At 51.0% G+C, this 461,373-nt stretch carries 340 protein-coding genes, 1 tRNA gene and 1 pseudogene (2 of these 342 running past the window's edge); 172 read left to right on the top strand and 170 right to left on the bottom strand.

Going from position 1 to position 461,373, the window contains the following annotated elements; translation table 11 throughout:
* The 9 genes from GmarT_RS02785 to GmarT_RS02745 all read right to left on the bottom strand — a co-directional run.
* Window positions 1–129 carry the 5' end (the start) of a hypothetical protein gene (locus GmarT_RS02785; protein ID WP_002648252.1) on the bottom strand. It extends 228 nt beyond the left edge of the window, so the window shows 129 of its 357 coding nt (coding positions 1–129); it begins with the start codon at window positions 127–129; its stop codon lies beyond the left edge, outside the window.
* A 226-nt stretch (window positions 130–355) separates the two neighbouring features.
* On the bottom strand, window positions 356–1,276 hold the full coding sequence (locus GmarT_RS02780) for a TIGR01777 family oxidoreductase (RefSeq protein ID WP_002648253.1): 921 nt from the start codon (window positions 1,274–1,276) through the stop codon (window positions 356–358).
* Window positions 1,277–1,311: 35 nt separating this feature from the next.
* Window positions 1,312–2,112: a DUF1559 family PulG-like putative transporter gene (locus GmarT_RS02775; protein ID WP_149302422.1), complete on the bottom strand. Its 801-nt coding sequence runs from the start codon at window positions 2,110–2,112 to the stop codon at window positions 1,312–1,314.
* Window positions 2,113–2,360: 248 nt separating this feature from the next.
* Entirely contained in the window at window positions 2,361–3,386 is a 1,026-nt protein-coding gene (locus GmarT_RS02770; protein ID WP_002648256.1) for a DUF2332 domain-containing protein, read from the bottom strand.
* Between the two features lie 21 nt (window positions 3,387–3,407).
* Window positions 3,408–4,232: a hypothetical protein gene (locus tag GmarT_RS02765; RefSeq protein ID WP_002648257.1), complete on the bottom strand. Its 825-nt coding sequence runs from the start codon at window positions 4,230–4,232 to the stop codon at window positions 3,408–3,410.
* Window positions 4,233–4,316: 84 nt separating this feature from the next.
* Complete coding sequence (locus GmarT_RS02760; RefSeq protein ID WP_002648258.1) at window positions 4,317–5,054, bottom strand: DUF4190 domain-containing protein; 738 nt, start codon at window positions 5,052–5,054, stop codon at window positions 4,317–4,319.
* A gap of 106 nt (window positions 5,055–5,160) precedes the next feature.
* Complete coding sequence (locus tag GmarT_RS02755; protein ID WP_002648259.1) at window positions 5,161–5,826, bottom strand: GAP family protein; 666 nt, start codon at window positions 5,824–5,826, stop codon at window positions 5,161–5,163.
* Between the two features lie 163 nt (window positions 5,827–5,989).
* Window positions 5,990–6,970, bottom strand: a complete 981-nt coding sequence (locus tag GmarT_RS02750) for an alpha/beta hydrolase (RefSeq protein WP_002648260.1) — start codon at window positions 6,968–6,970, stop codon at window positions 5,990–5,992.
* 80 nt (window positions 6,971–7,050) lie between these two features.
* Window positions 7,051–7,620 (bottom strand): hypothetical protein, encoded by a 570-nt coding sequence (locus GmarT_RS02745; RefSeq protein WP_002648261.1) that lies wholly within the window; start codon window positions 7,618–7,620, stop codon window positions 7,051–7,053.
* A gap of 126 nt (window positions 7,621–7,746) precedes the next feature.
* Here GmarT_RS02745 and GmarT_RS02740 point away from each other — a divergent pair, with 126 nt between their 5' ends.
* Window positions 7,747–9,468, top strand: a complete 1,722-nt coding sequence (locus tag GmarT_RS02740; RefSeq protein WP_002648262.1) for a hypothetical protein — start codon at window positions 7,747–7,749, stop codon at window positions 9,466–9,468.
* A gap of 202 nt (window positions 9,469–9,670) precedes the next feature.
* Window positions 9,671–13,534, top strand: coding sequence for a PVC-type heme-binding CxxCH protein (locus tag GmarT_RS02735; protein WP_002648263.1), 3,864 nt, complete (start codon window positions 9,671–9,673; stop codon window positions 13,532–13,534).
* Between the two features lie 60 nt (window positions 13,535–13,594).
* On the opposite strand, the gene GmarT_RS02730 is transcribed toward GmarT_RS02735, so the two are convergent.
* From GmarT_RS02730 to GmarT_RS02705, 6 genes are all read right to left on the bottom strand, one after another.
* A complete protein-coding gene (locus GmarT_RS02730) occupies window positions 13,595–14,395 on the bottom strand; it encodes a hypothetical protein (protein WP_002648264.1) in 801 nt (266 codons plus the stop codon).
* A gap of 67 nt (window positions 14,396–14,462) precedes the next feature.
* On the bottom strand, window positions 14,463–15,374 hold the full coding sequence (locus GmarT_RS02725; RefSeq protein WP_002648265.1) for a hypothetical protein: 912 nt from the start codon (window positions 15,372–15,374) through the stop codon (window positions 14,463–14,465).
* 82 nt (window positions 15,375–15,456) lie between these two features.
* Window positions 15,457–16,344, bottom strand: a complete 888-nt coding sequence (locus GmarT_RS02720; protein ID WP_149302421.1) for an STN domain-containing protein — start codon at window positions 16,342–16,344, stop codon at window positions 15,457–15,459.
* 37 nt (window positions 16,345–16,381) lie between these two features.
* Window positions 16,382–17,266, bottom strand: coding sequence for a hypothetical protein (locus GmarT_RS02715; RefSeq protein WP_002648267.1), 885 nt, complete (start codon window positions 17,264–17,266; stop codon window positions 16,382–16,384).
* Between the two features lie 307 nt (window positions 17,267–17,573).
* The gene (locus tag GmarT_RS02710) at window positions 17,574–18,998 is read right to left on the bottom strand and encodes a polysaccharide biosynthesis protein (RefSeq protein WP_002648268.1); all 1,425 of its coding nucleotides are present in this window, start codon (window positions 18,996–18,998) and stop codon (window positions 17,574–17,576) included.
* Window positions 18,999–19,034: 36 nt separating this feature from the next.
* Window positions 19,035–20,252 (bottom strand): hypothetical protein, encoded by a 1,218-nt coding sequence (locus tag GmarT_RS02705; RefSeq protein ID WP_002648269.1) that lies wholly within the window; start codon window positions 20,250–20,252, stop codon window positions 19,035–19,037.
* Between the two features lie 153 nt (window positions 20,253–20,405).
* Here GmarT_RS02705 and GmarT_RS02700 point away from each other — a divergent pair, with 153 nt between their 5' ends.
* On the top strand, window positions 20,406–21,812 hold the full coding sequence (locus tag GmarT_RS02700) for a hypothetical protein (RefSeq protein WP_002648270.1): 1,407 nt from the start codon (window positions 20,406–20,408) through the stop codon (window positions 21,810–21,812).
* Window positions 21,813–21,914: 102 nt separating this feature from the next.
* Here GmarT_RS02700 and GmarT_RS02695 read toward each other — a convergent pair whose 3' ends face one another.
* Window positions 21,915–23,132 carry a sialidase family protein gene (locus GmarT_RS02695; RefSeq protein ID WP_002648271.1) on the bottom strand — a complete coding sequence of 406 codons (1,218 nt, stop codon included), beginning with the start codon at window positions 23,130–23,132 and terminating at the stop codon, window positions 21,915–21,917.
* A gap of 217 nt (window positions 23,133–23,349) precedes the next feature.
* Between GmarT_RS02695 and GmarT_RS02690 the strand changes: the two genes are divergently transcribed.
* Window positions 23,350–24,450, top strand: a complete 1,101-nt coding sequence (locus GmarT_RS02690; RefSeq protein ID WP_002648272.1) for a cellulase family glycosylhydrolase — start codon at window positions 23,350–23,352, stop codon at window positions 24,448–24,450.
* Between the two features lie 20 nt (window positions 24,451–24,470).
* Here the strand turns inward: GmarT_RS02690 and GmarT_RS02685 are convergent, their stop codons facing one another.
* Both GmarT_RS02685 and GmarT_RS02680 read right to left on the bottom strand, forming a co-directional pair.
* Entirely contained in the window at window positions 24,471–26,531 is a 2,061-nt protein-coding gene (locus tag GmarT_RS02685) for an isochorismatase family protein (protein WP_002648273.1), read from the bottom strand.
* A 195-nt stretch (window positions 26,532–26,726) separates the two neighbouring features.
* A complete protein-coding gene (locus GmarT_RS02680; protein ID WP_002648274.1) occupies window positions 26,727–28,502 on the bottom strand; it encodes a thioredoxin domain-containing protein in 1,776 nt (591 codons plus the stop codon).
* A gap of 1,045 nt (window positions 28,503–29,547) precedes the next feature.
* On the opposite strand from GmarT_RS02680, the gene GmarT_RS02675 reads away from it, so the two are divergent.
* The 4 genes from GmarT_RS02675 to GmarT_RS02660 all read left to right on the top strand — a co-directional run bounded on the left by GmarT_RS02675 (window position 29,548) and on the right by GmarT_RS02660 (window position 40,188).
* Complete coding sequence (locus GmarT_RS02675) at window positions 29,548–30,657, top strand: hypothetical protein (RefSeq protein WP_002648276.1); 1,110 nt, start codon at window positions 29,548–29,550, stop codon at window positions 30,655–30,657.
* A 61-nt stretch (window positions 30,658–30,718) separates the two neighbouring features.
* Window positions 30,719–34,306, top strand: a complete 3,588-nt coding sequence (locus GmarT_RS02670) for a cytochrome c biogenesis protein (protein WP_002648277.1) — start codon at window positions 30,719–30,721, stop codon at window positions 34,304–34,306.
* 424 nt (window positions 34,307–34,730) lie between these two features.
* Entirely contained in the window at window positions 34,731–37,634 is a 2,904-nt protein-coding gene (locus GmarT_RS02665; protein WP_002648279.1) for a beta strand repeat-containing protein, read from the top strand.
* Between the two features lie 193 nt (window positions 37,635–37,827).
* Window positions 37,828–40,188, top strand: coding sequence for a right-handed parallel beta-helix repeat-containing protein (locus tag GmarT_RS02660; RefSeq protein WP_002648280.1), 2,361 nt, complete (start codon window positions 37,828–37,830; stop codon window positions 40,186–40,188).
* Between the two features lie 46 nt (window positions 40,189–40,234).
* Here the strand turns inward: GmarT_RS02660 and GmarT_RS02655 are convergent, their stop codons facing one another.
* Window positions 40,235–41,587, bottom strand: coding sequence for a carbon-nitrogen hydrolase family protein (locus tag GmarT_RS02655; protein ID WP_002648281.1), 1,353 nt, complete (start codon window positions 41,585–41,587; stop codon window positions 40,235–40,237).
* Window positions 41,588–41,768: 181 nt separating this feature from the next.
* On the bottom strand, window positions 41,769–43,181 hold the full coding sequence (glnA, locus tag GmarT_RS02650; protein WP_002648282.1) for a type I glutamate--ammonia ligase: 1,413 nt from the start codon (window positions 43,179–43,181) through the stop codon (window positions 41,769–41,771).
* 402 nt (window positions 43,182–43,583) lie between these two features.
* On the opposite strand from glnA, the gene GmarT_RS02645 reads away from it, so the two are divergent.
* On the top strand, window positions 43,584–45,260 hold the full coding sequence (locus tag GmarT_RS02645; protein ID WP_149302420.1) for an alkaline phosphatase: 1,677 nt from the start codon (window positions 43,584–43,586) through the stop codon (window positions 45,258–45,260).
* 12 nt (window positions 45,261–45,272) lie between these two features.
* On the opposite strand, the gene GmarT_RS02640 is transcribed toward GmarT_RS02645, so the two are convergent.
* From GmarT_RS02640 to GmarT_RS02625, 4 genes are read right to left on the bottom strand one after another with little or no spacing between them, the layout of a single operon-like run.
* Window positions 45,273–47,525, bottom strand: coding sequence for a penicillin-binding transpeptidase domain-containing protein (locus GmarT_RS02640; RefSeq protein WP_002648284.1), 2,253 nt, complete (start codon window positions 47,523–47,525; stop codon window positions 45,273–45,275).
* Between the two features lie 48 nt (window positions 47,526–47,573).
* Window positions 47,574–48,107, bottom strand: a complete 534-nt coding sequence (gene mreD / locus GmarT_RS02635; RefSeq protein ID WP_149302419.1) for a rod shape-determining protein MreD — start codon at window positions 48,105–48,107, stop codon at window positions 47,574–47,576.
* 15 nt (window positions 48,108–48,122) lie between these two features.
* A complete protein-coding gene (locus GmarT_RS02630) occupies window positions 48,123–49,088 on the bottom strand; it encodes a rod shape-determining protein MreC (protein WP_149302418.1) in 966 nt (321 codons plus the stop codon).
* An 18-nt stretch (window positions 49,089–49,106) separates the two neighbouring features.
* The gene (locus GmarT_RS02625; protein WP_002649119.1) at window positions 49,107–50,156 is read right to left on the bottom strand and encodes a rod shape-determining protein; all 1,050 of its coding nucleotides are present in this window, start codon (window positions 50,154–50,156) and stop codon (window positions 49,107–49,109) included.
* Window positions 50,157–50,442: 286 nt separating this feature from the next.
* Between GmarT_RS02625 and GmarT_RS02620 the strand changes: the two genes are divergently transcribed.
* Window positions 50,443–51,084, top strand: coding sequence for a CPBP family intramembrane glutamic endopeptidase (locus GmarT_RS02620; RefSeq protein ID WP_002649120.1), 642 nt, complete (start codon window positions 50,443–50,445; stop codon window positions 51,082–51,084).
* Window positions 51,085–51,479: 395 nt separating this feature from the next.
* On the opposite strand, the gene GmarT_RS30280 is transcribed toward GmarT_RS02620, so the two are convergent.
* The 3 genes from GmarT_RS30280 to tyrS form a co-directional block, all read right to left on the bottom strand.
* Entirely contained in the window at window positions 51,480–52,649 is a 1,170-nt protein-coding gene (locus GmarT_RS30280) for a TlpA disulfide reductase family protein (RefSeq protein ID WP_052301289.1), read from the bottom strand.
* Between the two features lie 440 nt (window positions 52,650–53,089).
* Window positions 53,090–54,166, bottom strand: a complete 1,077-nt coding sequence (locus GmarT_RS02610) for a Gfo/Idh/MocA family protein (protein ID WP_002649123.1) — start codon at window positions 54,164–54,166, stop codon at window positions 53,090–53,092.
* Between the two features lie 193 nt (window positions 54,167–54,359).
* Window positions 54,360–55,583 carry a tyrosine--tRNA ligase gene (gene tyrS, locus GmarT_RS02605; RefSeq protein WP_002649124.1) on the bottom strand — a complete coding sequence of 408 codons (1,224 nt, stop codon included), beginning with the start codon at window positions 55,581–55,583 and terminating at the stop codon, window positions 54,360–54,362.
* 344 nt (window positions 55,584–55,927) lie between these two features.
* Between tyrS and GmarT_RS02600 the strand changes: the two genes are divergently transcribed.
* The gene (locus GmarT_RS02600; protein ID WP_002649125.1) at window positions 55,928–56,773 is read left to right on the top strand and encodes a SirB1 family protein; all 846 of its coding nucleotides are present in this window, start codon (window positions 55,928–55,930) and stop codon (window positions 56,771–56,773) included.
* Between the two features lie 21 nt (window positions 56,774–56,794).
* Here the strand turns inward: GmarT_RS02600 and GmarT_RS02595 are convergent, their stop codons facing one another.
* The 3 genes and pseudogenes from GmarT_RS02595 to GmarT_RS30515 all read right to left on the bottom strand — a co-directional run.
* Complete coding sequence (locus tag GmarT_RS02595) at window positions 56,795–57,298, bottom strand: hypothetical protein (protein ID WP_002649126.1); 504 nt, start codon at window positions 57,296–57,298, stop codon at window positions 56,795–56,797.
* A gap of 357 nt (window positions 57,299–57,655) precedes the next feature.
* Window positions 57,656–58,729 (bottom strand): glycosyltransferase family 9 protein, encoded by a 1,074-nt coding sequence (locus GmarT_RS30520; RefSeq protein WP_498072117.1) that lies wholly within the window; start codon window positions 58,727–58,729, stop codon window positions 57,656–57,658.
* Window positions 58,715–59,437, bottom strand: a pseudogene (locus tag GmarT_RS30515) (tetratricopeptide repeat protein); the annotation flags it as partial. The pseudogene GmarT_RS30515 and the gene GmarT_RS30520, both read right to left, overlap by 15 nt.
* Window positions 59,438–59,582: 145 nt before the next feature.
* Between GmarT_RS30515 and GmarT_RS02585 the strand changes: the two are divergent.
* Window positions 59,583–60,419 (top strand): sugar phosphate isomerase/epimerase family protein, encoded by an 837-nt coding sequence (locus tag GmarT_RS02585; protein WP_002649128.1) that lies wholly within the window; start codon window positions 59,583–59,585, stop codon window positions 60,417–60,419.
* Window positions 60,420–60,486: 67 nt separating this feature from the next.
* A complete protein-coding gene (locus GmarT_RS02580) occupies window positions 60,487–61,122 on the top strand; it encodes a YdeI/OmpD-associated family protein (RefSeq protein WP_002649129.1) in 636 nt (211 codons plus the stop codon).
* Window positions 61,123–61,205: 83 nt separating this feature from the next.
* Here the strand turns inward: GmarT_RS02580 and GmarT_RS02575 are convergent, their stop codons facing one another.
* Both GmarT_RS02575 and GmarT_RS02570 read right to left on the bottom strand, forming a co-directional pair.
* Complete coding sequence (locus GmarT_RS02575) at window positions 61,206–61,796, bottom strand: disulfide bond formation protein B (protein ID WP_002649130.1); 591 nt, start codon at window positions 61,794–61,796, stop codon at window positions 61,206–61,208.
* Between the two features lie 89 nt (window positions 61,797–61,885).
* Window positions 61,886–62,089 (bottom strand): DUF5993 family protein, encoded by a 204-nt coding sequence (locus GmarT_RS02570; protein WP_044240162.1) that lies wholly within the window; start codon window positions 62,087–62,089, stop codon window positions 61,886–61,888.
* Window positions 62,090–62,427: 338 nt separating this feature from the next.
* On the opposite strand from GmarT_RS02570, the gene GmarT_RS02565 reads away from it, so the two are divergent.
* The 4 genes from GmarT_RS02565 (at window position 62,428) to GmarT_RS02550 (ending at window position 65,229) form a co-directional block, all read left to right on the top strand.
* Window positions 62,428–63,333 (top strand): DoxX-like family protein, encoded by a 906-nt coding sequence (locus tag GmarT_RS02565; RefSeq protein ID WP_002649131.1) that lies wholly within the window; start codon window positions 62,428–62,430, stop codon window positions 63,331–63,333.
* A complete protein-coding gene (locus GmarT_RS02560) occupies window positions 63,333–64,010 on the top strand; it encodes a DUF4166 domain-containing protein (protein ID WP_002649132.1) in 678 nt (225 codons plus the stop codon). Before GmarT_RS02565 ends, GmarT_RS02560 begins: the two co-directional genes overlap by 1 nt.
* Before the next feature lie 182 nt (window positions 64,011–64,192).
* The gene (locus GmarT_RS02555; RefSeq protein WP_002649133.1) at window positions 64,193–64,534 is read left to right on the top strand and encodes a zinc ribbon domain-containing protein YjdM; all 342 of its coding nucleotides are present in this window, start codon (window positions 64,193–64,195) and stop codon (window positions 64,532–64,534) included.
* Between the two features lie 20 nt (window positions 64,535–64,554).
* Entirely contained in the window at window positions 64,555–65,229 is a 675-nt protein-coding gene (locus GmarT_RS02550; protein ID WP_002649134.1) for a trimeric intracellular cation channel family protein, read from the top strand.
* Between the two features lie 120 nt (window positions 65,230–65,349).
* Here GmarT_RS02550 and GmarT_RS02545 read toward each other — a convergent pair whose 3' ends face one another.
* The 3 genes from GmarT_RS02545 to GmarT_RS02535 all read right to left on the bottom strand — a co-directional run bounded on the left by GmarT_RS02545 (window position 65,350) and on the right by GmarT_RS02535 (window position 70,862).
* Window positions 65,350–66,420 (bottom strand): isochorismatase family protein, encoded by a 1,071-nt coding sequence (locus GmarT_RS02545; RefSeq protein WP_044240174.1) that lies wholly within the window; start codon window positions 66,418–66,420, stop codon window positions 65,350–65,352.
* Window positions 66,421–66,498: 78 nt separating this feature from the next.
* The gene (locus tag GmarT_RS02540; RefSeq protein WP_149302417.1) at window positions 66,499–69,573 is read right to left on the bottom strand and encodes a PVC-type heme-binding CxxCH protein; all 3,075 of its coding nucleotides are present in this window, start codon (window positions 69,571–69,573) and stop codon (window positions 66,499–66,501) included.
* Window positions 69,574–69,701: 128 nt separating this feature from the next.
* Complete coding sequence (locus GmarT_RS02535; protein WP_002649137.1) at window positions 69,702–70,862, bottom strand: XylR family transcriptional regulator; 1,161 nt, start codon at window positions 70,860–70,862, stop codon at window positions 69,702–69,704.
* Between the two features lie 326 nt (window positions 70,863–71,188).
* Here GmarT_RS02535 and GmarT_RS02530 point away from each other — a divergent pair, with 326 nt between their 5' ends.
* From GmarT_RS02530 to GmarT_RS02520, 3 genes are all read left to right on the top strand, one after another.
* Complete coding sequence (locus GmarT_RS02530) at window positions 71,189–71,755, top strand: sigma-70 family RNA polymerase sigma factor (protein ID WP_002649138.1); 567 nt, start codon at window positions 71,189–71,191, stop codon at window positions 71,753–71,755.
* A 118-nt stretch (window positions 71,756–71,873) separates the two neighbouring features.
* Entirely contained in the window at window positions 71,874–72,737 is an 864-nt protein-coding gene (locus GmarT_RS02525) for a hypothetical protein (protein WP_149302416.1), read from the top strand.
* A 234-nt stretch (window positions 72,738–72,971) separates the two neighbouring features.
* Window positions 72,972–76,541, top strand: a complete 3,570-nt coding sequence (locus GmarT_RS02520; protein WP_002649140.1) for a serine/threonine-protein kinase — start codon at window positions 72,972–72,974, stop codon at window positions 76,539–76,541.
* Window positions 76,542–77,275: 734 nt separating this feature from the next.
* Here GmarT_RS02520 and GmarT_RS02515 read toward each other — a convergent pair.
* Window positions 77,276–82,504, bottom strand: a complete 5,229-nt coding sequence (locus GmarT_RS02515) for a PVC-type heme-binding CxxCH protein (RefSeq protein WP_002649142.1) — start codon at window positions 82,502–82,504, stop codon at window positions 77,276–77,278.
* A gap of 81 nt (window positions 82,505–82,585) precedes the next feature.
* Window positions 82,586–83,701, bottom strand: coding sequence for a Gfo/Idh/MocA family protein (locus tag GmarT_RS02510; protein ID WP_002649143.1), 1,116 nt, complete (start codon window positions 83,699–83,701; stop codon window positions 82,586–82,588).
* Window positions 83,702–83,974: 273 nt separating this feature from the next.
* Between GmarT_RS02510 and GmarT_RS02505 the strand changes: the two genes are divergently transcribed.
* Together GmarT_RS02505 and GmarT_RS02500 are read left to right on the top strand one after the other, a co-directional pair.
* The gene (locus tag GmarT_RS02505) at window positions 83,975–85,135 is read left to right on the top strand and encodes a XylR family transcriptional regulator (RefSeq protein WP_002649145.1); all 1,161 of its coding nucleotides are present in this window, start codon (window positions 83,975–83,977) and stop codon (window positions 85,133–85,135) included.
* A gap of 265 nt (window positions 85,136–85,400) precedes the next feature.
* Window positions 85,401–86,618, top strand: coding sequence for an acyltransferase family protein (locus tag GmarT_RS02500; RefSeq protein WP_002649146.1), 1,218 nt, complete (start codon window positions 85,401–85,403; stop codon window positions 86,616–86,618).
* Window positions 86,619–86,628: 10 nt separating this feature from the next.
* Here the strand turns inward: GmarT_RS02500 and purM are convergent, their stop codons facing one another.
* Entirely contained in the window at window positions 86,629–87,705 is a 1,077-nt protein-coding gene (gene purM, locus GmarT_RS02495) for a phosphoribosylformylglycinamidine cyclo-ligase (protein ID WP_044240182.1), read from the bottom strand.
* A 305-nt stretch (window positions 87,706–88,010) separates the two neighbouring features.
* Here purM and GmarT_RS02490 point away from each other — a divergent pair, with 305 nt between their 5' ends.
* Entirely contained in the window at window positions 88,011–88,883 is an 873-nt protein-coding gene (locus GmarT_RS02490; protein WP_002649149.1) for a fumarylacetoacetate hydrolase family protein, read from the top strand.
* Window positions 88,884–88,901: 18 nt separating this feature from the next.
* On the opposite strand, the gene GmarT_RS02485 is transcribed toward GmarT_RS02490, so the two are convergent.
* Window positions 88,902–89,099 carry a cold-shock protein gene (locus GmarT_RS02485; protein ID WP_002649150.1) on the bottom strand — a complete coding sequence of 66 codons (198 nt, stop codon included), beginning with the start codon at window positions 89,097–89,099 and terminating at the stop codon, window positions 88,902–88,904.
* Between the two features lie 640 nt (window positions 89,100–89,739).
* Between GmarT_RS02485 and GmarT_RS02480 the strand changes: the two genes are divergently transcribed.
* The 3 genes from GmarT_RS02480 to bfr all read left to right on the top strand — a co-directional run bounded on the left by GmarT_RS02480 (window position 89,740) and on the right by bfr (window position 91,736).
* Window positions 89,740–89,973: a hypothetical protein gene (locus tag GmarT_RS02480; protein ID WP_002649151.1), complete on the top strand. Its 234-nt coding sequence runs from the start codon at window positions 89,740–89,742 to the stop codon at window positions 89,971–89,973.
* A gap of 290 nt (window positions 89,974–90,263) precedes the next feature.
* Window positions 90,264–91,064: a 3-keto-disaccharide hydrolase gene (locus GmarT_RS02475; RefSeq protein WP_149302415.1), complete on the top strand. Its 801-nt coding sequence runs from the start codon at window positions 90,264–90,266 to the stop codon at window positions 91,062–91,064.
* A 201-nt stretch (window positions 91,065–91,265) separates the two neighbouring features.
* Window positions 91,266–91,736 carry a bacterioferritin gene (gene bfr, locus GmarT_RS02470; RefSeq protein ID WP_002649215.1) on the top strand — a complete coding sequence of 157 codons (471 nt, stop codon included), beginning with the start codon at window positions 91,266–91,268 and terminating at the stop codon, window positions 91,734–91,736.
* A gap of 77 nt (window positions 91,737–91,813) precedes the next feature.
* On the opposite strand, the gene GmarT_RS02465 is transcribed toward bfr, so the two are convergent.
* The 11 genes from GmarT_RS02465 to GmarT_RS02415 all read right to left on the bottom strand — a co-directional run bounded on the left by GmarT_RS02465 (window position 91,814) and on the right by GmarT_RS02415 (window position 104,004).
* Entirely contained in the window at window positions 91,814–92,101 is a 288-nt protein-coding gene (locus GmarT_RS02465; RefSeq protein WP_081459628.1) for a (2Fe-2S)-binding protein, read from the bottom strand.
* A gap of 372 nt (window positions 92,102–92,473) precedes the next feature.
* Complete coding sequence (locus GmarT_RS02460; protein WP_044240245.1) at window positions 92,474–93,187, bottom strand: response regulator; 714 nt, start codon at window positions 93,185–93,187, stop codon at window positions 92,474–92,476.
* A gap of 32 nt (window positions 93,188–93,219) precedes the next feature.
* Complete coding sequence (phoU, locus tag GmarT_RS02455) at window positions 93,220–93,891, bottom strand: phosphate signaling complex protein PhoU (protein ID WP_002649218.1); 672 nt, start codon at window positions 93,889–93,891, stop codon at window positions 93,220–93,222.
* Between the two features lie 4 nt (window positions 93,892–93,895).
* A complete protein-coding gene (gene pstB / locus GmarT_RS02450; protein WP_002649219.1) occupies window positions 93,896–94,786 on the bottom strand; it encodes a phosphate ABC transporter ATP-binding protein PstB in 891 nt (296 codons plus the stop codon).
* Between the two features lie 98 nt (window positions 94,787–94,884).
* Window positions 94,885–95,763, bottom strand: coding sequence for a phosphate ABC transporter permease PstA (gene pstA, locus GmarT_RS02445; protein ID WP_002649220.1), 879 nt, complete (start codon window positions 95,761–95,763; stop codon window positions 94,885–94,887).
* A complete protein-coding gene (pstC, locus tag GmarT_RS02440) occupies window positions 95,760–96,752 on the bottom strand; it encodes a phosphate ABC transporter permease subunit PstC (RefSeq protein WP_002649221.1) in 993 nt (330 codons plus the stop codon). Before pstC ends, pstA begins: the two co-directional genes overlap by 4 nt.
* Entirely contained in the window at window positions 96,752–97,753 is a 1,002-nt protein-coding gene (locus tag GmarT_RS02435) for a PstS family phosphate ABC transporter substrate-binding protein (protein WP_002649222.1), read from the bottom strand. The genes pstC and GmarT_RS02435 overlap by 1 nt, the downstream gene beginning before the upstream one ends.
* 256 nt (window positions 97,754–98,009) lie before the next feature.
* Window positions 98,010–99,788: a two-component system histidine kinase PnpS gene (gene pnpS, locus GmarT_RS02430; protein WP_002649223.1), complete on the bottom strand. Its 1,779-nt coding sequence runs from the start codon at window positions 99,786–99,788 to the stop codon at window positions 98,010–98,012.
* A gap of 367 nt (window positions 99,789–100,155) precedes the next feature.
* Complete coding sequence (locus GmarT_RS02425; protein ID WP_081459629.1) at window positions 100,156–100,605, bottom strand: carboxypeptidase-like regulatory domain-containing protein; 450 nt, start codon at window positions 100,603–100,605, stop codon at window positions 100,156–100,158.
* 106 nt (window positions 100,606–100,711) lie between these two features.
* On the bottom strand, window positions 100,712–101,674 hold the full coding sequence (locus GmarT_RS02420; protein ID WP_002649226.1) for a DUF1559 domain-containing protein: 963 nt from the start codon (window positions 101,672–101,674) through the stop codon (window positions 100,712–100,714).
* A gap of 2,021 nt (window positions 101,675–103,695) precedes the next feature.
* The gene (locus tag GmarT_RS02415) at window positions 103,696–104,004 is read right to left on the bottom strand and encodes a winged helix-turn-helix transcriptional regulator (RefSeq protein WP_002649229.1); all 309 of its coding nucleotides are present in this window, start codon (window positions 104,002–104,004) and stop codon (window positions 103,696–103,698) included.
* Window positions 104,005–104,139: 135 nt separating this feature from the next.
* Here GmarT_RS02415 and GmarT_RS02410 point away from each other — a divergent pair, with 135 nt between their 5' ends.
* The 4 genes from GmarT_RS02410 (at window position 104,140) to GmarT_RS02395 (ending at window position 107,418) form a co-directional block, all read left to right on the top strand.
* The gene (locus GmarT_RS02410; protein WP_002649230.1) at window positions 104,140–104,859 is read left to right on the top strand and encodes an FMN-dependent NADH-azoreductase; all 720 of its coding nucleotides are present in this window, start codon (window positions 104,140–104,142) and stop codon (window positions 104,857–104,859) included.
* A 287-nt stretch (window positions 104,860–105,146) separates the two neighbouring features.
* Window positions 105,147–105,689, top strand: coding sequence for a hypothetical protein (locus GmarT_RS02405; protein WP_002649232.1), 543 nt, complete (start codon window positions 105,147–105,149; stop codon window positions 105,687–105,689).
* A gap of 130 nt (window positions 105,690–105,819) precedes the next feature.
* Window positions 105,820–106,977, top strand: a complete 1,158-nt coding sequence (locus GmarT_RS02400) for a sialidase family protein (RefSeq protein WP_002649233.1) — start codon at window positions 105,820–105,822, stop codon at window positions 106,975–106,977.
* A 210-nt stretch (window positions 106,978–107,187) separates the two neighbouring features.
* Window positions 107,188–107,418 carry a hypothetical protein gene (locus tag GmarT_RS02395; RefSeq protein WP_002649234.1) on the top strand — a complete coding sequence of 77 codons (231 nt, stop codon included), beginning with the start codon at window positions 107,188–107,190 and terminating at the stop codon, window positions 107,416–107,418.
* Window positions 107,419–107,428: 10 nt separating this feature from the next.
* Here GmarT_RS02395 and GmarT_RS02390 read toward each other — a convergent pair whose 3' ends face one another.
* From GmarT_RS02390 to GmarT_RS02350, 9 genes are all read right to left on the bottom strand, one after another.
* Complete coding sequence (locus tag GmarT_RS02390; RefSeq protein WP_002649235.1) at window positions 107,429–108,112, bottom strand: transposase; 684 nt, start codon at window positions 108,110–108,112, stop codon at window positions 107,429–107,431.
* 61 nt (window positions 108,113–108,173) lie between these two features.
* Window positions 108,174–109,001 (bottom strand): ExeA family protein, encoded by an 828-nt coding sequence (locus GmarT_RS02385; RefSeq protein ID WP_002649236.1) that lies wholly within the window; start codon window positions 108,999–109,001, stop codon window positions 108,174–108,176.
* A 95-nt stretch (window positions 109,002–109,096) separates the two neighbouring features.
* Entirely contained in the window at window positions 109,097–109,651 is a 555-nt protein-coding gene (locus tag GmarT_RS02380) for a hypothetical protein (protein ID WP_002649237.1), read from the bottom strand.
* Window positions 109,652–109,949: 298 nt separating this feature from the next.
* A complete protein-coding gene (dapB, locus tag GmarT_RS02375; protein WP_002649238.1) occupies window positions 109,950–110,753 on the bottom strand; it encodes a 4-hydroxy-tetrahydrodipicolinate reductase in 804 nt (267 codons plus the stop codon).
* Between the two features lie 135 nt (window positions 110,754–110,888).
* A complete protein-coding gene (gene queG / locus GmarT_RS02370) occupies window positions 110,889–112,118 on the bottom strand; it encodes a tRNA epoxyqueuosine(34) reductase QueG (protein ID WP_002649239.1) in 1,230 nt (409 codons plus the stop codon).
* On the bottom strand, window positions 112,085–112,882 hold the full coding sequence (locus tag GmarT_RS02365; protein ID WP_002649240.1) for a phytanoyl-CoA dioxygenase family protein: 798 nt from the start codon (window positions 112,880–112,882) through the stop codon (window positions 112,085–112,087). The genes queG and GmarT_RS02365 overlap by 34 nt, the downstream gene beginning before the upstream one ends.
* A 319-nt stretch (window positions 112,883–113,201) precedes the next feature.
* The gene (locus GmarT_RS02360) at window positions 113,202–114,389 is read right to left on the bottom strand and encodes a phosphoglycerate kinase (protein ID WP_002649241.1); all 1,188 of its coding nucleotides are present in this window, start codon (window positions 114,387–114,389) and stop codon (window positions 113,202–113,204) included.
* Between the two features lie 147 nt (window positions 114,390–114,536).
* Entirely contained in the window at window positions 114,537–115,097 is a 561-nt protein-coding gene (frr, locus tag GmarT_RS02355) for a ribosome recycling factor (RefSeq protein ID WP_002649242.1), read from the bottom strand.
* Between the two features lie 253 nt (window positions 115,098–115,350).
* Window positions 115,351–115,830, bottom strand: a complete 480-nt coding sequence (locus GmarT_RS02350; protein ID WP_002649243.1) for a CBS domain-containing protein — start codon at window positions 115,828–115,830, stop codon at window positions 115,351–115,353.
* Window positions 115,831–116,279: 449 nt separating this feature from the next.
* Between GmarT_RS02350 and GmarT_RS02345 the strand changes: the two genes are divergently transcribed.
* Window positions 116,280–117,275, top strand: coding sequence for an AAA family ATPase (locus GmarT_RS02345; protein WP_002649244.1), 996 nt, complete (start codon window positions 116,280–116,282; stop codon window positions 117,273–117,275).
* Between the two features lie 122 nt (window positions 117,276–117,397).
* Here the strand turns inward: GmarT_RS02345 and GmarT_RS02340 are convergent, their stop codons facing one another.
* The 7 genes from GmarT_RS02340 to GmarT_RS02310 form a co-directional block, all read right to left on the bottom strand.
* Window positions 117,398–122,008 (bottom strand): outer membrane protein assembly factor BamB family protein, encoded by a 4,611-nt coding sequence (locus GmarT_RS02340; RefSeq protein WP_187782334.1) that lies wholly within the window; start codon window positions 122,006–122,008, stop codon window positions 117,398–117,400.
* A gap of 102 nt (window positions 122,009–122,110) precedes the next feature.
* Window positions 122,111–122,803, bottom strand: a complete 693-nt coding sequence (locus GmarT_RS02335) for a hypothetical protein (protein WP_149302414.1) — start codon at window positions 122,801–122,803, stop codon at window positions 122,111–122,113.
* Between the two features lie 159 nt (window positions 122,804–122,962).
* A complete protein-coding gene (locus GmarT_RS02330) occupies window positions 122,963–123,568 on the bottom strand; it encodes a peroxiredoxin (protein ID WP_230682381.1) in 606 nt (201 codons plus the stop codon).
* Window positions 123,569–123,626: 58 nt separating this feature from the next.
* Entirely contained in the window at window positions 123,627–125,786 is a 2,160-nt protein-coding gene (locus tag GmarT_RS02325) for an outer membrane protein assembly factor BamB family protein (protein ID WP_149302413.1), read from the bottom strand.
* A gap of 104 nt (window positions 125,787–125,890) precedes the next feature.
* Window positions 125,891–126,670: a hypothetical protein gene (locus GmarT_RS02320; RefSeq protein WP_002649250.1), complete on the bottom strand. Its 780-nt coding sequence runs from the start codon at window positions 126,668–126,670 to the stop codon at window positions 125,891–125,893.
* A gap of 342 nt (window positions 126,671–127,012) precedes the next feature.
* A complete protein-coding gene (lpxK, locus tag GmarT_RS02315; protein WP_002649251.1) occupies window positions 127,013–128,059 on the bottom strand; it encodes a tetraacyldisaccharide 4'-kinase in 1,047 nt (348 codons plus the stop codon).
* Window positions 128,060–128,285: 226 nt separating this feature from the next.
* Window positions 128,286–129,071 (bottom strand): hypothetical protein, encoded by a 786-nt coding sequence (locus GmarT_RS02310; RefSeq protein WP_149302412.1) that lies wholly within the window; start codon window positions 129,069–129,071, stop codon window positions 128,286–128,288.
* A gap of 998 nt (window positions 129,072–130,069) precedes the next feature.
* Between GmarT_RS02310 and GmarT_RS02305 the strand changes: the two genes are divergently transcribed.
* Window positions 130,070–131,083: a DUF1573 domain-containing protein gene (locus GmarT_RS02305; protein WP_002647250.1), complete on the top strand. Its 1,014-nt coding sequence runs from the start codon at window positions 130,070–130,072 to the stop codon at window positions 131,081–131,083.
* Window positions 131,084–131,138: 55 nt separating this feature from the next.
* On the opposite strand, the gene GmarT_RS02300 is transcribed toward GmarT_RS02305, so the two are convergent.
* Window positions 131,139–131,543, bottom strand: coding sequence for a sirohydrochlorin chelatase (locus tag GmarT_RS02300; RefSeq protein ID WP_002647251.1), 405 nt, complete (start codon window positions 131,541–131,543; stop codon window positions 131,139–131,141).
* Window positions 131,544–131,785: 242 nt separating this feature from the next.
* On the opposite strand from GmarT_RS02300, the gene GmarT_RS02295 reads away from it, so the two are divergent.
* Window positions 131,786–133,537 carry a serine/threonine protein kinase gene (locus GmarT_RS02295; RefSeq protein ID WP_002647252.1) on the top strand — a complete coding sequence of 584 codons (1,752 nt, stop codon included), beginning with the start codon at window positions 131,786–131,788 and terminating at the stop codon, window positions 133,535–133,537.
* On the top strand, window positions 133,530–134,063 hold the full coding sequence (locus GmarT_RS02290) for an adenine phosphoribosyltransferase (protein WP_002647253.1): 534 nt from the start codon (window positions 133,530–133,532) through the stop codon (window positions 134,061–134,063). The genes GmarT_RS02295 and GmarT_RS02290 overlap by 8 nt, the downstream gene beginning before the upstream one ends.
* Before the next feature lies 1 nt (window position 134,064).
* On the opposite strand, the gene GmarT_RS02285 is transcribed toward GmarT_RS02290, so the two are convergent.
* The 8 genes from GmarT_RS02285 to GmarT_RS02250 all read right to left on the bottom strand — a co-directional run bounded on the left by GmarT_RS02285 (window position 134,065) and on the right by GmarT_RS02250 (window position 145,108).
* The gene (locus tag GmarT_RS02285) at window positions 134,065–134,862 is read right to left on the bottom strand and encodes a class I SAM-dependent methyltransferase (protein ID WP_002647254.1); all 798 of its coding nucleotides are present in this window, start codon (window positions 134,860–134,862) and stop codon (window positions 134,065–134,067) included.
* Between the two features lie 29 nt (window positions 134,863–134,891).
* Window positions 134,892–136,070: a hypothetical protein gene (locus tag GmarT_RS02280; protein WP_002647255.1), complete on the bottom strand. Its 1,179-nt coding sequence runs from the start codon at window positions 136,068–136,070 to the stop codon at window positions 134,892–134,894.
* Window positions 136,071–136,467: 397 nt separating this feature from the next.
* Window positions 136,468–138,360 carry a hypothetical protein gene (locus GmarT_RS02275; protein WP_149302411.1) on the bottom strand — a complete coding sequence of 631 codons (1,893 nt, stop codon included), beginning with the start codon at window positions 138,358–138,360 and terminating at the stop codon, window positions 136,468–136,470.
* Between the two features lie 176 nt (window positions 138,361–138,536).
* The gene (locus tag GmarT_RS02270; RefSeq protein WP_002647257.1) at window positions 138,537–139,763 is read right to left on the bottom strand and encodes a metallo-dependent hydrolase family protein; all 1,227 of its coding nucleotides are present in this window, start codon (window positions 139,761–139,763) and stop codon (window positions 138,537–138,539) included.
* Between the two features lie 72 nt (window positions 139,764–139,835).
* Window positions 139,836–142,265, bottom strand: coding sequence for an ABC transporter permease subunit/CPBP intramembrane protease (locus GmarT_RS02265; RefSeq protein ID WP_002647258.1), 2,430 nt, complete (start codon window positions 142,263–142,265; stop codon window positions 139,836–139,838).
* A 5-nt stretch (window positions 142,266–142,270) separates the two neighbouring features.
* The gene (locus GmarT_RS02260; protein ID WP_002647259.1) at window positions 142,271–143,032 is read right to left on the bottom strand and encodes an ATP-binding cassette domain-containing protein; all 762 of its coding nucleotides are present in this window, start codon (window positions 143,030–143,032) and stop codon (window positions 142,271–142,273) included.
* Window positions 143,033–143,187: 155 nt separating this feature from the next.
* Window positions 143,188–144,318, bottom strand: coding sequence for a cyclic dehypoxanthinyl futalosine synthase (gene mqnC / locus GmarT_RS02255; RefSeq protein WP_002647260.1), 1,131 nt, complete (start codon window positions 144,316–144,318; stop codon window positions 143,188–143,190).
* Window positions 144,287–145,108 (bottom strand): menaquinone biosynthetic enzyme MqnA/MqnD family protein, encoded by an 822-nt coding sequence (locus GmarT_RS02250; RefSeq protein WP_044238651.1) that lies wholly within the window; start codon window positions 145,106–145,108, stop codon window positions 144,287–144,289. Before GmarT_RS02250 ends, mqnC begins: the two co-directional genes overlap by 32 nt.
* Before the next feature lie 288 nt (window positions 145,109–145,396).
* Between GmarT_RS02250 and proC the strand changes: the two genes are divergently transcribed.
* The 6 genes from proC to GmarT_RS02220 all read left to right on the top strand — a co-directional run bounded on the left by proC (window position 145,397) and on the right by GmarT_RS02220 (window position 154,060).
* A complete protein-coding gene (gene proC, locus GmarT_RS02245; protein WP_002647263.1) occupies window positions 145,397–146,221 on the top strand; it encodes a pyrroline-5-carboxylate reductase in 825 nt (274 codons plus the stop codon).
* Between the two features lie 230 nt (window positions 146,222–146,451).
* On the top strand, window positions 146,452–149,223 hold the full coding sequence (locus tag GmarT_RS02240; protein ID WP_002647264.1) for an alpha/beta fold hydrolase: 2,772 nt from the start codon (window positions 146,452–146,454) through the stop codon (window positions 149,221–149,223).
* A 117-nt stretch (window positions 149,224–149,340) separates the two neighbouring features.
* Window positions 149,341–150,324, top strand: a complete 984-nt coding sequence (locus GmarT_RS02235; RefSeq protein WP_002647265.1) for a metal ABC transporter solute-binding protein, Zn/Mn family — start codon at window positions 149,341–149,343, stop codon at window positions 150,322–150,324.
* Between the two features lie 81 nt (window positions 150,325–150,405).
* The gene (locus tag GmarT_RS02230; RefSeq protein WP_002647266.1) at window positions 150,406–151,221 is read left to right on the top strand and encodes a metal ABC transporter ATP-binding protein; all 816 of its coding nucleotides are present in this window, start codon (window positions 150,406–150,408) and stop codon (window positions 151,219–151,221) included.
* Window positions 151,218–152,723, top strand: a complete 1,506-nt coding sequence (locus tag GmarT_RS02225; protein ID WP_002647267.1) for a metal ABC transporter permease — start codon at window positions 151,218–151,220, stop codon at window positions 152,721–152,723. The genes GmarT_RS02230 and GmarT_RS02225 overlap by 4 nt, the downstream gene beginning before the upstream one ends.
* Window positions 152,720–154,060: a metal ABC transporter permease gene (locus tag GmarT_RS02220; protein ID WP_002647268.1), complete on the top strand. Its 1,341-nt coding sequence runs from the start codon at window positions 152,720–152,722 to the stop codon at window positions 154,058–154,060. The genes GmarT_RS02225 and GmarT_RS02220 overlap by 4 nt, the downstream gene beginning before the upstream one ends.
* Before the next feature lie 23 nt (window positions 154,061–154,083).
* On the opposite strand, the gene GmarT_RS02215 is transcribed toward GmarT_RS02220, so the two are convergent.
* From GmarT_RS02215 to GmarT_RS02205, 3 genes are all read right to left on the bottom strand, one after another.
* Window positions 154,084–155,430, bottom strand: a complete 1,347-nt coding sequence (locus GmarT_RS02215; protein ID WP_002647269.1) for an NAD(P)/FAD-dependent oxidoreductase — start codon at window positions 155,428–155,430, stop codon at window positions 154,084–154,086.
* Between the two features lie 171 nt (window positions 155,431–155,601).
* Window positions 155,602–157,023: a DUF1501 domain-containing protein gene (locus GmarT_RS02210; RefSeq protein WP_044238660.1), complete on the bottom strand. Its 1,422-nt coding sequence runs from the start codon at window positions 157,021–157,023 to the stop codon at window positions 155,602–155,604.
* Window positions 157,024–157,081: 58 nt separating this feature from the next.
* Window positions 157,082–160,246 carry a DUF1553 domain-containing protein gene (locus GmarT_RS02205; RefSeq protein WP_223123518.1) on the bottom strand — a complete coding sequence of 1,055 codons (3,165 nt, stop codon included), beginning with the start codon at window positions 160,244–160,246 and terminating at the stop codon, window positions 157,082–157,084.
* Window positions 160,247–160,293: 47 nt separating this feature from the next.
* Here GmarT_RS02205 and GmarT_RS02200 point away from each other — a divergent pair, with 47 nt between their 5' ends.
* The 4 genes from GmarT_RS02200 (at window position 160,294) to GmarT_RS02185 (ending at window position 166,634) form a co-directional block, all read left to right on the top strand.
* Entirely contained in the window at window positions 160,294–161,079 is a 786-nt protein-coding gene (locus GmarT_RS02200) for an IclR family transcriptional regulator (RefSeq protein ID WP_002647272.1), read from the top strand.
* Window positions 161,080–161,572: 493 nt separating this feature from the next.
* Entirely contained in the window at window positions 161,573–163,648 is a 2,076-nt protein-coding gene (locus tag GmarT_RS02195; protein WP_002647273.1) for a diguanylate cyclase, read from the top strand.
* A gap of 261 nt (window positions 163,649–163,909) precedes the next feature.
* Entirely contained in the window at window positions 163,910–165,040 is a 1,131-nt protein-coding gene (locus GmarT_RS02190; protein WP_149302410.1) for a hypothetical protein, read from the top strand.
* A gap of 118 nt (window positions 165,041–165,158) precedes the next feature.
* Window positions 165,159–166,634 (top strand): polysaccharide biosynthesis/export family protein, encoded by a 1,476-nt coding sequence (locus GmarT_RS02185; RefSeq protein WP_157158961.1) that lies wholly within the window; start codon window positions 165,159–165,161, stop codon window positions 166,632–166,634.
* Between the two features lie 47 nt (window positions 166,635–166,681).
* Here the strand turns inward: GmarT_RS02185 and GmarT_RS02180 are convergent, their stop codons facing one another.
* A complete protein-coding gene (locus GmarT_RS02180) occupies window positions 166,682–167,482 on the bottom strand; it encodes a hypothetical protein (RefSeq protein ID WP_002647276.1) in 801 nt (266 codons plus the stop codon).
* A gap of 77 nt (window positions 167,483–167,559) precedes the next feature.
* Entirely contained in the window at window positions 167,560–167,856 is a 297-nt protein-coding gene (locus GmarT_RS02175; RefSeq protein WP_002647277.1) for an FmdB family zinc ribbon protein, read from the bottom strand.
* Window positions 167,857–168,287: 431 nt separating this feature from the next.
* Here GmarT_RS02175 and hpf point away from each other — a divergent pair, with 431 nt between their 5' ends.
* From hpf to scpB, 13 genes are all read left to right on the top strand, one after another.
* Window positions 168,288–168,731: a ribosome hibernation-promoting factor, HPF/YfiA family gene (hpf, locus tag GmarT_RS02170; RefSeq protein ID WP_230682382.1), complete on the top strand. Its 444-nt coding sequence runs from the start codon at window positions 168,288–168,290 to the stop codon at window positions 168,729–168,731.
* A 188-nt stretch (window positions 168,732–168,919) separates the two neighbouring features.
* The gene (locus GmarT_RS02165) at window positions 168,920–169,393 is read left to right on the top strand and encodes a PTS sugar transporter subunit IIA (RefSeq protein WP_002647279.1); all 474 of its coding nucleotides are present in this window, start codon (window positions 168,920–168,922) and stop codon (window positions 169,391–169,393) included.
* A 210-nt stretch (window positions 169,394–169,603) separates the two neighbouring features.
* Complete coding sequence (locus GmarT_RS02160; RefSeq protein WP_002647280.1) at window positions 169,604–169,906, top strand: HPr family phosphocarrier protein; 303 nt, start codon at window positions 169,604–169,606, stop codon at window positions 169,904–169,906.
* A 75-nt stretch (window positions 169,907–169,981) separates the two neighbouring features.
* A complete protein-coding gene (ptsP, locus tag GmarT_RS02155; protein WP_002647281.1) occupies window positions 169,982–171,745 on the top strand; it encodes a phosphoenolpyruvate--protein phosphotransferase in 1,764 nt (587 codons plus the stop codon).
* A gap of 875 nt (window positions 171,746–172,620) precedes the next feature.
* Window positions 172,621–174,180 (top strand): Rne/Rng family ribonuclease, encoded by a 1,560-nt coding sequence (locus GmarT_RS02150; protein WP_002647284.1) that lies wholly within the window; start codon window positions 172,621–172,623, stop codon window positions 174,178–174,180.
* Window positions 174,181–174,429: 249 nt separating this feature from the next.
* Window positions 174,430–174,810 (top strand): 50S ribosomal protein L21, encoded by a 381-nt coding sequence (gene rplU / locus GmarT_RS02145; RefSeq protein WP_002647285.1) that lies wholly within the window; start codon window positions 174,430–174,432, stop codon window positions 174,808–174,810.
* 357 nt (window positions 174,811–175,167) lie between these two features.
* Entirely contained in the window at window positions 175,168–176,382 is a 1,215-nt protein-coding gene (gene lpxB, locus GmarT_RS02140; RefSeq protein WP_002647287.1) for a lipid-A-disaccharide synthase, read from the top strand.
* A gap of 244 nt (window positions 176,383–176,626) precedes the next feature.
* The gene (locus GmarT_RS02135) at window positions 176,627–177,673 is read left to right on the top strand and encodes a Gfo/Idh/MocA family protein (RefSeq protein ID WP_002647288.1); all 1,047 of its coding nucleotides are present in this window, start codon (window positions 176,627–176,629) and stop codon (window positions 177,671–177,673) included.
* A 67-nt stretch (window positions 177,674–177,740) separates the two neighbouring features.
* Window positions 177,741–178,739: a 3'(2'),5'-bisphosphate nucleotidase gene (locus GmarT_RS02130; protein ID WP_002647289.1), complete on the top strand. Its 999-nt coding sequence runs from the start codon at window positions 177,741–177,743 to the stop codon at window positions 178,737–178,739.
* 46 nt (window positions 178,740–178,785) lie between these two features.
* Window positions 178,786–180,561 carry an SLC13 family permease gene (locus GmarT_RS02125; protein ID WP_002647290.1) on the top strand — a complete coding sequence of 592 codons (1,776 nt, stop codon included), beginning with the start codon at window positions 178,786–178,788 and terminating at the stop codon, window positions 180,559–180,561.
* A 161-nt stretch (window positions 180,562–180,722) separates the two neighbouring features.
* Window positions 180,723–182,693 (top strand): prolyl oligopeptidase family serine peptidase, encoded by a 1,971-nt coding sequence (locus tag GmarT_RS02120; RefSeq protein ID WP_002647291.1) that lies wholly within the window; start codon window positions 180,723–180,725, stop codon window positions 182,691–182,693.
* 541 nt (window positions 182,694–183,234) lie between these two features.
* Entirely contained in the window at window positions 183,235–184,812 is a 1,578-nt protein-coding gene (locus tag GmarT_RS02115; RefSeq protein ID WP_149302409.1) for a hypothetical protein, read from the top strand.
* Between the two features lie 7 nt (window positions 184,813–184,819).
* Entirely contained in the window at window positions 184,820–185,653 is an 834-nt protein-coding gene (gene scpB / locus GmarT_RS02110) for an SMC-Scp complex subunit ScpB (RefSeq protein WP_002647293.1), read from the top strand.
* 15 nt (window positions 185,654–185,668) lie between these two features.
* Here scpB and GmarT_RS02105 read toward each other — a convergent pair whose 3' ends face one another.
* Window positions 185,669–188,353, bottom strand: coding sequence for a hypothetical protein (locus GmarT_RS02105; RefSeq protein ID WP_002647294.1), 2,685 nt, complete (start codon window positions 188,351–188,353; stop codon window positions 185,669–185,671).
* 230 nt (window positions 188,354–188,583) lie between these two features.
* Here GmarT_RS02105 and GmarT_RS02100 point away from each other — a divergent pair, with 230 nt between their 5' ends.
* From GmarT_RS02100 to GmarT_RS02080, 5 genes are all read left to right on the top strand, one after another.
* Window positions 188,584–189,366 (top strand): sugar phosphate isomerase/epimerase family protein, encoded by a 783-nt coding sequence (locus GmarT_RS02100; protein ID WP_002647295.1) that lies wholly within the window; start codon window positions 188,584–188,586, stop codon window positions 189,364–189,366.
* A 31-nt stretch (window positions 189,367–189,397) separates the two neighbouring features.
* Complete coding sequence (xseA, locus tag GmarT_RS02095; protein WP_002647296.1) at window positions 189,398–190,627, top strand: exodeoxyribonuclease VII large subunit; 1,230 nt, start codon at window positions 189,398–189,400, stop codon at window positions 190,625–190,627.
* A gap of 59 nt (window positions 190,628–190,686) precedes the next feature.
* On the top strand, window positions 190,687–191,037 hold the full coding sequence (locus tag GmarT_RS02090; RefSeq protein WP_002647297.1) for an exodeoxyribonuclease VII small subunit: 351 nt from the start codon (window positions 190,687–190,689) through the stop codon (window positions 191,035–191,037).
* Between the two features lie 128 nt (window positions 191,038–191,165).
* The gene (locus GmarT_RS02085) at window positions 191,166–191,996 is read left to right on the top strand and encodes a type III pantothenate kinase (protein ID WP_157158962.1); all 831 of its coding nucleotides are present in this window, start codon (window positions 191,166–191,168) and stop codon (window positions 191,994–191,996) included.
* A gap of 5 nt (window positions 191,997–192,001) precedes the next feature.
* Window positions 192,002–193,165, top strand: coding sequence for a GTPase (locus tag GmarT_RS02080; protein WP_002647299.1), 1,164 nt, complete (start codon window positions 192,002–192,004; stop codon window positions 193,163–193,165).
* Between the two features lie 103 nt (window positions 193,166–193,268).
* Here the strand turns inward: GmarT_RS02080 and GmarT_RS02075 are convergent, their stop codons facing one another.
* Window positions 193,269–194,570, bottom strand: a complete 1,302-nt coding sequence (locus GmarT_RS02075) for a glycoside hydrolase family 15 protein (protein WP_002647300.1) — start codon at window positions 194,568–194,570, stop codon at window positions 193,269–193,271.
* A 414-nt stretch (window positions 194,571–194,984) separates the two neighbouring features.
* Here GmarT_RS02075 and GmarT_RS02070 point away from each other — a divergent pair, with 414 nt between their 5' ends.
* Both GmarT_RS02070 and GmarT_RS29340 read left to right on the top strand, forming a co-directional pair.
* On the top strand, window positions 194,985–197,579 hold the full coding sequence (locus GmarT_RS02070) for a tetratricopeptide repeat protein (protein WP_002647301.1): 2,595 nt from the start codon (window positions 194,985–194,987) through the stop codon (window positions 197,577–197,579).
* Window positions 197,580–197,699: 120 nt separating this feature from the next.
* Window positions 197,700–197,840: a hypothetical protein gene (locus GmarT_RS29340; RefSeq protein ID WP_002647302.1), complete on the top strand. Its 141-nt coding sequence runs from the start codon at window positions 197,700–197,702 to the stop codon at window positions 197,838–197,840.
* Here GmarT_RS29340 and GmarT_RS02065 read toward each other — a convergent pair whose 3' ends face one another.
* Complete coding sequence (locus tag GmarT_RS02065; protein WP_002647303.1) at window positions 197,841–199,490, bottom strand: sulfatase-like hydrolase/transferase; 1,650 nt, start codon at window positions 199,488–199,490, stop codon at window positions 197,841–197,843. It abuts the gene before it with no gap.
* 96 nt (window positions 199,491–199,586) lie between these two features.
* On the opposite strand from GmarT_RS02065, the gene GmarT_RS02060 reads away from it, so the two are divergent.
* Window positions 199,587–200,555: a dihydrodipicolinate synthase family protein gene (locus GmarT_RS02060; RefSeq protein ID WP_002647304.1), complete on the top strand. Its 969-nt coding sequence runs from the start codon at window positions 199,587–199,589 to the stop codon at window positions 200,553–200,555.
* 64 nt (window positions 200,556–200,619) lie between these two features.
* On the opposite strand, the gene GmarT_RS02055 is transcribed toward GmarT_RS02060, so the two are convergent.
* Entirely contained in the window at window positions 200,620–200,898 is a 279-nt protein-coding gene (locus GmarT_RS02055) for a ferredoxin family protein (protein WP_044238631.1), read from the bottom strand.
* Between the two features lie 577 nt (window positions 200,899–201,475).
* On the opposite strand from GmarT_RS02055, the gene GmarT_RS02050 reads away from it, so the two are divergent.
* The 3 genes from GmarT_RS02050 to rlmN all read left to right on the top strand — a co-directional run bounded on the left by GmarT_RS02050 (window position 201,476) and on the right by rlmN (window position 206,244).
* Window positions 201,476–202,675 (top strand): DegT/DnrJ/EryC1/StrS family aminotransferase, encoded by a 1,200-nt coding sequence (locus GmarT_RS02050; protein WP_002647306.1) that lies wholly within the window; start codon window positions 201,476–201,478, stop codon window positions 202,673–202,675.
* A 323-nt stretch (window positions 202,676–202,998) separates the two neighbouring features.
* Complete coding sequence (locus GmarT_RS02045; RefSeq protein ID WP_002647307.1) at window positions 202,999–204,930, top strand: tetratricopeptide repeat protein; 1,932 nt, start codon at window positions 202,999–203,001, stop codon at window positions 204,928–204,930.
* A 207-nt stretch (window positions 204,931–205,137) separates the two neighbouring features.
* Entirely contained in the window at window positions 205,138–206,244 is a 1,107-nt protein-coding gene (rlmN, locus tag GmarT_RS02040) for a dual-specificity RNA methyltransferase RlmN (protein WP_002647308.1), read from the top strand.
* Window positions 206,245–206,451: 207 nt separating this feature from the next.
* On the opposite strand, the gene GmarT_RS02035 is transcribed toward rlmN, so the two are convergent.
* The gene (locus GmarT_RS02035; protein WP_002647309.1) at window positions 206,452–206,781 is read right to left on the bottom strand and encodes a hypothetical protein; all 330 of its coding nucleotides are present in this window, start codon (window positions 206,779–206,781) and stop codon (window positions 206,452–206,454) included.
* A 439-nt stretch (window positions 206,782–207,220) separates the two neighbouring features.
* Here GmarT_RS02035 and GmarT_RS02030 point away from each other — a divergent pair, with 439 nt between their 5' ends.
* Entirely contained in the window at window positions 207,221–208,639 is a 1,419-nt protein-coding gene (locus GmarT_RS02030) for an aldehyde dehydrogenase family protein (RefSeq protein WP_044238680.1), read from the top strand.
* Between the two features lie 53 nt (window positions 208,640–208,692).
* Here the strand turns inward: GmarT_RS02030 and GmarT_RS02025 are convergent, their stop codons facing one another.
* The 4 genes from GmarT_RS02025 to groES form a co-directional block, all read right to left on the bottom strand.
* Complete coding sequence (locus tag GmarT_RS02025) at window positions 208,693–209,391, bottom strand: metallophosphoesterase family protein (RefSeq protein WP_157158963.1); 699 nt, start codon at window positions 209,389–209,391, stop codon at window positions 208,693–208,695.
* Between the two features lie 105 nt (window positions 209,392–209,496).
* Window positions 209,497–210,753, bottom strand: coding sequence for an argininosuccinate synthase (locus GmarT_RS02020; protein WP_044238632.1), 1,257 nt, complete (start codon window positions 210,751–210,753; stop codon window positions 209,497–209,499).
* Between the two features lie 287 nt (window positions 210,754–211,040).
* Complete coding sequence (gene groL, locus GmarT_RS02015) at window positions 211,041–212,642, bottom strand: chaperonin GroEL (RefSeq protein ID WP_002647313.1); 1,602 nt, start codon at window positions 212,640–212,642, stop codon at window positions 211,041–211,043.
* Window positions 212,643–212,742: 100 nt separating this feature from the next.
* On the bottom strand, window positions 212,743–213,060 hold the full coding sequence (gene groES / locus GmarT_RS02010) for a co-chaperone GroES (RefSeq protein ID WP_002647314.1): 318 nt from the start codon (window positions 213,058–213,060) through the stop codon (window positions 212,743–212,745).
* Between the two features lie 543 nt (window positions 213,061–213,603).
* Between groES and GmarT_RS02005 the strand changes: the two genes are divergently transcribed.
* From GmarT_RS02005 to GmarT_RS01990, 4 genes are all read left to right on the top strand, one after another.
* Window positions 213,604–214,461: a tetratricopeptide repeat protein gene (locus GmarT_RS02005; RefSeq protein ID WP_149302408.1), complete on the top strand. Its 858-nt coding sequence runs from the start codon at window positions 213,604–213,606 to the stop codon at window positions 214,459–214,461.
* A 212-nt stretch (window positions 214,462–214,673) separates the two neighbouring features.
* Window positions 214,674–216,422 (top strand): MJ0042-type zinc finger domain-containing protein, encoded by a 1,749-nt coding sequence (locus GmarT_RS02000; protein WP_002647317.1) that lies wholly within the window; start codon window positions 214,674–214,676, stop codon window positions 216,420–216,422.
* 282 nt (window positions 216,423–216,704) lie between these two features.
* Entirely contained in the window at window positions 216,705–217,661 is a 957-nt protein-coding gene (gene tatC, locus GmarT_RS01995; RefSeq protein WP_002647318.1) for a twin-arginine translocase subunit TatC, read from the top strand.
* 127 nt (window positions 217,662–217,788) lie between these two features.
* Window positions 217,789–218,466: a dual specificity protein phosphatase family protein gene (locus GmarT_RS01990; RefSeq protein WP_002647319.1), complete on the top strand. Its 678-nt coding sequence runs from the start codon at window positions 217,789–217,791 to the stop codon at window positions 218,464–218,466.
* A gap of 24 nt (window positions 218,467–218,490) precedes the next feature.
* On the opposite strand, the gene GmarT_RS01985 is transcribed toward GmarT_RS01990, so the two are convergent.
* Window positions 218,491–219,312: a hypothetical protein gene (locus GmarT_RS01985; RefSeq protein ID WP_044238633.1), complete on the bottom strand. Its 822-nt coding sequence runs from the start codon at window positions 219,310–219,312 to the stop codon at window positions 218,491–218,493.
* A gap of 416 nt (window positions 219,313–219,728) precedes the next feature.
* Here GmarT_RS01985 and ppk2 point away from each other — a divergent pair, with 416 nt between their 5' ends.
* A complete protein-coding gene (gene ppk2 / locus GmarT_RS01980; protein WP_002647321.1) occupies window positions 219,729–220,643 on the top strand; it encodes a polyphosphate kinase 2 in 915 nt (304 codons plus the stop codon).
* Window positions 220,644–220,676: 33 nt separating this feature from the next.
* Here the strand turns inward: ppk2 and GmarT_RS01975 are convergent, their stop codons facing one another.
* Window positions 220,677–223,022 (bottom strand): exo-beta-N-acetylmuramidase NamZ domain-containing protein, encoded by a 2,346-nt coding sequence (locus GmarT_RS01975; RefSeq protein WP_002647322.1) that lies wholly within the window; start codon window positions 223,020–223,022, stop codon window positions 220,677–220,679.
* Between the two features lie 41 nt (window positions 223,023–223,063).
* The gene (locus GmarT_RS01970; protein WP_002647323.1) at window positions 223,064–224,740 is read right to left on the bottom strand and encodes an NAD+ synthase; all 1,677 of its coding nucleotides are present in this window, start codon (window positions 224,738–224,740) and stop codon (window positions 223,064–223,066) included.
* A gap of 269 nt (window positions 224,741–225,009) precedes the next feature.
* Here GmarT_RS01970 and GmarT_RS01965 point away from each other — a divergent pair, with 269 nt between their 5' ends.
* On the top strand, window positions 225,010–225,399 hold the full coding sequence (locus tag GmarT_RS01965; RefSeq protein WP_002647324.1) for a hypothetical protein: 390 nt from the start codon (window positions 225,010–225,012) through the stop codon (window positions 225,397–225,399).
* A gap of 88 nt (window positions 225,400–225,487) precedes the next feature.
* Here GmarT_RS01965 and GmarT_RS01960 read toward each other — a convergent pair whose 3' ends face one another.
* On the bottom strand, window positions 225,488–227,788 hold the full coding sequence (locus tag GmarT_RS01960; protein ID WP_187782333.1) for a tetratricopeptide repeat protein: 2,301 nt from the start codon (window positions 227,786–227,788) through the stop codon (window positions 225,488–225,490).
* A gap of 471 nt (window positions 227,789–228,259) precedes the next feature.
* Window positions 228,260–228,820: a CinA family protein gene (locus GmarT_RS01955; protein WP_157158964.1), complete on the bottom strand. Its 561-nt coding sequence runs from the start codon at window positions 228,818–228,820 to the stop codon at window positions 228,260–228,262.
* A gap of 123 nt (window positions 228,821–228,943) precedes the next feature.
* Between GmarT_RS01955 and trmB the strand changes: the two genes are divergently transcribed.
* Window positions 228,944–229,585 (top strand): tRNA (guanosine(46)-N7)-methyltransferase TrmB, encoded by a 642-nt coding sequence (gene trmB, locus GmarT_RS01950; RefSeq protein ID WP_002647327.1) that lies wholly within the window; start codon window positions 228,944–228,946, stop codon window positions 229,583–229,585.
* A gap of 15 nt (window positions 229,586–229,600) precedes the next feature.
* On the opposite strand, the gene GmarT_RS01945 is transcribed toward trmB, so the two are convergent.
* Complete coding sequence (locus GmarT_RS01945) at window positions 229,601–230,275, bottom strand: hypothetical protein (RefSeq protein WP_002647328.1); 675 nt, start codon at window positions 230,273–230,275, stop codon at window positions 229,601–229,603.
* A gap of 33 nt (window positions 230,276–230,308) precedes the next feature.
* Window positions 230,309–231,712 (bottom strand): TAXI family TRAP transporter solute-binding subunit, encoded by a 1,404-nt coding sequence (locus GmarT_RS01940; RefSeq protein ID WP_002647329.1) that lies wholly within the window; start codon window positions 231,710–231,712, stop codon window positions 230,309–230,311.
* 307 nt (window positions 231,713–232,019) lie between these two features.
* Between GmarT_RS01940 and serA the strand changes: the two genes are divergently transcribed.
* From serA to GmarT_RS01925, 3 genes are all read left to right on the top strand, one after another.
* Window positions 232,020–233,645, top strand: coding sequence for a phosphoglycerate dehydrogenase (gene serA, locus GmarT_RS01935; RefSeq protein WP_002647330.1), 1,626 nt, complete (start codon window positions 232,020–232,022; stop codon window positions 233,643–233,645).
* 308 nt (window positions 233,646–233,953) lie between these two features.
* Window positions 233,954–234,604 (top strand): HNH endonuclease, encoded by a 651-nt coding sequence (locus tag GmarT_RS01930; RefSeq protein WP_002647331.1) that lies wholly within the window; start codon window positions 233,954–233,956, stop codon window positions 234,602–234,604.
* Between the two features lie 225 nt (window positions 234,605–234,829).
* Entirely contained in the window at window positions 234,830–236,143 is a 1,314-nt protein-coding gene (locus tag GmarT_RS01925) for a homoserine dehydrogenase (protein ID WP_002647332.1), read from the top strand.
* Between the two features lie 9 nt (window positions 236,144–236,152).
* On the opposite strand, the gene GmarT_RS01920 is transcribed toward GmarT_RS01925, so the two are convergent.
* Together GmarT_RS01920 and GmarT_RS01915 are read right to left on the bottom strand one after the other, a co-directional pair.
* Complete coding sequence (locus GmarT_RS01920) at window positions 236,153–236,956, bottom strand: peptidylprolyl isomerase (protein ID WP_081459534.1); 804 nt, start codon at window positions 236,954–236,956, stop codon at window positions 236,153–236,155.
* Between the two features lie 54 nt (window positions 236,957–237,010).
* The gene (locus GmarT_RS01915; RefSeq protein ID WP_002647334.1) at window positions 237,011–237,928 is read right to left on the bottom strand and encodes a carbohydrate kinase family protein; all 918 of its coding nucleotides are present in this window, start codon (window positions 237,926–237,928) and stop codon (window positions 237,011–237,013) included.
* A 131-nt stretch (window positions 237,929–238,059) separates the two neighbouring features.
* On the opposite strand from GmarT_RS01915, the gene GmarT_RS01910 reads away from it, so the two are divergent.
* Together GmarT_RS01910 and GmarT_RS01905 are read left to right on the top strand one after the other, a co-directional pair.
* Complete coding sequence (locus tag GmarT_RS01910) at window positions 238,060–238,491, top strand: acyl-CoA thioesterase (RefSeq protein ID WP_002647335.1); 432 nt, start codon at window positions 238,060–238,062, stop codon at window positions 238,489–238,491.
* Window positions 238,492–238,714: 223 nt separating this feature from the next.
* On the top strand, window positions 238,715–241,168 hold the full coding sequence (locus GmarT_RS01905; protein WP_002647336.1) for an ATP-binding protein: 2,454 nt from the start codon (window positions 238,715–238,717) through the stop codon (window positions 241,166–241,168).
* A gap of 60 nt (window positions 241,169–241,228) precedes the next feature.
* On the opposite strand, the gene leuS is transcribed toward GmarT_RS01905, so the two are convergent.
* The gene (gene leuS / locus GmarT_RS01900) at window positions 241,229–244,153 is read right to left on the bottom strand and encodes a leucine--tRNA ligase (RefSeq protein ID WP_002647337.1); all 2,925 of its coding nucleotides are present in this window, start codon (window positions 244,151–244,153) and stop codon (window positions 241,229–241,231) included.
* 300 nt (window positions 244,154–244,453) lie between these two features.
* Between leuS and GmarT_RS01895 the strand changes: the two genes are divergently transcribed.
* Together GmarT_RS01895 and GmarT_RS01890 are read left to right on the top strand one after the other, a co-directional pair.
* On the top strand, window positions 244,454–245,419 hold the full coding sequence (locus GmarT_RS01895; protein ID WP_002647338.1) for a sugar phosphate isomerase/epimerase family protein: 966 nt from the start codon (window positions 244,454–244,456) through the stop codon (window positions 245,417–245,419).
* Between the two features lie 46 nt (window positions 245,420–245,465).
* Window positions 245,466–245,846 carry a DUF5658 family protein gene (locus GmarT_RS01890; RefSeq protein WP_002647339.1) on the top strand — a complete coding sequence of 127 codons (381 nt, stop codon included), beginning with the start codon at window positions 245,466–245,468 and terminating at the stop codon, window positions 245,844–245,846.
* 27 nt (window positions 245,847–245,873) lie between these two features.
* Here GmarT_RS01890 and GmarT_RS01885 read toward each other — a convergent pair whose 3' ends face one another.
* Window positions 245,874–246,602, bottom strand: a complete 729-nt coding sequence (locus tag GmarT_RS01885) for an RsmE family RNA methyltransferase (protein WP_002647340.1) — start codon at window positions 246,600–246,602, stop codon at window positions 245,874–245,876.
* A gap of 282 nt (window positions 246,603–246,884) precedes the next feature.
* On the opposite strand from GmarT_RS01885, the gene GmarT_RS01880 reads away from it, so the two are divergent.
* Both GmarT_RS01880 and GmarT_RS01875 read left to right on the top strand, forming a co-directional pair.
* Window positions 246,885–247,721 carry an ExeA family protein gene (locus GmarT_RS01880; protein ID WP_002647341.1) on the top strand — a complete coding sequence of 279 codons (837 nt, stop codon included), beginning with the start codon at window positions 246,885–246,887 and terminating at the stop codon, window positions 247,719–247,721.
* Between the two features lie 38 nt (window positions 247,722–247,759).
* The gene (locus GmarT_RS01875) at window positions 247,760–248,467 is read left to right on the top strand and encodes an HAD family hydrolase (RefSeq protein WP_002647342.1); all 708 of its coding nucleotides are present in this window, start codon (window positions 247,760–247,762) and stop codon (window positions 248,465–248,467) included.
* A gap of 27 nt (window positions 248,468–248,494) precedes the next feature.
* On the opposite strand, the gene GmarT_RS01870 is transcribed toward GmarT_RS01875, so the two are convergent.
* On the bottom strand, window positions 248,495–249,181 hold the full coding sequence (locus GmarT_RS01870; RefSeq protein WP_044238690.1) for an SOS response-associated peptidase: 687 nt from the start codon (window positions 249,179–249,181) through the stop codon (window positions 248,495–248,497).
* 154 nt (window positions 249,182–249,335) lie between these two features.
* Between GmarT_RS01870 and GmarT_RS01865 the strand changes: the two genes are divergently transcribed.
* Entirely contained in the window at window positions 249,336–250,289 is a 954-nt protein-coding gene (locus GmarT_RS01865) for an aldo/keto reductase (protein WP_002647344.1), read from the top strand.
* Window positions 250,290–250,315: 26 nt separating this feature from the next.
* On the opposite strand, the gene GmarT_RS01860 is transcribed toward GmarT_RS01865, so the two are convergent.
* Window positions 250,316–250,981, bottom strand: a complete 666-nt coding sequence (locus GmarT_RS01860; protein ID WP_002647345.1) for a response regulator transcription factor — start codon at window positions 250,979–250,981, stop codon at window positions 250,316–250,318.
* Window positions 250,982–252,083: 1,102 nt separating this feature from the next.
* Between GmarT_RS01860 and GmarT_RS01855 the strand changes: the two genes are divergently transcribed.
* From GmarT_RS01855 to GmarT_RS01840, 4 genes are all read left to right on the top strand, one after another.
* Complete coding sequence (locus tag GmarT_RS01855) at window positions 252,084–252,575, top strand: chemotaxis protein CheX (protein ID WP_002647347.1); 492 nt, start codon at window positions 252,084–252,086, stop codon at window positions 252,573–252,575.
* Between the two features lie 67 nt (window positions 252,576–252,642).
* Window positions 252,643–253,008: a response regulator gene (locus GmarT_RS01850; protein ID WP_044238638.1), complete on the top strand. Its 366-nt coding sequence runs from the start codon at window positions 252,643–252,645 to the stop codon at window positions 253,006–253,008.
* A gap of 231 nt (window positions 253,009–253,239) precedes the next feature.
* Complete coding sequence (locus tag GmarT_RS01845) at window positions 253,240–255,213, top strand: sensor domain-containing diguanylate cyclase (protein ID WP_002647349.1); 1,974 nt, start codon at window positions 253,240–253,242, stop codon at window positions 255,211–255,213.
* Window positions 255,214–255,394: 181 nt separating this feature from the next.
* Entirely contained in the window at window positions 255,395–256,831 is a 1,437-nt protein-coding gene (locus tag GmarT_RS01840) for a sodium:proton antiporter (RefSeq protein WP_149302405.1), read from the top strand.
* A 95-nt stretch (window positions 256,832–256,926) separates the two neighbouring features.
* Here the strand turns inward: GmarT_RS01840 and GmarT_RS01835 are convergent, their stop codons facing one another.
* From GmarT_RS01835 to GmarT_RS01815, 5 genes are all read right to left on the bottom strand, one after another.
* On the bottom strand, window positions 256,927–258,330 hold the full coding sequence (locus GmarT_RS01835) for an SGNH/GDSL hydrolase family protein (protein ID WP_002648928.1): 1,404 nt from the start codon (window positions 258,328–258,330) through the stop codon (window positions 256,927–256,929).
* A gap of 193 nt (window positions 258,331–258,523) precedes the next feature.
* Window positions 258,524–260,311: a hypothetical protein gene (locus tag GmarT_RS01830; RefSeq protein WP_002648929.1), complete on the bottom strand. Its 1,788-nt coding sequence runs from the start codon at window positions 260,309–260,311 to the stop codon at window positions 258,524–258,526.
* Between the two features lie 186 nt (window positions 260,312–260,497).
* Window positions 260,498–261,022 (bottom strand): DUF1572 family protein, encoded by a 525-nt coding sequence (locus tag GmarT_RS01825; RefSeq protein ID WP_044240008.1) that lies wholly within the window; start codon window positions 261,020–261,022, stop codon window positions 260,498–260,500.
* Window positions 261,023–261,072: 50 nt separating this feature from the next.
* Complete coding sequence (locus tag GmarT_RS01820) at window positions 261,073–262,200, bottom strand: ROK family transcriptional regulator (protein ID WP_002648931.1); 1,128 nt, start codon at window positions 262,198–262,200, stop codon at window positions 261,073–261,075.
* An 878-nt stretch (window positions 262,201–263,078) separates the two neighbouring features.
* The gene (locus GmarT_RS01815) at window positions 263,079–263,975 is read right to left on the bottom strand and encodes a mechanosensitive ion channel family protein (RefSeq protein ID WP_002648933.1); all 897 of its coding nucleotides are present in this window, start codon (window positions 263,973–263,975) and stop codon (window positions 263,079–263,081) included.
* Window positions 263,976–264,238: 263 nt separating this feature from the next.
* Between GmarT_RS01815 and GmarT_RS01810 the strand changes: the two genes are divergently transcribed.
* The 3 genes from GmarT_RS01810 to GmarT_RS01800 are packed head-to-tail and all read left to right on the top strand — an operon-like array spanning window position 264,239 to window position 267,014.
* The gene (locus GmarT_RS01810) at window positions 264,239–265,192 is read left to right on the top strand and encodes a peptidylprolyl isomerase (protein ID WP_002648934.1); all 954 of its coding nucleotides are present in this window, start codon (window positions 264,239–264,241) and stop codon (window positions 265,190–265,192) included.
* Between the two features lie 36 nt (window positions 265,193–265,228).
* A complete protein-coding gene (locus GmarT_RS01805; RefSeq protein ID WP_002648935.1) occupies window positions 265,229–266,137 on the top strand; it encodes a succinylglutamate desuccinylase/aspartoacylase family protein in 909 nt (302 codons plus the stop codon).
* A 58-nt stretch (window positions 266,138–266,195) separates the two neighbouring features.
* A complete protein-coding gene (locus GmarT_RS01800) occupies window positions 266,196–267,014 on the top strand; it encodes an SDR family NAD(P)-dependent oxidoreductase (RefSeq protein WP_044240019.1) in 819 nt (272 codons plus the stop codon).
* 11 nt (window positions 267,015–267,025) lie between these two features.
* On the opposite strand, the gene GmarT_RS01795 is transcribed toward GmarT_RS01800, so the two are convergent.
* Together GmarT_RS01795 and murQ are read right to left on the bottom strand one after the other, a co-directional pair.
* Entirely contained in the window at window positions 267,026–267,979 is a 954-nt protein-coding gene (locus GmarT_RS01795; protein ID WP_002648937.1) for a BadF/BadG/BcrA/BcrD ATPase family protein, read from the bottom strand.
* A 1-nt stretch (window position 267,980) separates the two neighbouring features.
* On the bottom strand, window positions 267,981–268,877 hold the full coding sequence (gene murQ / locus GmarT_RS01790; protein WP_002648938.1) for an N-acetylmuramic acid 6-phosphate etherase: 897 nt from the start codon (window positions 268,875–268,877) through the stop codon (window positions 267,981–267,983).
* A gap of 227 nt (window positions 268,878–269,104) precedes the next feature.
* Here murQ and GmarT_RS01785 point away from each other — a divergent pair, with 227 nt between their 5' ends.
* Complete coding sequence (locus GmarT_RS01785) at window positions 269,105–270,598, top strand: sodium:solute symporter (RefSeq protein WP_002648939.1); 1,494 nt, start codon at window positions 269,105–269,107, stop codon at window positions 270,596–270,598.
* 9 nt (window positions 270,599–270,607) lie between these two features.
* Here the strand turns inward: GmarT_RS01785 and GmarT_RS01780 are convergent, their stop codons facing one another.
* Together GmarT_RS01780 and GmarT_RS01775 are read right to left on the bottom strand one after the other, a co-directional pair.
* A complete protein-coding gene (locus GmarT_RS01780; protein WP_002648940.1) occupies window positions 270,608–271,570 on the bottom strand; it encodes a ribonuclease H family protein in 963 nt (320 codons plus the stop codon).
* Between the two features lie 152 nt (window positions 271,571–271,722).
* Entirely contained in the window at window positions 271,723–274,908 is a 3,186-nt protein-coding gene (locus tag GmarT_RS01775) for a YCF48-related protein (protein ID WP_002648941.1), read from the bottom strand.
* A gap of 310 nt (window positions 274,909–275,218) precedes the next feature.
* On the opposite strand from GmarT_RS01775, the gene GmarT_RS01770 reads away from it, so the two are divergent.
* Window positions 275,219–275,303: transfer RNA gene (locus tag GmarT_RS01770), tRNA-Leu, on the top strand.
* Between the two features lie 92 nt (window positions 275,304–275,395).
* On the opposite strand, the gene GmarT_RS01765 is transcribed toward GmarT_RS01770, so the two are convergent.
* Window positions 275,396–276,193: a tetratricopeptide repeat protein gene (locus GmarT_RS01765; protein ID WP_002648942.1), complete on the bottom strand. Its 798-nt coding sequence runs from the start codon at window positions 276,191–276,193 to the stop codon at window positions 275,396–275,398.
* Window positions 276,194–276,298: 105 nt separating this feature from the next.
* Between GmarT_RS01765 and GmarT_RS01760 the strand changes: the two genes are divergently transcribed.
* Complete coding sequence (locus GmarT_RS01760) at window positions 276,299–276,496, top strand: hypothetical protein (RefSeq protein WP_149302404.1); 198 nt, start codon at window positions 276,299–276,301, stop codon at window positions 276,494–276,496.
* Between the two features lie 265 nt (window positions 276,497–276,761).
* On the opposite strand, the gene GmarT_RS01755 is transcribed toward GmarT_RS01760, so the two are convergent.
* Window positions 276,762–277,301: a hypothetical protein gene (locus GmarT_RS01755; RefSeq protein WP_002648944.1), complete on the bottom strand. Its 540-nt coding sequence runs from the start codon at window positions 277,299–277,301 to the stop codon at window positions 276,762–276,764.
* A gap of 307 nt (window positions 277,302–277,608) precedes the next feature.
* On the opposite strand from GmarT_RS01755, the gene GmarT_RS01750 reads away from it, so the two are divergent.
* From GmarT_RS01750 to GmarT_RS01730, 5 genes are all read left to right on the top strand, one after another.
* Window positions 277,609–278,991: a sulfatase family protein gene (locus tag GmarT_RS01750; protein WP_002648946.1), complete on the top strand. Its 1,383-nt coding sequence runs from the start codon at window positions 277,609–277,611 to the stop codon at window positions 278,989–278,991.
* Window positions 278,988–280,418, top strand: a complete 1,431-nt coding sequence (locus tag GmarT_RS01745; protein ID WP_002648947.1) for a sulfatase family protein — start codon at window positions 278,988–278,990, stop codon at window positions 280,416–280,418. The genes GmarT_RS01750 and GmarT_RS01745 overlap by 4 nt, the downstream gene beginning before the upstream one ends.
* A 57-nt stretch (window positions 280,419–280,475) precedes the next feature.
* On the top strand, window positions 280,476–281,951 hold the full coding sequence (locus GmarT_RS01740) for a sulfatase family protein (RefSeq protein WP_002648948.1): 1,476 nt from the start codon (window positions 280,476–280,478) through the stop codon (window positions 281,949–281,951).
* Window positions 281,952–281,985: 34 nt separating this feature from the next.
* On the top strand, window positions 281,986–283,038 hold the full coding sequence (locus GmarT_RS01735; protein WP_002648949.1) for an NHL repeat-containing protein: 1,053 nt from the start codon (window positions 281,986–281,988) through the stop codon (window positions 283,036–283,038).
* 66 nt (window positions 283,039–283,104) lie between these two features.
* Complete coding sequence (locus GmarT_RS01730; protein WP_002648950.1) at window positions 283,105–284,073, top strand: beta-propeller domain-containing protein; 969 nt, start codon at window positions 283,105–283,107, stop codon at window positions 284,071–284,073.
* A 52-nt stretch (window positions 284,074–284,125) separates the two neighbouring features.
* Here the strand turns inward: GmarT_RS01730 and GmarT_RS01725 are convergent, their stop codons facing one another.
* From GmarT_RS01725 to sbnA, 3 genes are read right to left on the bottom strand one after another with little or no spacing between them, the layout of a single operon-like run.
* Complete coding sequence (locus tag GmarT_RS01725; RefSeq protein ID WP_002648951.1) at window positions 284,126–285,631, bottom strand: Y4yA family PLP-dependent enzyme; 1,506 nt, start codon at window positions 285,629–285,631, stop codon at window positions 284,126–284,128.
* Window positions 285,628–287,355 (bottom strand): FAD/NAD(P)-binding protein, encoded by a 1,728-nt coding sequence (locus tag GmarT_RS01720; RefSeq protein WP_002648952.1) that lies wholly within the window; start codon window positions 287,353–287,355, stop codon window positions 285,628–285,630. Before GmarT_RS01720 ends, GmarT_RS01725 begins: the two co-directional genes overlap by 4 nt.
* The gene (gene sbnA / locus GmarT_RS01715) at window positions 287,352–288,452 is read right to left on the bottom strand and encodes a 2,3-diaminopropionate biosynthesis protein SbnA (RefSeq protein WP_002648953.1); all 1,101 of its coding nucleotides are present in this window, start codon (window positions 288,450–288,452) and stop codon (window positions 287,352–287,354) included. Before sbnA ends, GmarT_RS01720 begins: the two co-directional genes overlap by 4 nt.
* A gap of 463 nt (window positions 288,453–288,915) precedes the next feature.
* On the opposite strand from sbnA, the gene GmarT_RS01710 reads away from it, so the two are divergent.
* The 4 genes from GmarT_RS01710 (at window position 288,916) to GmarT_RS01695 (ending at window position 294,290) form a co-directional block, all read left to right on the top strand.
* Window positions 288,916–290,238, top strand: a complete 1,323-nt coding sequence (locus GmarT_RS01710) for a DUF1501 domain-containing protein (RefSeq protein ID WP_002648955.1) — start codon at window positions 288,916–288,918, stop codon at window positions 290,236–290,238.
* Between the two features lie 197 nt (window positions 290,239–290,435).
* Window positions 290,436–291,233, top strand: coding sequence for a transglutaminase domain-containing protein (locus GmarT_RS01705; RefSeq protein ID WP_002648956.1), 798 nt, complete (start codon window positions 290,436–290,438; stop codon window positions 291,231–291,233).
* Between the two features lie 370 nt (window positions 291,234–291,603).
* Window positions 291,604–292,287, top strand: a complete 684-nt coding sequence (locus tag GmarT_RS01700) for a thioredoxin domain-containing protein (RefSeq protein WP_002648957.1) — start codon at window positions 291,604–291,606, stop codon at window positions 292,285–292,287.
* Window positions 292,287–294,290 (top strand): hybrid sensor histidine kinase/response regulator, encoded by a 2,004-nt coding sequence (locus GmarT_RS01695; protein WP_002648958.1) that lies wholly within the window; start codon window positions 292,287–292,289, stop codon window positions 294,288–294,290. The genes GmarT_RS01700 and GmarT_RS01695 overlap by 1 nt, the downstream gene beginning before the upstream one ends.
* A 6-nt stretch (window positions 294,291–294,296) precedes the next feature.
* Here the strand turns inward: GmarT_RS01695 and GmarT_RS01690 are convergent, their stop codons facing one another.
* From GmarT_RS01690 to GmarT_RS01655, 8 genes are all read right to left on the bottom strand, one after another.
* Window positions 294,297–294,821 (bottom strand): tetratricopeptide repeat protein, encoded by a 525-nt coding sequence (locus tag GmarT_RS01690; RefSeq protein ID WP_002648959.1) that lies wholly within the window; start codon window positions 294,819–294,821, stop codon window positions 294,297–294,299.
* 22 nt (window positions 294,822–294,843) lie between these two features.
* Window positions 294,844–295,899 carry a C45 family autoproteolytic acyltransferase/hydrolase gene (locus GmarT_RS01685; RefSeq protein WP_002648960.1) on the bottom strand — a complete coding sequence of 352 codons (1,056 nt, stop codon included), beginning with the start codon at window positions 295,897–295,899 and terminating at the stop codon, window positions 294,844–294,846.
* Window positions 295,900–295,963: 64 nt separating this feature from the next.
* Window positions 295,964–299,032: a PVC-type heme-binding CxxCH protein gene (locus GmarT_RS01680; protein WP_002648961.1), complete on the bottom strand. Its 3,069-nt coding sequence runs from the start codon at window positions 299,030–299,032 to the stop codon at window positions 295,964–295,966.
* A gap of 75 nt (window positions 299,033–299,107) precedes the next feature.
* Window positions 299,108–300,724, bottom strand: coding sequence for a 3-keto-alpha-glucoside-1,2-lyase-like domain-containing protein (locus GmarT_RS01675; protein ID WP_002648962.1), 1,617 nt, complete (start codon window positions 300,722–300,724; stop codon window positions 299,108–299,110).
* A gap of 481 nt (window positions 300,725–301,205) precedes the next feature.
* Window positions 301,206–302,240, bottom strand: coding sequence for a 6-phosphofructokinase (locus tag GmarT_RS01670; protein ID WP_002648963.1), 1,035 nt, complete (start codon window positions 302,238–302,240; stop codon window positions 301,206–301,208).
* Window positions 302,241–302,460: 220 nt separating this feature from the next.
* Window positions 302,461–303,798 (bottom strand): acetyl-CoA carboxylase biotin carboxylase subunit, encoded by a 1,338-nt coding sequence (gene accC / locus GmarT_RS01665; protein ID WP_002648964.1) that lies wholly within the window; start codon window positions 303,796–303,798, stop codon window positions 302,461–302,463.
* Between the two features lie 92 nt (window positions 303,799–303,890).
* Window positions 303,891–304,385, bottom strand: coding sequence for an acetyl-CoA carboxylase biotin carboxyl carrier protein (gene accB / locus GmarT_RS01660; protein ID WP_002648965.1), 495 nt, complete (start codon window positions 304,383–304,385; stop codon window positions 303,891–303,893).
* 395 nt (window positions 304,386–304,780) lie between these two features.
* Window positions 304,781–305,878 (bottom strand): M24 family metallopeptidase, encoded by a 1,098-nt coding sequence (locus tag GmarT_RS01655; protein ID WP_002648966.1) that lies wholly within the window; start codon window positions 305,876–305,878, stop codon window positions 304,781–304,783.
* A 242-nt stretch (window positions 305,879–306,120) separates the two neighbouring features.
* Here GmarT_RS01655 and GmarT_RS01650 point away from each other — a divergent pair, with 242 nt between their 5' ends.
* Window positions 306,121–308,322 (top strand): heavy metal translocating P-type ATPase, encoded by a 2,202-nt coding sequence (locus tag GmarT_RS01650; RefSeq protein WP_155367949.1) that lies wholly within the window; start codon window positions 306,121–306,123, stop codon window positions 308,320–308,322.
* A 3-nt stretch (window positions 308,323–308,325) separates the two neighbouring features.
* On the opposite strand, the gene GmarT_RS01645 is transcribed toward GmarT_RS01650, so the two are convergent.
* The 3 genes from GmarT_RS01645 to GmarT_RS01635 all read right to left on the bottom strand — a co-directional run bounded on the left by GmarT_RS01645 (window position 308,326) and on the right by GmarT_RS01635 (window position 312,149).
* Complete coding sequence (locus GmarT_RS01645; protein ID WP_002646804.1) at window positions 308,326–309,792, bottom strand: type I 3-dehydroquinate dehydratase; 1,467 nt, start codon at window positions 309,790–309,792, stop codon at window positions 308,326–308,328.
* A 256-nt stretch (window positions 309,793–310,048) separates the two neighbouring features.
* Entirely contained in the window at window positions 310,049–310,498 is a 450-nt protein-coding gene (locus tag GmarT_RS01640; protein ID WP_002646805.1) for a hypothetical protein, read from the bottom strand.
* A gap of 64 nt (window positions 310,499–310,562) precedes the next feature.
* Complete coding sequence (locus tag GmarT_RS01635; protein WP_187782332.1) at window positions 310,563–312,149, bottom strand: OprO/OprP family phosphate-selective porin; 1,587 nt, start codon at window positions 312,147–312,149, stop codon at window positions 310,563–310,565.
* A 604-nt stretch (window positions 312,150–312,753) separates the two neighbouring features.
* Between GmarT_RS01635 and GmarT_RS01630 the strand changes: the two genes are divergently transcribed.
* Window positions 312,754–313,890, top strand: coding sequence for a ZIP family metal transporter (locus GmarT_RS01630; protein WP_002646807.1), 1,137 nt, complete (start codon window positions 312,754–312,756; stop codon window positions 313,888–313,890).
* Between the two features lie 10 nt (window positions 313,891–313,900).
* Here GmarT_RS01630 and GmarT_RS01625 read toward each other — a convergent pair whose 3' ends face one another.
* Window positions 313,901–314,344: a Fur family transcriptional regulator gene (locus tag GmarT_RS01625; RefSeq protein WP_002646808.1), complete on the bottom strand. Its 444-nt coding sequence runs from the start codon at window positions 314,342–314,344 to the stop codon at window positions 313,901–313,903.
* 181 nt (window positions 314,345–314,525) lie between these two features.
* On the bottom strand, window positions 314,526–314,885 hold the full coding sequence (locus tag GmarT_RS01620; protein ID WP_002646809.1) for a hypothetical protein: 360 nt from the start codon (window positions 314,883–314,885) through the stop codon (window positions 314,526–314,528).
* A gap of 297 nt (window positions 314,886–315,182) precedes the next feature.
* On the opposite strand from GmarT_RS01620, the gene GmarT_RS01615 reads away from it, so the two are divergent.
* Entirely contained in the window at window positions 315,183–316,304 is a 1,122-nt protein-coding gene (locus GmarT_RS01615) for an alpha/beta hydrolase family protein (RefSeq protein WP_002646810.1), read from the top strand.
* Window positions 316,305–317,354: 1,050 nt separating this feature from the next.
* Here GmarT_RS01615 and GmarT_RS01610 read toward each other — a convergent pair.
* Window positions 317,355–318,281 (bottom strand): formylglycine-generating enzyme family protein, encoded by a 927-nt coding sequence (locus tag GmarT_RS01610; protein ID WP_002646812.1) that lies wholly within the window; start codon window positions 318,279–318,281, stop codon window positions 317,355–317,357.
* A 247-nt stretch (window positions 318,282–318,528) separates the two neighbouring features.
* On the opposite strand from GmarT_RS01610, the gene GmarT_RS01605 reads away from it, so the two are divergent.
* The 6 genes from GmarT_RS01605 to GmarT_RS01580 all read left to right on the top strand — a co-directional run bounded on the left by GmarT_RS01605 (window position 318,529) and on the right by GmarT_RS01580 (window position 327,158).
* The gene (locus GmarT_RS01605; protein WP_002646813.1) at window positions 318,529–319,806 is read left to right on the top strand and encodes a glucuronyl esterase domain-containing protein; all 1,278 of its coding nucleotides are present in this window, start codon (window positions 318,529–318,531) and stop codon (window positions 319,804–319,806) included.
* A 228-nt stretch (window positions 319,807–320,034) separates the two neighbouring features.
* Window positions 320,035–323,118, top strand: coding sequence for a tetratricopeptide repeat protein (locus GmarT_RS01600; RefSeq protein WP_002646814.1), 3,084 nt, complete (start codon window positions 320,035–320,037; stop codon window positions 323,116–323,118).
* Window positions 323,119–323,355: 237 nt separating this feature from the next.
* Window positions 323,356–324,330, top strand: a complete 975-nt coding sequence (locus GmarT_RS01595) for a MotA/TolQ/ExbB proton channel family protein (RefSeq protein WP_002646815.1) — start codon at window positions 323,356–323,358, stop codon at window positions 324,328–324,330.
* Between the two features lie 187 nt (window positions 324,331–324,517).
* Window positions 324,518–325,354 (top strand): phytanoyl-CoA dioxygenase family protein, encoded by an 837-nt coding sequence (locus GmarT_RS01590; RefSeq protein ID WP_002646816.1) that lies wholly within the window; start codon window positions 324,518–324,520, stop codon window positions 325,352–325,354.
* Between the two features lie 33 nt (window positions 325,355–325,387).
* Window positions 325,388–326,074 (top strand): MIP/aquaporin family protein, encoded by a 687-nt coding sequence (locus GmarT_RS01585; protein WP_002646817.1) that lies wholly within the window; start codon window positions 325,388–325,390, stop codon window positions 326,072–326,074.
* Between the two features lie 52 nt (window positions 326,075–326,126).
* A complete protein-coding gene (locus GmarT_RS01580) occupies window positions 326,127–327,158 on the top strand; it encodes an SMP-30/gluconolactonase/LRE family protein (protein WP_002646818.1) in 1,032 nt (343 codons plus the stop codon).
* Between the two features lie 3 nt (window positions 327,159–327,161).
* On the opposite strand, the gene GmarT_RS01575 is transcribed toward GmarT_RS01580, so the two are convergent.
* Together GmarT_RS01575 and GmarT_RS01570 are read right to left on the bottom strand one after the other, a co-directional pair.
* Entirely contained in the window at window positions 327,162–328,826 is a 1,665-nt protein-coding gene (locus tag GmarT_RS01575; protein WP_002646819.1) for an ArnT family glycosyltransferase, read from the bottom strand.
* A gap of 204 nt (window positions 328,827–329,030) precedes the next feature.
* Window positions 329,031–329,603, bottom strand: a complete 573-nt coding sequence (locus GmarT_RS01570) for a helix-turn-helix domain-containing protein (RefSeq protein WP_044238118.1) — start codon at window positions 329,601–329,603, stop codon at window positions 329,031–329,033.
* A 999-nt stretch (window positions 329,604–330,602) separates the two neighbouring features.
* On the opposite strand from GmarT_RS01570, the gene GmarT_RS01565 reads away from it, so the two are divergent.
* Window positions 330,603–331,559 (top strand): HAD family hydrolase, encoded by a 957-nt coding sequence (locus tag GmarT_RS01565; protein ID WP_002646821.1) that lies wholly within the window; start codon window positions 330,603–330,605, stop codon window positions 331,557–331,559.
* A gap of 181 nt (window positions 331,560–331,740) precedes the next feature.
* A complete protein-coding gene (locus tag GmarT_RS01560) occupies window positions 331,741–332,250 on the top strand; it encodes a 3-hydroxyacyl-ACP dehydratase FabZ family protein (RefSeq protein WP_002646822.1) in 510 nt (169 codons plus the stop codon).
* A gap of 166 nt (window positions 332,251–332,416) precedes the next feature.
* On the opposite strand, the gene pyrE is transcribed toward GmarT_RS01560, so the two are convergent.
* Window positions 332,417–332,977, bottom strand: coding sequence for an orotate phosphoribosyltransferase (gene pyrE / locus GmarT_RS01555; RefSeq protein ID WP_002646823.1), 561 nt, complete (start codon window positions 332,975–332,977; stop codon window positions 332,417–332,419).
* A 228-nt stretch (window positions 332,978–333,205) separates the two neighbouring features.
* Window positions 333,206–334,486 (bottom strand): L,D-transpeptidase family protein, encoded by a 1,281-nt coding sequence (locus GmarT_RS01550; RefSeq protein ID WP_002646824.1) that lies wholly within the window; start codon window positions 334,484–334,486, stop codon window positions 333,206–333,208.
* A 313-nt stretch (window positions 334,487–334,799) separates the two neighbouring features.
* On the opposite strand from GmarT_RS01550, the gene GmarT_RS01545 reads away from it, so the two are divergent.
* The 13 genes from GmarT_RS01545 to GmarT_RS01485 all read left to right on the top strand — a co-directional run bounded on the left by GmarT_RS01545 (window position 334,800) and on the right by GmarT_RS01485 (window position 350,484).
* Entirely contained in the window at window positions 334,800–335,474 is a 675-nt protein-coding gene (locus GmarT_RS01545) for an ABC transporter ATP-binding protein (protein ID WP_002646825.1), read from the top strand.
* Between the two features lie 63 nt (window positions 335,475–335,537).
* On the top strand, window positions 335,538–336,896 hold the full coding sequence (locus tag GmarT_RS01540; protein WP_002646826.1) for an ABC transporter permease: 1,359 nt from the start codon (window positions 335,538–335,540) through the stop codon (window positions 336,894–336,896).
* Between the two features lie 176 nt (window positions 336,897–337,072).
* On the top strand, window positions 337,073–338,431 hold the full coding sequence (locus GmarT_RS01535) for a DUF5690 family protein (protein ID WP_002646827.1): 1,359 nt from the start codon (window positions 337,073–337,075) through the stop codon (window positions 338,429–338,431).
* Window positions 338,428–339,210, top strand: coding sequence for a methylphosphonate hydroxylase (gene phnY, locus GmarT_RS01530; protein ID WP_002646828.1), 783 nt, complete (start codon window positions 338,428–338,430; stop codon window positions 339,208–339,210). The genes GmarT_RS01535 and phnY overlap by 4 nt, the downstream gene beginning before the upstream one ends.
* Complete coding sequence (gene phnZ1, locus GmarT_RS01525) at window positions 339,207–339,812, top strand: hydroxymethylphosphonate dioxygenase (protein ID WP_002646829.1); 606 nt, start codon at window positions 339,207–339,209, stop codon at window positions 339,810–339,812. Before phnY ends, phnZ1 begins: the two co-directional genes overlap by 4 nt.
* Window positions 339,813–340,263: 451 nt before the next feature.
* Window positions 340,264–340,977 carry a hypothetical protein gene (locus GmarT_RS01520; protein ID WP_002646830.1) on the top strand — a complete coding sequence of 238 codons (714 nt, stop codon included), beginning with the start codon at window positions 340,264–340,266 and terminating at the stop codon, window positions 340,975–340,977.
* A 161-nt stretch (window positions 340,978–341,138) separates the two neighbouring features.
* Entirely contained in the window at window positions 341,139–342,026 is an 888-nt protein-coding gene (locus tag GmarT_RS01515; RefSeq protein WP_149302402.1) for a hypothetical protein, read from the top strand.
* Between the two features lie 76 nt (window positions 342,027–342,102).
* Window positions 342,103–343,293 carry a hypothetical protein gene (locus tag GmarT_RS01510; RefSeq protein WP_002646832.1) on the top strand — a complete coding sequence of 397 codons (1,191 nt, stop codon included), beginning with the start codon at window positions 342,103–342,105 and terminating at the stop codon, window positions 343,291–343,293.
* Window positions 343,294–343,433: 140 nt separating this feature from the next.
* A complete protein-coding gene (locus GmarT_RS01505; RefSeq protein ID WP_230682386.1) occupies window positions 343,434–344,561 on the top strand; it encodes a hypothetical protein in 1,128 nt (375 codons plus the stop codon).
* 118 nt (window positions 344,562–344,679) lie between these two features.
* The gene (locus GmarT_RS01500) at window positions 344,680–345,666 is read left to right on the top strand and encodes a phosphoglycerate dehydrogenase (RefSeq protein ID WP_002646834.1); all 987 of its coding nucleotides are present in this window, start codon (window positions 344,680–344,682) and stop codon (window positions 345,664–345,666) included.
* Between the two features lie 110 nt (window positions 345,667–345,776).
* Window positions 345,777–347,660 carry a hypothetical protein gene (locus GmarT_RS01495; protein WP_002646835.1) on the top strand — a complete coding sequence of 628 codons (1,884 nt, stop codon included), beginning with the start codon at window positions 345,777–345,779 and terminating at the stop codon, window positions 347,658–347,660.
* A gap of 177 nt (window positions 347,661–347,837) precedes the next feature.
* Window positions 347,838–349,124, top strand: coding sequence for a Gfo/Idh/MocA family protein (locus GmarT_RS01490; RefSeq protein WP_002646836.1), 1,287 nt, complete (start codon window positions 347,838–347,840; stop codon window positions 349,122–349,124).
* A gap of 220 nt (window positions 349,125–349,344) precedes the next feature.
* Entirely contained in the window at window positions 349,345–350,484 is a 1,140-nt protein-coding gene (locus GmarT_RS01485) for a metallophosphoesterase family protein (RefSeq protein ID WP_044238121.1), read from the top strand.
* A 67-nt stretch (window positions 350,485–350,551) separates the two neighbouring features.
* On the opposite strand, the gene GmarT_RS01480 is transcribed toward GmarT_RS01485, so the two are convergent.
* The 8 genes from GmarT_RS01480 to GmarT_RS01445 all read right to left on the bottom strand — a co-directional run bounded on the left by GmarT_RS01480 (window position 350,552) and on the right by GmarT_RS01445 (window position 360,229).
* The gene (locus tag GmarT_RS01480) at window positions 350,552–350,761 is read right to left on the bottom strand and encodes a hypothetical protein (protein ID WP_002646837.1); all 210 of its coding nucleotides are present in this window, start codon (window positions 350,759–350,761) and stop codon (window positions 350,552–350,554) included.
* A 48-nt stretch (window positions 350,762–350,809) separates the two neighbouring features.
* Window positions 350,810–351,019 carry a hypothetical protein gene (locus GmarT_RS01475; protein ID WP_002646838.1) on the bottom strand — a complete coding sequence of 70 codons (210 nt, stop codon included), beginning with the start codon at window positions 351,017–351,019 and terminating at the stop codon, window positions 350,810–350,812.
* A gap of 285 nt (window positions 351,020–351,304) precedes the next feature.
* On the bottom strand, window positions 351,305–353,320 hold the full coding sequence (locus GmarT_RS01470) for a transglutaminase-like domain-containing protein (protein WP_002646839.1): 2,016 nt from the start codon (window positions 353,318–353,320) through the stop codon (window positions 351,305–351,307).
* Window positions 353,317–354,654 carry a DUF58 domain-containing protein gene (locus GmarT_RS01465; RefSeq protein WP_002646840.1) on the bottom strand — a complete coding sequence of 446 codons (1,338 nt, stop codon included), beginning with the start codon at window positions 354,652–354,654 and terminating at the stop codon, window positions 353,317–353,319. Before GmarT_RS01465 ends, GmarT_RS01470 begins: the two co-directional genes overlap by 4 nt.
* Window positions 354,655–354,733: 79 nt before the next feature.
* Window positions 354,734–355,696, bottom strand: coding sequence for an AAA family ATPase (locus tag GmarT_RS01460; RefSeq protein ID WP_002646841.1), 963 nt, complete (start codon window positions 355,694–355,696; stop codon window positions 354,734–354,736).
* Window positions 355,697–355,889: 193 nt separating this feature from the next.
* Window positions 355,890–357,386, bottom strand: coding sequence for a sulfatase (locus GmarT_RS01455; RefSeq protein WP_002646842.1), 1,497 nt, complete (start codon window positions 357,384–357,386; stop codon window positions 355,890–355,892).
* Window positions 357,387–357,411: 25 nt separating this feature from the next.
* The gene (locus tag GmarT_RS01450; RefSeq protein WP_002646843.1) at window positions 357,412–358,824 is read right to left on the bottom strand and encodes a sigma-54-dependent transcriptional regulator; all 1,413 of its coding nucleotides are present in this window, start codon (window positions 358,822–358,824) and stop codon (window positions 357,412–357,414) included.
* On the bottom strand, window positions 358,802–360,229 hold the full coding sequence (locus tag GmarT_RS01445) for a sensor histidine kinase (protein ID WP_002646844.1): 1,428 nt from the start codon (window positions 360,227–360,229) through the stop codon (window positions 358,802–358,804). The genes GmarT_RS01450 and GmarT_RS01445 overlap by 23 nt, the downstream gene beginning before the upstream one ends.
* A 395-nt stretch (window positions 360,230–360,624) precedes the next feature.
* On the opposite strand from GmarT_RS01445, the gene GmarT_RS01440 reads away from it, so the two are divergent.
* The 3 genes from GmarT_RS01440 (at window position 360,625) to GmarT_RS01430 (ending at window position 364,486) form a co-directional block, all read left to right on the top strand.
* Window positions 360,625–361,629, top strand: coding sequence for a DUF1559 domain-containing protein (locus GmarT_RS01440; RefSeq protein ID WP_002646845.1), 1,005 nt, complete (start codon window positions 360,625–360,627; stop codon window positions 361,627–361,629).
* Window positions 361,630–361,811: 182 nt separating this feature from the next.
* Window positions 361,812–362,963, top strand: coding sequence for an SGNH/GDSL hydrolase family protein (locus GmarT_RS01435; protein ID WP_002646846.1), 1,152 nt, complete (start codon window positions 361,812–361,814; stop codon window positions 362,961–362,963).
* Window positions 362,960–364,486, top strand: coding sequence for an FG-GAP-like repeat-containing protein (locus tag GmarT_RS01430; RefSeq protein ID WP_002646847.1), 1,527 nt, complete (start codon window positions 362,960–362,962; stop codon window positions 364,484–364,486). The genes GmarT_RS01435 and GmarT_RS01430 overlap by 4 nt, the downstream gene beginning before the upstream one ends.
* 15 nt (window positions 364,487–364,501) lie before the next feature.
* Here the strand turns inward: GmarT_RS01430 and GmarT_RS01425 are convergent, their stop codons facing one another.
* The 5 genes from GmarT_RS01425 to GmarT_RS01405 all read right to left on the bottom strand — a co-directional run bounded on the left by GmarT_RS01425 (window position 364,502) and on the right by GmarT_RS01405 (window position 377,984).
* Window positions 364,502–365,329, bottom strand: a complete 828-nt coding sequence (locus GmarT_RS01425) for an NHL repeat-containing protein (RefSeq protein WP_002646848.1) — start codon at window positions 365,327–365,329, stop codon at window positions 364,502–364,504.
* Window positions 365,330–365,416: 87 nt separating this feature from the next.
* The gene (locus GmarT_RS01420; protein WP_002646849.1) at window positions 365,417–369,127 is read right to left on the bottom strand and encodes a CRTAC1 family protein; all 3,711 of its coding nucleotides are present in this window, start codon (window positions 369,125–369,127) and stop codon (window positions 365,417–365,419) included.
* A 276-nt stretch (window positions 369,128–369,403) separates the two neighbouring features.
* The gene (locus tag GmarT_RS01415) at window positions 369,404–370,744 is read right to left on the bottom strand and encodes a DUF1501 domain-containing protein (protein ID WP_002646850.1); all 1,341 of its coding nucleotides are present in this window, start codon (window positions 370,742–370,744) and stop codon (window positions 369,404–369,406) included.
* Between the two features lie 56 nt (window positions 370,745–370,800).
* The gene (locus GmarT_RS01410; protein ID WP_002646851.1) at window positions 370,801–374,262 is read right to left on the bottom strand and encodes a DUF1553 domain-containing protein; all 3,462 of its coding nucleotides are present in this window, start codon (window positions 374,260–374,262) and stop codon (window positions 370,801–370,803) included.
* A 311-nt stretch (window positions 374,263–374,573) separates the two neighbouring features.
* A complete protein-coding gene (locus GmarT_RS01405; protein ID WP_230682387.1) occupies window positions 374,574–377,984 on the bottom strand; it encodes a DUF1553 domain-containing protein in 3,411 nt (1,136 codons plus the stop codon).
* 480 nt (window positions 377,985–378,464) lie between these two features.
* Between GmarT_RS01405 and GmarT_RS01400 the strand changes: the two genes are divergently transcribed.
* Together GmarT_RS01400 and GmarT_RS01395 are read left to right on the top strand one after the other, a co-directional pair.
* A complete protein-coding gene (locus GmarT_RS01400) occupies window positions 378,465–379,064 on the top strand; it encodes a sigma-70 family RNA polymerase sigma factor (protein WP_002646853.1) in 600 nt (199 codons plus the stop codon).
* 3 nt (window positions 379,065–379,067) lie between these two features.
* Window positions 379,068–380,498 carry an anti-sigma factor family protein gene (locus GmarT_RS01395; protein WP_002646854.1) on the top strand — a complete coding sequence of 477 codons (1,431 nt, stop codon included), beginning with the start codon at window positions 379,068–379,070 and terminating at the stop codon, window positions 380,496–380,498.
* Window positions 380,499–380,507: 9 nt separating this feature from the next.
* Here the strand turns inward: GmarT_RS01395 and GmarT_RS01390 are convergent, their stop codons facing one another.
* Together GmarT_RS01390 and GmarT_RS01385 are read right to left on the bottom strand one after the other, a co-directional pair.
* A complete protein-coding gene (locus tag GmarT_RS01390; RefSeq protein WP_149302400.1) occupies window positions 380,508–382,172 on the bottom strand; it encodes an NCS2 family permease in 1,665 nt (554 codons plus the stop codon).
* A gap of 1 nt (window position 382,173) precedes the next feature.
* The gene (locus tag GmarT_RS01385) at window positions 382,174–383,160 is read right to left on the bottom strand and encodes an adenosine kinase (protein ID WP_002646856.1); all 987 of its coding nucleotides are present in this window, start codon (window positions 383,158–383,160) and stop codon (window positions 382,174–382,176) included.
* Window positions 383,161–383,467: 307 nt separating this feature from the next.
* Between GmarT_RS01385 and thiC the strand changes: the two genes are divergently transcribed.
* Window positions 383,468–385,285, top strand: a complete 1,818-nt coding sequence (gene thiC, locus GmarT_RS01380; protein WP_081459511.1) for a phosphomethylpyrimidine synthase ThiC — start codon at window positions 383,468–383,470, stop codon at window positions 385,283–385,285.
* Window positions 385,286–385,355: 70 nt separating this feature from the next.
* Here thiC and GmarT_RS01375 read toward each other — a convergent pair whose 3' ends face one another.
* Window positions 385,356–387,473, bottom strand: a complete 2,118-nt coding sequence (locus tag GmarT_RS01375) for a hypothetical protein (RefSeq protein WP_149302399.1) — start codon at window positions 387,471–387,473, stop codon at window positions 385,356–385,358.
* 332 nt (window positions 387,474–387,805) lie between these two features.
* Here GmarT_RS01375 and GmarT_RS01370 point away from each other — a divergent pair, with 332 nt between their 5' ends.
* The 4 genes from GmarT_RS01370 to GmarT_RS01355 all read left to right on the top strand — a co-directional run bounded on the left by GmarT_RS01370 (window position 387,806) and on the right by GmarT_RS01355 (window position 394,284).
* Window positions 387,806–388,372, top strand: coding sequence for a YqgE/AlgH family protein (locus tag GmarT_RS01370; RefSeq protein ID WP_002646861.1), 567 nt, complete (start codon window positions 387,806–387,808; stop codon window positions 388,370–388,372).
* A gap of 68 nt (window positions 388,373–388,440) precedes the next feature.
* Window positions 388,441–389,406: an aldose 1-epimerase gene (locus tag GmarT_RS01365; RefSeq protein WP_002646862.1), complete on the top strand. Its 966-nt coding sequence runs from the start codon at window positions 388,441–388,443 to the stop codon at window positions 389,404–389,406.
* A 21-nt stretch (window positions 389,407–389,427) separates the two neighbouring features.
* A complete protein-coding gene (locus GmarT_RS01360; RefSeq protein ID WP_002646863.1) occupies window positions 389,428–392,898 on the top strand; it encodes a HEAT repeat domain-containing protein in 3,471 nt (1,156 codons plus the stop codon).
* Window positions 392,899–393,123: 225 nt separating this feature from the next.
* Window positions 393,124–394,284: a hypothetical protein gene (locus GmarT_RS01355; protein WP_002646864.1), complete on the top strand. Its 1,161-nt coding sequence runs from the start codon at window positions 393,124–393,126 to the stop codon at window positions 394,282–394,284.
* 10 nt (window positions 394,285–394,294) lie between these two features.
* Here GmarT_RS01355 and GmarT_RS01350 read toward each other — a convergent pair whose 3' ends face one another.
* Window positions 394,295–395,110, bottom strand: coding sequence for a 3'-5' exonuclease (locus tag GmarT_RS01350; RefSeq protein WP_044238126.1), 816 nt, complete (start codon window positions 395,108–395,110; stop codon window positions 394,295–394,297).
* A gap of 200 nt (window positions 395,111–395,310) precedes the next feature.
* On the opposite strand from GmarT_RS01350, the gene GmarT_RS01345 reads away from it, so the two are divergent.
* Both GmarT_RS01345 and GmarT_RS01340 read left to right on the top strand, forming a co-directional pair.
* Window positions 395,311–396,384, top strand: coding sequence for an AAA family ATPase (locus GmarT_RS01345; protein WP_002646866.1), 1,074 nt, complete (start codon window positions 395,311–395,313; stop codon window positions 396,382–396,384).
* Between the two features lie 45 nt (window positions 396,385–396,429).
* A complete protein-coding gene (locus tag GmarT_RS01340) occupies window positions 396,430–397,575 on the top strand; it encodes a cysteine desulfurase family protein (protein ID WP_002646867.1) in 1,146 nt (381 codons plus the stop codon).
* 105 nt (window positions 397,576–397,680) lie between these two features.
* On the opposite strand, the gene GmarT_RS29335 is transcribed toward GmarT_RS01340, so the two are convergent.
* The gene (locus GmarT_RS29335) at window positions 397,681–397,827 is read right to left on the bottom strand and encodes a hypothetical protein (RefSeq protein ID WP_002646868.1); all 147 of its coding nucleotides are present in this window, start codon (window positions 397,825–397,827) and stop codon (window positions 397,681–397,683) included.
* Window positions 397,828–399,537: 1,710 nt separating this feature from the next.
* Here GmarT_RS29335 and GmarT_RS01330 point away from each other — a divergent pair.
* From GmarT_RS01330 to fliS, 7 genes are all read left to right on the top strand, one after another.
* On the top strand, window positions 399,538–401,346 hold the full coding sequence (locus GmarT_RS01330) for a flagellin N-terminal helical domain-containing protein (RefSeq protein ID WP_002646869.1): 1,809 nt from the start codon (window positions 399,538–399,540) through the stop codon (window positions 401,344–401,346).
* Between the two features lie 304 nt (window positions 401,347–401,650).
* A complete protein-coding gene (locus GmarT_RS01325; protein WP_002646870.1) occupies window positions 401,651–405,847 on the top strand; it encodes a tetratricopeptide repeat protein in 4,197 nt (1,398 codons plus the stop codon).
* 69 nt (window positions 405,848–405,916) lie between these two features.
* A complete protein-coding gene (locus GmarT_RS01320; RefSeq protein ID WP_002646871.1) occupies window positions 405,917–406,606 on the top strand; it encodes a hypothetical protein in 690 nt (229 codons plus the stop codon).
* A 38-nt stretch (window positions 406,607–406,644) separates the two neighbouring features.
* A complete protein-coding gene (locus GmarT_RS01315; protein WP_002646872.1) occupies window positions 406,645–407,496 on the top strand; it encodes a phytanoyl-CoA dioxygenase family protein in 852 nt (283 codons plus the stop codon).
* Between the two features lie 65 nt (window positions 407,497–407,561).
* A complete protein-coding gene (locus GmarT_RS01310; RefSeq protein WP_002646873.1) occupies window positions 407,562–408,344 on the top strand; it encodes a class I SAM-dependent methyltransferase in 783 nt (260 codons plus the stop codon).
* A 187-nt stretch (window positions 408,345–408,531) separates the two neighbouring features.
* Entirely contained in the window at window positions 408,532–411,252 is a 2,721-nt protein-coding gene (fliD, locus tag GmarT_RS01305; protein ID WP_149302397.1) for a flagellar filament capping protein FliD, read from the top strand.
* Between the two features lie 55 nt (window positions 411,253–411,307).
* Complete coding sequence (gene fliS / locus GmarT_RS01300; protein WP_002646876.1) at window positions 411,308–411,781, top strand: flagellar export chaperone FliS; 474 nt, start codon at window positions 411,308–411,310, stop codon at window positions 411,779–411,781.
* A gap of 154 nt (window positions 411,782–411,935) precedes the next feature.
* Here fliS and GmarT_RS01295 read toward each other — a convergent pair whose 3' ends face one another.
* Entirely contained in the window at window positions 411,936–412,256 is a 321-nt protein-coding gene (locus GmarT_RS01295; protein WP_044238133.1) for a branched chain amino acid aminotransferase, read from the bottom strand.
* 137 nt (window positions 412,257–412,393) lie between these two features.
* The gene (locus GmarT_RS01290; protein WP_002645565.1) at window positions 412,394–412,672 is read right to left on the bottom strand and encodes a Flp family type IVb pilin; all 279 of its coding nucleotides are present in this window, start codon (window positions 412,670–412,672) and stop codon (window positions 412,394–412,396) included.
* Window positions 412,673–413,162: 490 nt separating this feature from the next.
* On the opposite strand from GmarT_RS01290, the gene GmarT_RS01285 reads away from it, so the two are divergent.
* On the top strand, window positions 413,163–413,357 hold the full coding sequence (locus GmarT_RS01285) for a hypothetical protein (protein ID WP_044238136.1): 195 nt from the start codon (window positions 413,163–413,165) through the stop codon (window positions 413,355–413,357).
* Window positions 413,358–413,666: 309 nt separating this feature from the next.
* Complete coding sequence (locus GmarT_RS01280; RefSeq protein ID WP_002646879.1) at window positions 413,667–413,981, top strand: hypothetical protein; 315 nt, start codon at window positions 413,667–413,669, stop codon at window positions 413,979–413,981.
* A gap of 27 nt (window positions 413,982–414,008) precedes the next feature.
* Here the strand turns inward: GmarT_RS01280 and GmarT_RS29685 are convergent, their stop codons facing one another.
* From GmarT_RS29685 to GmarT_RS01250, 6 genes are all read right to left on the bottom strand, one after another.
* Entirely contained in the window at window positions 414,009–414,770 is a 762-nt protein-coding gene (locus GmarT_RS29685) for a YHS domain-containing protein (RefSeq protein WP_002646880.1), read from the bottom strand.
* Between the two features lie 177 nt (window positions 414,771–414,947).
* On the bottom strand, window positions 414,948–415,805 hold the full coding sequence (ilvE, locus tag GmarT_RS01270; RefSeq protein ID WP_002646881.1) for a branched-chain-amino-acid transaminase: 858 nt from the start codon (window positions 415,803–415,805) through the stop codon (window positions 414,948–414,950).
* 185 nt (window positions 415,806–415,990) lie between these two features.
* Complete coding sequence (locus GmarT_RS01265; RefSeq protein ID WP_230682388.1) at window positions 415,991–416,737, bottom strand: ABC transporter ATP-binding protein; 747 nt, start codon at window positions 416,735–416,737, stop codon at window positions 415,991–415,993.
* Between the two features lie 80 nt (window positions 416,738–416,817).
* Window positions 416,818–418,419, bottom strand: a complete 1,602-nt coding sequence (locus GmarT_RS01260) for an ABC transporter permease (RefSeq protein ID WP_002646883.1) — start codon at window positions 418,417–418,419, stop codon at window positions 416,818–416,820.
* 65 nt (window positions 418,420–418,484) lie between these two features.
* Window positions 418,485–419,966 carry a lysine--tRNA ligase gene (lysS, locus tag GmarT_RS01255; RefSeq protein ID WP_002646884.1) on the bottom strand — a complete coding sequence of 494 codons (1,482 nt, stop codon included), beginning with the start codon at window positions 419,964–419,966 and terminating at the stop codon, window positions 418,485–418,487.
* Window positions 419,967–420,177: 211 nt separating this feature from the next.
* Window positions 420,178–420,993 carry a Nif3-like dinuclear metal center hexameric protein gene (locus tag GmarT_RS01250; protein WP_002646885.1) on the bottom strand — a complete coding sequence of 272 codons (816 nt, stop codon included), beginning with the start codon at window positions 420,991–420,993 and terminating at the stop codon, window positions 420,178–420,180.
* 168 nt (window positions 420,994–421,161) lie between these two features.
* On the opposite strand from GmarT_RS01250, the gene GmarT_RS01245 reads away from it, so the two are divergent.
* From GmarT_RS01245 to GmarT_RS01225, 5 genes are all read left to right on the top strand, one after another.
* Window positions 421,162–421,353: a hypothetical protein gene (locus tag GmarT_RS01245; RefSeq protein ID WP_002646886.1), complete on the top strand. Its 192-nt coding sequence runs from the start codon at window positions 421,162–421,164 to the stop codon at window positions 421,351–421,353.
* Between the two features lie 163 nt (window positions 421,354–421,516).
* The gene (locus tag GmarT_RS01240) at window positions 421,517–422,431 is read left to right on the top strand and encodes a DUF1559 family PulG-like putative transporter (RefSeq protein WP_002646887.1); all 915 of its coding nucleotides are present in this window, start codon (window positions 421,517–421,519) and stop codon (window positions 422,429–422,431) included.
* Complete coding sequence (locus GmarT_RS01235; RefSeq protein ID WP_002646888.1) at window positions 422,432–422,773, top strand: hypothetical protein; 342 nt, start codon at window positions 422,432–422,434, stop codon at window positions 422,771–422,773.
* Between the two features lie 29 nt (window positions 422,774–422,802).
* Window positions 422,803–423,909 carry an NHL domain-containing protein gene (locus tag GmarT_RS01230; RefSeq protein WP_002646889.1) on the top strand — a complete coding sequence of 369 codons (1,107 nt, stop codon included), beginning with the start codon at window positions 422,803–422,805 and terminating at the stop codon, window positions 423,907–423,909.
* Window positions 423,906–425,126: an FG-GAP repeat domain-containing protein gene (locus GmarT_RS01225; RefSeq protein WP_002646890.1), complete on the top strand. Its 1,221-nt coding sequence runs from the start codon at window positions 423,906–423,908 to the stop codon at window positions 425,124–425,126. Before GmarT_RS01230 ends, GmarT_RS01225 begins: the two co-directional genes overlap by 4 nt.
* Before the next feature lie 19 nt (window positions 425,127–425,145).
* Here GmarT_RS01225 and GmarT_RS01220 read toward each other — a convergent pair whose 3' ends face one another.
* Window positions 425,146–426,309 (bottom strand): glycosyltransferase family 4 protein, encoded by a 1,164-nt coding sequence (locus GmarT_RS01220; RefSeq protein WP_044238141.1) that lies wholly within the window; start codon window positions 426,307–426,309, stop codon window positions 425,146–425,148.
* Between the two features lie 95 nt (window positions 426,310–426,404).
* A complete protein-coding gene (locus GmarT_RS01215) occupies window positions 426,405–427,514 on the bottom strand; it encodes an SPFH domain-containing protein (RefSeq protein WP_002646892.1) in 1,110 nt (369 codons plus the stop codon).
* Between the two features lie 660 nt (window positions 427,515–428,174).
* Between GmarT_RS01215 and GmarT_RS01210 the strand changes: the two genes are divergently transcribed.
* Complete coding sequence (locus GmarT_RS01210; RefSeq protein WP_002646895.1) at window positions 428,175–429,284, top strand: peptidylprolyl isomerase; 1,110 nt, start codon at window positions 428,175–428,177, stop codon at window positions 429,282–429,284.
* 244 nt (window positions 429,285–429,528) lie between these two features.
* The gene (locus GmarT_RS01205) at window positions 429,529–430,767 is read left to right on the top strand and encodes an aminotransferase class I/II-fold pyridoxal phosphate-dependent enzyme (RefSeq protein ID WP_002646896.1); all 1,239 of its coding nucleotides are present in this window, start codon (window positions 429,529–429,531) and stop codon (window positions 430,765–430,767) included.
* A 41-nt stretch (window positions 430,768–430,808) separates the two neighbouring features.
* On the opposite strand, the gene GmarT_RS01200 is transcribed toward GmarT_RS01205, so the two are convergent.
* Together GmarT_RS01200 and GmarT_RS01195 are read right to left on the bottom strand one after the other, a co-directional pair.
* Window positions 430,809–432,155: a right-handed parallel beta-helix repeat-containing protein gene (locus GmarT_RS01200; protein ID WP_002646897.1), complete on the bottom strand. Its 1,347-nt coding sequence runs from the start codon at window positions 432,153–432,155 to the stop codon at window positions 430,809–430,811.
* Window positions 432,156–432,340: 185 nt separating this feature from the next.
* The gene (locus GmarT_RS01195) at window positions 432,341–433,516 is read right to left on the bottom strand and encodes a sialidase family protein (RefSeq protein ID WP_187782331.1); all 1,176 of its coding nucleotides are present in this window, start codon (window positions 433,514–433,516) and stop codon (window positions 432,341–432,343) included.
* A gap of 771 nt (window positions 433,517–434,287) precedes the next feature.
* On the opposite strand from GmarT_RS01195, the gene GmarT_RS01190 reads away from it, so the two are divergent.
* From GmarT_RS01190 to GmarT_RS01165, 6 genes are all read left to right on the top strand, one after another.
* Complete coding sequence (locus GmarT_RS01190) at window positions 434,288–435,244, top strand: DUF1559 domain-containing protein (protein ID WP_002646900.1); 957 nt, start codon at window positions 434,288–434,290, stop codon at window positions 435,242–435,244.
* 116 nt (window positions 435,245–435,360) lie between these two features.
* Complete coding sequence (locus GmarT_RS01185) at window positions 435,361–435,864, top strand: transthyretin-like family protein (RefSeq protein ID WP_002646901.1); 504 nt, start codon at window positions 435,361–435,363, stop codon at window positions 435,862–435,864.
* A 267-nt stretch (window positions 435,865–436,131) separates the two neighbouring features.
* Window positions 436,132–437,175 carry a DUF1559 domain-containing protein gene (locus GmarT_RS01180; RefSeq protein WP_002646903.1) on the top strand — a complete coding sequence of 348 codons (1,044 nt, stop codon included), beginning with the start codon at window positions 436,132–436,134 and terminating at the stop codon, window positions 437,173–437,175.
* A gap of 1,139 nt (window positions 437,176–438,314) precedes the next feature.
* Window positions 438,315–439,268 carry a DUF1559 domain-containing protein gene (locus GmarT_RS01175; RefSeq protein WP_002646905.1) on the top strand — a complete coding sequence of 318 codons (954 nt, stop codon included), beginning with the start codon at window positions 438,315–438,317 and terminating at the stop codon, window positions 439,266–439,268.
* Between the two features lie 114 nt (window positions 439,269–439,382).
* The gene (locus tag GmarT_RS01170) at window positions 439,383–439,871 is read left to right on the top strand and encodes a transthyretin-like family protein (protein WP_002646906.1); all 489 of its coding nucleotides are present in this window, start codon (window positions 439,383–439,385) and stop codon (window positions 439,869–439,871) included.
* Window positions 439,872–440,132: 261 nt separating this feature from the next.
* Window positions 440,133–441,179 carry a DUF1559 domain-containing protein gene (locus GmarT_RS01165; protein WP_044238207.1) on the top strand — a complete coding sequence of 349 codons (1,047 nt, stop codon included), beginning with the start codon at window positions 440,133–440,135 and terminating at the stop codon, window positions 441,177–441,179.
* 238 nt (window positions 441,180–441,417) lie between these two features.
* On the opposite strand, the gene GmarT_RS29330 is transcribed toward GmarT_RS01165, so the two are convergent.
* Window positions 441,418–441,588, bottom strand: coding sequence for a hypothetical protein (locus GmarT_RS29330; RefSeq protein ID WP_155367953.1), 171 nt, complete (start codon window positions 441,586–441,588; stop codon window positions 441,418–441,420).
* A gap of 244 nt (window positions 441,589–441,832) precedes the next feature.
* Here GmarT_RS29330 and hisF point away from each other — a divergent pair, with 244 nt between their 5' ends.
* A complete protein-coding gene (gene hisF, locus GmarT_RS01160; protein ID WP_002646909.1) occupies window positions 441,833–442,627 on the top strand; it encodes an imidazole glycerol phosphate synthase subunit HisF in 795 nt (264 codons plus the stop codon).
* Between the two features lie 238 nt (window positions 442,628–442,865).
* Complete coding sequence (locus GmarT_RS01155) at window positions 442,866–444,020, top strand: type IV pilus twitching motility protein PilT (RefSeq protein ID WP_002646910.1); 1,155 nt, start codon at window positions 442,866–442,868, stop codon at window positions 444,018–444,020.
* An 83-nt stretch (window positions 444,021–444,103) separates the two neighbouring features.
* On the opposite strand, the gene GmarT_RS01150 is transcribed toward GmarT_RS01155, so the two are convergent.
* A complete protein-coding gene (locus GmarT_RS01150; protein WP_002646911.1) occupies window positions 444,104–445,033 on the bottom strand; it encodes an SMP-30/gluconolactonase/LRE family protein in 930 nt (309 codons plus the stop codon).
* Window positions 445,034–445,371: 338 nt separating this feature from the next.
* Here GmarT_RS01150 and GmarT_RS01145 point away from each other — a divergent pair, with 338 nt between their 5' ends.
* Window positions 445,372–448,377 (top strand): PVC-type heme-binding CxxCH protein, encoded by a 3,006-nt coding sequence (locus GmarT_RS01145; protein WP_002646913.1) that lies wholly within the window; start codon window positions 445,372–445,374, stop codon window positions 448,375–448,377.
* A gap of 138 nt (window positions 448,378–448,515) precedes the next feature.
* Window positions 448,516–449,940 carry a class II fumarate hydratase gene (locus GmarT_RS01140; protein ID WP_002646914.1) on the top strand — a complete coding sequence of 475 codons (1,425 nt, stop codon included), beginning with the start codon at window positions 448,516–448,518 and terminating at the stop codon, window positions 449,938–449,940.
* Between the two features lie 16 nt (window positions 449,941–449,956).
* Here the strand turns inward: GmarT_RS01140 and GmarT_RS01135 are convergent, their stop codons facing one another.
* Window positions 449,957–450,652 (bottom strand): metallophosphoesterase family protein, encoded by a 696-nt coding sequence (locus tag GmarT_RS01135; protein WP_002646915.1) that lies wholly within the window; start codon window positions 450,650–450,652, stop codon window positions 449,957–449,959.
* Between the two features lie 341 nt (window positions 450,653–450,993).
* On the opposite strand from GmarT_RS01135, the gene GmarT_RS01130 reads away from it, so the two are divergent.
* Together GmarT_RS01130 and rdgB are read left to right on the top strand one after the other, a co-directional pair.
* Window positions 450,994–452,064: a hypothetical protein gene (locus GmarT_RS01130; protein ID WP_002646916.1), complete on the top strand. Its 1,071-nt coding sequence runs from the start codon at window positions 450,994–450,996 to the stop codon at window positions 452,062–452,064.
* 146 nt (window positions 452,065–452,210) lie between these two features.
* On the top strand, window positions 452,211–452,831 hold the full coding sequence (gene rdgB, locus GmarT_RS01125; RefSeq protein WP_044238149.1) for an RdgB/HAM1 family non-canonical purine NTP pyrophosphatase: 621 nt from the start codon (window positions 452,211–452,213) through the stop codon (window positions 452,829–452,831).
* Window positions 452,832–452,855: 24 nt separating this feature from the next.
* On the opposite strand, the gene GmarT_RS01120 is transcribed toward rdgB, so the two are convergent.
* Together GmarT_RS01120 and GmarT_RS01115 are read right to left on the bottom strand one after the other, a co-directional pair.
* Complete coding sequence (locus GmarT_RS01120; RefSeq protein WP_002646918.1) at window positions 452,856–453,518, bottom strand: CvpA family protein; 663 nt, start codon at window positions 453,516–453,518, stop codon at window positions 452,856–452,858.
* Window positions 453,519–453,603: 85 nt separating this feature from the next.
* On the bottom strand, window positions 453,604–455,424 hold the full coding sequence (locus tag GmarT_RS01115; protein ID WP_230682390.1) for a GspE/PulE family protein: 1,821 nt from the start codon (window positions 455,422–455,424) through the stop codon (window positions 453,604–453,606).
* Window positions 455,425–457,110: 1,686 nt separating this feature from the next.
* On the opposite strand from GmarT_RS01115, the gene GmarT_RS01110 reads away from it, so the two are divergent.
* Together GmarT_RS01110 and GmarT_RS01105 are read left to right on the top strand one after the other, a co-directional pair.
* Window positions 457,111–457,632, top strand: a complete 522-nt coding sequence (locus tag GmarT_RS01110; protein ID WP_002649575.1) for a hypothetical protein — start codon at window positions 457,111–457,113, stop codon at window positions 457,630–457,632.
* A gap of 575 nt (window positions 457,633–458,207) precedes the next feature.
* Window positions 458,208–458,870 (top strand): hypothetical protein, encoded by a 663-nt coding sequence (locus GmarT_RS01105; RefSeq protein ID WP_002649577.1) that lies wholly within the window; start codon window positions 458,208–458,210, stop codon window positions 458,868–458,870.
* Between the two features lie 467 nt (window positions 458,871–459,337).
* Here the strand turns inward: GmarT_RS01105 and GmarT_RS01100 are convergent, their stop codons facing one another.
* Window positions 459,338–459,703 (bottom strand): hypothetical protein, encoded by a 366-nt coding sequence (locus GmarT_RS01100; RefSeq protein ID WP_149302395.1) that lies wholly within the window; start codon window positions 459,701–459,703, stop codon window positions 459,338–459,340.
* A 455-nt stretch (window positions 459,704–460,158) separates the two neighbouring features.
* Between GmarT_RS01100 and GmarT_RS01095 the strand changes: the two genes are divergently transcribed.
* Window positions 460,159–461,373, top strand: the 5' end (the start) of a protein-coding gene (locus tag GmarT_RS01095) for a LamG-like jellyroll fold domain-containing protein (RefSeq protein WP_002649579.1). The gene runs 2,067 nt beyond the window's last position; the window shows 1,215 of its 3,282 coding nt (coding positions 1–1,215); the start codon lies at window positions 460,159–460,161; its stop codon lies beyond the right edge, outside the window.

The raw sequence follows: 461,373 nt of genomic DNA, 5'->3' as shown, positions 1-461,373 counted from the left end.
CCAATGGCGATCTTCGGGAGAACTGGAAACTTCACCCTCCTGATCTTCGAGAATGCGTGCCACAGTAGAAGTCTCTGAATCACCAAGCGCCCGTTTCAGAAATACCCGACTCGCAGTAATGATCGACATACTTGTCCTCTCCCTAAAATTTTCAATCAATCAAACAAAAAGAGAACAGATACACTGAAACTTTCTGTTCAGAGTGATTCTCATCAGAGACTCCTGCATCTGTTCCAGAATAAAGTATACAAAAGTAAGAGCCGCTTGTCGCTTAAAAAACAGGCGTTCAAAAAAATGAGGTCAGAATGTCGCGGAATGCACTTGCGATGAAATGTAGATCTGCTACCCGCTTATCTTACGCATAAATATCACGCAGGGCAGATTCCAGATCCGAATAGGAAAACTCAAAGCCCTCTTCCCGCAGACGACGCGAGACACAATAGCGGCCATACAAAGCCAGCTCGGGATCGGTCCGCATCAACAGCGGCGCGCCGATCCGTACCATCCAGTTCGCCGCGGGCAGACCGATCGGCCTCTTGAGCGATTTTCGTAATGCGCGCATGAACTCGGCATTCGAAACCGGTTTCGGAGCCGTCGCAATATAAGCCCCCTGCATACTCTCTGCGGTGATCGCGCGAAAGAAGAGGCGATTCATATCCAGTTCGTGAATCCAGCTCATCCCCTGCTGACCACTGCCCACCGTGCCTCCCAGTCCCCAGCGAACCAGTTTACTCAGCCGCGACAAAGCGCCGCCATTACGGCCGACGACAAAACTGGTTCGCAGAATGACCTGACGCATCTCAGGCAGCACCGCTCGCGCATAAGCGGCTTCCCATTCGCGTGCCACGAAAGGAGCCAGTCCGTATCCGAAAGCGGAGTCTTCATCACAGACACACTCCGGCGGATCTCCATAACGATGGGCCGTCGACATCTGCACCCAGACCGGGGGCGGTGTCTGAATGTTCCGCACCGCTTTACCGAGCACCTCCGTTGCTTCCACCCGCGAACGCAGAATTTCATCACAGTGATCGGGAGTCTTGATGCAGTCGACCGTCCGCCCTGCCAGGTTCACGATCGCGGCTGCTCCCTCCAGTTCCCTGCACCACTCACCCACACTGCGGGCATCCCAACGCACAAACCGCCACGTACCTTGACGTCGGGGTTCGTTTCGCGAAAGCAGCACGACTTCATAATCCAGTTCCGTCAGATATTCCGCCAGGTTTAATCCCAGAAACCCACTGCCGCCGGCGATCACAATGCGATTTGTCGTTTGCATACTGAGGAACTTTGTCTTGAAGAAATTTACTGCGGTTAATACCGATAAGGCACACCGGGAATCTCAAAAGTATCCGACTGATCCCTGCTGATGAAGGACCGCAGGTTCTCGGGGGAGACGGAGTCAGAAATAAAATGCACGCCGCCATCGCAACTCAGAACCAAATACCCATGCGCAGTGAAGCCACCAAACCGCGGAACCGTGGCATCTTCTGAGTAAGCAATGTCAACTGGTTTTGTCCAAGGCGATTTACTACGAGATTCCGCCAACATCAATGTTGAAGCGGGCCACTCTTTGATGTCCGTATAGCTGATGACTTCGCCGGGAGCAAAAGCCGTCCCCTTTCCCACCACAGCATAGTAAGCACTTTCGGTGGAATCGGGTTTGTCGCTGGGATGATGATAGACGGGTGGCATTGTTTTCAAAACCGTCAGATTCACAGGACTGTCCCAGGGCTGATTGATATCGTACCCACACTCCTTGATCGCCGCATTATACAATTCGCGATCCATATACTTGAGCCTGAAAGGCGCTGCACCATCGACAAGCTCTCTCAGTAAAGGCAGCAGTTCCACCCGCCAGCTGTGCTGTGTTTTCCCATCCGAAGCATACACGACCGCCGACGGAAACTGCCCAAACAGGTCGTGGTAGTTATGCATGGCCAGACCGATTTTCTGCAGATTTTTGTATCCAGCTGTCTTCTGAGCCAGACGACGAACCGCCTCGTACGTTTCTGGTTCCTGAAATGTTGTCTTTTCAGTTTGGTCAGCGGCGAGCAACGATATTGCAAACACCGTGATACCTAACAGCATCAATCCTCGAATGGCTTTCTGCATAACTTTACCTCTGAATCATTTCATGGAAATTCAGTCTGAAGAGACCTGGCGTACTACAAATTAGTATACTAGAGCGAGTGACATTTAACCATAGCGTCACTCAATCAATGATACTCGGTTCAAACGGCTCTGGAGACGCTATAGTAAAACTGGATACAGTCTATGCCCTGCGTTGCTTATGAATCACCAGCTTGTCGTTTATTCAATTTGTTGCATATGCATTTGAGAATTATCGTTTTTCAGACCACTTACGCCAGCCATTCCAGCCAGCGGCCGTGGCCGTCGGTGTTGGCCAGTGTCTCTCGGGTGAGTATGCCTCCGCGGTAAACCTGTAATCGTAAATGAGCATCGTACAGATTATTAAACAGATGCAGCAGATCCCGGTGCCGGCCCAGTTCGCGAACCGCTTCCAGAAAGGCTTGCCCCTTCTCTCGGGAGATCTGATTGGCGACATGCGTGTGATAGATGCAAAGCAGAGTATCCGCCGGGATCTCAGCTGCGATGGAACTGACTTCTGCAAAACCGTCGCCGGTACGTAGATCAAGTTCGACTTCCTGCTGTTGCTGGATCGCGGCTTCCAGCAGTTTTCGGCGTTCATGCTGTTCGGGCCAGATCAGTGCCCGCAGCCAGTTGACTTCAGTGGGAAGTGAGACATCGACGGGATGCAGGTCAACACCGATACGCTGTGTGACCAGAGGCAGGGAATCCTCCAGTCCTGCAGATCGCTTTCCGAGAAATTCAGAAGTAATCAATGTCGGAGAATCACGATCTCCATATTCTTTTCCGCTTTCATCATACTCATAACGGTAACGGTCCCAGAGCAGATTCAGGCCGGCACTGCAGCCAATCTCCAACAGGGCCAGCGGTTGAGGATCAAAGTACCGCAGCGCATACATGAATGCGGGAAACAGACAGGCACAACGGCGGACTTCATTCGTCTGCACGAGTCGTGTCTGCAGCAGTTCGATGATCTCACACTGATGACTCAGTACGAAATCTTTAAATGCCGGGAAAGCCTGCGTGGAATCTTTCGGTTCTGCAGTGCAGGTCGCATAGTATTCTGCCAGTGGATGAGTGGGATCAGCGACCAGCAGATAATGCACTGCCGCAAACAGCAGATTCGGAACCGGCTGACCGACGGGAGCCTGGCCGGCGATCAGCAGCAGATCTTCATCAGCGGCAATGGCTTCCGTCAGACTACAGTACAGGGTCGACGTTTCCCGGCACTCCGGCACGGCAAAAGCAAGAAAGGCATCCGACAGATGTGAGCTCATCAGTAATCTCTCCTGCTTCATTCAATAAGGCGCCGGCTTCGCTTCAAACTGGTACGGATGAAAATCGTGCAGGCAGACCGGTTCACTCAACTGGCTGTCATTGATGATCTTTATTTGGAACAGTCGTCCCTCTGTAACATAGTAGAGCGATTCATCAGCCCATTCTGCCCACTCCCAGTCAGAAAACGTGTTGATCGTTCCGTCTTTTCTGATCAGTAGATGCTCGTCCCAGTAAACGCCCTGCCCTTCGGATGAATTGCCGGCATGAATGATTTTTATCAGCTTCCAGTCGGCAGGCAATTCCTTTTCAAACAGCACGCCAGAATACTTTGTATCGTTGATGGTGGTGCCTCGCATCTTCCAGCCGTCCCGTTCCAGACGGGGATAATACACGGACGGACATCCAGTGCCATAATAGCGGGTGATGAAATCGGGATCGCCCTGTTGGAACAGACCCGATCTCTGCAGATATTTGTCACCGCCCATTTCCCAGATAGTCCTGTTGTCGATAAACAGGCCTCCTCCGTAATAGGTACTGCTCTGCCCCGCCAGATCCAATGCCTTGAGATAAGGAGTTCTGGCGATCGCCGTCCAGCAGCCTCCGGTTTCGGAATCCCATTTCCCGTTCATGGCAAAATAGATCCAGTGACTGCCATCTGGTGAGATATCACAGCGGCGTTCATAAATCCGCCCTTTGAGCCACTGTCCCACGGTGAATGTATGCCGACGTCGATCCCATCCCAGGATGCAGGTTTTCTTTGCCGGTCCCCGTCTGATCACAACAGCATGCGGGCTGTCGCGGGCGAGTAAAATGTGCACGCGCGGTGGAAACGATTTTGTATCCATGAATGTCTGCACTTCAGGATCGGAACAAGGATCAGATTAAAATGGGATTCAGTTCTCAAGACACCAGATTCGTTAACCGGGTTCTCAACAGCCTCTCCTCGCTGAGAAAGGACCCTGAAAATGATCGGCAGTCAGCGCGGGGAAAACGGTGCTCTGCTTCAACAGGAATTGTGGTGCTTCCGGATCGCTTTTCGCATCCGGATTACGCACCAGTTTACCGGAGACAGCGATCGATTGATGATTCCATTCCCAGCTTTTTCCACGGGGCAGTTGGACTGACACGACCTCTCTGTGACCCGGCTGAGAACCGAAGCCCCCTCTGGGCTGAGAGTAATACAATTCAAACTGATGCTTGTGGGATCCCTGCCCCGCATAGATGGCAAATCCTTTGAAACAGATGTTTTGTCCCAGCAGAGATTCCATTCGGCTTTCGAAATTTTTTCTGTCATTCACAATCTCTCCAAAACTGACTCGCTGGTAGCCGGGGAGCGCTTCGGAGTGGAAGCGGATTTCGTACCAGGTCAGATGCCAGAGAGGCGCGAGCATTCCGCAGACCAGGGAAAACTGAATACCACGTCGCGCAAGTTTCCGCCCACTGAGTTCATAATGGCGAATGGACCTGAGCGCAACGACTCCCAGCACAACGCCGGGAATCGCCAGCCATGCCAGAGTAGGGAAAATAAATCCCAGAATGCAGAACACACCCAGCCCGGCTGATGTCACAGCCGTCATGGAGATCGGCGAATAGCGGATCTGCTCAGCGAAAGGTATCTGATCGCTTCGCGATTGTTGTATGAGTTCTGGTGAATCCTTTTGATCCATCTTATCAATCCCCGGAATCGGCAAAACCACTGCTCAATTCAAAACGATTTGAGTACTGGCGGAATCAGAGGATTCTATCATACACAATGAGACAACCGGGAATCTATTAAAACATCTCGTATCCGGTCACAAAATAAATCATCGAGTCGGCGATCAGCGCCAGCCCGACCAGCGTCAGCAGAATGGGCATCAGAATATTACTGATCCCCACCAGCCACGAATTGATCTTTCGTAAAATGTCCTGACTTTTCTGACCAGAAGTGGCGATCAGCACGGGAACCAAAGCAAACGGCAGTGCATACAGCACGTTGTAAACCGCCAACACGACCAGCGCCGTCAGCGGTGTCATGTCGGCCTTGAGCATTTGATCTAATGCCGCAAAATAGGGAAGCGCGAAAGGCATGCCCATGAAACTGACCACCGCCCCCAGACCGATTGCCTTGAGGGGTGTCAACCTGCGGTTTTCTTCAGCCTGTTCTTTACTTTTCGTTTTCCAGGAGAGATAGCCTACCCAGAGCAGAATCACACCAAGCACAAAGCCGATGATGTAATCGATGAGTTGCGGATGCGACAGGTGATCGGAAATCTGTTCGATGCCGATCGCGATCACAATCCCGGCGAGATAATAGGCCAGCGTATGCCCCAGCAGGACCGCGCAACAGTTGATCACGGGACGATCAGTGCCGGCGGCATAGACCAGAAAAGCAAATAAGACAGGGTTGACGACATCCGCAATCAGAATCGGAATCAGGGTCATCCAGAGCTCAAACACAAACTCACATCCTTTTGAAGTCTAAAATAAATACGTGATCGTAGCCTGGCCAGCGAGCAATGGGACCGGGGCTACGATGAATCTCTCGACCTATTCGGCTCAAAACTTGAGTCTGTTGACTATCGTTCGTATGATTTTACATTTCAGGGATCCCATATCACATTCACTGCATGCGATCGTGCATAAAGACGAACGCCCGCTGGTAGGCATCGTCGATCAGTTTCGGATCGCCGCCCGCCAGGCCGTGTTCGCCATTGGGAATGGTGACCAGTTCATGTTCCACGCCATGCTGCTGGAACTGCTCCGCCATCAACGTCGATTGTTCGTAAGGCACATCGGTGTCTTTCGTGCCATGCACCATCAGCGTGGGAGGATACTCTTTCGTGACATTTTTCAGGGTCATATACGGATCAAACTTTTCCGGTTCCCTGTGATGGTCCCAGCCGGCCACTGCTTCTGGCCAGATTCCGTGCTGGCGACAGTATTGATAAAATGCGCCGCGTTCTTTTTTACTCTCCCGGGAATCGGCAATCGGCGTGGTGCCGACCTGCTGATATGCCTCGGCTTTCGTCAATTTGATCTGATGCCGTGCATGCGGGCTGGGCTTACCGATCCAGTCGCCAATCAGATCGCCGTACCCCCAGAACGGGACCAGAACCGTTGGTCTGGGTTTGGCGCGATAGCCGGCGACCATCGTCAGGCAGCCTCCCGCCGATCCCCCCGAGACGGCAACCTTGCTGGTATCGACATTGAACAGCTCCGGCCCCTTTGCATGCAGCCAGGTAAAACCGTCTTCCAGGTCAGCAATAATTTCCGGCAGCTTGGTTTCCGGTGCAAGCCGATAATCAAATGAAACGACCGTGTAGCCGGCATTCAACATATCCTGCAGTACGCGACCACTCACTCCGCCACGATGCCCGACGATCAATGCACCGCCGTGAAACCAGACCATGACGGGACGCGTTTGATTATCGTCGGCCCGGTAGACGTCGGCTTTGATCTCCAGATCTCCTACCGTTTTAAAGGTGAAAGTTTTGACTTTGGGTTTCGCTGATTTTGCATACGTGAGTTCCGGTAACCACAGTGCCGAAGCAGAAGCAGCACAGATTCCCAGCATTTGACGGCGATTGAAAACTTCTGACATGAGCTGTTCCCCTGAAAAATTAAGGCTCGCACTGCAATCAAGGTATCAAATCCAACCGGTTCGAAGCAAACCGGAAATCATTATCGGGCAGAAAAACAGACCAGCAGCACAACCAGCGTAGCCACTGACAAAAGCATAAACCAGGCGCTCTGTTCTGAAACGCGTTCCGGATGCCGCCACCATTCCTGAAGCGAACCGAGCCGATGCCAGAACCAGAAACCGGCGGGAACAGTAAGTATTCCAAATCCCCACATCACCCACAGAGGGGTTCCGGTTTGCAACATCACGCCGCAATCACCAATGCCTTCCAGTGAGCCGCCGGTAATATACGCACCGTTGGTGATCAGACAGAAGCCGGCAAAGAACTGCAATGACGCAACAACCGGTGTTCGCAGCAGTCGCCCGATCAGCCAGAGCAATAGAGGCAGCAGCACGCCCAGAACAGGCCCCGCCCAGACAACCAGCGCCGGCAGAGGATTGACGGAGAGATCCGTTCGCGAAATGGAGAACGGACGCAGGACCACCCGCGAAATGGAACCTCCCGTCACTATGCCTCCCAGTACATGCCCCAGTTCGTGCACACCCATCATTGCCAGCCAGCAGAATGCCAGCCAGGAAATGCAGAATAACAACTGGTAAATTCGTGACATTCTGAGCCTGGTCTCTCAAAAATATCTGGTGAATGGTCTGTGGGTCTGTTTAGGATGTCTATTGACGAGTATCCACTTTGATGCCTGACTTGCAATGACCATAGTCTCTTATCGAATCCACATCTGATGTCTATTTCCACTACTGAAACACTGTCTGTTGAGACTCCCGATCGCCCCTCGTTATGGAATACTTCCAATCTGGCGCTGGGATCGCTGCTTCTACTGGTGGTGACCGCGACTCCTCAACTGGTCTGCATGCCCGTGACCAATGATGTCTCCTATTACGATCTGCAGACTCGAACGGTCATGAGAGGAGGAGTTCTCTACAGAGATATTGTCGAGCCTAATTTTCCCGGGGTGGTCTGGGTACATTTGACGATTCGCGGAATGTTTGGCTGGAGCACCGAGGTCTTGCGGATCTGTGATCTGATCCTCTTTGGACTCACCGTCACTTTTCTGGCCCGCTTTGTTTCCCCGGTGCGTTTTCAGCTCAGCTTTCTTTTATTCCTGGCTTATTATTCTGTTTCAGAATGGTGTCACGTCCAACGCGATCTCTGGCTCCTGTTACCGACCGCCGTGGCGCTCAATTTGCGTTGGGCTCAAATCCGGCGCTGCTCCGAGGCGCACCCCCCTGCTAAAATAATTTTTCTGTTCGCGCTGCTGGAAGGTCTGATCTGGGGCACGGGTGTCTGGCTGAAACCACATATCGTGTTTCCGGCACTGGCAGTCTGGCTCTGTTCGCTCACACAGTCCGCATTGCGCCGACACGTGTTTAAAGACCTGACAGGTCTGATCACCGGGGGAATACTGGTGGGTGTCCTGGGAACAGGGTGGCTCTACTTCAATGGTGCCTGGCCCTGGTTCCTGGAAATGCAGTTGGACTGGAACCGGGAATACCTGACAGACAAAACAAATAATCTGCAGAATTATGGCTATGTTGTCTTCAGTATGGTCGTCCGACTCTTTCCTTACAGTTTCATCCATCTGGCTGCAGTCCCGACCGCTCTGGCATTGTTGATCAGGCAGGATCCGAAGCGAAACGATTCCGACAAACTGCGTCTGCAACTGCTTTCCACTCTGTATCTCGCCTGGTGTCTGCAGGTGCTGCTCCTGCAACATCCGTTTGACTATGTGCACTTCCCACCTCTCCTGTTGGGCATCGTTCTGCTGACATTCTGGATCCACTGCCACCAGCGCTTTCCCCGAATGCTGAAAACTGCTGCTGGCAGTTTTGTTGTTCTGGCACTGATCTGCTCTCCCATCACAAAACCGGCGTATTTGAAGTTATGGGATGATTGCCTGCAACAGGGGAGTACCGGTTCGATTCGAAACCAGTTGGCAAGAATCCCTTTTCCGGACTGGGAAGACATGGAACGGGTTGCTGACTATTTAAGAGGGCAGCAGGCGCAAGATAACGAGATCACCTGTTACAGCAATGATCTGGTTCATCTCTTTCTTTATCTGGATCTGGAGCCCTCGACACGCTATGTCTACAGTCATCATCATGCAACCTATTTTCCTTCGAAACAACCTGCGATATACAAAGCACTCCGAAACAGTCCCCAGAAATATATTCTGACCAATCTGATGACGCCGGGCCTGCTCGTCAGTCAGGCAAAAGAAATAGGCCCCGAGGGGCCTTTCAGTTATCCACCCGCGTTTCCTGAGGATTTGAAATCGAATTACCCCTGGAATCTGCCGATCGCCTTTCGCTCCGGTACTCTGGTCGTACATCAATATCCCGAAAAACCGATCCACAAGCAGACCGATACCTCAACGGACAAATCAACGCAGCCTCGCTCAAATGAATTCTCTCCCCGTCTGGAAGATACACCTCCCCGGGAATGATTCTCAAATGCGACATTAAACCTTTAAATCAATAGCACTTATGATAAATATATTTCTCCGGTCATTATCATGAACCCGACTGGTTTCTTCTTCTCAAAAAAACACACATTTGACGGGTGACAGGGCCTTTATCGACCTGTTATGATGAAAAACCACCATTATTTAATTTCCTTTAGTTTTACCTCGCCAAGAAGTGGTCCCCATGCTCAATAGAATGATTTTGAAGCACGTGCTCTCACTGTCTGTCTTTCTCGGTTTCTGCAGTCTGGTCGTTTTCCCGCTCCCCGGCGAAGAGCAGACCGATTCCCCAAAAGCAGCGACTCCCGCTGACCAGCCTCTGATTCTGTTTGTGATCGGGGAGGAAGGTTATAAAACGGCAGAAAGCTTGCCTGCTTTTGCCAAAGAACATCTGCAGCCACTCGGATTTCGTACCGAATTTGTGTTCGCCGACAAAGATGATCCGAATTCGTTCCCTGGCCTGAAAGCTCTTAAAGAGGCAGACCTGCTGTTTCTGAGTGTACGTCGAAAAACATTACCGGCCGCCCAGATGAAACTGCTTCGCGATTATCTTGATTCCGGCAAGCCGCTGGTCGCCATTCGTACTTCGAGTCACGGCTTCTCGCTCAGTAAAGGGGAACCGAAGAAAGGTTATGTCGAGTGGAAAAACTTCGACACGGAAGTACTGGGGGGCGAATACGCGGGCGACTTTAATAACAAAACACCAACCGATGTGACCACCCAGCTGCGGGCCGAGCAGGACCCGATCATGGCGACGGTCCGCAATAAATATTTTCGCAGTGAAGGTTCGATGTATAAAAGCACGAACCTCAAAAGTTCCACGAAGACATTATTAATCGGCCTGTCCAACGTGGAAGGGCAGCCGGTCCACATGCCCGTTGCCTGGACCAACCGCTATCAAAAATCTCTGGTATTCTATACTTCACTCGGACACCCGAGCGATTTCAAAATCAACACGTTCACACACACGCTGGTGAATGCCATCTACTGGTGTCTCAAAAAACAACCACCCCAGGTGGATGTCGCCGGAAAGATCACCCGTGATCGCTTCAAGAAGAATGTCGCTGCCAACAAGCAGGTCGACAAAGTCATGAAAGCCTTCAAAGGCAAAGGTGAAGTCGGCGATGAATCCGATCCGACTCCCCCCGAACAGGCGGTCAAACTGTTTCAGGTTCACAAAGACTTCGAAATGGAAAGTATCGCTGCGGAACCCGAAGTCATGCAGCCCCTGTATCTCAGCTTTGACCATCGCGGGCGAATGTGGGTCGTGCAGTACCTGCAGTACCCGTTTCCCGCTGGCTTGAAAGTCGTCAAATACGACCAGTACCTGCGGGCGGTCTTCGATAAGGTGCCCCCCGCACCGCCTAATCACTTCAAAGGAGCCGACAAGATATCGGTACTCGAAGACACCGACGGCGATGGGACGTTCGATAAAATCAAAGACGTGATTACCGGTCTGAATATTGTCTCCGCGGTCACGGTCGGCAAAGGCGGAATCTGGGTCTTGAATCCGCCTTACCTGCTGTTCTATCCCGATGCCGACGGCGATGACATTCCCGACGGCGATCCTGAAGTCCATCTCTCCGGCTTCGGCCTGGAAGACACGCATTCTGTTGCCAACAGCATCAAGTGGGGCCCCGATGGCTGGCTGTACGGCGCGAACGGCAGTACGACCACCGGGACCGTCAGTTCCGCTGTCACGAAGAACCTGCACTTCAAAGGTCAGATGATCTGGCGTTATCACCCTGAAACCAAAATTTTCGAAATCTACGCAGAAGGGGGCGGAAATACCTTCAGTGTGGAAATCGATTCCAAAGGCCGCGTCTTCTCCGGTACGAATAACGGAAGTACCCGCGGCATGCATTATGCCCAGGGCGGATATGCTCATAAGAACTGGGGCAAACATGGTCCGCTGACGAATTCATACGCCTTCGGATATTACGAACATATGCGGCACAAAGGTTACCAGGAACGTTTCAGCCAGACCTTCTCCATTTATGAAGGGGGGGCTTTCCCGCCCAAATACAACGGTGCCGTCTTCGCAGCGAACTCACTGCATAACCGCGTGATGGCCAGCAATCTGATTCCAGATACATCCACTTTTCGAACAGAAGATATGCCCCCCATCGTGATGACGCAGGACCGCTGGTTCCGCCCTGTTGATATCAAGGTGGGCCCTGATGGCAGCGTGTACCTCGCCGACTGGTACGACAGTCGTCTGACACACGTCGACCCTCGCGACAACTGGCACAAAACCAGCGGACGTATCTATCGTCTCAAACCAACCGAGTATAAGCCCCTCAAACCGTTCGATCTTTCCAAACAGACCAATGCGGAACTGATCGAAACGATGGGCCACAAAAACAAATGGTTCCGTCAGAAAGCCGTGCAGGTGATTGGCGAACGTGGCGACACTTCGATGGTTCCCGCACTGCTGGCAATTGCCAAAGACGAGAACGATGATCGCTGCCTGGAAGCACTCTGGGCGTTGAATCAATTAGGTGCGTTCAACAAAGAACTGGCGCTGGAGCTGCTGGGACACCGGGATGAACACATACGTCGCTGGACGATCCGTCTGCTCGGCGATTCGCATACGACTTCGAAAAAGCTGACCGCGTCACTGGTTGGCCTGGCGAAAACGGAACCTTACGCCGAAGTACGTTCACAGCTGGCATCGACGGCCAAACGACTTCCCGCGGAATCCGGTCTCGCGATTACCGCCGAACTTCTGCAGCGGGAAGAAGATCTGCAGGACCTGCATATTCCCCTGCTGTTATGGTGGGCGATCGAGAGCAAAGCGACTTCCGACCGGGAACTGGTGCTCCAACTGTTTTCAAAACCGGACTTCTGGAAAGTCAAAATGGTTCAGGATTACATTCTTGAACGCATCATGCAGCGCTATGCAATGGCGGGCGGCGATGAAAACTACGCCATGTGCGCCAAACTGTTGAAGCTGGCCCCCTCGGATCAGCATAAAGAAAAACTGATGGTGGGCATGCTGGAAGCGTTCCGCGGCCAGAAGATCGACAACCTGCCTGAAGAACTCAGTAAAGAACTGGTCGAATACCAGAAGAACCTGGGAGAATCGGACCTCGCATTAGCCTTACGGCTGGGAGACAAGGAAGCGACCCAGCGCGCCTTGAAAATTGTTGCTGATAAAAATGCAGACCGTCCGACTCGTCTGACTTATATCGAAATCCTGGGTCAGTTGAAAGTGAAAGACGCTGTGGGCCCTTTGACGGCGATTCTCTCGTCATCGGGAGCCGACACACATTCGTTGAAACGGGTCGCACTGCAGGCTCTGATGAATTATGAAAACCCGAGTATCGGCAACAGTATTCTGGGGCGTTATCACAGCACACTGCTCGACGAACACGATGTCCGCGGCACGGCGCAGCGGGTATTAGCCAGTCGCAAAGCGTGGAGCAAGCAGTTCCTCGCGCAAGTCGACGCGTGGCGAATCAAGGCCAATACGATTCCCCTGGATGTGGTGCAGCAGATGTCACTGCATGATGACCCGGAGATCAAAGCCAGTATTAAAAAGCACTGGGGCAAAGTCCGCGGTTCGACCCCTGCAGAAAAACAGCAGGAAATGAAACGCGTAGCGGAACTGGTCAAAGCGGGTGGCGGGGAATTCTCAGCCGGAAAAGTCCTGTTCAATAAAACGTGTGCCGTCTGTCATACGCTGTACGGCGAAGGAGGTAAAGCCGGCCCTAAACTGACAGGTTACGAACGCGACAACCTGGACTTCATGCTGCTGGCAGTTGTGGATCCGAGTGCCGCGATTCGGGAAGAATTCACCAACTTCCTGGTCGTCACTGACGACGGTCGGACGGTGACAGGTCTCATTGATGAGCAGACCACCAAGACACTCACATTGCGGGATGTCAAAGGACAGACCGTGCTCATCAATAAAGACGAGATCGAAATCCTCAAGGCACTGGATCTGTCACTGATGCCCGACGGCCTGACGAAAAATATGAGTGATCAGGAAGTGAAGGACCTCTTCAACTATATTATGAGCCGTACACCAAATGGCGGTAAGTGACGAGCATAAAATGGGGCGGGCTGCTCCCCTCGGCCTGCTCCATTTTATATGCGTCGGCTTTCAGAAGCTGCGGTCCGCCGATTTCTGCTGCAATGCCCGGGCTTGTCTCAGATCCTGTAACAGTTTCACAATCGCTTCATGAGCATGATAAGTCTGGCTGATCACCAATGATTGACTCGGTTCATGTATCGAAATGGTCCCCCCTTTAAACTGGAAGTTATAGACCCGGGCATCCTGGCCTGAGGAACCATAAATGGGGGCCAGCTGGTCAATACCGCCTGGTTTCCACTCTCCGAGGCGCGCGTTGCGAATCACCATTTCCAGTGCGGCATAACCATCGGGACTGGATTGACATAAATCGCCCACGGGATAAACCCGCGTCTTTAATATTCGTGCCGCTCGTTCCTTTGTAGTTATCAGAACCATTTCCTTGTCGACCACATACGTCAGATCAAGAGGGTCCAGGATATAGTCCAGCTCATTTTGCAGGGATTGATTTGTGAATTTGACCTCGATCATTTCCTCCCGGGTGACGCCGGCCTCTTCCAGATATTTGTCCTGCAGGAGAATCGGAATATTAGTCAACTGGGAAAAATATTCCATTGTTTCATAGAGCGGGACTTTGGGGAAATTGGCATGAGTATCCCTCTTCAACATGCTGTCGATCAGTTTTTCCCGCTCTGTTAACGCGGGATAAAAGACGGGCTGAGCCTGCACGGTCCTAGCGGGTGGTTTGGTTTTCTTATCCGGCACCACTGCTTTTTCTTCTGCCTGAACCGGCAGTGTCAACACCCCGATTAACAGCGTCCCCAATCCCACTGCCAGGATACCAGATCGACCATATTTTGGGTTTCTGCTCATCGAGACTCCTTCATTTCCGCTTCAATCAACTGAAACCTTTTTCAGTTTGATTCTTTGAAGGTTCAGATTATTCACTGTCCTGTTGTGCCTGACGTAGTTGTGTCAATAATTCAACAATCGCATTGTGCGCGTGCCAGGTCTGACTGATCACCAGCGCATGTGACTGTTGCACTACCGAGATCGTCCCCCCCGGTTCATTCGTGTAATCAGCCAGTGATCCACCGCCACCGCCAAAACCTCCACCCAGGCCACCTCCTAATGCTCCCTGCACGTTAAAATATCCTCTACCACCACTTCCCTTCTGACCATGTTCAGATTTTGGATTACTTAATGTGGTACTGAGGCGAACGGGTTTCCAGTCTCCCAGGTTCGCATTCTGAATGGAGGCGCCCAGGACCAGGTAATCTTCATCAATGATGCACAGATCGGCGACGGGGTAGACCCTGGTTTTGAATGTGCGGGCAGCCGACTCTTTGGAAAGCACCTGAATCAGTCCTCGATCGACGATAAAGGTCAGATCCAGTGGATCCAAAATCTGCAGCAACGCATCGCTCAGGCTGATTTCAGAAAAATGGGCATCAATGGGTTCTTCAGGAGTGATTCCCAGATTATTTTCCAGGTCTTTTGTCTGAATCACAATGGGCACTTTATGTCTGTCGCTGTAATAGGTGATCACATCCTGCAGCGTTGATTCCACGAAGTCGGCGTCGGTATTCATCTTCAGCGCCACTTCCAATGTCTGTTCGCGGGCGGTGAGCGCCGGATAGAAGACCGGTTTTGACGCCTTCGCTTTTGTTTGTTCTGCAGGCGCAATCGTTTTCGAAATCGCGTTTACCGTCGGTTTTTTCGCTGATGTCTCTTTTGATTTCGGCTTCTCTTCCGCGTTTGCCGTGATGAGAAAACCTGCCCCCACCAGGCAGCTCAACAGGGTAAACGTAATTGTTTGTCTCCAGCTACCGCTATCGGTTTTCCGTTTCATCACTTTCTCCTGCTGTCGTCAACTTTTGATTTAATTGAATTCTGAGTCAAAGTATATTTGCAACCGGTTTGAGTCGAGTCGTCTATTCACTGGCACGGGCTTCTCTGATTTGTGTTAACAGATCAACGATGACTTTGTGCGCATGATACGTCTGCGAGATGACCAATGCACGACATTGCTGCACAATCGTAATCGTTCCGCCATGACCGTCTTCATAAAGCAGGGGGTCGACACTTTCCCCTCCCTTGAAATTGCCATCGGGAATATTGAAAAAACCTCCTCCCGCGGGTGCCTGTCCGCCGGACTGTTGTGGCTGATCGTTGGTCTTTTCCGACGCACAACCGGTTTTCCGCGCCCGCCAGTCACCCAGGTCTGCATTTCTGAGCGCCGATTCCAGCGTGAGATAATCTTCGACAGTCCGGCAAAGATCGCCGACAGGATACACACGTGAAGTCAGTTTATCACTGGCTTTCATGGATGTCGTGATCTTCAGGACTCCATGTTCAACAAGGTAAGTCAAACCCATGGGTTCCAGAATGAGATCCAACGCATCACTGAGCGTGATACTTTTCACATGGAGGTTTACAGGCTCATCGGGCGTTAAACCTTCCTCACCCAGATCATTACCTGAGATGAGAATGGGAATACCATGTCTCTCTGAAAATAACGCCATAATTTCAGAGAGAGGCAGATCGGGAAAATCACAATCGGTTTCTTCCGCTAGCGCTTCCTGAATTTTCAGCTCACGTTTTGTTAACGCCGGATAAAAGATCTGCTGCGTTTTTTTCTTCTGCTGCTGCTGCGATAGTGCCGCTTCTTTAAATGCGATCATATTCTGGGCGACAGGTTTCTCTGCTTCGGAAGCAACCGTTTTTTTCTTCACTTCCGCAGTCGCCACCAGCATGCTGCTTCCGACAGCCAGAACACATAATAGGGCAGCAACAATCTTCTTTTTCAAAAGCCAGCTCATAACCAGTCCCCCGTATTGAATATGTGACAACTGAGAATCACTTTGCATCAGATTTCAGGCTGGTCTGAGCTTTGCGGACCTGCCTGAGCTGATTCAATAACTCCGATATTTTGATGTGCACTCGATCTGTATCATTCACCACCAGTGCCTGGCACTGGGGAACGATGGAAATACTGCGACTTGAATCTGGCACGGATAATTTTCCGGTTGACAAACCGGAATCGCCAATGACCAGATCATCGACCGGATAAGTTTTTTGGCGCATCGATGAAGGTGGCAGACAGATATTGCGAATCACGTTTTCAAGTGCCGCGAATTCCTCTGGTGAACTGCCTAAATCGGCAATCGGATAAATCCGTACTGTCAGAGTACGATTCGCTTTTTCAATCGTCGTAATCTTCAACACTTCCTGATCGATGACATAATCCAGCCCCATTGGTCTCAGAATGATGTCGAGTGCGGACATGAGTTTAATTCCACTCAGCGAGACATTCACAGGCTCTTTTGCTGTGAGACCAACTTGCTCTAATGCCAGAGCGTCCAGAAAAATATTAATCCCATGCTGGTTCTGAAAGAAACCTGTTACTTCAGTTAAAGGGGTGTCGGAAAAGTCCGCTTTTGTTTCAGCATTGAGCTCCCTCTGGATTGTCTGTGCGTGTTTTGTCAACGGCGGATAGAAGAGCTGAATACTCTTGATACCCGAATCCGCTGTCTGCTTTTGAGTCTGCAGGGTTGATTGATGTTTCTGCGAACTGACAAAGACATCTTGCTCTACGATATCGAGATCCGCCTCAGACGAAGCATCGGGATTTCCGGCCCTGGTGTTCTGTGCTACTTCCGCACTGACCGTCATTAATACCCAGCCCGTTGAGATGCACAGTAACAGGACGAACAGGTGATTTCGCTTCAAAAACCATTGCATTATGAAAACTCCTTTTCAATACACGAAGGTGGCATCGATCCTGCAAAACAGAGATAGACTACATCAGTGCCGGAAACTCACTACTCGTTGAAGAGGCCCGTATCTGCTGGAAACCAGCAGCGCGAAAGAAACTTGTCCGGGCGTTGAACCTGATTGAGAAAAGAAATGAAATCAGACAATAAAAACGAGTATGCAATGAATGAATGAATATCTACTGATAGTAAAATCAGGATTTCAGACTGTCAACATTTTTCTTGACGAAATTGCGGCACACAGACTCTTCAGTCAGGCGCGAGCGCAAGATTCCTTATGTTCGCTGAGAAACAAATCGTCGTAAGATGAGTAGAAATCCGGGGATCGTCAGTAGATAACCCGCCACGAGAAACCCCCAGCCTGCGCCCACCGGCCCGTAGGTTTTTCCCAGGTACCAGACCAGCAGCCCCGTGATCAGCTGAGTCAGCGTATTCAAAAACAGAAATGGTTCCTGTTTAAACGGACGAATATACGCCATCACACACTGGGAGATATGAATGGGAACAATGGCCAACGTCAGCAGCACAGTCGGGTAGAGTGGCAGGATCCGTTGCTGCAGCTTCTGAATCAGGTACCAGACCGGTTCCAGCCTGTCCCAGCCTGCTGGTAGCTCCATGCCTTGCACCAGTTGCAGTCCCCAGACGATCAGGCAAAACAAAGTTCCTCCCGCCAGTAGAACCATGGTGGAAACCTGTGACAATCGGCGAAAGACGCGGTTCAGTTCGGGAATATTATTCTGTGATACCAGCGAACCAAACAACGGTGCCCGCGCCAGCAGCCAGGAATAGGCGGCCAGTTGCAATGTCATCAAGGCCGACCAGGTCAGTCCCAGGCGGCCGGCGACTTCGGGGCCCTGATATTCAAACATCAACGGGATGACAAACGCGCTGGTGAAGTACGTCGCCATCGCCTGCACTGCCAGCTTCCATTGCAAAGGCCAGACTTCTTCCGACCAGCTGACCAGCGCCCCTGAACGCGGTGGTAACAACGACGTAAAAAATCGTCGATAGCGAATAACAATCAGCCACAGTTCCCAGAACAGCCGCACAGCACAAATCGCAACACAGGTCCAGATCCCGCCTCCGCTGGAAATGACCAGCCAGGCGACCAGTGTCCCTGTAATACTCTGGAAAGCGCGATAACGATTGGTGACCGCAACCTGGTCGCAACCATCCAGCAGAGTGAGACAGGGCGTCACAATCAGACTCAGTGCCGTCAGCCCGGCCACACACAGCCAGGGGAGCTGCCAGTCCACACTACCTGCCGGCTGAGACGAAAAGAAATAATAGCCGGCCATTCCAATACCGCCGACAAACAGCAGTCCGGCTACGCTGTACCACTTCAATACCAGTGACGCCAGGCTGCGTATCCGTGAGAGCGCATCCGCATCACCGCTTAACGCCCCCTGTTCGTCAATTTTCAGTTTCGACCATTCATGACTGGCCAGATAGAGTGTGACGACCTGCATGCCCATCTCGACAAAGGTCTGCAAAGCAATCAGCGCACCGAAAGTATAATAGTATCCCTGCAACTCACTGGAGAAAAACGCGATGATCAGCAGCATCGTGACAGGGCCGGAGACAAACTGCCAGCCCCGGCTCAACAGCGCATAGAATACCGCACGATTGACTTCCATTCGGTTGAGCATACGACGCGGCCAACTGCGTCGTTGTGGTTGAAGTTCCCGCTGTTCGGTCATACGCCGTATTCAATTCTCTTCTAAGCTTCGTCTACCTCAACAACTGGTCTCTGCCAATACAGAAACCGCCCGCATCAGGGTCGCTTCCGCCCGATACAGGTCTTCCGTTGTTTCAGAAATCAGTAAACCATTCACAAGATGTAACGTTTGACCGTTAATCTGGTCAGGGGACGTCGCAATCCAGCGTGTGCCCGACTGCTGTGCGTCGGCAACACATCTTAACCACTTTGAAAACGGCTGACCATACGACTCTTTCCAGGGGAAATGCAGCCAGCTTGCCACCTGTCCCGCATTTAAGAGGCGTGTAAATCCCAGCGCCAGTCGTCCCATGGTATAGCGGGCGTTGACATCCTGAACCGGACGCCACTGCAACTCTCCCCGATCATCCCGATACTGCATCGCATCGATTCCCAGCGGCCCGAAGTAACCCGCCTGCTGCACACGTAATGCCACGCGGTGCCCCACTTCTATTGCAGGCTGCCAGGTTTCCCGCGTCTGCGCATCGATACAGATCCGACTGCCGCGATACTGGCCGCGGTCATCACATAACAATACTGCGATCCCCAGAAATTCGGGGTCCCCCTGCTGCGGTATCTCAAACTGCAGTCCGGCTTCCGCGCTGCGCTGCACCCACGGTTCCAGAAACAGTGGCTGCTGGTACGCAAATCGTTTTTTTGCCCAGTCCCTGACCGGATTTTCCACGCCGGTTCCCCGTGCCAGCATCCGCTCACGGGCTGACATGCTGAAATTTGCCTTGAGTACCCAGGCTGGCTCTCGAGCCTGCTGCAACGGCAGCTCTGCAACCGCTGCTTCCAGCTCCTCCATATTTTCCACCCGACGACTTCCAGGCAGCGAGAGTCCCCATTCTCTTTCACATGCAAATGAAAACGACCGGGAATTGACCGTTTTCACGGCAGCCAGATCAGGAGTATTCGCGGTGAATCCCTGCGCGTTTGCCAGTTTTGCAACCGCTTCCGACCAGCCCCAGGGAACGAACTCGCTTCGAGCCGCTTCTTCGTGACGAGGCCATGCTGAGATCCACTCCACCTCCGGCAGCCCCGCTGTCTTCAAATCTATCATAAATTCAGAAGTAATTGAACCGGGCAAATAGATCTGGTCGCCGTCTGCCGCCACGCTGATCCAGCAGCAGGCCAGTTGCAGATTCAATGCGGGCGTGCCTCCCCCCGACGCTGCATACACTTCGCTGGCCAGTTGATGTTCAAAGTCATAATTTCCCAGAAATACACGTCGCATTGAAAATCATTCAGCAAATAAAACGCGGTGGATCTGCAGGTTTCTGAATTGAATGATCCATTATTCATTAGAGCCTGACACCGAATTTCTGTTATACTGATTCCTGCCAGCCAGAACTATCCTCACACATGATTTCTCAAGAAAGACAGCCCGATGCACTTATTCCGCAATCATTCTGTTCTTCCTCAATTCGTATTATTGTTTTCCGTCCTGGTGCTGAATGTTTCATTGCAGGCAGAAGACGCATCACAGACTAAACCGCTACTGATCACGACTTTCCAGTGTGATATCACGCCCCCCCTCGGCAGCCCCCTCTGTTATGGACATGTCACGCCCGCGAAGAAAATCGTCGACCCTCTCAGTGCGCGGGGCATCATCTTCCTGAATTCCGATCAACCGATTGTCCTGCTGGCGCTCGACTGGGTGGGAGCCAATAATGGTGCCCAGGATGTCTGGAAGCAACGCCTGGCAGAGGCGCTGGGAACGACCGTGGATCGCTGTGCCATTCACTGCCTGCATCAACACGATACGCCGGGAGTCGATATTTCCACGAATGTCCTGCTCGAACAGAATGGTTTAAAAGGTGTCATGTATGATGTTGCGTACGTAGAAGACGTCATGCAGCGAACGATCGCGGCAGCAAAACAGAGTCTGTCGCATCCGCAACCTGTCACACATGTGGGGACAGGCAAAGCGAAAGTCGCGCAGTTTGCTTCGAACCGCCGCATTCTGGGGACGGATGGAAAAGTCAAAATTGTCCGTTTCAGTTCGTCCCGCAATCCCGCTGCCATCGCGGCTCCGGAAGGAATCATTGATCCTGATGTCCGCGTACTCAGTCTGTGGAACGAAGACAAGCCGCTGGTGGCGCTCAGTTATTACGCCACACATCCTCAGAGCTATTATGGTAAAGGGGGCGTCAGTTGTGACACCGTCGGCCTGGCGCGGGCGATGCATGAAAAGCAGACCCCGGAAACACTACACATTCACTTCAACGGCGCGGGGGGAAACATCGGCGCAGGAAAATACAATAACGGCGCCCCCAAAAACCGACCCCTGCTGGCACAACGCCTGGCAGACGGAATGAAACAAGCCTGGGACTCAACAAAAAAAAGTCCTCTTACTGCCAACGATGTGAACTGGAAAGTCAAACCGGTACTCCTGCCGTTGCGAGACACGCTGGATGAAGCCGCCCTCACCGGCATCTTGCAAAATCCGCGTGCCAAGCTCACCGATCGCATCCGGGCCGCCCGTGATCTGAACTATCTGCAGCGAACTAAAGCAGGTAAAACCATCGACATCACGCGGCTGCAGCTCGGTTCCGCTCAGATCATTCATATGCCGGGTGAACTGTTTGTGGAATATCAACTGGCTGCTCAAAAGTTGGCACCGGATGATTTCGTCTGCATGGCTGCTTACGGAGACCAGGGCCCCGGTTACATCGGTACGACGATCGCGTATTCCCAGGGAGGTTACGAAACCGGCCGCGTTTCCCGCACTGCTCCTGAAGTAGAAGCAACGCTGATGCAGACGCTCAAAGAATTACTGGGCACTAACGATTAGACTGTGTCCCGTTTTACAGTAGCGTCTCCAAAACCATTTGGACTGAGTATAATAGCTCGGGAGACGCTATGGTTAAATGCGATGCGCTCTGGCTTCATCCACTTAATCATCCTGGCGTGAAGGCTTTGACCATTTGATGCGGGCGGTGTAAATCCGGTTGTTACTGCCGTACTTTTCGATGCCGATCGGCTGCATCCACTCGGCGACGGTGACCCAGGTTTCGCTGGGGCTGAGATTCACGACGGCGAAGTTTCCCATCCGCGCCCCTTTTTCCGGCACAATGATTCGTTCGGTTTTGCGTTTCACCTGCAGCGTTTCAGGATCGACTTGAGCCATAAACAGCGGTGCCCGATGCCGAAATACATGGTCGTTGTTCGCGCCGCGTCGTGTATAGACCAGGTACAGACCATCGCTGTGGGTCACCCAATGCTGCTGCGTGTTATAATTCCCCAGTTCTTTACCGTCATCAAACTTCCAGACAATCGGCTCGGAATAATTCAGCCCGTCATCGCTGACCGAGACATACCCTTTGTCGTCATTTCGCATTGTCAGATAATACTTATCCTGGTACTTCGTAATGGAAGGTTCATATAACCCGCGTTTGACGGGAATCGTATGTTCGCTGCCATGCTTTTTGTAAGTCAGCTTCTCGCCATCAAAGTCGCATAACACCACCGTAGTGCTGTACTGCTTTGCTCCTTTTTTCTTGAAGTAGACGGGCAGAAGAATGCTGCCATCTTCCAGATCATATCGCTGTGCGGAACCGGCGCCGCAGCTTTCGAAACGGGGTTCGTCCGGCATGCTCATGGTGGTCCAGTCGGACCAGGTGTGATCCTTTTCATTATAGACCGAATACGCCACACTCCGCTTGCGAACGTGCATGACTTTATTATTTTCATAGCGTACGGTATGACCGGTTCCCAGCAGTTTTTTGGTTTTCGCGTGCCAGCCGGGCGTGAAATCACAGACCGCGATCTCATGCTTGTCTGATAAACGCCTTCGCGCTAATGTATCATGTTTGATCGGCCCTACCCAGTTTTCTCCGTCAGTCGTCCGCATCTCATTTAAAGCATAGAACACATCCGAGCCGGTCAACAGCAGCTTCTGCATTGTGAGTACGACGGTCGCGGGAAACGGACCTGCCTGAGGAATAGCACCGGTGCGGGCCTGAACCCAGCAGGTTTTCCCATCGAAGCCTTCCGTAACCACGCGCAAATCGACTTCATAGTCAAGTGGTTTCGCGGAATCTTCAGCAGAGAGACGGGACGTTCCCGCAATCAGCAGTACAAGCGTGAGACAAACAGGAACGAGCGATTTCATAGGGGCCTCTCTAAAAGTGGTAAAAGAAAGATCCCTTTACCATACGCAGATTGAAGGGAACTCTCAAGACTTCCATTCCAATTCAAACCATGAGCGGAAAGACAACCGGTATTGCATTCTGCAGAAATGCTATCCAAAATAAAACTGGCAAACGAAACAGGCAATCGGTTCCTGTGATCGCGATGCCCCTTGCAACTCTTATATCAGGAATAGTCCGATGCGAATGTGCTCACTGATCGCTGTCCTGACTTTCTGCTGCTGCCCGATTCTCCCGGCGGCCGACCTCGACTTTATTCGCATCAGTGCGGACGGAAAGTCTTTTGTCACCTCACAAAATCAGAAACCGTTTGTTCCCTGGGGATTTAATTACGACCACAACGGGGAGGGTCAACTGCTGGAAGATTACTGGCAGACAGACTGGAAGCAGATCGAACAGGACTTCGCCGAGATGAAAGAACTGGGCGCGAATGTGGTTCGCATCCATATTCAGTTCGGCAAGTTCATGTCTGCCGTCGACAAGCCGCGCGAAGAAGCGTTGCAGAAACTGGGTGAACTGCTGCAACTCGCCGAACGCACGGGGATCTATATCGATCTGACCGGGCTGGGCTGTTATCACAAACAGGATGTCCCCGCCTGGTACGATCAACTGACCGACGAGGAACGCTGGCAGGCGCAGGCGGTTTTCTGGGAAGCGGTTGCGAAACAGTGTGCGAAAAGCCCGGCTATCTTCTGCTACGATCTGATGAATGAACCGGTCGTGCACGCCGGTAAAAAACAGGGAACCGACTGGCTCGGACCTGCCTTAGGCAACAAACATTTTGTGCAGCGCATTACTTTAAGCCCTGATAAAAGGTCTCGACCTGACATCGCAGCCGCCTGGATCAAGACTCTGGTGCAGGCGATTCGCAAGCACGACCAGCGGCACTTAATCACCGTTGGCATGGTTCCCTGGAGCCTGGATCGCCCCGGTCTGCGGTCCGGTTTCGTACCTGACAAAGTCAGCCAGCATCTCGATTTTATCTGCGTGCACCTCTATCCGGAAGCAGGCAAGGTCGATGAGGCCATGGAGACGCTCAAAGGCTTCGAAATCGGTAAACCGCTGGTGATTGAAGAAACATTTCCGCTCAAAAGTTCGCCGCAGGAATTCGAGGAATTTCTGTTGAAGTCACGAAAGTACGCGGACGGCTGGATTGGTTTCTACTGGGGAAAGTCACTGTCTGAATACAAGTCGGAAAAAACCATCGCCGCTGCGTTGATGGGGAACTGGCTGGAGTTCTTCGTCAAGAACGGTCCGAAATTCAAAGACGAGACAGAATAAACCCGGCTTGCTGATTTCGTTCAGGGCTGAAATACGATGTCCGTCACCGTTCCGAATTTTGCCGGCAAAGGCATGTTGGCAAATGCGGAATCTTTGCCAGTCCGGTACTGCCAGCGACCTGCCAGAGGCAGTGCGCTTTGACCGGATATCAGCCGCGGTGCAGAAGCAAAATCGGTCTCACCGGCCGGGCCTGTTACCTGCAACACAATCAGGTTGGCATCATCCCCGTAAACCGCTTGACGATCCAGTTGAAAACCCTTCTCCGTCGACTTCAAAGGTGTGCCATTCAACCAGGCACGGACTTGCGTATTGTCAGCGTTGCCTGCTGTTAACAGTAATGTTTTGCCGGCTTTCCATGCTTCGGGAATACGCACCACACAGCGATACCAGCGGCCCTGGTCGGTTTTCGCTGTTGAGCCGTTACCCGGAACTTCAACTACGGACCAGTGAGGTGCGTCGTTCAACGAGACTTTTTGTGAGACTTTGACATTCGCCGGATCGAGGCCGGCGGCCCAGTAGATACTATTTGTCAGCAGTCTGACAAACTCAGGCTGTTTGAAATCACCTGGATGTCCCAGTGAAGTGTAAAACGATTTTCCGCCGTCTTTGCGCTGGAAGGTCCAGGCAACCGGCTCGACTGGTTTACCCGGAATTTCTGCGGTCATCAACACCGTGGTGCCTTTTGCCAGCGGAGAGACTTCATACAGTGAATAGGCCTGCGGGAATGGTTTGTCGGAAATGCCATCCAGAATGGGATTTTGTTTTTGTGCGGGATTGATGGTGACCATCGATTTGAGATCGTTGGCATGATGCCCTTTATAATTGCCGCCGAACACGTAAGCATCGAATTCCGTCCAGTCAGCGTAACCTGCAGGAGGTTCTTTTCCCCGGAGTGAGAACGCGTGACTGGCGGTCCGGATTCCCACAACGGGTTTACCGGCTTTCACATATTTCCGAATCGCCTGCATTTCTTTTGCAGGTAAGACACGGCGACGCACGCTGAACAGGACCACGTCGGCATCGTTGATTTTTTCGATTCCCGGAATCAGGTTCCGATCCTTTTCATCGGCATAGATCAGGCTGACCCGAAAGTGTTTGCCCAGATTTTCCGCGGCAAACTTCGGCAGACTGATATTCGTTTCATATTCGGCTTCCGCCATCACGATTAACAGATGCGGTCGTTTATCTTCTTTGAAAACGAATGCCTGATCGCCGAGCAGTTGATCGCTGGTGATGGTCGGACAGACATATTTTTCGATGTGTGAAATGATCAAGTCATTGCCGGTAAAATGACTGACGTAAGGCCAGCGCTGGGGGTTATACATGGTGTCTGTCAGATCGCGAACGAGAACGACATTCTTGCCGTTCTGCTTCAATTGTCGTAATCCAAACGGACGCCCCAGAACACACATATTCGTGTGCACGCCTACCAGCATCACGTTTTTGATTCCGCGGCTCTCCAGAATCCGCCAGACTTCATCGCCTTTGTCACTGATGAAATCACGCTCGCTGTCGACTGTGATCACAGGTGACTGGCTCTTCCAGGGTAGCGCGGGATTGCGGCCGAGGTCTTTCAGCTTTTTGGCCCAGACTGCGTGTTCCTCGGGATCATCGTCTTCTCCCCCGTCGGACTGATCCAGGGGGTAGACGGCACGCTCTTCAGCCGGAATCTTCGAGCACCAGTTTTCAATGCCATCTGGTACAGGGCCGTCAAAGGTCACCTGCATGGCTCGTTTTCGCGCGGGATGTTTCTGATAAGCGGGCATGCAGTCACTGGGGGCATGGATGATGGTGACCCCTTCCGCACGGGCTGTCTTTAACAGCTGATCCAGGCGCGGCGCGAACTGTTCGAGGCGTTTGACGGCATTGAGACAGTGGTGATAATCCCACACATCACAGACAATGATGGCGGTCTCAGATGGTTTCCAGCTCTCGGAACGTTGCAGCCGATGAAAGCCACCGGTGTCTTTGCCCGTTTCCTGCTGATAACGCAATTGCAGATCCAGATCTTTCGCGGACAGTGAAGTTGTAGAAATCAGAATCAGGCTCAGGCAGGCAGCCAGCTTGTAGAACGTCTTCACGTGATGTCTCCTGGTGGCAGGCAACGGGGTTGACCCGTGGAATGAATTCGACTGCAATCAATCACAGTCTGTTTATTTTAGAGGAGCCCGGCACCAGAACAAAAGTCTGAGAGCAGAAAACAAAAAAACCAGCTGAAAAAGAGGTCTGCTTTTCCGGCTGGTTTTTCGCTGGTAATCAATTGTGAAGACGTCGTTTTATCGACGGGAATCCGCAGAACGGCGATAACGTCGCAGTTGCTGTTCTACTTCCTGGATTTTGCCCTGACGTTCTTCACGGGAGACCGTGGTTTTATTGGTAGTCTGAGTAAAGGAAGAAGGAGCACGAAACCCCGTGACTTCGGGTTGAGTTGTACTCTGTACCCGATTGACGCGGGCGGTGCGTGGCAGGCTGCGACTGATCCGTTCCTGCTGCAGAGTTTGTGCTGGCTGCTCTGTCCGGCTTAGTGTTTCTGCCGGTTGAAAACGTGCCGAAGTTGGTGTGGGCTGATTACCCACTTCACCCGACAGATAAGATACAAATTTCGAGCTGGCTTTGTTGATAATCACAACCCGGCTGGCAGATTGAGGCTTATTGAGAGGACGAATGATGCAGACGACTTCTGCTTCGCCAGCCTGATCGAGGGCTGCCTGCAGTTGAGACAGATCGGGGTTTCCGGTTGTGCCTGAAGCAACGGGTTGACTGGAAGGCATGGCCCGTTCCAGAAATTCATCCAGGATTTCCTGATTGGGAGCAGGCGTCATTTCCTGTGGCGTTTCGCTCATCGCCAGTTTGACTTCGGGTACGGTTTCTGCGACAGCCGGTTCTTTATAGATGGCAGTCAGCTGCGCTTCATCCAGCAGCTTATGAATCATCGGCAGGCCGACATACAGACCACGTTTTTCGTCTTTTTCCACCGCAAAACAGACACCCACCAGTCGACCGGAACGGTCAAACAATCCGCCGCCGGAACGTCCCTGCACAGGCATGCCCGTGCATTCGATATTGTCGGGTCCCAGAAAGCGGTTCAGTTCCGTCACCTGGATCTTTTCCAGTGTGGGGAGTGCACCGCCGTTACAACCGATGCTGGCGACGACATCGCCTGTTTTGACTTCCTGTTCAATACCGGCCACTTTTGCGGCTGCCACCACGCCTGATGTGGGAATGGAGATCAGCCCCACGTCGGCCTGCATATTGTAGCGAACCAGGGTTCCCACGTAGGTATCAAACTTCTCTCCCTGGAAGACATCGACTTCAATGACCGAATCACTTTTCAGTTCACTGAAGATGTGACTGCAGGTCATAATCAATGTGCGACCGACGGCACTGTGGATTACAGTTCCTGATCCCAGGTCCATGCCTTTTTTATCTTTGACACGAATACGAACCGTGCTGGCCCGAAAGTTGATAATTTCTTTCTGCGGAGCTGCATCTGCCAGCGGATCACTGGCAGAGTCGCCGAACTGGGCACGGATCACTGGTTCTTCGACCGGGACCGACTCTTCTTCTTTTGATTTACCAAAGAAGGGAATATTAAAGCCGCGAGATTTCTTTTCCGGTTTTGTTTCGTTCTGCGTCAGGTGAATGGGAGTCTCTGCAGGCTGGCTGGCTCGACTTTCATTCGCAGCGAAAACAACAGGGTTCTCGCGGGCAGGCTGTTCGGGTTCTGAACTGGGGATGCGGGCCAGCATTCTTCGCAGGTTGCTCTCGGTCGTTGATCCCACCGAACGGGCGACCTCTCTGCCTTCCACCACCAGTACAAACGCCGGTATGCTGGTTACATTAAAACGTTTCGCCAGATCCGGTTCCTGATCAACGTCTACTTTTTTAATCGGATAACCTTCACGCTTTAAACGTGAGATTAAGGGACTCATTTTCTGACAGGGACCGCACCAGGTGGCAGTAAAATCCAACAGCACACCTTTGGGTGCCGCTGCCTGTACTGATCCGGAAAGGATTACAACTGTAAGAAAGGCTGTCGTAAAAAACCTCATCTACCAACTCCTCAAAAAGGTTGGTTTCAACGCGCAAGGCGTTTTAAATTCAGATAAAGGGGTATTCTCTCTTAGCTCAAGCCAGGCATCAGAACGTGATTGCGGCTGAGAGCAGGCAACCTGAATGGTCGCCGGTTGCAGAGAAGCAGTGTGAGCGGAAAACTGCAGGAACCCTCTTGAAATCTGAAGAGATTCGACAGTTTGAACTTTCAAAGCCTGGTTGAACGCATCAACAGGCGATGTCGGTGAAATTAGCTTCACTATGCGGCTTCCATGCCAAACGGTTGTCACCAGCAATCTGCTGGTAATATGGGTAGTTTAATGGGAATCGAGCCCGGTCTTCCTGACCAACTGCTCTGAATCGCTTGAATTGTCGGTTCCGTACCTGTGTACTGATATCATTTAGAAACGGGAGCAGAGTCCCATTTGTGACGGGTCAGTTTAAGTTCACGCATCTGGTGTACCAGAAAGTTAAATTATTTTGCGAAAAATTCGCAGGAATGCGTAAATACATTAAAGAGAATTCCTTGTAAATAGAATTTTCTCTGGAAGCTTTTACAATCGCCTCTCAGCGAAAACTTTTTTGTGACTTTTTTGCAAGGCATTGTAATTTTTACCGCAATTTTCGCGTTTTTTGGGATCCCGTTTCTGCAGACCGGCGGGGGTGACGAAAGCGAGTGAATGCAGAGGTTTTCAGGAGCAGACGGGAACTGGTTGTGTACTTTTCTGTTGCCGGGCAACTATAATAGAGTAGAGGTCCGCCGCTGAGGCACGATCCTTAACACGGGCGATCAAAATCACCCTTAAGATTATAATACCAAACGACTTAAACCCCTGCAGAAAGACATTCTTTCTTAAATCACCCACCTTGAACATTTTTACAGAATCTCTTTCTGTGACTCTAAAAGTATCCGTAACATCAACAGTCAGGCCCTGCTGAATTGATTTCGTGTAGCGAAATCAGCCCCCCGGTTCAGCCTGTAACGCTGCAGCAGTGAGCTGTAACAGAATACCATAGACAAAACCTTCTATTCGATTGAGACACATGAAACAGATATGCCTCGTAACTCTGATCGCAGTCCTGTCACTGTCAACCGGCTGCCGCAAACAGGAAGAAATTACCTCTTACACGGTTTCTAAAGGTGCTTCCTCTCAGAATTCTGCTCTACCTGACATGACGGCTGCTCCTGCGAAACCAACGCGTATGCTGGCGGCCATCGTGCCCGGCAGTCCGCAAAACTGGTTTTTCAAAATGACCGGAGAGCCGGATCAGGTCAAAGCCGAATTCGACAACTTCATTCAATTCATGAAATCAGTCACACTCAACGGCGACAAACCGGAATGGAAGCTGCCTGAAAACTGGACTCAGGAACCGGGCAGTTCCATGCGATTTGCGACTCTGAAAGTCAAGGAGACTGACCCTGCAGTGGAGCTGTCTGTGATTCCACTTCCCGCGGGCAGTGATCAGACAGCGGACTTACTCTCCAACATCAATCGCTGGCGCGGACAGGTGGGTCTCGACTCGATTTCAGCAGAGGACATCAAGGCGGCTGCCGACAAATCACCCGCGCTCGACACCGAACTGTTCACACTCAAATCAGGGGATGAGACCATTTCGGTCGTCAGCCTGAACGGAATGATGGCCGGCAACCCGATGAGCCGTGCCCCGTTTGCCTCGGGCATGATGGGGGGCCCGGGAGGTCCTGCAGCAGGCCCGGCGAATCCTCCAGCTGCTGCCTCAATCAAATATGAAACTCCCGAAGGCTGGCAACCGGGTCGCAGTGGCGGGATGAGAAAAGCTGCTTTCAACATCACCAGTGGCGACGAAACCGGTGAAGTCACCGTCATCGATCTGAATGGAGAGAGCAATCCGTTACTGCTGAATGTCAATCGCTGGCGGGATCAGGTCGGCTTGAAAGACATCACTGAAGCCGAACTTCCCCAACAGTCAGAACAGCTCAAGGTCGGCGATCTGGAAGCTACTTACGTCAAGCTCATCGGACCGGAAGATGCAAAACCGCGTATCGCAATTTTAGGAGCCATCATTTACCGGGATCACCTCGCCTGGTTTGTGAAATTCACAGGTCCGGTCAAGCTGGCCGAACAGGAACAAGACCGCTTCAAACAGTTTGTAAAATCGATCCGGTTTGAATAACAGCTGACGACTCCCTCACTCAACGAACTTTTTACTTGAGTTTTCAATTCAGGATACAAGCATGGCAACCAATACCCTTCCCGATCAGACAGACGAAACGGCGACACGCGGATCCGATTCCGGGGAAACCAACTTCAATGAAACATTCCTGAAGGTCCTGTCGCCTCTGTCTTCGTTGAGACTGACGGTGGTGCTGTTTGCAATGGCCATCTTTATTATCCTGGCGGGTACCCTGGCCCAGGTGAATAAAGACATCTGGGTCGTCATCGACGAATACTTCCGTACCGGTATTGCTAAAATTGAGTTCAAAATCTTTTTCCCCCCTTCCTTTTTCCCGAATCTCGACCAGCAGAATATTCCCGGCTTTATCTACTTCCCGGGAGGCTGGCTGATCGGCTTCCTGATGGGCTTGAACCTGTTCGCTGCCCACCTGATTCGTTTTAAAGTGCAGGCAAAAGGGAAACAGCGAACTATCGGCTGGACGATTATCGCCGCAGGATCCCTGGTGACGTGGCTGGTGATCATCAGTGGGGCCAACAAAGATGGGTTCCAGGGATACTCGCTGTTGAGCTGGCAGGCACTGTGGTGGCTGCTGGAAGCGGGAGTCGGGGTTGCGACAGTCGCGGGGTGTGTCCTCTTTTTTTACATCGACAAACATCGCAGAGCAGAACGTGGCTTGATCCTGGGAATCACGATCCTGCTGGGCTGTCTATTAGCCTGGTTTATTTCCCAGGGGCAGGCGGCACGGTTCAGTGATGCCTCCATGCGGATTCTATGGCAGTTGATCAAAGCCACTTTTGCAGGCTGTGTCCTGCTCTCCGGTTGTATTTTCCTGTTCAAGAAACGGGCGGGCGTTGTGTTACTGCATGCCGGCGTCGGCCTGATGATGCTCAGCGAACTGATTGTCGGCACAATGGCCGTCGAAACCCAGATGACCATCTCCGAAGGCCAGACCACCAACTTCGTACATGATATCCGTGAGATCGAACTGGCCATCATTGATGAAACAGACCCCCAGGAAGACAAGGTCACCGTCATCCCCAAGTCGATTCTGCTGGCAAAACAGCAGCAGGTTGTCTCTGACCCGAAACTCCCCTTCGACTACGAGCTGGTCAAATATTATCCGAATGCGTCCCTGCGTAAAGTGAGTTCTCTGACTCCTGAAGAACAGAAAGAGACCAAGAATCCCGCGACAGCCGGAATCGGCCTGGACTGGATCGCGTTACCGATGCGGAGTGCCAGTGGTACTGACATGGGGGGCGGCGTCGACACGCCGGCTGCCTATATTAAAGTGATCGACAAAAAATCGTCTGAGACTCTGGGGATCTACCTGGTCGACCTGGAAATGGCGTTACAGGAAATCGGGCAGCCGGTGGTCGTAGACGGCACACCCTATCAGCTCTACCTGCGTTTTAAACGATATTACAAACCTTATTCCGTCACGCTCAACGATGTCCGCAAGGATGATTACGCAGGCACCAACACGGTAATGAGCTATTCTTCTGACATCAAACTGGTTGATCCGACCAACAATGTCGATCGGGAAATCAAAGTCTGGATGAACAACCCGCTGCGTTACAGTGGCGAAACCTTTTACCAGAGCGGTTACCATGCTGATCCGACCACTGGAAAGGAAATGACAACCCTGTCCGTCGTCACGAATGTCGGCTGGATGATTCCTTACGTCTCCTGCATGATCGTGGTGGTGGGCATGCTGTATCACTTCATGATTACGCTGTTGCGATACTTAAACCGTCGTGAAAAACAGCGAAACGAGCCATCAGACGTCAATGAGTTTATACCAACTGGCAAAGAAAATGATCTGGCCTGGCAGAACCGGGCACGCCTGCAGGAAAAACTGACAAAGTACCTGATCCCGGCTCTGATTGTCGTAATTTTTGGCGGCTACCTCATGAGCAAAGCCCGGGTACCGAAACCGGATTCCAATAAGATGAACCTGTATGAATTCGGCCAACTGCCGATTTTATATGAAGGCCGGACCAAGCCCGTTGATACCCTGGCTCGCAACAGTCTGCGAATTATCTCGGGTAAACAGGAATTCACAGATCAGGACGGCGAAAAGCAACCGGCCATCAAATGGTTCCTGGATACCATTGCCAAACCACAGGATGCCTTTGAATACCAGGTCATTCGGATTGAAAATCCGGATTTACTCACCACGCTCAAGCTGTCCAAGCGCGCTGGCTTCCGTTATTCGTTTGACGACTTTATCGAACAAATGCCTGAACTGATGAAACAGTCTGATCTGGCACGAAAAGCGGGTAAAGGGAATGCGACCCTGTATCAGTCACGCGTACTCGATCTCGAAAAGAAAATCGGCACCGTTGACCTGCTGATTTCATCATTCAAACCGCCGGAAATCCGGGCTGAGTCGGCCCGCGATGACCTGATCGAAGCGATCCGCCGCCATGGGATGCTGGAGCGTCGCAACCCGCCCCGCGCCATTCCTCCGGGAGGCGAAGGTGAGAATGATGATCAATGGCAGACTTATTCGTATGCCTGGACCCGCGACCTGGTCAAAGCCAGTTTTGCCAAGGATAAGGAAAACGAAGCCACACAAGCCTGGACGAAAATGCTCGTGGCGTATGCCAGTGATGATGTGAGTGAATTCAATAAAGAGGTACGCAACTACCAGATCTGGTTGAACAAGCACAAAGCAGATCTGCCACACACCAGCCTGTCCAAAGTCGATTTCGAAGCATTCTTCAATCACTTTGAACCCTTTTTTTACTGCTCTGTGCTCTACATATTCGCATTTGTAATGGTCTGTTTCTCGTTCCTGTTCTGGCCCAGACCGTTGGGCAACGCGGCGTTCTGGCTGATCTGCCTCACATTCTTTGTGCATACTCTCGCGCTGATTGGCCGGATTTATATTTCGGGACGACCACCGGTTACCAACCTGTATTCATCGGCTGTCTTTATCGGCTGGGGAGCTGTACTGGCGGGAATTGTCATTGAAAAAATCAATCGACTGGGCATCGGCAGTTTACTGGCCTCGGTCGCTGGATTTTCGACACTGCTGATTGCGCACATGCTCGCCGGCGATGGTGATACGTTTGCCGTGCTGCAGGCAGTCCTGGATACACAGTTCTGGCTGGCCACCCATGTGGTCTGTATTACACTCGGTTATGCGGCGACTTTTGTCGCGGGTCTACTCGGCGTATTCTATATCCTGTGGGGTACCTGTACTCCCCGCATGACGGCAACGGCAGGCAAAGAAGTGATACGCATGTTGTACGGCGTCCTCTGCTTTGCGATCATCCTGAGTTTCTTTGGTACCGTGCTCGGTGGTCTGTGGGCCGACGATTCCTGGGGCCGCTTCTGGGGCTGGGATCCTAAAGAAAACGGCGCATTGATCATCGTGCTCTGGAATGCACTTGTGCTACACGCACGCTGGGGTGGCATGGTCAAAGACCGTGGTCTGGCCATCCTTGCGATCGGCGGAAACATCGTCACCAGCTGGTCCTGGTTTGGTGTGAACGAACTCGGTGTCGGACTGCATTCTTATGGTTTCACCGAAGGAGTCCTGAAAGCGCTGGGGCTGTTTATGCTCTCACAACTTGCCGTAATGGCTGTCGCACTGATCCCACAGAACCAGTGGTGGAGTTTCAAAAAGCGAGATGCCTGAGTGAAATCTACACGCAGTGGAGTGAAACATTGAACGATGATAGCCCGTATCGGATTGGTGGGCACGATCTGTTGACCCGTTCAAGTAATGGCACAAACAGTGGTAATACCGTTCGCAGTGGATACAGGCTGGGCAGTACTTTGAAAATTGCAGACCGGCCCTCTCTGTCTGCAAATAAGACATAATATGTTGCCTTTGATACTGGGTTTGAGTTTGGTTCAGAATACCAGTGACTGGCTGTTCCCCTCAATGTCACACTCAAATGCTGATCATCTTAATCCGCAACAGCATCCTATTTTGACTCACCGAACCTGAACAGGACCTGTTCGAGACTTGTGAACCACTGCAAATAATTGCAGTTCAGCGTGTGGAGCCTTTTAGACGACTGAGTTGATAACAGCTTATTCTTACTGGAATGGACTCCATGAAACGCATCTATCTTGCTTTATTGATCTCACTCTGTGCGCCGTACTCAATATCAGCTGAGACTCTCGATCCCATTGTGGAGCCATCGGGTGTTCCGCAGGAAGAGATCAACGGGGATGTCTCTGAACTTTTCGGCGATTCTGGCTGGTTTGGCCGTTACCGGCCGCATTTCGGGTACCGCTACGAAGCCGGCGACACCATCGGACGCATCGGCGGGCTTTCCTCCTTTGATGCCTTCTTCCCATTGCTGGAAGGGGAAGACAGCGACTGGCTGACCTTCATCGACGCGCGACTGCTGCTGGGTGATGACAATCATAATCTGGGTTCGAATGTTGGTGTCGGTGCCCGTCAATATATTCCCGAATACCAACGCACCATCGGGGCCTATATTTACTACGACACCCGTGATGCAGGTTATGCCAGCTTCGATCAGGTCTCCGGTGGTATCGAAACACTGGGGGACATCTGGGATGCGCGGCTCAACTGGTATGTCCCTACCGGCCAGACACGCAATCAGTATGCAACGACACACACCAGTGGTGGGAGCTATAAATTCGTCGGTCATTATCTGACGGGGGGTACTTTTACCCGTTACTATCAGGCCGCAATGAAAGGCCTGGATATGGAAGCAGGTGCCAAATTCTACTCCAACGAATCAATGGACCTTCGCGCCTATGCAGGCTGGTACCATTTCCAGGCCAAAGGCAGTGAACAGGCCTGGGGTTGGAAGTCCCGGATTGAGAGCCGCATCTCTGATATGGTTTCATTGAATCTGGGCGTGCAGAACGATCGGGTTTTCAATACCACCGTCAACTTTGCTGTCGGCATCCAGTGGCCCAGTATCACTGGCCTGCGAGGAGGCCCCCGTTCTGACCTGAAAGCCTGGGATCGACTGGGTGAAAGCCCCGAACGACTCCGCAGCATTGTCGTTGCCAATCAGGAAATTCAGGACTCGGATGGCGGCCTTGTCATCGATCCGACCACGGGACTGCCTTTTTACTTCATGCATGTCGCCACCGGCGGAAACAGCGATGGTTCTTATGAAGACCCATATGCAACACTGGCCGCCGCCTTTGCTGATCCGCGCACACAACAGGGTAATGTGGTTGTCTACGATCACCGCAACGGTATGGAAACAGGCGACTTTACTCTCGCAAACAACACGCAGGTCCTTTCAGCAGGACCGACGCAGTTCATCACTTCCACCATCGGCCAGATCCAGTTACCTGACTCCGGCACTGGCATCAACCCCGATATCACGGGTAGCTTCACTCTGAATAACCGCAGCGTGCTGTCCGGGTTTGATATCACCACCACTGGTGCTGGATCTTCGATTATTGCCAATGGCGTGGGGAACCTGATGGTCTCAAACAATACGATCAATCATAACGGAGCTGGTACGGCTATCAGCCTGACAAATTTAACAGGCCCCGCCACATTCGACCAAACCCCCCTCACAAAAACGGGTGGTCTGGGCGTGTCAATTACGGGCAGCCAAAACGCGGCTGATGTGACCTTTACCAACAGCTCCATTACGAATACCAATGGGAATGCAGTCGTGATTGCGAATTCAGGCGGAACCATTGAGTTCGGTCAAATCACAACCAGCAATGGATCGACGGCCGTTGATATCGACGACAGCTCAGCGAATATCACTATCGCCGAGTTGAACACCAGCAACACCACTCTGGCACCGCTGGATATCAATAATGTAAGCGGGAGCGTCACACTCAACGGCGGGACACTCAATAACAGTGGGTTCTCAGGCGTCCAAATTGCTGACTCGAAGAATGTCACCATCAAAAACACTACCATCAACTCACCAACGACATATGGTATCATCGGATTGAATGTTGAGAACTTCAATTTCTCTAACAATACGATCAACAATGCCGACTCTGATGGCATCTCGGTGAGTGGTAATGGAAACGGTACCATCAGTGGCAACACGATCAGAAGTATTGTAACTGCCTTTAGTACCGGTATAGACGTCACCCTCAATGGAAATTCGAACGTTGACATCGACAACAATACCATTACCAGTGTGATTGCGCTTGCCGGTTCGGGAATTGAAGTCACAGCCAGTTCCGGAGATGTGACGACTCGAATCAGAGACAACCAGATTACCAGTTTCGTGGACGCCTTCGGAAATGGGATTGATTTTACCAGTAACTCAACCGGCGTCGTAAACACCACGATTACCGGTAACACCATCACCAACACAATTGGCGCCTTCGGCGATGCCATCACATTCCACGGTACTGCGAATGGGGTGATGACGACCAACATTTCCAACAACACAATCAACAATACCGCGGGGGCCTTTGGAAATGCGATCAACGTGATTTACGATGATGGCTCCGCCACGACGACGATCTCGCAGAACACGATCGACTCCGACGATCTGGTGAACCTGTTTGGAACCAGTATCTATCTCAATTTGAATACAACAGGGACAACCACATCATATATCACCCAGAACACCATTTCCGATGACAACAATGCGGCCCTGTTTACAGACGGGATTGCCCTGGACATTGATCGAGGCGTGAATCACAGTGCCTTCATCAACAATAACCAGATTGCGCAAACGGGTGGACTTTTTGATGACGGAATTGAGATCCTGCTGAATAACGCATCAGGCGCCTCGGCAACGGTGCAGGTGCAAAACAACCTGTTGAATGGCAGTGCCGGCGTGGGCGGTCGCGGCCTGGATGTCGCTGTCTTCTCACCCGATACGATCTTTATGGATGTCACGGGGAATACAACGGACACTGCACTGGACTTCTTCGCCGGTGTGGGCGGTACAATCAACATCGACGATCTGCCGAACCTGCAGCCAAACAACAATGGTGCCACCATCAATCTGCTGGGACCGGGAACCATCCAGAACACTCCCTGATCTTTGTTGAATCAATGATCTGACAGCTTGTTGTAAGCCGAACACTTCACTACACATCCTGTTTTAACTAACCGGAACAGGCCGCTTGTTCACACATGTTTTTTCTGAACTTTTCTTCAGCCCTCTCAATTCTGCGTCGAAGATTTTTCATAGGCTTTAAAAGTAATGTGCTGCATCAAGTGGAATGGACTCCATGAAACTATTTTCTCTCGGGCTGCTGATTTTGAGCTGCGCCCCCTGCTCGCTCCTGGCTGATTCTTCTGAGACACTCCCCGTTCCCGAAACACAAAACGTGACCGGTGATGTGTCAGAACTCTTTGGCGACTCGGCCTGGTTCAGGCGTTACCAACCGCATTTCGGCTATCGCTATCAGGCCGGTGATACCATTGGTCGGATCGGGGGCCTCTCTTCGCTGGATGGTTTTCTGCCTTTACTTGAAGCGGAAGATGGCAACTGGCTCACATTTCTCGATGCGCGACTGTTACTGGATGATCAGAACCAGAACCTGGGGTCCAATGTGGGCTTTGGTGCCCGTCAGTACCTGCCCGAATGGGGACGCACGATCGGCGGATATGTGTACTACGACACGCGCGACACAGGCACGCGCAATTTCAGCCAGGTTTCAGGCGGTATTGAAACGCTGGGCGACCTGTGGGACGCGCGCCTGAACTGGTATGTGCCTACAGGCAGCAGACGCTCACTGGTCGGCACGTCACACACGGTTGGAGGCCCCAGTCAGTTTATCGGGCATTATCTCTACGGAGGAATTCTGACCCGTTACTACCAGGCCGCAATGACCGGCGTGGATATGGAAGCGGGACGAAAAATTTTGACCAGTGACTCGATGGATGTGCGGGCGTTTGCCGGCTGGTATCATTTTCAGGCACCCGGCAGTCAACAGGCGTGGGGGTGGAAAACCCGCGTAGAGAATCGCATTTCAGATATGGTCGCATTGAATCTGGGTGTGCAGAACGATCGCGTGTTCAATACGACGGTTAATTTTTCGGTGTCGATTTCCTGGCCGAGTATCACGGGACGACGCGCTGGACTGAAAGCCGATATTCCGGCTCGCGACCGACTGGGGGAATCGCCGGAACGTCTCCGCAGCATAGTAGTCGACAACCAGTCCATCCAGGATCCCAATGGGGGACTGCTGATCAATCCTGCCACGGGGAACCCGTATTACTTCATGCATGTCGCCAGCGGAGGGAACAGCGATGGCTCTTACGAAGACCCGTATGCCACGTTAGCCGCCGCCTTTGCCGATCCGCGGACGCAGGCCGGTAATGTCGTAGTCTACGATCATCGCAGCGATTCGGAAACCGGCACATTCACCCTCGCCGATCAGACCCAGGTGCTCTCGTCCGGCCCGACCCAGTTTTTGAACACCCAGATCGGACAGGTCAGTCTGCCCGATTCGAATACCGGTCTGACTCCCCAGGTCACAGGGAATTTCATTATGGGCAATAACAGTGTGCTGTCCGGGTTTAATATTACCAGCGGCGGTGCCAACCCGGCTGTCATGGCGGATGGCGTACAGAATATCACGATTGCCAATAACACGATTACAAACGGTTCGACTTCAGGAATTGCCATCGCCAATTCTCAAGGTATAACCATTCTCAATAACACTCTGCAGGACGTCAGTGACGACGCCATCGATATCGAAGACAGTTCCGGTACTATTACGGTCAGCAATAACACGATTAAAAGTGTTTCGACAGCTTTTGATGACGCCATCAATGTAGAGCTTAACGGTGATACGGACCTGACAGTTGACAACAATATCATTTCCAGTCTCGTACAGACTTCTGACAACGGGATTAACGTCTCCACGACCGTCGGTAATATTACGGCCCGGATTCGCAACAACCAGATCTCCGGCGTCGACTTCTCGCTGGCTGGAGGAATTAAATACACGGGCAATTCTACTGGTTTGGCACAGACGACGATCACTGACAACATCATCCTGAACGATGACGACAGTATTGCTGGATCAGCCATTTTCAATGGGATCCAGGTCAGTTATCTGAACGGGTCGGCAATTACAAATATCACGAATAACCAGATCGCCAGCAACGATCATGCCACGAACGGCAGAGGAATCTGGCTGAACTATCAGACCAGCGGAGCCACAACAACCACCGTCAATAATAATATCCTCTCCGACTACACCGACTCTAACGTCTTTTACTACGGCCTGATTGCCGAAATAAACCAGGGTACGAACCATGACTTTTTCATCACCAGTAACAGGATCGGCCCCAACCTGTTTAATGTACGTGTCGATGTGAAAAACGGGGCAGCGGCGAATATTCGGGTCACTCAGAATATCTTTACAGATAATGCAGGCACAAGTGGCGACCTGCTGATCTATTCGGAAAATGCCGGCTCTGATTTGACCATGTCAATCTTTGGTAATACGGCTCACAAACCATTCGACTTCACGACGAATTCCGGAGGCATTATCAGAATCCAGGACCTCTCGGATCTCTCAGCCAACAATAACGGCGTCACCGTCAATACTACGGGTAATGTCGTGAATGCTCCGTAAGAATATTCGCATTTTATTCATCGCAGCCACGTGACTCCAAATAAGGTCAGGGTTTCGTATCTACAATCGGCCGATGTCGTTCGATCTGGGATTTAAAATCGCCCAGGCTCTGCCAATACAGCGGGTGATTCAGATCGACTTCAGTAACCGCGACGGTACCCCAGTCTTTCGCCTGTGCCAGCGGCTTGCCATCATGTCCGTAAATCGCGGAAATCATCCAGTTGGAAGAGGTATCCGTATAAGTGCTGCTGATGACGTACACATGATTTTCGCAGGCACGTGCAGCACCGAGCAGGGGATTGCAGCCCCAGACCGGCCAGGCGATGACCTCGGCTCCGTTCTTGCTCAGTTCGCGGGCGACTTCCGGAAAGAAGCCGTCGTAGCAGACCATCATGCCGACTTTTCCGAAACGGGTTTCAAACACGGGATACTCGTTCCCCGGTGTGACGCCCCCTTCGATCTCGCCGCGGGGAAGGGTGACTTTGCGGTACTTGCCAACCACTTTTCCATCGGGGCCAATCAACACCGCGACGTTATAAACCAGATGCGCTGCCCGTTCGTAAAGCCCGACGACAATATACAGGTCATGCTTTTTAGCAAGCTCTCCAAAGTATTGTGTGGAAGGTCCGGGAATCGGCTCCGCGGTTTCGGCATAGGATAAACCAGTGCCGTAAACGGTAATCGATTCCGGCAAAACAACCAGATCAGCTTTCTGCTCCGCAGCCTGCTCAATCAACTTTGCGAACTGGGCGGGTTTGTCACTCGGCTTTTTCCCTGCCTGGGGACGATGATGGATTGTCGCCAGACGTACAATGCGGGGCTGCAAATCTTTGGTCTGCTTTAAATTGATATCGCTCCACAGAATCTGTGAATGAGGGGGCCCCCAGCGAAAATGTAATTCGACTTGAACCTGCGTCGCGTTTTCAGGAGCCCGATAGACACCGCCAACCTTCGTCCAGCCGGAAACCATTTCCTGATCTCCGGGAAATTCGGGTTCCGCCCGCGGATGCTCTCCCGGTCGATAGGATGCGAAAGAAGGTTTATCCCGCTTGACCCGCTTTCCGTTTTGATCGAGCCAGATCAGACGGGCGGTACCGGCACGGCGGACCAGTTCGATGCCTTCAGTTTTTCGCAGCGCCGAGAATTCATACGTTTTCCCCCCGGCGACAGGGAACGATTTCTGAATATGCCCCATCAAACCTTCGCGGCCATCTGCCTGGATCAGGAAGGCGCCGCGCTGATCGGGGCCGGCGTCCGCTTTCCAGGAAATGTCGGGACGCAGTTCTTCGCGAGGCGTCTTCGCCTGCCAGCCATCCTGCAAACCCGGTTCGCCTGCACGCCCAGTCTGGCAGACAATCAACAAGACAAGAAAGAACGAAATACCAGATGCACGTTTCATGAGGATTTCTCCGGGAACGAAAATCGTTTCTGAGGCAGGTTACATGAAAGAGGGTCAAAGCCTCTCTTCCAACATCGTAACACAACCGTCTTCCGAACACAGCAAATAACGCTGTTTTCTCCTGATGCGCAGCAGAACCGGATCGCGAGCCTGGTAATGTTTTATGTCGGAAATCGCCGTTTTAAATATCGTAGTACATGGCGAATTCGTAAGGATGTGGTCGCTCGCGCAGGGCAGCGACTTCCTGATTGGTCTTGTACCAGATCCAGGTATCGATCACGTCTTCCGTGAAGACATCGCCGGTCAGCAGGAACTTATGGTCGTCGCGTAATGCCTGCAGCGCGTGTTCGAGTGAGTCGGGTACGCTGGGAAGTTCAGCGAGCTCGTCCGGTTTCAGATCGTAGATATCTTTTTCCAGGGGGTGACCGGGATCAATCTTGTTCTGAATGCCGTCCAGCATCGCCATCAATACGGCCGACATCGCCAGGTAAGGGTTGGAAGAGGAGTCGGGGCAGCGGAATTCGAACCGCTTGTTTTCGGGATGCGGACTGTGCACGGGAATGCGGATCGCCGCGGATCGATTGCGGTAACTGTAAGTCAGATTGATGGGGGCTTCAAAACCGGCAATCAGACGTTTGTAACTGTTCGTGGTCGGGCAGCAGAAGGCAAACAGGGCCGGCGCATGTTTGAGAATCCCGCCCATGGCGTACATGCCCATCTCACTGAGTCCGCCATAACGCGAACCTGCAAATAACGGTTTACCTTCTTTCCAGAGGGACATGTGCAGATGCAGTCCGGAACCGTTGTCGTTCCATAAAGGCTTCGGCATGAAGGTCGCAGTTTTGCCGTGTCTGACGGCGACGTTTTTGACGATGTATTTATACCGCAGCAGATTGTCAGCCGTCTTTAACAACGGCGCGTATTTCATATCGATTTCGCACTGACCCGCGGTTGCCACTTCATGGTGCTGGGCTTCCACATCAACGCCGCAATCCATCATCGCCAGCATCATTTCCGTCCGAACTTCCTGTAACGTATCTGCAGGAGGAACCGGGAAATAACCTTCCTTATGGCGAATTTTATAACCGGCGTTCTGGGTGCTGCCTGCCTTACCGCGATTCCATTGCCCCTCGATACTGTCCACATGGTAATAGCATTCGTGCTCATTCTGATCGAATCGCACGTCGTCGAAGATAAAGAACTCTGCTTCGGGTCCAAAATTGGCGACATCGGCAATTTTGGTCGACCGCATATAGCTTTCTGCTTTTCGGGCAACATTGCGCGGATCTTTAGCATAGTCTTCGCGGGTAATCGGGTCCTGAATATTACAGGTCATCACCAGCGTATTGGACATGAAGGGATCCACGAAGGCGGTATCAGGCTGGGGAACGACCAGCATGTCGCTTTCATTAATCGCTTTCCAGCCACGCATTGAGGAGCCATCGAAACCAAAGCCATCTTCGAAACTCTTCTCTACCAATATCTTAGCAGGAATAGTGAAATGTTTTTGGGTTCCAGGGAAATCCATAAACCGTAAATCAACGGCTTGAATTTCACGTTCACGACAGAGGGCGAGCACTTCCCGAGGAGTCATCTTGTTTTCCTGATCTGAGTAAGTCATTCCTTGAAGATTCTATGGTATTACAAAATATCTTAATAATGCAAAACATATACCATTCCTGAAATTTGCACAATTATCAGGCATTATGTACCGTTCGTACATGTTCTTTCTGATCTGACGGAGCTCTGTTTCCCTCAAAATGACTGGTTCTCTACCGTTCCAGAGGCAGGTCAACAGAACTATACATAAGAACCATTCGAGGATGTTTTCGTTGCGCATCAAGCGTCGAATATTTTACGAAGCTGCTATCTCTGAAACTTAACCGAGGCTTCACACCACGCGCTTTACAAACAGTGACTGGCTGTGACTATAATGATGCCACTCCCGCCGGTTTTCACCAACAACGATTTTGCTTTCATCTATCCAGAGGCTTTCATGAATTTTGCTGTTTCTTCCCGCCTGTTGATTCTGATCCTGTTGTTCAATCTGACTCCTGCCCAGGCGGAAAAACCGACTGAAGATCACATTCGAAAGATCCAGACTGCAGCGATCAAGCATAAAAAGAGCCCGGTCGCCCACTGGGGCTTTGATCCGAATGACTATACCCAATGGTCCAGTCATTCCCTGCGGCTGATTCCGGTCTACACCTTCGGCACCAAAAACGGTGTACCCGGTTATAATCTGAAGTCTTACAAAGGGAAAAACAGCCCTTATCGCGACGAGAAAAAACTCGAAGCCATTTATGGATTTCTGCCTGAGAATACGCTGAACCCGAAAGCTAAATATCTGGACCAGACCAACCTCTACGATATCCAGGAAGCGGCGCTCAAAGCGGGCAAAAAGAATATTATCCTGTTTGTATTCGATGGCATGGACTGGCAGACCACCCGCGCCGCGGCTTTGTATTACAACGCGGCTGACAAGTACAACAGCGGTCGGGGAACCGGTTTCCATTTTCAGGATTATACTGCTGACGGAACAAGCCAGTTTGGCTACATGGTGACGGCACCCCACAACGATGGTTCTAACGTGGATGTGAATGGGCAACGTGTACTCAACGCCGGTGGAAAAATGCGCGGCGGATACAACGCCAAAAAGGGGGGCTCCAATCCCTGGACCGCAGGCAATGATAAAAAATATCTGATTGGCAGTCCCGGCAATAAATATGGTGAGCACGCTTACCCCGACTCGGCGAATACGGCCACCTCCATGACCGCCGGCATTAAGTCATACAATAACGCGATCAACGTGGACCCCAATGGTGCCCCTGTCGCTACGATCGCGCACGAAGCACAGGAGAAAGGTTATTCCGTTGGCGTTGTTACCAGTGTTCCCATTACTCATGCCACACCTGCTGCAACTTATGCACACAATGTCAGCCGCAATGATTACCAGGACCTGGCTCGTGACCTGCTGGGACAGACATCCATTTCCCATCCCGAGCAGGCATTGCCTGGAATGGATGTTGTGCTGGGAGGAGGCTTTGGCACGATGGAAAAACCGACCGGCGGCAAATCGCATGGCAAGAACTTCGTGCCCGGCTGGAAATACATTTCGGAAGAAACCATCAACAAGGCAGACGTCAAACAGGGTGGAAAATACACGGTCGCTTTAAGAACTCCCCAGGTCAAAGGGAAAGATGGCCTGAAACAGGCAACCGACGCCGCCATCAAAAATAAAACGCGACTGCTGGGCGTGTACGGCGTCGAGAAATACGCGGCCCATCTCCCCTATCAGACAGCCAACGGCGATTACCAGCCTGCTCCGGGATTAAAGAACAGTTCTGAAGTTTACTCTGAATCAGATATCGCTGAAAACCCGACACTGGCAGACATGACTGAGTCGGCACTCTCTGTACTCAGCCAGAACAAACAGGGTTTCTGGTTGCTGGTGGAAGCCGGAGATGTCGATTGGGCCAACCACGATAACAATCTGGACAACGCCATTGGCGCTGTCAAAAGCGGCGACGACGCATTCAAAGTGATCACGGACTGGGTGGAGAAAAACAGCAACTGGGATGAGACGCTTGTGATTCTGACCGCCGATCATGGGCACTATCTGAATATTGATCAGCCGGAAGCGTTAATCCCGCCGAAAAAAGAAGCGAAGTAAAATCGTTCGAATTCAGTTCGCCTGCAGTTTGGCTGCCGTGGGTTGAAGCAATCCGGTATCCAGCATCGCCCGCACCAGTTTCTGTGCGACCGGTCCCGCGACGCGGCTGCCGGAACCGCCGTGTTCAATCACAACGGCAAACGCATATTTCGGTCGGGTGGCTGGTACGAAACCGGCGAACCAGGCGTGATCATTTTTGCCTCCGCCGGTCTCTGCGGTCCCCGTTTTTCCGGCGATGGAAATTTCTTTCATCCGTACCGTTTTGTAACCGGTTCCGTGAGGATTCGCTACGACATCGATCAAGCCTTCGCGAACCCGTTCCAGTGTATCCGGATGAATGCCGCTCACGTAGCGCTGGGGATGCGAGATGATCTGGCGGGTGGTCGTCGTCGATTCCGCCGAGGGGACAATACTGTAAGCCAGATGTGGAACAACCAGCTCACCATTATTGGCAACGACCGCCATGAGTCGCGCGATCTGCAGTGGCGTTACCGTCAACCGGGATTGACCGATGGCGATGCCCAGCGTGTCGCCGGGATACCAGGGGGACTTTCCTTTTTTCCGGTCGGGTGAAGGATCGGGCAGATGACCGCCGCGCTCACCGGGAATATCTATTCCGGTCGGTTTGCCGAAGCCGAGTTGATCGGCCCAGTGGCAGAGCGTCTCTGGCCCCATCGTGCGGGCTGCCTGAAAAAAGTAGACGTTACAGGACTGGCATAACGCCTGTGTGAGATTGATGTCGTTGTGGCCGACGCCATAGTGGCGGTAAATAAAGTCGCGATGTCGATCAGGTCGATCCAGATATCCGCGGCAGGGATACATCTCATCCGGATCAATCTTGCCACTTTCCAGTATCGCAATGGAAGTCAGTGCTTTGAAGGTCGAGCCTGGAGGCAGCATCATCTGTGTCGCCCGGGGAAACAGGGGTCGACGCGGATCATCCAGCACTGCCTGCCATTCTTCCGGAGAGGGATTCAACAGCAGGTTCAGGTCATACCGCGGCGCAGAAGCCGTTGCCACAATCGCGCCGCTGCGGACATCAAGCACGACAATACAGCCGCCTGTAGAAGGCTCCATGGTGGGAGCATCATTCTCGTCCTTCTGCTGTGCCAGTTCGTCCAGTGACTGATCCAGCAGATTTTGAACCTCGCCTTGCAGCCGTGTATTCAAAGTCAACACGACATCATCGCCTGACTTGGGTTCGCGCACAACTTCGCTGCGAATGATTTCTCCCTGCCGGTTTTTCACCACGCGTTTTAAGCCACGCAAGCCACGCAGAAATCGATCGTACGAGCGTTCAATTCCCATTTTGCCGATGCGGTCCCCTTCCTGGTAATCCAGCGGATCTCCGTCGGGAAACCGTTCCTGTCTGGCTGCCAGGGTTTTCTCATCGATACGATGTCGTATTCCCAGTTCGTGCGGGGCGATCGTTCTCTGCGGATATTCGCGGAGGGTGGCGACCTGAATATTCACGCCGGGAAAGTGTTCTGGATGCGCGGAAATCGCCAGCGCAATCTCACGCGGAATCCCTGATTTGATCGTGTGATAATCCAGTTCTTCGCGTACCACAATGCGTTCCCGCCGCGGTCGTCGCGGAGGCCGCGTTAATGTTTCTTTCAACAGTTTCCAGAAGGCCTGCGGGTAGTCTGCCGGTTCTGTTTCAGCCGTTTCTTCGACGGATTCTGACGGCGCTGTCTCTGCTCGTTTTTTTTCTGCTCGCTCATTCACGCTGTCAATAATGTTTTCGACGCGTTTTTGAATCTCGTTACCAGAGATCAACAGGTCCTGTTGCGGGACCCGCATGACCAGCGCCAGCTCTTCCCACAACTGCAGACGTCGCGCGAGTACTTTTTCACGGGCGGCCTCGACCTTTTCTTTCTGCCGACGCTCCACGGGCTTTAACAGCGTCAGCGCCTGCTGTTTTAACCAGCGTTCATTGGGGGGTTCTTCCAGCCAGCGATAATGCACCTGCAGGTCGAAGCGTTCGACATCCATGGCCAGCACGCGCCCATCGATGGAGACAATGCGGCCGTCGCGACTGGGAATCGTCTCAAAAGATTCGGTTGTCTTCCCAAACTGCGAATAAAAATGCTCTGCATTCATCATCTGGATGAACATTAACCGTCCGCTCACCGCCAGCAGCGGCGCCAACAGTAACAGCCCCAGCAGACAGACCCGCAGACCGGGCATACGATCCACCTGAAACGGATTCCCATTCGCTTCGCTTTCTGAATTCAGATGGTTACTGCCGGGACGATTACGCATTGAATACGGTTCTGTGATTGGGACAACGAGGAATATCTACAAATGTGATCAGCGGGAATACTGCGAGGAATACCCGGCTGAAGCAGCGGGCGGTGTTCGAAGATCGACGGGAATCAGTTTTAAACCGATCAGTATCAACAGTCCCAACACGGCGGTTGCCAGACCGTTTCCTGCTGACTGCTGCACGATGATTGACAGTTCAGAGAACAGTTCTGCCCCTGCCTCCATGCGGTTCAAAACCTGGAACAGACTGTCGAATAAAAATGACAGGCAGGCCAGCAGCACAAACCGACTGAAGAGGGAACGAAGTTGAAAGTGGATCTGTACCCGATAAGCGAGCCAGACCAGCGTGGTCAGCAGAAAAACGCCGGTACCCGGAATCGCGGAATCGAATGCTTCGCAGACCAGTCCCGCCAGCAGTGCACAAAGCATGACACGCGCATCGCGGAGCCAGAATAATGCCAGACCTGTTACCAGAACGATCAGGTTCGGACGATAGCCGTCGGGGCTCAGTTCAGGAATCACACTGATCTGAGTAATCAGACAGACATATCCCAGTAACAGCAGGCTGAGTAGTTTCATTATTGGCGATCCCCTTCAATTTGCCAGCATCCGTCGCGGATTGATAATCTGTCGCAGCACACTGACCTGTTTGACTTCCGAAAGTTTCACAGCCGGCTCCACAATGATTTTCCAGTACGGCGCACCGCGAGGCAGTTCTGCTTCAACGACCCGACCGTAATACATGGGTTGCCCCAGTGTGGACTGCATGCTTAAAGGGAGCTCGCGATCAACTTCTCCCGTGTAGACATCCTGGCCGACCTGGATTGATTCGGTAGGCGGAATCTGCAGCAGTTCGCATTTGCCTTCCCCCAGCCCCACCAGGATTCCATCGGTGCCCAGTTGCAAGCCCTGCTCTGTGCGTCGGGCAATGCGTGCGGAGCCGCGATATTTGACCGATGTGATGGGAATCAGACTGCTGGTCCAGCTGCCGACTTCGTCAATTTTTCCGATCACGGCCTGCCCTGCATACAAGGCATACCCGGCTTTGATCCCCTGCGCGATCCCCTGATCGATCAGCGGGTAATCAGATTCCAGCACGAATGACGATTCGAACACTCCCTGCTCTTGTCCCTGGTTAAGAAACTGTCCTTCCCGCAACAGTGAGATTGCTGACTCGCCCAGAATCTGTGCTTCGAGCAGATCCGGAACCAGCAGGCGGTCGCTGGAGTGTGTCTGATAATTGGGAACGCCTGTCTGTTTGAGACGCTGTAACTCTTCGGAGACCTGCAGCGTCTGCAGTTCGAGTCGGCGGTTTGCCTGTTCACTTTCGTTCAACTGACGTTCGAGCTGCTCCGTGCGTGGATCGGGCGACTCCGGTTTTGCCACAGTGGATTCCCAGGCTTTGATCTGTTGAACCAGTATCAATCCGGGCCGGGCTGCATCGCGAATCAGATGATACAGTCGGCTCGAATAAACAACCGGCATGGCGTACAGGCAGCCTGAAACCAGCAGTGTCAGCAGAACCAGTTTGATTTCCGAAAACCGCGTTTCGCGTTTCATAGACTGCAGGCCCGTCCTTTAAAAATCGCCATCGCCGTTATCAAAGGCATGTCGCCACTGGCTGAGATGTTCCAGGCAGATCGCGGTGCCCCGCGCGACGGTGCGGAGCGGGTCCTCGTCCACGCGGACGGGAATCCCCAGTTGTTCGCTCATGTAATACGCCAGGCCACGGAGTAACGCGCCGCCGCCCGTGAGGACCAGCCCATTATCGGCCAGATCCGCCACCAGTTCCGGCTTACACTGTTCGATGGTCTGCTTGCAGCAGTTTAGGACGGATTCCAGCGGCCCATGTAAGGCATCGCGGAGTTCTTCACTGGTGACGATCGCTTTGCGGGGAATACTGCTGATGATATCCAGGCCTTTGACTTCGCCGGTCAGCTCCTGTTCGAGGGGATAGGCGCTGCCCAGTTCCAGCTTCAGGTCTTCTGCTGTCTGTACGCCAATCCGCAGCGAGTAATGTTGTTTCATATATTCGACAATGGCTTCGTCACAACGATCGCCGCCGATGCGAACCGAATTACTGACGACGGTATCGCCCATGCTCATGATGGCGACTTCCGTAGTGCCCCCGCCAATGTCGCAGACCATGCTCGCCATCGGTTCAGAAATCGGCAGTCCGGCACCGATGCCCGCCGCCTTGGATTCTTCAATCAGATAAACCCGACCGGCGCCGGCGCGCTCGGCACTGTTGAACACGGCCCGTTTCTCGACCGGTGTGATACTACCCGGAACGGCGATCACCACCCGGGGTCGCAGGCCGCGCGAATGATGGCGGGCCTTATGGATGAAATAGCGGAGCATCGCCTCACACAGTTCGAAATCGGTGATCACACCTTCTTTGAGTGGGCGGACGGCAATGATACTGTCGGGGGTGCGGCCCAGCATCTGCTTGGCCAGTTTGCCGACGGCGGTTCCTTTGCCCAGAATCTTGCGGCTGCCTTTATGCAACGCTACGACCGAAGGTTCGTCCAGCGCAATGCCCTCGCCCTGGATCGCGACTATGGTATTAGCCGTTCCCAGATCGATCGCCAGATCAGGACAGAGCCATTGACGTAAACGGTGCAGCATCCTTGCACTACCGCTTCTTTTTTAAAAGAATAAGTGGGCTGAACAGAATCAGGAACGAAACTCAACAAACCATTATTGAGTCGCCTGCTATTCATAAAACTTCCTGTTAAGATTGGGAAAATGTATTCGAGATGGTGAGTTTCTGCAAGATGCAGTTTCGAAACTGTGATATCACTGTAAAGACAGGCAAACCTGGCTGTTTTGCGAACTCATCAGAATTTGGATTTGGGACACCTGGTGCTATAATCCCAGTAAAATCCTGAAACAGAGAGTGAACATACTATCCATGGACGATTGGGATGAAGAAGAAGAATTTGAAGAGACGACTGCGCCGGAACAGCAATCATTCATTCTGGGTGGCTCTCTGATTTCCATCGGCATCATTGTGATTGCCTTCGGCGTCGGCTGGGGACTGGGTGTCAGCCCGCTTACCAACCTGAACTGGAACTGGACGGATCTCCTGATTGGCGTACTGGCTGCGCTGCCTTTGTATCTGTTTTTTTTCTTAACGTCCCGTCTGCCCATCAAGGGATTTCAACAGATCCAGCAGTTCCTGCTTGAGGAACTGGGTCCCCGCGTGGAACACGGTAAAGTGTGGGAACTGTTCATCCTCTGCATCTTTATCGGCCTGGGGGAAGAAATGCTGTTTCGCGGCGTGCTGCAATCCTGGGCAACGCAATACGGCGTGATTGTCGCCATCATCTTCACCAACATTCTGTTTGGCATATTACATTCGATCACGCGGCTGTACGTCATCGTGGCGACGCTGATGGGCGTTTACATGAGCCTGCTGTTGATTCTGTTCACGCCACAAAACCTGCTGATCCCGGTCACCACACATACCGTGTATGACTTCATGTGCTTTATGTACGTCATGCACGCGTATCGCCAGCAGAAAGAGGCTGAGCAGCCATACGAATCAGAGTAACAAATTTCTTTTTTCTACCACGAAAAACACGAACGGACACGAAAGAATCTGGTTGGCGAGAAGTAACAACCGTGGTTGAGAGAGAAGAATGTCGGGTGGCCTCGAATGCAATTCGGGGTTGTCGCAGACAACAGGAAACTGTCAGGGTAAACTTACGAATTGACTATTAACTCACCTCAGCACATGCTGCTTCTAAGAGCAAACCAGCGATTCACTTTCACGAACACCACACTGTCAATTTCCTGCTCGCTCCGCTCGTACCGAATTGCATTCGGTACCACCCATTGTTTATTAATTTGGTGTAATTTCGTGTTTTTCGTGGTAGAAATAATTAAATTGAACCACGACAGGTGGCCCCAAATCGAATAAGGGGGTGTCGATGCAATCACTCCGATTTACTTCGCATTGATTAACTGTTTCAATTTGTCTCGATCAGACTGCTTCCACAGTTTCAGATTGCCGAAGATGTTCCCCTGGCGGTCAATCACAATAGTACTCGGGAAACTGTTGATCCCATATTCGACATTCATTTTTGCGTTCGCAATCGGCTCGCCTTCAGGAGTGTAAGGCAATTTTTGAAAACGGATGAGGGCTACCGGGAAGTCAAGCTGCTTTCCTTTCCAGACCTCTTTTTGAACTTTCTCCAGCCTTGCATCCAGTTCTTTCACGGAATCCACTTCATCATCTTCCCCGTAAGGTGTGTGAATGCCGACGATCGCAAGTTCATCCTGCGAATATTCTTCCCGCAGTTTAAACAGTTCCGGAATTCCCGAGAGAACACAGGGGCCACACCACCAGCCCCAGAATTCGAGAATAACCACTTTCCCCCTGAGTTGTGACAGTTTAACAGGTCCGTTTTTCCATTCCTGAATATCGACAATTTCGGGGGCAGGCTTACCCTCCAGCAGAATCCATTTTTTAGCGGAGGCATCTGCTGTTCCTGCATCATATTCTGTTTGCCCCGCTTTGATGACGATTGTTTTTTCAACCGGATTAATCTGGCTTGAGTGTCCCACAAGAGAAAACTCTCCCGGCGGCAGGAAAAAATGAAGCGTTGAACCTGTATCCTGACACCACTGGCAATACATGTTTTCCGAACCGCTGATGCCGCGTATGGCACCCGTTTCTTTTCCGATCCGCTTGAGTTGGCTGCTTTTGATCTGCCAGGTGACATGACATTCGGGATACATCGTCAACACCAGCGGCGACTGCTTGTCTTCTATCAAATCCGTCCGTTTCACAGCGACCAGGCCGCGCCCCGCGTGACGCGCATAGACCATGCCGCGATATTGATCTGGATCGCGAAACCGAATGAGCCCTTCCGAGTCAGACTTGAGCTCAAAATGACCGAAAGTCCAGTTCGCCCCCTGATTAGGATCATACCCATTGACCGTGACCACCATGCCAGTCTGCGCCCCGACCACTGGCTTGCCTGCTTCATCTACGAGTTTCACTGTCAGAAACGGTTTGAACTCCTCCGTCGCTTTGTTCTGCTCCTCTGCAGCAATCACAGATGAAACAAAGACCAGAGACATCAGCACAATCAAATACCGCCAGAATCGCATTTTCTTCTCCGCAAACAGTCCTGTTGTTAAGTTCATCCATTTTGAAGACAGAACCGAATCGTATGTTTGTTTATCGGAATATGAGATTTTTACAGATTTGATTTGGAATGGATCACCCCGGGGTTGTCGCAGACAACAGGAAACTGTCAGGGTAGTCTCACGAACTGAGGAGATGGTCTCCTATCTCACAACATGACACCTCTCAATGTGCAAACCAGTGTTTCATTTCCAGGAACGTCACACTGTCAGCTTCCTGCTCGCTACGCTCGTACCGAATTGCATTCGGTACCACCCATTGTTTTTTAATTTCGTGTGATTTCGTGTTTTTCGTGGTAGAAAAATAAATCTGAACCACGGAGGGGGGGGAAATGTGATTCAATAAAAAAAGCAGGACGGGCTCTCCTTAACCCGTCCTGCTTTCAATTGGCATCCGTTCCGCATTATTTTGCTTTTGGAATCCGGGGATCACGTTTCAGAGGCAGTGATACCTGTTTTCCGGTCCAGGAAGACTGATAGATCGCCAGAATGATTTCTACACTCTTGCGACCGTCATTTCCATCGACAAACGGCTTCTTGCCGGTTTTGATCGACTTGATGAAGTCTTTCAACTGTTCCATGTGTCCTGCATAGGAGATGGCAGAAGGATCGCTGGCACCACCGGTGTTGCCGCTCTTCTTTGCCAGTTCGGTGCGAATTTTTTCATCGCGGGCGTTCTCTTTTTCGAACTCCCAGTGCAGTACATCGTCCTGCTCGATAATCACGGTCCCTTTGGTACCGGAGATTTCGGTTTTCTTGAGCAGGCCGGGGAAGACGCTGGTGGTCGCTTCGATCACACCCAGGGCACCGTTCTTGAACCGAATTGTGGCGACGCCGGTATCTTCGACTTCGATCCGCTTGTGAGCCAGGGTACCGGTCATGCCATTCACGTCAGCAACATCACCCATGAACCAGAACAGCAGGTCGACGTTATGAATCGCCTGGTTCATGTAGGCACCGCCGCCATCCATTTCCCAGGTACCACGCCATCCGCCGGAATCGTAGTACTCTTGTGTCCGCCACCATTTGACATAAGTGTCGCCTAAGGTCAGCTTGCCGAAGCGGCCTTTATCGATCGCTTTTTTCAGTTCCTGATTGGCGGCACCAAAACGGGAAGGCATGATGGTTGCCAGCTGGACTTTATTTTTTTTGCAGGCGTCGATAATTGCATCACAGCGTTTGAGTGTGATTTCCAGCGGTTTTTCCACCACGACATGTTTGCCTGCTTTGGCAGCGGCGACCGCGGGGTCCATGTGTGCCCCGCTGGGGGTGCAGATGGTGACCACATCCACTTCGGGATCTGCCAGCATTTCATCCAAATCATGATAGGCCGTGCAACCATTCGCTTCTGCAAATTTATCTGCTGATGCTGCAAATCGATCAAAGCAGGCGACCAGCTTGGCACCGCGAATTTCTTCCAGTGCCTTTGCATGAAAATTCGAAATCATGCCACAGCCGACAATTCCAAAACCTGTTGCCATTACTGTTGCTTTCTGTATTTCATTTTAAAACCAGGAGTCTCCGTTCACATCTTTGTTGTGAACGTGAGATCGTGAATCTTGAAATTCACCTTTAAAATATCGTTTTACGAAGTATTTCTTACGAATGCAATCCGCGCGGAATTATTTCCCCTGATTGCCTGTAAAAGGCGGCGGATTTCAATCAGATCACAAGTCAATCCAGCAGTTCCACCTGGCAGAACCGTTTCTTGCCAACCCAGAGTAACATGCCTGATTCCACCGCAATCGCCTGATCATGGGTTTCAATCTTCACTTTTTCTTCCCCCATTTTCGCGCCTCCCTGCTGAATCGAACGCCGGGCATCGCTGGTGGAAGCACACAGACCCAGTTGCTTCAGTAAATTTGCAGCCGGTAAGGTGCCGTCTTCATTCAATTCGGATCGGGAAATCTTTGCAACGGGAATATCCTCAGGCAGACCGCCAGAACCAATTTCCCGCTGCCAGCGATCGGCCGATTCCTCAGCGGCGGCAGTATCGTGGTATTCAGCAATAATCGTTTTTGCCAGTTTGACTTTGGCTTCTTTGGGGTGGCCGGCCAGAATCGTCTGCACTTCATCCAGCGGAAAGTCGGTCAGCAGTTCATAAAACATCTGCATGCTGTCATCAGAAAGCTGCATGAATTTTTTCATCATCTCGTATGGCGATTCACTGATGCCGATATAATTGCCCAGGCTTTTGCCCATGCGGCGCACGCCGTCTGTTCCCACCAGAATGGGTGACATGACACTCACCTGCTGTCGCAGTCCCTGGTCTTTCTGCAGATCGCGGGCCAGCATGAAGGAGTAGAGCTGTTCTGTGCCCCCCAGTTCGATGTCAGCTTTGATCTCGACGGAATCCCAGGCCTGCATAATCGGGTACAGGCACTCGTGGAGATATATGGCGGCTTCTTCACGGTATCGTTTTGAGAAATCATCGCGGGTCAGCAATTGTGCGACGGTAACTTTACTGCAGAGTTCAAGGATCGCCGCGAAGTTCATTTTACTGAACCAGTCGCCGTTGCGTACGACTTCCGCATTCTCCAGATCGATGACTTTCCCAACCTGATTCAGGTAATCGACGGCATTGGCTTCGACCTGTTCTGCAGTCAGGCGGGCGCGGGTCTCATCGCGACCACTGGGATCGCCGACCAGGGCAGTGTAATTGCCGATGATGATGACCGCCTGATGTCCCAGTTCCTGAAACTGACGCATTTTTCGCATGGGAACTGTATGTCCCAGATGGAGGTCAATCCCTGTGGGGTCGATTCCATATTTCACACGCAACGGCGTGCCCGTCTCGCGGCTCCATTTTAATTTTTCGGCCAGTTCCTGTTCGGGAACGATCTTTTCCACACCACGTCGGAGGATAGCCAACTGCTCTTCTACAGGCAAAAATTGCATTAAACTTACCAGACTCTCTCTCAAACAATGTTATTCTGACATATCAGCGATTCGCCCATTTTGTCGACTCAGTCTGCCAGCGTCAATCTAAGCAGCAGATCGGAAGTCGTTTATTTCAGACCGATTTGACCGGGCATCCCTGACTGTGATAAGATTCGGCCTGTCCCGATCCTGCCTTGTTGTTTTTTTTACAAAGAATCAAGCTTTTCCTCATTCCGTGAAAAAATGGCATTGATGCTCGAACCGGAATTCCGGTACAAATAAATAAGTGATGCTGCCTCCTCAAAATTGTTTACCCTCCTGCCAACTACTATCCAATCACTCCAGTACCAAGTTTGTCTTTGATGGACATTTCAAAACTATTCCAGTTTAAACAGGACCAGGAATTTTCCAAGCTCCTGCTGCATGACAAACAGGTTGACCTGACAATCGCTGCACTGGAACTGGCACGCGACGATCAGCCTGAACTGCAGTTTGAACAGGTCAAGATCTGGATCCGCCAGAGAGCCTGTGAACTCTCCGGGAAGGTGGCGCTGGCCAATGACGATGAGACCTTGATCAGATGCTTCGTTGACTGTCTGGCCAAACAGCATGGACTGGCGGGAAATACGGTCTGTTACCATCAGCCGGAAGGCAGCTATCTGAATCATGTGATCGAAACAAAACAGGGGCTGCCCATTGCGCTCTCCCTGATTTATATGGCCGTCGGCAATGAACTGGGGATCGAGATCCAGGGAGTCGCAGCCCCTATGCAGTTTCTGGTGCGTTACGAATCACAGTCGGGCCCGTTATTCATCGATCCCTACTCCAGTGGAAAAATCTATAACGAAAAAGAGTGTATCATTCACCTCGCGGAGTTAGGCGACTTTTCCCGCGATGTTCTGCTGCGACTGTTAAAGCCGGCCACACATCGGGAAATTATTGTCCGCATGCTGATGAACCTGAAACGGATTCACGAAGAGCGCGAAGATTTTCCCAAAGCCTGGAATGTGCAACGCCGGCTGTGTGCCTTGAATCCACTTTCCAATGCACACCGCAAGGATCTGGCGGCCCTCAGTTTTAAAACGAAAAAGCTGGGACTGGCAGCCGACCTGCTGACTGGTTGCCTGAAAAGCTGTCCCGAATCCGAGCAGTTGGATATCAAGCTGATGCTGCAGAAGGTGCACGCCGAACTGGCTCAGTGGAACTGAGATCCGCCTGCAGAAAGCGGTTCATTCCGCGGCGACTTCAATCTGAGACAGAAACTGACCACCACTCTGAAACGTCCGTTTTTCCGAGAAACGACTCCAGGCCAGGCGCACGATCAGAAATTCCTGTACCGGCTGATCCAGGTCAAAGGTCACTGCGACTTCCCGGGAATAAATATGAGCCTGATGCGTGAAAGAAATTCCTCGAACCGAAATATTGCGTCCTGTCACGATCTGCAGATCGGACTCCAGTTGCCTGGTCTGAGGATTAAAGACGGCCAGGCCCAGCGGACGCCTGCAGGGGATGCGATGCCATTCGCGGCTGCTGATGGATGAAGGCTCAAGATACCAGCTGGCCACCACGGAATCGATCAGTTTGTTCAATTCCGGAATTCGCCGCAGGCAGGGAGTATTGGTCGTCTCACGAAGAAACGCGTCTCGCTTCTGCTGGTAGAATTCTGAATTTTCGTCTTCGTTAATCGTTTTTGGAAACACATCACTCGGGTAGGCTCTCACGGCTTGTCGCATGGATCTGCTCTTTTATAGACGTAACGGAACTGACGTCAGACTCAGATTGTCTGCCAAAATTCAAATGATTATTTCGATGGAAGATAAGCATTCTTTGCAGAAATGCTGACGGGGTTAAGACAGGGAGAGAGATACTCTAATTTAGCCCGCAATGAAAAGCGGGTCAAATTCAACCTGCAGACTGCCTCGAGCACGGGACCGGAATAATCGCTTGAGCTGGATTAATCCCGTCAAGTGTCAGCGACTGGCCTGAAGACGCATCCTCTTTCTGAACTTGAGTTTAGCGGTGTTCATCGAATCTCCCGTTCAGCGAGTTGAGGAATACCCCTCTATTTTGAATTCTCAATAGATTCCGCGTTAGTTCGAACGCAGCGTCTGCTCCAGCTCGGTCTGAACCGCCTGGATGACAGGTTCCCAGTCCCCCAGCACTGACTGTCGAAACAACCGCGCCGTCGGATACCAGGGGCTGTCTTTGCGTTCCAGCAGCCAGCGCCATTCGGGAAGCCGCGAAAGCAGAATCCAGACCGGCACGCCCAGTGAGCCTGCCAGATGAGCCACCGCCGTATCTGCGGTAATCACCAGGTCCAGATTTTGGATCAAGGCGGCGGTCTCCGAAAAATCTCCTGTGTCCGCCTGGTATTCGGGTCCCGGTTGCCAGAGATTCCATTCGTTCTGCAGGGCTTCGATCTGTTCCAGTCCGCTCACCTGCTGCAGGCTGATCAACTGAATGTCCTCTCTTTTTCCCAGCGGCAGGAACGACTCTAAGGGAATCGAACGGAGTTCATTTTTCGGAAAGTCAGGATTTCCACACCAGTTCAGTCCGACTTTGGCTCCCGGTAAATCGGAAAGTAAGCTGGCCCAGTACTGCTGCCTGTCTGCGGGCGGCTGGAGAAACGGAACCGCTGCAGGAATTGTCTCCAGGCTGGTTTCCAGGTAGAAGGGCACGCTCAACAGGGCACACTGATAATCACACTCCGGTTGCGGGTCTCCTGCCTTCAGAATCTGATCGATTTCCGGAACCTGTTTGAGCAATGCAGCCAATTCTGGCTGGCACAGAACCAGCACACGTGCGGCGCCCCGTTTTTTCAGTTCGATCGCAAATCGAAGAAACAACAGTGTATCGCCAAAGCCCTGTTCACACCACAGGCAGATGGATTTCCCCGTTAACGGTTCCCCCTGCCACTGCGGACCGGGATACTGCTGCTGCGGACTCGCGGCAATGTCCGTGCGGCGTTCGTAACCGCGCCAGCCATCCTGCAGGTTTCCCTGCAGCATACGGGTTGTCGCCAGGTTGAATTCCGCCATTGCAAAATCAGGACGCAGGCTGATTGCTTTTCTGAAATTCTCGCTGGCGTTTTCCAGATCATGTTTCAGTTTGAATGCATTCCCCAGGTTGTTATACCCCTCTGGCTGTGTCGGAGCAACTTGAATCGAACGCTCTGCCGCCTCAATCGCGGCGTCAATGTTCCCGACTGCTTCATACACATAACTCAGGCTGACCAGAATCTGGTAGTGGTCGGGACTTATTTTCAACATCGACTCATACAGCATGATCGCTTCCTGATACTGACGTTGCAGTACCAGGACGTAAGCCAGTTTCATCGACAGATCAAAGTCACCCGGTTTTGCCACCAGCAGTTCCCGGTAGATGTCTTCCGCCCGCGCCCATTCGCCGGCTGACTTCAGTGCGTCTGCCAGTTTCTGGTGAGTGTCCAGATTGCCGGGACTTAAATCATGCGCCTTCTGATAACACTTCACTGCTTCACTGAAAACGCCACGGCTCTCAAACAATGATCCCAGATTAAAATAAGCACGCTCATAATGGGGATTCAGGCGGATGGCCTGTTCGAAGGACTGACCTGCCTCCTGCCACTTCCCCGCGGCATGGTAGGCAACGCCCAGATTGTTATGCACATCGGGGAGTTCCGGCTGCAGTTGCACCACCTGGAGAAAAGTGCGAATACTCTGATCCAGGTCCCCGCGCTGCAGTTGCAGAGTTCCCAGATAATAGCGGGCCTCCCATTGACGTGCATTCGTATCCAGTACATGCTGATAGATAGTGGCCGCCTGATCCAGTTCTCCCGCCTGGTGATGGGCTAATGCTGCTTTCAGTTGTACCTGAACCTCATCCATGTGGGAACCTGTGCTGTTTCTGCCGAGGAAAAACGCTTTGAACGAAAGACTTTTGCCAGATCACTTTGAATTTGGCGCTGGCTCAAAGTAACATTCTATCAGTAGTACTGCAATAACGGTTCGCCGATCCTTAAGATAGAAAGTGGAAAGCATGGCCGCTCTCGTTTCCTGCCTGACAAACTCCTATGGTCGCTTTGGTCCGATCGCCGCCATCGAGCACATCCACGACGCCGGTCTCTCGCATATTGAACTGAACATCAAGAATCACGGCATTGCTTCGTTCTTTAAAGAAACGCCGCTGCTGACCAATGCATCGACCGCGGACGACATTCAACGTGTGCAAGAACTCCTTGCGCAGAATGATGTGCAACTCTCCAGTTGTAATATCACCAGCGGCAATCCTTTGGATCCTGCCATTGTTTCGATGACCAGACAGAAACTCGATCTGGCGGCACAACTGGGCGTCAGCCTGGTGGTGGGCGGTGCGGGGGAAATCGAAGACGAATCACAGCGGGAAACCCTGTATCAGAATTTTCGTGCGATTGGCGACTATGCTGGCGAAAAAGGCATCACCTATTGTTTTGAAACACATCCCGGTATCTGCGTCAACGCTGCCGGCATGTTGCGCACGATGCAGGACCTGGATCACAGGCAGCTCAAGCTCAATTTTGATACGGGTAACATCAACTACTACAACAGACATGAGAATGTGCTGGAGTCGCTGCATGAAGTGGTCGAGTATGTCAGACACGTGCATCTGAAAGACTCGTTCTGCAAATTCAAAGACTGGCATTTCACAACACTGGGCGAAGCGGGAGGCATCGACTTTCTGCAGGTTCGCTATATTCTGGAAGACCACAACTTCGAAGGTCCCTACAGCCTGGAAATTGAAGGCATCGAAGGCGAACCGGACCCCAGCCTGGAAGAACATCACAACCGGGTGAAACAGAGCGTCGTGTACTTGCAGGAATGCGGGTTCTTTGACTGATTTTTTATGAAGTGGTATCACGGGAAGCGCAGCTGAATCCTGCTCAATTCTGGAGGACCTGACAAAAATGAATCCCGATGTAGAGATCTATTTAAACAAGGCCAGACTCTGGCAGGAAGAACTGGTGACGTTGCGCACCATCGTGGTTGATACGCCCCTCACCGAAGAATTCAAGTGGCGGACCCCCTGTTATACGTTTCAGAAAAAAAACGTCGTTTTGATCGGTGCCTTCAGTGACAATTGTGTTCTCAGTTTTTTCAAAGGCGCCCTGCTCAAAGACCCCCTCGACATACTCACAAAGCCGGGAGAGAATACACAGGCGGCGCGCGTGGTGCGGTTCACCAGTCTGCAGGAAATCATCGAACTGGAACCGGTCCTGAAAGCATACATTGAGGAAGCGATAGAGGTTGAAAAAGCCGGGTTGAAGGTCGACGTCAAAAAAGAAGCCGAACCAGTACCAGCAGAATTTCAGAAGAAACTGGACGAGAGCCCGGCGCTGCAGACGGCATTTGCAGCGCTAACACCAGGAAGGCAGCGTGCTTACCTGATGCATTTTTCAGCCGCCAAACAATCCAAAACACGGGAAACCCGGGTTGAGAAATACATCCCGCAGATTCTTGATGGCAAAGGCATCCATGACTGCACCTGCGGCCTTTCCCAAAAGCTGCCCGCCTGCGATGGTTCGCATAAGTCGATTCGCTGAGGGACAGACAGGTAACAGTCTCCTGCTCATCTATTAAGAGTGGGCGAAACCAGAGGTCTGGCATCTCGCAGTGATTAGCCTGATCAGGGCGATTTGAAGAGGCCGAGATCGTAAAACAATTCATAGCGTACCGGGTCATCCGGTAGAACCCAGTGAAAGCCTTCCTGGCAGAAGACACTGAGCAAATTGGCGATAATGACTGCTCCCAATATGCCAATGACAGCCTTCGAGACCCAGTTGAATTCAATCGGGTGATCCGTTACCAGTTCGGGGACAAACATCAGATTGAGTCCGCTATCGATCAGCACTACGAGGAAGACCACCAGAGCCCAAGTGTATAAATGCAGTCCCAACACAGGGTCACCATAGCCGGGATCGGGGGGAACAATGTGAATCAGAATCTGACGTGTCGAAATGCATGCGCCACAGACGGCAGCCAGGATACTCATGCCATAACCTGCTGCAAAGTCAGCTCGAGTAAGAGACCCTGATCTGGCCTGCAGGATGATATAGCATGACCCGAGAGCACAGAGCATCATGGCCATTCGCTGCAGCATACACAGCGGACAGGGAACTTCCTGCTCACCAAACTGAACACCAAAAGCGCCCAGCAGGACCATGCAGACTGCAAGAATATTAAAATGAGCAATCCAGAACCCAAGGTGCTTGTTCATCTGAGTGTCTCTCCTTATATCGTCTTTAGATATGCGTCTCAAATGGCTCTGGAGACGCTACAGCAACCGGCACACTAGCGAAGACTGATTCAGAAATTGAGTTTCAGCGAATCCGTCGCGTGACACAGAAACAGGAGGAAGGTCGCCATCAGGGAGACAAAGAAGGGGAGATAGACGAACCAGCGCTTGCGCCACCTCATCGCGAAGAATGTAAAAAGGATGAGCAACAGAATCAGAGTATCCAAGGCGATTCCTTTATCGTTCAGAGGAAGTCCGTGAGCATTTTTAATCATGAAAAAAGGCAACCCTGCTGAGGGGCGATGCCTGTTGGCCGGGATCTTAGCATACTCTGGAGTGACGTCAAAGTCGTATATTCGCATCGAAACAGGGCAACAGGCTCGACTTGAAATCAATCAGCGGATGTTACTTCTCACAATTTCTGGAGACTCTGTTATTTAAATGCGCAGTATCCGTATTCAGTCTGCGTGTGCCAGGATCGTCAAATTGCTTTATTCCCAGTTGCGTACATGCTATAAGGAATGTACTTCCCTGTCACAGTCACATTGTGATTTCATCATTCAACTCACATTTCGTCACGGGTATTGTCCTCTGACGCGTATGGGAACCCTGCATGGGCATCTATGTAGAAATACGAATTCATGGTTCAATGGAAGAGTTGTGGGAGAAAACCCAGAACCCGGAATTGCATGAACGCTGGGACGCCCGCTTCACTTCGATCACCTATCTCCCCCGCGCCGAGGAATCTGAACCGCAGCAATTTGAATATGCAACGCGACTGGGTTTTGGTCTTGGCATCCAAGGCGCAGGTGAGACCGTTGGCAGTCGCGATGAAACCACTGGCCGACGTACCTCGTCGCTGCGTTTCTGGTCGGACGATGCCAAGTCCCTGATTCGTGAAGGCGCCGGTTACTGGCAGTACACTCCTTTGGAGGACGGCGTACGGTTCGTCACAGGCTACGATTACCAGACGCGGTTCGGCTGGCTGGGTCGTACTTTCGATCGCTTCGTCTTTCGACCGCTGATGGGTTGGGCGACCGCCTGGAGCTTCGACCGCCTGCGATTATGGATCGAGCAAGGCATTGACCCGGGGGTATCAATGCAGCGAACCCTGATCCACGGCCTGGCGCGAATGACAGTGGCATTCGTCTGGATCTACCAGGGGCTGATCCCCAAGCTGATCGCGCGACACGCGGACGAACTGGCGATGCTGGCAGACGCGGGGGTCGCCGCATCCGTTGCCCCTGCGTTCCTGATTATCGCGGGGATGGCAGAAGTGGTACTGGGGGCAACCGTGCTGATCTGTTTTCATCGTCGCTGGCCGCTGGTGTTAACCGTACTGCTGATGCTGCTGGTCACGATCGGCGTGGCGATCAGTTCGCCTCAATACCTGTCGGCGGCATTTAATCCGGTCAGCCTGAATCTGCTGCTGGCGGTCGTGGCTTTGCTGGGACTCTCCGTGATGCATGATCTGCCTTCCGCGCGACGTTGTCTCAGAAAAAAACCGGAGACTGACTGATGGCCTCGATTTATCAGCGGGTTCTTGGATCCGATTTTGAGAAACTGCACCCGAAGATCCAGGAACGTTTCGGGTTCAGCAGTGAAGACAGAATCGCCTCGATCGGCACGGGAATCATGGATGAACTCTGGCGCGGCCGATTCTATACGGTCCCTTTTCTTTACTTGGGAACGTGGCGACGCATCATGTTTCCCGAGTATGGCAATCACATTCCTTTCACCATTGAGAACTATGCCTACCAGGACCGGTTCGGTCGGGAAACGGTGACCTGGGTACGGACCTTCGAAGGCCGCAAACAACGGCGCTTCGATGCGTATATGATTTATAGCGAACAGCGAAACCGGATTGTCGATTACCTGGGATCACATCAGCATCTCGCCGTCGACCTGGATCTGTCAGTGGATGAACGGGGAGGCATGCGAATCCGGTCCGGGGCGCAGCGATTTTATGAAGGACCGCTTGGCTTTTCCTTTCCGTTATTTTTTTCGGGAATTGCCGATGTGTGCGAGTGGTATGACGACGACGACGAAAAGTATCGCATCCAGGTGGAAGTCACGAACCGCACCTGGGGCCGCCTGTTTGGATATCGGGGCGCATTTGATGTTGTCTGGAGAAAGACCGATGAAACAGGCATTCCGTATCACATCAAACCGCTGCGGGAAGAACAGCGCGAATAGTCCCTGCCTTCTCAGACAGTAAGCTGAAATCGAGATCATACCTGGATCAGGTAACTATCACTGCGGAATAAGCGATTGTCCTGACTGTTCCTGCGCACGGCGAAACGTTATCTTATTGTAACGAGATGCCGATTATTGAAACCGGCGACTGATGATGAGACCTACCAACTGCAGGAATTGAGATGAGCGATTTGCCGAACTGTCCGGAATGTGATTCGGAATATACGTATGAAGACCGGGATTTGCTGGTTTGTCCGTCCTGTGGTCACGAGTGGAATCCAGGTGACACTGCTGCAGGCGCCGCGGCGGGCCCGGTCGTCAGAGATGCGAACGGTAATGAACTGACCAATGGTGATACGATCACGGTGATCAAAGACCTGAAAGTGAAAGGCTCCTCTACCGTCGTGAAGGTCGGCACAAAAGTCAAAAACATCCGCCTGGTAGAAGGCGATCACGACATCGACTGTAAAATCCCCGGCATCGGTGCCATGCAGTTGAAATCAGAATTTGTCAAAAAAGCATGATCCTCGTCAAAAAGTAAACGATGAGTGTAGACACCTTACAATATCTGCTGGGGATGGCGGGAACAGTCGCTTTTGCGGTGACGGGTGTGCTGGCGGTAACTCCACGGGGCATCGATTTTTTTGGTGCCTGCGTGCTGGGCCTGATTACCGCCATTGGTGGCGGCACGATCCGCGACTTAATTTTGGGAGTACCGGTCTTCTGGGCAGCGGACCTGAACTATATCTGGGTCGCTTTGGGTGCGAGTTTTGTTGCCTTTCTCACCGAGCGTTTACTGACCCGCAGGGAAATTCACCGGACCATGCTCTACCTCGACGCGCTCGGCGTCTCCATGTTTGCCATCCAGGCGGCACAAAAAGTGATGTGGCTCGACTTCGGTATGCCCATTGCGCCGATCCTGCTGGGAGTGTTGACCGCAATTGGCGGCGGACTGCTGCGGGATGTACTCGCGGGACAACCGACGCTGTTGAAACGCCGTGAACTCTATGCGATTCCCGTAACCTGTGGCTGCATCCTGTATGTCTTCCTGCTGACCTGGTTCCCGGCATACGCCGTTGTGACTGGTGTAGTCTGTTCGTTACTGATTCTCTGCCTGCGCGGCTCTGCCATCTACTGGGACCTGCACGTCCCTCTCTGGTTGACCACCCAGTCCAGGCACACTGAGACAAAGAAACCAAAAGATCCGGGCTCCCACTAGAGCGAATCACATTTCACCATCACGTCTCTTGAACTATTATTCTCGACCCAAATGTCCTGGGAGACGGTACAGCAAAACGGGACACAGTCTAATACAAAGTCTTGATACTGACGAAAGTATTTACTTATCCAGTTTTTTAATCCACGAGACCTGTGTGATCAGGTGATTGATCGAGGCAAACGAAATGTGTGCGTTGGTGGCATAACGCGGACTTGAGTTGGCGGGGAACGTTGCCAGAGTGGCGTCTCCCACCAGAAAGACGTTGAAGTCTTTTGAGAGATTCTCATAACCGGCGGTCGTTTTACAGAAACACATGTCGGTCGCATAACCGGTCAGCAGAATGTGCCGAATGCCGTGCTTGTTGAGAAACTTCTTTAAAGGCGCATACCCTTCCTGGTCAAAAATCAGCACGTCATCTTTATGCACGGTCACATCCGCGGTCACCGGGACCGGTACATTCCAGAAACCTGCGCCGTTATATTGATCGCCCGACATCAGGCCCGGAAACTGGCGGAAGTAATCGATCACAGGTCGATCGCTGGAAAGCGTGAGTTTCTCGATCAAAGGCTGTCCTTTATAGGGCAGGCTGTCGAGTCGGGCTTTCAACTGTTTTTTTGCTTCCGCCCGTTCTTCCTCCGTGGGTTGGTAGTCAAACGTGCGATACAGTTTTTTTCGAATCGGATCGACGGGCGCAATCAGGCTAAACATCGTCAGCGAGACCTGCGGCCGCATCCGCTTGAGAAACGGATCAATCACGGTACGCGTATGCTGTGCGGCGAGATGATTTTTGGTCGGCGTACAGAAGTCGCAGACCCCCGCCGGTTCGGGTGTGCGCCAGCCCTGGCCATCGTCAATTCCCCAGGGATGGACCATAATCACCGCTGTCTTATCGGCGCGCAGGCGGTTCGGCATTTCGATGATGCCCCGCGCATTGTAGGAGAATCTCCAGGCACGTACACTCAGGTCGGCACCTTCCTCATCAACCAGAATCGGTGCTGCATAGCGGCGGACTTCTTCAATCGGCTGCACGAATGTCGGATGGTCTGCCAGCAGTGGTTCCGGATTTTTGAGCAGCTGCAACCGGTTCTGATACACCCGCGGTGGTTCGTCGGCAGGAACAGCCTGAAGCGTGGAACATAAGATTACCACAAGGCAGAAGAATGAAACGTTCCATTTTCGAAGCTGTGTCATCACATTTTCTTCCTGTGTTTTCGGGGGAGCGGACGATGCGCTGTCTAACATCAACGTTCTGTTTCTGTTGATGTTACTCTATTTCTCTGTTTGTAAATACTGAAACAGATCACGGACCTGCTGGGGCGTCAGTTTTTTCAGCAGGTCTTCGGGCATCAGAGAAACGGGAGACGCTTTCAGTTCCTCAATGTCATTTCGGCTGACCGTGGTGCGCTCATTTTTCGCATTGAGCAGCGTCACACTGGCGGGAGTTTCTTCCACCAGCAGTCCGTTCAGTACGCGTCCATCGACAGTGACCAGTACGTAGTTCAAATACTCTTTGCGGATCTGCGTATTCGGGTCGACGATGCTGACCAGCAGAAAACTCTGGTCCTGACGATTAGCTTTGGTCAGGTCCGGCCCGATTGTTTTGCCGGTATCAAACAGCTTATGGCAGGTCGCACACTGTTTCTCGAACAGCAGTTTCCCCTGATCCAGATTTCCCGAACCGGCACGCAGGTCATTGGAGATGCGCCGGATCTCGGCCAGTTTTTCTTCCGGTGTCCCTGCGCGAATATTACCCCAGTGCTTGCGGACGATTTCATTCAGCCTGACATCATTGTGTAAGGCCACTCTTCGTAACTGATCGGCAGTGACTTCTGTTGGCGGATAGGTTCCCTGATCGATTTCCTGCAAAAATGCGAACGCAGAGTCAGCGCGCCCCAGCAGAACATCGCGGGTCTGAGATCGCAGAGTTGCATCCATCTTTTCATACTGAGCCAGAAGACGCTCTGTAATCCGCTCATCAGCGAAGCGGCTCAACAGATTGAGTGCCGCCAGTTGAATGGTGGGCGTTTCCGAACCGCCCACCAGCTTTAACACCCTATCCCGACATTCCCGGGAGTCCCCCAGTTCCTGCAGAATTGCCAGCATGTCTAAACGTGTTTTTTCTGTGCATGTTTTATCTGTCGCCAATGCCAGGGCACGATCATAAGCGGCCTTGCTACCGAGCCGCATGGCGACACGAATGATGAGCGGGTCGGTGGTTTTGTCGTCCCAGATCGTGGCAAGTTGGTCGGCGAGTTCCGGGGGAAGGGTTTTCAATCGCGTGACCTGATTCGATTTCTCCACGCGAGTGATGGCAGCGATATTACCGTATTTGGGACCGAGGGGAAGCCCGGGCAGACGTTCGCGACCCAGCATTTTCAACCCGGCATCCAGTTCGGAAATCATCCGTTTGCGCTCTGTTTTCTCCGGGGCTGCTGCCAGTAACCGGGCACAGGCGACCAGACTTGCGTTGCTCCCTTCGCCGGCATAGCGACGCATCAGACGTCCCAGGATCACCTCCCTCAGAAAAAGATTCTGCCAGTCGCCCGGACGGGAAAAAGCTTGCAGTACCTCTGGTAAACTTGAAATCGAATATCGTTCCAGCGCCCACCAGAGTAACAGCGGAATATGGGGATCATTTCTGAATTCACTGCGATTCAATAACGTGCGAACCAGAGCGATACATTGTTGTGCAGGGAGCCGCTTGGCAGAACTGGCCAGTTGACTGATGACGGTCGGGCTGGTATCAGTTTTGGCAATTGATAACAGTTTCTGTCCGTTTTCGTCAGAGACCTGTTTTGTGTCACCGATGAGCCGAATGGTCCAGGCCCTGATGTGGGGATCCTGGTGTGCGAGCAGACTGCTTTCCCGATTTTGATCAAAGGCGTCCAGCGTGTTTAACGTCCAGAGCGCCTGTAAAGCGAGTGATGGATTGTCTGGATTTTGCGAGAGCGTTCTGAGCTGGTCGATAACCTGCTTGTCACGTCGCTCTGCCAGAATCCTGCGTGCGCGTCTGACCTGCCATGCATTACTGCTGCCCAACACGTCGACCAGTTGTTCGCTGGAAAGGGAGTGGGGATCGACGTGCCGAACCGGTTTGGCAGATCGATGGCTGATACGAAACACGCGTCCGTTTCTGCGATCCCAGGTCGCATCCGGATCGGGGTGCGCGGTTCGCTGGTCGTGCCAGTCGGCGACGTAGACAGCTCCATCGGGCCCCTGGATTGCATCGCTGGGCGCAAACCAGGTATCGTTGGCCTGCAAGAGGACGCCCCCATTTTCACTGCGGAACGTGGACTGGTCCGGCAGCACATGATGCCAGCGGACGGCATGCCCGAGCGTATCGACGGCGATGTATTTGTTGCGGTATGGGGCGGGGAACTGATCGCTCTGATACAGGATGCCGCCCACCGTGACGTGTCCTCCCTGAAAGTTTTTGTGAGGCACGTGCTGAAAGTAGCCCAGCGCAAACGGATTATGCAGTTCACCGTGTTTGGCGAACGACTTTTCGTAGTAGGCACCCTGCACACAATGAATCATCAGATAGCCGCCGTAGTTGGTGCCCGCGAGGAGATTGCCAAACTCGTCGAAATCCAGGCCCCACATGTTGCCGCCCCCTTCCATGAACAGTTCGAATTTCCTGCTCACCGGATGATAGCGCCAGATGCCCTGCTCGAATTCAATCCCCCGGATGAGGGCGGTGATGTTGGTTCCCTGTGTTCCATACAGCCAGCCATCGGGTCCCCAGACCAGTGAATTGGCGACCGAACTGGTGTCTTCCATGCCAAAGCCTTTCAGCAGCACTTCCGGATCGCCGTCGGGAATATCATCCCGGTTGCGATCCGGATAAAAGAGCAGGTATGGTGTCTGCAGCACAAATACGCCACCATAACCGAAGGCAAAACCGGACGCGATATTCAGATCGCTGATAAAATCTTTCGCTTTGTCAAACGCGCCGTCGCCGTTGGTATCTTCCAGAATCGTCAGGCGGTCGGCGCCTTTCGGCCCGGTCGGGGGAGGTTCGGGAATCCGGTCATAAGTGGTCCGAGAAAAGCGATCGACCTTAACCCGTTTCAAACCGGCAGGATTGGGATATTGCAGATATTGCAGCACCCAGAGCCGCCCACGATCATCAAAGTCAATCGCGACCGGCTGGCGAACTAACGGTTCAGCAGCGACCAGCTCGACTTTGAAGTCGCTGTCGACCGTCATGCGCTGGGCCGCTTCGCCCGGCGAAAAGCCCTGTGCCAGGCAGCGTACTTCAAAGGCCTGCCAGATCAAAAAAGACAGAACAACCATTCTGATCAGAAAAAAAGTGGTTCTGTTGGATGCTGCATTGAATCGCATCGTCTCTCCCTTTACCGGAGCACCATGAATAAACAGGACGCCTGTTTTCCCCTGCTTTATTGTCCCAATCTAGCGAGTGCTGTCAGGAGAAACTATCACACATTTCGTAAACGTCTTCACATTTTCCGTCACTTGCGAACCGCGCGTCGGAAGCTGCCTGGTGTCTGCTGAAATTTGCGTTTGAATAAGGCAGCCAGGTAATGCGGGTGATCGAAACCCGTTTTGAACGCAATTTCTGTCAGCGATAACTGCGTCTCTGCCAGCAACTGCTGCACGCGTTCGAGCTGCACGCGCAGGATTTCTTCTTTGGGAGTGCGGCCGATAAACTTTTTCATCCGCCGTTCCAGGCTGCTGCGGGAGATGGGAACTTCCGCCAGGATGTCTTCCACTGTAATTCTCTGACTGGCATGATCGCGAATGAATCGCAGGGCTGCTGCCAGGTCCTGATCTTCCACGGCGACGATGTTGGTGGACTGTCGTTGTACCAGTCGGGCCGGAGGAAACAGCTGGACTGGTTCAGGCTGCTCCCCCTGTTTCATCATCTGTTCCAGCAGGGAAGCCGCTTCGTAGCCGATGCGTTCAAATCCGGCGTCGATGCTGGTGAGCGGGGGTGACGAGAGTTTGCAGATCAGATCATCATTATCGGAACCAATGACGGCGACTTCATCGGGGACTTTCAGGCCGACGATCTGACAGGCCTCAAGCACATGTTGCCCCCGGTCATCATAACAGGCCATAACTCCAGCGGGTTTGGGTAATGTGATCAGCCATTCGGCGATGCCCTGTTGATCATTCTCCCAGTGGCTGGCGTCCCAGCGGTCATTCTGTTCCGGAAAGAGACTGCAGGTACAGCCGGCATCAGCGAGAGTTTGTACGAACAGGTCACAGCGTTCATCCATGCGGGAATTCAAACCGCGGGGCCAGCCACAAAACCCGAAATGGCGAATCCCCCGGTCGAGTAAATGTTGTGCCGCCAGTTCCACAATTTTCTGATTGTCGGTGAACAGACTGGGGAAGCCAAAACCTTCCCGGGTGTAAGGCATGTCGATCACAGGCAGCCTGCGTTTGCGGAGGATGTCGGCCATCTGCTTGTGAGGAATGCGGGCGAGGACACCATCAATGTCTGCTTTTTGCAGCCAGGCGGGCGCCGGTTGATCGGGCTGATGCGAGCGGAAGATGACCGACCAGGATCCGATTTCGCGCTGGAACCTGATCATCCCGTTCAGCAGCCCCCGTCCATGACCCGACGAGGTGTCGATCAGAATGGCAACTCTCGACTGTTCCTGCATGCTGTTTCCCCCGGTAAAACACCAGGCGCTACATGGTGTGCGGTACTCTGCATCTGTTGTACTCGAAATGAATCACGCGTGCCAGCAAGGCTGTGGAAGTACGCGGCATGAGTAGTGGAGTCGGTATGGTAAATGAATTTTTGTCATAGAAATCAACGGCCTCGTTGATAAGATAAAGGATAACCTGTACAAAATTAAGGAAGGAGCGTGTCACTTTTTTGTTGCGTGCCTCCGCCAGGGATGGGTGCTGCTCGTGTTCCCCACGAGTCGTCCCGCTTTTAATTGAGAAACTTCGAGTAATCCCGTTACGAAAGTCTGTGCCTGCGATGTCTGGATTCACTGAAATGATGCACGCCGTTCAGGCGGGAGACCAGGATACCGCGGAAAAAATGCTGCCTCTGGTCTATGATGAACTGCGAAAACTCGCAGCAGATTATTTAGCGAAAGAACAGTCCGGCCATGCCCGACAGGCCACATCTTTAGTCCATGAAGCCTATCTGCGCCTGGTGGGAAACGACGCGGAATGGAACGGGGAAGGACACTTCTTTGGTGCGGCTGCGATTGCCATCCGCCGTGTTCTGGTGGAAAACGCGCGGACTCGCAGAAGTCTCAAACGGGGTGGTGATGCGGTGCGTCTGGAACTGGACGATGTGAGCCCCGCCATTTCTCCTGAACCGGTGGAAGATCTGATTGCGCTGGATGAGGCACTTGACCGGCTCTCCGCTGTGAACCCACGAGCCACAGAGTTGGTTCAACTTCTTTATTTTTCGGGACTTACGCTAAGCCAATCTGCGGAAGTAATGGGAATATCGCCCCGCTCTGCCGACCGCCTGTGGGCGTATGCGAAAGCCTGGCTTCGCCGGGAAATGCGCAGTAATTTCGAAAATTCCTGAGAATTTCTGGCGTCCCCAACCGCCGCTCTACGCACTGAATGGTAGCGAGGTTCAAAGAGATCTGACTGTCATCTCTTTGTTCTGTTTACCAGATTCCCCTGCTGCGTGAGGCCGATTCGTGTCATTTCAACCCAGAAACATGCTCTCTCTGTTGGTGATCCTTCTGATCCCCAGTGTCTTACCCGCCGACGACATAAATGGACGCGTGCCGTTTCGTAGCAGGTCGTTTGACGGAGAACTCAATTCCAGAATGATCGAACAGACAGTCATTGATGCCGGGCAGTTTGAAGAGCATTCTCAGCCACTGCAGCGGAGTAATTACCCGGAGCAGAACCTGAATCGAGTCATCATGATCCTGGCTTATGCAGGACCGGATCTGGGACGGAATGGAAAAAGTGATCTGGAAATCGCCCGGGAGGAATTCAAGGAGCGTGTCGAGGCAGCGATGAAGTCGATAGATGAACTGTTCGAGAAAGAGAAGGCGATTGCCATCAAACGAGGCAATACGCATGGTGCTTATTTAATTGAACGACAGCGGAAACGGTTTAAGGAGAAACGAATTCTGCCCTCGGTGATCCGGACGACCCACTTTGAAAAGGAGATCGTGGTGGCGGTCACGTCGATGCAGAAAGCCTACCACAGTGAAATCCTCGAATTTACTCGCAACGGAGACAAGTCGAAGGCGTCCTGGCTGGAAACAAAAGCCTACAACGAGATCTCTCCCTACCTGTTTGATGGCCGCCGCGTTTACGTCCGCGACGGCGGAGCCGTTTACTCCATTCAGCCGGACCACAGTTGGCTGGAAGTGAAGAATAAAGGCAAAAGCCACGTTCGCTTTCATGAGGCGGCCCGCAAATCCGATTATATCGAACTGAAAAGCAAGACCACAGACGTGCGCGTCCGGCTGTACAATGACCGGGTCTCCCTGAAGCATGGTTATTATCCCTGGGGGCACTTCAAAAAAGGGCGCTGGGCACAATAGGTCTCCGCAGAGTCGGACTGTCATGAATGAAACACGGAGTACAGAGGTGTCTGGCGATGGTCGGTCTGTTTTTCACAATGTCTTCTCTTTCTTCAAGTCAGACTCAACTACATAATAGTGTTCATTCATCAATCGCGATGATATGTGTCAACAGCTTCCAGGATACAACAGATGATTCAGGCCTGACGAGAGAACCGAAATAATCAGGGTGAGTCATTTAGAGAAATATTGAATATGAACGAACAGGAAATATTTAATGAAGCACTGGAGATCGACGATGTTCCGAGTCGATCCGCGTTTCTCGACCAGGTATGCGGCGATGATCGGCTGCTGCGAAAACAGGTGGATGCGTTACTTGAAGAATACGCGCGCTCGGGAGAATTCCTGAGAGTTCCCGCCGTGGACCAGATCAGAAAAGCAAGCGATGTGACGCGGGTTGCATCGGTCGAGGACAGTCCGCTCGAAAGCGACCTGGATCTGAGTTTTCTGGAACCGCCGACAGTTGAAGGTTCGCTGGGGAGCCTCTGCCATTACGATATCCAGGAACTGATCGGTCGGGGCGGCTGCGGGATCGTGTTTAAGGCGTTCGACCAGCGACTGCACCGGATTGTTGCCATCAAGGTCATGACGCCGGCCATGGCTGCCACTTCCCCTGCCCGCAAGCGTTTTTTGCGCGAAGCCCGGGCCACCGCGGCGATTCGTCATGAAAATGTCGTCAATATCTATGCGGTCGAGGAAGCTCCCCTCCCCTTTCTGGTGATGGAATACATTGACGGCAAAACACTGCAGCAGGTACTCGACGAAAATGGTCCACTCGAACTCCAGACCATCTGTCGACTGGGGCAGATGATTGCCAACGGACTCCAGGCAGCACATCTGCAGGGACTGATTCATCGGGATATCAAGCCGGCCAATATCCTGATCGAATCAGGTACAGGCCAGGTCAAGCTCACCGATTTCGGTCTGGCTCGCGCAGCGGATGACGCCAGCCGATCCCAGAGCGGCATCATCGCCGGGACCCCGCTGTACATGTCCCCCGAGCAGGTTCAGGGCGTCAGACTCGATCAGAGGAGTGACCTGTTCAGCCTGGGCAGCGTGCTGTATGTGATGTGTACCGGAAGGGCTCCCTTTCGTGCTCCCTCAACGCTGGCCGTACTCAAACGGGTCGTTGATGAGCAGCCACGCAATATTCAGGAAGTCATTACGGAAGTCCCTGACTGGCTGGTAACTATCATTCAAAAACTGCACGAGAAAGAACCTGAAAAACGTTTCACCTCGGCACAGGAAGTCGCTGACCTGTTAGCGGGTACTCATGAAGAAATCGCATTGAAGATCCCTCCCGTGGAAGAGTCTCCCGAGAGTTCGAAGCGAATGCGTCGGGCGCTGTTCCCCTGGATGAAGTTCGCAGCGGTTCTGATTGTGCTGCTTTCGAGTTTCGGCTTCACCGAAGCAACCGGCATCACCAATGTGCGGGGAACCGTGATTCGCCTGCTCTCGCCTGAAGGAACGCTGGTGATCGAAGTGGATGATCCCGGTGTCAGCATTTCCATCGATGGACAGGAGATGGTGATTACCGGTGCCGGCGTCAAAGAACTTCGACTGAAACCGGGACAATATCAGCTGCAGGCTACGAAGAATGGTGAAGTCCTGCAGCAGGAGCTGATCACAGTCACCCGGAACGGACGACAGGTTGTGCGCGTGAGCCGGGAACCGGCAGCTCAACCGACCGATTCAAAAGTCGTTGATCCCGACCGTCGTGCTGCGGAATATGTCCTCTCCATCGGGGGAAAAGTACGTTTGAACGATGACAGCCGTCAGGGAGAGAAAAAACTCATCGCATCGATCAAGGAACTCCCTGACAGTCCCTTTCGCCTGACTCACGTCGAGCTGATCAACATGAAAAAGGTTACCGATACCGGTCTGGCTGCATTGAGAGGTACAAAGAATCTTCGTTTTGTGAACTTAGCCTATTCTCCTGAATTCACCGATGCGGGTCTCGCACACCTGAGTGACAATCGCGGATTGCAGCGGCTTGATTTATGGGGGACCAATATCACAAAGCAGGGACTGGAATATTTTACCGACTTCCCCGATCTGCGCGATCTGAGGCTGGGGGACACGCAACTTTCAGCAGAAGATCTCTCGATTTTGAAACGATATGCAAGTCTGCAAAAACTCGAGCTATTGATGCTCTCACTGACCCAGGCAGATGACAGTACACTTGCGATTCTGTCTGGTGCCTCCCAATTGGGCCAACTGAATCTGGAACAGACCAATATCAATGATGTCGGACTGGAGTCCCTGGAGCAGAATCGTAATCTTCGCAACCTGTACCTGAATAAAACCCCGGTAACGACGGAGGGCATCAGACGTCTCGCCCAGGCATTGCCCGAATGTGATATCGACTGGAGCGAATTGAAAAAGACCAGCACGTCAAACGGGCGCTGGACACCCGATGCCGGACAACAGAAATTTTTTGACGAAGTAGCCCGCATGAAAGCGACAGACCAGGTTGTCGCGGTGTCTCAAAAGTTGATGGAGGTCAATCCTGGTTTTGATGGCAAACTGAAGGAAACAATCGAAAACGGTCATGTCGTCGGTTTGACCTTCCTGGCAGGAGATCATATCGCTGAGATCTGGCCTGTCCGAGCACTGTCAGACCTGACCTCACTCGTATGCGGTGGTAATCATCTGACACACGGCAAGCTCACGGACCTTTCACCACTGGTCGGATTGCCGTTGACCAAAATGGACATCAGTAATTCCAGTGTTTCCGATCTCACGCCTCTAAAGGGAATGAAGCTGGCTCACTTGTATGGTGCCCACACCAGGATTAAAGACCTGTCCCCGTTAGCGGACATGCCGCTCAAGGTTCTGTTTCTCTGGAGTAGCCCGCATGTGTCGGACCTGTCTCCGCTGAAGGGGATGCGGCTGACTAATCTGAATTTAGATTTCACTCAAGTGGCCGACCTGTCTCCCCTCCAGGGAATGGATCTGACGCACCTTGCAGTACACCAGACTCATGTCCGCAGTCTATTACCGTTGAGTGGGATGCCCCTGCAGGCGCTCTACTGCAGTAACACGGGCATTTCCGATTTGTCACCACTGAAAGAAGCGGAACTGACCACACTTCACATAGAGAACACTCAGGTTTCCGATCTGTCACCGCTCGCAGGCATGCCTTTGAAAGAATTGAGTTTCGAACGAACCCTGGTCTCCGACCTGTCACCGCTGGAGCATATGCCATTGGAACAATTGACATTGAGCCTGCCGCTCTTTGAGGAACAGGATGAGCAACTTTTATTCCAGTTGCCCCTGAAACGGCTGGGAAGGGATGCCCATGAAATACGCGAAGCGGGTGATTTCTGGAGTCAGTATGCCGCACAACAGAGCGCCGCCGAAGCATTCGCATCCGCTTATGCCCAGGAACCTGCCAGCGTACGGACCAATGCAATCCTTGGCAAACTTCGTGAAGACGCGAATGGAGTCGGCCTGGTGCCGGTCATTGAAGAGGGCGTCGTCATTGAGGCGACTCTGACTCTGGTCCCCGAGTCTCACGACATCTCATCCCTGCGCATGCTGAACTCGCTCCGCAAACTCACGCTGAAAGGGGGGCCTCCCACACTCGATCTGTCCCCCCTCAATTCTCTGCCGATCGAATCACTGAACTGCAGTCCGCAGCAGGCACTCCGCAATCGAACGACTCTGACAGAGATAACATCCCTGACTACGATCAACGGACAGCCGAAGCTGGATTTTCTGCAAAGCATTCTGCGCAACAGCAAAGCTTTGACAGGTAATTAAACTACAAATACAGGCTTTTACAGTACGCGCGATCTGCGACATCCTGCGCTGCGCTCGGCCCGGATTGCATCCGTGGCTATCCGATTCTTCCAGTCCGTGATCGGTGTTTACTGGTTCGGGATTTTCATCTGCGGTGCTTCGGAGCTGATCTTTATAATTATTTTTTTGGGGGGGGCGGGTCAACCAGATCGTGGTGCTGTTTACGTAAGCCCTGTCGGGCAGGCCGACAGTCTCACCCGCGCAGGTGAGAGGACATTGATATTTGTTATTGTTATCGGGGTCTGTCTCGTGTTCGATCTGTGGTATGTATGCCGTTGCATGGTGGATTATTTTGTGGAAGGGCGTGGGGAGGTCAAGAGGGATGAACGATAAAACATGGCGATATCTGTTGATATGGGACCGATGCTGGAGTGATCAGTGGCGGTGCCGGAACGAAGGGCTGCGATGTGTGGCGACCCGCAGGCATACATCAGGAACGGGTGCTGATCTGAGAACTGATTATCTGGAAAAAACAGGCTGTTTTATAGTGACGATCAAGAACAAGTGGCGTATGTTTCAGTGCACTGCAAACTGGTCACGCGCGCGACTCATTTTAGCGTTTATCGTCGTCGGCGCGCAGGCGTCAAGGGGAGTTTATTCAGTTTTTTCCGACAGGCGACTGACGTCGATGCGAAAGGAGCTGACAGACGGTCAAACTGGCTTTCACGGTGAAAACCAGTTTGACCGTGGTGCGATCAGTCCGCTTTGGGGCCCAGATTTAATTCCAGATCTTTGAAGCGAACCTCCATGGGTCCGCCAGAATGAATCTGGAAGGCGATGATGCCTGTTTTGGCTCCCTGGGGATCGTTGAGATTAGTACAGAGATTTCCGTTGATGAAGGTACGAATCTGTGAACCAACGGCGACGATGCGGTACTCGTTCCATTCCCCTTTACGAACATAGGCTTCACCCGATTCTTTAAACAGGAGACCACGGCCATGTTCTTCATAAAGCTTCCCCCACCAGCCTTTGCCCGCGTCGGCCTGGTACCCTTTGACATGGCTGCCTGGTTCCAGGCTGCTGCGAAACTGAATGCCGCTGTTGCCGATATCGGGAGTCAGTTTGACTTTGAGTTTCAGTTCAAAATCACTTACCTGCAGATCGCTGACCAGGAATTCATTCTGTTTGATTCCCGGCGAACGTCCGACGATCTCGCCGTTTTCGACCGACCAGAGTTGACTGTTTCCGGTCCAGCCAGCCAGGTCCTGACCGTTGAAAAACAGCTTCAGATTATCGGGAGTCGCTTTCATGGGAACCTGTTGTGAACCAGCCAGATACGCGACCAGCGAACGGACTTCCAGACGGCTCAACTGCTTCCAGAGATTGTCCGGCATCATTGATTTATCGCTCAGGCTCATCTCATCAATTTCATCGCGGGGGATGATGACTGTCTCATTCGCAGTTGCGACGGTGACCGCGTTCTTATCCTGCTGTTTGATGATGCCTGTCACAATTCGTCCCGACTCGGTGACGATGACAACGGGTTGATAGTCCTTCGCCATCACGGCACTCGGATCAATCACGTTGGAAAGCAGATAATCGAGGTTTGCCCGATTGGAACCAGTTAGCTCGGGTCCGATCGATTCCCCTGTACCAAACAGTTTGTGACACTGCTGACAGGTCTTCGCAAAGACGGCTCTTCCCAGATTCAGATCGGGGGTGGGATGAGGACGTTCAATCATATCCCTGAAGCTGGCGATCTGTTTTTTCTTATCCGCAGCCGACTCGCGCACGATGCCCCAGACTTTGCCGATTTTTTCATTCAGACTTTGATCCTTGAGATTCCCCAGCTGACGAATGATTTCCGCGGAGAGATCTTTAGCAGCGATCTCTTTCGCTTCGACAGCCGCCACCAGCTGATGTGCATACTCGCGTCGACTGGCGAGCGTATTGAGGGCATCCCGTTTTTCATTCAGATCGAACTGCGGATAGCGTTTGAGAATCTCAGACGCAGTCTCGGCAGCAGAGTATCCCGCCAGCCCGCGTAAGGCTTCCCGTCGCATGCCCGGCTCGTCGAGCAGTGGAATCAGAATTGGCTGCAGCTCCGGATCTTTTGCCCCCAATAACGATGCCAGTGCCGACTTGCGGCCCGAGAGATCGTTCTTCCGACTGGCTACGATTTCCCGCAACTGCTGCATCGCCGCTGGATCACCAAAGGTCACCGCCAGCGCCAGAGATTCTGATTTCACAACCGGGTCTTTGCTGGCGATCAGCTTTTTACCCACGGATTTCCAGGGTTCTGGCATCGGGAACTGACGACGACCGCGCAACGCACTGTTGATGGAATCGAGGAAGACCTTCTGCCGCGCTGCTGTTGTCGACTGTCCCAATTGTTCCACCAGGAAAGCGACGGCCTCGGCTGTTCCGATATCGGCGATCCGACGCAGGGTATAGGATTCGATCAAAGGAATTTTGGAAGCATCCGCCAGTTGAAACGCCCGCTGCATATTATGAGGTGCTAACGGCTCGATCGCATACCAGTACAACAAAGGCAGATTGTGATCGTTCTGATCTGCTTTATGACTGACCAGGCCAGACAGGATGTCCCAGCGCTGATCCAGAGGCAACCGATTGACGGCGGATCCCAGATACAACCGCACCACGGGAGAAGGATCACTCTGAGCGAGTTCAGCCATTTTCGCGAGCAACGCCTCAGTCGGGGTTTCTGTTTCCAGCGCCAGTTGGATTGCCCAGCCCCGCATGAATTCACTGGGGTCTTTTAATGCCTGCATAACTTTGGCTTCTGACAGACCGCCGGTCACATGCAGGGCCCACAATGCCCGCAAACGTCGAGTGACATCGTCATGCTTGAAAGCCATTTCAGCCAGCTGGGCATGGACTTCCGGATCGGGTGCCCGTTCCTGCAGAATGCGCCGAGACTGGCGGACGTACCAGTCGTTATCATGTAACTGCAGCTTGACGAGTTCGGCACTGGTCAGCTTCTGCAGATCCACTTGAACCGGTTTCGCATTATTATAAGCGACTCGAAAGATACGACCGTTCGAACGATCATGTTTCTGAAACTCGCGATTATGACACTGATTCGTATCGTACCAGTCGATAAAATAAACCTGCCCGTCCGGTCCGTATCGCAGATAGAGAATCTGTGAGGAACGATCGTTGGCGAACAGGAAATCGGGAGCGAAATCCCCTTCGTAGCCCGAACCTTTACGCGCCAGCTGATCCTGATTCAAACGGGCACCGTGAATGTTATTCATGAACAACTGATTGCGATACTTTTCAGGCCAGCTTCCCCCCAGGTAAATCATCGCGCCGGCATGGGCGTGGCCACCTCCCACCAGATCAGAAGCTACCCGGTCCGACTGATTCCATTGACCGCCGGTCCAGTGTCTGTGTTTCGCGATGGTCTTGATATCATCGTAGGTATAAGGATTGAAATGCTGTCCCGCCTGTCTGCGATAGCGGGCGTTCTGAACGATATGAAACAGATGAGGGATCACACAGCAGGTCAGGAAGCACTGCCCCTGATCGTTAAAGTCCACGCCCCAGGGATTACTGGTGCCATGGGCGAAGACTTCGAATTCGTGGCGGGTAGGATGATACCGCCAGATTCCGGCGTTGATGGGCTGGCGCTGATCATCGGGGGTGCCGGGCTTCCCGACTCGGGAATGAGTAAACACGCCATGACACCCATAGAGCCAGCCATCGGGGCCCCAGATGAATGAGTTCAGCGTCTCGTGCGTGTCTTCGTAATGCCAGCCATCCAGCAGGATCTGCGGTTCGGCATCGGGTTTATCATCGCCATTCTTATCAGGAATAAAGAGCAGATACGGAGCCTGTCCCACCCAGACGCCACCAAAGCCGACTTCCAGTCCACTGACCAGATTCAGTTTATCCTGAAAGATTTTTCGAGTCTCGAATTTGCCATCGGCATCTTTGTCTTCGAAAATCAGGATCCGGTCTTTGCCCTGCCCTGCCGGTTGTTTGCTGGGATAAGCATACGATTCAGCGACCCAGAGTCGTCCGCGATCGTCAATCGTCATGGCGATCGGCTGCTGGACATCGGGTTCGGCAGCAACAAGAGAAACCGAAAATCCTTCCGGAACGGTCATCACCTCAGCCGCCTTGGAGCCCGGCAGACCATCGTATTTCTGAGTATGATCTTTTGGGCGAGCATCGCTGTTGGACACTTTTAAGGACGCGGGTTTCTGATCGTGGAACCGAAAATGGTCGAAGTTTATGTGTCCCCAGCCACCCCGATGCTGATCGACCAGGCGAATGAAGATCTCCTTACCCTGGTACCTGGAAAGATCGACCAGCGTCTGATGCATGGCTTCGTTGTTACGACCACTGGCTTTGGCAATCACTTTGCCGCTGGCATGATCTACGATTTCGACTCGCGTGGAATCATGTTTCCCGCCACCGACATAGAAGCTGGCATAAGGATGATCGACTTGAATCGTCGCTGAAGTCAATGTTCCGACAGGCTTGTCTTGCAGGAACTCGAAGGTGCCGACCCAGAACTGTCCCTGATGGTTGCTGCGCATGTCGGTACGACGGGGGTGTACCATATCGTCTTTGGCTGGCTGTGACTGAAAAGCTTTGCCGTCTGCAATCCAGTCATTCAGATTTCCCAGTTCGAAGTCGACGTTCAGCCGTTTTCCTTCTGAATTCGTGGCGTAAAACTCTCCCGGCTTGAGCTCATTTTTTACGGAGACTTTCTCAGGAACAAACTTTTTTGGCTGTGCTTTCTTCCAGGTGGCTTCATTTACTTTTTGTACTTTGTGAAGCAGGACGTATGCGCCGGATTTATTGCCGATCACCAGATCAGGCAGCTTGTCGCCATTGAGATCGCCGGCAACAACCTGTGTTCCGACTCCTGATTTATCATTGATCTGGAATGGGAGGAAATCAACGCCCGATTGAGAGCGTACCGTTTTGAACCAGTAATTCACGGGAGGTTCTTTCGCTCCCGGGTCGTGCCCCTGGTGGGCCCAGAATCGTTTACCGGTGACAATGTCTTTAATTCCGTCGCCGTCCATATCGATTAGATCGACGGCGTGTAGCTGGGAAAACACCACCCCATATTTGTTCTCTTCCGGTTTGCTGCCCATGATGCGATGTTCGATGAATGTGATGTCGTCGCCGTCCTTCACATTCTCGAACCAAGCCAGGCCGTAGGTGTGGGCTGCTTTACTGGTGATGACATCCTGATCGCCATCGCCGTCGACATCGTAAGCATACATCTGGGCGCCGCCAGCGTTAGTAAACTTGAAAGGATGTCGCGTCCAGAAACCGGGCTTACTGATTTCCGCCGGTTGTTCCCACCAGCCATTTTTCTCAAGAATATCTGCGCGGCCGTCGCCGTTAACATCACCGACCCCCAGTCCGTGTGTGAATCGACCGTATTTGAGATTGGGAGAAATCGCATGAAACTGCCAGGGCGCAGTCGGATCTTTCCCCGGGCCGGCGTACCCGAGTTGGCCTCCGGTATGAAAGACCAGCTCTGGTTCCCCATCCCCGGTCAAGTCGGTATAGGTGGGCGATTCATTATCGACGTTGGGATGTGCCAGATGCTTTTTCCAGTGCCTCTCTTTGTTCTGCGGATTCGCGTACCAGAATGCTTCTTTCCCCGGAAAACCGATAATCACAATGTCGGGCCATTTGTCTTTGTTGATATCATGAGTGAAGGCGAAAAAGTTATCGGAATAACCGTTGATACTCCATTCCTTGACCGGATAGAATTCATGCCGTTTCTGAAATTCAGGCCCCTCGTACCAGTATGGCCCCGAGATGACATCCGTTTTTCCATCCTGATTGAGATCGGCGAATGTGGCTCCTTCTGCGTAGAATTTGTCTCCCAGTTGCTTGCGTTCAAACTGATGGACAATGAACTCTTCGGCGGCAGAGAGCGGCGCTGCAGACAAGAGTAGTGACAGCAGAAACAGGGAGTAACGAGCCATAACGATTCCCCTCGGAAAGATAAATCAGATAAAAATGGATTCGTGAAGCGTTTCAGTTAATTGCAGGATTCAGAACATCTTCTATTCCAGCGTGAAAGCAGGTAGTGGCTTGAGTTCGCCACCCGCGACTGCCGACTCATGCGCCAGAATTCCAACACAGGTCCAGTTGGCAGACAGCGGTGCGTTCGGCCAGGGATCAGAGCCTTCGACCAGCGAGTTCAAAAACGCATTCACCAGATGCGGATGCGAACCGCCATGCCCGGCCCCCTGCAGAAACGAAAGATGCCCGGCATCGTGAATCGCGCGGGTAAATTTCTGGATTTCAGGTGGCAGCAGGTGCGCGTAGTCGGGAACTTCCACACGTTTCGGGATTTCCGGTTCGGGCCTCTTCGCTGTATGCAGGACCGGATTTTCCCCTTCGATTAACGGCCACTCGAATGATTTCTTCGTCCCATAAACGTCAACCGATTCACGATACTGCCTGGCGGTATCAAACAGGAATCGCCAGATGTGGGCGGCAATGTCGGAATCTTTAATCTTGATGTGACAGGTCTCAACGGCGAATCGGTTCCCTGATTTCTCGGCGATTTCATCATTCACCGTGCCGGAACCGAAGCAGCTGATATATTCAGCGCGACCATTGACCATGCCTAATACCGGACTGACGACATGCGTCGCGTAATGCATGGGAATCATTCGCTCCCAGTATTCAGGCCAGCCTTCCATGTCCTGCGGGTGACTGGCCTGCATGTATTGAATTTTTCCCAGCTCCCCTTTGTCGTACATCTCCTTAATAAATAAAAACTCGCGGCTGTAAACCACGGTTTCCATCATCATATATTTCAGGCCGGTCTCTTTGACTGTCTTGACGATCTCTTCGCACTCGGCCACCGTCGTTGCCATCGGGACGGTGCAGGCGACATGCTTACCCGCTTTCAATGCTTTGATCGACTGTGGTGCGTGATCGGGAATCGGCGTATTAATATGGACGGCATCCACGTTCGGATCTGCCAGCAGTTCGTCATACGATGTATACCGTTTCTCGATCCCGAAGGTATCGCCAATATGATTCAGATGCTCTTCCGATCGCTGGCAGATCGCGTACATGCTGGCATGTGGATGTGCCTGATAGATGGGAATGAACTCGGCTCCAAAACCGAGACCGACAATGGCAACATTAATCTGTTTCTCACTCATGGTAATCCTTCAACACTGCAGGAGATGCTTCTGTCCGAACGGAACCTTCGTCACATCGGAGTCGTACCCATGTTCTTTATTGTAAATCAGGACCGACCAGTTACCATGTAAACTTGCGCAGAATAAATTGAGATATTTTACCGCATCGAATTCAGTCTTACTCAGCATTTTCAGGGACTGTTTTTCGTTCCCGTTTTTCAGCATATCGGCTTTCCTTAAGAATATTACGTTCTTCAGAAATATCCTTTACTCACAACGCAAGTTCCTGAATTCATGAAATCGCGCCCTTCGATTGCCCTGTTGATTGAATCATCTAACTCCTATGCCCGGGGGCTGTTGCGCGGCATCATGTCTTATATTCATGAGCACCATTCCTGGTCGATTTATCTGCCCGAACATGGTAGAGGCAATGTTCCGGTCAGTTGGTTGAATAACTGGCATGGCGACGGCATTATCGCCCGGATTGAGAACACAAAGATCGCGGAAGCGGTTGTGAATTCGGGAGTCCCAGCCGTAGATGTGAGCGCCGCCCGTCTGGCACCTTCACTCCCCTGGGTGGAGACTGATGATCACGCGATCGCTTCACTGGCGGCCCAGCATCTGATTGATCGCGGCTTTCAACATTTTGCATTTTGTGGCGATCATCGATTTAACTGGTCCCGCTGGCGGGAATCGCATTTCCAGGAATGCATTCAGACAGCGCGTTTACACTGTCACACGTATCCTCAGACGAGGGGCAGAAAACAGGCCCCTCCCTGGGAAGCCGAACAGAAACGACTGGCAGACTGGATTTGTGCACTTCCCAAACCTGTGGGAGTGATGGCCTGCTACGATATTAAAGCCCAGCAACTGCTCGACGTCTGCCGCACGATCAATGTTTCCGTCCCCGAAGAAGTCGCCATCATCGGCGTCGATAATGATGAAATCCTCTGCAATCTTTCCGAGCCACCGCTCTCCAGTGTAATCCCCAATACCCGGCTGACCGGCTACGAAGCCGCTGCCCTGCTGGATCGTATGATTGCGGGCGAAGCGGTTTCATCGGAAGCACAACTGATCAAGCCCCTGGGCATCGCGACGCGTCAATCTACGGATATCCAGGCGATTGACGACAAACTGATTTCTGATGCGGTGCGTTTCATTCGCCAGCAGGCCTGCGATGGCATCAATGTGCAGGACGTGTTGAAATCGATTCCCCTGTCACGGCGGGTCCTGGAAAGCCGCTTCCAGAAAATCATCGGACGCTCTCCTCATGAAGAGATCATGCGCATCCGCCTGGATCGCGTGAAACAGTTGCTGGAAGAAACCGAACTCTCATTAATAGAAATTGCAGAGCGGACTGGATTCCGTCATGCTGAATACCTGAACGTCGCCTTCAAAAAGCAGACCGGAACGACCCCGGGCCAGTTCCGCCGCGGACAGAAACGGACTCGCTGAAAGTCGGAGTTGGATCCGCTTACTATTTTTTCAGTCATAGTCTGAGAACATCCCCTGCTACTTCACTCAAAATTTAGGCACCCTATTTTAATTTGTCTGTCAGATCGTATAGACTGTGTCCAGTTTTACTATAGCGTCTCCGGAGCCATTTGGAACGAGTATAATAGATTGAGAGACGCTATGGTTAAATGCGATACGATCTAGTAGAGTCTAACATCAATTCCCGTTGCTTTTTCCTGAAGCTCTTTGAAATAGACGGAACAGCATGACAGACAACACGAGTTCTACGACGGCAGAGAAATTCAACAAACGCATTGTCTCTCTGGATCAGTTTCGGGGATACACTGTAGCGGGGATGTTTCTGGTCAACTACATGGGATTTTTTGTGGTCTGCCCGGTGGTACTCAAACATCACAATACGTACTGCAGTTACGCGGATACGATCATGCCCCACTTTCTGTTCGCGGTTGGATTTGCGTTTCGACTGACGTTTGGCAGGCGGGTTCAGACTGCAGGCGCTGTTTCTGCTTACGCGCGTGTCGTGAGACGGCTGCTGGGACTGGTGCTGGTTTCGCTGATTATCTACCGCGTTTCTCCCGTCACAAAAACCTGGGAGGAACTACAGTCACTGGGGATCTGGGGGGCCATCGCCGATCCGCTCAAACGCAACTGGTTCCAGACGCTGATGCACATCGCGTTGACGTCTCTATGGATTACCCCTGTCATTCGTGCGCGGTCTTCCGTGCGGATTGGCTTTATGATCTTCTCCGCAGCGGCCCATATAATTCTGTCCTATTACTTCTATTTCATCTGGGTGAATTCTCCCCCGAACGGCATTGATGGCGGTCCGCTGGGCTTTTTAACCTGGACAATTCCCGCGATTATCGGAACGCTGGCCTGTGACTGGGTGGTGGAAGCGGAGGGATTGCCCCGCGTGAAGCCGATTCTCTTCTGGTCTTTTGCTCTGATGCTGCTGGGCTGGGCTCTTTCCTGTGGGACACGATTTTATGATGTCCCGGTTTCAGAACGCCCCGCGACGGAGAAACTGGCCGCCCATCCGGTCATCCCGGACGAATCACAATGGAAATCCAAACAGGGAGAACCATTTTCGTCGTATCTGGCGGAGCCACCGTTTGTCAAACCGCCGGGACAGGATCAGCGGCAATGGAATTACTGGATGATGAGTCAGCGGGCGGGAACGCTTTCCTACCTGGTCTTCACGGCCGGACTTTCCCTGTTAGTCTACCTGCTGTTCCACCTGGCGTGTGACCGGGGCAATCTGCAGATACCGCTGTTCCACACACTCGGTACCAATGCGCTGGTAGCTTATATCCTGCATGATCTGGTCGGAGAAGCCGTCAAACCATTTACGACGAAAGATGCCGCCGCCTGGTATGCCTGGGGTAGTTTCGTGCTCTTTTTCTGGATCACCTGGTTGATCGTGCGGCATCTGGAAAAGAACAAAATCCACCTGCGACTTTAATATTGAAGCTTCAGATCAGCGTGACCTGCTTGTCGCCTTGAGTGACTTTACCCAGTATATGTGTGGGACACTGGCTGGCGTGCAGTTTTTCACGAACCGCTTTCGCCTGATCTGCCCTGACGATGGCGACCATCCCAATTCCCATATTGAAGACGCGGAACATTTCCTCTTCGTCAATATTTCCGAGTGACTGCAGCCAGTTGAATGCAGGTGGAACTTCCCAGGCTGACCTCTTGATTTCTATTCGGCGATTGGCGGGTAGAATCCGTTCTATGTTTTCTACCAAACCTCCCCCTGTGATGTGTGCCATTCCGCTGATCACAATCTGACCAGGATAGCTGCGTACAACGGAATTGATGGCAGAAGCATAAATTCGGGTTGGTTCCAGCAGGATACTGGCCACGGTTCGCTGATTCAGTTCTTCAATCGGATCGTTAATCCCCAGCCCTGCCATTTCAAAGACCACTTTGCGGATCAGGCTGTAACCGTTGGAGTGAAAGCCACTCGATTCGAGCCCCAATACAACATCTCCCGCCTGAATCGCGTGTCCGTCCAGAACCTGATTGCGTTCGACGACACCGACAGAGAACCCTGCCATATCAAAGTCACCATCGCCGTACAGGTCAGGCATAATTGCTGTTTCCCCGCCCAGCAACGCAGACTTCGAGAGGACACAACCTTTGCTGACCCCTTCCATGAGTTCGACCAGTCGTTCGGGGTCATCCTTGCCTAAGGCGATGTAATCGAGAAAGAACAAGGGCTCCGCCCCCAGGCAGAGACAGTCGTTGACACACATGGCGACCAGGTCAATACCGATCGTATTATAAGTTTCAGCCTCGATGGCCACTTTGATTTTTGTCCCGACTCCATCCGTCCCGGAAACCAGTACCGGGTCTTCATATTTTCGTCCCGCGGGTCCAGGTTCAGGATTATTCAAACGGAAGAGGCCGGCAAAACCGCCTGGCAGATCCATCACACGTGCTTTTTGCGCCAGGTGGGTTTTACCCAGCAGAGGATGAATGGAAGACATTGCTTTCTGATAGAGATCCAGGTCAACACCGGCATCTTTATAGGTCGCTTTTGTCATGATCACATCCGAATAAATAAGAGCTGAAACAGAGTTTTTGTATCTGAGTTCCTGCTGTCAACCAGCGAAAACTCACAGCTGACAGCATAACATTCCGCCGCCGAGAAGAAAATCTTACGTATCAGTTATTTGAAACCCACGGCAGGAAAAGCAGTAACAGACCTGTATCTCGATGAAACAGAAAGCTATGATCCTGGCGTTCACTACCCCCACCTGAAGCAGCGACATAAGATTTCAGCAAATCTGAAACGACCTGCAACCTGCTTCCTGAAGTCCCAGAAATACAATCCAAGGAGATAACTAGCATGAAGTTAGCGACGATCCAGACTGAAAATGGCATTCAAGTTGCCTCTGTGATTGACCAGGACAACAAACTGACATTTTTTGATCTGTCAGCCTTCGACGAGAACCTGCCACGATCGCTGAAAGGGATTCTGGCAGTGGAAGGAGGTCTGGAGCGCGCAAAGGCAGCCGCAGAGCAGGCTCAACAGGCAGACCGCCAGATAACAGGTACACTGCTGGCACCGATTCCCTCACCGGGAAAAGTGCTCTGTATCGGGTTGAATTACCGTGACCATGCAGAAGAAACAGGCATGCCCTTCCCTGATGAACCAGTCTGTTTCAGCAAGTTCAGCAGTTCCGTGACAGGCTCAGGACAGCCAATACGGATTCCCTCTGTGGCCCGCGAAGTTGACTATGAAGCCGAACTCGTGGCAGTGATCGGTAAAACATGTCGTAACGTGACCCAGGCAAACGCATCAGACTACGTTGCCGGCTATATGAACGGCCACGATGTCTCGGCGCGCGACTGGCAGATTGGACGTCCGGGCGGACAGTGGCTGCTGGGAAAAACAGCGGACACATTTGCTCCGACTGGCCCTTATCTGGTAACGGCAGATGAGATCAAAAATGCAAACAGCCTCTCCATCAAATTGACACTTAATGGAGAGGTTTTGCAGAATTCCAATACCGATAAGTTTATCTTTACCATAGAAGAGGTAATCGCGTTCGTGTCTCAGATACTGACACTCGAACCCGGCGATATCATCTTTACCGGTACACCTCCCGGAGTTGGTATGGCCCGTAAACCCCCCGTATATCTTCAGCCTGGAGACCAGGCCTGCATCGAGATACAGGGGCTCGGGATGTTACACAATACCGTAGAAGCGTGGGATTGAAATGTTTTTGTCTAGATTCTACTCGGAAGTAGTAACTCGAACTGCACGCAGGCCTCGATCACTCTTTTCGGTTTCAAACTCTACAGTTTGGCCTTCAACCAGTTGATCGAATGTGACACCATCCAGTGATGAGAGATGAAAAAAGATGTCCTGTTGGCCATCGTTAATGAAGCCAAACCCTTTTTCAGTAATTTTTTTGATTGTTCCAGTGGCCATAAAGCCCATCCTCTAACTTAAAAGTCTCTCGACAATAAAACGGAGTTTATTGTCACTCTGTAACTGATCACCACTTTTAGCAAATTCGCTCATAAATAGTGACACACTGAAAAAATACGCACAGCGTATTATAACGCAAAATAATGACAAAATCAGGTTGCCGGTGAATTGGACACTTATGCGAATAAGATAAAAAACCATTTCAGCGTTTATCAACCTGAGATAAGTGTGACAAACCCTGAACGAATTAGCAAACTGTTATATCAAAGTTTCTTATAAAAATTTTGAGAATTCTAAAAAACCGATTCTTTAAGTTTCTGACTGAAAATGAGGGTTTACCCGGATTTCATCTTGACCTTTTTCCCAGTTTTTGGCATCCCAACCAGCCTGATTCTCAAGGACTACCGTTATCTGTTAATCCGGTTCACCCCTTCAGTTCCGATTTTCTATTCGCCGGGAAGAGTCAACTGAACTGAAAAAACAGTTGCCTTTCAGTGATTTCAAACTGAAATATGAGTTTAAAAGATGAATGTCGCTTGAAATCTGCCGTATCTCATTTTTTAATGCTTTTAGACAATGTCTTTGATAGACAGAGACCAAGTGACTCATTTTCTACAACAACTATTCGGAAGGGACAATAATGTCTTTCACAAAACTGAGCCGACTGTTCGTCGTGCTGGCAACTATCAGTATTTCAGCATGGGCCGTTGGATGCGGTAAACCTGCAGCAGATGCTCCTGCCCCTGCAACAGAAGAAGCTCCCGCTGCAGAAGCTCCCGCTGAAGCTGGTTCCACAACAGGCGGTGCCGGCGCTGAAGTGCCAGAAGGTGGCGAAGAGCCCGCTGCACCTAAAACAGAAGAATCCGGCAGCTAAGCCCGCCGAAACCAGTTCTCTGGTACACTACTGAATTTAAACGCCCGTTATTTATAACGGGCGTTTTTTGTGTATGGAGTTCATTATCTGACATGCTTTACTGAGACTCGTTGAAATCTGCAAAGTTCGATCGCAAAAACGTGTCATTTGCTGTTGCGCAGTTTATAATCGATCAATGGTCGACCGGATGAACCCGTATATTCATCCTGCCTGACAACTCAAGACTCATGGTCAACGAACCGTCTGTTGTCCTGCCTGTATTACCCGCGCCGTGATCAAGGAACTGTTTCGTGAAATCTGCCTCATCCCTGACGTTCTGCCTGTGCCTGTTTTTATCCCTCTGTATTGGTCCGCTTGCATCTGCAGACGATACCCCTGCGGAAAAAAAATGGATCCCACTCTTCAATGGAAAAGACCTGGATGACTGGACGGTAAAAATCCGAGGCTACGATGTGAATGAGAACTTTGGCAATACATTCCGCGTTGAAGATGGATTACTGAAAGTGGGCTATGATCAGTACGGTGAATTTGCAGAAAAATTCGGACACCTGTTCTACAAAACTCCTTTTTCCCATTACGTCATCCGTGTCGAATATCGATTCACCGGGGAGCAGTCCACAGGGGGACCAGGCTGGGCCTTGCGCAACAGTGGAATCATGGTTCACGGCCAGACACCGGAAAGCATGTCGAAAGACCAGAAATTTCCTGTCTCCATTGAAGTGCAGTTACTCGGTGGCAAAGGGACAGGGACCCGCACAACCGCCAATCTGTGTACGCCGGGCACGCACGTTGTCATGGATGACAAGCTGTTTAAACCACACTGTGTCAACTCGAATTCCAAAACCTATCACGGAGATCAATGGGTCACCGTGGAAGTCGAAGTCCAAGGAAACAAAATCATCAAACACATGATTGATGGAAAAACAGTGCTGTCCTACACGAAGCCTCAGTTGGACCCTGAGGATGGCGATGCTAAAAAACTGATTCAGCAGGGTGCCCCCCTCATGCTTGAAAAAGGTACCATATCGCTGCAGTCGGAAAGCCATCCGATTGAATTCCGCAAAGTCGAACTTCTCAAGCTGGAACCATAAAACAGATCTAAATTGAGAATCTGTTTCAAATTTTTCTGCTGCAGAGCCGTGACGAGAGAGATCTCGTTTCAATACTGGAAAATAGCGGATTTTAGACAGTTTCAGTCTGGAACATATCCCCCAATTCACGAATACTACAAGCGGCGTGTCTCCAGGTTGAAGGCAGCATTTCCAGAAAACAAAAAGAGAAAGACAAGACCAATGAAGGGTAGTCAGAAAATAATCGACGCACTGAACGAGGGACTCACAATCGAGTTGACAGCCATCAACCTGTATTTTATCTCATCGAAGATGTGTAAAGACTGGGGTTTTGCTAAGTTGGCCAAGCACTTTTATGATGAATCCATTGAAGAAATGAAACACGCTGACCAGGTCATCGACCGGATCCTGTACTTGGAAGGAGTGCCTGAAATTGCCCGATACGATGTCATTCGTGTAGGCAAAACGGTAGAGGAACAGATCCAGAACAGCCTCGAACTGGAGATGAAAGGCGTGTCTACCTATAACTCGGCAATTGAACTGTGTCACGAAGAAAAAGATGCTGGCAGCCGCGAATTGATGGATCAGATGGTCGTTGAATCTGAAGAAAGCATCGACTGGTGCGAATCGCAGATGGAACTGATCAAACAGGTTGGAATCCAGAACTACCTGGCAGGACAGATCCACGAATAACAGAGCAAACCGGCGGTTTACGGACTGTTAACAAACAGAAAAAGCCCCGAAAAGGGGCTTTGGTGGTAAAGAGCAGACTAAGCTGGCTGCGCCGCACACAGGCAACGCCGCTTGGACTGGCCACACTCATCGCAGGAACCTGCCAGCAGGTCTTTAATCCGACAATGGCAGGCCGTGCAACCTTTCCCAGCACCACAGCCTCGGGTCACTTCATGCACTGTCTCAGCATTGCTGACAGTAATGCACTGCTGGACTTCTTCTGGCGTCACTTTCAGACAGTGGCAGAGAAATTTTCGACGGGGAGCAATCTCAGGAACGGGGATTGCCGTGGATCGTTCAAACTGGCTCTCGGTAACGGTAGACATTTCGCGTTATACCCTGGCATCAGTCGCATCCGTTGTGACTGATGCTTTTTAATTGAAAGCTGGTTGCATGGTGATTACGGGATTCGATCAGGTAGGAACGGTCTTTAAACCCCGTTTTCTGGTTGGCCTCACTGCAAGTAGAGTATGAGACTCAGTCTCAACTAAGAATAGTATATCGGACTTTTGAGAACTGTCAACTACTCTCAAATAAGTTTTTTGTGTTATGGGAGAGACACCTCCTGAAAAGTATTCTCATGTATACCCACAGAGCTACTCATCCGTGAAAATCATCCTGCTTCATACTTCAGGTACAAAAACAGACCTGCTATTTACTTACAGCAGGCCTGTTTATTCAAGATTCGCTTGAACGTTTTATGTAGTCTGTTTTTTGAAGGCTGTATCAGGGTCGCGGAAACGATAACCAACTCCACGGACTGTCTCAATCAGTTCGGAATGCTTTTCCAGCTTCTGACGTAAGGCCCGGATATGCACATCGATCGTTCGCTCCAGAACCAGGGCATCGTCTCCCAGGGCGGCATCAATCAGCTCTGCACGAGAGAAAACCCGACCCGGTTGACGAACAAGTGCTTCCAGCAGTTCAAATTCACTCCGAGTCAACGAGATCGGGACATCATCAATCATGACGCGATGACGCCTGCGGTCGATCATCACTCCTTGACTGACAATCGTATCTGATGCTTCGCCGTTACTTTCACGACGTCTGAGCAATGCTTTGATCCGCTCCAGTAGAATCTTGACGCTGAATGGTTTGGTGACGTAATCATCGGCCCCTAATGTGAAACCTACCACCTGGTCGGTTTCTTCCGACTTGGCTGTCAGCATCAGTATCAGAACATTACTGGTGACCGGATCCGAGCGGAGCCGGCGACAGACTTCCAGCCCATCCATCTGGGGAAGCATCAGGTCCAGAATGATCAGGTCCGGTGTTTTCAGTTGCGCCTGACGCAAGCCATCCATTCCATCCAGGGCAACCACGGCATCGTATTTCTCCTGTCGCAAATTATATGCGAGAACTTCAGAGAGAGAACGATCATCTTCAATCACAAGAATGCGTTTCTTTGACATATCTTTTTTTATACCATCTTAATGAGATAGAATCAGGTAGAAAATGTTTCTTTATGACGATGGCGGACAATTTCGCCCTCGGTCAGATAAATCACATCTTCAGCAATATTAGTTGTATGGTCGGCAATACGTTCGATATGGCGAGCTGAGGAAAAGAAATGTAATGCCGGCTTAATCAGATTGGGATCTGTCTGCATCAACTGATAAATTTCATTGATGATCTCCCGGTTGTAACCGTCAACAATGTCATCACGCTTACAGACACTGCGTGCTTTTTCTGAATCAAAATCAATAAAGGCATCTATGGCATCACGCAGCATGGATACGGTGACTTTCGTCATCGGTTCCAGAGAAGCCGGGATGCGAAAGTTGGGATAGTGCGACAGCCCAATGGTCCGTTCTGCGATATTCACTGCCAGATCGGCAATTCGCTCCAGATCATTATTGATTTTCAACACGGTTGCCGTCTCACGTAAATCCACGGCGACCGGTTGATGCAATGCCAGAATTTTCAGACATTCTTCTTCGATTTTCACTTCACTCTCGTTGATCGCGCGTTCTTTCTCTATGACTTCATTCGCCAGATCAACATGAACTTCATAGAGCGCACGACTGGCCTTGGAGATCATTTCTTCAACCAGCGAAGATTGTGTGATGATCTCCCTTTCAAGTGACTCCATATCGCGCTGTAAGTGCTTTGTCATCGGCTTATCCAAATCTGCCTGTAATATAGTCTTCGGTCTGTTGTTTCTTGGGATTCGTAAATAACTCTTCAGTCGCCCCCGATTCTATCAGCAACCCCTGATAGAAAAACGCAGCCTGGTCAGAAACACGCGCGGCCTGCTGCATATTATGTGTCACAATCACGATCGTATACTGCTCTTTCAACTCGAAGATTAAATCTTCAATCCGTGCAGTGGATGCGGGGTCCAGTGCAGAAGCCGGCTCATCCATCAGCAGAATATCCGGATCATTCGCCAGTGCCCGTGCAATACACAGCCGCTGCTGCTGCCCCCCTGAAAGATTGAGGGCTGAATCAGTCAAACGATCCTTGACTTCATCCCAGAGAGCAGAGCGCTGCAGTGAACGTTCTACAATCTCGAATAAATCTTTTTTCTTGCGAATGCCGGCGATCTTAGGACCAAAAGAGACATTATCAAAAATGGATTTAGGAAAGGGTGTGGACTTCTGGAATACCATTCCAATCCGTTTGCGCAATGTGACGATATCTGTTCGAGACGAATAAATATCCTGCCCCTCCAACAGAATCTCTCCTTCTACCCGCGTGCCTTCAATCATGTCGTTCATTCGATTAAGACATCGCAAAAATGTTGACTTGCCACAACCCGAAGGTCCAATAAAGGCAGTTACACAGCGTTCTGGTATGGAAAGCGAGATATCTGTTAATGCACGATTCTCCGAATAATAAAACGACAAATCACTCACACTGATTTTTTCAGTGGCCTGGGCTAATTCGTCGGCCGTCCGCATGCTCTTTCCCTCTGGAATCGAAGGACGAACGATCGGGCCTTTAGATTGATCGGAAGTCGTCTTGTCGGATGGTTGCATATTATTTTTAACCGAAGGTGTTGAAGCCATGGATTGAAAATCCTTGCTGAGACCAATTATAGATAATTTTGATCAAAACTGTGTCGATGTTTTTCTCTGTTTTTGAGGTAGTACAAAATCCATCCATATTACCAGCGAATCTTTTTCCCGTATTTATGACGTACAAATATGGCAATCGCATTCATGCTGACCAGAACCACCAGCAGAACCAGGATCCCTGCAGCAGCCAGATGATGAAAATCTTCCTGGGGTCGGGAAGTCCAGTTGAAAATCTGAATTGGCAATGCGGTAAATTCATCAGTTAACTTCTCGGGAACAAAAGGCACGTAAGCCATTGCTCCCACTGCAATTAAAGGTGCAGCCTCGCCCAAGGCACGTGACAGAGATAAAATCACACCTGTCATGATTCCAGGCAGGGATGCTGGCAAAACCTGATACCAGACGGTCTGCCAGCGGGTTGCCCCCAGAGCATAAGCCGACCGCCTTATCGAATCGGGAACAGCCCTGAGTGCTTCTTGTGAAGCGAGAATAATGATTGGTAATACCACCAGCGTCAGTGTCAGTGCACCGGAGAGCACACTCCGCTCCAGAGACAATGCCCTCACAAACAGGCCCAGTCCCAAAATGCCGTACACGATCGAAGGTACTCCAGCCAGGTTGGCAATATTTAACTGGATCAATTTACGCCAGCGACTTCGTGGTGCATATTCCTCCAGATAGACTGCGGCTCCGACTCCCAGTGGAACAGAGAACATCGCTGTCAGACTGATCAACCAGATACTGCCCCACAAGGCAGATTTAATTCCCGCTTTATGCGGAAAACGGGAAGGCAGATGATCAATAAATCCCCAGCTCAGCCAGTCTTTTCCCTGCAAAATAATATTCCAGATCAACACCATCAGCATCAACACACAGGTGATGGTCGCCAGGAAACAGGCTGAGGTAAACAGCATATTTTTAATACGTCCGCGTCGCTTTGTCGTATAAATATCCAGCTTTGTGCTCATTCGTAACGCTCCCCTACTCGAGAGAGAATATATTGAGCAATCACATTCATGATCATCGTGGTAATAAACAAGGCCAGGCCTACTGCAAAAATTGTTCGATATTCTACGGTGCCTGTGGGTGTATCCCCCTGACTCACCTGCACAATATAGGCGGTCATCGTCTGGATACTTTCGAGCGGATTCAAGGTCAGCTTGGGAGTGGCACCGGCTGCCAGAGTCACGGCCATCGTCTCTCCAATCGCACGTGAGATTGCCAACAGGAAACTGGCAATAATTCCCGATAAAGCAGCAGGCACAATCACGCGTACTGTCACCTCAAATTTATTAGCCCCCAAGGCAAAAGCGGCTGCCCTCAAAGAAAGCGGGACCGACTGTAGAATGTCTTCACTCAGGGAAATAATCATCGGCAGGATCATAATCCCGACTACGATACAGGCACTGGCAGCATTAAAGACGCCGGCACTGGGAAAGATTTCACGAATAATAGGCGACACAAACACAACCGCCAGATATCCGAAAACGACTGAAGGTATCCCCGCCAGAATTTCCAGCATCGGTTTCACGATATCGCGAAAACGGGGAGATGCGTATTCGCTCAGATAAATGGCAGTCCCCAGGCCGATGGGCACTGCGACTACTGCCGACCCTCCGGCAACCAGCATCGTGCCACACAAAAGGGGTAAAATACCAAAGTGCTGAGGCTTCAATAACGGTGACCACTGGGTACCAGTTAAGAACTCAAGAATGGGAACATCGTAAAAGAACTGCACTGACTCATAGAGCAGCACTACCACAATTCCCACTGTTACCAGAATAGAGATACTGGCACAGATAAATAGTACAAAGTGGATACAACCCTCATAAACAGGACGCAGACTACACCACAGCCCGCCTGCTTTTTCTAAAGACGAAGGGCGAGACAGCTGAAGTACAGCTGCCTCACCACTTTCGAGCTTAGTCGATTGTTCCGGATTTGAACGATCTTCCATTACTTGGATATAGCTCCATTAAAAGCTTTCATGTTCGCTTCCTGAACTTCATCGGAAACTGGTACATAACCCACGTCTTTAGACAGGGCAGCCGCGTTTTCCAGATAGAATTTCACAAAGGCAACAACTTCAGGTCGCTCCAGAGAAGATTTCCGCACGTAGATGAACAGGGGGCGGGATAACGGTGCATAAGAATTATCGCGAACCGTTTCCAGGGAAGGCTTCTTACAACCTTTTCCGCCATCTACTCCTAACAGTTTCAACTTTTCTTTGTTCTCTTCATAATAAGCAAAACCGAAGTATCCCAGAGAGTTCTTGTCTTCGGAAACCCCTGTAACCAGCACATTATCGTCTTCACTGGCTGTGTAATCTGCCCGACTCGCTTTTGATTCTCCCACAATCGCTTCTGTGAAATAATCAAACGTTCCCGAGTCTGTTCCCGGACCGTACAGCTTGATATCTTCTGCTGGCCATTTAGGATCAAGGTCCTTCCACTGCTTCACACCGCTTTCAGGTCGCCACAGTTCTTTCAGCTGCCCCACAGTCAAACAGTCACACCAGGTATTTTTAGGGTTCACAATCACTGCCAGACCATCAAACGAGACGGACAGCTCGATGAATTCAATTCCCTGTTCTTTGCACGCGTTTGCTTCTTTTTCCTTCATCGCACGAGAGGCATCGCAGATATCCACTTCACCGGCGATAAACTTCTTCATGCCTCCGCCGGTTCCGGAAAAGCCTACGGTCACGCGGACCTTGGGTTGAACCGCACGAAACTCCTCTGCCACAGCTTCACTCACCGGGTAAACGGTACTCGACCCGTCAATCTTGACGTCTCCAGCCAGGTTCCCTGCTTCTGAAGATTCTGGTTCAGAACCATTTGATTGAGCACCTGATTCAGCACTGTTGTTGCCGCCTCCTGAGCATCCAACACCAATCAGGGAAATTCCAATGGCCAGACTCAACACAGCCAATACTTTCCCGATGTTCGTTGTGATCATTTCGTCTGTCTCTCCCAATTGCGATATACTGGTAAACATGTTTGATATTTGTTTAAAACTCCACGCCAGTCACTTCGGACAAGAAGAGCAACGACGTGAACGGTCTCTCTCAGACGCGTGTTACCATAACCGCAATTTGTTAAGGTTGTATTAAGAAACCGTGAAGTACTTAATCTTTCCAGAACATCAGAATGCCTGGTGTATTCACCTTAACCCTTATGGGATAATACATTTACGGCGTTTCACATTGTGAAGACTATCCCCGAGGCAGCCGCACCGAAAACGTGCTGCCTTCCCCAACCTTGCTGGTGACGCCGATGGTTCCATTAAAAGACTGAACCAGATGTTTCACGATGGAGAGCCCCAGACCGGTCCCCCCCAGTTCACGCGAACGGGCTTTATCAACACGGAAAAATCGCTCAAAGAGGCGGGCCTGATACTTTTCCGCAATCCCGATTCCGGTGTCCTGCACCTGCAGCAACACCATATTTCCCTCTTCGCGTTGCCAGCGAATGGTGATGCGTCCCTGGTCGGGCGTGTATTTAATCGCATTGTTAATCAGGTTCCCCAGGATCTGATGCAAACCTTCTTCGTCGGCCTTCACTTTGATCCCGGGCTCACTTTCTTCGATTAACAGTTCGATCTGTTTTGACTCGGCCACTTTCTGCTGATCCACCAGGCAAGACTCCACAAACGGCCTCAGCTCTATATTGATAATATCAAATACCTGGTTTCCGGATTCAATACTGGCCAGACTGATCAGATCCAGAATGAGCTGATGCAGCCGGTCAGCCTGCTCTTCAATACGCAGCAAAAAAGTCTTATTGATTTCGGGATCATCCATCGCACCCCGAATGAGTGTTTCCGTGTACGCTTTGATAGAACTGAGTGGCGTTTTCAATTCATGCGATACATTGGCAACGAATTCCTGACGGAGCGACTCCAGGCGGCGTAATTCCGTCATATCAAACAGCACGATCACCAGCCCCGGACAGGGCGTTCCCGGCAACGGAGTCGTCGTGACTCCCAGAATGCGGTCGCTGGTACTTTCCAGCTCCACTTCCATTCGCTGAGGCTCGAGTGTCTTCAGCACTTCCGTTACAGATTTCTGCAGCTGATGATTTCGCACCGATTCAAACAGCGCCTTACCCTCCGCATCTTCTGGTGAGAAAAACAACAGCCTGCCCGCAGATTCATTCGCAAACAGGACATGCTGCCGTTCATTGATCGCAATCACGCCCTCGACCATCCCCTCCAGAACAGTACTCAAACGGTCGCCACTGGCCTGTAACTGACGTACACGCTCTGCCATCTCCTTACTCATATGATTGAAAGACTGCGCCAGGATTCCCAACTCGTCATGCTGCGGAAAATAGAGCTTCTGATCATAATCCCCATTCGCGATGGATTCTGCAGCATGAGTCAGAATCGTCAATGGACGGATCATCCGCGCCACAACCCAGTAAGTCAGCAGCATGACTGTTAAACTCACCAGCAATGCGATGGTCCAGATCAGCTTTTCGATCGACGAAATCTCTTTCTGAATTTTCGCCATCGTAATGGCAACCCGCACAACACCCCGTGGCTCACCATTTTTTTCATACAGGACGGCGTAATACAACATAGGCTCGCTTAAGGTGGGGCTGATGCGCTTTGAACTCCCGAAACCAGTCGAAATCGCCTGAATGACTTCCACCCGGTTCTTGTGATTTTCCATCTCACGTACCAGATCCAAAGTATCCTGGTCAGAATCTGCCAGCACGATCCCGTCCTTGTCAATCAACGTCAAACGTGTGCCGGTCTCGGCTCCCAGTTTTCTGACTTTTTCCTGTAATGATTCAGAAATGCCGTCCTGGAACACACCTTCGAGGCTGTTGCGCATGATCACCGCGGAATCATGCAGTCGCTGCTCAACCTGATCTTCCACCTGGGTCTGCTGCCGCCCAGACACGATCAGAACAAAGACAATCGCTGACGCTATATTTAAACCGGCATACACCAGGAACAGCTTCCAGAATAGACGCGAAGACCACATCGAAACATCCACCTTGATGACTGTCAGAGCATCGAACGAAAGCGTAAACGATCATGTTCAATCATGATCCGATACAGAAAGCTCTGAAAATGCGACAATATACCCGATTCCGGGCGGAATTGAATTCGCCTATTGTGAACGCGAAACCCTTCTGTTCGCAAGGGCTGCTTCACAGATTCATCAAGAGTTCAACAGAACAGGATGCAATCGTGACTGAATCACCACGTTATTTGAAGCATCTGCTTCATAGAGCAGCATAATAGAAACAGAACTTCAGTTGATTTGACTTTCGGCCTGCGACAAAATTGCCGCTCCGACCAGCCGCACGAATCGTGACGCTGCAGAAATCTTATATTCCTCCTGAAAATTATTTCTTACTCTGTAAATCAAAATTGAACTCACCACCAGCTTGAGGAATGACGGCTGTCAGTTGCGAAACACGGACGTCACTATACCGGGGCGGCAGTGACTCAACTGCAATTCCTCCCGCACCTGCCCCCTCCTCAGGCAACGGTGTTCCATCACCACGCAACAGACGGCTGATGACAACCTTGTAATTTCCGGGAGGCGCGCCTTCCGCGCCATGCTGTTGCTGGAGTTGATAACGCCCCCCTTCATCAGTTGTACCCTGACATTCGATACCCTTGGTCTGCCCCTGCGGGATAAACGTGACTGCCGCAGCAGAGATCGGCTTCCCATCTAATGTGATAATACCAGTGACTGGTACCGTCTCAGGAAGCGGTGTCGCTGCAGGAGCCCCACCGCAACCGACCAGGAAGCCTGAAATAATCAAAAGCACACAAGCTCGAAACCGCATTCCTGACTCTCCCTTTAAAACCTTCATTTCGCTGGGTTGTCTGAACCAGTAATTTGATCCTCGTTTCAAACAGCCCTCAAGACACTCCAGTAAAACGGGACTCCGTCTAAAACTCACCCAGAACCTGACCATCGGCAATGCGGGACAGATTAATCCGCGTGGTGGTATCAATATTTTCGCTGAGGAAACGAACGGCACCATCTCCCATGAGAATATGAACTCCACCGCGATGCAGACTTCCTGCATATCCCCAGCTGTCCAGCCTGCCGGTACCGGCACCATCCACGGCGAATACATTGATACCGGTATGCTCAAAGCTCACGCCTACCATCGTATGGCCGCGATAACCCCAGGCTGTCGAATTCCCATTCCGGACCGATCGTGTCGTTTCTGCCATCGCCACGGTATTACTGCTGCCATCAATGATGTCTCGCACACTGCATTTGCTGTCATCACCAAACATGGCACGCGTCGTCAAATTGATCGAATTCCAGGGGGCACACGAATTCCAGTTTCTTAAATTGGAAACGAAGTCATAATTGGTTCTCCCGGCTCCACCATGCGTCGTATCAGAAGAAGTGGGAGCATAACATGTTTGTCCAGGAGGAATACGAGTAGGGTTCGGATCACTGGGACAAAGGAAAGCCGGCAGTACTTCCTGCACAGGCGCGAGATTCCCATTGGTTGAAGGATCATCAGCGTGCGTTCCGATCAATCCACTGTTACAGCCTGATATTTCCCAGGTATACATCGTGCCGTTAAAGTTGAACTGATTATACAGTGGTGCCTGATCAAGGTTCGGCAACAACTGCACAAGCCCCGAACTGTTCAAGTCGGGCGTACTGCAGCGACCAATATTCCCCGGAGGAAAAACTCGGTGAGTATCATGATAGTTATAAAGTGCCAATCCAAGTTGCTTCAGATTATTTTTACAGGTGGAACGCCGCGCCGCTTCGCGCGCCTGTTGAACAGCCGGGAGCAGCAGAGCGATTAAAATCGCGATAATTGCAATCACGACCAGCAACTCAATCAGTGTAAATCCACGTTTCTGCCATTGCTCCTGTTTCATTTTTTTCACCTTTGTCAAAAATAATCTGAAACACTCTTTACACCCGAATGAAATTCAATGCCTGATCAGGGCAGGCTGATTCACTTTTTCATAAATTGCAGAAAATGATAATCAGTGAGTCAGCGATCTCTGATCACAGCAGTCAGATATATTGCAGAGTGGAATTTCACTCAGAACGATTGATAGATGAGCGGACGATCAATCCTGGAAAAGAAATGGACGTCTAAGCTATTTATGATACGAAATTAAAAAAGGGAACCGATTCCTTTTCAGACCAAAACATATCACTATCAGACACTCCTTTTCAAAATGGAAACCACTCTCGTTTCTCGTAAATCATTATGAAATAAGTATTTTCTCTGCTATCCCGCCCAGGCTTGAAATCTCCAGACCGGAGAGCGAAACACTCCACCCAGGCAATCACTTTAGAAATCGTCTCGGGATCGACAAGATCTGATCTGACCAGCAGTCAGCACCGTTCAGTCCTGAAGTTTCTATTCCCCTCATTTGATCACTCACGCTGCATAAACTCCCCTTGACGCTTGCGCGCCGGTGACGATAAACGACAAACTGAGTCGCGCGCGTGACCAGTTTACAGTGCACTGAAACACGCACCACTTGTTCCAGGTCTTCACTATAAAACAGCCTGTTTTTTCCAGATTTGCACTGCCTGAAACAACACCTGTTCGTGATGTATGCCTGCGGGTCGCCGCACATCGCAGCCCATCACCCCGGCACCGCTCCAGCACCGCCCCACATTGGCCCCCTGTCAACAAGTATCGCCACCCGATTCTGTTCATCCTGCTTGACCTCCCCATGCCTTTCCATAAGATTTCCCAGGTACGATGAAAACAAATCTCAAACCACCAGACCAGTAACAGGCAGACAGAACCATGCCAGTCATAGTAGAAACATCGGGTGCCATTGTCGGCTGGCCCGACAATGCATTTGTCATGGCTTGCTCTACTCTCAAACTGCAGCAGTTCACCCCATCCCATTTCGTGTCCTTTCATATTTTTCGTATGCTTTCTTTTTTTGTGATAGCAATATCAAACTGCCGGGTGCCATCTGTCGGCTTGCCCGACAGTGCCTGCCGAACCAGTTCCAAAGATTAGAGTAGGCCCAGATATACATCCGGGCCGAGCGCAGCGAGCAGGAGGTCGCAGCTGCCTCATACAATCCAGAACCAGGCTTCCCCTACTCTGTTTTCACGGCCGGACGAGCCGACCGGGTAGTACTGTTGACTCGCCCAACAGTGATGGTATGACACTCACATCTCACGTTTCACACAGCATTATAAAAGATGCGTCTCCGCCCCCCACAGATGAAAATCCCGAACCACTGGATGATGAAGAAGCGTGTCCCAGATTAGCCGCAGCGCGTTAGCTCCGGTTCTTTTACCGAACTATTCCAGATCCGCAGCTGATGTGAACGAAAAAAGCGGATAGCCTGGGATGTAATCCGGGGTTGTCGCAGACAACAGGAAACTGTCGGAGAAGACATTCAAACCAGATCAATAAGCCCGACCAGCCCCGCCGCAGCGTCGGCACCATCTGTCCGCCCGCCTGATGATGTTCGAACCTGCTTCACACAGCAATGGGAACCGATCAAACAAACGAACCCGTTGCTTCTACCTCGAAAAACACGAAACCACACGAAAGTGAGTAAGCCCGAATGCAATTCGGGCCGAGCGGAGCGAGCAGGAGGTCGTAGCTGCAGCGATTTTTCAAGAACCAAGCATTCACTACTTTCACGGCACGGCCGGACGAGCCGGACCGTGGCACACGGTAACCTTTCATGCATTTGTGTTTACCCTTATTGTTTCACCAGGGTCATATGCGAAGATTATGACGAAAGGGTCTTGATTTTGGAATTAGACCATCAACGAGAAGAGATCACCTGCATATCTCGGCGTGTGGTGTGCAGTTATCGTACGAAAAAAAGGGGGATATCGTAACAAACAGTATCGCTACGCCTTCCGGATCACTCGCACTGGAAGGCGGAAACCCACGGTCGGTTTGTCATTTCTTCAACCGAGCTTCCTTATGAAGAATGTCAACTTCGTCGATGATTTCCAGCAGACGTTGACCAAAAGTAGACAAAGTGTATTCGACTCGTGGAGGAATTTCGGGGTAACTCGTCTTTGTAACGACGCCATATTCGACGAGTCGCTTTAGTCGCTCCGAAAGGACTTTCGCAGTCATCCCGTCAACTGCCTTCTCCAATTGCCCCGGACGTTGAATTCCCTGTTCAATTCGTCGGAGCAGTGCCACCATGTAACGACAACCCAGGCATTTTTCGAAGACTTCGGTTACATCTATTTCACTCATCTTTCTCGCACCCTACTTAAAAGAAAGTACCCCACAAATTTGTGCCCGGTTGAATCTGCCTCGTGAACGGCAATTATACCAGCAAAGTTAAAGTAATTCAGATACCCATACTTTTTTTTGAAAAGGAGAACTGAAATGCCTCACCTGCTCCACATTGATTCAAGCCCCCGCAGCGACCGTTCTCACACACGTGGTCTCACAGCCGACTTTGTGCAAAGCTGGCAAGTCAACCACCCAAACAGCACCGTGACGTATCGTGACATTGGACGAAGCCCATTGCCACACGTAACGGAAGAGTGGATCGCAGCGGCATTTACGCCACCGAACGAACGCAGCCAGGCAATGCAGGATGCCTTGCGTTTGAGCAACGAACTGATAGACGAGCTATTAATGGCTGATGTGATTGTCGCCGGGATTCCTTTTTACAATTTCGGAATGCCAAGCGGCTTCAAAGCTTACATAGACCAGATTGTGCGTATAGGTCGAACGTTCTTATTTAATCCCGATAACGAAGAATCACCTTATACACCGCTCATTCATGGTAAACGGATGATTGCGGTTATCTCCCGTGGTGATAGTGGTTACGGTTCCGGTGGTCGAAACGAGAAAAATAACCATCTTGATCCCCACTTACGGACGGTGTTTCGCTTCATCGGCGTGACCGATTTAGAGATTATCGCCGCCGAAAATGACGAGCATGGTGGTGCGGCTTTAGTCAACTCCTTAGAGTCTGCTCGCAGAAATATTCTAAGGCTTGCCGCCGAAGACCAACCGCAAAAGGGCGACCTTGCCCCCTTAACCAGGACTCGACGATCTACAAAGTCGCAGCTCATCCCTGATGGCCGTCAGGGATGAGCTCTTATCAATATAACCAGCTACATCAAACCTGTCAGTCTGGTTCAATACTGCTCGTACCCGAGATACCAGGACTCTTTTATCATTGAACCCTGTCCCCTTTTCTCTGTCCCTGGAAGTGATTTGTTTGAGCAGCAGAAATCAAATAACTACTTTCGACAAAAGAAATCATCTGTTAAACTGGCCTTTGCAGGCACTCTCGAATTGAGTCTGACGAATAGTTCTTCAGCCATTCTGTCAGCGTATTTTTTCATTTGACCCTGATCACAGTCGAGAGGAGTTGAATCATGATTACTGAGACAAGTAGCCTGCTGGCGATCTTTGGGTTAGCCGTCACTTTATCTGCTTATCTTTCTGCCATTAGACTGATCGCAATTCAAAAAATTCAAGATTTGCCCGGGAATGATCAAAAGACAGAAGATAAAAAATGGGATCTAAGGAAGAAGTTGGGGTGGTTGACTCTGGCTGATGTTCCCATGGTGCTTTCTGCCTTTTTGCTTGGTCTGTTTCTTCTGTGGGATTACCTGTTATTAGATCTATATGAAGGTAAATGGTGTAAGTGGTGGGATCAAGTTACATCTAAAGACCTTCAAGAGTGGTTATCGTTTCTCGGATTGTGGTTCTTCCTGATCGCCGGAACGGTAATGGTGATTTTGCACATGGTGGCCTGGTGGAATACAGCAAAGAGCCTGCTCAAAGGTAAAAAAATAATCGAATCGGAACCAGCGAAAGAGTCACAACCCCAATCAGCTTCCGCAGCGATCATTGAAGCAAACACCACAACAGAAACACCGGCAACTGAGATTAAACCTCCGCCTGAAAAGCCTTAAAGTGAGCCGAGTGCCAGGAGAGATTAAAGGGGTCAGCGACTGTCTTGGATGTTGTCAAGAAGTGTAAACGAAGTGGTTCCATGTCTGATTGTTTTTCATCATAGAGTTCAGGTTCGTGAGAAACTTTACCATGCAGATTATCGATCAAGGAATTGTCTATCCGTCTCATATTGGAACTGACCGACAAAGTTGCGCATTCCCCGGCGTGTGCGTTTCCACGACAGGACGCTGGTTAGTGAGTTTTCGGGCAGCGCCTGAAAAAAGTGGCCTGTCGGGCCAACACCCGCTGCTTTGCTGGTCTGATGATAGAGGGGCCAACTGGTCAGAGCCGATAAGGCCTTTTGAACCACCTCAATTTGACAAACTGACTCCAGGCAGTTTTCGCGCAGCGTATCTTACGGCCTTGAAAGATGGCACACTCATCGCAGCACTCTGCTGGGTCGATGATCGTGATCCCTCACGACCATTTTTCAATGAAGAGACGGAGGGGTTACTCGATACTCGAATTTGTCTGAGTCGATCAAAAGATGATGGCCTGACCTGGTCGTCGCCGACCTTTGTCAGTAGTGAGTTCGACCATCTTCCTACGCCGTTGACAGGACCGATTCTTCAATTCCGTGATGCAGAGGACTGCAGCCTGCTGGCGATTCAACTTGAACTCAATAAGCCCTATTTCGACAAGACACCCTGGCATCATCGTTCGATCCTGCTGCTTTCTGACAATGATGGTCACACCTGGTCAAATCACATTGTCACCAGTGATGACCCGGCATTGAGAATATTTTATTGGGATCAACGCCCCGCACTGGTCGGGGACAATGAACTGTTAAATCTATTCTGGACGTTTGATCGAGAGACTGGCGAATATCTCAATATACATGCACGAAAGACTGAAACCAGTTATGACGATTGGTCGACGTTTTGGGATACTGACGTTCCTGGTCAACCGGCAGCACCAGTGCGTTTATCAGATGGTCAGCTTGTGATGGTTTATGTAGATCGCACAGAAACCCCCACTATCAAGCTTCGCACCAGCAAAGATGGCGGACATCATTGGCCAGTAGAGAGTGAAATAATACTCTATTCGCAGGGAGCATCCCAAAATTTGATGCGACCAGGCGACATGCTTGCTGCCTGGGAGGAGATGTCCAATTTCGCTGTTGGTTTGCCTGCGACAGCGTTGTTGCCTGACAATGAACTTCTGGTTATCTTTTATGCCGGTCAATCGACAAATGAAACCAGCATTCACTGGCAGTGCATTCGCGCTTCAACATCAAAAGTGATGTGATCGGAAACAGAACGCATAATCGCAATACGGGGGCAGGACTTTTTTGGGGTCCCGAACCTTTAAGTATTCACAGCTATTGTAACTCCATCGCGATTCGGTCTATCCATTAAAACAGCAACTACGATAGAATAGACGATAACAGTGATTGCTTTTTCTTGTCTGGTATCTACATTCTCACTTCTCTCAACTCGAAGCTGGAGACAGGAGCTGATGAATCAGGAATCACGTTATTACATGACATGCACCAGCAGACTGATAATCGCGCTGCTGACAATCACAGTTGCTGGTCTGACGTCTGTAATGGACAATCGTGCTCACGCCGACCAGCCCATTCGCGAAACGAACGCGAGTGCCAGCGACCTCTTTGAAAAAGACAGCCCCTCTGCTGCCCAGATCGCCCGGCTGAAACTGAGAGAGGCAACAAACGCAGCACCCGAGTAATAAAAAGGTGTCAGGAACCGTTTTCTGTTTTTCGTGGCCTGCCGCGGGGCTTTATCGTGCTTGCCAGGTCAAGTTGTTGGACTGTTTTCTCGGTCCACTCCTCGTCTCCAAAGGGAGCGCCGCGCTGGATACTGCGTTCCAACGCCTGTACTTCGCGCTCGGTCAGCGGTTGATTCACATACTCGGCCCAGCCCGGTTTGCGTCTCTGTGGCCAGGAAGATAACAACGGCTGCGGTTCGTTCGCTCCCTGTTTCCAGTGATACAGGCTGCCCCAACTCCAGTCTTCGGCCCTCTTCACCAATTTCGCCGTGAAGGCATTCCGTTCAACATAACGGCACACAGTATAGAAGTGCTCGTCGCCCTGGATCGGGAATGATTTGAACCGTCCCTGATAAACGTGGCCTGAACCGGTGCTCTGGCGATGGGCGTGCCAGCGCTGGGTGTGGGTCAGCGTGAGCCAACCGGTGAAGCGGGAGAGCTGGCCGTCTTCACTGGGATGCACGACCAGATGCCAATGATTGGGCATCACGCAATAACTGAGCAGCCGCATCTCGAACCGCTCGACCGCTTCCGACAGGATCCGCTCAAACGCGGCGTAGTCTTCGTCCGTCTCAAAGATCGTCATCCGGGCATTCGCCCGGTTCAACACATGATAAATATATCCCGCTTGTGCGGCGCGTTTTGGTCGTCCCATAATCAGGGGATTCTAACGTAATCCCCCTAAACTGTCAATATAAGGTTCCTGACACCTTTTTCTAATCCGGGATCGACGTCACCAGTTCTTCAGCGACGGCTTCCAACACGTCGGACGTAATCAGGGGTAATTCATCCGCATAACCGACCAGCAGGCCCAGATCGCAGAGTCGATTAATCTTCCGTGGATTTCCCTGTGTCAGCTCAAACAGTGTCTGGAATGCCTCTGGTTCAAAGACCGGTTCGCTGCGGCCTGCCACCTGCAGGCGATGTTCCACGTAGCTCTGTGTTTCTTCTTCCGAAAATGATTTCAGCAGGCAACGCACGGCGATGCGATTATCCAGTTGAGACGAACGCTGCAGGTGACTGAGCAGTAACTGGTCGCCCACCAGCAGCAGTGTGAAATCGATGTCGGAAGTCTGCTGGAAGTTGAGCAGCTGATGCAGTGTTTCGAAGATCCGCTGATCGACGATCAGATGTGCTTCGTCAATCACGATGACCGGCTTATATCCCTGTTCGCAGAGTAACTGCAGCTGTCGATGCAAGGCCCGGACGATGCGGTCTTTGCCGGGAACCAGCGGCTCAATACCGGCTTCTTCTGCTCCCAGTTCGACTGCCAGATATGAAATCAGTTCAATGGGCGACAACTGTGGAAAGACGAGATGTACGAACGGCTGATAAATTTCAGCCAGCTGACTTTTCAGCACGTGACAGAGATACGACTTGCCAAGACCAGACCCACCCACCAGCAGGCCGGCTCCTTTGCTGTTTTCAATCAGATACTCGAGCTTTAACAAGCCTGCCTGATGCGGATTGCTGTCGTAAAAAAAAGAAGCGTCCATCTTTTCTTCAAAGGGACCACTTTTCAGATTCCAGTAGCTCTGATACATAAACTCTGTTTCCCGCGTATGTTTCAGTGTCGGGTGTTTGTACTGACACTCAATAGATTGATATGAGGACGTTAATCCAGTTTGTTTACCGACGATTATTCAAGCGATTCGATTTCCCCTGTCAGCCAGGCCGCTTCATTATCCTGTAAAACAGATCGACTTCCCGCTGATCCTCTGGGGGTCACATAGATCGGGTGTTCTCCCCCAACCTGCTGAATATGTCCATGGGGGCTTCCTGATTGCTGCCCCACTGCATGCAAGACTGCGGCCTGATCAGCGTCTGCTGAAGGTGCCTGTTCGGCTGAGACCGTTTGAATGAGCACATCCTGATGAACAGGGGGCTTCGCGTCTGGATCTGTGATTGCCTGGTCCTGCAGCGGCAATTCCGCGTCCAGGCCAAACTCCATGGAGAGTTCATCACTGGCACCCAGCACGGGAGAGAGCGATTCAGACCCCTTGTCTTCGACTGGTTCTTCCAGCGATCCGAAAAATGACAATAACGCCATCATCGAAAACACACTCGCCAGCAGACCGGCAAAAACCTTCGTCGTCTGATTCCAGCGAAACAGAAAACGGGGCTCTGACGCAGTACTGCTTTTCGAGAATAATTGCAGAAAACGTTTATAATTGAGAGACTTAAGCCAACTCATCACTCGTTCCTTCGAGAGCTGAATAACCTGGTAACTGCAGATAAGAACTCAATCCCTGAGCCTCAGAGAGTCGGCGATTCAATCACCAGTTCCCTGTCTACCTGCTCTAAAGAGACGCAGTCAGCGCTCTTCTTCTATCGGTTGCGAAGTGTAGGACTCTTGACCATTTCACAGACTTGGTAAACCAGATAGACCTGGCAAAACAAGCGAACATTGCCCACCCATTTTACCATCGTGGTTCTGCGCGATGAGTCTCGGCCCGATAACCCTGAAGATGCTGAGGGAACCTGGATACGGGCTAATTCAGACCGAGCACATCCGCCATTGTGTACAGACCGGGCTTCTGAGCGACCAGGTATTTCGCTCCCGCGAGTGCACCATAAACATAGCTGTCACGGGTATGCCCGCGCACGGTCAGGTCAATCGTTTCCCCCATCATGCCGAACACGATCGTATGCTCGCCGACATTATCGCCGGTGCGCAAGGCATGATAACCAATCTCGCAAACAGGTCGTGGCCCCGGACGTCCTGCCCGACCGTGAACGTGTTCTGTCTGGCCCATTTCATCGGCGACGATTTCGCCGAAATGTAAAGCGGTTCCACTGGGCGCATCTTCCTTAAACCGGTGATGACGTTCGATGATTTCCACATCGACGCCCCCCGGCGAATTTTTCAGCGAATGAGAAGCTTCGCGGACCAGTTTCATCATCAGGTTCACTGCCAGGCTCATATTGGGTGCGAGAATCAGAGGGGTAGTCTGTGAAGCTGTCAGCACTTCATTCCGCTGTTCGGGAGTCAGACCTGTTGTTGCAGCGACCAGACCAATCTGCCGTTCGGCACAGATGCCGGCAATTTTGATCAGACCAGCGGGCAGGGAGAAGTCGATGATCACATCGACACGATCCGTCAACTCTGACTGGATCTCGACCCCGATGGGGCCGATGCCTGCCACTTCGCCAGCATCTTTCCCCAGAGCCGGCGAATTCTCTGACTCTAAAGCAGCTCCCAGTTTCAAATCCGGATCCTGATAGACCAGAACTGCCACACGCTGTCCCATCCGACCAGCGGCTCCATTGACTCCGATAAGAATTTGATCGCCCATCTCTGACTCCCGTTATCTATTATATTATATATGGCATCTATTTGTGTTTTGAATCACGGCTGCTTCAGATGATCGTAATCTACGACATCCATTTTTTCCATTAGAGCCTGATACTTTCCCGCTGCATTTTCCAGTTTATTTGCTTTGTATATTCATATCTGCAATTGCCTGTTGCAGTTCCTGCCTGACATGCGGCTCCGGTTCGACAGCCAACTGTTCTTTCAGAAAGGTTTGCACCTCTGCATCTCCCAGTTTTCCCAGTGCCCAGGCTGCTGCCCCGCGAATTAAAGGCTCTCGATCATTGAGTACGTTTTTCAACGCAGGCACGGCACTCACATCTCCCCGGTTCCCCAGCACAATCGCCGCATTCCGCAATAAACCGGCTCTCCCCGCGCGAGACATGGGCGTACTCTGAAAACGTTCCCGGAACTGAACCTCATCCAGCGACAATAATTCACAGGCATCCAGGGGAGCATATGTTTCCACGGGTTGAAATGCGATTTCACGACTCAGAGGCGTTTTTCGATTCCACGGGCAGACATCCTGACAGACATCACACCCAAATGCCCAGTCCTCTAAACCGGGGCGTAACTCCTGCGGGATTGGCTGATCCCGTAATTCAATGGTCAGATAGGAAATGCACTTCCGCGCATCCAGAACTCCCCCTGCGACAAAGGCATCGGTCGGACAGGCATCCAGACAGCGCGTGCAGGTGCCACAATGCGAAGAATGATGTGGCTCATCGTATTCCAGTTCATCACTCAGCAGCAGCCCTGCCAGAAAAAACCAACTCCCCTCCGACTTATTGAGCAGCAGCGTATTTTTCCCGATCCAGCCCAGTCCGGCCAACTGTGCGAAATCCCGTTCCAGCAGGGGAGCGGTATCCACCACGCCCCGCGTTTCACAATCCGGATACTTCTCCCGAATCAAACGAGAAAGCTGCTTCAGTTTTTTTCGAATCACTTTGTGGTAATCGGTGGTTCCCCAGGCATAGCGCGAGACCCGCGCTTCCGTTCCCGTGACCGGCGGGGGTTCCTCTGTGCGGTAATTCAGCGTCAACATCAGTACGCTGCGCACGGAACTCATTACATGCTGTGGATGCTGATAAGCGTCTTTGCGGCGTTCGAGATAACTCATCTCACCCGCATAACCCTGATTCAGCCATTCCAGAAAATGATGAAAGCCGGCAGGAGTGATCGCCGGAGCCAGGCCGGCCAGGTCGAAACCACAATCAAAGGCCATCTGTTTGATCACAGCCGATTTTCGACTCTGCTCATCGGCGGTGGAACCTGTTGCTTCTCCCATAATTTTCTCAACAGTCGATTCATTATTCAGAGCGAGGGATGAGCCTGCATCTGTTCCCATTGAGTACGACCCACGCTCAGCACATCAGCATCATCACGTTTTTGCAGAGGGGTATAACGGGGATGACGCGATTCTTTATAGGGGTTGTTATGGCGCGTATTGTAACAGCAGATGAAACCCCACCGCGGATGCTCGCTCTTATTCTGATCAGAACGATGCAGTAGATTGGAATGAAAAAAGATGGCAGACCCCGGTTCCAGGGTACAGTAGAACAATTCCATCCGCTCAAGTGCTGCCTGAACCCGCTCCGGATCGGCGCCGGTCTGATCGCCGACTTTCATATGATCAATGCGGCCCAGCAGATGACTCCCTTTGAGTACCTGCAGACAGCCGTTCTCGACCGTCGCACGATCAACGGCGATCATGCAACTGCCCATATCAGGAGACAGGCAGCCATTGTTGTACCAGTAGCCGTAATCCTGATGCCAGGCCCAGGCGCCGCCGACTTTCGCTTCCTTCTGAATCATCTTGTGATGATAGTGATAGACTTCGTCTCCCAGCAACGCTTCCATACGGTCTACGACACGGTGGCAGGAGGCAATCGCGCCATAAATATCTTCGCCGACTTCGTTCTCGACATTCAGCTTGACCGCGCCCCCTTCTCCATCGGCGCGACTGAAGGTCGCCTGTTGCATGGCCAGGTCGGCGCGACCAATCTGACCTAACAGCGTCACCTCTTCCTGAGTGAACAGCGAATCCACAATTAGAAAACCGTCCTGCTGAAACGCAGCGAACTGCTCCGCAGTAAACAAGGCCGTGCTCATCTCACTTCCCCCTATTTTCAATCAGGACTCGCATTCATGTATCAAGGAAGCTGATTAAAACTCGAAGGGTGAATCGGTGCCACTGTTGGCTTGCCCAACAGTGCCGACCTCATTGAGTTTCATAACTCATTTCACTGTCGGACAAGCCGACAGTGCCACCCTCGATTTTTTATCAGGACACAGTTTCCCTCTAAAGGAAACATGACTTCTACTTTAACCTGTCTGCTCACGAATTTCGAGGATTTACTCTCCCCGAAACAAAAACACAGCCCGCCAGAAGACGGACTGTGCCTTGTTATTTCTTGAAGCGGGAATCGAATCAGGCTTCGTCCAGCAGATTAACGGCAGCGAATTCCTGACCTTCCAGCATCGCCAGGCTGGCACCGCCGCCGGTACTGACGTGTGAAACCTGGTCAGCAAATCCCAGCTGTTGAATCGCGGCGGCACTGTCTCCCCCGCCGATGATACTGGTCGAATCGCTGTCCGCGATCGCCTGGGCAACCGCCTTGGTTCCTGCGTCAAACGGGGTCATTTCAAACACACCCATGGGGCCGTTCCAGACAACCGTTTTCGCTGATTTCACGGTTTCCGCATAGATTTTTGCGGTCTCAGGTCCGATATCCAGGCCTTCAAATCCATCGGAAATTTCTCCCGCTTTGACAACCTGTTTGTTACAATTGCTGTTGAAGTCATCGCCACAGTGCGTGTCGACGGGCAGCATCAGTTTATCGCCCCCCTTGGCAATTAACTCTTTCGCAAGATCGACTTTGTCTTTCTCAACCAGGCTGTCCCCGACTTTTCCGCCTTGAGCCAGCGAGAACGTGTAAGCCATCGCGCCGCCAATCAGCACTTTATCGCAGATTCCCAGCAGGTTATCGATGACTTTAATTTTATCAGAGACCTTTGCCCCTCCCAGAATTGCAACGAAGGGTCGTTCGGGGTTGGCAATCACATCTGTCAGATATTGAATTTCCTTGGCGACCAGGAAGCCGACGACCTTAGGTTTGCCGGACATTGCTTCGGGTACAGCCACCATCGAAGCGTCTGTGCGGTGGCAGGTTCCAAAGGCATCGTTACAGTAAATGTCCGCGAAGGAAGCCAGTTCGCCTGCAAACGCAGCGTCTCCTTTTTTCTCGCCGGCATTGAACCGCAGGTTTTCCAGAATCAAAACCTGGCCATCCTGCAGGCCAGCGACTTTCGCTTTGGCATCTTCACCGACGGTATCGGTCGCGAAGGCCACTTCCTGCCCCAGCAGTTCACCCAGACAGGTCGCTGTGGGTTTCAGACTGTATTTGGAGTCGCTGGCTTCTCCCGTTGGACGTCCGAGGTGGCTCATCAGAATCAATCGGCCGCCACGATCTATGACAGATTTAATGGAAGGCAATGCCATACGCACCCGGCGGTCATCGGTAATCTGAAGCTCGTCATTCAATGGAACATTGAAATCCACCCGCATTAAAACGGTTTTACCTGCAACGTCTACGTTTTCGATTGTCTTCTTTGCCATGGAAAGTTGAACCAGTCTCTTATCTTACAGAGTTTGAATTGTTGAATACTGAAAATGAATACCTCAAGTTGACTCGAGGTACTCCTGAATTAAAAAATGTGCAGAAAAGTGAAAGCGTAACTGCAGCGAAAAAGAATGCGACGAAGACTACTCGTCCATCACATCCTTTTCTTTCGCATCCGCCATGCTGTTGACTTTACCTTCGAACTTTTTGGTCAGTTCCTGCACCTGATCTTTGGTATCGTCACGCTCATCTTCACCCATTACTTTGTCTTTTTCTGACTGATCAGCGTGCTTGTTCGCATCTCGGCGAATGTTTCTGATGGAAATCCGGGCTTCTTCAGCCAGTTCTTTGACTCGTGATACCATCTGCCGACGTCGCTCTGTAGACAGAGGCGGAATATTCAACCGCACGACACGCCCATCGGTATTGGGTGCCAGGCCCATATCACTGGCAGTGATTGCCTTGGCAATTTCACCGACCATCCCGGCGTCGAAGGGACGGATCAGAATCTGTTGCGGCTCAGGCACACTGACATTGGCCATCTGCTTTAAAGGGGTCGGGGATCCGTAATAGTCAACACGAATGGAATCGACCAGACCCGGAGTCGCGCGCCCTGTTCGAATGCCCTGCAATTGCCCCTGGAACACGTGAACCGCTTTGTCCATTCTCTCTTCCGCGTCGAGTAAAATTTCTGCCTGGTCCATGCTGCAAGTCCTTCGAATAGATAGCTTTACTTGAGTAGATTCGTCAAATAATCGTTAGCACGCCGTTGAGAACCCTGGTTCAGACCACTGGCCTGTTCTACACCTGGAAACGGCGACGGCCCTGATTTTAGTTGACCGGCTGATAAAATCAAACCGTCAGGAACGAGAAAAACCAGCTGAATCAGGTCCAGCTGGTTTTTCTCGGCAATTCACTTTGTCTCAAGCCCCATCATATAACTAAGTGCTTATTCGGTCAGGAAATGGGGGATTCTTCCCGGTTCATGATTCCGCTCAGATACAGCAGATTTTTCTCTTGTGGAAGATTCGTACGAAACTGCAGACTCTTATTTCCTGCCTGCAGCAGATCACGCCGGCTGATCTGTCCGAGCAGCGTTCGATCTTCACTCACCACGGGCAACCTGCGGGTTGGAGTACTGAGAAAGATCTGCGCGATCGTCAGCAAATCGGTGTCTTCGGAGATACAGCGGGCCTCTGTATCCACGAAGGGAAAGATCTGTGACGAAGGCAGTTGCTCATAACTGGCTTTAATCAGCACATCCATGCAACACTTTTCAGAAAAGACACCCAGAATTCGATGATCGGCGTCTAACACAGGTGCTCCTGAAATCCGATGCTTCAACAACATACCGATTGCTTCCAGTACATCCATATCCGGAGTTAATGTAATTAACTTCGTGATCATGATGTCCTTAGCGAGAATTGGTTTATCCATCGCTCCTCCCCCCTTCTAAATTGGCGTTTAGAAACACAAGATAAATGAGCCACACTTCAAAAGAAATGCTTTCAAAACCGCTGAGGACGTGCGTACTCACTTCAGATATGTAATAACGCGACTGCGTCATAGTTTTCATGTGTGGGAAACCTGTATATTCTATCAACCGGCAAGCGGATTCACAAAAACATTTCCCTTGATCACCTGCTGGTTCACCTGTATCTAGCAGCGATATCCTCTTCTGATTCAAGCACTTAAAGAATTATTCAAAAAACATTTCTGAACAGGAGCCACCAAATTTGTCTCTCATCTTTGAAGAGAGGGAAGACCAGACTTATCAGAAACGACTCTAGACGCCTATAATCAGGACTGGATACATTGAGGTAGTTTCAGCTTCTGTATCCACTTCCTATATAACACTGACTGTCTAACTAATAGAAATTGATCGAATGTCGCGAAGCGTAGAAATTGACGGGGTAGGACTGCACCTGGGACGTGCTGATCAGACTACCAGTGACTGGATTGGTCAACACGAAGCATTAAAGCAACTCCTCGCCTGCTGGCTGGTGATCGACGAAAAAGACATGCCTCTGACGCCGCGACTGGTGGGGACGCCGGGTATTGGCAAAACGTCGCTGGCAATCGCAGGCGCGCGCACGCGAGACCAGGAGCTTTACATCTTTCAATGCACGGCTGATACCCGACCGGAAGACCTGCTCGTCACTCCCGTGCTGGCTGAGAGTGGCAAGATCGCTTACCACGCCTCTCCCCTGGTGACCGCCATGCTTCGCGGCGGCATCTGTGTGCTGGACGAAGGCAATCGTATGAACGAGAAGTCCTGGGCCAGCCTTGCACCGCTGCTGGATCATCGTCGCTACGTGGAATCGATTGTGGCCGGCGTGACCATTCCCGCGCACCCGGAATTCCGTTGTGCTGTCACCATGAATGAGGACGAATCCACTTTCGAAATTCCCGACTATATCTTGAGTCGCCTGCAGCCCAGTATCACCCTCGAACACCCCAATCGGGAAGATGAAAAGATGATCTTACATTATCATCTCCCTTTTGCGGACGAACATATGCTCGACCTGACTGTTGACTTTCTGCAGCAGTCACACAGTCTGAAGCTGGACTTCTCAAGCCGTGACGGTATCAACGTACTGCGTCTGGCTTTGAAACGTGCGGCCCAGGATAAAGATCATCCTCTCAGTAAAGATATCGTCTGGCTGGAAGCACTGAAAGCCTGCCTGGGAGAAGATGCCCTCGATCTGGAATCGCTCTCTGAAAAACGGAAACAGAACCTGGGGGGGAATATGATGCCGATGGGACTGGGAGACTTCTTCTTTGCCCCGGATAATCCGTTACACCCTGATCGTGAAGACGACGATGATGATTTCGATGATCTGGACTATGATGACGACGACGATGATCAGGATAAGTATTAGAGCGCATCTCTATTAACGAGAGCGTCTCTTGATCGATCATACTCGATCCAAATCAACCTGCAGAAGCCACTAGTAACCGGGTCCCAGTCCAGAACGTCAATATCAGACTGTAGTCATACCCGCTACGGTTTTTGTGCGGTAAGCGGCGGATCTTCAAAACTGAGGCGGATCTGAAATGGTTCAATCAGAATATTCTGATGTTTCAGATCAGGTACGACCCAGATCCGCAGACGATTACTGGTCGTGGTTTCCTGGAGAACCACATCCCCATTTCGCAGGTCAACCACCTGCAGATCAACCTGCGTTCCATCGGTTGAGGTAGTTCCTCTGATCCTGCGAATGCCAAAAGTCATCACCGGTAAATCCAGAAACTGGGAAAAATCAATTCCCTGAGCTTCCAGAGGCAGTGACCACATTAATTCTCCACTCTGCCGGTCGATGGAATAGACCATTCCGTTAAACAGGTAGGAAGTCAGGCTCAACGATCGAAACACCACCCTGTTCCTGTTAGCTTCCCCTCTTTCCCTGGCAACATAAGGCAGGCTGACAAATACCAGGTATTGACGCGAATTTCGCAGCACCAGCAGGTTAATGATCTTGGCTGCGGGCTGCCCTTTGACTTCAAATTTCTGTTCGCCTGTCATGAGATCCAGAAATGCAATCGTCCCATCCTGGTGCATCATGACCAGTTCATTATTCTGCCCCAGTGTATAAGTGGAATTCTCACTCAGCTTCTGACTCCAGACTGCCTCAGCATTTGTCAGGTCCTTCAGTTGCAGGAGTCGGCTTTGATCCGCTTCGACCGTTAATGTGAGCAGATAGCGCTCGAAAGCAAAAATGGGTGTCTCACCCTGATTCAGCTTGAACGTATTAACCAATTTCCCGTTCTGCCCACTTAACACATCATAGCGCAGCTCAGTTTGTTCCTGGCCAACCATCACAATCACATACTCGTCATCGCCATAATGCCTGCTGCTGATTCCAATGCCCTGTCGCTTCCATAAGACATTTCCCGTCTGCAGATCGGCGGCGACCAGATCAGAACCGATCTGGTAACAGATAAACTCCTCGTTGATTGTCCCGATCCGCCCTAATAATTCACGGTCCGCGTTTCGCGTAATATACTCGCGCAATACGGGTGCCACTCCCGTACGTTCAATTGAAATATAATCTCGCACACTGGGAGGACCGGACATCAGGCGCTGCTTCCATAACAGCAGCGGGTGGCCTTCCGGATCGCGATTCAAGGTATCCAGTACAAAAAATTCAGAACCAAAATTGACAACGAGATACTGCTGAAAGACACGCGCTGAAAAATAAGGCTGCTGGGGAACTTCAATTTCCGCGTTCAGCAGAGAGAATGACCATTGCTGTTGCCCCTGCCCGTCGTAGGCAAAGAGCCACTCTTTTGCCGGCCCGATTTCCAGTCGATAGTTATTGAACAATGTATTGGAAAGGCCAATGATCTCAACCGTCAGCGAAGTGTTCTGCCCTTTCTCCTGCTCCTCTCGATAAATCTGAACAGACTCTCCCTGCCATGGCGATGCCTGCTGTGACTGCGCGGATGCCAGTTGCGATTCCCACTGCTCTGCCAGCTGTGAAGCGGTTTTACCATCCAGGCATACTACGTCCGGCCAGCGCGTCCGCAGCGTTTCAATATATTCTTCAGCCTGAACATTGCGGTTTGCGGCGAGAGAAATCTCAGTCAGTTTGGCTGTCGCGAAGGCGGCCACAACTGACTGCTTCGAGGAACGAAGATGCTCCAGATTCCGCATCAGTGAGCTCTGCAAATAAGCCTGCTCTTCTTCCGGCGCAGTATCGATCTCCTGCTCCAGCCTGGCTACCAGCATGATCCGGGCCTGCTGAGTTTCAGGAAGATTCCCGCAGCAATCCAGAAATCGTTCCAGGACGGCACGATCTGCGCGTACCAGTTTTTCTGAATAATATCGCGAAAAGAATTCTGCAATCTTCTTTCGATCTTCGTCAGAGGACCGCAGTGTAAGCAGTTCCAGCTGGGCCCGGATCCAGCGGTCGGTTCGGACAAAGCCCCCCCCTTTCACCGGCTCCGACTCCAGCAGGCCTTGCAGTTCAGACAGTCTGAGATAATTCTCCAGCGCTGCCTGCAGATTTCCACGCTGCTGATAATTCACTGCCAGAATCTGGAAGAATCGCTTGCGCTGCCCCTCGTCGACCAGCAGGCGTTCCATTTTGGAAATCAGGTTCTCATTATTTGTAAAATCATGATCAAGACTTTCCAGGAAAATATCGGCATACAGCCGCCGGGCACGCAGTGTCGGTTGAACCTGAAGCGACCGATCAATGAATTTCACCGCCTGTGAGACATCCCCGGCAAACAGTTTCAATTCTCCCTTCAGCAACTGCGCCATAGCCTGGTCTTCCGGCTGTTTTGACTGGCTCGCCAGTCGAATCTGTTCTTCGATCGCGGTGACCGACCGGAAACCGACGACTTCAGACTCATTCTGCGAGACCAGCATGCCTCCTGCTGCTGCCAGGTTCCCAACCAGGGTTTCGGTATCTACTCGTGTTCTGGCGAGAACAAGTCCATCATCAAGACGAATACTCAATATTTCTCCCGTCTCAACAGGCTGGTAATAGGTATTCTTCACCACAATTCCCCGGCCGCTGGGAGCCCCGATAAGCTGTGGTTTCGGCCAGGCAAGCGAGCCATCACTCAGCTTCAACGCTTCAATCTGGTCATTTCCCACCAGCAGAATTTTCCCGTCATGAACCGCCGCAATAAACAGGTTATTTCGTCTGGGCCGTGACCAGATCAGACGCCCATCAAACAGATCCAGGCACTGCAGTGTCTGTGACTTTCTTGATTCAATGAGAACACGGTCCCCGACAATCACGGGAGAGAATTCAGCCCAGCCTTCCATATTTTCGTTGGCATCGCGGGCAAACAATGCAAACATGGAAATCTCTTTACCGCCGGTATCGACCTGCCTCCAGAGCAGCTTACGCTGATTGAGATCAATGCCGATCGTGCAACCCGAACCCGTCGGGCAGACCAGTACTCCATGTGCTGCAGAGGGACTTAATCCCATCCTGCGACGAATATGATCCAGCGGACGACGATCGGTGGTATAATCGCGGGCAATGGGATAGTCACTGCGGTACAAAGATTGTGTCCAGATGGTTTCCCCTGTTGCGGCATCCAGAACCAGGAGGCGAAATTCACGTCCTTCCTCTGCCAGACAATACAACTTCCCATCCAGGGGTAAAGGAGCCCCGAGAAAATAATGTCCCGAATAATGAATCGAATTCTGCAGTCGTGGCCCACCCAGTTCCCACACAAATTTCCCGGTATCCGCCTCAAATGCCATCAGTCGATTGAATGAGTTGGGAACCAGTACATTCTCACGGTCCAGCCTGCTGAAGTGATAAAAGCCCGCGATGAACCCCAGGTTTTCCACACAGAAGACCAGTTTTCCATCGGTACTTAAATGCCCTGCCGTGTAATCCTGCCAGCCGCGTTGGGTCAGATACTTTTCCAGAGGCGTCTGTGGCGTTCCAGAAAATTCTTCATCCATGTTCTGGGGATCTTTGAGCAATTCCTGATACAGCGCATCCGAAAGTGTGGTCTCCCAGCTTAATTTACCCGTCTTCAGGGAAACGGCTTTGAGATTGCGATGGGTTCTGAATATCACCTGATCGTGAATGACCAGGGGACTGGCCGCCGGTAAAACACCTGCAATATGCTTGCGGCGATGTTCCCCCAGTTTCTGCAGCATTTCCTCTACTGGTGGTGGGTCCTTAAGCAACTGCAGAAAAGGATCTTGAATGGTCGAGTACTGCCAGAGGGGTTTCGCAGAAGGAACCGCTAATTCCGCAGACGCGGTCCGGGCGGGACTGCCTCGGTACATGCTCCAGTTATCCTGTTCCCGCACTGCCCGCAGATCAAGCCTGCCTGTCAGTTGAGATAACCACTCTACCGGATTCTCATCTGCCGAGAACAGTGGAACTTTCGTGCCATTAGGAAACTGGTAAACACCCCCTTCTATCAAACGCGAAAGCTGCATTAATGCCTGCCGACATTTCCCCATATTACCAAGATGATACCAGGCAACAGCCAGTTTAAATGTCAGATGCGGTTCTTTTGAAATCGCCAGTTCATGCTGGGTCAGCAGCATCTCCCAGATTTGTGTCGCTGCCAGGAAATCTCCGCGTTCGAAATAGTAGCCCCCCAGAGCGTAAGCTGCTTCTGCGCCCGCCTTGGTAAAGAAATAGCGACGCACAATTTCGCGCAGAAGATAGTTATCACCCAGGTCTTCTGCCTGCTGGAGCATTTGATCGGCTGCAGGGCCATATTGCAGAGAATAAAAGCGTCGGCCGGCATCAGGAAGCGTTGCAATCAGCTGTTGTGCTGCCTCTTTCAGACTCTCATATCCATTTGCCGAATCCGTTTTCAGATAATCTTCAGGAGCATCCAGGATCGACTGTAACTCTGGTATTGCAACCGGATATTTCTGCTCATTGAGCAGTTGCTTTGCATCCTGAAAACTTTTGGAATAAAGACGACTGGTCGGAAAGAGCGCGTGGAGATCCCCCTCCATAATTCCACCAATTCCATCACCAGGCCCATCATTGCGCAAAGGCTGCGCATGGCAGCAGACATTGGAAATGAGGCTTTGAATCAGAACCAGCGCCACTACAGCAATATATTGATGGCATCTTCCAGGGAGTCGAAATGGTATTAATTGAGAAACCATAGGCAAATGCAGGAATTCCACTTTCCATAAATCTGATTTAAATAAACACAGGTCCCGGGAGTGCATCGAAACCAGCGGTCCCACTTGAATAATCCAGCAGCGTTAATGAATCATCAATCTTGTATCAGCAATGACTTCACTGATTTCATCCGGCTTCAACTGCCCTGCCTGCCAGGCCCGGTTTGCTTTAACAACACCTTCCCACATCATCACATTCAGACTGGCATCCTGCTTGATATTGTAACCCAGGGGCCCTGCTGTTCCTTCAAAAACAGTGAATGGGATATGAGCAATCTGGTTTTTACTGGCGATCTTCTCCAGTTCCGTTTTTACTTCAGCGGGGGTATCGGTCAGCATCACAACAAACGCTGCCAGTTTCTCATCCTGATGTGCGGCGACTTCCGAATCGATTTTTTGAATCAACGCTGTCGTCGGCTCATCAAGTTCTCTGACAAAAATTCCCACCACAGGCCGCTCCCCATACAGGCAGCGATAACACAACGTTTTTCCTTTATTCGGCCCGGTCACATCGGCCACTTCAAAGGGCATGGGAATCGCGCCGATCTCCATCCCCGACTGATAAGTCACCCGTTCGGTCTGATCCTGATCTGCATCACTCTCAGAACCTTCTACTCCGGAAATTTCTGCCGCAGAGGATTCTGACTCTTGATCAGCAACACCGGTCAGCGATTGAGGCGTTTGTCCCGATGTTCCACATCCTGTCACAAACACGACGCTCCCCAGGGAAACACACATGACAGCCAATAGAATTCTGGTGGCACGGACAGCATGCACTGCTCAACTCCCCCCTCAATAACGATAAGAACTACCTCACCCGCAGCATCAATTGTACGCCGCCAGTACATTGGCTGTCGAGTACGAAAGATGCTTTTTGCGGATGAGCCGTCAGCCTGATTCAGAGATTTTCCACGGAAGAATCAGGCAAATCCGTAATTACGATTTCAGCTGGTTCACCACTTCCAAAATCGCTTTACTGTCGTCAGCGGCTTTGACTTTGGTATTTTTCATCACAACCTTGCCATTTTTGTCGATCACAAAAGTCCAGCGTGCTGCTGTCACACCGCGGGTTAAGGTTTCTTCCTTGCCATCGATGGTGCGTTTGATAGAACCGCCTGCCTTCAGAGGCACACCAAATTTTTTGGCAACGCCGCCGTCTTCATCAGCCAGTAGAGTGAAATTCAAATCATGTTCTTTTTTGAAGAGTTGATGATTGCGAACGGAATCGCCACTGACGCCGATCACTTCCACATTTTCTCCCTGCAGCTTTTTCATATCATCGCGAAAGCCGCACGCCTGCTTGGTACAACCACCCGTTAAATCAGCAGGGTAGAAATACACGACCAGTACTTTTTTGCCGACATAGTCGGTTGATTTCCAGCCTTTACCCTGGTCATCCTTCGCAGTAAAAGCAGGTGCATTGTCACCCACTTCGAGTTTGCCCGGCGGTGCATTTAACTGACCCGACGCACTTGCACTCAGGCCGCACATACAGGCAATACTCAACATCGAAGCGAGGATTTCACGATACGAAAATGTCATGTCTTTCACCTTGTCTAAAAAGTATAAAATCATGTTTTGTTAACGGTACTCTTGATTCTTATTTAACATTTAACGCGGAAACGTTTTTCGAGTCATCAACCGGAATACGCGAATCGGTTCCAAATGCCGTCAGCCTGCGAGGCTGGGCGACGAGTAACTGATTCCCGGCGATCACTAAATTACCGCCTGACTCCCCATAATGTTTCCGTAGAGATATTTTTTGTTTCAGGTAACCCTGTTCCGTATGAACGACAAGAATCTCCTCTCTTAAAGGCCAGTAGATATACTGGCCGGCCAGGATTCCTCTGCCATAGCCGAAACCTTCAGGATCGTGATAACCGGTTTTCCAGTTAATCCTGCCGGTCGCTCGATCCAGCCCAAACAGTCTGTTGCCACTGACGACCAGGGTGGACGGCGTCACCCCCAGAAGATTTCGTATCTGTTCCGGCCATTCCCGCTGCCAGAGCAGCAATCCGGATTCCGCATCGAACGCCATCAGCTGCGACGAATCCTGGGGGGCAGCAAACAGTATCCCGCGATCATATAGACAGGGAACCAGTCCTGTTTTCATGTGATTGCTCATCTCATCCCGGTCTGTCTTATCCTCGGAGGAATAGGTTACCAGCCAGTTCAACTTTCCATCAACGGTATCCAGAGAGGCAATGGCCCCCATATCCGTCGACAGGTAGAGATGATCTTCTCCCAGGGTCAGCAGCAGGTGGCTGATATAATTGACGCCTTCCTCAATACTTCTTAAGGCCAGGCAGACTTTCTGATTCCAGATCATTTCGCCCGTGTCTGCAGAAAAGCAGGCCACATTCGTCTGTACTTCGGGAAACCCTCGATGCAATACGACATACAGTCTGTTGCCTGAGACCACCGGTGCCCCTTCAAAAGACCAGACAAAATTTTGCTCTCGCAGCTGGGCCGATGAGATCTTCCATAACAGCTTTCCCTGGCCCTGATTGAGATCCAGACAGACCAGATCAGAAAACAGCCCCAGCCGTTCGTCTTTGGCAACGGAGGTGACCGGCGATCCCATCCGGGCATACAGGCGACCTCCGGCTATCGTCGATGTATAGCGGGGCACGCCGACCACGGGTCGAAAAGGGAGCCGGGCCACGAGATGACTGTCAGAAGGATAGAGTATCGGACTGGACTCCTGCCCCTGGGACCAGGCAGGTAACCCCGTTTTCCAGTTTAAGCCATAGATGCGCTCGGCGTCATTGAAGAAAACATGTTCCTGATGAACCACGGGAAACAGTCCCGGGGGGACGCGTAATCCAAATGCCGGTTTCGCTGTAAATTCCTGACTCCAGACCATCGGCACGGGAAATCTCCAGGCAATCGCACCTATGTCAGGCTGTTGCGCTGCTTTGAAATTCCGCGACTGATGTCCGGCAAATGTTTTGATCTCTCCCTGATTGGCAGGTAGCGAAACCTGGCTGTGATCAGCCAGAATCTCAGCCAGCAAGGCTGACAGATTCCCCTCTTTTCCTGCAAGCTTTCCGTCTGTCTCCGGAAACTTTTTGCGGAACTGACGATATTCAAAGTCAGCCTGGCTGAAATTCCCTTCAAAAAAACTGACCAGAATCAGGCGGGCCAGAATTTCAGGAACCGGTAAATCCGTATCAGGATAATGAAATAATCCGGCGTCATAGACGGGGGAATCAGAAGCAGTTCGCGGAATCAGCTTACGCCAGCAGGACCGTGCTTCCGCCAGTTGACCCTGCTCCCACGCCAGCTCTCCCAGTAGATTCAGAGCATCATCCCCGTAACTGCTCATCAATGCCTGTTCGGCGATGTTGACCAGGGGTTGCTCACTCGAATTGGCCAGCGCTTCTTCATACCAGCGTTTGGCGCGGGGATCTACTTTCTCCCGGTAAATGGCGATCGCTTCAGGAGGAAATCCTGCCAGCAGATTCTGACAATATTCCGAGACCCGCAGATATCTGCCAGCAGATTCAGGATACAACGAGTCGCCATACTCATCCGAAATCTGAATCAGAATTTTGACTGCATCTTCCCATTGCTGTTCAGACAGATAATCCCGTACGGAACCCATTTTCTTGAGCACCGTATTATTCACGTCCAGTGAAACAGACTCTCGAAAGCGAGACGTTTTGACCTGCGGCTCCGGTTGCGCCCGTCCGATTTCAGTTGAGAAACTGAACACTCCCCATACGAAAAGAGCGATGCAACCGCGAAGTATCTGCATGGTCCTGAATTCCTCACCATTTTCAAAAACGGTTTACAGGCACTAAAAAGGACACGCCCTGGTGGACGTGTCCGTATCTAATATCTCTGTCATGCAGAGAGGGCTTATTTATCTTTAAATTGAGCGGGACTGAATTTGACTTCACCCATGTCAACGGTTTCACCCGGCTTGATATTCACTGTAAATTTGCGATCCAGGTAACCTGTTTTTTCCTGCCAGAGATAAAAAGTGTTTCTACCTGCAGGCAGGTTTTCAATCGTAAATTTTCCATCTTTATCAGAGACGACAGCATAAGGATGGTCCAGAACCAACCAGTAGGCCGTCATCCAGGGATGGATGTCACATTTCACCTGCATCGGCAGAATTTCGGAAATGACGTTTTCGACTTCTTTTCCTTCACGATCATTGGGAGCCAGAATAAAATTCACCGCCTGATTTTTGAGCGGAAAGGTATGAGTATTGTGGGCAACTGGATCACCTGACTTAACAATGACTTTCTGATCGGTCCGCACAAACAATGCATGTGGCTCGAAAGTACAGCCCTGCTGATCAAAGACAAGTGTCTTCTTTTTAGATTCTTTCAAATCAGGATGTACATTTTTAGCCCGTCTCATGTACATGAAGATATTCGCAATCCCCTTGTTGTCCGGATTGACGACCAGATCGTTATTGAGATGCTCCATGGCAGCACAGACTGTGGGATCTTTGACGTTAGGATCACCTTTTTCCCGCTGCACGACAGGCTTGGGAGCTTCACCATCATAGACAAACCGGCCTGTGACCGATCCCCATTCTGCTGCCGAGACTGACACAGGTGAGAGGAAACTGAATCCAGAAATCAGGAGAGCAGTGATTAATATCTGGTTGAGATTCAACTTTCGCATAATTAAAATACCTCGTCTATTTGAATATGATTGATCAGACCATCGTGGGGAAGGAGTACGGAAACCCTGATTGACGCTGTTGCTTCAAACCGGGAAAGCCGCACTGTAGGAAGGTAACAAGCCAGGCGAGATCCGTATTCTCTACAAAACACCCGCTTTGTGTGAATGTCATCTCTACTCAGGATGACACAACAAACTACCAAAATCAAGTATCTATGAAACAGGATTACGTCAATTTTTGGGATCAAAGCGGACCAAAATACGGAATCTATCGTGAATTGTTGCAGTAAATCCAGCACAGGCAACCATTCAAAACCTCGCATACCCGATTTTGAGGGACATTTAATCTACAAGCCCCTGTAATATCTGTTCGAGAAACGCGCTCCCCTCCCGCAATTCAACACCGATTTCGACCCCCCAGACCGGAACACCGCAAAACATAAGTTCACTTAACTTAACCAGATCCTTGCAGGTCGTTAGAATCAGATCGACATCGGCTTCTTTGGCCTGGACCCCGATCTCCTGCACATCATCACTGGAGTAATGATGATGGTCCGCGAACACCTGGAGCCCTGCCACTTCAAATCCAGACTGCTCCAGTGTGCGTCGAAAACCAGCAGGATTTCCAATCGCGCAAAATCCCCAGACCCGCTTCCCCTTGACCGATTCCAGCGACAGGGTTTCATCAGCCACATTGATCAAAGCGTGGGGCTGAAACGTGGCAGTCGCCATTCGATCTGCGGGAACCAGCTTGATTAATTCCTGCTGCAACTGCGCAAGTTCTGTCGCAGAACATTGATCGACTCGTGTCAGGATTACGAAGTCCGCTCGCTTGAGTGACGATTTCGGTTCGCGCATTAATCCCCGGGGGAGTAGACCGCCATGCCCCCAGGGGCAGACAGCGTCGATCAAAACCAGATCGACAGTTCGATCCAGCTTTCGATGCTGGAACCCGTCATCCAGTATCAGTACCTGGGCCCCATCCCGGATGGCCTTTTCAGCCGAAGCACAACGGTCCGGATTCTGATAATGAGGCACGCCGGGACACAGTCGGTCCAGCAACAGTTTCTCATCATTCACTTCACCAGGTAACGCCCGGTAGCCTCGACTCAGCAGTGCCACCTGCTTCTGATGGTTTTGAAACCACTGTGTGAGCCAGGCGACAAATGGAGTCTTTCCTGTCCCTCCCGTCGTCAGATTCCCCAGACTGACCACGGGAACCTCAACCGTTCTGACACTTCGAAGTCGGCGGTCAAACATCCAGTTGCGAACACCGACACCACCTCGATACAGCAGACTCAGAAATCGCAGGCCGGGTTGATACAGCAGACGGGCGCGCCAGTCCTGTCTCTGACCGGAGATGATTCTCAGATATTCCACTTCGTCCACGAATCAGCCTGCCTGCAAACACTACAGCATGAAATGAGTCGGCGGTGACATTACAAAGAACACGCCCTGTTCAGAACATGATAGCCGAGTCGTTTCCGTCTGGCTAATCAGCAGCCAGACTTAGTGACACAATCAACTACCTTGCTCTCAACAGGGCGCGGTTTCAGTCGAATTACCCAACCGTTTCTGAAGAGGAAAAAGTATACTCTTAGAAATGGTTACTTTCTCATTGGGGAACCGACTGACCTGATTCGTACTTCTTGTAGCTCAATTCAACAATGCGTCCCATAATCAGTCTGACACGCTGTGTTTGCGGAACTCGACCCGTTTCAGGAAAAATCGCATACACCTGGTAGACATGCGGAATGCCTGGTATCAAAGGCCGCTTGGTCACGAATTCCCAGATGTCATCGTTGGCAGGGTCCCGATAGCCGATCATCTCATCCCGTTGACGATTTAAAGCGACCACCCGAATATCGGTTGCGCCCGGTGCATAGACATCCAGTCCGGCATCCCGAGGATGACCTTCCGGACCATCTGCAGGCATCATCCTGGTCGGACGCATATAAGCAGTCCCCATCGTACCCGGATAGTGCAGAATCCGCGGGCGCATCGGCGCCGCCTGCATCGGCATGGGTTGCAAACCTAACTGCGGCGACACACCACCGGCTGGCATCCCATCAAAATCAGCAACACCACTTCCAGACTGGCACGACTGGCAACCGCCGCGCGAACTGTTTCCCATACCATAGACGGCTCCCTGATAATAATGATCGACTAAAGATCCACCGCCACAGGAACTTCCCCCGCAGCCGGAATTACATTTATGTTTATGGCCCAGCTTCCAGGGACTGCAGCACTTTCCGGAATGAAACAGTGACAGCCCGCCTCCTTTACAATGACCATGTCCGCATTTATGTCCAGCCTCCAGCTGGCCTGGTATCGCCAGACAGCTCATACCCAGAACAAACATTCCGGTCAGAACTGCCCTGGCAGTGAATTTATTTATCATATTAACCCGTTGCTCCCTGAAATAATGAGACCGAACTGATGTTCCTGATATCACTGTGCGTCCAGCGATGCTCTCATCAACAATATCCCGGTAATCTTAAGCACTCTATTTTTGTGTGAAACGAACCAGCAGATTTTCCATTGAAAACCCAACCAGTCTGATAATGAAAGAGATCCTGTCTTCCTTATCATTCACCAGGCAAACACAGTTGTCTGGTGATCAGCTTTGTGTATTTGTCAGAATGCTTTCCTGGGAAAGACACTCTCAGCCAAAGCGTATCACGCGCCCTTGAAGCGGTCGGACAGAAATCGCAGAAAGCAACAGAATGCCGAATGGAGTTGAACAGCTCGCAGAGTCCTGACGAACTGGAAAAATATCCACATCAGTGCGCCTGGACAAGCATGTCAAACTCTGGCGATTATCTCTGGCAAAACAATCCGATTGAATAAAGCTTCACCAGTTATAGTGAATAATTCAGGTACACTCAGTATTCCCTCAAACCCAGTTACAGAAACTGGTTGCGACATCATGATGAACACAGTCAGACCGATGAGAACGGGTTGGTTTACACCGTATAATCCGTTGAGGGATAGCTGGAGTGACCAGAATGAGACAACATTGACTTTTCAACTAATGAGAACTAAATTGCCATCACCAAAGTGTCGATGCCGACTGATGTATTTGTCACACAAGCCAGTATATCTGATGTTCTGAATATCAAATTTGATCTCGGGCACATAAAATCAGTATAATGCTGGCGATCTGATCCAGGCTTGATAAGCGATTGCATTTTCTGCGCTTCTGAAATTTGCAAACGTTTTTGATAGCCCGATTTTACAAGTAGTGTGAAACGTCTCTGTGAATGGATTCTGCACTAGACGATGTAAAGTGGTGTGCTGAAAGTCGGTAAACGTTCCTACCAAATTAACCAATCTCAGTGCCTCGACTTAATTAATACATCGAAGTTAATTCTTTTTTTGCAGAAGTGAGATTCAATAATGTTAAGTAAGAGCAGTTTCCGATTTGGTTTTTTGAGTGCCTGTCTGTTTATGTTGAGTACCTCGAGTTCATTCGGTCAGGAATGGGCTCAGAAGATGTTCGACAAAGACAAGATCGACTTCGGGGTCATTGCCCGGGGGTCAGATGCTCAATACCGTCTGAAAATCAAAAATATTTATCCCAGCCCCGTGCACATTTCCAATGTCCGCACAACCTGTGGCTGTTCCGCCGCCGAACCTTCCAAGAACATTCTGGAAAGTGGCGAAGAAGGTTATATTCAGGTCAAAATGGATACCGCACGTTTTCAACGACGTAAAGATTCCAACGTGATCATCACCATCGACGCACCACAGTATGCAGAAATTCGAATTCCGATCACGGCCTACATCAGAACTGATGTTGTCTTCACACCGGGCTCCGCCAACTTCGGTTCAGTCGAAGTCGGTAAAGGTGCAGAAACCACAGTGGCACTCGCTTATGCCGGCCGCGATGACTGGGCGATCACCGGGATTCAATCCAAAGATCCGTCACTCACCGTCAAAGCCGTTGAAACAGCCCGCGGTGGTGGACGTGTCAACTACAATCTGATTCTCACCCTGGCTCCCAATACACCGCTGGGACCAATCCGCGAACAGATCATGCTGAAAACCAACGATGTCAATTTCACGACAGTGCCTCTGCTGGTTGAAGCAAAAGTGGAATCAGACATCACAATCACACCTGAAGTGGTTTCACTGGGAATGATGGTTCCCGGTCAGGAAAAAACCGTGAACGTGGTACTGCGTGGTAAAAAACCTTTCGAGATCAATAAAATTGAATGCGAGTCAAACGACGAAGCTTTCAAAATCCGAATGCCTAAAACAACACAGCCCATTCACGTTTTACCGCTGACAATTGTTCCACCGAACAAACCGGGTGACTACTCAGAAGAATTCACCGTCACCATCGCGGGCCGGGGTGAACCAATCACCTTTAAAGCCTTTGGTAAGATTTCTGAAACGAAAACCAATTAAGATTTGAAATGATTTTTCATTGCGAGAAAAGGGCGTTCTTCGGAGCGTCCTTTTTTTATTCGACACTCTCATCAACGGGTTCATTCAATCGATCCAGTACAATCTCCAGCATCAAGGGATGCAAACCCAGATGCGCACAGAGACGAAACCTGACTTCGGGATACGCCTGGCTGAATTGATTCCGAAATTCTTCCAGGTCATTTTGAACATGCACCCCGGCAGAGAGAAAATAGGGTAACATAAACACTTCAGCAGCGCCTGCCTGCACGCAGCGGGCGGCGCCCTCAGGAATCGCAGGCTCGGCCAGTTCAAGATAGGCATATTCAACAACCCCAAATTCGCAGCGTTCGCGTAACATTGCCGCCAGTTTCACCAGATCCTGGTTTGCTTCGTCTCGCCGACTGCCGTGGGCTATCAACAGAATCGCCTTCGTTCTTGCATCAGACATGGATTCAACCATAATGGAAAGAAGTAAATTAAAACGCATCACATTTAATCATAGCGTCTCTCAATTTATAATACTCGGCCCTAATCGCCTTGGAGACACTACTGTAAAACCCGACACAATCTAAGCGCACAAAATTATTCCTGAGATTATAGACTTCTACCTCACATCAGACACTGTACAAGTAACTCTTGTTTCCATAAACAGAACTTCTCGAATCAGCGGCCACTGATTCATTCCAACATCGAGCAACGACCTTGAACACGCACGAACATGAATCCGCCCCGGACAGATTAGGCGAGTATCTGATCGGGAAAAAAATCGGCGCCGGCGGAATGGGTTCGGTCTACCTGGCAACAAACATCCACACCGATCAACAGGTAGCCATCAAAATTCTCCCCGGTGCTCTGGCACGCGAGCCTGGCTTTGTTGAACGGTTTCATCGTGAAATCGAAGCATTGAAAAAAATGCATAATCAGTATGTCATTGAGTTCTACGACAGCGGCGTGGAAAACGACATCTACTATTATGTCATGGAATACGTCGAAGGCGAAACGTTAACCAATCGCCTCCGACGCGAAAAACGCATCGACTGGAAAACCGTCGTTAACATCTCAATCCAGATCTGTTCCGCTCTGAAAGCCTCACATGACGCCGGCATTATTCACCGGGACCTGAAACCTTCCAACCTGATTCTGAAAGACGATGACACCGTCAAACTGGCTGACTTTGGTGTCGCTCAATTATTCGCGACCGAAAAACTCACCGTCACCGGGGGAATTATCGGTACTGCAGAGTACATGTCTCCAGAACAGGCAGAAGGCAAACGCGTTACCAGGCAAAGCGATTTGTATTCCCTGGGTGCGGTGATGTATGTCATGCTCACCGGCAGACCTCCCTTCAGTGGAAAAACCATGTTGGCCATCATTCAGAAACAGATGTACGGCCAGTTTGATAAGCCAGGTAGATACGTGGACGATCTCCCCATCTGGCTTGAAGAAATTGTCTGTAAACTGCTTGAAAAAGATCCCCAGAAACGATTTCCGGATGCCTATGTTCTTTCCCGCCGCCTGCAGGAAGTTCTCAACAAATATGAAATGTCGACCTCTGACGATACCTACGCACTTTCAGGAACCGGTGATCCCTCAGTGACGCCGACCCTCGTCCAATCCGCATCAGAACCCCAGGCCGGTGCGGGAACTTTAATGCAGGGCCTGATGCGGGCGCAGCTTGAATCAGAAAGTACCGGCTCAAAACTGAGTCAGATCTTCGACAATACTTACTTCCTGCTGGGTATGCTGGCCATCCTGATTGCCGGTGGATACTTCTGGTTTCAGGAGAGAGAACTGACACCTCAGGAAATGTTTTCACAGGGTCGGCAAATCTTGCAGCAACCCGAAAACCCGGAATGGTATACGGCACGTGATAAATTTTTGTTGCCTCTCCTGGATACAGACCCGGAGCGATGGGAGGAAGATGTCCAGCCACTTCTGGAAAGAATCAAGGTATATGAAATTCGCTCACGGGCAGGTATGACTGCCAAACGCAGATCACGTACCGGCCCGCAAAATGAAGCCCAGAGGTTTATGCTGCTCTCACAACATTACCTCGAAACAGGCAATCTGGCACAGGCAGAGGTCATACTCACTGCCCTGGTTGATATTCTTAACGAAAACCCAAATGACACTGATAATACCAAACAGGACGAAATGCGAGATCTCGCCCGGCAGATGCTGAATGAACTGCAAAATGATTCTTCACGCACCGCGGAACGATTTATCATGCTGACACAATCCATGGCAAATGCCGATGCACTCGTCAACGAAAAGAAATTTGACGAAGCGGCCCGTGTCTGGAAGGCACTGATCGTACTCTACGAACACGACCAGGCAGAGGTCGCCAGAGACATGGTCCGGAAAGCCAGACAAAAACTTGAGACGCTGCCCGAACTGAAACAGGCAGCACAAACTGAAACAGACTCTCAGAAAGAGAACACCAATAATGACTGAAGAACTCGACTTGAAAAAGTATATTCGTGAAATCCCTGATTTTCCCAAACCGGGAATTCTGTTTCGAGACATTACGCCTCTCCTCGCTGAACCAAAAGCCTTTCAGGAAGTCATTGACCGCCTGACTGCTTACTATCGTGATAAACAGATCACGGCGGTACTCGCCGCTGAAGCACGTGGTTTTATCTTCGCAGCCCCCCTGGCACTTGCGTTAGGCGCCCGGTTCATCCCCATTCGCAAGCCGGGAAAGCTTCCCTTTGAAACCAAAGCCTTTCATTACGAACTGGAATACGGGTCCGATTCGCTGGAGATGCATACCGATTCCATTCACTCCGATGACCGGGTATTAATCGTAGATGACCTGCTGGCGACCGGAGGAACCATCGCCGCCTGTATCGAGCTCACAAAACACTCACAGGCAGAAGTCGTCAGTTGTGCCTTTCTGATCGAACTCGCCTTCCTCAATGGAAGGGAAAAAATGAATGGCTGTGATGTTTACTCACTCATTCATTATGCCGCAGAATAGATCAGGGAACCCAGATTGCAGCCGGCGTTCCTGCCGGCACACGCTGTTCGATACGCCGTGCTTTGATACGAACATAGGGTGCAACAAACCGGCCTCGATGACGAAAATGCCCCACAGGTGCATTGGGATCTGCACGCACCGGCTCGCGCAGATCTTCAATCACGAATCCCTGACGACATAACCCGCCGACCAGTTGATCCCAGCGGTGCAGGTATTCGGTCGCGCCGTCCTCCCGGTAAGAGCGGTCATCTGTTTTCGGCAGCGCGCCCTGCTGATAATACTCCAGACCCACCACATAGTCATTCTGTTGATTGCGACTGGTAATCTGCAGACTCGTGGGGGTTTTATGCTGGCTGATATAAAGTCCTCCCGGACGAAGCACGCGCGCCACTTCCCGGTAAACGGCTTCCACATCGGGAACGTAACACGTGCTCACAGGCTGATGAACAATATCAAATTGCGCATCCCGCAAATCAGAAAGATCATCCATCGATGTTTCAACAATTTTCACCTGCAAACCGCGCCTGCGGGCTTCCTGTTCATCCAACTGCAGCATTTTGTTACTCAGATCGACGACAGTGACCTGCGCCCCGGCTGAGGCATAGAGTATCGACTGCCAGCCCCCTCCGGATGCCAGGCAGAGCACATGCTGGCCCGTGACGGATTCAGGCAGCCAGCCGCGTGAATCCAGTGTCTGCAAGGGAGAGTGGCACTCTTCATCGGTCGCAACCTTGGTAAACTGGCTGCGCACTTCCGCCAGTCGATTCCAGGCAGCACGATTATGGGACAGGTGGGACATGCGGGAGTCTCGATTTCAGATCGGATCAATCAGGATTCCTGCGACTTTGCTTGTGCTGCATCCAATAAAGCGCCGGTAAAGGTGACGAGATCCCCTTTACCCCGTGCAACGCGCTGCAACACATCCAGATGGTCAGTTTTGAGACACAGGTCGGTAAAGGAAAATGTATTGGGATCTTCAAACTGGCTGAGATAGGTTTCCGCAAGTTCGATAGCCCGCTCGTCCTGACCCACGCGAGTCAACAGATCGATCATCGCATAAGCGATCATCTGCTTGTCGTCTTCATCGGGCTCCTGCTCCAGTTTACTTTCGAAATAGGCAATCCCCATTTTCTGATCATTTTCATCTCCCACCAGGGCTTTGAAAAAATGCATATGGGCCGGATAAAAATCCTCAAACGGAGTTTCTCCCGGATACTGAAACTGGCTGTCTAACCGGGAACCGTATTCACATAATTCTATGACTTTTGAAATGTGAGGGTCTTTGTCAGGCAGCAGACGGGCAAAGCGAACCACCGAATTCAAATGTGAAACATCGATATGATAGCTGCCGGATTCAAACATCCAGTCTCTACCCGCCATCAGCTCCCGCAGATTGTCGGTGGGGGGAGCCATGGGAACCTTTTGCTGCACCTGGTATTGCAGCGACTGAACGAGATCACCATACAACTGATCGACCAGCAGACAGGCAACCTGCTGACGCCCTTCCGGCTTCAACTGGGCATTCATCTGGTCAAACACGGTAATCGTGTTACAGATTCCGTTGACCTGCAACATGATCTCAAATCCTTTTTCCGGGTTAGCGCCTTCATAAACGCAAACCTGGATCAGTTCTTCCACTTTATCTTCGGGTACGGTTCGCGGATTGATTTTCTTTAAGGCGTCCGCCACCGGTTCAGGCTCCTGAATCGTCTGAAAGTAGAGCCAGGCATCAGAATACTTTTTGTCATCCAGTAATAAACGTCCCACCTGACGGGCAGCTGCAATGTAAGCCTCTTCGAATTCTTTCTTTTGATCTTCCGGCACATTATCAAAACTGGTGGGCTGTAACAGGCCCGTACCAAGCGCCAGTTTTTTCTGCATCAACAAAGCATCAAACAGACGGTGATAATTTTTCTGCGATGTCAGGGTTTCAACCAGTCGATCCAAAACCGCTTTCGGAGACTGCTGCTGTAATTCTTCCAGAACTGCAAAAGTATCTTCTGACATGATTATTCTCTTGTCCTCGATCGTTTCAGATTAGTGAAGCACTATCATTCGAATTATTTTTGATGAGACATCTGACCGACATACCGTATTATGTTCAGACATTGAAAAGCTGCCGTTTACCCAGTCTGTTAAAGATGATCGCTTTGATATCCATTGAGAACACCCGATTTCCATCCACTTACAGTAGAAGCAGTACATGTAAGACTAACGAATGAGACATGAAATTTACAGTACTCAATCCGTCTGAGTTAATATCACTGCGTGCAGGTAAGGACGCTGTCAGAAAGTTGTTTCAGGGTTGAATTTTTACTTTCTGAAACGCTCATTGTAAGAATTCCGGGGCTCCCTGAGTACCCCGCCACTTCAGAAAGAGAGAAATCGCCCTGTTTCGATGCCTTTACTCTACAAACAGCAGAGGACTCAAATCACCATTCGTGTCAAAGCGACCGATGACAGATTCGTAACTGGTATGATGCCCCAAAACAGCTCTCGCATGCTCCGCTTTTTTCAGACTGCGGTACACCAGCAACTGATGTGACCCAATTCGCAACCGATGTCCGGCTGCTTCATCCCGGGATGATATTTTTCCCGATTCACTGACGGTCAGTCGAGACCAGTCTGCCGCCTTGCGTTTCAGATCGGGTTCCCAGTCGATAATCAATGGCACGTACAGGGCCGTTGCTTCCGAAGCCTGCTGCTGCAATATCAGTTGATGCTGTTCATTAAACGTCAGGCTGCCGGGCTGAAAGAAATCCCGTTCCTGGGGCAATCCAATCGGAAAGATCCGGGCCGACAACCCTTTGGTTTTGAGTGTCAACTCATGTGTTTCACTGTCGACCAGCCCCGCCAGTTCCGCAGAAACGGGCAGTACCGAACGATACTCAATGTTAGCCGCTTCTGTCACTGTCACAATATCCGCAAGAAAAGCAAAGTGCTGGTTGCGGGGAAGTAACAGCTGACGCTCAAGGCGAAAACCCGAATCCAGGTCCATGTGCAGTTCGAGGTAATCCGCATCTTCATCCGTGTTCCAGCAGACACAACTCCACTCACCATCCCCGGTCACCGTTTCTCCGTTAACCGTCAATGAAAAATCCCAGGCTCCCTGAAACAGTAATTTCCCCATCGCAGTCAGACTGATCACAGGCAGTTCAGCATTCCAGCTGACAACCAGTAGATTGGAACTGTCAGACCAGTAATTTCTCATCAATGCCTGAGCAGCCCAGTCAGACTGGCTGGAAGGACAATCCTCGGACTGGATAAAAAATCCGGATCGTTTTTTGACGGTCTGCAGTGATTTTAAATACAATCGCTCTGCACTCCTGGACTGAAGTCCGGCAATGCAGGCCGCTGCTGCAAGTAACTCAAGATGTGAAACTGTATGTGTCGGGCAAAGCGCGATCTGACCACTGGCGTCGCAGGCCGCAATGATTTTCTCAACCGACAACTGGAATCGTTCGTGTGCTTCCTGATCCCATAATGCTTTGCCCCAGATCTGGCCTGCATAAGTCGCTCGCGTCAGCGTAATCAACCAGTAATCAAGCCGGGGGAAAAAGTCTGCATGCGGAGTTCCATCAGTATCAGTACGATCGAAAAAACTGTCCCGTAAATTCTGTTGCCCCAGTTGACGGAAATTCTTTGCCCCGGAAATCTCCGAGAACAGTAAACCGGCACGCCAGGGGACTTCTCCGGAAATCAGCGCGACCTGGTCTTCGGGTAACTCTGAAAAATCGGTTTCTTCCAGTTTGAAGCAAAGCGTCACTGCAGAAAACAGACAGGTCCTCCAGACACTGATCAGAGCAGCGGGTGCCAGTCGAGTACCAAGGTTTTCCAGTAATTCAATTAACAATACCATTTCAAAAGGCAGTAATGGATCGGCGGACGAAATCTGATCGATCCAGCTGACCAGCAGGCGACTGATTTCATCGAAGCTCAAATCAGGAGCTTTTTTCCGTTTCGAGCCTTTGGAACTTTTCTTGAGTTGCGCCGGTAGCTTTCTGGCTGATCGAATCAGACTGATCAAATCGGAAGTGCGGCAGGTTTCGTCCACCGACTCATCGGACCAGAGTGTCGACCACTGCATTTGAGCAGCCAGTTTTCCTGATCGCTTCTGCTTCGCAATTGATTTCAGGTTGGCGGATAAACCTTTACAGAACCGATTCAGGTCACCTGACTGAGCACCTTTCATCAGATCGCCCGTCGGCTTTGATTTCCATTGAATGGACTGCAGAAACTCTTCATCAGAAACGGCAAACAGCTGTTGTGGCACAGATTGACCAAATTCGATTGACATTGTTTTTTCCATTAACATGGTTCCTCAACAACAACTGAGAAGTTCACCCGCAACACTCGCGCATCAGATCGGGTTCGCGCATTACCGAACTGAGATGAATCAATAAAAGGAGGCGGCCCCCCATTAATTAAAATGCGCCGACTGGTGATAATAGGGTAACGGTATTTCTGCTGAAATCAATTGATCCAGACGCCATTCAGCATGACTCGCGAAACATAGGACCGGGAATTCAACAAAAGATCACTTCCTGAAGCAGGAACAGAACCTTCAGGCAGACGGACAAGAGCCAGATCCGCCCGTTTCCCGACGGTCAGCGTCCCCAGTTCATCCGACAGCTCCAGTGCACGGGCGCCCGCTAAAGTGCCACACTCCAGAATAAGATCCGTTGGAACATCCGGGAACTTGTCACGCAGAAACTGCAGTTCTTTCCAGAGACTGAGATCGGGATTTGAGGCCCGACTGTCTGTCCCCAAAGCCACATTGATCCCCTGACTGATCATACTCTGCCAGGGATGCAGACGATGGCCAAAGTAATAATGTGTACGCGGACAGTAAACAACAGAGATCTGGGGCGCCTGCTTCAGAAATTCAATCTCGGCAACCCCAAAATAATTTCCATGCACGGCCAGCGCCGAGGTGAGTTCCGCCAGGGGAGCGAGGTAATCATACAGTCGCATCCCGTCTCGCAATATCTGCGGATCCCAGAGCCCCAGCTCAGCTAACAGATCAACAAAGGGCCCGGACTTTTGACTCAAAAATTCCAGCTCATCCTCTGTCTCGGCCAGATGAACAGCAGCCGGAACTCCCTGATCGCGCGCCTGCTGGATCAGATTCAGATATAAATCGGGATTCACACTGTAAGGCGCATGTGGACTCAATCCCAGACCAACGGCAGCACTCAACTCCAGATCCGTGCCCAGCTGCAGATAATCTGCTGCGATCTGCTGCTGCTCTTGAATTCGATCTGGGGTGAAGCCCAGACATTCCCGGAAAACCACAGCCGACGGTTTTCGATCATCCGCATTCAACAGCTGCAGACTCTCTGAACCGGTTGCGATTTCACCCAGGCAGGTCGTCCCGGCTTGCAGACTCTCTTCGATTCCCTGCTGAATTCGATCTCTGGCGGGAACGGAACAAGTGAACCGCGATTTCATAATCGACCGAATCCATTCGGCAAACGGTTGCGCGGGACCCAGCGGCGTTTCGAGCTGGCTGAATTCCAGGTGCGTGTGTGCATTCACCAGACCGGGGATGAGAGCAGTGTTGCCCAGATCAACTGCCCGGGGATGCTCCCCCTGATACACGGCGGCAATCCGGGCACCTTCCAGTTCAACGACGGCCCGTTCCAGTGGAGGTCCCTCAACAGGATACACCCAGCGCGCTGCTAAAATCTGACGTTCCAAAATATCACTTTGTCTAATAAACATTGATGGCAGGCATAATTACAACCGGCTCAAATTATATCAGATCAAAACTTAATTGGAATCAGTGAGCCTGCGATCATAGGAGGAGAGTGACAACGACTCCGCCGGCTGACCGGGGGCAGGTTGGGACTGAAGTATTACCCATCGCAGCAGTACCATCGCGACCGCAGCACAAATCAGCAGTAAAGGCCAGGAATACCGCAGGCCCTCAGGCCCCATACTGACGAAATGCTGCAGACCATTTTCGGGAACCCATTTTTCAGGCACCCGACCCCGGTAGATTGACAGGGAGTTATAGATAAAGTGAAACACAATCCCCGGAAACAGACTGCGACTGTGAACGGCAATCAAACCCAGCGCCAGGCCGACCAGGGTTGCATTAAAGACCTGCTGCGGAATCATATGCATGGCACCAAAGGTGACACTCGACAGGATAATCGCCAGCCAGGCACGGCCGCGTCGACCAAAGCCGCTTAAAATAAAACCGCGGAAAGCCAGTTCTTCACAGACCGCAGGTGCCAGCGCAAACGCCAGTAAAATCAGCCAGATCGCCTGATTCGGATCGGACATATCCTGCAGGACAGCAACAGTCCCCTTCGGCAATGCGGGGAAGAACCATCTTAAACTCGAAACCAGTTCCTGTGAAAGTGGATGCAGGGCAAACGCCAGGACAATCGCCACTATCCAGAAACCGAAGCGAGGCAGATACAGACGAAACGTCTTTCGCATGCTGGTCGTCAGCATAATACCCATCATCAAAGCCGGAGTCGCGATGATCGCCAGTTGCTGAATCATCAGCAGCTGCATCATGCGCGTCGGGCGTTCTGCGCTCGTCGCCATCTGGATGGCATCCCGCATGGTATTCATGACTGCAAACTGCAGCAGCATAATGATGACAAAACAGAAACCCGCTTCCGCGAAACTGGGCAAAGCGTCTTTGGTGCGCATCAGATGCTTCAACCAGAGGCCGACTTCAAACCGTTCGGCCTCACGGAATAACACATCTTCACGTTGAAACTGGTCAATGGCCCACCAGAGCGCCAGCAGACTGTATCCGATACTCGTCACCAGGACCGGAATTGCATACACATACAAAATCCCGGCATTGACGGTCGACAACAGCATCGCTTTCAACAGGAGAGCCACGCCTACCACGGGCATCAGACTGTAAAAAGGATTGATTTCTACTGCGGGGGATAAGCAAAAAACGGTCAGACCAATGGTGACCATCAATAACGGTGTCAGATAATATTGGCCTTCTTTGCTGCTGCGGGCAAAGGTGGCCAGCGACAGACACAAGGCACTGAAGAGCCCTGACAGGGGAATCAACAGTACTACGATCCAGAACAGTGCCGAAAATGAAGGAAACGACAGATCCCCGATTTTGGAAAGGGCCCCGGTTCCGGCCACATTGACCATATGCTTACCGGTAAAACCCATACTGGCCAGATTCAACAACGCCGTCGACACACTGAAAACCAACACTGTTAAAAACTTACCCAGTACGATTTCTGTTCGCTTCGCAGGTGAGATTAACAGCGTTTCCATCGTGCCCCGTTCTTTCTCACCGGCCCCCAGATCGATCGCCGGATAAAAGGCGCCGGTGGCAGCCATGATAATCAGCAGGGCGGGAAAGAGTTTACTCCAGAGATTCGCCGCCAGCTGGTCATCCTGCGCCAGGTCGATCACTTCCGGATTGATGGGCGTTGGTAAAGAAACGGGAAGGTTGGCTCGATTCAGCCGGGCTCGAAGAATCGCTTTTTCCCAGGCCTGCATCGCTTCCTGAACCCGGATAAACGCCAGCTTCGATTTTTCATCGGCTCTGTTTTCCAGCACCAGTGGTCGTGATGAAACTGCGGGATCGAAGTCAATCGGCTCATGTCGCGCGAGTTGCTCACTCACACGTTCCAGCTCTTGGGAAAGACCCTTGGGTATGATGATCAGTACCTGGATCTTACTTTCAGCAAACTGTTTACTGAGCCGTTCCTTGGTTTCAGTAATTTCATTGAGAAGCAGCTCAGCCTCGCTGCTGTCTTTCCTGTCTTTCAGTTTATCCCATTCGTCCAGCAGATTCTGATGCTGTTTCAGCTCAAGTTCCAGCTCACGGGCCTGCTTGAGAATCTCTTCACGGTCGGAATCTGATTCAGTATCTGTAGTCTCAGAATCGGGGTTCTCTGTATCCGCAGGCTGGCTGTCCGTAATCACACGCAGCTTGTCAGCATCTGAGGGAATTGTGAACCAGTTGGAAACAAACTGATCCCCGTCCAGTAATTGAGGATGTTTTGGTAATTCATCAGCGCCCAGCATGACAACGGTTCTGGGTTGTTCGGAAAACAACACCGTCATCTGCACCATGCCGATACCCATTGCCGGGTAAAGCAGCAACGGAAGAATTGCCACCATAAACAAAGTGCGGCGGTCGCGCATCTGGTCGCGCAATTCACGCATTAAAATCAGCTTGATGTTCTTCCACTGTATCATCTGAATTATTGAGCCTTCATCGCCAGCTGGTCTTCATGCTGTTGGATTAAACTGAAGAACAATTCTTCCATATCCGACTCGTGATATTGCTCTTCCAGTTCCGGGATACTACCGATCGCCAGAATTTTTCCTTTGTAAATCACCGCGACGCGATCGCATAATTTTTCGACTTCCCGCATGATATGAGTCGAAAAAATAATGCACTTACCTTCTTCACGCAGGGCTTCGATTGTTTTCAATACGGCGCGTGCCACCAGAACATCAAGTCCCGTTGTCGGTTCATCAAAGATCAGAACGGGGGGATCATGAATGATCGTGCGGGCAATGGATACCTTCTGCTTCATCCCGGTCGACATTTTGGAACCGAGCATATCTTTGATATCCTGCATCTGCAGCGTCGTGAAAATACGATCCAGTCTCTGCTGCAGTTCCTGCTCTTCGATGCCGTAGAGTCGACCAAAATATTCCACCATTTCCCAGGCAGTCATCCGGTCATAGATTCCGGTATTGCAGGACATGAACCCAATCTGGCTCCGCACATCCTGGGGATGGGTTGCGACATCAAAGCCGGCAACAGTGGCCGAACCGCCTGTCGGCTGCAGGACTGTACTCAACATGCGCAGGCAGGTTGTCTTACCGGCTCCATTGGGCCCCAGTAAGCCGAAGATTTCTCCTGCCTGAACATCAAAGCTCACTGAGTCGAGCGCGACTATACTGCCACGACGCAAATCATCGAAACTTTTGCTCAGACCTTCGACGTGAATCATATCCGTCCATTATCCCCAATGCCCGCGTTATTCAGACGATCAGCATCGCGCCAATCAACTGTGAGAGAGGCTCACTTATACGTTATTATTACAGCTAAGCATAGCCTATCACCGCGAATCGGCGTCCCTAAGCTGATTGTATAATCAATTTTCTGTCAGTTGAGCACGGGGAGCGGAACGTGACCTGCTCCTTTGGCAGGACCGCTCGAATCGGGATCATCGATATAGTCATAAAAGACATTCCGCTGCCTGGGGATATAGCCCGATTCAGAGATACAGCGTCGAATGGTCTCAACAGTCAGATGATGAGTGGTTCCTGCCTGAGAAACCACGTTCTCTTCAATCATCAGGCTACCCATGTCATTGGCACCAAAAAAGAGTGCCATCTGACCGGTTTTTTCCCCCTGGGTGACCCAGGAAGATTGAATATTCTGGAAGTTATCCAGGTACAGACGGCTCACGGCCTGCGTCTTCAAATACTCAAACGCACCTGCGGGTGGAACATAATCCATGTCCGTGTGGTCGGGCTGCAGTGTCCAGCAGATGAACGCGGAAAAGCCATGCGTTTCATCCTGCAGTTCCCGTAGACGATCCAGATGCTCGATCCGTTCTGCCAGTGTCTCGATGTGACCGAACATCATCGTGGCGCTCGAAATGCCCCCCAGTTCATGCCAGACGCGATTTACCTCCAGCCATTCATCGGTCAGGACTTTGCCGCGTGTGATCTCTTTGCGAACACGATCGACGAGAATCTCTCCCCCGCCTCCAGGTACACTCCCTAAGCCAGCAGCTTTGAGTCGTTCGAGCACCTGACGCAGAGAGAGTTTATTGACTTTCGTGAAGTGATGAATTTCAGGCGGGCTGAATCCATGAACATTCACAGTCGGATAGCGTTCGCGCAGATCACGCAGCAGATCCTCATACCATTCCAGCTTCAGCGTCGGATGCAGTCCCCCCTGCAGCAGAATCTGATCCCCGCCGAGTTCAATCGTCTCTTCAATCTTCTGATACAGCTGCTCAGGCTTGAGCACATAGACTTCGGGAGATTTGGGATTACGATAAAAGGCACAAAAATCACAGACCGCCGTACAGGAATTGGAATAGTTAATATTCCGATCGATATTATAAGTACGATATGGTTCCGGATGCAGTCGTTTTGTGACCTCATTGGCTGCACGACCGAGCGCAACCAGATCGTGAGACTCCATCAGCTTGAGTCCCTCTTCTCGATTCAGACGTTCGCCGGCGACAGCTTTATCCAGCAGAGATGCAATTTCGGAAGACAAGAGGAACCCCCTCGGGCGCAAGTCCCGTTTTAATGGCTAAGTCTTGAAACAAACGTAACCCGCAACATTCCGCGGGTCCCAGGTAAAAACTCAAATTATTCTTCAGGTAACTTTCGGCTACCGATTCGTCAATGCCCAGCTTCGGTGCTTCCCGACGGGCAATTTCACCCAATAGTGTCACACCTTTATCTCGTGCCCGGCATAAAGCAGATTCCAGCAAACCTGTGTCCTGATCTCGCCGCACGGCCCACATCGCGAAGACAAAGGGAAGACCAGTCCAGCGTAACCACTCTTCTCCCAGATCCCAGGTCGCCACAAAACTCGCCTCCGGTGCGTGGATGGCACGATCGCCAATTAACAAAATGGCATCTGCACTACTGGACTCAATGGCCTGCTCAATTGGCAGCGGTTCGACTTCCGGATAAACCCCATATTGTTCTGCCAGCATAATGCGAACCAGTGTGGCACTCGTCCGGGACCCCATATCCAGCGCCAGCCTTCTGATTTGCCCCAGCGGGACCCTGCTATACATCTTAACACTCAACACCGGTCCCTGCGTCGCGATACAGGCATTGGAAATGATTTCATATTCTGAGCTGCGGATTACTTCAATCGAAGGGATTAATCCAACGTCAATCCGCCCGGCAGCCAGATCATCCGCCAGCAGACTGGGATAATCCAACATCAGTTCCGCATTATCGGCGAGCTCTTCCAGATCTTCAATCAAAGGCTTCGAGTTGAGATAGGAGACCGCCCCCACGCGAATCGGGGGTGGAATCAAGTCAGACATTATCGTTTGGCTTTCATTTCCGTTTGGTTTGTCCAACTTATTATAGCCAGCAATCTTCATCTCGCAATCAGCTCACACTATGGTAAATCTTCCAGAGAACGCACTCTGGTGCACATTCTGACTGTAGGTGTTACAATTCCGTACGTAACTCGGCATACATTATCGTATTCTAGCAGTTTATGCCCCCGCAATCAGGCAATATCCACTTGAAAATTCAAGGACAGACCAAATTCGGCGTCCTTCCGCAGGTGATCACCACAACTACAGGCAGCAGAAAGCAGCATCAGCATGACAAAACAGAGCCTCTCCAAAGTCGGCTTCATCGGAGCTGGTCGTATGGCAACCGCTCTTGCAGGAGGATTAATTTCATCCGGATTCACAACAAAAGACCACGTCTGTGCCAGCGACACTTATGAAGCCGCCAGTGAAAAGTTCGCCCAGGAGACTGGTGCACGGTCAGTTTCATCAAATCAGCAGGTCATGGAACAGGCAGAGATCATCATCCTCTCAGTCAAACCCCAGCAGATTCCCGACGTGCTGCAGGAAATCAAATCCTCTGTCACCAGCCAGCATCTCCTGATCTCCATTGCTGCCGGCTGCCCGCTGTCACTCTTCCTGGACACCCTGGGAGAATTCACCCGCATGATCCGCGTGATGCCGAACACTCCCTGCCTGGTCAAACAGGGTGCCTCCGCCTTCGCGCGGGGCGGACAGGCATCCACTGAAGATGCGACTCTGGTGGAGTCCTTACTTTCCACGGTCGGTATCGCGTTTGAAGTCCCCGAGTCACAGCTTGACGCGGTCACCGGCTTGTCTGGCAGCGGCCCCGCCTACATCTACCAGGTAATTGAAGCCCTCAGCGATGGCGGCGTCCGCGTGGGTCTGCCACGGCAGATCGCCACGCAACTGGCAGCTCAGACCGTCAAAGGAGCAGCCGAGATGGTCCTGCAGACAGGCGAACATCCAGGCACACTCAAAGACGCGGTGACCAGTCCCGGCGGAACCACAATCGCAGGGATCCATGCACTCGAAGCAGGTGGCTTAAGAAACAGCCTGATGAACGCAGTCAGCGCAGCAACCAGTCGCTCCATTGAACTGGGTCAAGGTAAATAAAGCCACCAAATGGCATTCTGACACGCACCTTTTTGTGACCAGACATTCTTTAATTTTATTAACCAACTTGTGCTGACTGGGTCCATCTCGCAAAATAAAAAGATGTCAGCAGAGCGAAATCAGATCGGGATGGAGTGGAACTGTGCCTGTCTCTCCATTCGATTTGGAATCTCTGAAGACTTTGAACAGCCTCGAATCACCCCCGCCTGCATCCACCGGGAGATACAACTATGCTTACGCAGTCTGTCCGTGCCACTCTTTTGTTCTCCTGTTTGTTCCTGACGGGAGCCCCCCTCTCACAGGCAGCAGAACCTGATTTGAAGAGCCTGTTGTCTCAGCCCGTTCTGGAAAAAGATCTTCCCTGGAAAGAAGTGCAGGCCTTCATTGCACCGCGGGTTCCCGGAATGCCGGAAATCAGTACGGTTGAGGAGTGGGAAAAATATATATCGCAAGTTCGCAGCAACGTGTTGAATAAAGTCGTCTATCGTGGTGAAGCCGCAAAATGGCGGGACTCGAAACTGAAAGTCGACTGGCTCGAAACGATCGCAGGCGGTCCTGAATATAAAATCCAGAAATTACGCTTTGAAGCACTGCCCGGCTTATGGGTGCCCGCGCTGTTGTACATTCCCAACAACCTGACAGGTAAAGTCCCCGTTGTCATGAATGTGAATGGACACGACCGCAATGGGAAAGCCGCCGACTACAAGCAGGTACGCTGTATTAACCAGGCGAAGCGAGGCATGCTGGCACTCAACATCGAATGGCTGGGCATGGGCCAGTTGAACGTTTCCGGTTTCACCCATTACAAAATGAATCAACTGGATCTGTGTGGTACGAGTGGACTGGCGCCCTTTTATCTGTCGATGAAACGAGGCCTTGATGTACTCTTATCACACCCCCATGCAGACCCGAAGCGCGTCGCGGTCGCCGGTCTTTCAGGCGGTGGCTGGCAGACCATCTTCATCAGTTCGCTCGACGAACGGGTCACTCTTTCCAACCCGGTTGCCGGATACTCCAGCTACCTGACGCGCGTTTATCACACAAAAGATCTGGGGGACTCCGAACAGACTCCCAACGATCTGGCCGTCTATGCCGACTACACACATTTGACAGCGATGCGGGCACCCCGCCCCACCCTGCTCACAAACAACTCTAAAGACAACTGCTGCTTTGAATCCGGTTATGCCCAACCGCCGCTGTTAAAAGCCGCTTTCCCGATCTTTAAACTCTACGACAAAGAAACGAATCTGCAGAAGCACGTCAACGATGATCCCGGCGATCACAACTTTCTGAAAGACAATCGCGAGGCCCTCTACCGCATGCTGTCGGCTCACTTTTCGGAACCGGGCAAACCTTTACCGGTCAAGGAAATGGAATGTAAGGCCGAACTCAAAACAGCAGAGGAACTCAATGTAGAGTTGCCTGAAAACAATGCCGACTTTCATACACTGGCTCTCAAGCTCAGCCAGAATCTGCCGCGACGTAGGAAAAGCACTCCTGAAAAACAGCGCGCTGCACTCAAGCAGGTCGTGCACTTCAAATCCGCAGACACACCACTCAAGGCATTACAATCCAGCCAGACAACAACAGGCAAAACAACCGTCACATTCTGGAAACTGAAAATCGATCAAAACTGGACGGTCCCTGCTGTCGAATTCTCCAACGGCGATTCTGAATCCACGACGATCCTGGTAGCAGATGCAGGTCGTAAAAGCCTGGCAGAACAGGTTCAGAAGTTGCTCGCACAGGGAGAAACCGTCCTGGCAGTGGACCCCTTCTACTTCGGTGAATCGAAAATCAGTCAACGCGACTTTCTGTACGGTCTACTGGTCGCCGCTGTCGGAGAACGTCCACTGGGTATCCAGGCCAGCCAGTTAACATCGATTGCGCACTGGTTACGTGACCAGAAAAAGCAGACGTCTGTCAAGATTCAGTCAGTCGGTCCCCGCAGCAGTCTGTTCACACTCGTATCAGCGGCCATCAATCCGGAGGCCTTTTCCAGCGTGCAGTTGCAAGGCTCATTAGGTTCTCTGAAAGAAATCATTGAACAGGATCAATCTGTCAATCAGGCGCCGGAGCTCTTCTGCTTTGGATTGCTGAAGCAGTTCGATATCAAAAACCTGGTCGCTTTGGCTGGAAAAGAGAATGTAAAATTCATTGATCCCAGCGAACGCGTCAAACAGGAACTGTCGCAGGTGCAAGTGAAAAAAGACCTCGATTACCTGGGCGAAGGACGCAGCGAAAAGCTGGACCTGTATCTGCCCGATCCACAATTTCAGAGCGGCCCTTATCCCGCTGTTGTGATCATTCACGGCGGTGGCTGGCACGGTGGTGATAAAGCAGCCCGCCGCGAGTTGAATATCGGAAACAATCTGGCGAAAGCCGGTTATGTCTGCGCCAGTATTAATTATCAGCTTGCGAAACGGCACTCCCGGTTTACCGATAACCTCAGACAGGTCTGGCCCGGTCATCTGCAGGACTGCAAAACCGCTGTCCGCTATTTAAGAAAACATGCAAAACAGTATCAGATTGATCCCGACCATATCGGCGCCATTGGAGGCTCGGCGGGAGGTCACCTGGTTGCCATGCTCGCCGTAACCGGCGATGATCCCGCACTCGATCCGCAAGGACCCTATGCCGATTTTTCAACTCGCATTCAAGCCGTCGTTCCCATGTATGGTGCACATGACCTGATTACCCTGGCAAAATCTCGCGACCTGCTGGACTCGTTCACGCAAGAAGAGAAAGCACTCAGCCAACAGGCTTCTGCCGTTTCTCATCTCACAAAAGACGATCCTCCCTTCCTGATTTTGCATGGCACAAAGGATACAACCGTTCCACTGGAACAGTCACAACTGCTGCAGGCAGCCTTGGAGAAAGAGAAGATGCCCTCTGAACTGTTGATTATTGAGGGGGCGCCACACAGCTTCCACCTGCAACCCAGCCAGCAGGATCTCAGACCTGCCGTCATCGGTTTCTTTGACCGCCACCTGAAACCCTGAGCACGGCGCTTCTCACTGGAGTTGACACAATCACGGACTCTGTTAAAATAAAAACAAATGTAGCCAAGGCTACATTTAACAGGCGCTTTACACCCAACCCGTTCCTGGAGTTAATCAATGCGAAAGCTTCTCGCTTTCAATCTTATATTGTGCCTGCTGGCAGGCTGTCAGTCCGAACAGGCTTCGGTTCCCGAAAAATCTCCTGACCAGGAGCAGTTGAACTATCCAATTCCGGTAGCCGCGACGGTCGGCATGGTCGCCGATCTCGTCAAGAATGTAGGACGCGAATATGTAGACGTAACGCAAATCATGGGATCGGGTGTCGACCCCCACATGCACAAAGCCAGCCGTGACGATGTACAGACCATCATGAACTCCGACATGGTCTTCTATTCCGGCTTGATGCTGGAAGGCAAAATGGCTGATACCCTGATCAAGGTCGCGCGTACCAAGCCAGTCTTCGCTGTCACCGAACTGATCGATCCGAAATCACTACTGGAGCCCGACGATTTTAACGGACACTACGACCCCCACGTCTGGATGGATGTCGCGACCTGGTCGCTATGCGTTGATGCAGTGAAAGATGCATTGAGCCAGTATGACCCCCGTCATGCTGAAGTCTATCAGAAAAACGCCGACGAATATAAACAGCAACTCAAAACTCTGCATGAGTATGGGCTTAAAACGATAAAGTCGATCCCGGAAAACAGTCGCATATTAATCACGTCACACGATGCCTTTAATTATTTTGGGCGCGCGTATGGACTGGAAGTGCTGGGAGTCCAGGGAATTTCGACTGAATCAGAAGCCGGTTTGAAACGCATTAATGAACTCGTGGATCTACTGGTCGCCAAAAATGTGAAAGCCGTCTTTGTGGAGAGTAGTGTTTCCAAAAAGAACATCACCGCGTTAATCGATGGTGCCAAAGCACAAGGACATGAAATAGTGATTGGCGGCGAACTGTTTTCTGATGCCATGGGAGAAGCAGGCAGCTATGAAGGGAGTTACATGGGAATGCTCGACCATAATTTCACAATCGTTGCCCGGGCACTGGGCGGCACCGCCCCGGAAAAAGGCATGCAGGGCAAACTCACTCCGTGATTCAACTCAAGCTGCTCACTTCCCGATTGTCTTGAACCATTTTCACTTCAATCATTCAATCAATGAAATAAATTTAAGCTCATGAATATCAGCGAGAGTCCATTACCAGATCGGCAAAATGATGCGTCAGCTGCCGAGATACCGCTCTCTGTATATGACCTCACCGTTGCATACCACCGCAAACCGGTGATCTGGGACGTCAGCTTTGATATTCCTCCGGGAAAGCTGATTGGAATCATCGGGCCGAATGGCGCAGGGAAAAGCACTCTGCTCAAAGCCATGATGGATCTGATCCCAAAAGCGTCCGGACGGGTTCAGATCTTTGGCAAGTCTTATCAGAAAAATCGGCATCGCGTAGGCTATGTCCCCCAGCGGGAAAGTGTCGACTGGGATTTTCCCGTGGATGCCCTGGATGTGGTCACCATGGGACTCTATAAAGAAATCGGCTGGTGCCTGCCTGTTCGCAGGAAACACAAAGATCGTGCGCTGGAAGCTTTGGATCGTGTAGGAATTGCCGACTATGCCCGCCGCCAGATCAGCCAGCTGTCAGGCGGACAGCAACAGCGAACCTTTCTGGCCCGCGCCCTGGTGCAAAACGCCGATCTCTACCTGATGGATGAACCATTCGCTGCCGTCGATGCGGCCACGGAGAAAGCCATCGTCCAGATTCTGCAGGAAATGAAACAAGCCGGCAAAACGGCCCTGGTGATCCATCATGATCTGCAGACCGTTCCCGAGTATTTTGATTATGTCATCCTGCTGAATATGCGCGTAATTGATCATGGCTTGACCGCGGATGTTTTCACACCCGAAAATCTGCAGAAAACGTATGGCGGCCGTCTGACCCTGCTCGAAGAAGCGACCGAAACCATGCGCCGCCGGGAGCAGTCTTTATGAGACTGTTTGTAATTGTATTTCTGCTGATGAGTCTTTGCCCTTATGCTCCGCTGCTCGCAGCCAACGGTGCGAACTCACCTGGTTCACAGAGATCCATTACAGACCGCAGCATTTCCATTCCTGAATGGAAAGACTGGAAACGTGTTTTCTTTTTAGAAGACTATAACACGCGCATCGTCATCCTGGGGACGACGTTACTCGGCATGTCAGCCGGCATGATCGGCAGTTTTGCCCTGCTCAGAAAACGGGCGCTGATGGGTGATGCGTTAAGTCATGCCACTCTGCCCGGCATCGCACTTGCTTTCATTCTCGCGACCTCATTTGGCATGAATGGCAAAACATTGCCTGTGCTGCTGTCGGGAGCAGCGATCAGCGGACTGCTGGGAATTGCATCCATTCTGATGATTCGAAATCTCACCCGCTTAAAAGAAGACGCCGCCCTGGGGATTGTACTCAGCGTTTTTTTTGGAGCGGGAGTCGCCTTACTGGGAATCGTCCAGCAGATGCAGACGGGGCATGCGGCGGGCCTGGAATCATTTATTTACGGTAAGACCGCATCCATGGTCGCCAGCGACGCCTGGTTGATCGGCAGTGCTGGACTGACCTGTATGCTGATTTCCATCTTCCTGTATAAAGAACTCACACTGCTCTGTTTCGACGAAGGTTTTGCCCACTCGCGTGGCTTTCCCGTCGTGTTGCTCGACATGATCCTGATGGGACTGGTAGTCGTCGTCACGATCATCGGTCTGCAGGCAGTCGGATTGATTCTGATGATTTCGCTCCTGGTCATTCCGCCTGCTGCCGCCCGGTTCTGGACAGAAAAGATATTTTACCTGTCTTTCGTTGCCACAATCCTCGGAGCGCTCAGTGGGATGGTTGGCTCCGCCATGAGTGCCATTTTCCCGAATCTTCCTTCCGGTGCGATGATTGTGCTGGTCGCTACCAGTATGTTTCTGGTCAGTATGGTTTTTGGCGTTCCCCGGGGAATTCTGATCCGCAAGCTCAGACGCTATCAGCTTAATAGAAAAGTCGATCGACAACACCTGTTGCGCAGCATCTATGAATACCTGGAAGCACATAATTTACTGACGGATCAGACGAACCAACTCGTTCCCATCAAAGACCTTTACCAGATGCGCAGCTGGCTGCCGACAGACCTCCACTCGATCATTCATCGTGCCAGCCAGCAAGACTTGCTTCAAACAGTAGACGGTAACCAGATACGTCTGACGCCTTTGGGACTGACTGAAGCCGCACGGATCGTTCATGAGCATCGACTATGGGAACTGTACCTCATCACGTATGCCGACGTTGCTTCCAGCAAAGTCGATCGGGATGCTGATGCCATTGAACATGTACTGGAACCGGAAGTCATATCTGAACTGGAAACATTACTGAGTCAGCAATCATCCACAGACATCCTGCCCAGCCCTCATACCCTCCAGCTCAAACAGGGGAATTCCGATTCGTCTGCCCCCGATTCCCGGAGGCCTGGTTCATGAATGTTCTGAGAGAAGCATTGAGCCAGTGGAGCTGGTATCTGGACGGCTGGATCATTGTCGCGGGAATTCTATGCTCTGTCGCAACGGCCCTGCTGGGGAACTTTCTGGTCCTGCGAAAAATGAGCATGTTGGGAGATGCGATCACCCATGCAATTCTGCCCGGACTCGCTGCTGCTTTTTTTATCAGCGACAGCCGCAGCAGTCTGCCCATGTTTGTGGGTGCGGTCATCGCTGGTATTTTAACGGCACTGTTCACGGAGTGGATTCGCAGCTTTGGTAAAGTGGACGAAGGCGCTTCCATGGGAGTGGTCTTCACGTCCCTGTTCGCGTTGGGGCTGGTCATGATTGTTCAGGCTGCGGATCATGTTGACCTGGATCCCGGCTGTGTACTCTATGGAGCAATCGAACTGACGCCCCTCGATACGGTCCTGGTTGCAGGCTGGGAAATCCCCCGCGTTGTCGCCGTGCTCTCCATCGTCCTGTTGATCAACCTGCTGTTTGTGGTCTGCTTTCTCAAAGAACTCAAACTCAGTTCATTCGATCCGGCGCTCGCAACGACCACGGGATTTAATGCCACGCTGATTCATTATACCCTGATGACACTGGTTGCCATCACAGCGGTCGCCAGTTTCGAGACGGTCGGCAATATTCTTGTAGTGGCCATGTTTGTAGTGCCGCCCGCTGCTGCGTACATGCTCACGGATCGACTGGGGCGGATGATCGTCCTCAGTGTCATCCTGGCAATCATCGCAGCCATCACGGGGCACATCAGCGCCATTACCGTGCCCCACTGGTTTGGTTATGGAAGTACTTCAACTGCCGGCATGATGGCAGTCACGGCAGGTCTGCTGTTTGTGCTGGCGGCATTGCTTGGTCCCCGGCATGGCATCCTGGTCGTTTTTATTCGGCGGCAGTTCCTGTCGTGGAAGATTCTCGCAGAAGACATCATCGCGTTGATGTATCGGATTGAAGAACGTGACCCGGACCGTAAACCTGATGCCGGTTATCTGCGCGAGATTCTGTTCTCCCGCGCCTTATCAACCAGTCTCTCACTCCATTATCTGGCCAGTCGGGGACAGATTACAGGCACAAACGGTTATTATAAGTTGACAGAAACAGGTCGCGACCAGGCACGTCAACTGGTTCGCTCACATCGTCTCTGGGAACACTACCTGGTCGAACACGCGGGCATGTCCACAGAAACGATTCACAGGCAGGCCGAACGACTGGAACATTTCACCGATCGCCAGTTACGTGAAAAGCTGAATGAGGACACAATCGAGACCGACCAGGACCCGCATGGCAGTCCCATTCCTCCCGAAGAGTTCTCCGACTGACCTGACAGGCACGCCTCTCTCGATTAATGCTCGGGAGGAACAGTGACTTCCTCATTTTCGGTCTCTGTTACTGGCTCCTGTTCTTCAGCAGGACTCCAGCCGCGGTCAACAATCAATCGTGCGCCACGTCTGAAACTGAGATAGGACCAGGCCCACTGCATCACGACCAGTACGCGGTTCTTAAAACCAGTGAGATAAAAGACATGCACGACCAGCCAGACCACCCAGGCAAAAAAACCAGCCAGCTTGAGCCGTCCCATTTCTACAATCGCCCGACTGCGGCCAATTGTTGCCATCTGCCCTTTGTCCCGAAAATGAAACTTACTGCGTGGCTTGCCTTTGACTTCATTGCGAATCGTTTTCCCGATAAATCGCCCCTGCTGTAAAGCAACGGGAGCCGTTCCCGGTAGCGGACTGCCAGTCTGATGCGTATAACTGGCCTGGTCGCCAGCCACGAATACATTCGGATATCCTTCCAGGCTCAAATCCGGTTCGACCAGAACGCGACCACGATTATCAACGTGCATGCCTCCTGCCTGTCCGAGCTCAGAAGCCTCGACTCCCGCAGCCCACAACACGGTGGCAGCACGAATTCGCTCATCTCCTAATTCCACTCCTTCATCATTAATGTTCGTGACCACAGAGGAAGTCCAGATCTGAACACCCAGCTTCTCCAGATCCCGGGCGGCCCGGTTCGACTGCTGCTCGGAAAACATGGGCAAAATGCGTGGTCCTGCTTCCACAAGAATGACGCGGGTGTGGCTGGGGTTGATCCGGCGAAAATCTCGCGACAGGGTAAAACGACTCATCTCCCCGATGGCACCTGCCAGTTCAACACCGGTGGGACCGCCGCCTACGATCACGTATGTCAGATACTTTTTCTGTTCATCCGGGTCGGTAACGCGTTCTGCATGCTCGAACGCAGACAGCACACGCTTGCGAATTTCGGTTGCCTGGGAAATCGTCTTCAGGCCGGGTGCATATTTTTCCCATTCATTATGACCGAAGTAACTGTGTGTAGCACCACAGGCCAGTACCAGGTAATCAAATTCGAGCTCACCGAAATCAAATTTGACTTTTTGTCCGGGAAGATCGATTGATTCTGCCTCACCAAGCAAAACACTGGTATTGCGATAGGCGGAGAGCAGGCTGCGAATGGGGGTGGCGATATCCGCGGGACTGAGCCCGGCCATCGCCACCTGATAGAGCAGTGGTTGAAACAAATGGTAGTTGTGACGATCCACCAGAGTGACTTCCACTCCGGCAATTCCCCCCAGTTCCAGTGCCGCGTTCAATCCGGCAAAACCACCGCCGATGATCAGTACCCGTCTGGTATCGGACTTGCTTCGAGGGTTCTGTAAAGTATTCATTTCACTAATTTTTTAGACAGGACGATCCATTCAATCAGACAGAAGTAAGCGCCCTTTGATGCCGATTAAGAAAACACACTATAGCCATTCTAGTCGATTCGTCTACGCACACAAAATATCTTCTTGAAAAATCAAGATGATCTGTCCGAAAACAACCAGTCGATGTGAATTTCAGGCAAGTATTTCATGAATCACTTCGCCATGCACATTCGTCAGGCGGCGTTCGATTCCGTTGTGGTACCAGGTGAGACGGGTATGGTCGATCCCCAGTAAGTGGAGCACGGTGGCGTGATAATCATGCCAGGCAATCGGTTTTTCGACTGATTTCCAGCCAAATTCGTCGGTCGCACCGTAACTGAAGCCATGTTTGAGCCCGCCGCCGGCCATCCAGACCGAAAAACCATTCATATTATGGTCTCGGCCGGTACCGACCTGATCCGAAGCAGACTGTGTAAACGGGGTCCGCCCAAACTCCGTGGAAAACAGAACCAGAGTGTCATCCAACATGCCCCGCTGCCTCAAATCCTGAACTAAAGCCGCGACAGGCTGATCGATCCGGGCTGCTTCACGAAGATGATTGCCTTTGACATTTTCATGACCGTCCCAGTTGATGCGCGGTGATCCAAACGGGCCTCCGGAAAACAATTGCACAAATCGAACCCCCTGCTCCAGTAAACGTCGCGCCAGTAAACAGTTACGGGCAAAAGGAGCTGTAACTTCGGAATCAAAGCCATAAAGAGATTGAGTGGCCGGAGTTTCAGCAGATAAATCGGTGACCCGCGGGACTGCCAGCTGCATTTTCGCGGCCAGTTCATGACTGCGAATCCGGGCTTCCAGATCACTGTTCGCGCCCATCCGCTCCAGGTGGCCCTGGTTGAACTGGTTCAATAATCGCCGACTGGCTTGTTCCGTTGTTTTCGAGATCTTTCGTTCGGGGAATAAATCACGGATTGCCGGCCCTTGTGATTGAAAGGGCACCCCCTGATGCAAAGCGGGTAAAAAACCATTCGACCAGTTAATGGTTCCTGCAGCGGGATAGCCGCGCACGTCAGGCAGAACGACAAACGAAGGTAATTCATCCGTTTCACATCCCAGCCCGTACGAAAGCCAGGAACCAAGCACCGGAAAACCATTCAAACGAAAGCCCGTGTTTTCCTGAAAGGTGGCAGGCGTGTGATTGGCGGAATCTGCTTTCATCGACCGTAACAAAGTGAGCTCATCTGCCTGCGCCGCGATATGCGGAAACAGATCGGAGATCCAGAGTCCACTCTGCCCGCGCCGGCGGAATTCAAAATCGTTTTTGCGTAACAGGCCCACCTTACCAAAAAAAGTCTCGGGAGTTTTATCCGTAGGCATCGCCTTGCCATGCAGATCTTTGAGCGCAGGCTTATAGTCAAAGGAATCCAGGTGGCTCAGACCACCGATCAGACAGATATGAACCACCCGTTTGACCCGGGGTGGAAAATGAGGAGCCGGTGAAGTCTGCCTGACAGACTCGGACGCTCCTCCCGATTTCTGATGTAACAGCAAATCCATGAGCGCCGTTCCCGCCAGGCCGGTTCGAGCCCAGGAAAAGAATTCACGACGCGACATCGAATGGGAACCTGAGACTGATTCCGATTGATCTGTTTTTTGATACAACATTCCGCTCTCAATTCACATATAAAAATTCGTTGCTATTGAGTACAACCCGGCATAAAGCAGAGAGTCCGTGTTTTTCGCAGAATTCGCATGCAGCTGCTGACTCTGCAGATTGGGGATGACGTTGATAAGCCAGCAGAAACAATTCTGCAACCTGTTTCTCCTCTTCGGAACCGACTCGCGATTGGATGCGTTCTGCAAGTTGGTCAGACATGCGTAAGACAAAAGAGGTATTCATCAGTGAGAGTGCCTGAAGTGGCGTCGTCGTCGACGGGCGATCGGGTGTCGTCGTCGAGGGATCCGGACAGTCAAACGTTTCCAGCAAAGGGTGTCGTCCGCCTCTTGCAGAAAATCGATAGATTGACCTGCGATTAAATTCCTCGCCTGTCGGATCCAGGGGTTCATAGAACTGGGTCCCTTTGAAAAAATAGGATTTCACGTCCTGGTATCCCTGTCCCCCGACCTGGGAATTCAGCTGTCCTGATATTTTCAAGATGGAATCGCGAATCGACTCCGCTTCAATTCTCTGCGGGCTTTTGCGCCACAACCACTGATTGTCTGCATCGACTTTCAACGCATCCGGGTCGAGTTGAGCTGACTGCTGAAAAGCGGCAGAAAGCAGTATTAAACGGTGCAGTGATTTCAGGCTCCAGTTCTCCTGAATCAGTCTGCGAGCCAGCCAGTCCAGTAATTCCGGATGGCTGCAGTCACCTCCGTTAAAGCCGAAATCATTAGGAGTATTAACGAGCCCCCTCCCAAAATGATAATGCCAGACTCGATTCACGATCACCCGGGCAAAGAGCGGGTTCCTGGAACTGGTCACCCAGTCTGCAAAGCGGATCCTGCGATCGTGGTCGGAACTGTCAGAGGCCAGCTCCAGATCTCCGTTGACCCCCTGAATCGCTTTTATGCCTCCAGGACTGACAACCCCTGCGGGAGCTGCGACACTGCCTCGTTTCAATAAATGCATGACACCCGGCTCATGGGATACTGCCGCATATACTTTTTCAGGTTGGATTGACTGCAGCTGCTTGATTCGGGCCTGCAACTCTGTCCGAGCCCTGCGCAATGTTTTTCGTTTTGCCTGTTCTGAAGCAGAAAGCGTGGCAACCAGTTCCTCCTCAGAGAAAAAAGTACCTCCCCCCTTTGCAGATTGCTGAATTTCTGTAGCCGTCAGTGCCCGGTCATACAAACGCGCTTTCGAGATGACTCCCTGCAAAAGTCGATTTCCAGCAGGCGAACCGTGGCGCAAACCAATGAGCACTTCCGTTTTTTCGGCTGGAAACGACTGCAGACCGCGTGACTGATATGACTTGCCATAAAGTTGACCATTTCGATAGGCGGTAATCTTTCCCTCCGCGGAGTACACAATGGCAATCTGAACTTCCTTTTCAATGGCTTCCTGTTCCTGTGGCCCCTGAAAAGATTTCGTGCGATGAAAGTGATCGCTGCCGGCCAGCCAGTGCCCCGGTTGTTGTTCTCCATAAACAATGGCATCAAAAATATTGCCATCAACGGTCTGCACACTCAGTACGCCTCCCCCCCGCTGATCTAGATTTGTCAGCTTCACCCAGGCTTCCAGCGTTTTTTCGTTCAATGCCTGTTTGAGTGGCTCTGCTTTCAGATAGGATTTGTTTCCATCCAACAGCAGCCCTTCTTCGGTTTGCCTGGCAGAACCATGTAAAGTCCCCTGTAAACCACCAACCAGGTCCTGAGTACTCTTCCGAAAATCCCAGGCTGCCACGGGGGAAGTGATCGCCAGAGGCAATTCTGTTTGCTCCTGTGTTGCCCGTGAAGCGAGAACCCGTCGTCGCGCAGCGGACTCTAATCCAAACAGTACCCTTTGAGTTTCGCGAAGCTTGTTCTTCACCTGCGCCAGTTCCTGCTGCGCCTTTTCATAAGCGGGATCAGGCAGATGCCGTTCCCCATGTCCCACCCCGGAAAGTGCCGCTGCAAACTGATAATATTCCTTCTGACTGATGGGATCGAATTTGTGATCGTGGCAACGGGCACAATTGACCGTCAAGCCTAAAAATGTCTGCCCCACAACGCCGACAATGTCTTCCAGTTCATCCTGTTTCATTGTCGCCCGCATCGTTTTACTGATGGGAATCACCACGTCATGCGGCCCTGCCACCAGGAAACCAGTCGCTTTAACCGCATCTGGATTGTCCGGTTCCAGCAGATCACCGGCCAATTGTAATTTCACGAAGCGGTGATAAGACATATCCTGATTCAACGCCTCAATCACCCAGTTGCGATAAGGCCAGGCATTCAATCGCGGTTGGTCTCGTTCAAAGCCGTTACTCTCACCAAACCGCGCCACATCCAGCCAGTGCCTTGCCCAGTGCTCTCCATAGTGTGGAGACGCCAGCAGGCGATCAACGAGTTTTTCATAAGCATCCGGCGACTGATCTTTCAGGAAGGCTTCCACATCTTCCGGTTCGGGAGGTAAGCCGATTACCGAATAGGAAAGACGTCGTATTAAGGTGCGACGATCAGTAACTGGCTGAGGCTTGAGCCCTTTCTGGTGTAGCGTTCTCAGAATAAAAGCATCGATCGGATTATGCACCCAATCCTCATCAGCCCCATCGTCATTGGAAAACGCGGGAACAACAGGATTCCTTAGAGGCTGCAGAGACCACCAGTCATAACCGCCTCGCTTTTCAGTGGTTTTACTGAAGGCATCAATCGGATCGGTGCCCCAGGGAGCACCAGCTGAAATCCATTGTTTGAACAGCAGTTTTTGTTCTGCAGTGAGCGGGTGCTCGGGGGGCATGGCATCAGATTCGATATACTGCCACAACAGACTCTCTTCCGGATTGCCAGCCTGAAGGGCCGATCCCGTTTCCCCACCTCGGATCGCAGCGGCTCGATTTGAAAAATCAAACCCCGCCTTGGGATCCAGGCCGGCATGACAGTCCAGGCAATGCCCGGCAATTAACGGAGCCATCACCCGATCGAAATCAGCACCAGCAGTCCTGACATTTTCAAACAGTTCTGCTGCCTGAGTGGAAACAACCAGGCTCAGCCAGATCACAACTGTCAAAACGTTTCCTCTGGAACCACCTGCACGCATGGCATAATCCTTCTGCTGACATTCAATAGAGTTTTGTAATGCAATCGAATGCCGGTTGCCCGGCTGTAGAGGTTGACACGCGCCTGAAAGACCCATATCATATTTCACTATTGAAACCTATTTCATATATGAAGTCAACAACAATGAGCGTTCCTGACACAAAACGGAAATCGGAAGCAGCCGCCTCACCCAGTCTGCAGCGGGGAATCGCGTTGCTGGAGCACCTCGCCCGCCACTCGCATGGCTGCACGCTAAGCGCCCTCAGCGAAGAACTGACCATACCCCAGGCTTCGTTATTGCGGATTGGAAAAGCCCTGGAAGAACTCGGCTATGTCACGCGCGATGTGACCACTAAAAAATATTACCTGACAAATCGCTTCCTGCAGTTGATCCCTCCGAGCGTCCAGGATCGACCACTGATGGAATGTGCCATCGGTCCGATGCGGGAACTGCGCGACACGACCAGTGAAACAACCCAACTCTGCTGCCTGATCGACCGGGAGATCGTCATCCTGGAACAGATGCTGGCGCGACATGCATTTAAGTATTCTGCCGAGATCGGGGCCCGCGCTCCCTGTTACAGTTGCGCTCCCGGAAAGGCCATCGCGGCATTTCTGCCGGACAATGAACGCGATGACCTGGTCAACCGCATTCACTTTAAACGCTTCACCCCACATACCATCACATCCAGACGCGCCTTTCTCAATGAACTGGATCTGATTCGTCAACGTGGCTATGCCGTTGATCATGAAGAAGGCCTGGTGGGAATCCGCTGCATCGCGGCACCCATTCTGGATCGCAATGGCATTGGTATCGCCGCATTCACAATCACAGGCCCTGCCGAACGGATCCCACAGGACGAATATGAATCGCTGGGACAGGTCGTTCGGTCCCGGGCCGATGCCGCGACTGTCGCTTATAATCGGTAAGCATTGACCGAACCTGGAATTTCCCGCCCCTGCAATCAACACAGCCATCAGGTTCACCCCAACCCGCTGAATCCTGCAATTACCGATAATTGCCCCACCCGGAATTTCAGCGAACAGTCGGGGCAGTTGATCCCTCCACTCGCATGTTGCAATTTGACATCCTGCGTTTGCAACCTAGCTTTAGTTTAACTGATTCGATTTGGTGTATACCTGCAATGTCTTTTGATCTTAAAACAGACATCAACATCTGAAACCAGTACACTCTGTCATGTCTCTGTTTTAAAAACCGACTGTTGAAACAATCTCCATTCCGTTGTGAAACACAGATATTGCCAAAAGAGAATTGATTGTGATACGCGAGGCACAAGCGTTCGATCAGAACAAATTGTGTTAGAGCTCTGCTCAATATACCAAAGGTCGCAAGATGAACAGCCCCCTCATAGCATCGAATAACTCTCTGCCGAGATCATCCTCGGTCCATGGGAGCTATAATATGGGCTCTTCAAAAATTCTCAGGCAGCTGATCTCACTATCGGAAGACTTTGAAGAATATTCACTTGAGTCTGACACGGGTGACTTGATTGATCAGGTGATTTCCCGGAAACATCTCCGTAAACTGCTGTCAGCATTACAGGCACGAGATGCTTCTACACTCTGCCACTCAAGACGTGTTGCTTTTCTGGCAAAAGGGATCGCTACCAATTTAGGCTGGGAAGGAATCCATCTCAAACGACTGGAAGTCGCGGCCCTCTTACACGATATCGGAAAAATCGGCGTCCCCGATCATATCATCTTCAAGCCTGGTAAACTGACTTCAGATGAAATTGAGCTGATGTCGCATTACCACAACATTGGTCTTGATGTCCTGCAGGCCTGCCGTACCGATCATGAAGTATTAACAATCCTGTCGCAGACCCGTTACCATTTCAGTGGTGCCACGAATGGTTATCAATTCATCGGCAGTGAAGTCAACCAGGGAGCGCGCATCCTGGCGATAGCAGACGCCTACGACTCACTGGCAACAGACCAGGTGTATCGCACGGGGAAAAAACATGAAGAAATCATGTCGATTCTCATGGAAGCAGCCGGAACGCAGTTCGATGGAAATATTGTCTGTGCGCTATCTCGCTGGGAACAGAACGAAAAGCAGGCTTTCCACGATGCTTTGCAGGAAGTCAATCGTCTGTTCCAGCCTAAAGATTTCACAGAACGGGAAGCAATCGAAGCAAACCTGATCAGCAACATCTTCTCCTATCTGTTTCAGATTGAAAGTCTTTACGACGGTTTTTATATCGTCAATGCTGATTTTCAGTTTGTCGTCCTCAGTCCGGGACTGGAAAAGCTGGCTGACCTGCGGGCCATTGATGTGCTGGGAGAATCATGGACCAGCGGCAGCCTGCCTCTCACAAATAAAGAAGGTACCAATCTCACTTCAGCTGAATGCTCCATGAACCGTGTCATTGCCAACGGCAAGCCGATGACGACCGAATTTATGCTGGAGCGACCGGGTGGCCGACTGATCAATATCGAAGTGCAGTCTGTCCCGATGTTTGGCGATGACGGCCGTTTGATTGGTGTTACAGAAATTTTCCGAGACTTGTCACGCAGCCTGAAACGCCCGAAAGAATACAATGACCTGAAACTGGCTGCCAGCCTGGATGCGTTAACATCGGTGGCCAACCGGGGTGAACTGGAAACACAGCTGGCAATCATGCTGTCCCGCATCCAGAAGGAACAGAACCCGGAACCATTGAGTCTGATCTTTATCGATGCAGATCATTTCAAAAACATAAACGACAGTTATGGTCACTCGACCGGTGATGAAGTTCTGGTAGAACTGGCGCGATTGTTTCAGCATGAAACTTACTCTGGAGAACTGGTGGGCCGTTATGGTGGAGAAGAATTTGTCATTCTCTGCCCTGAAACAGCACTGGAACATGCAGTCAAAAAAGCAGAACGCTTACGACTGGCTGTTTCCAATCTGAAAATGGAGAACCAGTCGAACATCAGGGTCACAGCTTCCTTCGGCGTCTCTCAATACGAACCCGGTGATTCATTAGAAAGTCTGTTCCATCGGGCTGACAGCGCTTTATACCAGGCGAAAGAAACGGGACGAAATAAAGTCCGCGCCCTCACATGCGAACAGATGAAGTCCGGTGAGATCATTCCCGATGAAGTGCCTGAAGCGACCGCTGCAGAAGGCATGAAATTTGAAAGCACATTCAATGCACTGATCTCGTCAGATTTTATCGTCTACAAGCTTGGTGGTTTCGTAAATGATAATCACGCGCGTCTGACCGAAGTCAGTACCAACCGGGCCGTAATGAGACTCGGTAAAGCTGGATTACTTCCCTTCTGGGGCAAAACAGACGATCGAAAACCAGTTGAAATAGAAGTCGTCTTCGGCTCGTCTACCAAAAAATCAAACAGCAACAGACGCCAGACTTCCTCTCAGGTTGAAATTGCAACTCGCATTACCCCCATGGGATGGATCAAACAACCCGAAGTATTTCAACAACGGGCAGGTCGTGTGTTTCGACTGCTGAAAGATTACTTCGCAGCCGAATGATTCTGGCACTTTTGAACGGCAGAACCTGCCGATCGGCATCAGACCTTCACCCCAGTCTAACCCTTGGCGCAAAGACAGGAAAAATACGCAGACCCTCCGGAATACGGCAACTCTGCCGATCCTTGAACATCCAACGATTGTATCTGTCTTACGCCCCCGGATAATCCGCAAGATACGAAAAACCGTACACAACGGAATAGCACGAATCCGATAAACCATGCGTATCGATTAACACATAAACTGCGCACGGTGGTCTCCCTGGTGGCTTTAAAAACATTTATCACACATTATTTCCCTGCAGCCTTCCGAATCGAATTCCGGAACGTATGCTTCACGTTTCTGCTTTTGATTCTATCCGGTTTAACCGGCTGCGCGCATACGGACTGTGAAGAAGAATACGGAATCTGTTCCCCCGCATATAATCGGGTTAAAAAATGCTTTTTCTTCCACAAAGATAAATGTTCTCCCCACCCTTACCATTCACTGGATGGCTACCAGGCTGACCTCGACAAAATTGTCGTCAAACACGCGGCAAAAAAATGCGCTCGCGAATCCCTCAAAACAATTTCCTGTAACTGTAAAGAGAAACCTTCGAAGGCATTCCGTAAAGGTTATCAACAGGCATATATTGATATCGCACTGGGTGAATCTGGAGAAGTTCCTCCCGTGCCACCTGAGGAGTACTGGGCCGCTCACTACCGGACTCCCGAAGGATACCTGGAAATCCAGGAGTGGTTTACCGGTTATAAACTGGGTGCAGAGCATGCCCTGGCAGGGGGACGGTATGAGTATGATGAAATTGCCACTCCCTATTCTTTAAGCGGGTGGAATCAACCAGCGATTGAGCACTGGGATACCGGATCTGCCTATCCCTCTGAGCCACAGGGGGAAGTTCATTCAGAACCACAGACCGCGCCTCCGGCTGCAATCATAAACCCACCTCCACGGCCGGAACCCCAGGAACTCAAATTACCGAAGCCAACGGTGAATCAACCCGGACAATCACAACAGAGTCTGCCACAGCACCATCAGACTTTGCCACCTCCGCCGGCTCTTCCAGGATATACTCCACCACCCGTTAAACCAGTACTCCCGCAAACAGAACTGCATCAGCAACCCCCTGTCACAGCTCCCAAGCCTCCTGCTGTGATTGAGCAGCCGACTGTTCGACCGGAAACCGCTGCTCCCCCGCAGCCTGCATTACCACCATACATCAATGACGATCCGCCTCCGAGCCCTTATACATTACAGTCATATCCTTATACGCCATTACCCGATGCACCAACTTCCGCAACAGCTCGAGATACTCGTCAGATAGAACAAATTAATCACTCGAATACAAACCGTTTTTCGACCATTGAAACACTCCCAGACTATCGAGACAGAAGATGAAACACGATTCTCCAGGGAAATTCGAATCTGGTTTCACAGGAATCTGAGCAAGGACATGGCCGACAGAATGTCGTTTGAATTAAGACAAGCAGTAGTCGAATTAAAAGGTTCGAGCAGGATGCAAACATATCGAAATCCAATGTACGCATTCAAGTGGCACATTTATTGTGTGCTCTGTCTGACCGTGATGTGGAATGGTTGCGCTGCATTCCATCCTTTAAAAGGGGTTCCCGCTCAATATCTGCCTACTGAATACAAAGGGGAAGTTCGGTCAGGAAAAGAAACCATCGATCTGTCTCTGCTGCGTCAACCTGCCCCCAAGCATTATCTGTTAGATTCAGGCGACGTTCTGGGCGTCTATATCGAGGGTGTTCTGGGGCAGTTTAAAGATGTACCTCCCGTCCACTTTCCACAGACACAAGAGGTTGCCCCCTCACTGGGTTACCCGATTCCGATACGTGAAGACGGGACGATTTCTCTACCACTCATCGGAACCGTCTTCGCGCGTGGGCTGACACTGACACAACTGGAAGAAACCATTCGTCGCAAATACACCACGGAAAAAAGTATTCTGCGGGAAGGCCGTGACCGTATTCTGATCAGCCTGCAAAAGCCTCGATCCTATCGTGTTCTTGTCATCCGCCAGGAAAACTCCAACGACATCGTAGGTACAACCGTCGGTAACCTGAACGTAGGAAGGTCGAAACGAGGTACCGGGCGAGTCATCAATCTCCCTGCATATAATAATGACGTACTGCATGCCCTCGCGGAAACAGGTGGCCTGCCCGGGCTGGACGCAGAAAATTCCATTTATATCATCCGAGGCGGGGCGCATGGGATGAATCAGCCACTGTGTCCGCAACCCATCCAGACAGGCACTCATACATCAGACAACTCTGATTCAGAACAGAATATTCAGCAGGTATCTGATTCCTATACTCCGATTCCACACTATTCACCAACTCCTGCAGACCCGGAATTTGAAGTCGGACAGCCTCTCTATTCCAGTGACGGGAGTTTTTATTCGGGCGACTTCATGGCGCCAACTATCATCAATGACTCCACAATGCAACGCTCGGGAATCATTAAAATTCCCATTCGCCTGAGCCCTGGAGAACAGGTCCATCTCACGCGTGATGAAATTATTCTGCATGATGGCGACGTGGTGTTTATCGAATCGCGAGATACGGAAATATTCTACACAGGTGGCTTGCTGGGTGGCGGGCAATATACATTGCCCCGGGATTACGACCTGGATATCCTCGGCGCAGTATCGATTGCCCAGGCATCACAAAATGGCGGAAACAACAAGTCTGCCGGAGGCCCCTCCGCCTTAAACCAGGATGTCACCATCAGCGCGAGTAATGCCATCATCCTGAGACAATTGCCTAATGGCACACAACTGCCGATCAAAGTAGATCTCTATGAAGCAGTGAGAACTCCCAGTCAGCGGGTTTTAATTCAGCCCGGCGACTATGTCATCCTGCAATACACAAAATCAGAGGCCATCGGTGCATTCATTGAACGACATCTGCTCGAAGGCGCTCTGTTTGGGCTGGCAGCCTCCAACCTCCAGGGAGGTGGTGGAAACTGATAGTTTTCATGACCGCGACATTACTATTGAGTTTCTGTTATTCCCGGTTATTTACGGATAATGAAACCCTTGTCAGCATCAGGAACTGCCAGCAGTGCCTGACCCTGGTACTGCTTACCATTCTTCGTATTGCGACCGATCAACAGCAGCTTGTCATTGACCCGATCGATTCCCAGTGCACAGTCCAGGTCATACTTAGCTGAAAAATTAAAATTAACATCCGCTGTCAGTAATTTGGAACCGTAACATCCAAACCACCATTTGTTATCAGCAAAGCATGCCGTCTGGATCCCCATCAACGTATAACCGCTTTTCAAGATATGCTTCTTGATGAGTTTAAAACTGGCATCGTATTCATAGAGATAATTTTCGTTGACGTCTTTGGGCAAGCCTCCCACAACGAGAAACCTGTCGGCATGGCAGGCAATTCCCCCTGCTCCAAAAGTAACCTCGGGAGTCTGATGTTTGGCAATCAACAGCAGCTTTTCCGCATCATAGACATAAACCCAGGAATCGGCTTTCCCCTCGGGATTATTAAAATCACCGAAGTTCACGGCAACGAATACTTTTCCTGAGTGATAACAGAGATCGCCATGATGATTTCCTACGGGGATTTTTACCAGAACTTTTCCGGAAGCGTTGGTTTTGACCAGTTCCGTTGTAAAACTCCAGAAAATATTTCCCTGTCCATCAACACAGAGTCCCTGCAGATGATGGGGATAAGTTCCCTCGCATTGAGTATTGGTATACTCAGACTTTTCAACAGATGGCGGTTCCGCCTGAACCGCAGAGATCATGCCAGCGCTAATCAATAAGCCTAGAATGAAATACAGATTTTCCGATTTCATAACAACCTTCTCCTCCACATTCACTGTTTCGCTCGGCAAGGTGAAAATCGTTGCCCTGCTTTTTTGATTTCTGATGGTCAATCTGCAGAAATGAGATCCGGGCCATCACCGGCTCTTTTTTCATAAGTGCCTTTGGATGATTTCACATATTTGGTAAACCCGAGTTCCCCCAGTCGCTTGTCATCGTTGATTGTGCGTTTCGCTTCAGCGTCCGACCACTTACCTGAAAAATAGGCAGCCGTAATCACTTTACGGACAGGTTCTCCCGTCTCCGGATGAGTCGTCAAAATGGGATCACTCATTCGCTGTATCACTTCAAACCGTTCTCCTGCGGTACCATCCGGGAGAACTACTTCATAAACATAAGTAGGCATAGGCTACTAATTTACCTCTCAATTAAACAGACATTTTACCAGAACTGGTTTCAATATATGCTGTGAACCGAACACCAGATGATAACCGGAATACCTATACTATATTATAACGCAGCACTCTCAGGAAAACGAACCAGTAAACACATCTCAGCTGTCAGCCGGTTCAAATACTGTTTATTAGCAGGATGTGAGACAATCGGAGCCGATAATGCTGAAATCTGTCCCGACATCACAGCGTCGATCCGGTTTGAAAAGCCAGCTGTCCCGCTCCAGCAAGCTCATAACTAAACATACGACTCCTCATTCGTCACTTATAAAATCATATCTGATCCCTCATAAGTGGAAAAGGTCCTGATATTTGAAGTCCAAGCTTAAGAATTAGTGACTGGTATATCTGGACCCGGCCAGCTAGAATCTGTTAGCATCATCAATTGGCAGACCCAGATCAACTCACACATGTATATACAACGTGGGTAGTTTTTTTTACAGGAGAACAGTCAGTGCAAGTTGCGATTACTTGTCGGCATGGTAGCGTTTCAGATAGTCTCCGTGATTATATTACTGAAAAATCTGAGAAGTTACTGACGTACTTTGAGCGGGTAACAGCAATTCAGATCACGATCGACCAGGGACAAAACCAAAACCGGGTCGAGATCCTCGTTGACGCAGAACATAAACATAATTTTGTAGCCCACGCAGAGGGTGACGAAGTAAAATCAAACTTCCATTCAGCCCTGAGCAAGATGGAGCAACAGATTAAAAAGTATAAACAAAAGATTCAGGATCATCGCCGCGATCTCCCCTTGAATGAGATTGCGGAAAACAGCCTGGCGGAAGCGGAAGCAGAATCGGATACCGAAACTGAAACTGAATAATTTCTAAACCTCAGCCTGTTTTTTGCTGAGTGTTGAAGAAAACTCGCTTACAATACTTATAGTGTGACCCGCGGTGGATAGATTGAATTCAAATCAGTACCGGGCGTCATAGTTCACAACATTAGTTTTGCGTCTCGACCGCAAACACTGATTTTTTGCAGATGTAGTTAGTTAGAAGGAAAAAATACATGAAGTTAACAGACTTCGTGGTTTCGGACGCGATCATTCCGGAATTGAATGTCACAACGAAAGAAGAAGCGATCCGTACAATGGTTGCCGGCTTGAAGAATGCAGGCAGCATTTCAGCAGATGACGAGGAAGGCATCGTCTCAGCAATTCTCAAACGTGAAGAGTTGGGATCAACGGGAATTGGAAACGGAGTTGCGGTTCCTCATACCAAGCACTCCTCAGTAGAAAATCTGACTGCTGCCATCGCTTTGTCTTCTGATGGTGTTGATTTTGCCAGCCTGGATGGAGAAGACGTTTTCATTCTGTTTCTGCTGATTTCGCCTCTGGACCGTCCGGGGGATCACTTACGTGGATTAGAAAACATTTCCCGCCACCTGAGAAACCAGAATTTCTGTAAGTTTTTACGTCAATCCAAAAGCGTAGAAGACATTGTAGATTTGCTGAATGAGGCTGACAGTAATCAACTCGATTAAGGTGAGTGCGAGATCCTGTTCGAAAAAGACTGACTATTCCTGCCTAAGTTGACCATATTTCTGATTTTCAGAACACATGCTTCGCTGTGGCTCCTGGTTGATTGAACTATGTGGAAAGGGGTAATTACGAAATCTCACTGAAAGCAGCGGTCATTATCTCCATGCGAGTAATTTGTTTTCAGGTTGCTTGAGTAGTTATCAGTTAGTGCCATGCAAGAATCTGTTTGCCGTCAGATTGTCACTGTCAAAATGAAACAAGGGCTCCACCTTCGTCCTATTTCAGAAATAGTACGAATCGCCCGTGACTATACTTGCGATTTTAAGATTTCGAACGGGGATCAGTCTGGAAATGCCAAGGAGGTCATAGACCTCCTTGGATTGCAAGCGCTGCCTGAAACCCAACTTGTCCTGGAAGCAAATGGCGACGATGCCAGCAAACTGATGGAAGAAATTGTTCAGTTTTTTGAGTCTGGATACAAGAAATTCGAAGAATTGTCTGATCTGCCAGATTAACCCCCGTACTATTCGACTGCGTGGTACTCCACCAGTTGCCTGTCTGTTGAAAGCGCCAAATTAGGCTCTGATTGAATGCTTGTTAAACGTGGAATCGCTGTTTCTCCGGGAGTCAATTTCGGTCCCGCACTCATTCTGGGTGCGGAGGATTTTCGCATCCCACGTCAGTTCGTCAGCGTCAATGTCATCGATACCGAAATCGCCCGCCTGAAATCAGCCCTTGATGCGGTCTGTGAAGAAATCGCAGAAAACGAGAGGCTCGCTTCCGATAAATTAGGCGAACAATACGGGGCCATCTTTGCTGCCCATTTACAAATGGTCAGCTCTCCCCGGTTGCGGGAAGAGATCGAAACCCTGATTCGTGAAAAGTGCTATTCACCAGAGCATGCCTCCAGCCGGGTATTCCGACGATACACCAAGCTCGTTCAGCATCTGGGTGACAATTATCTGGCGGAGCGTGCCAGCGACATCATCGATCTCGAAAAACGACTCTTGAAACAACTGCTGGGAGAGAAACGGGAAGAGCTTTCAAATCTCACAACCCCCATCATTGTTCTGGCTAACAATCTGACTCCCAGCGAAACGGCAGGACTGGCGAAGGAGTTTGTTCTGGGCTTTGCCACAGAAGTCGGTGGACGCACGAGCCACACTTCCATCCTGGCGGGAGCACTGGAAATACCGGCAGTCGTTGGCCTGGGAGAGTTTCTTTCCGACATTTCCGGTGGTGACATGGTCATTGTTGACGGCAACAATGGCGAAGTCATCATTGATCCGGACGAGGAAACGCTTGCCAGGTACAAAGACACAGGCGAACGACAGCGATCAATGGCCGCCCGCCTGGCATCCCGACGAAAAATCCGCTCGGAAACAAAAGATGGCACTCGAATTCATGTCATGGGAAATATTGAGTTTCCCAATGAAGTCGAACACTGTGCCGAACGGGGCGCCGATGGAATTGGCCTGTATCGAACAGAGTTTCTCTACCTGCAATCCAATACCGAACCCACCGAGGAAGTCCACTACGATGCTTATTGCAAAGTCGTGCAGGCTGCCCAGAATCGGCCCATTGTCATCAGGACACTCGACCTCGGAGCCGATAAGATTCCCAGGGGATATCGGCATCTGGCGAAAGAAGGAATGAATCCTGCCCTGGGCCTGAGAAGTGTACGATTGAGCCTGCGCGATTTACCACTCTTCAAAACTCAGCTCCGGGCCATTTTTCGAGCTGCCGTCCATGGTGACGTCCGGATCATGTTTCCCCTGATTTCCACCCTGCTGGAATGGCGACAGGCCAAAATGATCGTCGGGGACGTACTGGAGGACCTCGAAGAGCGGGGAGTCGAATTTAACCCCAATATCCCCATTGGGATGATGGTGGAAGTGCCTGCTGCCGCCCTGCTGGCAGAAGAGTTTGCGGAAGAAGTTGACTTTTTTTCCATTGGGACAAACGACTTAATTCAGTATACTCTAGCAGTAGACCGCTCCGACCCCGCGGTCTCAGCACTCTACAACTCATCAGATCCTTCGATTTTAAGGCTGATCAAAATGGTTGTGGAGGCTGCAAACAATAAAAACATACCGGTGACCGTCTGCGGACAGATGAGTTCTGATCTGAAATCGATTCCCCTGCTCGCAGGCTTGGGAATCAGGCAGATCAGTGCCACGCCACTGGCGATTCCGGAAGTAAAAGAGGTAATCAGACACCTGACAATCTCCCGGGCAGAGGAAATAGCGGCACACGCTATGACCATCGACGTAGCCCGGGATGTAGAAAGTTATTTAAGAGGAGAACTGTACAAAATCTGCCCTGACCTGTTTGATGAAGAATTGCCACTGTGACCGCCATGTGTCGAAAACAGCTGGTTCTCTCATCACGTCAGCCTGTCAGTAAGCAATAGATTTCTGATAGAGACCTGCCTGATCGCTGGAATCTATCACCCCCATTTATACGTTTACAACTTGCCGCCGACTGAAACTGATATTCAACCAATCAGCCAGCGGCCATCCAGCTCACCTCGGTGGTGAGTGGATTGCGTACAAACAAATTTCATCCAGACGAAATGTATTTCAACATCATTTCCTGACCCTGAAACTTAATCGCGTGAACAGAACAAAGAACAATATTGGAATCTCCCATTATCAAACCTGATCTATTTGGTCAGTCTGAGGAAATTTCCTGCGTCCTGTTTCTGTTTTCAATGACAGCATGAGCAAACCACCAGACTACCCCCGGGAAATCATTCAAAAGACGGCACTTGCCGCCTTAAAGGGTTATGCTGCAGCTTTCGCAACACAGTTTCAGAACCAGCAAAAGTCCAACCAGATCACGGCTCTGTTCTCACCGCCGCACCAGTTATTGATATCCGACGGGCAATTCATGCAAAAATGCTGCCTGCCCGAATCGAATACAAGAACTGCCGTCAGTGAGCAGTCGGATAATGATCTGACCTTGACCTTTCGCAACTTCACCCAGGAAATGATTCGACTCAGCAGTCGCATCACGAAACCTCTCTTGGATTGTGTTCACAGGGATTTATTCCCCCGCTGCACAAATCATTTAACGAGACCTGCCTGCACTGGACTGTTCCAGTATCTACGCAGGCAACGGGCCGACTCCACCAGGACATTGATTCATTCAATGCGTAGCAGGTCCACCTTCTCCGTGGCTGATGAGGAATACAGTTTTCGTCGTATTACACGACAAAGGGTATTCCATGAAAAAGGAAATGCTGGTTAATGTCCTCCAACCGGAGGAAAGCCGAATTGCCATCGTTGAAGACGGCATTCTTGAAGAACTTTATGTTGAACGAAACAGTCTCGAAAACCTGGTAGGCAATATCTACAAGGGAAAAGTGGTCAACATCGAACCCAGCATCCAGGCTGCGTTTGTTGACTTCGGTGTAGGCCGGAACGGCTTCCTGCATGTCAGTGATATTGAGCATCAATATTACAAACACCTGACCGATGGGGACGGAAACGGTAAACCAGGACGCGGACGCAACCAGAAGGGACGCCGCGTAAACGAACGCAGCGTTGCCAATAAACCTCCCATTCAGGAAATCCTGAAACGCGGCAGTGAAGTCCTCGTACAGGTCATCAAGGAAGGGCTCGGCAATAAAGGCCCTACCCTCTCCACTTACATCAGTATTCCCGGACGCTACCTGGTCATCATGCCTGGACTGCAACGGGTTGGTATCAGCCGCAAAATTGCCGATGAAGATGTCCGTAAGGATCTGAGAACGATTCTGACTCAACTGGCTCCGCCACCGGGCCTCGGTTTTATCGTTCGTACAGCTGGAATCGATCGGACTGCAGATGACCTCAAGCGGGACTTGAACTATCTGCTGAGGCTCTGGGGAACCATCGTAGGACGGATCAAAAAACTGCCCACTCCGGTAGAAATTTACTCGGAGAGTGACATGATGATCCGGACGATTCGTGACATCTATAACAGTGAAATCGACACCCTCTACATTGATGAACCCACGGCTTACCAGCGTGCCAGAGACTTCATGAAGGTCGTGCTTCCCAAACACGTCAATCGGGTCAAACACTATACAGGCAATGACCCCATCTTCTATAACAGTAAACTGGATGATGAAATCTGCAGCATCCAGAATCGGCATGTTCCCATGAAGGGAGGCGGTTCCATTGTCATCGACCAGACGGAAGCGTTGGTCGCCATTGACGTCAACAGTGGAAACTATCGGGCAGATGACAATGCCGAAAAAACGGCATTCAAAGTGAATATGAAAGCGGCAGAAGAAATCAGTCGCCAGATCAGACTGCGCGACCTTGGTGGTGTGATTGTGATTGACTTCATTGACATGCGGGAAGAAAAACACCGTCGTTCCGTTGAACGCAGACTGAGAGAACTCGTCAAAAGAGATCGCGCACGTACCAAGGTATTACGCATCAGCCCGTTTGGCCTGATCGAGATGACACGCCAGCGAATTCGCCCTTCTCTGCGAAGAAGCATGTACGAAGACTGTCCTTCCTGTCGCGGAACCGGCCAGGTGAAAACGGCTGAGAGCATGGCGATTGAAGTCATGCGAACCCTGATGACCACCGTAAACAAGAAAAACATTTCCCGACTTGTACTGAATGTACATGAAAATGTTGCCAACTATCTCAATAACAAACGCCGCAAAGACATTACCCAACTCGAAGAAACCGCTCAGACTTCGATCATAATAAACGCTCGTACAGACGTTGAGCCTGAGCATTTAATGGCGCGATGTTATGACGATATTGGAAATGAAGTAAATTTCTAGTGGTTTCTGACTCGAAATTTCAAAAGTGACACCTTACAATGCCCTGCTCGCTATTCGTGTGAATGGAACAGGTTCTGCGCAAAGCAGCCGCTCTGAACCGAATTGCCGCAGTAAAGCATAATTGCTTAACTATATACTATCAATGGCATTGCGCGATTGATTCTGAATACAAACCGGATTGACTTTGATACATCAATCCGTCTTCAGCAAATTATTGATCAAAGTGTAAGAAGAAAAGAAGGTTTGAGGATGTTTGTAGTAATCGAAGATGGCAGCCGTCAATATACGATTCAGGAAGGCGATACCCTGACAATCGACTACCGTGCTACAGCAAAAGCAGGCGATCCCATTACTTTTGAAAGCATTCTGCTGGCCAACGGTGGAGGAGCCAGTTCCATCGGTACTCCTACCATTGAAGGAGCCACTGTTGAAGCAGAAGTCGTGAATCCTGAATTGAAGGGTGAAAAGCTCGAAATTCAAAAGTTTCGACGCCGGAAGAATTCTCGTCGACACACGGGTCACCGCCAGAAATACACCACAGTCCTGATCAAATCGATCAACGTACCTGGATTGGAAATCGTTGAATCGGCTGCTGCTGAAGAAACAGAACCCGCAACCGCCGAAGGTTAATCCATCTGGCTGCAGAGCTTAGACTGTTTTCCGGAAAACAGCTGAGTTCGACCACACAATGATCATATCAAACAGCTCCCTGAATATTTTTCAGGGAGCTGTTTTCAGTTCCGGCTATCCCCCCGTCAAAACCTCCGACAAATCGGGGTTGACCAAAAGCCCTTATTCAGCATAACTTTACGAGGTTTTGAGGAGGACAGTCTCGCATAAACGTCTGTGAGGATTCGCCTGTATCCATTTTTTCTGAAGCGTCTCCAGGACGATTTGGACCGATGATAAGAGGTCGAGACACGCTGCGGTAACCTGCGATGCGGTCTCACTGTTACTCCGAACCTGCCATCGCGAATTGTGCCGAGCATGTTTCCTCGACGCGTCTCGATTCTAGAACTGGAAGAGGATACTCTGATGCATCTGTTTTTTTCTGTAGGCGAGCCAAGTGGCGATGAGCATACAGCGCACCTGATTGAAGAAATTCGCAAACGAAATCCGGATGTTTCCTTTTCGGCCTTTGGAGGCCCTGAAATGCAGGCCGCCGGCTGCCAGATTGAAGTCAGGCTCACCGATTATGCGGTCATGGGGATCTTCAATGTACTCCCACTCATTTTTAAGTTCATCCAGTTGATCAGGCAGGCCGGACAATATCTGGAGACACACCGCCCGAATGCAGTCATTCTGGTGGATTTTCCCGGTTTCAACTGGTGGGTTGCCAGAAAAGCGAAAGCACTGGGCATCCCGGTATTTTATTACCTTCCCCCCCAGCTCTGGGCCTGGGCTCCCTGGCGTATTCGCCGCGTTCGTAAAAACGTAGATTATATCCTGTCTGGATTGAAATTCGAAAAAGCATGGTACGAATCCAGAGGAGTAAAAGTCGATTACATCGGGCACCCGTTCTTCGATGAAGTGGCTTCAAAAAAACTGGACAGCAACATTCTGAGCACACTCAATCAATCAGAGAAAAGCGTAGGAATTCTGCCTGGTTCGCGTACCAGTGAAGTGAGCCGGAATTTCCCTTTCATGCTGCAAATAGTAGATCAGCTTGCTGATCAACTACCGGGAGTCACATTTCCTGTCGCCTGCTACAGGGAGACACACCTTGAACTCTGTAAGCAATTTATTCAGGAAGCCAGACTCGGTCATTTACCAATTCAGCTCTATCTCAAAAAGACATCTGAAATTATCGAATCTGCTGATTGCTGCCTGATGGTATCGGGTTCAGTCAGCCTGGAATTACTGGCCAGAAAAACTCCGGCTGTTGTAATTTATCGCAGCCACTGGGGCATGTACTGCCTGGCGCACTTATTAATCACCTGCAAATACATGTCGCTGCCGAATCTGATTGCGGACAGAGAAATCATGCCTGAATTCCCTTCTGTGGGATCGCCGGAAAAAGACGTCGCGAAAATTACCACCATATTAGGCGACTGGCTCAGCACCCCGCTTTCACTGGAAAGAGCCCGACATAAACTCTCCTCACTGTATGACGAAACCGTAATTCCTGGCGCGTCAGCCCAGGCTGCCGCAGCAATCCTGGAGAAGATCGAGGCTCCACCTCAACAGAAATCAGCAGCATAGTGATCACAAACACAGTGCCGTGCTGCAATTTGGTGTAAAATCAGGACCAAAACAACCATTTTCCCCTTAGAATTCGGGGAACCTTTAATTGTTTGTTTTGTGTGAATGGTCCTCCAGAATTCAGCTCGTTAGAATCGTCGAATACGTTTGAAACAGGCAGACCACAGGCAAATGCTGATGCTGGTCAGCTGAATATCGTTCATTTCAAAATATGCATCTTGGACCATCGGGACTACGTACACTAATGGGTAAAAAAACGATCCGTATCGGAATAGTGGGTGCAGGCGCCAATACAAAAGCCCGCCATATTCCAGGATTTCAAGCGATTGAAGATGTCGAAATTGTGGGAGTTGTGAACTCGACTCCTGCTTCGACCGAGAAGGTGGCTCGTAAATATGCGATCCCACAAACCTACTCTCATTGGAAAGAACTGGTTGAAGACCCCGAAATTGACGCCGTGATGATCGGGACCTGGCCGGACCTTCATTGTGAAATCACCTGCATGGCTCTGGAAGCAGGCAAGCATGTTCTGACAGAAGCCAGGATGGCACGAAACCTGGCTGAAGCAAAACAGATGCTCAAGGTATCGCAGGCAAGACCCGACCTGATCGCCCAGATTGTCCCCAGCCCGTTTGGCCTCAAATACAATCCGGAAGTCATAAAGCTGATCTCCCAGAAATACCTGGGTTCATTACGGGAAGTCGTGGTACTGGGAGCAGACGACTCATTCTGGGACTTCAGCAAGAAATTGCACTGGCGTCAAGACAAAGAAATCAGTGGGAACAATGTACTCACGATGGGAATCCTGCACGAAACTCTCAGTCGCTGGGTTCCTCCCGCTGAACGCGTCTTCGCGCAAAGCGCTATTTTTGAACCTCAGCGTCCCTCGGCGAAAGGCGCTGGTTATGCTGATGTAACCATCCCGGACAGCCTGCAAATCGTAACCAGACTGCAGGGCGGAGCCAATGCCATGTACCACCTCAGTGGTTCGATCCTGTTTGGCCCGGGACTGCAGATTCACCTGTATGGAAGCCATGGTACAATTAAGGTCCATTTCACTCCCGAAGAGAAAATCTTCGTCGGTCACATGGGTGAGACAGAGTTAAAAGAAATTCAGGTACCACTGGAAGATCAAGCTGGCTGGCGCGTCGAAGCAGAGTTTATCGGAGCGATTCGAGGTGAAGAAATCGTCCATCACACCGACTTTGCATCAGGCGTGAAATATATGGAATTTACAGAAGCAGTTGCTTTAAGCTGTGAGCAGAATCAACCGGTATCACTGCCTCTGTAACACCTGCTGACTGATAAGTGAAAACATACTTTCTGGTTTGTTTACAGATCGAAGAATCGTATAAAATATGACGAACCCCTATGAGAGGGAACTACAAATAGCCCTCGCTGCCGTCAAACAGGCTTCCCTGATTTGTCGTTCTGTTCAATCGGCGATCACGGATGAAGTACTGGAAAAAAAAGATAAAAGTCCGGTTACCATCGCTGATTTCAGCAGCCAGGCAGTGATCTGCCGCGAGCTGCTTCAGGCATTTCCAGCGGACCCTGTCATCGGCGAAGAAGATGCTGGTGAGTTAAAAGAGTCCGAAAACCATGAGTTTCTGGAGAAGATTGTCTCTGAACTGAAGTCAGCAGGTATTCCCGAGACATCGCCGGAACAGGTCTGTTCCTGGATCGATCATGGTGGTGCGAAAACATATAGTGATCGATTCTGGACTCTGGATCCCATTGATGGCACCAAAGGTTTCCTGCGAAAAGAACAATACGCCGTTTCGCTTGCACTGATCGTTGACGGTAAAATTGTCGTCGGAGTTTTAGGTTGCCCTAACCTTCCCTGCCCTGAAGATGAATCCGCTTCAGGTACGATTTACTATGCGGTCGCCGGCCAGGGTGCATTCGCCATGCCTCTTGAATCGGAAAGCATTCAGGCTTCATCCCCGATTCATGCGACTACAACAAAAGATTTCCCTGAATCTCGTTTTTGTGAATCTGTCGAATCCGGGCATAGCTCGCATGGACATTCACAACAGATCGCAGATCAACTGGGAATTGAAAAAGAACCCAGACGACTCGACAGTCAGGCAAAGTATGCCGTCGTGGGACAAGGGGAGGCAGATATTTATATGCGACTGCCGACACGTGCCGGGTATCGTGAAAAGATCTGGGATCATGCAGCAGGGGTTTTACTGGTTGAAGAAGCAGGTGGCACCGTGTCAGACATCCACGGAAAACCGCTCGAATTTGACCAGGGCTACGAACTCGCCAACAATCAGGGTGTCATAGTTACAAATGGTCTGTTACACCCAGAACTCATCCAGACTCTGAAGGAACTGGGTATCAGCCAATAGTCGTACACTGTTTGATTCATCTTTTGATTATGAATTATTGACCCACATGGACTGGCATATTGTAGTTACGTTTCTGGTATTGAGTGGAGTCATCTGCTCCCTGACGTTTCTGCGTGCCAGCGCCGACACCATTTTAATGGGCGGGCTCACGATCCTGGTCGTGACAGGCGTGATTCAGGCAGAAGATGCCATCGCCGGTTTTGCCAATGAAGGTCTGATTGCTGTTGCCTTTCTGTTTGTGGTCAGCGAAGGCATCAGACAGACAGGTGGATTTGCCTTCACGGGACAGCAAATGCTGGGGCGTCCTAAATCTCTGACCGATGCGCAAGCCCGGGTCATGCTCCCTTCAGCGGTCCTGAGCGCCTTTCTCAATAACACTCCCGTCGTCGCCATGATGATGCCCATCATTTCCGACTGGGCCAAGAAAATGCGGATTTCAGTCTCACACCTGATGCTGCCTTTAAGCTACGCCGCCATTCTGGGAGGGTTGTGTACTCTGGTTGGTACCAGCACAACACTCGTGGTAGATGGTTTGCTGCAACGTCAGGCACATCGCCCCGGATTATCCATGTTTGAAATCGCCTGGGTAGGTGTCCCCATCATGATCGTGGGCTTGATCTACCTGCTGGTTTTTTCCCGCTGGCTCCTGCCAGAACGCAAACCAGCGATCACTCCTATGGACGATCCCCGTGAATATACCGTGGAAATGATAGTCGAGCCTGGTTGCCCCCTGATTGGCAAAACGATCGAACAGGCGGGACTGCGTCACCTGCCGGGAATGTACCTGATGGAAATCGACCGGAAAGACGACGTCATTGCCGCCGTTTCCTCCAATGAGCGACTGGCCGCCAATGACCAGTTGGTGTTCGTGGGAATCGTGGAATCCGTCATTGATCTCCAGAAAATTCCGGGGCTCAAACCGGCAACAGACCAGCTGTTTAAACTCTCAGGCCCCCGGTCTGAGCGTTGCCTCATCGAAGCAGTTGTCTCAGACAGTTTTCGATTCATCAATATGTCAATTCGCACCGCGAGATTTCGGTCAAATTACAATGCAGCCGTCATTGCCGTGGCCCGCAATGGACAACGCATCAACAAAAAAATCGGCGACATTGAACTCCAGCGCGGCGATACGCTTTTGATAGAAGCACATCCTTCCTTTATTGATCAACAGAGAAATTCCCGTGAATTCTTTCTCGTCAGTCAGGTGGAAGATTCCACACCGCCGCGCCATGAACGTGCCTGGATTGCTCGCACGATCTTACTGGCGATGATCCTGATGGTGGCACTCTTTAACATCAAGATGATCGTCGCCGCCATGGTTGCCGCCGGACTGATGACTGCGACCCGCTGCTGCAGCGCAAACGAAGCGAAGCGGTCGATTGACTGGGGAGTACTGATTACCATCGCTGCCGGTCTGGGTATCGGCCGGGCCATTGAGAACTCCGGTGCAGCCGCCCTGATTGCATCCAGCTTTACTGGCATGGCCAATAACAGTCCGCTGATCGTCCTGGCGATCCTCTCACTGATCACCCTGGTTCTCACCAACCTGATCACAGCCAAAGCGACAGCGACTCTGATTTTCCCGATTGCCGTTGCCGCTGCTGCGACGTTGCATGTTGATGTCATGCCCTTCGTGATTACAATCACAATTTCCGCAGCGGCCTGCTTTGCAACGCCGATCGGCTACCAGACCAACCTGATGGTATTTGGACCGGGTGGGTATAAATATGCCGACTACCTTCGCATAGGAGGTCCATTAACTTTGATTGTCTGGCTGATGACCGTAATCATCGTACCTCTTGCCTGGCCCTTCATTCCGTGATACTGTAAATACGGGTTTTATTCATATCCGTTTCTTACTGTTCCCTGAACTGAACTCCTTCAGCGACTGATTTTCCGTGTAGCACGTGATAAAATCAGTCATTAAGTCTGGGGCCAGCGTCCAGACATGATCTCGTTTCCCTTATTTTTCAGGGTTTAAAGATGAATCGCCTCCGCATTGCTCCCGTTCTTTTCATACTGACCTTCTGGGTTTCGTTGTCCTCAAATCCTGCCCTGCTACTGGCGCAAGCCCCCAGTCCTGAAGATCAGGCTCAACTTGAGAAACAGTTGAAAGCACTACAGAAACAGATCAGTGAACTGAAACAGAATCCGGAGATCAAACGGGAACTTCTGGCGGATGTCGAAGTGTACGCCAAGGCCGCTGAATGGATCTTACGGCATAATGAGTTTTACAAACCACAATATGTCAAAGATACTTTTCAGGTATTGAAGACAGGACAACAGAGAGCCGAACAACTCAATGCAGGAAATCCGGAATGGACTGAGCAGACTGGTACTGTCATTTTTGGCTACTATTCAAAGATCGATGGTTCCGTGCAACCTTATGCATTAACGTTTCCCTCTGACTATAAAGAGAAATCCAGTCATCGCTGGCCACTGCATGTCGAACTGCATGGTCGGGGAGGCAAACGCAACGAAGTATTTTTCATTGCACACCCCAACGGAAAAGGTCCCCGTAAAGATCATGACTGGTTACACCTGGATCCCTTCGGCCGTACTGACAACGGTTGGCGCTGGAGTGGAGAAGTAGACGTTCATGAAGCCATTGCTGACGTCAAAAGAAGATACCTGATTGACAAGCAGCGGATCACGTTACGTGGCTTCTCAATGGGAGGCGCTGGTACCTGGCATATCGGTCTGCATTATCCCTCACTCTGGAGTGGCGTCGGCCCGGGTGCTGGCTTTGTCGACTTTTATCAATACCAGAACCATAAAGACAAGCTTCCCCACTACCAGGATAAGACGCTGCATATTTACGACTCCATTGACTATGCCCTCAATGCGGCGAATGTTCCTGTCGTGACGTATGGCGGCGGAAAAGATAAACAACTGGTTTCCAGCACCAGAATGGTTGAGAAAGCAAAATCAGAAGATATTGAAATCCCCCTGTATATCAGTCCTGAAGCAGCGCATCAGTCTCGTATGCCCGCTTATCAGGATTTCCTGGCCAAACTCTTAGAACATTCAAAGACAGGACGTCCTGGCTGGCCTGGTAAAAAACAGATTCGCTTTATTACCTACACACCAAAATTCAATGAATGCGAATGGGTAAGAATTGAAGAGCTTGATGAGATGTATGAGCCTACCCTGGTCGAAGGTGGCGTGGATGAAGAATCAGGTAACCTGATTCTGACTACTGAGAACGTTGCTGCACTTTCAATCGCTCGAAATATTGCCCCCAAGGTGGAACTCGACGGGAATCTGCTGCCACTTGAATCGGCGGCGAATGGCCTGCTGCCACAAGTTTATTTTGTGAAAGGCAATAATGGCTGGGACGTTTTAAAGTATGAAGATTCGAAGTCATTCATCGAAAACCCCAACCTGAGAAAACGCCACGACCTGCAAGGCCCGATTGACGATGCGTTTACGCTTCCCTTTGTTTGCGTCACCGGAACCGGCACACCATGGACGCCACAACAGAATGAGTGGGCAACTTCTGTCTTGTCACTCTTTGAAAAAGAATTCGACAAATGGCTGAGAGCGAAAGTTCCTGTGATCAAAGATACTGAAGTTTCCGACCAGGACATCCAGAACAAAAATCTGATTCTGTTTGGGGACCCGGGATCAAATGCCATGATCGCAAAAGTCCTGGAAGACCTGCCAGTCGAATGGACCAAAGAGTACATTACGGTGAATGGCAAAAAGTATGATACACAAAACCACGGCGTTGCCCTGATCTATCCCAACCCGTTAAATCCAAATCGCTATGTTGTCATCAATTCAGGCCATACGATGCATGAAAAAGATTTTCTGGCTTCCAACTCCTGGCTCTTTCCCAAACTGGGAGATATTGCCGTCATCCAGTTTCAAAAACAAAAAGATGGCACATTTAAAAATGAAACCGTCTGGGCAGAATTATTCGACAGCAATTGGGAATTGCCCGCAAACTGAATGATGTGGTGATAATATTGTTGGAACCATGCTCCTGATTTGAACCATGGTCCATTGAGACTGCCTGGATTACACATCAAAGCGTACACACGAAATAAATAATATGAAGGCAAATCGTGGTAAGACCTTCTCTGCAATGCCGCGCAGAATACATACTAAGAGATTACCATAAATAGACTTACGCACACTGCCCGAACTCACATTTCCTGCCAGACGGCTCACCCATGGAACCAGGCTGCTCCATTCTGCCGGTTGGACTCGTCTGAATCTTGAATCGATCTTGCTTCATTTTATGATTTTTCATAAAACGCGTGTCCTGTCATTTCAGATACTCGTTACAGATTCAGTTTCGACCTGATTCTCCAATCCCCTTCAAATGATTCAATGTTTGGCACAAGTACAGTGCTCCTCCATTAATTGAGCCCTTTACCCCAATGATCCGGGCAACGAAATGAAGTATTTCCGGCTCAGCATGGTTTTCCCTGCTGTATTAATTTTTTTATCACTCAATGGCTGCAGTTCTGCACCAGGCAAACAGTCAATGGCCTGGACAGCACCTGCTGCGCCATGGAAGTGGGGAAAGTCATTTGCAGCCAGGCCGAAAACTAAGAATACAGAAGAAACAGAAACAACAGTCGCTGCCGCGGATCAATCAGAGGAAACCAGTCCAGAGACAGAAAAAGAAGGCGGTGTCGAAGATCAGACACCAGCCAAAGTCATCACCCATAATGCAGAACTGCTTGCCTACATCAACGAAGAATTGAAAGATGCGACTCCTCAGGAACGCACTCAATACCTGAGCAGCTTCAAAGGTGTCGATCCGGAAATGATTAAAAACATTCTTCGTACACGGAGAATGGTAAACAGTATGCAGCATGAGCAACTTGCAGAGAACGATACAGCTTCTCTTTCGCAGGTCTCCCTGCCGGGCCTTGGACACAGTGTGCCAGGTGGATCTGAAGCCCCCGTCATCCAGGCCAGTGGCCAGCAACTGGCACCCCCAGGCCAGATTTCACCTGATGCAAACCAGCAGGTCATGACAAGCAATCCGGTTCAGCTGGGAAATCTGGAAGGGATCGGTCCCAACCCTCAAAACGGGCTGCCTGCCATGGGACCAACCCAACCTCAGGCTTATTCCACCTCACAAACAATCAGCCAGGGACTCAATAATATTCCTGTTGTCGGGCCATTGAAAAATCGCTTGTCGACGGCGTTTCAGCAGGGAACGTCCGCTTTACAAAGTGGAATTTCTCGAACGAGTACCGCGATTATCGGACAGCAGGAAAATGCCCCCCAGACTCTCTCCCCCTCAAATATCCAGATGCAACCTGCGGTACCCCAGACAGTCGAACTGGCTACGCCTGCGGGTTATGCAGACACGAATCCAGCAAACCTGTCTTCCGCAGATCAATTACAGCAGTTGATCTCTGTTGCTGAAGCAGAAATTTCTCAGCTTCAACCAGGCTCGACTCCGGCTGAAAAACAACATTATATCGAACGTCATGTGTATCTTCGCATGCTGTACCTGATGGCAAATCAGCACGAACGCGCACTGGAGGCGATCCCGGGAATTGATCCTGCCGATCAGGAATTCTGGCAGCAGACGTTCTGGGCGGTTGCAAATTATTTTGATCAGGATGCCATCCCCGATCAGGCGGACCGTGCGACACAAACTGTTACACAACTCCGCCAGGCGACGGCCAGACTGCAGGAAAAAGCTAACCTTTCCCTGAAAAATGTCGCTTTCTGTCATAAGATTAACAGCTTCGGAAGCTACGAACGCTTCGAACGAGATGAGTATACTCCAGGCCGTCCGGTTCTTGTGTATTCTGAAATTGAAAACTTCACCAGCGAACTGACCGCGGATGGCATGTATCGCACACTCCTCAAATCGAAAATTCAGATTTTCAAAGCAGGCAGTAATGGAGATCTGGTTGCAGAGATTCCTTTCGATACAACCGAAGATCTCTGCCGCAATGTCCGCAAAGATTACTTTCACAGTTATAAGTTTGAAATCCCCAGAAATATTTCTCTGGGCCCCCATATCATGAAACTGACCGTGGAAGACGAAATCAGCCAGAAAGTGGCGACCTACTCTCAAAACTTTACGGTTCGGTAATACATTAATGCTGCATCGCGACTCGCTTCCATATTGCTCCTTCAACAGAGACAGGACGGTCTCGGCGTCTGCCAGTCTCGCCTCTCCAGTCCGGCAGACATCAGCGAATGCCTTTCGCTGGAATTTTTTAATCCGTTCCCAGCTGGATCATCAGCTGCAGTTTCATTCCGGTTCGGACGTTGAAACCCGACGGACCTTAAAGATGGCAAAAGTGGAAGCAGTGCTTTTCGTAGCCGACAGTGCACTTTCCACAAGGAAAATAGCGCAACTGGCAACTCTTGCCAATGCCAGTGAAGCCAGAGAACTGATTGACCAGCTCAATGCGGCACTCGAAGCGACACACTCCGCGTTTCACATCAAACGTGTCGCAACTGGCTACCAGATGATGACACAACCGCAATTTTCCTTCTGGCTGAACAAACTACACCAGAGACAGGCGGCCCTCAAACTCTCTTCTCCCGCCATGGAAACACTGGCCATCGTTGTGTATCGACAACCCATTACCCGCGCCGACATTGAATCAATCCGGGGTGTCCAGAGCGCTGAAATGTTAAAGCAGTTAATGGATCGTGGACTGGTCAGAATCGGTGGAAAAGATGACTCACTTGGTCGACCGTTTCTATATGAGTCGACACGCAAATTTCTGGAAATTTTCGGGCTGAAAAACCTGGATGACTTACCTATGGGCGAAACTCTACGGATCAGACCCGAAAAGCCGGGACAACCAGTCGCTCAGACCGAAGAAGAAACAGACCTGGAATCTGCTGCCGAAGAAGTGAGCGAAGAGCACGAGACGGCGGAAATTGCGGAAGACGCAGATGATGATCTTTCTGCTGCCTGAAATAAAGTTGATCCGTTATCGCACACTTATAGCGTTTTCTGTTCTTCTCTGCTTTCTTGAAATCGTATCAGGCTTATCCCAGTTCTCGCCCACTGTCCAGCGGTAGTTCAGAATACGCCGGCCATTCACCTGTTCGGCTCTCAGCCAGAGTTCTTTTCCTTTTAAAGCGTCTGCATTCGGAATGTAATACAACTTTCGGTCCTGACCATGTTTCAGTTCGGTAATAAATCGTTGCATACGCTTCATGTTCGGTATAAACAAACTGCAGCGAAACTGAAGTGTCTCAAGAGGCGAAGTATTGTTGACAATCACCTGTTCGATTTCCAGTACGTTTCCCTTGAGTTTTTTATCATTAACCTGAACCATGATATCGCCTAAACCTACGTGGTAAGGCCTGTGGACCCGAATGGAATATTTGCGTTCTGCAAAGATATCAAAATCGATGGAAACATCCTTCCTGCCCAGGCTTGCATTGGAAGGCAACGTCATGAAGGTTTCCAGGCGGTATTTTTCACCTGCACCGGTATCGAAGACCCATTCCTGTGGTTCCACTTCCCATCCCCGGGGTACATTTAAAACCGCTTTCCCACGAACGCTCTGCAGAAATGTATTTTTCCCCAGCACCGCATCTGGGTGACCTCCATACTCACTTCTGGACTTGCCGATCTCAAATTGAGCCGCCAGCCTCCAGTTGGCAATCTGTTGATTACACTTTCGCAGAATCATGGGAGAAGAACCGACCCGTAAAGTATGACGATGCGTGTTCGCGTCACGCTCCAGCGAAATGCGTCTGCCCCAGATGTCAGTCGCAACCACATCTTCACCCAGATAAATCACCTCTTCTGTTGGTTCGTCATTCCAGACGACGACAATCGCCTCATCATCTCGCATGAAGACATGATTCGTGCTCTTGTTAGGCATATTGAAGGCACCCTGATACCGCGCCCCCTGTAATGCAATTGCAACGGTTCTCCAGGGCAGAAACAATAAAGTCGGAGATCCATTTCGATTGAGTAATCCGTGCTGTTCGTGGAACACTGACGATGCGAAAATCACATCTGCCCCCAGGTATTTTGCTGTCACCATGCGTTTTGCCAGATCAATCCCCCGCGCTTCAGCAGAGTATTCATCTTTTGGCAGTGGAGTAAGTGTTACCCAGCGCGGGCTGCCACCGGGGGACAATCGGGCATTCTGAAGCTCACGTGCCAGTTCGACAGCGGAAAGTCGTTCGGCATTATTAATGGATACAAAACTCTGGGGCATACTGTCTGTCGGCAGTGGAGTCTTCCAGTCCCAGTGAATGCCTACATGAGTATCTCGACCGATTAAATCCAGCTGCGACTTCACTTTTTTCAGAGTTTCATTCAGGTTCTGCAGCCCTATGAAACTGTTGTCATCATCGCCTCCCAACTGCCAGTAATTCACCAGAGAAGTATAGCGGGCAAAAACTTCCTCCAGAGAAGGAGACCAGAAGCTCGACGGCATTGTGAAAATCCCACTCACTCCCAGCCAGTCTTTCGCGAACTGTGATCGTAATTTCTTCGGTGGATGATTCAACAGTCCCACGGGAGTAATTCCCCGATTGGTAAACTGGTCCAGCATTTCTGCAACCTGGCTCGTGCGATGGATATCATCAGATTCCATTACATTCCAGAGAGGATATTTGATCCAGTTGATCCCTGCCTGAGCTGCAATTTCCGGCAGTTCTTTGACAGCCAGATTCTCGCTTTCCTCAGAGATGGTCCAGCCAAACTCCCCAGTAGCTCTGGGATTGACCAGATCAATCACAGCAAACGTGGTTTTCTTTTCCAGTATGGACTTCTGGTCCCTGATCAGTTTGGATCTGACTTCATAAAAACCATACTCCATCGGCTGTAAGCGCCAGACTTCCGTATGATTATTTCCATCGAGTAAACGGCTGTGTTCAACTGCCTTGAGATCTTCTGGTTTTGTTACCAGTGCCAGGGAGGAGTCGGCAATGTGTCGATTCGAATTGTCGACCAGTTCCAGATCCAGACGATACTGGTTATCCGGGTTCAAGCCGCTGATACGACTGCTGACCCGGATTTCAGCAGAATGGTCGACAAAATGGCGATGGTAATTATTGAGAATATCCAACTGAGGTAAGCTGCCCACCCACAGATCATCAAACCAGATATCGCCTGAAATATCTTTCTGATCGTTATGAGCGACATGACAACCAAGCACAATAAACCGCACATTGGCCTGGGGAGTCAAAGGGCCCAGCGTTACTTCGACCCAGTCCTTATGGGTACCTGACACAGGTTGACTGACAAAATGCTGAACACGCTGACGTTTATGATCCAGAAATGAAATCGAAATCAACGCAGCATCATGGAGTAATCTTTGTGTTTTGACATAACCGCGAAACACGTAGGCATGGTCAGCATCGATTTTTTCGGGAGGGGAATAAATGGTGGCATGCCCCCCATTCACTGCAAAATGCAGGCTCTGCTGACCGCTATGTCCCAGGTTTCGATCAATTCGCACATCGACATATTGCGGATAACCGGGCCCCTTTCTTCTCGACCAGTCGTCTGGCAGATCGTCGAAATCCTGATCCTGCCTGGTTTCAAATGAATAGGACAGAATGGGTAACGTATCTTCCACGAGATTACCCTCAACAGGTAAACCGGCGAGTAACGCAAGGTAGCAGGTCGCAAGCGATGACAGTATCATGGAAGGTTTCCGAACAGGTTTGATTCTCTCTAATCAAGATCGACCATTTTTTGCTGGAATCTCAATCAGGAACAGACTGATCTAGCCCATTTTCCGGATCCTGATCTGATAACGCGGGGAGATCATTCTCATTTCACAGACAGTTAGATAAACTTTGCCAGTCGATCCGATTGCCACAGTTATTCCACACAGTTAAAATGCCTGCAAATAGCATTGATTTAAGGAAAATAATGTCACGCTTCAAACTCGCCGTCGCAACCCGCCATTTTGGCCAGCCCATCAAACGCGCTATTAAAACAGCCGCTCAGATCGGCGCGCGCGGAGTACAGCTCGATGTTCAGAATGAAATTTCACCTGTTTCTTTTGGCGCATCCGGCGAACGACAGTTTCGCAAACTGCTGGAAGAATTTAACCTGTCTGTCGCCTCGCTTCGGCTCCCGGCCCGTCGCACTCTGGTCGATCCGGAATTTCTCGATGAACGTGTCTCGCAAATCAGATCCGCATTGGAATTCGCCTGGCGGATGAAAGCTCCCTGCCTGATCATTCATCCGGGAACAATTCAGTCTACCGACAGCAGCAATTTCCCGATGATCTGTGAAGTACTGAATGACCTGGCGCGACATGCCTCGCATATTGGTACAGACCTTTGTCTCGCCTGTGAAAAGAACTCTTCCGCAGTGATCCGTGAACTGATCTCAAACGTCACCACGGGCTTTGTCGGCATCGACTTTGATACCGCGGAAATGGTTTACACGCGACAGGATCCTGAAAAAACGATTCGTGAATTGTATACATGGATCAAATCATACCGGTTACGTGATGCCGTGCGTGAAATGGATGGCGAAGGGTCGGAAGTCGCGCTGGGGAAAGGTATGGTCGTGTGGGATCACTTTCTACCCCTGGTTCTGGAAACCGGTTACCAGGGATGGCTCACCGTGGATCGTACACAAGGTGAAAGCAAGCTGGAAGACTGTCGCAGCGGCATTTCCTATCTGAATTCACTGCTACCCTGATCTACTGATACTGATAATTGATCGCGAGCTTATGTCACTTGCAGAACCCGAAATTCTTTCCGTTACCGAAACCACGCGACAGATTAAAAATCTGGTGGAGGCGAACTTCCCTTACGCATGGGTGGTGGGAGAAATCTCTAATTGCACTATGGCCCGTTCAGGCCATGTCTATCTGACTCTCAAGGATGACTCTGCCCAGTTAAGAGCCGTCATCTGGAAACGGACTGCATCACGATTAAAATTCCAGATTGAAGATGGCATGGAAGTCATCGCAGCCGGACCGGTCGAAGTTTACCAGGCGCGTGGAACGTATCAGCTGAATATTGAACAGCTGATTCCACAGGGCGTGGGTGCACTGGAATTAGCGTTTCGCCAGATGCAGGAAAAGCTGGCAGCGGAAGGACTGTTCAATCCCGAGCACAAACAACCGATTCCCCAGTTCCCGCGAAAAATTGCGCTGGTAACCAGCCCCACCAGCGCCGCAGTGCGCGACATGCTCCAGGTGATCACACGACGCTGGAAAGCCGCTGACCTGGTAATCGTACCGGTCGCTGTGCAGGGAGAAGGCGCCGCCGAACAGATTGCTGCAGGCATTGAAACAGCTGCCCGTATTCCCGGGGTAGATACCATCATCACCGGACGCGGAGGCGGCAGCCTGGAAGATCTGTGGGCCTTCAATGAAGAAGTGGTGGCCCGTGCTATTTTTGCCTGCCCGATTCCCATCATCAGCGCAGTCGGGCACGAAATTGATATCAGCATCGCCGATCTGGTCGCAGACCGTCGGGCATTGACACCGAGTGAAGCCGCAGAACTCTCTGTTCCGCTGCAATCCGATGTTCTGGCAACGTTGACTCACTGGCAGAATCAACTTGCCACAAACCTGAAACAACGTGCGCGACAGGTTCGCCTGCAACTTGATGCCATTGCCGGCCGCCCGGCATTGACTCGCCCTCTCGATCTGGTTCACCAGCGGGCTGCGCAGGTTGATGAACTGGACCGCAGACTGAAACGCAGCACGCGCGAAATCATTTCTCGATATCAGACCGAAACCCGACATCTGGGCTCCGCTCTGGATGCCTTGAGTCCACTCAAGGTATTGAATCGAGGATATAGCATCACGCGTAAAGAAACAGAAGACGAACCCTCCACTTTGAATATTGTAAAATCAATCAGTCAGGTAAAGCCAGGTGAGGTCCTCCACACACGCATCTCCGATGGCACAATTATCAGTCAGATTCAGGAAATCCGCAAAGACTCCTGATGGATTCCTGTCACTTTTCCTACTCAGTCAATCATTTTGATATATAAAAGATCTCAGTTATGGCAAAGAAAGAAGCAGCACAGTCAGACACGCCCCTCTTCGAAGAATCACTAGCAGAATTGCAGGAGATCGTATCCACGCTGGAAGAAGGGACGGCCGGCCTTGAAGAATCGATGGAACACTTTGAACGTGGAGTGAAACTGCTCCGTTCGTGTTACCAGTCTCTGGAATCAGCCGAGCAGAAAATTGAAATCCTGACCCGCGTCGATGCAGATGGCAACCCGGTACTGGAAGAGTTCGATTCTACCGCATCAATCGATACGAAAGGACCTGCCAAAACAGGTCGACGCAAAAGCAGTTCTCCCAAAAAAGATTCCGATGAGAACGAGAATGACCGGACTTTGTTCTAGATCGCATCACATTTAACCATAGCGTCTCTCAGTCTAATATACTCGGCCTGAATAGCCCTGGAGACGCTACAGTAAAACTGGAAACAGTCTAGTCTGACTGTAAAATGAATCAGACAAAGCAGACTCTCATGACACATTCACTGAAACAACTGGCCATCGATGTCGGCAATAGTCGAATCAAGTTCGTGGTTCTGCATACAAACCTTCCCGTTAAAGATTGCAAGCAGCTCCCTCTGGTAGAACACGCCGTGTCGATGGCGATCGACGAGCCGGTTCCCTGGGATCAGTTAAGAAACTGGTTAAGCAATCAGCCTGAAGAACATTGCCAGAGTGTTGTCGCCGGTTCGAATCCACGGGGAATCAAAAAGATCGTTACGGACTGGGCACTGCTTCCGCTTCTGCCACCACTCGAAGTATTTAATACTGAAGATTTCCCGCTGAACATTGAAGTAGACGAGCCACGTAAAGTGGGGATTGACCGGTTATTGAACGCGATCGCCGCCAATATCCTGCGGAATATTAATCAGGGTGCCATTATCGTCGATACCGGAACAGCGACAACTGTGGACGTTGTCTCACCTGATGGCCATTTCGCTGGAGGATCGATTCTGCCAGGATTTGAACTTTCGGCAAAATCGCTGCATGATTATACCGCACTTCTGCCACTTATCCCTGTCGCTGATCTGCGACAGGAAGAACCAGTCGTGCTGGGCAAACATACAACAAATGCGATTCGCAGTGGCTTATTCTGGGGACAGCTCGGTGCAGTACGGGAACTGATTCACCAGTTTCAGAAACATTCCCTGTTCAACAGCAGTCCTGAACCGCCACTGGTTCTGCTTACTGGTGGAGGCTCTTCATTGCTGGCACCGCACCTCGATGATCTGGTCCGGTTCGAGCCATTATTAACACTGCAGGGGCTGGCAATCGTGGCACAAAAAATCAGCGGGATCAGATAAACAATATGTCGCCATCGATTGAAAATCAGAAACCGGTTTCCTGTTCCGCGGCGCTGTTAACACCCCGCGGTCGGGGAGCCGTTGCGACAATACGCGTATGTGGCGAATTGATATCAGTGGCAGCTGCGATCGATGCCTGTTTCCATGCAGTAAATCAGAAATCACTGGAAGCACAACCACTGAATCGAATTGTATATGGGCTCTGGGGTCAAGGCAGCAATGAAGACCTGGTGGTCTGTCGTCTCGATCAGAATACGGTCGACATTCACTGTCACGGGGGAATGGCTGCTGTAGAGCGGATCCTTTCTGACCTGGAAGAACAAGGCTGCTCTCGCAATTCATGGGAGCAACTGGCGAAATTCACTCGAACAGAATTAGACGTCGAACTCCAGGAGAGACTCACCGCAGCAACCACGTTTCGTACTGCAGAAATTTTACTGCGCCAGTCAGAAGGCCTGTTAAAATCAGCATTCGAAGCACTCCTGCCTGTTGAAGGCCAATCCTTCAACACGGGTCACTTTCAATCACAAATCGAGAAATTACTGTACTGGGAACCATTCGGACTTCACCTGGTAACTCCCTGGCGTGTGGTTCTCGCCGGTCGACCCAATGTAGGCAAATCCAGTCTGATCAATGCCATCCTCGGCTATGAACGATCGATTGTATTCAATGAGGCTGGCACAACCCGTGATGTCCTCACTGCTACAACGGCAATTGAAGGCTGGCCCATTCAGTTTTCCGATACAGCGGGAATTCGCGAACAGGCTGATGCTCTCGAAACAACGGGAATACAGCGCGCAGAACAGATGATGCAATCATCCGACTGTAATCTCATCCTGATTGATGTCAGCCAGCCAGAACAGGCAGACGACCAGCGACTGATCGCTTTATGGTCTGATTCAATCCTGGTCGCGCACAAAACGGATCTTCCACGCCGCTGGAAACAATCTCTTCCCGACAGTGCGGTTTCAGTCTCCTCAATCACAAAATCAGGCATCGACATCCTGCTGGATCGATTGATTCAAAAACTTGTCCCGGAAGTTCCTGATCAAAACACACCCGTGCCTGTCACATCACGGCAGATTCAACTCTTACATCGCGCGCTCGAGGCACTTAATAAAGCAGACCAGTCTGTTTACACCAGGCTGATTCAACAACTTCTGTCTTAAACCATTCTGAACTAGACTGTGTCCAGTTTTACTGTAGCGTCTTCAGGACCATTGGGACCGAGTATGTTAGATTGAGAGACGCTATGGTTAAATGTGATGTGCTCTAGTTATCCGAGGGAGCCTTCAAAGTCTGCTTCCACTGCTGCAGGGCCATCATCAGATTGCCCTGCGTCCATAAGAGCGGAGTGATGTCATTCGGCACATATCTGCCTTTTTCCAGGTAGTATGATTCAGGACATTTATACGGGCCAAATACAGACTCACTGGTCGTAAGCTGACTGAGTGAGCGATCCAGGTGAAACCGCTGCTTTTCCAGATCTTCCTGGTTTTCTGACTGCAGAAACCTCTGACCATAAATTATCGACAAGATAGAATCGAAAATGCACCATTGCGCTTCCTGCCCGGGCTTCAACAGTTTATCCCGACTGGACTGGTCATCGCTGAAATCAACCGTGCGATCTTCTTCACCCAGCATTTCTTTGTAGTCGGCGCACCAGTAAGAATCGCCCAGATAACGACGGATTCCATAGTCGCCCATCAAATGAGATCGAACATCTTCCATAATCGTCTCTGCCAGTTCCCCCTGGATCAGGCCCAGCGGGAAAATCAGAAACAACAGCGCACCATCATACTTGCGTGACAGCAGGGGATCTGCCTGGATGCACTCTGCAGGCAGGATCTCATCCAAGGCAGCCTGCCCCTGTTGAGCCAGTGAGTCGACTGCGTCCGCAGACACGGGGGTCCCGGCATAACGAAACTGACTCCAGTTCCCGCTCTGGTCCAGGTAGCGTTTCAGCATTTTCAATCCACTGACCACAGTGCCAATACTTGATGCTTCTATCTTCCGGGCCTCTTCCCAGTGACCACTGTCTGCATCTTCCCAGAAACGAATTGATTCAAAGTACCGCACGAAGGCTGCCAGTAAATCCAGCGTACCTGAAACGGGTTCCAGTTTTCCCTGTGTCAGCAACAGGCAATAAAACCAGACGTAATACCCCAGCGCGTCATTCTGTGCGTGTGCCCACTTTTCATCGATTTCGCCAAGAGTATTGCCATCAAAGCGAATGTGAGGGCGTTTCATCACTTCACTGGGACTGGCCTGTCCGGAAATGATTTGGTCCAACCGATCCCGATGCTTGATAAAATACTCCGTCAAGGTGGAAATCGCTCTGCAGGCTGGCCCGGATTTTCCCACTGCATTTAACGCGTGCGCCACATGAATATTGTCTCGCACCCATATACTCTGGTATCCCGTCGATTCATGTGCGATAGCCGCAGGAAACAGTCCATTCTCCAAGGCCGGAAAAGAGAATGTCCCCTGTTCTTCAAGGAAACCAACCAGTTCTTCAGTTTCAGCAACAGTCTGAAGTGAATTTTTAAGAGAGCGGAAACGTTCGTCATCCATGAGAAACACCTGTGATAAACTTGAAAGAATCGAAATAGATCATAATGCAGCCCTGAACAATCCGTGTATTGATCGCGCTACGCGCACCGAATTGTGAAAGAATTGGCTTCAAAATGCAACGGCAGCACGATGGGCCTGAGAAATTCGAGATTGTTTCGAATTATCAACATTGTTGATTTAATGCATCATTTCAAAGATGTCAACAACAGTGAAACAGAGCCGGCTCGACCAGAACCACTTCTGAAAGCCTCCTGGACAGCACTACAATCTGCAGGACCACTCCCTTCACTCACTTCACGGCGATGTTGGCTTCACAAGCATTTCCCTGATTGAAGAGGAATAAGATTTGCGGTTCTCCTGTTCCTAGAGGTCTCATTCCCATACACAACCCGTTTTGAAAATTCGAGCCACCGCATGAACGCTCTCGCTCAACCTGTGCCCCGTCTGCATAAATACAGCATCCTGCTATTGCTGGTTATTTTTTCCGGCATGATACTGGCACGATGGAATCAGCTCTATTTCTATACTCCGGACAGTGGCCGTTATGTAACGATGGCGACGTCGCTGGTTAATGGAACCGGTTATCGAGAAATTGATACACCTGGCGAACCCCTTTATTCGCATCGGCCTCCGGGGATGTCAGTTCTCCTGGCACCGGCGGCATTGATTGCCCCTTATAATGTGCTTCTGGCAAAAGCAACCGTCTGGCTGTCCAGCCTGGCACTGTTAGCCATGCTTTATCTTTATATCATCAGCCTGCTGAAACCAGAGACTGACCAGAGCACAACTGTCAAAACCGGTACTTACTGGACCGCATTGATCATCACCGGACTGTTAGCCGTCAATCCCTACACATTATTCTTTTCTACGCTGGTGATGAGCGAAATTCCGTTCATGGCTTGTTCGCTGGCAATTCTCTATGTCGTGGCCCTTCAACCGGATCATCCTGGAAGAGGTCAACTGATTATATTCACCATTTTAATAATCTTTCTCCCCTTTCTCAGAACCATCGGGATCTTGATGATCCTGTCTGCAGGCATCTGGGCAGTCTTCCGCAAAGCACGCTGGCCCTGGCTTATTGGAGTTTCTGGTTCAATTCTGGCTTCAGGTCTCTGGATGGTTCGAAATGCTTCGACTGGCAAGTCGGGATACACTTCAATCGCGCTTGGTGAATTACAATCGCAGGGAATTGCAGGAACCCTGATACGAATGATCCAAAGAATCACGTCGCATTATGACCATCTCTCTCAGCAGCTTCTCCCGAATATGCCCGAATCTCAACCCAGATATTCAGCACTGATCCTGGATAATATTTCCTATCTACCGGGTCCTGGACGGTTATATCTGTTTCTGGCTGCGATGTTAATTCTCATCTCAGTGTATGGCATGCTGAATTGCCGGCGACAAGGGGGAATGATTGCTCTTGGATATCTGGTTCTCAGTCTGGCGGCACTGTCGCTCTGGCCATGGATGCAACCGCGATTCACCTTTCCTCTCATACCGATCATACTGGCATATTTACCAGCAGGTTATATCGCATTCGCAAATCACTTTCAGTTTTCTCGACCATTACTCCGGATGGCTTTAGTCGGGGCCTGCTCGGTGATCGTCTTGTATTTTGTGAGTATCCAGATAAAAACAGACTATCAGCTGATTCACGCTAATCTGAAAATGCTGTCTGATCCCAGACACTTTTATTCTCACCAGATGCCGGGAAGTTCATTCAGTCACTGGACCGCCGCTGGTCAGTGGATCAACCAGAACTCAGAAGCCCACAGCCGAATCATCGCTCGTCAGTCTGCAACAGCGACCACAGCTCAGCGTTATCAAAAACTGGCTTTCTTTGATGTGATTTCCGCCGAAAAGCTGCATCAGATAATTCAACAATTTCATGCAAATTACCTGGTTACTCTCAATAAAAATCATGGACTGATTTTCTCCTGGTATCTGCTGGATGAAGATCTGGTTTATCATCTGAATCCGGTTTACGATGAGCAGGGAGTAATGGTAATCAAAATCGAACCAAATCGAAGTGGCACCATTAGAGAAAAATATTACTCTGCAGATGACTCACTTATACTCGCGCGCAAGGCCTACGAAAAATTTCCACATCGCTCCTACCTCCAGTCAGGACTCGCAGGAGAACTGTTTAACAGCGGACACTATGAGGAAGAAATTGAATTTATCCGGAAGCTGCAACAGAATAATATCAGAGACGTCAATCTCTCATTTCTGCTGGGCTGGAGTTATATCAAAACAAAACAGTACGAAAAAGCAATTCACGAATTTGAAGTAGCTCTCAGTACGCCTGGTCAGAAACTGATTCGAACAAATTTGCTCCAGGGAATTCATATCGCTCAACAGGCATTGGCAGACAAATATAACACTGACTCAAACCAATCTGATTCCACGAATCAATCAGAGGAAAAGAAGCTGAAATCCGCCACGCAGTACTGGAACAACTGTCAGATAAATAAACTGGAACGGTATCTGATCAAATCACTTGAAGCAGGGGAACTGCAGCCGGAATTCCATGCCGCGCTTTGCACTCTGCTGGCTAAGGTGCATCTTGTGAAAAACAATAAATCAGCTGCTGTGGAGCAGTTAAATCTCGCAGTCACATCAGGAGGATCGGAGGCTTCCGAGATCCTGAAAATGCTGGAAAGAGAAGAGAGAGTTGAAATTCTGTTCAAAAACATCCAAACAAATCATGAGGTAAAATCTGAACATAATAGCGCAGACACTTTACAGGATGTGCTGACACTAGCTGAGTGGCATCAGGAATTCGGCGTTCCGGGCAAAGCACTCGACCTGCTTGAACGGGCGAATACATTGATTCCCAATCAGCCAGAATTATTGAAGTTACTGCTTCAGCAGCAGCTGTTTTACTCCCTGGTTACAGAAGCAGACGCCACTTTAAAACAGTTAAACAAACTGATCCCTGAGGATTCTCAACTCAAGGAGGCAGCCCGAGAGGTCGAGGAACTGCAACAGCTTCCCCGTTTCTAAAACGCAACCATGAATATTTGTAAACGCGTTAATTTTTAACTCGATCATGCACTGAGCAAATCAGGTTGTAGAATTAATTAGTTTACAGACTGTTGCGGGCCAGTAACGGGGGGACGTTCGATGGAACTCTGGATCGATGGCTGGATGGATTATCTGCTCAATGCCTGGCAGAACGCAACGGCGACTGATTATCTACTCTTGATGGTCTGTGTGATTGTCATTGGTGGAATCTTCAACATCCACCGCAGCAGCACACGATAATCAATTCTCGTCAATCATTTCGACGCACCATTCTTCACCGGCGTATCCGACAATGTCTCCGGGTGCAAGCTGTTTACGTCGTCGTGTTTCTACGACGCCGTTCACCGTCACTTCTCCCCCCTGGATGACCACTTTGGCATGCCCGCCAGTTCCGACTGCCGCCTGAAATTTAAGAAATTGATCCAATCGAATCGGTGCCCGATCTTCTGATACCATATCGTTACTGCTTCTTTTGAGAGGACTGCTGCTTCGTTTTTTCTTCTTAGGCTGCCCGCTTTTCCTGACTTTTTCAAGTTCCGCTGGCGTGGGTGCTTTGAAAGTGGCATCCTGCGGAGTCTCTGATACCAGCGGACTGGAATCGCCTGTCTTTTTCTGCCAGTCCTGCATCGCTGCCCATAAACGATCAGTGTGAGACTGGCAGGCAGACTGCCCGGATAAATCTCTGGTTTCCTGAGGGTCATTCTGTAAATCGAATAACTGTGATTTATTAATCTGCGGATAGGTGATCAGTTTCCAGCGATCATCGCGGACAGAACGTTGGACGTCTTTGTAAGCGGTAAACAGTGTCTCCCTGATTTGCGATTTCTCACCTGCCATCACCGGCCAGATGCTTTCCGCATCCAGTCCCTGCGGGATGTCAGTGCCGACCATTTCACAAACCGTGGGAAAAATATCGTAAAGATACACCAGCGCGTTACTTTGACCATGTGGAATTCCCGGCCCTGAAAATATCAGCGGAGACTTCATGCTATGCTCATACAGACTTTGTTTCCCCATCAGTCCGTGGCTGCCTACCGCCAGACCATGGTCGGAAGAAAAGATGATAACTGTATTGTCGTACTCCCCGCTCTCTTTCAAGGCTTTTATCAGTCGCCCGATATGACGATCCAGACCGGTAATATCGGCATAGTAATCATGAAGGTGTTTTCGAATTTCCGCTTTACTCCGAGGGAAGCCGGCCAGCAGTTCATCGCGCACCACCTGCTCTCCGTTATTAAAAGGATGCAGAGGCAGATAATTTGCGGGCAACGGAATCTCCTCCCGTTCATAATGATCCATATATTCCTGATCGGCAACCCTGGGATCGTGAGGACAGGCAAACGCCAGATACATGAAAAAGGGCTGCGTATTTTTCTTCTGGAGAAACTCAATCGCATCATCAACGATTTCTTTACCAGGCTGTCCCAGCAGACGGGCCCGGGTATCATTCAGATATTTCGACTGATCAAACCGTTTATGAATTTCCGCCGCCGTATTTCCTTTTTTACCGTGATGATAGGTGTAGTACCCGGCCGCTTTCATGGAATCGGGAAAATTCGGCTTTTCAGCAGAAGCGTAGCGACCCGTCCAGCGAAAGTAAGTTCGCCCACTGAGCAGCATATTTCGACTGCAGACACAAACAGCGCCGGAATTACTGCCCAGACAATACGCATTGTTGAAGACAAAGCCACTCTGCACGAGTTGATCCAGATGGGGCGTCTTGATCAGTGGATTACCCAAGGCATGAATCGTGTCCGCCCGTTGATCATCCGTAAATAAAAACAGGACGTTCGGTTTTTGTTTTTCAGCGGCAACCAGGGTATTGCTGGACAAAACCGTAAAACAAAGGATGAACAGTAAAGCAAAAGAATCTCTGTGCCGAAATCTCATGATTGCCTCCACGATTGAGCGCCAATTTGGTATCCTGACAGTCTATAGATGACCGACCGAATACAACCCGTTCAATATATAGCAAGGATCAACCAAATGCCAGAAGCAGCCCCTCCCGTAGTCTATGACCCCGTCAGCATGATCAAACCGAAGAGGAAAATCACCGGGATTTCTGCTGTACTGCTCCCCTATCTGGAATCAGGGGAAATCGACCGCGATTCACTCTCCGCACATATTTCCCGCACTGCCGATGTCGGGATCACACCCGCTGTGAATATGGATACAGGTTATGTCAATCTGATTGAGGAACCGACCTTTATCGAAGTCTTGAAAGTGACGCAACAGACCCTGAACGGCGGTCCTTTTGTCGCGGGAGCCTTTGTCGCCGATCAGCCCGGAGCAAGCTTTGATGCCGCCGGTTATCAGAGAAAAATTGACTTGATCCAGTCGCACGGCGGGATTCCTGTGATCTTTCAGTCGTTTGGTCTGGTAGAACAGTCTCCCGATCAGATCGTCGCCGCTTACCAGACCATTGCCGCGAACACCGACCGTTTTATCGGCTTTGAGTTGACACGCGACCTGGCCCCTTTCGGTTCAGTTTATGATCTGGATACCTACGAAGCACTCATGGAAATTCCGCAATGTATCGGTGCCAAGCATTCCTCTTTTCATCGAGAACCGGAATGGGAACGCCTGCAGCTACGCGACGCGAAACGTCCCGATTTCAAGGTCTTTACGGGCAATGACTTTGGCATTGATATGATCCAGTATGGCAGCGATTACCTGCTGGGCCTGAGTACCTTTGCCCCGGATCTGTTCGCCAGACGAGATGCGTTCTGGGAAGCCGGTGATCCCGCCTTTTATGAATTGAACGATCAACTGCAATACCTGGGCTACTTCACCTTCCGTAGTCCTTCCCCCGCTTATAAACACTCAGCAGCACAGTTTCTGCATCTGCGGGGTTGGATCAAAACGAACAAAACCCACCCAAACAGTCCGACCCGACCCGAAAGCGATATTGAAGTCTTACGCGAACTGGGACAGCGACTCAATGTCATCAATTAATCAAAAACTCCCCATTACTGAACCAGTAATGGGGAGTTTTATTATTTTGAACAATCCAGCCGAATCACGAATCAGCCAGAGGCTCTTTCTTTTCAGTGATCACAGGGAGTTCCTGTGATTTATCCGCATTGATCTGAGTATATTCCTGCCATTTTTCTGGAACATTGTCCTCATGAAAAATCGCCTCAACCGGGCATTCAGGCACGCAGGCTTCACAATCGATGCACTCATCGGGATTGATGTATACCATTGATTCCCCTTCGTAGAAACACTCTACGGGGCAAACCACGACACAATCTGTATATTTGCAATTGAAGCAAGCCTCTGTAACCACGTGTGCCATGAGTTTTCCTTTCTGGACTTTGCTCTGAATGATTAGGCAAAAAACTGCTCGAAGCCTTCTCAGAGATTATAGGCTTCTGCTATCAAAAAACTACCAGTCTTGCTGAAACAGGTTTTTAATCGTTCAGTAAGAGAGGTATTTAGTGTTATATAGTCGATTTGGGAATGTCGTTTCAACCTCGAACTCTCGATTCATCGTAGATCTCGCAAAAACACGTGTCAAGACTGCAATTTTCCCCTGAATCTTGAGTATGCTACTACTATCGGCAATCCCCGGAGCAATCATTGGTTGATTGCCGAATTCGCTGCTTCAGCCCCTTTTCCGCCCCCCCAAATGCCCCCGGATCACCCGATCCAGTTTTCAGTTCGACACATATTGACACAAACGGGTTCTCAACATAATCTACCGACGAAATATCGATTTACTATTGAGAATTCCAGGATGGAAATCCCCTCAAGAGTATCGATCTCTCAATGTCTAACCTGATAATTTGGTGTACCAAATCTCTCAAAACTACCAGTTTGACCGGTTTTTGAGCACGGAACTCCCGGATTCCCATAGCGAATGGAGTCGCTGAATGACAAACAACACCCCCACCCCTGTCCCTTTCATCAACCTTGTCGCACAATACCAGAGAATCAAATCGGAGGTTCAGGAAGCAGTCCTGAAAGTATTCGATGATCAGGCCTTCGTGCTGGGTGACGAAGTTGCTGAGTTTGAGTGCGATATTGCTGAATATTGTGACTCCCGAAATGCGATCGGGGTTGCCTCTGGTACCGATGCCTTACTTCTGGCTCTGATGGCATTGGAAATCGGCCCTGGTGATGAGGTGATTACCAGCCCCTTTACATTCTTTGCCACGGGCAGTTGTATCGCACGCGTTGGTGCAACGCCTGTGTTTGCGGACATTGATCCGGTCAGCTTCAATCTCTGCCCTGAATCCATTGAAAGTAAAATCACGGATCGGACGAAAGCCATCATGCCAGTCCATATTTTCGGACAATGTGCCGATATGGAACCCATCTGGAGAAATGCCGTTCGTAATGGAATTCCTGTCATTGAAGACGCGGCACAAGCCATTGGTGCAGAATATCGGGGACGCCGTGCCGGTGTCCTTGGCACCGTTGGTTGCTTCAGCTTCTTTCCCACAAAGAATCTGGGTGGGGCTGGCGATGGTGGACTGGTAACAACAGACGATCCGGATCTGGCAACACGCATACGACGCTTGAGAGTTCATGGCGATCTGGGTGGCTACCAGCATGCCGAAGTCGGAATCAACAGTCGGCTGGATGCATTGCAGGCAGCAGTACTGAGAGTTAAACTGCGTCACCTCGATAAATGGACGACAGAGCGTCAGGAAAACGCAAGACGATACAATGCCCTGTTTCGGCATTATCAGTTGCTGGACTGTGTAGAACCCCCCACGGTTCTTCCAGATCGACGCCACGTTTACAACCAGTACAGTGTTCGCGTAAAAGGGGGCCAGCGGGATAAGGTACTTCAGGATCTGCGCGAAAAGCAGATCGGTTGTGCAATCTATTACCCTCGTCCGCTTCATTTACAGCAGTGTTTTGAATATCTGGGCTGCAAACCGGGCGACCTGCCTCAGACCGAACTGGTCACCAGTGAATGCCTGGCTCTGCCGATTTTCTCGGAATTGACGGAAGTCCAACAGGAAACAGTCGTCCGTGGAATCGCTCAAAGTCTGGGACGGCTCTCTTCCCCGCAATTCCCCACGCTGTATTCCGATACACCGCAGATCTCAAAAGCGGCCTGAACCGAAAAAACGAACCAATACTCATACTTTATCCCGCAGGTTTCATCCCGAAATCTGTGGGATTTTTTTATGGCTCGTGACAGCCAGAGATTGCCTGCTTTCAAAACAGGCACCAGACTCAACCTATTTTACACAACCGGACAATCAGACGTTGCACCACTCGAAAAATCATTAAGAAAGGCAGGGAATTTCCACCGGGACGAGATTCATCGTGTAGATTTAAGGAGATGAAATTAATTTCCTGCATCGATGTGCAAAGCATCCACGTTATTATCCAAACTCCTGCCAGAATACTGATACTGATCGGCAGTTAAGGAGATCACATGCCGACTCGATTTCGAAGTGCAACAATTCGATTGCTGGTGGCCCTGATGCTCTGTGGCCCTGCTCTGGATCTATTACATGCCCAGGAAGCCCGAAAAGAACCTGACCCCACAGCGGGTAAGACAGCGATTGCCCTCAATTACTGCCGCGCTTCTTTCTACCGCATTAAGAAATCGGGCACCAAAGAGGTCATGTTTGAAGAGCGGGAAAAGATTCTCAACAATTTGAATCTGAACGGCATCGGAGACGAAAAAGTCGTCAAACTTTACTCTGCGGTTCTGGACGAAATCGGTCAGGTAGAGATCGCGGAAAAGGAACGCGAATACTTTAAGAATAAGCACAAGTACCAGGCGCGCCAGAAAGTCGCCACCAATGCACTCGCTTTAACCACAGATGTGTTAACGCTGCAATTCGGCAGTGCAATCCGAAACGGAGCCAACAGCTGGTGGGACTATCGAAATGTCGAAGCCCAGAAAGATCTGGATGTCTGGAAAGTAGACAAAGAACGAATGGAAGCAGTCATTTCCCGTTCTACCCTGTTTCTGGATACGTTCTGGAAACTGGCTCAGGAAAAACAGATTCCCGATGACTGGTTAATTCGTGATGATGACCTTGAGACGCTCGACCAGGCGATGCAGGAACAGAACCCGCGTGTACGGTTGCGAATTCTCAAGCGCCTGGAACGCTTTATGAGCCATTACCCACCGTACTGGTATTATGTGGCGCGCACACAACAGGCCCAGGGTCAGCTCTTTGCTGCCTCTCATACTTATACCGAACTGGCAAACCTCGGCGATGGATACTTTCGCCGTGATGACATGCTGGCATCCGGAACGGCGAATCTCGCGGGCATCCGCGATTACCTGGGACAACCAGACGCAGCAAAAATGGCGCTCAAATCCCAGACCTACTCCAGCGATGTCTGGGAAGCGAACCTGCTCTGCTCTCGCATCCTGCAAAAGTATCAACAACATGACGAAGCAGAAGAGGCAATTCTGCGGAACCTGGATGTCGACCTGGAAACAAACCAGAGTTCGGTTGCGTTACTCTCACTCTATTATGCCACGAATGACAAAACGAAAATGATGGCACAGTTGAATCAGCCTAAAATCGTCCAGGCTGTACCTGTACCGACATTGATTCAATGCGCCATGTTTCTGGGGGCTGAAAGAATGCCACCGGTGGCAGCGTCGCAAATCGCATCTTCGCTCTATGTTTATCCTCAACTGCATTTCGGGGCAGATGATCTTGTCATTGCCTCAACTGGCAACTGGCATTTGCATATGTCAAATGCAGAATTAATCATGGCAAATAAAACCTATACCCGTCCCAGGCTGGCCGCCGGGAATAATGAAGTTCAGGCACGTTTTGAACGCGTTGCTGAGTTTGGAAACCCATTCGGAACGATGAATGTTGCCTACTCGCAACCCAGGCTGCGTTTAAAATATCCGGATGGCTCCAGCCTGGAATTGAAGCTGTCTTCGGCTCCACAGGATCGTAATCAGCCGGACTCGGGCAATCTGCTGACCGCACTGAAAGCGCCCACCGGGCAACACTATCGTGTCGTGGGAGCAGAGATTCAGGGACAGACAATCGCGTTTAACAGGAATGCGATTGAAGATGATGGCCGACGAATCGTGCGACAGCCCCTGAATAGTCCTGCAGAAGCACCACAGATGTCACAATCCCTTCCTCAGCCGCAACTCAAACCTGAGCAACAGCAGCTACAGGCACAATCCGCCCCGAAACTGCCAACACTGGCAGTCCCCGACCTTTCTACTCCGGATTTGCCTGCGATCCCGAGTTCTCCTCCTCCGATCCCTGCCCTCTCCTTTGATCTCGAAGCCGATGAAGTACCTGCAGTGCAAAAGAAGAACAAAGGGACCGTGGTCAGCTTCCCCGCCCCTCCTGAAGAGACGAATGTACCGTAAATAAGTCGAACTGAGTGCATCTGCTGGACGGGAATTAGAAAAGTACACACAGAAATAGTAGTCATCTGGTCTGGCCTCCGGTATGATACGCACAGAGATCCGTGAGCCTGAACAAGATTTCGGGCATTTTTCGAAATCGCAATATATTGCAAAACCTGTTCGCCGCGCTTTGGATTGACTGCGAACCCCACGTGCCTGAGCTTTCTAATGCTGCCTTCTGAAAATGAGATTCCACAGACTTCTGCCTCCGAAGTCGCTCTGCTCCCATTGATTACTGATCTGACCCGGGATCAGCTTGCACAGTGGTGCATCGAACACGAATCTTCCTCGTATCGAGCAGATCAGATCCGGCGCTGGATTTTCACCAAGCGTGTCAATGACTTTGACGCCATGCACGATATCTCCAAGAAATTCCGAGATCTTCTCAAGGAGAATTTTCGACTCTTTTCAACCCGCATCGTCAAGCATCAGACATCGAAAGATCGCACGGAAAAACTGCTGCTCGCACTGCATGACGGACATCATGTCGAATGTGTATTGATGCGGGAACCCAAAAGAAACACCGTCTGTATCAGCACTCAGGTCGGCTGTGCCATGGGATGTGTCTTCTGTGCCAGTGGTTTGCTGGGATTAACCCGAAATCTGACGATGGGGGAAATCCTGGAACAGATTTTACGCCTGGATCGAATCATCGGGGAAGAAGAACGCATCTCAAATATCGTGGTCATGGGAATTGGTGAACCGCTGGCGAACCTGTCGGCCTTGATCCCCGCGCTGGATACGTTGAATCATAAAGGCGGCATGGGCATCGGAGCCCGTAAAATCACTGTCTCCACGGTCGGGTTGCCTGTTAAAATCCGCGAACTGGCAGACGTCAACAAGTCCTACATCCTCGCCGTTTCGTTACACGCACCGAACGACACACTTCGTGATCAGATCGTTCCCACAAACAACAAAATCGGTATTCAAAAAATTCTTGATGCCACCGACTATTATTATGTGACGACCGGCAGACGTGTCACATTTGAATATATCCTGCTGGCAGGGGTCAACGACAGTCCCGCCCATGCACATGAACTGGCCTGCCTGCTGAAGCACCGCAACGCCCACGTGAATCTGATCCCCGCCAATGGGGTCGAAGAAACAGGATACAAGACTCCCACCACCGAGGACGTTGATCGCTTCTTCATGACTCTCGCGAAAGGGGGTGTCAATGTGACGGTCCGAAAACGCAAAGGGGATGATATCGATGCGGCCTGTGGACAGTTGAGACTGAATCGCGAAAAAGAAAAAGACCTGGTACAGATTCAGTAACCAGCATGACTAGCGCGTATTCCATCTGATCATAACGCCCTCAATCGAATCTGCTCGTTCCCAATGGCTTTGGAGCCGCTTCGGTAAAACTGGTCACAGTCTGGTGGTCCATCAATCCTGTATTGACAGATGGTCAATGTCAGGCGCGTACGCCATCAAGCGTGCGGACCATTTCGATTAACGTGCCATTCCAAGTCTGATAACACTTTAATCCAGATCAAAGTCTTTGGGATCGAAATTGACCAGTACATCATCGCGGAAGATCAGGTAGACGCTGCGACCACTTTCGTCAGGCCCCCAACGATATGCGTCGTCGGACGTGCGAAATGTTCCCCCAGTGGCTTTGAGCCACTTGGAAGCTTCCTGGAATTCTCCTTCTTCGCCAATCTCTTTTTCGACACTGTTCCGTGACATTCCAGAGTGCAGACGATTCTTGAGAATCCAGTTCAATGCTTCAGGATCTCGCTTGGTTTGAAACCGCGTACGATATTCTTCCGCCCGGCTGACCCGTTTTTCAGCCGTATGAGTTGTGGGCATCGATTCAGAATCCCACTCTGGCAACGTTTCACAACCTGAGCCTGCAAGCAGTATCACGATACTACATACTATCCACGGCGCCACACATCGAAGGTTGGCCATGATCATATCCACCTGATAGAAGGAAAATTTGTCGAAGGAAATTCACTGCCGAGATGTGTCCGCCACAGCAGTTGATTGAGAGAAATGAATGGGGAGACAGAATTGCCTCCTGAGGAGCAGACGTTTTCTAACAGATTCGTGTATTTCTGCCAAGATCAATCTCTGCCCGGCCCCCGCAGACTTAAAGCCATAAAGGTATACTACTTATGTAATTTTCGTTACTTCAGAGATGAAATCCGCAGCCTGTCTGGGTTGTCAGATTCTATCAGCACGTCTATTCTGAAATTGATTTGTAATGCATTACCTGGCTACCACTTTCCCTAAAGGAATGATCAATATGAAAATGTTTTGCGCGGGACACTGGCAGGAATCTTCAAAAACAATCGACGTGATCAACCCCTTTGACCAGTCAGTGATTGATACGATCCCACAGGGGAGTGGCGACGATGTTTTGAAAGCGGTCTCGGTTCTGGAGCAGGGTGCCCGGATCATGAAATCCATGACCGCCTATGATCGTAGTCTGATTCTCCAGAAAGCGTCTGAATTGATGCTGGAGCGAAAAGATGATTTCGCACGGACCATCAGTCTGGAAGAGGGAAAAATTCTGGCGGAAAGTCAGGTCGAAGCAACTCGCAGTGCGGAAGTCATCCGCCTTTCGGGAGAAGAAGCCCGGCGGATGACGGGAGAAATGATTCCCCTCGAAGGGAATGCCGGCGGACAGAACAAACTCGGGTTTACGCTTCGCATCCCCTGCGGAATCGTAGCCGCGATTACCCCTTTCAATTTTCCTTTAAATCTTGTCTGCCACAAAGTTGGTCCCGCCATTGCTGCCGGGAATGCGATTCTCATCAAGCCGGCCAGCGATACCCCATTATCGGCGCTCAAGCTGACAGAACTGCTACTGGAAGCCGGACTGCCCAAAGAAGCGATTGCCTGCATTACCGGGCCGGGAGGGGAAATCGGCCGCGCCATTTGTACTGACACCCGGATTCGCAAAATCAGCTTCACAGGCAGCTATGAAGTGGGGACGAAAATTTGCGAAATGGCGGGATTGAAAAAAGTTACCATGGAACTTGGAAGCAACAGTCCCGTCATTATCATGGATGACGCTGACCTGGAAAAGGCAGCCACGGCAGTCAGTATGGCAGGCTACGCCAACGCCGGCCAGGTTTGTATCTCTGCGCAACGCATTTTGACATCCTCTGCGATCAAGTCCGATTTCGTAGACCTGCTGAAATCAAAAGTGGATGTCCTGCACACCGGAAACCAGCTGGAAGAAACAACAAAAATTGGCCCGATGGTTCGTGAAACCGATGCCACACGAGTCGAACAATGGGTCAACGAAGCGGTCAGCCAGGGAGCAAGGCTGGTAACAGGGGGAACACGCCAGGGCGCCATCTATGCCCCGACGATTCTGGATAACACCAACCCTGAGATGCAGGTCGAAAAAGACGAAATCTTCGGCCCGGCTGTCGCGCTGTCCTACTTTGACGATATCGAACACGCGATCCAAATGGCCAACAATACGAACTACGGACTGTCGGCTGGTATATTCACACAGGATCTCGACCGGGCTATGAAATTTGCCCGTGAAGTAGAGAGTGGCAACCTGCATATAAACTGGTCCAGCCAGTGGCGCGCTGATGCCATGCCTTATGGCGGGTTAAAGCACAGCGGGACAGGCAAAGAAGGCCCTAAATATGCAATTCAGGAAATGAGCGAAGAGAAAATGGTGGTGATACATCTGACAAACTGATCGGATTCCGGTTCGCGTGCAGAAGCAGGCAGCTTCTTGCTTCTGCATTACAGTTACTTAGTCAGATAGCGTTCCAGAGTTTTGCCGTCGCGGTATTTTCCTGATTGCTTTGCCTGAAAGAGTTCATTGGTGTGCACGTCAATCGCAGTCAGATAGTTTCCCCGGTAAGCAGCGGTATCCAGACAGGCCCAGCCCTCATATACCAGCGGCTTTCCTGATTTCTGTGCCGTGTGTCCACAGATGATCCGACGTCCGGAAGGATCCGGGGCTTCCTGACCTGTGATCCGGTCCCAGCGGAGTTCCTGTTTGGTCAGGTCTTCCAGAGGAACGCCGGGAACAGCCGTTGCATGGACGAAGATATCTGTCTCTGTTTCATAATAATCCAAAGCAGTCGCCATAAAAATACGATGCTCTTCCGGTATAAGATCGTAGCGACCACCGTAGGAGTCGATTGCTTCTTTGCCGCCATGCTGCAGCCAGATTGATTCCCAGTGCCCCCCCTGCAGACCATCCAGCATCATCTCTTCATGATTGCCTTTGATCATGATCAGCTTACAGCTGGCTTTGAGATCCAGTAGAATCTCAATCACATGTTTGGTACCAGGTCCCCGGTCAACCGCATCGCCCAGACAGATAAAGGTATCCTCCCGAGTCAACTCGAGATGATACAGAATCGTACCCAGCGCCACATCACAACCGTGAATATCACCGATTGCGATCGTCCGTCCTTTCTGTGTCGATTGATCCATCATGCGACCACATGTATTAAAGTGAGCCCGAACCATCGCTCATGGCTGCTGGAACTGGCCAGTTGATGAGATTCAAAACGGGTTGACCGAGCGTCTGAACCAGCTTGATCAGGATTTGTCAGATTGACTGGGGGGCATAATCCGGGTTGGTTTGGAACTGGGTTCCCCTTTCAATAACTGTTGACGTGCCTGAGTCTGTTGAGCCAGTCCATGGATCCTGATGAAACCCAGGGCTGTTTCATGAGGAAACTGGTCGCCCTCTTCGTAGGTTGCCAGCTCAGGACTGTAAAGGCTGTGCTCACTCTTCAAACCGGTCACTGTATGATTTCCTTTATACAGAGAAACTCGAACGGTTCCAGAAACAAAACGCTGGTTCTTTTCGACAAATCCCATCAGGTCCTGATGGAATGAACTGTACCAGAGGCCATCGTAAATGATGTCACTGCAGGTCTGGCTGACGTAAGTTTTGAATCGCAGCGCCTGCCTGCTTAGAGTCAGGTATTCCAGTTCACGGTGGGCATTATGCAAAATGACAGCAGCAGGTGCTTCATAGATTTCGCGACTCTTGATCCCTACCAGGCGGTTTTCAACATGATCAATGCGACCGACGCCGTTTTCTCCACCGATTTTATTCAGATGCAGAATTAACTCAGCGCCATCCATCTCTTTTCCATCAACGGCGATCGGACGTCCCTGCTCAAATTCGATTGTGACTTCCACTGGCTGGTTGGGAGCTTCTTCGGGGGAAACCGTCCATTTATAAGCTTCCTTAGGCGGGGCGACCCAGGGATCTTCAAGAATACCGGCTTCCACAGAACGTCCCCATAAGTTCTGGTCGATACTGAAAATGCTTTCTTTCGTGGCTTCTACTTCAATGCCATGCTCTTTGGCATACTGCAGTTCCTCGGTACGAGTCCATTTCCATTCACGTACGGGAGCAATAATTTTCAACTGGGGTGCCAGCGTCTGAAATGAAACATCAAACCGAACCTGGTCATTTCCTTTGCCGGTACAGCCATGTGCCACTGCTGTCGCACCGTGCTCCTTGGCGACTTCAACCATTCGATGTGCAATCAGAGGGCGTCCCAGTGCGGTCGCCAGCGGATATTTACCTTCGTACATCGTCCCCGTCATCAGAGAAGGCCAGACAAAGAAATCGACAAACATGTTCTTGGTGTCTTCAATGACGGCTTCTACCGCGCCGGTTTTGATCGCTTTTTCCTTGATTCCGTCTACATCGCGACCCTGGCCGAGATCACAGGTATAAGTGATCACGTCCATATTGTATTTTTCATTGATCCACTTGACGGCCACGGAAGTATCCAAGCCACCACTGTATGCCAAAACTACTTTTTCTCTTGCCACGAAACTCTACCAATCTTCTGGAAATGAAGGAGTAAATAATCATTTGACGGAACTCGGGAATGATGCAAATGGTACTAATATCAGTTGCTGTCCGCAATGCGCACATTCTAACATTCTGACCCAGGGCAGTCGAAAACCAGACGAAATTCACGAGGACTGCTGTGAACGCTCGTCCGGGCTGAGACAACCCGAATCCCAACAGGCCGATCCATCGTAATTAAGAAAAGCACCCGACAGTCTCCTGCCGGGTGCTTTAAATCTATTATAAAACGGGACGAAATCTGAGCTTAGTGCAGATCGTCGTCGCCATGGTCATCCTTACCCTTTTCAGCGATCAGGGCATCACTGGTCAGCAGCAGAGTTGAAACGCTGGCTGAATTCTGCAGTGCAGACCGCGTCACACGGGTTGGATCGATGATCCCGGTTTTGACCAGATCTTCGTACTTGGAAGTCGCGGCGTTGTAGCCCATGTTGCCTTCCAGTTCGGAAACCTTTTCGCAGACCACACTGCCATCATCGCCGGCGTTATTGGCAATGGATGTCAGCGGTGCACGACAGGCACGTAGAATGATCTCGTAACCAACTTTTTCTTCCTGTGAAAGACCAGTTGGCTTGCAGGCGGCAGAACATCGCAGTAACGCAACACCACCACCGGGCAGAATGCCTTCGGCAACAGCGGCACGAACAGCATGCAGAGCATCTTCCACGCGAGCTTTCTTTTCTTTCATTTCACTTTCAGTCGCGGCACCCACATTGATCTGTGCAACACCGCCAGAAAGTTTCGCGATCCGTTCTTCCAGCTTTTCCTTGTCGTAATCGCTGGTTGAATTTTCCAGTTCACGACGGATCTGTTCGATACGGGATTTGATTTCGCCAGGCTTTCCACCACCTTCGATGATAGTGGCGTTGTCTTTATCGACGGAAACTTTCTTGGCTGTTCCCAGGTCGGACAACTGCAGATTTTCCAGCTGAATGCCGAGATCTTCGAAGATTGCCTGGCCACCAACCATGATGGCGATATCCTGCAGCATGGCTTTACGACGATCGCCGTAACCAGGTGCTTTCACAGCACAGCAGCGGAAAGTACCACGCAGTTTGTTGATCACGAGTGTCGACAGGGCTTCGCCTTCGATGTCTTCTGCAATGATCAGCAGAGGCTTACCGGCATTAACGACTTTTTCCAGGACGGGAACAAGGTCTTTAATGTTCGAAATCTTCTTTTCGTGAACCAGAACGTAGGCATCTTCCAGATCGCAGGACATGCTCTGAGGATCAGTGACGAAGTAAGGAGACAGATAACCGCGGTCAAACTGCATGCCTTCTACCACTTCGAAGCTGGTCTGCAGGCTCTGGCCTTCTTCGACGGTAATCACGCCGTCTTTACCAACCTTTTCCATGGCGTCTGCCAGAATTTTACCGATTTCTTCGTCACCATTCGAGGCAACTTTACCAACCTGGGAAATCGCTTTCTTGTTCTTGCATTCGATCGACATTTTGTGGAGCTTGTCCACAATGTCTTCGACGGCTTTATCCATGCCACGCTTCATGGCAATCGGGCTGACACCGGCGACAACCGATTTCAGACCTTCATTGTAAATCGCTTCTGCCATAATGGTAGCAGTTGTGGTTCCATCGCCGGCGATGTCAGAAGTTTTGCTGGCAACTTCACGAACCATACGGGCTCCCATGTCTTCGAACTTGTCTGGCAGCTCGATTTCGCGGGCAACAGATACACCGTCTTTAGTTACAGTCGGGGAACCAAAGCTTTTTTCCAGAATAACATTACGTCCCTTGGGACCCAGTGTTACCCGAACTGCGCGCGCCAACTTACTGATGCCGCGTCGCATCGCTTCTTGAGCTTCCTGATCGAAGGCAATCATCTTTGCCATTTCACTATCTCTCCATGTACGCAGTATGAAATTTGAAAGGAAGAGTAACCAGCTCACCTGAATCGGGAGCGATTACCGCTAATAACAAAACAGGGGCAGCTTAGTAAGTTGCCAAAATGTCACTTTCGCGGAGTAACAGATACTCTTCTCCGCCAATTTTGATTTCGTCCCCACCATATGGACTGAAAATGACACGGTCCCCTTCCTTGACGGTTAATGGAAGCTTTGTTCCATCAGATTTGACGTGTCCATCTCCCACGGCGACGACTTCACCACGTTGTGGTTTGTCTTGCGCACTGTCAGGAAGGACAATACCCCCTGCTGTGGTTGACTCTGCAACTTCTCTTTTCAGAACGACTTTGTCACCAAGAGGGACAATCCGGGCGCCTTTACTTGCTTTGGCAGCCTTCTTCGCCATTGGGATCTCCTAGAATTTTAATTTTGACTCGAATGTCTTCACATCGGATAGTTTTATGATCTGTGGTGGCGGTCGAGCCAATCCACAACAACACATGGTTAACTCATACCTGCTGTGCAGACAAGAGCGTGGTGATCCTAGCTGCGAACGCCGTGCCCAACTAACGAATAATCCATAAGATATTTGTTATCATACTGTTAGCGATTTCGCCTCTGAATAATTCGTCCTGGATTTCCTGCCGGACAGTCTCTACCAACAGAAATCCCGCTGCCATATTGGCAGCAGCTCTCATCTTCAAACTCGGTTACCAGATTCAGAAGCTCTGATTTGCCGATTTTCCAAAGTTGATTGAGATTAGAACATTTTTAAATTGACACAACCGTCAAAATGGGTAATATCAATAAAACAAACAAAGACAGGCCTTGAATTTCTCATTCAGGTCAGAGGGATTCGCTCCCTCAAATATTCTCATCTCACTCACTCACTCTCTCTCGTTTCCGTTACCTACATATCCCAGGATCCGAAACAGGAGAGGAGTTTGCAGTGTCAGAATCATTGCCCCCTACACCGAGTATAGCAAGCTCAGGTATTTTGAATCAGGTCGTGCAGCAGGCACATCTGTTGGCTTCAGAAGGAAAGTCCCAGGAGGCCCGCGCCCTGTTTTACTCAAGCGACTTAAAACTGAAGAACTGGGAACGCAGTCTGGCTCTGGGGCAATTTCTGCTTGAAACCGGACTGCACCTGGATTCAATAGAACAATTCTCTGTTGTACTCGATGCTGCACAACAGGAGGGAAACAACCAGTTGAGATCCATCGTCTGTCATAATCTGGCAGTCGCCTATCGAAATCTGAAATGCTTTGATTTAGCCTCTCAATTTCAGCAATATTCGATTGCCTGGGGAGACCTGCGTTCGGCAAACCACCAGACTCTTGAAGAAGAGCTGGACCAACTCTCGGATAACGCAGCCTGCGATCTGACCGGGCGTGCGAACGATGCGATCCTGCAGGAAGACTACTCACTGGCAGAACAACTACTGAACATTTCTCTGTCACGCGAGATCCTGTATGGTGATCCGGATTCACAGGCCGCGGATTGGGGGAACCTGGGAATCGTTCAGGGGTTGCAGGGGAACCATCTACGTGCAGTTTCCTGTTTGCGAAAAGCTTATCAGCTCCACAAACAGACAAACAACATCACACTGATGGGACAGGACCTGGTCCATCTGGGGGAATTGTTCTGGATCGCCGGTCGCTACCGCCGTGCAACGCGCTGCCTGAATCGATCCCTCGCATATTTTTCCAGAAGCCACCATTCGACTCTGGAGCAGAAAACACGTACTCGATTGCTCGAGATGCAGCGGCTTCTTAAAGTGAAACAACATGATCCCTTGTTGAATTAACTCTGATTTACCTCCTGTCGAAAAACAGGAGCATTCGAAATTCAGTGACTGTCCACTTGCGAAATACCCCGTGCTCTGTTGATAATTGGAAAACAAAGAGTCGGCCAGACTTATAGTATCCCCAGGTCCGTAACCGGGCAACGAAACCTTTCAGGGGCAGGCCGACTGGGATTGATTTCGAGGGATTCACTAAAACATCTCAAAGGTCTTACATGCCTATCAAGGTTCGCTGCAAAGAGTGTAATACTTCCTTTTCCGTCAAAGATGAAGCTGAAGGGAAACGGGTACGGTGTAAAGAATGCGGCGCTCCTGTCAAAGTCACTGCTGCGAAACAGAGCAAGAAACGCAGTCGTTCCAGCAAACCAGCAGATACAGATGATTTCCTGGCCACACTGGATATCGACAAGCTCGAAGACAAGGCTGCAAAAATCTGTCCCCGCTGCGGCCAGGATGTCGATGAAGATGATGTAGAATGTTCCCACTGTGGTGTCGACCTGAGCACAGGTCGCATGAGTGAAGCAACTCGTCGCAAGCGAAAACGCAAAGGGCCTGCAGTTGAAGAGTTTTATTCAAAATCCTGGGGAGACGCCTTCACATTTCTGAAAAATCATAAAGGTCTGGCGGTCAAGACTTTCATTTATTCATTCATTGCGAGCACGCTGTTTTTCTGTGCGGTCTTCATGATGATGTGGTGCCATCGAACTCCTCCCCGGGCGTTCTGGGGATTTATTGCCTTTGTTTCTATCATGGCCATCCCCGGCTGGATCTGGTTTATTCAGACCGAAGTGGTTCGCTATGCGTTACAGAAAAAAGACAAGTTGAAACGAATCAACTTCGACTTTTTTCTGTGTTCAGCACTCGGAATGAAATTCATCTTCTGGGTTGTCCTGTTCAGCCTGCCGGCAGAAGCGATCCTGGGGACCCTTGGTTATTATTTCATTTCAAACGACTCCATACCTGTCGGAGTGATTCTGATCGCCGCCGGATTTATTCCCACTTTTCTGATGTTTCCCCTGGCCATGCCTCACATGACAATGGTGGATTCCACGCCGGGCTGGCTGATACATAAACTGGGAAAAATCTTTCTCAATCTCGTGAAACCGGCAATATTCTGGTGTTTTGTCTTCGTGGTTACCAGCCTGCCGGTGATTGGCTGCCTGGCTGCGATTGGAGCGGTTTACGGCAATGGTTTGAACGATTTTTTCTCGAATGTGCAATACAACTCAGCCATTGCTCGAGATAACGGTGCCAAGGAATACGCAGAAGAAAACAAGATCAAGGATTTTGAAGAGGGACCATTTGTTGGTAAGACCCCCGCAGAAATTGATGCATCCATTCTAATCGCACCATCTATTTTGTGGGCGCTTGCCTGCCTGTTTTACGCTCCGAGCTTAATTTATAACGCCAGAGTGAATGGCCTGCTGGCACTGCATTGCAAGCCTGACCTGGGCCTGATCACAAAACTTTCTGAAACGAAATATGTTTCGAAGGCTGAACGCGAAAAGAGTGATGAAAATATCACTAACCCACTACAACACGCGGTAATTGGGGTGCTTGGAGGAGCCGGTATCGGTACCATATTCTATTTTGTGACCCCTTATTTGCCTTTGCTTCTGGTCTGGGTCCTGTTTGGTATTTCTTTACTCACACTGTTTGTCTGTTTTATCGTCACCCTGGTAAAGATGTATAAAATTGACGGACCACTACATTGCGTACTTGGTTTTTTCGTCTCGATCTATGCGTTCGGTAAGGGCTGGAGTTATGCCAGCAAGGATAAAGAGATGGGCAAGACCATGCTAACCTGGACCCTCTTTATCGTCGTAATCAACATTATGGCCTACTCCATGGAGGCACACGGAATCATCGAGCCTGAAGAGAAACAGAATGCCGCAGCCCCTGAAGAGCCGGGCCCCGCTGATCCCGCGATGGAAGCCGAGCCTGCAGAACCTGCAACTCCCTGATTTCTGGATCTTCAGAAAGCCTCTGGTTGACAGTGCGATCTGGTTGTTTACAATAGTATCTGTTACCACCGCTCTTCCCTCCTGCTCATCCAGCGGGCAAATGGAGTGGGTACTCCTGATTCACATTCCTGCAACATCGTGAATTCCTCAGGAGCCAGTTACATTATTCCATTTGTTCTGAACAGTACCCGCTCATTTTACTGATGCCGTTACCGCTCATCCCGTACAACGCAGATCGTGGTGATGCTGTTTGGTATTGGTCTCTCCAGAATGCAAAGTCAGATGAAACCACAGTCTCACGATCTATTTGATGAATCTACCATGAGCTTCGGGGATCACCTGGAAGCCCTTCGTATTCATTTATGGAAAGCGTTAATTGGACTTGCCATTTGCGTTGTGGGTGCATTATTTATCGGCCACAAAATTGTAGCCGTTGTCCGTGCTCCCATTGATTCTGCTCTGAGAGAATACAATCTGGATAAACTCCCCCATCAGATCACCGAAGACCCCGAAAATCCTGATGCCAGTCCGTCTGCCAGCATTGATGAGCTGATAGCCAGTCTGAACAGTAAACAGCCACAAACCGCAGAGACCAAAACTCTTCAAAAAATCCTCCGCGACTATCAATATCGGATCGACAGTCTGGAAGAGACGATGGCCGAACCTGTCACATTGGCGGTGCAGGAAGCGTTTACAACCATTTACCTGAAGGTCTCCTTTGTCGCCGGCCTGGTCTTTGCCAGCCCATGGGTCATCTTTCAGATCTGGCTGTTCGTGGCGGCTGGTCTATACCCCCATGAACGAAAATACGTTTACATCTATCTGCCGATCAGCATTTTTCTGTTCCTGGGTGGGGCGCTCTTCTGTTTTTATGCTGTCTTCCCCTTCGTCCTCAACTTCCTGCTGGGCTTTAACAAGTTACTGGGTGTTAATCCGCAGATCCGCCTCTCAGAATGGATCAGTTTTGCGATTACTTTACCTGTGATGTTCGGACTCAGCTTCCAACTGCCTCTGGTCATGCTCTTTCTGGAACGTATTTCCGTATTCAGTCTTCAGGACTATCATGAGAAACGACGAATGGCCGTGTTGATCATTGCTATTATTTCCATGCTCATGACACCTGCTGACCCGATGAGCATGATCCTGATGATGATGCCGCTGATTCTGCTCTATGAACTGGGCATTCTGATGTGCAAATACTTCCCCAGTGCGAACGCCAGCCCGTTTGAAGCTGACTGATCCCTGCTGGATAGAGAGCTCATTTTCCTCTGTTCAGATGACGCTGCCTTCAACTACAATGCCGCAGAGCCGGGGTCAGGTATCCCCGGGAAATCAGCGAAATTGCGCTTATTCAGCGAGGGTAAAAATGAGTACCAGCACAGAGCAGGAAGCGGTTGTGCAGCCCGCCAGCAAATCTCCCCGGCGGCATAAACTGTTCAAAATCTCCCTGATAGTCTGCGCCCTGATTGGAACAGGGGTCCTGATCTGGGAAGAAGTTCTGGAAGACCGGATCGTGGCGAAACGCTTTGGCGTTGTAGAGCAGGGGAAAATCTATCGCAGCGGACAAATTTCCAGTTACCTGATTGAACCGGTACTCAGCGAAAATAAGATCGAGAAAGTCATTGCGCTCAACGGCAGTGACCTGCAGAAACCTTATCTGAAAGCCGAAGTGCAAACTGCGAAAAAACTGCACATTGACCACCAGGTTCTGCATCTGATCGGTGATGGCACAGGCGACGTCGATGATTATGCGGAAGCCGTTGCAGAAATCATGCGCTGTGAAAAAGCTGGCAAGCCTGTTTTAGTTCATTGTGCAGCAGGTGCCCAGCGAACGGGTGGTGTCATCGCCGCCTATCGCATGCTGGTTCAGAAGAAAACTCCTGAAGAAGCATATCAGGAATTATTACAGTACGACTGGAAGCCACACAAAGACCAGGCGCTGATTGATTATCTCAATCAGAATCTGGCACAACTCTCCATTCTGCTCGAAAAGAAAATCGACTGGTATGAACCGCCGGCCACCATACCCGTGATCGGTAAATAGACGGTATCCCGTTTGAACCGGGAATCACTTTCTCAATGTTGCGAACTGATTTCTGAGATACTCCTGAATCGTGATGGTATTCACTTCTTTATTCTTGCGAAGTGTTTCCCAATGATGGATCAGACCACGATCTTTGTGATCCAGCTTCCAGTGTATTTTGTGTTCGGCTCGCAGGTGCAGTTTCTCGTCCAGGTGTGTCTGTAAATCTACTTCAATCGGGATCAGATTTCTGGTCCTGAGCTCTTCATTTAAAGCGATTCGCGATGCAGGCGGCAGCGTATAAGGATGGAGAACATAGTTTAAGCGTGCCATCCAGTCTGCAAACCTAAGGTAATTCTCGACCGATGCCTGCTGATCAGAGGCGACACATTGCACACGATAGTTGATCAGTTTACTCTCCAGCATCAACTGGTTTTTCTTACTGTCAAACTGAGTTTCAAAAGTGGGATCCAATTGAAATTTTAACCGGCCTGCAATTGCTTTCCCCTTCGTTTCTTCTCGTTTAATTTGATCGTGAATATATTCCTGGGTCTGATGCCTTGCCACATTCAGCAGATGCTTGATCTCATCAAAATTGATCACCGTTTTGATCATGCGAGATTCATTCAATAGAATCAGTTTTTTCTGGATCGGGTCAAAGATCGTCACTTCACCTAATCCATCAACGTGATCATAAACTTTCTCAGCGTGAAAAATCGAAACACTGCGGGAAACGATCATCGGATCTGCTTCCTGCTGATGCTGATAGATTGTTGTACGAATTCGAAATTCCTGCGCGAAACTGAGACCGCCTCCAGTGCCGCACACAACAACAAACATGCCTGTGATGAGAATAGATCTCCACATGGTGGCTTTACTTTCCTGAGAAATTTTCTGGGGTCGACCTGAGTCTCCACCGAATAATGAAGACGGTACAGAGGTCGGCAGTTGAATTCTGAAATTGGAATCTGGGGGAAAACTGTCGAAATGTGGCAGGGAGACTAAAAAAAAGGCTGTTTTCCTGCAAGAGGAAGTTTCCAAACTCCCAGGCAGATCAAATTCGATTCTCGAAAGCACGAGGAACAACTCACAGGAAGAATTTACCGTAAGCTACTGGTAAAACAACACTTATAGACCATACTCATATCAAGCCCGTCTCAAACCAGTGGGGTCCGCTGATGAACGGGTTTCTATTTTCTCATCAGATCTTCATAATATTGAGCGTTACACACGATCCTCATAACTGCTTTCCCGGTTCAAAAAATTCAAACACAGGCCAACTCATGGGTTCCAAGTCTGACAAAAAGTCTCAGGATGCCTCGCTCTTACCCGTCACCTACCATCTGAAGCTTCCCGAAGACATCGTTCCGGAATCGATTCAGAAAAAAGTCAAGTCGGCTGAGAAAGGGCAGATACTCTGTAAGAACTACCCCTATTCCACCAAAATGAAGCGGAAAAAATATGAGCGTGAAATCACCCGCCTGCAAATCGAACTGCTGAAACTGCAACGCTGGGTTCAGTTGAACGGAGAGCGAATCGTACTGTTGTTTGAAGGACGGGATGCAGCGGGCAAAGGGGGCACCATTAAGCGTTTTATGGAGCACCTGAATCCTCGGGGTGCCCGAGTGGTCGCTTTACCGAAACCAAATGAAAAAGAAATGGGGCAGTGGTATTTTCAACGTTATATCGAACACCTGCCTACCAGCGGTGAAATCGTCTTTTTTGATCGCTCCTGGTACAACCGGGGTGTCGTGGAACCGGTTATGGATTTTTGTCGTCCCACCGAACATCACACCTTTCTTCGTGAAGCACCCCAATTGGAAAACATGCTGGTTAACTCGGGAATCCACCTGTTTAAACTCTGGTTCTCTGTCAGTCGGGAAGAACAGTTCCGTCGTTTCAAAGCACGCGAAACTGATAAGTTGAAACAATGGAAACTCAGCCCGATTGATGTCAAAAGCCTGGGGCTCTGGGATGAATACACCAAAGCGCAAAATGCGATGTTCATGGCGACAGATACGAAAGCCTGCCCCTGGACGGTGATTCGTTCGGATGATAAAAAACGCGCCCGGCTCAATTGTTTGAGGTATGTGCTAAATCAACTGAATTATGCGAATAAAGATCAGGAGCTTGTGGAACATTTCGATGCCGAGATCATCGGATCGAAAGAAGTCATCTTTGATACCAGCGAGTGGTAAAACATCACTGACAACAGGATCAGCACAGCCCATTTAGTACAACAGGTACCTTGCACGACGAAATCCAAATTCGGCCAGATCCTGTTGATACAGGGCCTGAACCTGCGCGATCGATTTACCGGCAACAATGGCATCAAATACGCTCTGATTTCCCAACAGACGATTAAACGATTTTGTTTCCCAACGCTCCGGATACAATCTGCGTAGCTGACAGGCAATCTCCAGACCGGTCTCTACAGACTGAAACCGCTGTCGATCAGTCACAATGAAATTCACGCCGCCACATAATTCATCAGCATACTTACTGGATGCGGGTGTGAACTGAACAGGCACGAATCGTATCCCCGGCAGCCCCGAGCGATTCAATTCCCGGGCCAGTTGCACTCCGTCGAGCCAGGGAGCACCAATCCATTCAAAGGGAGTATCCGTCCCACGCCCGACCGACAGATTCGTCGTCTCCAGCAGTCCGATTCCGGGATAGAGCACTGCTTCATTCAGACTCCGCATATTGGGTGAGGGATTCACCCAGGTCAAACCGGTTTCATCGTAGTACATTTCGCGTTTCCAGTTCTGCATGCGAATCACCTGCAGGTCGGCGCCGATTTTCATTTCCGTATTAAACATCCGAGCCAGTTCCCCGGCAGTCATGCCATGACGAACGGGAATACGATGAAAGCCTACGAACGACTGTGAAACTTCATCCAGAACCGGTCCGGAAAATATCATTCCATTGATCGGATTCGGGCGATCGAGTACGACAAAGCGAATCCCCTGCTGCTTTGCGGCTCGCATCGCATTTCCCATGGTAGAAATATAGGTATAAAACCGGGCACCCACATCCTGGATATCAAACACGAGCACATCCAGATCCTGCAAACTTTCCGGTGTGGGAGTGCGGGTTTTACCATACAGGCTGAATATCTTCAGGCCCGTTTTTTGATCGGTGCTGTCACCGATCTTCGACACATCCAGCTTGCCCGCGAAGCCATGTTCGGGACTGAAGAGAGTCTTCAAATTGACCTCAGGAGCATCATTCAATATCTGTACGGTACTTTTTCCATCCCGGGTCAGCCCTGTGTGGTTGGTAATCAAGCCGACTCGCAGGCCTTTTAGTGATTTAAACTGTTCTCCCTGCAGTACGTCTACGCCAGTTAAAACATTCAGACTGTCACTCGATGAAGCATCCGAAGCAGGCTGCGGGACTGCTGCAGGACTGATGGCCGCTGCCGCAATGGTACCGATGCGTCCTGCCAGCGAGTTGATGGAACCTTTCCCGTCCGGGTGCACTCGATTACTGAGAAAAATCACAAACAGGTCCTGTGCCGGGTCGATCCAGAGCGCGGTACCGGTAAAGCCACCATGCCCGAACGCCTGACGGGAAAAGAGGTCTCCCCGATTCGAAGAATAACCCGAAAGAACATCCCAGCCCAGTCCCCGTTTAATGTCGACGACCTGGTAACCCCTGGTCATCAAATCGACTGTCTCTGGTTTCAAGACCTGTTTCTTTCCAGAACGTCCCTGATTCAACAGTGCTTGAGCATAGATGGCCAGATCTTCGGCGGTCGAAAACAGACCAGCATGTCCAGCGACGCCATCCAGTTTATAGGCCCGTGGGTCGTGTACCTCGCCCTGCATCCAGCGCCCTTCGCGCTGTTGAGTGGTCGCGGCACGCTGCCTCAATTCCGCTGCCGGGAGATAGCCTGTTTCAGTCATACCCAGTGGCTGATAAATATGTTTCTGCGAATATTCATGCACCGACTGCCCCGTCACGCGTTTTACAATATCACCCAGTAGAATAAAACCAACGTCGGTATAGGCAAAGCGGGTTCCGGGCTCGTAATATAACTTCAGGTCATAAATACGCTGCAGCGCCTTTTCCGGGCCATCCTGATAATCCTTGATGGAATTATCGGGAATCAATCCCCCCTGGTGTGTTAACAGTTGATAGACAGTGATGTCCTGCTTTCCATTGACGGCAAATTCAGGGATATATTTTGCGACAGGATCACTGAGTTGTACTTTGCCCTGTTCGATCAGTTGCATGATGCTCGTTGCTGTTGCAACGGGTTTGGTCAGTGACGCCATATCAAACACGGTATCCGTAGTCATCGCCACTTTTTCAGGCTGGACCTGTCGATCACCATACGCTTTAAGAAAAACGACTTTTCCCTGGTAGCCCACCAGTACGACTGCACCGGGCATGGAATCACGTTCCAATCCTCGTTGCACGACAAAATCAATCAGCGCCAGCCGTCCGGCATCCATGCCCGCCGATTCCGGTGAAGAGAAAGGCAGATGTGCGGGATTGGCTGCCTGCCCTCGATGACCACAGCTGACGAATAATAGTACCGTAATCAGAATCCAGAGATAGTTTTTCATCGTTTATTCCTGCGGAGTCAGGGGGCATTTCTTCAATTTAATTATTCTTCATCCCATTGAAAACGGGCAGCCATCGGCATGCGGCGCCCGGAACCGAACGCACGGGCAGAGAGCTTAATCCCCGGTGGCATCTGTCGTCGTTTGAATTCATTGCGATCCAGTCGTCCAGCCACCCAGCGCACGGTTTCCGGAGGGTATTCCTTCGACAGACTCTTCACCGAACGTTCGTCCTCAATCAGACCTTTCAGAATTCCATCCAGTAAGTCGTAAGGGGGTAGTGAATCCTGGTCGACTTGATTTGGGGCCAGCTCAGCACTCGGAGCTTTTTCGAGAATGTTTTCCGGTATCACAATTCTTCCCGCTCTCTGATTCACATACCGGGCGACTCGATAGACGTCGCACTTGAATACATCACTCAGTACAGCAAACCCGCCCGCCATATCCCCATACAGGGTGCAATAGCCCATGGCCAGTTCACTCTTGTTTCCTGTCGCCAATGCCATCCAGCCATGCTGATTGCTGCGGACCATCACATTCGCTCCCCTGATGCGTGCCTGTAAATTCTGGTCCGCCAGTCCGGCTGGTTCAAGTTTCAAGTCATCGCCAATCACCGGAAGATTCTCAAAGGCAAGATGAACTGAATCAATGGGGATCGTCTCATAGTCGAGCCCCAGATTTTCTGCCAGCTCCAGTGAGTCAGCTACACTATGATCGCTGCTGTATCGACTGGGGAGCAGTAGGGCGTGCACCCGCTCTGGTCCGATCGCTTCTGCAGCAATTGCGCAGGCCAGCGCACTGTCGATTCCACCAGACAGTCCCAATACACAATCTGTAAATCCACACTTCTGTATATAGTCGCGCAGACCAAGGACCAATGCTTCAAAAAGCTGTTCTTCACGGGATAGATCATCACTTTCCCCTGGTCCTCTGTCGACGGACTGGCCTGTCTCATAAAACTGGAGGTCTTCTCGAAACCCTGGCATCTGCAATACCAGGTCACCGGCAGCATCCATTACAAAACTATGACCGTCAAACACCAGATCGTCATTTCCCCCGACCTGATTCACAAACAGGTAGGGAATCGAGTATCGATCCCGATGCGCACCAACAATCTCTCCGCGCCGCTTTCGTTTATCTATCTCGAAGGGACTGGCAGAAATATTGACCAGTAAATCGGAGCCGGCTTCCGCGAGAATTTTGACTGGATCCGGAAGCTCAAATGGCTGATTATGATAGAAGGTATCCGCCTGCCCCCACCAGGCATCTTCACAAATATGCAAACCCAGCTTCAACTCCCGGAATGATACAGGTTTTATCTGCTTCAGATCTGCATGACGAAAATAGCGTTGCTCATCGAAAACATCATAATTGGGCAGCAGTAATTTATGAATTTGAGAATCGATTTTTCCCTGAAACAGGAGACTGGCCGCATTGGCGATGCGTCCTTGAGGAAGATCGCGTCCTGTAGGATGACCAATCACAACGCCGATATCAGGATTCAACTGTGCTGCCAGTCGGTCTACAGCATGATCACAGGCCTCAATAAAACCTTCTCTGAGTAAAATATCCTTGGGCGGGTAGCCGCAGAGAACCAGTTCCGGGAAAAGAACCAGATCAACGCCAGACTGTTCTGCGCGATTCACTGTTTCCAGAATTTTCTGACAATTGCCGGACAGATCGCCGACAGTCGGGTTCAATTGGGCCAAAGCAATTTTCACTGACGCTCTCAACTCCTGAAACAGATGTTATTTAAATAGCGATTTTAATGGCAAGACCGAATGTGCTAACAAAACTCGCTGAAAATCGGTTGTCGATCAACCACATTTTCCAAAAAAGGGATGAAATGCCTTCTTTTTTTTGACCCACTCCAGGAAACGAACTAAGTTTAGGTGAGCAGATCCAGATTGCTCAAGGGAACAGGGTCAGTCGTTAAGGCCCAAATTGTATCGATTCCCCACTTCGAATCATCCCGGGACTGACTTCTCTAATGACGCATTCTAGAAAAAGATCATTCGCAGAAACAGGCACACGCCCCTTACTGAGCCACACTTCGATCCTGATTATCAGTATCTTTGTACTCGGCATGGCGACGGGAACGACCTCTTCTCTTCCCGCAGACAGTACCTATCTGATGATGGGCGTATTTGGTTTGATCTCTTATTTTGGGCTGGGCGCACTGGCTGCCACTCGTGAACGAAAGTTGCGAAAGCAGGAAATGGAACAGAAGGAAGAAGCGCTGGAAGGTCGACTGGAACGCCACCTTTCAAAAGATTCGCAAACGAATACTCCCCAGCGCGTGGCAGTGAATGGGGCTGATCAGTGCAGTCAATATCAGGCTGTTAATATCAAACCAGCCATTTTCCAGAATCGCTACTGATAAAGAAAAATTGATTCGGTCAAAAAAAAACGGTTTCAAACCTGCGTTCACAAGCTTGAAACCGTTGAGAATCAGTCAAATCTGGTTTTCAGTTCGCAGAAGGCGGTGTCACTCGACGGACACGACTCAAGGCATTCTTGGCTGCAGTTCGGACTTCCGAATTGGTATCGAAGCGAGCTTTCTGCAGTTCAGGAATCGATTTATGAGCGTATGGTCCGATCTCGCCCAGAGCGTAAGCGGCCCCGGCACGCACCTGGCTGGCTTTATCCTGTAAAGCAATACTCAAAGCGGCAATCACATGATCATCTTCCGGTTTGAGATCTGCCAGACTGTAACTGGCCAGCCAGCGGATATTCACATCCTTTGACAGCAGGCAATCGGCCAGGGTTTTGTTTGCCTGGTACTTCCAGTCTGAATCACGGGCCAGTAATTCAGCCGTATGCAGACGAACGTATTCATTATTGTCTGACAGAGATCGTACCAGAATCGGAGTCAGTTCCTGTGAATGATACCCGATCTGAGCCAGAACCGCTGCAGCAAATGAGCGATCGCTCTCGACAGATGAATTCATAGCATCAATCAAAGTTGGCACCGAGTCATCAGTATTACCTTCGATCTTCCATAATGAAAACGCACACTGAATCCGTACACCCATATTGTCATGCAGAGATAACGATCGCAAAGCAGGCACTGCAGCAGCAGCTTCAGATTCCATCGCACCCAGTCTCTGGATGGTCTGTTTCAGTTCTGGCACCTGATTTGAATTCAGCTCTCGCACCAGGCTTAAGACTTCACCCTCTGCTTCCGGGCATAAAGCTTCAGCCGTGTTCGGTTGAATCAGATCCTGTTTGGGCTGACTGACACTTGCCGTCTGAACAACCAGTTTCGGGTTTTGTGCAACAGGTTGAATTTCGACCTGACGAGATACTGTCTTGAGATTACCGGTACCAGAGATCTTGCTCGTAGCGGGATCAACTGGCTTCCATTTTCCGATTCGTGTTACTGCCGTTCCCTCAAAAGGGGAATCGTTAGTTGTAACATGATTGGCATTTTCAAAAGGATTTCGCTCCTCAAATTGAGGACCAGTCTGCTTCACCAGACGATATTCCGGTTGCGGAGCAGATGATTCCTGTTGAGGTGGAGTAAAGTCAGAAATCAGTTCGTTCTGCAGTTCACGCATCAGCTCAAATGCAGATCGTTTCTTTTTGGACTGGTTCTGTTCTGAGGCGGCAGCGACTTGAGCAACCTGTTCTTGAGCCGCTACGACAGCAACGGTCTGTTTCTCTGCAGAAGCAGCGTCTTCCAGTCGTTTGACGTTCTCATCCGTCAGCTTTCTGAAACTGATATTCTCACGAGTTTCGGGCTGACTTTTTACCTCAGCAATCAGTTTTTCAACTTTGGCCACCTGTTTCTGTTCTGGTTGCTTCACAGCAACTTCAACCTGCGGTTCATCGAAAGCAGATTCAGACAGCTTCGGGTCAGCCAGGAATGGATTTTCAACAACGGTGTCTTTACTTTCATTCAGTAATCGATCTCGAATCACCCGGAAAGGAGAGTCTTTGGCATCCGCGACTTCTGTTTTTGCCTGAGGCTGCTGAGTTTTCATTTCTGGCTTGTTCTCAGAAGTATTCTTCACTTTTGGGAACAAATCTTTTTCCAGACCGGCTGTTTTCATCTCCGGTTTGGCCTGAGACTTCTGTGTATGACTCACCATCCTTGTATCTGGCATGGAATTTTTCAGAGCAGGATCAGTAGACAGTTGTGCGATGTTCTGTTCAACTCGTTTTAACAGCTTCTGGTTCTGTTCATATTCTTTCGAACCTTTTTTGATCGCCCCCTGCCCACTGGCTTCACTTTTACTCATTGCCAGAGATTTCTGATATTCGGTCAAAGCCAGTTGCTTCTCACCACGCTCTGAGTGCAGGTGAGCAATGATCTCATGTGCTTCGGCAGGGGAACTGATTTTGCTGAGCTGTGCGTAACTCTCCTGCATTTTCCCCTGGCTTCCGAGGACTGTTGCCAGACGCGTCGTGGCACGTTCGCTCTTGGGGCTCAATGCAACTGATTTTCTCAAAACCTCTTCGGCCTGAGGATACTTCTTCATTTTGTAGAGTGCATACCCGTAATCACTCAATAGCTCTGCATTTTCAGGAGTAAGTGTTTTTGCTTTTTCGAAATACTCCAGAGATTCATCGCGCTCACCCAGTCGGTAGCTCACGATGGCCAGCCGATGACAGGCGAGTGCCCGATCCGGATCAGCCTTATGAATGGATTCATAGGCTTTCTTAGCCTTTTCCAATTCTTTTTTGTTTTCCAGATCCTGAGCAACGGCCATTTTGCTGTCCAGAACTTTTTCCCTGGCGGAGGAAGGGAGCATGGCTGTGGGCATGTGTGAACAGCCAGCAAATGGAACAGCGACAGACGCTGAAAGAACTGCGGCCCAAATACTGCAGCGCTTCATTTTGATATCCTCTAAAAAGTAGAGTCGAGAGCGATAAGTTTGCAATTGCCGATTTGTGAATTCAATGACGGAGAACTTTGAGAGAGGCTCTCTTCCGCTGTTTCAACTCGATCTGATGCCAGACACGGTTCCGGCAGAATCGATCATAACAGTTGAACTGTCTCGAATGACCACTCACGGCCTAATGAATAGTTCGGTTATTCACGTTGCGCCGATACAAGGGGAAGCACAGAATATCGTACTCATAACGAAGATCGTGCCGGACGAAATGGTTGCAACACGTAGCAAAACCAGGGCAACTCTCCCGAACTGGCAAAGTTTGACGGTTATCCCGATTGTGCCACGACAAAGGAAACCAGGTAGATTCCTGTCAATTTATGAAGCTATTCCAGCGAAAGTTTACGGTTCTATGGTCGCCGCAATGAGATTCAGAAATTGATGAGCGGCGGCAAGCTGGCGTTGCTGCCTGAGCGTTAACTCCTGATCGGTCTGTATGTTCAGATCCAGACTGGTGAGCAAATCATCGCACTGGTAACTTTCAGCCAGTATCCATTCTGCACCAGTTTGAGTTTCATCTGTATCGCTTCGTGCGAGACTGATACAGATAATTCCATCCTGATCTATCGGAGCGTCAGGCCCCAGATGTCCTGTAATCGAGGCAGACAGCGTTGCTTCTGGAGTTTGCCTCAGAACTCCCACAGCCATTTCACGGGCGGTTTCAAGGCTTACGTCGGTATATTCGTCCAGCGTCTCCCTCTGCACACCCAGCCATTTCATTTTTGTATCCCAGCGGTATACCACGGCAGAACCACAAAAGTACTCTGAAATCCCGGGCAAGCTGGTCATCAGGGTGGCCGCCAGACCCCCGGTACAGCTTTCTGCCAGTACCAGTTTCTCATCGCGCTGCACCAGTGCTGACTTGACCTGGATAGCTGCCTGCATCAAAAAATCGGGTAACATCTGGATCTCCAAAAAACAGACTTCGAGGCTCTCGTGATAATTTACACTGCAGGTCATCTATTCTACAGTGTGTGCATTGAATAATCTGTAAGTTCTACATTTGAAAGCATCACTCTTTAAATCATGTCGCGTTCCAAGCCTACCCGTGACCTTCGCCCTTACTTTCAAACGCTTGAGGACCTGGAAGGCCCTTTCCAGTGGGAAAATTTCTTTGGGAATGACCATCCGGTCGTCCTGGATGTCGGCGCGGGTCGTGGCCTGTTCCTGTTCAATGCCAGTGGAGAACACCCCGAAAAAAATTTCCTGGGTATGGAAATTGATTACCGGGAAGGCAGACGGGCAGCCACCCGCCTGCTGAAAGCCGAGCGATCCAATGCCCGCATGCTGGGCGGCGATGCCAGAATTGCCTTTGACAAATTCATTCCGGATTCGTCAATCTCAGAAGTTCATGTTTACTTTCCTGACCCCTGGTGGAAAAAGCGTCATCACAAACGTCGCATCTTTACAGATGTATTTGTCAGCCGCATCACCAAAGCGTTAAAGAATGAAGGCGAACTTCACTTCTGGACCGATGTGGAAGAATACTTTGAACGCGTGACGAACCTCATGAATCATGCCAGTCAGTTTCTCCGCCGTGAACCGCCTGAAGAAAAGCTGCCGGAACATGACATGGATTTCCAGACCAGCTTCGAACGAAAAAAACGGAGAGAAGGCTGGCAGATTCATCGCGGGCTCTGGGTATTGCAGAAACCCTCTGAGACCTGAGTTTCAAATCAAATCTCAGTTTTCCAGAATCACCTGTTGTATGTCAATCGGACGATTGAATTTGACTCGACGGCCCACATGATACCACCAGATACCTCTGATCGGATAGAAGAAGACAGATCGGACGAACTCGTGTTGCTGTCGTAAACTTGCCAGATAGGAGTCCTCAAATTCAGGGAACTCGTCAGGTAGTTCCAGATGCTTGACTCTCATCAGGTCTGAAATGGCAGCCTGATGCTTTTCATTCAGAATGCCTGTCTGTTCGACTCCGAATGACTGGACGAACCTTCCAGGGGGTGCCGGGAAGATTAACGCCTCGCGATCATTGGCCGTGATCAGGGTGTAATCCTCAGCAAAGATGGTGGTAAAACTGTGAAACCTGCCATAAGGTGAAAGAGTCGTCTGAAAAAATGTCGCCCGCGATTCATTCTCCCAGACAATGATGTAATTCTGCTGCCAGCGATACACGCCGACTGATTCAAATTGATTCGTTCGTGACCAGTCTGATTCTGCCCTGCACTTTCCTGTCAGATAATCACCCCAGTCTTCTTCCGGCAATAAAATCAACTGGGGTGACCGCATATGCTGAATGGCATAGTAGATCAGGAAAGGAATTAATACGAACAGATAACAGAGTATCATTCCCAGCAAAAGTATCAGACCATTGATCAGGTTGGCATTAGCCAGCATATTCCGATTCCGGATGTAATTGAGTATCAGCTGTTAAGAGTCAGGACTTCTGTTTATTTTCTCACCCAGCCGGTCAATTTTCCAGCCCAGCAGCTTGGCATTAATTTTGTCACTTAAAGCATGACACATCTCCAGGAACGCATCTGTCGCACGGTCTTCATTCAGTTCATGCGCAGAAAACTGTTTCAGATTCTCCTGGCGTAACGCCGTCACCTCGTCAAGAAGTATCTGTAACGCCGGACCATCTGAATGCTGATTCCCATCCAGTTTCATCTGTTTATTCTCAATGGCAAGCAGTTGCCTGATGTAGCGGTCCAGTTTATGCTCTTTGGCTTTTTCACGTCGTTTCTGAATCTGGCGCCACAGCAGGTAACTCGCGATCAGCATTGATACGATAAAAGATCGCATTCCTTCAGTGACTTCGACAAACTCGGAATTCAAAAAGGGTTTCAGTTCCGGATTATAGATATGATCTGCCCCGGCATGCAGTGGAAATCCCTGACTATCCCGGGCAAAGGAGTTCCCTCCCTCAATCAATTCATTCAGTTGCAACTGCTTTGAAAAATCCTGGTGTAAAATAATGGACGTCACTCCCGAAACCATGTCGTCGGAAACCGACTCCCGGGCAAGAAGGTGTGCGCCACAGGCTACCGTTTGCAGGTCTTGTGGAGGCACTACCAGATCAGCCCGGCGAAACATCCCGGCTGGGATCTCATACTCCTCAAAATGTGTTTCTTTACGTGTGAGTGCTTCAATATAGGGAATTTCCAGAATTCGATATTTACCTGTATCAAGCAGTTCATGCAGAACCGGCGCTTCGATGCCCACAGTCATGATGGCTGCATCCAGTTGTTGCTGCTTGAACTGCTCTTCAATTTCTTCGTAAGACAGGTATGCGGGTGTAATTTCTTCCAGTTTGATTTGTGCATGTTTTAAGAGAGGCAGACTGGCGGCAAGATCTCCGGATCCCTGTTCCCCCAGAGCAATGCGATGCCCCTTCAGATCAGCCAGCTTTTTGATATCAGAATCCACCGGTACTATCACATGCACGACCTGTGAATACAGATTTGCAATAAAACAGATTCGGTTCGATTCCACCTGCTTCGGAGCATCCGCATTTTCCGGTGCCGCTTGAAATCCCTTCAGTACGTATTCAGCTCCTGGCTGATAAAAGCCCAGGTCCGCCTCACCACCTCTTAGCAAAGCAAGATTCTCCAGCGAGCCTTTCGTCTGAATAACTTTAACGTTCGTCCCAAGTTGCTCTTCCAGCAGGTCTTTGAGTTGCAGCGCCATGCTGTAATAACGGCCTTCCGGATGACCTGCTGCAATCGTGATCTGATCTGGTAATGCTGTCATCCAGCGATATGCCTGATGTAATATCACGGGTAAAAAGATCAAAAGAATAACCAGCAGAACTTTGATTGCAGACCGCTTCATATCTACTTTCTTCGATGAATTCTCAAAAATAATAATCCCTGTTGAATTCCGGCGAATGTGCACAGAATATCATACTCTTTTTAAAGAAAGTTTTCCCCTTTCGAGACATAAATAGAAGGATCTATATCCGAAAATGAGACAGCCCCCTCAACTCTGACCCTGTTTCGGGAATTCCCGACTTTGCAGTGCCATTTGCCTTGGCGCGATTATTTGGCGAACTATGCTAATGAGCGATACCTCTGTATCATCAGGGCATCATTGTGTTTTCCTGACCCGTTTCCCTTATTTTAATAAGTGAGTGAGTTCCATGTACCGAGTCCTGATCACGGACAACCTTTCGCCAGCCGGTCTTAAAATTCTCGAAGATAACCCGGAAATCGAAGTGGATATTCGTTCCGGTTTATCGCCAGAAGAAGTACGGGAAGCACTCAAGTCGGCAGATGGTATTATCATCCGCAGCGCGACAAAACTCACTGAAGAAGTTCTGAAAGGCCAGCCCCGTCTCAAAGCAATTGTGCGAGCGGGGGTAGGAGTCGACAATATCGATCGCGCTGCTGCCACGCGGGAAGGGATTGTCGTCATGAACACACCGGCCGGGAATACCACCAGTACGGCCGAGCAGACCATCGCCCTCATGATGGCGCTGGCCCGCAACATCGGCCCTGCTTACGCCACCATGAAGGAAGGAAAATGGGAACGCAAGAAGCTGACGGGAACCCAGGTGGCTGGCAAAACCCTGGCAATTATCGGACTGGGTCGGATCGGTCTCTCCGTGGCACATCGAGCCCAGGGGCTGGAAATGAAAGTCATCGGCTACGATCCTTTCATGTCAGCAGAACGTGCAGCCGAGTATGGCATTGAACTTTACAAAGAAGTCGATGAACTGGTTAAGCATTGTGACTTCCTGACCGTTCACACACCGCTGACCGACGAAACACGCGACCTGATTAACGCCGAGCGAATCGCGACCATGCGTCCTGGCGTGCGGATCATCAACTGTGCCCGTGGTGGTATCGTCAACGAAGACGATCTGGCCGATGCCCTGGAATCCGGAAAAGTCGCCGGCGCCGCCTGCGATGTATTCACACAGGAACCACCCGAAAACCGTCGTCTGATCGACGCTCCCAATATGCTTGCCACTCCCCACCTCGGTGCCTCAACCGACGAAGCCCAGGAAATGGTGGCACTCGAAGCAGCAGAAATCATCTCGGACTTCCTGACCAAAAATGAAATCCGTCACGCGATCAACATGATTCCCGTTTCAGGTGCCGAAATGGCTGACCTGAAACCACACATTGAACTGGGACACCGCCTGGGACTGTTTTTATCTCAACAGACCAAAGGCAGCCTGAAAAGCGTCCAGATCCAGTATCGGGGTGAAGTCGCAGACAAACAGACCAAACTGATTACTTCCAGTTTTGCAGCCGGACTGCTGTCCAATGCCTTTGAAGCAGAGATCAATATCGTCAATGCAACGGTATTCGCTAAAGAACGTGGCATTGAAATTTCAGAATCAAAATCAACCGAAGCCGGTACGCTTTCCACTTTGATTACTGCAACGATCGAAACGGAAGAGGGAAAATGCTCAGCCGCGGGAACGATCTTCGGCCAGGACTTCCTGAGACTGACCCGACTGGACGAGTTCTATCTGGATGGATACCTGGATGGTAATCTGCTGATTTACCGCCACAATGATGTCCCTGGCCTGATTGGTTACATCGGCACGGTCCTGGGCAATCACAATGTCAATATCGCCCATATGGCATTAGGTCGCCTGCAGAATCAACCTGGCGGAGAAGCGATTGCTGTCTTGAACGTCGACGGTGAAGTTCCCGAGGCAGCCATTGCAGAAGTATCCAGCCACAAAGACGTTTCCTGCGTCAAGCTGATTAAAATGCCTCCAGCGACTGCACCACTGTCCTGGCTGCAATAGTCGGATTTGAATTCCATAGCCGCTTCGTCCCAAATCTCAATGCGGGATGAAGCGGCTGTTTTTTGGTATACATTTCCCCCATTCCCGGGAAGCTATTGCCTGAGGGGCTCCCCCAAAGGTAAAATATCTGCGGAGAAGGTACGCGCCTGAATAATACGCGGAATCTGAAAATTTGAATTGACTGGTGATACAGTTAAGGTATCATTCCCGGCAATTCTTATACATTGTTTCTTCGTAAAGTCGCATTGATATTAAACGTACCTGATATTGCCATAACCTTGCTTAGAGATCTGGGGGGTGGGCGGCATATGATTTCAGCAACGACCGGGAAAGCACAGTCCAGTGCCATGCAGGCAAGTGTATTGGCACTGAACAAGACTTACTCGCCGGTTCACGTTATCTCTGCAAAAAGGGCATTCTGTCTGCTCAGTAAAGATATTGCAGAGGTCATCAGCGTGGAAGACGGCACTTACATGAATTATGATTTCAGTTCCTGGATTGAAATCAGCGGGCTGCGTGCCGAGTTTAATGAGCGGGATGAACTGGAAGACTGGATTCAATCAGTCAATTTTGAAATTCAAGTCCCTCGCGTTGTCCGCCTGCTCCGCTACGATCGGATTCCCAATAACACCATCAAGTTCAATCGTCGCAATATATTCATTCGAGACAGCTATCGTTGCCAGTACTGCCAGAAAAAGTTCAGCCTCAAACAGCTTAGCCTGGATCACGTGATCCCCCGCTCGCATGGCGGGGGCATGAGCTGGGAAAACATCGTCAGTGCCTGCAGACGATGTAACACAAAAAAAGGAGGCCGCACCCCGTCCCAGGCTGGTATGAAACTGTTCCAGAAGCCAGCCAAACCCAGCCGCAATCCGGTTTTACTCCAACAAGTCAAACATGCGAAATATGAAAGCTGGAAAAATTTTGTCGGCACCAAAGAACTTCTTACCTGTGACTGACCCCTCACCATCCCCACACTTGCTGATCCCCTCTTTTTTCATCTCCCGCTTGATCTGTCTGGCATGAAATGCCCCTCAAAATCGCTAAATCCACCGATATTATCTCGATGAAATCAGCTGATTTTTAAGGCCATGGTTCCACTCTCCCGGTGAACCGTTTATATTACGATCCTGAAATATGGCCTCAAGCAGCAATCATAATTATTAAAAACTCAGGAATCTGGAATGTCGTCTTCTCCGTTAAACGTAGCCATTATCGGCATGGGAACCGTAGGCAGTGGTGTTGCGAAAATACTGCTGGAGCGTTCCGAACAAATGACGACACGGGCAGGACGACCGATTCACCTCAAAAAAGCGGTCGTGCGGGATCTGTCCCGTCCGAGAAACGTTGAACTGCCAGCCGAAGTATTGACTGACAGTATTGACGCCGTGCTTGATGATGAATCCATTGATGTTGTGATTCAGTTGATTGGCGGAATTGACCCCGCATACGACATCATGCTCCGCGCCCTCGAAAGCGGCAAAGACGTGGTGACCGCGAATAAAGCCCTCCTCTGTGAAAAGGGAGAAAGCCTGTTTCAACGCGCCCGGGAACTGGGACGCTGTATCTGCTTCGAAGCAGCCGTCGCTGGTGGAGTGCCTCTCATTGAAACCGTCACCCAGGCAATGACAGCCAACCAGATCACTTCCATCGAAGCCATCTTGAACGGGACCAGCAATTACATTCTGACGGAAATGTTCTCTCACAATGCCAGTTACGATGACGCTGTGAAAAGTGCGCAGGAAATCGGATATGCGGAAGCTGATCCTGCCATGGACGTCGATGGAACGGATGCTGCGCAGAAACTGGGAATTCTGGTTCAATTGGCGTTAGGCATCAAAGTCGGCCTCGATCAGTTCCTGCGACAGGGAATTGACAGCCTGTCCCTGGCGGATTTGCAATATGCGTCAGAACTAGGATATACCGTCAAACTGCTGGCCGTCGCCAAGTTGCTGGATGGCCAGTTGGAAATGCATGCCCAGCCAACGTTGATCCGTAACGATAACCCACTGGCCCATGTAGAAGATGCCTACAATAAAATCGCCCTCGAAGGCGACGCTGTCGGCAAAGTCTGGCTGTCAGGTATGGGAGCAGGTCAGATGGCGACGGCTTCCGCTGTGGTCGCGAACGTGGTGGATGTCGCCGTCGGCAGAGCTGCTTTAACTTTTCCTCGACTGGATCTCTGGAACCCTCGTGAGGGGATCAAGATTATGCCGCGGGAGGAAATTTCCCGACGTTACTTCCTGCGTTTAAACGTGGAAGATCGCCCGCATGTTTTAGCTGACATTACGAATGTATTAGGCGACCATGAAATCAGCATTGCCAGCCTGGTTCAACATGAAGCACCCGAAGTCGATCCTTCCGAAGAATTTTCGATCGTACCGCTGGTGATCATGACCCATCGCACAACGGAAGGTCGCTTTCAGGCCGCCAGCAGGGAACTGGATGAGCTGGACTGCATCCGGTCCCCCTTTGTGCGCATGCCGGTCAACGACTGATCTGGCCGACTACTCTTTCGTAGCCGGTTTTTCGGTTTCCGGTTTTGCAGCCGCGTCGTCTTTCTTTTCAGAGGCGGGTGCGTCAGTCTGCTTTTCTGATTTCGGAGCAGCATCCTCAGATTCCGGTTTTTCAGTTTCTGGTTTGGGTTCAGCTTTCTCTTTGCTTTCAGCTGGTTCTTCACCAACGATGGTCGACTTTTTGACGTAGTCCAGCATGGGGAATTCTTTTTTCAGATAAGCATTTCCCTCGGCGACGACTCTCATCTGATCGGGTCCGGCCCCTCCAGGAGCGCCTTCTCCATATCCTTTGTAGAGTGAATCGACAACATCCATGCCTTCCACCACTTTGGCAAACGGAGAAAAACCCATGCCATCCAGATTGGAGTTATCACCAAAGTTAATGAAAAACTGAGTGGACCGCGAATTGGGCATTCCTGTTTTTGCAAACGAGACATAGCCGCGTTTGTTCGATTCTACGACAGGATCATCCATGATATTGTTATCGCGCCACTTGGCGTGCAGTTCGGGATCCCCATTGATGCCGATCTGCGCCATGAATCCATCGATCACGCGAAAGAAAGCGACATCGTTATAAAAACCGTTCTTAACGAGTTCCTTAAACCGTTCGGCCCCCTTGGGTGACCAGTCCGGATGCACTTCCAGTTTGATATTTCCTTTTGTGGTCTCCAGAAGGACCTGATAATTCTCGGCACTGGTTGGGGCTTCCGGTTCGCCGCTAGTGGGAACTTCACCAGTACAACCAACAAAGCATAACACCATCAGGCTCAACGCGAGTAGACTAAGACGTAGCATCTCATTCATCCTTATATTATTCAAAGTATTAAAATTAATTGACGAAACGGATCTCTAAGAGTTCTGAATTTCCTGACTGATCTGTTCGAATTCCTGCTTCAGCACCGGCATCGCGCCTGGCTGACTCGCTACCAGTCCCCCGATTCGATTTGCGAACAATGCTGCCTGCTCCCAACCCCAGCCGAGCAGTCGCCTGGAAATTAAAGCCGCTGTAAACGCATCACCGGCACCGACAGCATCAGCGACTTCGACCGGGGAACCAGGGATATTAAATTCCTGATCGCCAGCATAAATCAGACAACCTTCAGCACCACGTGTGATACAGACTGCTTCCAGTCCATATTCTCCCTGGACATGATTCGCGAACTGCTCCAGGCCGTCAGCTGACAATCCAAGAACTTCACCAAGTTTCCCCGCTTCATCCTGATTCAATTTGACCATCTTTGCAGCTGTCAGAGAGCGCTCAATCCAACTTCGTTCATAATAATGCTGGCGGAGATTCACATCGTAGACAACCAGACAATTTTCATTTGTCGCTGACAGACATTGATGAATGGCTTCTCGCGAACCAGCTTCGCGTTGCGCCAGTGTTCCAAAGCAGACCGCCTGTGACTGCGGCATTAACGCAGCCAGATCCTCATTGAATTCCAGATGGTCCCAGGCAACATGTTCATGGATTGTATATTGAGGATCGTTCGCATCAGAATATTTTACGGTGACAGTCCCCGTAGGAAACGATGCGTCAATCTGCACATGGTCAACAGACAACCCCTGCTCTTTCAGGAATTCCAGCAGTTCCGTCCCCAGATCATCCTGACCGACGCGCGTCACAACAGTCCCCAGGCATCCCAGTTGATTTGCCTGGAATGCGACATTCGCCGGTGCACCACCGGGTCGTCTCTCATCCTCAAAACAATCCCACAGTAATTCACCTAAACCAATTACCAGTGGAAGCGACTTTATATTATTCATGGAACTTAGATTCAATTATGATTTGATTCAATTACACTGTTCCGAGCTAACAGCTCAGAAACGGAGCCACTGCCATGAGAAACATGATGTCTCACAGCTGATACCATACCATAATCGGGGATACAAATTCCATGCATCGCATTTATGAATACGAGCATTTAGTGACTGAAGACGAAATTGATGGCTTAGGACATGTCAATAATGTGGTCTATCTGAAATGGCTGCAGGATGCTGCAGTCGCACACTCGACGGCAAATGGCTGGCCGGGACGCCGTTATCGCGAATTGAAAATCGGCTGGGTCGCACGCAGCCATTTTATCGAATATCTGCAGCCTGCATTTGTCGATCAGAGAATCGTCGTGCAAACCTGGATCTCAACCCTGCAGAAAGTCAAATCTCTCAGAAAATACAGGATACTCCGCCCTGCCGATTCCGAAGTTCTGGTACGTGCGGAGACAAACTGGGCGTTTGTGAATTATGAAAACCTCACCCCCCGCCGGATTCCACCTGAAGTCTCTTCCTGCTTTTGCATTGTTCCTGAATCGGAAGAACCCGCGCGGTAAGAATCCACCAGAAAATCGCTTCCGCATTTTTTAGCTAAGATTCTGACTCAAAACGTGAAAACATACCTGCAGCATGGTACGCTATCTACCATTCAGATGGTGCGCTACTCTGAAGCATTTCTCATTGAACCAGAGAGGCATTTTTAGATACTCGCCCTCTGGTCCGAAATACAGACAATATTCTGAAAGCCGACTCATTTCTTCTTTCCATTCATGGTGAAATATGACTGACCAACCCTACGAAAAACTGGGAGCATTCTATCTGGGCCGAGAATATGACCTGCCTGCAGATCAATTGAAAGAAGACCTGGTTTTATACGACAGTAAAGACCTGACTACACATGCGGTCTGTGTCGGCATGACTGGCAGTGGTAAAACCGGTTTATGCCTGTCTCTGCTGGAAGAAGCGGCCATAGATGATATTCCTGTGATCGCCATCGACCCCAAGGGGGACCTGGGAAACCTGCTGCTGAATTTTCCAGATTTAAAACCGGCTGATTTTCGCCCCTGGATAGAGGAAAGTGAAGCAGTCCGTAAAGGGAAGACACCCGACGAATATGCCAGTTGGACTGCTGATCTCTGGAAGAAGGGATTGGCCGACTGGCAGCAGGATGGCGCTCGTATCGCCCGACTGCGAGATACCGTAGACATGGCGATTTATACGCCTGGCAGTAATGCCGGCTTGCCTGTTTCTGTTCTGAAATCATTTGACGCCCCGAGTGAAGCCGTTTTAAACAACAGTGATGCCCTGCGGGATCGCATCATGTCCACGGTATCAGGACTATTGGCATTGCTGAAGATTAATGCCGATCCGATCAACAGCCGGGAACACATTCTGCTTTCCAATATTCTCAGTAATGCCTGGAAAGAAAAACGCAACCTTTCCATCGCCAGCCTGATCCAGGAAATTCAGTCCCCTCCCTTTGACAAAATCGGTTTCCTCAACCTGGATATGTTTTACCCTGCCAAAGACCGCATGCAGCTCTCTCTGCAACTTAACAACCTACTGGCTTCCCCGGGATTTGAAGCCTGGATGCAGGGGGAAGCATTGAATATTGAGCGACTGTTAATGACCAAACAGGGCAAGCCCCGCATTTCAATTCTTTCGATTGCACATCTGTCAGAATCCGAACGCATGTTTTTTGTGACCGTCCTGCTCAACGAAGTTTTAGCCTGGGTCCGCAGCCAGTCAGGGACTTCGAGCCTGCGGGCCATCCTGTATATGGATGAGGTCTACGGATACTTTCCTCCGACGGCCAATCCGCCTTCCAAAACACCGATGCTCACCCTGTTAAAACAGGCACGTGCCTTTGGCCTGGGTGTGGTACTCTCGACACAGAACCCGGTCGACCTGGACTACAAAGGGCTCTCGAATACCGGTACCTGGTTTATCGGACGTCTGCAGACTGAACGAGACAAAGCACGGGTACTGGATGGACTGGAAAGTGCATCGGGAACAGCGGGCAGCCAGTTTCAGCGACAGCAAATGGAAGCCATTCTGTCGGACCTGGGAAGCCGGGTCTTCCTGTTACACAATGTGCATGAAGACGCCCCCGTTGTCTTCCAGACCAGATGGGCCCTATCCTACCTGCGAGGACCATTGACGCGCAACCAGATCAAAACACTGATGGATCCGCGGAAAGAAGCTGCTTTAGAAGCAACGCCTGTCAAAGCGGAAACAGATCTCGGCACACCCCCAGGACCAGACCTTTCACAACCACCGTTAATTCCACCGGAAATCAGGCAGCGTATCTTCACTGCTGCGACAATCGTCCCCACGGGAAGTCGACTCGTGTATCGCCCGGGCCTGATCGGTCTTGCCAGGCTGCGCTACGCTGATGCCAAATCCAAGGTCGACATCTGGCAGGATGTCGCGCTGCTGTTGACAGTCACCGGTTCAGTCCCGGAGTCTGTCTGGGAAGCAGCCACCTTCATCCCGCCGGGCAACCTGGATTATGATGCAGAGCCCGATTCCCAGGCCGTGTTTGCAGAAGTCGACAGCCTGTTGACAAAACCGAAACAGTACCAGACCTGGGGAAAAGAACTGAAAACGTACCTCTATCAGGAACGATCGCTGAATCTCTGGTTTAGTGCAGACCCCAAACTTTATTCTGATCCCGAAGAAAATGAATCCGCTTTTCGCGCGCGGCTCAAACAATTGATGCGGGAAGAACGTGATCTGCAACTTGAAAAACTGAGAGCAAAATATGCATCCAAATTCGATACCATAAAAAATCGAATTCGTACAGCCGAAGAGCGTGTCGCGCGGGAAGAAGCACAATACAGTGATAAAAAGATGAGTACGTTTCTCTCGATCGGAACCACCATCTTCGGCGCGATCATGGGCAGAAAAATAGCCAGTGCCACCAATGTCCGAAAAGCATCCACGGCTGCCCGCAATGTGGGCCGCACTGCCAAAGAGCATGATGACATCGGGCGGGCAAAAGAGGCGCTGGAAATCCAAAATCAAAAATTTACTGATCTGGAAGACAAGTTTCAACAGGAAATCGATGAACTGGAAGAACCAATTCGACCGGAAGATCTGGAAATTGAAGCTTACCCTGTCCGCCCGCGGAAATCGGATCTCATGGTGAATGAAGTCTCGTTCGCCTGGCTCCCCTGGTCTGTAGATGCAACAGGAATCAGTCAGCCTCTCTATCGACTTGAAGAGGAATAATTCATCCCGAGAATATAAAGGCAGGGTAAAAGCAAGACTGCAGTTCCCCTGCCCTCTTCGTTACTTGACTACAAAGTTGATCAGACGCCCGGGAATCACGATCGCCTTCACGATGGTTTTTCCTTCGAGATGCTGGGCGATCGTCTCATCCTGCTCAGCAGTCTGTTGCATAGTGGCCTGGTCGGCGTCTGCTGCGACTGATACTTTCGACCGTAATTTCCCATTCACCTGTACCGGAATTTCCACGACCGATTCCTGCAGCAAAGCCTCATCATATTCAGGCCACGGCTGGTATGCCAGAGATTCAGTATGCCCCAGGACGCTCCAGAGTTCTTCTGCAATATGAGGCGCAAACGGTGAAAGCAGCAATACGAAGTCGGACAAAACCTCTTTGGACCTGGTTTTCAATGGTCCCATCGCGTTCGTAAATTCCATCATTCGACTGATGGCGGTATTGAATGATAACTTTTCGATATCTTCCGAAACCGCTTTAATGGTTTTGTGTAAAATACGCAACTGGTCTTCATCGGGCTTATCATCGGTGACGGCCTGACTTAAGGTGACCTCTTCCTGTTTTTCATCGATGATCAAACGCCAGACACGACCCAGAAATCGACTGACGCCATCCACGCCACTCATGCTCCAGGGCTTGGTCGCTTCCAGGGGCCCCATAAACATCTCATACATTCGCAGTGCATCAGCGCCATACTGTTCTACAACGACGTCCGGATTGATGACGTTGCCGCGTGACTTCGACATCTTGTAAGCACGGCTGTTGACAGAGATTTCCGGGTGATCAACGAGTACGAAATTCTCACCCTGTTTCTGCACCTGATCCGATTCCAGGCTGACAATGTTGACCGGTGTCCCGGATGATTTTTCGATCCATTTCGTTTCTGATTCATCAGATTCTGTCACATCCTTCGCCGATATCCAGGTGCCGTCCAACTGCTGAAAGCCGGTCAGTTCGACATCGCCTAAAATCATGCCCTGATTCACCAGTTTCTGAAATGGCTCCGGACAGGTGACATGCCCGCGGTCAAACAAGACCTGATGCCAGAAACGGGCGTAAAGCAGATGCAGAACCGCATGCTCGCCACCGCCAATATACAAATCGACGGGCAACCAGTTCTTTTCATTTTCCGGATCGATAAATCGCTCACTGTTTTCAGGATCGGCAAACCGCAAGTAGTACCAGCAGGAACCTGCCCACTGAGGCATGCTGTTGACTTCGCGCAACAACCGCTTGCCGTCCGTATCTGTTTTGTACAGCCATTCGTCGGGTGCAGAAGACAACGGTGGTTCGGGAGTCCCTGCGGACTTGTACTCTTTCATTTCGGGAAGTTCCACCGGCAAACTCTCTTCCGGGTCAGGCCTCATCAGTCCCGTAATCTTGCCATTGTCATCCAACTCATGCCAGATGGGAAACGGTTCCCCCCAGAAATGCTGACGGCTGAACAACCAGTCGCGGAGGCGATAATTGACGGCACCTTTACCAAGGCCCTGCGCGACCAGGCGAGCTGTGATCTCTTTTTTGAAATCGGCAGTCTGCATACCATCAAATTCGCCCGAATGAAGGGCGGTTCCCATTCCGGAGAAGGGAGTTCGCTTTTCGCCGGCGATTTCCGTCTCTAAAGCCTGTTCCTCTTTCGAAGGCTCATAATTCGCAGGGGGCTCGACGACCGGAATGATCGGTAAACCAAACTCAACAGCAAATTCCCAGTCACGTAAATCGTGAGCAGGAACCGCCATGATGGCACCCGTTCCATAACTGATCAACACATAGTCGGCAATCCAGACCGGAATTTTCTCGCCATTGACCGGGTTGATCGCATAACTGCCTGTGAACACCCCTGTTTTTTCTTTTGCCAGATCGGTTCGGTCCAGATCGCTCTTGAGTGCGGCCTGTTTGCGATATGTTTCAACGGCCTGCTTCTGCTCAGTTGTTGTCAGGCGATCCACGAATTCGTGCTCAGGAGCGAGTACCATATAGGTCGCACCAAACAACGTATCGGGACGGGTGGTATAGACGCGTAACACATCCGCTTCTGGATCTTCCGGGAATCCGGTTTCGCTGCGCGATGACTTCCAGGATTCAAATCCCTGCTCCAGGTCGGCGTCTGAATCTCCTGAACCCACATAGAAATCAACTTCTGCGCCTTCGCTGCGACCGATCCAGTTTTTTTGTAACGACTTGATCGACTCGGACCAGTCCAACCCCTCAAGTCCATCAATTAACCGATCGCCGTACTTCGTAATCCGCAGCATCCACTGCCGCAAGGGAATCCGCTCTACCGGGTGACCGCCCCGCTCGCTTTTCCCATCAATGATTTCTTCATTCGCTAATACCGTGCCCAGTTCAGGACACCAGTTGACAGGCGCTTCGTGCTGATATGCCAAACGATGTCGGTTCTGATAATGACGGATTGATTCTTCGCCTTCAGTTTTCACTTTTTCGGGAATCGGCAATTCGCTGATGGGGCGGGCGCGACCAACACGCTGTTTTCCATCAGGTCCCGTCCATTCGAATTCCGAATCAAACCAGGAATCGAATAACTGCAGGAAGATCCATTGTGTCCAGCGAAAGTAATCCGGGTCCGTTGTGGAAAACTCACGACTCCAGTCATAACTGAAACCTAACATCTTCAACTGACGACGGAAGGTATCAATATTTTTCTGAGTGGTGATGCGGGGAGGGGTTCCTGTTTTGATCGCATGCTGCTCGGCAGGCAAGCCGAATGCGTCCCAGCCCATCGGATGCAATACCTGTTTCCCCTGCATGCGGGCGTGGCGACAAACGATGTCAGTTGCCGTATAACCTTCGGGATGACCGACATGCAAACCTTCGCCGGACGGATAAGGAAACATATCGAGAACGTACAGCTTGTCTTTCCCTTCAACAAATTCACCGACTTTGAAGGTTTCGTGCTGATCCCAATAGGTCTGCCATTTGGTTTCAATCCGCTTGGCGTCGTAACGAGGCATTGTGTCCAGTCTTCCTAATCGTTCAAGGGCATGATGGCCCGGCTAAAAATGATTTTTCTGTCGAAATGGGCCAGGACAGCCCAACCCGACATCGTAACAAACAGACAGTAATCCTGTCAGTGATATCTACAGTAATAGAGTAAGTTTAGCCATCCGCAGAAACTTTGCAATTCTGTCTGTTTTTGATACCGAGGGTTTCTTTACGCTCAGTGATTTGTCAAAATACACAAGAACTTTCCCCTGGAACCGCTTTTCGAAAATTTACCTGACTTAACGGTACTCAACTCTGGAGTAAACATAATGGCAGTCCATTCCGATTCCCCCTTTAACGGCGAAACCAGCAGACGTGATTTCCTGAAGTCATCTTCAGCCTGGGGGTTTGCTGCCTTGACAGCAGGTTCTCTGATTTCAGACACCTCTTTTGCAGCAGGAGTTCAGAAAAAAGAGACGCCTGAGCACCTCAAACTGAGTCTGGCCGCCTATTCTTTCCACCGTTACATGCAACAGAGCTGGCCGAAGACCCGTGAGAGAAAAACCCCGGCCACCATGACCATTCAGGACTTCGTCCGTTACTGTGGCGAACAGAAACTGGATGGCTGCGAACTGACCAGCTACTATTTTCCTAATCCCGTCAGCGAAGATTACCTGAAAGAAACACGCGATCTGGCAGGTTCCCTGGGACTGGCTGTATCCGGGACAGCTATCGGAAACGATTTCTGTCTACCCAAAGGAACCGCCCGTGATGAACAGCTGGAAATGACCCGGAAATGGATTGATTATTCTGCGATTCTGGGCGCTCCCGTGATTCGAATTTTCGCCGGTAGGGTCCCCAAAGGGGGGAATGAAGCCGAAGCAATTCGCATGTGCCAGGCAGGCATCAATGAATCACTGAAGTATGCTGAGAAAAAAGGGGTCAGTCTGGCATTGGAAAACCATGGGGGAATCACTTCGACTCCCGAGCAGATGATGCGGATCATTGATGGCATCGACAAAGCCCCGAATTTCGGGATCAATTTTGACAGTGGCAACTTCCGCACAGAGCACCCCTACCAGGACCTGGAAAAAATCGCGCCCCTGGCAATCAATGCCCAGATCAAAGTGGAAATGGGAGGCCGTGGAAATGAGGTTCCCGCAGATATCCCGCGCATTGTAAAGATCCTGAAAGACGCTCATTATAAAAACTTTATTGTTCTGGAATATGAAGCCAAAGAAGAACCAAAAGAAACGATTCCGGGATATTTGAAACAATTGCGAAAACTGATCTGAATTCAAACGATTCCCTGTCCCGCCATTGATCAAACGAGATACCGTCATGGATGAAACTGAAACAGATCCACAGGAGAAAAAAGAAAGGCGCTCGTTCTGGAATCATCAATTACCTCTGGAACGCGAAACCTGCATCTTTATTCTGGTCAATGCGCTGGATGTCTTCATGACTTACCTGCTGCTGGTTACTGGTAATTTCCGGGAATCGAATCAGCTGGCGAATTATTTTATCGCAGGCTGGGGCATCAAAGGCATGGTTTACTTTAAGTTTACCCTGGTCGCAGTAGTAACAGTGATTGCCCAGATCGTAGCACGGAAAAAAATGTCAACGGGGCGCAATCTGCTGAATTTCGGTTCGCTGATAGTCGCCGGAGTGGTCATTTACAGTTTTGCCCTTTTTATGCGTTCGGGCTATCTGTTTAAATAGTTGTGACTAAAACCAGAGGCGACTCTGTCATGCGTCGGCACTGGGTTCCGTCAAACGAATCAGACCGGCAAACAAAATAGCCGCCGTCTCGATGCGCAAGATCCCTTCACTCAGCCTGACAGATTTTGCTCCCTTTTCCAGCGCAGACTGGAGTTCGTCTGGCGTAAAGCCTCCCTCCGGACCAATCAGGATGACCACCGGTGACTCTCGCTTTTCACCTGATCGAAAGAAATCAACCCCGCTGCCAGCCGGGTCTGCTATCAGCAGGCGGCTCTCCGTCTGACTTATCTCTGACAGGAACTCGTCCCAATTCTGCACTTCAGTCAGCTCCATGAGCTGAATCTGACCGGATTGCTTGGCTGCAGAAACGATTGTCTGTTGTAATTTTTTCAATCGATTCTGACCTGGATCGACACTACTGCGTCTGGTCAGGAGAGGAACCAGTTTTGTCACACCCAGTTCCGCTGCTTTCTCAACAAGCCAGCGGAAGCGGTCCCCCTTGGGAACGGCTGTTGCCAATATTAAGGGAGTCTGCGATTTAGCCTGAGCTGCATGTCTTGCTGTCACTTGTACTTCGACTGTTTTCCGGGATGTTTTGCTGATGACGCCTTCTGCTTCCGCCCCGGTTCCATTAAATACGAGAACGGTATCCCCCGCCTGCATCCGCAGGACATGCAACAGATGATGAGCCTCGCTGCCATCCAGCAGGAGCTGATCCACGTCAAACGACCCGTCATAAAAAAAACGATGTGGCATAAATGTTCTCGGAATCGACTACTCAGAAAAACTTTAAACTCTTTAAATTACGCAAGTTGAGAAAAATCAGACAACTCAGACGGGGTTCGGTCATGCCGATAGCATCGAATGACCGATTTTATCAATAAGAAGAGTTTTGAGTTCAGGGCATCCCAATGAGGTTTCTGACTCATCACGCACTTCAAGTATGGATGGTATCTCTCTTCCGGCATGTTCTGCAAGTAGCAGAGATTCAGAACACGCAGGTTCGAACTCAAAATTCAAACAGGTCAAAAAAGAATCATGTATTGCGATTTCTGGAATTTGACACAGGCTCCCTTCAATCAACGGCTGGATCTGGAATACTTCTTCGAAAGTGAAATCCACGAAGAGGCGTTAGCACGCTTATTGTATATTGCAGATGAGCAGAAAAAATGTGGGATTTTCAGCGGGCCAGCGGGAACGGGAAAAACGCTCACATTAAAAGTCTTTGAGCAGTTACTGAAGAGAACCCCTCATCAGTCTGAATTAATCGATCTGATCGGTCTGGGAGAAGAAGAGTTCATCTGGCAGGTTTGTGCCAGCTTACGTCTGGGACCATCCTTCGAGACAAAATTACCGCAGCTCTGGCGACAGCTGACAGATTATCTGAACGGCTTACAGCTGACGCAGGGACGTCAGATTCTACTGTTAGACCATGTTGATCAGGCTCGAACGGAATGCATTCCCGCGCTTGAGCGACTGTTGCATGTCGGCAACCAGCAGTTCCCTTCTTTATCGCTGGTCCTCGCTCTGGATAAGATGAACCTCCCGCAGGCAGACACTCTCTCCCGTATTTCCGATCTGTCGATCGAACTGGATCGCTTTGAGCAGGAAACCACAGAGAGCTATATTACGTCACGTTTAAGCTGGTCAGGTTGCCAGACTGATCTCTTTTCTGCTGCAGCATATCAGGAAATCCAGTCAGTCAGTCAAGGTATTCCTGAAAAAATCAATCAGATCTGTGACCTGGCATTGCTGGCAGGTTTCGAACAGAGCCTGTCAACGATTGATGCTGATGTCGTCAATCGCGTCTGCCATGAAATAAGAGGCATGCCCGTTTCGAGAAACCGCATTTCCGAAGCCATCCAGCGTGTATAGAATACAGAGACTTTTCGTTCATTCAATACACTCATAAAATGTTGGTTCCCATGCATGTCTGTCTGTTTGATATTGATGGCACACTGATCGATACCGGTGGAGCTGGACAACGTTCCATTCTACATATGCTCGAAGAAGTATTTCAGGTTTCTGCACCTGTGGAAGGTATACCTACGGCTGGCCGTACCGATCATTCGATCATGGTTGACCTGTTTGAATTCTTCAACATTGCCAATACCAGTGAAAACCGACAGCGTTTTGAACAGGGTTATCTCAAACTGCTTGCCGAAAAATTGCTGGAGCAGCAAGGTCGAGTTCTGCCCGGAATTCGGGAGATCCTGGAATCACTTTCCCAACAGGAAAATGTTGACCTGGGCCTGCTGACGGGAAACTTCGAACAGGGTGCGAAACAGAAACTGGCACACTATGAGCTGCAACAATATTTCGACTTCGGTGCCTATGGCGACCATCATGCCGACCGGGACGATGTCGCTCATGAAGCGTTAAGACAGATCCGGGAACGCCATGCGGCTGAGTTGCTCGAACGAACTTCGGTCTGGGTCTTAGGTGACACCCCCAACGATATCACGTGTGCACGTGCAATTGGTGCCAACGTGATCGCGGTTGCCACCGGCGTTTACTCTCTGGAAGAACTCCGTCAGTGTGAACCAGATTATCTGTTTGAACATTTTGAAGACGTGCATGCCGTTTTGACGCTCTTTGAACCACCCGAATCGCTGACCTGATCCAGTCTGTCAGAAATCAACAGTTATTTAAAATAAAGTCTTCTGCTCCTGAATCGGCGTGAGACAGTCAGGCGAATCATGAGATACCTTATTGACCTGTGAGCTGACCGGATAAACCTGCATCTCCTCAGCCGGGTAAGTCTGTAGTATTTTTTGCAGCTGTGGAGCGGGCGTCGATTCGGCACTCAACCAGCGTGCGTACTGTTCGGGATGTAAAATGACGGGCATCCGTGGATGGATTGACTCCAGTAAAGGATTGGCGGCCGTGGTTAAGACAGTACAGGTATCGAGTTCTGTACCATCGGGACTCTGCCATTGTTCCCACAACCCTGCCATCGCAAACAGTGGTTCCTCACGCAGTCGCACACACATGGCCTGCCGGGATCGGTTTCCGGTACTTTTCCATTCATAAAACCCGTTGGCGGGAATCAGGCAGCGACGGTAGCGAAACGCATTTTTAAATGCCGGTTTCGAGGATGCGGTTTCCGATCGCGCGTTGATCATTGCCTGTCCGGGTGCCGGGTTTTTGAACCACCCGGGGATGAATCCCCATTGGAAATGGCGGACCTGGTACTCGTCCTGATTTTGAACGATGGCCAAGACAGGCTGTGAGGGAGCAATATTATATCGTGGCGAGATCTGTGGAAACGTCACCAGCTGAAACAGCCGCATGATTTCTTCATCGGGTGAAAACAGGAAAAATCGGGCACACATAATCGCCATGAACCTTCATTTGTTTCGAGAGAACAATATGATACTGTTGCAGAGAGCCTGAATTGATGGTCATTTTAAATGATTTGAAATCGAAATACTATCTACCTGTGATATCAGTTCCCCCCACTGATCCTAGCAGAAAGGAACAGAAACCATGAAGCCGTTACGAAACATCGGAAACACGGATATTCAAATCACCCCTATCGCAATGGGTTGCTGGCCGATTTCGGGAGTCACCAGTGTCGATGTCACAGAACAGGCCAGCCTGGCCACGCTGAACGCTGCATTTGAATCGGGAATCAATTTTTTTGACACTGCGTATTGCTATGGTTATGAAGGAGAAAGCGAACGACTGATTGCACAGGCACTGGGAGACAGAAGAGACCAGATTGTGATTGCGACCAAAGGGGGGATACACTGGCAAGGTACAAAACAGGTGCGCGATGCATCACCAGCCCGGATCAGGCAGGAGTGTGATGAAAGCCTGCAGAGGCTGAACACCGATCGTGTTGAGCTGTACTATCTGCATGGTCCCGACCCCGAAATTCCCGTCAGCGAATCTGCGGGGGCATTCCAGGAATTGTTGGCCTCCGGAAAAATCCTGTCCGTCGGCGTGTCTAATTTCACACTGGAACAGCTTCAGGAATTTGCACGTGTCTGCCCGATTTCAGCATATCAACCTCGCTACAATATGTTGCAACGTGATATTGAGAAAGACCGTCTGCCCTGGTGCATCAAAAACAATGTCTCTGTCATGGCTTACTGGCCTTTAATGAAAGGATTGCTTGCCGGCAAGCTTTCGCGAGACCATCAGTTCGCACCAGAAGATGGTCGGCAGAAATACCCCATGTTTCATGGAGAAGAATGGGAGAAAAACCAGGACTTTCTTGATGTACTGCGAACACTGGCAAATGAAATGAATCGAACAGTAGCGCAAATTGTGGTTCGCTGGACCATTCAACAGCCAGGAATTACCTGCGCCCTTTGCGGAGCAAAACGACCGGAACAGATCAGAGAAAACGCAGAGGCACTGGAGTTTGAACTGTCAGATTCCCAGATTGAAGCGATCAATCGAGCTATCGTACAGCGAGGTACAATCATTTCTTGAGACTTGAATTCGACATCGCGAATTACTTATGGCAACGTCAAGCCTTCACGAATCGAATAGCGGGCCAGTTCGACACGATCATGAATTCCCAGTTTGTGCATGATCCGATATTTGTGACTGTCTATCGATTTTTCCGAGAGATGCATGGAGCGGGCGACTTCTTTCACGCTTTTCCCTCTGGCCAGATGTCTGAGGACTTCGATTTGACGGGAAGTCAGGGAAGTCAACATGCTTTTTGACTGAATTGAATACCGTTCTTTCTTGTGATCAAAGACCAGTCGTTCCTGGACCGATTGTGAAAAACAGTATTCTCCGCGAGAGGCCTTTTTGATGGCATGGATCAATGATTCAATCGGTTCCCCTTTGAGTAAGTAACCTTTTGCATTCACTCTCAATGCCAGCTCGATGAAGATGTCCGAAAGATAACCTGTCAGAAAAATCATTTTTGTATTTTTCAGTCGCGAAGAAATCTCTTCGGCGATATCAAATGACCCACGTCCAGGTAGTTCTACATCCAATATAACAACATCGGGCTCCGTTTCCAAAATCAAAGCCAGCCCCTCATCAGCATTTGTAGCTGTCCCTACAACTTCGATATCAGGATCTCGCTGAAATCTGGAGACGATTGAGTCAACCAGAACCATGTGATCATCGACAAAAACAACTCGAATCAGATCTGTTGAAGTTAGCATGCTGGCTGGCCCTCGTATAATTTGATTATGAGAATTTAAAAGATATCAATTAACGAATGGTTCAATCTTAATTCTGCAGCTACTATTCGTGCTTCTGCTCCTCCAGAAAATCTCTGCATTTCTTTGAAAGCTCGAGCACATCGCTGGTAGCAGATTCAATCGGTGGGACTAAATCCCGCAGGACGCCTGCTAGCTCCGACTCAATCTCACCGGATGACAATCCACTAAGATAGTCATGTTGGCACTGTAAAATAGTTAGAAAATTATTTAATTGGTGACATGTCGTTCGAACGTCTTGAACAAACTCAAAACAGTCTTGCTGTGATAACTGTCCCATTGACAAGTTGTGCCTTTTAGTTAACGGGAAACTTTATAAGTCTATCAGCATACAAAATAGTTGGACTGAATTTGTTTTTTAGACTTCATTTACAGATATGACGATTTATCCCTGATAAGTTCTTAACTGATGTTCAATGTCAGAATTGAAGTTATACCATGCGAAAGAACTCATTAAATATCACTTACCAGAACCTTATGGTATGCAGAAATGAAATGACTCCTCAACTCTTAATTGTCAGATTATAGAGTATCTTACCTATACTTTTATCGTCATTTTCACTCACGCTTGTGATTGATTCCTGCACCGACAAATAGGACTATCCCATCCTCTATTAAAGCAGAATTCCATAAACTCTTATATACTAGTCTATTAGATCACCTGAAGCATGTCAGGAGGGATTCCTATGTTTTCAATGCCTGCAAGTTGCCCTGGGAAATAAATTTCATTTTTCACAAGGAGGGATATGCCTTAATTTTGCAGGAATCACCTCCACTACAGTTCATACAGCCGGAAATCTCAGCAATCTCAAACAAGACGAAGAATGTTTATTTGGAATATCGTGTTGATATTTTGGCACATGTATTTTTTCGTGATCTATGCTGTAAGTGCACATTTAATTTTGAAGCATCGTTCGTCGTGTGGCTTCTGTTGTGTATTTCGAGCAACAGTAGTGGAAATCCATCGACATCATGACTTCTACAAAATTCTCAGAATAACTGAATCACTGAAGTTGAATGATTCTCAGGAAACAGGAATTAGATAATGACGTCAACCAGTACCGTCGGTAAGTCTGAACTCACCGCAGAATTTGTGAATCCCATCATTAGCGCAACCATCTCTGTTTTTGAAATGATGCTGGGTTGTACGCCAAAACGAACCGGATTGAGTCTGAAACAGGACCTCATTCCTCAGCACGAGTTGAGTGCCGTCATTGGAATTTCTGGAAAAGCAGCCGGGACGCTTGTATTAAGCCTCTCCAAGAGCGTCGGCATAGGCGTTCTGGATCGTCTGGTTGGTATCTCTACAAATGAAATCAACGACGAAGTCTGTGATGCAGTCTGTGAATTGGCAAACATGATTGCAGGATCAGCGAAGGCACAACTGGAACATCTGGAAGCCTCCATCAGTATTCCAAACATTATTACTGGCAAGGGGCACACGGTTCATTATCCATCTAATGTGTCTCCCATATGTATTGCTTTTGACTCAGAAATCGGAACCTTTTCTATTGAAGCAGGGTTTTCTGATCGCTAAACGACCTGTTTAACAAAACGTTATTTTGAACGACCAATCGAATTTAAAATAGATAAAGGCTAATTCCATGAAAGTTTTACTTGTAGACGATTCCGGCACAATGAGGACCATCCAGAAACGATGCTTATCGAAACTGGGGATTGAAAATGTAACAGAAGCTGAAGACGGCGTTCAGGCATTAGAACTGTTTGTTGCCTCGAGTTTTGACATCGTGTTAAGTGACTGGAATATGCCAAACATGGATGGCCTTCAACTTCTGAAAGAAATCCGTCAGCGTAACAAAGATATTCCCGTCATTATGATCACGACAGAAGCAGAACGTGCCAGAGTCGTTACAGCGATCCAGGCTGGTGTTTCTGACTATCTGGTCAAGCCATTTACTCCCGACAGCTTGAAAAGCAAACTGGAACGCTGGGTCACATCTAACGCTTGAAACAACACGGTAGATCAATGATGGCTGTTCTTCTGAAACTCCCTCGGCATGCGACAACCATCGTCAGCTGATACGCATCATAATTTACCATTGCGTCTCTCAATCTATAATACTCGGTTCAGAGGCCCCTGGAGACGCGGCAGTAATACGGGACACCGTCCGGTGAAAACAGAGTTTTTTAATTACAGCTATTCAAAAGATTGATTTACATTTCCTTAAAGGTCACAGAAAATGATTTCTCCTGAAAAAATCTGGTCTTCTGATCAATTACCTACTTTGCCTGCGGTCGCTGTAAAATTGCTGGATCTTTCCAAGAATCCCGATACAGATATCAAAGAAGTGATTGATACGATCAAAGCAGACCCGGCAATTACTGCAAAGATTTTGAAAGCGAGTAATTCTTCATTTTTTGGATTAAGATCAGAATGCAAAGGTATTGAGCGGGCTGTTCCACTGCTGGGGACGATGGTCGTTACGTCGCTGGCATTGAGCTTTTCACTTTCTGAATCAGCAATCACTCAGGGTCCACTCAAATCTCGATTTGACTCATACTGGAAACAGTCTATCATCCAGTCAGCAGCGGCAGAGCTGTTAGCTGCAAAATCCGGAAATGATTTAAAATACGACAGTTTCCTGCTCGGACTGCTGCAGGATATTGGTCACCTCGCCATGCTCAGATCTATCCCGACAGATTTATTATCTGTTCTGGAACAGGCTGAAACGGAACAACGGGAGTCTGTTGAAGTAGAATCAGCAGAACTGGGAATCAACCACGCTGAGGTGGGTGTCAAAATGATGGAACGCTGGCAATTGTCAGAACAGTTCCAGACTGCAATCCAACATCACCATGACTCTGTCGCACAGCTGAAAACTCTCGAATCACACCCCGACTTCAACCTGATCACCATCATCGCTACTTCTGCAGCAATTGGGGACTACTTCTGTTCCGTTAACAGTGGGCTGGCATTACAGAAACTTCAGGATTTAACATCTGAATTTTACAACATGCCACACGATGACCTGCATGGATTTCTGGAACAGGTACAGGTTCGCTTTGAGGAAGCCGCCCAGATTTTCGCGGTTAATATGGATGACATCGAATCCCCGTTTGAAATCATGGCCAAAGCAAACGAGCAACTGGTGCAGATGACCATGAAGGCACAGGTCGATACAACACAGGCGTTTGCCCGACAGGCCGTCATTGAAGAACAGAAAAACAAGCTGGAATCAGAAAATAAACAGCTCCAGAGTAAAGCCATTCATGACCCGCTGACCAAAACCTATAATCGCAGCTACTTCAATGAAAATTTTGAGAAGGAACTCTACTCCTGCTCTCGCGATGCACAACCGATTGGAATTATCTTTTCAGATATCGATCGCTTCAAAAATCTGAACGATACCTACGGACATCAGTTCGGTGACCTGGTCTTACAGCGTGTCGCCAAAGTCGCCAGCGAATCCACAAGACGCTCAGACGTTTTCTGTCGGTATGGTGGTGAAGAATTCGTGATCATGGTCAATAATCCTACTGAAAACGGGATTCGCGACCTGGCGGAACGACTCCGAAAGCTGATCGAAAACGAAGTCATCGAATTCGAAGGAGCCCGAGTCCCGGTCACGGCCAGCCTGGGAGCCGTCGTGGGAATCCCTCCTAGAGACTTAACAGGATTTGCAGAACGACTGGTTGCTGAAGCAGATGAGGCGATGTATGAGTCCAAAGAAAACGGGCGAAACCAGGTACATGTTCGTTCAATTGTCAGCAAAAATGAGCAGGAACTGCACAAATTAATCAAACGCTGCCGCTTCAGTCGCTGGCTGGTGACAAAAGAAGTCTTCGATATTCCGACCATATCCAAAGCACTGCTTAAATGCTCAAAACAGCAGAAGCAGTCACGAATTGGGGAACTCGCCATTGCCGAAAAGATGCTCTCCGAGAATGACGTTTCCAAAATTCTGGAACTGCAGGAGCTCAAAGGTCTGCGATTCGGTGAAATCGCAATTCAGCAGAATTTCCTGACCCAGGAACAGACGGCTTACCTGCTGGCTTTACAGATCGAACCGCCAATCGTGCTCGGGAAAACTTTAATTTCGCTGGAATTGCTGGAAAGCACTCAGGCGGCTGAACTCATTAAGCAATATCTTGCAGAAATGAAACCCTGTTCAATCGCTGCGGATGCACATCGGAATCAGCTGGCAAATTCATAAATACTATTTGGATTCAAGTCGATCTGGATATTGTACACAATCTCCGATCATGCCATAATCCACAGATTTTACATGCCGCCAGTAAACAAGCAGAGTTCTTGTTTTCGCAGTTCAATACGAAAATGGATTTTCCAGATTTAACCCACTTACAATAATCCCCAAACTACGGAGGGCGATTGAGATGAACTTAATCGCTGATACGTCTACGCAACTGGATGCAACACACTTAGTATCCACCACGGAACAACCACACGCAGATCAGCACGCTCACGCTGAGCCACCTGCCTTCTATAGTGTCATTCCGTTTGCCTTGCTTTTACTGTGTATTGCTTTTCTGCCCCTGATTCACAAAACCGAAGAGTGGTGGGAACATAACAAAAACCGCCTGCTGGTCGCGGTCAGTCTGGGCCTGGTTACCCTGCTCTATTACACATTCATTTATGGGCATGGGGTAATCGATCACGGAACGCACGAGCTGTCTGCTCCCGGATTCCCGGCTGCCATCGTCGTTCTGAAAAATGCGATCTTAGTAGAATACATTCCTTTCATCGCCCTGCTCTTCAGTCTGTATGTGATCAGTGGTGGTATTGCTTTTAATGGAAATCTGGTCGGCCGCCCCAGGCTGAATACTGCCATCATCGCCATCGGTGCCGCAATCTCCAGTTTCATTGGAACAACCGGCGCAGCCATGCTACTGATTCGCCCCCTGTTGAAAGCAAACGCAAAACGTGACTACGTGGCTCATACGGTCATCTTTTTCATTTTTGTCGTCTGCAATACCGGTGGATGTCTGCTGCCAATCGGCGACCCGCCACTTTTCCTGGGGTTCTTGCGGGGTGTTCCTTTTACCTGGACACTCAATCTATGGCCAATGTGGCTGGCGATGAACCTCTGCCTGCTGGCGATTTATTTCATCTATGACACGGTACGTTATAAAAAGGAAAACCGGGAAAAGGTCGAAGCACCACCCGAATCCATTGAGCCTTTCGCACTCAGAGGTGGTCTTAACTTTCTCTGGTTGCTCCTGGTGATCTTCTGTGTCGCACTGTTTGATCCATCCAAACCGGTTCCTTACACAAACGGCTGGCATGCGCCGCACTTTTTCAGGGAAGTCTGCATGTTCGGACTCGCTGGAATCTCATTGCTGGTCACACCTAAAAGTGTCCGGCAGCAGAACTCTTTCAATTACGATGCCATTCTGGAAGTCGCAGCATTGTTTGTCGGGATCTTCATCTGTATGCAGGCACCGGTTCAAATCCTGAACGTTTATGGCGGTTCACTCGGTATTGATGCCCCCTGGGAGTTTTACTGGGCAACAGGCACACTCTCCAGCTTTTTAGATAATGCCCCGACGTATGTGGTCTTCTTTGAAACAGCGAAATCTGCTGGCACAACTGGACCAGCAATCGCTGGAGTGAGTGAAATCTCACTGATCGCCATCAGCCTCGGCTCAGTCTTCATGGGCGCCATGACTTATATTGGTAACGGTCCAAATTTCATGGTCAAGGCGATCGCGGAAAAGAATAACATTCGCATGCCCAGCTTTTTCGGATATATGGCTTACAGCTGTGTTGTGTTATTGCCTCTGTCGATCCTGTTAACGATCGTTTTCCTGTAAAACACAAATCACATTGAATTATAAACAAAACAGGCAGCCGGAGAAGAATTCTCCGGCTGCCTGTTTTCAATTTCCTGACTTGGGTCGCTGCAGGGTTATTTCTGCTTCTTACCAGCGGCTACTTTCTTCAAGACATATTTCCGCGCCACAGGCTGATTCACTTCGTAAATCTTATCTTCCAATACCATCGCAGCTGCTTCACTCTCTTCAATAACTTTTTCCTGGCCGGCCAGTTGCTTCTCCAGTCGGTCCAGTTGAGCGATCTGCTGAGCATTCTTTTCGCCTGCCTGGGCATCCAGTTGTCGTTTGATGCGGGCGAACTGCTGAAACGCGCGCCAGCTGTTACGTTTATTTTTTACAGGCCCATCATTGCGTTCTTTGTTCAACAGCGCTACTTTCATCGCCTGCTGGTATTGAGGCGTTTTCGGATTACTCTGTAATTCAATATGCTGTGCTAAAGTCGTATTCGAATACTGACCAGCTACTTCACCGTCGATTGACAGTTCATAGCGTCCCGCAGGCAGTCCGTGAATTGACAAAGCTTCCTGGCTCATGCGATGCCCCAGCTTCGTCAGCTCGGCTCCCAGTTTCGCTTCTTCGGGCACAACCCAGGGCAGACTGTCTGCCAGCCAGGTGAAGGAAACTCCTTCGTCATCATATACCAGATCCGTCAGTTTGCCTCCCCGTACAACGGCTGCTGGCTCGCCATTGGCCTTTTCACTGATCGTGATGCGGGAAACCCGACGTTGTACATTCATGTCAGAGAGCAATGCATAAGCCATGACCACCTGTCCCGGAGCATCAGGGTGAATGGCATCACGAATCAATGTAAATTTGGGATCTTTCTGACGTGCGGTAATGGTAATGTTATTTAATGGGCCATACATGTCGACAAATCCAAAGCCGGATTCCGCTGCCACTTCACGCAACCAGGTTCCATAATAGGCAAGTACCGAGTTGTATAATTCGACGGCACTGGGATCACGCTTTCGCGTACCCATTCTGGCTGCCCGGGCGTCGAACATCGTAGGGGTCATTAAAATGGGCTTGGCACCAATGGCTTCAATTTTTGTAATCAGTTCTTTCATGTCATGGTAATAGGTCTGAAAGATCTCTTCATTGAATGGCTGATACTGCCCATCATTCATCCCCAGCAGTATCGTGACATACTTGGGCTTGTAAGCGGCCACATCCCGATCAAAACGCGCCAGCGCATCCCAGGCCTTGGCTCCCCCCACACCCGCATTATGGAATTTCAATCGCATCCTGGGGTAACGAGTGTAAAAGAAATCTTCTACATATTGCGTATACAGACACTGGTGAGTAATGCTGTCACCCAGAAATACGATGGAATCTCCCGACTCCAGTTCCATTTTTGACAATGGCGCTTTGTGCGACTGCTGCTGTGCTTCCTGAGCCTGCAGCAGACCGGCTGTCATTAAGAATAGTCCCAGCGTAATGGTATAGATCAGCTTTGTTCTGACCATTGAAAATCTCATGTTGTTTCCCCTGCTTCAAATATAGGATGGAGACCTGTATGCGGAATCATGCAGGTCGTTTGACACAAAATAATTCTTCCAGCCCCTGGACCGGGTACAAGCTAATGTCCTGTGAACCGCTCCGTTTTGCAAGCGCCAATTCATTTTGACAGCTTAATTTGAGTCAATTCAGGAGCTGCCAATCAGCCATTGTTCATTCACTTTTGATAACTTTCATCCCTGGCGGATACAGTAGTGGAGTCGGGTCTGCCAGTGGCAGCGCCAGTCGATCTGCTGTCTTTTGATCGAGAAAAACGGCGGCTACCGGATCGGCAAATACCAGTCGCCACTGCGGATTGTTTAACAGTCCATTAATCTCGTTTCGCGAAAAGCGACTGTCCAGAATGATCGCGGGAAGTTGCCCGTCTTCATCTTCCAGGAGATATGCCCAACCAGACGTGTTATACGACATCTGCTGTTGAAACTGTTCATACAACTGAAAAGTCTCTTTGGAATTGACTTCCAGCCGACCGTCGAAAAACACTTTTCTCTCAGGCCCATTATGAAAAATATAAACGGCCGCCTGACCATTATTCGAAACAAAGGCACGATCCGGCATCCCCGGCTGTCCTGCGAATTTCGAAGCTCCATGGGCATACCATGCTTCCTGCTCTCCCAGTCCCAGAACTTTTCCTTCGCCTCCCCACTGATGCCAGTAACCGGTAAACACACTGGTCATCAGAAACAGCAAGATGAGCGTACTGGTACTGTTTTTCAGAAACGATTCATCGAAAAATCGGAAAGATCTTCCAGCGCCTGCTCCGTTTGGCTCCTGCTCTGTTCGTGACACCGTCATCCGAAACCAGTCCGATAAATTATCGCATAAGATCATTCCCGATATCAGAGCAAAGATGGCCGTATTGCGCGAAGCCTTTAATGCCAGATGTGTAAAAGCAATGAACAACAGGATTCGAAACGGATTCACACGCCTGGACAGTAACAGAGGAATGAAACTGCAGAAGGTCAGTATCGCCAGTAGAACCTGTGAGAGTAGAAACAGGTTTCCCAGGCCATGCTGTCTGATGAAATCCAGCGGCTGTTGAAATTCACCGACTCTCACGGAATAAAATGCCTGATCGACTGAAAACTTTTCATAAAGCGTCAGGGGAAACAAGACACCCTGCTCAAAATAAGGGTTCAGAAAACAGGCAATTACCGTCAAGATACCCGCTCTGATCAATGTGACAGCAGACAGTGAATCGCTGGGCGCGTCGATGCCAAATCGTCCCTGGGCCCGGAGCCGAATCAGATAATCCAGCACAAATATTCCACTGACCACCAGCCCCAGCACGAATAAGGCATGGCTGTTGACCCACAGGAGCGTGATGATGGGGATCAGATAGATCAGCCTGGGATGCGAGGGCAGTCTACTGATGACATACATCCAGACAGCAAGATACAGCAGAGATAACATTTCAGGACGAACAACAGAACGACCGGAAAGACAAATCACCGGTAAGACCCAGCACAAAACTTTCCAGCAGGCAGGCAATGATCTGCCAGAAGCATACCAGGCGACACCAATTGTCAGTGCCAGGCAGAACGATTTGGTCAGTACCAGTAAATCCACGCCCCCCCAGCGATAAAGCCAGGTTACCAGGATTTGAAAGCCCCAGTGCAGATCGATCCAGGGACGATCATAATCAATGAAAGTGAACCAGTCGAAATACGGCACGGTTCCTCGTTCGAGAATCAATTGCCCTGTCCGCAGATGCCACCAGATATCCATATTCCGCAACGGAAAGCAGGCAACCAGAAAGGTCCAGATCAGCAACAGCGACAAAAAGCGTAGCTCTACAGGAAGTCGGCTCGCATGGGGAAACAGGGATGATTGCTGCCCCGGTTCCACAAGGGGTCCCGCCTCTGATGGATCTGCAGTAACTGTTTTGCTGGAAACCCGTTTCTCAGTCTTACTGAAAGACTTTTTTCTTTTACGGGACATATCATTATCGCCTTTGCGGACCTCATCAGGAAGAGACAGACATTCTGAGTTGATATTGTAACGTGGATACTGTCTCTTAAAAATAAACTTCGTCCTCTCAAAGACGAGATTCTCGACAGAGCTCTTCCTGACGAATCATCGCAGACAATGAGTATTTGAAAACACTTTGAGACCGTAAGAGTTTGGCTAAATTGGTACACGGTTCTGCTGCGAACCTGGGGACCAGTCAAACTGGTACGCTTTTCCCAGTTGCAGACGTGTGAGATAGATGATCTGATGGGTATGACCGACGAAATGGGGAACCGTATGAGAAATGGCTCCCAGGACGGTCACCGTAAAACCCTGAATTTCTCGTGATTCCAGTAAGGTTTCAGGTGAGAGCGATTGAATAGCGGCGCTTGCCTGCGCGACGGTCTGAGTTATCATTCCAGTTAACTCATCCACAGTCAGTCTGACTTCTGAGCTGAATTCCAGCGCACGCTGCCGTTCATCTGTCAAATCAGGAATCCCATTGACGGCCCACTGATTCAAGTTGCCACAAAGATGCAAGATCAGGTTCCCGATGCTGTTAAGCTCCGGTTCAGGCCGCCACCAGATTTGATTACGATCCAACTGGTTCAGACAGTGCTCTATTTTATGAACAGACTGTTCCAGTAAATGGATTGATTCCAGAATATACTCGCGGGTAATCTGATCCGCAGCAGATGGCATCTCCTGGTGATCTCCCTGCACTGTGAAGCTTTCCATCAACCTGTCGTACGTTAAGTTAACCGTGGGCCTAATGAATTTGCCAGGTGGTTAATAATACCAGCAACGGCTCCCAGATATTTATTTCCTTTAGAACGTTCGATTTCACAGGAACTGGCAGACGGTTGTAAGGCGCGACTCTTTGCAATCGAACACATCTTATCAAACACGTCATCACGCAGGTCGAATAATCGAGCCGTGATAAAGATGTTCGACGGATTGAAAATATTGATCGCCGCGGCTACACCAATCGCCAGGAATTCAATTGTGTGGTCTAACTCGGGAGTAATATCCAGTTCACCCTGCTTGACCAGCTCTGCGATCGCTTCAAATTCAAGTTCTTTCCCGAGCCGATTCGAAACGTAGTGGGTCAGTGCCAAATCAGTGGCAACGGTTTCCAGGCATCCCAGATTTCCACAACCACACATGCGTCCCCCTTCAGGTTCCACTGTGATATGTGCAATTTCACCAGCCAGGCCATGTTGGCCATCCAGTAACTGACCACCAGTGAAGACTCCCATCCCAAATCCTGATGTGACATCCAGGTTAATAAAATCTTCTACGGACTGCCCTGCTCCATACGTCTTCTCTGATAAACATAAAGAAGTTGATTTCTGTACGAGCACACATTCCAGATCAGTACGGCTGGCAATGTCGACTGCGGGAGCCTGACCATCGACAATGTGCAGGTTCGATGCCAGGAAAATGCGACCATCGTTACTGTTCACCAGACCGGGCACGGTAATCCCGACACCCAGCGCAGGAATCTCTTCCTTCTCAACCAGGTTCAAAATCTTACCGGAAATAATTTCAATCAGCTCTGAATAGGACTGCGGTGTTTTGAAGCGATCCAGTTTATCTTCATGCAAATGTCCATCCAGACCAGACGCCACGATCGAGCAGTAGTCCCATTCCAGAACAACCCCGATTACCTGAGCACTGAATCGGGGAAGCTGTAATAATTTTCCCGGACGCCCTACAGAAAACTCGGCCGTCTCCCGTTCTTCAAGCAGCCCGGCTTCCAGCAGAGCACTGACGGCTTTAGATACCGTGGGAGCACTGATTCCTGAGCACCGCATGACATCAGCACGTGTTAATGTTCCCTGGCTCTGGATTACTTCCAGAACCTTACGAACGTTCATTTTTCGTAGTAAGCTCGGTCGGTGTGGGGATTGCATAGTCACTCTACGTATTTAGAAAGAAATGAAGTTAACAACGACAGGTTGCCAGATAAATTCAACAAATCACTTGAACATCATTAAAAAGCGAGAACAGGCCCTCATCAGACTGGCGCAACTTGGCGAGCGAAAGCTGCAGAAAAGTGAAACGTCCTGTCGCTGTAACTTAATATAATACGGATTCTTCACATAATTACAAATGCCCCGCAAAACAATGGTATTCATTTTTTCATCTTGGCCCATTTCGGGCACCGGTCTCAAATATGAAACCGCCTGGTCCATTTCATTCAAATCAAGGCGTAAAAAGACCCGATTGACCAAACAGAAGTCAACTCGGGCCTGCTTGAGTTGGCATCTACCAGGTTTGATCAACCGGGTTACTTATTTCATTGGAAATTGTCAGAAAGCTTATTATTTCAGGTTAAAATCTACCGTGAACTCCGTGTTCCCGCTGTCTTCTGAAGCAAGTATAAACTACAGCTGGAGTGAATGTGTGGAGGTAACTCCCTGCATATTGGACAAGCAGATCGTTTTAATTTCTTTCCGTTCCGATTATTCCGAATAGTGTTAATTTTAACACGTACTCTTCCTGATAAAACACTGTATTACAAACGGATTTTAGAGAAAGGATCAACGGACAATCATGGTTTCTTTTATACGAATTCAGCAGAACATAAGTGGGATCAGATTTTGAAAAAGCGATCTCTCAAATCAAATGGACCACCCGGAAAGTAATTTTCAGGCAACACTGCGGTACTTCTGATCTGTAAAAAAAGTCTCACAACAGAATTCTGTCACAAGACTTTGTGAGGCGGATGGAGTAGGAAGTAAAATAGCTTTTATCAGTCACCAGTAGCAGTCGAGTCGTTATAAACATGTAAATCACGGGTTGGATAGGGAATATTAAAGCCTCGCTCATCAAAGCCCAGCTTAATCCGTTCGGTCAGATCCCAGCGTGTTGTCCAGTAATCGGCATTATTAACCCAGGGCCGCACGACAAAGTTCACGCTGCTGTCACCCAGTTCATTGACAGCAATAACGGGAGCAGGATCAGAAAGTACTCTCTCATCTCCCTGCACAACTTCTTCCAGAAATGATTTAACGGCCCTCAGATCGTCGTCATATCCACAGCCAATCACCAGATCGATTCTTCGGGTTGGCTTTTTAGAAAAATTCCTGATCGTTCCTCCCGAGATCTGACCATTGGGAACAACGATGGCAATGTTGTCGCCGGTTCGCAGATGGGTGGAGAAGATCTGAATTTCTTCCACAATACCCGACGTTCCTCCTGCTTCAATATAATCCCCCACACGAAATGGTTTGAATAAGATCAGCATCACTCCCGAAGCAAAATTACCCAGCGTCCCCTGGAAGGCCATGCCAATCGCAAAACCAGCTGCCGCTAATACTGCAGCCAGGGAGTTCGTATTGATTCCGAGTTTTGAAATAGCAGCCAGAATCACAACCACCATCAGTACAGTATAGATGATGTTTGACAGAAAACGGGCCAGTGTATCATCGACCTTCGCCTGTTTCATCAACCGGTTACAGAATCGACTGAGAATGTTGGTAATCCATTTACCCACCAGAAATATCAGCAGGGCCATTACAATATTAATGCCTAAATGGGTTCCTTCCCTTGCCAGATATTCTTTCACTGTATCCCAGATTCCACCCACTGCCTGCAGTGGATCTGCTGTCTTTACAGGTTTTTCTTCTGCGAAAATAATCGACCACATAGACTGGTCCCCTCTGTTAGAAATGAATCAAGATCTGCAAATAGAAACCTGCGCACGCTGGCTCTCTTCCAAAATCAGACAGAACACCGTTTCCGACACGCATGATTCTATGTAGTTTCCTGGTAGAGTCCAACTTTGAATTTCATTATTTTGCAAACCGGATTCAGACTGACAAGTCAACTCCGACATACTACAATCAGCCATCATACGCCAGCGTAGCCGGTTTTGATTTCGAATTGATTTTTCGCAGGAAGCAACCTGGAATGTTTATCTCTCTCCGCTCCATTTTCATCGTCAGTTCACTGGCTCTCCTGATGTTCGCACCTGCATCAGACTCGCTCTCAGCCGCCGATAAGGCTCCGGCAATAAAAGACACGACCAAAGTCCTGGTCACGGTTAACGGTCATCCGGTCACCCAGGCCGATCTGGATTTCGCTACACTCACCCGCAGAATGGCCGGTGATCAGAAACCGAATCCTGCTCAGCTTCTGGAAAGTCTGATCAATCAGCGACTGATCCAGGACTTTCTGGTTGATAAAAAGATCAAGGTCCCCGTTGAACTGCTTGATCAAAGCGTTTCCCGTATTCGATCAATCATCAGGAAAACAGACGGGGATCCGGATCAGACTTTGTCTCAAATGGGATTTCCCCCGGAAAAACTGCGTGCCGCCATCGAACTGCCTCTTGCATGGAGCATCTATGCCAGCACCCAGATCACACCAGAAAAAATTCAGAACTACTTCGCAGAGCATCGTGAAGAATTGGACGGCACCCGTATCGAAGCCAGGCACATTTTATTGAAACCGGAAGATCCCTCGAATCAGGAATCCATCGACAAAGCCAAAGCACAACTGGCAGACATCCGCAAACAGATTCTTGATGGTAAACTCACGTTTGCAGAAGCAGCCGTACAACACTCCACTGCTCCCAGCAAACAGGACGGAGGCAAACTCGTACCCTCTGCCTATCGTGGCAAAATGCCCCTCGTCTTAACGCAGAAGATCTTTCCACTCGAAGAAGGTGCCATCAGCGAACCGTTTCAAACCCCGTTTGGAATTCACATCGCCCAACTCAACAAGAAACACCCCGGACAATTCAGTCTGGAAGATGTCCGCGGCGAAATTTATCGCAGCCTCTCGCGCTCCCTCTGGGACAAAACAATTCAGTCATTACGCAGCTCTGCCAAAATCGACTGGAAAATCGATCGCCCCAGTTGATCCCCCATTTCCTTACACCCTGCCAGGAATCGTCCCATGTCAGAGCAGAGCCTGTTCCAAACGGTTATCATTGAAGGCACTCAGCCCGGTCCGCATCTACTGATTTTTGGAGGCATCCACGGCGATGAATATGAGCCGATGGCCGCGGTCCGCAAACTGATCACCAGCATCGACCCTGCAAAACTGTCCGGCAAGGTGACCCTCGTTCCCGTCGTGAATGAACCCGCTTACGAACGAACCAGCCGCACAGGTCCGGACGATCTGGATCTGGCCCGCACCTTTCCCGGATCGCCGCAAGGCAGCATTACCGAACAGATCGCCAGCCAGGCCACGCAACTCATTCAGTCAACCGACTACCTGATCGACCTGCATACCGGAGGCGTGATCTCCAACCTGGCCCCCTTCTCTGGTTATACGCTGCACTCCGATCCTGAAATCCTGGATCTGCAGCGCAGGATGGCACTCGCACTCAATCTGCCCGTCGTCTGGGGAACCTCGGCGCATTTGAATGGTCGCTCGCTCTCCGCAGCCCGTGATCTCGGTGTCCCCGCCATCTACGCTGAATGGAGTGGTGGCAGCGGCTGCAATCAGGATGCCGTCACCGGCTACACGTCCGGCTGTCTCTCTGTAATGGCCGAACTGCAGATGCTGGAGATTTCCATCGAACGGAAATCACCTCTCTACCACATTGAAGACGACCGCAGCGAGAGCGGACATCTGCAACTGCACAACAACGCGCCGGTTTCGGGCTTCTTTGAACCGACTGTCAAACTGATGGATCTGGTTCAGACCGGCGATCCCCTCGGAACCATCACCTCGGTCACCGGCGATCAGGTCACGACGGTCTCTGCGAACCAGACGGGGGTCATCCTCGGGCTCCGCACATTACCCTATGTCGAACAGAACGAATGGCTGGCAGTCATTCTGGAAACAGAACATCATTAATCCCAGTCATCGAAACCACGCAACACAGTCCCAGTCAAGCAAATTAAAGGATCAGATCATGAATCAGCGACCTGTTGCCATCATCACCGGCGCCGCTGGAGGTATTGGCGGAGAAACCGCGGTTCGCTTCGCTGAACAGGGTTACGACTGCGTACTGCTGGCACTCCCCGGAGATGACCTGCAGCCTGTCACCACCCGCATCGAGCAGACCGGGGCGCAGTTCCTGAGCTGCCTCGGCGATCTTTCCGATCTGAAATACGCGCAATCCACCGTTGAACAGTGTATTTCAAACTTCGGGCGGATTGATGCCCTCGTCAATAATGCAGCCTGGCGCGAAATTACGACCATGCGGAAAATTGAACTGGCCAGTTGGGAAAAAACACTGCGCGTCTGCCTGACAGCACCCGCCTTTCTCTCCCGCTGGTGCGCCGAACATATGGAAAAGCAAAAGCAGGGAGTCATTATCAACGTCTCCAGTATTCAGTCACAAATGGCCGCCGGCATCAGTCCCGGTTATGTCGCTGCGAAAGGCGGCCTGGACTCACTCACCTATGAACTCGCCACCCTATACGGACCCTCCGGCATTCGAGTCCTCTGCGTCAATCCCGGCGCCATCGATACGGCCATGGGAAAATATGACACCACTCAAAAACAGGAATCAGGTACAGACCCAGTGCGACACAGCTCGGAAGACATGATCCCTCTCCGGCGCTGGGCACAACCTCAGGAAATCGCGCGTGTTATCGTCATGCTGGCCAGTGATGACGCCAGCTACCTCACCGGCACCTCGATCACCGTCGATGGTGGCTGGAAACAGCAATGCAGCCCCTACTCGATCAAGCACCAGCAACTCCCCTCAGAGTTTCCCGCAGACTAAATGACTCTGACTCATGCGTGTTTCAAACCATTGATCGCCAGTCGAACCGCTCCCAGACTCGCATCATCCACACATTCAATCGTCGCGGGCTCCAGGCTCTGCGCGCGTAAGCGCTCCATGAAAGAAACGCGAAAATCCCGCTGATGCAGCAGGATGCCCCCCGTCAACGCCAGTGCATAATCCCCGCGGGAAAAATGTAACCGGGTTACCACGGCGTTTACGAGTTCCGTCAACTCCTGGATCGCCTGTCGCAGAACTTCACATGCGACAACATCCCCCTGTTCCGCTGCTGTAAACACCAATCGTGATAAACCCGCAATATCGCTTCGCTCTCTGTCAGTATGATAGAGGTACCCAATCAATTCCCGTGGATCGTTTAAATCGAGAGCATCCTGAAACGCAGCCTGCAGACCTGTCTCAGGTCCACGCCCATCGACGGCGCGGGCAATCCTCTGCATCGCAGCCAGCGCGATCTGATATCCGCTCCCTTCATCACCCAGCAGGTAACCCCAGCCTCCTGCACGCGCGTTTTCTCCTGCTGCGTTTTTGCCAAACGCCAGTGAACCCGTCCCGGCAATCAGCGCTACTCCCGCCCCTTCCGGCGTCCCGGCTGCCAGTACGGTTTCCGCATCCGTCACAACACGCGCCTGTTCTGCGATGTGGCTCTCCTCTGCCCAGCGCAACCAGGCCTGCTGTTCGGCAGTGCGTCCCGCGCCTGACATTCCCAGGCAGATTGCTGCGACTTGATGTGCTTCGGTTCCCGCCGACTCAAATGCACTTTGAATTGCCCGTTGAACCTGTTCCGTCGCAGCCTCCCAGCCACAGGAATTAAAATTCGAAGCACCCGCCATTCCTCGACCGACAATATGAAACTCAAACGATTCCGCAACCACCGCCAGCGCAGCCCGGGTGGCGGAGCCGCCCCCATCGATTCCCAATACCAGCTGTTTTGAATGCAGATTCATATTACGGTCGCTCTTCCAGAACCCGTCGCAGGTGCCCTTCTGCCTGAGTCAGCAGTACATCAGCCGCTTCAGGAGAAACGTTCCGTTTGACATGTACAATGGCAGTTTTCAATTTCCCGTCACATTGATGAAGTACCGTCGCAGCTTCTTCACGGGCAAGATCGGTAAACGCCATCAGAATCCGAATCGAACGGTCCACCAGTTTCTGATTTGTGGCCCGCAAATCTACCATCAGATTGCCATACGTTTTTCCCACACGAACCATTGCCCCGGTCGTCAGCATGTTCAATACCATTTTCGTAGCGGTCCCCGCTTTCAGACGCGTTGAACCGGTCACGACTTCCGGCCCCACCACCGGACAGATCGTCAATGCCGCCACTTCGGATAACTGATTCTCCTGATTGCACGTCAACGCAATCGTCTGCGCCCCCTGATCGCGCGCGTACTTCAAGCCCGCAATCACGTAAGGCGTCCGCCCACTGGTCGCGATTCCAACCAATACGTCATCTTTCCCGAAATCCAGCTGCTGCAAATCGGAGACGGCTGATTCGGTATGATCCTCTGCCCCTTCAATCGCATTAGTGAGCGCTGCTTCTCCCCCCGCAATCAACCCAACCACCAGTTCAGGCGGACTGTTAAACGTGGGTGGACATTCGCTGGCATCCAGTACACCCAGTCGCCCCGAGGTTCCCGCTCCCATATAGATCAACCGGCCTCCCTGCAGAAATGCTTCCGAAACCAGATCAATGGCAGTCGCAATCGTCGCCGCTTCTTTTTCCACTGCCCCTGCGATCTTCGCATCTTCTGCATTCATCAACTGGACAATTTCCAGACTGTTCATTGAATCAATCTGGTCTGATGCAGGATTACGCTGCTCGGTCGTCAAATGCTCTAACATGTTTTTTGTCGGAATCTGCCTGGAGGGAACGGAAATAATCCAGATGCGTTCAATACATTGAAATCATCTCGGACTGTCAAAAACAAAATCGGCCAGTTACTATGATAACCGGGTTCTCGAATCCTGAAAGGATAGAACCCCTGTTTCTGAATCAGTATCACTCGCTTCTGATCAGGTTCGTATCTGTCTCACATTTCACCAGTCTCCCACAACCCGATTGACTTTCCATGAATGCAGGTCTCGTCGCAGTGAATATCGCCATCGGAACAACAGATATGATCATCCTGGTCCTGTATCTGCTGGGCGTAGTCCTGTTCGGTTCCTGGATCGGTGGTCGGCAGAAAGACCTGTCCGATTACCTGCTCGGCGGGAAAACACTCCCCTGGTGGGCCATCCTGGGCTCGATCGTCGCCACCGAAACCAGTACCGTCACCTTCCTCAGTGTGCCGGGCATTGCGTTTGCACCGGGTGGCAACCTGCAGTTTCTGCAACTCCCCCTCGGTTATATTGTGGGCCGCTTCCTCGTCATCATGTTTCTACTCCCCCTCTACTTTCGAGGTGAAATCTACTCGGCTTACGAAGTCTTCAAAAAACGATTTGGAGGCACAACGGAACGGGTCTCCTCTCTGACCTTTATCATCATGCGAACGCTCGCCGACGGACTCCGGCTCTATTTGACTGCACTCGTTCTCGAAAAAGTGGTGGGCATCCCACTCCCCCTCTGTGTGGTCGTCATCGGGATCGGCACTATTATCTACACCTGCCTGGGCGGCATGAAGTCGGTTGTCTGGAACGACTGCCTGCAGTTCGTCATTTATATCGCCGGCGCGGTGTTTGCTTTTGCTGTGATCATCAATGAGCTGCCCGAAGGCTGGAGCAGTTATCAGCAGTTCGCAGCTGCTAACCACAAATTCACCATGTTCGACTTCGACTGGAACTTCGCGAAGAGCTACACCTTCTGGGCCGGGCTGGTGGGCGGTATGTTCCTCTCCATGGCAACGCACGGAGCCGACCAGCTTATGATTCAACGTTACCTCGGTGCAAAAAACCAGAAAGACGCCGCCAGGGCACTGGGCTTCAGCGGCTTTCTCGTCTTTGCACAATTCGCACTGTTTCTGCTGCTGGGCGTTGCACTCGCCGCGTTCTACGCGACGTTTCCCCCCGTGACTCCTTTCGAGAAACCGGACGAAGTCTTCGCTTCTTTTATTATCGACCATTTGCCCGTAGGAGTGAAAGGGCTGACCCTGGCCGCTGTCTTCGCTGCTGCCATGTCGACGCTCTCCAGTTCACTCAGTTCCACCACCAGCGCCCTTGTCAATGATTTTTATCTGCCGCTCACTTCAACCCACAAACAGCAGTCCGAACTGGTCAGACTCAGCCGCGTTTTCACTGCCCTGTTTGGCTGTGCACAAATCGCGGTCGGCATTGCCAGCCAGTCCATTTCCAGCAGTGTGGTCGGCAATGTCCTCGCGATTGCCGGTATTTCCACCGGGCTGATTCTGGGCATCTTCTTCCTGGCAACCTTCAGCAAACAGGCCTCACAGGCATCCGCCCTGCTGGGCTTCGTCATTGGACTCACGGTCGTACTCTACGTGGCCTTTGCCATGAAACAGGAAATTGCCTGGCCATGGTACACTTTAATCGGCGCGACAACCGTTTTTACCGTCGGTATCCTTGGCAGCTATTTTCTGCCGCAGTCACAGACTCTGATCGAAGAGTGACTTCACACGTTACTGCCCGCGCCACAGAATCTGATCTGAAATCTCCAGCCGCTCCTGTGCTATTGCAATCTCACTTTTGAAGCGACGCGCATCGACGGGATAACCTTTCGTTGGTTTCAGATCAGTAACATGCTGACACCAGTATTGATTGAACTGTTCCATCATCACTTCCCGCGTGTACTTACAGACCATCGAAGACACGGCTACCGGAAAATGTTCCTCCGCTCTTGTCTGAAAACGGACTTCCGTATTGCCAATCTTATACACACTCTTCTGGGTTGATTCTTCGACGCGAAAGATCATCTCTCCATCCAGAATTTCATCCAGGAATTCATCATACCGATTCCGCCCGCCATGCTTATCGCCAATAATCAGCGTCGGCTCTGAACACTCCCGGTCCCAGACCCGCGTCAGCAGATTCATACACAGTCGCGTCAGCATCACCCCTTTACTGCCATATTCCCGACACAAAGAATTGAACCGTTCGGGTAATACAATTTCCGAGCAGATCCCCCGCAGCTCAATACCCGCTGAATCCAGCGCCTGCTGCAGACTCTGCCGAGACTCTTCAACCGCCTCCGCATCGACGACTGAGGGTAGTTCAAAGCGACGTTCCCCACTCCACGGCTCCCGTTGTACTTCATCCAGATGCGCGGGAGTCGCGATCAGTAACCGCCATAATTCTCCCAGTGAAGCCAGACGTTCTGACTGACTCTGCAGTTGCAGAAACGGTAGTGTCGAACGCTCCAGCGGTCCCAACCCTGCTGTTGCGGAGTGGACCTGCTTGGAGTCGGCTACATGCAGATGTCTGGAATTCTTGCGAGGCTTCTTTTGCGAAACGACCGACTCCAGTGCCGACCAGAAATCAAACTGACGCGGATCATCGGGAACTTTCCATAAGCTGGCAGTAATGACCAGTGGACCCAGGTTGGGGCCGTAGCCAGCTTCGTCCATGCCGATAATCAAACCCATATCTCAACCACAGTCTGCTCAAGGAAAGTCTTACAGAGCTCACGTCTCCACTGAAAAACATCTTCGAGCCATGATAGGCCATTCATCTCGGCAACGAAATGTTGATCAGCCGGCAAATACGAAATCGTCTTCGATTGCCGAACGCCAGTCGTCTATTCAAAACGAATCAAACCAAACGTATCGGGTCGTGGTTCGACCGTCAGTGGATGATTCCAGCCCTGCAGACCCATCGCAGGCAGAATCCGTACCACCGAAAGTCCCCACGTGCTGCGTTTCAAACGCGTCGAAGGCGCCAGCTCGGACAGGGGAATCGCAATCTCTGTCCGCCAGCTCTGACTGTCCTTTTCTCGAGCCACATACCAGCGTGGATTCCAGCTCCGATCAATCCAGCAGCGATCACTGGTCCAACCCCGATGATCGATTTCCATCTGATAAAATGTGGTGTAATCCCGGTCAATGTCAAATGCCAGCGACAGTCGATCCTGTAGTTTCAGATCCGCATCATACGTCCGACCGGTATCCGGAGCCGCCGGATAATCCAGACCTGCCTCGATCGGAATACTGGCCGCGATGTAAAGATTTTCATTGTCATAAGACAACAACACAAACGCCCGGTCCAACGGATCGACGCCGGCATCCGCCTGATTCTCCATCCCGGCGGCTGGCTTTTCTGAGAGCGTCAGCTCATTCGCATCCTGCCAGCATTCATCTGACAACAGCCCATCCAGCACCGGTCGTGTTTTCGTAAAACGACACAGATACACGGGCCGTGGAGGCGTATCCGCCGGATGCAGTAACCAGTTCTCCGCTTTGGCAATGTTTCTCCACGATTCATTCGCTTCCGGCTTGTGGAAGTTATGGAAGATGTCATCCGCTTTACCATGTGAACCGATCAGCCGATACAACGAGGCCAGTGGAATCTGTACTTCGGGTGTTTCAAAAAACGCCGGTGCATACTTCTGGAACCAGCGAACCGCGGACAACGCCTGCTTCTTCCAGTTCTCCGCAGTCTGCGTACTCCAGTTCTCGGGAGCCCCGGTATTGATCTGGCCCACCTGTCTCACCGTCTCCAGTGATGGCGAAGGCAACTGCTCAGAAAACTGAAATGCGTTCCGTACCGGACTTCCTGCCTGCGCGGGATTACTCGTCGATCGCGTCCGCTCCACAGGCACACCTCGATTGCGTTGCCACGCGATTTCTTCACTCGACCAGAGTTGAAACAGCCACAGCATCCCCCGCACCGCTTCCGGCTCGCGCGGGAACTGTTCCACCAGTTCCTGGTAGGTAGCTTCTGCTTTCTCCAGGTCATAGCTGGCCACATACTGCTGCGCCAGTTGCTCCAGTTGCAACGCCGCCTGTCGACGCGAGAGCCCCTGCGTAATCGTTTTCAAATGCGACATCAGCTGCGCGGAAAACAGCGGGTCATCAATCAGCTTCGCTGCCATCGCTCTGATATTCCTCTGACGCTCCGCCAGCTTTTGATTGCGTTCTTCGTCGTCAGCGTTGATCTCATTCAGCATCCGGCGGGCATCCGAACCTGGCGCCAGACCGATGCCGGCAAACAGGCTACCCCCGGTCACCGCCGCCTGCTCTCCCTGATCAACGTCAACCAGACGATACACGCTGCGGGCGGCTTCAGAACTCAGCTCTTTTCCGAGAATCTGTTTCCCGGTAGCCGACACTGTCGAAGCCGTCGTTCCCAGTCGAGGCAGATATTCGTCCGCGTCCACAGACACATTCCCCGAACTTCCGTCCGGCAGCCGCAAATATACTTTCTTGACCTTCCACGGCCCCAGCCCCGCCTGTTCGCGATGCTCTATATAACGCGTGGGATCAGCCGCATACCGCACGGCCTGCAGCATCGCATCTTTCATCAACGTCGAAGCCGCATCCTTTCCGACTGGCTGATCCAGAATCAGAACTTCCGGACGCCACGTCCGCAGTTGTGCCACAAAGCGACTCAACGTGACCGACGCCAGCCGCCCTTCTGTATGACGATTCCATTCCTCAATCAGACGATCTGCGTTCTGTTCCAGTTCCGGAATCTGAACCGGAAAGCGCCAGTCCATGCTTCCCACACCGCCCCCCACACTGGTAACGGCTTCATTCAGACGTAAATCCAGATCGGCATGCTTCTGTCCTTCCGAACCCAGATCGCGACGAATCGGCAACACCACCAGACTGCGATACCCCTGGTCACCAGCGTACTTACTCAACAGATCAAACGAAACCTGCTGCGGCTGAGCATGCACACACATGAAAGCGACACGACGCGGAGCCGCATGATTCGATCGCCACGTCTGACCACCATCATCGGTCGCAAGTATCGTTCCCAGTGCACCGACGGCGTACCCATTCTGATCATCAACAAAATCAATCGACGCCAGTGGTGCACTCTGGCCGGTCCACTGCTGTCGCCATGATCGCCCGCGATCATCCGAATGCCAGATCACCGAACCCGGATCACCGGCAACCCAGATCCGCTCGCCGCGCACTGCGACCGTTTTGAAATCCGTAAAATCTTTCAGTTGATCGGGCAGCGCCGTTTCCGGCATTTCCCATACGATCCCCCGGTTCTCTGTTTTTCTCAACAGCGCCCCGTCGCCCACCATCCAGCCAGCTCCGGTCATGGGCACCTGGACATCCTGCAGACCGCGTAATCCCTGTGGTGGAAATCGGGGAGGCAGAACGGTTCCGCCACCAACGAGTGTCATTCGTCCCTGGGAACCGGCAACAAGCCCTGTATTAACATCAAAAAACGCGGCACTGCGAAAGCCGGCAGATTCGTATCCGGTCACATCCTGCCAGGTCTGTCCGCCATCTGTGGTTTTAAAAACACCAGTCGCATGTTGCACCGAACTGTCGCCGATCACCACGCCTTCATCCATCCCGAAAAAACGCACGTGATGCAGTCGAGGCAGGCGTTGCTGTACCAGTTCCTGCCACGTCTGGCCTCCATCTTTTGTGAACAGTAACACGCCCTGATTCAGATGCCCGTGCGCCGCAGTGCCTCCACCCGCGATCCAGCCAATCTGATTCGTCAGAAAACAGATGCTCTTCAATGGACAATCCACGGGACTGGCCACGAACTGCCAGGTGCGGCCCCCATCCTCGGTTTTGCGAATCACCCCCCGATCCCCCACGGCCCAGCCGGTATTTTTCCCCAGAAACTGGACGGCATGCAGATTGGCATCGTCCAGCAGAGGCGAACCTGCAGACGGGCTGCGTGTGTCAGCAGACAGAGAGGGCTGATTCAGAAATAAACCGGACAGGAAGAGCATTCCCCACAGCAGTCTGCGCACCGGGAGTTTTTCATTCTTTCGGGTTTGAAACAGCATCGGACATCCTTGTTCGAATAAAAACACGTCACAGAGCAGCGGGCCGAAGCTCCAGACCGGGGCAGTTCCACTGCCGGGCCTCCGTTGCTCTTGAAATCAGGGCTGTACAGTTTACAAAAAATGCAGATTTTAAGGGAGGGGAAGTTTAAACGCATTGCAGGAGCATTTTCCTGAAATCCCGGTCATTTCATCCCCAGATTGCCATCCACTTCCCTTGATGGCCCTCCCCGGATTGTTATACTGGGAAATCCTCTTCATTGAGACCATTTTCAGTCATCCGTACAGGTAATCTGATTACAGTCACAAATGAGCCCAAGTGGCGGAATTGGCAGACGCGCTAGCTTGAGGGGCTAGTGGGGGTAATCCCCGTGGAGGTTCGAGTCCTCTCTTGGGCACTTAATATCAAAGGACTTAGAGCAATTCAGCTCTGAGTCCTTTTTTTGTACCGACTGACTCAGCCCGGTCCAGTCACCTGAAATTCCTCTCTTCAAGGAGACTCTCCCAATTCCGATAAAGTTTCTTGGGCTAATTCATGTCCCTGACTGGCAGCTTTGCGAAACCACGCCACCGCTTGGTTGTAGTCCTGCTTAACGCCTTTTCCATTAGCATACATGATTCCCAGATTATATTGTGCATCGGTTTCTCCCTGTTCAGCAGATTTGCGAAACCACTCCAGCGATTGCTTTAAGTCTTGCTTAACACCCTCTCCTTTATAATACATGAACCCTAGATTGTATTGTGCATCGGCATTCTGCTGTTCTGCAGCTTTTCGAAACCACTCCAGCGCTTGCCTGTAATCCTGCTTTACACCTTCTCCGTCACGATACATTGCTCCTATATTAAATTGTGCAGCATCAAATCCTTGCTCAGCGGATTTCCGAAACCACTCTATCGCCTGGTTGTGGTCCTGCTTAACACCTTCCCCATTAAGATACATAGTTCCTATATGATATTGTCCGACGCGATTCCCTTGCTTTGCAGCTTTTTGGTACCACTCCATGGCTTTGAATGGATCTTGCTCAACCCCCACACCATTGGCATACAAAACCCCTAAATTGCTTTGTTCCATGGCATCCCCAGATTCAGCAGCTTTAAGACACCGTTCAAATTCCTGTCGCATCTCTTGTTTTAACTTCTCGGATTGAACCGAATTGGCTTCTGATTCAGTTTGTGGATGGACGCTTTGATCGTCCTGACATCCGCTCAGCAAAATCAAACCACAGACAATTAACGAGAGTACCCCGCGTGCATAATTCATCTCAGTCCCCTCTCTCATCTTTTTCATCGCCTGGCTGTTTTTCCTGCTGAAAAAATTCGACTTGACTCCGCCGCGCCGCGAAACATGATAAGCGCTCTAATGAGTCGCGCGCGTGGTCCAGTATTTCTTCACTTGCAGAAACTGAATCAGTGTCGAAGTCAGCACTATCAAAGCCTCTCGTTTCCGTATGATTTCAGTAAATACCTGCTCAAACATGTCGTGCGGATCGACACACATCGCCCCGGCATCGTCCTGCGACACCCCGATGTCGCCTCTTTATCGACCCACATCAACCTGTATCGCCACCCGATTCTGTTCATCTCCCCTTGACGCCCCCGCGCCCCTGCAGAAAATCGGATCAATGGAATTGACATGCGAATGAACATCATCATGAGATTACATACTCGAAAAAGAAACATCAAAGATCCGCCTCGCTCTGCTCACTTAACCAACGGATGCCCTTCGTCGGCTCGCCCGACACTGCCCGAAAACCAGACATCCCACCCGACGCACATTTTAGGAAAAATGAACGCAACCCGAGAGATGAAAATTGAGCACTGGATCATTGAAATGGACCAGGTCTCTTTTCCCTGTTTTAATAACCAATCTGCACGTTGGGCAATGCCGCTTTTAAGGTCGAGATCTGCTCTTGAGTGATCCCTTTACACTCGTTAAATGAAATACTTTTGAGATTCGGAAGTTTTGCAAGCTCGGTCATTAGTTGATCCGGTATGAAAACGGAATCAAAAATGATTTCCTTGAGTTCACGATTGCTTCGCAGCAGTGAAAAGCTCTCAGGCTCCAGCTTACACTCTACAATTTGGAGCCGCCTAAGCTGATGTATTTGAGAAAGGCATGACAAAGCAAAATCATCAATGGCACATGTATCCACATAAAAAAGCTCTAGAGTTGGGAGGTGAGTCAACATTTCGCAATGTCTGCTTTCGAATTTGTCGCCGATAAAAGAGACAAGATTAGGTTTCGCTCCTGACTCCCAGTCACCGCCAAGTCGAACGATTTCTCGTCGAATCAGCTCTTCAGTAGCAGTCAATTTCCCATAAGGAGGCAGCGCATCAGCTGCGTAAGTACAACTGGCAATCGCGATGACAGCAACAAATGCAATCTGGTGTAACATCGATCTCTCCTTTGATAGCTTGTCCGGTTCGATTGCCTTGTCCCATGTTTTTCATCGGTCCGGAACCTTGATCTGCTGAAACTGATTGATAATACCGTCCAGACTCTTATAGTCGATCATGTAGGCATCATAGTCAGCGACCTCCAGGTGAGCCAGATCTTTTCACCTGGTTTGAGCTCCTGGCCACATCGTTTACTACGCTCTCGCTATATGAATTACGTGAAATTGCTTGTGCGCAGGCTTCTTTACAGGGTAGCATGATATCAACGGTTCTATCTTCTGAGGCGCTCTTCAGGAAAGTGATATCATGCGCAGGCGATACGGGATTTTGTTATTCGCGTTGACGGCAATGCTCTTTATTGTCGTTGTCGATCTGACGGAAGCGAAGCAGCCTAACTTTGTCTTCATCATCGCCGACGATTGTACGTTTCGCGATATCGGCTGTTACGGCGGACAGGCACATACACCACACATCGATCGGCTGGCGACCGAAGGCATGCGATTCACGCGCTGCTTTCAGGCGGCTCCCATGTGCTCGCCCACGCGGCACAATATTTATACCGGCCAGTATCCGGTGAAAACCGGGGCCTACCCCAATCACACGCAGGCCAATCGCGGAACGAAAAGTATCGTGCACTACCTGAAGCCGCTCGGCTATCGGGTAGCCCTCACTGGTAAAAGCCATGTCGGTCCGAAAGCCGTCTTCCCGTTTGAGAAACCGGAAGGTGCGGGACTGGTGGCAGCAGCCGATCATTTTTTCCGGGAATGCCAGGGACGCGACGATCCGTTCTGCATTTTCTTCTGCTCCCGGGAACCACACACGCCCTGGGATCAGGGAGATCCAAGCCGCTACGATGCCAGCCAGTTGAAGCTGCCCCCGTACTTCGTCGACACCCCGGAAACACGCGAAGCCATGACCCGCTACCTGGCGGAAATTACCGTGTTTGATGACGAAGTCGGCGGCATCCTCAAGCAACTCGACCAACATGGGCTCCGCGATAACACACTGGTCATCGTCGTCAGCGAGCAGGGCAGCAGCATGCCGTTTGCCAAGTGGACCTGTTACGATTCCGGCCTGCAGTCTGCAATGATTGCCCGCTGGCCCGGTAAAATTCAGCCCGGCACTGTCAACCATGCCATGATCGAATACGTTGACCTGGTCCCCACGTATGTAGCAGCCGCGGGAGGCACACCCGCTCCGGTACTCGATGGGAAAAGTCTGCTGCCGGTCTTCGCGGGTAAACAGGAGCATAAAGACCATATGTTTGGCGAAATGACCACACGCGGCATCATCAACGGTTCCCCCACGTTCGGCATTCGTTCCGTGCGTTCGAAAGACTTCAAGTACATCTGGAACTTTACACCGGAAATCGAATTTCGTAACGTCGCCATGAAATCGCCCGAGTTCAAAAGCTGGGAAGCGAAAGCCGCCGCCGGCGATGCCGACGCAGCCGATAAAGTCCGCCGCTTTAGAAAACGCCCCGCGATTGAACTCTACGACATCCACAAAGATCCGTTCGAGTGGCATAACCTGGCTGGCAAACCGGAGTACGCGGCGGTGCAGGCCGAACTGAAAGCAGAACTGGACGCCTGGATGAAACACTGCGGCGACAAAGGTCAGCAGACCGAACTCGAAGCCGATCAGCACACAAAAGGTGGCGGAAAGAAAAAGAAACGGAAGCAGAAATGAAACAACTCGTTCTCAGTTTATTATTGCTATTCTCTGCAGGCTTGCTTGAGAGCAGCGAAGTGATTGCGCAGCAAGCCCGTAAGCCGAACATCATTCTGATCATGGCCGATGATGTCAGCTGGGAATGTTTCGGAAGCTACGGTGCTGATGATTACCAGACGCCGCACATCGATGCGCTCGCGAATCAGGGAATCCGTTTCACCAACTGTTATTCCACGCCCCTCTGCACGCCATCCCGCGTGAAGCTGATGACGGGCAAATACAATTTTCGTAACTATACGCACTTTGGTTATCTGAATCCTAAGGAAAAAACGTTCGGCCAGATGCTGCAGTCCGCGGGTTACAAAACCGCCATCGCCGGTAAGTGGCAGTTGAATGGACTGTATCATGGTGCGGAAGGGCACGCCGACAATACGCGACCGTTCAAAGCGGGCTTTGATGAATACTGTCTCTGGCAGGTGACGACGAGGACCAAAATCAAAGAGGGGGGCGGCGAGCGTTTCTGGAGTCCGCCACTGGAACAGAACGGCAAGTTCCTCACAATTGCAGACAATGCAGACCAATACGGTCCGGACATCATGTCGGATTTTCTGTGTGACTTCATCAAAAAGAATCAAGATGTGCCGTTTTTTGTCTATTATCCGACGACGCTGGTTCATAATCCCTTTGTGCCTACACCCGATACCATCGGAGACGCACCCCGCACGCAGGCCGCCAACAAACAGCCGAAAGGCAAAGCCGCCCGCAAAGCCAACTTTGTGGCGATGGTCAACTACCTGGACAAACTCGTCGGCAAGATTGTCCAACAGGTGGAGGACGTTGGCCAGTTGGACAACACGCTCATTCTGTTTACCGCCGACAATGGTACGAACGTGCAAATCACCTCACAATGGAACGGCCGAACCATTCAGGGCGGTAAAGGTTCCACCACCGACATGGGCACCCATGTGCCACTCGTCGCGTACTGGAAAGGACACACCCCACAGGGAGAAGTACTGAATGACCTGATCGACTTCACCGATTTATACCCCACGTTCGCCGCAATGGCGGATGTTAAGCTCGGGAAAGACGACCCCATCGACGGCCGCAGTTTTCTGCCACAGTTAAATGGGAAAGCAGGACAGCCCCGCGACTGGGTACTGAATCACTACCAGCCCTACTGGGGCCGATTCACCGGGGATCAGTATGTGCGGAACGCCGACTTCAAACTCTACCGCGACGGCCGGTTCTTCAACGTCCCCCAGGATCTCACTGAAAGTCACAATCTCGCAGCAGGTCAGGCAGGCAAACAGGCAGAACAGTCCCGCCAGTTGCTGCAGCAGACGCTCAAAAATATTCCCCCCGCGCCGCTCGTGAAGGGGGGTAAGAACAGCACCACTCGCCCCATCTATCCAGACTGGCGAAATATTTTAAAGCCCAATGATTAGTTATCGGCACGCAGATCCCAACAGAAAGCAGACCCTGTGAACTTCAAGCCGCTCAACATGCCCATCGTTCTCCTGATCCTGATATTGATTATGTCAGCCCGGACCTCCACAGCGGAGACAGCTGCGAACATAAAGCAACGGCCGAACATTGTCTGGATTCTGGTCGACGATATGTCTTGCCACTTCGGTTACCAGGGGGAGCCCCTGGTCGAGACGCCTCACGTCGACCAACTCGCCCGGGAAGGCGCTGTATTTCGCAATGCCTACGCGACGGCGCCGGTCTGCTCCACATTTCGTTCCGCCCTGATTACAGGCATGTATCAGACCACCATCGGGGCGCACCATCATCGCAGTTCCCGCGGCACATTGAAAATCAACTTACCCGCAGACATGCAGACTGTTCCGGAACTGTTTCGCAAAGCCGGTTATTATACGACGAACGCCAATCCCGAAGGCACCCGGCCCGGCAAAGAGGATTACAACTTCGCTTATCAAAGAGCCAGTCTCTATGACGGCGTTGATTGGAAAAAACGTGCCAAAGGCCAGCCCTTCTTCGCGCAATATCAACTGCAGGGGGGAAAACTGCGCAACGTCGGTCGCTGGTACGACGAAGTGAAAACCGGCTTGGACACTCTGATCACAGCAGCAGAAGTCACACTGCCCCCTTATTACCCGGATCACCCCGTGATTCGTGAAGACTGGGCCGCCTACCTGAACTCGGTCTCTTACACCGACAAGCAGGTCGGTCGCATTCTGGCTCAATTAAAATCCGAAAACGTACTCGACAATACAATCATCTTTTTTCTGACTGATCACGGCATCAGTCATGCACGCGGCAAACAGTTTCTCTACGAAGAAGGACTGAAGATACCGTTCGTTGTCTGGGGACCACAATTCGTGGGAACAAAATCGTTACGCGATGAACTGATCGCGCACATTGACCTGGCGGCGACCAGCCTGGCACTCGCGGGCATTGACATTCCCGCAACCATGCAGGGGCGCCCCCTGTTTGGTCCGGATGCCAGGCCGCGTACATACGTGGTATCGGCTCGCGACCGCTGTGACGAAACCGTCGATCACATACGCAGCGTTCGCAAAGGGAATTTCAAGTACATCCGCAATTACCTGCCCGCGCGGCCCTATCTGCAGCCCTGTCGATATAAAGACGGAAAACCATTCATGCCGGTGCTACGCGAACTTTACGCTGCCGGTAAACTCAACGCGGCCCAGTCACTGCATCTCGCCGAAACGCGACCCGAAGAAGAACTCTACGATCTCACCAACGATCCCTGGGAGATCCACAACCTGGCCGATGACGCCGCGTATCAAGAACAACTCACCAAATTCCGCTGCCTGCTCGCAAACTGGGAACTCGACACAGACGACCGCGGTCTCTTCCCCGAATCGGAAGCCATGTACGACAGTGATATGAAACCGTATCTGAACAAGAGCCGCAAGCGGGAACCCGAACAGGCCGCGATCCTGGAAGCGAATATTCAATTGATGAAACGCTGGCGTGCTGAGAGGAAATAAGAAACGATGATTCACTTTCTCACAGGAGTAAACCATGCTTGACCGCCGACTGCATCGACGCGACTTCCTGGCTCAGACCCTGCTGTCGGGAACCCTTGCACTGGGAGCTAATCCGTTAAGCGCCAGCGAAAACAAACTGCCTGTGTTGGGACAGAACCAGTTTCAATATCGTCCCGTCGTCGGCTGGGGTGTCCTCGATGACAAAACGCCAGTCAAGAACTGTAGCGCCATGGTCGTTGATGCACAGGGCAGGATTTATCTACTCACCGATCATTTGGCGAATAATGTCATCGTTTATGACAAGGACGGAAAACTGCTGAAGAAATGGGGCACACAGTTTCCCGGCGCGCATGGCCTGGAGATCGTCAAAGAGAACGATCGGGAAGTGCTGTTCATCACCGACCTCAACCTGCATCGTGTCTTCAAGACCACGCTGGACGGCGAGATTCTGATGGAGGTCACCTATCCCAAATCGACCGGAAAGTATGCCAGCGAAAAAGAGTTTCGCCCCGCCTGGACGCTGCATCTGCCTGACGGCGATTTCTTTGTACTCGACGGGTACGGCAAAGATTACATCATGCGTTACGACCGTGCGGGAAAACTGCTGAATTATTTCGGCGGGCCGGAAGGGGGCATCGCGCACTGGGGACCGCACGGAGGCACTATCGATACTCGCGGTCCCGGCGAACCGGAACTGGTCATCGCGATGAGCGATCAGCAGACGATCAAACGTCTTTCACTGTACGGAAAGCTGATTGAAGAAATCGCCCTGCCCGGTTCAAATCCCCGCATGATCCAGATTGTCGGCGAACACATGTTCGTGCCCCACCTGGCGGACAACTGGCCGAAAGACCGTGACAGTCGCGGTTATATTTCGGTATTGGATCGCGATTACAAAATTATCTCCAACATCGGCGGCACCCCGCCCCGCTATATTGACGGGAAGCTACAGCTCATGCAGCAGCAGGGCAGCTTCTTTCAGCATCCGCACGACCTGGTCGTCGCAGCCGACGGCGCGATTTATGTCCCCCAGTTCGCGTCTGGCAATACCTACCCGGTCAAACTGGTACCCGAGACTTCCACATAATTTTTGTGACACTATGATAAACAGACGCGATGCTTACCCCACAGAAAGCTCAATTGAAAGTAAATCATGAAATACTTCCATGTAATCTGCATCACCTTACTGGCCTGTTTTGTTCTGCAGGGAAGCCCGGCAAACGGAGCAGACAAGAGCCCGGGACACCCACTGCTGATCGGTTACGGGGAAGGTGTGATGCAGTTGGACGAACAGAATCACATCGTCTGGCATTACCAGCAGTCGGACATCGAAACGGTCTATGATGCCTGGAAGCTGCCGAGCGGAAACGTGCTGTTTTGTCATCGCTACGGTGTGCGGGAAGTGAACCCGGACAAAGAGACCGTGTGGGACTACAAAATCCCGCGGGAACCGGGCAAGCAGGAAATCAATTCCTGTCAGCCTCTACCTGACGGCAAGGTGCTGATTCTGGATTGTGGCAATCAGAAATTGCTGGAAGTGGACCGCGATCAGAAAGTGACACACAGCATTGATCTGCCCGATGGCGGCAAGAACGTTCACAACCGCTATATGCAGGCCCGCAAGACGCCGCAGGACACGTATTTGATTTCGTATCGCGACAACAAAGTGATTCTCGAACTCAACGCGGACGGCAAAGAGGTCTGGCGGTTTAAGCTGAACGACAACGATCGCGCCTTCACCGCGATTCGCCTGGCGAACGGTCGCACGCTGATCCCCTGTATTACCTCGTACCGCATCATCGAAGTCGACCCGGCAGGCAAAATCACCTGGGAGCTGGACAAGCAGGACGACCTGTGTTTCGAGCTGTTGTATCCCGTCGGCGTGCAGGTCCGCAAAAACGGGAACCTGGTGGTGATCAACTCCGACTATCATCATCGCAAAGGGATGAACAACGACGTGCAGGCGTATGAAATCACCCGCGACAAACGTGTGCTCTGGACACTGAAGAAATCTGATCTGGAAGAAGACGGCAAAGTCCCCGTCGTCGAACGCGGCACTAAAATGCCCTCGCATCATCTGCTCAGCATTCAGGTGCCAGGTGAACCGGCGGGGCTGAAGTAGATGTTAAAAACAGGGACAACGAACGAATTGGTCAAGTCCCTTTGCTCTTCTGTCATAAATATGTTTCTACCGAGTCAAGTTCAGCCTGGTTCGTATCATTATCATAAACGACATTCTGAGCCAGCGGGAACTGATGCGAACGGCTTTCCAGAAAATGCATGAAGTAACCAGCGGTATTCGGGAAGACGATCAGGTCACCGATGCCCACGCCATGCGGAAACTGTAACTTGCGCAGGCACAACAACTCCGACTCGGTACAGTAAGCGCCGACGAGATAACCAGAAATACCTGCCGGCGTACGCGGGAGCAGGGATTCTTCTGTGGCCGGGATCAATAAGGGGTCGACGAGAAAATCATCGCTGCTCGTGCGACACTGCGTGCGATTCATCGACAGTCCGATCAGCCAGTCGCCGGTCGGCTGCTGTTTCCGAAACTCGACGCGCGCCGCCGTGAAGCCACAGCCATCTAAGAGACTGCGGCCCGGTTCACATCGCAGTTGAATCTGCCGCTTTCGCAGCGAATCCGCAATCGTGCCTGCTTCGCATTCTGATGTGAGTATACCTTCCAACCAGTTCGCTTGAACCGGACTTTGATAATAGGGATAACAGTTCGGCTTACCGATCAGCGTGCCTTCCACGAGTGTCAGTCCCAGGCCGTGATTTCGATACGTAAGCGGACGGTGTTCTCCCAGTAGCGCCCGCCGATGCGTCTGCCAGAAGGTATCCCATTCTGTTTCCGATTCCAGATAACTCATTGGAAATCCGCCGCCGATATCCAGGAACCGGACAGGGAAATCCCGGGACCGTAACTCATCGATCAGTGGCAGCAGCTGTTGAATGGCTGACACACGCTGAGCCTGGCAGTAACCATCCAGATGAAAATGCACACCGATCAGATTCAGATACTGTAAACAATGCGGGGAAGCATTCTGCAGATCCTCAATGAGTGGTCGTATTTCATCCAGATCAAACCCGAAACGGGACAGCAGCCTGGCTCCCTGATGTTGAAATCCACTGAGACGTACCGCGATATCCGCCCGTTGTTTGAGTTGCTCTGCCAGAATGACGATCTGCATCAGTTCATCGAGATGATCGACGGCAATCGTGACGCCGGATTTGATACACAACCGCAACAGCGCCTCCGATTTCACAGCAGCAGTGCAGATGATTTTTTCAGGCGGGACCTGATTATCGAGTACCTGCTGCAACTCCTGGATGCTGGCTGTATCAACGCCATATCCCTGGTTTTTTGCCGTCTCGACAAACGCCAGACACTTGTTTGCCTTGCGGGCGAAATAGACATCAAATTCAAGGCCCTGGGCTTCCGCTACGTCGTACAGAGCTTTCGCATTTCGCTCAAACGGTTGCGTATTGAGCACATTGAGAGGAGATCCCTGTTTCTGCGCCAGCTCAGGTAGAATAGTACTCTGGCAGAGCTCCGCGATCCAGGGCTCCAGTTTCGCCGTCAACGGCAGCATCCCCTGGCAGTAACTGCGCACACTCCTGCCAGTCTGCGCTGTTGAAAAAGATGCTGAAGTAGCTGGTTCTACCGTTTTCATCTCGCCTCCCTTTTCGCGATCTGCTCACAGACGCTGCGCGCCCATTGGTCCGGGCAGGAATGAAGTTCACGGCTGAGAGTGTCATTGCCCAGAACACAGCCTTCTGTGGAACGTCCGATGATGGCGAGTCCCTCTGTTGTCTGTTCCTCCAGCTGGATCGGACGGGCTGCGCCATCAACGGCGATTCCCCCCGCGCCCAGCATCCGCCTGATCCAGCCTGAAGAAAGCAGTTGTTCCAATAGTGAATTTTCCGCAAACTGATCACAGGCAGGTATGACTGCGTTAATCAGCCGATCCACTGTGATCTGTTTTGCTCTGGATTGCAGCAGCAGTCTATTCCGATCTGTAACGAGATCAGCGTGCAGATAATTGAAATTGACAATTCCCGCTTCGATCAGAGCGATCAGTCGTCCTGTATTTTCAGCGGGAGGACCAAAGGCCAGTCGCTCCATCTCCTGTGCATGTCTCTGAAAGTCGATCCAACTGGTCAAAGCCAGCCCGCCATAGCTGATTCTGCGCACCAGCGCCGAGTACAGCTGCCGAAATGTTTCCCCCAGTGCCCAGGCTTCGTCCGGCGTCTGCTGGCCAGTTGCAATTCGGTAAGACTGCTGCAGGCATTGAAATGTTTCAGCAGGAGAAAAAGTTCTGTTGCTCCAGTCCTGAAACCAGTGATTCAGTCCGACCATCGGCGTCTGAGTTCCAATCTGATGGCCGGGTACCAGCGTGAGCAGCGCTTCTTCTGCTGTTTTCAAAATGACAGGCCAGATTGAAGTCAGAAAGTCGAGTCCTGCTGCGGGCTGTTTGAGTTTCAACATACGGAGACGCCCCTGTTCCCAGATCTGCTCCAGTTTCGGGTTGCTTTGGAAATAGCGGTGATCCGGCTTGGCCAGCATCGGGTGTCCCGTCCGGGAAAAAGGTACGATGGACTGCACCTCATCCCCGGACGGCAGGTAGCTCCACTGCCGGTCTTCACAACGAAATTCTCCGCCGCGTCCTTCTGTTAATGTGAAGCAGGCGTCAAGAAATGTTAATGCGAAACCGCGTATTCCAACCGTTGATTGCGGGTGAATGCGCTCCGGTGACAGCATCTGCTCCACGGGGAACACCTTTTCAATCAACTGTTCCGAGGGTAAACATGAGGTCGATGCTGCCCGCCAGCCTTCATGCCCGGTCGTCAGCAGAACTTCGTCAAATACAGATTCGCGGTCTGATGCTGCGAGTAACCAGCGTCCCCCTGTTTCCTGAATGCCAGTCACTTTCTCCGAAACCAGGGTGACGGACACAAAGTCAGGGAACAGCTGCAGCGTTTTCTGAAATGCAGCCGAGAGATATTCGCCCACGATCGCCCGGGGTGCAAAGCCTCGTGGATCAGCATGTTGGGGATATTTATCTCCCAGCCATTCCACGAGTGTGGGAAATGACTGCGGATCACGTCTGCGTACGGTTTCCGGCCAGACATTGATGAACTCGGAAGCAAAATTCATGCGTAAATTGTGCGGCTGTCGCGGATGATAAACGAACCCTGCACCGGGAAAAGGAGCCGGCTCATAAATCGTGATGTGTACTTCAGACTGCTGACGGGATCGGGCTAGTTCGTAAGCCAGCCGTTCCAGACAGTACATCCCTTTCGGTCCACAGCCCACCACAGCGATCTTGAAGGGAGCGAATGCAGCAGGTCGGTTTTTTTTAAGTGAACGTTGACCCGTTTGTAGTGCCGTCATCATATCGTTGCATGTTCCTTCACATATTCACGCAAATGAGGAGTAAAACGAGAACCCCGCTGGCCAGCAACCCTGCCCGCCTGGCCGGGTTGCTCAATTCGTGCCTGGAGTTTTTCTATGGAACAGCCCAGTTCGCTCTCGACCCATTGATCCGAATAAATGGTATCGAGATAACGGGTGCCGGAATCGTGCAGAATGGCGGCACACACTTTGGTTCTCAATTCGGGAATCATCGCGCGAATCGCCTCCAGCACACCACCCGCCGATCCCCCTGTAAGAATCGCCTCATATTTGACCATGCGTCGGCAACCCACCACACAGTCCAGATCGTTGACACGTTTCACATCATCAAATTTCTGCCCTGCTGCTAAAACGGAAACGTGACCTGCTCCCAGGCCGGGGATCCGCCTGCGACCTGCCAGACCACCAAACAGCACACTCCCTTCCGCGTCAACGGCAATTACCTTTGTACGGCGCCCCCGTTTTTGCAGATAGTCCCGGCAGCCTCGCGCCGTACCCGTGCTGCTGGTCGCCACAAACAGGTAATCGATTTCACCATTCAGTGCTTCATCAATTTCCTGCACCGTTCCCTGCTCGTGAGAGAGCGGGTTTTTGATATTCGCATACTGGTTAGGCCAGAATGAATGAGGGATCTCGTTCAATAATTCCATCACCCTTGCCAGACGAGCTTTGAGGAAGGCACCTTGCAGAGGGCGCGTGACCCGTTCGATTCTCGCACCATATGCCTGCATGATGGCAACGTTCTGCTCCTGGGCAAACGGGTCCACGACACAGATCAGAGGCAGACCATAGTAGCAGCAGGCCTGTGCCAGTCCGATACCCATGTTACCGGAGGTCGATTCTATGATCGTGGTATTTCTGTCAATCGTTCCGGCGCGGAGCGCCTCTTCAATCATGGCGCGGGCGGGACGGTCTTTGGCACTCCCCCCCGGATTGAAAGCTTCCATTTTGGCGTAAAGCTGAATGTCGGCTGTTCCCAGATAGCGGCAGAGATGTATCAAAGGCGTGGAACCGATCGTATCCAGAACCCCCTCTCGTGGAACTTCGCCGTTGCTGGCTTTTTTATTTATATCAATCATCGTTTTCTCCGATATGACTGTTCATGAATACCCTTTAAGCAAGGGCACCCTGCACAAAAGCGAATTGCGTGCCAACCGGGGGTAAGGAGCATTTTCGCCGGATTCTGCGAAATAGAATCGGGAAACCATGAAAGAGGCTGAATGCTGAACAACCAGCCTGGTCGCCTGACTTTCAGCTTTTACCTGGAAGACATCTATGGTGTGCACGTATTGCCGACTGCCCTCTTTCGATCCTGAAATGCCTTGGGAAACATTTTATCTCACGACATACTTTCCTCGTGCCTCGGTCTCCACCGCTCATTCTGCTCCTCTCTAAATGGATACCTGTGGAAAACACCCCGAACACATTAACAAGCATTGATGTGTGGTTCTTTTTCGATATAATGAAGCTTTCCCACCCAGAGGCAATGATTGCCATAACCTCGCAACAATCCCACCACACTCACCGGGGAAAGGAGCAGGAATGTCTCAGCGAACGGCAGAATTTTGTGATGGCGTTTCACGTCGGTCCGTAATCAAAGCAGGCCTGACCGGTTTAATGGGCGTCTCCCTCCCCGATATTCTGCGTCTGCAGGCACAGGCCGCGGAAGCAGGACATGCAAAGCAGGATACGGCGATTATCTTTCTGGAACTGGCGGGGGGACCGGCGCAGCATGAAACCTACGACCCCAAACCCAATGCGCCCTCTGAATACCGCGGTCCGCTCAATCCAATCAAAACCGCTGTCCCGGGCGTGCAGTTCAGCGAGTTCATGAAAGAGCAGGCGCGGGTCTTTGATAAACTGGCGGTCATCCGTTCGATTCATCACGATTCCGGCAGTCATGGCACGAGCAGTCATCTGACACAAACCGGTTATTACCTGCGCGATCGTCAGAACAGAGAAAACGAAATGCCGAGCATCGGCTGTATTGCCTCCAAAGTGCGCGGCAGCAATGTTGAAGGGATTCCCGCGTTTGTCTCTTTGCCACGCGATATGCGTTACGGTCGTGCCGCCTGGCTGGGCAAGGGGTATAACCCGTTCATCACCACACGCGATGCCGATGCCAAAAACTTCGAGGTTCCCAACCTGACGTTGTTAAGCGGTCTGACTTCCAGACGTCTGCAGAACCGCAAATCGCTTTTGAAAAGCTTCGATGCCACTTGTGAAATCATCGACAGTAACGGCGTCGGCGATGCGATGGATCAGTTCACACGCGAAGCCTTTGAGATGGTCGCCGGCGATGCCGCTCGCAATGCCTTCGATATTTCACAGGAAGATGCTGCCACCCGCGACCGCTACGGCAGAAATCCATTCGGCCAGAACATCCTGCTGGCCCGCCGACTGGTGGAACACGGCGTGACCGTCGCATCGGTGCGGGTGACCGGCCCCAGTTGGGACGATCATCGTGACCTGGTCAAACGGATGCGGGAAAAAGGGGTGCCCTATGATCGTGCGTTTGCGGCCCTCGTGGAAGATCTGCACGCGCGCGGTCTCGATAAAAAAGTCATGGTGGTCGCAATGGGCGAATTCGGACGGACACCAAAATTCAACAAGACTGCCGGCCGCGATCACTGGGGACGCGTGATGAGCGTCGCTCTGGCGGGGGGCGGCATCAAAACCGGCCAGGTGATCGGTTCATCCGACGACCAGGGAGGCGCACCCGTCGATGCGCCTTACCGTCCTGAAAATGTGCTGGCGATGCTTTACCGCCACCTGGGCATTGATCCGTCTACCACATTTCTGGATCACAGCGGCCGCCCCCGGTATATCCTGGAACGCCGGGAACTGATCAGCGAGCTGATCTGAATTGGTGTGTCCGACATTTTGTCTGTAATCGCATGACAGAGAAAATTGGGACTATCTTTTACCCCACGCCGGGGGATAATGCCTTCTACACTCTCTGGGTCTTCATCTACGATCCCTGATTGAGTCGTCAACTGTCTGTTTCTGAATCCTGCCCGCGGAATCAGAAACGTGGGAATCCCTGATTGAAAATGTGCTTTATGTGGCTACATGCTTCCTGCTTACTTGACTTCAATATTCCCGTGGACACTCCCTTTCTGCTCATGCTGCGGCCCCGCAGTGGAGATCAGCAGTGGGTGGCTCGTGAACAGTATGTGCTGAACCCCAGTGTCTCTGCCATCGAATTCACCGATCCGTTCGGGAACCTCTGTCAGCGACTGGTGGCACCTGCCGGCTCTTTTCTGGTTCAGACATCGTTTGATATTCAAGTCGCCGACTCTTCTGATGCGGCTCCCGGCGCCTTCTTTGTTCCCGTCGAACAGTTGCCTGAAGAGACTCTCCCCTTCCTGCTGCCCAGTCGCTACTGCGAATCGGACCGCTTTACACAAATGGCTTCTTCGCTTGTGGAAGGTATCTCTCCCGGCTACGACCAGTGCAACAAAATTGTCGAATACATTCGCACGAATATCAAATACGCGCCCGGTGAAGGACAGGAAATCATCAGCGCCTGCGAAGTTAATGAACGATCACAGGCGGTCTGCCGCGATATGGCACACCTGGGAATTGCCTGCTGTCGTGCGTTGTCAATACCCGCCCGACTGGTAGTAGGATATCTGGAAACACTGCAGCCCATGGACCTGCATGCCTGGTTTGAAGCCTATGTAGGCGGACGCTGGTATACTTTCGATCCGACCCAGAACAATCTGAACGGGGGACGGGTGGCGATTGCCTACGGTCGCGATGCCGCAGACGTCGCGGTCTACACCCAGTTTGGAGATCCGGTTGACCTGCTTCGAATGGAAGTCAGTGTCGAACAGGTCTCCCCACCTCAGTATTGAAAATCATTTGACTCGACTACGCTCCCTATCACGATTCTCTTTCTTTCCCGCACCTCAGAAAAACATCCGGTAAGTCCCTCCTGTCGGGTGACATACTGAGTTTTTTCCCTTCACACAACATTTCCACACCTGATCCATCTGACCAGTAATCCTGCCGAAAATTGAACGGTAATCCCTCCTGATTTTTATCGTTCTTTGCGGATTATGAAGGCTTGGTATCCGATGCAACCTGATTCAGATAACCAGCTCATAGATTCGATTGAAATTTCCGTCATTCAGAATAATGCAAAATATGATTGGGTATCAGTTACATTATTTTCACTCTCGCAGATATCGGACTGAATTCTGCATTCCTGTTTAAGAAGCGACTATGAATTTCAGCAGCAACCTGGCGCCCCCTCGACAACATGCGGGGAGTCCGTTTTCAATTTCAGAAAAAAAGAAGCCCTGGTCTCTGTGGTTTTCTGCGTTGACACTGCTCTGGTTAGTCGCTGTGGTGTATGGGATGTCTACGCTCTGGCAGTACCAGTCAACCCCTGGTCAAACTGCGTTGACCGCCTCCGACTGGCCCTCTGAGAGCGAGAGAACCTTTAATTCCATGCGGCCAACGCTGGTGATGTTTGCCCATCCCCGCTGTCCGTGTACCGCTGCCAGCCTGAGTGAACTGGCGAAGATCATGTCACTCGGCCCGGAACGGGTTGATGCCCGGATCCTGTTTTTCAAATCTTCCGCATTTCCCGAAGGTTGGGAAAAAACGAACCTCTGGAAAACTGCCTCCGCGATTCCCGGTGTCACGCTGATCAGCGACCTTGATGGTACGACTGCAAGTTTATTCCACGCGACGACCTCCGGTTACACACTGCTGTATGATACACAAGGCAAACTGTTATTTCATGGCGGCATCACCGGCTCCCGGGGACATGCCGGTGATAACGTCGGCAGATCTGCCATTGAATCAATTCTGCTGCAGGGATCAACAGGGCAAGACGAGACGTTCACATTTGGATGTCCATTGCTCGGAGAGCGAAACGATGATCGTCAGGGGGGACTGTAATGTCATTATCCATTCTGACAAAGCCCTGTCTTCCCGCTGTCGCGAGGAGAGCAGAAGAACTGCTTCAGAAAAATCAGCACGAGCTCTACCAGAGAACGGATCGTCTGTTTGCCTGTCTGATGGTCGTGCAGTGGCTGGCAATGATGGCCGCTGCTTTCTGGATTACACCGCAAACATGGATCGGGATTCACAGTCAGACCCACCTGCATGTCTGGGCGGCCTGCCTGCTGGGCGGACTGATCACCGCGTTTCCCGTCATGTTGACTCTGCTCCGCCCCGGAACCACATTAACCCGACACGTTATCGCAATCAGTCAGATGCTGACCTCTTCCCTGCTCATTCACCTCAGCGGGGGCCGGATTGAAACTCATTTTCATATTTTCGGATCGCTGGCATTTCTGGCATTCTATCGAGACTGGCGCGTATTGATCTCTGCCACTACGGTAGTTGTCATTGATCATTCAGTTCTGGGTCTGTTTTATCCACAGGCCATTTTTGGCGTACTGACTGCTAATCCCTGGCAGATTATAGAACACGGTGCCTGGATCATTTTCGAGGACCTGTTCCTGTTCATCGCAATTCAACAGAATGTACAGGAAATGAAAGCCATGGCACGACAGCGTGCCGAACTGGAAGAGACAAAAGCCTTCGTGGAAACGGAAGTTAAAAACCGGACCCACGAGCTACATACCGCGAACCGGATAATCTCCGAGAAAAATATGGTTCTCGAACAGAAGACAGCGGAACTGAAGCATCAGACACAGGCACTGCAGGCGGCAGCTGAAGCAGCCGAAGCAGCGAACCTGGCCAAAAGTGCCTTCCTCGCAAATATGAGCCATGAAATCCGCACACCCATGAATGCCATTCTGGGTTTCAATGACATCCTGCTGGATGGTGTCAGTCAACCGGAAAATATTGAAGCTGCACGCACCATTAAAGAAAATGGTCAGTTTCTGATCAAGCTCATCAATGATATTCTCGACCTCTCTAAAATCGAAGCCGAGAAAATGGAAGTCGAACACGTCCCCTGCTCTCCCCATACCCTGCTCAATAATATTTATTCCCTGATGAATGTTCGCGCGATCTCCAAGGGACTGCCTCTCGATTTCCAGATCGAAGGACCTCTCCCCGAAACGATAAGTACAGACCCCACGCGCATACGACAGATCCTGATCAATACCATCGGTAACGCGATTAAATTTACCGAAACCGGAGCAGTCAAAGTCGTCACCCGCCTCATCAATGAGCCGGACCGACCTGCTCGACTGCAATTTGATGTCATTGATTCAGGCATAGGAATCGATGCAGCAAATATTGACTCCCTGTTTTTACCCTTTACCCAGGCCGATGATTCGATGACCCGTAAATTTGGTGGCACCGGTCTGGGCCTGACGATCAGTAAACGACTGACCGAACTGCTCGGTGGTGAAATCACGATTGCCAGCGAGCCTGGAAAGGGAACAACTTTCTCCATCACCATCGCGACCGGTTCACTGGAAAATGTGCCTCTGATTGAATCCTGTCGCATAGTAAGTGCGCCACAAACAGGCATTCAGCAACCCGATGTTTTCGAAAATCTGCCCCTGAAAAACTGCCGCATCCTGTTGACCGAAGATGGCCCTGATAATCAGAAGCTGATCAGGTTTATCCTGTGTAAGGCGGGCGCTGAAACGGTAATTGCCGAAAATGGAAAGATTTCATACGAGCTGGCAATGTCTGCAAAAGAAGCCGGACAGTCTTTCGACGCCATTCTCATGGATATGCAAATGCCCGTTATGGACGGCTACCAGGCCACGCAAAAATTACGGGCAGCCGGCTATCAAGGCCCCATCATCGCACTAACCGCCCATGCCATGAGCGGCGACCGCCAGAAATGTCTGGAAGCCGGATGTGATGACTATCTTACCAAGCCCATTGACCGCAGAAAGCTCGTCGAAGTGCTCTCCAGTTATATTCGGCAGACAGAGCAAAACCTGATGGTAACCCGCACGGACCGATCCTGAGAGAGATCACCTTTTTCTTAAGCGCCTTTCACACTCTGCCAGTAATTCCTGTGCGCTCTGTTGGCTTGTCGATTCCAGCCATTGACTGGAAAGAACCCGTTTGATGTCCTCCGCTGCCCGGGCATAGTCTGCCTGTGCAAAACAGGACTCCCCACGACACAGTATCGCACTGAGCACCATACCCGTTGGCAGTCCCTCCAGTGATTCGATGATCACAGTATAATCCGAGACCGCTGCTTCCAGCTGTCCTTGAGCCACATAACTTTCCCCCCGCATCGAATACGCGTGGGCCACGAGTTCAATGTGAACTTCAGCGCGGCACTTAATGATCCGGTTCATATCGTCAGTCAACCGCTGATGCTCACCGAGTCGCTGATAGACAGATCCCCGGTAATACAAAGCCTGGCACATCAGTTCGGCATCTTCAGCCGCAGCGCTGTCGATCACTTGACTATAGTCGGCGAGCGCCTGGTCCAGCTGGCCCTGGGTATGATATTCGATGCCACGCTTGAGGACAGCGTTTTGATTCATATTGGATAAGAACTCTCAAATATCAAAGCTGGTACAACTCATAACCGGCACTGCAGGGAGTGCCCCGCGAAACCTGCATCCGCATCTGTTCCGGTTCGATGATCACAGAGAAGACGGTTTGCCAGTAACCGGTGTCCACGTCAGCATTCACATGCCGACATAACGACCGCGGATATCCTTCGTGATCGGTGAGCGCCGCTTTAATGTCGTCGACGCTGATCTCATCACCATACGCCTGCAACAGTGAATCGACGCGTGCCTTGCGCGGATGCGAGCCGATCAGCTCGGGGAACTGTTCGTTATATGCACACAGTTCTGGATGCAGACAATGATTGGTATGCGTGATCCAGCCCGTTTCTACTGGTCTCAAAACCTGCACGGTTTCCAGGGTCACTTCCAGGTCCGCGGGACCTTCCGGGGTCATCAGCATGATATTCGCCGGGATCGCCCGCTCAGCTCGACGAATTGCCTGGACAGCCGCTTCAAGACTGGTTGTCTCATACAGTTCGCGCAATGTGAAATAGTGGGGCACTCCAGTGGTACGGCTGGGAGCCGGCAGACTGTTCAGACAGGCCCCGATGCCTGCATCATTGAAACCGACGTATGAAATCAACCCCGCCTGCGTCACCGTCATCAGCGCAGGCTTTCCCACGGGTCGGCGTGTGAGCACGATTGTAAACGGATCAAGAGCCGAATCATTGTCCCAGTTCTGAGCGACAATCGGTCCCCGCGTGGAAGTCGCCGGCAGACTGAGCGACGTGCAGCCGGCATCCGCATCGGGAGTAAACTGATTGCGAATCTGCAGCAGCATGATTTTCCAGAAAGGGATGTCTGCCGCTTCTGCGATGCCATGCAGCTCTGCAACCGAATCGGAACTATATTGCTCGGCATAAGGCAGGCAGTGCTCCGCATGAGCGCGTGCCTGCTCGCTACTGACATCCAGCATCTCGCGCAACCGATCCAAAGCCAGCTCACAGAACCCCACAATCTCCTCCCGCGCCGCCTCTCCGGTCTGCCGCCCCATTTCCAGCGGCGAACCAGCGACATCAATTTCACGATAACGGCTTGAGTCAGACATTGTCACCCTGCATGTTTCGATACCACATAGAGACGAAAGAAGAGCGCCTTCTTATGACTCATACTTACCGGCTGGCTTTTTTGATGGGCTCGGCCTGCTTGAGTGTGGTCAGGTACTCGACGATATTGACGAGTTCTTCCTGGGTGAGCACTTTCTGCAGGTCAGCGGGCATCAATGAAATCTTCTGCTGAATGATTTCATCGACGTCTTCCATTTTGAAAGTCCGGGAAATTGCTTCGGCATCTCTGATTGTGATCGCGTCGTCGGTTTTATTGACCAGCAGACCATTGACCACGTTCCCCGATGCCAGGATCACGGTATACGATTCGAAGTTGTGGCTGATGCCCGCGCTGGGAAACAGGATTGATTCGAACAGCGCTTCGCGGCTCAGTTTCTTGCCAATCTCAGACAGGTTCGGACCCACTTCTTTTCCCATGCCATTCACCACATGGCACTTGGCGCAGGTTCCCTTGGTATTGAACATCACGCGACCGTCCAGTTTATCCCCCTTGATACTCGCCAGCACATTGATGGGCGGCAGAGGCTTGTTGTCTTTCGTGGGAGGAGCCGGGTACAGCCTGGCGGCCCGCTCTTTGACATCTTTCATAATTGTGGACGACATCGCTGCAGCCACCGTCTGTTTCAGCTGGGGATCAAAGTCTTTTTTCTCAGCCAGATCCAGCAGCGCATGGGCGCCTGAACGTGATTTCGCAATAGCGCGGACCGCTTCGCGTCGATCTACCAGCGGTTCATCCTGATCTGTGAGGAGTTTCAGCAGGATCCCGTTCGCAGCGTTGTGCCCCGCACTTCCCAGCGCCCAGATCAGATCCAGTTTCTGATTCTGTTCTTTTTCCGTATCGGCTTTATTCTCCAGCGACTTGCGGATCAATGCATTCTGTTTCAGACTGAGAGCCGCACGAATCGCGTCCACTGATGTTTGAGACTTCCCTGCACGAGAGGCGATTTCCACCAGCTCGGGGTAATAATCCGAAGCTTTAAATTTCTGAACCAGCTTGATGAACTCGGATGTCCCCCGGCTGCTGTCGATGACCTGGGTGAGCGCCTGTTTGTATTTCGCATCCTGCATAACCGTGTTGGCAGGCATGCGGGAAATTGCTTCCGCGATGATATAGGTCTCGCGTTTTTTGTTCTGTGGTTCCTTCATCAATGCCAGCTCGGCAACGGCTCTGTTTTTTTCTGTCCCCGGAATAAAGTCCAGGGCACGGAAATAGCGAGGCAGAGTATCCAGGTCTGTTTTGGGGTCTTCAATGATCTTGACCAGGTAAGGCACTGCCAGCGGAATCTTTGAACGCCAGATCAGGTCACGGCCGGCAGGCGTATTCCAGTGGTCGCCAGCCTGTTTGAGCCACGCTGTCAGGAATTTCTGCTCCTGCTCATCCATGCCGATGCCCAGTGCTTCCAGATACCAGCGATCTTTGCCGTCATACTGATCTGCCAGCGTGACCCACAGTGCGGAAGCTTCAGGTGACTTGTTGTGATGCAAGGCAATCGCACATTCACGGCGTACCTGAGGCGAAGGATCCTTCACCAGTTGGCTGACATAGGGAATCACATCCTGTTTGTAGCGGCGGGCGGCACGCAGGCCGGTAATGCGAATATCGGAATTCTTGTCCTGAATCGCACGGGAAACATACTCGCCGGTTTTGCCTTTGATGCCAGCCAACAGCCAGAGGGCGCGAGCGCGGTTCCTCTGGTTGTCAGACTGATAGAGTTCTTCCAGCTGTGGCAATGCCTGTTCCTGCAAGGCATGAAGTTTGTTCCAGGCCAGGTAACGTCGCGCCAGGTTCGGATTTTTGATCCCTGCAATCGCACCTTCAGTCGTACTGAGATCCAGTTTGTCAAATACATATTTTGCATCTGCGGGCGCAATCCGGAAAATGCGGCCCCGCTCCTGATCACCAATCCGGTGACCGCCGACGCCCGGATCATACCAGTCGGCGACGAACAGCGAGCCATCAGGGGCAATACAGACGTCGGAGGGACGGAACCACTTGTCCTGTTCGCTGGTAATGATATTCGCGATTTCAGCTTCATAGCCGGCACCATCTTTTTTCACAGGGTACGCACGAACCACATTCGGGCCAGCGTCGGAGTGAATGACTTCACCCTGGTATTTTTTGGGTAGCAGAGAACCTTCATAAACACAGATACCCGTCGGTGATCCGGCACCGGTCTGCAGCAGGTTGGGAATCACTCCCGGATCGCGCAAATGCCAGTGACGCAGCGGAATTTCTTCATGCATGCCAGTCCGCGGCGTTTTCCAGCGGGCCCCCGTCAGTTGATCCAGGTAACCATAGTTCCCGAATTCCATCACATAATTAATGCGGACGCCGCGGTTGCCGTCATCATCGTTATCCGACTGCCACAGGGTACCGAACGAGTCGACGGTGATTTCATAATTGTTACGGAAGTTGTGTCCCAGCACTTCAAAATCGCTGCCATCCAGGTTACAGCGAAATACCATCCCGCCCCAGTAAGGCTTGCCGTTATCCAGTACAGGTTTCCCGTTGCTTTCGAGAATCGGTTTTCCGGCAGCGTCGAAGACCTGCTTTCCACTGTTACCAAAGTTCCAGTAAAGTTTGCCGTCCGGACCGAAAATGGAAGTGTGGGCCGAGTGATCGTGTTCTCCACCAGCGATTTTGAACAGCAGTTCTTTCTTGTCAGCTTTACCGTCGTTGTTCTCATCGGTAAACAGAAACACGTTGGGGGAAGCAGCGACAATGACTTTGTTGCCCAGCACACAGATCCCCTGCGATCCGTTCACATCATTGCCCTGGTAAAATACGGTTGTCTTGTCGGCTTTTCCGTCACCGTTCGTATCTTCCAGAATCAGAATCCGGTCTCCCTCTTTGCGCGTGGGAATATCACGCAGGTTGGCGCGATAGTTGACGACTTCACAGATCCAGACACGCCCCTCGGAATCCACATCCATACTGGACGGACTGCTGATTTGCGGCTCGGAGGAAAACAGCGTCGCTTTCAGACCGGGAGCAACCGTCAGGTTGGGTACGGCCTGTTTGGAATCATGTTCGGTCTGAGCAGATACAAAAGATGTTGCAGCACTGGTAGTCAGCAGCAGGGCGGGAATGATGGCAAGCCAACGGTACTTCATGGAGTCAGTTTCCTTTTATTGATTCAAGTTGCTGTCCCGGGTCTGTGTCAATCGGTCAGTTTAAACAATTGATGTCTATTGATTCCACTCTTTCAGTAAGGCATTAATCCGGGCAGGATTATAGTTGTCCGGTTTTTCGTAATCCTGATTGGCTTCCAGCTGCTCGACCGTCACAGATGCAGATTCGACTCCCTGTGAAGGGACTTCCGCATGCGCTGTCCAGGCAATTGCATTCAGCACGAGTTTCCGAAAATCGTTATGTCCCCAGTTCCAGTGATAGTGACCGCCGGTAAAACCAAACCCGCGACCACCGTCCGGGCGTTCGTAGGCCCATGCCATGTGTTGAGGCTGACCAACAGTTTTCCGCACATCCGGATTGCCGCTATGTGCACCATCAGGACGACTTAAAGTTTCTTTGGGAGGAACCGCCGTCAGGATTGGCTGCACGTTTTTCATTTCAGGTTGAAATCGCATATGGTAATACCATTCATCATTGATGCTGAATGGTTTCACGCCCTGCGAGATCGGGTGATCGGGCAGATTTTTATAGTCGGCGGTCCAGTGTGGATTGACCGACCACCATTCTTCAAAGTACCCACCAATCCAGCGCAGAAAGGCATCGCCGGAAGCGCCTTTAGGCACTTCCACACCGTAATGCAGGTTCACCATCCCCACACCTTTTTCTGCCAGCTTGCTGAGTTCATCCAGGTGGTCGTTGTAAGGATGACGTCCGCCACCATCGCAGTAAATTACAATCGAGTCGGCATCATCCAGCACACTGGCATCTTCAGGCCAGCCTTCCGTCACAACAGTGGTCTCAATATCCAGACCGCTGTTGTTCAACGCTTCGGCCAGCAGCAGACAGCCGGCACGATGCTCGTGAGCACCGTAACCGTGACTCTTCTTGCCGGCGATCAGCACTACTTTTTTTTTAGCGCCGTCCCTGGAAGAAGTCTGGTCGCCAGCCGGCAGCTCTTTCAGTTCAATGTCACGAAACTGTACGACCATCGGAGGACCGGCATGCAGTTGCAACGCGATAATGCCGTCAGCACGGCGCTGTTCCGGATCGTTATCCGTCACGTCCGCAGTCACCACGCCATTGATTTTATGAATCAGATGATTCCCGCGGGCGATGATTTCGTAATCGTTCCAGTCTTCTTTTTTGATCTTCTTCTGGATTTCGTTGGTATCGCCAAGGTAGCCGACTACATCAATTTTTTTACCTTCACCGATTTCTGTCTTCTGTCCGCGGAGAGCCAGAATGCCCCGCTTCCGTTCTTCGTACAGAATACCGGAATATTTATCGCCGGCTTCCATATCAGCCTGGTATCCGCCCACGCGCCACTGGTCTGCCGCATTGGGTAACCTGAAGCTGCGGTACTGCACGCCCGAATTGTGACCGATGATTTTGTATTGCAGTTTCAGTACAAAGTCGCCCGGTGTTCCTCCCTGCCAGATGAGGAACGTGTTGCCTTTGGTCGGGTTGTCTTTGGTTGTGCGACCGGTAATGGCGCCATCTTCCACCGACCAGAAACGGGGATCGCCGTCCCAGTTGTCGAGCGTCTTGCCGTCAAAGATCGGCTTGAAACCTTTATCCCCCGCTTCAACGGACTGAGGGCTGAAGAACAAAGTGACACAGAACAGAGTCAGAAACAGTGAGGTGTGAAAGCGAAGCAAGCGCTGTAGTGTCATTAGTCCCTCCGGGAGAATATCAAATCGTTGAGAACCGTTGTGATTCGCTCTGGCAGGCTATAGCGGATTCAAGCGGAATACAGGCTACAGTTAAGAAGAGCTGGTTTGAGTCAGTCTTACTATCTTAAACAGACGCATGCATGATAATCCAGCGAGAAAGCGGAGATTACCAAATAGACAGGATTGTTAAGTAATTAATGCAAAGGGAGTGGGAGTGTTACCCATGTTTCCGAACGTGTATTACCTACATGTCCGGGCAAGACAGTTCACCCGACCGGGAAAAATAGTATCGGAAACCTGATTCTGAATAGAGTGCTTTCACTGACAGTTTCCTGTTGTCTGCGACAACCCCGGATTACATCCGGGGCTACCTGATTTTTTCACCAGGAGAGGGACGTTTTACCAGCACCGTCACTCCGCGCGTAAAAAAAGGCGCTGTTGCCAGCGCCTGGTCTCTTGTGCGTGCCTGAAATATTCCCGCTTATTGCAGGAAGACTTCTGCTTCTTCCAGGAAGTTCTTTTCGAGGGCTCGCATTTCGCCAACCGCATCTGCCAGGGCGACAGGAACAATCTGTGTTCCCCGCAGCGCGACCATGTAACCGAAATGATGCTTCAGAGCGAGCCAGCCGGCGTGTACGCCGCAGCGAGTTCCGAGTACGCGGTCTGCAGCACTGGGTGAACCACCACGCTGCAGGTGACCGAGAGTCACGTGCCGTGTTTCGAAACCGGTGCGTTCTTCAATCATGTGGGCAACGGTTTCACCAATGCCGCCCAGTTTGACGTGACCGAAATCGTCAACTTCGCCGTCCTGGGTGGTCAAGCCGGACTCCTCGCTGAACTGGGCACCTTCGCTGACAATCACAATGCCGTACTTTTTGCCGTTGGCACGACGTCGTTTCAGCACATCAATCATACGGTCCATTTCAATCGGCTGTTCGGGAACCAGCGTGTAATCGGCGGCCGTTGCCAGACCGGAGAACAGTGCGATCCAGCCTGCATGACGTCCCATGGTTTCAACCACCATGATGCGCCGATGTGACTCGGCCGTGGTTCGCAAGCGGTCGACGGCTTCCATCACGATATTAATGGAAGTATCGAAACCGAAGGTTACATCGGTCGAACTCAGGTCGTTATCAATGGTCTTGGGACAGCCGATCACGGGGGCTTTATGATCGCTCCAGAGTTTGCTGGCTACGCCCAGTGTGTCATCACCGCCGATGGCGATCAGACAGTCCAGACCCAGCTTTTCAAGTGTCGCCAGTACTTTGGGTACATCTTCTTCTTCATTCTTATAAGGATTGGTACGGGAAGACCCCAGGATGGTTCCCCCTTTGAAGATGATGTCGTCTGTGTTTTCTGAATTCAGTTCGATGTAGTTACCTTCAATCGCGCCGCGCCAGCCTTCCAGCAGACCATACACTTCGCCGCCCGCATTGCAGATGACGCGTACGGCACCACGAATCACCGGATTCAAACCAGGACAATCTCCACCACCCGTTAAAATACCAACTCTCATTATTCTACCTGTACCTGTTTTCAAAAAAGTAACGTCTCTGACTGTGTTTGAGAGACTCAAAATATGACCAGCTTACAATAGGAAGTGAGCGAAACTTCGCTTCCGAAACCGAGAAGTTTTGCCGACACAGGACCCCTGGCGGATGAGCGAAGTGAATGCCCGCAGGTCTGCTGCAATACAAAACGACCGAATGTTCGTCGTACCAATCTCCGGGAACAATTTACCAGGTTCGTTCGATAAACGTGGTATCGACCTTACCCTCAATGAACGCCGAGTGATTAAAGATCTTCTTCGCCAGGGGAATCGTGGTCTTGATCCCTTCAATCACGAACTCATCCAGGCAACGCCTCATACAAGCCAGCGACTCTTCACGCGTCGGTTTGTGGACAATGAGCTTGCCAATCAGAGAATCGTAATAAGGGCCCACGGTGTACCCCTCGTAAATATGCGAGTCAAAGCGGACACCCGGCCCGCCGGGAACCCGCAACTTTGTGATTTTGCCGGGTGATCCACGAAAATCATTTTCGGGATCTTCCGCATTGATACGGAGTTCGATGGCAGATCCCAGACAGGGAATATTTTTCTGCTTCAGATCCAGTTTCTCACCGGCAGCAATCCGAATCTGCTGTTTGATCAGATCGATGCCTGTCACCAGTTCGCTGACCGGATGTTCGACCTGAATCCGGGCATTGACTTCGATGAAGTAAAACTGGTTGTCGGGTCCGACCAGAAACTCCACCGTACCGGCGTTGGTGTAGCCAGCGGCTTCAATCAATCGACAGGCGGCTTTACAGATGTCTTCACGAACCGAGTGAGGCAGGTTCGGAGCCGGGCTCTCTTCTACCAGTTTCTGGTGTCGTCGTTGCAGACTGCAGTCACGCTCCCAGAGGTGAAGCACGTTGCCGTGATTGTCGGCCATGATCTGCACTTCGACGTGCCTGGGATTTTCGATGTATTTTTCGATATAGACGCCGGAATTTTTGAAGGCGGCTTCAGCTTCCGCGGCAGCCGCTTTGAGTCCGGCTTTCAGTGAGATATCATTGCGGGCCACCCGCATCCCTTTACCGCCACCGCCGGCGGTCGCTTTGATCAGTACGGGGTAACCGATCTCCTGGGCGACCTTGAGTGCTTCTGCTTCATCCGTCACCAGCCCCTCGGTCCCCGGTGACACATGCACGTTGGCAGCCTTGGCGATTTCCCGGGCAGAGACTTTATCGCCGAGTTGAGCCATCGCTTCGTGAGGCGGGCCGATGAATTCGATATTACAGCTGCGGCAGACTTCCGCGAAGTGTGCATTTTCCGCCAGGAACCCGTAACCGGGGTGAATCGCCTGCACATTACCGATTTCAGCAGCACTGATAATCCGATTGATCATCAGGTAGCTGTCGGTCGCTGCCGGCGGTCCAATGCAGATCGCCTCGTCGGCCAGTGAAAGATAATGTGCGTCCCGATCTGCTTCACTGAAAACCGCAACAGTTTCGATTCCCATTTCACGACAGGCACGTATCACCCGCAGTGCGATCTCACCTCGGTTTGCAACCAGTATTCTTTGAAACATGTGTTTTTGACTTGGTAAAAGGACACTACATCTGAGTTTCTGAACGCAACAGCATGACCTGCTTCATCGCGAACTTTCTACGATAACAGGCTTCAGCCCTGGGAGATCCGGAACAGAGGCTGGCCGAATTCGACCGCTTCGCCATCTTTCACCAGAAGCTCCGTAATCGTTCCATTCATCTCAGCTGGAATCTGATTGAAGACTTTCATCGCTTCGACGATACAGACAATGGTATCTGAGCCCACTTTGGAACCCACGCTGACAAACGGGGGATCGTCAGGACTCGGAGAGGCATAGAACGTACCCACAGTCGGACTCTTGATCACAGGACCGGCATCAGCAGCTGGTGCCGCTTCTGTCGGAGGAGCCGGAGCGGCTGCAGGAGCGGCCACGGGAGCAGGAACTGCATGTTGCATCGGTGCCGGAACCATCGAAACGGTCTCCTGTGGCCCACGACGCAATTTCCAGGTCTCTTCGCCGCGCTTCAGATTGACCTCGGTCAGTCCGTGCTTTTCCATCATTTCAAACAGAGTCTGAAGTTTTTCCAAATCGAAAGGTTCGCCTTTCGGCACCTCGTTTTTTGCCATTGACCTACCTTAATTTCGTATTCTCATGCTGCACTCGCATTGCCTGCTGTAAACTAAGGACGGATTGACAATAACGTCCCTCAGCAACGCGTTCCAGATTTTCACTCTATCAGCTGACCATATGGGAAAGGGACCAAACGCTTACGTCTTGCGCGCACGCTCTACCCCGCCTGACATGTTAAGAACCAGATTCTAAGCCAAATCGTATCAGAAAACCAAGAGAAACGGGGGAGTTTCTCTAATAAATTCGGGCACAACCCGGCACGTTTTCCCGACAAAGCCTCTGCAACGTAAGTTCCTGTCCTAATACCTTTAACGATCATTTAAGGTGACCTCATGATCCAAATTAGAACGAAACGCAATCAACACACATCCGAACACTATTTCTTTCCCCCTCAGAGGGAAGCTGATTCATAATCTTTGGGAACACTGGTCATAACCTCATGTCCCTTCCGCGTAACCAGTACATCATCTTCAATTCTCACGCCCCCCCAGCCAGGGAGATAAATACCCGGCTCAACCGTCACGATCATGCCCGGCTTCAGTTCCGTTGGCACATTTCCCCCCAGGCGGGGGCCTTCATGAATATCCAGACCAATCCCATGTCCGAGGCTATGCGTGAACTGCTTGCCATAACCGGCTTTTTCGATGACAGCCCGCGCGACTCGATCCACGTCCCGACAGAGCACTCCGGGCCGGATTGCTTTGATTGCCGCCAGCTGTGCCTTCAGAACTGTCTGATACACTTTTTTCAGTTTGGCCGGTGGTTTCCCGTGAATGATCATCCGCGTGAGATCACTCCGATATCCTTTCTGAGTCATCGCCCCCCAGTCCACCAGTAAAAATGGCGAGTCAGCAAGCAGCTTTTCCGTCGGCATCGCATGCGGTAAGGCTGCCCGCTCTCCCACAGCGACAATCGGATCGAAGGCCGCCTGCCGGGCCCCGAACCGTCGCATTGCGTGTTCCAGTTCGTGGGCCCCCTGCAGTTCTGACATCTCAGGAGTCAGCATCGCCCGAAACACTTCAAAACCGCGCTGGGCCTGCTGAACGGCTTCGCGAATCTCCTGAATTTCCGACGCGTCTTTGATCATCCGCAGTTCTTCCACCAGCCCGGCAATCGGGATCCACTGGGCGGCAGGAGTAATGCCACTCATCGCATCCAGCAGTTCACAGGTCACAATATGGCTTTCAAATCCCAGCTGGGGCAGATGCGATTTCTTGAGCACCTGCTCCACCGCCGCAATCATCGATTCGGTCGCTTTACGAATGTAGACATCCAGATCCGGACATTCTTCCTCCAGTTGGGTCGTGTACCGCCCGTCACTGATCAACACCGTCTGCCCCTTGCCGATCAGCAGAAAACTCGAATCCCCGCTGAATCCGGTCAGGTAAGTCACGTTTGTTTCGCTGGTAATCAGCATTGCTTCGGCCCCCCTGCGTTTCAGCAGCGAAATCAGTTTTTTTCTGCGGGCAGCCAGATAATCTTTACTCATGTCGATCCTTTATCGATGATGTCAGTCAATTATGTTTTGAAAACAGTGGGTGGTCTGATTTTCTTCCGCTCATGAATTACCGGTTAAAACGATCATGGCGGATCTTATCTCTTTTAGCAGAATTTTGCGAAGAAAAAAAACCGAAGTTTCAGTTTCCCGGTTTGAAGTGCTATGATTTCAGCATACAGAAGCTCTGAATTCTCATCTGATTCCTCACTCTCTTTTCTGAATATCGATTCTGCATGAATGAACCAGCCAACGAACTGATTTTCAAAATTCAGGATATGGATTGTGTCGAAGAAGTGACCATTCTCAAACGGGAACTCTCTCCCCTGGTCGGCGGTGAAGAACATCTGTTCTTTGATGTGCTTAACAGAAGAATGACAGTTCGTTCTCAACCAGAAGACGTCACCGCGGAATCGATCATGCAAACCATCAGCCAGACCGGCATGCGCGCCGAACTCTGGAACGAGAAAGTGAAACAGTCCGAGAAAGGCACACTCTGGTCCCGGCAGGGCAGAACCATACTGACCACTCTCAGCGGGATCTGCATGGGAACCGCTTTTCTGACACACGTTTTTCTGACGGGCAGTTTTGGAGCCGCCCTGGGCGCGGAGCAGGCGGCGCATGGCGCAATGCCGCTCCCGGTCCGCCTGCAATATCTGGCCGCCATCATCGCCGGTATCTGGTTTGTGTTGCCCAAAGCCTGGTTTTCCCTCAAGCGTTTGCGTCCCGATATGAACCTGCTGATGTTTACTGCTGTCGTCGGCGCACTCTTCATAGATGAATGGTTCGAAGCGGCAGCCGTCGCATTTCTGTTTGCCTTCTCACAACTGCTCGAAGCCTGGAGTGTCGGCCGCGCACGCCGCGCTGTCGCCGCGCTGATGGATTTATCCACACCCATCGCCCGCATTCGCGGTGCCGACGGCAATGAAATCACCGTGGATGCCGAATCCGTCGAAGTCGGCACCACCTTTATTATCCGGCCCGGCGAAAAAATCCCCCTGGATGGCGAAGTTACCAAAGGGATCAGTGAAGTCAATCAGGCACCCATCACAGGAGAATCCATTCCGGTCGGCAAACGGGAGACGGACGAAATTTATGCCGGTACAATTAACGGCGATGGACTGCTGGAAGCGAAATGTACCAAGCTGGCAGAAAACACGATCCTGGCCCAAATTATTCGCATGGTCGGAGAAGCCCAGTCGAAGCGGGCCCCTTCGGAACTCTGGGTTGAAAAGTTTGCCAAAGTCTATACCCCCATTGTCATGGCCCTCGCATTGCTCATTCTGATCACCTTGCCCACGCTGTTTCAGGTCAGCTGGGATAACGCTATCTATCGTGCTCTGGTACTGCTGGTCATCGCCTGTCCGTGTGCGCTGGTGATTTCCACACCCGTCAGCATCGTCGCAGCACTGGCAGCGGCAGCGCGAAATGGCGTGCTGATCAAAGGGGGTGTCTTTGTCGAAACACCCGCTCATCTGAAAGCACTGGCGCTGGATAAGACCGGCACACTCACACGAGGCAGACCAGTCGTGACAATAATTGCCCCGCTGAACGGACACACCGAATCCGAGTTACTCGAACGGGCAGCCGCCCTGGAAGCGCACAGTAACCATCCCCTGGCAGTCGCCATTCTGGATGCAGCAGCACAACAGCAGGTCTCCTATCAGGCGGCAGAAGACTACCAGATCATACAGGGCAAAGGCGCTACCGCAACGATTAACGGCAGAGAATTCTGGCTGGGCTCGCATCGCTATCTGGAAGAACGTAACGAAGAAACGGCCGAAGTGCACCAGCAGTTGGAAGCCCTTTCCAACGCCGGACAGACGGTGGTGGTCATCGGTAACGAATCTCACGTCTGCGGCTTCATCGCATTAGCCGATCAGGTACGTGAAACCTCAGCGGCTGTCGTCAAAGACCTGCATCAGGCGGGCATCAAACAGCTGGTGATGCTCACCGGTGATAACGCAGGCACTGCACAGGCAGTCGCTGACGAAGTCGGCATGGATCAGGTGCATTCCGAATTACTACCGGAGGATAAAGTCGCGGTCATCGAAGCGCTGGTGGAAGAATATCAATTCGTGGCGATGGTGGGTGACGGCGTGAACGATGCTCCTGCCATGAGTCGCGCCAGCCTGGGCATCGCCATGGGGGCAGCCGGCAGCGATGTCGCAATCGAATCAGCCGACATCGCTCTGATGACCGATGATCTCACCAAAATCCCCTGGTTAATCAATCACTCGCACCGCGTCTTACAGATCATTCGCCAGAACATCATCTTCGCCCTGAGCATCAAAGTCCTGTTTATGCTGCTGATGCTGCTAGACCACGCCTCACTCTGGGCAGCAATCGCCGCCGACATGGGTGCCTCACTGCTCGTAATTTTTAACGGTCTGCGTCTGCTGCAGTCCCCCGCGATCAGCGTGCCCGAGAAAAACTGAGAATTAACGCGTATACTCGCTGCGGGTTTCAAATACTTCGTCGGGTATCTCTGCAGAGGTGATCGCTTTGAAAATCTGACTGAGCTGTCTGCGGTAGACGTCATCCACACACACGCTTTCACAACCTCTGTTGTCTGCTTCCCGCATCAGCTCGGTGGATTCGGGTAACTGGCTGATATCCATGACCGTCATGGTCTCCCGTAAGTACGATGGATTCAGTTCTTCTTTACTGTGGCCCAGTTTCAATTCAGGGTCGGTCTGCACTACCACATCAGCCAGCGTGTCATACAGGTTGGCGAAAGGTACGTAGCGCACATCAAAGGCGCGGGCAATTCCCTGGGCGGCTTTGTCATTCTGGGAAGTGACACTCACGACGGCCCCCTGCTGAGTCAGGCTGTGAACCACCGCTTTTGTCAGACCGCTCTGCCCCAGAACCAGAATATTTTTCCGCTGGAATGCCGAATTTGATCCCGGCGATTTCTTTTCCAGCGTCGCTTCCAGACTCTTGATGGCACTTCGCCTGACGGTATCGTAGGCGTGCCAGCCATCGGGTTGATTTAATTGCAGATCACCATAGCCGGTCTTTTCAGAAGACTCTTCCAGATGCTCCGCCAGGGGCAGGATGAACTCGCCCATCCGCGGGCTCACCACCAGCGAACGGATTTTCAGAATCCCCAGCATCTTGTGCACCTGTTTGAAATCATTGATCACCAGAGGCAGGCAGACGTAATCCAGGCCCAGTTGTTCAGAAGCTTTATTGAAGACTTCGATTGTCCGTCGCTCTGCGACTCCCAGCCCGGCGACGCCGATAAAACGGGTTTTCGCCGAAATCTTCGGATAGTGAAAGACTTCGTTCAGCTCCGCTACCGTCGGCTGGCCTTCAAACGCTTCCATCCCCTTCTCCAGCGATGCATAAATCCAGGGGCTGCCATACTTCACACCCAGCAGTGAAAACGTAATGCCGGCCGCTCCCAGACCCAGACCGACAACCGGGATGTCCCGCTTCTGACTAATCGCCGCCAGCAGAGGCCACGCGGTCTGCAGAGTTGGTGTCGGCCAGGTGAATTTAATCACGTCGGCTTTCGCTTCCGCCATTTCGTCAAAAATATCATCCACCTGCGACAGTGGTTTTTTCAGGCTGGTATAACTGATGACCCGTTTGGTTTTCCCGAAGCGGGGAATCTGCTTTGCGGTTTCCAGGTCCAGTTCGATGTATGCCGGCTCCGCAATAATCGCCTGCTTCAGCAACTGGATCCGCTCCGCTTCCGTCCCTTTGAACTGTCCCCCGTCTTCCGGACGACGGCAGGAAACTAATATCGGCGTATCAAAGCCTGATATCAGATCTCCGATATCGGGAGTTTTGATCAATCGATCCAGGCAGAGTTCTACCAGATCAGACTGGGCGGCGGCATTCAGAATATCCACCTTGGCAAAGTTACGGGATTCAGGCGTCACAGAAATACAAATCATGATGTCACACAATCAAAGAGAACTGAGCTGAGCGATTACGGTCCAAGCGGTATAACCAGATCCACGTGTCGTACTGCAGAGTCCATTAATTATGCCAGATCCTGACTGCATTGAAAGTGTGAAACCCTGTGTTTGATTCTTTTCTGTACCACTCCCCATAAAAAAACACCCCTTCTGACAAAGCAGAGGGGTGTTCCATAATAGAAATCAGAAATCAGACCACGATCAGGCGTTCCATTACCAGACAGCTTCGGGTTTACCTTTTTCTGACGGAAGTCGCAGGTGCCAATGGCGGCTGTGCAGCCGACTTGACCGCGGGAGGAACTACTGTTTCACAGTTTCCCGTCGAACAGGCACCACACAGATTTTCGACATCCCATTTATATCCACATTTTTCACACGTGTATTCGTGCTTCTTCAATACGCGTACGGTCTTGATTTTTCCACACTTCAGTTCGCAGCATTTCTGCCAGGGAAAACGGACCGGTGGGATACAGATATCTTTGCACTCGATATTATAACAGTGCTTTTTGACCTTCAGTGTCTCCACATGCAGCCGACAGGTCTTACACCCGTGTGAACAGCAGTTACTGTTACAGGTCCCCTGCGCCTGGTCACAGCTGGGAGTACCAGATTCAGCAATTCTCTGATTCCCTCCCATCACCATCGCAGTGATTGCCAGTAAAATCATTCCTGTATATTTCATAAAACTCAATTCCTGTGATATTTTGATATTGAACGGGATCATACACGAATTCGTCGGGCCGGGATTAGAAATCGACCATGAATCGGGCACCGAAGATATCCGACCGACCGCCGGTATAACCATCTACCGGACCACGATCATCGATCTGGGCATGGACGTAGTTGAACTGCACGCGGGAATGCGAATTCCACCACCAGTTCATACCGAACGTGAAGTTTCTCTCATCACCACCGGTGATATTTCCTTCCGAAAGATCCAGATAGGAATAGCGGGCGACAACCTGCCAGGCACCCCAGCCACCACCGGTTTCTCCATCACAGGTATTGACCATGAAGAAGTTTTCCAGCGGCTTGATACGGCCAATGGTTCCCGATTTTCGATCGATGGGCTGATATTCACCCGTCAGGAAGTAACCGGCTTCGACATAAGCACCTTCAAAGGTCAAGTCCGGTCCCTCGGCACCGCGTCCCAGATAGGTTACCTGGTATTCACTGACCACGGAAAACGATCCGACTGTCAGCATCGCTTCGAAGCCCAGGGTATTAAACCAGTCGGCTCCGGCAATACGCCCCGTGTCGAGCCAGCGGGTACTCCCGGTACGTGCTTCCGGGCGAGTTCGGAAGCGGCCTTCATTATTGTTCGATCCGGAACCAGTTGTATCACCATCCGGGTTCGCCCACATGTCGGCTATCGCCAGGTGCAGGTAACCACGTCCACCTGATGTTTCATCATACCAGGGAGTACCGGCAAAACGACCGTTCACACTCATCTGCCCGGCATCACCTACGTACTTACCATCGCCGGCAATATTTTCCAGGTTGAAGATACCATATCGCCAGTTCCATGTTTCTTCTTCTGAAACACCATAGGCACAAATCCCCAGACGACGGGCGTCCTCGTTAAAGGCCTCAATCACCAGAGGACGTTCCATGAACCAGTTGTATCGACTACTGTTGAGGTGGTCCATCCCCAGCGGACGCTTCTGATTACCAATCAACAGAGTTTGGAATACCGGCAGATCTTTCCAGCCGATATAGACGTCCTTGAAGGCCGGATCACCGGGATCGCCAAAATCATATTCAAATTTGTAAAGCATATTGTCTTTGATGTCACCCCCGACCCCGATACGCAGACGCCGGAATTCGAAGCGGTTCTCCGGATCCATCGGATCACCCGGATTATTGAAAGCGGCAATTCCGGGAGTGCTGTCAGAAAAGTTCCAGGCGTCCAGATGGATACGCCCGAAGACCTTCAGGGTCGTCGCTTTAGATGCGTCTTTTGCCTTTTTTTCCTGCTCGGACTCGGAGAATTTTTTCCAGTCCTCTTCCAGTGTCGACAATCGGGTCTCGAAGGCAGGAGAGCCTGAGTCATCCGTGTAATTGTTGATCAGCATCTCGTCGGAATCATCCAGCCCACCCGCTGCACGCTCCAGCTTGGGGGGCAGTGACGGAACAGGTTGAGGAGTAGCAGGCGGCGTGACTGGTTTTGTTTCTTCCAGTTCCTGGATCCGCTTTTCTGCCTGTTCCAGTCGGTTTAAAAGTCGCTCGAGTTGCTCGGAATTGATTTTCGTGTCTTCTGCCAGAACGATTGGCGGGCGGAACATCGTTCCCAGCAGCAGGAGAATTCCTGCCGTTTTGATAAATGTGCGCATTTTCATCCCTGATGTGATTGGCCCGGAATCCGTTTCGGGCTGCTTTCGGTTTTATCAATGTCTCAGCAACTCTGCAGAAACAATCTGATCCTTAACAGGCTTATCGGCGGATCAAATCTGAAGCAAATATTAAGAAAGGGTGAAGATCCTTCACATTCAAACTCACAGCATGCCCCCACGGAACAGGCCACCTAATCGGAACAAATTAACGCAATAAAACACCGTAGAGACTGTACTTAATTGAATCTATCTGGATCAGGTGAAAGAAGCCCTCTGCCTGAGTCTGACAAACTTCGACTCTTCATTCGAGTCGCCAGCCAATACATCTCGAAATCCTTTCACCCCCTTCCGATAGCGGATTTCACCAGTAACATCAGGGCCTAAGCATCTATTTTATTTATATTTACAACTTGAAATCATAATCAGAGTTCAAAAGTTCAGAATCTTCCGGGATAAGAATTCCGGGGAGTCTTGTACTGATCTGTGAGAAAAGCTAAATTCAATCGCAATTAGTTTGCTATTACAATCTAAGAGTGTCGATGTAGTGAGCATCCCGACATCCTCTTCTGCTTACAGTGACAATCACAGGTGGCTTTTTAACTCGATGAAACCGCTTTCACCTTTTAAAAACGACGTGAGAATCACGCTCCTGTTATTAACGATTCCGCTGCTCGTCTTTCTGATCACTCCTGGTTTCTTTCTCACGCATCCCACCATGGCGGCGGAACATGAGCATGTCCACACCGAGAACGAAATTCAGAAAACCGCTGTCGCAAAAACAGATGTAACCAGGCCCGTTGACAACTCATGGTCCTACACCCTGTTGGGTATTTACTGTGTCGTCATCGTCGGTTCTTCATTACTGGGGGGCTGGTTGCCTTCCCTGGTCCGTTTAACACACACCCGCATGGAAACTCTGATCAGCTTTGTCGGCGGACTCATGCTGGGAATCGGCGTCTTTCATCTGCTGCCGCATGCTGTCGCCGAAATGGGATCGATCGACCGGGCCGTCTGGTGGATGATGGCAGGAGTGATCACCCTGTTCTTCCTGTTGCGTACCTTTCATTTTCATCAGCATGGAACCGTCGAACTGGAGGAAGAAGAGGGTCACACACACGACCACGATCATGATTGTGACCATCATCACGCGCATGCTCCCGTGCATTCTCATACGCACGCGCACTCGCATCATCTGAGCTGGGTCGGCATTGCCTTCGGCCTGGCATTGCATACCCTGATTGACGGACTGGCGCTCGGTGCCAGCATCGTTGCTGAGCAGCATCACGAAGTCTTCCTCTCCCTGTTCGGGCTGGGAACCTTTCTGGCGATCGCCTTACACAAACCGTTAGACGCCGTTTCCATTACCTCACTGATGGCCGCCAGTGGCTGGTCGGCAGGCTGGAGGAACGCGGTGAATATCGGCTTCTCGCTGATGTGCCCGCTGGGAGCCCTTCTGTTTTTTCTGGGAGTGCAGCAGTTTTCAGAAAACCAGCACATCATTATCGGTTGTGCCCTCGCTTTTTCCGCAGGCGTCTTCCTCTGTATCTCGCTGGGAGACCTGCTGCCCGAAATGGAGTTCCATTCGCATAACCGCTTCCGGCTCTCCTTTGTACTGCTGCTGGGCATCGCCCTCGCATATGGCATCGGCTTCCTCGAGCCGGAACACGCACACGAGCATGGCGGCCATTCACACGGACCGGAAGCGACCGAAACGGAACACGGTCATTCACATTCTCACTGAGTGAAGCGACTTATTCTTCGTCGCATTCGCTGCAGATGCCTTTGAGTAAAATTTCGGTCACCTTGCCCACCGCTGCCCACTGCTTGTTTTTCGGTGTCTTGAATTCGACATCGTGCAGGCAGGAAACACTGCCACATTCGGTGCAGACAAAATGCGGATGCTCGGCGTCTTCCGGTTCATCGGGGTTCCGCAGTTCGAACCGCCAGGCATGATCCCCCAGTTCGGTTCGCTTGACCAGTCCCGCTTCCGCCAGATCGATCAGGTTGCGGTACACGGTGGCTTTATCGAAGCCCATCGGCGTCAGCTCTTCGGCAATCTCAGCATGCGTCAGAGGTGAAGTCGCCTGCCGCAAAAACTGGATCACCGTGATCCGGGCAGCCGTACTCCGTAAGCCGCTCTTGCGAACCAGCGTACGGATTTCATCAATCTCTTCTGCTTGGGACAGATTTTTCATGTCGTTATATCCAAGGCGCCCCACAGCGCCGGCGAGTTAATATTCAGTGACGGAAACTTATATTAACGATTATATACAAGAATTACGAGATACCGGTAAATAAATGTGTTTTCCCGCCCGTTTCCCTCGCCACTCAGACAAAGCTGTCCAGTCTCTGTCCGGTGGCTAACGGACAAAGACTTCAATATGACTCTAATGAACAACTTCCCTTGTCAGGAGGTGCTGCCTGCGGATGATAGCGAATCGAGTCCGACGTATGAATTCTGACACACGTAATCAGACCGTCTTCAGCCTTGATTCTCAGGATCCATTCTGAAGCACCAAATTGCAATGGGGCCGAAAAGATTCTTGAATCCTGAGATGGAGAAGCCGTAATCCACGATTGAGGCAATGTCGCGACTTTCTCATCCAGATCATGTAAAGAGCCTCCCACTTCAGCGACCTCATAGATCGCCAGCAGCTCCGTATTGGCCGCATTCGCAAACAGGAAACCATGGATACAGAGGAAATAGAAGATTCCCAAAATCAACAGAATCGCCATCGTATTCCCGAGAATGAGTATCTTTTCCCTGAACCTTGATCTTTTGTCGGATGAGATCATTTCAGCTACCGGTGCTTCACGCAGGATCAATACTTAAAAACAGAGAATGCCAACTCCCTTCATCTTATTCCCTGACATCAACTGCGTACACATAACTTTCGTGTTTTTCGTGGTTCATAAAAGTCCCAGATCAGTCTCGCTCACATTCTCCCCCTTGATCTTCCTTCGAGTTTCGCCTGTAATAGAATAACACAATCCATCACTCACACTCCTGTTCTTGAATGACGGCCAATCCTCATGCACAATTTCACTGCTCTCACCCGCAGCCTGCTCACCGCCCTGCTCTCCTGCCTCTTCCTCACCCCGACAAACGCAGCAGATCGTGATCCCGCCGAGAAACCATTCACCGTCACCGAGAGCTATCAACAGCTTGCCGACACAATGGAACCGCTGCAGGCCTGGCAGGCCACCAACCAAGCCGAGCACGAAGCCTGGCGAAAACAGTTTCATCCGACCGTCACCCGCATCCTGGGCAAAATGCCTGAACCGGTCCCCCTGGAAGTCAAGTGGGCCGAAAAGAAAGAGTTCGATACCTTCACCCGCCACAAAGTTTTTATCCGCACCGAAGCCGCCTATTGGGCTCCCGTCTATTATTTCGTCCCTCACCAGTTAAAGAAAAAAGTCCCCGCGATTGTCTGCATGCACGGACACAGCGGCATCATCCCCTACATCGATGAAGGCAAAACCAAGGCCGACAAAGAAAAGACCCGTCAGAGCGAACTCGATTACGCCGTCTACTTCGCGAAGCACGGCTACATCACCGCCGCCATCGTCATGCGGGGCTGGAACGAAACCGCCGGCGACCAGGATCGCGGCGTCTCGCACACCAAACGCAGTTGCCTGCAGATGACCATGAACGCCCTCCTCATCGGCAGTACCCCCCAGGGCCAGCGCAGCTGGGACGCCATGCGCGTCATCGACTTCCTGCAGACCCAGGACCAGGTCGACCCGGACCGCATCGCTGCCGCCGGCTTGTCAGGTGGCGGCGCGACCGCCATGTATCTGCCCATCCTCGACGAGCGTGTCAAACTCACCATGATCGCTGGTGCCTTTTCAACCTACCGTGCCTCCTATTATTCAATGCCACATTGCCTCTGCCAGTGCATGCCCGAGATGATGCGGTTCGGCGAAATGTCCGACGTCGTCGCTTTGCACGCCCCCCGCCCGGTCCTGCTCATCAACGGCATCGACGACAAAATCTTCCCCATCGCAGCCGCCCGCGAGGGATATGAAAAGCTGCAACAGGTCTACCAGGTTCTGGATGCCGAAGAAAACATCGACGCCGACTTCTTTCAGGGTGGCCACCGCTGGTCCAACAACAAAAGCCTCGACTTCCTCAAACAACACTTCGGCGAGTAACAGCCTGATTCACATCTTTTGAAATATTCGGATCTGCAGGAACCGCGGCTGATCTTACCTGCGATCCTTGACCTGTCCGCGTTCCCGCTTCCACCAGCGTCAGCATTCGCCTGCAGGACTGAACTTCCCCCACCTGCTGCTGCACATTCCCGCACTCCCGCTGCATAAAATGAACTTGACCGCTGCGCGCCACGAGCGATAAACGCTAAACTGTGTCGCGCGCGTGCCCAGTTTACAGTGCACTGAAACACGCACCACTTGTTCGCGTTCTTCACTGCAAAACAGCCTGATTTTTCCAGATATTCACTTGCCACATCAGCACCAGTTCCGAAAGTATGCCTGCGGGTCGCCGCACTTCGCAGCCCTTCGTCCCGGCACCACCTCAGCACCGCCAGATATCGTGCCCGTATCGACAGATATCGCCACATTAGATCGTTCATCTCCCTTGACCTCCCCACGCCCTTCCCTAAGATTTTCCTCGAACATGAAATGAAACCCGATTCCAAAACCCCAACCATCACTCCTCCCCTTTCGTGTCATTTCGTGCTTTTCGTGGTAGCAATATCAATCACCGGGTGCCTCAGTTGGCTTGCTCACAGTGCTGGCGCCAATGTCCCCTACCCGTTTCACATCACATTATAAAAGAGGTGCCCCACTCCCGTAGATGAATATCCCGAACCACTGAAAGATTAAAAGGTGATATCACTATTCACTCTAGAAAATCTCAGATTAGCCGCAGAGCGTTATAGCTCCGGTTCTTTTACCGAGATATGTCCGAACCGCGGCTAACGTGAAAGAAAAAGTGGGTAACCCCGGATGCAATCCGGGGTGAGCACAGCGAACAGGAGGTCCCAGTGAAATCGGTCCGTTCAGAGTAAAGCCACCAACCTCTATCGCTTCAGGAAGTGAGATTCGCGCAACCACAACAGAACGCGAACTCCGCAACCTCCTGTTGTCTCGCGACAACCTCGGGTTAAAATGATCTGCTCAAATAGAAATTTTCGCGTCTTTCGAGTATTTCATAGTTCAACCAGACAAAGCTTATTCCCCTCAGTCATCGCGTCGTACCGCCTCCACTTCAATCGTCCGGCAGAACCGAAAGTTGCGTGATTCAGCAGCCCCAGCGATTTCCATACTTCGATGAAAACTGTCATGCCCGCGCGCTACCCGCTCGTTATCCTCGTTTTCTAAATCGACAGGATCTATCAATGGCCCTTCAACTTGATCTTCATAAGAATAAGCATCAAATACCCACTCGTTGCGAAACATATCCAGGTCATAGATGCCGAAATTATTCGCTGCCTCAACTCCTACCGGCCAGGGACGCCCTATATCGACTTTCCAGTCGGGCCGACGCTCTTCATTTCCATAGAAATAAACTGTCGATGTTCCCGCCCGGGCCACCCATTCCCATTCTGCACTGGTCAGTAATCGGTAGCCTGTGCCTCCGATGATTTCCACTTCAGCATCAGAAATAGCCCCACTCGATTCACGTAACATGAATTCGCCAAATCGATAGTAGGCAGGCAGCCCTTCGCGTTCGCTCATATTGTTACACGCCTCGATGCAATCATACCAGCTGACACCTTCAACCGGAAACTGCCACGTATCAAGCCCCTCAACATGCGAAGCCAGATACCCTGATGCGGCATAAGCACTCGGATTGATCCCCATCAATTTCCAATACTGGTTCTGGGTAATGCGATGGATCCCGACATACATGGGCTTCGTCAAAATACAATCAAAAATCGGCTCATCGATTTTTGAAAACCCCTGACGTTCTAATTCCTGGTTAACCTCTTTAGTTGCGCCACATCGAAATTCGCCCGGCGGAACTAAAATAGATTCCACTCCCAGGGAATCTGTCATGCGCAGTGGAACGCGACATCGCCGTGCCCATGCTTCCTGAGCTGAAACAGCCGCCTCTAGATCAAAGGGAAGCTTCAGCAGTAACTGTTCTCGTTTTTCTGCATTCATCCTGTTCACCCCCCATGAACTGCTGACCACTTTCAATGCATACCGCGGTCGATCTTACCCTCTCACATAAACCGAGTACAGAATTTTTCGTGCTTTTCGTGTCTTTCGTGGTTCATAATATTTTGTATCTTTCATCATCCAACCACAGTTTCATATTGCCTATCGTTGCGAAAACGGCCACGATTGAGAATAGTAACATTGGAATTCACACGATTAATCCCACCAGAACATAAAGGTCCGTCTCACCATGAAACGTCTGTTGTTCCTGCTCAGCCTTACACTGCTGCTGACTCCCGCTGCACACGCACAACGCCCCAAACCCAATTACGATGAGAGCCAGGTCCCGGAATTCAAACTCCCCGATCCGCTCGTCACACAAGCTGGCAAAAAAGTGGATTCCGCCGAGGAATGGAACAAAGTCCGCCGCCCGGAAATTCTGGAACTGTTCGAGACCGAAGTCTACGGCAAAAGTCCTGCACGCCCCGAGAACATGTTGTTCGAAGTGACATCGGTAAAAAACGATGCCCTGGGCGGCAAAGCGATTCGCAAAGAAGTCTCGGTCTATTTCTCCGGCAAAAAAGCAGGGCCGCGGATGGACCTCTTGATCTATCTGCCGGCCAAAGCCACCAAACCGGTTCCCGTCTTTATGGGCCTCAACTTTTACGGCAATCACACTATCACCGATGAAACAGACGTCCAAATCAACGGCAACTGGATGCGGGCCAGCAAAGAAAAAGGCATTGTCGATCACAAAGCGACTGAAGACTCGCGGGGCAAATCTTCGTCACGCTGGCCCATTGAAACCATCATTGATCGTGGTTACGGACTGGTCGCCATCTACTGTGGCGACATTGATCCCGATTACGACGATGGTTTCAAGAACGGCGTTCACGCGCTATTTAATTCCAAACAGAAACCCGCGCCCGATGAATGGGGCACGATCTCTGCCTGGGCCTGGGGCTTGAGCTGTGCCCTGGACTACCTCGAAACCGACAAGCAGATCGACGCCAGCAAAGTCGCGGTGATCGGTCACTCCCGGCTGGGGAAAACGTCCCTCTGGGCAGGCGCAACGGACCCGCGTTTTGCCCTCGTCATTTCGAACGACTCGGGTTGTGGCGGAGCGGCTCTCAGTCGACGTCGCTTTGGTGAAACACTGCACGTCATCAACAACGCCTTCCCGCACTGGTTCTGTGATAATTTCAATAAATATATCGACAAGGAAAACGATCTGCCCGTCGATCAACACATGCTGATCTCTTTAATCGCGCCGCGGCCCGTGTATGTCGCCAGTGCCGAGGACGACCAATGGGCCGACCCGAAGGGGGAATTCCTCTCGGTGAAATATGCGGAACCGGTTTACAAACTGCTGGGAACAACCGGCTTCGGCGCAGAGGACATGCCAGGCGTCAACAAACCTGTGCAGAAACAGATGGGTTATCACATCCGCACCGGCAAACACGATGTGACTGATTTCGACTGGCAGCAGTACCTGAACTTCGCCGACCAGCATTTTCAAGGCAGTTAAGCCGCACATCACATTCACAGGCGCACATCCGGGCCAGCAGGTCACTCCAACCTCCTGCTGGCCTGCTGTTTATATTGATTGCGGAACGGCACATTCACCCTCAAAACAGCCGACTTTTCATGCGGACCACTGCAGTTTTGCCGAACGCCGCTTGCCTCTGCCCGAAAACCCACGATAATGGGGGCAAGTGTTCAATTTCCCATTTAAAATAAACTGACGACTATTAATATGATGAATTCTCGTACCCGGAACTCACTCAACTTCAATCAACGTGCGCCTCGATTCTGCCTGATCCTGCTTCTGCTGTCGCTCCTGCCGCTCCCATTGGTACACGCCGATAAAGCCTCTGATGAATTCCAGCTGGCCATCGGCCTGTACAAACAGAATCGCTGGGAACTCGCTACCGAAAGGTTTCAGAAGTACCTGAAGGATTACCCCACGGATGCCAGCGTTCCCCTGGCGAAATTTTACCTGGGCCTGACACTCGTCAATCAACAGAAATACCAGGAAGCCCGGACGATCCTCAGGGAGTTCGTCAAACAACATCCGCAAAACAATAACCTGCCTGATGCCCTCTACCGAATTGCCGAATGCAGTTATCTGCTCGACGATCTGGACGCCGCCGAAAAAGAGTTTACGGAATTCCTCAAGCTCTATCCCAATCATGCGCTGGAAGAATGGGCTTATCCCTACTTTGGTGATGTCCTGCTGCGTCGCGGCAAAGCGGACCTGGCGATTAAAAGTTTTCAGCGATCTCTCGAACGTCACCCCAAAGGAGCGATGGCCGAAGACGCACAGTTTGGACTGGCCTCTTCCTACCTCCGCAACAAGCAGAGTGACGAAGCGGAAAAACGATTCAAAGCAATCGCCGGCCAGAAAAATCACTCACGCGGCAGCGACGCCCAGATGTCACTCGCGACTTCCCTGTTCGACCGCGGACAATATCAGTCCGCCGCCGATGCCTTCCTGGAACTTCCTGAGAAATTTCCCGAAAGCCCACTGGGAATCACAGCTCGACTCAATGCTGGCTACGCCTATTACGATCTCAAGCAATATGCCAAAGCGATCCAGCAGTTTGACCTGGTCACCAAAGACCCCAAGCATGCAGCGAACGCATTATACTGGAAGGGAGTCAGTCTCAAAGGCGAACAACAGCTGCCCGCTGCCATCACTGCGTTTGAACTGGCACTCAAATCAAAACCCAGTCCCCAACAGAAAGAGTCAACCACCTATCAGCTGGCCGACGCCCTGCTACGTTCCGGTAAACCCGCCGCAGCCAAGGCATTGTTCCTGGAAGTCGTCAAACAGTTTCCCAAGAGTGAACTGGCAGACGACAGCCTGCATTTTGCCATTGAAGCAGCATTGCTGACAGACGAACTGGCAGAAGCCGAACAGCTTTCCGCCCAGTTTGAAAAAACATTTCCCCAGAGTGGATTACGTCTGCATCAGGAACTGCTCAAAGGGCGTATCCTGGATGCGAAAGGCAAACCCGAAGACCTGGCGACAGCGGCGACTCATTTTCAGAACGTGCTCAATGAGTCCAAGCTGGAGAACACACAACTACTCGCACGGCTCTACCTGGCACGCACTTACCAGAAACTCAAACAGTACGACAAATCCATCGAGGTTCTGGACCCCTATCTCAAAGACCCCAAAGCGGTCAAAACATCCAGCGAATATGCAGACGCCCTGGTACTACAGAGCAACAACTTTAATTCTCAACAGAAATATGCCGAAGCCGAGTCCCTCTCGAAAGAGTATCTGAAGCAGTTCCCCAACGAAGTCCGCTTCAATCAGATCCTGGCGAACCTGATCATCCTCACTTCCAAAAACAACAAGCAGCAGGAAGTCGATCAATATCTCAAACAGTTGCAGGACCGCAAACCCGCAGGGGATCTCCTGCTCCAGACCTATCGCCAGCTGGCGGAACGCAATTATGAACAGAAACAGTGGGCACGCGCCAAAACATTTTTTAACGAGATCGTGAAACTCGGTTCGGAGTCACCCGAATTTCCTGCCGGTCTGTCCGGGTTAGCCTGGAGTGAATTTCAACTCGCAGAAAATGCAGCCGCGGCGGAACACTTCCAGCAGTTCGTCCAGAAATTCCCGGAAAGTCCGCTCACTGCTGAAGCCGCCTATATGCAGGGACGCAGCCTGGAAAACAATAAACAGCTCGATGCTGCCGTCGACGTCTACCAGAAAGTACTTCAGCAGTTCGCCCCTTCCCGTTACGCTATGCTTTCGGGACTGCAGGCCGCTCGCACGTTGTTTCAACTGAAAAAAATTGATGAGGTCAACCTGGCTTATGAAGCGCTCCTGCAGAAATTCCCCAAGGTCGACAATCTTGATAAGATTCTGGACGAATGGGCGCTGATCAATTACGAAGCAGAACAGTTTGCGAAGTCGGACGAAATCTTTCGCAGACTGATAACAGAAACACCCGACAGTGAACTGGCCGATAATGCCCGTCTGAGTCTCGCAGAAAGCGATCTGATCGCCGGGAAACTGGAACCCGCCGCCAAAGCATTCACTGAACTGCAGAGCGACCCCAAATCAGATAAAAAAGTACAACAGGTCTCCCTGTATCGCCTCATCGAAATCAACCTCGAACTCCAGAAATGGGAACTGGTCGACAAATTCTCGAAAGAGTTACTGAAACGCTTTCCTGAAAATGAATACGCGGCGTTTGCCCAGTTCCATGAAGCCGAAGCCGCCCTGTATCAGAATCAGGTGGAGATCGCACAGGCAGCATTATTAAAACTGGCGGCAAAAGACAGATTGGAAACACTCAGCCAGGAACCCTGGTACCCCCGCGTCTGGGTACTGTTGGCGGAAACGTACTTTCGCCAGAAAAAATACAAAGAAGTCGCAGAAACTGTCGACCGCTTCCGCACCTGGGACCCGGACAGTCCGTTTCTGTACCAGGCAGAAGAAGTTCTGGGCAGAAGCCTGAAGAACCAGGCCAAATTTGACGAAGCCCGCAAGGTCTTCCAGCAGATCATCGACTCTGAACACGGTCGACGTACAGCCACAGCCGCCAAATGCCAGTTCCTGCTGGCAGAAACCCTGATGATCCAGGAAAAATTCAAGGAAGCCCTGCTGGCCTATCTGCAGGTGGACATCCAGTATAAATTCCCCGAATGGCAGGCCCCCGCGCTGTATCAGGCGGCCATGTGCCACGAAGCCCTGAACGAATGGCCTCAAGCCCAGAAAACATATCAAGATTATTTGAAGCGTTTTCCGGAGCACGAACTGGTCCCCCAGGCTAAAGAACGACTGAAAGCGGTTACAGCCCGGATCAGCAAAAATTAATCGGCTGACTTGATCTCCATACTTCACAGCCTGTCCCGGACAGCGCGGAATTGCCATTCCAGACTCGACGGGAATCTCCGTCTGACGTAAACTAGACTCCATCCTGAGCTCAGTCCGCCATGGATGCTCAGAATTTCCAGGGCAACAGAGCTTCTCAATTCGCTGATCAGCTTCCAGCAAGTTCGACAGATCACCTGTTGCTCATTAACAGATACACGAGAATGACACGCAGTACTCATGATCAAATTAAACAGTAACCAGCAATACTCAACAGGTTCCTCTGCCGACCTACAGCGCGGTACGCAACTCCGGTTCCTGGTAAAGTTGCTTGTCATCTGTGGACTCTGGCTGATACTGACTCCCGACAGCAGTCCCGCGCAGGAACGGCTGCCTAAGGTTGTGGAATCGGTGAATGGAGAGCTGGTCGAAGTCAAAGATCCCAACGGCCCCCTCCCGGAAGCCTTAGAGCAGATGGAACGGGGAACCAAGATTCCTTTCACCCCCCAGGAAATCATCGAAGAGCTGAAATACTTTCTGCTGCCCTTTGTGATTGCTTCCATTATCTCCATGTGGTTCATCATTGAACGACTGGTGATCCTCAGGTCCGGTCGTGTGATCCCCCGGCATTTCGTCACGCGGTTTCTGAAACTGCTTAAAGACGGTAAACTCAATTCCCGGTCTGCGTTGAAACTGTGTGACGAAAACCCCAGTCCGATCGCCTCGGTTTTTGCGCACGGCATTCGCAAGTGGGGGAAACCCAGCGTCGAAGTCGAACAGGCCATCATCGATGGCGGCGAACGACAGCTCTCTCAACTGCGCAAACATCTGCGTGTCATCAATGGTGTCGCAACGGTCGCCCCGCTGATGGGTCTTTTGGGAACCGTCATCGGTATGATCCTGGCCTTCAACGATATCGCCAACAGCAGTGCCATGGGCAAAGCCGAAGAACTCGCCGGCGGTATCGCGCTGGCGTTGTTGACCACCGCGCTGGGGCTCGGCATCGCCATCCCCTCGCTGATCATGTATATGTACCTGGCCGGCCGCGTTGATGGGCTCGTCATGGAAATGGATCAGTCCGCCCAGGACCTGGTACACCTCATCTCTGCAGAAGGGCTCGCCGCCAGTGCCGCCAGCCGTAAATCGACTTCAACAGCACCAGCGAACACGTCGAAAACCAAAGCCAAGCCGGATAAAACAACGAGCACTTCCTGAATCAGGCATTCAGATCGCATCACGCTCTTCCCGCACAATACCTGCTTTCGTACAGAACAACCACTTCTAAGTTGTTCCGGGACCTGTCCCTATTTACAATAGAGAACGATTCCCCCGCCGGGGTTCCGTGTCCTGCATCCAGCTTTTGGCTGATTCACTCTTATTTCTGAACAGATAGAGATACCTCATGGCTGAATCGAAAGAATTCAAGGCTGTTCCGCTTGAAGACGAATTATCACAGATCGAACGCGACCTGAAATTCTACCCTTCTACAACCACTGATCCCCAAGTACTCACATCCAGCCAGATTGAACAGTTCAACCAGGATGGTTACCTGCGCAGCCTGCCTGTCTTCAACGAACAGGAAGTTCAGGAAAATCGGGAGTACTTCGACCGTCTGCTGGAATCCGTGATTGCCGCCGGCGGTGACAGTTATTCCATCAGCACCGCACACATGAAATATGGCAAAGTCTACGACCTGCTGACGCACCCCCAAATCGTCGCATATGTCAAAGACCTGCTGGGGGAAAATGTCATCGCCTGGGGATCTCACTTTTTCTGTAAAATGCCCCAGGATGGGAAATCGGTGGCCTGGCACCAGGATGCCAGCTACTGGCCGCTCTCCCCTTCCAAAGCCGTCACGGTCTGGCTGGCCATTGATGATGCCGACCCGGAAAATGCCAACATGCGTTTCATCGCCGGCAGTCATCACCACGGCCACATGACCTATCGCCCCAGTGGTTCGCATGAAGACAACGTACTCAACCAGACCATCGAAAACGCAGAGCAGTACGGCACTCCCGTTGATGACACGCTGCAGGCCGGCGAAATTTCGATTCACTCCGATCTGTTGCTGCATGGCTCGGAAGCCAACCAGTCGGATCGCAGGCGTTGTGGCCTGACCCTTAGATACTGTGCTGCCGACGTCCGGGCCGGCATGGACTGGAATGCCAAAGGCGTGATTGTCTCTGGCGCCGATCCCTCGGGACACTGGTTAAATCCAGCGCGTCCTGAAAACGACTAAACTTTCGCACTCGCACCCTGGAACTGACAACTGATGCAAAAATATTATGCGGAAATCTTCGGCACGTTCATCCTGCTGTTCTCGGGAGCAGGTGCGATCGTCACGAATCAGGTCTCAAACGGAACCGTGACGCACGTCGGCATTGCGCTGGTGTTCGGACTGGTTGTCACAGCCATCATTTACGCGATTGGAGAAATCTCCGGCGCACATATCAACCCGGCTGTCACGATTGCCTTCTGGGTCGGCGGTCGCTTTCCCGGGAAACAGGTTCTGCCTTACATCGTCTGCCAGGTGATTGGTGCCCTTGCCGCCTGCCTGCTGTTAAGAGTCATCTTCCCCGGCCTCGATAATTACGGCATGACGCGTCCCGCCGGTTCGGATCTGCAGTCCCTGATTCTGGAAGGGGTGCTGACGTGGATGCTGATGTTTGTCGTGCTCTGTGTGAGTACCGGCGCCAAAGAGACCGGCATCCTGGCTGGTGTCGCCATTGGTGCCGTCATCGCGCTGGAGGCGATGTTTGCCGGCCCCATCTGCGGCGCGTCCATGAATCCAGCCCGCTCACTGGCACCGGCGCTGGTCAGTAACAACCTGCAGTCCCTGTGGCTGTATCTCGTCGGTCCCACAGCCGGCGCCATCCTCGCGGTCCCGTCACTCTGGCTGGTGCGCAATAACCATAATTCAAAAACGACTGAAACAACGGAAGAACCTGTACAAGGATAAAACACTCGATAATCGCTCATTTCATAATCAATACCTCAGAGAGGGTCACACCATGATCAACTGGCAACACATTCTGGTTTGGGGCATCGCTTTTTCCGGATTCACAGGCGCAATCGTTTTCGCGGCGAGTCCCGCCCCCTCCGGCGACGCGTCCATTGTTTCACCAGACTCCAAAGTGGAAGAACTCTGGGTCGACAAAGGCTTCACCGAAGGTGCCTGCGTCAGCAAAGACGGCATCATTTACTTCAGTGATATCAACTTTGCCGGCGGAAAAGGCAAGATCATGGCCTTTGATCCTTCAACGGGCAAAACCACTGTCTTCAGTGCCGACAGCGGTCAGAGTAACGGTCTGATGATCAACAAAAAAGGCAAAATGCTCGCCGCCTGTGGTGCCAATAACGGCAAACAATGCCTGGCGCAAATCACAAAAAACGGAAAAGTAAAACCCATTGTCGAAACCTTCGAAGGCAAAAAATTCAATGCCCCGAATGACCTGGTCGTTCATCCCGGAGGCTGGGTCTATTTCACCGATCCCCGCTACGTCGGACACGAACCACTCGAACTCGATCACATGAGTGTCTTTCGTTATGACCCTAAAACCAAAACCGTGCACCGCGCTACAAGCGATATCACAAAGCCGAATGGCGTCGTGGTTTCACCCGATGGAAAAACCCTGTATGTCGCAGAGACCGACAATGGTGCCAGCGGCCTGGAAAAAGAGCCACCACAAGAACCCAAACTGCGGATGACCCTCAATGCGTTCCCCATCAAAAAAGATGGTTCGCTCGGAAAGAAAAATATCCTGGCTGACTTCGGCGATAAAGAGACCGGCATTGATGGCATGACCGTCGACCAGAAAGGCAACATCTACGCCGCCTTTCGCGCTGAGAGCCGGTTTGGCATCGTGGTGTTTTCTCCGGAAGGCAAAGAGCTGGCCTACATCCCCACACCGAGCCTGCCCACCAACTGCACGTTTGGAATCGGCGATGACGCGTCCACGCTCTACATCACTGCCGGGAGTGGCCTGTACCGGATTCCCTGTAAAATCCCCGGTTTCCATCCGGCACTGCCAGTCGACAAATAGTCGTTAGCGTGATGCTTTCAACGTAATCAGCCGGCCCAGCGCGACCTGCTGTCGGGTGACTTCTTTGACCACCGTCCACCTGTCTGAACTCTGCGGCTGCAGCAGTTCAGGCAGGTAAGGATTCCGCTGGAAATACAAAACGTAAGGCGAAACCGGTCGCTCTGACTCGAAGGGAACCAGCTGGATCCCCTTGCGTTTGATCTCCGGGGTCTCCTGCAACATCTGCAACCACGCCGGATGCAAAATGGGGGCAATTTGAACAATGCTGTTGCCAGGCACTTCCTGGACCACTTCTCCTAACAGATCTGCAGTCAACGAATCCCCCCAGTAAGTCGCTTCCATACCAAGCTGATCTGCCCCGCTCAAGCCACCTGTCAGCAGACTGTAATAACTGAGCCAGCAGGGAGCATATAGAATCGAACCGGTGAACTGCGACAGCAGCAAAAGTGTGACGGCAGTGATCGCGATCCTCTGACTGAAGCGCCGGTTCAACCAGCTGATCACAGTCTTTGCCCCCAGACCGATCAAGATCGCCAGTAGCGGAAAGACCATCAGAAACAACCGCACGCCATCATAAACGGTGATGCCCGGCAGCGTGAATAATATCAGAGGCCACAACATCGACAGGAAAAGCAGCAGTTCGCCCGACGGTCGCTTCTGCTGATCTGTTTTGAAATCACGCCAGAGCTTTGTGACCCCGAAACCACTGCAGATCAGCAGCCCCACAGGAACCGTTGTCAGTAACATCACCCAGGCATAATGCCAGGGCAGATCGCGATCGGCGTATTTTGTTCCGAAGTATTCAACATACAATGCCGCCCGCCCGGTTGTTCTGCCCAGGTACTCGCTCAGGTGTCCTGCCGGATCAAACCAGAGCCAAGGCCAGCCGACAAAGAAAACCAATACTCCCACGCCGCCCCAGCAAATGAGAGGCAGTAACGCGCGCTGACGCCATTTCCAGACCGCCCACACAATCACGGGAATCGGAATCAGCACTGCCTGTATTTTGGTGAGCAGCGCCAGCCCCAGCACGATTCCGGTCAGGCAGGCACACTTCTTCGAAGGCGGCAGCCCTGTATCCCACCACTGCACGATCGCCAGTACCGCGAGCGTATAAAACAGAGCTGTCGGCATTTCCAGAGCCGCCAGATGAGCGTGACCGAACAGACGAGGCAGCGCCAACAGTGAACCAGCGGCAATCAGTGCCCCCTGGTGACCGGACCGCTTAAAAGTAAACCAGCCGACCAGGAAGACCAGGCAGGCAAAACAGGCCGCAGATCCATACCTGCCATAAGTCACGACGAACGGACGGCTGTCCTCACCGGCCAGTCCCGCCACCGATTCATGTGCCAGCCCGATCAGGAACCGCCCCAGGGGGGGATGATCGGGCAGATAGTTCGGATGCTCAAAGATTTCCCGCAGGCTCTGCGGGTCTATTATCCCCAGGCCATAGACGCGTATCGCCCGCACGAGAAATACGCCCTGCCCGACATTAAAGGGTTCATCCACTGTCATGCCCGGCCCGGGTCCCGTGAAGGACAGGTCCTCTGCACAATCCAGTTGGGAACTCACCAGCAGAAACGACAGCCCTGCCAGCAACAGGTACCACAGCAGGGCAACAGGTCGCCGTTGGACAGGAGAGTCGGGGGAAGGCTTTTGTTGTTTCATACCCGTTATTATGCAGAAAGTCGGCGCGTAAAAAAACCCGACCAAGAGTTTGACCTCTTAGCCGGGTTTAGTCGTTCACGCAAACCAGCAAATCCCTTTGCGATTGTTCTGGTTGTCCAGTGGGTCGCTCTCTCGACACCGTCCATAATATCGAGAACTACGCTTCCCTGGCATGCTCACCTTAAGGCATTCCTGCCCGGTCTATTAGGCGATCTGCTTTTTACGTCCAACCAAGGTCCGAATCCGTTCGGCCAGTAATGCTGCGTCAAATGGTTTCCGGAAAGTTTCGTTAAACAATGTTCTGTCGAAACCGCTGGCGTTGTCTTCATCGCTCAACAGGGCAATCAGAACAGAGTCTGTGTAGTCTTTGTTGCGTCGCAGGTTCTGAGCGATCATCAGAGCTTCATTGCGACCCATTGCGAAATCTACGATCACGCAGTCGGGGTGCAGTGATTCAGCCTGGATACCAGCTTCAAAACCACTCACGGCGTATTCAATCTTGAAATCTTCAGTTGCCATCAGATCGTCAAGGCTTGCACGAACCTGGGTGTCTGCACCAACGAGCAATAACTTGCCCATGGCTTCGTCTTCCAGTTCGCCCAGGGGCATACCGTGTTCTTTAAGAAATCGAATAAGGTGCTCACGTGGGATTCGTCGGTCCTGAGAACCGGGGATCCGGTATCCTCTCAGACGGCCGGAGTCGAACCACTTACTAACCGTGCGGGGTGCAACCTTACAGATCTTTGCTACTTGGCCAGTAGTGAAGATCGTTTTCATTGCGGGCTCTCCAATCACATGCTTGGCAAATCTATTCGAAGAAAGGTTACTCTTCTTCTGCTTTAACCCCTACTACTTTTGCGGCTATCCTGGCCAGTCAGTTTCAAGTTGTAACCTGAGTAGTCTTGGGTCGGGGTTTGTTTAAGGAGACAGCATCTCCAGAAACTGTTTCAAAATGCCAATCTTTAATTTTTAAGGAAATTTGGGATCTGGTACGTAATACTTTTTGGGGTCGGACTGAATGACAATCGCAATACCATTCAGATCAGTTCGTCAGACTAGATCCATCTTGTCCTCTCCCCCCTTACAGACATTTGAAGGGAATGAACCCGTCAAACTGTTGCTGACTGGTTCGACGTGGTTTTTACGTCTTTCCGGTTTCAACCGTCTGCCCTAATTGCATCGACGAAACTGGAGTGAGGACTTTAAGTTCTTTGACAAGAGAGAGTGCAGTACGGACAGAGACACTCAGATTAGCTGGCAGGGAAGAATCAACTGTGCGGAATATCTGGCCGTAATCCTCTATAATTCAGGCACTTAAATCGCTTGTGAGAAACACTTAAGATATGAACCAAATTTCTGCAGGCACTTGAATTTTTCACACAGGTTTCAGGCCTTTTTCCAGCCTGCAACCCGGGAGAGGGCGGATAATCGTTAGGACAACAGCAGCCTGCTTCTGGTTCAGACTATTGCACCTGTCATATCTATTACGATGGAAATTCCGGTTTGTGTTGGATCGATTTCTAAAACTCATAAACAATCGTCTCGCTCAGGAATGCCACTCAAATCTCCTTTTTCGCTTGCTCTGCGACAGATGTCTCGTCTAAGATCAAGACACTTTCCCGGCCAGGTCAGCCGGATCTTCAATTCAGAACGAGTTGTGGCTCCAGCAGGCCAGCGGATCTTTTCCATTCATAACGATTCAGTACTCTCTGAAAGTTGACTCCTGTTTCTGATAACTGATTCCTGCCAACTCAATCCGGAAGTAATGCACTCACTATGGCGCAGTCACTCCAAGAATATGCTGAATGGTTAGCCAGTCGCGATGACCTGATCTGGCCCGTCGCTCCGGAACTGGTTGCCCCTAAAGCCACTCCCTTCCTGAAACCATTGAACGGGATCAAGGCCGTTACATTCAGCGTGTACGGCACATTACTCCATATTGCCGATGGTTGCCTGCTGTTCGATCACGGGCAACAACTCAGAATGCAGATTGCCCTCGATAAAACCATTAAAGAATTCAATATGTGGAACAGCATGTCCCGCAAACCGGGTGCCCCCTGGGAATACATGCTCTCACAATATCGCAACCTGCTGGAAGACCAGCAGATTTCCAGCAGGACTGCCAAAGGAGAAAAACCGGAAATCAATTCCGTGGAACTCTGGAAACAGCTCATCACGCGACTGCAGAAGAATGAATACTCGTTCGACGAATCTTTCTATGGAAACCTGGATGACTTCAGCCTGAAAGTCGCCTACTTCTTTCATGCTTCACTGCAAGGCATTCAACCCATGCCCGAAGCGTTAGCGACACTTGAAGAGTTGAGTAAACGGGGTAAAAAAATCGCCTTGTTCGCCGATGCACAACCTTTCACACTGGTTCACCTGTTGCGAGGATTAAGCTTACAAGGTAAACTGCCGCCACTTTCCGAGCTCTTCACCCAGGAATGCTTCTGTTTCTCCTATCGAGAAGAAGTCCGTAAACCATCAGCATCTCTTTATGAGAGGCTGCTCGAACGATTTGAACAGTCAGGCATCGCTCCTGAGGAAATTCTGCATGTGGGAACCCGCATCGAAGACGACCTGGCGATCGCCCGGCGCTTTGGTATGAAAACCATATTATTCGCCGGTGATTCACTCAGTGTGCATGCCAGTAAAGCGCAAGTCCGCAATTCTGACACAAAACCTGACAGATTGATCACCAGTTTAGGCCAATTAACAGAGATCCTCGATTAACATGGTTTCCGATTTTTGTTAGTATCCCGGCTTGATCACGAATAAAGTGGCCTGTTTCAGCAGATAAGTGCTCAGGCTTTCACATAATTCACCTTGTAAAACCATTTCATTCAGGGAATGGCCCCTGCCAGGGAACAAGGGCCGTTTTATATATTGATGACCCTAATGGAGAATAGAGAACATGCCTCCCAAGTTGCTTTATGGTGGAATCGACTTCGATTTTGACAACCCCGTATTCGGAATTGAAGAGATCAGGGAAATTAACCCGCAGCGATTTGAGATGGAACAGCTTTCCGGAATCGTACACGTCGACCGGGAAAACCATGGTATTGTCGGCTTTAAAGATGTCCGCGAAGACGAATTCTGGGTCCGGGGGCATATGCCCGGTTTCCCCTTAATGCCCGGCGTCATCCTCTGTGAATGCTCCGCACAGCTCGCTGGGTTCTATGCACGCAAGTACAAACTTCTGGGCGGAGATTTTCTCGGGTTCGGCGGTATGAACGACGTCCGCTTCCGCAGTCCCGTCTTCCCGAATCAGCGATTAGTCATCATGGCGCAGCTCGCACGGATTCGTGCCGGAAAACGCGCTGAATTCAACTTTCAGGGGCTGGTCGGCGACAGCATGGTCTTCAGCGGCCAGATGATTGGCGTGCCGATTGACAAGAACCAGGAAATTCCCGGCAAAGCCTGAACCTGATTCAAACATTGCTGATCTCCCCAGGCCCGTTTCAGAACGAGCCTGGGTGTTCAGCGATTTAATACAAGCCAACCTCAGATCGGGTCGGGCGCTTCTCACCATTCAACGTCGATAAAACATTACACCGCTGAATCATTAAAGCAGTTGAAACTGACTTTGATTATTCATCTTCGGCAGGAGGCTCAATGCCGAAATCGACAATCGACAGCAATGCTTCGAACGGGATATTGCGTTTCGCAAAATTCGCAGCGCCGCCCTGCAGACGGTCAACAACGCCCAGTGCTTTGATCACCTGACAGCCGAACTCTTCGGCACGGTCCACCGACAGCAGGGCACTGCCTGCAGTCGTGATCACATCATCCACAATCACAACTTTGTCGCCGGGCTTGACGGGACCTTCGACATATTTATTCGTGCCATGCCCCTTGGCTTCTTTTCGAACCATGAAACCATTCAAGGCTCTCCCCTGCTCGGCAGCAATCGCCAGCACGCCGGCAACAATCGGGTCGGCTCCAATCGACATACCGCCGATCGCATCAAATTCGGTATCACCCAGCAACTCCAGCAGACCGGCAGATACCTGCCGCAATCCATGCGAATGCAGGACAACCTGTTTGCCGTCCAGGTAATAAGTACTCTTCTTGCCTGAAGCCAGTGTGAAATCGCCGAACTTTAAAGCCCGCTCTCGAAACAACTCGACCAGTTTTTCCCGATCATACATGAATGCTCTGCCCCTAACCTGAATGTGTGACGTTCTCGAATGCAAAACCAGCCAGCGCACGTCTCATGCCTGCGCTCAATTCCGGATTCGCCACACGTATTCTACAGGCTTGAATTCAACATTCAAACGGACCACAGGGCAAGAATACCCGAATTCGTGTTTATTACATTGCTGCATGTAGCAAACAGATGACGGGGCACTGTTCCGGGGTCCGATGCACCCGCTCCCTCAGGGACGGATGACAACTTCCGAACCAATACCCAGCAGGTCATAGACTTCCGCGACGTGTTCATTCAACATCCGCACACAGCCTTTCGATTCCGCTTTGCCGATGGAAGCCGGATCAATCGTACCATGAATGCCATAGCTGTCGCCGATATCAATCCAGCGTTCCCCCAGCGGGTTGGTCGGATCGTCATTGGCAATCACACCATCGGGACCGTAATAGGTCGGATCAACCAGCTTTTCTTTCACCAGAAACTTGCCGGTGGGCGTCGAGTGATCTTTTCCAGTTCCAATCGAATACCTGCGAACAAAGTAACCGTGAGCGTGTATGGTTAAAGTGAAATCACTCAGGTCCACAAATGCATTGAAGGGGCCTTTGATGACTTTCAACTTCTGCCCCGGCCTGATCTTCACGGGATCAATCTGGTTCAGTTTCGCCAGGTATTCCCAGTTGATCTTATAATCTTTCGAGACTTTACGAAGTTGGTCACCGGGTTGAATTTCATAAGGCGTCATAAAATGAGGCTGGGGTGAAAAGTAGATCATCCGCGCCGTCTCTTCGATCCGTGATTTGATCACGGGAAAGAGCTCCGGTTGAGCCCAGTAGATTTTGGAAAGTCTTTTATGCGCTTCGAGAATCTTCCGCTGTTGAATCAGTTCATCAATGGCAATCAGATCAGGAACTTCCTGCTCCGCCGGGCTGGCACCAAACTCTTCTTTAAAGCTCGCATGTTCTGTGTTTTTGATCACTGGATTGCTGGCGCGTTTAATGCCTTCCGGCGGTTGCAGCTGACGGGGAGCCCCCGGATCTACCGTCTGCCGTGCAGACAGCGCCGACGGTTCCTGCGGTAAAGGCTGTGCCGACCCTTTAAACTGCTGCGGTGCCTTAAACTGCTGAAGCTCCAATGATTCATTCACGGGGGAATCAACGACGGTTTCCGCTTCGACGATCTGCCCGCTCACTGTACGTTTATAAATCCGCGGGGGTTCGATATCACGGGTTTTGTAGGAACGTTGATTATCATTTCCATCGGGCAATGCTTCTGCTGGTGGCTCGGATTGTGCAATGATCGTTTCCGTGGACAGAACCGGCTCCACTTCGTCGGTCTCTGGCTCTGTTTGAGTGGCAGCCTGCTCCTCTTCATGCAGAGCTCCGGTAGGGGCACTACTCACCTGAAAAGGCAGCAGATCATACTGCCAGGCGGCGGTTCCCAGAATCCCCAGACCGGCAAGCATGATAAAACGAAAAGGAGTAATCAATCGGCCCCGGTTACGACTTCGCATCTTGTCTTCTTCCTTGATTCACAATCCATCCGTGTATTGGTTACAATCAGAGTGGCGGAACTATAGCAAATCCGCCCGATCAGGCCTACGGCGATCTTATGAAATTCGACTTGAGTATCCATAGACGTAAGTTATATATTAATAATTGTTTAAGATAGAATCAGCTCGCGCCGCCGATCAGCGGGAATTGCAAACTTTCGACAAAACAACCCTAGTCAACAGCACCCTTATTGCATAACATTTGCAAAAACAAACACCCACTGCGCTGCCTGACAATTCAGGTTGCCTTCTCAGCCCACCAATCGAGGTCAGTATGTCTCTGCTGCTGGAAAAAGTGAAAAAGAGTTACCGCGAACCTGATGGCGCCACGCTCCCGATTCTGGATATCGAACGCTTTGAGATCAAAGACAAAGAACAGGTGGTCCTGATCGGCGAAAGTGGCTCCGGTAAATCGACCCTCCTGAATGTCATTTCCGGCATCACTTCTGTCGACAGCGGAAAAATCACCATCGCCGGCACTGAGATCGCCTCAATGGCTGAAGTCGTTCGCGATCGCTTCCGGGCTGAACGCATCGGCTTTGTCTTCCAGACCTTCAATTTGCTGCCCGCTTTTTCCGCGCTGGAAAATGTCCTGCTGGGCATGAGCTTTTCCCGGAAAAAACCGAGCCGCGACCGCGCCAAAGAACTGCTGACGCTCGTCGGCCTGGAACACCGCCTGTATCACCACCCCAAACAGATGTCAGTGGGAGAACAGCAGCGCGTCGCTGTCGCCCGTGCTCTGGCCAATCAGCCCCGTCTGCTGCTCGCAGATGAACCCACGGCGAACGTCGACATTGCCAATCAGCAGACAATCCTCGAGTTACTTCGCGATGCCTGCAGTCAAAATCAAATTGCCATGCTGCTGGTCACCCACTCGCAGGAAGTCGCGAAGCAGTTTGAACGCGTTGAAACACTGACAGAATTCAATAAGGTGCATGCCCGCGCCTGATGCCAGCTGTAAGTTGATGGAATCATTCATAAACCTTCTTTTGCGAACAAAGTAATCTCCCCTATGAATACCCTGACCATTGCCTGGAAAAGTATCCGACAGCGCCGCGTCGCTTCTCTCCTGACCGCTTTGAGCGTTGCCCTGGGTGTCACCCTGATGATTTCTGTCCTGGTGATCAACGGCGTCATTGATCGCATGTTTAATCAGACCGCCAGTGGTTACGACCTGATTGTCGGACCCAAGGGGAGTGCACTGCAACTCGTGTTGAATACGGTTTTCCGGGTGGGAGCCCCGATTGAAAATCTGCCTTATCGTTACTACACCGAATTGAAAAACGATTCGCGCGTCAAAGAAGCCATTCCGTTCGCCATTGGCGATGTCACCCAGAAAGGGGGCTTCCCGATCGTCGGCACCATCCCTCGTTACTTCGCGCTGGAATACATTCCCGGTCGGCATTTCCGCATCAACAAGGAAGGAAAGTTTCTGCCGGGCACCTGGGATTCGGTCATCGGTTCTGCCGTGGCCAAACAGAATAACTGGAAGATGGGAGACGAGTTCAAACTGATTCATGGTTCCGCTGAAAGTGGGCACGTGCATGATGAGAAATTCAAAATTGTCGGCATCCTGGCACCGACGGGAACGCCCAACGACCGGACCGTCTTCGTCAACCTGCGCGGCTTTTACCAGGTCTCCGGTCATGAAAAACCGCTGGAAGAAGCCATCCGCCGCGAAGCCGCCTTCTTCGGCGAAAAAGTGGATGAAGAAAAACTGAAAGCTCAACTCAAAGAAAGCGCAGAACACGATCACCATGATCACAGCGGCCACGATCATGGTCATGACCACGGCCATGAAGTGCCCGATGCCCAGAAGGAAGTCACCGCGATCCTCGTGCAGATGAAAGGGGACCGCCTGCGTGGCTTCTCTTCCATCAAGTTTCAATCGGAACTCAAAGAAGGCAACCAGGCACAGGCCGTCAACCCGATCCAGCAGATCAGCTGGCTGATGGAGAACATCGTGGGCAATATCCGGACCATGCTGATCATCTTGACCTCTCTGATCATCGTCGTTTCCGGAGTCGGTATTTTTGTGAGCATTTATAACTCGATGTCCGACCGCAAGCGGGAAATCGCCATCATACGCGCCCTGGGTGCAGGCCGCACAACGGTCTTCGGCATCATACTCTCAGAATCCGTTCTGCTCTGTCTGGGCGGGGGCATTCTGGGAATCATCCTCGGCCACGGACTGGTCTTCGTCGCCGCGCCGATTATCGAAGCCCGCAGCGGTCTGTTGATCAACCCGTTTGCTTTCAGTTCCACAGAACTGTTCCTGCTGCCGATCCTCGTGGTCCTGGCGTCCCTGGTCGGATTCATCCCCGCCATGACCGCCTACCGTACCGACGTCGCCAGTACCTTAAGCGACTGACGGAGATTTCTAACTGGAAACCATCATTCTGGAGACTGTTATGAACGCCCTGCCTCCCATGCAGGGCGTTCTTCATCCATAATTCACACCTGCCTCACTCGCACTTCATGCAGTGTCTTTAGACTACCTGTCATTACAAACACCGGAAATGACAGCCTCTTTCGTACTGACGCCGCATGCGATTTCAATCAGAGTATATCTCGACGCGCCTGGAACAGAGCAATCGAGGTGTCCTGACCGCCTGGTCTGTGGTCGCAGCATTTACCACTTACTTCTGCATGTATGCGTTTCGGAAGCCTTTTACCGTCGCGCAATATGAAGACCTGGTATTCTGGGGAGTCGGCTATAAAGTCATTCTGCTGTTTGCCCAGGTCAGCGGTTATGCCCTCTCCAAACTGATCGGCGTCAAGGTCATCTCCGAAATGACGCCACACCGCCGGGCTGCCATGATTCTGTCGCTGATCGCTGTCGCTCACCTGGCACTGCTGCCGTATGCGATTGCCCCTTACTGGCTGAAGCCTGTATTTCTGTTCTGTAATGGCTTACCGCTGGGCATGGTCTTTGGCTGCGTCTTTGCTTTCCTCGAAGGACGGCGTGTCACCGAAGCGATGGCCGCCGGCTTGTGCGCCAGTTTTATCATGGCTTCCGGAACGGTTAAATCCGCGGGTGCCATTCTGATGCAGTCCTATGGCGTCTCCGAATTCTGGATGCCTTTTCTCACCGGTGCCCTGTTCTGGCTCCCGCTCTTAGCGGGAGTCTGGATGCTGGAGCAAATCCCCCCGCCCAGCGAACTGGATGTAACCGCCCGCTCCAAACGCTCCCCCTTTAATGGAATCGAACGCAGACAGTTTTACTCCCGCAATGCGCTGGGATTAACCGTATTGATTTTACTCATGGTCTTGCTCACCATCTTTCGCAGTGTGCGCGATGACTATGCTGCCGAAATCTGGTCGGGATTCGGCGTTGAAAAACCGCAGATTTTTGCTCAGTCAGAATTCCTGGTCGCCATTGTAGTCATTGCTTTGAGCGCGGTCGTCGTCTTCATTGGCGCCAACTATCGCGCCTTTCTGACAGGCATGATCATGGTCGGGCTCGGCTTCGGATGTGCGCTGGCAACTACCCTCTACTACTGGGGAACCACTGTCTGGACCGAAGCCGCGGCGTTCCAGTTCATGGTGCTGATCGGCATCAGTCTGTATGTGCCTTATGTCCTGTTTCATACCACCATCTATGAACGGGTCATCGCCATGATCCGCGACAAAAGCAACGTCGGATACCTGCTCTATCTTGGAGATTTTGCAGGCTACATCAGCACGGTGATCCTGATGGTCATCGTCAATCTCATCTTTCAGAAGAATCTGGATTTCGTAGCCCTCCTGTTCTGGCTGGCACTGATTATTTCGCCTGTCTCCATCGCAGGGACACTGGTCGTCATCTGGTACTTTCGCCAGAAACAGACCGTCAGTGAAACCGCACACCTACTGGAACTGGAACCCGAAACCAGCCTGACTCCCAATACAGGTGCCGTATCATGAACACAACTCTGACTGACTCACAACTCGACCGCTGGAATCAAACCGGCTATATCAAGCTCCCGGAATTTCTCTCGGAAGCTGAAACACAGAACCTGCGTGAATGGGTCGAAGAAATCAGCGCCTGGCCTGCCGACGACGAAAAGTGGATGCATCACTTCGAACAGACACCATCTGGCGTGAGACCCGCACGCACGGAATACATTCTGGCCTTTCATGCTGGCATTCGACAGCTACTCACTCAGGGAAAAATCCCTGACTGTGCCGGCGCGTTAATGGGAGAGCCTGCAATTCTGTATAAGGAAAAAATCAACTACAAATACCCGGGGGGCGGCGGCTATGCCGCACATCAGGATGCTCCCGCGTATGAATTCATCCGCAATCATATCACCTGCTCCATCGCCGTCGATGCCGCAACTCCCGAAAACGGCTGTCTTTTCTTTACACCCGAACTGCATCAGCGGGGACTGCTGCATCTGGATAAAAATGGCTGTATCGACCGTGAATACGCTGACACGCTGGACTGGGAACCTGTGCCCATGCAACCCGGCGACGCATTGTTCTTCAGTTCTTATGCGCCGCATAAAAGTCCGCCCAACGAAACGCAGCAACCGCGTCGGACGCTCTACCTCACTTACAACGCTCTCGCGGAAGGCGACCTGAGGGAAGAATATTACGCCGACAAACGACGTTCGTTCGCACAGGTTGATACAACCGGAGGCGAGAAACTGAAAATCAGCAAAATTGGTCATTTTGATGGAAAGCCAGCGCAGCAAACATGAATGAAAAAATCGAACTCTCACTCTGTGATGTCTTATCACTCAGTAAAACACCCGGCGAACGAGTAACCTCACTCTTCGAGTTGATGCAGGATCACGGACAGAGCTTTTACGATGAATCCGTTACACAGCTGGAACACGCACTGCAGGCGGCCCATCTCGCGAAAACAAGTCACGCGACGATGGAACAGATCACCGCGGCTCTGCTGCATGACATCGGCCATTTTCTGATGGACGAACACGACGAACAGAATCACTTCCTCGCGGAAGACTGGCAGCACGAAACTGTCGGCGCACAGCAGCTGGCTCCCTTCTTCGGCAAAGCGGTCACCGAACCCATCTTTCTGCATGTTCCCGCCAAACGCTATCTCTGCTCAGTCAATGCAGACTATTTCAACGGTCTCTCCCGGGCCTCTCAGCGGAGTTATGAACTTCAGGGGGGGCTGATGACAGACGCTGAAATCGCAGAATTCGAACAGAACCCGTTTCATCACACCGCCGTTTTACTCAGACGCTGGGACGATGGAGCCAAAGTCAAAGGGCTGAAGGTACCAGACTTGCAGGAATACCACACAGAAGTGGAAAGTTGCCTGGAACATTCCTGACCCCGCGTTCCCGCAGGAGAATTGAAAATCCTGTACAGAAGTGGCGGCGATATCGGGGCAATCGTATTTTCTCATAAACTATTATGATTATGAGCCTTATGACACGAAAGCTCCCTCACACTCTGTTGAGATTCTTAAGATTGATAAAAATTCAACAAAAAACAGCCTGATTACGTATATACTGATGGGGTCGGTGCGTACTTATTATCGGTACCAGACCAGACCAGGGATCGTTAAGTCGGAACGCATGCGGGTACCCTGCCCTGCGTGAGACTGCGTAATTTCTCTGGTTTTCACAGCGATTTCAGGGGTGCCCTCACCCCTGTTGCATGATATGATAGTCAAAGGAACGCCTTATACCCGGGAAGGGAGCCGTTCCTGTATGATAGCTGCTGATTTTTGTTGTTTTTTATTATCTGATTTCTGCTGATATTTTGAAAGGCCTTGCAAGATGTCGCAAGTTCTTGATGGTTCCAATCAATCGCTGCAAAATCCTGCTGACTTCCAGGACGAATTTTCGTACAAACCAGTCCCTCCGACCGCAGTCGTGGGGTTGGCGTTCGGGCTGCTTTCCTTCATTGCCCTGTTTGGCATTATCGGTCTGGGAATTGCCGTCACTGGTATTGTTGTTTCCCTGATCAGCCTCTGGAGTATTAAACGCTCCGCCGGTGAACTGGGGGGTAAAACAGTGGCATCTTCAGGTGTGGCGCTCTCGGTCTTTTTTCTGGTCAGTGGCATCGCCTATCAGTCTTTTGTCTATGCCAATGAAGTTCCGGAAGGCTATCACCGTCTGAACTTCAGCAGCGACATCTCTGCCAAAGGTTTCGTCACCAAAGATGGCGTCCAGGGTGTGAACCCGGACGTGCTCAAACTGGACAAGCAGAATATCTTCCTCAAAGGCTACATGTATCCCACCGGTAGTACCCAAAACCTGAAGAGCTTCATCCTGGTCAAAGACAACGGCCAATGCTGCTTCGGCGGACAGCCTGACGTGAAAGACATGATCCTCGTTGAAATGCAGGGAGACAAACGGGCTGATTTTTATGCAGGTCTGGTCTCTGTCGCCGGAGAGTTCCTGGCAGAAGCCCCCACCGCTGCAGGAGATTTACGTCCCGTATACCAGATAAAGGGAACCCACTTTGAGCAGGCCCGGACTTCTTATTGATCAAGAGTGCAGCCCGTTCAACCTCGATCCTGAAACCTGGAAAAGAAAACCAATTTAGCGTTAACTGTGTAACTGAATGGCTCAGGTTGATCTTCAGTCTGAGCCATTATCAACTTTGTCAGGAAGTTGGTGAACCACCCGATCATCAGGAGATTGATCACGTGCAGGCCCACCTGAATCCTACCCGACCTTTTAAATTCACGCTCATACTATTGATTCTCGGCAGCCTGTCTGTCTTTGTCAGCGGATGTTCCTCATCTGACTCGACCGATTACAGGCAGTTCAGCGAGAAGATTGATGACGAACGCCCCCAACCTGAAACCGGTTCAACCACGCCAGTAGCTGAAACAACGCCTGAGGAAAAACCAGTCGCACCGGCGCTGCAGATGGAAACTTCGACTTCTGCAGCTGTGAAACCGGAAGTACCTGCCTCCCCGTCAGAACAGGCAACCGCTGTCGCTGCCAAACCGGATGCAGGCACTGAGCAACCCGATGCGAAACTCTCCGGCGATACTTCTTTGCCCGTTGAGGCGCAACGACCCGATCCCAAAAAACGCTCGTTGACAGAAGAGGAAGTCGCGCAGGAAAAGAAAGCCAGTGAACCTCGCGAGGTCAAAATTCTGGTCAAAGAACGCTCCTTCCGCAGGACCTCTCCCGAGAATGCACTGCTCGTCAATTACGACGATCTCGATTTACTGAAAGTCATGAACATGGAACCGGTTACGCCCCAGGCCCCGGATCTCATGCCGGAATGGCTGAAAAACCTGGACGGTAAACGCATTCGCATTCGCGGGTTCATGTATCCTCCCTTTCAGCAGACAGGCAACGAATATTTTCTGCTCGCACGGGACAACCAGATCTGCTGCTTCGGCAAGAACCCCAAAATCTATGATCTGTTTCCGGTTATCATGCGGGAAGGGGTGACCGCTGACTATATTCTCAATCGCCCGTTTGACGTTGTCGGTGTATTCCACATCAATGCAGAAAGCTTTGACGGAGAACTCGAACGCATCTACACGATTGACGACGCTATCGTCATTGATAAATAATGAAGAACTGCATTACAAATAACGAACGCCTTTCGTTTCACCAATAATTGAAATCTACCGCCACGAGGTTCGGCACATGACTGGTTTGACAAAGTATTTTAATAATCGCGTATTCCTGGCGCTCATTTGTGGCCTGATCGTATTCGCACAAACACCGGTTCTCACCGCCTGCCCCTTCTGCTCTGCACCGTCACTGACATTGACCGAACAGCTTTCGCAGTCCGATGTCGCCGTGCTCGCACAATGGAAAGAAGCGGAAAAAGGAACGCTGGAAAAAGCAGGCAAGACCGTCTTCGAAGTCAAAGAAATCGTGAGGCAGGCAGACAAAGACAAACTCAAAGTCGGCGATCAGATCACCATTAACCGTCATCGCCCCGGCAAAAAAGGAAACCTGTTTCTGCTGCTGGGAACCAAGGGGACTGAAGTCGACTGGGGCGATCCCATCGAAGTCACCGAAACCAGCTTTCACTACATTTCACAGGCACCTGCTCCTGAAGAGAAAACATCCAAGCGACTCAAATACTTTCTGAAGTTTCTCGAATACCCCGACCAGATGATCTCCAACGACGCTTATGCGGAATTTGCAAATGCCCCCTACGAAGATATCACGCCCCTCTCCAAAGAAATGCCCCGCGAAAAAATCCGGAAGTGGCTCCTTGACCCGGATACACCAGTCACACGCATCGGTCTGTACGGGCTGTTGCTCGGTCTCTGTGGCACCGGGGAAGATGTCTCCTTCATGGAAAAGAAAATCAATGAGCCCACCAAAGAATTTCGGTTGGGCATCGATGGCGTCATTTCCGGATATCTGCTGCTGACCGGTTCCGACGGACTGGATAAGATTGATGAAACCAAATTCGTTCCTAAAGATGTCGCGTTCAGTGAAACCTACGCCGCCATGCAGGCACTGCGATTCATGTGGACTTACGGCGATGGTCGTATCGATAAAGAACGTCTGCGAAAATCCATGCGACTGCTGCTGGACCGCCCTGAACTGACCGACCTGGTCGTCGCCGACCTGGCCCGCTGGGATGACTGGTCCGTTCTCGACCGCCTGATGGACATGTATGGCACGGGGGACTACGACATCCCGTCAATCAAACGGGCCATCGTTCGCTACCTGCTGGTGGCATCGAAAGGTAAAAACAAAAAGGGTGGCGGTCCCGATGCAGCTACCACCGAAAAAGCCAAAAAACTGCTCGATAAATTACGCAAAGAAGATCCGAAAACGGTCCAGAGCGCAGAACGGTTCTTCTTCCTTAAATAAGAATGAGAGATTCGTATTTCGAGGGATGACAGCTGGAAGTCGTTTAATTTCTCTTACAAACCGAAGGATCGGTGATGCACGTGCGAAAACGAACCGGAATCAGATGCTGCAGTATTTTCGTCCTCTGCAGCCTTTTGCTGATGACAATAAGCACACGACTGGCAGCCTGCCCGTTCTGTCCGGGCCCCTCCACCACGCTTTCCGAACAGCTGGCACAAGCAGATGTCGCTATCCTCGGACAATGGTCGAGTGCCAGGGAGGGATCGTTACAAAAAACGGGACAGACCAGCTTCATCATCTCAGAGGTCCTGCATCAACCGCTGAAGAGTAATTTGAAAATCGGGGACCAGATTACTCTGTCGCGTCATTATTCAGGCAATCCGGGTGATGTGTTCCTGCTGACAGGAGCCCGCGGGATCAGCCTGCACTGGAACGAACCGGTCACCGTCACCAGCGCCAGCATTCACTACTTAAAACAGGCCCCTGCGCAAAAAAAGGAGACGAGTCTACGTCTCCGCTATTTCCTGAACTATCTGGAACACCCCGACCAGATCATTGCCAACGACGCCTTTGCTGAATTCGCCAATGCCCCTTTCGAAGCCATCACCCCCCTCGCAAAGGACCTGCCTCGCGAAAAACTGCGCAGCTGGCTGGAAAACGAGAACACGCCCGTTCCCCGTCTCGGCCTGTACGGACTGCTGCTCGGGCTATGTGGTCAGGAGTCGGATATCCAGTTCATGGAAGCAAAGATCCAGTTGCCCGCACAGGAAATCCGCATGGGTATCGGCGGCCTGATGTCCGGCTATCTGCTGCTGACAGGTTCTGGCGGTCTGGACAAAATCGACCAAACCAAATTCCGGGATAAAACAGCTGCCTTCAGTGAAACGTTTGCCGCAATGCAGGCGCTCTCTTTCATCTGGACTTTTGGAGAGGAAAAGATTGAGAAACGCCGCCTGAACCAGTCCATGCGCCTGCTGCTGGAACGTCCCGAACTGGCCGACCTGGTCATCGCGAACTTGGCGCGGTGGGAAGACTGGACTGTCATGGATCGCCTGGCCGAACTGTACGCTGCCAAAGACTACGATGTACGTTCGATTAAAAAAGCCATCATCCGCTATTTCCTGGTGGCATCGCTGGTCCCGCCAACAAACGCTGGTGGCAATGATGTTGAAACATCACAGAAAGCCAAGCAGTTTCTCGAACTGTTGCGGCTGACGGACCCTCAGACCGTCCAGAGTGCAGAACGTTTCTTTCAGCCTCCCCGGTGATTAGCAGGCATTTCGTTTTTTCGTCGTGGGAACGTTGTCAGCAGATATCCTCTTCCGCTAGAGTAACAGTACCTGTTTCACCGTATCTGTGCACTGTTTTTAGAGAAGAATACCGATCATGCCTCGTGTCATCTGTACTGCCAAAATGTGTGAATTCGGCCCGCATTTCGAAATCCTGCAGGCCGCCGGTTTTGAAGTCGACACGGTTCCCACGGAAGTCGATCTCCGCAAAGAACCACATCGCGTGGTCGAACAGGTTCAGGGATATGATGCCGTCCTCGCCGGTGCCGAAATCTATTCCCGTGAAGTACTGCAACAGCTGCCTGACCTGAAAGTGATCTCACGCTACGGGGTCGGCTTTGACGCCGTCGACCTGGCAGCCGCGGATGCACAAAATATTGTGGTGACCATCACACCCGGCGTGAATCATCACTCCGTCGCGGAACAGGCCTTCGCTTTGCTCATGGGCATCGCCCGCATGACACGCACACAGGACCGTGCCGTTCGCAGCGGCGAATGGGAGCGGGAATTAACACCACGCGTCTGGGGAAGTACGATCGGCATCGTCGGCCTGGGTCGCATCGGTCAGGCCGTCGCCACCCGCGCCATCGGCATGGGCATGCACGTGCTGGCCTACGATCCGTTCCCCAATGAAGAATTTGCCAAAACGCATCAGATTAAATTGCTCAGCCTCGAAGAACTGTTGAAACAATCAGACTACGTCACTCTGCATCTGCCTGTCACCCCCGAGACCATCGACATCATCAACCGGGATACACTCGCCCTCATGAAACCGGGATCCGTACTGATCAATACGGCCCGTGGGGGACTGATTGATGAAAATGCATTGGTGGAAGCACTTGAATCGGGGCACTTGCGGGGCGCAGGACTCGATGTTTTCAAAAAAGAACCATTGCCTGTTGAAAGTCCACTGATCAAACTGGAAAATGTACTGTTAAGCTGCCATACCGGCGGACTCGATCAGGAATCGCATCGGGACGCCTATGCGATGGCGGCTCAGAATATCGTCAAACTGCATCAGGGTGAATGGCCGGTTGAGTGTGTGATGAACCTGAAAGAGACGACCGGCTGGAAATGGTCCTGATTTTTTCGACTGCCCGACCGGACACAACACAAACATTCTGAACAATCTTCTATTTGTAGCACGGTCCATCACGTACACAGCTTTACTGAAAAAAACTGGACGACTCCATTATGACATCTCCTCACTCCAGTTTTTTGAAAATCAGTCCTCACATTTCTGTCTTACCATTAATCCATGGCAGTGGTGATTTCGCGATCGAAGTCCGACGCGTGATGCTCAATAATGAGTTTGACTGCCTGGCCGTCCCGCTCCCCCCTTCATTTCAGGAGAACGTGGAACGCGCCATCACTTTTCTGCCCAGCATTACTGCTGTCGTACAGGAAGAACCCCCGATCTCAGGCTCCGCTCCCTGGGAAGAAGATGATGACGACGACGATGCGCAACGACTCTGCAGTTACGTGCCCATCGATCCCTGCCAGGGTGTCATCGCTGCGCTCCGCATCGCGATGATGGAACACATTGATCGACACTTTATTGACCTCGAAACGCAACGGTTCGAAAGCATCTCTGCCTCGCTGCCCGATCCCTATGCGTTAAAAAAAGTGCCCCTGGAAAAGTTTGCCGCCGCGGTCTTACCGGCTCTGAATAAACTTCCGGAGGGACAGCCGCTCAATCGCTGTACGATGATGGCACATCGCTTGCGGGAACTGGAAAAGAAATACAAGTCGATCCTGCTGGTCTGCTCGCTTTCCGACTGGCCCTGGATTCATGATGCCTACATCGATCAGCAGCAGCCGCTGGTCGAAGACGAAGAAGTCAACGAAACCAGCATCTATTCAGCTGACTCGGAAACCCTGCTGTTCATGCTCGGCGAACTCCCTTATATCACCGGACTGTATGAAGCCGCCCGCTCTGAACTGGAAGATGATGAAAATCTCTCCGTGGACGGCATCAAAGAGCTGGTGCTGACAGCACGCGACCGCTATCGACTCGAATTGAAATCCAAAGGTCGCAAGATCACGCCTAAGCTGCTGTCCGTCTACTTTCGTTATGTGCGCAACCTCTCGCTCATCGAACGACGCATGACACCCGATCTCTACACACTGGTCAAAGCCGCACAGCAGGTGGCCGGTGATCAGTTTGCCATTCAGATCGCGGAAACCTCCCGGGAATACCCGTTTGTGCATCTGCTGCCGTTTGAAAAACTCAGCTTCGGTATCGAACAGGCCCAGCTTCCCAACGGAACCATGCTGGAAATGAGCAATCGCCTGCCCGGCAATCCGATCTCATGGCGGAACTGTGAACTCACACCCAAACCTCCCAAACCCCAACAGGATGAATGGGAAATGAAATGGGATCCATTCAAGCAATGCAGCTGGCCTCCCGAAGATGTCGCCATTGAAAAGTTTCGCACGAGTGTCAAAGATCACGCATTGAATCTGCTTGGCGTCGACCTGGCCCGAACCGAAAAGTTCACCACCAGCATGAAAGACGGACTCGACCTCCGCGAAACCCTCCGCAACTGGCACACCGGCGAACTTCACGTCAAAGTACTGCCCCCCAGTCGCGGGAAACTGGATTGTGTGATCATGCTGTTTGACTCTCCCGCTGATCCTCGCGACTACCCCTATCGGCTCACCTGGCATGCTGAGCATCAGGACGAATCAACCCTCGCTTTCTTCGCGACTGACTATCGCAAAGATATGGTCGGACCAGGCATCGGAATGGCCAACTACGGCGGTGCCCTGTTTCTCTTTCCGCCACGTCCCGTGCAGGATATCTGGAACGACTTCCAGTTCGACTTCGTCGATACTCTCGAAGAACGCCTGCTGGTCGCCGCCTGTCACTACAGCCAGGAACCGCATATTGCCCTGCTGAGTGAAGCTCCCCCGGGAATCGGCTGGCGCAGACTGGCCAAACGCTATCAAAAAAAATTGATCCATGTTCCCCTGGGCCGCTTCAGCCAGGAAACCATCCAGCAGTTGAGGATGTTCCACGTCCTCAACGGTCAAAATATCCGCAGTTATGCAGCCCATTACATCAGAAAAGCCTGATCGGTTCTGCGATAAATTTCCTTTGATTGTGGGGAATCGGATATTGTTAGTTTTTTTAATTAAATACCCGCTAAGCTGGTTTTACCGTGTTCATTGCCTGCCATACTCATTAGAATAGAGCTTGTTTTCAAATTATTCCGCTATATATTCACTCCCGTATCAACGGAGAACCAGACTATGTCCGATTCGGTTAATCGTCGTACTTTTCTCGGTCAAACGGCGGCAGCAGCCACTGCTGCCAGCTTCGCAGCACCGGCCATCCTCTCAGCCGCCAATAATGCCCCCAGTAAAAAAGTCACCATTGGCATCATGGGGATGCAGCGCGGCCTTGCACTCGCTAAAATCTTTGGCGCCCTGGATGGTGTCGAAATCAAATATGTCTGTGATACCGACGATACCCGCCTGACTAACGCTGCCAAAACAGTCGAAAAAGCGACGACAAAAGCACCACAGGCGATCGGGGACTTCCGCAAAATTCTGGACGACAAAGAAGTCGACGCCCTGATCGTTGCCCCCCCGAACCACTGGCATTCCCCCGCCACCATCCTGGGTTGTTCAGCCGGCAAAAACGTGTATGTCGAAAAGCCCTGCAGCCATAACCCCAAAGAAGGGGAAATGATGGTCGCCGCCGCCCGCAAGAACAAAAAAGCGGTTCAGATGGGCAGCCAGCGCCGCAGTAGTGCCTCCATCCAGGAAGGGATTCAAAAAGTCAAAGAGGGAGCCATCGGCGATGTCTATCTCGCTCGTGCTTTTTACGAAAGTGCCCGTGGTTCTATCGGCACAGGCAAGCCAGCTGCGGTCCCCGGCGAACTCAACTACGATCTCTGGCAGGGACCTGCTCCCCGTCAGAAATATGTGGACAACCTGATTCATTATAACTGGCACTGGTTCTGGAAGTATGGTAACGGTGAACTGGGTAACAACGGCGTACATTCTCTGGACCTCTGTCGCTGGGGACTGGATGTCGACTATCCAACCCGCGTCGTCTCCAGTGGTGGTCGCTATGCCTACGACGATGATCAGCAGACCCCCGACACCCATGTCGTCGGATACGAATTCGGCGATAAAAAGCAGATCACCTGGCAGGGTACCAGTTGCAATCGTCACAAAAATGACTTTGTCACCTTCTTTGGCAGCAAGGGAACTTTGATCCTCGGCATTTCCGGTGGTTACCGCATCCTGGACGCCAAGGACAAAGAAATTGAAAAAGTCGACGGCAACCAGGGCTTGCGTGAACATGCTCAGAACTTCATTGATGCCATCCGCAACAATGAACCTCTGAATCTGAATGCAGAAATCGAAATTGGCCATAAGAGCACACTGCTCTGCCACGTCGGGAACATCGCACATCGTACCGGTCGTACGCTGAACTGTGATCCTGCCAACGGTCATATTCAGAATGACGAAGAAGCCATGACCCTCTGGACCCGCGAATACGAACCAGGCTGGGAACCCAAGGTCTAAGTTACCGGCAACAAATGATATGCAAGGGAGTCGGTCCTGAATCGACTCCCTTTTTTAATGCGCCGCATTACGAAATATCAATTTTCAGAATTTATAGACAAGCGCGCATCTAAAGCGAATCACATTACAATCAGGCTGACTGTTTGATCCTGATTCAATCAAAGCTCAACAGCACCGGCCACTCCTCAACACTCAAGCTGAAACCTGAGAATGATTACCCATGAAATTGTTTTCGATTTTATTCTTTGTCTACTTTGTACCGACATACGTTTCTGCCGCTGAAATCCAACGCGTCTGGCTGACCCATCAATCCCAGCAGCCTGACAAAATGGTAGTCAACTGGTCGAGCCCATTGCCTGGTAATTCAATCGTCCATTACGGACTGAATCAAAAGTCAATGGCAACCGTGAAAGTAGAAGAATCGACAACCCTGCATCATGTGGAAATCCCGCTCACCGCCAGTGATGTGCTCTACCACTATCGGGTCCAGACGGGAAAGCAGCATTCCTACATGGCAACCTTTAAAGCCTGTCCCACCGATTCGCTCCGCGTCGCCATCGTTGCTGACTGGCAGTCACGTCCTGATCTATCGAGCCTGCTGAAAGACGATGTCCACCTGCTGCTGACCGCCGGAGATAACATCAGCAATCTCTGGCAGACCTGCGGTCCCGGAAAGCCGGACTGCATTCAACCTTACCTCAAACTGATTGCCGCCTATCCCGAACTGTTTCGATCAACGCCTTTTATGCCTGTCCTGGGAAATCATGATCGGGAAGTTTATCCACGGGGCAAAAAACCGCCGGAACATGCTGTCTACGATGTGGACGCGACCGCATTTCGCCGCTTTTTTGCACTACCTGATGAAGAATGGAAGTGGAAATTTGATATCCCGAATTTTAACATCCGGTTCGTCGGACTTGATTTCAATCACATCTCTGATATAGGCACGACCTGGCAGACCTGTCACCCCCTGGATCGAAATTCGGAACAGTTCCGCTGGTACGAATCCATAACGCAAAATCCTCCCGGGCATCTGGTGACACTCTACAACGAACGCAATGCCACCATGCGCGGTCAACTGCAGGGTGAGTGGCAGAAGCTGTTTCAGCGGGGAACACTCTGCGTGACCGGGTTCGGTTATTTTGCCGAAAGGGCCGAAGTTGGCGGTATCACGTATTACAATTCGTCACTCAGTGGCACAGGGACACAGTACGCCGACCCGCATTCAAAGTTCCTGGCCGGCAAAGACAGTTACCTGCTGTTGACCTGTGATCGAAATTCGGGGGTGCTGACCGTGGAATTGAAAAGTCTGAAAAATGAAGTGCTGGACCGCCAGCGTTTTTCACCACGTTCAAAATAATAAGCCTGCCTGCAGACGCAACTTTTTCGCAACAGTGCTGTCCAGATACGACTGGGACGGAACCAGATTACTTTTCAACACTGGAAGATTCCTGATTGCTCAGTTCAGGAATCTCATCGGGAACGGAAAAGTACATGTCGTCCCTTCCTTTTTCCTGTCGACTCAGTTTGTGCAGCTGATCGGGTTGCAGCGCATGCGGCATCAGCGAACAGCCGGTCAAATGCAGTGACAGACCGGAAAGAACCAGCACCAGACACACTCGAATCAGAACCTTCATTTTGACCTTTCCATGGGCAAATTTATTCGATTGTCCATCAGCAATACTTCAATCCTGCGATTCCGTATGCGAATTCAAATCGCGTTCCGGAATATGATCGGGAACGGAAAAGTAAGTATCCTGGCGAGGTGCCGGACCACGGTTCAGCTTATGCCACTGACTGGGCTGGAGCGCATGCGGCAACATTTCACAACCGGAGGCAAAAAAGGACAGGCTGGGAATGATCACTATGATGAGTGCTTTTGAGAGAACTTTCATTGAGAGAATCCCGTTTAAATTTTCTAGAGTTCGTTCAATTCACTTTCTCGCCTATTCCACTCAATCCGGACGCACTCTACAGAGTGGGAACCCGCCTGAACAGGCGCAGATTCGATCCACTCGCGCGCAGGCAAAAAAGCGAACCTGTTGCTCGTCTTTCATAAAAGTGAATTTCAAGGGGAAACTGTTTGGATTGAGAAGTGAGAGATGAGGGACGGATTCTAGTCAGACGCCACCAGCCTGCCAAGACCGATTTACATGCAAAATCTGCCGGTCGACGTGTTCTCACAGCTTTTTTTGACCGCGACATTCCTGTAACTGCTGCCTGAGCTGAATCACAAGTACCGTTGCTGATTCATTTTCAGCCATAAATCGGCTGCGGGCATACGTCTCATACCACTGAGAGACAGCCTGATTTTGAATCCGCCGGGAAAACTGCATCAGAGTTTCCCCCGGCTTTCGCACCAGTTTCTGTTTTGCCAGCAGGCGATCCATTTGCGCCAGCAGCAGGTGCAGTTCCTGAATATGAACGGGGTATTTCTTAAAGGCGGCACGCTCCTGTACTATTTTCAATATGAAATAAAACACCCAGCGAAGTACAAACCAGAGAACCACTCCCAGGACCAGCAGCATCAGAGGAAGTTGTGCTTCCGCAAGCGCCAGGGTCCATTGCCCCTGCTGCAACGCTGTCTTGAGACGGGCGAACTGGCCTATAAAAGATTCCCAGTACTGGCGTGTTCCACTGGGTGCATAATATTCAGGTTGTCCCGCAGAGGGTGTCGATTCTACGGTCACCCAGCCACGCTCCGGATCCCAGGCTTCTACCCAGGCATGTGCATGTCGATTTCGGGCCACCCAGTACTGATCGTAATGGTTCCGTTCCCGCACCACATAACCTGTCACGTATCGACACGGGACACCAGCCAGCCGCAACAGCAGTGCGGTCCCGGAAGCAAAATACTCACAGTGAGCTTTGGGTTTCTCCAGCAGAAAGTACGTAATCGGATCGACTCCCGGGGGTATCGAAATCCCCAGTTCATATTCATAACCATTTTGAAAATAAGCCTGAACCCGTTCGATCTTTGCAGCCGGTGTATGACAGCCGGCAAATACCTCATGTGACAGTTTTTGAATCTCTGGTGAAATATTGTATGGTAACTGCAACAACCGCTTTAAAGCCGGCTCCGGTTCAGGACGATGCGGTAACTGGCGACGCGGAAAATAAAGCGAGTAGGGAAAGCCGCTTTCCATTGAACGCGACGTCAGAATATCCTGGCTGTCATACTGCACGCTATGAGCAACGGCATAAACCAGTGGCGTATTCAGAGGAGCAAAAATATGCCCGGCCTCCTCAGACCAGACCTGATATTCGATCCAGTTGGATGACTGAGCCTGCCCGATCTGAAACCAGGTTCCGTCCTGAGGCACACTGGCCTGCACACCGGCGGGAGGAACTGCGATGATGGCAGCATTATGATTTCCGATTTCTGAATGCCACTCAGAATTGAAAAACTGCACAAACGCGCGCCCGCGAAAATAGCCTGGTTCATCGGTTGACTGCACACGCAGTTTGATCTGTTCCGCACCCGCATCAAACTGTTTGCTCAGGCTCCCGAGGCGTGAAATCGTTGAGAACCCGGCACGCGACGTCAGCCCTCCCGCACGCGGCTCGATCAACCGGTAATACAACTGATCCAGTTCGCGTTCGTACCGATCCAGGCCCGTCGCCGTCAACCAGCCCATCAGACAGATCACAACGAAAATTCCTGAACGAAACACATAGACAGACCAGCGTTTCTTTTCCGGCTTAACTGGCTTCCGGACAGGATGCCCCCATTGATAGAACATCCCGGTCAACAGGATGTAGCCAAAAACAAGAACCTGATAGTATCGTCCCTTCGATCCATACACCAGAATATCGCCGATCAGAATATATGCTACGATTCCAAACAGAGGAAACGAATTCGGTAGAAAACGATCAAAATGACGGTCGAACATCTGTCGTAGCTGCACGGTGATGACAAACTGAGCTGCGGCATAAGCCAGGGGAGTGCGGATTGCCAGTCGGTCCAGACCGAATTCATGCTGATACATCATGTATTTGGCCATAAACAGAATGGCCAGCATACTGGTCGTCCAGAATACCTGACGTCGCGAAAACGGGTAGCGCAGCAGAGGCACATAGGACAATGCGGCCAGTACAATGATACTGAAAGGAAAGAACAGCGTCTCAGACAGAACCCCAAACGTAGCACATTCCAGGCTGATCATTGTGAACGCGATGGTACGTTGCGCATTCATAGCGATTCCACCTTGCCCTTCGCGATCTCGTCCGGAGTGAACTGGTAAGCGGGTCCAAACTCATCCGCATTATAAGGCAGCGTCGTTTCACCTTCATGGATAATGATCGTCTTCAGACTCGAGCCGGAATCCAGCACGGCACGTGCCATCTGCTCCCGCTGTTCGTCCCAGTCCAGGAAAATACAGACCGCGGTCGAGACATTGGATAACTCTTCAAACACAGCCGGGCCAATCGTCTCGAACGGATCATCCAGGCAACGGTCAACACACGACAGAATTTCCAGCACATTGTCAAAGTGTGCGGTATGCCGGCCGGCACGAAATACATATAACTCCGGCCCTGCAGCGAACAGGTCGATCAGATATTCTCCTCGCGACAGCGCATCGGCAATAGATGCGGTCAGGCTGATTCCGGCTTCAAGAACATTCATCGGCGGTTTTACAGAAGAAATCGGCTGATAACGCTCACCAATCGATTTCAGCTTCTCGATCAACCAGGGTTCGGGAGGCATATAAGTATCCAGAATCAAAGCGATCCGGCAGTAATATTCTTCCTGATACTCTCGCACCACAGGCTTGCCCAGCCGCGCCCACGACCGAAAATCAAGACGGCGGGCAGGCTCACCCGGAACATATTCCCGGTTACCAATATACTCAGGTGATTCACCCACGTTGGACGTCAACGCGATCCCCCCCGGTTGAAACTTACTGCCTACTGGCAGATCGACGCTGGTCAACTGATGAAAAGCAGGCAGTACCAGCAATGATTTTCCGGGCAATGCCGCGTTTCCCGAACGGTTGAGATGAAACGGGAACAGCGTATGAACGCCCAGCTTTGGCAGCGCATAAAATCCGCGCTGCGGTGCATCAATGGTGACCGTAACGTCGACCGATTCTCCTCGCGACAGACATCCCAGTGTGTCGTCCCGATCTGCCTGTGAGAGTGGTCGTTCCAGCCAGCGAAATGCAACAGCCATATCATAAATGGGTAACCAGCCCCGGTTCGTCACAGTGAAATGTCCGACAGCAGGCTGGCCGGCCGTCGTCTGGGCAGGAAAATCTCCCTGCAGATCACAGCGGGGACGAAAGATCCAGGAAGCAATTCCGTCTACCAGAATCAACGCCATCAGCACGCTGAACAGGTTGTAAATCGGAACGGAAACAGAAATTGTGCCGATACCAGACAGAAAAAATCCAAACAGCAGGATCTTTCCCGGATAGGTCATGCGGTAATACCAGTAATGCTTGTGCATCCGCACGAGCAGCAGGCGGTTGGTAAACGAATCTTTTTTTCTGATCTTAGATGAATATGGATCGTATTCCGAGACATGCATAACAGAATCAACGTTTCACTTTGATAGATCCGGACTGCCCCCGTACGAATCACCTTCACGCTGATCATCCCTGATCAGTCTACGTAGGCACTTTTACTTTATTTACGATATCCTTCACGACATCCAACTTGGTAATACTGCTGTATTTTGCTTTTGAAGTTAATATCAGCCGGTGCGCCAATACATACTCAGCCATATGCTGCACATCATCGGGCAATACATAATTTCGACCTTTCAGAAACGCGATCGCCTGGGATGCCCGAAACAGCATCAGCGAACCACGGGGGCTGACGCCTAATTTTAATCGAGGATCATTGCGAGTCGTATTCACCAGGTCGATCATGTAGCGGGCTACACTCTGATCAACGTGCACCGTTTTGACCTGATCCTGCATCTGAACCACTTCTTCGTGATTCAACACCCGTTCCAGATGATCCACCGGATGTTCCGTTGACTGCGAAAATAAAATATCAATTTCATTTTCCGCATCGGGATAACCCAGTTGCAGGTGAATCAGAAAGCGGTCCAGCTGTGCTTCCGGCAGTGGATACGTGCCGTGAAAGTCCACCGGATTCTGCGTCGCCAGCACGAAGAAAGGAGAAGGCAACAGATAACGCACGCCTTCAATCGTCGCCTGCGCTTCACTCATTGCTTCCAGCAACGCAGACTGCGTCCGCGGCGAAGCACGATTGATTTCATCTGCCAGCAGGATATTACAGAAAATCGGGCCTTCCCGGAAATGAAACGTGCCATCTACGGGATTATAAATCGAAGAACCAAGAATATCGGTCGGCAGCAGATCAGGCGTAAACTGCACCCGGTTGAAAGGGACGTCCAGGGAGCGGGCCAGTGCTTTCGCCAGAGTGGTTTTACCCGTGCCAGGCACGTCTTCCATCAGGACTGAACCGTTCGAGAGCAACGCCACCATCATCATGTCGATGCTCTCTGATTTACCACGTATCACGCTGCTCAGATTCTTCCTTAACAGGCTCAGTTTCTGAACGTATTTTTCGCTTTGCTCCGGCAACGTGGATTGCGCCATTCGACTTCTCAACCATTTATTCTGTTTGATCAGGGAAATGCAGATTCAAATCGCATCTTCGATTCGTATGTTCCATCACAAAGGCAAGGGATCTATCGGATTATAGCAGATCACAGCAAAATGAAAGCACTCTCACAAAAATATTTCCCTTGATTCAAAATCAATTTTGAATATTCCATGAAGACACTGCTGATCATGTGCCCGGTCGCCAGGGTTCCGGTCCACCTGGTTTTGCCTGCAGGAACTTCGCATCGGTCTCCTGGTACCATTTGTGAAGCTGCTTGCGCATCGCAGCGACACGCTCCGGATATTTCTCTGCCAGATCCTGTTTCTCACCCAAATCTTCTTTCAGGTGATACAGGTGCACCTGGCCGTCCTCGAAGCGTTCGATCAGTTTCCAGTCACCCACACGAATCGCTCCGCCGGGAATGCCTCCCTGATTGGAATAATGCGGGTAATGCCAGTACAACGCATCCCGTTTGAACGGTGCTTCCCCCTGCAGAAACGGTTTGAGGCTCACCCCATCCAGATGTTGTTGCGGTTTCAAAGGCAGTCCTGCCAGATCCAGGATCGTGGGGTAAAAATCGGTTGTAATAACAGGCTCGTCGCAAACGCTGCCCGGCTCTGTTCCACCTGGCCAGCGAATCAGAAAGACTTCCCGGATCCCCCCTTCATACAGCCAGCCTTTCCCGCCGCGCAAAGGCAGGTTGGATGTGGGCGAACCCTCCGATGTACTGAGCCCGCCATTGTCAGCAGTCAGCATCACCACGGTATTCTCAGCCACGCCCGACTCTTCCAACTGTTGCAGCACCTTGCCAACCGCTTTGTCCATCGACTCCACCATCGCCGCATACACGGCATGATTCTGCAGGATCCGCACACGTCGCTTCTCATCGACGGGAAACACCTGCTCTTCGTCTGCGAACTCTTCCTTCCCGGTCAGTCCCAGTCGTTTTGCTTTCTCTTTGTATTTGGTCACCAGCGGACCGGGTCCCATCAACGGAGTATGTACCGAATAAAAGGCGAGGTAAGCGAAGAATGGTTCATCGCGATGCGCGTCAATAAACTGGGCCGTCTCACTCGCCAGGCGATCGGGCAGATGCTCTCCCTTCAGCCCGTCCGTCAACCGGGGATTTCCATAGGGTGAGAAATATTTTCCCCCGCCATACGGACCGCCACGATGCCAGCCGCCACGGTTAATATCAAAACCCTGTTTTTCAGGCCAGAACTCTTGTGTTGGCCCCAGGTGCCACTTACCCGCGAAAAATGTGGAATACCCATGTTCTTTGAGAGCCTCCGCGATCGTTGTCTCGCTTAAAGGCATCTTGTCATTCAGTGGGGCGGGCAGAAATTTCCCGGCCCGTTTCCCGGAAAAGAAATTCGTCGCATCGACGCGGGTCGGGTATTTTCCCGTCATTATACTGTAGCGTGTCGGGCTGCAGACCGGGTTGGCCGCGTAGCCGTTGGTAAACCGCATGCCGGTTTTCGCCAGTTGGTTGATATGGGGCGTCTCATAAAAAGTCTGTGGATTATTACAACCCACATCCATATAACCCAGATCATCCACCAGAATAAACACAAAGTTCAACGGTTTGTTCTGCTTAGGTTTCTCCGCAGCAGACAGTGACCTGTCTGCCAGAACAGAGAAGGCGAGCATCAACATTAACGTGCAGCGCGACATCAGTTGCATGTTGAAATTCCTCGGAAGAAGTGTTTCAGCTGTTTTCAATTCCGTATTGTTTCAGTTTCTTACTCAAGGTGGTCCGATGCAAGCCCAGACACCGCGCCGCGGGGGCACATTGTCCATGAAATTTTTCCAAAGCCACTTCCATCACGGGAGGCTCAATCAGTGCCAGCAGCTGTTCATAAACATTTGCCGCCTGCTCCGGGTCCGTCAGTTGTGCTTCTGCCCACTGCTTCAACAGCATACTGATCTCCGCTTCCGATCCGGCGGGAGCCTCACCCATTCCCAGAAACGACTGTGACACAGCAGCCGGCAGATCTTCCGGAAGTATCGTCCCCCCGCGTGCCCGCAAGGCAGCATGCTCAATCGCGTTCCGCAGCTCGCGCACGTTACCATACCAGGGACGCCGCTCCAGCTCCGCAACGGTTTCTGCAGTCAGACGATGCTGCATGCCCGTCTGTCGATCGACAAACCGCTCCAGAAAAAATTCCGCCAGCACGCGAATGTCGGTCACACGCTTTCGCAGCGGTGGAATATCAATCTGAAATGTGCACAGACGAAAATAGAGATCGTGCCGGAACTTCCCCTGTTTGATCAATGACTCCAGATTACGATGCGTGGCAGCAATCACTCGAAAACTTGTCTTCACACGCTGATTCGAACCGACGGGTAAGACCTCTCCCTCTTCCAGTGCACGCAACAGTTTAATCTGAATCGCCAGTGGGATGTCGGCGACTTCATCCAGGAACAACGTCCCCTGATCTGCCTGCTCCAGAAAACCGACCCGCGCTGAATCCGCACTCGTGAATGCCCCTTGCGCATGGCCAAACAGTTCGCTCTCCGCCAGGCCTTCACTCAGGGATGCAATATTGACCGCAACGAATGGCCCTTCTGAGCGGTCACTGAAACGATGAATGGCCTGTGCCGCCAGCTCTTTTCCGGTTCCACTTTCCCCTGACAGTAACACGCTTGCTTCCGAGCCCGCCACCAGCGCAATCGACTTGAAGACGTTCTGCATCTCCGGTGTCGAACCCACCAGCCCCTCCACCTGCTTCGGTTCGCCGGGCATCAGAACATCACGCTGCGACTCATCAATGGCTTTCTCTAACACGCGCTCCATCTGATTCAGATCGAATGGCTTGACGATATAGTCAAATGCTCCTTTACGAACTGCTTCCACTGCGGTCTGTAAATCACCATAAGCGGTAATCACAATCACCGGAACAGTTCCGATACGATCATAGAGCCCCTGCATTGCCGTTAACCCGTCGATCCCAGGCAGCCGCACGTCCATCACCACCACATCCGGACGTTCCTCTTCTGCAAAGGTCAACGCCTGTTCTGCTGACGAAGCCATTCGCACCTGATGACCAAGGCTCTCACCCAGTTGGCTCAGCCCCCAGCAGATCGACTCTTCATCATCAACAATTAGTAATTTCGACACGCGCGTTCTCCACCTGATGGACAGGTAACTCTACGATAAAACAGGTATGTTGACCTCGACGCTCCCAGCGCAGCCGCCCGTGATGATTCTGCACGATTTCCCGGGCGACAAACAGGCCCAGCCCGGTCCCGTCCTTTTTTGCTGTCACCAGAGGTTCAAACATTTTATTAACAACTGCAGACTCAGGCCCCGGTCCGGTATCTGTCACCTCCAAAGTAACAGACTCCGAACCACTTGGGAACAGCTTCAACCTGACTTCTGCTTCTGAGGGACTTTGGGAATCAGACCCTGTTTTAACGGCCAATGTTGCTTCGATGGCATTCAGTACCAGGTTGGACACCAACTGCTCCAGCGATTCCGCATCCCCCTCGACAGTCAATGATTCTTCAACTGATTCATTAATGAGCCTGACTCCTCCATGACGTGCCGTTGGTTCCAGCAGACTCATCAGCTTCTCAACAATCTCATTCAGACACACTGGTGCAAAACTGGAAAAATGTCCGGCTTTGTTTTCCAGAAAACTCTGCAGGTATTGTTCGATCATACAGAGTTGACGATTGGCGACCTGTAATGTTTCATCCTGCTCACTGTCGGCACATTTACGCAGATACAGATCCAGCGCGATCCGGCAGCCGGTCACCGCATTCCGCAGTTGATGCGCAATCGCCCCCCGCAACTGCCCCAGTGTTTTCAGCCGCTCACTCCGCTTGACTTCGTCTTCATAATCACCCAGAAGTTCCGCCATCTGATTAATGGATATACTCAGATCACGAATTTCATCGTTTCGTGCTGGCAGGACCATGGGATTAAAATCACCACGGGCAATCTGTGCGACCTTGCGATCAAGCCGCTGCAAAGGCCGCGTAACTCGACCGGCAATCACTGTCGCCAGCATTGCCACCACAATCAGCGCAATACTGCCTGCCAGTAAAGAAGGGTAAATGGCATTCGACAATGCTTCCCGATACGCTTTGACCGGGTAGTAAATGTGTAAATATCGTACAACATCCGTCCGCGACCGCTGCTGAACCTGGACGACTGCATGAAAAAAACCGGCATCCCCGGTTTCCATCACATCCGAGATCTGTAACTGGTTCCAGTCAGGCGGATTCTGATTCACAGCCGCAGGCACAAAATCAGGTCGCGTTGAAGAGAGCACCGCGTCGTTCTGATCCACCAGTACAAAGTCAGCTCCCGATAAGCCTTTGGTCTGGTTCAGTACGGCATCGGTTAACGGAAACGTCGCCTCATTCAGAGTATAAGCAATTTGACGAAACTGATCCCTGATCTGCAGTTTAATCTGATTGGTGGCCAGCCAGGCATGCAATAACGTCACCGCCACAATGGCACAGACCATAATGCTCACCATCGGAATCAGAATCTGGTACCGCAAAGGCCAGCGCATCGAGAAGTTTCACTTTCTATGGGAGAACGTAAATTCAATCAATCAGACAATAGTTGAGAAAGCACACGAGGAATAATCCATTTTACGATAATTACAGACCATTAAACACATTCATCCAGACAGTTCAGACGGGATTTTTGAATCAGCCCCCCTCTATCACAGGTTTCAATACTGAAACACCACTACAGAATGTCGCTATATTCGCCACGCCTGTCGAATCAATCGACACGCCTGTTCCAATTGCTGATCGAGTGACATTCATCCAGACTGATATCTTGCAGAGCATCATGGACAGACTACTTAATTTATAGAATATAGCTACTTTGGAACATTCTTTGCAGCTATAATACAGGACTCTAAACTACCCGCCCTCAAAGTAATCAGGAATTTATAAAATGCGCACCAGACGAGGTTTCACCCTGATCGAATTGCTGGTGGTGATCGCCATCATTGCCATTCTGATCGCTCTGTTGCTCCCCGCCGTCCAGCAGGCTCGGGAAGCCGCCCGCCGCACCCAATGTAAAAACCATCTCAAACAGCTGGGACTTGCCGTACATAATTATGCCAGCAGCTATCGATACCTCCCTCCCGGTGCCAGCGTAGACCTTTCTGTTTCTTCGACAGGCAATAATGGTTCCTGGGGCGTACATGGCCGCATCCTCCCTCTGCTCGAACAGGGGAATCTTTATAACAACGTTGATCTTTCCATCGCCTGGGATTTTCAAACTGCCATCGATGGTCTCAAAATCCCCGTCTATGCCTGCCCCAGCGATCCCAACAGCGACCGCGTCCGCGATCCGGGTGGCGGAAAAGTCAAACTCTACCCCACCAACTACGGATTCAATTATGGAACCTGGTTCGTGTATGATCCCACCAATGGCAGCAGCGGTAATGGTGCCTTTTATCCGAACGCCAGTCTGGGCATGGCCTCATTTTTAGATGGCACCAGTAATACTCTGCTGGCTTCCGAAGTCAAAGGCTGGCAGCCTTACACGCGTAATGGCGGCCCTTCGACAACCACCATTCCCGGAACCGCTGCGGCTGCTGCCACCATCGTTGCTTCAGGAGCCGACTTTAAAACCGATACTGGTCATACCGAATGGCCCGATGGACGCGTCCATCACACCGGTTTTACAGTCACACTGAACCCCAATACCTATGTGCCTTATACCAGCGGCGGGACTGAGTACAATGCCGACTACAATTCCTGGCAGGAAGGAAAAAACGGCAGCGCAGGATCTCCCACCTACGCGATCATCACCTCGCGCAGCTATCACACCGGCGTGGTCAATGCAGTTCTCGTCGATGGTTCCGTCAGAACCATCAGCGAAAATATCTCACTCGATATCTGGCGCGCACTGGGCACCCGCGACAATGGTGAAGTCCTCGGGGAGTTTTAACCTTTCTCGCAACGACAATTCAATCTGCGACAGAGTGGATCCGATTTCGGTTCCACTCTTTTTTTTGCCTGCATTTCTGCTCTCAACTTTCTTTTTCTGAATCACTGCTGTTAAGATGAACAAAGAAAACAAACCTCTGTGACAGGTAATAAACTACTTTTGAGTTGAGAACAGGAAACATCATGACATTGAAACAAACAGCAATCGGGCTGATTCTTTCAGCCCTGCTTTGCGTATGCTCTCTGAATGAATTGAAATCTGCCGAGTCCAAACCTCTCACCGATTTCTCCGTGGATCAAAAAGATAAGACACACTGGTTTGACATCAAAAACCTGGGCGTCGAAGGCAAAGGCTGGACCGACACGGAGTCCTTCTATAATCGCCTCCCCGCCAAAGCCAAAGGGGTGGTAAGGCCTCCCGTCTGGTCACTCAGCAAACATTCCGCGGGCCTGGCTGTCCGCTTCGTTACTGATGCCACGACCATCAAAGCCAAATGGAAACTCACTTCTGCCAACATCGCGATGAATCATATGGCGGCGACCGGCGTCAGTGGTCTGGACCTGTACGTCAAAACGGAATCAGGGAAATGGCGCTGGCTGGCGGTCGGCAAACCATCAAAGCAGGAAAATAACCAAACCCTGATTTCAGGCCTGATTCCCGGCAAACGCGAATACATGCTCTACCTGCCACTTTATAACGGCGTCGAATCCGTTGAAATCGGCGTTCCCGAAACCAGTCACCTCTGGAAAGCTCCGCCCCGTGAAACAGGCAAAGACAAGCCCCTCGTCTTCTGGGGCACTTCCATCACACAGGGAGGCTGTGCCTCACGGACCGGCATGGTCCATACCGCCATCCTGGGTCGTCGTCTGGATCGACCGGTCATCAACCTCGGATTTTCCGGGAATGGGCGCATGGAACCCGAAGTCGCCAAACTGGTCGCCGAACTGGATGCCAGCGTATTCATCATGGACTGTCTCCCCAACGTCACCGCCGAAACCGTTGCCCGCGAAACAGAACCACTCGTGAAAACGCTCAGGGCAGCTCACCCCGAGACTCCCATTCTGCTGGTAGAAGACCGGACCTATTCCAATGCGTATCTCAAAAAGAGCAGCCAGGATCGTCACCGCACCAGCCGCGAAGCCCTCAAAAAAGCCTATGACAAGCTCAAACAGGAAGGTGTGAAAAACCTGTATTACCTGGATGGCGAAACCCTGTTGGGAGACGACAGCGAAGACACCGTTGACAGCTCTCACCCGACTGACCTCGGTTTCTTCAGACAGGCAGATGCGTTCGAGAAAGTCCTCCGCCCCATTCTGGAACAGCAATCCAAGTGAAACCAGTCTCCATCTGCCTTTTCCTGTTTCTCGTAATGCTGCTTGCGTGCGGGAAGCAGGAACCGCAGGCGGAAGATTCAAACGCTGTTGAGTTACCCGCAGAGGCACACTTTCAGGAATTTCACGCCGAGATTCAAAACTTCTGCAGCCACTGTCATCTCTACCCGGATCCTGGTGTTCTGACAAAAGAAGCCTGGCGGATGCAGATCCCGCGCGAGTACGCTCACTTCAAACAGAACCCGGATACCAGTCTGCGGGTCCCTCCCCAATCAGAAGTCATACATTATTTCGTTTCACAGGCACCGGAAGTACACAGTCTGCCGCAACAGGTGGCCCCCCCTGATTCCGGACCTGTCCGCTTCCGTAAACAGATAGTTTCACGGACTGATCTAAAAACTCTCCCGGCAACAGCCCATCTGAACTGGGTCAGCGACCACTCTCCAAAGGAACTCCTCTTAACCGACATGGGATCCGGCGAGACAGGCCGCATTCGATTTAATGCAGGACAGCCTGGATACGAGCCGCTGGCAAAACTCAAACACCCCGCTCACATCGAACGCGTCGACCTGAATCAGGATCAGCAGCACGATTATCTCATCGCAGACCTGGGCAGTTTCGGGCCCGAGGATCACGACCGGGGGTCGGTGAGCCTGCTGACATTCAATGACAAAACTCATTCCTGGCAGACACAGACCCTGCAGGACCACCTGGGACGTGTCGCTGATGCCAGGGCAGCCGACTTTGACAATGATGGCGATCTGGATCTGATCGTCGCCGAATTTGGCTGGCACAAAACCGGACAACTGTTGTACCTGGAAAATGTATCTCCCTCAAAGACAGAACTGAAATTCGAACAGCGCATCCTCGACAACCGACATGGCGTCAGCCATATCCTGATCACTGACTGGAACCAGGATGGACGCCCCGATTTCGTCACGCTGTTCTCACAGGAGCATGAAATCATCGTTGTCTTTTTGAATGAAGGTCACGGTCAGTTTCGTAAAGAGACCATTTACCAGGCCCCCGATCCCGCTTACGGTTCCTCCAGCATCGCACTGGTGGATCTGGATCAGGATGACGACCTCGATCTGCTCTTTACCAACGGCGACACCATGGACAGTTTCGAACTCCGCCCGAGCCATTCACTGCAATGGCTGGAAAACAAAGGCGAGTATCCCTTTACCCATCATTCGATTGCCCCGCTGACGGGTGCCTACTGCGCCACGCACGGCGACTTTGACGGCGACGGCGACATCGATCTCGCCGCCTGTACCATGACCTGGGATTATAATGAACCACGGAACACAATCGTCTGGTACGAACAACTCTCACCCGGCCAGTTCCGTGCCCATCCCCTCGATTACACCATGGGCCAGCACCCTGTCATCACCGCCGGAGACTTCGATGGCGATGGCGATCCCGATCTGGCTGTCGGCAATTTCGAAGGACGGGAAACAGACCAGCGGAACAAAACAGAATGGTTCTCAATCTGGTGGAACGAGCGAATAGAAAAACCAGAATAACGTCGATCATTTACGTTATGGCTTCAACAGATCACTGACGTTTTTCTCCGGATCAACGGAAAATACCGTTTTCGCATGCGGGTCGGCGACCAGGATATTCTGTCCCTGGCGGGTGATTCCCACCGGATTGATGAAGGGTTCACCGGACACCCATTTTTCCGTGGTTCCGTCGGCAGCGACTTTCCAGAGTGCCTTTTCATAGCCATCACTGACAATCGCCGAACCATCGTCAAGCACTACGACATCATGTGGAAAATTGAAGGGTCGGCCTTTCACAACGACGGAGACTTTCCCGTCCGGACTGACTTTCAACAGCTGGTCTGCCGTTCCGGAAACGACCCACAGATTTTCTGCCTGGTCCAGCGCCAGTCCTCGAGGTGCTTCAACTTTGGCAAACAGGGTTGGTTTACCTCCGGCGGCGGGGACTTTCCAAATCTGATGCAGTTCCAGATCCGATACCAGCAGATCGCCATTCTTCAGCACCACCACATCCATGGGAATTCCAATTCCTCCGTTGGTCAGCGGCTGGGGCTGCGCGCCCGCTTTTTCAAACCGATAAACATCGCGTGTCGATGAATCGCCGGCCAATACTCGTCCCTCGTTATCAATTGCCACACAACGCACGGCATTCAACGGGGTGCGGAACACTTTTGATCCCGTGAAATAGCTGGCGGCTTTCCCCTGCTCGACACTCCAGATGCCCGGCAGTTTTCGATCCGCTACATACAAGGGACCTTTATCAGTTGCTGCTACGGAGAGCGGGTACAACATCTCCGCAGCCTGTAACAATTGAGTGGTACTGAGAATCAGCACTACAACACAATAAGGATAAAGAAATCGCATTATGGAAAACCTGAATAAAGTTCAAAGCGTATCAGTCAGACCGCATTTTATCGAAACACAGCGGCAATTGCACTCATGAATTCTCACTCAGGGTTTCAGCAGAGAATTCCAGAAACGGGCACTGCTTTGACGACGGGTATGATAGCGTTCCCGATCCTGCTGCAGCACCTCCTCGTCTGGATAAACTTCCGTCGGATAAGGATAGCTCTGCATCTCACGAAATGGCAGCGGCTCGACCGACTGCCCCAGAATCGTATGCAGGTTCGCGTCCTTGTCCCAACCCACATTATGCAGAATAAAATCACGCTTCCAACCTGGTTTAATGGGCTCTTCAGGAACTTTGAAAAGCAGTCGCATCTCATCCCCGGAACCCATGATCACCAGGCGATTGTCAGCCGCTTCCACCAGCGCTTTCACATCGCCATAACGTGTAAAATTCCCCTGCATCGGCGGCCACTGAATTCCGGTCGTGAGACTCTGATAATCATAACGTTCCGGCCCGTTACCCGGATGGATCAGAGGCGTGGAAAACCCCCGGTACCGCAACGTCGCAGATTCGAGTGGCACCGGTTGCGTCACAAATTCAGCCGGCGTTTCATCCACTGTAAAGAAGACCTGGTCCCAGTAGAACTCCATATTCGTTTCGATCCGCACGCGATAGTCGTCTGTCAGAAACTGGTCGGTCAGATCAACGACAATCGTTTTCGTTTTCCCACCCGGAAAACCCATAAAGGGCTGAATCGCTATCCACGCACCATTTTTGTCTGGCACTGACAGCGCAGGCGGACGCGGCGAAGGCATCGAGGGATTCTCGGATAATGCAAGATTGATCCCGGTATCCGTCGGATAGATCCATCCTGTCAGAAACAGCTTGATCCGGGGCGCTGTTTTCGCGTTCTGAACGGCCTCTGCATTCAAATCCAGTTCCAGCGCATGATCTTCTGTCAGCCCCTGTCGATATTTTTCATCGAATGTCTTCGCATACACATTGTCCCCGTCTTTAATTTCAGGCAGTACATCGCGGCCCTTGTGATTCACGGCCGCGCGGGGTGACAGTGGATGCTGAACCGTATGGATTTTGAACGCCGCCAGATCGGGGGGACCAACTTTTTCATTCGAATACAGATCCACATCCGCCGGGTGATCAATGGCCATCAGTTCGACCAGATCGAAGTAGCCTGCTTCCCACAGTTCTTCGGTGATCCGCAGTTCATAAACACCGTCTTTCGGCTTGAGCCGGTCTCCTTCAATCTTGAGATACTCCCAGTCGCGACTGGGCGCCACAACCCCCTGCGCAAACTGCAGGCCAATGGGAGCTGCCCAGAGCAGGTCCGTGTAGAATGAAAACTGCTCCCCATCCCATGTATAAAGATAAGGACAGGACCCCATCAACGTTTGCTTCTCATAAATCCGCTGATCGGTTTTGGCGTTAATAATATTGACAGGAATTCCATTGGTCCACAGGACGCGAATTGCTTCGGCGACACTCTGGTTGCCCAGTCCAAAGTGAGTCGACTGCCCGGCGACGATCTGCGGTTGATAAATCGTACCGCTGCGCAATTCCAGCAGACTGCCGATGCCATAATGATTCACGCGCCCGCTGGCAGATTTGACTTCCCCTTTGATCTGCTCGGCCCGCAGTGACACATCAATCCAGTGATAGTCGTTCCCCCTGTTCTGCTGATAGACAATTTGATCGCCGGCCACCGTGATCACATCCAGGCTGCCATCCAGATTCAGATCGGAAAGGCGGTACATCTGAATCGACTGCGCTGAGGTGAGTTCCTGATCTTTCACGTACGCGGTCTGCTCCGTGCTCTGTTCCGCGGTTCCCAATAACAGTTGTAACCCGGTTGAACTCAATGCCACCACATCCAGTACGCCATCATTATTCAGATCACCAGTCTGCAACACTGTACCGTGTGCTCCGACAATCTCCCCTCCATTGACAGGTTGCACGGAAGCAATCTGGACACTGCCCGGTTCCGGCCGCCGGGTTTCAGCCAGCATCAGCTCTGTTTGACGCACTCCGATCAGATCCCAGGAACCATTACGGTCAAAGTCTGCCAATACGCATTCTTCAAACTGATTTGCTGTCGGCCCGTCCTCCGTTTTGACTTGAGTAAAAGGACGCCAGCGAAATCGACCATGCCGCAAATTTTCCAGATAGCCGGCCTGCTTCGACTGACGGCTGCATAAGATCAGATCGAGATCCACATCCCGGTCCCAGTCGACGCGCACCAGCGAAGTCGCAGCCAGATCTGCAGGAGGCAGGTGGCTTTGACTGCTGATATCTCGAAACGAAAAATCGCCGCGATTCGACCAGAGTGAAAGGCCCTGCTCTGTAGACGCCACCAGATCCAGATCGCCGTCATGATCCAGGTCTGAGAAATTGACTGCCATCAGATCAGAAAGTGTATCCAGCGTTTCTGACTGGGCTTTCATTTCCAGCGAACGTTTACCGGTTTTCGCGTCAGCCTGATTTTCGAATATCCTGATCCCCGGTTTACCGCTGACGACCAGATCCAGATCGGCGTCGCGTGCCGGCGAAATGGGAAACAAGGTCGGCTCTTTTTTTTCAGTCGCCTGCGGTTGTGTCTTCTGTTGCACATCGGCGTCAAGATCAACAAGTCTGACCTCTGCAAAATCACCATCCAGGTCCTGCTGTGTGACCAAATTCCAGAGCTCACCATTTTGAGAATAGATAACAACCTGTTTCGCGGTCAGCACAACCAGGTCTGGTTTGCCGTCCAGATCAAAATCGGCAACCTGCAGATCTTTGATTGCAGACGTGAGTACTGGCGAAAAAACAAGCGGACGTGCTTTAGCAAATTCAACCGTACGTGGTTGCTGCTGGGTGGGCCATTCGACCGCCTGATAGAACGCGGGTGGAAAATCATGAATGACAAACTCCAGCGAGTTCTGTTCCACGCGACGACGATCACTTTTGACGAGGTCTTCCGCAATCAGCACATTTCTCATGATACGTGCATTGCGGAGTACCACATTCCATTTCCGATCCCTGATCGCAGTCAGTGAATCCTCAATCAGTTGATTCAAATCCAGGCGGGTGTGGTCCTTGACGCTGGCCGCCAGTGGCGCTGACAGCGTTTTGGCTTTCTCAAACACAATAGCCGCCTGCTCGGACTGCTGTTCTGCTGTGACCTGCAGATACTCCAGAGTCAGAAACAGATTATCGGATTGTAACTCCCATGCTTTCGCCAGTGATTCATGCGCCAGCGATGCTTCATTCTCTGCTGGAATCTGTTTTTGTATCTGTGACAGTTCAAACCAGATGGCAGCATCTTTCGGCTTCAGTTCTGTGGCATGGATCAGGTCTGCCTGTGACTGGAGTGGTTTCCCCAAAGCGGCATAAATACGAGCCGAGAGGATCGAGTTGACTGCAGACTCGGGGGAAATTTGAATCAGCTGGCTCAAGGCTTTGAGAGTCAGCTCCTCCAGCTTCTCCCCTGCCGGCTGTTGAGCTAATTTTTCCGGCGTCAGTTGCAGCAGGCGACAAATCGTTAAATTGCGAAAGCCGATCTCGTCTGTGGGCAGTTCTGCTGCCAATTGTTCCAGCTGACGATCTGCGTCGGCATACTTTTCATTCTCCAGGTAAGCGACGCCTTCATTTTTCAGTTTCAGCAGTTTGCTGGCCCGTTCATAGCTGATGGGCTTTAGCTCACCGGGCACATTCTTTAACTCAGGCGGTGCTTTGAGCGTCAGAAACAACGCCAGCATCCCCAGAAACAGGACCACTGCTGCAATGATGGCGAAATGCGAAGACCGGAACGGCATAAAATAAACCTCTAAGCTGGAACATCTGGAACGCATCACATTTTACCATAGCGTCCTCGATCTATGATACTCGGTCCGAATGGCCCCGGAGACGCTACAGTAAAACTGGACACAGTCAACGACTGGAATCCTGATCCGTTAAGAATACACGGCCTGCGTGCAGATGTCAGCCAAGTCAGGATCGCTTTCCCGCCAGAACGCTCCGGAAACAAAATCGGGATGGCCTTTTTCAAGCCATCCCGATTTTCCGGAATTCGATTTATATGCCCAGGCTGCTCAGGAAAACAGTTCCCGCACGGGATCGCCCATATCCGTAATCGGCACAGGACGATCGCCGGCAAAGAGTTCTTCACTGGGGTCAATGCCCAGTGAAGCGTAGATCGTGGCGTGCAGATCGGGAACGGAGACCGGGCGGGAAACAATTGCTTCACCCAGTTCATTCGTCACACCAATGGTTTTTCCATTCTGCAGTCCGCCGCCTGCCAGGACCACACTGAAAGCCTTGGACTGATGGCCGCGTCCTCCGCCGGAATCAAATTTTGCGGGACGGCCAAATTCGGAAGCGACGACGATCAACGTTTTATCCAATAGCTTATTTTTCTCCAGATCGAGCACCAGCGTCGACAGCGCAGAATCCAGCTCTTTGATCAACAGATGCTGATTGAGCTGGCCGTCATTGTGCGTATCCCAGCCGGTACCATTTACAAAGTTCAGATTATGTGACACTTCAATGAACCGTACACCTGACTGAATCAGTCGGCGCGACAGCAGACAGCGCTGGCCGAACTCACCACCATAAGAATTGCGAAGATCGCTTTTCTCATTGTCCAGCTGGAACACTTTCATGAATTCAGGACCCGACAGACGCAGCGCTTCCGCTACCGACTGGTCATAATCCTGAATCGTCTGCCCCCCCACACTTTTCTGGCGGAACTCAGCCCGCATCTTCGTCAGCAGACGTTCGCGACGATCCTGACGACTCTGATTCACGCGGGAAGACCGTGTGAAGCCACTCGGTCCGGCACTGGTATCGGTCAGATAGATGTAACCCGCCTGACTGCCCAGGAACCCGGGACCACGTGTTACGTTAGGATATCCGATCAAAACATAGGCGGGAGCATGCTCACTGGCAGATCCCCGTTGATGCGCCACTACGGAACCGACTGAGGGGTAGGTAATCGTTCCGGTTGTCGGTCGTCCGGTATGCATACGGTTTGTGGCAGCCGCATGCTCGTCGATCACTTCGTGATGCACCGATCTCACAATGTTGAACCGGTCGAGTATCGGTGCGCATTTAGAAAGATGCTCACAGACTTCGGTGCCTTTAATTGCAGTCGGAATCGAATCGTAATAGGAACCGGCCTTTTTGGCCTTGGGATCTCCCTTGCGTTTCGGGTCCCAGGTATCGATGTGGCAGGAACCGCCGCCCAGCCAGATCATGATACAATGCTCGGCTTTACCCACCGGCATTGGGAGTTTTTTCGCACCATGTTTTTTATCAGCGTGTTGTTCAGACGCCAGTAACTGCTGCCAGGGAGTTCCCAGAGCAGACGCAGCCAGACCGGTGAGTGACGCCTGTCTTAAAAAGTCACGACGAGTAGATTCAAATGCATTCATGATTAACTCTTATATTTAATGTTGCAGGATGGTTTCTCTGTCGGATTCAAATTTCATTATGGTACAAACAGGAACTCCGGAGAGTTCAACAACGTCCAGAGCATATCTTCATAGCGATTTCGCCAATCCGCGTTCAAACGTTGCGTAGGAAGGTCCCCTTCTTTGACAGATGATTCCAGAGACACTTTGATTTCATTGGCCTCGGGACTCAAATGGTTTGACCAGGCGACCAGATTGCGTGGCAGTGGTTCTCGTGTAACGATTTCTGCCTTCTCGTTAACACGTTCTGTATAACCAGGCTGCAGCAGTTCGACAAACATTTTCAACTCACTCTGCGTCGGTTCACGCGTGAGTGTCTTCAGAAACGTAGACTTGACCAAGTCCGCTACAGACTGTTTCTCTAAAGCGAGAGCCGTAAAATCGCTGTCATCAGAAAGTCGGGTGAACCGTTTGCCGACAACACCATTTGCGAGAATGGCAGGCTGCAGAGCCGTTGCGGCATATTCGCGAACCGTCAAAGGACTTTGACGTGTGTCCCGCCAGCCGAACGTTTTCAGCAAGGTAATAAAGGGCTGTCCGAAAGGCAGTGCCAGACTGGGACGATCCCGCTCATTGGACGGGGATGTAAACTGCCAGGCGCGACGTGGCGTTCCCAGATCGAGTGAACTGTGGTAATCGCGGGCACCATCGATATCGATACACATCGGACCGGCGTCCAGGGGTTTCCCGCAGATCAAAAACAGCGAATCGACAATCTGTTCTGCTTCCATGCGACGCAGGACCGGTGAAGAAAAATGATAAGGTGTTTCGGTAAAACCTTCGACTTTTGAACTGTCGATCGCAGCCTCGCGCTGGTACAGATCCGACTCAAAAATCAACTGGGACAGATATTTCAGATCATAACCGTGAATCACAAACTGCTGCGACAGATACTTCAGCAGTTCCGGGTGGGAAGGTTCCTGGCCATCCCAGTCATCCACCGGTTCCACCAGACCATGCCCGAGATACCGTTTCCAGACACGATTCACAATCACGTTGGCAAAACGTTCGTTTTGAGGTGAAGTAATCGTAGCCGCCAGTTGCTGACGCGTATCCTGGGGAGAACGCAGGTAATTTTGGGGATAGGCGCCCGGTTTGACCAGTTCTTCGAATGTCCATTGGGGCGTCACTTTCTCGCCAGGCAGCAGCGTGACCGAAATCAACATGGAATTCGAGTTGAAATCAAAGCCGGGAACAGAGCTGGTTTTGGGGACGCCTTGCGAAGAACGCTTCAGCATGGCCGCCAGGCTGAACAGATCGCGTTGTTTGAAATCATGGAAGGGTGCATCGTGACAACGGGCACACTGCATATTCAGTCCCAGGAAAGTCTGACCGATAATATGTGCTTTGGCCGCCATCGGGGCATCGTTCTGCGAAGCCATTTCAAAACCGGCCGGTCCACCAAAATACTTGCTGCCTTCCATCATGACCAGTTCAGTCAGGAAGCGGTCGAAAGGTTTGTTATCATAAAACGATTCGTGAATCCACCAGCGGAAAGGTCCGGTATTATTCAATGTCGGGTTCACGATGTTCGGGTTTTCTGCGAGCACGTCCTGCCAGTATCCAACCCAACTGTCTGCCCAGGCGGGATCATGGATGAATCGTTGAATTGCTTTCGCACGTCGTGTTTTTGGATCGTCGGCGAGGTATGCGCTGATCTGCTCTGTGGTGGGTACGGTTCCCGTTGTGTCCAGGGAAAGTCGTCTTAGAAAAGCCAGATCCCCAAGTAGCGGTGCCTGGGCAATCTGCTCTTTCGCCAGTCGCTGATTGATAAAATGATCGATGGCGTTATTCGCCCGCAGTCCCTTGACTGCAGATGGCACATTCACCTGAGGCTGCTTGAGAATCTCTGCTTTTGCAAGTTGATGCCGCGATTCCCAGTACTGATCTTCCTTCGCGGAAGCTTCCCGGCGGCGTGCTGCATTCACCGCGATCAGGCTGTAACGATATTCGCGCTCGAAAGGCAGCCAGTCCTTGTCGGTCAGCATGACCAGCTGATCAGACGGAGTCAGAAGTTGAAAATCTTCACCGGGATTACCGATAAAAACCGCTGTCTCTCCGAAATCGGGACGATGCCGAGATCCGCCGACAATCATTTCGAAGCGAACGTGATGTGGTTTTCCATCACCGGTAAATTCAATGACTTTTTCCTGATCACCTCGATGCAGAGGGCGAATATTCGGCGCCAGGCTGCGATCCACTTTAAATACGTGACCGTGAGCCGAACCGGAAATCTTATGGAAGCCGGTCTCAGCAACCAGTTTGTCATCGATATACAGTCGCGAAGCATTGCGGGCACGAATCAGAATCCGCTTTTTCCCTTTCGGAATCACAACATTCGACATGGCACGCACCAGATAAGGATCGGGGCGATCCACTTTCACACCCCGTTCGGAATAGCGATTCGGAATCTCAATTAACGCAAAATGCGGTTGCGTGAACGATTCCGCCAGACGCGGAGGCCGGAACGTCCAGGATTTCTTATTGGGAATCCCTTCCAGAATATCCACTTTGACCCGATCTTCCGGAATTGCCGTCCAGTCGATCTGTGGATCAGGAGCATGATATTTGAAATGTGACGCCACCTGTTTTGCAGACAGGGCCTTCCGATAAACGGCCAGTTCATCCAGCTGACCGTCAAACGAGCTGCCAGCGGATCCTCCCATGGAAGAACCGATCCAGACTTCGTCGTTGTCAACCACGGGTGCCAGCGTCGTATCGCCGCCCATATCCCATTTCCCGGAAACAGGCTGACCGTCGACATACGCCTTCAGGCTCTTCTTTTTACCGAAGGTGTAAGTCACAGCAACATGATGCCAGTTGTGAGCACTGATCCCGGCTCCACTCGACGTCCAGCGATGGAAATCGGCTTTCTGATCTTTCTTCTCAGGTTGCCCCCGAAACAGAAAACTGATTTCAGAACCCGTAATTCGGAAGCCATAGTTCTGATTGTCCCGGGCAACCCCTTTGCGGTTCGTCCGTCCTTTTCCAATGATGTAATAATGACGACCCGCTTTTGTGGAATTCAGATTCACCCATGCTTCCAAGGTGATCGCATCTCCGGCAGTAAAATCGAGAATACTCTTCTCACCCGGATCTACCACCCGCAGAAAACCTTCGCCAGGCTGAAACGCTGCTGCCTGATTCTCCGTGGTAAATAAAGGAAACTCAGAAGGACGGGGACCAGCCGCGGGCTTTGCTAACTTGCCGCTGATGAGGGCTTTGACTGGTTCGGTCTTTTCCTTCACAGTCACGACGCTGTTGTAACCCTCTGAAGCGGGTGTCTCAAAATTCCAGTAGAGTGTCGGCTGGTCTGCCAGAATCAGCTCCCGATAGCTGGCAGGTACAGCAACTTTGGGACTTTTCTCTACTTCGGTACTTTTCTCTTTTTGAGCATAGGAGGGGCTCACTGACAGAGGCAGGGCGAGTAAGAGACTCAGCAGGCACAGGGAACGCTTAACGAATGCCAGGTAGTTCATAGCGGGCCATTCCAGAAAATCAGGTTCTCAGTAGAGACGTCACAGCAGGCGAGTTTTGTCAGAATCCAGACGTTCCAGATCTGACAAACATTACTGTACACAAGAATGTATTTATGTCATAAATCGTGACCTGCTCTAATATACCGGGACTCACGCTGATCTCACGGCAAATTATACTCGGATTGTCCAGTTTATGAAATTTTTGTGATAATCCCGTTCTAACCATGACTTTCCGCCTCTTCCTTTACGGAAGAGAGAAAACCTCTGAATAACAAAAGAACAGTAGATCCACGGTTCGAATCATCGATCAATTAAGGCACAAAGAGAAATTCAGGAGAATTCAACAAAGACCAGAGCATATCCTCGTAGCGGTTCCGCCAGTCATTGTTGAGTCGTTTGGTGGGTGGATCTCCTTTTTTCACTGCCCCTTCGAGTTCCACTTTAATTTCGTTTGCGCGGGAATTCACATGGTTAGACCAGCTGACCAGATTTCGCGGTAATCGCTCGCGGCTGACAAGTTCGGCCTGCGGATTCACCCGCTCAGCAAAACCGGGCTGCAGCAGTTCTGTAAACATGTTGAGCTCTTCAGTGGTTGGCTCACGCGTTAATGTTTTCATGACAGTCGTTTTAATCAAAGCCTGGAGAGTTACATCCTGTAATGCCAGCTCCGTGAAATCACTGTCATCAGAAAGACGGGTGAATCGCTGCCCTAAAATTCCATTGGCAAGGAGAGCCGGCTGGAGAGGGGTCGACGTCGATTCGCGAACCGTTTGGGGGCTTTGACGTGTGTCCCGCCAGCCGAATGTTTTCAGCAGAGTAATAAAAGGCTGACCGAACGGGAGCGCCAGACTGGGACGATCCCGTTCATTAGACGGGGATGTAAACTGCCAGGCGCGACGTGGCGTTCCCAGATCGAGTGAACTGTGATAATCGCGGGCACCATCGATATCGATACACATCGGACCGGCGTCCAGGGGTTTCCCGCAGATCAAAAACAGCGAATCGACAATCTGTTCTGCTTCCATGCGACGCAGGACCGGTGAAGAAAAATGATAAGGTGTTTCGGTAAAACCTTCGACTTTTGAACTGTCGATCGCAGCCTCGCGCTGGTACAGATCCGACTCAAAAATCAACTGGGACAGATATTTCAGATCATAACCGTGAATCACAAACTGCTGCGACAGATACTTCAGCAGTTCCGGGTGGGAAGGTTCCTGGCCATCCCAGTCATCCACCGGTTCCACCAGCCCATGCCCGAGATACCGCTTCCAGACACGATTCACAATCACATTCACAAAACGTTCGTTTTGAGGTGAGGTAATCGTAGCCGCCAGCTGCTGACGCGTATCCTGGGGAGAACGCAGGTAATTTTCCGGGAACTTGCCAGGCTTGACCAGTTCTTCGAACGTCCATTGGGGTGTTACTTTCTCGCCCGGCAGTAGTGTCACGGACACGAGCATGGAATTCGACTTGGGATCAAAACCGGGAATCGAGCTGGTTTTGGGGACGCCTTGCGAAGAACGCTTCAGCATGGCCGCCAGGCTGAACAGATCGCGTTGTTTGAAATCATGGAACGGGGCATCGTGACAGCGGGCACACTGCATATTCAGACCAAGGAAGGCCTGGCCAATGATATGCGCTTTGGCCGCCATCGGGGCATCGTTCTGCGAAGCCATTTCAAAACCGGCCGGTCCACCAAAATACTTGCTGCCTTCCATCAGGACCAGTTCGGTCAGGAAGCGGTCGAAAGGTTTGTTATCATAAAACGATTCGTGAATCCACCAGCGGAAGGGCCCGGTGTTATTCAATGTCGGGTTGAGGATATTCGGGTTCTCCGCCAGCACATCCTGCCAGTAACCAACCCAGCTGTCTGCCCAGGCGGGATCGTTGATCAGACGCTGAATCGCTTTCGCACGCCGCGTTTCCGGATCGTCAGCCAGATACGCATTAATTTGCCCTGGGGACGGCACAGTTCCCGTTGTGTCCAGGGAAAGTCGTCTTAGAAAAGCCAGATCCCCAAGTAGCGGTGTCTGAGCAATCTGCTCTTTCGCCAGTCGCAGATTGATAAAATGATCGATGGCGTTATTCGCCCGCAGTCCCTTGACTGCAGATGGCACTTTTACTTGAGGCTGCTTGAGTATCTCTGCTTTCGCAAGTTGATGCCGCGATTCCCAGTACTGATCTTCCTTCGCGGAAGCTTCCCGGCGGCGTGCTGCATTCACCGCGATCAGGCTGTAACGATATTCGCGTTCGAAAGGCAGCCAGTCCTTGTCGGTCAGCATGACCACCTGATCAGACGGAGTCAGAAGTTGAAAATCTTCACCGGGATTACCGATAAAAACCGCTGTCTCTCCGAAATCAGGACGATGCCGGGAACCGCCAACGATCATCTCGAAGCGAATGCGGTGCGGTTTACCATCGCCGGTATAATCGACAACCTGTTCCGTATCACCCCGGTGTAATGGACGAATATTTGGCGCCAGGCTCAGATCGACGTCGTAGACGATGTCGTGTCCGCTATTGGTAATTCTGTGGAAATCGGTTTTTGCTACCAGTTTGTCATCAATATAGAGCCGCGCAGCATTGCGGGCACGCAACAGAATCCGCTTTTTCCCTTGGGGGAGCGTCATGCGCGACATTGCCCGCACCATGAAGGGATCCGGCCGATCCACTTTCACGCCACGCTCGGAATAACGGTTGGGAATTTCAATGAAAGCGAAGTGTGGTTGTGTGAATGTTTCCGCCAGGCGAGGCGGCCGAAACTTCCAGGATTTTTTATTGGGAATCCCTTCCAGAATATCGACTCTGAGGCGATCTTCCGGAATCGTAGTCCAGTCCATCTGTGAATCGAAAGCCGCATATTCAAAGTGTGACGCCACCTGTTTTGCAGACAGGGCCTTCCGATAAACGGCCACTTCATCCAGCTGTCCATTAAAGGAACTGTTTGCTGACCCGCCCATCGAAGAACCAATCCAGACTTCATCATTGTCAACCACAGGTGTCCGCGAGGTATCGCCGCCTACATCCCATTTCCCGGAAACAGGCTGGCCGTCGACATACGCGTTCAGACTTTTCTTTTTGCCGAAGCTGTAAGTGACTGCGACATGATGCCAGTTATGGGTACTGATTCCCCCCCCGGAAGAAGTCCAGCGGTGGTATGTGGGTTTCTCACCTTTTTTTTCAGGCTGGGTGCAAAACAGAAAGCTGATTTCCGAGCCGGTCAGCCTCAAACTATAATTCTGATTGTCCCGGGCAACTCCTTTCCGGTTTGTGCGACCTTTCCCGATGATATAGTAGAACTGTCCGGATTTCGTGGAGTTGGGATTGATCCATGCTTCCAGGGTGATCGCATCGCCTGCAGTAAAATCAAAAATGCTTTTCTCACCGGGATCGACAACCCGCAGGAAGCCCTTGCCAGGCTGAAAGGCAGCCGCCTGATTCTGAGCATCAAACAAAGGAAATTCAGCAGGTCGAGGACCGGCGAGGAGATTCATCGGCTGGCCGCTCACCAGTGCCGGGACGGGTTTTCCCGCCTTTGACTTATCCGGGCTGCGCACTGCCTGGCTGTTGAAACCGTTTTGCTCGTACCGCTCGAAACTCCAGTAAGCCACTGGTTTATGGGAAAGAATCAGATCGCGGTAACTGACGGAAGATTTTGGTTTTTCCGCTTCAATTGCCGACGGCTGCTGATCTGCCGATGCAAGGCTCGTGAACAGAGACAAGGTTAATGTAACCAGAAATAGAGAATGAGCACTTTGAGTTACACGGTTCTGTTTCACAGCAGGCAATTCCGATATCAGTTTCCAGATCGCATCGGATTTTACAATAGTGTCTCTCAATCGATCAGACTCGGTCCCAAATGGACCGGGAGACGCTACTGCAAAACCGGACACAGTCTGAAAAGAAAGTTCACAACAGGCGAGTTTTGCGAAATTCAGGGATTCCTGATCTGACAAACAACATTGTCTTCAGGAACGTCACATGAGTGTAAATCATGATGTATTAAACTATACCGGAGGGAAGCCGAATCTCACACAAATTCATATCGAGATTCATCGATTTGAGTTTTTTTGCCTGAAAACTCCTCATTGTGTGAGATTTGAGAAATTCTGGTATATTAGACTGTGTCCAGTTTTACTTTAACGTCTCCCAGGCCAGTTGGGCCGAATACATTCGATTGAGAGACGCTATGGTTAAAAGTGATGCACTCTGGATCAGAGAATCATGACGCTGCCGACTGGTCGGCAGTAGGGACCGTAAGGATCAGCACCGTCTTGAAACCCGAAGAGATTGAAAAATTTGTCCAACTTCTAACTGCTCACCAGAGCAGGCTTTATGCTTATATTCGCTCACTGCTGCCTGATTCCCAGGCTGTTCAGGATGTGCTGCAGGAAACGAATCTCGTTCTCTGGCGCCGTTCGGAAGAATTTGAGGCAGACAGCAATTTTATCGCCTGGGCCTGTAAGGTCGCCTACTTTCAGGTCCTGGCTTATTATCGCGACAATAAGCGTGATTCAATGGTGTTTAATGTAGAGCTGGTAGAGATGCTGGCGAAACAGAATGAAGAGAAACTGGCGGGCGATCAGGACCTGCAGCGGGTACTTGCCCGTTGTGTTTCCAAGCTGCCAGAACAGAGCCGAAACCTGATTCAGCAGAGGTATACCTCAGGTGGCTCGGTACAAGCGATCGCAGAGGCGCAGGGGCGCTCTGTTGGAGCCGTGTCACAGACCCTCTATCGCATCCGGCAGCTATTACAAGAGTGCGTTCAGAAAACACTTGCCAGTGAGCAGGGAGAATTGTGAGTCATGAATCAGAAACCAAATCCTGAAGAAACACAGAACAACACTCAGGAAATCATTTCCGCCTTCCTGGATGGTGTATTGACGGATGAGGAAAACCAGAATTTCCTGAAACGTCTGGAAACCGATGAAGCAGCCCGCGAACTCTATCTGGAAATGATGAATACCGATTCCCTCCTGCAGTGGGAACAGGGGCACACCGAGCCGCTCCTCGATTTGTTCTGTCTGTCTCCTGAAAGAGAAACAGGTACTCCCCGTATCGATCCCGGCGTGGCATCAGCACGGAAGCAGCTCACTGTGATGCGGTATGCGCTGGCAACAACTCTCGTTGCCTGTCTGTTTCTGACGGTTCTACTCATGATGGACAGCACTCCGGCCCGCGCCGTCACACGGCTCGATTCCAGTGATGGCGTCCCCGCGGCAATGATTATCGAAGAACACCAACCGGTCTGGGAACGGACCGAGTGGACTCAGGATGTGAGTAAGCCACTGGTTCCCGGCTGGTTGAAACTCAAATCAGGACGCACACTCATCGACTTTTTGAGTGGTACGACCATCGCCCTGGAGGGGCCCGCAGAACTCGGAATCAATTCTGACAACCGCGCACACCTGAAGTCCGGACGCCTGGCAGTCGTCGGCAGCTCACGCGATCATGTGTTTACACTGACGACAGCGAATCTCACACTGCTGTCTCAATCTGCAAACTTTGGCCTGGCAGTCAATGCCGACGAACAGACAGAACTTCACGTGTTTACAGGCAGCGTCTCGATCACGCATTCACAGGAAAAACCGGATGCCGAGATCAATCAGGATCAGACACCGGAAACCATCGATGAGCGGGTTGTGACCGCTGGACAGGCGATTGTGTTTGACAGCACCGGATCGGAAGTAACTCGGCAACCGGCCGATCAGGGCGCCTTCCCGGCACGTGATCAGTTTTCCGTTGCGGATCCTCCAGGAGATATCCCCGCCATCAATTTTGCAGCACACAAAATCGAACCTTACAGTTTTCAGGACGGGCAATATGAACTACCCACTAATTACCAGCTGATAGAACAGGGAAAAGGAATTCGCCTGTGGGGGAATGCCTGGAAAACGCTGGAGGTCAACGCAGAAATCACCCCCAACACAGTGATCGAATTTGACTTCCGCTCCTTACATCAAGGCCAGATTCATGGTTTCGGCTTTGACAAAGACAAGAAGTACAACAAAGGGAACCAGGTCTTCCAGATTTACGGCTATGAAGCCTGGTCTCATATCGGGCAGCAGTTCAACACCTACACGGGAACAGGCTGGAAACGATTCCGCATTCGTGTGGGTCGGTACCTGACCGGGAAATATCGTTACCTGCACTTCATTGCAGATGAAGATGTAATCGCCCGGGCAGAAAGCCAGTTTCGTAATGTGCGGATTTATGAAGCGCCGACAAAACAGTAACGGGTGAACTCAGCGACTGAGATCCGGTTTGGGGTTCGGTTCTTCTGTTTCCTGAATGGCAGGTTCGTCTTTGCAGCCACCCAGAATCAGAAATGTGGCGGCGAACAAAAGATAGCCGATCGCAATGCCCGTCGCATGAAATGTCAATCCGTCGACTTTTTCGGCCGAAAGAAACGCCAGGCGAAAATGAATGTCATTATTAATGACTTCATACGCATTCGTCAGGCCCAGAAAAGCGAACAGGGCAGCGATTCCGGACCAGATTGCCGCTGAACGATATTTACCGTCGATCAGGCAGGCGCAGATGGCAGCCAGAATCATGCAGGTAAAAATAAAGCCGCGCTCCATCACGACCAGCCCATGTACCAGAAAGCCGTTCACTTCAGTAAACAGACTGGTCGATAAAACATCCTGAAGTGTTTTGCCCCCACCAACCAGGAACGTGCCTTGCATGATCGTCGCGCCCCAGGCAGCGATCGCCGGGAATAATCCCAGCGCCACAGCCGGTGCGTGCCTGCCGGGAGAGGCGGTAAACGCCTGCGCCGTAATCACCATACCAATCCAGAGCACAATCGCCACACCGGCTTCCAGAGGAATGATCCTGCTGATGACCCCCGTCGTTCCCGTCAGACAGATCAGCAGAAAGAAGATCCCGTTCAGTGTGGAATAGCCGGCCCGTGATCCCATTTCTTTCCAGCCCGGATGTCCAATATATATGGTTGTGGGAAAACAACTGCCCAGTAATGAAGCCATGATCGTTCCCACGCCATTGGCCATCATCGCCGGCCTGGCAGGGTAGCTGTCACCGGCGGCTTCAGCCGATTCGATGTTCTGCATGCTGCCGATCACATTGAACAGTCCCATCGGAAAGATTACCGACATATACCCGGCCCATTCGCCCGGCTCTTTCAACAGCTCCCATAAGGCTCCCCCAGCAAAGTGGGGACGATACCAGCCCGATTGTTCCCAGGCAGTTTTGATTGACTCTGCACTCATCGGTGATCCCTGCAGCATTTGAGGAATCACTTCCGGTAACACCCAGGCACAAATCGTCCCGACGATAATCGCCAGTAGTCCACCGGGAATCGGCACGGGTAATTTCTTATGCGAAAACAGCGTCAGCAGCACAACCGCAGCGGGCAGCATGGCAATCATCGGCCGTTGATAAATCTTCAGGACAAACGTCATTGAAATAAAACCAATGGCGATCCCGGCCAGTGTTGAGAGCAGAGCGGCACGTGGTGTGACTTGGCGAACGCGGTCGGCAATAAACGCCCCGGCGAACTCAATGACACCACTGCCGAAGCAGGCCAGCAGCCCCATCTGCCAGGCGGCTTCCGCGCTTTGGGTCCGCTGATAGACGGGTACCATCACAAAAAATATATACACCAGCAGGGAAGGCGTATTGATACCGTAAGGCAAGGCGCAGACATCACTCCGATTTTCCCGCTTCGCCAGCTGATGCGCCTGCCAGGCGTAGAAGATATTCCCAAACAGAATACTCAGCGCCGCGCCAGGCAAAATATACTGCAGCAACAATTCTGAATCAGCAGAGATCCCACACAGGCCGCACAACGCGACGATAAGCAGAAGCTGGACCAGGTTATCGATCATTAAAGCGAAAAAACCGTCCAGGTCGCGTCGTACGAAGAGGGGGTAATTGCTGTGCTTCATTTCAGTTCAACAGTTCCTGAATTTCATCCTGAGTAAACGGCTTTTTCAAGCGGGCGCCCAGCTGCGAGACAATACGGGCAGCGGCATGCGAAGCCAGGTGCCCCGCCTGGTGCCAGGTCAACCCGTTGGTGATTCCATACAGAATCCCGGCAGCGTACATATCGCCGGCACCGGTTGTATCTATGGCTTCCACATCAACGCCTTCAATGGGAATCACGCGACCTTCATGCATCAGAATCGAACCATCACCGCCCAGCGTCAATGCCAGGTTGGGGACATGATTGTGAATCACATGGGCACAATCGACGGCATCATGTTTACCCGTCAGGCTGCGGGCTTCTTCCAGATTGCAGAACAACAGATCCACGGGGCCTTCGATTAATTCCTGGAATTCATCCCGGAACAGATTGATCAGAAAGGGATCGGAGACCGTAAAAGCGACTTTGACACCATGTTTTTTTGCCAGCTCGATGGCGCGGTAGGCTGCACGTTTCTGTGTTTCTCCGGTAAACAGGTAGCCTTCAACATACACATATTTTGACTGTTTGATATGTTCTTCGTTAATGTCATCCACACTCAACGTGGCTGAGACACCCAGATTCGTAAGCATCGTCCGTTGTGCGTCATCCGTAATGAGCACCACACACGTTCCGGTCTGCCCCTCGGCCGCCGGTGGAACCTCAATCGTCACGCCCAGCTTACGCATATCAGCCAGGTCAAATTCCCCCAGCATGTCACTGCCCACTTTACCGGCGTAGGCTGCTTTGCCTCCGAAATCGGCGATTCCCAGAATCGTGTTGGCAGCCGAACCGCCGGCACACTGCGAAATGGGGGCGCCATCCAGTTCTCCCAGGACCTTCTGTTGGATTTCTTCATCCACCAGGGTCATGATTCCCTTGGCAAAACCGAGTTTCTGAAGTGTGGCGTCGGAGACGCGTGCCTGAATATCAACTAATGCGTTGCCAACGCCATAAACATCGTACTGCATGGATTCCCTTAACCTGATCAATTCCGAATTTTTTCAATTCCTCTTTTGTGTCAAAGAGGTAGCCCGCATCGACTTTTTTGATGATGTGCAGATCATAACTAATGCGACATTCAATGGGAAACCACAGAGAGTAAGCATCTATTGAGTTTGAAAAAAGCAGTCAGGTCACTACTATATAGGCAAGAATTCTCTTCCAGGCCCTGTTACTGTCTCTGAGAGACTTCCCGGAACCGGATTCTTAAAAACCCAACACGGCGACTAATCGACTCGATTCACCGCATCACACTTTACAAGGATGCTTCTACACATGACTAACTCCTCCTCTGCGAACGACTTGCTGTACTCACTGCCACCCATTGGTGGAAACCCCTCGACACGTCCGAACCAGACCAATCCGGGGAGCTTCGCAAATCCGCCACAGATCGCTCCCGGAGCAAAAGGAGCGTTGACGTTCTCGTCTCCCGATACGCCGGGCATGCCCGCTCCTTCAGAAAAAACCGCCTGGGACTTCATGCCAGCAGGCTGGGAACTGAAACCAGGCTGTGAAGAAAACTATGAAACCGCCGACGCCTGGACCCCCCCGGCTGACTTCCTGCCGGTCACCCAACTGGAATTCGCCCGTTGTGGAACCATCACGCCGGAAATGGAACGGATCGCCGAACGGGAACCACATCTGCTTGCCGAACAGATCCGCGATGAAGTCGCAGCCGGCCGCATGATTATTCCTGCCAACAAAGTGCACCTGGGATATCAACTCGACCCGATGGCCATTGGTCGTGCTTCCAAGACCAAGGTCAACGCCAACATGGGCGCCTCGCCCGTTTCTTCCGGGACGGATGAAGAAATTGAAAAACTCAAATGGGCCGAGCAATGGGGTGCCGACACAGTAATGGACCTCTCCACCGGTGGCGATATTGACGGCTGTCGGCAGGCGATCATTCAGAACAGCTCGGTTCCCATTGGTACGGTTCCCATTTATTCCATGATCATTGCCCGTCGCCTGGAAGATCTGGATCATGCCAGCATTCTGCAGATGCTCGAACATCAGGCCAAACAGGGTGTCGACTATTTCACGATTCACGCTGGCGTACTTCAGGAACACCTTTCGCTCGTCGCCCAGCGTCTGATCGGCATCGTCAGCCGCGGCGGTTCTCTGCTGGCAAAATGGATGCTCCACAATAAACAGCAGAACCCCATGTACGAACTCTGGGATGAAATCTGCGAAATCATGCGGGAATACGACGTCAGCTTTTCCATCGGTGACGGCTTGCGTCCTGGCGGACTGGCAGATGGCTCAGACCGTGCCCAGCTGGCAGAACTGTGCGTGCTGGGTGAATTGACAGAACGTGCTTGGAAAAAAGGGGTGCAGGTCATGATCGAAGGACCAGGACATATCTCCTTCGACCAGATCGAGTTCAACATGAAACTCCAGCGGACACTCTGTCATGGGGCACCATTCTATGTACTGGGCCCCCTGGTCACCGACATCTTCCCTGGTTACGACCATATCACCAGCTGTATCGGTGCCACCGCCGCAGGCTATCACGGTGCCAGCATGCTCTGCTACGTGACTCCGAAAGAACATCTGGGGCTGCCTAAAAAAGACGACGTCAAACAGGGGTGTATCGCTTACAAGATTGCCGCTCATGCAGCAGATGTGGCGCTGGGAATTCCCGGAACCCGCGACCGGGACGATGATCTTACCGAAGCCCGGGCCGCCCTCAACTGGGAAAAGCACTTTGAACTGAGCTTCGACCCCGATACCGCACGTGCGTTACACGACGAAGACCTGGATGTGGATACCGATTTCTGTGCCATGTGCGGTCACGACTGGTGCAGCGTGCGTATCTCCAAGGAGATCCAGGAATTCATGTCAGGTAAATCGGAAGATTATGCCTGGGATAAAGCGAAAAAGTCTCTGCCATTAACAGCCGAGCAACAGGAAATTCTGGAGAAGCGCGGCGTGCTCAGCCCGGATGAAATTCACAAGCTGGCTTCAAAAGTCAAAAAAGAAATGGTGGGCGAACAGGATAAAGCATCCTGCCACAGTGATTATGTGGCCCCTGAAGAAGCACAACAGATGCAGACCTCGAAACAGCTGCCTGTTTTGAATGAACGCCCCTGAGTCTTCACAGAATTTTAACCGCGTGAAACAAAAACGCGAGTCTCTCCTACCAGGCGAGGCTCGCTTTTTTTCAACCTCTCAGCTTTAGTCCGCCGGCAATAAAGCCACAGACGACCAGCACCAGAGTCACGATTCCGCGTATACTTTTTCCCAGGCGAAAACCATTGATATTCGAAATCCCTGAATTGCAGTGAGGACAGGGAGCTCTTGCACCCTGCCCCTCCGCTGTAAATTTGCGGTCGCAATCCATGCATTGGTAAACTTTGTCGCCTGCTTTGACACCACAGTGCGGACAGCTTGTAAACAGGATGGAACTCGAAGTATGAGATTCATTGCAGATCGGGCATTGATGTTCATACTTTGATAATTGGAAGTCAGGAACTGCTGGAGCAGGATTGGGATTAAAATCAGGGAACGAATCATCTGGTGAATTCCGTGCATTCATACCAGAATTTGCTGCCATCTGGTTCCTGTCTCTCTGCTGCATTTCACGTACTTTCTGCTGGGCCTCCTGCAGGGCGGAACTCTGGGGACCACCAGTCATATTTCTGCCCCCCATGCCCGGGTTCCCCCCCGGCATCCCCATCCGTCCCGGAATTCCTCCGGGTATTCCCATGCGGCCAGGAATCCCGCCGGGAACTCCTGGATTGCCCCCCTCATTCATGGCCAGTTGATCGGTCTGTTTCTGCTTACGCGGCTTGATCAGACTTAGATCAGAGTCGCTGAAGAATTCTGTAATGAACAGTTCTTCTTTCTTGCCGGTATTCAGAACAGCCACTGATTCGCCATAAGCCAGACGGACAAATTTTCCTTTCAGCTTTCGCTTATTTAAATCGGTGAATACATGAAACTCTTTTTCCCGCTCTTCCGGCGTGAGCGTCACCTCGGTTGTTTCCGGGAAAAAGTTCCCTGGAACTTCTTTTTTCAGGCGCTCCTGCACGTAAACCTGGTCTTCAGCACTGAAGTTCTGATAGGGGAACTCCTGCTCCATTCCTGTTTGTGTAATTAACAGGGTGACATTGCCGTCCTCCATTTTGACATAAGAGGCGGCAACCGAATTGCCCGACAAATCGGTCCATTTACGTTGAAAATTGAGTCGCATGAACTGTTTCAGTCGAGTCGGTGACAGATTGCGATCGGGATCTTCACGATAGGCCAGAGGAATTTCATCCAACCGGCCATGCATTTTCAAAGCATCCCGCAACAGTTGCAAATCTTCGGGGATGAGCGTTCCGATATGTACGTTGATAAAACCAACCGGATTGCCTAAAAACATCACTTCGCGGCCATTGATACGCGTAAATTTCGCTTCCGATTTCTTCCCCTGCTTATCAGTCCAGACACGATAATCATTCATGACTGCAACCAGTTTGGGATCGATTTCCGTATTTGCTTTTTCCACATCCGGATCTTCGTCTGCTTTCGCTGCTTCACTCATTTCTGCACCTGCCTCGACTTTCGCGGGCGCAGCAGCAGGACCGACCATCGATCCCGGATCAGTTGCCCTGGCCTTCAGGGCTTCTGGAAGAAGTGCCACCAGATTATTGTGCTGATGATAACCAATGATCCACTCGATGTCTTTTTCACTGAGCTCATCCAGGGGCACCTGGATCGAACCACCTGCGTCTTTTAGCAGCGTGACTTTCTCTTGCGAACTCACAGACAGCAGTTTGGCTTTATGTCGCGTCCCATCTTTCAATGTGAATTCTCGGACGGTAAATGGTTTGAATGAATCTTTCTCAGCAGCAGGCTGCGCAGTTTCAGCAGGCATCGATTCTGCAGCCGGTTTCGCAGGAGACGGCTCTGAGGCAGGTTGAGAAGGCGTCGATTCCACAGGTGGGGACGGATCCGGACTGGTCGACGTCACTGCTTCTTTCTGGGGTTTTCGATATTCGGGTGGCAGCAAGCTTAACAGTTTTTTCCGCTTGTGATATTCGTAGATCCAGTTCAGATCTTTCACACTTAATTTTTCCAGGGGAACACGCACCGTCCCCTCTCCCTCCAGTTTAAGTGTCGCTGTGGGGCCGGTGATGGTAATCAGCTTCCCGGTCGCCTCAGTTCCATCGCGATAGGTCCAGTTACGCACGGTAAAACGTTCGTAACTTTCTTCAGCAGACAACGTCTGAGAGAGAACTAATGAGTAAAGCATCGCGCACAAAACAGCAAATTGCGTTTTTGACGTCTTCATTGGAACCAGCCCATGTTATAAAATGAGGATTCGGGCGCTTAAGAAAACCTTGAATTTGACACCAGACAATAAATACCAGAATAGCCCACATCCGTTCAAGTTGAAATACTGAACATTGAATATTTTCGGATTCACGGTCAGGCCACTTCCCGATTTCAGTTGATCCATCAAATCCCTGTAACAGGTCCTGATGAAAAGGTGATCCTGATCTGAAAACCTGACTCTGTTTTTTCCGCTTTTAGGCAGTTATAATACATTTTGTGCAGTTATACCGTTTTTTTAACCCGTTTTTACTCAGTAGAATATCCAATCGAAGGAGAGTGATTCGCTTTATGCTGAAATCTTTGAAGGGGCATTTTTTAGTCGCGTCCCGTAAGCTGAACGATCTCAATTTTTATCGATCTGTTGTGCTGATCGTGGAACATAACGAACAGGGAGCTACCGGTCTGATTGTCAATCGCCCTTCCTCCTTTTCGATTACGAACGCATTGTCGCGTTATTTTGACATGCCCAAACTTGAGGACATGGTATTTATGGGCGGACCGGTCGAGCCAAACGGGATGTTTGCCCTGCATAACGCCGGGGATCTCGAAAAATCAACTGAGGCAATTGTCCCGGACTTGTTCATGGGCAGCAGCCCTGAGATCTTTGAACAGGTCATCTGGCGCATCTCCGAGGGAGACCCGCATCTGGATTTTCGGATCTTTTTCGGTTGTGCCGGCTGGGCACCTTTGCAGCTGGAATCCGAAATAAATCGGATGGACTGGCTCAATACCCCTGCGACCACGGAAGACATCTTTGAAATTGACCCCTATGATATCTGGGACACCCTGCTGGATCGTGCCATGGCAGAACGACGCTTTTTGCCTCAGGAAACGGCACACCCCGAGTGGAACTGATGAACGCTGCTGACAAACTGATCTTTGAACGATCTCTATAATCCACCTGATGAAAAGTATCCTCTCGCATGACGCCCATTCAGATTAAAGACCCGGAAACCGGTTCCTACGCCAACATACTACCAGAGTTAGGATTCAACTGTTATGAATTCCAGGCAATGGTCGATGGTCAGCCGATTGACGTCATTGACGCACATCCTGATTTCGCATCAGGAAATCAGCGTCCCAGCAGTGGTGGCATTCCCATTCTGTTCCCTTTCCCGAACCGCATCGCCAACGCGCACTTTCAGTGGGATGGAACCCCTTATGAACTCCCCCCTGACAAAACCTATCATGACAAAACCGGCAACGCGATTCATGGTTTCTGTCTGGACCTTCCCTGGCGGGTCATTTCGCAGGAAGAGTCTGCTGTGACAGGCCAGTTTCAATTGAGTATCGACGGGAAACACCGACTGAAATACTGGCCCGGCGACATCTTCATTGAAGTTCGATACGAAGTCAAAGGGACCACCTTACGGGCAGACATCCGCGTCGGTAACCCCGGTTCCGGTTCGATTCCCTGGGGGCTGGGAACACATCCTTACTTTAAGGTGCCCCTGTCAGAATCCGGCCATCTCAAAAACTGCCTGGTGGAGTCACCAGCCAGCGAGGAATGGGTGCTCGAAGACTGTCTTCCCGTCGGCGTCAAGAAGTCGATTGGAAAATCACACGACCTGCGGGAAGGTGCCTGGCTGGATCAGCTGCAGGCAGACGATATTCTCACTGGCATGCCTGAAGATATCGATCAATACGAGTGCCTGATCATGGATGAGCAGGCAGGACTGGTCGTCACCCAGGACTATGATGCGATCTTCACCGAGCTGGTTGTGTTCACGCCCCCCGACCGGGATTGTGTCTGCCTGGAGCCATACACGTGCGTGACAAACGCCATTAATCTGCTCAACGCTGATGTGGAAACCGGGCTCCGGGTACTGCCTCCGGAATCGGAGATCAAAACCTGGATTGAAATTCGGGCCGGTAAAGTTATTGTCTGATAAAACGTCGGGAGAAACAGGATGACAAATCGAATCTGTCTGCTGCTGTGTCTGACACTCTCTACCCTGCTTCCCACACAAGTTTACTCCCAGGCGGAAAGCCGGCGAAAGCAGCAGGTTTCAACGGAAGGTCCACAGACAAAGGCGCAAAGCCTGCAGTTACTCAATGACATAGAAGCGCGGCTCAAGTCCGTGAATCAGCCGACCGCCCACCAGCCTCCCGTGAGCGCGCAGACTTCAGCTTTTATCATCGTTGACGATACTGTCAGGGGAGTCACCCACAACAGGGCGCCCAATGGGTTGTATTTTTTCCTGACGCGTCTGATTCTGATAAACCAGAGCCCGCAACCCCTCAAACTGGTCCGCAGCCAGATTAAAGCAGTAGTAGATGGCCAGGAAGTTCCCATCCGTACTTTGCCTTCCAATCTGGCAAACCATAATGTCCAGTTGGGAAAACGCAACCTGCGACTGAATAGTTTAAATTTTCAAGATCAGATCACTGTCCCTCCGGGTGAACAGGACAGTCTGTGGATATTACTCACCGACTTACCGGGGGCGCCCCATATTCCTGAAATCGAATTTCAAGTCTCTGTCATTGATCAGACGCTGAAACTGAATGTGAATCGCTTCGAACTCGGCAAACTGAAATACGCCGTCAAATTGCTGGGGCCCAGTCAGTGTCTGGCAGAACTTATTGTCAGCGGCGAATTAAATTCGATCAATTACGGAAGCCTGATTCAGGTAATAGACCAATTGACGACTCAGAACATCAAACGCTTCGTCATACATTTCCCCGATCAGAATACTCAGATCGACACCTCTGTGAAAAACTGGCTGCCTCGTGCAGCAAATCAGGTAGGTACGAATGCAATGGTGAATCCCACGCTACCTGTCTTTCCCAGCATGATCACGGAATTGCATCTCTCCGGGGAAGTCATAAAGGATTCCAGAGTTCCTTATCTCGGAATCAATAAAGGCCAAGTTATTCATGAAAAAGAATCTGAGGCGATTCACGCTGCACTCGACAGTGCCATGAGTGTCCTCACCAGGGAAAAAGTGGCTGAACAGATCCGGACGGGATCACCGGCTGTGAAAATCGCAGCTCTCATCAGTGGCGGCCGACAGCTGACAAATGAAGAGCTGCCACTGATTCTGGAACTCACATCAGATCCCGACCCGCTTGTGCAACAGGCCGCGCTATTTGCGTTACGTTACCTCGGGGATCCTCGCGGCTATGAACGGTTGGCTCAGGTTGCCAGTACAGTCGGTCCGCAGTCTGAAGTCGCTATTGCCAGCCTGGCAGAGTCCCGGTTTTCCCAGGGCCAGAAGGTTCTCTTGAAACTGTTAAAAGAAAGCCCCCCGGCTTCTCAAAAAACAATGATTGGGATTATCGCACAGAGCCCGCGACCGCAGTGGGGAGACGCCATCTATGAATTCATTTCCAGTGACGATCTGGAACTCCGAAAAGCAGCGATCAAGGCACTGGTCCTGAATGGCCATCCGCGACTCTTCGAAATTTTGACAAACGCACTGCAGTCGCCCAATCCGGAAATCCGTGAAGTTGCCTTCCAGGAACTGATTCAGCAGAAAGACAATGAAAGTGAAGTACTGGCCTTGAATTATGTGCTGTCACAGCTGGAACAGACGGCACCAACCCGGGCTATGCTTTCGTTTCTTGATCGAATGAAAGATCCGCGTGCCATCCCGTTTCTGTTTCATCATCTGGAAAATCTGAAACTCGATGCCGGACTGCGGGTTGCCATTATTAATACACTGGCTTCTATCGGTGACCAGACTGTGGAAGCCGGTTTCCTGAAAGTTTATCCCCAGGCGAATTCCAACGAAAAACAGCTGATCGTCACCTCTCTGCAGAAGATCGATTCACCGCAGTATTTTGAACTGGCGGAGCAGGCATTGAATGACAGCAACTTACAGGTTGTGAGTGGCGCGATCAAGAGCCTTCGCGCCTCCGGTTCCCTCGAAGCAGTCAAAATTTTACAGAAAACATTACGTAAAACAGATCAGGCCTCTACCTGGAATGCGATATTTTCATCTCTGTTTTCGATCGGCACGCCCGAGGCACGACAGATCATCATGGATGCCCGGTTTGAAGGAAATCTCAATGAGAAAAAGCGGGCCGCTGCAACGGCACTCAATAATATTTACATGCGTTCGCCTGGCTACCAGTACGTGAAAAATGGTGACAGGGAACAGGGTAATAAACAATACGAGGAAGCTCTGCAAGAATACCAGACTGCCCTCAGCATCGATTCACTGCTCGTACCGGCCTACCTGGGTATCGTGAATGTTCAAAATGCGCTGCAGAAATATGAAGAGGCTCTCAAGACTGCAGATCAGGGACTGGAAATCGACGGCATGAACGCGCGATTGTATGTCTCGAAAGGGATGATCTACAGCAATCAGTCTCAATCTGAAGCAGCACTGCAGCAGTTTCATAAAGCAATTGAAATTGCTCCGCTCGATCATTTTGCCTATGTAATGCTGGCATCGCATTATTCCAAACACAATCAAAACGATAAAGCACTGGAAGCCTATGATGACGCGATCCAGGCCAACCCGCGATATATGAATCTGTACGATTTCAAAGCCGATCTCCAGCTCTCGCTCAAACGCCCCGACGATGCTCTCAAAACTTATGATCAGGCGATACAAATCAATCCCAGCCAGATCAAAGCCTATTTCAGCAAGATTACCCTGCTCCGTAAACTCAAACGCTATCACCAGGTCATCGCCGTTTGTGATGATATTCTGAATGAAAACAGCCTGAAGAGAAACAGCGATTACCTGAAATACGCATACCTGACAAAAGCCAATACCTATCAGCAACTCTCTCAGCTGGAGGAGGCGATCGCCGCCTGTGACGCTGCGATTAAAATCAGCCCCGGGGAAATGCAGCCCTACCTCACCAAAGCTCATATTTATACCGAAGCAGAGCAATGGGAAAAAGCATTGCACGTATATGATCAGATGATTCAGGATCCCACGATCCAGAAAGACAATCGTCTGATAGACGCCTTTACCGGCCGCGGGCATATGAATTTACAACGCATGGACTGGCAGGCTGCTCAGAAGGATTTTCAGCGGGCTTTTGAGATTGACAACAAAAGTTCACAGGCAATTACCGGTCTGGCGATCTGCATGGTCTATAATCACCAGGAAGAGAAAGCCATTTCCTTCGTCAACGAACAGTTAAAAAACTTCGAAGAAGATGGGCTGTTTCACTATAATGTCGCCTGCGTTTACGGACGGGCGTTAATCAATCTGAAGGATCAGAAAAAAACACCTGGCGTCCAGAAAACCGTAGAAGGTTATCAGGAAACAGCAATCCAGCATCTGCACAAGGCATCCGAACTTGGATTTCAAGATGTGGAGTGGATGCAAAAAGACCCGGATCTCAGTGAAATACAGTCGCTTTCAGCATTCAAAACGCTGGTGCAGACTCTCCAAAAGAAAGCAAATTCACTGCAATAGTTTGCAGACCGAAATCGCCGACTTTGATCTAAACCACTGCTCGGTATAAGTTTAATAGAAACTTACGACAGATGATATCTCTCCTGCTTATCTGTCGGTAGATTGCCGTTTTCCCAAAATCTGCTTTCTGCTACATTTCCATCCCCCTCATCCAGACTTCTCATCGGTAAATTCCGTATTTGAGCGAGGTCTGTTTTTTCTCCCCATTTCAGAGTGAGCTTTGTGATGCGTCGTCATCCTTTCCTGATTCTTAATTCAATACTGCTGGCTTTGCTGGCTGCCACTACGCTTCCCGCGGACAATCCTCCTGCCACTCAGATCAAAACAAAAGTCTCTACGGGGAACTCGGACCAGGCTGCTGTCGAGAACAAGCTGAATGATCCGCGACAAATATTGTCACAATGGTCGGCTGCCTCCAGCTTTCTATCGCCCGTCGGCCCCCAGTCTACTGTCGAAAAATTCAAGAAGCAGAATCAGGCTTACTTCAGCGGACATGAACTGACGCTGATTTCCGAATTTCAGCAACCCATTTCAGTCCAGACTTTACTGACCGAATATGAATGGCAGGTGATCCGAAAAACGGACTCCCTGATCATCCTGAGGGGAGCCCCCAGAGATCTTTTAACCCGGCATCTGTGCCGTCCGTTTGAACTGCAGATCGATACACGATCCATGCTGCCGGAATCGTTAACTTTTCTACCCGGTAAGACAAAATCACAATCCGGGTTTGCGGCGGTCGAGTTAACCGCGTTAAAAGAAGTGCGCAAGTCCGCCATCATTGCCGGACAGCCGGAACCGAAATTCGTTTCACAAACCGTCGCAAAAGCGATCTTTCCACAAGAGATGACTCCGCCAAAACCGGGAATGAGAGATCCGATTCGACGCATTTCTTTTTCTCAAACCAGCACTGGATACCGGAACAAAACAGAACTGCAGGAAATTGAAAAGCTGGTAGAACGCTGGGTTTCAGTCTCCCGCAGAATTGATTCTGTCAAACTCGGAAACGGAATTACTCTCTACCCCCGGAACAGGCAGCGCAAATCACTGGAGACTGAGATTTCTCAAAACGACATGAATCTCTCGAACAGAGCCATCTACCTGTCTGCCATGCAAAATCTGTCCTCGTGGTTAATGAACGTTGACCAGAGCACATTCCAGGTAGAATCGTTTACCATCGAATTATCAACGGATGATCCGGGACCGGTGACAGAAAAGTTTATTACACTGAAACTGAAGCCACACCCTGATCAGCCACAATCAGGCTGGCAGTCTGTCGAACTGGAATTCCACACCTCTCAGCCACTGCCTGTTAAAATCAGCGAGACCAGAAACCAGCAGGTCATTCAGTTTCTCCTGTCAGGCATGGACGTTAATTATTCCGAGTAAAGCCTGAAGCTTATTCGGTCGGCGGTTCCCAGTCACCCCAGTGCTCAAGGTAGTGCTGATACGCCTTGTTGGATTTTGCTTCCCGCTCCAGGTACCGATACGCTTCCGTGACGATCTCCTGCTCAGTATCAATACTGAGGAATCCCGCCAGAACCCGGGAGCGAAGAAACACGAAATAGGTATCCAGAACATCACAACGGCAGTAATCGTTGATTTCATTCACTTTGCCGGAATCATACATCGACTGCACCTGCGAACCATCGATACCGGTTTTACCCGGTTTGCCGATCAGATTAGCCAGCAGGTTCAGACCGCCCGTGACCCGGCCGGCACCGAAATTGGAAAACAGATCCATCAGATCGAGATGAGCGCCGGTGTTATAGCGGTTACGGGACTGATCAAAACTGCGGGCATTCACATTGAACCATTCCGGTAATGAAATACCATAACGATATGCGGCCAGTTCCAGAACCGGCAGATCGTATCCACGACCATTAAAGGTGACGAACGTCGGCTGGCCATAGTGTACCCAGCCCTGCCAGAATTTCTTTGTAATAATATGCGGCCGGAAATCGGGAGCATCGAGTACCGTCAGGTCCTGCAGTCGATAATCTTCAGAAAGCTTGGCCACCGCAACCGAGACCGGCAGCATAAACGTAGCCGGTATAAAATCACTGCCGGTCGCTTCCACCTGTTCGGATTGATAACGGGCCAGGGCGTCTGCCGGGGATAATTCCTCCCCTGGATAGCGAACACGGGAAATCAGATCTCCATCGGCGATCGCTTCCACATCAAATACAAGATACGATACTGGGGGCTGAGACACGTTCTGACTCGCATTTTAGAGGTGAAGTGATGATAATATCAGCTTGAAACATGTTAACTGACGAACAGGATAGAGAGCCAGCCCGGACAGGATTTCCGCTCCCGGCAAATGGCCCCTTCCATTCGGTTCTGCTGACCAGTATAAACAATAAGAAGCGTTTCGAGTAGTTTGGTCTTTAGTTGCAAAGGCAGTCAGGGTTTATGGCCGACCATGAAGAACATTTGATGGTTCAGGAAGATGCAGAAGCACAACGTGATCTGGAAGCACAGGCCATCCGTGGTCTATCCAACGCCTACCTGCTGATGCGCGATGAAATTGGCAAAGTCATCATCGGACAGTCGGAAGTCGTGGATGAAATCCTTATCTCTCTGTTCAGCCGAGGCCACTGCCTGCTGGTCGGTGTACCTGGACTGGCCAAAACGCTGCTGGTCAGTACCATTGCCAAAATCCTGCACCTTTCGTTTCGAAGAATTCAGTTTACTCCGGACCTGATGCCCTCCGATATTACAGGTACCGATGTTCTGCAGGACGATCCGGAAACCGGGCATCGATCCTTTCAGTTTATGCAGGGACCACTCTTCACCAACGTCCTGCTGGCAGATGAAATTAACCGGACGCCCCCCAAAACTCAGGCTGCACTCCTGGAAGCCATGCAGGAACGGCACGTCACCGTCGGCTCGAATACCTATCGCCTGCCGGAACCCTTTTTTGTACTGGCAACTCAAAACCCGATTGAGCAGGAAGGCACCTACCCGCTGCCGGAAGCGCAGCTGGACCGCTTTATGTTTAATGTAGTCGTGAATTATCCCACTGCTGCCGAGGAACTGATGATCCTCAAACAGACGACCGGCAATCAGAAACCGGAACTGGAAGCTGCATTAACAGGCCGCCAGATCCTGGCGCTGCAGGAAGTCGTTCGCAAAGTTCCCGTCGCCGAGCATGTATTTGTATATGCCCGGGATCTGGTACGGGCCACGCGTCCGGGAGAAGCGACCGCTCCCAAATTCATTAAAGAATATCTGTCATGGGGTGCCGGGCCGCGGGCAGGACAGTTTCTGATTCTGGGAGCCAAAGCCCGGGCCATCCTGGAAGGGCGTTTCCATGTCTCAACCGAGGATATCAAATCCGTCGCCCATGCCGTGCTCAGGCATCGCATTGTCACCACTTTTCAGGCGGACAGCAAAGGACTTGCTCCCGACGACATTATTGACATGCTGATTGAACATGTCCCGAATCAGCTTAAAAATCAGGCGAAAGAAGCCGCAAAAGGGTAACGGTTTTCCCCACGGGGGTTACCGACTTTGAAATACTGACCTGTCATGGCGATACCAGCTTCACAACGGATCTTTCTGGATAACAATTCCACAACACGCCCCCTGGATGATGTCGTGGACCTGGTCGCAGAACAGTATCGAACCCACTATGCCAATCCCGGCAGCGCCCATGCAGATGGCCGTCAGGCGCGCAGAGTACTTGAAGATGCCCGCGAACAACTGGCATCACTCCTGGGTGCCCATCCCCAGGAAGTAATTTTTACCAGTGGCGGTACGGAATCGATCAACCTGGCCATACAGGGATTTTTGTCTGGTTCTCCCGGAGAGATTGTCCTGCCGGCCGGCGAGCATCCCGCTACCCTTAATACCATTCGACGTCTGGCACCACGGGGAATGAAACAGATTCAGCTGCCTCTGGACGCCGGGGGCAGAATTCAGACAGAAGGACTTCTCGAACAAAACTGGGAACACGTTCAACTGGCCACTGCCATCCTGGCTCATAACGAGACCGGCGTGATCCAGGATATCGCACCTCTCGTGGAAGCCTGTCAGAAACACCATATTCCCCTGCACCTGGATTGCGTACAGGCCATCGGGAAGATTCCGTTTCATTTTCATGACTCAGGCGCCACCGCCGTCAGTCTGGCTGCCCACAAATTTCATGGCCCGCGGGGCGTGGGTGCCCTGATCGTCAAAGAAGGCGCACGCCTGCTGCCGCAAATCGCGGGAGGACATCAGGAGCGAGGCAAACGGGCGGGAACCGAACCGGTGGCTCTGGCGGCTGGCATGGCGCAGGCATTGGCGACTGCTGTTCGAGAACAGGAACAACGATCAAGCCAGACGGCAGCGCTGAGAGATCGTCTCCAGAAGGGATTGCAGGAACTCTGCTCGCCAACGGTTATCAATGGCAATCGACAGCATCGGCTTCCCAATACCCTCAATATCTCGTTTCCCGGCCTGGACGGAGAAGCCCTGCTGATCTCACTCGACCTGGCGGGCATCTCCTGCTCACTGGGCAGCGCCTGTGCCAGCGGTTCACGAGACCCGGCTCCCGTGCTGCTGGCGATGGGCTGCGAGGAACGCGTCTATCGCTCTGCTGTTCGATTAAGCCTCTCATTCCTCAATACAAAAGAGGAAATTGATGCTGCCATTTTGCGAATCAGCAAAGTAGTCAACCAACAGCGGTCCTGACCTGAAACAGACTCGTCTCACTATTTGTCAGGTATTGTTGTTTCGCTCTCTGATCCAGAGACCGCGTTGGTTTCATCATCGACAGTGTTCCAGGCCGGGCAGGCGCTACTCTCCCGGATCATCAAAAATGGTAAACTGTGGCATCGGCAGGTCTGACTGCTCAAGCGCCTCGAGCTGTGTCTCGATCAACTCGATGCGACTGGCGATCAATTCGCGACGGTGCGACCACTTTTGTTCCCAGTCCTGGAACATGGTTGCGATATTCTCTGATGCGACTGTGGAGGCGTGACGGGTTGTTTGAATTTTTACAAGTGATCGTCCTAATCTTGAGTGGGCTTCCTTAACCTGATGACTAGTGTGTTGGGGACACAAAGGCATGCGTTGCTGCTCCCTAAGGTATGCGATTCGTGAATTTGGTCTTCTTAGGATCAATACTTCTTGAAAGTGAATCAGTTCAGCGCAGGTGCAATATGATCTGTAATATTTATTCCATCAACTGTAGAGACTTCATTTGTCTGCTTATTCAACCACCTGCTGTGGCATGTTCGCTTTTGGCAAGATATGAAAGATGGATCGTCATTGCCGATCAGTGATCTTGAGCAATAAGCGTTGACTTTTTGCATGAAAAGAATGAGTGTCCAAGAAGACCAAGTTCATTTGTTACGACCAGCATTCATCAGAACAATTATCATTAACCCGCATAATCAACAACTCTGCAATAGCAGTTACAAAATGCACCTGATGCTTTTCTGCCAATCAAGCGCATTTCAGACGGCAGTTGATTCTTCAATTTCCAGACTGGATCCAGTTTTACTGTCGCGTCTCCAGAATCATCTGGACCAGGTATCATAGATCGAGAGGCGCTATGCTTAATTGTGATGCGTTTTGTAAGTATTCTACAGCATGCCCTGATTCCTATTGAATTACCCCCGTTCATTCACACCTCTTGGAATTGCCCTGCATCACCAATGTGAATCACACGCTGACTCCAGGATACTCTTTGATGAATCACCGGGGCAGAGACTCTGTTTTAAACTGCCTGCAAAGTAACTAATGGATCATTTCGTTGACCTGGTAAATGTGCATTGCGCAGTTCTCGAATGAATATCTCCCCTCTTGAATCAATCGTTTCCAGTTTTTCCGGAAAGCCAGACCAAAGGTAACCGGCTTCGGTAATTCAATTCTGTGAATAGAAAACATGATTTTAGAAGATCGAAGCAAAAGAATCACTGCCTTCGTCAATCAGTTTCAATCAACAGACTGTGTTTCAGTGCGATAATTGAATCCGTAAACATTCTGTCTGCCAGCGCCTCTTCCGGGATTATCCATGCACGATATCAAACTGTCGGAAGCAGATACAGCAAACTGAGCAGACGCTAAGTGCAGTGATAACAGGAGTGATTTCCCTCAAGACAGAGTTTGACGGTTAGGCAAAGACTATCCATCCAGCAACACAGGCGAGGTCCAGTTAGGCAAACGGCAACGATCCTGCAGCCCGATTTAACATAAATATTCGTTTGCATGAAACGATCACCACTTTCCTCTCTCACGCTAATAGAGTCACAGCCGAACTTTTGATGAAGGAACGGATAATAGTTACAACTCGTCCTTTCCCGTGTGCGATACCGGAGAGATCGGTTTATTTTCAAAAAAACACCAAAGACACTCAGATTGCCTAAAGTAACATTCCGATAGAATATGAACGTGAATGCGCAGCTTCCCTCTGCACATTTACCATGTCGTCTGAATCTGGAATGGTTTTGTTATGGAAAGATAAGCCACATCAGTTCGAGGAATCCTGTCAGAATGTATGGCTTTGTTTCACATTTATCGGATTTGACAGGATCAGAAACTAATGTCTTCGGGTGGTTTCAGCATCACTCGAAACCTAAATCATATAAGTAGCTAAAACCCATTAATCCCTTGGGAAGCACAATTTACAAGTGAGAAAGGCTGTTTGCCATGACACGAATTAATACTAACGTTGCCTCGCTGAGAGGTCTGCGTAGTTTAAACAAATCTACAAATCTTCTGGATACCTCGCTGACACGACTGTCAACCGGTTTGAAAATCAACTCGGGTAAAGACAATCCATCAGGTCTGATCGCCAGTGAAACTCTGCGATCTCAGGTATCTGCTATTGAACAATCAATCAAAAACAGTAACCGTGCCAGCAACGTAATCGCAACTGCTGACTCGGCTCTGGGCGAAGTGACAAACCTGTTGAACCAGGTTCGTGGTCTGGTCCAGGAAGGTTTGAACGAAGGTGCTTTGTCTCAAGACGAAATTGCAGCGAATCAGCTGCAGATCGACACCGCATTATCAGCGATCAACCGAATTTCTGCCAATACATCATTCGCTGGTGACAAACTGATTGACGGAAGTAAAGCGTTCCGTACACAGTCTTCAGCAGCGGACTCTGCGAAACTCTCCGACTTCCAGGTCAACGAAGCCGTATTTGGTAGCAGCAGTTCGATCACACTCGACGCAACTATCGTCACTGCGGCTACTCAGGCCAGCCTGGATTACAGTGCTGTCGACGGTGGTCTGGCAGAGGCAACCACCATCGAAGTAGGTGGTTCCAGTGGTTCACAGGTGCTCTTCCTGGGTGCTTCCAGCACGCTGGACAACGTCAAGGATGCTGTGAATGGCGTGACCGACATTACCGGTGTGACAGCGAGCAAAACCAATAAGGTTGCCAGCAATCTGACGGTTGACAGTACTGCTGCCAACTCCGATTTGACTTTTACCGACGCTCGTTCATCAGACAGTGTCTTAGGCGACACAGGCCAAAACATTCGAATTTCGTTTGTTGACCCCTCTGCCAACAGTGCGGCTGCCAATATTACTTTCAGTAATACGAACTCCGATATTACGATTGTGGTCAGTCTGGCAACGCTTGCGAACGGTGATATTTCATCGACTGCGACATCAGTCAAAGCGTTACTTGACGGTAATGCAGACACCAACTCTCTGGTCTCATCAGCCGTGGAAGGTGATGGTTCCGGGGTTGTCGATGCCGCCGCAGCTGCTGCTTTAAGTGGTGGTACAGACGCCTACCTGACCTTCAGCGCCAACAACTACGGTGCTGATGAATTCGTGGACGTCAACGTGCTGTCAGGTACATTCGACACGGTCGATAATATTACCGACGGGAATTCTCTGAAACGAGACATTGGTTCGGACATCGTTGCTCGAATCAACGGTCAGGTTGCCCAGGGTTCCGGTCTGTCAGCGAACCTGCGGTCACAACAGTTGGATGCATCGTTCTCCTTCACAGCTGCCGCTAACACTGTTGACAACACTGCCAGTATCACCATTACCGGCGGTGGTTCACTGTTCCAGATTGGACAGGACGTGTCAGCCGCTGGTCAGGTAGGTATCGGAATTGAAGCGGTCAATACGGCCCGTCTGGGTGGTGTCTCCGGTAAACTGTTCGAACTCGGTTCCGGTGGTGGAAAGAGTCTGCTGGATGTTGGTCCTTCGGTTCCCGGTTCTGACCTGGTGAATATCATCGAAGAAGCGGTAAACCGTGTTTCCACTCTTCGCGGTCGTCTGGGTGCGATTCAGAAGAACGTGATCGAAACCAACGTTTCTTCTCTGGGGGTTGCCTTGGAAAACATTTCTGAAGCACGCAGCCAGATCGTGGATACCGACTTCGCTGTCGAAACCGCGAATCTGACGAAAGCCCAGATTCTGAACCAGGCTGGTATTTCGGTTCTTTCGATTGCCAACCAGAACCCACAACAGGTATTGAGTCTCTTGAGATAATCCTCGAAGGCCTCATTCATTGAATGAGAAATACTGAAACTATTGAAACACTATCCATCACAAGATGGGTAGTGTTTTTTTATTTAGGCTTTTATTTCCCCCCATTTTAACAGCCAGTCTGGGGTGAATTCCCCCCTTTACGACTGATTTGCTGCGTACCAAAGAAACTGCTTATCTAGACCCCCACCGCAGCCGATACAAACAGAATAACCGAAAAAGTCTGCCGGATATTCCGCATCAGACAGTTTTGCTCAGTACTCAATTGAATTTTTTTCAATCACGAACGTGATTCAAAGAAGATCTCATGCCTTCACCTCAGGAACTATTGGCAACAGCGGTTCAACAGCATCAGGCGGGTAATCTCCCTCTGGCAGAAGAGCTGTATCGCGAAGTTCTCCAACACGATCCCGGACAGGTCGATGCCCTGCATTTACTGGGCGTGGTCTATCTGCATTTGAAGCAGTATCACAAAGCGATCGATTTCATTACACGGGCGATCTGCCGGAACGACGGGATCGCTTCGTTCTTTTCCAACCGCGGTGCCGCGTGTAAAGGACTGGGAAAGTATCAGGATGCCATTCAGAATTACGAACGGGCGATTGAACTGGAACCCCGGAACGCAGCTTTTATTTATAACCTCGCGATTACTCTGGCAAATTCTGGCGAAAAACAAAGAGCGATAGACGCTTATCGAAAAGCGCTGGAGCTTAAACCGGGATATCCCGATGCTCTGATCAACCTGGGGAACCTGCTGCTGGAAACAGATGAAGTTGAAGAAGCCATCGAAATCTGTAAGCAGGTCGTCCGGCTGGCACCAGATCTGCATACCGCGCAGTTTAATCTGGCGAATGCACTGGCGAAAGCAGAGGACACGGAATCAGCCGATGCAGCTTACCAGCGTGCATTACAACTGGCTCCCGATCATCTCGATACCATGAAAAATTATGCCGTTTTTCTTTCGGCAAAAGAGAAATACGAGACTGCCATTTCCATCCTCCGAAAAGCAGCCATTCTGGAGCCTGGCAACTGGGAAATCCTCAATAACCTCGGCATCGTGTATACCAGACAGGAAGATTTCGACACTGCCATCAAATGTTTTCACGACGCTCTGAACCATTCTCCGGACAATTGCGAGATCCGTTTCCACCTGGGAAAAGCCCTGGAAGAGTCAAAGCAGACTACAGATGCCATGCTCACTTACCGGGCAGTTCTCAAAAAACAACCCAACCATCCCGGTGCCGCCTTTCACTTGGGATCCATGCTGGCGGCACTTGGGGATTTTGAGCAGGCCTACGATATCTTCCAGCGTCTGTATCAAAGTGACTCTACGAATACCGCCTCACTGTTTGGAATGGGCTGCGTGCGCCACCAGCAGAGGAAAATCGGTTCAGCCGTTGGTTATTTTGAGACTCTCGTTTCACTGGAACCCGACCACTTACAGTCCCGATTGAAACTGATTGAACTTTATTCAACACAATTGCGCGTCAAGGAAGCAACCCACCATATAGATCAGGGTTTGGAAGCACATCCGGAGTGCGCGGCTCTCTGGAACTACAAAGGTCATATTCAAAACCAGAAGAAACAATTCAAGAAAGCACTGAAGAGTTTCCTGCGTGCCCGCAAATTAGACGATGGCTATCTTCCTGTGTACTGCAACCTGGCTACTGTTTACCAGTCCATGGGAATGTTTCAGGAAGCAAAACAGGCGCTCGAAAAAGCGTATGAGCTGATTCCGCAGCCGGAATATCGACTCGCCCTGGCTAGTTTATTCCCGCCCATTCCGACTTCCATGGATGAAATCCAGGAGGTCCGGAATACTTTCGTGCAAAAAATCGAAGAGATGCACGATGATGGAGTGCAGATCGATACTTCGATCAAACTGACTCCGGGAACTTTCTACCTGGCCTATCAGGGATTTAATGACCGCCCCATTATCGAACGGATGACGGAGCTGTTTCAGCTTAGAAATACCCTCAGCTGGAATCCGCAGGAACCGACAGTCGCCCGCGATGGAAAAATTCGTATCGGGTTTATTTCCAGCCTGTTCTACAACCATACTATTGGCTCCCTGATGAAAGGCATCATTCAGAATTTCGACCGGGATAAATATCACGTGATCACAATTTCTCCCACGAAACATACCGATGACATTGCCAGGGAAATTCGCCACCATTCTGATGAATACGTCTTTCTGGGGATCGAATTACAACAGGCCAGCCAGGTGCTGCAGAGCCTGGAACTGGACGTTCTGTTTTATGCAGACATCGGTATGGATCCGTTTATCTTTTCGCTGGCAACGACCAGGCATGCTCCCATCCAGTGCGTAACCTGGGGACATCCCATTACGACTGGTCTGAAAACCATAGACTATTTCATCTCCAGTAAACTGATCGAGCCGGAAGACGCTCAGGAACACTACACAGAACAACTGGTACAACTGGACTCTCTGCCGTCGTATTACTACCGCCCTGCCCTGCCGGATAAAATCAAAAACCGGGCTGTGTTCGGACTGTCCGACGACGAACATGTTTACGCCTGCCCACAGACTCTGTTTAAGATTCATCCCGAATTTGATCAGATCCTGGCAGGGATTCTCCAACAGGATCCAAAGGCACGAATCGTGATGATTCGTGATCAGACCTCAAAGTGGAAAGACCTGCTGGTCACGCGGTTTAAAAAATCATTCCCGGACCTGGTAGACCGAATTCTCTTCCTGCGAAGCCTGTCGACTCCTGACTTTTTGAATCTGATTTATATTTCAGATGTACTGCTCGACCCCCTGCACTTTGGAGGGGGAAATACATCTTATCAGTCGATGGCAATCGGAACCCCGGTTGTCACACTACCGGCAAAATACATGCGCGGCAGGGGTATGCTCGCGATCTACAATAAAATGGGACTGCAGGACTGCGTCGTTTCTTCGATTGAAGAATATATCAATCTGGCCTGCCGCATCGGTTCTGATGAAGCATTCCGCGATCAGCTTCGCCTCAAAATTCTCTCTAAAAGCCATCTGGTTTTTGAAGACGTCAACACCATTCGGGAATTGGAAACATTCTTTGAATCAGCATTGAAACACAGTGAATCTCAGCAGCCTGTCAATCAATCATCTTTCAGTCTGAATAGCTCGAACATCAGCAAGGAACCTAGCATGGATGCTTCATTAAATCAGCCGGGAAACGCTGACCACATCAAAATCCTGAATTCTGCCATGCAGAATTACACCTGTCCCGCCTGTGGTTATCATATCGCAGTCCAGTTTTACGATGGAGGCTTATTGCCATTAACCACACTGGCCTGGCCTCAAAGCTGTGAAGAAGCTCAGGCAATGGAACGACTGCCGCACGACTTTATGCGATGTGTGGACTGTGGACATATTTCAAATGCTGCATTCGATTATGCCAAGGTCCCTTATTCTGACAAACCCAACCTGATGTTCAACAAAGGTGCGATCTGGTCCGAACACCTGCAGAATGTCTGTGATCTGATTGCCATCAGACTGCCGGAAAATCCGATTGTTGTGGAGATTGGCTGCGGCGAGGGACATTTACTGCGTTCCCTGGCCAAAAAAATACCGTGGGGAAAATTCATCGGCTTTGATCCCAATGCCGAGATCGAAACCGAAGATGGGTTGATCGAAGCCCGCGCGATGCTGTTCGAACCTGGTCGGCATCTGGCTGAGTTGAAGCCGGATCTGATTATCAGCCGGCATGTTTTCGAACACCTGATGAACCCTCTGGGGTTTGCTCAGGAGGTCGCATTTGCTGCCAATGTGGCTGAATGTGCAACCAGTCTGTTTATCGAAGTCCCCTGTATCGATGGTGTACTCGCAGCCGGTCGTACCGTGGATTTCTTCTACGAACATAACTCTCATTTCACCACACAATCACTCGAACGCTTACTGAAACGCTGTGCCACAAGCGTGGACCTGATTGAAACCAGCTATAATGACGAAGTCATATACGGTATCGCCAGCTTCCAGCCCCAGAGTCATCAGGTCGAACTGGCGCGGCAGGCGATCGCCTTCCAGGAAAAAGCGCTGCAGTCAGCAACGCAACTTGCTGTGCAGTTTGACGAACTGACGGAGTCCGGTAAACGAACTGCTATCTGGGGCGGCACGGGGAAAGCGGCTGCCTTCATCAATCAGCACAAGCTGGACAAACAACGGTTCCCGATCGTGATCGATTCCGACATGAATAAAGTCGGCACATTCGTTCCGGGTACCGGCCAGGAGATTTTCTTCCGTGACAAACTCGTGGAAAATCCCGTTGATATTATTCTGATTGCTACACAATGGCGGGCTGCAGATATCGTGCTGGAAATTCAACGTAATCAGATCCACTTTGAAACGATCTTAATTGAATACCAGGGAAAGCTCATTGATTATTTCCAGGACCAGCATCCCTACCGCAGTTCAAAGGCGGAAACAACGGTACCTCGACCGCAATTCCTCACTCAGAAAACGCGTCAGCGTGAATCAAAAGAACTGGATCTCAATTAGTAATTCAAAAGTCCGGCAGGCGTTCTAATCTGCCAGCTTTTCTGAGTCTCATCTCCTACAGGAACAATTATGATCATTTTCAATTTCGGAATTCCCAAATCAGGTACTGACTGGTCGCAGGCTGTATTCCAGAAAATCTGGCAGCATCAGAGCTTCGAGTTTCGTTCGGAAAAAGCGAATTCCGTACAAGAACTGAATCAGCTCGTCGGAACCATGGACCTGAATGAGCGGTTGATTCTGCAGTTCGATTTACTGACGGAGGAAGCCATTGCCGCTGCCCAGGATGATGCCGTACGCCCCTTTTATCACTATCGAGATCCGCGGGATGTCGTTTGTGCAGAAATGGAGCTTCAGGCCATGTCGTTTGCAGATGCCGTCGATCAGACTGTCGCGGCATACCAGGAAATCCATCATGCACTCTGCCTGCCCGGCATCATGGTAATTCCTTATGAACATCTATTGAAAAATGCGGAAGGACTGATCTTTCAGATGGCGACCAAACTGGGTGTCCTGCTGAAACTGGATGAAGTCGAGGCGATCGCACAGGAAATGAATATTCTACTGACAGCGCCTGCAGCGGTCTCCGGTACTGCCGGCACTACACAAGCAGTCCGCATCGATGGGGAACACACGGCAGATTCTGACCCCATTCAACCATTGATGATTGGAAAATGGCGTGATCGTCTTTCGCAATCAGAACAGGCCATGGTCACCCGGTTTTTTAAACCGCTTGTGACCCAGTTTGGTTACGGCGAATAGTTTTCTCTATCAGCAAAATAAACCAGGGATGGAATACAATGCTGCCCCTCAATCAATTATGTACTCTGAACTGTTACCAGGACGGTTTTGAACTTTCGGACGCGCTCGTAAATCAGTATGCGGAAGAGGGGGCAATCCTGGTTAAAGGCCTGTTCTCACCGGATGAGTTTCTTCCCATCCGCAACAGTCTGGCAGGCAGACTCGCTCTGCTGGAGAGTCATTTTGGTGCCACGGTCTCGCAAGATGCGGATGAAATCACCCAGATCAGCGATCGTCTGCGCGAGTTGGAATCGAACCATCCTGGTGCGCAGAGTATTTTATATGATTCCATGAATGCTGCGCCTGCATTACACTCAATGGGATCACATCCGAAATTACTGACGATCCTGGAAACACTGCTCTCGCCGGAAATCTCCATCCATGATCGTTATATCATTCTCATGAGTATGCCCCATGCCGAATGGCATCTCGCTTCCTGGCATCAGGACTGGTATTACAACGAAGGACCTTATTCTACCATAACCTTGTACGCGCCTTTGCAGAAAACAGATCAGAATAACGGGAGCCTGACACTCGCTCTGGGAGAACACCGGAAAGCACCGGTCGCCCATGATGAACACAACCATGGTATCAACACAAAATGGCATTCACTGCCTCCCGATGTGGTTGATCAATATGACCGTGTTGTACCAACAGAACTGGAAGTGGGGGACGTACTGTTATTTCACAGCCTGACTCCCCACACTCCCTGCAAGAATCAATCAGAGTACGTCCGCTTTGTGTTGAATCTGCGGTATCGAGATCTCAGGGATCCTCAGTTTCTAAAAGAGGGCTGGCGGATCAGGGATATTACACATGCCAGACGGGCGATGTCGCGAACGGCGTCTTAACCTGAGACCATCAGGACGTTTCAGACCTGATTTCACTTCTCACTTCATTAAAAAGCGTAACTGAAATGGCAGAAAAAAAAGGGCTGTTAAAGGGGAACGTAGGCGAGTCACAAAACCAGTCGAACAGTGACCTGAATGCGTTGAATGCGGTCGAGGAATATTGGGAATCAAGCGTCGGCTCGAATCTGAATAAACTCGATGCGTTTACCAAGTACGTCTCCCGGCAATCCATTACTAAATTGCTGGCCCGCTATGAAATTTTCCAGCAGCAACTGGAAGTCAACGGATCTGTTGTCGAACTCGGCGTACACCGTGGTGCCAGCCTGATGGCATGGGCACAATTCAGCGCCATCCTCGAACCGGTTAATTATCTCCGCAAGATTATCGGCTTTGATACTTTTGAAGGCTTTCCCTCATTGAGCGAGAAGGACACAACAGGTACCAGCGAGCATTTGGAAGTCGGTGGATTTAAATCGGAAGAAAATGCCATGGAAGACCTGGAAAAAGCGATCCAGGTTTATAATTCCACCCGTTATCTGAATCACATTTCCAAAGTCGAACTGGTCAAGGGAGACATCAGCGTCACACTGCCCGAGTACCTGGAAAAGAATCAGCACCTGATCGTTTCGCTCCTGCATCTGGATGCAGATCTGTACGAACCAACCAAAGTTGCGCTGGAACTGCTGATACCCCGGATGCCCAAAGGAGCCATCATTGCCTTCGATGAACTCAATATGGATTTATTCCCTGGAGAAACCCTGGCCGCCATGGAAACCCTGGGGCTGCCCAAACTGCGTTTGAAGCGGTTCCCGTTTGCCACCTCACTTTCTTATGCGGTGATCGAATAAACCACAACACCCCAATTGCTACAACCGGCACACCCTGACTGTCAGCCAGGGTGATGACGTGCAATCAGATACTCTGCTCAAGCGGTAACCTTTCACTAACCGATAAATACTTAGATCAAGCAGTCCTGCATGCGCGGACTGATTTTGAGAACTCTCAGCTTATTTATCTTGAAACAGGCTTGGTAACATGTCAGGCATCAGTTCCGGTGTCGGTCTGGCAACCGGATTGAATATCACAGAAATTGTAGATGCCATCATCGGCGTACAACGCAACGCCCTGGTGAAACTTGCGGACCGTGCTGCCGCATTTGAGGCGACCGAAGGGGGCATCAAAACCCTCGAAGCAAACCTGCTGACTCTGAATACAAGTGTTCAAAAGCTGAACCTGAAAAGCACCTTCGAAACATTGAAGGCCACCAGCTCTGACAGCAGCCAGTTCAGTGTTGCCGCGAACAGCACCGCGACCGCAGCCTCTTATCAGCTACAGGGTTTGCGCCTCTCTTCGAACCACCAGGTCGTATCAAATGGATTTTCGGATTCCGATACAACACCTATAGGCACCGATACCACCATCACGCTTTCTCGAGGCGGGAAACTGGATGATTCCAAGCTGCTGGAAGAATTGAATAATGGACTGGGAGTCCAACGGGGCAGCATTCGCATAACCGACCGGGATGGCCAGACAGAAGTCATCGACCTGACGCGAACACTCAATATCCAGGATGTGGTCGATGAAATAAATGGCTCAGCCACTTCCATTGTCGCCAGCATTGAGGAAGACCATCTGGTGCTTACCGATACCAGTTCCGGTCTCGGTACATTGAAAGTCACGGAAGTCTCAGGAGGAAAAACAGCAGCCGACCTGGGCATACTGCAGTCTGTTGCAGGTTCCACTTTGACGGGAGATTCCGTCTATCGCGTCACCAGTGATTTTAATCTGTCACAGATCAATGACGGGAATGGGATTACCACAGTCTCCGGTTCCGAAGACTTTCAGATCACCGCTTCCGATGCCTCTACCTTTAACGTCGATCTTGACTCTGCACAGACAATCGGTGATGTTGTCGACCTGGTGAACAACAACGCATCGAATGGAGGCAAGGTTACTGCAGCCATCACCAGCGATGGAAAATTGACCTTAACGGATAACACCGGGGGAGTCGCCACAACGTTTGAAGTGACCGCCTTAAACGACTCTCTGGCTGCCCGTGAACTGGGTATCCAGACCACCGGTCTGGGAGGCACGATTACAGGTACCTTATCCGGAGGCCTGAATTCCGTTTTACTGCGAAATCTCAATGGTGGCGTGTCCGCCAGCAGCACTGTCCTGAATGCCGGCCAGGTTTACTTTGAAGATGGCGCAGGTGGAAATGCCACGATTGATTTTTCCGGCGTCGAAACACTGGACGAAGTCATCAATGCGATCAACGCAAACGGCAGTATTCAAATCGAAGCGAGTCTCAACGCTACCAAAACGGGCATCCAGATCAAGGATACCTCTGCTGCGTCGGGAACGTCGATTGAAATCCAGGATACGACCGGAAACCTCGCCGGCTTCCTGAAAATAGACACGGTTCTGGCAGATTCAAAGCACACCGTCGATTCCGGCTCACTCGATTTACGCTACGTTAACGAAAATACGTCTCTTTCAACTTATGGAAAAAACGGAACCGCGGTCACATCAGGCAGTATTCGAATTACCGACCGGGATGGCGTCAGCTTCAATGTCAGTTTATCAGACTCGGAGACCACGAAAACGGTCGGTGATGTCCTCACCAAAATCAATGAAGCGGCTGCCACCGCTGGAGCAAAGATCAATGCGCGGCTGAATGATTTCGGCGACGGATTTATCGTGGAAAGCACCGGAGGCAGTTCGTTTGATGTCAAAGTCGAAGAAGTTTCAAGCGGCACCGTAGCAGCCAGTCTGGGAATCAAAGGCGCAGGAGCAACCGGCGTCACCAGCAGACAGATTACGGAAGTTTCCGTGGAAGCGACAGACACACTTCAGGACATTACAGAAAAAATTAATGCCACTGGAGTCGCTTCCGCCACGATCATCGACGATGGGACGGCCTTTAATTCTGCCCGGCTATCGATTACATCGTCCCGTAGTGGCGCGGCGGGCGAATTGATTCTGGAAAGCGATTATAATTTCGGTTTCTCCACATCTGTCGATGCAGATGATGCTTTGATCCGCATCGGAAGCAATCCTCAAACATCCTTTCTGCTGACTTCTTCGACGAATAGCTTTGACGACGCGATCACGGGACTGGAAATCGATCTCCTGTCTACCGGGTTGTCACCGTCAACCATTAATGTGGCCCGCGATACGTCGGGAATTAAGAGTACAGTCACTACCTTCATTAATGCGTACAACAGTTTTGTTGACGCCAAGAACTCACTCACCGGTTTCAATTCCGAAACCAATGCGCGGGGCGTTCTGAACGGGAACAGCCTGGTGCAGACAACCGTTTCCCGCCTGGAGGGAATGCTGACGAAAAAGCTGTCCATCAGTAACAGCTCTGTCAAAAGTATGGCCCAACTGGGAGTGCGGTTTAACGGGAATGGCAAACTGGAATTAAACAGCGCCACGCTCGACGCGCTGCTGGCTGACGACCCCGATGCTGTCACCGAATTTTTCCAGCAGGAGGACACCGGATTTGCCGTCGTCATGGACGATGTCATTACCGCAATGACAGATCCCTTTACCGGGACACTTAAAGCGCAAACCGATTCATTACAGGCTTCGGCACTGGCTTTGAATACACGCGTCGATGAATTGAATACGATTCTGGAAGCCCGTCGTGAACGACTTATTCGACAGTTCACACTACAGGAAACCATCGTTAACCAGTTGAATTCACAGCAGACTGCCCTGGATGGTCTGCAGAAAGCCAGCAGTAGCTAAGCAGTTTGAGACATAAACATATTAATTTGCACTTGTGAGAGGGGCCGCTAAAAAGATGAACGGAGCAGACTATATTGAGAACCAGGTTTTAACAGCAAAACCGCACCAGTTACATCTTATGGTTGTAGACGGAGCCTTACGCTTTGCCAGAAAAGCAGTACAAGCCGCCGAAGAAAATCATTTTGAGCAGGCTCACTTTGCACTCGATAAAAGTCGTGATCTGGTCGCGGAGCTGATCGGGGGGCTGGACTCTTCTCAACAACCGGAAATGGTTGAGCAACTCAAAGCTCTGTTCGTTTTCGTTTATGAAAACCTGCACCACGCCGACGTGAAACAGGAAGTGAGCTATATACACAATGCGATCAAAGTTCTGATGATTCATCGGGAAGGCTGGTGTGAACTCATGGAGAAGCTTCAAGATGAAACACCTCATGAAACCAGCATCATTCACCCGCAGGAGAGTTTACAGCGACCACATCATCTTGAGCAGGCCGACCAACCTCATCAGAGCCGCTCCTGGTTAACTTGATCCTGCGAACAATCAGCAATAAGCTGCAGCGCATTAAAAAAGGCACTCTCACCAGTTCGATGAGAGTGCCTGAGGTGGAGACCTCCGCCTCGATGCAAGCTTGCTTTCCCGCTCGGAAAGCCGGACGTTCCTATCAGCCATTCAAGGCCGTCCATCAGTTGTAGTAGCCGTTACCTTCTTTACGTGGTGAACGGTCGCAGACGATATCGTTCTCGCCATCGCAGAAGTCAACCTGGTCATGGAAGCTGCTGCCGTCCGTACAGGCTTTATGGCCGTGAGCTCCCGCAACGTAGTAGCTCTGGTTAATCCGCCCGAAGGCACTCCCGACATCTTCCAGCTCCTGGTTGACGCCATGGGCGACTTCACTCAGCCCGACAATCATGGCCAGCACGGCGATGGTGGAAATCAGGACCAGCTCGGACGAGACAATAAAGCCGGCCTCGTCGTTCATTAAACGGATCAGCATAGTTTTCATGGTGATGGACTCCGGAAAGAGAATGGGTTCATTTTTGTTTCGGGTGTTTCGAAGCCTGCAGGGGTGGTGAAGCCCTGCAGGCGGTTGTCGTTGGAAAGAAAGCACGTTTCGGGTAGTTGAAGAGTTCTGCCTGGGGATTACTGCACGTCCCACTGACCGGAGCAGAAGTCAGGGCAGTCGTTGAATCTGCTGCCATCGGTGCAGGCTTTGTGGCCATGTGCGTTGCTCAATTTGTAAGACTGATCGATACTGGCGAAGGCACTGCCGACATCTTCCAGTTCCTGGTTGACGTTGTTGGCGACTTCAGACAGTCCGACGATCATGGCCAGCACGGCGATGCTGGAAATGAGTACGAGTTCTGCAGAAACAATGAAGCCGGCTTCGTCGTTGATCAGTTGGTTGATAATGTTTTTCATCGTGGTGGTCTCCAAAGTGTATGAAAGGTTTGCATCGAGTTGTTTGTGTTTCAAAGTTGATAAAGAGATGTAAAGCAAGCTGAATACCAAAGGTGCCCAACCGTAAATCTTTTTTAACAAACTGTTCAGAACTGGAATCGTAAGTGGTTACTGTAAAGGGAGATAAAAAAACCAGACTCAGCAGGATATTTTTGGTACCGCTCTGAAACGTAGGTCTGCCACTTGAGGCGAAAAAGCAACACGCCGAGAGCAACCGGCTGTCAATCACACGTAACCGGCTAATATTTAATCACTTAGTGCAAAGATGCCTGAAAGCAACACGTGGGAAATCGGCAACATGTCGAGTAAAAGCCCTGAAAAACGAATTGAAAATAGGAATTGGAGGTCCTGGATCTGAAAAACGCTCTTCACCTGACAACGGAATCCTGATATGAAACGTGCCCGAAAACCGAAGGGGGTATTGTTACTATTTACTGGGAAAGGAATCCCAATGCGTCAACAATTACACCTTGCCGTCTGCTGTTCGCTAATGTGCGTCATGACCTGGACTGGCTGTCAGATGGGAAATGACGGTCCGATCACAAGTAAACTCGCATTTCGAGGTGTACCAAAGCAGAGTGAGCCAGCCGTGGAATCAGAAGAAGAAATTGAAACTCGTCGTTCGGAAGAAAGCGCACAGGAATAAATCGGTCATTTGTTAAGATAAATCGACCTGTGACAGGCTATTTCCTCTCAAGTGAGACAGAAACGGGAAAAACGGAAATTCTGACTTCAGAATCAGCCGATGACGATAGAGGACGAAATCCAGTTCAGCCACCGATCAGAACGGTACTTCGGATTTCGGTCATCAATAGCGTAAAGAGTATTTGACTTGGACAAGGATGGAATAAGTCAACCAATGAACGGGCTAAGATTAATCAGAGCATTCTGCGTCTTGACGCTTCTGCTTTGTACACAAACGGGATGTCAGGGTCTGGGGAACAAGTGGTTCCAGATGGACAGTAACAGCCGCTCACCTTTTTTCGGTCTGGAATTTTATACGAAAAAAGATCAGCAGGCGACGCCGTTACAAAATGTCTCACAGCAGCAGCCCGTAGAGCTTGAGCCAGCGATTCTTCAAACGAAAGCAGAAGAATCATCACGTTTTTCCCGACTTCCCAAGTGGCTGAATCCGATGTCGAAAAAATCAGCAACGGAAGAACGAATCCCCCTGCCTCGCACAGATCTGGCTGAAACAGAAGTCATTCTGGAAGAAGCGCCGGAAGAAAAAAACTCGGGGGAACTCGGTTCTTCTCTGGAAAATTTCTAAGCGGAATCACGCTGACGTCAGTCGAATTCAGTTCGACTTCTGTTTTCTGCGTTCTTCGGCTTTCTGTTTTGCTTCCGCTATATAAGTTTCCGGGTCTTCATCGAAAGCCTGCTTACAGCCGCTGCAGCAGACAAAATACGTCTTTCCCTGATAGCTGACCTGAATCGTTCCCGCACCGCCGGTCACAATACATTCGGGTCCACCGCTTCCCGGATCTGCCAGCCGTGTCCCTTCTCTGGTGTAGCCCACTTCTGCCAGCCGATAATAAAATGATTGCCCTTTATTTCGCTGTTCGAACAGCACCAGGGTACGTTTCTCGTTCAGGCGACGAATGGACATCCGATAGATGGCTCCTTCTGAATCGGGAGTTGATTCCAGAACCAGCGTATCCTTGCTTAAGCTTCCCGTATAATCGCGACTTGTCCCGTCTGGCAGGACGGTAGCCAACTGATAATGTTTCTGTTCCGGATCATAACTGAGGGACGCGGATTTCAGGAATTTCCCATCGGTGATCTCATAGGCAATGCTGGTAGATCCGGGTTTAAACTTCCAGACCCACTCTGCATTTTCGGACCAGGCCCCTTTGCGGGAGTTGCGTTTGATCATTCCCACCCCCCGCCAGCCGCCAATCAGCGAATTGAATTCCGCCAATGCCTGCTTGACTGTCTGAGCATCTTTTTGCGATTCGGGAGCCGCCTTACTGGCCGGCTCTCCCTGAGCGCCAGCCGCGCAGAGCAGCAGCAGAGAAACACACAGAATACGGACAGCAGCAGAAGTTGAAATTCGCATGAGCAGTTTTCCGAACGGGACAGATCAAATTCATTTCGCTGAGAGAATAAACACACCAGCGGCGCAAACCGGTCGCGCTAACTCGTGAATTATTATCGTATCACAGGAAAAGCCTCATGCAACAGGCATTCAGATCACAGGCCGCATTCCCGTATCTCAACATCAACAGTGCTGCCGTTATTCCCGCGTCAACTGTTTGAATTTCTCGTTGAGATCTTTCGTCATCGGCCCAGGCTTGCCGGTTCCGATCTGGCGGCCATCCAGTTCCACAACGGGAATCACTTCTGCAGCAGACCCGGTCAGGAAACATTCGTCAGCCACAAAAATATCATGTCGTGTAAACGGCGACTGATCGACGGTGATCCCTGACTGCTCAGCCAGCCTGATCACCGCATTACGGGTGATGCCTTCCAGAATCCCGGCATCCACGGAGGGGGTTTTCAACACACCATTTTTCACAATGAAAATATTGTCGCCCGTGCATTCGGCGACTTCCCCTTTGTGGTTCAACATCAATGCCTCAATACAGCCGGCATCGGTGCCTTCAATCTTCGCGAGGATGTTATTCAGATAGTTGAGTGATTTCACCCGGGAAGACAATGCAGCCGGATGATTGCGAATGGTGGCAGCGGTGATGATTTTCAATCCATCGATGTACAATTGCGGATCATAGAGGGAGATATTGTCCGCAATGATGATGACCTGTGGATTACTGGTACGGCGGATATCCAGTCCCAGAGAGCCGGCCCCACGCGTGATTACCAGTCGGATGTAGCCATTCTCAATCTTGTTCGCTGCCACTGTTTCATTGATCGCTTCTACCATTTCCTCTTTAGAGAGAGGAATCTCCAGGCGAATCGCCAGCGCGCTCTCATACAGACGGTCAATGTGTTCCTGGATCAGAAACACTTTTTTATTGTAGACGCGGATGCCTTCGAAGACGCCGTCACCATACAGCAGACCATGATCGAATACACTGATTTTTGCTTCTTCCTTAGGAAGCAGTTTTCCGTCAATATAAACTTGGAGCGACATTGGAATCTGGTACCATTCTCAAAATAGGCCGAGGCACGGCGGGCTGGTTTTGACGGAAGATTAATCCGACGTTGAATTCAGTGAAATCCATTTCAGTCAGAAGCATCACGGACAACGGCGTACGCCATTGACACGACGCAGGCGACAGTGGTTCAAACCAGCAGCGGTACGCTGATCGTTTGTCACTAAGCGGGAACGGAAGTGGCTTGGGATTTCCCCACAACCTCAATCTGACCTTCCAGCAGCCGAACCGTCCGATGCGCCTGGGCGGCAATCGAATTGTCGTGCGTCACCATGATGATAGTCAGCTGTTCCTGCTCATTCAAGTTGGTCAGCAGGTCCATAATCTCTTTACCGGTACTACTATCCAGATTTCCGGTAGGTTCGTCCGCCAGCAGGATCTGAGGCTTGGCAATTAAAGCCCGGGCAATAGCGGCCCGCTGCATTTCTCCACCCGACATTTCTGACGGGCGATGCTTGATTCGGTGCGACAGGCCCACTTTTTCGATAATCTCTAAAGCGTCCTGTCGAAACTGCTTTTTCCTCTTCCAGTATTCCCATGTCGAGTAACGAATCATCAGCGGGGAAAGCACGTTTTCCAGCAGGTTCAGTTCAGGCAGCAGATGGTAGAACTGGAAAATAAAGCCGAAGACCCGGTTACGTATCTGATCGCGGGCATGGTCGGGCAGATCATCGATCCGCTGACCTTCCAGATGAATTTCTCCGATGTCGGGAGAATCCAGGAGCCCAAACAGATGCATCAGCGTACTTTTTCCGGACCCGGACTGCCCCACGATCGACAGGAACTCGGCCTTCTGGACTTCCACATCAATGCCCCGCAGCACGGGAACTTTGTGTTTATCTTTTCGATAGGCCTTTTCGATGGCAACCGCCGCTAACTGTGGATGAGGCATGGATAGGGTCTCGGTCATGAATTCATACTCGACATAAACGGGAAACAACTGTGAAGATTACTGTTCCGTGTTTCACAACGCTGATTAATGGTTGATCGTTATTCGTAACGCAGTGATTCCACAGGATGAAATCGTGCGGCCTTACGTGCCGGTAAAATACTGGCAAGGACAGCAATCACCATCGCACCAAGGGCGACCCAGAAAACCATCATCGGATTCACATGAGTCGAAATTTCAGGGAAGTAATAAATACGCTGATCGAACACCTTCCGCCCGGTGATCCAGGTAATCGCTTTTTCAATTTCGTTGATGTATCTCACAAACAGCAGACCGACAATCACACCGACCCCACTGCCCACCAGCCCTAACGCCAGCCCGTACGACAGGAAGATGGACATGATGCCGTTTGAACTGGCACCCAGCGCTTTGAGCACGCCGATATCACGCGTCTTTTCGATGGTGATCATAAAAAAGATCGCCAGGATTCCAAAACCGGCAACCGCAATGATCAGAAACAGCAGCACGTTCAGAATCGCAGATTCGACTTCGACTGCAGCCAGCAGGGGACCCTGCTTATCTTCCCAGGTCCGCACGCGAAATCGACCCGCAGGCAGAGCTTCTTCCAGCTTGCTGACAACCATGGCGGCATCTTCCGGATGTTTCAGTTTAATCTGGATCGATGTGATCGATTTCTCCCCGTTGACAGGGTCGATCATCCCACGCATTTCCTGAAGATATTCGAGATTACAGAACACCAGGCTGCTGTCGTGTTCGCTCATGTTACTCTTGAACAGATCAACGACCGTGGCATTGAAGTGTCTCGGCTCCGGAGGTTGACCAGCGGATACCGTACTGATTTTGACATCATCACCCGGTTTGACAATCTGGAACATTTCCGTTTTACCGGTTTCCGGATCTTCATAAGGAAAACTCACCAGGCCATAACCGATATACACGCGCCCCTTCAGCGGACTGCCGGGGTCTTCTTTTTCTTTTTCTTCAAAAGCTGAGACTTTCATGTCTTCGCTGAATGGATTGGCTGACGGGTCAGCTTTGTGAGAGGATTCCGGTTTCGGCGCCTGATCAAATGGGGACACTGTCGCGGTATCATTGGCAAACTTTGGTGCCGGCAGTGGCTCATTCGATTCGACCGGTTCTTCGAAAGAAACCTGCTCGTTCTCTTCGATGGGTGGGGGATTATGGTTCCAGCGATCGACCATCCACTGGGCACGCGTGGTCCATTCTTTTCGATAGGCCATCGCTTCCGGCGAAAGTTCCCAGTTGGGAATGTCGTTGTCTTTTGTATGTTCCAGATATTGTGCCAGCGGGCCGACGGTAGCTTTGGTTTCAGGGTCGATACCAATCAGCGTGACCGGCTTACTCTGCCACTGCGAACCATATTGCACACTGAGCATGGCATAAATTTCGACGGTCGACGTCATCCCGGCAATATCGTCGCCAATCGCACGCTGGATGCTGTTCTTAATATCCCTGGTATCGGGTTCGCCGTCCAGAGAATTGGTTTCCACAATTACATCCGCCAGGATGCCTCGCAGACGGGTTCGCATATCCGTACTGAAACCATCCATTACACTGTTGACGACAATCATCGTCGCCACACCCAGGGTCATGCTGATGATACTGGCCAGCGCAATATATCGGGTTCTCAAATATCGCAGGCAAAGCAGTGATTTGTACATACGGCCAATCCTTTGGCTGATTTTCTGTCGACAATCAGATTCTGATTGCCGGATACATCCATGGTTTACTCAGGCTGTGACGGCTGTCCTTCCGGTCGAAGCAGTGGGAAGTAGATGACGTCGCGAATGCTGTGACTGTTCGTCAGCAACATCACCAGACGGTCAATCCCGATTCCCAGTCCTCCAGCCGGCGGCATACCAACCTTTAACGCTTTAATAAAATCTGTATCCATCTTCGCCATCGAGTCTTCATCCGAAAGCCCCGAGAGTTGTGTCTGGAATAATTCTTCCTGCAGCAGCGGGTCATTTAGCTCTGTATAGGCATTCGCCAGTTCCATCCCCTTGACGAACAGTTCGAACCGCTCGGCAATGTTGGGATCATCCTGCTTCCGCTTGGTCAGCGGGCAGATTGAGGCAGGGTAATCGATGACGAAGACCGGGCCTGTCAGATGTGCTTCGCAGGTAGCTTCAAAAACTTCATTCAGCACCACGTCGGGATGTACGTTTTCCGTTTCAATCCCGTGCTGTTTTGCCACTGCCGCAACAGCAGCCGGATCAGCAGGATCACAGCCGGCGTGCTCTCTGACGAGGTCGAGATATTTTTTTCGTTCCCAGGGACCACTGAAATCGATCGTTTCACCTTCGCCCCAGGGAAGTTCCATGGTATCGCTGATTGTTTTGACGGCGTCGGTAACGATGGCTTCGGTCAGATCCATCATCGTTTCATAATCGCCATACGCCTGGTAGATTTCGATCATTGTGAATTCGGGATTATGTGTCGCGTCGATTCCTTCATTGCGGAAGACACGTCCGATTTCATATACGCGTTCAATGCCGCCGACCATCAATCGTTTGAGGTGCAGTTCCAGGGCAATCCGCATGTAGAGCTCGATATCGAGCGTATTATGGTGTGTAATAAATGGCCGCGCTGCAGCGCCACCGGCGACAGCATGTAACACGGGCGTTTCGACTTCCGCGAACTTCTGATTCCGCAGCGTCTGCCGGACCGAGTCAATGATCTGACTCCGTTTGAGCATTTTTTCCAGCACGCCTTCGGTATAGATCAGATCCAGCGAGCGTTGACGCAGCAGCAGTTCCACATCTTTCACGCTATGATGTTTTTCCGGCGGCTGTGCCAGGGATTTACAGAGTACAGTCAGCTCTTTGACAAAAACGGAGATTTCGCCGGTCTCGGTTCTGCGCAGGCAACCATCAATGCCGATCAGATCGCCCAGATCGAGTGTCCCCATCAGTTCCCACTGGGCCTCAGTCAAATCGCCGCGGGAAAAGAGCAGCTGGATTTTACCCGTCCAGTCTTTGATATCATAAAAACGGAGCTTTCCTGCTTTGCGACGCAACATGATGCGTCCTGCGATCCGTACTTCTTCCCCGTCTTCGCCGGAAGCTTCAGGCGCTTGACTACGTGCTTCCGCGATCGGAATATGGCCGTCAAACCGCTGACCCCAGGGATCAAATCCGAGAGACTGTATTTTCTCTAACTTTTTAATCCGTTCTGCTTCAAAACGGTTGGGTTTCACTTTGGACATCGAAATTTTTTAAGTCTTATGTGAGCTGGTTGTTACAGATTGAGACACCCTGGAACGGAATTCTGTTCAGAGAGTATGTCAAATCAGAGGATCTATACGACTGAGAGAGGGGGGATAATGGCGAAATCTGCCGATCAGGTCAATGGCAACCAGTGTGGAATATACATAAAGACATGTAAATCAGCCCTGAATCACTGATTTCCCTCTATATTCAGTCTGCTTCACAATCCCATTGCAGCGGATCTGTCTCCTTTTGACTCGCCCAGATCGTCAACTGAGTAAACTTCTGCTGCAGCAGTTCTGCCAGCTGCTCCATCGCCGGACGCTCCGTGGCGTAGTGGCCAGGTAGAACCAGACCCATTCCCAATGCGCGGGCCTCCAGACAGGCGTGAAATCGGGCTTCGCCAGTCAACAGGACCTGACAATCGTGACAGTGTGCGTCTCTCAGAAATTCCGCTGCGGCACCACAGGCGATGCCAATCCGTTTCACCTTCATCTCCGGATTTCCCACGAACTGCAGCGCGTCGATCTTAAGTGCCTGCTTGATGAGCTGATTAACCTGCGCAAGCGTAAATTCAGCCGGTAGTGAGCCAAAACGCCCCGCCCCCTGCTCTGGCAGACCTGGATCTGCTGTCGAATTCAGAGGTCTGAGAATTCCCACATCTTCCAGTCCCAGCAGTTGGGCCAGTTGCCAGTTAATGCCCTGCTCTGCACTGTCATACGACGTGTGAGGACTGTAAACCGCAATATTCGCCTGGATCAGGTCCAGCAGCATTTTACCTTCTACTGAGTGTGAAGTGATCTGCTGTATCGGTCGAAACAGAATCGGGTGATGACTGATAATGAGATCCGCTTTTTCCGAAATCGCTTCTGCAGCCACATCCGGAGTCAGCGTCAGGCAAGTGAGAATCCGACTGACCGGTTGCGCAGGGTCACCCGTTAATAAACCGACATTATCCCAGCTCTCTGCCAGATCCGGGGGAGCGAGGTGTGCCAGGTATTCCTGAATTTCTGCAACATCCGTCATGATGGTTTCTACTCCGGGTCTCCTGAAGACTGTGCGTATTCCAGAAAACATATGACTGGTTCTCTGGCTCTATCAAATCTGAATTGATCAATGTATCATACAGCACTATACTTTGGGTAACCTAAAGACAAGAGATTCCTTTCTTCGAAATAAAGCAAGGTCCAGTCCATGAGTCTGAAATCACGTCTGATTACGCTGTTCGTTATCGCCTTCGGTGCCTGTATCATCTTAAACGGTCCGCAAATCCTGGTCTACCTGATCGCCCAGGCCGCGATCTCGGGTACATTCATCACCATGTGCCTGAAAAAAGAACGCGAAATCATCGCGAAACAAAATCAGGCAGACGTTGCGACAGAATAATTTCCGAAAACGTTCACCTTCGGAATGCTTTTTCGGTAAAAATGTGGTTTACCATGCTTGATGTCCGTTGACTGACAAGACAGTGAAGACGGCAAATGGTTAGAATGCTGAGTGATGTTTTTCACCTGCAATCAAGCACTCTAACCACAAAGTATCTGTAAAAATGCCTGTTTCGAATCTTCCCTCCCCTCCTCCTCAAATCAATCAGCACCCTGCCAGAGCCACCCGTCAACGTGGCTTTACCCTGATCGAGCTGCTGGTTGTCATCGCCATCATTGCGATTCTGATTGCCTTACTGCTCCCCGCCGTTCAGCAGGCTCGCGAAGCAGCCCGGATGGCTCAGTGTAAAAATAACCTGAGACAGATTGTATTGGCCTGTCACATGTACGCGGATTCCAATGGCGGGTACTGGCCACGCGCTGCTGCCGACTCGCATGTAGGCCTGGGGGGTAAAAAACGCTGGCACGGTGAACGAACCACCGACGATGGCACCACGAAATTCCAGGCGCACCTGGGACCATTGGCACCGTTCCTCGAGCAAAGTACGAGTATTAAAAAATGCCCGACGTTTGGTAACTTTTCCGCCCATGGGACTGTGGCCAATGCGTTTGAAGGGGGAACCGGAGGCTACGGTTACAATCAGGCTTACCTGGGCGGAACATCCTGGAAATACACGTACCCCACCTGTAATATGATCGCCACGAACATGCGGGAGATTGGCAGCCTGGCCCGCACGGTTGCATTTTCAGACGCCGCCCTGGCTCAGGGCTTTCCCGATTTACACATCATCGAATACAGCTTTATCGAGCCTCCTTACTTCATCGATAACTGGACCCCGACTTTCTCGGAAGCTCCCTGGCGGCCCGATCCCTCCATTCATTTCCGCCATACAGGAACCGTCGCCAATATTGCCTGGGCAGACGGTCGTGTGACGTCAGCAGTGATGGCAGGTACAGGAACTTCAGCCTACGGAGGAGATCCCCAAAAATTCCAGATTGGCTGGTTCGGACCGATGGACAGTAATATCCTGTTCAACAACAAAGACAAACTGGAAACCGAGATGGGAGGCGTACATTAAATGGGTACCGCAGACTCGTCATTCTTTTCCTTGAGCCTGTTAACCGTATGCCTGATTGTCTTTCAAAGCTGTGCCGAAGAACGTCCGTTTGTACCGCAACCCTCGGCGGAATATGTCGTCATGCTGGATGCGGATGGCAAACCTGACAATATTATGCTTGAACAGTTTTTCAAGAGGAAAGATCATCCAGAAGGTGTTAAAATACTGGTGATTGACAAACAGTCCAAGGCACACAAACTGATTTCCCCTGCGGAACTGTTAAAGCAGAATCCGAATGCGGGTCGCTACCTGATATTTAAACACGATGATTCAGAGCGACCGTTTGACGATCTTCCTCAGTAAATGACCTACCCTTCTTCTGGAATGACAACATGCAACGATTGATGTTACCTGCAGTCCTGCTGCTCAGCCTGTTAACTACGTCTGCTTCTGCACAAACCGTCAAGACACTCGCCGGCACAGGAAAAGTCGGACATACCGGCGACGGTGGCCCCGCAGTGAAAGCCCAGGTCGGCGAACCCTATGGCCTGACTCTGGGACCGGACGGCGCACTCTATGTCTGTGAAATCAAAAGCCACGTCATCCGGCGCATTGATGAAAAAACGGGAAAGATTTCCACGGTCGCCGGTTCCGGTAAGAAAGGCTACAGCGGCGACAGTGGCCTGGCATTAGCAGCAGAACTCAATGAGCCATACGAAGTCCGCTTCGATAAAGCTGGCAATATGTATTTTGTCGAGATGATCAACAATATCGTCCGCCGCGTCGATGCCAAAACAGGCAAGATCTCGACTGTCGCCGGCACAGGGGAAAAAGGATTCTCAGGGGATGGCGGCCCGGCTACCAGTGCCACATTCTCCCGGCCACACTCGATCGCGCTGGACAATGATAACAATCTTTACATCTGCGATATCGGCAATCACCGCATCCGCCGCGTCGATCTGACCACCGGTACGGTCAGCACTTTTTCCGGAACGGGGGAACGGAAAGCAACTCCCGATGGCGCGAAAGTCGAAGGCACTCCCCTGAACGGCCCGCGGGCGCTGGATTTCTTCACCGATGGCTCCGGAAAGGGTTCGCTGTATCTCGCGCTACGTGAAGGAAACAAAGTATATCGCATCGATCTGGATGATCAGACTTTACATCACATCGCCGGTACGGGTAAAAAAGGATATACGGGACATGGCGGCCCTGCAAAGAAGGCGACCCTCTCCGGCCCGAAAGGAATTTCGGTCGCACCGAATGGCGATGTCTACCTGGCTGATACGGAGAGCCATACCATTCGCGTCATCCGTAAAAAAGATGGCACGATTGAGACGGCTGTCGGAGACGGCAAAAAAGGTGATGGCCCCGATGGTGATCCAGCCCACTGTCGTATGGCGCGCCCGCATGGCGTGTATGTGGGTCCAAACGGGAATGTCTATATTGGAGACAGTGAAACTTACCGCGTTCGCAAGTTAACAACAGGAACTCATAAATGAATCATCGCAATCACATCTACCGTCGACTGAGTTGTTACTCCGTCTTCGCGCTGCTGTCTCTGCTGACCGCTCCGTTGACCCTTTTCGCAGGTGAAACCTGGCAGCGACAGCAACTGGATGCCGCTTTCCGTTCGGAAGGATCTGCAGCGGCTGACGTGAATAAAGATGGCAAGATGGATGTGATTGCCGGCGACGTCTGGTATGAGGCCCCCGACTGGAAAATGCATGAAGTTCGCAAACCGGGAAAATTCGTCGCTGGTGTCGGTTACAGTGACAGCTTCTGTAACTTCGCGTACGACATCAACCAGGATGGCTGGACTGATTTCATTTACGTCAGCTTTCCTGGCAAAGAATTCTACTGGTATGAAAACCCAAAGAACGAATCAGGCCACTGGAAAGAGCACCTGATCTGGCACAGCATCTGTAATGAGTCACCACAGTTCGCCGATCTGACTGGAGACGGCAAACCGGAACTGATTTTTGGATCGCAACCCGAACAGCAGATGGGCTATCTGGAAATCCCCTCTCCTGATCTGGCTGATAAAAAATGGACCTTCACGCCGATCAGCAAACCCGGCGATCCCATGAAGAACGGGACATTTAAATATTATCACGGGCTGGGCGTCGGCGACTTCAATCAGGATGGTCGACAGGACGTACTGATCCCCAATGGCTGGTGGGAAGCCCCGGAAACCCTGGGAGAAAGCCTGTGGGAATTCCACCCCTTTACCCTCAGTGTGAATGGCTCAGAACCATCAGAAAAAATGGCTGACCTGCATGTCGAAGATCTCGACATGGACGGCGACATGGACATCCTCGGCAGTTCAGCTCACGCATTTGGCGTCTGGTGGTTTGAAAATCTCACTGGCGGAGATGAACCCAAATTCAAAGCACACCTGATTGACAAAAGTTATTCCCAGACACATGCCATGCATTTCATTGACATGAATGGGGACGGTCAACGGGACATGGTCACCGGCAAACGGTTTTTCGCCCACAACGGCAAAGACCCCGGTGGAAAAGAACCGGTTGTAATGTACTGGTATGAAATCAAACGCGACAAAAACGCGGCCCCTGAGATCATTCCGCACAAAATCGAAGCCGGCAACGATACGGGCGTGGGAACCCAGTTTTCGATGGCGGACATGAACGGCGATGGCCGCCCCGATATCGTTCTCTCCAATAAAAAAGGAGTCAATGTTCTGATCCAGAAATAGATCGGAGCATTGCCTTCAATTATGACTGACGCTCATCCAGGACCCGCTGATAAATCTCACGTAATTGGCGGGTCATGGTTTGATGTCGAAACTGATCCGTGAACCGGTCGCGCCCCGTCTGACCGAACCGACGGCGCTTTTCCGGATCAGAGGCAAGTTCAATCAACGCCTGCGCCAGCGATTCAATCGACTCCGGCGGTAGCAGATAACCGGTTTCTTCGGGTATCACCACTTCGCGGGCACCGTCCACATCGTAGGAAACAACGGGCTTACTGGCAATCAGCCCTTGAGGCAGCACACGGGCCAGTCCTTCCCAGACACTGGTATGCACCACGATATCCATGGCGTGAATGAGTTCCGGTACGCGTTCGGGGGGAACCAGTCCGGCAAAGATGAAATGGTCCGAGAGTCCCAGCTCGGCAATGCGCGCTTCGAATTCTGCGCGAAGAATACCATCGCCGATCAATAAAAACCGAACGCCAGGTTGCACATCGACCACCTGTTTCGCCGCTTCAATCAGATATTTGTGCCCTTTGAGGTGAAACAGCCGCGCCACTTTTCCAATGACGATCTGCTCCGGTTCGATGCCCAGTTCACGACGTACTTCTTCCGGTGGTCGGGGGGGCGTGAGAAACGGTTCGACTTCCATGCCGCTGTAGACAGTGTCACAACGATCCCTGGTGGTAATTCCGGCAGCAACATACTGATCGGTCATGGCATCACAGACGCTGATGAGCCGGTCACAACGCCGGGCGGCCCACTTCTCTGCAGCGATGTAAGCGTGATAATTCACGGGGGACTGGCCAAAATGAAAGGCGGCACCATGGATTGTATGGACGGTCGGCAGTTTCAACTTCCAGGCGGCGGCCCTTCCCAGAATACCTGCTTTGGAACTGTGCGTGTGAACCAGATCGGGCTGGTACGCCCGCAGCGCTGCAATCAACTCCCGATACGCTTGCCAGTCATTCAGGGGACTGATACTCCGCGTCAGATGGGGCAGTATCTGCAGATCAAAACCTCCCTGTTCCGCGCGGGGAATGAGCGTGCCCTCCGGACCAGTAGTGGGACCGGTCATCAGAATCACTTCATCCTGGTAATCCCGGTACTGATCTTCGACCGTATAAAGCGTATTCTGCTGCGCGCCGCCGATAATCATACGAGTGATAATATGTGCGACTCTCACGCAAACACCAGCCTCTGGTTTTTCTGCCCGGGGCAGCCTGATTTCACTATCGGTACCGCTTTCATGCCATCAACGTTTTCAGAAACCATGTTCGCTTAACCAGCCGGTGGTGGTGGTGGCGGAGGTGGTGTTGCCTGAAAGTAGCCCGTGAGTTGGGGGACCTGGCTTGCGGGTAACCAGCCTGACATCCCGGCTGACCAGACCTGCGTCTGATCGGTGATCTGTCCCCCGGCGATTCCCTGCGAAATCTGTTCGAGGGAATAGGGTCCCTGCGACTGACCATTCACGGCGATGTGCCAGGCCGCTGGTGGCGGCGGCGGTGTCATCTGGCCGGGTGCCCCCATTCCGGGAGACTGCATCATCCGATTCGCCATCGCGAACCCCATGCCCAGTCCCATTCCGTCTGCTGCGCCTCCCCCTGATGGATTTTCTGCAGCCGAGAGCATCGCCTGTCCCATCTGGAACTGCTGGAACTTATTCATATCACCAATCACACCCATGCTGGTCCGGGTATCCAGGGCTTTTTCCACCGTTTCCGGCAGGGAAATATTCACAATCAGCAGCTGAGGAGTCTCCAGACCATATTCATCATCGATTCGTTCATTGACTATTTTTTTCAGTTCTGTGGAAATCTCGGTATATTTCGAAGCGAGATCCAGTGCCGCATATTTTGACTCCCCAATCAGATCGGCGAACGAACTGTTGATGATGGAGCGTAACAGTTCGTTGATTTCTTCTGAATGGAACTCCGCATTGGTGCCCACCAGTTCTTTCACCAGGATTCGCGGATCATTGGCTTTGAGTGAATAGTTCCCGAAAGCCCGCAGGCGTATTGGACCGAATTCCGGATCGCGGAGCATGATGGGATTGGGGGTCCCCCATTTCAAATCGGTAATTTGTGTGGTATTAACGAAGTAGACTTCCGAACGGAAGGGGCTGTTGAAGCCATGTTTCCACCCCTGCAGTGTCGCCAGGATCGGCAGGTTATCGGTTTTGAGCTCATAATGCCCCGGCTCGAACACGTCGGCCACCTGTCCGCGATGCACAAATAAAGCCATCTGCCCGGGTCGGACAATCAGCTGCGCCCCATTTTTGATTTCATTCTGATAACGGGGAAACCGCCAGGTCATGGTATGTTTTGAATCATCGATCCACTCAATAATATCTACGAGTTCGGCTCGCAGTTTATCCATCCAGAATCCCATATTGATGTCCTCGTCACTGATACTGCTGATTGTTGAATCTGGTCTGTTCGTCTGATCTGCCTGACTGAATCGTCTGTCTGGTAGTTTTTCTGGCGCAAATGAGAAATGCCGACAGCAAAGCTGCCTGTATTCTGATTGTAACCCTCTCAATTTTGTTCGCAATCAAAGATATCGCCGACCTGCTGAATAATCACAAATCGGGTCCACTTCCTGATCCGGTTCTGCAGATTGAATCAACTTCGCTCAGCAGGTTGTCCTATTGAGAACGCAGCCAGGAACCAGTTGGATCAAATAATTCGAGAAAAACAGCTTCGCCACCCTGTTTTCGAGGCGGCTGAACCGAATTCAAGCCGCACCGCATGTATACAGATATCAGGGTCCATAAATTGCTGTTGACCTGTTTTGTTGAAAGATTTACATTTCCGCCGCGCTCTTACGGTAGAGCTTGAGACATGGAAGTTTCGTAAATCTTCTGACGACAAAGTATCAACGTGATTTGTGGCTCCGAAGCCGTCTGTTTAGACCCCATTCGGAATCACTGCCTGACGATCAAAAAATCCCCAATCAGGATCGTCACTTCCGGCACCAAATGCTGGTGGCTGAGATCAGGCATTCACATGATTCCCCCGCGTCGGATACAAAACATGGAGATTTTTAGCAATGGGCGACCCATTCCCAAACCCGCATGCGACCAAAGCCAAGACTAACTCAAATCGAAAAATTATCTTTTTCGCAGCCGGTACAGGACTGGTGCTTTTAGCCGGCGTCCTCTTGTTCCAGACGTTCAACGCCAAAACAGGTGCCGCCGGTGAAGACAAATCAGCGGGTACGGTCCGCATTTCCGGAAATCAGCCATCTGCTCGTACTCAGCCGGTTGCCAAAGTAGGCAGCGTGGTGATCAGCGAAGATGAACTGGCCCGTGAGTGTATCGCCCTGTATGGACCAGAAGTTCTGGAAAATGTGATCAACCGGGCCATCATCGAACAGGCCTGTCAGAAAGCGGGCGTTAACGTCGAACAGGCAGAAGTGCACGCCGAAGTAGAAAAAATCGCCAAACGCTTTAACCTGGATACCAAAACCTGGTACGAAATGCTGCAGGCAGAGCGCAAAATGAATCCTAATCAGTATCGTCGCAATGTGATCTGGCCAATGCTGGCACTGCGAAAACTGGCTGGACAGCGCACCAAGTTGAGCCAGGACCAGGTGCAGAAAGCCTTCGTGCGGGATTACGGCCCACGCGTCAAAGCCCGCATGATCATGATGGACAACCTGAGCCGTGCTCAGAAAGTCTGGGATGAAGTGAAAAAGAATCCAGGCGACTTTGAACGGTTCGCCCGCGACTATTCTATCGAGCCGAACAGCCGGGCCCTGGGTGGTGCCATTCAGCCAATTCCACAGTTTTCTGAAAATGAAAGCCTCTGGAAAGCCGCCTTCAAACTCAAAGAAGGGGAAGTCTCCGGAATCGTGCAGATCGGACTCAGCCGCTATGCGATTCTGCTCTGCGAAGGCCGGACCGAACCCATCGTAAACAGCATCAAAGAAGTGGAAAACCAGCTGGTTGACCAGTTGACTGAAGAACAGACCCAGGAAGCAGTCGCCCGTGTATTCGCGAAACTGAAAGAACAGACCCGCGTTGATAACTACATCACTGGTACAACCACCGGTGGTGTCTCTCAGACTTCGGGAACGAGCTTCAGCAACGGGCAGCCAGGTCAATCAGGCGGTGCCATCCCCAGCCCCACACAGGGACTGAATGGCTCTCCCCGGTAACGGTAATTTCGCTGCTGAAACAGAGAACCAGATAGACTTAGCGTGTGTCAGTCCTGACTTACTGACACACGCTTTTTTATGTCCTGATCAATCTGAGAAAAATATGTCATATTCATCAGGCGCATTTTTTGTTGTGATCGCGTAAAATGGTTTCAATCAGGCCCAAATCCCGCTTTGGGAGCGAATTTGTTGTCCTGACAGATAGTCGACAAATATTCCTTGTAGAACAGGCAGTCTTTTCATTATGCGTGGCGAATCGGAAGTTCCTTCTTCAGACGACGGCTTTACCATCCCCGTTGCTGAACGAGTAAAGCGTTTACCCCCTTACCTTTTTGGAAAAATCAATAAGCTGAAATACCAGAAACGTGTGGCGGGCGTGGATGTGATCGACCTGGGGATGGGGAACCCGACTGACCCGCCTGACCCTTTGATTGTCGAGAAGATGTCGGAAGCACTTTCCGATCCACGGAATCACCGCTATTCCGTTGCGAACGGCATTGCCAACCTCAGAAAAGAAGTGACGTCCCGCTACTGGAAAAAATATGGGGTCCGCCTCGATCCCGATTCGGAAGTCGTGACCTGTATCGGCTCCAAAGAGGGTTTCAGTCACATGTGCCTGGCCTTAATGGGCCCCGGGGACACCGCCATTGTGCCCTCCCCCTCGTTCCCAGTCCACGTTTACGCCGTGATGCTGGCCGCAGGAAATGTCATCGAACTGGATGTCCGCCAGCCGGACCAGTTCCTGTCGAACATCGCTTACACCTGCGAACACCTGTATCCCAAACCCAAAGTCGTCGTGGTGAACTTCCCCCACAATCCGAGCGCCACCGTCATCGAACAGGATTTCTACGTGGAACTGGTTCGACTGGCCCGGAAATACTCGTTCATGGTGATCAGCGACTTTGCTTATGCCGACATCTGCTTTGATGGCTACAAGGCACCCAGCTTCCTGGCAACTCCCGGTGCAACCGAAGTTGGCGTCGAATTTACGACCATGAGTAAAGGCTTCAGTATGGCCGGCTGGCGTATCGGCTTCTGCTCTGGAAATTCAGAGATGGTCCGTGCGCTCTCCACCATCAAAGGATATTATGACTACGGACTGTTTCAACCGGTCCAGATCGCTGCCATCGTCGCAATGCGGCACTGCGAAGCCGCGGTCGACAGTATCGCCGCCGAATACCAGATGCGCCGCGATGTCTTCTGTGACGGCCTGGAACGCCTCGGCTGGGAAATCGATCGCCCTAAAGCCGGCATGTTCGTCTGGGCCAAGATCCCGGAGCCCTGGGCTCAGATGGGGTCGATCGATTTCGCGATGAAGCTGCTGGATGAAGGAGGCGTTGCCGTCAGTCCGGGACGTGGTTTCGGTGAAGACGGTGAAGGCTACCTGCGAATGGCAATCGTCGAAAACTCGCAGCGTTTGCGACAAGCCGTTAAGCAGATCGGCAAAGTGATGAAGTCGGAAGAAATCACCGCGGACAAATAAACTTCAGACCGTGCACTCTGATTCCATCGGGACCAGAGTGCTCAGGTTGTCTGTCGCTGGTCGTCAATCGATTTCATGAATCCCTGAATCTGATTCTCCGCCAGTTTGATCGTGCCCGCATCGGGTCCAATGCGGATCCCGGTGCGCTGCATCGGCTGGCGTTCTTCGCTGATGATGTTATCGGTAATTGTCAAATCGGAAGTCTTGCCGGTCACATCAATGGCGACCCCCTCTGCGGCTCCGCTGTTGATGATCTGATTCCTGACCACCGTATTTCGATTCGCCCAGAAGTTTTTCCCACGGACATCATTGCGGAACAAAATACCAACCTGGTGACTGTCACGGATGACATTTTCCCGCATCACGTTATCGGTATCGTTATGGCCAATCGAAATACTGATGTCATTGCCTTTCAACTGATTCTTTTCCGCCAGGCCAAATTTCACACCCCAGCACCAGAACAGTCCGATGTGGTTATTTTCGAAGCGGTTGTTCACAATCAACGGTCGCTGCGACCCTGATCCGGGATGAACACCCAGGTCGGCATTGTCATGACTGTGACAACCCTCGACTTTGACATCGTGACAGATCTGAAAGCTGATGCCGTCCCCGTTGTAATTCCTCGCGGTCACATTGCGTATCGTGTAGCGATTGCAGTCCTGCAGAAAAATACAGCCACCGTAGTTGCCATTCAGATTGGTATTGTTTTCCCGATTTCCATCCAGCGTCAGATTTTCGATCAGGACATTTTTCGTGTATTCGCTGGTTAACAACGGAAACAGAGATGACACTGTAGGCTTGCCGGAAAGCCACAAATTTTTGCGGAGCCCTTCGTTCAACTTGAACCGGTTTCCGGAACGTGCCACCAGCGTGCGTTTAATGACATCCTGACTGCCGGTACTCGGATTCTTTGTCACGAGAACCACTCCATCTCCCACCTGAAAGCCCGCCGACTTCTCCAGCGTAATCTCCTGATCGTACCAGTCAGAATCTTCAGAGAGCGCCACCGTTTCGGAAGCCCCTTTTGTGATGATCGTCTCCGGTCCACTTCCCTGCAACCGAATCTTCGATGGCAGATGCAACGCATTTCGCAGCGTAAAGGTTCCAGGCAGCAGGCGGACCGTGCCTCCCCCTTTTCCCGCTATGTAGTCAATCGCCGCCTGCAGCGCTTTGTCGCTCGCACCGATAATGTCTCCTGATTTCGGACCTACGGAAATGGAAAGGCGTTCTTCCCAGTCGGGTTCAAATCTCGAGTCGCCGTCAGTGGCGCGCGGGTCGTTCACAGTCGGCAGCCCCGCATTGATGAGCCGGCTCAATGAGAGCATCCCCAAGCCACCGCCAACAGCGGTACCTAAAAATTCGCGACGGGAAAAGGGCAATGATTTCATCAGTCGACTCCGGGAAAATGGTCTGAGGAATGAATGCAAGCAGGGTTTTATTAACTCTGTTTACAATCAGTTTCCCTGATTCATTCAGTGAATTCAAGCTCGATTCTAGAGATCAATCAGATCGATTGTTTTTCTGGTACGATCGGTTTTATTCCTGACAGATAAGGACATTTCCCGCGAGTCAGTTACTTCCCGTAGATGACAGACAGGGGGACCAGCGTGATTTGTGACTCCGCGAGTCCATTATTTTTCGTACGATCGCCGGCACAGTGCCCCAGTAGTACGCCATCTTTCGTGAACTCAATCGCCGTGTAACAGTACCAGCCATTCGGATTGGTTTCGATATTCTGAATCTGCTGCCAGGTCTTGCCTTCGTCTTTGGAAATAGCCAGGGTCAGCGGCGTCCGCTTGCCGCTCAGTTTGGCATCGATTCCCTGGTGATTATTCCAGACCAGCAGTAAGTCACCCGTAGAAGGAATGCGTTCTATGGATGCCGGCGAGACGGGAGAAATAATCTGGGATGGCTTCAGTTCGGAAAACGTCTGGCCTCCATCTTGTGAAAACGCGACATACTGACTGCCGCCATTCGTACGACAGAATCCCATCAGGGTCCCGTCTTTCAGTTCAACCAAACCAGGCTCCTGCATGTAAGGCTGCTTGCCACCCGGTTGCGTTTCAACAACCACTTCTGTTCCACGCTGCCATGTTTTTCCCTGATCATCAGAGTAATAACAGAGAAATTTCGCATTCGGATTGAAGCGGTCCGATCCAGGCAGGTTCTGATGCAATGCCAGGGGCACCACGATACGACCATTCTTCAACTGTATGACTCGATCATTATTCAAGACATAATAACCGACTTCTTTTTGAGGAATGATCTCAACGGGTTCACTCCAGTGAGCACCTTCATCAACGCTGAGACGCATGACAGGCAGCAGGTCATGAAGCGAATTTTTTCTCGCATAAAACAAAGCGATTCGTCCGTCCTGCAGCCGCAGCAGAGAGACCGACATGATATTCTGCTTGCCGTCATTTTCGATGATCGTTTCATCTGCCTGAGTCCAGGTCTTGCCGCCGTCGGATGAATAGCGACCAGCCAGGAACGCTGAGGAGTGATCTGCGGCACCACCTGTGAAATGAGTATAGACAAACAGAATACGTCCGTCTTTCAGCGTGATAAAATCTCCTTCGCTGTTCCGGGGGTTATTCTCGCGCGCCGGTAATCTCAACACACGTTGAATCATTCTCGATTGATCCGTCGTTTTTTTCTCATCTTCTCCCGCTGGCAGACAGTTGATTTGTATCAGGCCAGCAAGAACAGCAACAGACACACCAACACAATAACCTCGACCATGATTCATTTTTTTCATCCTGTTCATTTTTCGAGCGTTGAGAATCGGTCGCATCTTGCAGGGTAATCCATCTGCAACACAGCGAAACTCACACTACCAGTAATCGAACTTGAGAGAGACGCGTTACTTTGATTGGACAACAGTTCCTGATGATCATCAAGTTTGTACGCGCGAATTATGGATGGTTCTTTAGAAATGTTTCTCCTTTGTATGGAAGACTCAAACACAATTACGATCAGACTGAATTGATTTTTCATCATTACGAATGAGTGTTCTACCTCCTGATTCACATCAATCGAGATCAGTGAAAATCGATAACACAGAAACTCCGCTTTTGTTTCGCGGAATTTAAAATTATTCAAATATTTTCCTTACCCATAACCATAGAGTGTTACTAAAGATATGAATTATTCTTTATATTTCAGCTTAAATATTCGATAAATGAAAACAGAAACATGTTGACATATTAATTTTCTGGTTTTTAATAAAGCATGCTTTTCAAGCTACTCTACCTGGCACTCGCCATTAAAACTGTGAGACTGAATCTACTAAATTCTAGTATTTAATTTTGTCGTTATAGCTTTCATATTTCTTACTCTTATCTGAACTGACAAAAGTCGCTCTTTACAGCTAACTGAAATTTATCTGTGCGCAGATTCTATCTTTACAGTGACCTATAAGTCCTGCGCAGTGCCGTTTTCACTTCGCTTAAAGACCGGACGAGAGTGAGAAGTGCTTTTCATTTCTCTTAATTTTCTCTTTGTACAACCGGAGGCTTAGATGAAACGGCTCGCAGCAAAACGGGGTTTCACCCTGATCGAACTTCTGGTGGTCATCGCCATCATCGCTATTCTCATTGCCCTGCTCTTACCCGCAGTGCAACAGGCAAGAGAAGCAGCACGCAGAAGTACCTGCAAAAACAATATGAAGCAACTTGGGATTGCTTTACACAACTACCACGAAACACATCGTATCTTTCCGCAGATGCACGTTGAGTACGCGCGAAATACAGATTATGACCCACCTGGCGGAGAAAGCTTCCTCCCCTGGAGTGTCATGATTCTGCCCTTTATGGATCAGGGTCCACTTTATAACAAAATTAATATGAACGCGGCCTGGCGTGATTCGTCAAATTCGAATGCGGTCCTTCAGCCGACTCTTATCAAAACTCCAATTGCGACCTTCGCCTGTCCTTCGGATCCTGCAGATGGTTTGAATCCAAACATTGGTAACTATGGAAAATCAAACTATGTAGGTCCTTACTCATGTTATCGACTGCTCCCTGGTACGACGACAATTTCGGGAGTCACACCAGCCTGGGCTAATCACACTGCTCGAAACATGAAATCATTTCGTGATGGGTTGAGTAATGTGATTCTGCTTGGGGAAAGAACCACAGAGGGTGGGTACAATGGTGCGATCTGGGCAGGCGCGCATAACTCCCTCAATTCCACGTACGGTTACCTTGGGAACTGGTATTACCACACTGCAGTGGTGCGTACCTTTGAAGGCTGGTCAACAAACTCAGATCAAGCCTTGTCTTCGTACTACATGATTAATGGCAAAAATAACGCTGCTGGCGCTGCGAACGGCTGGGGACTAAGCAGTTCCCATGAAGGCGGCTGCCATTTCCTGTTAGGCGATGGTACGGTTCGGTTTATTAGCGAAAATGTCAACGGTGATACCCTGATTTTCCTGTGTGGTATCAATGATAAAAATGTTGTGGGTGAGTTTTAATTCACACCAAAATGTAAATATATTCTGCTCGGTTTCACTACCCAGGTGGAACCGGGTTTTCTCGCTTACTGAAACAACTCAGATTTTACTCTCGTGAAAATTACCGGAATTCTTGAATGCGCTGTAAAGATCAAATATCGCTACTGTCTTCGTTGACGTTATTGACTGTTTTTTGTTTTGGATGCTCCGGAAGTGGAACGGAAGTCCAACTCGAAAATGTCTCCGGAGTGGTCACAATGGATGGTAAGCCACTTGCCGATGCCGTGGTGGTTTTTGTACCTGAGAAAGGGAATCCTTCCACTGCTCAGACAGATGCAGAGGGAAAGTATCAACTTGCCCATAGAGGCAACGCGATGGGCGCCATTCCCGGGAAGCATAAAGTGCTCATTACACAAGGCCAACCTCCGGCTCCTGAGATCGACCCCGACGCCGATATGTCCGAGATAGATCCAGAAACAGAAGCTGGTTTAGAAGACGTTGGTAACGAAGAATCTTCAAATCCGAATGCGAATTCAGGTAAAAAAAATCCCATCCCGGCAAAATACAATTCGAATACGACTCTGACAGCAGAGGTGAAAGCGGGAGAAAATACCATCGATTTCAAACTGGAGTCGAAATAACACTTTGACATGGAAACCACATTCAACACCTGGCATTCAAAAACAGCCTGTCAGGTAACTCTGAAACGGATCTGAGTCTTACGTCTGATTTTTTAAGGAAACTGATCTTACTATTAAATTAGCTGACCCGAAATTACTGACAGAACTCCTGCGGTAAACTGATTTTCGATCTTTCGTTAAAAGTTTTAACCAGGTTGAATAATGGGACATATTTTCAAAAATTAGATTATCCCTATCTCTTATTTCTTTATTTATCTGGAGATGAACATGAAGCGACTCACATCCAAACGGGGCTTTACACTGATCGAACTGCTGGTGGTCATCGCCATCATTGCAATTCTGATCGCACTGCTGCTGCCTGCAGTGCAGCAGGCGCGCGAAGCAGCACGCAGATCCACCTGCAAAAATAACATGAAGCAGTTGGGGCTGGCACTACACAACTATAATGAAACCCATGGCGTGCTACCTCCAGGATGCATTAACGGGGCAGGTTCTGCGGCTCTAGGTGATCAAGAGGCAACGAACGGGTTAAACCACACCGGTTTTACATTACTGCTGCCATTCATCGATCAGGGACCACTCTATAACAAATGGAATTTTGATATTGCCAGTGGCGGGGCGACGAACGGCTTTTTTACTTCTGTCGCAGGCGGATGGCCTAACGACAATACCCCACTGGGACAGACGATTCTGCCGGCACTCTTATGCCCTTCTGATGAAGGTCAGACCCTTGAAGTCAGGACTGATAGCAGCTGGATGGCAACAAGTGCCGCCAGATCAAATTATCTATTTTGCGGCGGATCACATTACTGTGGCTGGCCTGGAAGAGGTCTGTATTCGGCCTATCGTGAAAGTGCTAATGATATGCCCAGCGGCATAAAAACCCAGTCACAGGGTATGTTCGGATTTAACGGGGCTGCTAAATTCAAAGCAGTTACTGACGGGCTCAGCAACTCAATTGCCATGACTGAAGGCTGCATTTACGGGAAACGCGATGATGCATATTCTCCCTTATGGGCGCAGCATCGTGTCTATGGATCGTTCGCTGTGAACCACCCCAATCTTGATCCCAACCACATCAACAACAAGCGGTATCATATTAATGGGCCTTACGATGCCCTTGGCGCGGCGGGTGCAGGTACAGCGGATGATCCCAGAATTTATGTGACTGTGGCCTCCAGTGTCCATGAAGGGGGCTGTCATGTTTTGATGGGAGATGGTGCTGTTCGCTTCTTAAGTGAAAATATGGATCACACTCAGTACGCTCTCCTCACACGCATCCATGATGGTCAACCCACGGGTGAATATTAATTCGTTATTTCAGTCAGGGCCTCCTTTCACGGGAGCCCTGACTGAGTAACCAGTTCCCTCCTGGAGAGTTCACTTTTTGATTCGCATTTACAAGGAGATGATGGTGTTTTTGGATATTTTTCGAAAGGTATGCCCCTGTCTTTTGAGCCTGGCTTTGCTGCTCCCGATGATGGGCTGTTCCGGCGGCGGAGCCGAATCTGATGAGGGGGCTTCCGCTCCAATAGAAGATGATCCAACCCTAAAACCTCCCGTTGATACAACAACACCATAATAAAATAACCAACGGGTATCCTGTTGGATCAAGCTTGATTATTTGCACGTAACTGAATTTCGATTTTTTCCTCAAACCGGTTGCCTCTCTCAGGGGCAACCGGTTTTTTTGATTAATGATCGAACCTCTCTCAAAAGAAGCCGTGCGAGCAACAGACAATTCAAAAACGGAACGGAAAGCCAAAGTGGATCCGGGAACACCACCTTGACTTCAGGTTTGAATTTTATTTAACGAAGTTTTAGCGCCGGCAAAAAAATCCATCGAAACTTTCGGTTCGTTCAATGGTTTATTTATTGATTCAGATGACAATTTGAATTGCGACGCTGACAGAATTCGATCAAATTCTGGTTAGCAGGGTATAAAAATGAGCGTCAACCCGGCAATTCCGCAAATATTTGGGCAAAAATAATATTTCAAAGAAAACAAATGTACTTAAAGCCAATAATTTCTGCCAGTTATGCAATTTGAGGTGAAATAATTAATGCCCGGCATGAATTTTTTTGTTGACAAATCAAAATACAATTCTTTAAATAGTTCTGTTCAGTCTCTTTACACATTTCTAAATGTGTCACTTTACAGCGAGAGTAGTTCTCTGTCTCTTCGGACAGTTTATTTGTTGATATATGCAAATTTCTTATTCTTATCTGTTAATTAAAAAAGTCGCTCTTTGACAGCTAGCTGAAATTTGACTGTGCTCAGATATTTTGTGTATCGCTGCGCGGCGTAAAATGATGCGCTTCGTAACCCTAAAAACGATACATACTTATACCTCCCCTGCATCGCCGTTTTCAATTCGCTTAAAAGGCCGGATAAGAGTGAGAAATGCTTTTCATTTCTCTTAATTCTCTTTCTATTACCGGAGACCTGGATGAAACGGCTCACTGCAAAACGGGGTTTTACCCTGATCGAACTTCTGGTGGTCATTGCCATCATCGCCATTCTGATTGCCCTGCTGCTGCCCGCAGTGCAACAGGCACGAGAAGCAGCACGCAGATCAACCTGCAAGAACAACATGAAGCAGCTAGGAATTGCTTTACACAACTACCATGAAACACATGGTATTTTCCCACAAATGCAAGTCGAGAACATTCGGAATACGGTTTACGACCCTCCTGGTACGGAAAGCTATCTCGGCTGGAATGTTATGCTGCTCCCCTTTATGGACCAGGCAAACATTTACAACCAGATCAACATGAATGGCCCCTGGCGTGAACCGATTTCGCCTTACACGGTCGCTCAGCTGAGCCTCTTTCAAACTCCGATAGCTTCACTGGCCTGTCCTTCGGATCCTGCTGACGGTCTGAATCCGAATATCGGTAACTTTGGAAAGTCCAACTATGTTGGTCTTTACTCATGTGCTTTTCTCCCAACTGGTGCCACTACGCAAACGAGTGTCAATTCAGCCTGGGCTGATCACACTCCCAGAAACATGAAATCGTTCCGAGATGGCCTGAGTAATGTTGTGATGCTGGGTGAAAGAACCACAGAAGGCACTTTCAGTGGCGCGGTCTGGGCAGGGTCAAATGCTACCAACAATGCTAATTCCGGTAGCTATGGAAGCTGGCAATATCACACCGCGGTCGTGCGCACCTTTGAAGGCTGGTCAACAAACTCAGATCAGGTTCTGTCGTCGTACTATATGATCAATGGCATAGGCAACACCGGGTCTGCGAATGCCTGGGGACTGAGCAGTTCCCATGAAGGCGGCTGTCATTTCCTGTTAGGCGATGGTGGCGTTCGGTTTATCAGCGAAAATATCAACGGTGACACCCTGATTTTCCTGTGTGGTATCGATGATAAAAACGTTGTGGGTGAATTCTAATACTCACGAAAACGTAACTGCTTTACTCGGTTTCACCCCTTGGTGGAACCGGGTTTTCTCGCTTACTGAATCGACTCAGATATTACTCTCATGAGAAAACACCGGAGTTCTTGAATGCGCTGTAAAGACCAATTATCACTGCTGCCTTCACTGATGTTAATAACTGTTTTTTGTTTTGGATGCTCAGGAAGTGGAACGGAAGTCAAGCTCGAAAAAGTCACCGGCGTCGTCACGATGGATGGCAAGCCACTGGCCAACGCAATAGTGGTCTTTATACCTGAGAATGGAAATCCTTCCACTGATCAGACTGATGCTGATGGTAAGTATGAACTTGCCCATCGAGGTAATGCGATGGGCGCCATTCCCGGGAAGCATAAAGTCCGAATTACCACGGGGAAACCTCCGGCTCCCAAAGCCGATCCGGATGCCGATATGGCTAATGTAGATCCCGCAACGGATGCTGGTTTCGAAGAAGCGGGAACCCCGAAAGCGAAAACAGCAAAAAAGGAGCCTATCCCCGCAAAATACAATGCCAACACAACCCTGACGGCAGAGGTGAAAGCGGGAGAAAATAACATCGATTTCAAACTGGAGTCGAAATAAAGCTTTCACCAGCAAACGATCTTAAGCATCTGACATTCAATACCTTCTGCCAGATAAGCCTGTAACGGAATGGCGTCTTGCGACTGATTTTTTAAGGATCTCTCTATCAAATGGATTGACCCGCCAGTTCAGGCAGAACTCAATTGACTTAATTCAATGTGTCGTGCCTTTGTCAAGAACTTTCGTTCCGCTGAGAACGATCTCAAAGTTCTAAAATTGTTTATCCTTATCTCTTATTTCTTTATCTTTCTGGAGATGAACATGAAGCGACTTACATTCAAACGGGGCTTTACGCTGATCGAACTGCTGGTGGTCATTGCCATCATTGCAATTCTGATTGCACTGCTGCTGCCCGCTGTACAGCAGGCACGCGAAGCAGCGCGGAGATCAGCCTGCGTCAATAACATGAAACAGTTGGGACTGGCGCTCCACAACTATAATGAAACCCATGGTGTACTGCCCCCCGGTGCCATTAACCCGGCAGGTTCTGGAACGATTGCAGGTCAGCCTGCAACGAACGGGTTAAACCACACCGGTTTTATTTTACTGTTACCATTCATCGATCAGGCACCACTCTATAACAAATGGAATTTTAATATTGCCAGCAGCGGTGCGACAAACGGCTATTTTACTGCTGTCGCAGGCGGGTGGCCTAACTCGAATACCCCACTGGGTCAGACTCTCCTGCCGGCACTCTTATGCCCTTCCGATGAAGGTCAGACTCCTGAAGACAGAACGGATGCCAGCTATCTCGCCACGAGTGCCGCCAGATCAAATTATCTGTTCTGCGCCGGAGGGCACAGTAATGGCTGGCCAGGGGGAGGACTCTATTCTGCTTATCGCGAATCGACTGGTAGCCTGCCGAATGGTAAGACCGGGATTCAATATCAAGGCATGTTTGGTTTCAACGGGGCTGCTAAATTCAAGGCAGTTACTGACGGACTCAGCAACTCAATTGCCATGACCGAAGGCTGCATTTACGGAAAACGCGATGATGCGTATTCCCCCTTATGGGCGCAACATCGTTACGGCGGAACGTTCGCAGTGAACCACCCCAATATTGATCCCAGTTACATCAACAACAAACGGTATCATATTAATGGCCCTTACGATGTCCTCGGCGCGACGGGCGCTGGTACAGCGAATGACCCCAGAATTTATATCGAAGTGGCCTCCAGTGTCCACGAAGGGGGCTGTCATGTTTTGATGGGAGATGGCGCTGTTCGCTTCTTAAGCGAAAATATGGACCACAATCAGTATGCCCTGCTCACACGTATCCATGACGGTCAGGTGATTGGTGAATACTAAATCAGTTTTTTCAGTCAGGGCTTCCTTTCGCAGGCGCCCTGGCTGAGTACACAGTTTACTCCTGGAGAGTTTTTTTTTGATTCGCATTTGAAGGAGATGATGGTGTTTGTGGAATTGTTTCGAAAGGTATGTCCCTGTCTTATGAGCCTGGCTCTGATGCTACCGATGTCTGCCTGTTCGGGAGGCGCAGCCCAATCTGAGAAAGAGGCTTCAGCTCCTATAGAAGATGATCCAGCTCTTAAGCCTCCTGTTGATACAACAAAGCCATAGTAAAATGAACCACTGGCATCCTGTTACTTAAAGCTTGATCATTTGCATGTAACTGATTTGGATTTCTTCCTCCAACCGGTTGTCCCTCAATGGGGCAGCCGGTTTTTTTACGAATCCCGCTTTCATCGTCTTTAAGCATAGCGCTTCTCATTCTATTATACCCGGTTCTAATGGCGCTGGAGTTGCTACTGTAAAACTGGACACAGTCCGATTCTCTGCAGCCAGTAATTCGCTATGAAAACCGCTATTTTAGCCTTCAATTCAAGTGACAGCAGGCCCGATCACTACCGAAATCTTTCCCTGTCGGATAATCTAGACAGTGCAATCCGGCAAGTAATATAGATTCAACTACCTATCATCAAAAATACCAAGGCTTTTATTCAATGCTGGCAAAACGAATTATTCCCTGCCTGGATGTCCATGCGGGGCGCGTTGTCAAAGGGGTCAACTTTTTGAATCTGCAGGACGCCGGTGATCCGGTTGAAGTCGCCGCGCGCTATGAAGAACAGGGAGCCGACGAACTGGTCTTTCTGGACATCACCGCCAGCCACGAAGAACGCGAGATCATTCTCGATATCGTCCGCCGCACCTCGGAAGTCATCTTCATGCCTCTCACCGTAGGAGGCGGAATTCGCACACTGGAAGATATCCGCGCGTTGCTGAACGCCGGTTGTGATAAAGTTTCCATTAACTCGTCCGCCGTCAAAGATCCGGATTTGATCCGCGAAGCCGCCCTGCGATTTGGCAGCCAGTGTATCGTCGTGAATATCGACCCCAAACGGGTACAGAAAGACGGCAAAGAATTCTGGGAAGTGCATGTAAACGGCGGTCGCGTCCCGACTGGTCTGGAAGCCATCGAATGGGCTCAAAAAGTCGAAGATCTGGGAGCAGGAGAAATCGTGCTGACTTCTATGGACGCCGACGGAACCAAAGACGGCTACGACTTGCCGATGACGCGCGCCGTTGCGGAAGCCGTTACGATCCCCGTGGTTGCCAGTGGGGGGGCCGGCTGCCCTGAACACTTATATCAGATTCTGACCGAAGGCAAAGCCAGCGCGGCGCTGGCTGCCAGCATTTTTCACTATGGGACCCATCCTGTTGATGAAACGAAACATTATCTGGCGGAACGGGGAATTCCGATTCGTTTCAAAAGCGATGTCTCTCTGGACCGGGTGTAACCGATAACCGAAAAAGGTCTACCCGTTTCCCCGGTAGAGCAACAAATTTACCGGTATCGCGGGAATTGAAGCTTGCATGTTCTTTCAGAGTCCTCAAAATAGTAATAGCGGATCCAGGTGGGTTCGCAGTAGAGAAAAGGGCTCTGATCAGAGCCCCCATTTCAGATCAGCATTTCCTGTCAATTCCGCTGCTCGCTCTTGCAGCAGAATGCAGTGTTAGAATAAGTGGAGTTTGTTTATGGCGACAACAGTTCCTGCGACCCCCAAAGATGTCAATCCCATCACAGGGCGTGTTGAAAATGAAATCGACAAAGTCTTCCGCCAGTTGATCAAGCATGGCGGTTCCGACTTACACATGCAGGTCGGCAAAGCCCCGATCCTGCGTGTCAAAGGGACGCTGCGGGAACTGCAGATGGACCCCATCGACCGCGACCAGATGATGGCGTTATTCACACCGATGATGGATGAACGCAACTTGAAGATCTTCCACGATGAAGGGGGAGCTGACTTTTCTTATGTCGTGGAACACGAAGGGGAACCCTGGCGTTTCCGTGTGAACCTGTTTATCCAACTCGGTTTTCCCGGCATGGTCTCCCGTAAAATCGAACGCTCGATTCCCAACTTTGATGGTTTGTATTTGCCTCCCGTGATGGAGTCATTATGTAAGTTCGACCAGGGCATGGTACTGTTGGCCGGGGTGACGGGTAGTGGTAAGTCAACCACCATTGCTTCCATGCTGAACTGGGTGAACGATCATTACCGCAAGCACATTCTGACGATTGAAGACCCGATCGAATTCGTCTACACACAGAATAAGTGTCTGATCAATCAGCGCGAGGTCGGCATCGATGTGAAAGACTTCGAAATCGCAATGAAACACGCCGTGCGTCAGGATCCCGACATCATGCTGGTGGGCGAAATGCGTGACATGGAAACCTTCTCGACTGCGATCCACGCTGCGGAAACAGGTCACCTTGTATTTGGAACCATTCACGCTTCCAATGCCCCCAGTTGTATCGGTCGTATTCTCGACCTCTTCCCGCAGGATATGCATAAAGCGCTGCGAGGCAGTCTGGCGTTCAACATGCGTGCCATCGTCGCGCAAAAACTGCTCAAGACCATTGTCGACAAGCCGGGTCGTGTTCCCATTGTCGAAATCATGACCTTCAATCCGACCGTGCGTAAACTGGTTCTGGAAGAGCAGGACGAAAAACTGTCCGCCGCCATTCGGATCGGTAAAGACGAAGGTATGCAGCAGTTTAACGACAGCCTGAAAGGATTCATCGACCGTGAATTCATCAGCCGTGCCGATGCGTTCGAAATTTCACCGAACGTCGAAGAGCTGAAAATGGTTCTCAAAGGCATCGACGTCAAAGGGGCTGCGATTCTGTAAACCTGCTGTCCCCCTGCAAATACAAAACAGGCGCTGTCACATCCGGACAGCGCCTGTTTTTTTTCATCACCGCCTGCTGAAGCTTAACGAAACTGCCCGCCTTTCACCTTCATCTGCAGGCTATAGACTTTATTCGCACAGGTGAAATACAGCGTCTTTCCATCCGCTCCCCCGAAAGTGACGTTCGAACAGAACTCGGGAACAGGAATCAGGCCCCGTGATTTCCCGTAGGGGCTCGCTACCCACACACCACCCCGACCGGAAAGATACAGGTTCCCCTCCGCATCAATGCTCATCCCGTCAGGAGAATCCTTGCGTGATGTTTCTGGATCAAAAAACAACCGACCTTCTCCTACCGTTCCGTCTGCCAGGATCGGAAAACTGCGCCACAGCTTTTCGTGACTGTCGCCCACATACAGAGTCTTCCCGTCATTCGATGCGATCACGCCATTCGGGACCGGCATACTGGTGATGATTTTTTTCACTTCTCCCTCGGTTGTTTTTACATACACGGCGCTGGTTTTTCGATTCTTGAAATCAGGGTCGGTAAAATAGATATTCCCATTGGGTGTCTGGCACACATCGTTGGGCTGGTTCCATTTCGGGTTCTCTGCGACCACAATCGTATCGGCTGGTCCAGACTCTCCGAAGGCGTAACTCATTACATGCTGACCATAAGCCTGCGCGCCCAGCATGCGCCCCTCTACCGAGAGGTATGTCCCGTTGATGCCTTTAGTATCATCCAGCCAGACGCTCGCTTTCCCCGTTTTATCCAGACGTAAGATTTTCGTGTCCTTGTCGACGAATGAAGTGAAGTACAACCGTTCGCCCGCCGGGTCCCAGATCGGCCCTTCGAAAAATGCTTTCGCGGCATACTCTTCCTGCAACTTTGCGTCATCAGCTACTGTATCAGGCAGCGGATGAGTTTCCGTCTTCTGTTTTTGGGCCCCTGCCAACGAGACGAAATGTGACAAACTCAACACAATGGTTACCAGCATGATTCGTTTTAACATAAGTGTATAGTCCTGAATGGAAACGATTTAACGAAAACCACAGATTGCCTTTAAGGAATCGGCGATCATTTATCGTAAGTAAATACAGGAACCTGTTTCCACTTCAGAGGACTTGAAAAGCACCAGAACAGATAAGAAATATGACAGGGTCGTCAGAGAAACCAGACTGCATTCTCTGTGGGTTACTTGATTTTGGCATGCGCTCCCTGCAGACTGGGTAACAGATTCTGCACGATATCCATCAATCCACAGGAAAGCTGTCCTGCGGAATCGTACATCCATCCCACCTTGATCTGATTCAGACCGACTGCATGATCCAACCAAAAGGATTTCGATTAATGAACCATCGACTGCTCATTCTGCTGACTGTCCTGGCAGCCTCGTATTCCGAAAGTAAGAGAGCAGAGGCTGCCCCTCCGGTGCCTCCACCGAATAATACAGGGGGTGAATTCTTCAGTCCGGCGGACTCACTCAAGCAGTTTACCGTTCCCGATGATCTTAAGATTGAACAGGTGCTCGCCGAGCCCGAGGTCAAGCAACCCATCTTTCAAAACTTCGATGAACGCGGACGCATGTGGGTAATCAACTACCTGCAGTATCCGTATCCGGAAGGATTGAGAATTCTCAGCAAAGACAAACACCATCGCGCCGTTTACGATAAAATCCCCCTGCCTCCGCCACACCATGAAAAAGGGGCCGACAAAATCACCATCCATGAAGATACCAACGGCGATGGAAAATATGATAAGCATAAAACGTTTGTGGACGGTCTGAATATCGCTTCCTCGTTTGTCAAAGGTCGGGGCGGAGTCTGGGTCTTGAACCCGCCTTATCTACTGTTTTATCCAGACAAGGATAACGATGATGTTCCCGACGGCGATCCCGTGGTGCACCTCGAAGGCTTCGGCCTGGAAGACACACACTCGGTTGTCAACAGCCTCCGCTTGGGGCCGGACGGCTGGCTCTACTCTTCCCAGGGAAGTACTGTTTCCGGGAAAGTCAAAAAGCCCGGTCAGAAAGACAAGGAAGCCATTCAGACGCTGGGGCAGCTGATCTGGCGTTATCACCCGGAAAAACAGATTTACGAAATTTTTGCAGAGGGAGGCGGAAACGCATTCGGCGTCGAATTCGATGACAAAGGCCGACTCTATTCCGGTCACAACGGGGGCAATACACGTGGTTTCCATTACACACAAGGCAGCTACTACCAGAAAGGCTTCGGTAAACACGGCCCTCTCTCCAACCCCTATGCCTTCGGTTATTTCCAGGCCATGAAACATGCCAACGTGCCTCGTTTCACCCACAACTTTATTATCTACGAAGCAGAAACACTACCGAAAAAATACTGGGGACACCTGTTTGGAATCGAACCGCTGCAGGGCCGTGTCGTCGAAAGTAAGATCACCGGCGACGGATCGTCCTATCAGACAGAAGACCTGCAACGCCCCGTCGCCACCACCGACAAACGCTTTCGACCCGTCGATATTAAACTCGGTCCCGACGGCGCGATTTATTTCTGTGACATGTACGAACATCAGATTGCCCACGGTCAGCACTATTCCGGCCAGGTCGAAAAAGACGATGGACGCATCTATCGGCTCACTGCGAAAAATGCGAAACCGCTGGCTCCCTTCGACCTCGGCCAGAAATCTTCCCGGGAACTGATCACCGTTCTGGACCATCCCAACAAATGGTTTCGCCAGCAGGCACTCCGCCTGTTCGGCGATCGTAAAGACGCCAGTGTGATTCCTGCACTCAAACAAAAACTGTTCTCTGCAGACGGGCAGTCTGCCCTGGAAGCACTCTGGGCATTGAACCTGAGTGGTGGTTTTGATGAAAGCGTCGCGCAGAAATCGCTACAGCATTCCGATCCTTATGTCAGAGCCTGGACGATTCGGCTGCTCTGTGATGACCATCAGGTCTCCACTGAAATCGGTCAGCAGCTCGTCGCGCTTGCCTTAACCGAACCGCACGTGCAGGTTCGCAGCCAGCTCGCCAGTTCTTCCAAACGGCTGCCTGCAGAACCAGGTCTGCCGATCGCCTTTCATCTGTTAAGCCGCTCTGAAGACCTGGATGATGTGCACGTGCCTCTGATTCTCTGGTGGTCCCTGGAAAAACGGGTTGCCGAAAACCGGGCAGAATTGCTTGCATACTTTGAAAAGCCGGAAGTCTGGCAGTATCCGCTGGTGGAGAAGTACATTCTCGAACGCATCATGCGGCGGTTCGCTTCCACCGGCTCACGAAATGATCTGCTGGTCTGTGCCCGCCTGCTGGAACTCGCTCCGGAAAAGTCGCATGCCGAGATTCTGATGGCGGGATTTGAAACCGCCATGAAAGGTCGTTCACAAACCAGCTTCCCCAAGGAGCTGATCACGGCCATGTCAAAGTATGGCGGACAGTCTCTGTCGCTGGGTCTGCGCCAGGGTGATCAGGCAGCCGTTGAAAAAGCATTGAAGATCGTCGCCGACCCCAAAGCCGATAACCAGAAGCGTCTCGACCTGATCCAGATCCTCGGCGAAGTCAAAGTCCCGCAGTCGGTCCCCGTCCTGTTGAAGATCATACAGAATTCCAGTGACCTGCAGTTGCAGATTGCCGCCATCAGCGCCCTGCAGCAATACCCGAATGAATCCATCGGCAATGTGGTCACCGCGCAGTACCCGAACATGTCTGACGATCTCCGCAGTGCCGCCCAGACCCTGGTGTCCATTCGCAAACCCTGGGCCTATGAATTTCTTCGGTCCATCGATGCAGGGAAAATTGATAAAGCCACCGTCCCCGTTGAAACAGCCCGCAAAATGACTGTCTACGGTGATGAAGGCATTACCGCTCTCATCGCAAAGCATTTCGGTTCCATCGCCGGTGCCACAACCGAACAGATGCAGCAGCAGATCGCCGCGCAACAGAAAATGCTCTCGGCTGCGACTGAAGAACCCGATCGCTACGCCGGCGAAAAGCTGTTCCAGAAGAACTGCGGCAAATGTCATAAGCTGTTTGGCGAGGGAGGCGAAATCGGCCCTGATCTGACTTCGTTCAAACGGGATGACGTGGGCCGCATGCTGGTGAATATCATCAACCCTTCCAACGAAATCCGCGAAGGCTTTGAAACCTATCTGATTGTTACCGAAGATGGCCGAACGGTAAACGGGTTCCTCGCCGACCAGGATAATAATGTGATCGTCATCCGCAGTGCCGACGGCCAGAGCATTACCGTGGAACGCGACAATATAGATGAAATGCTGCCGCAGAAGAAATCACTGATGCCTGAAGGCCTGCTCGACAAGCTTTCTGAGAAAGAAGTTCGCGACCTGTTCAGCTATCTCCGCAGTTCACAGCCTTTGCCCTGAGCATTTTTCCTCCCGAACCGGGCGGCGATTGAGAAACCAGGACAACTTGCTAGAATTGAAGCCGACTTCCCCACTGATGAGGAGTCGGCTCTTTTTACATTCACAATTGACAACTTTAAACGAGACAGGAAACAGACCATGTCGGGGTTTCGAACCGAACGTGATTCGATGGGTGAAGTACAGGTTCCAGCAGAAGCGTACTACGGCGCACAGACGCAACGGGCCGTTGAGAATTTTCAGATCTCCGGCAATACACTGCCGCCCAGTCTGATTCATGCCATGGGTCAGGTCAAGCTGGCCGCCGCCCATGCGAACCGCGACATCGGAAAGCTCGCCGGCAGCGGAAAAAATCCTCTGAATGATGAGCAGATCAAAGCGCTGATCGATGCTGCCACCGAAGTCGCCGATGGAAAATTCGACGATCAGTTTCCGATTGACGTTTACCAGACCGGCTCGGGAACTTCGAGCAACATGAACGTGAACGAAGTCATCAGCAATCGCGCGATTGAAATTCTGGGGCAGGACCGCTTTGCTCCTGAGAAGTCTGTCCACCCCAACGACCATGTGAATATGGGACAGAGCACCAACGACACGTTCCCCACCGCCATCCATGTCGCCGTCGCCTCCAGCATACACAATCATCTGATCCCGGGACTGGAAAAACTGGCCGCCAGCCTGGCACAGAAAGCCAGAGACTGGGACCAGATCATCAAGATCGGCCGCACTCATCTGGCCGATGCCACGCCACTCCGACTGGGACAGGAATTTGGCGGGTTCGCCCGTCAGCTCGAACTCAGTGTGGAACGTGCCTACCAGGCAGCGGCTGCCGTGTATGAACTACCCGTGGGAGGCACTGCCGTCGGTTCCGGTATCAATACCCATCCGGAATTCGGTCACCGCGTGAGTGTGGAACTCGCAAAGCTGACCGACATCTCATTTGTCGAAGCCGCCGATCATTTTGAAGCCAATGCACAGCGCGACGGACTGGTTGAATGCCACGCCATCTTAAAAACCATCGCCACCACCCTGTTCAATGTTTCGAATAATATCCGCTGGCTCGGCTCAGGTCCCCGCTGTGGATTTTATGAAGTCAAGATTCCCGACCTGCAGCCCGGCAGTTCCATCATGCCCGGAAAAGTGAATCCGGTCATGTGTGAAAGCATGATGCAGGCCTCAACCCGGGTCATCGGCAACGATCAGACCATTACCATGTCCGGGGCAGCCGGTGGCCAGTTCCAGCTGAATATCATGATGCCCGTGATGGGCTTCACCGTGCTGGAAAGCATTCACCTGCTGGCCAATTCCAGTAATGAGTTCGTGCGGCTCTGCTCCGACAATATGGAAGCCAATGAAGAAGCCTGTAACGCAGCCGTCGAAAACAGTCTCTCCATGGTAACCAGCCTCAACCCGCACATCGGTTATGAAAAAGCATCGGCATTGGCGAAAGAAGCATTCAAGTCCGGTAAGACGATTCGAGAACTCTGCACCGAACAGGAGATCCTGCCGGCAGAGACACTCAAAGAAGCCCTCGATCCAATGAGCATGACCGAACCACATGCTTAACTGCCAGCGTGGATCGTCAGGAAGTCATTCGGCCGTTAAGGAGCACACTGGAGGCCATCTCCAGTGTTTCTCCTGACAGGCCTGCTGCTTCCATCTGGCGGATGGCTGCCTGGATATCATACTCCTGACGTTTCAACGTGACCTTGCCATCTTCGATGATCGCGTAAGAAACCCGCGGATCTCCGTCCCGGGGCTGCCCCACGCTGCCGGGATTGATCACCTGCTTGTCACCCAGATCCAGGTGAAAGGGAATATGTGTATGTCCCACGCAGATGAAGTTCGCGTTGATCCCCTGCAGCCGGGAAGTCCACGCTGATTCGTTATCACCCAGATACTCATCCAGGGGATCACGGGGCGTGCCATGTACCAGATAAAACGTGACACCCTCAATCGTAATCTGTTGTGAAATCGGTAACCGTGCCAGGTATTTCATTCTCACGCGATCCAGCAGTTCCCAATGCAGCGGCCGCGTCGCACATGCCAGCCTGCGAAAACCGGTAGAGCCTTTCGCTTCCACCCGCTGCGCGACGGCATGATCGTGATTCCCGCGCACACAGGCAGTGGCATGTACTTTGATCCATTCAATACAGGGCAGCGGATCGGTCCCGTAGTCGACCAGATCCCCGATACACAGGCAGTAGTCGAACTCTTCCTGAATCGAAGAAAGTGCCACCCAGTTGGAATGGACATCGGAAACCACAAGTACACGCATACATCATCATCCGTAATCAACGAAGTCGATATCTTATTATTTCACAATCACTTAGATTATAGACAACTCTCCAGGCGCGGGAAACCATTTCGCTCTGCCAACTCCGTTCCTGTCACTTTTTCCAGCTGCTCTCCCTGATAAATCGGTAGAAAAAATCAGCTCTGGACTCATTTTTGCGTAACTGCTAGACTCCCGCCGCATGTCTGAGGCTGCTCAACATCATTACGACCCCCGTCTACACTTCAGACGGATGTTTCTCTTCAGGATGAAGTCGGAAACTAAGCCTCAATCATTCAATTTAAATCCATCCGGTTCGGACGCTGTTCAGAAGGGATACTGATATGCGGACCATGCGACTGTTTAAACAATGTCTGATTCTTACCATCGCCATGACGGTCTGCGCGACCAGTTTTCTGCCTGTCGCAGAGGCGCGCATCGAAGCCGTCAAAGGTAAGAAATACAAGCTGACCAAACGCCACGGGCCATGGATGATCATGGTCGCCAGTCTGCGCGATATCCCTGAAAGCAGGCGATCCAAAGGCTTAAGCGCCCAGGAAGCAGCCGATGAACTGGTTTACGAACTCCGCAAACGCGGCATTCCTGCCTACACCTTCAGTCAGGAATCCGTCATCCAACGGTTCAACACGCTCGACCGTCTGGGTCGGGAAGAACGTCGCAGTTATGCCGCACAGCGCGCCATGATTTCGGTGATCGCCGGCAACTATTCCGACAGCGAAGATGAAGTCGCACAGAAGACTCTCAAATACATCAAACACTTCCAACCCGAAGTCATTACTGAAAATGGAGTCTACAAAAAAACTCCCGGTCAGCCCGGGCCTCTGAGCGGTGCGTTCCTCACCATCAACCCGCTGCTTTCGCCCCAGGAAGTTGCCCAGCGAAAACAGGATCCCCTGATCGCCAAGCTCAACTCCGGCGTCGAATTCTCGCTGCTGAATAACAAAGGCAACTACTCTCTGGTCGTCGCCTCCTTTTATGGAAATTCGGTCACCGAAACAGCCACTTCACGATTTACCAATGCCTCTGAATCAGAAGAACTCAGCAACAGTCTGGACATAGCCGCACAAAATGCCTGGCTCTTAACAAAGGCCTTGCGTGAAGCGAAAAAATATGGCTTTCCTGCCGGGAATGCAACAGACATCGATGCCTACGTGCTCCATGAAAAATACCGCTCGATTGTAACCGTCGGCTCGTTCAAAGGACCAGACGATCCTCGCATTGAGCCTTATGCCAAACTGTTTGGCTCGAAAATGAGACCACACCCGGAAACAGGTGTCAAAGCCATGACGTCCGAGTACTTTATCATCCCCGGAACTTCACCTGGTGCCCCCCCCTTGGCTTCCTGGGTCTTCGATCCCAAACCTGTATTGATACAGGTTCCCAAAGTAAAGTAAGCTTCCGGATCAAGTCAACCATCGCGACAGCCTTCCCTCTGCTAATCAGGCCTGATAAAGTGCCAGAATTCGGGAAGGCTTCTTTTTTGCGCCGCGCCTTCTCGCGTTCGTCGCCTTTGATTGATGTCTCTTTTGAAAACAGTTCCATGTCTCATTATCCAATCATCGTTCTCGCCAGTCGTAATCAGAAAAAAGCAGGTGAAATTTCCGAGCTCCTGGCCCCGCATGGCATCCAGGTTCAGAGCGTAGCCGATTTCCCGGAAGCAGAAGAAGTCGTCGAGGACGGCAGCACCTTCGGCGAGAACGCGGCCAAAAAAGCTGCGCAGACAGCGCGCACCCTCTCACACTGGACTATTGGTGAAGACAGCGGACTCATGATCGATGTCCTTGATGGTGCCCCGGGAATCTATTCCGCCCGCTTCAGTGGCGAGAATGCAACCGATGAAAAGAACAACGAAAAGATGCTGCAGGAACTGAGTGGCGTTCCCCTGGAAAAACGAACCGCCGCCTATGTCTGTAACGTCGCGCTCTCAGATCCCACAGGAGAAATCTGCCTGCAGGTCGAAGCCCGCTGCCGGGGACGGATGACACAAGCCCCGCGCGGACAGAACGGATTCGGCTATGATCCCTATTTCGAAATCATCGAATTGCATAAAACATTTGGAGAACTGGCGCCAATCGTCAAACAGCATCTCAGCCATCGTGCCCGCGCTTTCGAACGCTTCATCCCGCAACTGGTCCGACTGTTTCAAAATCAACAGAGTTAAACCCGGCTTTCAGGCCGATCCGCCTCAGAAAGAACGGTCCGCCTTGTCTCCGGCCGATGGTCTCGCCGCGGCTCCCCCTGCACCACCCTCTGCTCTGCGCGTCGCATAGCGAATCGGAAATGAAGGCCAGATCTTATTATCCTGCTTGGGGAATGAGTATTCCGGTCCGTCAAACAGATGCCCGAACGTCCCTTTGCGCATCGATTTCTCCGAAACATACTGAGTGAATCCCAGCCATTCCCGGTCCGGCGCCAACACGCTAAAAAAGTTATTGCGTTCAGGAGTAAATCCGGCAAACTCGCGAGGCAGCGGTGCGGTGTGCAAGGCGGTCAGCAGAAATGCCATCGCGATGTAACCGGTCATCGCGGCAAAGCCCCAGCGGGCTACTTCGTGAACCAGCGGATGCACCTGCATGTATGCGGGCGCAATGCGCACGGTGACCTCTCGAAACAGAAAGATGAAACCCACAAACAACCCCACCAGGGCAATGATGTCCCACCGCTGCTGCCACGAACTGGAACCCGAAACATGGTTAGTCAGTAATGTCGCCAGGGGTTCAAAAAAGTTCATCGCCAGCAGACCCGCCAGCAGCACGGAGACAAAGATGAAGCCGGCTCCCCAGGCGCCTTCACTGGCGACACACCAGATCACGATCCCCATTATAGCCAGCAGAAAGATGTCGATCATGATTGAAGTCCAGAATGAATAACGATGATTTCAATGAAAACAGGGATGAATGCGACTGCATTATGAAAAACGCAATCGACGTTTCTCACTTCACAACTCGCAGTAATTCGTCAATGGAGGTCACCCCCTTAACGACCAGCCTCAAACCTTCTTCTTTCATATACAACATGCCGTTCTTCCGGGCCTGTGCTTTCAACTGGGAAATGTTCGCCATATCTCGAATCATATCCCTCATCCGCTCGTCAAAATCAAGCAGCTCGACCACACTGATCCGGCCTTTGTAGCCCAGGCCACCACAAGTCGAGCAGACCCCTTCGGGATTTTTCGGCTGCCGGTAAAAGCACTTCACTTTATCGGGAGGCAGATTGGCCTTCTTCAGAAACTCCGGATTCGGCTGGTACTCTTCCTTACAGTCCGGACACAACCGCCGCGCCAACCGCTGCGCCAGTAATGCCGACAGCGAACTGGCCAGCATGAACGGCTCCACTTCCAGGTCAATCAATCGATACAAGGCCGTAAACGTATCGTTCGCGTGAACCGTCGAAAACACCATATGCCCGGTATTCGCGGCCTGACAGGCAATTCGCGCCGTTTCCGCATCACGAATTTCCCCGATCATCACCACATCCGGGTCCTGACGCAGAATACTTCTTAAAGACTCCGCAAACGTCTGACCCGCCTTCTGGTTGATCTCAATCTGCGACACGTTATCAATCCGGTATTCCACCGGATCTTCAATCGTAATAATGTTCCGCTGGTAAGGGTCGATCTCGTGCAAAGCGGCAAACAGTGTCGTTGACTTACCGGCACCGGTTGGACCACAGCATAAAAACAGACCATGAGGCTGCTTGACGATCGAACTCATTTTGTCAACCAGTTGCTTGCGAATTCCCAACTCGGCCAGCGACGCGATCGAGTTCGTCTGGTCCAGAATACGCAAACTCATTTTTTCGCCGTGGCGCGTTCCCTGGCTCGCCAGACGAAAGTCAATCTCGCGGTCAGGCATGATCGCCCGAAAACTGCCGTCCTGGGGACGCCGCTTCTCGGTAATATCCATCGCCCCCAGCACCTTGAAAATGTTCAGCACCGCATCGCCAATACCCCGGTCAAAACCCTCGGTGGGATACATCACCCCGTCGATACGCAGGCGAACGCCAAATTCATCTTCTTTCGGCTCCAGATGCACGTCCGTCGCCCGACGCATAATGGCATCGTAAACCAGTTCTTTCGCTGCCAGAAAACCACGTGAATTTTCCACACGTCGCGAACTGGCCGGGTCATCCCCGCGACCGGTAGCAGACCGGCCGACAAACCGGATCTCAGGTCCCATCGCCGCCTGTTGCGTCTTAGAACCGCCAACACGAATCCCCATCTGTGACAGATAGCGCAGGGTCATATTCCGGATGTGCTGCGGGGTCATCACCCGGCTCGAAGCGGGAACCTTTGCATTTCGCTCACGAATATAAAAACCCAGGGGTCCGCCATAAGCCAGCGCCAGTACCACAAAGCCCAGCGCAAAACTGGGCATGCAGAATACAAACAGAAAACCCAGCCCCCCTGCGACCAGGATCAGAGAACTCCAGAATTCCGTATCGCACTTCAGACTGCGGCTGTCATCATCCACCCAGTACGAAGTTTTTGCCCACAACAGAAACAGCAGCACGACAGGCACGAACTTCCACAGGCTGAAATAAAAGCCCTGCATGTTCTCATACCGCGGGTCATTCCCCCGAAAAAAGGGAACTGGCAGAGGCGGATACTGCCCCTGCCTGGCAGCAACGGTGACTGTCCGCGAGGTCTGCTCCTGCTGACCACCGCCGTCATTCTGATCAGTCTGCGCAGGCAGTTCCGTCGAACACAGCACCACGCAAAGAAAGACGAACAGATACGCCCAGATAGATTTCACGCTGTTGTTCCTCAAAATTGGGCTGATACTCAAATCTGATTGACTGGGATTCCGGCCAAAGATCACTATAAAATGAGCTAATACAAGGAGATGAATTTAATCGATAATGTTCCCGGAAGAAACGGAATTCTCGGGATTTCTCCCTGTGAACCCCCTTTTCATCGGCGGTTTGTACGAACTGTGCCATTTGTTTCGGCTCAAACAATACAAGTATATACCACACATCTTAACGGTAAGTCCCCCAAAAGGGAAAGTGTAAATTCCGCACACAACCGGGGGATTCGCAAAGTCATACTGAGCATTTTGAACTTGACCCCGCCACGCCGCCGGCGATAAGCGTTGTTTTGGGTCGCGCGCGTGCCCAGTTTACAGTGCACTGAAACACGGGCCACTTGTTCGCAGTCATCACTATAAAACAGCCCCTTTTTTCCAGATAAGCAGTTCGCAGAACAGCACCTGTTCCGAATGTATGCCTGCGGGTCGACGCACTTCGCAGTCTTTCACCCCGGAACCGCCACTGCTCACACCAGCATCGTCCCTGTATCAACGCAGATCGCCACCCGATTCGGTTCATCCCCCCTTGACGCCCCCGCGCCTCTATAGAAAATAGTTCACCATGCAACGGTATCACAGTCACCAGACACCCCGGATTGAATAACAGATTGAACACTACAACAACGAACATAACTCAACATCCCTTATAGCACGGGTGCCATCCGTCGGCTTGCCCGACAGGGCTCAGTCAACCAGCTCCCGCACATAAAGCGCAGGGGTAAGACCGAATATAATTCGGGCCGAGCGCAGCGAGCAGGAGGTCGCAGCTACCACGCACCATCCGGAACCGGGATTCCTATATCCATTCGGCTTGTCCGACTGTGATCGTGGCTCACGGTTCCCTGACGTGATTCACCACAAATTATAAAGATCGGCTCCCACCCCCCGCAGATGAAAATCTCGAACCACTGGAAGTTCAAAAGGTGTCATCGCTATTCACCGTAGAACATTCCCCATTAGCCGCAGAGCGTTAGCTCCGGTTGTCTCCCGATCTGCAGAAACAGCGTCTCACGCTGTACGGCTCATGTGAAAGAAAGGGTGCCCCCGGATGCAGTCCGGGGTTGTCGCAGACAACAGGAAACCGTCAGGGAAACCGCACAAGCAGTTTCCAGATCACCAACCTGCCCAGCCATAGGAACGGAACCCACGTGTCCGTCTGACACGGTTCGCACCAGTATCACACCACAACGAGAACCGATGAACCTCTCGAAATCGATTTTTCTACCACTAAAAGACACGAAACCACACGAAAATCGACAAAGAGTAAACCCAAAAACAATTCATGTCGAGCGCAGCGAGCAGTAAACTGTCAGAACAGGCAACGACAGAATTACCAGTGACACTGCGATCAACCTGATCTACACATATGAGTGAACCTACATCTCTACCCTCGCGATTGACCTCGTACGGATATTGTTACTCGCAAGCCAGTTCCCGAAATAGACTGACCGAGACAGAAACATTTCCTGATTACCTTGACTTGTATTTTGAACTATAAACTTTTTGGTTCCGGACACCTTTTCTCTCCGCTGTGAACTCTTATCCATTTTTGGTGTCAATTGATAATAGATAAAAATCCTGATAATTGTATAGAGAGTCAAATTCTGTCTATCAAAAAGTTGGACATGCGATATGAAACCTGAACTTGAGATTGAATTGTTACGATTTATCGAAAAAATGAGTGACCGACGTCTGTACTTTATTGCCCGTGAATTCAACGGGAAACAATCTGACTACCGGGTAACTCAGTACAGTCTAATTCCTATGGCATGGGATTGGATCTCTCGAGGGTTGGCATACTTCGATATCAGTCAGCCGGCCCCATCGAACTGGGATCTCCGGCTCACTGAAAAGGGCAAACGGTATATTGAGGAGGAAGAAGAAAACCCATACAATGACAACATTTGGTATGCCAGCTTACTTAAGAAAGCAGTCGGAATAAGTGACATTGAGAAACAATACGCCCAAGAGGCAATTAAAGCGTTCGTCAATGAATTGTATGTGGCCTGCCACGTACTGATTGGAGTATCTTCAGAGTCTGTAATTATTCGAATGGCACATGCTATGGCAAAGAGCGATCTAATTGAAGGTCATGAGTCAATCTCAATTGCAGTTGGCAACCCACGGATCGGAATTCGAGAACTGTTCAGCTAAATGCGCCCTGAACTAGAAAAGGCCAAGAAAAGAATCCCGGGAAACCTTGCAGATAACATGTCGATCTGGCTAGATTCGATGTTCGATGTCATAAGAGTAAATCGAAACGATGCTGGTCATCCAACTGGCAGCACTTTGAGTAAAGAAGACAGCATCATGGTTCTTAGGTGTTTCGTAACATACATGAGTAAGGCTTGTCGATTAATCAATTATTGGGATGAAATGTCAACCAAGGCAAAGCACCAGACAGCCTGACGGGCGCCAGTGGGTAGCGTAAAAGAAAATGGTCAGGACTCTTAATCAATCCTGACCACCTTTCTCACCTGGTCAATGTACTCAAACATTTTCTCAGATGTGTTTTTAAACTACCGTTTCAGGAATTTCAAAACCGCTTAACGAATGAAATCTACAAACTAAACTAACCCGCACACGGTTAATTCCTGAGAAATAATCAGGACTCTCTCAGTCCTCATCTCATCAATTGATAATAGACAAAACTCTCGATAGCTTTTGAGAGAATGAAATACTGCCTATCAATAGTTAGGCTACAATCGTACCCAGTCTGGAAATTCTCCATGTCAAAGAACAAGCAAACGCCAGACGACCGGCGACAAAAATGGCTGGAAGACTTGAATGAGGAATTCAGATACGAGATTGTGCTTAACGAGTCGGACCGTGGTGCTGTCTTGGTTGCAAGCGCATTTGTCGAGGAAGCTTTAGAGCACTTGCTGCGACAAGTATTCACAGTCAAATCCTGCAACACTTCTGACGATAAATTCGCCTCACAGCTAAATCGCCTAACCAAGTCTGGCATTGACGCACCGCTTGGTTCATTCTCATCGCGCATCACCTTGGCTTATGTATTGGGCATCATTGACGTTGACTATTTGACGGCCTTAGAGGCTCTCCGCAATCTCCGAAACAGCTACGCCCATCGAAAGGCCAACGGCACCCGCCCAAAACTTTCAGCCGAGGCAGTTATGGACATACGCTCTAATGTAATCGGGCCCGGTATCTGGGACATCCGCTATGTAGGGCTTCTCCCCAATGACGTCGATTTTGACTCCACGGTAGCGACAGTCGGAGTGTTTCGTATTTCATTCGCATTAGCGATATGGATACTCCTACGCACAATTATTGACGAGACCAACTGGTGGAAACACAGTGCGAACGCACAAACACCGATCCGGTCAGTTCCCAAATTTTCAGGGCCGACCTTTCGCGAGGGTGACAATTAACTCGGATGCAAACGGCTGAAAGAGAGGTTCCAGGAACCAAAAACAGCCTCGATGAATCTGCATGCATCGGGGCTGTTTTCTTTGATTGAAAATCAATAGGGTTGTCTGATTTTTGTAGTGACTCTCAGGCCAAACGGTTATGCTGCAGTGGAGGACTACACAACCTTCTCTCTGATATCGCTAAATGAGTGACAAAGCGAAATCTCACAAAATCAGGATCATTCGCAGGCTGCTCTTCTTAGCTGTGCATTAAAAAGCTGACCGGAACCGTTGATCCTCTCCCCAAACTGAAACTGCCGCCGGTAGTTAAATCGCAGCCATTCCAACAGACACCAGCTTCCCACAACCAGCCGCCCGAATCAAATTTTTTTCGTGGCGTTTCGTGCCTTTCATGGTAGCAAAAATACCGGGTTGGGCACGCAGTCGCCCTGAATGGCACCTTCGTTGTACTCAACAGCATTCCCAATTTATTTGTCTTGCTGCGTTTTGATTTCCAGTTCGAGTTGGTGAATGCACTCTCTTAACACGACATTCCCCCTGTAATCAGTCAGACTGCAACTCTCTCTCCGGGTCATGTGGATCTCACAAAACCTGTGATAGGGTTCCTCGTTTTCAGGATTTTTGATTCCCAGGCACATTAAAGCATAACGGACTTTCGACATCATCGGCACCCACATACCTTCTGTATAATAATCCCGCATGTCATCGTCTGGCTCTCCCAGCAGATACCTTGCGTACTTAGCCCCTTGTCGCAAGATGACATGATACGAATCAACATCCTGAATCTGTTTTACTACAAGTTTGTTTTGCGGATTGTCTACAAGGCGCATCATGATATCCCAGATAAATCAATAATGTCCGGAACCATTAATCTACTCCACCAAACGGAACCTCCGCCAGTAGTAAAGCCACAGCCATTCCGAGTGACACCAGTTTCCCGGAACCAGCTCCGCAAATCAAATCTTTTTCGTGTCGTTTCGTACCTTTCGTGGTCGCAGAAATACCGGGCTGGTCACCCGCTCGTACCCGAATCGCACGGTGCCCGGTTTCCGATGTCCCCCCTGTGCTTCACCTGTTTCAGAAATTATCAGCTCTCAAATAAGAATAGACGCAGCACGGTCGGTATCATTACAATCTCAATATCGCTTGAAACTCTGATCTTTGCGAGGGGAGTCCCTTCTAAGTCAGTCAGGGAGCACGTATTATCTCGCATCGCTGCTTACGCTGAATCGGATTTTCTTTCACTCCTTCGCGATATGACTATTTTACACACCTCAGGATTTTCACCATGAATCGTCCTTGTTTTATTGTTCTACTACTGATCTGTTCTGCTCTCCAGGTTGCAGGAAATGCTGCCCTGTCAGCAGAGACCATCACTCAAAACTGGCAGGCCGAGTACTCTGGCAGCGATTCGAACGGGCCGACAGTCATTGGTCACTGGCAGTTCAAACAGGGGGCCGAAACGGTTGACTCCGGGCGTCTTGGCCTTACCGGAACACTGGATGGCGCGGTGCCCGCGACCGCTGGAAAATTTGGGGGAGGCCTGGAGTCATTCCCAGGCTGGCCCATTGATGATAAACATCATGCGCTCATGGTGGCAGACCATCCGGAACTGAGTCCCCCAGGAGCCTTCACCGTAGAAATGTGGATTAAACCGAAGGCACAGCTGCGGGATGCCAGCCTGACCTATTTAATCGATAAGAAATACGCCTCAAAGCATGACTACCAATGGTTATTGAGCCCACCCAACCCTGCCGGTCGAAGGCGGATGAATGTCGTGCTCGGCTTTGGGGAAGAGATAGAAACTTTCGTCACCGATTTTCTCACCTTTGAACAGGACGTCTGGCAACATGTGGCGTTCAGCTACGATGGAGCGGGAACGGTTCGTTTTTATCAAAATGGGTCCTCCGTCGGAAATGTCACCCGACCTGGCCGTCACGGAATTGCCGCCGGTAAACTTCCCTTAAGTATTGGAGATCGGATCGGCAGCAACTACGGCGGTTTTCCCGGCTTCATCGATGAAGTGCGCATCAGCTCGGGGGCGCTCGAATTCAGTCCCCTGACCATTTCGCTGACCGTTGACCGGAGTGTCTGGCGGCGTTTTGAACCCTCACCAAAGATTCAAGTCACCGTCCGCAACCAGCAGCAAAAACCATTGAGCGGCGCGAAACTGCGGCTGCTCGGCCCGGGCTGGATTGAGCGCGAGATTGACCTGCCGGAACTACCCGCTGAGGGAGAGTATATAGAACAGGTTTCCTTTGACACCACGCTGCGGCCCGATGATTATGTTCTCCAGGGACAGGTCCGTGTCGGAGGCGAATACCCGATGTCGCGCGAAGAGAGCCTGTTACTCAAACTGGTACCGCGAAGAGTACCGGGACGCATGCCTGTCTTGATGTGGGGCATTGGCAGTCCTGGTGAATTCGAAAAAGAACTGCCCCGCCTGCAGGATCTGGGATTCAACCATTGCCTGGGTTTTTCGACATCACCACAAAAAGTCTGG

Origin of the sequence: Gimesia maris (genome assembly GCF_008298035.1) — a bacterium.
Classification (GTDB): domain Bacteria; phylum Planctomycetota; class Planctomycetia; order Planctomycetales; family Planctomycetaceae; genus Gimesia; species Gimesia maris.
The sequence above is the reverse complement of the archived record's forward strand: the minus strand, read 5'-3'. Positions and strand labels throughout refer to the sequence as shown.

Coding starts and splice junctions, on each gene's coding strand:
- GmarT_RS02780 (WP_002648253.1), bottom strand. CDS start 1,276: ATGCAAACGACAAATCGCATTGTGATCGCCGGCGGCAGTGGGTTTCTG.
- GmarT_RS02775 (WP_149302422.1), bottom strand. CDS start 2,112: ATGCAGAAAGCCATTCGAGGATTGATGCTGTTAGGTATCACGGTGTTT.
- GmarT_RS02770 (WP_002648256.1), bottom strand. CDS start 3,386: ATGAGCTCACATCTGTCGGATGCCTTTCTTGCTTTTGCCGTGCCGGAG.
- GmarT_RS02765 (WP_002648257.1), bottom strand. CDS start 4,232: ATGGATACAAAATCGTTTCCACCGCGCGTGCACATTTTACTCGCCCGC.
- GmarT_RS02760 (WP_002648258.1), bottom strand. CDS start 5,054: ATGGATCAAAAGGATTCACCAGAACTCATACAACAATCGCGAAGCGAT.
- GmarT_RS02750 (WP_002648260.1), bottom strand. CDS start 6,970: ATGTCAGAAGTTTTCAATCGCCGTCAAATGCTGGGAATCTGTGCTGCT.
- GmarT_RS02745 (WP_002648261.1), bottom strand. CDS start 7,620: ATGTCACGAATTTACCAGTTGTTATTCTGCATTTCCTGGCTGGCATTC.
- GmarT_RS02740 (WP_002648262.1), top strand. CDS start 7,747: ATGTCTATTTCCACTACTGAAACACTGTCTGTTGAGACTCCCGATCGC.
- GmarT_RS02735 (WP_002648263.1), top strand. CDS start 9,671: ATGCTCAATAGAATGATTTTGAAGCACGTGCTCTCACTGTCTGTCTTT.
- GmarT_RS02730 (WP_002648264.1), bottom strand. CDS start 14,395: ATGAGCAGAAACCCAAAATATGGTCGATCTGGTATCCTGGCAGTGGGA.
- GmarT_RS02725 (WP_002648265.1), bottom strand. CDS start 15,374: ATGAAACGGAAAACCGATAGCGGTAGCTGGAGACAAACAATTACGTTT.
- GmarT_RS02720 (WP_149302421.1), bottom strand. CDS start 16,344: ATGAGCTGGCTTTTGAAAAAGAAGATTGTTGCTGCCCTATTATGTGTT.
- GmarT_RS02715 (WP_002648267.1), bottom strand. CDS start 17,266: ATGCAATGGTTTTTGAAGCGAAATCACCTGTTCGTCCTGTTACTGTGC.
- GmarT_RS02710 (WP_002648268.1), bottom strand. CDS start 18,998: ATGACCGAACAGCGGGAACTTCAACCACAACGACGCAGTTGGCCGCGT.
- GmarT_RS02705 (WP_002648269.1), bottom strand. CDS start 20,252: ATGCGACGTGTATTTCTGGGAAATTATGACTTTGAACATCAACTGGCC.
- GmarT_RS02700 (WP_002648270.1), top strand. CDS start 20,406: ATGCACTTATTCCGCAATCATTCTGTTCTTCCTCAATTCGTATTATTG.
- GmarT_RS02695 (WP_002648271.1), bottom strand. CDS start 23,132: ATGAAATCGCTCGTTCCTGTTTGTCTCACGCTTGTACTGCTGATTGCG.
- GmarT_RS02690 (WP_002648272.1), top strand. CDS start 23,350: ATGCGAATGTGCTCACTGATCGCTGTCCTGACTTTCTGCTGCTGCCCG.
- GmarT_RS02680 (WP_002648274.1), bottom strand. CDS start 28,502: ATGAGGTTTTTTACGACAGCCTTTCTTACAGTTGTAATCCTTTCCGGA.
- GmarT_RS02675 (WP_002648276.1), top strand. CDS start 29,548: ATGAAACAGATATGCCTCGTAACTCTGATCGCAGTCCTGTCACTGTCA.
- GmarT_RS02670 (WP_002648277.1), top strand. CDS start 30,719: ATGGCAACCAATACCCTTCCCGATCAGACAGACGAAACGGCGACACGC.
- GmarT_RS02665 (WP_002648279.1), top strand. CDS start 34,731: ATGAAACGCATCTATCTTGCTTTATTGATCTCACTCTGTGCGCCGTAC.
- GmarT_RS02660 (WP_002648280.1), top strand. CDS start 37,828: ATGAAACTATTTTCTCTCGGGCTGCTGATTTTGAGCTGCGCCCCCTGC.
- GmarT_RS02655 (WP_002648281.1), bottom strand. CDS start 41,587: ATGAAACGTGCATCTGGTATTTCGTTCTTTCTTGTCTTGTTGATTGTC.
- glnA (WP_002648282.1), bottom strand. CDS start 43,181: ATGACTCCTCGGGAAGTGCTCGCCCTCTGTCGTGAACGTGAAATTCAA.
- GmarT_RS02645 (WP_149302420.1), top strand. CDS start 43,584: ATGAATTTTGCTGTTTCTTCCCGCCTGTTGATTCTGATCCTGTTGTTC.
- GmarT_RS02640 (WP_002648284.1), bottom strand. CDS start 47,525: ATGCGTAATCGTCCCGGCAGTAACCATCTGAATTCAGAAAGCGAAGCG.
- mreD (WP_149302419.1), bottom strand. CDS start 48,107: ATGAAACTACTCAGCCTGCTGTTACTGGGATATGTCTGTCTGATTACT.
- GmarT_RS02630 (WP_149302418.1), bottom strand. CDS start 49,088: ATGAAACGCGAAACGCGGTTTTCGGAAATCAAACTGGTTCTGCTGACA.
- GmarT_RS02625 (WP_002649119.1), bottom strand. CDS start 50,156: ATGCTGCACCGTTTACGTCAATGGCTCTGTCCTGATCTGGCGATCGAT.
- GmarT_RS02620 (WP_002649120.1), top strand. CDS start 50,443: ATGGACGATTGGGATGAAGAAGAAGAATTTGAAGAGACGACTGCGCCG.
- GmarT_RS30280 (WP_052301289.1), bottom strand. CDS start 52,649: ATGCGATTCTGGCGGTATTTGATTGTGCTGATGTCTCTGGTCTTTGTT.
- GmarT_RS02610 (WP_002649123.1), bottom strand. CDS start 54,166: ATGGCAACAGGTTTTGGAATTGTCGGCTGTGGCATGATTTCGAATTTT.
- tyrS (WP_002649124.1), bottom strand. CDS start 55,583: ATGCAATTTTTGCCTGTAGAAGAGCAGTTGGCTATCCTCCGACGTGGT.
- GmarT_RS02600 (WP_002649125.1), top strand. CDS start 55,928: ATGGACATTTCAAAACTATTCCAGTTTAAACAGGACCAGGAATTTTCC.
- GmarT_RS02595 (WP_002649126.1), bottom strand. CDS start 57,298: ATGCGACAAGCCGTGAGAGCCTACCCGAGTGATGTGTTTCCAAAAACG.
- GmarT_RS02585 (WP_002649128.1), top strand. CDS start 59,583: ATGGCCGCTCTCGTTTCCTGCCTGACAAACTCCTATGGTCGCTTTGGT.
- GmarT_RS02580 (WP_002649129.1), top strand. CDS start 60,487: ATGAATCCCGATGTAGAGATCTATTTAAACAAGGCCAGACTCTGGCAG.
- GmarT_RS02575 (WP_002649130.1), bottom strand. CDS start 61,796: ATGAACAAGCACCTTGGGTTCTGGATTGCTCATTTTAATATTCTTGCA.
- GmarT_RS02570 (WP_044240162.1), bottom strand. CDS start 62,089: ATGATTAAAAATGCTCACGGACTTCCTCTGAACGATAAAGGAATCGCC.
- GmarT_RS02565 (WP_002649131.1), top strand. CDS start 62,428: ATGGGCATCTATGTAGAAATACGAATTCATGGTTCAATGGAAGAGTTG.
- GmarT_RS02560 (WP_002649132.1), top strand. CDS start 63,333: ATGGCCTCGATTTATCAGCGGGTTCTTGGATCCGATTTTGAGAAACTG.
- GmarT_RS02555 (WP_002649133.1), top strand. CDS start 64,193: ATGAGCGATTTGCCGAACTGTCCGGAATGTGATTCGGAATATACGTAT.
- GmarT_RS02550 (WP_002649134.1), top strand. CDS start 64,555: ATGAGTGTAGACACCTTACAATATCTGCTGGGGATGGCGGGAACAGTC.
- GmarT_RS02545 (WP_044240174.1), bottom strand. CDS start 66,420: ATGACACAGCTTCGAAAATGGAACGTTTCATTCTTCTGCCTTGTGGTA.
- GmarT_RS02540 (WP_149302417.1), bottom strand. CDS start 69,573: ATGCGATTCAATGCAGCATCCAACAGAACCACTTTTTTTCTGATCAGA.
- GmarT_RS02535 (WP_002649137.1), bottom strand. CDS start 70,862: ATGCAGGAACAGTCGAGAGTTGCCATTCTGATCGACACCTCGTCGGGT.
- GmarT_RS02530 (WP_002649138.1), top strand. CDS start 71,189: ATGTCTGGATTCACTGAAATGATGCACGCCGTTCAGGCGGGAGACCAG.
- GmarT_RS02520 (WP_002649140.1), top strand. CDS start 72,972: ATGAACGAACAGGAAATATTTAATGAAGCACTGGAGATCGACGATGTT.
- GmarT_RS02515 (WP_002649142.1), bottom strand. CDS start 82,504: ATGGCTCGTTACTCCCTGTTTCTGCTGTCACTACTCTTGTCTGCAGCG.
- GmarT_RS02510 (WP_002649143.1), bottom strand. CDS start 83,701: ATGAGTGAGAAACAGATTAATGTTGCCATTGTCGGTCTCGGTTTTGGA.
- GmarT_RS02505 (WP_002649145.1), top strand. CDS start 83,975: ATGAAATCGCGCCCTTCGATTGCCCTGTTGATTGAATCATCTAACTCC.
- GmarT_RS02500 (WP_002649146.1), top strand. CDS start 85,401: ATGACAGACAACACGAGTTCTACGACGGCAGAGAAATTCAACAAACGC.
- purM (WP_044240182.1), bottom strand. CDS start 87,705: ATGACAAAAGCGACCTATAAAGATGCCGGTGTTGACCTGGATCTCTAT.
- GmarT_RS02490 (WP_002649149.1), top strand. CDS start 88,011: ATGAAGTTAGCGACGATCCAGACTGAAAATGGCATTCAAGTTGCCTCT.
- GmarT_RS02485 (WP_002649150.1), bottom strand. CDS start 89,099: ATGGCCACTGGAACAATCAAAAAAATTACTGAAAAAGGGTTTGGCTTC.
- GmarT_RS02480 (WP_002649151.1), top strand. CDS start 89,740: ATGTCTTTCACAAAACTGAGCCGACTGTTCGTCGTGCTGGCAACTATC.
- bfr (WP_002649215.1), top strand. CDS start 91,266: ATGAAGGGTAGTCAGAAAATAATCGACGCACTGAACGAGGGACTCACA.
- GmarT_RS02465 (WP_081459628.1), bottom strand. CDS start 92,101: ATGTCTACCGTTACCGAGAGCCAGTTTGAACGATCCACGGCAATCCCC.
- GmarT_RS02460 (WP_044240245.1), bottom strand. CDS start 93,187: ATGTCAAAGAAACGCATTCTTGTGATTGAAGATGATCGTTCTCTCTCT.
- phoU (WP_002649218.1), bottom strand. CDS start 93,891: ATGACAAAGCACTTACAGCGCGATATGGAGTCACTTGAAAGGGAGATC.
- pstB (WP_002649219.1), bottom strand. CDS start 94,786: ATGGCTTCAACACCTTCGGTTAAAAATAATATGCAACCATCCGACAAG.
- pstA (WP_002649220.1), bottom strand. CDS start 95,763: ATGAGCACAAAGCTGGATATTTATACGACAAAGCGACGCGGACGTATT.
- pstC (WP_002649221.1), bottom strand. CDS start 96,752: ATGGAAGATCGTTCAAATCCGGAACAATCGACTAAGCTCGAAAGTGGT.
- GmarT_RS02435 (WP_002649222.1), bottom strand. CDS start 97,753: ATGATCACAACGAACATCGGGAAAGTATTGGCTGTGTTGAGTCTGGCC.
- pnpS (WP_002649223.1), bottom strand. CDS start 99,788: ATGTGGTCTTCGCGTCTATTCTGGAAGCTGTTCCTGGTGTATGCCGGT.
- GmarT_RS02425 (WP_081459629.1), bottom strand. CDS start 100,605: ATGCGGTTTCGAGCTTGTGTGCTTTTGATTATTTCAGGCTTCCTGGTC.
- GmarT_RS02420 (WP_002649226.1), bottom strand. CDS start 101,674: ATGAAACAGGAGCAATGGCAGAAACGTGGATTTACACTGATTGAGTTG.
- GmarT_RS02415 (WP_002649229.1), bottom strand. CDS start 104,004: ATGAGTGAAATAGATGTAACCGAAGTCTTCGAAAAATGCCTGGGTTGT.
- GmarT_RS02410 (WP_002649230.1), top strand. CDS start 104,140: ATGCCTCACCTGCTCCACATTGATTCAAGCCCCCGCAGCGACCGTTCT.
- GmarT_RS02405 (WP_002649232.1), top strand. CDS start 105,147: ATGATTACTGAGACAAGTAGCCTGCTGGCGATCTTTGGGTTAGCCGTC.
- GmarT_RS02400 (WP_002649233.1), top strand. CDS start 105,820: ATGCAGATTATCGATCAAGGAATTGTCTATCCGTCTCATATTGGAACT.
- GmarT_RS02395 (WP_002649234.1), top strand. CDS start 107,188: ATGAATCAGGAATCACGTTATTACATGACATGCACCAGCAGACTGATA.
- GmarT_RS02390 (WP_002649235.1), bottom strand. CDS start 108,112: ATGGGACGACCAAAACGCGCCGCACAAGCGGGATATATTTATCATGTG.
- GmarT_RS02385 (WP_002649236.1), bottom strand. CDS start 109,001: ATGTATCAGAGCTACTGGAATCTGAAAAGTGGTCCCTTTGAAGAAAAG.
- GmarT_RS02380 (WP_002649237.1), bottom strand. CDS start 109,651: ATGAGTTGGCTTAAGTCTCTCAATTATAAACGTTTTCTGCAATTATTC.
- dapB (WP_002649238.1), bottom strand. CDS start 110,753: ATGGGCGATCAAATTCTTATCGGAGTCAATGGAGCCGCTGGTCGGATG.
- queG (WP_002649239.1), bottom strand. CDS start 112,118: ATGGGAACAGATGCAGGCTCATCCCTCGCTCTGAATAATGAATCGACT.
- GmarT_RS02365 (WP_002649240.1), bottom strand. CDS start 112,882: ATGAGCACGGCCTTGTTTACTGCGGAGCAGTTCGCTGCGTTTCAGCAG.
- GmarT_RS02360 (WP_002649241.1), bottom strand. CDS start 114,389: ATGGCAAAGAAGACAATCGAAAACGTAGACGTTGCAGGTAAAACCGTT.
- frr (WP_002649242.1), bottom strand. CDS start 115,097: ATGGACCAGGCAGAAATTTTACTCGACGCGGAAGAGAGAATGGACAAA.
- GmarT_RS02350 (WP_002649243.1), bottom strand. CDS start 115,830: ATGGATAAACCAATTCTCGCTAAGGACATCATGATCACGAAGTTAATT.
- GmarT_RS02345 (WP_002649244.1), top strand. CDS start 116,280: ATGTCGCGAAGCGTAGAAATTGACGGGGTAGGACTGCACCTGGGACGT.
- GmarT_RS02340 (WP_187782334.1), bottom strand. CDS start 122,008: ATGGTTTCTCAATTAATACCATTTCGACTCCCTGGAAGATGCCATCAA.
- GmarT_RS02330 (WP_230682381.1), bottom strand. CDS start 123,568: ATGACATTTTCGTATCGTGAAATCCTCGCTTCGATGTTGAGTATTGCC.
- GmarT_RS02325 (WP_149302413.1), bottom strand. CDS start 125,786: ATGCAGATACTTCGCGGTTGCATCGCTCTTTTCGTATGGGGAGTGTTC.
- GmarT_RS02320 (WP_002649250.1), bottom strand. CDS start 126,670: ATGCGAAAGTTGAATCTCAACCAGATATTAATCACTGCTCTCCTGATT.
- GmarT_RS02310 (WP_149302412.1), bottom strand. CDS start 129,071: ATGATAAATAAATTCACTGCCAGGGCAGTTCTGACCGGAATGTTTGTT.
- GmarT_RS02305 (WP_002647250.1), top strand. CDS start 130,070: ATGTTAAGTAAGAGCAGTTTCCGATTTGGTTTTTTGAGTGCCTGTCTG.
- GmarT_RS02300 (WP_002647251.1), bottom strand. CDS start 131,543: ATGGTTGAATCCATGTCTGATGCAAGAACGAAGGCGATTCTGTTGATA.
- GmarT_RS02290 (WP_002647253.1), top strand. CDS start 133,530: ATGACTGAAGAACTCGACTTGAAAAAGTATATTCGTGAAATCCCTGAT.
- GmarT_RS02285 (WP_002647254.1), bottom strand. CDS start 134,862: ATGTCCCACCTGTCCCATAATCGTGCTGCCTGGAATCGACTGGCGGAA.
- GmarT_RS02280 (WP_002647255.1), bottom strand. CDS start 136,070: ATGTCAGAAGATACTTTTGCAGTTCTGGAAGAATTACAGCAGCAGTCT.
- GmarT_RS02275 (WP_149302411.1), bottom strand. CDS start 138,360: ATGTCAATCGAATTTGGTCAATCTGTGCCACAACAGCTGTTTGCCGTT.
- GmarT_RS02265 (WP_002647258.1), bottom strand. CDS start 142,265: ATGATACAGTGGAAGAACATCAAGCTGATTTTAATGCGTGAATTGCGC.
- GmarT_RS02260 (WP_002647259.1), bottom strand. CDS start 143,032: ATGATTCACGTCGAAGGTCTGAGCAAAAGTTTCGATGATTTGCGTCGT.
- GmarT_RS02250 (WP_044238651.1), bottom strand. CDS start 145,108: ATGTCTGACTTGATTCCACCCCCGATTCGCGTGGGGGCGGTCTCCTAT.
- proC (WP_002647263.1), top strand. CDS start 145,397: ATGACAAAACAGAGCCTCTCCAAAGTCGGCTTCATCGGAGCTGGTCGT.
- GmarT_RS02240 (WP_002647264.1), top strand. CDS start 146,452: ATGCTTACGCAGTCTGTCCGTGCCACTCTTTTGTTCTCCTGTTTGTTC.
- GmarT_RS02235 (WP_002647265.1), top strand. CDS start 149,341: ATGCGAAAGCTTCTCGCTTTCAATCTTATATTGTGCCTGCTGGCAGGC.
- GmarT_RS02230 (WP_002647266.1), top strand. CDS start 150,406: ATGAATATCAGCGAGAGTCCATTACCAGATCGGCAAAATGATGCGTCA.
- GmarT_RS02225 (WP_002647267.1), top strand. CDS start 151,218: ATGAGACTGTTTGTAATTGTATTTCTGCTGATGAGTCTTTGCCCTTAT.
- GmarT_RS02220 (WP_002647268.1), top strand. CDS start 152,720: ATGAATGTTCTGAGAGAAGCATTGAGCCAGTGGAGCTGGTATCTGGAC.
- GmarT_RS02215 (WP_002647269.1), bottom strand. CDS start 155,430: ATGAATACTTTACAGAACCCTCGAAGCAAGTCCGATACCAGACGGGTA.
- GmarT_RS02210 (WP_044238660.1), bottom strand. CDS start 157,023: ATGTCGCGTCGTGAATTCTTTTCCTGGGCTCGAACCGGCCTGGCGGGA.
- GmarT_RS02205 (WP_223123518.1), bottom strand. CDS start 160,246: ATGGGTCTTTCAGGCGCGTGTCAACCTCTACAGCCGGGCAACCGGCAT.
- GmarT_RS02200 (WP_002647272.1), top strand. CDS start 160,294: ATGAGCGTTCCTGACACAAAACGGAAATCGGAAGCAGCCGCCTCACCC.
- GmarT_RS02195 (WP_002647273.1), top strand. CDS start 161,573: ATGGGCTCTTCAAAAATTCTCAGGCAGCTGATCTCACTATCGGAAGAC.
- GmarT_RS02185 (WP_157158961.1), top strand. CDS start 165,159: ATGCAAACATATCGAAATCCAATGTACGCATTCAAGTGGCACATTTAT.
- GmarT_RS02180 (WP_002647276.1), bottom strand. CDS start 167,482: ATGAAATCGGAAAATCTGTATTTCATTCTAGGCTTATTGATTAGCGCT.
- GmarT_RS02175 (WP_002647277.1), bottom strand. CDS start 167,856: ATGCCTACTTATGTTTATGAAGTAGTTCTCCCGGATGGTACCGCAGGA.
- GmarT_RS02165 (WP_002647279.1), top strand. CDS start 168,920: ATGAAGTTAACAGACTTCGTGGTTTCGGACGCGATCATTCCGGAATTG.
- GmarT_RS02160 (WP_002647280.1), top strand. CDS start 169,604: ATGCAAGAATCTGTTTGCCGTCAGATTGTCACTGTCAAAATGAAACAA.
- ptsP (WP_002647281.1), top strand. CDS start 169,982: ATGCTTGTTAAACGTGGAATCGCTGTTTCTCCGGGAGTCAATTTCGGT.
- GmarT_RS02150 (WP_002647284.1), top strand. CDS start 172,621: ATGAAAAAGGAAATGCTGGTTAATGTCCTCCAACCGGAGGAAAGCCGA.
- rplU (WP_002647285.1), top strand. CDS start 174,430: ATGTTTGTAGTAATCGAAGATGGCAGCCGTCAATATACGATTCAGGAA.
- lpxB (WP_002647287.1), top strand. CDS start 175,168: ATGTTTCCTCGACGCGTCTCGATTCTAGAACTGGAAGAGGATACTCTG.
- GmarT_RS02135 (WP_002647288.1), top strand. CDS start 176,627: ATGGGTAAAAAAACGATCCGTATCGGAATAGTGGGTGCAGGCGCCAAT.
- GmarT_RS02130 (WP_002647289.1), top strand. CDS start 177,741: ATGACGAACCCCTATGAGAGGGAACTACAAATAGCCCTCGCTGCCGTC.
- GmarT_RS02125 (WP_002647290.1), top strand. CDS start 178,786: ATGGACTGGCATATTGTAGTTACGTTTCTGGTATTGAGTGGAGTCATC.
- GmarT_RS02120 (WP_002647291.1), top strand. CDS start 180,723: ATGAATCGCCTCCGCATTGCTCCCGTTCTTTTCATACTGACCTTCTGG.
- GmarT_RS02115 (WP_149302409.1), top strand. CDS start 183,235: ATGGCCTGGACAGCACCTGCTGCGCCATGGAAGTGGGGAAAGTCATTT.
- scpB (WP_002647293.1), top strand. CDS start 184,820: ATGCTGCATCGCGACTCGCTTCCATATTGCTCCTTCAACAGAGACAGG.
- GmarT_RS02105 (WP_002647294.1), bottom strand. CDS start 188,353: ATGATACTGTCATCGCTTGCGACCTGCTACCTTGCGTTACTCGCCGGT.
- GmarT_RS02100 (WP_002647295.1), top strand. CDS start 188,584: ATGTCACGCTTCAAACTCGCCGTCGCAACCCGCCATTTTGGCCAGCCC.
- xseA (WP_002647296.1), top strand. CDS start 189,398: ATGTCACTTGCAGAACCCGAAATTCTTTCCGTTACCGAAACCACGCGA.
- GmarT_RS02090 (WP_002647297.1), top strand. CDS start 190,687: ATGGCAAAGAAAGAAGCAGCACAGTCAGACACGCCCCTCTTCGAAGAA.
- GmarT_RS02085 (WP_157158962.1), top strand. CDS start 191,166: ATGACACATTCACTGAAACAACTGGCCATCGATGTCGGCAATAGTCGA.
- GmarT_RS02080 (WP_002647299.1), top strand. CDS start 192,002: ATGTCGCCATCGATTGAAAATCAGAAACCGGTTTCCTGTTCCGCGGCG.
- GmarT_RS02075 (WP_002647300.1), bottom strand. CDS start 194,570: ATGGATGACGAACGTTTCCGCTCTCTTAAAAATTCACTTCAGACTGTT.
- GmarT_RS02070 (WP_002647301.1), top strand. CDS start 194,985: ATGAACGCTCTCGCTCAACCTGTGCCCCGTCTGCATAAATACAGCATC.
- GmarT_RS29340 (WP_002647302.1), top strand. CDS start 197,700: ATGGAACTCTGGATCGATGGCTGGATGGATTATCTGCTCAATGCCTGG.
- GmarT_RS02065 (WP_002647303.1), bottom strand. CDS start 199,490: ATGAGATTTCGGCACAGAGATTCTTTTGCTTTACTGTTCATCCTTTGT.
- GmarT_RS02060 (WP_002647304.1), top strand. CDS start 199,587: ATGCCAGAAGCAGCCCCTCCCGTAGTCTATGACCCCGTCAGCATGATC.
- GmarT_RS02055 (WP_044238631.1), bottom strand. CDS start 200,898: ATGGCACACGTGGTTACAGAGGCTTGCTTCAATTGCAAATATACAGAT.
- GmarT_RS02050 (WP_002647306.1), top strand. CDS start 201,476: ATGACAAACAACACCCCCACCCCTGTCCCTTTCATCAACCTTGTCGCA.
- GmarT_RS02045 (WP_002647307.1), top strand. CDS start 202,999: ATGCCGACTCGATTTCGAAGTGCAACAATTCGATTGCTGGTGGCCCTG.
- rlmN (WP_002647308.1), top strand. CDS start 205,138: ATGCTGCCTTCTGAAAATGAGATTCCACAGACTTCTGCCTCCGAAGTC.
- GmarT_RS02035 (WP_002647309.1), bottom strand. CDS start 206,781: ATGCCCACAACTCATACGGCTGAAAAACGGGTCAGCCGGGCGGAAGAA.
- GmarT_RS02030 (WP_044238680.1), top strand. CDS start 207,221: ATGAAAATGTTTTGCGCGGGACACTGGCAGGAATCTTCAAAAACAATC.
- GmarT_RS02025 (WP_157158963.1), bottom strand. CDS start 209,391: ATGATGGATCAATCGACACAGAAAGGACGGACGATCGCAATCGGTGAT.
- groL (WP_002647313.1), bottom strand. CDS start 212,642: ATGGCAAAGATGATTGCCTTCGATCAGGAAGCTCAAGAAGCGATGCGA.
- groES (WP_002647314.1), bottom strand. CDS start 213,060: ATGGCGAAGAAGGCTGCCAAAGCAAGTAAAGGCGCCCGGATTGTCCCT.
- GmarT_RS02000 (WP_002647317.1), top strand. CDS start 214,674: ATGCCTATCAAGGTTCGCTGCAAAGAGTGTAATACTTCCTTTTCCGTC.
- tatC (WP_002647318.1), top strand. CDS start 216,705: ATGAAACCACAGTCTCACGATCTATTTGATGAATCTACCATGAGCTTC.
- GmarT_RS01990 (WP_002647319.1), top strand. CDS start 217,789: ATGAGTACCAGCACAGAGCAGGAAGCGGTTGTGCAGCCCGCCAGCAAA.
- GmarT_RS01985 (WP_044238633.1), bottom strand. CDS start 219,312: ATGTGGAGATCTATTCTCATCACAGGCATGTTTGTTGTTGTGTGCGGC.
- ppk2 (WP_002647321.1), top strand. CDS start 219,729: ATGGGTTCCAAGTCTGACAAAAAGTCTCAGGATGCCTCGCTCTTACCC.
- GmarT_RS01975 (WP_002647322.1), bottom strand. CDS start 223,022: ATGAAAAACTATCTCTGGATTCTGATTACGGTACTATTATTCGTCAGC.
- GmarT_RS01965 (WP_002647324.1), top strand. CDS start 225,010: ATGACGCATTCTAGAAAAAGATCATTCGCAGAAACAGGCACACGCCCC.
- GmarT_RS01960 (WP_187782333.1), bottom strand. CDS start 227,788: ATGCCCACAGCCATGCTCCCTTCCTCCGCCAGGGAAAAAGTTCTGGAC.
- GmarT_RS01955 (WP_157158964.1), bottom strand. CDS start 228,820: ATGTTACCCGATTTTTTGATGCAGGCAGCTATCCAGGTCAAGTCAGCA.
- trmB (WP_002647327.1), top strand. CDS start 228,944: ATGTCGCGTTCCAAGCCTACCCGTGACCTTCGCCCTTACTTTCAAACG.
- GmarT_RS01945 (WP_002647328.1), bottom strand. CDS start 230,275: ATGCTGGCTAATGCCAACCTGATCAATGGTCTGATACTTTTGCTGGGA.
- GmarT_RS01940 (WP_002647329.1), bottom strand. CDS start 231,712: ATGAAGCGGTCTGCAATCAAAGTTCTGCTGGTTATTCTTTTGATCTTT.
- serA (WP_002647330.1), top strand. CDS start 232,020: ATGTACCGAGTCCTGATCACGGACAACCTTTCGCCAGCCGGTCTTAAA.
- GmarT_RS01930 (WP_002647331.1), top strand. CDS start 233,954: ATGATTTCAGCAACGACCGGGAAAGCACAGTCCAGTGCCATGCAGGCA.
- GmarT_RS01925 (WP_002647332.1), top strand. CDS start 234,830: ATGTCGTCTTCTCCGTTAAACGTAGCCATTATCGGCATGGGAACCGTA.
- GmarT_RS01920 (WP_081459534.1), bottom strand. CDS start 236,956: ATGCTACGTCTTAGTCTACTCGCGTTGAGCCTGATGGTGTTATGCTTT.
- GmarT_RS01915 (WP_002647334.1), bottom strand. CDS start 237,928: ATGAATAATATAAAGTCGCTTCCACTGGTAATTGGTTTAGGTGAATTA.
- GmarT_RS01910 (WP_002647335.1), top strand. CDS start 238,060: ATGCATCGCATTTATGAATACGAGCATTTAGTGACTGAAGACGAAATT.
- GmarT_RS01905 (WP_002647336.1), top strand. CDS start 238,715: ATGACTGACCAACCCTACGAAAAACTGGGAGCATTCTATCTGGGCCGA.
- leuS (WP_002647337.1), bottom strand. CDS start 244,153: ATGCCTCGTTACGACGCCAAGCGGATTGAAACCAAATGGCAGACCTAT.
- GmarT_RS01895 (WP_002647338.1), top strand. CDS start 244,454: ATGGCAGTCCATTCCGATTCCCCCTTTAACGGCGAAACCAGCAGACGT.
- GmarT_RS01890 (WP_002647339.1), top strand. CDS start 245,466: ATGGATGAAACTGAAACAGATCCACAGGAGAAAAAAGAAAGGCGCTCG.
- GmarT_RS01885 (WP_002647340.1), bottom strand. CDS start 246,602: ATGCCACATCGTTTTTTTTATGACGGGTCGTTTGACGTGGATCAGCTC.
- GmarT_RS01880 (WP_002647341.1), top strand. CDS start 246,885: ATGTATTGCGATTTCTGGAATTTGACACAGGCTCCCTTCAATCAACGG.
- GmarT_RS01875 (WP_002647342.1), top strand. CDS start 247,760: ATGTTGGTTCCCATGCATGTCTGTCTGTTTGATATTGATGGCACACTG.
- GmarT_RS01870 (WP_044238690.1), bottom strand. CDS start 249,181: ATGTGTGCCCGATTTTTCCTGTTTTCACCCGATGAAGAAATCATGCGG.
- GmarT_RS01865 (WP_002647344.1), top strand. CDS start 249,336: ATGAAGCCGTTACGAAACATCGGAAACACGGATATTCAAATCACCCCT.
- GmarT_RS01860 (WP_002647345.1), bottom strand. CDS start 250,981: ATGCTAACTTCAACAGATCTGATTCGAGTTGTTTTTGTCGATGATCAC.
- GmarT_RS01855 (WP_002647347.1), top strand. CDS start 252,084: ATGACGTCAACCAGTACCGTCGGTAAGTCTGAACTCACCGCAGAATTT.
- GmarT_RS01850 (WP_044238638.1), top strand. CDS start 252,643: ATGAAAGTTTTACTTGTAGACGATTCCGGCACAATGAGGACCATCCAG.
- GmarT_RS01845 (WP_002647349.1), top strand. CDS start 253,240: ATGATTTCTCCTGAAAAAATCTGGTCTTCTGATCAATTACCTACTTTG.
- GmarT_RS01840 (WP_149302405.1), top strand. CDS start 255,395: ATGAACTTAATCGCTGATACGTCTACGCAACTGGATGCAACACACTTA.
- GmarT_RS01835 (WP_002648928.1), bottom strand. CDS start 258,330: ATGAGATTTTCAATGGTCAGAACAAAGCTGATCTATACCATTACGCTG.
- GmarT_RS01830 (WP_002648929.1), bottom strand. CDS start 260,311: ATGTCCCGTAAAAGAAAAAAGTCTTTCAGTAAGACTGAGAAACGGGTT.
- GmarT_RS01825 (WP_044240008.1), bottom strand. CDS start 261,022: ATGCCATCTGCTGCGGATCAGATTACCCGCGAGTATATTCTGGAATCA.
- GmarT_RS01820 (WP_002648931.1), bottom strand. CDS start 262,200: ATGAACGTTCGTAAGGTTCTGGAAGTAATCCAGAGCCAGGGAACATTA.
- GmarT_RS01815 (WP_002648933.1), bottom strand. CDS start 263,975: ATGTGGTCGATTATTTTCGCAGAAGAAAAACCTGTAAAGACAGCAGAT.
- GmarT_RS01810 (WP_002648934.1), top strand. CDS start 264,239: ATGTTTATCTCTCTCCGCTCCATTTTCATCGTCAGTTCACTGGCTCTC.
- GmarT_RS01805 (WP_002648935.1), top strand. CDS start 265,229: ATGTCAGAGCAGAGCCTGTTCCAAACGGTTATCATTGAAGGCACTCAG.
- GmarT_RS01800 (WP_044240019.1), top strand. CDS start 266,196: ATGAATCAGCGACCTGTTGCCATCATCACCGGCGCCGCTGGAGGTATT.
- GmarT_RS01795 (WP_002648937.1), bottom strand. CDS start 267,979: ATGAATCTGCATTCAAAACAGCTGGTATTGGGAATCGATGGGGGCGGC.
- murQ (WP_002648938.1), bottom strand. CDS start 268,877: ATGTTAGAGCATTTGACGACCGAGCAGCGTAATCCTGCATCAGACCAG.
- GmarT_RS01785 (WP_002648939.1), top strand. CDS start 269,105: ATGAATGCAGGTCTCGTCGCAGTGAATATCGCCATCGGAACAACAGAT.
- GmarT_RS01780 (WP_002648940.1), bottom strand. CDS start 271,570: ATGGGTTTGATTATCGGCATGGACGAAGCTGGCTACGGCCCCAACCTG.
- GmarT_RS01775 (WP_002648941.1), bottom strand. CDS start 274,908: ATGCTGTTTCAAACCCGAAAGAATGAAAAACTCCCGGTGCGCAGACTG.
- GmarT_RS01765 (WP_002648942.1), bottom strand. CDS start 276,193: ATGAAAAAGATGAGAGAGGGGACTGAGATGAATTATGCACGCGGGGTA.
- GmarT_RS01755 (WP_002648944.1), bottom strand. CDS start 277,301: ATGTTACACCAGATTGCATTTGTTGCTGTCATCGCGATTGCCAGTTGT.
- GmarT_RS01750 (WP_002648946.1), top strand. CDS start 277,609: ATGCGCAGGCGATACGGGATTTTGTTATTCGCGTTGACGGCAATGCTC.
- GmarT_RS01745 (WP_002648947.1), top strand. CDS start 278,988: ATGAAACAACTCGTTCTCAGTTTATTATTGCTATTCTCTGCAGGCTTG.
- GmarT_RS01740 (WP_002648948.1), top strand. CDS start 280,476: ATGCCCATCGTTCTCCTGATCCTGATATTGATTATGTCAGCCCGGACC.
- GmarT_RS01735 (WP_002648949.1), top strand. CDS start 281,986: ATGCTTGACCGCCGACTGCATCGACGCGACTTCCTGGCTCAGACCCTG.
- GmarT_RS01730 (WP_002648950.1), top strand. CDS start 283,105: ATGAAATACTTCCATGTAATCTGCATCACCTTACTGGCCTGTTTTGTT.
- GmarT_RS01725 (WP_002648951.1), bottom strand. CDS start 285,631: ATGAAAACGGTAGAACCAGCTACTTCAGCATCTTTTTCAACAGCGCAG.
- GmarT_RS01720 (WP_002648952.1), bottom strand. CDS start 287,355: ATGATGACGGCACTACAAACGGGTCAACGTTCACTTAAAAAAAACCGA.
- sbnA (WP_002648953.1), bottom strand. CDS start 288,452: ATGATTGATATAAATAAAAAAGCCAGCAACGGCGAAGTTCCACGAGAG.
- GmarT_RS01710 (WP_002648955.1), top strand. CDS start 288,916: ATGTCTCAGCGAACGGCAGAATTTTGTGATGGCGTTTCACGTCGGTCC.
- GmarT_RS01705 (WP_002648956.1), top strand. CDS start 290,436: ATGTGGCTACATGCTTCCTGCTTACTTGACTTCAATATTCCCGTGGAC.
- GmarT_RS01700 (WP_002648957.1), top strand. CDS start 291,604: ATGAATTTCAGCAGCAACCTGGCGCCCCCTCGACAACATGCGGGGAGT.
- GmarT_RS01695 (WP_002648958.1), top strand. CDS start 292,287: ATGTCATTATCCATTCTGACAAAGCCCTGTCTTCCCGCTGTCGCGAGG.
- GmarT_RS01690 (WP_002648959.1), bottom strand. CDS start 294,821: ATGAATCAAAACGCTGTCCTCAAGCGTGGCATCGAATATCATACCCAG.
- GmarT_RS01685 (WP_002648960.1), bottom strand. CDS start 295,899: ATGTCTGACTCAAGCCGTTATCGTGAAATTGATGTCGCTGGTTCGCCG.
- GmarT_RS01680 (WP_002648961.1), bottom strand. CDS start 299,032: ATGAAGTACCGTTGGCTTGCCATCATTCCCGCCCTGCTGCTGACTACC.
- GmarT_RS01675 (WP_002648962.1), bottom strand. CDS start 300,724: ATGACACTACAGCGCTTGCTTCGCTTTCACACCTCACTGTTTCTGACT.
- GmarT_RS01670 (WP_002648963.1), bottom strand. CDS start 302,240: ATGAGAGTTGGTATTTTAACGGGTGGTGGAGATTGTCCTGGTTTGAAT.
- accC (WP_002648964.1), bottom strand. CDS start 303,798: ATGTTTCAAAGAATACTGGTTGCAAACCGAGGTGAGATCGCACTGCGG.
- accB (WP_002648965.1), bottom strand. CDS start 304,385: ATGGCAAAAAACGAGGTGCCGAAAGGCGAACCTTTCGATTTGGAAAAA.
- GmarT_RS01655 (WP_002648966.1), bottom strand. CDS start 305,878: ATGAGTAAAGATTATCTGGCTGCCCGCAGAAAAAAACTGATTTCGCTG.
- GmarT_RS01650 (WP_155367949.1), top strand. CDS start 306,121: ATGAATGAACCAGCCAACGAACTGATTTTCAAAATTCAGGATATGGAT.
- GmarT_RS01645 (WP_002646804.1), bottom strand. CDS start 309,792: ATGATTTGTATTTCTGTGACGCCTGAATCCCGTAACTTTGCCAAGGTG.
- GmarT_RS01640 (WP_002646805.1), bottom strand. CDS start 310,498: ATGAAATATACAGGAATGATTTTACTGGCAATCACTGCGATGGTGATG.
- GmarT_RS01635 (WP_187782332.1), bottom strand. CDS start 312,149: ATGCGCACATTTATCAAAACGGCAGGAATTCTCCTGCTGCTGGGAACG.
- GmarT_RS01630 (WP_002646807.1), top strand. CDS start 312,754: ATGAAACCGCTTTCACCTTTTAAAAACGACGTGAGAATCACGCTCCTG.
- GmarT_RS01625 (WP_002646808.1), bottom strand. CDS start 314,344: ATGAAAAATCTGTCCCAAGCAGAAGAGATTGATGAAATCCGTACGCTG.
- GmarT_RS01620 (WP_002646809.1), bottom strand. CDS start 314,885: ATGGCGATTCTGTTGATTTTGGGAATCTTCTATTTCCTCTGTATCCAT.
- GmarT_RS01615 (WP_002646810.1), top strand. CDS start 315,183: ATGCACAATTTCACTGCTCTCACCCGCAGCCTGCTCACCGCCCTGCTC.
- GmarT_RS01610 (WP_002646812.1), bottom strand. CDS start 318,281: ATGAATGCAGAAAAACGAGAACAGTTACTGCTGAAGCTTCCCTTTGAT.
- GmarT_RS01605 (WP_002646813.1), top strand. CDS start 318,529: ATGAAACGTCTGTTGTTCCTGCTCAGCCTTACACTGCTGCTGACTCCC.
- GmarT_RS01600 (WP_002646814.1), top strand. CDS start 320,035: ATGATGAATTCTCGTACCCGGAACTCACTCAACTTCAATCAACGTGCG.
- GmarT_RS01595 (WP_002646815.1), top strand. CDS start 323,356: ATGATCAAATTAAACAGTAACCAGCAATACTCAACAGGTTCCTCTGCC.
- GmarT_RS01590 (WP_002646816.1), top strand. CDS start 324,518: ATGGCTGAATCGAAAGAATTCAAGGCTGTTCCGCTTGAAGACGAATTA.
- GmarT_RS01585 (WP_002646817.1), top strand. CDS start 325,388: ATGCAAAAATATTATGCGGAAATCTTCGGCACGTTCATCCTGCTGTTC.
- GmarT_RS01580 (WP_002646818.1), top strand. CDS start 326,127: ATGATCAACTGGCAACACATTCTGGTTTGGGGCATCGCTTTTTCCGGA.
- GmarT_RS01575 (WP_002646819.1), bottom strand. CDS start 328,826: ATGAAACAACAAAAGCCTTCCCCCGACTCTCCTGTCCAACGGCGACCT.
- GmarT_RS01570 (WP_044238118.1), bottom strand. CDS start 329,603: ATGAAAACGATCTTCACTACTGGCCAAGTAGCAAAGATCTGTAAGGTT.
- GmarT_RS01565 (WP_002646821.1), top strand. CDS start 330,603: ATGGCGCAGTCACTCCAAGAATATGCTGAATGGTTAGCCAGTCGCGAT.
- GmarT_RS01560 (WP_002646822.1), top strand. CDS start 331,741: ATGCCTCCCAAGTTGCTTTATGGTGGAATCGACTTCGATTTTGACAAC.
- pyrE (WP_002646823.1), bottom strand. CDS start 332,977: ATGTATGATCGGGAAAAACTGGTCGAGTTGTTTCGAGAGCGGGCTTTA.
- GmarT_RS01550 (WP_002646824.1), bottom strand. CDS start 334,486: ATGCGAAGTCGTAACCGGGGCCGATTGATTACTCCTTTTCGTTTTATC.
- GmarT_RS01545 (WP_002646825.1), top strand. CDS start 334,800: ATGTCTCTGCTGCTGGAAAAAGTGAAAAAGAGTTACCGCGAACCTGAT.
- GmarT_RS01540 (WP_002646826.1), top strand. CDS start 335,538: ATGAATACCCTGACCATTGCCTGGAAAAGTATCCGACAGCGCCGCGTC.
- GmarT_RS01535 (WP_002646827.1), top strand. CDS start 337,073: ATGCGATTTCAATCAGAGTATATCTCGACGCGCCTGGAACAGAGCAAT.
- phnY (WP_002646828.1), top strand. CDS start 338,428: ATGAACACAACTCTGACTGACTCACAACTCGACCGCTGGAATCAAACC.
- phnZ1 (WP_002646829.1), top strand. CDS start 339,207: ATGAATGAAAAAATCGAACTCTCACTCTGTGATGTCTTATCACTCAGT.
- GmarT_RS01520 (WP_002646830.1), top strand. CDS start 340,264: ATGTCGCAAGTTCTTGATGGTTCCAATCAATCGCTGCAAAATCCTGCT.
- GmarT_RS01510 (WP_002646832.1), top strand. CDS start 342,103: ATGACTGGTTTGACAAAGTATTTTAATAATCGCGTATTCCTGGCGCTC.
- GmarT_RS01505 (WP_230682386.1), top strand. CDS start 343,434: ATGACAATAAGCACACGACTGGCAGCCTGCCCGTTCTGTCCGGGCCCC.
- GmarT_RS01500 (WP_002646834.1), top strand. CDS start 344,680: ATGCCTCGTGTCATCTGTACTGCCAAAATGTGTGAATTCGGCCCGCAT.
- GmarT_RS01495 (WP_002646835.1), top strand. CDS start 345,777: ATGACATCTCCTCACTCCAGTTTTTTGAAAATCAGTCCTCACATTTCT.
- GmarT_RS01490 (WP_002646836.1), top strand. CDS start 347,838: ATGTCCGATTCGGTTAATCGTCGTACTTTTCTCGGTCAAACGGCGGCA.
- GmarT_RS01485 (WP_044238121.1), top strand. CDS start 349,345: ATGAAATTGTTTTCGATTTTATTCTTTGTCTACTTTGTACCGACATAC.
- GmarT_RS01480 (WP_002646837.1), bottom strand. CDS start 350,761: ATGAAGGTTCTGATTCGAGTGTGTCTGGTGCTGGTTCTTTCCGGTCTG.
- GmarT_RS01475 (WP_002646838.1), bottom strand. CDS start 351,019: ATGAAAGTTCTCTCAAAAGCACTCATCATAGTGATCATTCCCAGCCTG.
- GmarT_RS01470 (WP_002646839.1), bottom strand. CDS start 353,320: ATGAATGCGCAACGTACCATCGCGTTCACAATGATCAGCCTGGAATGT.
- GmarT_RS01465 (WP_002646840.1), bottom strand. CDS start 354,654: ATGCATGTCTCGGAATACGATCCATATTCATCTAAGATCAGAAAAAAA.
- GmarT_RS01460 (WP_002646841.1), bottom strand. CDS start 355,696: ATGGCGCAATCCACGTTGCCGGAGCAAAGCGAAAAATACGTTCAGAAA.
- GmarT_RS01455 (WP_002646842.1), bottom strand. CDS start 357,386: ATGCAACTGATGTCGCGCTGCACGTTAATGTTGATGCTCGCCTTCTCT.
- GmarT_RS01445 (WP_002646844.1), bottom strand. CDS start 360,229: ATGCGCTGGCCTTTGCGGTACCAGATTCTGATTCCGATGGTGAGCATT.
- GmarT_RS01440 (WP_002646845.1), top strand. CDS start 360,625: ATGCGCACCAGACGAGGTTTCACCCTGATCGAATTGCTGGTGGTGATC.
- GmarT_RS01435 (WP_002646846.1), top strand. CDS start 361,812: ATGACATTGAAACAAACAGCAATCGGGCTGATTCTTTCAGCCCTGCTT.
- GmarT_RS01425 (WP_002646848.1), bottom strand. CDS start 365,329: ATGCGATTTCTTTATCCTTATTGTGTTGTAGTGCTGATTCTCAGTACC.
- GmarT_RS01420 (WP_002646849.1), bottom strand. CDS start 369,127: ATGCCGTTCCGGTCTTCGCATTTCGCCATCATTGCAGCAGTGGTCCTG.
- GmarT_RS01415 (WP_002646850.1), bottom strand. CDS start 370,744: ATGAATGCATTTGAATCTACTCGTCGTGACTTTTTAAGACAGGCGTCA.
- GmarT_RS01410 (WP_002646851.1), bottom strand. CDS start 374,262: ATGAACTACCTGGCATTCGTTAAGCGTTCCCTGTGCCTGCTGAGTCTC.
- GmarT_RS01400 (WP_002646853.1), top strand. CDS start 378,465: ATGCACTCTGGATCAGAGAATCATGACGCTGCCGACTGGTCGGCAGTA.
- GmarT_RS01395 (WP_002646854.1), top strand. CDS start 379,068: ATGAATCAGAAACCAAATCCTGAAGAAACACAGAACAACACTCAGGAA.
- GmarT_RS01390 (WP_149302400.1), bottom strand. CDS start 382,172: ATGAAGCACAGCAATTACCCCCTCTTCGTACGACGCGACCTGGACGGT.
- GmarT_RS01385 (WP_002646856.1), bottom strand. CDS start 383,160: ATGCAGTACGATGTTTATGGCGTTGGCAACGCATTAGTTGATATTCAG.
- thiC (WP_081459511.1), top strand. CDS start 383,468: ATGACTAACTCCTCCTCTGCGAACGACTTGCTGTACTCACTGCCACCC.
- GmarT_RS01375 (WP_149302399.1), bottom strand. CDS start 387,473: ATGAAGACGTCAAAAACGCAATTTGCTGTTTTGTGCGCGATGCTTTAC.
- GmarT_RS01370 (WP_002646861.1), top strand. CDS start 387,806: ATGCTGAAATCTTTGAAGGGGCATTTTTTAGTCGCGTCCCGTAAGCTG.
- GmarT_RS01365 (WP_002646862.1), top strand. CDS start 388,441: ATGACGCCCATTCAGATTAAAGACCCGGAAACCGGTTCCTACGCCAAC.
- GmarT_RS01360 (WP_002646863.1), top strand. CDS start 389,428: ATGACAAATCGAATCTGTCTGCTGCTGTGTCTGACACTCTCTACCCTG.
- GmarT_RS01355 (WP_002646864.1), top strand. CDS start 393,124: ATGCGTCGTCATCCTTTCCTGATTCTTAATTCAATACTGCTGGCTTTG.
- GmarT_RS01345 (WP_002646866.1), top strand. CDS start 395,311: ATGGCCGACCATGAAGAACATTTGATGGTTCAGGAAGATGCAGAAGCA.
- GmarT_RS01340 (WP_002646867.1), top strand. CDS start 396,430: ATGGCGATACCAGCTTCACAACGGATCTTTCTGGATAACAATTCCACA.
- GmarT_RS29335 (WP_002646868.1), bottom strand. CDS start 397,827: ATGTTCCAGGACTGGGAACAAAAGTGGTCGCACCGTCGCGAATTGATC.
- GmarT_RS01330 (WP_002646869.1), top strand. CDS start 399,538: ATGACACGAATTAATACTAACGTTGCCTCGCTGAGAGGTCTGCGTAGT.
- GmarT_RS01325 (WP_002646870.1), top strand. CDS start 401,651: ATGCCTTCACCTCAGGAACTATTGGCAACAGCGGTTCAACAGCATCAG.
- GmarT_RS01320 (WP_002646871.1), top strand. CDS start 405,917: ATGATCATTTTCAATTTCGGAATTCCCAAATCAGGTACTGACTGGTCG.
- GmarT_RS01315 (WP_002646872.1), top strand. CDS start 406,645: ATGCTGCCCCTCAATCAATTATGTACTCTGAACTGTTACCAGGACGGT.
- GmarT_RS01310 (WP_002646873.1), top strand. CDS start 407,562: ATGGCAGAAAAAAAAGGGCTGTTAAAGGGGAACGTAGGCGAGTCACAA.
- fliD (WP_149302397.1), top strand. CDS start 408,532: ATGTCAGGCATCAGTTCCGGTGTCGGTCTGGCAACCGGATTGAATATC.
- fliS (WP_002646876.1), top strand. CDS start 411,308: ATGAACGGAGCAGACTATATTGAGAACCAGGTTTTAACAGCAAAACCG.
- GmarT_RS01295 (WP_044238133.1), bottom strand. CDS start 412,256: ATGAAAACTATGCTGATCCGTTTAATGAACGACGAGGCCGGCTTTATT.
- GmarT_RS01290 (WP_002645565.1), bottom strand. CDS start 412,672: ATGAAAAACATTATCAACCAACTGATCAACGACGAAGCCGGCTTCATT.
- GmarT_RS01285 (WP_044238136.1), top strand. CDS start 413,163: ATGCGTCAACAATTACACCTTGCCGTCTGCTGTTCGCTAATGTGCGTC.
- GmarT_RS01280 (WP_002646879.1), top strand. CDS start 413,667: ATGGACAGTAACAGCCGCTCACCTTTTTTCGGTCTGGAATTTTATACG.
- GmarT_RS29685 (WP_002646880.1), bottom strand. CDS start 414,770: ATGCGAATTTCAACTTCTGCTGCTGTCCGTATTCTGTGTGTTTCTCTG.
- ilvE (WP_002646881.1), bottom strand. CDS start 415,805: ATGTCGCTCCAAGTTTATATTGACGGAAAACTGCTTCCTAAGGAAGAA.
- GmarT_RS01265 (WP_230682388.1), bottom strand. CDS start 416,737: ATGACCGAGACCCTATCCATGCCTCATCCACAGTTAGCGGCGGTTGCC.
- GmarT_RS01260 (WP_002646883.1), bottom strand. CDS start 418,419: ATGTACAAATCACTGCTTTGCCTGCGATATTTGAGAACCCGATATATT.
- lysS (WP_002646884.1), bottom strand. CDS start 419,966: ATGTCCAAAGTGAAACCCAACCGTTTTGAAGCAGAACGGATTAAAAAG.
- GmarT_RS01250 (WP_002646885.1), bottom strand. CDS start 420,993: ATGACGGATGTTGCAGAAATTCAGGAATACCTGGCACACCTCGCTCCC.
- GmarT_RS01245 (WP_002646886.1), top strand. CDS start 421,162: ATGAGTCTGAAATCACGTCTGATTACGCTGTTCGTTATCGCCTTCGGT.
- GmarT_RS01240 (WP_002646887.1), top strand. CDS start 421,517: ATGCCTGTTTCGAATCTTCCCTCCCCTCCTCCTCAAATCAATCAGCAC.
- GmarT_RS01235 (WP_002646888.1), top strand. CDS start 422,432: ATGGGTACCGCAGACTCGTCATTCTTTTCCTTGAGCCTGTTAACCGTA.
- GmarT_RS01230 (WP_002646889.1), top strand. CDS start 422,803: ATGCAACGATTGATGTTACCTGCAGTCCTGCTGCTCAGCCTGTTAACT.
- GmarT_RS01225 (WP_002646890.1), top strand. CDS start 423,906: ATGAATCATCGCAATCACATCTACCGTCGACTGAGTTGTTACTCCGTC.
- GmarT_RS01215 (WP_002646892.1), bottom strand. CDS start 427,514: ATGGGATTCTGGATGGATAAACTGCGAGCCGAACTCGTAGATATTATT.
- GmarT_RS01210 (WP_002646895.1), top strand. CDS start 428,175: ATGGGCGACCCATTCCCAAACCCGCATGCGACCAAAGCCAAGACTAAC.
- GmarT_RS01205 (WP_002646896.1), top strand. CDS start 429,529: ATGCGTGGCGAATCGGAAGTTCCTTCTTCAGACGACGGCTTTACCATC.
- GmarT_RS01200 (WP_002646897.1), bottom strand. CDS start 432,155: ATGAAATCATTGCCCTTTTCCCGTCGCGAATTTTTAGGTACCGCTGTT.
- GmarT_RS01195 (WP_187782331.1), bottom strand. CDS start 433,516: ATGAATCATGGTCGAGGTTATTGTGTTGGTGTGTCTGTTGCTGTTCTT.
- GmarT_RS01190 (WP_002646900.1), top strand. CDS start 434,288: ATGAAACGGCTCGCAGCAAAACGGGGTTTCACCCTGATCGAACTTCTG.
- GmarT_RS01185 (WP_002646901.1), top strand. CDS start 435,361: ATGCGCTGTAAAGATCAAATATCGCTACTGTCTTCGTTGACGTTATTG.
- GmarT_RS01180 (WP_002646903.1), top strand. CDS start 436,132: ATGAAGCGACTCACATCCAAACGGGGCTTTACACTGATCGAACTGCTG.
- GmarT_RS01175 (WP_002646905.1), top strand. CDS start 438,315: ATGAAACGGCTCACTGCAAAACGGGGTTTTACCCTGATCGAACTTCTG.
- GmarT_RS01170 (WP_002646906.1), top strand. CDS start 439,383: ATGCGCTGTAAAGACCAATTATCACTGCTGCCTTCACTGATGTTAATA.
- GmarT_RS01165 (WP_044238207.1), top strand. CDS start 440,133: ATGAAGCGACTTACATTCAAACGGGGCTTTACGCTGATCGAACTGCTG.
- GmarT_RS29330 (WP_155367953.1), bottom strand. CDS start 441,588: ATGCTTAAAGACGATGAAAGCGGGATTCGTAAAAAAACCGGCTGCCCC.
- hisF (WP_002646909.1), top strand. CDS start 441,833: ATGCTGGCAAAACGAATTATTCCCTGCCTGGATGTCCATGCGGGGCGC.
- GmarT_RS01155 (WP_002646910.1), top strand. CDS start 442,866: ATGGCGACAACAGTTCCTGCGACCCCCAAAGATGTCAATCCCATCACA.
- GmarT_RS01150 (WP_002646911.1), bottom strand. CDS start 445,033: ATGTTAAAACGAATCATGCTGGTAACCATTGTGTTGAGTTTGTCACAT.
- GmarT_RS01145 (WP_002646913.1), top strand. CDS start 445,372: ATGAACCATCGACTGCTCATTCTGCTGACTGTCCTGGCAGCCTCGTAT.
- GmarT_RS01140 (WP_002646914.1), top strand. CDS start 448,516: ATGTCGGGGTTTCGAACCGAACGTGATTCGATGGGTGAAGTACAGGTT.
- GmarT_RS01135 (WP_002646915.1), bottom strand. CDS start 450,652: ATGCGTGTACTTGTGGTTTCCGATGTCCATTCCAACTGGGTGGCACTT.
- GmarT_RS01130 (WP_002646916.1), top strand. CDS start 450,994: ATGCGGACCATGCGACTGTTTAAACAATGTCTGATTCTTACCATCGCC.
- rdgB (WP_044238149.1), top strand. CDS start 452,211: ATGTCTCATTATCCAATCATCGTTCTCGCCAGTCGTAATCAGAAAAAA.
- GmarT_RS01120 (WP_002646918.1), bottom strand. CDS start 453,518: ATGATCGACATCTTTCTGCTGGCTATAATGGGGATCGTGATCTGGTGT.
- GmarT_RS01110 (WP_002649575.1), top strand. CDS start 457,111: ATGAAACCTGAACTTGAGATTGAATTGTTACGATTTATCGAAAAAATG.
- GmarT_RS01105 (WP_002649577.1), top strand. CDS start 458,208: ATGTCAAAGAACAAGCAAACGCCAGACGACCGGCGACAAAAATGGCTG.
- GmarT_RS01100 (WP_149302395.1), bottom strand. CDS start 459,703: ATGATGCGCCTTGTAGACAATCCGCAAAACAAACTTGTAGTAAAACAG.